This is a genomic window from Maribacter flavus (assembly GCF_008386635.1).
Classification (GTDB): domain Bacteria; phylum Bacteroidota; class Bacteroidia; order Flavobacteriales; family Flavobacteriaceae; genus Maribacter; species Maribacter flavus.
On the sequence record NZ_VUOE01000001.1, the window covers coordinates 2,037,857 to 2,406,184 of the forward strand.

A 368,328-nucleotide genomic window follows, 5' to 3' on the forward strand; every position below is an offset into this window, starting at 1 on the left:
CCAATAGAAAAAGAAAAGTGCCGCAAATAGAGTAAAAAGCTTTACATAGTCCGTTCGTTCCAACTGAAAGGCTAGACTATAGTAAAAAACCATGGAGAACAGCGCAAAGAGCAAGGGCAGTCTATGGAGTTGAAAATACGTTGTCAGCCTTCTGGGCACGTTATTAAGTTTGGTTGAACAAGCACACTAATTTAGCGGATTATTTCAACTCCAAAAATATGAGCTTCTCAAAGTGTTTGAAATTCGTTTATATAACGATATCCAGGATTGTCTCTCACGCAAAAACTCGGGGGTATTTTTGGTTGTATTCTTTTCAAAAAGGCAAGAGGCTTTAGCCAAATCCATAGATATTAGGTGTTTTTGAATTCCTTTACCTCCTCACCAAGGTCCAAAACTTTGGCATTTTGCATTAGTTTTTGAAGCAAACTACTCCCGGCTGCACTTCTATACCCTCCCGCGCAATGCACGACAATCGGTTTGTCCCGCGGTATATCCTTGTATGTATTTCTAAGATTGTTCAGGGGATGTGTTAAGGCCCCTCCAAAAAAGGTTCCTTCATTGATTTCGCTTTGGTTACGAATATCCACAATGGTATAATCGGAGGGATTCTTTTTGAAATCGGATAAATCCAGTCCATTGCTCTGCTCCAAATGCTTTTTATCCGGGGTTATGACCGATTTTAATTGGCTTTCATACCCAATTTTGGACACCCTATTCAATATTGCTTCCAAGTCATACGGATTATCGATGACGATATGGAAAGGCTCTTCCGGTGCTATTATGGAACCCAACCAAGTTTCGAATTTGTCTTTTGGTGAATTGGCCTGTATGTTAATGCTCCCCGGTAAATGGCCTTTCTTAAAGTCCGATTCATTTCGTGTGTCCACAAGCCATCCATTTTCCATGGCATTGAACTTAAACTCTATAGACGCTGTCGCCTTTCTAACATTCTTTGAGCCCATTTTGTTTATGTCCACGTTAAAACCAAAATAGGAGGGAATAAAGGGCTGACTATCCAATAAATAGCTTGTAAATTCCTCCTTGGTCAGTTCCTTAAAAGCCCAGTTTCCCTGCCGTTCCTCTCCTAAGGTACTGCTACTGGCGGAACTTAAATTTTTACCACAGAGCGAACCCGCTCCGTGTGCAGGATACACTATGGCCTCGTCCGGTATACCTTTGAACTTGTTCCTTATGGTGTGATACATCATTTCAGCCAATTCTTCACGCTTTGCCTTCATGTTGCCCGACTTCTCCCTTAAATCAGGTCTTCCAACATCGCCAATGAACAACGTATCCCCAGTAAAAAGAGCCATTTGATTATCATCTTTGGCGATTATCGTGATACTGTCCGGGGAATGCCCCGGCGTATTAATGGCCGATAACGTTACGTTTCCCAGGTTCAAGGTAACACCTTCGTCAAATGCGGTAAAGGGATAAGAGGCACCCAACTTTTCGCTGTTGTAAATCGTAGCACCTGTTTCCTCATGTATTTGAAGATGGGAACTTACAAAATCGGCATGGGGATGTGTTTCCATGACCGCAACGATATCCGCATCGTTTTCATGGGCATACTCATAATATTGTGTGGGATCTCTTTCCGGGTCTATGATGGACATCTTCCCATCGCTTATTATGGCATATGAATAATGGGCCAAAGGGGCATATTCAAATTGCTTTATAATCATAATGTGTAGTTCTCTATTTTTAAAAAAGTATCCCAAATAAAATAGGACATTCTATAAAAATAGACAGTAACAAAGGTTACATTGAACTTCATTTAAGAAAAATTTTGACCTGATAAAGCGCATGGTTCGCTCCAAAAGGAAAAGTCCTGTAAATCGAAAATCAGCTCGATATTTCGCCTGCTTTCAATTTGTCCCTAAGATAGGAATAGCTATCCCCAATATGCTCAAAAATATCTTCGGGAGGTATAAGGTCAGGAATAATATCCACGGCCTCCAACATGTCCCTGGGCTGCTCCTTCAGACCCACCAAGATCACCTCAATATTTTCCAGTTCAAGGTCCAAAATCACTTCTTCCAAGGTATATAGCCCGGTCTGGTCCATGTAGGGTACGCGGTCCATGCGTATGATTACCGCTTTTACATCCTGGGAAAGGGTCTTGATCTGGTCCTTGAAATAAGAAGTAAAACCAAAGAACAAGGGCCCATATAAATGTTTAACGATGACCTTGTCCTTGTATTTATCGTAAAACTCTATCTCGTCCTGCCAAGGTTTCTCTCCGTCTATTTCGGCTATATTTCCCACTTCCAGTCCTTTTTCGCCTATGTCGCCGGATTTTTTCATGAACAACAGACAAGCCAGGGCAATCCCGATTCCTACGGCGTGTATCAAGCTACCAAACGTGGTTACGGACAGCACCAACAGAAGTACGACGGCATCGGCCTTGGGTACTTTTCGCAAATGCTTCAACCCCTTAAAATCGATGATCTTAAACCCGATGGGAATCAGCAATCCGGCCAGAACACTGAGCGGAATGTGCGCGGCCAGTTGTCCAAGCCCCAATAAAACGGCCAAAAGAAATAGGCCATGGAAAATCCCCGATAAACGCGTTTTCCCGCCCGCATTGATATTCACCACGGTACCCTTGGTGGCTCCCGCCCCGGGAATCCCGCCAATGGCGGCCGCCAACATATTTCCAATTCCCTGCCCAATGAGCTCCCTGTTGCTATTGTGCTTGGTCTTGGTCATATTGTCCGCGATTACGGAGGTCAACAACGAATCGATACTGCCAAGAACGGCCAATACCAAGGCAAATTCTATGATCTTTGGATAGGCACTTGGGGGAACGCTAAAGATGCCCCCAAGTTGGAAGGCGGGCAATCCGGACGGAATCTCCCCGATCAAAGGCACGTCCATTTTAGCAAAATAGGATATCAAGGTCGCCACGATCAATGCCACAAGGGCACTGGGAACGGCCTTGGTGATTTTCGGGAAAATGAAATACACTACAATGGTTATGGCCCCCAACAACAGGGCATTGAGATTGATTTCGGATGCAATTCTAGGTAAATCCTTTATGACCGATACGGTCGACTTTGCCGAGTCCATGCCCAAAAATGGAAAGATCTGCAAAATAACGATGATAAGGCCCACCCCGCTCATGAATCCAGAGATTACCGGATAGGGAAAATATTTCACATAGCCCGCTATATTCAAAAATCCAAAAATGACCTGAAATGCGCCACCCAATAAAAACGTCAATAATATGATGTTCATGGAACCCTCCGCACCACCGTTCATTTGCATGGCAGTAGCCACCAAGGCTGCCGATACCACGGTCATGGGACCAGTTGGACCACTGGCCTGCGTCTCCGTTCCCCCAAACATGGCTGCAAAAATACCTACCGCTATGGCCCCATAGAGCCCTGCCGTTGCACCGAGGCCGGACTGTACACCAAAGGCCAAGGCCAAGGGCAAGGCGACAACCCCGGCAACCAAGCCACCTGTAAAGTCCCCTTTTAAATGTTTGGTGTTGAATAGTTTATTGAGCATAGCGTTCTATTTTGGTTTGTTGGTCCTAACAATATAAAAAGTTGGTATCGGAAATTCCGTATTCGTAAGATACCAAATTCAATTGTTTAACAGTTAAACAAATGATTTATGCCTAAAATATGAAATACTGCATATTTGCATTGACCCATTCAAGGAAATTACTCCAATCGTGATACCTTGATAGTCCAAACATAGTTGCTAGGGGGATTCTTCCGGATGGATCTTGGAATGTTTACCACGAAGCCTTCCTCTTGGGGCGTCCACTTCAAAACCTCATCATATCCCAAAAGCGTTACGGTACTTCCTTTTTTGGGCCGATGCGATTTTATGGGAATCGTTGCCGGTATTTCCGTTTCCCCTTCCTTCGCGAGGTACAGAAAGTAGGTTGTACCATCCTTCTGTTGGGTCATACAAATGTTATCCTCTTTGTAGGGCGCCAAGGTATGGCTATTGTAAATGGCTTCGTTGTTGATATCCATCCACTTTCCATATTCCTGGAGCAAATTATAGGCACCCGGGTCCCATTCCCCCTCAGGCGATGGGGCAATGTTCAACAACAGATTACCTCCCTTGGCCACAATATCCACCAACATTTGTATACCCTCCTTACCTGTCATGTAATTGGAATCCGGCGTGTAGGACCAGCCATCACCTGAAATGATGCAGGATTCCCAAGGGTAGGGCAGTTCCTTTTCCGGTACGCGGTTTTCCGGGGTAAGGTAATTTTGATTTTTTCCGTAAACGGCACGGTCCACGACAATGAGCCCGGGTTGTTTTTCACGGGCCTTGGTCACCAGTTCGTCCATGCGGATATCCTGGGATACCATTCTGTGTTTTATGAAACCATTTCCCGAAGCGTTTTCGGTAAACTTTTCCGCATAGTTTTCCTCCAAGTTCTGTTGATCCCGTTTTTTGACCCAACCGCCATCGAGCCAAATAATGTCCACCTTGCCATAGTCCGTCAGTAATTCCAACAATTGATTATGCGTGAACTGTACGTACTTTTCCCATTTTTCAGGATATAGGGCAGGGTCATAGTTTACATTCCTGTCCTGTGGCGGAAAATAGGGGTCCCAGTAGTTTTTATGGTGCCAATCCGGTTTGGAAAAATAGGCACCTACCCACATATCCTTCGCCCTAAAGGAATCGAAAATTTCCTTGGTGATATTTGCCTTGGGATGTTCGCTAAAGGCACATCCTGGGTCGGTAACCTTATAATCCGTGTATTTGGAGTCGAACATGGAGAATCCGTCATGGTGTTTTGTGGTAAAAACCACATAGCGCATTCCGGCGGCCTTGGCGGCATCGGCCCATTTATCAGGGTCAAATTTTACAGGGTTAAACGTCTTTTTAAGATCCTCGTACTCCTTTTTATATTCAAAATAGTTTTGGGGATTGCTTCCTTTGGTACGTTCGCACCAACCGTAGTCCTCCGGACAAATGGACCATGATTCCACGATGCCCCATTGGCTGTAAGCGCCCCAATGCATTAGTAATCCGAATTTAATATCCTGCCATTGATCCAGTTTTTCCAGGACCAAGGGGTCCGTTTCGGGCACATACCGTTCATCTTCCAAGATGGCCTGGGCGAAGGAATAGGAGGTAAACAGAAGGATTAAGGCGATGGCTAATTTTTCCAGCGAAGTTTTCATGGTTGATTACGTTAAGACCGAAAATTGAAAATCGTTTAAATAAGCTGAAATATAGCAAATCTGGAAATCAATAATAAGAAGAAGGCTCCTAAAGGTTGATAAAAATAAAAGGGCCAAGTAAAGTGCTCTAGAGGTCAAATTTTGGAAATAACTTTTAGTAATTAGTTCAATGATCTGGATTATTGGCAGTTGTTTTTAGAATAATTTACCATGTCCTTTTTTTCATAAGTTCAGGAATGCTGCGGCAGATTGGCCATAGAAATCTATTATGAATTGGGCTATAATGGTCTATTTTAGGCGTGCTGCCTTAAAATGATTCTTCATTTATCCATTGGTTTTAGTCCACGCATAAGAAGCATTGTTATTTTAAGCAGTGTGACAATGGTTATTTTTTTATGCTTTCCAACCATTCCAATCTTTTCAAGTCCGCTAAATGTTTGATGGTAAATCCTTCAAAGATGGCTTTAAAGCCATCTCCATTTGGACTTGCCGCCATCATACCCACCTTTACCGGAATCCTATCTTTTAGATAGCATAGGTTGCTCATCGCATAGTCCTTGCCATCCAGGGAATAATATATTTCTACCGCATCTAATCTTCTAATAATCTTAATCCATACGGATTTAGGTCTTTCCAATAATCTAATAATGCTCCAGCTACTTTGACGGTTCGTTACTACGGTACTGTAATTATACATGCCGTCAACATATTCAATTCCAGTTTTTATCCAATGTTTTTCGTTAATACGTAACATCATCCCCATTTGGTCATATTGGGTTTTATAGGAACCTGAAATTTTTAAGGTGGCCTCAAACTCGCCACCTCTGACAGTATAATAAAACGGACCATCGTCTACCGTAAATCCATAATGTGTTTTACGCCAATAGTCTGATTGCGGGGTTACGAACAATTCTAATCTGTCGTCTGAAATGTTCCAGGAGCTTGGTTCATTATACCAGTTCATGGAATTTAAGTTTTGTGAAGAAGCTTTGTTTGCCATGGGTTTCATTCCTAAAATTGTATGCTATTTAATCGCGTTTGTGACCGTACTGCGAGTAAAGTAATGTGAGTTAAAAAGGTCTATTTTCATTGGGCCAAGATAAGGCTTCCCACCTTCTGGATGTTTGTATGGTGCATTTCTTACTTTATATGGATTTCAAATGAAATATAACGAAAGCCCTTTAGAAAAATATGGTTATCCTTTCAAATTTGGAATTGAAGCTATCCAGTTGGGCTAGATGAGCAAAGACAATAAATTTTGAAACAAGCGGCTACCATTGCAAAATCTGGGCTGTCCTATGATGAGAACTATGTATCGAAATTGAACTAAAAGAACTTGTTTTTTAACTCAGCATCTATGTTAGGTGCAGTTTTATTTTTCTGAAATCTCTTTCAATTTGTCTAATGCGCTGGGATAAGTATTATCAAAGTAGTCAAGGTATTCATCAACAACATCCAGCTCCACAATTACGGTAGTGATTCCATTGTTTTCTTTGAACTTATAGTTTTCAAGTCCGCCAGCCCATTTTTCTACCTTTTCCCCAGTTGTTATTTCATTCTCTCCATCCAGAATACCATAGTGACGAATTGAAACAAAATCGGCAGGTTTGTTTTCAACAATTTCCGAAACCATGCCTCCTTTTTTACCATTTTCATCTAATCCGATAAAATGAATTTTACTTCCTTTATTCCAGCTTCCCTCAAAAGTTGATGTTGGGTTAAAAGCTGACGTCCAATATTCATAGGTGGATTTATCATTTAACCCTAGCATCGCTTCATAGACATTTTGGGATGAAGAATTTATCTTCTTTTCGTATTTGATTTTTTTCATCACTCGATATTAAAGTTTTAAATTAATCTTTTTATCCAACTCCAGAGTTATGATATGAAAAGATTTTGTTCGGGTATTTTAATGATTCTCAAAAATTGCAGCTAACGCCGCGCTATGCGTAGTCCGGCGAATTTTAAGGAAATAAAGCAAATTCATTTGCGGTATTGGTAATAAAATTGGCCGACCTTCCGAGTGAAGCGAACACATGAATACTTTAAGAAAAATAAAAAGGCATGAATAAATTACATATAGAGTCCTGATATGTCGAGTAGCAGAGCCTTAGCGGCGGTCTTTACAAAGAGGTCCCTTATCCTACGGCCAATGTAATTTAGTTCACTGTTTTTTATTCTTTGCTAGCTGAGTTCATGAATCTCGCAAGCTCGATTTGGCATGGCGCAGAGCTTGTGCTGAGTTTATCGAAGTAATGATGTCGACTAGCTTTTGGTGCGGGAATTGCGCTAGCAATGCAACTAAAGTACGCCGCAGGCGACCAAGAGGAGCGACCGATGAATTCCTTTGAAAAAATTAGAAATTACATGAATAATTCGACATCATCGCATAAATATGTGTGATCATAGTTAATGATAAGAAAGCTAAACCCTAGGAAACATACCATGGGAACCATCGACCTTGCCAGTTTGCTCCTAAATAAAAAGGGGCCCTTGTTCATGGCCCCTTTTCTGCATTGTTCATTTGTTCAGATTCATATTAAATGTAAACATGAAATATCCGGCTAATCCAGTGGCCTGATCATTTTCATCAACTCCCGGTCATGATTATGCACTATGCGGCATTCCGTATCAAAATACATCGTGGCGCCATTGTCTGCGGTATAGGGTTCCCACTCTGGAAGTACCCCTTGTACGTTGGGATTTCCCGTTTTTACAAAATTGATCCAGGCAGAACTCATCTTCTCGGCCAGCTCCCAGGCATCCTCTCCATTGCCGGTCCAGTCTGACCTTAGATCGACCGTATTGAAGGCCAAAGGAATGTCCAAACCATGGAACGAACCCTTAGAGGCATCTTCAACGGGGCTTTTCCATGCCAATAGGTACGCGTATACTGGGGCGTCCGATTCTTCGGCCCTAGCATCGGCAGTACGAATTGTATAGGGCCTAAACATTTTATCAATGGACAACAGGTCCTGAGGGGTATAATCCGGATACGCTTTTTCGTATAGCGATACAAATTCATCGGTCCCGTCTCCATATTCCTTGGCCAGACTGTCCTTTGCCTGTTCCAACGTAAGTGTCTTGTTTCCATAGGCGACAGGCATCAGCTCGTTCAAGGTTGAACCGATCATCACGGGAATGTTTTTTGAAATATCCGCAAAACCTGGGCTAAAAGGTTGTTGAAGCAATACCTCGCCATCTACCGAGGGTGCAAAACCAAACATTCCGGATGAACCCGGAATTCTAGGGCCCGAAATTTCGGCTACGGCCTCATTTCCTGCTTTCACAAGATCATGATACGGAATGGTGTCCAGCTTTTTAACGTCTTCAGGGGTAAGGTTTAATTTCTCAAGCACGGTTGCGGCCAGTTTCTGTGACTTCTCTTGGGTCATTGAATTAATCAAGGTACCGCTTTGTATAATCGCCTTGTTGAACAATCCTTTCGCAGCTGGCATGCACATTAAGGTGCCTACTTTTCCGCCACCCCCGGATTTATAATCGCCAATGTATTTTTGTTGCTCCTCAGGAGTAACTTCTATGTAGGAATCACCCCAGGCATCTCCTAAATTTCTGAGATAGTCTATGGTTTTTTCTAAATTTTCAATTTGGTCAGGGGTCATTTTATCTTTCATTCGTTCACCTGCTTAGGCATGGTCCAAAAGACTGATGCCATGGGGATCCATGCTCCTTTCTGTACACTGTAGGCGTAGTACCGTATTGTGCTTTAAACTTTTTAAAGAAAAAGGGTAAGGTTTCGTAACCGCACTTATAGGCAATATCCGCTACCATATAATCCGTGTCTACCAGCATCTTAGCCGCTAAATTTATTCGGTATTCATTTAGGTACGTAAAAAAAGAACGTCCCATCATCTTTTTAAAGAATCTAGAAAAGGCCTGCTCAGATAAATTCACAAGTTTAGCCATAGCTATAAGCTGTATTTGGGTGTGGTAATTGGCAGCAACAAAATCGTGCACCTTTGCCATGCGGTTATTGTGTTCCCAAGGCATTTCTTTGGTAAATTTTGCGGTAGATAATTTTCTGTAGGGTAAGGTACTTAACTGTGCTAACACCTGTAATAACTGTAAGTATTGCGCTGTTCCGGTTAATTGTGGCAAGGTTTTTATTAACGGTAATATTTTAACCGTACTTCTAGTAGAAAATATAAGCCCATGACTTGCAGCTTGCAGCAAATCTTTAATTGCTTGCATTTCTGGTATGGCCGTAATAATCTCTTGGTTCCATTGCACTACTATAGAGGCACTGCTTACCTTTTCTTGCGCATGATTTTTCCAACAGTGCGGTAAATTAGCATTCAGTAACACCAATTCTCCTGGTACATAGTTGCTTACATGGTCTCCTATAAATTTAGTGCCTTCGCTAGAGGTTATGTAGGTAAGCTCACATTGCGGATGTATATGCCATGGAGCATCAAAGTGAGCCCCTTCATAAGCATAGGCAAGGATGTTACTATTTTCCGTAAATGGTATGGCTTCTAACTGCGGTTTCAATCAAAAAATGTTTTCTATTGTGTTGGTAAAAATATCTTATTTAGTTAAAGATAGACAGAATAGATTAGTAATATGCGTAAATACGCTACTTAAGCAGTTGTTTTTATTTAGATTTTTGTGATTATCTGTTGTGTTCTATTATCAATATGGTAATAGAAAACAAGATAAAACAATAATATAGCAATTAATTCTAGTAAAAATGGGAGTGAGCGATTTTCCAGATGCGTTTAAGGACACCAGAGCGACTAAAGGCGTATGTCCGTTTAATGATCAAAACGACTCAGTAGCCATGTTGCTTCGGTTTAAAGATGTTAGAAAATCGGCCCATGACTACAAATCCTTTATTTCTGGTGCACAACCGGGGCGTATTGTAGTACCTTCAGAAGTAAACATTAGAGATACCCGCCAAATTCCTTTTGAGGTAGACCCACCAGAACATACGGAATATAGGGCCTTGGTAGAAGATTGGTTTAAAAGACCCTTAGATGCTGCATATGAGGCTGGTTTAGAGGCAATAATTGCTGCGGAGCTAGACCGTGTATTGGTAAAGGGTAGGATAGAAGCCATTGCAGAACTGTCTTTACCCATACAATCCAGAGCTTTAACCTTGTTGTTGAATATTCCGATGAAGGAGGCCGAAACTTGGATTTCTTGGGGAACTCACGTTTTTCGTAGTGAGGATAGCGACTTGGATGGGGATAAAGCTGCCATTTTGTACGATTATATAGATGCGGAAATAGATAAGTTAATTGCCAATCCTGATGACAGCTTGTATGGTGTGCTGTTACAATCAGAATACCAAGGTAGAAAGATGACTAAGGAAGAAGTAAAAGGAGTGCTCATCCTCACTTTTGCTGGTGGTAGAGACACCATCATCAACTACCTTACCAATACCTTGGCGTATTTGGCAGAACATCCAGAAGCCATTACAGAGTTGAGAGACAATCCAGAGTTGTTGAATACGGCCATAGAGGAATTAGTACGATATTTTTCGCCCTTAACACACATGGGGCGCGTGGTGGCTCAAGAGAAAGAAGTAAGTGGCCATGTGGCCAAGGAAGATACCCGTGTAAGTCTATGTTGGGCTTCTGCCAATAGGGACGAAGCCATTTTTGAAAACCCAAATGCGGTAGTCCTAGACCGTAAGATGAATCCGCATGTGGCCTTTGGTTTTGGTACCCATAAGTGTTTGGGAGCTACCCACGCCAGACAATTAATGAAGGTGTTTTTACGGGTATTTACACAGAAAGTAGCGAAGCTTACCGTGGTCAAGGCGGTAGAAAATATAGAAGACTGGGGCGAACACCAACGCAAAGTCGGTTTTGATAGTTTAGAAATTGAATTAAATCCAATAAAATAATGGCAAAAATTACATACATCACTAAAGCAGGTGAAAGTTTGGTATATGAGGCAACCTCCGGAAGTTTAATGGAACTCGCGGTAAAGAATAAGGTACCGGGTATTGATGGCGATTGTGGGGGTGTTTGCTCTTGCGCCACTTGCCATGTACACGTTGCTCCTGCTTATTATGAAAAGCTAGGAGCGCCTTCTGAAATTGAAGCGGATATGTTAGAGTTTGATGATAATGTTAATGAGTACAGCCGTTTGTGCTGCCAGATTCCGGTTACAGATGCCGTTGACGGTATCACAGTAGCGGTGGCCAACTAAATGGAGCTGCAGACCAAAAATAAGACCTGTGCAATTGTAGGTGCTAGCCATGCTGGGGCCAACTGCGCTATGGAGTTGCGCAAACAGGGTTGGGAAGGGGCTATTGTTTTAATTGATGCTGATGAAAACTTGCCTTACCATAGACCGCCATTGTCCAAGGCGTATTTGTCGTTAACGGATGGGGGCGATTTTAACCCTTTATTTGCTGCAGAGCGATACGAGGAAGAAAACATTACCCTAGCACTAGGCGTAACCGTAACAGCCGCAGATGCTACCTCCAAGACCTTGGCACTCAGTAATGGCACTAGCGTAAAGTACGATGCTTTGGTTCTAGCTACAGGAGCATCGGCCTTTGTACCGCCAATACCGGGTATAGAAACTTGTTCTGGCGTTCATGTTTTACGTAGTGCTAAAGATGCTTTGGCCATACAAGCTGGTTTTAAAAATGCCAAGGACAAAAATATCGTCGTAATCGGTGGAGGATATATTGGTTTAGAAACGGCTGCTTCTTTACAAAAGATGAGCGGCAAGGTTACGGTACTGGAATGCGAAGAACGTTTGTTAGCCCGTGTAGCCCCAGCGGCATTAGCTCATTTTTTTCAGGAACTACACACTGCCAAGGGCGTAACCATAAAAACAGGTGTTTCTGCGCAAGACATACTTCAGACCAAAGATGGCACTACCGTAACGGGTACGGATGGTGTTACTTATCCGGCAGACTTGGTTTTAGTAGGCGTGGGGGTTAGGCCCAACAGCGTCCTAGCAGAAAAACTGGGAACAACGCTAGAAAATGGCATTAAGGTAAATGAACAACTACAAACTTCTGTAGCAAATGTTTATGCAATTGGGGATGTGGCGCAGTTTTACCATCCTAGATACCAAAAATGGATGCGTTTGGAGAGTGTGCAAAATGCGGTAGACCAAGCTAGAGCTGTTGCGGCAAACATCTTAGGTATACCTACCAATTATAACGCGTTGCCTTGGTTTTGGTCAGACCAATATCATATTAAACTACAAATGGTAGGCTTGTCTCATGGCTATACAGACTTAGTAGTTAGAAAAGAGGACGATAAAGAAGACTGTTTTTCTATTTGGTATTTTAAAGATGATGCCTTACTGGCGGTAGATGCTGTAAACAATGGGAAAGCCTTTGTGCTGGGAACAAAATTTATTAAAAACAACACATTGGTAGACAAGGAAAAATTAGCGGATGCTAGCATTCCTTTTAAGCCGAATACCCTAATAAAATATAGAACGAATGTCGATTAAAGCTAAAACTGCTGTTGCCACTGGCGATGGTAAATTTATTATAGATACGGTAACCGTAGCGGAACCAAAAGCAGATGAAGTTTTGGTGAAAATTAAAGCAGCGGGGCTATGCCATACCGACTATGATTCGCTCACTTGGGGAAAACCTATTGTTATGGGGCATGAGGGAGCAGGAGTTGTAGAAACCGTAGGTGCTGCGGTAAAAGATTTTGCGGAGGGAGACCAAGTTATTCTGAATTGGGCTACGCCTTGTATGCATTGTTTTCAATGCCAAGAAGGCAATCAGCATATTTGCGAAAACAATTCTCCTGTGGTGGCAGGAGGTAACGGTCATACCCCAGGCCACGCCCATTTAGAAGGGACGCAATGGCAAGGAAAGGCCATAGAGCGTTCTTTTAACTTAGGAACTTTGAGTGAATATGCATTGGTAAAGGTATCGGCATTGGTAAAAGTATCGGAAGAAAACTTAAATTTTTCGGCAGCAGCTATTGTTAGTTGTGGTGTAATGACGGGCTACGGCTCGGTAGTAAATGCAGCAGAATTGGTCGCAGGCAGTACTTCAGTGGTTCTAGGCTGTGGCGGAGTAGGCCTAAATGCAATTAATGCATGTGCCATTTCTGGCGCTCATAGGATTATCGCTATAGACATCAATCCAAATAAATTAGAATTAGCCAAGCAGTTTGGCGCAACGGACATAATCTTAGCAGACAAAGATGATATAGGCTTAAACAAAGCAGCTAAGGAAGTAGAAAAATTATTAGGAGGTAGGTTAGCAGATTATGCGTTTGAGTGTACTGCGATTCCCGCTTTAGGTGCAGCACCATTGGCTATGGTTAGGAATGCCGGTACAGCAGTACAAGTAAGTGGTATAGAAGAAGAAATTACTATAGACATGCGTCTGTTTGAGTGGGATAAGATTTACATGAATCCCTTGTACGGAAAATGTAGACCACAAATAGATTTTCCTAAGTTGATGGGTTTGTATAAAAAGGGCGATTTGCTCCTAGACCAAATGATAACCAAAGAATACAAGCTAGACCAATTGGAAGCCGCTTTTGCCGATATGTTGAAAGGAAAGAATGCCAAAGGAGTAGTTGTTTTTGATTAATACGAAATAGTAATGCAAGGTTCCTTTAGAACAATAGAATTGTCTGATGCTCCCTACGAGTTTGATGGATTGCGTTTTTTAACCGTAAAAACACCAAATTTAAAGGGTAGGGGAGATATCTGTTTGTATGTGCCAAAAACCGAACAACCATTAACGGATTTACCCATTTACATTTTACTGCACGGCGTTTATGGAAGTGCATGGGTTTGGGCATTAAAAGGTGGTGCACACAAAACTGCATCGGAACTTATGCAGCGCAAACAGATAAAACCAGCTATTGTTGCTATGCCTTCTGATGGGTTATGGGGCGATGGCTCCGCCTATTTTCCACATCATCAGAAAGATTTTGCACGTTGGATTGTAGAAGACGTACCCTTGGCCATAAAAGAAAATATTCCAGAAGCAAGTTCAAAAAGTAAATTGTGTATTGGTGGTTTGTCCATGGGTGGTTATGGTGCCTTGTGGTTAGGTAGTCAATATCCAGAGAAATTTTGTGCTATTTCTGCGCATAGTGCTATTACGCGCTTAGAGGAAATGGCGCTGTTTGTAGAAGAACCCTTAACCGACTACACTCAAGCAGCGAAGACGCCCGACGTAATCGATTTAATAAAAGCTCATCAAACTAAAATGTCGCTACTACGTTTTGATTGTGGTGTCGGGGACGAGTTGATAGCGGGCAACAGATTACTGACCCAACAACTACAAGACCTAAATTTTCCGCATATTTACGAAGAATTTCCGGGAGGGCACCAATGGGAATATTGGCAGACCCATGTACGGAAAACGTATCAGTTTTTTAATATATCAATCGCCCAAGATTAACCGAGGTAAAAACAAGGTGATTTCTGGCAATAAGGTGACCAGTGTCAATAGTAAAAAGCTAATATCTAACGCCGCGCTATGCCTAGTCCGGCGAATTATATGGAAATATAGCAAATTCACTTGCGGTATTGGGAATAAAATTGGCCGGCCAGATTACGTATGGCGTCCTGATATGTTGGGTTGTTCAGCAGTAGCGGCGTTTTTGGCAAAGAGGTCCCTTATCCTACCGCCATGGTAATTTAGTTCACTGTTTTTTATTCTTTGCTAGCTGAGTTCATGAATCTCGCAAGCTCGATTTGGCATGGCGCAGAGCTTGTGCTGAGTTTATCGAAGTAATGATGTCGACTAGCTTTTGGCGCGGGTATTGCGCCAGCAATGCGACAAAAGTACGCCGCAGGCGCATTCGACATCATCACATAAATATGCGAGATCATAGTTAATGATAAGAAAGCTAAACCCTAGGAAACATACCATGGGAACCATCGACCTTGCTAGTTTACCCCTAAATGAAAAAAGGGCCTTTGTTAATGGCCCCTCTACTGTATTGTTTATTTTTCAAAGTTATCCTAAAATGGTAAAATGTCTTGTAACACTAATCCAAAGGTTGGATGAAATTCATCAATGCCCGATCATGGTTGTGTACAATTCGGCATTCCGTGTCAAAATACATTGTAGCTCCATTTTCTTCGGTGTATGGCTCCCATTCGGGAAGTACGCCTTCCACATTGGGATCTGCCTTTTTTACGAAATTGAACCAAGCAGAACTCATCTTGTCAGAGAGCTCCCAAGCATCTTCACCATTGCCCGTCCAGTCTGCCCTAAGATCAACGGTATTGAACGCCAAGGGAATATCCAAACCATGAAACGAACCTTTAGAAGCTTCCTCAACGGGGCTTTTCCAGGCCAATAGGTACGCGTATACAGGTGCATCTGTTTCTTCGGCCCTGGCATCGGCAGTACGAATGGTATAGGGCCTGAACATTTTATCTATGGACAACAGATCCTGAGGGGTATAATCCGGATACGCTTTTTCGTATAGCGATACAAATTCATCGGTCCCGTCTCCATATTCCTTGGCCAGACTGTCCTTTGCCTGTTCCAACGTAAGTGTCTTGTTTCCATAGGCGACAGGCATCAGCTCGTTCAAGGTTGAACCGATCATCACGGGAATGTTTTTTGAAATATCCGCAAAACCTGGGCTAAAAGGTTGTTGAAGCAATACCTCGCCATCTACCGAGGGTGCAAAACCAAACATTCCGGATGAACCCGGAATTCTAGGGCCCGAAATTTCGGCTACGGCCTCATTTCCTGCTTTCACAAGATCATGATACGGAATGGTGTCCAGCTTTTTAACGTCTTCAGGGGTAAGGTTTAATTTCTCAAGCACGGTTGCGGCCAGTTTCTGTGACTTCTCTTGGGTCATTGAATTAATCAAGGTACCGCTTTGTATAATCGCCTTGTTGAATAAGCCTTTCGCCGCAGGCATACACATTAAGGTACCTACTTTTCCACCACCCCCGGATTCTCCCACAATGGTCACATCCGAAGGGTCTCCCCCAAATTTTGCAATATTGTTTTTGGTCCATTCCAGCGCTTTTACGATGTCCAGCATGCCCACATTTGCTGATTGTGCATAGGAATCGCCATAAGCGGACAGGTCAAGAAATCCTAGAATGTTTAATCTATGATTGACCGAAACCATTACAATATCTCCTTTCTTGGCCAAGGCCTCTCCATAAGTCATGGGGTCGTTACTGGCACCCACAAAAAATCCACCCCCGTGTAACCAAACCATTACGGGACGTTTTTTACCGTCTTTTATTCCACGGGTCCAGATGTTGAGGCTAAACAAATCCGTCTCGCTCTGCATCTCATCAGGATACCAAGGCACTACTTGTCTGGCTACAGGCCCAAAATCCGTACATTCGCGTACATCGTCCCAAGCCACTGGATCCTGTGGAGGCATAAATCTTTCTGCCTTCGCATAGGGAATTCCCTTGTAGGCATAAACGCTATCATTTACGCTTCCGGTTATCTTTCCGTTGGTGGTTTCAATTACCAAATCTACTTCTGCGTTTGGTTCTGGGTCGGATTTACAGGAGGTAAAACTTATTGCCGCAAAAAAGAGAAATAGCGTACACGTCTTTAATAATGGTCTCATAATTTGTTCGGTATTACAGATTTAATTAGTGTTAAATGTACACTAAAAAATTAGTTTACCATAACATTGTTTTTTCCACGTTTCTTAAAGACTCTTCTTTTGGTGAATCGCTTTAACTTTAATCGTGTTCCCCAAAACCCTTTGAAATACCATTTCTTTCTTCGTTCTTGAGATTGGTTTTTTCCAGTACCATAAAAGTTTTGCGGGTCATATATTGCAATAAAAAAGGACGGCCATAGCCGTCCTTTATATTTAAACAAATTTGTCTTTTATGCCCTGGCCGTTAAGCTCTTAAAGAATACAAAGCTAAAGCCTAGGAACAACATAAAATGGAATGGGAACAGTCCAAAATCATTTAAAGGTACTGCACTGTACATGCCAAAAAGGAAGTACAGCATTAAGGCGAATTCCAAAACCATGTTGGGGGACAGTTTCTTTGCCAAATATTTGTTGCCCTTCCAGCTTTGTGTCAGGTTATTGATATTGAATTTGGGGGTACGTACAAATTCACTTCTTTTGCCCATGTGGCCCTCCAACACCGCGATGGAGTTGTGCAAAGAAAAGCCCAAGGCCACCGAGAAAAAGGTAAAGAACAGTTTTATATAGTCCACAAAATTGTCGAAACTACTGCCCTGTACGCTCTTGTAGGTAAACCAATAACAGATAAAAAGGATGATTGTACTAAGGATAAAGAAGCTGGTCGCCTCAAATACCCACGCCAAGTGCCCGTACATGTTTTTGATGTACAACATAGGAATACTCAACAAGGCCACAGTGAACACACAAAGGAACATACTACTGTTCAACAAGTGCATGACACCATGAAATTTGGTTTTAAAAGGAATGTTTTTGGCGGTGATTACGCTCCAAACGGTCTTTCTAAAGTTTTCCGCGCCGCCCTTGTTCCAACGGAACTGCTGCGAACGGGCCGCACTGATTACGACAGGAAGCTCGGCGGGCGTCTCCACATCCTCCAAATACTTAAATTTCCAATTCTTCAACTGGGCACGATAGCTCAAGTCCAGGTCCTCGGTTAAGGTATCGCCTTCCCAGTTACCGGCATCCAAAATGGTCTCTTTTCTCCAGATACCCGCCGTACCGTTAAAGTTGATAAAGTGACCTTTGGCATTTCTACCTACCTGCTCCAAGGTGAAGTGCGCATCCAAGGCAAAGGCCTGTATTTTGGTCAAGGTGGAGTAGTCACGGTTCAAGTGTCCCCAACGGGTCTGTACCACGCCAATTTCCGGATCCTTGAAATAGATAACGGTTTTCTTCAACCAATCCGAAGACGGCATAAAGTCGGCATCAAAAATAGCGATGAACTCGCCTTTTGCAATCTTAAGACCCTCTTTAAGGGCACCGGCCTTAAAGCCCGTTCTATCCGTTCTGCGGATATGCTGTATGTCCAATCCGGTTTCCTGAAGTTCGGATATGCGTTGCGCGGTAACGGCCACGGAGTCATCCGTAGAGTCGTCCAATACCTGAATCTCCAACTTGCTTTTTGGGTATTCAATCTTGGCAATGTTTTCCAACAACCGCTCCATTACATATTCCTCGTTGTACACAGGAAGCTGAATGGTCACAAAAGGAATTTCCTTGGGGTCCAATAAATTGAATTTTGGAGCCGTTTGGTTCTTCCTTTTTTGGGAAAGATAATTGACCAGAAGGTTCAATTGGGCCAAACTGTAAAAGAAGATCAACAGCAGTGAAATGCTATAGATCGCGATGATAATGTAAGAGATGGTAAGTGCCATATTATTTTAAACTGTATTTAAAGATCCAACCCAATATTTTTACTCCGGCAAAGATAGTACCTTTTACCGTACCGGACACTTTTGAAACACCAATTCTTTTTTTGTAACGCACTGGTACTTCGGTATATGCCATTTTTTTTCGCAAAATTTTCAATTGCATTTCTACCGTCCATCCGTACGTTTTGTCCTCCATTTTCAATTCTTTGAGACTTTCGTATTTTATCGCCCTAAAAGGTCCCAAATCCGTAAATTTAGAGCCAAAAAACAAGCGCATTAAAAATGTGGCCAATTGGTTGCCAAAAACCTGTTGCGGGGTCATGGAACCTTCCTCCCGCAAACTTTTTTTTCTGGCCCCTACAACAAAATCAAGATCGTTTTCAATAATGGGAGCTACAAGCCTATCCAATTCCTCCGGATAGTCGGAGTAGTCTCCGTCGATAAATACGATAATATCCGGTTGTTTGGATTGCTTGGCGATGTAATCCATTCCACAAAGACAGGCATATCCATACCCTTTTTTGGTCTCGGTAAGCACGGTAGCCCCAGCCGCACGGGCGTTTTCAACGGTTGCATCGGTAGATGCATTGTTAATAACTATTATTTCGGAAACCGATTTTGGAAGGTCGTGAATGACGTGCGCAATGGAATCTGCTTCGTTGAAGGCGGGAATAATGACTTTAATGTCCTTCATTATCTTAATTGAAAAGGCGGTTCACCATCTAAAGGGAATTAGGTCGCAAAAGTATCAATAACTTACCATCTTTTGGGATGTCACTTTTAATATGGACCAAATTTATGCGCTTCGACATGCTCAGCGTGACATTTAGTGTACAACTGTCCGTCCGAGCCCTTCGATTGCGCTCAGTGCGGGCCTGTCGGTGTCCCATAAACTATCCTTCTCCAAAACGTTTTTGTTTTACCTTCGCTTTGACAGGCTCAGTGTGACACTACATTTTCCGACTGACTTTCCGAGTGCTACAGCTCCGCTCAAGGCAGACCTTTCGAAAACTACTTCCTATTCACCAACTTCATTAAATCAACGTCATTGCCCAAAAGTACTTCGGTTGGATTGATGCGACCCTCCTGCGGTCCATTTTCCAATTTGAGTACGCCCCGCGGGCAAACCGCCGAGCAAATACCACAGCCCACACAACTGGATCGTACGATATTCTCGCCTTTTTGGGCGTAGGCGCGTACATCTATGCCCATCTCGCAATAGGTGGAACAGTTGCCACAGGAAATACACTGGCCCCCGTTGGTGGTAATCCTAAATTTGGAAAACAAGCGTTGCTGAAATCCTAGGATGGCCGCCATGGGACAGCCAAAGCGACACCATACCCTGCTACCAAAAATGGGATAGAACCCCGTACCAATAACACCCGAAAAGATACTCCCGATCAAAAAGCTGTAGGTGGTCCTAAGTGTATTGGATTTGAATATGAAAATGTTGCCGTCACCGCTAAAGAAGTGCATACCAATCAGCACCGCAATGATGGTAAAATAGCCTATGGCCCCGTACTGGGCATCCTTTTCAAGTTGGTCCCTTTTATAAGTCATGGCCCAAGCGAAAACTGCGGTCAGTATTACGGATACCCCAATAAGAAAGGTGGTTTTGGTCAACCAGTATTTGCTGGTGTCGTTCCCTAAATAGGAGTAGATAACGGCCGTGGTCATTAAGGTTACAAATACTACTACGCTATGCACCACCCATCTTTCTACCTTCCAGGCGAATTTGGACTTATCGCTCAATTGTCTAAAAGGGTCCCCCACCGTTTCCGCCAGGGCACCACACCCGCAAACCCAGGAACAATACCATCTTTTTCCATATTTATAAGTAAGAATAGGAGAAATGACAAAAATGGAGAGAATCCCAAAAAGCAACATGGCCAAACCAATATCCCCAGCATCTATAAAACCGTTTATCCGGTAGCGCTCAAAATTATAGTAGTTCAGTGGCCACATATTCTTGAGGTCGTAATAGGGTAGGTCCCCGTTTAACCGAGCCATGATTTCGGGAATGATGAAGGCAAAGGCCGTCTGGAAGAACATAACACTTAGCGTTCGCAAACGTTGGTAGCCGTTATGCCGGTATTTCCACATAAATTTTAACCCAAAGGCCAGTATGCCCAAAGTATATAAGGCTCCATATACGAACCACTGACTGGCAGGATTCCCGCTCAAAGCCTTGCTCAAGGGGTCAAAAAGGGCAATCACACCCTTGTTATCCCCATCCTGAACCAAACCCAGATATTCCGGATAAAAATAAAGTACGATGTAAAATCCCGTCAGTGCAATTCCTGTCAACCAACCTAAAAAGCCCCTGCTAGAAATGGACTTGAACCACACCCCATCGTTTTTGATACCCTCATGTTTATGTGCATAGGCCGCTTGGGAAAATAGGAACACGCCCAAGAAAATAAGCAGGAGTGATATGCTTAGCCAAAGGGCACTGTTGCCCAATTGCAGGTTGAAGAGTTGTAGGACAAGAATGCCAAGACCGGTCATACCGATCAACACGGATATTTTCTGGTTGGTGTTCAAGGCCTTTGGCGGTTCCCCGGCCAATGACATGCTTTTGTCTAGAGTACGCATACAAGTTGTTTTTAACTGTTGGTAGGGTTAGGCAAGATTTAATATCCGCTTCCAACTTTTCTTTTTTGGTCTGATATTTTGGTGAAAATCTTGATTAAATTTAGATACAATGGCCTCCTCGTATGTCTCATAGAGTTCCGGGTCAAAATTCGCATCCTTTAAATGTTCCAATACATATTCCACGCTTCGTTTTTCATTCAGCCATCTATCGAACAGTTCATGCCGTAGTCGGATGCCAAAATTATTGATGCCCAAAAACTCATGAGTGTCTTTGTGGAAGGCAATAGTGATACAAAGTTTTTCCTTGGGATGTCGCCAATGGAAATGTTCTTCATATTCCTTTTTGTTTCGTTCGCTGAACACCCAGCCATAGGTCTGATATTCAATATCCAAGAATTTGGCCGAGTTGAACCAGTGCCCAGGATTGTATTCGGTGGGGTTGCCGCAAAGTGTCTGCGCCAAGGTCTCGCCCATCATCCTGCCCGTATACCAAACGGCCTCTATGGGTCTACGCAACCCAATGGCCTCGTGTTGTTCCGCACAATCGCCAATAGCGTAGATGTCCTCGATGTTGGTTTGTAGCATTCGGTTTACCTTGATTCCTTTTCCGAGTTCAATACCGGAATTCTTAAGGAAATCTATGTTGGGGGTTACGCCAGCGGTCAACCCTACCACATCACAAGCAATAGTTTCTCCCTTATCTGTCACTACAGCTTTGGCCCGGCCATTCTCATCAGATAATATCTCTTTTAAATTGGTATCCAACAGTAAATCAATATGGTGCTCCCTGATGTGCTCGTTGATCATTTCAGATTCCCCATTGGGCAAGACCCCGTTCCAAAAGCTGGACTCACGCACCAAAAAGGTCACCGGGATATCCCTACTTCGTAACATTTCGGCCATTTCTATGCCAATGAGCCCGCCGCCTACAATGACGGCACGTTTACAGATTTTGTTGTTTGGTGCATTTTGTTCAAGTTTGTCCAAATCCTGTTTGGAATAGAGTCCTTGTACGCCTTCCAGATCTTGACCGGGCCAGCCAAATTTGTTGGGTTTGGATCCCGTGGCAATGACCAGTGTATCGTACGCAATTTTGCTTCCATTGGAAAGGGACACCGTTTTTTGGTCCGGAAGCACCTTTTCAACATAGCCGTTTACTAATTCTATCCTGTTTTTCTTCCAAAAGTTGTTTTCGTAGGGCTGTATGTGTTCAAATTTCATGTGGCCCATATACACGTACATAAGGGCGGTTCGTGAAAAAAAATAATCGGATTCGGAGGAAATGATGGTGATTTTTTTATCGGATAGTTTACGGATGTGTCGGGCAAGGGTCACGCCCGATATGCCGTTTCCAATAATGACGATGTGTTCCATGGGCCGGTTGATTTAGTTATAGTGTGGGTCGTTCTAAAAACGAATTCCTTAACAAGCCATGTTAAGTTATAAAGAATTTAGATAGGAATGTCCTATGGAAATAGGTTTGATTTCTTTGATTTGTATAGCATGTATGATCTGTAGTAATAAAAAGTTTAACACATCACTTTAAAAAATGGACTTACTTGGAAAGCCTAAATACATTACTTTAGATTTTAGATTGATTCACTATGAGGAAATTAGGTCTAATTCTTGTATGTTTTCTCCAATTCTGCTGTAATGGAAAGGCACAGAAAAAGTGGAATGGCGTCAGTTTTGTAGCTTCCCGGGAAGAGGCAGCACAGCCTCATGTGGACGAGATTATGAAAATCCATGCGAACAGCGCTGCCGTAATGCCCTTTGGTTTTATACGTAATCTGGCTTCGCCCGAAATTATTTTTGATACAGAAAGGCAGTGGTTCGGGGAAACTAGAAAAGGCGCAAAACAGTACATCGAACTTTTAAAGAAGAACGGGATTCAAGTGATGGTAAAACCTCAGATTTGGATCGGGGGTGGTCAGTTTACTGGTACCATCGCCATGAAATCGCCCAAAGATTGGAATGTGCTGGAGGATTCTTACGACAAATTTATTTTAAACTATGCAGCATTGGCCGAGGAAACCAAGGCGCCGATTTTTTGCATTGGGACGGAACTGGAAAGTTTTGTAAAGAACCGGCCGGAATACTGGAACGAGCTCATCGCGAAAATCCGGAAAATCTATTCCGGTAAGCTGACTTATGCGGCCAACTGGGACGAATATGCCAGAACGCCCTTTTGGAACCAACTCGATTTCATCGGCATAGATGCCTATTTTCCTTTATCGGAGTCCAAAACACCTTCCGTAGCGGAATTAAAGGCCGGCTGGCAGCCCTGGAAAGAGAAAATTTCCCAATTGGCCCTCCAAGTACAAAGACCGGTGCTGTTTACGGAATACGGCTACCGATCCATGGACTACACCGCCAAAAAGCCCTGGTTGGTGGATAGAACCGAGGAGGGCGTAAATATGGAGGGACAGTCCAACGCCAAAAAGGCCATTTTTGAGGAGTTTTGGGGCGAGGAATGGTTCGCTGGCGGCTTCGTCTGGAAATGGTTCATACAGCATGACCGTTCCGGCGGGGAAGAGGATAACCGATTCACCCCCCAGAACAAACCTTCACAGGCCATTATTGCCAATTATTACAGGCTACATAAGGATTGATTTATAGTAAACCCCTTGAAAATTAGTTGGCCCACTGTTTTGAAAGGGCTATTATTTTTGGTAATCTTTGTAACAGGAATACTATCAGCATGCACAACCCTATACCTCGTTCCGTTTTTAGGAGCTTATCCATTTGCTTTTTTTTACTTCATATCCATGCAACCGTGGCCCAAGAAACGTCCAATACCATTGTGGCCAAAACGGGGGATGGTATCTTTTCCGTTTTGCGGAAATCCGGAATCCATCCTATTAATTACTATGAGCAGTTCCTGAAGTTGAATGCCGATAACATCAAGAACGGTAGCGAGTTGATTGTGGGGAAGGAATACATTCTTCCGGATGCGCCAGACTCCTTTAAGCGCACTGGGGTCCGAATCGATACGGGCGAAGAGGTAGAAGCTCCCATTTTCAATGAAACGGAGTTGTCCCTGATGAACCAAAAGGATACCACCTTGCAAAATACGGTCTATTACTTTGTGCATTCCGGTGGTACCGAATCTAAAAAACGGTTTGACGCACTCACACGCCAATTGGCCAATGACCTAATGGTAAAAGGGGCGCGGGTCTATCTTTTGGAAAATTCCAAAATAGCGGCGGCGATTTCGGATTCGCTGTCCCTTGTGGCAAAAAAGGAGATGTACGGAAATTTTTCCAGCGCGATCAATAAAAAATATTTGAGGCATAAGGGCGCCTACCAACGCGTGATTCTAATTGAGGACGCTTTTGGACCACGGGAAAATTCGGTCGTACGTATTAGCCATAATCCTAAAAGTAGTGAAGGCAGACAATTCGCTTCCGTTTTGGAGAACGTATTGCGAAAAAACACTTCGGTTCCCGTAAAGGGAAAGAACGAAACGAATCCCTTTAAGGACGACGCCAGTTTGTATTTTGCCAACAACTTGGTTCCGCCCATCGTAATTTTGAACTTTACCGATGGTTCCAAACCCTTACAGGGCGGATTTAACCTAAAATCCGAAAAGAAACCTTTAGTGGGTCTGTTGAACGACGGCATTCTGGAGGATTACTCCCAGTTGAATTTTGAAAATTAGTGGGGAATATCTTGGATTCTTCGGCATGGACTTTGATTTTGGTAAGTGTATGATGAGGAAATTTATCTTGTTTATTTTTGTTTTCTCCTTCCAATTTTTCCCTGTACATGGGCAGGATACCTTGGCCACCGTTACTGCGGAAAAAGGTGACGGCATTTATTCCCTTTTGCGAAAACATGGGGTTAACCCGTATGAATATTACCATGAATTTGTGGACATCAACCTCGATAATTTACGGGACAGCGTTCATTTGTACGAGGGTAGGACCTATGCCATTCCCAAAGTGCCCTTGGACACCATACCCGTGGTGGACTCCATCCAGCGGCAGGCCAAGGAAGTGAAGGAAGTGGAGGCCAAGACTTACGATATTTTTGGGGAGAAGCACAAAACGGTGCTATCCAAGAGTGAACGCCTGAAAGGTGCCATCTACTATTTGGTATCCGGCCACGGTGGTCCGGACCCGGGGGCAATGGCCGTGTATGCGGGCAAATCCATATCGGAGGATGAGTATGCCTATGACATTACCTTGCGTTTGGCCAAGGAACTTCTGGCACATGGGGCATCGGTATATATTATAATCAGGGATGAAAACGATGGCATTCGCGAGGAACGCATTCTGGAAATGGACCGGGACGAGGTCGCCTATCCCGATAAGGTCATTCCATTGAACCAAAGGGATAGACTGCAACAGCGTGTGGATATCGTGAACGGTTTGTACAAACAGAACAAAGGTGCCTACCAGCGGCTCATCGTTACCCATGTGGACAGCAGGAGCGTAGGCCAAAATATAGATGTGTTCTTTTACCATCATGAAAAGAGCCAAAATGGGAAGCGGCTGGCGGAGAGTATCCACAAGACCTTCGAGGCGAAATACAAACAGTACCAGCCCAACAGGACCTATTCCGGAACTTTTGAGGACCGTACTTCCCTGTTCCTGGTCAAAAAGACGCATCCGGCCATGACCTTTATCGAGATCGGGAATATCCGTAATGAAAAGGACCAACGACGTATTCTGGACCCTGACAATAGGCAGGCATTGGCCAAATGGATTTCGGAAGGTGTGATACTGGATTTTGAGGAGCGGTAATTACAGGGCGATGTTCTTCCTGTAATAGTCATATATATTTTCCGGACCCTTGCCCAAATAATACTTAAGGTGTATCATGGCGAAATGATATTGAAGGCGGACCATTCCCTTTTCCATGTACCTTCGTGCCGAAGTTTCCACATAATCATTGATGACCTTGAACGGCGTCTTTTTGTACAATCGTCCAATAAACTCATTGTCCTCGTAGACTTTGTAGTTTTCATCAAATCCGCCAAGCGTTTCAAAAAGTTCCTTGTCCACGAAGAGGGATTGGTCGCCGCCACGGCATATAGGTCGGTTTATTTTGGTACACCAAGCGAAAAATCCCAGAAAGGGACTGGGCGAATCGAATTTGAGTCGGAAGCATCCTGCCGGGATTCCTTTTTCAAAGACTTGCAGTATCTGTGTATCGAAACCTGGCGGCGGAAGGCTGTCCACGTGTAAGAAATACAAAATATCGCCCGATGCATTTTTAGCGCCCCAGTTCATTTGTTTGGCCCTGCCTTTTTCGCTGGATATAACCCGGGCCCCAAATTTTTGGGCAAAAAAAACGGTTTGATCCGTGCTTCCGCCATCCACGACCAGGATTTCCATGACCTGGTCCGTACGGGTATTCTCTAAAATCTTGGCCAATACCCGCTGTATATAGTCTTCCTCGTTCAGGACGGGGATGATGACACTGATATTGGGTACTTCCTTTTGCATTTTAAAATTCTAGGTTGGGCCAAACACGTTTATAGCTGCTTGATCAGTTCCCTGAAGAGTTTTACCATCTTGGGTTCGGTCGCTTCGGCGATGGCCAGTATTTCGGATATGTTTACGGGCTCCAGATGGTCCGGGTCGCATTCATCGGTCAGCACGGAAACGGCCACAATGGGAAGTTCCAAATGATTCGCAACAATGACCTCGGGCACGGTGCTCATTCCCACGGCATCGGCACCCAATATTTTCAGCATTCTGTATTCCGCCTTGGTTTCCAACTGCGGACCCACCACGGATGCATATACGCCGGATTTTAGCGAAATGCCATGTTCTTTGGCAATTTCTGAAAGCTTTTTTCGCATGTCCTTGTCGTAAGGTTGGGACATGTCCACAAAGCGTTGCCCAAATTCAGACACGTTTTTGAAGGCCAGCGGTGATCCGCCCTGTAGGTTGATGTGGTCCTCGATCAACATCATATCGCCCTTTTTAAAATCGAGGTTGATGGCTCCCGCGGCATTGGAGATGAATAGCTTGGAAATACCCAATAGGTGCATCACGCGTATGGGATAGGTAATATCCAGAAAGTCATACCCTTCGTACAGGTGGAACCTGCCTTGCATGACCACTACTTTTTTGTCCTCGATGGTGCCATAGAGAAGCTTTCCCGTGTGGAATTCTACCGTAGCGAGGGGAAAGAATGGGATATGGTTATAATGTGCTTCAATGGGATCCTGAATTTCCTCGACCAGTTTTCCCAATCCGGTACCCAGCACGATTCCTATTTCCGGGTTTTCAAATCCCTTGGATATTAAATAGGCGACCGATTCTTCCAATTGTTTCTTTTGCATGCTTATCTATTTTTTAAAAACGGGGCAAAGGCAGGTATGTCCTTTATGTCCTCGTAATAATCTACATCGTTTTTGGTTTTTAAAAGTATCTTTTTTTCGTTTTCCAAATCGTTCAAGGTATCCCTTAAAACGGTTTCCGTACCCCACTCCTTATCTTCAAAAAGGGCAGGTTTCAGCTTTTTCATACCCAAGAGATAATAACCGCCATCTTCTGCGGGGCCCAAGACAAAATCGTTTTGCGCTAGTACCCTAAAGGCTTCTTCCAGATCTTCTTGGGACAGGTCGTACATATCGCTCCCAATGATGATTATCTTTTCATATCCGCTGGCAAACCCGTCCTGAAAGGCATTGAGCATCCGGGTGCCCAAATGGTCGCCTACCTGAAGCCTTTTTCCATATATCTTGTTGTCCCAAATGTCCTGTTCCCAGACTTCATCGGAATAGTAAACAATTTTATCAGTATACAATCCGGAGGTAATCTTTACGGTATGTTCCAGTAAGAAATTATAAATATCCAAAGCCGCTTGGTCTCCCAAGGTTGCCGCCAAGCGCCTTTTGCCCTTGCCAAGTTCCGGGTTTCTGGTGAAGATGAGGAGCAGGTTCTTGCTGTTGGCCAAGGTAAAATCTATGGTTTTTTCGTTCTTTTCGCTTTTGTTGGTCTGTAGAATACCCAAGTGTCAGTACTGTTTTTTCTTTAGGAAATTAAGATGGCACGTCATTGGTCGTTCAGGGTTGGTAAACCTTAATCCCATTTTTCAACAAGCGTCCCCACAAACGGTTAAAGGCGTGAACACTGTCCGTTTCCATACCCTGTGAATTGTATACCGTTCTGTTTTTGTTCTTCCATTCAAAGATGCCGCCATAGAGGTTCTTTACGTTGGTGTAGCCCAATTCCTGTAGTTTCTCGCCAATGTCCTCGGATCGTACGCCTATGGAGCAGTATACGACAATAGCTTGTCCCTTTTGGGGAAGGGTTTGCAGGACTTTATCCGGGTCGAAATCGGAATTGCCCACCCAAACGGCATCCTTTAAGTGGCTTACTTCAAATTCACCCAATTCCCGGGCATCCAAGAGTACAATGGAATCATTGGGTTGTAGGTTCTCCGGTTGGATGTAGGGAACCGTCTCCTTGTTCAGCAATTTTAGGGTGTTGTCCAAACTGCGTTGCGCCCTTATCGCATGGGAATGCACAAGCAAAAGGAACGGTAAGACCAGAAAGGATAAAACTTTTTGCGACATCTATACAAAGGTAGTATTTTAGGTGCGAAGGTCGCATATTGCACTATCTTAAATTGTTCGTAATGATTAAGTCTACCCTCCCTATCTTTTTGATTCTTTTGTGCCTGAATGCATGCAAGGAAGCTTCCAAAAATGAACCTATGGAAAATCCTGATGTAACTTCCAATTACACCGAAGCCTATCGGCCGCAGTTTCATTTTTCCCCAGAGGAAAAATGGATGAACGATCCTAACGGTTTGGTTTATCATAAGGGAATCTACCACTTGTTCTATCAATATTATCCGGATGATATCGTCTGGGGGCCCATGCATTGGGGCCATGCCACAAGTAAGGACTTGATCCATTGGGAGCATAAGCCCATAGCGTTGTTTCCGGATGAACACGGACTGATTTTTTCTGGATCCGCGGTGGTGGACACCAACAATAATTCGGGGTTTGGAACGGGAGAAAATCCGCCCTTGGTAGCCATTTTCACCTATCATGATATGGAGGGCGAGAAAGCGGGAAGAAATGATTTTCAGACCCAGGGAATCGCCTATAGTCTGGACAATGGGGATAGCTGGACAAAGTTCGATGGAAACCCTGTTATTCAAAATGACAATATGCGCGATTTTAGGGACCCCAAGGTATTTTGGAACGAAATCAAAAACAACTGGACCATGCTTTTGGTAGCGGGGGACCACCTACAGATTTGGCAATCCAACGATTTAAAGGCATGGGAAAAGGTAAGCGAATTTGGGAAGGACAAAGGTGCCCACGGGGGCGTCTGGGAGTGTCCGGATATGTTCAAATTGAACGTTGAGGGGACCGATACCGAAAAATGGGTTCTCCTCATCAGTATCAACCCTGGAGCGCCCAACGGTGGAAGCGGCACACAATATTTTGTGGGCGATTTTGATGGCACCACCTTTACGACCGACCAAGAAGAGGCCAAATGGGTCGACTGGGGCCGGGACAACTATGCAGGCGTCACATACAATAATGTACCCGAAAACGAACGAATCTTCATTGGCTGGATGAGCAATTGGGACTATGCCCGTGACACGCCCACCGAAGTGTGGCGAAGTGCCAACACGATACCCCGAAACCTTTCGCTCCATAAAAACAACGGAACCTTGGAACTGTATAGCTACCCCATTGCCAATTTTGACGAAATCGTGGAGCACTCCTATGGCGAGACACCCGTGGCACTTAAACCGGAACAGCGGACCCAAATCCCCCTTAAATACGGGAACCAATCTGAGATTCGTTTTCACATGGAGGCTTTGGACAGCAAATGGATTTTTAGCAATCCGGAGGGGGATAGTCTGGTATTACAGCTAAATCAAAAGGATAAGATGTTTTCATTAGACCGTTCCAAATCTGGGAAGGTGGATTTTAAACCCGAATTTGTCCTCGGAAAGCAGCATATGCCCGTTCCCAATTTGCCTACCGTTGCCATTGAAGTCCGGATGCTTTTGGACAAGTCTTCCTTGGAAATCTTTTTGAACAAGGGTCAGTACGTGATGACGAACCAAATCTTTCCCAATGTCGATTATACGGAACTTACCTTGGAGAATACATCGGACACCGAACAGAAAATAGACAGTCTTTCCGAAAGTAAGGTGATGCGGATTTGGGATTAAGGGTACTTTAAATCGGTAATCCTTTGGGCCATGGCCTCCAAATCGATGCCCAGATGATCCCGATTTACCTTCACGACCTCTTCCTTTATCTCTTTTGGTAGGTTTTGATAACCGGTTTTCGCACCCAATACCATCCCCGCCACGGCGGCGACAGTGTCATTGTCCCGGCCATAGTTTACGATGTATTGTATCGTTATTAAAAAATCACCTTCGCCAAAGGCCAGACCTGTAATCAGGATTTGCCAGATTTCCCCGGAATGAAAGGGAATGGCTTTTTGCTCTTTTTCCAAGAAGGCATAGGACATTTCCTGTTGTTCCCAATCAATGGCGGACCCAGGATAATTTTGAGGTGGGACGATTTTGTTGGCTATATTTTCGTTGTGGATCGCACCTGCTTTGCTAAGTTTTTTGATCCTTCGGATTTGGTTTGTGGAAGCTACCCAGATGTTGTAAGGTATCCGTCCCACCAAGCGGCTGTCCTGATAGCCCTCCATATCTGTAAAGGGGACCACGTTCAAAATGGAATCCATGTTTTGGGTCCTTAGGGCCATATGCGTCATGGCCGATACACTGGCGGTGATATCCTTGGCATAGCCAATATCGAATAGGGAATGCTCGTACCCAAGGGCATAGGCATCCTCCGTGTTGTTGGCGATCAACCCGAACATGGGCGCATACAACTGTCCGGCACAGGACATCTCACCACCGTAAAATCGGTTGAGGGCACGGGTATATTCGGTCATACCATTTTGGTAGGCCAGTGAGACCCGGGCCCATTCCTTGATCCAATCGATCTGTTCCATTTTTTGGTCGAGTAGGTCGGTTTGGGTCGCCAGGCCGGTATCGGAAAGGTTTTTGGTAAGTTGCCCGTAATAGTCGTTGATGAATTCTGAAAAGGAAGTTGCATTTGGCTCCCCTTCGGATTGTGTAAAATATTCCGTCATGAGAAATTTCCAGCGGGTATCATCGGTGGTGGCACCTTGGAGGAGGTTGTTTTCCCAAGTGCCCTCCGGGGACTGTACGCGTTCGGCGGGCGTAAGTCCCGTGATGTATCCGTATTTTAGCTGAATGTCCTTCCGGTGCCACATTTCGGTACTTGCGCCCATGGCATCGCCAATGGCGGACCCCACCAATGCCCCCAAAACCCTATCGTAATAGGCTTCTTTGGAGAGTTGTAGGGTATCCGAGGTGTATGCCGTATTTTTTGGTGCGGGTATAATCGGGGTTTCCTTCTCGTTTTGCTTACATGAAAACATTAGAACCAACGAAAGGACAACAATGTATTTGCTAAGGCTTGGATGATGATTTTTCATAGGCTTATACTCTTTTAGGGTCAACTAATTTCCGACTGTCATCTAGAAAGAAGAGAATATACTTATTATCATTCAATATTGGAACTATTTACAAATATGTATCAAAAACCTAATGAATCGTCAGTTCGAGTGATTTTGAGGCACGAAAAATCGTATCGAGAACTAAACGATGGAAAAATATCGCTTCTCGATAAAAATTTTTCTCATTATCAATCGAAAAATCCACTCGAAGTGACATACTTTTTTAAAATACAGAATAGATTTTTTGACATTTTAAAACCATGTTTGAATCTCAAAAACTAAGTGTTGATTGTTTTATATTGTTAGCTATTTAGACAGTATTAGTTTTTCGGCCAGGGCCAAAAGTGATTCCTTTTCTTCTATACTGCGTTCCAAGGGAAGCTGTGCCAGACCGATAAGCCGACGCATGATTTCCACACTGGCTATTTGTGCTACCAATGGTTTGTCATGCTTGCCGGGATACGTTTTGGATAAACTTTCCACGAAAGTCGCATCGTGTGTGGCTATGATGAGGTGGGCGGCCATGACGCCCAAATCGAATTCGGGGAAACCCAAAAAACCGAATTCAGGGTCTAGTACAAAAATCTCCTCGTTTTTGGACATCCAACTGCCCGGGTAATAATCCCCATGCAGTAGGGTATCCCCTTGGCTGAGGTATTTCTTTCCAAGTTCGGAAATGACCGACTTTAATTCAGGATTACTTTTATAGGGCGCGGCCAAACCTTGCAGTCCTTGTTGAACGGTGTCCAATGAGAAGCCGTTGTCCTCCATAAAAGGAAGCACAAAAATGTGTTGGTGGTTGAGTTGGCGCATTTCCATATTCTCGGGAAAATCCTTGGGGGCCTTGCTGCTATGTATTTTGTGAAGTACCTCGACCAGGGTATTCAATTGACGTTGGTCAATATTCCGTTGGTGGTATAGATAGGTCATGTCCTTACAATCGCCCAAATCTTCCATATATAATAGGTAGGCATCTTTATCAAAGCCCAAGATTTTTGGCAAGTGTTTTTGCAGGTCTTGGTGTTTTAAAGCACTATAAAATGCGTGCTCTACGGCGATACGTTCAATAGGGGCGGAGATGTCCTGATACTTCTGTACATACTCACGCGATTGTTTTAGAACAAAAGAACGCTGATCGGTGTGTACTTTTAGCACGACGTTCATATTGCCCTCCCCGGCTTTGGAAAGTCGGTCGATTTTTTCATTGGGTTGTAACCATTGACGCTCCGCCAAAAAGGCTTGGAGTGTTTCAATGGGCATTTCTTCATGGATTCGTATCAAAATAAGAAGCTCTTTTAGGAATACAAGATACGGTTAATGTGGGGATGGTGGTAGTATTGGGTTTGAATCCTTGGTAAACTTAACGTGATTTAAGTTTTTATTTTCCTTACCTCCAGCAGATAACTTCGCTTTGCTTGTTGTTCCATCGGAACCACAATTGAAAATAGCGAACCCAGCTGCCCATGGCAGCTGCTTTTTTATTTTCCTACTTTTTTGATCAATCAAGCTTACCAAAAATCCGGTAAATAAAAAACCCGCTCTTGAAGGAGCGGGTTCGCTGCGTTAAGTGGTACCTCCAGGAATCGAACCAGGGACACACGGATTTTCAGTCCGTTGCTCTACCAACTGAGCTAAGGTACCTTTACGCCCCCATAGCTATGGGGAATGCGGCTGCAAATATAATTTCTAATTTTACATATACCAACTAAAAAACAAAAAAAGCATCCTTTTGTTTTGTGCCTCCCGTTCAATACCCCTATTTACGATGATTCCACTTTGCGATAGGGGAACGTCAATAAATCATATCCTTGGTTTCAGGGTTCTAATTTGGCACCTATAAAAAATGTGAATATCATAAAATCTTCTTAATAAAATCCAAATACCCAAGGATGTTACAGGTAGAATTCCCTATTTTAGGAGCTATTCCTATTAAGTAGTGTCAAAATAGACACCCATGAAATATGGGCTTATGGGAATACTGACTAAGTAAAAAATTAACTCGAACAGACGAAACAATGAAACGAAGAAACTTTGTACAATTGTCCGGCATGGGTGCGGCCTCCCTATTGGTACCCGCAAGTATGATGGGCAATGTGATTGAAACAGAAGCCCTCCTGGAGCCGGGTATGGACGTCGTCCTAAAAAAGAAAATGGCCGATGTAGCCCTGAATACCGCCAAATCCTTGGGTGCTACCTATGCCGATGCGCGCATTGGACGGTACTTGAACCAATATGTATTTACAAGGGAGGACAAGGTGCAGAACGTGGTGAACACGGAATCCTTTGGAATTGGAATAAGAGTAATCGCCAATGGGACCTGGGGTTTTGCCTCCACCAATAGCGTTACCGAGGACGGAATCAAAAAAGCGACCCAACAGGCCGTAGCCATTGCCAAGGCGAACTCCAAAATCCAGAAGGAGCCCGTACAACTGGCACCGGTGGAGGCGCATGGAGAGGTTTCTTGGAAGACACCTTTGACCAAGGATTTTAAGGACGTACCGGTTTCTGAAAAAGTAGACCTGTTATTGAGCGCGAATGCTGCCGCCATGGAAAACGGGGCCAACTTTGTGAATTCGGCCTTGTTCATGGTCAACGAACAAAAATATTTTGCCTCTACGGATGGTTCTTATATAGATCAGGATGTACATAGAATTTGGCCCACATTTAGCGTAACGGCCGTAGATCGGGCGGCCGGCAAGTTCAAGACCCGCCAGGCGATGAGTGCGCCCATGGGGATGGGCTATGAGTATATGGACGGACTTGCTTCGGAAAAGCTGGAAGGTCCTGCTGGAATCACCCTCTACCGAAAAAGTTATGATATCGTGGAAGATGCCATCCAAGCGGCGAATCAGGCCAAGGAGATGCTTTCGGCAAAATCCGTAGATCCCGGAAAATACGACTTAGTACTGGAGCCCAACCATTTGGGGCTCACCATCCATGAGTCGGTTGGACACCCCTTGGAACTGGACCGTGTCCTGGGCTATGAGGCCAATTATGCAGGTACCAGTTTTGCTACCTTGGACAAATGGAAATCGGGTGATTTCAATTACGGAAGTAAGATCGTAAACTTGGTGGCGGACAAGACCCAAGTGGGCAGTTTGGGTGCCGTTGGCTATGACGATGAAGGCGTGAAAACCAAAAAATGGGATTTGGTCCGTAACGGTACCTTGGTGAACTATCAGGCTATTCGTGATCAAGTAAACATCATTGACCAAAACGAATCCCACGGATGTTGCTATGCCCAAAGTTGGAACGATGTCCAATTTCAGCGGATGCCAAACGTATCCTTGGAACCGGGAACCGAAAAGTACTCCATTAAGGACATGGTCAAGGATGTGGAAAAAGGTATTTATATCGCCGGACGCGGTTCGTATTCCATTGATCAACAGCGGTATAACTTCCAGTTTGGTGGTACGGTATTCTATGAAATCAAAAACGGGGAAATTGCTGGTATGCTGAACGATGTGGCCTACCAATCCAATACCCAGGAATTTTGGAATTCCTGTGCCAAGATTTGTGATGAAGGGGATTACCGCATGTTCGGGTCCTTCTTCGATGGAAAGGGGCAGCCGTCCCAAGTGAGCGCCGTATCCCACGGTAGCTCTACCTCCAGATTCAATGATATCAATGTAATAAACACGGGTCGTACCATTTAAAGGATACGCAATACAAAATTTCAGAAATGGCAATATATACAGAAGAAGAGGCCAGAAAAATTATGGAAAAGGCGTTGAGCTTTTCCACGGCCGATACATGTGAAATAAATTTAAGTGGCGAGGAGAGCGGAAACATCCGCTACGCCCGAAATACCGTTTCCACGGCAGGTCATAGATCCAATCAATCCTTGGTGGTGCAATCCAGTTTTGGGAAGAAATCTGGTACTGCGACCATTGACGAGTTTGATGATGCCTCCCTGGAAAAGGTGGTGAAAAGAGCGGAGGAACTGGCGAAACTCTCTCCGGAGAACCCGGAGTTTATGGAGCCTTTGGAGCAGCAGAGCTATGATAAGGCCATTAACTTTGTGGAAGCGACGGCGAATATAACCCCGGAATATAGGGCATCGGTGGCCAATGATAGTATTGAACCCGCAGCGGCAAAGGATGTTACCGCAGCAGGATTTTTGGACGATTCCTATGGTTTCAGTGCGATGTTGAATTCCAAGGGTCTTTTTGCATACAATAAATCCTCCAACGTCGATTTTACGGTGACCATGCGTACCAACGACGGTACGGGTTCCGGTTGGGTCGCTAGGGATTTCAACGATATAGGCAAGTTCAATGCTTCCGAGGCATCCAAGGTGGCCATTGGCAAGGCGGTGATGTCCAGGGAAGCGAAGGCTATAGAACCCGGTAAATACACCGTTATCTTGGAACCCGCCGCGGCCGAGGATTTGATCAGCAATATGGCAAGATCCCTAAATGCCCGTACCGCGGATGAAGGCCGGAGCTTTATGTCCAAAGAAGGTGGTGGTACCAAAATGGGAGAAAAAATAGTGGACGAAAGGGTCAACCTATGGTCAGACCCCTTGCATCCCGAAGTTCCCACCAGTACTTGGAGCGGAGATGGTCAGGCCTTGAAGAAAACAGTTTGGATCGAAAACGGGGTGGTCAAAAATTTGGCCTATGACCGTTTCTGGGCGCAAGAACAAGGTGTTGAGCCAGTGCCGTTTCCCAACAATATCATCATGGGTGGCGGCGATGCTTCTTTAGAAGATTTGATAAAAGGTACCAAAAAAGGGATTTTGGTGACCCGTTTGTGGTACATCCGTACGGTGGACCCGCAGACCTTATTATACACCGGTCTTACTCGGGACGGAACGTTTTACATCGAAAACGGACAGATCAAACATCCGGTGAAGAACTTCCGCTTTAATGAGAGTCCGGTCATTATGCTGAACAATCTGGAAGCTTTGGGGCAACAGGTCCGTATTAACGGGAATTTGATTCCGTACATGAAAATCAGGGACTTTACCTTTACGAGCTTATCGGATGCCGTATAGGTCTTGAAATTTTGAAAGCTGGTTGCGATACATTTTATCATTGCAACCAGTTTTTCTTTTCACTATGGTTTAAAATTTAAAAAACTTTTAAATACCGTTGAGCAACGAGTTTTTCTTTACCCGATTACAATATGAGTCCGGCGATTGGGACGTGGACCAACGTATGCCTTCCAACCTGCTGAACTCTTTGGTAGAGTACACCACGCTCCAGGTGAATACGGTGGAAAACATCGTCCCCTTGGCCAGTGACGATATTTTTAAATGTCCCTTTTGTTACCTATCCGGACATAAATTGGTACAGTTCTCCAAAAAGGAAGGGGAAAACTTTAAAAAATATGTGGATAACGGCGGATTCGTTTTCGTGGACGATTGCAACCACGATATCGACGGACTTTTTGCAAAATCCTTCGAACGGCAAATGGGGGAGTTGTTCGGGAACGAAGCCTTGGTGAAACTGCCCAATGATCATGAACTCTACACCCTGTTTTTCAATTTTGAGGATGGACCGCCCACTACTTCCCAGGAACTGAACGGATGGGGCGACGACTTGGTACATGAATACCTAAAGGCAATCGAAATCAATGGAAGGATAGGGGTTTTGTATAGCAATAAGGATTATGGCTGCGAATGGGATTATGATTTTAGAAACAAACGGTGGTATAAAAACGATAATACAAGATTTGGCGTAAATATCGTCATGTACGCATTAACATCTTAAGCAGAATTTAGAATACATGGACAAACAATTAGTGGCTGCGGAGCAGGAAATAAAAAAATTGACGGATAAACTACCCTTGCTAAAAAAGGAGATAGGAAAAGTCATTGTAGGCCAGGAAGAAACCATTGAGCACATGCTCATCACTTTTCTCGCAGGGGGACATGCCCTTTTGGAAGGGGTACCCGGACTCGCCAAGACCTTGTTGATCAAGACCATTTCCCAGGCAATAGACTTAAAGTTCAATAGGATCCAGTTTACGCCGGATTTGATGCCTTCGGATATCGTGGGCACTGAAATTTTGGAGGAGGACCATAGCACGGGTAACAAGTTCTTCAAGTTCAATAAGGGTCCCATTTTTGCCAATATCGTTTTGGCCGATGAAATCAACAGAACCCCGCCAAAGACCCAAGCCGCTCTGTTGGAGGCCATGCAGGAATTTGAGGTAACCTATTCAGGGAAGACCTATGAAATGGACCGACCCTTTTTTATTTTGGCCACGCAGAACCCTATCGAACAATCGGGTACGTTTCCGCTGCCCGAAGCACAGCAAGATCGTTTTCTTTTTTATATCAAAATTGGGTATCCAACCGCAAGTGAAGAAGAAACCATTTTAAAGAATACGACCGGGACCCACAGACCGAAAGTGGAAAAAATCATCAGCGGACCGGAAATCATCCGCTTGCAAGAGCTGGTACGCGAGGTACACATTAGCGATGACCTTATTGGATATGTAAGCGATTTGATACGGGCCACACGCCCGGAAACTTCCAATTCCGACTTTGTTAAACAGTGGGTAGGTTGGGGAGCGGGACCCCGGGCAGGGCAGGCCATGATCTTGACCGCCAAGGCAAGGGCCTTGCAGGAAGGTCGCTTTTCGGTCACTCTGGAAGACCTGAAACATGTCGCCTTCCCCGTATTGCGGCACCGGGTCATCGTGAACTTTAGGGCAGAGGCCGAAGGAATCGATTCGGACGCCGTTACCAAGGAATTGTTGGAAAAGAGTAAGGTAAACGTAAAATAGCTGCCCTTTGAAAACGGACTACAGGGAACTTTTTCAACCGCAGATCATCAACAGTGTATCTGGATTGGCACTCATCGCACGTGCGATTGTGGACGGATTTTTATCTGGGTCGCATCAAAGTAGGCGGGTAGGTCCTGGTCAGGAATTTAGCCAGTACAGGGGCTATCAACCCGGGGATGACATGCGGCTGTTGGATTGGAAAATGTTGGCCCGTTCCGGGAGGTATTACATCAAGGAATCGGACATTGATACGCAGGTAAACGTAAAGTTCATTGTGGATAGCAGTGCTTCTATGTTGCATGAGGAAGCCGGACTGCGGAAAATCGATTTTGTAAAGGTATTGGTGGCTTCCTTGGCCTATCTATCACACAACCAAGGGGATATGGTGGGACTGTATGCCCTTAACAGCTCGGGATTGCGAAGTGTATATCCGGCAGCTCATAAAAAGCATTATAACCGTATTTTACACGAACTGATCGAACTCAAAGTGGGTGGGGAGTGGCCCACAAATCTGAAAGATTTGGAGAAGATACATCAACGCACCCAAAAGGAATTGTTGTTCGTCATTACCGATATGCACGAAGCGGGTACCGAACTGACCCGTTGGATTCAAAATCTAAAAACCTCTAGAAATGAGGTGGTCGTGCTGCATGTCTTGGGAGAAAATGAATTGGAGTTCAACTATTCAGGTGCCCTGGTATTTGAAGACCTGGAAACGGGAAAAAAGGTGAAGGTGGAGGCAAAAAATGCCAGAAAGGAATATCTAAAATTGATGGAAACGAATCTGGAGGAACTAATGAATGATTTCCTTTCCAAGAATATCAGCTATGAACTGTTCCGTCTTCATAATCCTATGGAAGATGCCTTGCAATTATTTTTAAAAAAACGGATCACGTTGAGGTAAATGACATTTTTGCAACCTACATATCTTTGGGCCCTTTTATCCTTGGCTGTTCCCTTGCTTATCCATTTGTTGAACAAGGGGGATGTAAAAACGGTGAAGGTAGGAAGTGTGAAATTCCTTAGGGAATCTGATACCAAGCAATCCCGAAAGATCAGGTTGCACGAATTGTTCCTGTTGTTACTGCGGATGCTTTTATTGGGCCTGATCATTCTGTATTTGGCAGAACCACGGTGGAAGACCAAAGTGCAAAAGGTTGCCCTGACCTATCTTATTGAGCCCTCTTTGGCGTCCAATGAAGCTTTTATGGCCTTTGCGGATTCCCTTCCTCAAAACGATATTCGATGGTTTGCCGAAAATTTTCCGGATTTGGAAGCTGAGGTTGACCGTGGCACCGTCCCTACCTATTGGCAGCTTGCGCAAAGCTTAACTGAAATACATTCGGATAGTATCGTGGTCTTTACTAAAGGCTTGGCCAAAGGAATCAAAGGACCAAGACCAGTGGTAGACCCAAATGTGCGTTGGGTCATCGTTGAAAATGAAACGGAGGTTGTTGAGCCCATTGGCGCAAAAATCATTGGGGATTCTATAAGGCTATTCGAAGCAAAGAGTTCTTCCCAAATAACCGATTTACAGGCAAACATGCTCTCCAAAAATGATGCAAGCGTTGTCTCGCTAACTGCGGATAGTCTGGTTTGGAACGCATCGGGAGAAACGACCAAAGTCCCTATTTTACAGAACGATACCCTGCATGTTACCGTAGCATTTGACGAAAGTTATGAAAGGGAAATGTGGTATGTTACATCGGCGTTAAAAGCTATTGGCACGTATGGGATGCGGGAAATCAAACTAAAAACGATGGACGCCGATGCCTTACCGGAGACAGGAAAACCTTTGGATTTGTTGGTCTGGTTAAAGAATGGCAACGTCCCGAATATAAGTCAAACCACCCTAGCGATGGTACCTGATTCTTTGGCAAATTCCCTTATAGAACCTACCGAATCCAAAAATCTTTTTCATTTGACGGGGCGATTGAATATAGAAAATACAATCACCAAAAATTTCACCAATTCTTTGGCCTCATTGCTGTTGTTCAACAGTACTTTGGAGGACAATTTGATCGAACGGGACCAACGCGTATTGCCCGAAACGGAATTTACCCCGAATGTAGCCACCTCGGAATCTAGAATGAAGGTCCGTACCATGGATATTTCTCCTTGGATCTGGCTGGCCGTTTTTTTAGTGCTCGTAGCAGAGCGGATACTCTCAAAAGTAAGAAAGCAATGAAGGAGGCGCGGGATATTTTATATGGGGCTTTGCTCAAATGGCGCTTGTTGAAAAGTACGGAGCCATTGCTGGTTGCGTTGGCACTTGGGGGGAGCGCTTATTTACTTATTTCCTCTTTTTGGGTGGCCGTAATGGTCTTTTTGATTTCGTTGTCGGTCGGTTTATGGTTCGTTCGACCTTGGAAGTTGACCCTGGCCCAAATCTGTTCCAGGGTAGACGAAACCATCCCGACCATGGAGCACAGCACGGGCTTGATTCTGGAAAATGAAAACCAATTGCCGCTGCTTTCCAAAATCCAACGGGCAAGGGCCAGTGAAACCCTCAAGAACCATCAACGTGACATACGTATCGAAAATGCCCTAGTACCTACTGCCGGTATTTCGCTGCTTGTTATTTTGCTGGCTTGGTTGGTACATGCATTGGGGGTTTTTCAGTTGGACCGCAATACTAAAAATATTTCGGAGGCCGATGTGGTGACCTTTCAGACACTGGATTCAACGAATCTCGAAATCCTTCCTCCAAAAATAAGGAGTCAGGAAATCCGCATCAGCTACCCAAATTACACCCAAAAACTCGATACATACACCACCCAAATGAACCTGCGGGTCTTGGAAGGATCCCGTATATCCTGGAACATTGTATTTGATCAATCGGTCAACGGGGTGCAACTACAAATGGGTGCCGATTCGCTCCAGATGGACGGTACCAAAGATTCCTTTTCAAAATCGCTGGTGGCGGATTATGCCAATTTTTATGCCATCAAATTTGAGGATTCCTTGGGCAATTCCTACGTATCCGATTTGTTCGCTTTGGAGACCTATAAGGATGAACCGCCCGTTATTGAAATGGAAGGGTTGCCACAGTTCAGTTCTTTTGACTTTGAAGGTCCCCAAAAACTGGCGTTTACCACTCAATTAAAGGATGATTTTGGCCTGGCCGATGTCGCCATTATAGCCACAGTGAGCAAGGGAAGTGGGGAATCCGTCAAATTTAGGGAGGAGCGGTTGGGCTTCGATACAAAACTGAGTTCGGGAATGAAAGAACAGAATTTTAGGAAAACCCTTAATTTAAGGGAGCTGAAGATGGAACCGGGGGACGAACTCTATTTTTACGTGGAGGCTATTGATAACAAACAGCCCAGACCCAATATTTCCAGGACGGAAACTTTCTTTACCGTCATAAGGGACACAGTAACCAATCAATTTGCGGTGGAGGGAACGTTGGGCGCCGACCTAATGCCGGATTATTTTAGGAGCCAACGCCAATTGATTATCGATACGGAAAAATTGATTGCGGAGAAACCAGTCATTGAAACCAAGGAGTACAACTTTCGGAGCAACGAGCTGGGCTTTGACCAAAAGGCTTTGCGCATAAAATATGGGGAATTTATGGGCGACGAAAGCGAGGGCGGACCTGTAGTCGTTACCGAAGTTGAAGCTGCAACGGAAGATCAGTTGGCAGAATATACCCATGACCATGATGGTTCCAACGAGCACAATTTGGTGGCCGAGGAGCATGAAGACCACGACCACCAAGACCATGGAAACGAAGGCGACGCGGAAGATCCGCTGGAGGCGTATATCCATAATCATGAGGACCCGGAAGCCTCCACGCTCTTTGCCCAATCCCTAAAAAGTAAATTGAAGCAGGCCATGGCGGAGATGTGGGATGCCGAATTGTATTTGCGACTTTTTCAACCGGAAAAATCCCTGCCTTACCAGTACAAGGCCTTAAAACTGATTCAGGAAATTAAAAACAGCGCACGGATTTATGTACACAGAATTGGGTTTGATCCTCCGCCCATCAAAGAGGATAAGCGTTTGACGGGTGACCTAAAGGAGGTTGGGAACTATTCCAAGAGCGAAACCTTGGAAAAGGAAGACGATTATCAAAACATGCGGAAAGCGGTAGCACGTTTGGAAGTTTTGTTGGATTCCGATTTAAAAATCACCAAAGCCGATCGGGACCTCTTCCATAAAGCTGGGAACGAATTGGCGCGGAAAGCCATTGAGGAACCGGGAAAATATCTGGCAACCCTGCAGACCGTCAAATGGTTATCGGAAACGGAAGTCATTGATGCAAAGCAAATTAATAACGCGCTACAAGGCTTATATCGGGCTTTGCCCAAAAAACAAGTGCTGCCCAATTCCAGCGATCGCTATCAAAACGAGTTGAACAATCTGTTTATAGAATCCTTGAATGTTGAGTAACCTTGCTTTTGAAAATAAAGATTGGATGTTGGCCGTTGTGCTGACCGGACTCCTGTTGTTCGCCGTTTTCATTTGGAAGGCCTGGACCGGAACGGCGGATAGGCGATTCTATCTACAGACATTCCTTGGGTTCTTTGCCATTCTTTGTTTGGCCTTGTTGGTTCTGAAACCAACGTACCTACAAAAGGTCAGGAAGGAGGCCGTTCTTTTGACCAATGGATACCAAGCGGAAACCTTGGACAGTCTAAAAAAAAGCAACCGAAGGATTTCCGTTCTGGAATATGCACCGGGAATGGACCTTTCTTCCACATTGGATTCCATTGACCGTTTACTGATCGCTGGTCATGGGGTCAGGGATTATGATCTTTGGCAGTTTAAGCAAAGTTCCGTCTCATTTATTCCGGAAGCTATTTCCGAGGGAATCGTACAATTGAAATATAACCAAAAGACCATTTTGGGAGCAGACCTAGTGGTAGAGGGAATTTATAATAACCCAGTCAATCAAAGCAAATTGGTACTTCAAGGGCCCGGTGGAAGCCCATTGGATTCGATTGTTTTTTCCGATAATCAAGAACATCAATTTAGATTAAGGACCAACCTAAAGGCACCCGGAAAGTTCCTATTTTTTGTACAGAGAAAGGACAGTTCCGGTACCGATACTAAGACAGAACCGTTACCGGTATTTGTGGAAGCGAAAACGCCTTTGACAGTTTTAATGGTCAATGAATTCCCTTCTTTTGAAACCAAGTATTTGAAGAATTTTTTAGCCGAAGAAGGGCATCGGGTCATCGTAAAGACGAAACTGACCAAACAGAAGTACAAGTATGAATATTTCAATACGGAAAGGCAACCTGTGTATTCCTTGAATTCTGAAAACCTATCGGCTTTGGATCTGATTTTTTTTGACGATGTTTCATTAAACATGCTTTCCAATTCGGAAAGGACCGTTCTGACCGAAGCGATACAGCAGTACGGACTCGGAGTTTTTGTGCAACAAACGGGAAATCGGTTTCAAGTCGAAAACAAACTGGGAGCATTTGAAGTGCAGCCCGATACTGAAAACACCCTTAAAGTAGCGGTTGGGGCAGAACCATTGATGGAAAAATATCCGGTACGCTTCCCGGCCACAGGACTGACGGAAATGGCTATCGGAAATTACGGATATTCCAAACGATTGCGCCAAGGGATTATCGGGACCACTTCTTTGAAGAATACGTATGAATTGCTGTTGGACGGTAAGCAGGCAGAATACAGGGAAATTTGGACATCCTTGATCAACGGACTTCGGAAGCAAACCCAGAATACGGGCGCATTTCGGTCGGAATCCAATTGGGCATTTATTGACGAACCTTACGATTTTTCGTTTTTTACATCGGAAGAAAATCCGGTCGTTTCCTTAGGAAATCAGTATCGGGTTCCTTTATTGAAAAACACCGTAGTTCATGAGGAATGGCAGGGAAGGGTCTACCCAAGGGAAAAGGGATGGCATGAATTGGCATCGGAACAAGATAGTACAACCTCCCAAAATTTTTATGTTATGGAGGCGGGAAACTGGAGTTCCTTGACCGCCCAAAATACCCTGAAACGGAACAAGAGATTTTTTGATTCCCCAGTTTCGGACCAAAAGGAAAAATTCCTGCCCCAAAGCATTCCTGCCATTTGGTTTTTTATGGGTTTTATTCTGAGTATGGGATTTTTATGGCTCCTGCCAAAGATAAAATAGGTTACAACTGTTTCAATGCAAAAGCCATTCTATAACTTTACACCATGAATCTAGTCGTTGACATAGGGAATACCTTCGTGAAATTTGCCGTATTTGACAAAAATACCTTGATTTTTGACGAACGGTTTAAACTGGAGGAGTTTACGGACAGGGTCAAAAAACTTTTTAAGCGTTACCCGGGCATAGAAAGGGCCATCTATGCATCCGTAGGTGCCACCGATAAAACCTACCTTACCGTTCTGACCTTGTTCTGTAAGGTACATGTGCTGTCCCTTGAATCCAAAGTCCCATTTAAAAACAGTTACGCCACGCCCCAAACTTTGGGAATCGATAGAATTGCCCTGGCAACGGCCGCTTATTATCATGCGCCCCATAAGAACACCCTGGTGATAGATGCCGGTACCTGTATCACCTATGATATGGTGAACGATTTTGATGAATACCTTGGAGGGGCCATTTCCCCCGGACTGGAAATGCGCTACAAGGCCATGCACCAACAGACGTCGGCATTGCCGCTGCTTCCCGTGGAGGCACCCCTGGATTTAATAGGAAATACCACCAACAGCAGTATGCACAGTGGTGTCGTCAATGGTATTTGTGCCGAATTGGACGGAATAATCGATCAATATGCAACCCGTTTTAAAGATTTAACAGTTATTTTAACAGGGGGTGATAGTCATTTTTTGTCTAAAAGACTAAAAAATACCATCTTTGCGGATTCCAAATTCCTGCTAAAGGGACTTAATTATTTGCTGGAATACAATAAGCACTAGATGATCAAGAAAATTGTAATTGCAATAGTGTGCATGGCCTCCGCGGGCATGTATGCTCAAAATGGTACGGTTTCTCCCTATTCGTTTTTCGGTATTGGTGACTTAAGGACTTCGGCAACTGTTGAAAACCAAATGATGGGTCACATTGGGGTCTATGCGGATAGTATTCATCTAAATTTACAGAACCCTGCGGCCTATGGAGAATTAGGTCTGGACGTAATGGATAAAGTGGGTCTGGTGACGTATACGGCCGGGATTTCCAACAAACAGGTGCGGCTCAAAAGTTTTGAGGAAGAACAGAGTAGCTCCCTGACCACGTTGGACTATTTATCGTTAGGTTTTAGTCTGGGAAAAGGTTTTGGAATGGGATTTGGGATTATGCCCTATTCTTCGGTTGGCTATAATTTTGTGGATGCAACTCCCAGCAGTGGTCAAGCATTGACAAACATCTTCAGCGGGGAAGGGGATTTAACTAAGGTGTATTATTCCGTGGGCTATCAAATTATAAAGGATCTTAGCCTGGGTGTGACCATAAACTATAATTATGGCACTTTGTCCAATGAAAGGCTCCAACAAATCGAGGATGTGCAGTTTGGTACTTTTGATAGAAGGTCCTCCCAAATAAACGGGTTTGATTTTAATTATGCCCTCTTGTATACCCCACAGATCAATGAGAATCATACCTTACATACTTCCGTTAGGGTAAATACCCAAGGAAATTTGGTTTCAAGGAACAATAGGAATATCGGTTCGTTCTCAGTCGCCAGCGGCACCAATATCGAGAACTTAGAGGTTGATCTGGAGGCAATCAACCTCAGAAATACGGAGTTTAAGATTCCTACTACCACTACTTTAGGGTTGGGTTATGGAATGGATTTTAAATGGTTTTTAGGTGCAGAATATAGTTTTCAGGGGTTGGGTTCCTTTGAAAATCCTTTTTTAGGAACTAATAATATAGAATACAACGACGCCAGTTCCTTGGCCTTGGGTGGTTTTATAACACCTGATGCAAGGTCTTTTGATAGCTACTTAAAAAGAATTACCTATCGAGCAGGCGTGCGTTTGGACAAGACCGGAATGGTGGTCAACGATGTGGACATAAATAATTTTGGCATAACTTTTGGATTAGGGTTACCATTGGGACGAAGTTTCTCCAATCTCAATGTTGGTTTTGAGCTGGGCAGAAGGGGAACCACCAGGGCGAATTTGATAGAGGAGAGTTACTTTAAGGTCAATGTAGGCCTATCTTTAAACGATCGATGGTTCCAAAAACGAAAGATTAATTGATAAATTTTTAGTACATTAACCACTTTTAAAATTAGAACGATGAAAACTAAACTTTACTTCGCGGCAATTGTGTTCCTTGGGATGATGGGAGTAAGTAATGCACAGGCGCAAAACCCTGAATGTATGACGAACCTGTCTATATTTTCAGAGCATGCAAAAGTTAAAAATTATGATGCGGCTTATGAGCCATGGAAAAAGACATATGAGACCTGTCCTCAGTTGAACAATGCGATCTATGTCTATGGTGAGCGCATCCTGAACGATAAAATTGAAAAATCTACCGGAGCTGAAAAGGAAGGGTATATCAATGAGCTTATGGGGCTTTATGACAACAAGCTTGTCCACTTTTCCTCAAAGACCAGTCCTGGAGAAACTATGGTGGATAAGGCAATGGTAATGTATGATAACAAAATGGCCGACGATTCCAAAATGTACAGCATGTTGTCTGAAGCTTTCAGCAAGGATAGGGAGAATTTCACCAACCCAAAAGCTTTGTATCTATACTTCTCAAGTTTAGTGGATTTGCACGAAGCAGGTAAAAAGGAACTTCAAGAGGTTTTTGACGTATATGATGACGTAACTGCAAAAATCGATGAGGAGAACGAAAAGCTTACGGATAACATTGCTAAGTTACTTCCAAAGGAAGAGGCCGGTACGTTGACCTCAAAGGAGCAAAGGTCTCTTAAAGTTTACAATTCCTACTCAGAAAACTACGGTAAAATTGCCGGGAGCATCGATTCTAAATTAGGAAAATTGGCAGATTGTGAAAACCTAATTCCCCTATACGAAAAGAGTTTTGAGGAAAAGAAAGGTGACGTGAAGTGGGTAAAAGCTGCAGTGGGAAGAATGTATAATAAGGAATGTACGGAAGACCCGATGTTTAAAAAATTGGTGGAGGTACAAGCACAACTCGCACCATCAGCGGATACCTATGTATATTTAGGTTCCTTGAAAAAGTCAAGTGGCGATACCAATGGTGCTGTAGCGGATTACAACAAAGCATTGGAACTGGAAACGGATGCTAAAAAGAAGTCGAATATCGCTTACAAAATTGCGACTAGTTATACTAAATCAAGTAGATCCACTGCAAGAAGTTACGCCCAAAAGGCAATTGATGCCAATCCGGCGAACGGTAGGGCTTATTTGTTGATTGCAAGCTTGTATGCTGGTAGTGCCAACGAATGTGGGAACACCCCATTTGAAAAGCGTGCCATCTATTGGAAGGCAGCTGATATGGCAAGACAGGCCGGTAGGGTAGACCCTGCGTTAAGTGGAAGGGCCGGCCAGGCTGCGGCTAGTTACAACGCAAAAGCACCAACCAAGGAGATGATTTTCAGTGCCGGCATGGCAGGACAATCGGTATCTTTCTCTTGTTGGGTAGGAGGAAGTGTAAAGGTACCTTCATTATAAAATGACAATACATTTTGTAAATATATTCAAGGGCATTGCCATGGTTTCCATGGCAATGCTTTTTTTTTCCTGCAAGGATAATTACAAACGGGTTGGCGAAGAAGCCAAGAAGGAAATTTTTCCGCAGGGTGTCGCAAAGAATTTTGTGTTGACCTATACGGAAATTCCAGAAAACCTGAGTGCTGAGGATACAGGGAGTTCTAAGATATTGGCCGTAATTTCCGGGCCTCTTCGCAATGACTTTGACAATTTGAAATTTCCACACCAGACCTTTCCTGAAGGGGTTTTGGTGGAAATATTTAATGAGAGGAATGAAAGGACGACCATACAGGCCGATCAAGGTATTTATTTCACGGCAACGGACGTCATTGATCTTCAGGGAAACGTGGTGATCAAGGGCCATGATGGTAAAATGTTGGAAGCCCCACAGTTGTACTACGACCAAGAAAACGAGTGGGCTTTTACCCAGGAAAAGTTTAAGTTTACAAATCCGGAGGATGGTACTGTTATGGACGGCGAAGGGATGGACATAAAAAAGGACCTCACCTTCTTAAATGCCCATAAAACCTACGGTTTAATGTTGATTAAAGAAGAAAAGGATGATTAAGATTTTACGTTATACGGAATACCTATACGTTGTAGTAGCTGTTTTTTCGATATACAGGGTTTACACGGACTGGAACACCGATAGAAGTATGGCCTATATTTTCATTTTTTTTGCGATTGTTTCCATTGGGATGTTCTTGTTCCGAAGAAATTATCGCAAAAAATTCGAGCAGCGCGCAAAGGATAATCAAAAATAGCAGTGGATAGTAGTATTATTATTATTGTTCTTTCCCTACTTTTTTCAGCTTTTTTCTCTGGAATGGAAATCGCTTTTGTATCCGCGAACAAAATTCATATTGAAATAGAGAAAAAGCAGGCCGGGTTTCTCGCCAAGGTATTGACAAGGCTTACCAAAAGACCTTCCAAGTTTATCGCTACCATGCTAATTGGTAACAATATCGCCTTAGTGGTGTATGGTCTTTTTATGGGCGAAGTGCTTATGAATTGGTTTTTGGGTATGCATCCTGAAAATGAAATCGTTAGGGTCTTTTTGACGGATTTCAGTCTATTGACCCAAACCATCATCTCAACTTTGGTTATTTTGATTACGGCCGAGTTTCTCCCCAAAGTACTGTTTCAAATCTATGCGAACAGTTTATTGAAGTTACTTGCCATTCCTGCCTATCTGTTTTATTTGGCATTTAGTTTGGTATCGGATTTTGTCATCTATGTTTCGGATTTCATTTTGAAATATATCTTTCGTACCTCTGGAGACGAGGTCCAATTGGCATTTACCAAATTGGAACTGGGGGATTATATTACGGAACAAATGGAAACGGTTGAAGAGGCCGATGAGGTGGATTCCGAAATCCAAATTTTTCAAAATGCGTTGGAGTTTGCAGAGGTCAAGGCCCGTGAGGTCATGGTTCCCAGAACTGAAATTACCGCTGTGGAAATACATGAAACGCCTAAAAATCTTGCCAAGTTGTTTACGGAAACCGGCTATTCCAAAATATTGGTTTTCAAGGATACTATTGACAATGTCATAGGTTATGTACATTCCTATGAACTATTCAAAAAGCCCAAGACCATTAAGAGTATCCTGCTTCCAGTCGAATTTGTTCCAGAAACCATGCTCATTCAGGATATATTAAATGTGCTGATTAAAAAGAGGAAAAGTATAGCTGTTGTTTTGGACGAGTATGGAGGTACTTCCGGTCTAATGACCGTAGAGGACATTGTAGAGGAGCTTTTTGGGGAAATTGAGGACGAGCATGATACCACCGACCTGAAGGAGGAACAAATCGACGAACGAAACTATTTGTTCTCGGCTCGATTGGAAGTGGATTACATCAACGAAAACTACAAACTAGAACTGCCCATTGGTGATGAGTTTGAGACCTTGGGAGGTCTTTTGGTGCATCAAGTTGGGGAAATTCCTGAAAAGGATTCGGAAATAACTATCGATTATTTTAAGTTCATCGTTTTGGAGGTTTCAAACACCAAAATAGATTTGGTTTCCCTGGAACTTTTAAAGGAGGATTAACAGATTTACTCGGATATTCCAAGTGGTGGAAATCAAAATATTGGGAGCCGAAGCAACCATGTTTAACGTGCCATTTTAGTTTTTATTATTTCAATTAAAAATGGTAATTTCGCCAACTGATTTTAACTATTTGATTCGATAGGATGGCAGTTTTAGAAAACATTAGAAAGCGTACCACGGTATTGATACTGATTATAGGTCTGGCACTATTCGCCTTTGTGATTTCTGGGGTATTCACAAGTAGTAATTTTGGGGCCGGAGGTAAAATAGGTTCTTCCGTAGCCGAGATCAATGGGAAGGAAATATCCATAGACGAGTTCAGGCAGAAGGTGGAAACGGCTTCCCAAAGAATGGGACCAACGGTTTCTTCCATGCAGACCATGAACCAGGTCTGGGATCAAGAGGTAAGAAGGAGCATTTTGGAAGAGCAATTTGAGGATTTGGGAATCGGCATCGAGCAGGACCAAATCGTAGATTTTTTAAGAACTACCGGATACGCCCAAAATCCCGAGTTCCAGAACGAGAACGGGGTTTTTGACCCTAACAGGTTCCGCTCCACGGTATTGGATTGGAAGAACAACAACCCGGCCCAGTACGATTTTTGGTTACAGACCGAAAAGGAAATCGTTCAAATGGCAAAGGAGCAAACATACTTTGACCTTATCAAGGCAGGTGTGGGCGCTACTTTAAAGGAAGGGGAACTGGATTATAAATTGGCCAACGAGAAAATGGATATTCGGTATGTGAGGGTTCCGTATTCCTCAATTCCGGACAGTACTATAACGGTAACCAAGAGCGAGATTTCGGCCTATGTGAACGAACATAAGGATGATTTTAAACAGGACCCTGCCCGTGATATCCAATTTGTTTATTTTAGTGAAAAACCCTCGGATGAGGATGATTTGGCCGTGAAGGAAGCGATTACCAAGTTGTTGGATGACACGGTGGAGTACAATGCGCAGACCGATAGAAACGATACCATTGCTGGCTTTAGGAATACGCAGGATATGGAAGCTTTCCTTGATAGGAATTCCGATATCAAATTCGATACTATTTATAAAGCGAAAAAGAACCTACCTTCCAGTGTGGCCGATACCTTATTTGCTTTAAATGTGGGTGAGATTTACGGGCCTTACAAAGATGCCGGTTCCTATAAGGTTTCCAAAATGATGGGTAGAAGGCCCAATGGCTCCGTCAAGGCTAGCCATATTTTGATTGCCTATGAAGGTGCCACAAGAGCCAATCCAGAAGTTACCAGAACCAAGGAAGAGGCAGAAAAGGAAGCAACGCGTTTATTGGCAGAGGCAAAAAAATCTGGAGTGGTATTCGCTGAATTGGCTAGGGATAACTCTGATGGCCCATCTGCACCCAACGGTGGTGATTTGGGATATTTCCAACAAGGAACCATGGTGCCAGCTTTCAACGATTTTGCCTTTGGGAATGACGTTGGAACTATTGGGATGGTGGAGACCGATTTTGGTTTCCATGTTATAAAAGTCGATGATAAGGAAGATTTGGTTCAAATCGCCACCTTGTCCAGAGAGGTAACGGCATCCGAAGAAACGACCAATAAGTTGTTTACCGATGCTACCAAGTTTGAAATGGAAACAATTGCTGATGAAAGCGCATTCTCCGAAATAGCACAGAAAAGTGAGTATTTGGTTCGTCCCGTAAACAAAATAAAACAACTCGACGAGAATCTTCCAGGTTTGGGTGCCCAAAGAGCTATTGTTCAGTGGGCCTTTAATGAAGATACCGAAGTTGGTGACATCAAACGATTCAATATCAACGATGGTTATGCCATAGTACAATTAACGGGCATATACAAAGAAGGACTAATGAGTGCCGAGGATGCTTCGGCCACCGTACTTCCTATTATTAGAAAGGAAAGAAAAGCAGCGCAAATTATGGCCGCTAACCAAGGTAAGGACATGAATGCCATTGCTTCGGACAACAATACAACGGTTTCAACGGCAAGTGCCCTAACCGTAAAGTCGCCTACCATTCCTGGTGCGGGTAGCGAACCGGTAATCGTGGGTACTGCCTACGGAATGAAAGAAGGCGAAACTTCAGGTCTTTTGGAAGGGAACACAGGTATTTTTAAAATTGAGGTAACCAAGAAAACCGAGGCCCCTAAATTGGACAACTACGCTACATATGCGAATACCTTAAAGACCAATTCGGCCAATAGGGTGAATTCTGATGTGTACAATGCCCTAAAGGAGTCCTCTGAAATTGAGGATAAAAGAGCTACCTTTTATTAATAGTTCGTATCTATAAAATTGAAAGCCTTCCATTTGGAGGGCTTTTTTTATAATACCATGCTGGAATAGGGTAGTATGGTATCGTATCCCTTTTGACGGAAATATTGCATATCGTCCATAGTTCCGGTTGCCAAAATAAAATCCCCGCCCCAAGCTCCCAGGCTTTTGATACAGCCTTGATAGTCGGGAAAAAGTTGGTTTTTAATCGTTTCGACTTTTAAAGTTTTGGAAAGTAAATGCTCATGCCTATTTATTACAGTTTCAAATTTTCCAAGATCTTTAGCCGCTATAAGTTGAGTGGTAAGACCGTTTATTTGGGTAATAAGCTCATTTTTATCAATATTTAATTGACGATAAGCCTTAATAGCATCCCTGCTATTCTGTTTCTTGTTTAAATAAATAAAGAAAAGTCGGTTTTTAAAAACTGGGTCAAAATTTACCTTTTCTACTTTAGGATTGCCCCCAATTTTATGATAAACGATGGGAGTGTCGTTCTGGGCACACGCAATATCGTATCCACTGCCGCCAAAAGTAGCTTCCAGAAGTTTATAGGGATCCACTTGTGCCCATTGGGAAATGTTATTGATGAGGGTAGATGAGGATCCTAGGCCCCAATCTTTGGGGAAGGTCAATTTCGTGTCGACATAAACGCCATTGCAAGCATCCAAAAAGGAAGGATTCAAAGCTTTGGTTTCCCTTAAAATGGAGATTAATCTTTCGGCGAATTGTACGTCGGAGGTGGCGAGAAGGCTGAAATCTTTTAAGGATAGGTCCACAGTAAACCATGGGATGTTTTTGTCTGTCAGGCTTTGCCAGTTGATTTGGCCCGTAGTCGCGTTTTTTACGGATAAATATTGACCAAATTTGGTAGGTATTGCAAGTCCGTTTGCACCATCCAAAATGGCATACTCGCCCGTAAGCAACAATTTTCCGTTGCTGTAAAACTCGGTCATCTATTTTCGTAGGTTTTCAAGGGAATTCAAAACACCCCTATGGGTTACCGTATGGGTTTTGAAATGAGCTAAGATGGCTTCTTTTTCTTTGTCGGTCGCGTTATGTTGGTTCAGGATATTCATCAAATGCATTTTCATATGGCCTTTTTGAATCCCGGTGGTAACCAAGGAGCTTACCGCCGCAAAGTTCTGTGCAAGACCCGCCACGGCCATGATCTGCATTAACTCTACAGCCGAAGGTTGCTGTAGTATCTCCAGATTGAGTTTCACCAAGGGATGCAGCTTTGTGAGTCCGCCAACAGTGCCTACCGCAAGCGGAATCTCTATCCAGAAAGAGAATAGGTCACCCTCGATCTTGGCATGCGTCAAGCTGCTGTAAGTTCCGTCCTTGGCGGCATAGGCATGTGCGCCGGCCTCAATGGCCCTAAAATCGTTTCCCGTGGCCAATACAACGGCATCGATTCCATTCATGATACCCTTATTATGGGTTACGGCCCTGTACGGCTCAACTTTGGCAATTTCCACGGCACGCACCATTTTTTCGGCGAAATCCCTGGGCGATATATCCTGGGTAAGGTTCAATTGGTCAATGGGACAACGCACTTCGGCCTTTACCAGGCAATTGGGCACATAATTGGACAAAATACTCATTACAACCTCCAACTGTTTTTCCTGCTCCGAAAAATAGGGATGTGCCAAAGCCTCTTTTTTAAGTGTTTCGGCAAACTGTTCCAAACAGCTATTGATAAAGTTCGCGCCCATGGCATCCTGGGTCTCAAACGTACAATGCAGTTGATAGTAATTTGGGAGCTCACTAGTTTTGTCCTTTAGAACAATGTCTTTGATTCCGCCTCCTCGCTTTTGCATGCTCTGGGTCAAATGTTCTGCTTCGGACAACAACGTTGTTTTTATATTTTTGAAGAAATCCAATAGTTTGGACGTGCTCCCATGGTACATGAAATGTACCTGGCCCACTTTTTCCGTACCCAAGACGGTTGTCCTAAAACCTCCTCGGCCTTCCCAAAATTTGGCCGCCTTACTGGCGGCGGCAACTACGGAACTTTCCTCAATGGCCATGGGAATGGCGTAAAGCCTATCGTTGATCAGGAAATTTGGGGCAATGCCCATCGGCATATAAAAATTACTGATGGTATTTTCTATAAACTCGTCATGGAGTTGCTGCAACCGTGAATCCGAATTCCAGTAGGATTCTAGGATTTTTTTTAATTCCTGGGGATTTTGGGTATAGTTGGCGGCAATCCATTCGATTTTTTCTGATTTGGATAGCTTGGAAAAACCTGCAATGGGCTTCTTCATTCTCTAGAGTTTCTTGGGTAAATCGGGTAACTTTTTTAGTTTAAACCAGGCCGTGAAACGGTAGTTTCTAGGGTAAAGATAATCATAATGGACCTAATGCAAACCAACGTGAAAGCATCGTTAAAAATCAGGTCTTTTTGAATGGATTCCGAGGTTTTTTAGAGAATTAGTGGTAAACTTGGAGAATTTAACAAATTTCATCATTTCATGCGAAAATTTTACTTGCTGGTACTTTTCTTGATCGGTTTTCAATCGGTAGTTATCGCCCAACAAAAAAAAATCACGGTAGCCGAAATTTACTCCGGGGCCTTTAGTACCCAAGGCCTTGATGTGCTTCGCTCCATGAACAATGGCAGACAATATACCGTGCTGAACTTTGACCCTGCCAGAAAGGTTTCTACAATAGACAAATACGATTATAAAACCTTGGAAAAAGTTGAAACCATCGTTTCCTCGGATGCTTTGGAAGGTGTCCCCTACTTTTCATCCTATGAATTCAGCAATGACGAGTCAAAGGTGTTATTGGCCACGGAAGTGGAATCGATTTTTAGAAGGTCCACATTGGGGGTTTTCTATGTCCTTGATATCAAAACCAAGGAGCTGGTAAAGATCGATGAAATGAAAATTCAGGAACCTGCCTTGTCGCCCAACGGTGAAAAGGTGGCCTATGTTAGGGATAACAACCTGTATGTGATGGACCTGACGACAGGGAACACCCAACAAATTACCAAGGACGGCAAAAAGAATGAAATTATCAATGGTATAACGGATTGGGTCTATGAGGAGGAATTTGCCTTCGTGCGTGCCTTTGCATGGAACAGTAACGGGACCAAGATCGCTTTTTTAAGGTTTGACGAGACCAAGGTGCCGGAATTTTCCATGGACCTATACGGTACAGAAAAATACCCTTCCCAAAACGTGTTCAAGTATCCAAAGGCCGGCGAGGACAATGCTATCGTGAGCCTTCATTTGTTGGATGTTGCCGGTGGAACAATTTCCGGGGTTGATCTAGGCAATCCTTATTATATCCCTCGAATAAAATGGATGAACAATCCCAATTATTTGAGTGTGCAGACCATTAACAGACATCAAAACGACCTGCGCTTGCATGAGGTGAACGCCAATACGAAAGCGGTTCGATTACTGTTACAGGAAACGGATGAGGCCTACGTCGATATTACGGACGACCTTACTTTTTTGGCCGATGACAGTTTTATTTGGACGAGCGAGAAGGACGGTTGGAACCATATTTATTTGTACAATTCTAATGGGGAACTGATGAACCAAATCACCAAAGGCCAATGGGAAGTTACCCGTTACTATGGCTACGACCAAAACGAGGACAAGGTATATTATCAATCCACCGAAAATGGAGCTATAAACAGGGGCGTTTACAGTGTGGAGAGCGATGGGAAAAATAAGCGGGATTTGGCCATTGCCGAAGGGACCAATAGCGCATCCTTTAGTGCCGACTTCAGTTACTTCATCAACACGTTTTCCAACGCTACCACACCTCCCGTCTACACCCTGCACAAGGCCTTAACGGGTAAAAAACTTAAGGACATTAAGGATAATACCGCGCTTTTGGAAAAGATGGAAGGCTATGTTTTGAATCCAAGGGAGTTTTCCACCATCAATATCAATGGTAACGATTTGAATACGTACATCATCAAGCCGCAGGATTTTGATGCCTCCAAAAAATATCCCTTGTTGATGTACCAATATAGCGGTCCCGGCTCCCAAAGTGTGAGCAATACATGGTATAGTGCCAGGGATTATTGGCATCAGGTGCTGGTTGCAGAAGGTTATATCGTTGCCTGTGTGGACGGCCGTGGTACTGGATACAAGGGAAGGGATTTTAAAAAGACCACGTATTTGAATTTGGTAAAGTACGAGACCGAAGATCAGATTGCTGCAGCCAAAAAATTAAGTGAAAAGCCGTATATCGATGCAGCAAGAACGGGTATTTGGGGGTGGAGTTTTGGCGGACACATGGCAACCAATTCCCTGCTTAAGGGAAATGACACCTTTGAAATGGCCATTGCCGTTGCACCGGTGACTTCATGGCGTTTCTATGACACCATCTATACAGAGCGTTTTATGAGGACCCCAGAGGAAAACCCTAGTGGATATGACGATAACTCGCCCTTTAATTATCCTGAACTTTTAAAAGGGGATTTCTTATTGATACATGGTTCAGGCGATGACAACGTTCATGTGCAGAATACCATGCGGATGATAGAAGCGCTGGTGCAGGCCAACAAACAATTTGAATGGGCGATTTATCCAGATAAGAACCACGGTATTTATGGGGGTAATACCAGAATACATTTATTCAACAAGATGACCAATTTTGTAAAGGAACATTTATAATCAACCTATAAACCAAACCAAGAACTATGGATATTACTTCAAAACCCAGCAAGGATAGCTTCAAACATCCAAAAGGATTGTATGTGCTTTTTACCGCAGAAATGTGGGAACGTTTCAGCTATTATGGTATGCGTGCCATTTTGATACTTTTTATGACTACGGACGTAGCATATGAAGGTTTGGGGTTGACCACAGAAACTGCGGGCGCAGTATACGGCCTTTATACCGCATCTGTTTATTTGATGACCTTACCCGGTGGGTGGTTGGCCGATAACATTTTCGGGCAACGAAAAGCCGTTTTCTATGGCGGTGTCCTGATCATGATTGGCCATCTAATTTTGGCCATCCCAGGTTCTCCCATAATATTTTTTACGGGATTGGCCTTTGTAGCTTTGGGAACCGGGTTGTTGAAAGGAAATATCAGTACGTTGGTTGGGGAATTATACTCAAAGGACAGTGGTGCAAAAAGGGACGCAGGATTTTCCATATTCTATATGGGAATAAACTTGGGTTCTTTCTTAGGTCAGATTTTTGTGCCATTATTGGCAGAGTATAACTGGCATCTTGGCTTTGGACTTGCCGCTGTTGGTATGTTGTTTGGATTGATTGCCTTTAAGGTATACTCCCCAAAGTATTTGGCCGACATTGGCGTTGAACCCAAAGTCAAATCTGCAGGAGTAGAAAAAACATCCTCTAATACCTCAATATCCATTTTAATTATTGCGGTAGTCTTGATTTCCCTTTTTCTGTTGCAGTTCTTAGGTTATATTGATGTGACAACAGCTACGGGCATTGCACAGGCACTTGGTCTAATCATCGTTTTGATAACCATGGGTTACTTCATAAACATTTTGTTCAATGGGGGTTTGAACACTATCGAGAAGAAACAGGTGGGGGTTATTTTTATACTTTTTGTAGGGATAGCTATATTTTGGTCCGGTTTTGAACAGGCGGCTTCTTCTTTGAATTTGTTCGCTAGGGACTTTACCGACAGGTTTATAGGAGGTTGGGAAATGCCTGCGGGGATGTTGCAATCCGTTAATTCCGCCTTTATAATAATTTTTGCACCCATCATAGGGGCATTATGGGTAAAACTGGCAGCAAGGAATATAAATATAAGAACGCCCTTAAAGTTCGCTGTTGGACTTATTTTATTAGGTGCCGGTTTCTGGGTGATGGTTGGTGCCGCCAATGTTGCGGCAAGTGGTACCAAGGCTGGAATGTTCGCTTTGATTCTCACCTATTTTCTGCACTCCATTGGAGAGTTGACCATTAGTCCTGTTGGTCTGAGTGCAACAAGCAAGTTGTCCCCGGCCAAATACTTGGGCCAAATGATGGGAATTTGGTTTGTTGGGGCGGCCCTGGGCAATTTGATCGCCGGATTGATAGGCGGTAATTTTGATCCTGAAAATGTCCTTGAAATGCCGAATATTTTCTTGAACGTCGTTTGGGTTTCCGTTGGTGCGGGAATTATTTTCTTGGTAGCCGGACCCTTTATCAAAAAATGGATGGGTGATGTAAATTAAACCTATTCAATATCAAAAGCGTAATATCCCATTTCACCTGTGTAGTGGAATGGGATATCGTATTTTTCACAGGTCGCTTTCCAGGATTCGATAAAACTTGGGTAATTGCTTCCATCTGCAATGACTTCCATGGGATTGGTTTCCAAAATAACGCGTTCCAAGTTTATTTTGGGCGACGCCGTCAGTAGCATTATGGAACTGGAATTCAGTGGCAGATAAACGCCCAAGCTATCGATTATTTGTAAGGAAGTCCCATTGATAAGGTAGCTGTTTTTAATTGGAAGGTAGTCGGTTTGGGTTATGCGTTCTTGTACGCTGTAATTCGCTATCAAACTTTTTGCATTGGTAGTGTCCGTCGTGAACACATGCAGGTTTTTTCCATTCCTATCGAGTAACACCGAATTTTTTATCTGATGTAGCAGGAGGATTTCTTTAATGTTGTCCGATTTATATTCCTGATACATCGTGTATCCTTGGAACATCAAAAGGAAACCCAAGAACAACATAAGGTGTTTATAGTTTGTTTTGGAGAAAGCATATAGCAGGTAGCCGATAAGAAGGTATCCCAAGAGCAGTTGTACACTGTCAAAGGAAATGGATTTAAAAACAAAGGTTTCCTGATCGGCAATCCAGCCAACGATTCGGTTCATGAGACCAATAATCATATTGTAAACCGAAATCAATTGACTTGGGGCAATGTCCAAAAGCGACAGAAAAATGATACAGATTCCCATTCCCAATATGACCCCTAAAAAAGGGACGATCAATAAATTTGCGATAAAGAACAAGCCCGGAAACTGATGAAAGTAGAACAAGCTTATAGGCAATACTCCCAATTGGGCGGCGATACTTACCGACAATAATTGCCATAGATACCGCACAATCCTGTTCTTTGGATGCCACCAGCGCTGTAAAAGCGGATACATCCAAACAATGGCGAATACAGCCGCGTAGCTCATTTGAAAACCAACCTGGAACAGCAGGTTTGGATTAATGACCAATAATATAAAGAACATGGACAGGGCCAGAATGTTGAAACTGTTCGAGGGCCTGTTCAGGTACATGGCATAGGCCACAAACGTGAACATGGCGCATGCGCGTATGATGGAAGGTGAAAGCCCTGCAATAAACGCAAACGCCCAAAGAAATAAAACCGTAAGAAGCAGACTTATTTTTTTGCCGTGAGGGATGCTATGCATCGGTTTTAGAAGAAATTGAATGAGCAGTAACAAAATGCCCACATGAAGTCCGGAGACGGCCAAAATGTGTACGGCCCCGGCGTCCACATAGTTGGAGTATGTTTCCTCTGAAATATTGGCACGTTCGCCCAAAAGCAGTGCTTGGATAATCGAAAGTTGCTCGGTGCCAAAATTTTCCTTTTTCAGTTTTTGGATGATATCGCTTCGGATTTCTTGTGCATAACCTATCAAGGTCCTGGATGGATGAGGTAAGCTGACAAAGTCTTCATCCGAAAGCTTCAAGGAATGATACACGCCGTTTCGCTCCATGTACTTTTTAAAGTCGAACTGATGTGGATTTACGGGCGGATGCATTTCCAATATAGTTGACCGCACTACCAATTCTTGGTCTACCGTTAAGAGCTTTGAAGCACTGTCCAGTGGCTGATTTACCAGTAGTTGCCCTACGGATTTCTTATTGTCTACCGTCAAAACCGATGCTATGTAGTTCTGGGAATAGGCGTTCGGTTTTAAGGTCTCCCGTATTTTTAGATGAAGTTGCGAAGTATCGGTCGTGGCAATCTTACTAAAATGATGGTCGTAGTGAATCGGCTGGTATTGCACGTAGGAAAACATGCCGAGTAGTATGACGGATACCCCTGCCAAAATTTCGAATCTCGAACCTTTAATATCCTTTCGAATGAATAGATACCCCAAAATGGCAAAGCTTACCAACAAAATACCGAAGCAATATTCCAAGGGTAGGGGAAAGAAAAATCCAATAAGAATGCCTAGAATCAGCAGTAGCGTACCCTTGATCGGGACAAACGCCAACAATCTCATGTTATAAAATTCTGGTGGCCTTTACAAAGGCTTGGTTCCAAAAACCGTCCCGCAGTGAAGAAATGGTCACACCCCTAGAGGAGGATGCGTGGATGAATTTTATTTCGTCATTTTCAACGGTTACCACCATACCCACATGGTTGATCCGTTTGGAACCACGGGTAGTCTTGAAAAAAAGCAAATCACCTTTTTCAATATCCTTCACCCGGATTCTCGTACCTCTTTCGGCCATACGGCTTGAGGTTCTTGGCAGCTCCACATCATGTTCGCTGAAGGAAACATATAAAAGTCCGGAGCAGTCCATACCTTTTCGGGTGGTTCCGCCATATTTGTATCGCACACCGGAAAATGTCAATGCGGTATTGATGATATTATCGGCTTTGGAAGCATTACCCTTTGGAGTTTCAATAGGATAGTAAGCTTTTGGATTGTCCTCCTCTTTAATTTCGGTACCGTTTCTTCGGGCCTCATACGCCGCAGCAACGGATATGGTACGTTCGTTTGGGGTCGCCTTTTTTTTGGAACTGCCGCAACTGGCCAATAAAATAAGTAGCAATAAGGTGGAGAAGTAGCGCATGGATTTCAAGTAGCATCTTTTACTTGAACATCAAAATTAGAGAATTATTTTGTAACGGACTGGTTTGCACTAGGATTTGGCGTTCGCCACTATGGCCTGTGCGGCTTTCTTGCTGGCACCGATCCCGCCCAATTTTTGCTTAAGGTCTTTGTAATCCTTTAGGATTTCCTCCCGTTTTGTTCCGGTCAATATGGCCGATAATTCTTTTCTGAGTCTTACGGTATTTAAGTCGTTTTGAATCAATTCTGTAACGACTTCCTTGTTCATGATAAGGTTAACAAGGGAGATATATTTTAATGTGATAATCCTTTTTGCAATTTGGTAGGAAATCCAATTGGCTTTGTAGCAAACCACTTGGGGCACCCCAAAAAGCGCCGTTTCCAAGGTGGCCGTTCCACTGGTGACCAATGCAGCCGATGCTATGGAAAGCAGGTCGTAGGTACTGTTTTTTACCATTTTTAAATTGTTGCCTTCTAAAAAGGGTACGTAAAATTCGGGTTCCATACTGGGAGCGCCCGCGATTACGAATTCGTAGCCGGGAAAGTCCTTTGTAATGGACAGCATCACGGAAAGCATTTTTTGTACTTCCTGTTTTCGACTTCCCGGTAACAAAGCTATTACGGGTTTACCTTGATCGATATCAGAAGATTTTCTAAATTTTGCTTCGTCCAGTTCCGGCCGATCGGAAATGGCATCGATCAATGGGTGCCCAACAAAATTTACGGGATAGCCATGTTTTTTTTCGTAAAACTCCTTTTCAAAGGGAAGTATGACATGCATGGCATCGATATCCCTTTTTATTTTTTCGATCCTGCCTTCCCTTGAGGCCCAAATCTGTGGGGAAATATAGTAGTTGGTCCTGTAACCATGTTCCTTGGCCCATTTGGCAATCCGTAGGTTAAAACCAGAATAATCTATAAAAACGAGGATATTGGGCTGGAAACTTTCAATATCGGCTTTGCAAAAATTGATATTTTTAAAAATGGAACGTAGGTTCATCACTACCTCAAGAAAACCCATAAAGGCCATTTCCTTGTAATGCTTTACCAGGGTTCCGCCGGCCTGTTGCATTAAATCACCGCCCCAACAACGTACCTGCGCATCCGGATCTTCGGTTCTAATGGCCTTGATGAGGTTGGAACCGTGCAGGTCTCCGGAGGCCTCTCCCGCTATGATATAGTACCGCATGCTAGAAAACTTTGTAGTACAGGATTAACAAAGCGGTCAAAATAGTGGCAATAAGCACGCCCTTGGCGCGGTTGTCCCTCTTGATCCTTAAAAACCCGAAGAAGGCGATCAGGTTTAAAATCGCACCCAGGGCCAATAGACTGCCCACATGCCCCTGTGAAACGGCAGCCTGATATGTTTCTGATATGCTCAGGTCAGAAAATAAAACGATATAAGCCAAGGTTCCAAGGGTATTTGCTATGATACCGACTAAAAATCCAATGGTAAGCTCCTTTTTTATAATCATTTCAGATTCCAATTATTAATGTCCTGTATCGCATGGTGGGCCGTTAGGTCAAACTGTGTAGGAACCACGGAAATATAACCGTTGGCCAAGGCCCATTCGTCCGTATCCTCGCCTTTGTCCAAGAGTTCGAATTCGCCCGTCAACCAATAGTAGTCCTTGCCCATGGGGTTCGTTCTTTTGTCGAACTTTTCCTTCCAATTGGCTTTTGCCTGTCTACAGACCTTTATTCCCTTTATTTCCTTCTTTGGTAATTTGGGTATGTTCACATTGAGAACCACTCCCTTTGGAATACCGAACTTTAACGCCTCGCGTACAATTTTTTTAACGTACTTCTTCGAAGGGGCGAAGTCCGCCTCCCAATTATAGTCGCACAAGGAAAAACCTATGGCAGGCACCCCTTCTATTCCTGCCTCTATGGCGGCGCTCATGGTACCGGAATATATCACGTTTATGGAAGAATTGGACCCGTGGTTGATACCGCTGACGCAGATATCGGGTTTTCGTTCCAAAAGTTCCTGAAGGCCCAATTTGACGCAGTCCGCCGGTGTACCACTGCAACTATACTCCTCCGTACCCGTATGGCTAAGGTCCACTTGCATTTTTTTAGAATATAGGGTGCTGTCCAAGGTAATGGCATGCCCCATACCGGATTGTGGGCTGTCCGGAGCGACCACTACAACGTCCCCTATCTCCTTCATGCAGGAGACCAAAGCACGTAGCCCTGGGGCCGTTATTCCGTCATCATTGGTTACCAATATCAAAGGTTTTCCCATGGTGCATACTTTCCGGGTCAAAAATACGTTTTTAAATAGGATTTGCCGCTGGGCCCGTTTAACAAAAAATTAATTCCGAGTCCCCCAATTGGCATGGTTTTTTCTTTATCTTAGAGGATTTCGATGCAAAAGTTGTCCACATAATCTTCAAATTCAAAGGTTTTGAAAAATAGATTTAAAAATATTTTTATGAAAAGAAATTTAGCCTATGTTCTTATGGTAATGCTGGTGGCGGTAGCCTCCTGTAGTTTTACCAATAAGTCGTTTGAGAATGACGACAAGGACAAACTGTTATTAGATTTGATTACATACGTCCTTGAAAAAGGCCATTACGAGCCAAAGGACATCAATGATGATTTTTCCGTTAGTGTTTTTGAGGACTTCATCGATGTGCTGGATCCCACCAAACGTTATTTTTTGGCTTCGGACATAGCCGATTTTGAACAATATAAGTTTCAAATCGATGATCAAATCAAGAATACGGATATTTCCTTCTTCAATTTGGTGTATGAAAGGTTGATAAAAAGGATGGGCGATGCCAAGGAAATCTATAAAGAGGTGTTGCAGCAGCCATTCGATTATACCCAAAACGAAAGTATCAGTATCAAGTACGAGGATGAACCTTTTGCTTCCAACAAGGAAGAATTGAAGGAGCGTTGGAGGAAACAACTCAAATATGCAACTCTTGGAACATACGATTCCAAGATTTCACATGCCGAGAAGCCAGCCGACGAGGCAGCGGCCGATAACCATAATCACAGCGCACATACCCCCGAGCAGGCAGAAATCGAATCCAGAAAATCTACCGAGGCCACCTTGGACGAGTTTTTCGATTTTGTGGACGATTTGGAGCGCAAGGATTGGTTCGTGCAGTATATCAACACCATAGTGGACGAGTTCGACCCCCATACCTTTTATTTTGCACCGGACGACAAGGAGAAATTCGACATGAACATGTCCGGGAAATTTGAGGGAATCGGTGCCAGGCTTCAGAAGAAGCCGGAAGGGGCGAAAATTGTTGAAATTATTTCTGGTGGACCCGTTTGGAGGGACCAGCGTTTGGAGGTTGGTGATGAGATCATCAAAGTAGGACAGAACGGGGAAGAACCCATCAATATTGTTGGAATGCGCTTGGATGACGCCATTAAATTGATAAAGGGCCCACAGGGAACCGTAGTCGATCTAACGGTGAGAAAAGTGGATGGATCTTTAGAGGAAATATCCTTGACAAGGGACGTGGTTGAACTGGAGGAGTCTTATGCAAAATCTGCCAACATTATTCGAGGCGATCAGAAATTCGGGATTATCAATCTTCCCAAATTCTATGTGGACTTTGAGGATTATAACGAAAGAAATGCCGCTACGGATGTTGCCAAGGAAGTTGAGCGACTTAAGGAAGAAGGTGCAGAGGGGCTTATTTTGGACCTCAGGGATAACGGTGGCGGATCCTTAAAAACGGTGGTTGAAATGGCCGGCCTGTTTATAAAGGACGGACCCATTGTACAGGTAAGATCGGGCAACAAGCAAAAAGAAGTGTATGACGATAATGACGAGCGAATCCAGTGGGAAGGACCTTTGGTAATATTGGTCAACGAACTATCCGCATCAGCATCTGAAATATTGGCCGCCGCCATGCAGGATTATAAAAGGGGCATTGTCATAGGAAGCAAGCAAACTTTTGGAAAAGGAACCGTACAAAATGTAATTCCGTTGGACAATATCGTTCGGAGTAATGAGCACGGCGATTTGGGAGCCATTAAGTTGACCACCCAAAAGTTTTATAGGATCAATGGAGGCTCTACCCAGTTGGAAGGAGTAAAGAGTGACGTTGTGGTTCCGGATAAGTACAGTTACATCGACCTTGGGGAACGCGATCAGGCAAATCCTTTAAAATGGGATAAAATCACACCAGCTGATTATGAGGTTTGGAACGGATATTTGGATTATGAACAAACTGTGGCCAAGTCTAAAAAGCGAATGGCGAGCAATCCACAGATAAAATTGATAGAGGAGAATGCCAAATGGTTGAAATCCGAACAGGACGAAACCGAAATCTCCTTGAATTACGTGACGTACAAGGAAGAAAAGGAAAAAGACAAGGAGCAGTCCGATTACTTCAAGAATCTATCCGACTATGATTCGAAATTGACTTTCGAGTCCTTGAAGTACGAACAGGAACTCTTTACCCAGGATTCCGTATTACGGGAGAAAAGGGATAGATGGCATAAAAGCCTGGCGAAGGACGTTTACGTGGAAGAAGCGGTGAATGTTCTTGAGGATTTAAAAATGAACAATTTGAAAAATATCAAATTGGCGAGTAGCGCAAAAAATTAGGAAGCAAAATTTCTACTTACCAAAGGGCCCCTTAATTAGGGGCCTTTTTAGTTTACTTTATTGGCATTTAATTTTCTCAATTTTGCCAATTTTGGGTCGATTACAACTTGGCAATATGCTTGAGAGGGATTGTTTTTGTAGTAATCTTGATGATAGTCTTCGGCATCATAAAAAATACCCAATGGTGTCAATTCCGTAACAATGGGATTTTCATAAAGTCCGGCAACATCCATAAGCACATGCTCAGCAATCTTTTTCTGATCGTCATTGATATAATAGATAGCGGATCGGTATTGCGTTCCCACATCGGCGCCCTGCCTGTTCAGTGTTGTTGGGTCATGTGTTGTCATAAAGATGTGCAATATATCGTACAAGGTAATCATGGAATTATCGAAAGTTACACGGACCACCTCCGCATGACCGGTTAGACCGGAGCAGATTTCCCTGTAGGTGGGCTTGCCCGGTGCATTTCCTCCCGTATATCCAGATACTACGGATCGAACTCCCTTAATTTCTTGAAATATAGCTTCGGTACACCAAAAGCAACCTCCGCCTACGGTAATAGTTTCCAATTTAATGTCACCCATTATCGTTTTCCTTTGTCATTTTCATGGATTCCGAATTGATGCAATATCGTAGGCCGCTTGGTGGAGGACCATCTGGAAAAACATGTCCTAAATGTGCGTCGCAAGTGTTGCATAGTACTTCCACCCGGGTCATGCCAAAAGAAGTATCCTTACTATACTTGATTGCGTTTTCCTTTATGGGCTGTGTGAAACTTGGCCATCCCGTCCCAGATTCAAATTTGATGCTGGAATCGAATAGGGACGTTCCGCAGCAAATACATTCGTACTTTCCGGCATCGTGTACGCTACACAAGGCTCCGGAATGTGGGGCTTCCGTTCCTTTTTTTCGGGTAATCCTGAATTGTTCCGGTGTCAACAGTTCTTTCCATTCCTTCTCGGATTTTTCTACCCGATTATCCGGAACGGGATTTCCTTTTACTGAAAAATGAATTACATCTTTCCACGTAAGTGCCATAAGTGTCCTTTCTTTAGTAATTATTAGATGTTTTATAGGTCGGTCTAAACCTGAAAATCTTACAAATTTGTGGTTACCTTTGAAGGATGTCCAGATATCGTAAAAATAGCACTATTTACTCCATTTTAATAGTGATATGCATCGTTGGGTTTTGGGTATTTGAGAACTTTTACACCCCGGATACCTATTCAAAAAACAATGATGAAAATGGGGCAAGTTCCTTTCCTTTGGAGTATTTGCCCAGTTCCACAACCGGCGACATCGTACACCATTCCTATTACTCGCTGTCCTATAACGAACCTTTTGAGCAAGCGGAATGGGTGGCCTATGAATTGGACAAGAAACATTTGACCTATGATGATAGGGACAGGCCCTACTTCATTGAAGATCCCTATGTAAAATCCAAGTCGGCAGATTGGCGCAACTATAGGGGTTCAGGGTACGATAGAGGCCACTTATGTCCGGCCGGTGACCGTAGGTTTTCGGAACAAGCGTATAATGAAACATTTTATACCAGTAATATAAGTCCGCAGGACAAGGACTTCAATGCCGGTGTTTGGAACCGCTTGGAGATGCAAGTACGTCAATGGGCGAAACGCTACGGAAAAGTGATCGTTATAACGGGCGGCGTTCTGGAACCTGGTTTACAAGAAATAGGGGAGGAAGCTGTTGACGTTCCTAAGAAATTTTACAAAATAGTAGCTCGTAAGGAAAGGGATAGACTTAAGATTCTTGGGTTCTTGATTCCCGGGGTAGAACAGCAACGGCCCTTGGAAAGCTTTTGTGTGGCGGTGGATAGTATTGAATCCTTAACAGGAATCGACTTTTTCAAGGAGTTGAATACGGGACTTGCGGAAACATTGGAAAGTTCCGTGGCCAGCCACGATTGGAAGTTTTAAAAATTTTCCTTCAATCTGTTGGTGTCCAACTTTAAAAATATAAATAACAAAAGGGTAAAGAAAAGAAGTCCGGAGCCCCCGTAACTGAAAAAGGGTAAGGGAATACCTATGGTAGGTAGAATTCCTATCACCATACCTATATTGATAAAATAATGTACCAAAAGAACCGATATCACACCATAACCGTACATTCTGGAGAACCCATTTTTTTGACGTTCCGCTAAGTAAATCAGTCGTAAAAAGAGGATTGAAAACAAAATGATTACCGTAGCGGTACCCACAAAGCCCCATTCTTCCCCAATGGTAGTGAAAATGTAATCCGTGTCCTGTTCCGGAACAAAATCACCCTTGGTACGAGTTCCTTCCAAAAAACCTTTTCCTGATAGACCTCCAGATTCTATGGCCTTTTCGGACTGATAGGTATTATAGCCAATGGTCTTTCGTATTTCCTCCAATTTTTCTGGGTCTTTTTCCAATCGCAACCATAGGCTAAATCGATCTCTGTGCCGCTGTTCAAAAAGATTATTGAAAACAAAATTCACTGACAATGAGAAAAGAATAACCACAATAGATCCTATTATGATGGGAATAATGGGAACTTTTAGGGTTTTTCGTTTTAAAAGAAAAAACAAAACGATCAACAGCGATAGCCCAATGGTCAACCAAATGGTCCCGAACATCAGAGTGATTATAAAGATCAAAATCAGTGTAAAGCCTATGCCCAAATAATAAAGCGGGAGTCCTTCCCTAAAAATCACGAATACAAGGGAAAAGAATACGAGGGCACTTCCTGGATCCGGTTGGGGAATGATAAGCAACGCTGGAATAAGTATAATCAATAATGCATACAATTGGTCCTTTACTCGCCTTAGGTCGGTCTGGATATCGCTTAGGTATTTTGCAAGGGCAAGAGCGGTGGAGACTTTTGCCAATTCCGAAGGTTGAAAATTAAAAAAACCCAGGTCGTACCATGAGGTGGCTCCCGCAATGGTTTTGCCAAACACGAACAATCCCAAGAGGGATACCATGGTCAAAAGATAGAATAGACTTGCAAAGCGCTCGTAAAAGTTTGCTTCTAGGGCTAGTACCACGATAATGGTTACTAAGCTAACAATTATAAAAAAAAGCTGTTTCCCAGATCGCGTACTTAAATCAAGAAGGGAGGTTTGTTCATCGCTAAAGGTGCTGGAGTATATGTTAATCCAGCCGATAAAGACCAGTGCTAAGTAAATAAGAATCGTAAGCCAATCTATTCTCCTTAGAACCTTACCAAACACGTTCGTTTATTTTAAATTCCTCACCACTATAAGGTTTGGCATATTCATGTTCCAAGGTCTTCTCCAACATCTTCTTCTCCAAGTCCTTTCTGGTAATTTCGCCTTTCAGGTATTTCTCTATCATTAATGAGGCTATATGACCGGCATACCTAGAACCGAAGTACCCATTTTCAATATAAACGGCAATGGCAATTTTGGGGTCGTTTACCGGCGCAAATGCCACGAATACCGAGTGGTCCGTTAACTGGGTGCGTACTCCGTCAATCTTGGTGAAATTTTCTGCAGTACCTGTTTTTCCCGCGATTTCGATACCTGGAACCTGTAACCATCGTGCCGTCCCCTTTTTGTAAACATCTGCCATACCTTGCACTACGGGTTCAAAATGTTCCCTATCTATTGTGGTGTACTTGGGCTCCGTGAATTTTGGATCTGTAATATCCTTCCCTTCTATTTTTTTGAGGATATGGGGTGTATAGTAAAAACCACGATTTGCAATGGCCGCTGTCATGTTGGCCAATTGCACGGGGGTCGCCAGGACTTCACCTTGACCAATGGAATTTGAAATAATGTAGGAAGAGCTCCATCTATTGTCCCCGTACCACTTGTCATAATATTCCTTACTGGGGATCCTCCCTTTTTGCCCAAATGGCAGATCATACCCTAGGTAATCGCCCAGTCCGAAACTTTTCATATGGTTTTCCCAAACATCCATGGCATCATCCGTGGTGTCGAACTTTTCAAAAATCTTGCGAAAGGTACCTGCGAAATAGGCATTGCAGGATTGGTAAATACCACTGTTCAAATTACGAAGCCCACCACCGCAGTGACAGCCGCGTTTCTTTTTACCTACGTAAAAACCATTATAACATTGAATGGTGGTTGATTCGTCCAAAACCCCCTCCTGTAAGGCAATAAGGGCATTCAAGGTCTTGAAGGGGGATCCTGGCGGTTGTTGCGCGTGAATGGACCTGTCCCATGTTGGATTCGCAATGGTGTCGTTGTAGAGTTCCGTATAGTTTTTGGAACGTTGTCTACCTACCAGTAGGGACGGATCATAGGTAGGCCCAGAAATCATTGTCAATATTTCACCCGTTGCAGGTTCAAGCGCAACGATACCACCACGTTTGCCTACCATCAATCGTTCACCATATTCCTGTAGGGTCTTGTCCAAAGTAACGCTTATCTGTTTTCCTTGCTCTGGAAGGGTATCCAGTGAACCATTTTTGTACGGACCAATGTCACGGTTAAATCGGTCTTTTTGAATATACTGCACCCCTTTTCTTCCTCTCAATTGCTCCTCGTAGTACCTTTCAACCCCGGTTCTACCTCTAAGCTCCCCTTGTATGTAATATTTGTTTTTTGCCAAGTCACCTTCGTTTACCTCACTGATATAACCCAACACGTTTGCCGCACTGGGCGTATCATAATATCTTAAGGAACGCTTTTGTATGTAGAAGCCTTTGTACTTACGCATTTTCTCCTGCAATTTGGCATAGTCTTCCTTTGAGAGTTGAGGGACCAGTACGGAGGGCAGCCTTGGGGAATATACCCTGGCCTTTGTCAGCTTTTCTACGAATGTATCGGTATCGATACCCAGCATTTCGCAGAATTCAAGGGTATCCAAAGGTTGTACTTCACGGGGTATGACCATGACATCATAAGCAGGGTCGTTACCTACCAGGAGATTACCGTTCCTATCGTAGATATAACCTCTTTCTGGATAGGTGTAAACCCTTTTTATACTTGGGTCTTCAATAACCTGATCGGGAGAGAAGCTGAATATCTGCAAATAGGACAGCCTACCTAAAAAGGTAATTCCTATGATTACGATAATCGATGAAAGTAAGACTCTTCTCATTCCTTCCTGGTACTGAACAATGAACTAAACAATAAGCACAAAATAATGGATGCCGTCCCAATAGCGATACTTTTTTTGAAGATCAGCAAGACATTCGCAAAACTAAAAATCTCCAGCGTAAAGTATATAACGTGATGAACCACAATTAATAACGCTAAAAAGGTGAATTGTTGTGCCTTGGTAGCACTATTTAACTTAAAACTTTGAAACTCATAATTCACACCAAAAACGAACCGCATAATTGATGGTCTTAAATAGGCTATGGTAACCGTAGCCGCTGCATTCAAGGCCATGGTATCCGAGAAAACATCGATTAAAAGACCGAGTAAAAAGCAAATCAAAATAAAGGTAGTCCTGTTCTTTTTTATAGGGTACCAATAAAGAAACAAAACATAGACCATCGGATTTATAAAACCAAAGAAGTTCAACCTATTGAATACAAGTACTTGTACCAAAATCAATAGCACGAACCTTAAAACGTTTATAAAGAAAGTGCTATTGATCATTTGATTCCGTTTCTTCCTGAAGTTCCAAAATTTCCTCCCTGTTCAGGTTTTTTATTATATAGACATTGTTGATATTGGTCATGTCATTAAAGAGGGAAACATCTATGCGATAAAAGTTCTTGGAGGTGTCCAAGTCGAATTTTTTTATAATCCCAATGGGAATATTTTCGGGGAAAATACTGCTCATAGCCCCTGTTACAATCGTGTCTCCAATGGTGAGCTGAACCAATCTTGGAATATCAATAAGCTGCACCGTGTTATAGTCCTTGGAATCCCATATCAAGGAACCAAAGTGGTTGGAATTTTTGATTTTGGCATTGATGTTGGATTTTTCGTTCAGGATGCTCTGAACTGTAGAAAATCCGTTGGATGTATTTTCTACGATACCAAGTATCCCTCTGGTAGTGATAACACCCATATCCTGTTCCACGCTATCCTTCCTGCCTTTGTTTATGGTAATGTAGTTACGTTGGTCAGCATAGCTGTTCTTTATAACCCTTCCACGTACTACCAAATAATTACGCTCCAAGGAATCCAAAGGTTGGATGGCTTCGGGTTTTTTGTTGTAAAGCTGATAACGCAATCGCTGGTTTTCCCGTAAAAGCCTCTCGTTTTCCTCCCTTAGGCCAAAATATGAGGTTGTGTTATCAAAAAAAGCGTAGATGGTGCCCGAAACGTAATTGGCAGAGTTCAGAAACCGGGATTGATGATAGGAATGGGACTGAAACGTAAAAACTAGGGAAATGAATAGCAACAAAAGGTATAACAGGAATATCTTATACCGAATCAGAAAATTTATAATCTGTTGCATTCACTTCTAAATTTTCACTTAAGGATTCTATATTGGTAATTACTTTATCAATATGCTCTTATATCTTTCCAGGTTTTTAAGGGCGATACCAGTTCCGCGAACTACTGCCCGTAGTGGATCTTCTGCGATGTACACGGGCAAATCGGTCTTTTGTGAAAGTCTTCTGTCCAATCCTCGCAACATAGACCCGCCACCGGCCAAGTAAATTCCCGTATTGTAGATGTCGGCCGCCAATTCCGGTGGTGTTTGGGATAAGGTTTCCATGACCGCATCCTCCACCCTTAAAATGGACTTGTCCAAGGCCTTGGCAATTTCCCGATAGGATATTTGTACCTGTTTTGGTTTCCCGGTCAAAAGGTCCCTTCCCTGTACGGATTTTTCCTCAGGGGGAGATTGAAGGTCTTCCGTTGCCGAACCGATTTCAATTTTTATGGCCTCCGCCGTACTTTCGCCCACATATAGGTTATGTTGGGTTCGCATATAATAGATAATGTCATTGGTGAAAACGTCACCTGCAATCTTTACGGATTTATCACAAACGATACCACCCAAAGCAATGACTGCAATCTCTGTGGTACCCCCACCTATATCCACGATCATATTGCCCTTTGGCTGCATAATGTCCAAGCCGATACCTATGGCCGCAGCCATAGGTTCATGTATTAAATAAACCTCTTTTCCGTTCACCCTTTCCGCAGACTCCTTTACGGCCCGCATCTCAACCTCCGTAATGCCTGATGGTATACAAATGACCATTCTTAGGGCAGGTGGGAACCATTTTTTCTTAAGTGCCGGAATGTTCTTTATGAACATATTGATCATCTTTTCAGATGCATCAAAATCCGCAATTACACCATCCTTTAAGGGCCTAATGGTCTTTATGTTTTCATGGGTCTTTCCTTGCATCATGTTGGCCTCTTTACCAACGGCAATTATTTTTCCACTGATTCTGTCCCTAGCAACGATAGAAGGACTGTCTACCACGACCTTGTCCATGTGGATTATTAAGGTGTTAGCCGTACCTAAATCGATGGCTATTTCCTCGGTCAAGAAGTCAAAAAATCCCATATAATACTGTTTGGTTATGGATTAGGGGGTGCAATACATCGACAAAAGTAGTAAAATTAATGCTTAAAATGACGTGTGCCGGTCATCACCATTGAAATTCCATTTTGGTTGCAATAATCGATACTTAGTTGGTCTTTGATTGAACCACCTGGCTGTATTACGCTGGTAATACCAGCTTTGTCCGCTATCTCCACACAATCTGGAAACGGGAAGAAAGCGTCACTGGCCATAACGGCTCCCTTTAAGTCGAAATTAAAGGAGTTTGCCTTGTGAATGGCCTGGTTTAGGGCATCCACCCTAGAGGTCTGGCCCGTTCCGCTAGCACATAGCTGTTTGTTCTTGGCCAAAACAATCGTGTTCGACTTTGTGTGTTTGCAGATTTTGGAGGCGAACAAAAGGTCTTCAAGTTCCCTTTCGCTCGGTTTTGAGTGGGTAGCGTTTGTCAAATCAGATACTGTATCGGTTTTATGGTCCTTTTCCTGAAGTAGAATACCGTTCAAGCATGTTCGCACTTGCATTTCAGGCATGCCTACCTCGTTCTGTACTAAAATGATTCGGTTCTTCTTTCCTTTCAGTATTTCCAAAGCATCCTCAACATAGCCTGGCGCAATCACAACTTCGCAAAACAGTTCATGGATTTCCTCCGCAGTATCCTTGTCTATTTTTTGGTTGCTTATCAATACACCGCCAAAAGCGGAAACCGGATCTCCGGCCAATGCATCGATATAAGCTTGGTGCAAGGTCTCTCGTTGTGCCAATCCACAGGCATTGTTATGCTTTAAAATAGCGAAGGTTGGGGCCTCGTTCTTAAACTCGAGTATCAAGTTTACCGCTGCATCCACATCCAGCAGGTTGTTATAGGAAAGTTCCTTGCCATGCAACTGGGAGAACATGGCATCAAAATCTCCAAAGAAGAATCCTTTTTGATGTGGGTTTTCTCCGTAGCGTAATACCTTCCCTTGTGTTTCGCTCACTTTTAATGCTGCAATATGATGGTTCTTGTTGAAATAGTTGAAAATAGCGGAATCATAATGGGAAGAAACATTGAACGACTTCGCTGCGAATTTTTTCCGATCTCCCAAAGTAGTGGCTCCTTCATTTTTGGATATGATTTCCAAAAACTCGGCATAATCCTCCATGGAAGAAACACATATTACGTCCTTATAGTTTTTGGCAGCCGCTCTGATCAATGAGATACCTCCAATGTCAATTTTTTCAATGATATCTTGTTCCGATGCGCCACTGGCCACCGTTTTTTCAAAGGGATACAGGTCCACGATTACGATATCCAATTGGGGAATTTCATATTCCTTCAGTTGTGCCACGTCGCTTGCATTGTCCTGTCTATTGAGAATCCCACCAAAAACCTTGGGGTGCAGGGTTTTGACCCTTCCGCCTAATATGGAAGGATAGCTCGTCACGTCCTCAACGGGTATGACATCGATTCCCAAATCCTTTATGAACTTTTCGGTTCCTCCCGTGGAATATATGGTAATACCAAGTTCTTGAAATTTTCTCACGATAGGTTCCAGACCATCTTTGTGGAATACTGAAATTAAGGCCGAGGAGGCTTTTTTTGAGCGACTCATTATAGGATACTTATGGGTTTGATTAAGGCAACAAAAGTACCCTTTTTAGGAGTAAAAAGAGGTCGAGTTTATCAACAAAAAAAGGAAAGTTTTAAAGAATTTTAGCGACCTCCCCGTTCACGAATTCCAAAAACCGTTCATCATCTTCGGTGAAGGGATCCAAGGTATTGGAATCTATATCGATTTGCCCAATATTTTTACCGTTGACGAACAAGGGTACAACGATTTCTGATTTGACGGTGATGCTGCAGGCGATGTAATTGTCCTGGGCCTTTACATCGGGTACCACAAAGTTTTGGTTGCTTACTGCCACCTGTCCACAAATGCCCTTTCCAAAAGGAATGACAGTATGGTCCGTAGGTGCACCTGCATAGGGCCCCAACTTTAATTCCTCTTTATCACCGTTCTTAAAATAAAAACCCACCCAATCATAATGTGTTACTTCTTTTTTTAGTAGTTCGCACACTTCCTGAAGTTTTGCATCCACATCATTCTTGGATTTTAAAATTGATAGGACCTTGGGTTGTAAAGAAGTAAACATATTCGACTTTTTTTGGCAAAATTGGGGTTAAACAATTAGAAATACAATTGATTTGGCTTAATTTTTTGAAACATTAAAATGTTATATAAATAGTAGTAAATCAACATCTTAAAAGTGTTTTTCCGGTGAGATAAATCAATTTTAGTTAATATTTTCTTAACAAAAATATCATGGATCACAATCTGAAATACATTCGTGTAAATTTCTATAAATTAGATTTCAATGTCACAAGCAAAATCAGCTGGTAAGCCAGCTGCAAAGCCTTCACCAGCTAAGGCTGGCAAAAAGGCTGCTCCAAAAGCTGCTCCTAGAAAGAAGTAGTCGTGTTCGGACCTATGGGATAGGCCCTTACCTTTGGAAAAAGAAACCACCTTCTGTAAAGAAAGAAGGTGGTTTTTTTATGGCTTAGAAACAAAGAAGCCGTTCAAAACTTAGCTTTTTGAACGGCTTTTTTTGGTTATCTAAGTCCCCTTTTGGGATTTAGGGGCTTATTACATCATGCCTGGCATACCGCCGCCGCCCATTGGAGGACCTGCGGGAGCATCTTCCTTAATGTCAGTTAAGGCACATTCCGTAGTCAAGATCATTCCTGAAACAGAAGCTGCATTTTCCAAAGCAACCCTTGTCACTTTTTTGGGGTCTATGATACCTGCTTTCATCATTTCAACAAATTGATCCGACTTGGCGTCATATCCATAATCACCTTTTCCTTCCAAGATTTTGGCGACTACAACGGATCCTTCACCTCCTGCATTTTCTACGATTGTCCTTAGTGGTGCTTCAATGGCCCTCGCTACGATTTGAAGACCAGTAGCTTCGTCGTCGTTTTCAGTGCTAACTTTTGCCAGTACCGATTTCGCTCGTACCAAAGCAACACCACCACCGGCTACTATACCTTCTTCAACGGCAGCCCTTGTAGCGTGCAAGGCATCGTCCACGCGGTCTTTTTTCTCTTTCATCTCAACCTCGGAAGCTGCACCTACGTAAAGAACGGCAACACCACCAGCCAATTTTGCCAAACGCTCCTGTAGCTTTTCTTTATCGTAATCAGAAGTGGTGGTCTCGATTTGAGATTTAATTTGGTTTACCCTTGCTTTGATATCTTTGGCAACACCACCACCGTTTACGATAGTCGTGTTGTCCTTATCGATCTGTACTTTTTCACAAGTACCCAGCATATCGATGGTTGCATTGTCCAAGGAGAAGCCTCTTTCTTCTGAAATAACGGTACCTTTTGTTAGGATGGCGATATCCTCCAACATTGCTTTTCTTCTGTCTCCAAAACCTGGTGCTTTCACTGCGGCAATTTTTAGAGATCCTCTTAATTTGTTCACTACCAAGGTAGCCAAAGCTTCACCGTCAACGTCCTCGGCAATGATTAAAAGAGGTTTACCAGACTGGGCAACTGGTTCCAATACAGGAAGCAAATCCTTCATGGAAGAGATTTTCTTATCGAACAATAGGATGTAAGGGTTATCCAATTCCGTAACCATTTTTTCTGAATCGGTTACAAAGTATGGGGACAGGTATCCTCTGTCGAATTGCATACCTTCTACAACATCCACATAGGTGTCCGTTCCTTTGGCTTCCTCAACAGTAATTACCCCTTCCTTACCAACTTTGCCAAAAGCCTGTGCTATCAAATCCCCGATAGCATCATCGTTATTGGCCGAAATAGATGCAACTTGCTTGATTTTTTCAGATGAATCTCCCACTTTTTTGGCCTGTTTTGCCAAGTTTTCAACAATAGCTTCCACGGCTTTGTCGATACCTCTTTTCAAATCCATTGGGTTTGCTCCGGCAGCAACGTTTTTAAGTCCTTCCTTAACAATTGCTTGGGCAAGAACGGTAGCGGTAGTAGTCCCATCACCGGCCAAATCGTTTGTTTTGGAAGCGACCTCTTTTACCATTTGGGCACCCATGTTCTCTAGGGCATTTTCCAATTCAATTTCTTTTGCTACGGTCACACCATCTTTTGTTACTTGTGGAGCTCCAAAGGATTTACTGATAATTACGTTCCTTCCTTTTGGTCCCAAAGTTACCTTTACAGCGTTCGCCAATGCATCCACGCCTCTTTTGAGTCCGTCTCTTGCATCGATATCAAATTTTATGTCTTTTGCCATGTTTTTAATTTTTTAGCTTTTTGATCAAAGGCCATTTGCCTTCAAACCTAATTAAAATATTCTATTAAACTTTCTTTGATTGGGCCAAAGGCCAATGGCCATTGGCGAGGGTGTCATTTATATGATCGCTAAAATGTCACTTTCGCGCATCATCAAGTAATCGGAACCTTCCAACTTTAATTCGGTACCGGCATACTTTCCATAAAGAACGGTATCACCAACCTTAACAGTAACTTTTTCGTCCTTGGTACCAGGTCCAACGGCAACTACCTTACCTCTCTGTGGTTTTTCTTTTGCCGTGTCCGGAATGTATATACCTGACGCAGTTTTTGTTTCAGCTGCCATTGGCTCTATAAGAACTCTATCAGCCAATGGTTTGATATTAATTTTAGCCATAATATTAAAATTTTAAATTGATTTTTTAAGTTTCACACAGTATAGGCAGAAATTATGCCATTACCTAAAAACTGACACATTGTAAAAACAAAAATGCCAGCTTGTCACAAAGCTGGCATTTTATATCTATTTTTTGAGTCTTGATTACAAGCTGTCGTTTGCTGCAGGCTCATTTGTGGCAGGTGGGGTAACTTCCTCCGGCAATGTCTCCGGAACGGTAGTCTCAAAATCATCGCCCTGTAACAATTTGGAATCAGCATCGCCAAAGTTTCCTTTTAGGGCAATGTTGGAAGCCAAAATCAATACCACCAGCAAGCCGGCCAACGTCCAGGTGCTCTTGTCCAAAAAGTCACCGGTCTTCTTTACGCCTCCCACAACTTGATTTCCACCACCACCAAAAGAAGACGATAACCCTCCACCTTTGGGATTCTGTACCATAATTACCAATACCAATAAAAAGCAAACTATGATAATCAGTATCAGGAATATTGAAAATGTACTCATTATAATTACTTGTTTTCTTGTTGAATTTTTTGCACCGATTTTATTCGGTCTGCAAAGAAACCACTTTTTTCCGGATATTTCAAACTTAAAATTTTGTAGGCCTGTATGGCTTTTTTGTATTTTTTTTGCTCCAGATAGACCCTTGCCAAAGTCTCCGTCATCAATTCATTTTTGTCGATTTTGATGGAGTCCTTGGGATTGAAGGTTGTCTTGATATTTTCCTTGGGAACTATTTTTGGATTCTCCGCAATGAACTTATCGATGCGTGCGAATTTATGTTTTTTAGGGTCGGTTTTTTTGGCGGGCTTTTCCTGTGTAGTTTCTTTTGATTGTTCCTTTTCTTTGGACGTTCCTACTCTTTCTTCCCTGTCGATTTTTTTCTTGGAAGCTAATTGAAGCCATTCCGTAAAGGAATATTTTTCCTTTTTGTCAAAGTCAAGTGGCTTGCCCATGTCCAAGGACTTGGCCTCTTTTTTTAGTTCTTCTGAGGGTTCCTTGGTGGTGAAAATATCGGGGTCTAAAATGTGTTCCGCGTCATGGATATCCTGTGGTAAGGGTTTATCTTCTGATTCTTCGATCAGTTGTTTTTCATTTTTGGATATAACAGGCAGTTCATAAGACGCTTCATTTTCGGCAGCCTCCTTGGGGGTAGGCGCATCATAGTTTAGGAAGTCCTTAGAGGTTATAAAGTCAAAAAGTACGTCCCTATTCGCAGTATAAGCCGCCGTAATCTTTAAGTTCTTATTGTATTTGTAACTGTTGAGGTTTTTTAACCCCTTTAAATGCAGTGCCCTGGCCGCCTGAAAATACGGATATTCCGCAATGATATCTTCCAATTGCTTGGTCTGCAACGGGTCCACAACTTTGTTGGGATGCTCAAGGAAATATGTAAAATCCGTAATTGTCATGGTTACCAATCTGCCAAGGAAGCGTTAAAAATATCTTGGGTGATACGTTCAAAAATGACTTCGTGAGCTTCGTCCTTTACCGCAGCTAACTGTACGTTGGCGGGATAGTCATAAAAAAAGGAAAAACTCTGGTCAAAATCCGCATCGGGATTGTTCCTGTTGTAAAATCTTGCTTTCACCCTTATGGAAAGTCGGTTTTGGGCCGCGGTCTGTTGCGCCGTGGCCGCCATGGGCGAAATTCGATATTCCGTTATCTCACCTTCGTACAATAAATCGGCATTCCCATTGTTCACCAGATCCAAACTCGACTGATCCAATATCCTATTCTGTAAGGCCTGGGTGAAATCCCGGTCCATTCCGGGCTCAAATATGGAACCTGGACTTTGCGTGGCATAATTCTGAAAATAGTTTACCTGAAAGGTTTCCGCGTCTATGGGTCCTGCCCCCGTGAAATTATAAATACCACAGCTGCTCGCCAAAAAGAAGGGCAGTAGGAGCCAAATTAATTTTTTAAGTGTGTCCAAGGTTTTAATTTGTTTCAGGTTTCAGGTTTCCGTTTCTTCGGTCGTTTTTCCTTGCTTTCTCAAATCAAAGATCGTATTGCTTTATTTTTCTGTACAAGGTGCGTTCCGATATTCCCAGTTCCGAGGCAGCGGCCTTTCTTTTGCCCCTATTTCTGTCCAGGGACTTTTTGATCAGTTCAATTTCCTTTTCCTGTAAAGATAAGGTTTCCTCTTCCTCAATTTCCTCCGCAAAATGATATTTGTCCTCCTGGGGCATAGGAGTGTAGGTCCTTTCTACCTTGGGCTCCGGAAGACTTAGCACTTCCAGGGAAGAGACTTCCTGTTCCTCTATTTCCTCCTCTTGTTTATCGCCATAGATCTTGCGTATGAGGTTTTCATTTTCCTTTTGCACTTTTTGGCTGTCATTGTTCTTCAAAAGTTCCATGGTCAACTTTTTAAGGTCGTTGAGATCGCCCTTCATGTCGAACAACACTTTGTACAAAATTTCACGTTCATTGCTGAAATCGCTTTCGGACTTTTTATTACTGACAACGGCCGGAAGGTTATTGCCCACATTATGTGGCAGGTAACCATGGAGCGTTGCCGCATCTATGGAGCGGTTTTCTTCTAATACGGAGATCTGTTCCGCTATGTTTCTTAGTTGACGGATATTTCCCGGCCATCTATATTTTAACAACAAATCTACGGCACTGTCCTCCAAACGGATGGTGGGCATCTTGTATTTTTGTCCAAAATCCGAAGCAAATTTTCGGAACAACAGATGGATATCCTCCTGCCGTTCCCGCAAGGGAGGAATATTGATTTCCACCGTACTTAACCTGTAATATAGATCTTCCCTAAATTTTTCCTTTTTTATGGCCTCGAACATGTTCACATTGGTCGCGGCCACAATACGAACGTTGGTTTTCTGGACTTGGGAGGAACCTACCTTCAAAAATTCGCCATTTTCCAAAACCCGAAGCAGTCTTACTTGTGTCGTTAAGGGGAGTTCACCAACTTCATCTAGGAAAATGGTACCTCCGTCCGCCACTTCAAAATAACCGCTCCTTGTTTGGGTAGCTCCGGTAAAGGCGCCCTTTTCGTGTCCGAACAGTTCACTGTCGATCGTACCTTCAGGAATGGCCCCGCAGTTTACGGCGATGTACTTGGCGTGCTTTCTGTGCGAGAGGGAGTGAATGATTTTGGGAATGGATTCCTTGCCCACACCACTTTCTCCCGTTACCAAAACGGATATATCCGTAGGCGCTACCTGAATAGCCTTCTCAATTGCGCGGTTCAGTTTAGGGTCCTGACCAATGATTTCAAATCGTTGTTTTATGCTTTGTATGCTTTCCATAAACTCGATAATCGAGATTAAAATATTCCGATATTTCGGTCGGAATAAAACTTGAATTATTTATAGGTTCTCCCTTAGGTTGCCCAGAATACCTTTGCTATTCCGTTTTCAACTCAATTATTGTGTGAGTATCCAACGGCTTTGCCCAATAATGTAGCCGATGTGCAATCCTGCATTTCTACCATTACATAATCCCCAACCTTATAATGTTCCTTGGGAAAAACGGCCACGGTGTTTTGCGAGGTTCTTCCCATCCAATGCGCATCGGATTTCTTGGAAGTGCCTTCGACCAACACCTCTTTTGTCTTCCCTAGATTGGCCTTTATCCGTTCCAAGGAATGCTGTCTTTGCAATTCGATGATTTCCGTTAGCCTACGTTTTTTTGTCTCTTCGGGTACATCGTCCCTTAGCTTACGTTCTGCCAAGGTTCCCGGTCTTTCAGAATAGGCGAACATGAATCCGTAGTCATATTTCACATATTCCATCAGAGTTAGGGTATTTTGGTGGTCTTCCTCGTTTTCCGTGGGGAATCCCGCGATCATGTCCTGTGAAATCCCACAATCGGGAATTATGTTCCTAATGTTATCAATAAGTTCAAAATACTCTTCCCGGGTATGCAGGCGGTTCATCGCCTTTAAAATCCGATTGCTTCCGCTTTGCACCGGAAGATGGATGTAATTACAAATATTTTCGTATTTCGCCATGGTATGGATGACGTCCAAGGTCATATCCTGCGGATTGGAAGTGGAAAACCTGATTCTCATTTTTGGCTGTGCCAACGCCACTTTTTCCAATAACTGGGAAAAGTTCACCGCCATAGCCTGCTCCATTTCTGTGGCTTTTTTAAAGTCTTTTTTCAAGCCTCCACCGTACCAGAGATAACTGTCCACATTTTGTCCCAATAGGGTCACTTCCTTGAACCCCTTGTCCCATAGATCGTTGATTTCTTCAATAATGGATTGTGGATCTCTACTTCGTTCCCTTCCACGTGTAAAGGGAACCACACAAAAGGTACACATATTGTCGCACCCCCTGGTAATGGAAACAAAGGCGGTAACTCCGTTGGAGTTCAAGCGCACAGGCGCGACATCCCCATAGGTCTCGTCCTTGGAGAGTATTACATTTACGGCATTCCTACCTTCATCAATTTCTTGAATGAGGTTTGGCAAGTCCTTGTATGCATCCGGACCAACCACCATATCCACAATTTTTTCCTCTTCCAAAAACTGATGCTTCAATCGTTCCGCCATGCATCCCAAGACACCCACCTTTAAATGCGGCCGATCCTTTTTGATGGCGTTGAACTTTTCAAGTCGCTTGCGAACGGTCAATTCAGCTTTTTCGCGTATGGAACAAGTGTTCACCAACACCAAATCCGCATCCTCCAAATTTTGTGTGGTGTTGAACCCTTCCTGGGCCAGAATGGAGGCTACGATTTCACTGTCTGAAAAATTCATCTGACAGCCATAACTCTCTATGTATAAATTCCTTTTGTTTTTGATGTTAGCTTGGGTCCTTAGCGCGGAACCTTGCACGCTTTCGTCAATTATTTTCTCCATAATGCCTCCAAATACCATTAAATATTGGGTGGGCAAAGATAGCATTATATTCAAAAATATGACAAGATGACAGTTTAATTTAGCTTTAATTTATAGTTTGAATTATTATAAATGGAATGTCATTCGTTTAGATGTAGAAAGAAATGGGTGCAAATTTTTTTATTTTGGAATACGCAACTAGAAAGCCCTTTTTGTATCTAATAATTGAAACAAATAAACCACTAATGCAATGAAAAAGAGTATACTACTGTTGCTTTTATTGGCTGCGCTACCTTTCGTATCCTGTGATGACGATGGTCCATATGAGGACTATTTGGTAGCACGCCCCATTTTGGAAGATGCCATTTCATTTAAGGCCGAAGCCATAGATATTATCGACCCAATTCCTATACAGACATCGGGGAAAATTTATGCCTACAAGAATTATATTTTTATTAATGATGTAGGTAGCGGATTTCACGTCATCGACAATCAGAACCCTTCCAACCCACAAAATATTGCCTTCATTAAATTGGAAGGAAATAACGATATTTCCATTAAGGACGATAAACTATTTGCCGATAGCTATGGGGATCTCGTCATTTTTGATATTTCCGATATCAATAACATTCAATTGACCAGCCGTATGGTAAATGCCATATACAAGAACTATGATGTTTGGATACAGAATGTGGAGTTTCCCCAGGCCGATATTTATGACTACGGCACTATCGATTACGACAGGTATGTGATCGTTGGTTGGGAAGTGAAAATGGAGCGAAGACCGGTTTCTGAATATGAAGAACAATTCAGATGCGATAACTGTGAATTTAGAAATTTCGATAACGTTGTAAACACTGCAGAAAGTAATGTGGGCCAAGGTGGTTCCCTCGCTCGGTTCAAGATTGTGGGCGACTATCTGTATGTAGTGGATTATAGCGACCTGAATATTTTTGATATCTCAAATTTGGAAACCCCTACCGCTTTGGAAGATGTATCCGTAGCTTGGGACATAGAGACGATATTTAACCAAGGTGAAATTTTGTTCATAGGTGGAAGACAGGGCATGTACATCTATGATATTAAAGACCCTGCCAAACCTGAATTCGTTTCTGAATTCAGACATGGAACTGCGTGTGACCCTGTGGTAGTGGACGGTAACTTCGCCTATGTGACCTTAAAAGGCGGGGATTTTTGTGGTAATACCGAGAGCGGTCTTTACGTGGTGGATATATCCGATTTAAAAAATCCTGATTTGAAGGTGATTTATCCTATGTTCGGTCCCAATGGACTGGGTATAAAAAGGGACAAACTCTTTATTTGTGATGGAAGCGATGGGCTTAAGGTCTTTGACAAGAGTAATGCTCCCAACATTACCCAACTCAACCATTTCCCTGATATCGAAGCCTATGATGTTATTCCTTTGGAAAACACCTTGTTGATGATTGGAGGAGGTACGTTACGGCAATATGAATATTTGGAAAATGATATCCAGTTGATAAGTACTTTTGAGTTGTAATCAACAAATAATAATAATAAAAAGGGAAGCACATAGAGCTTACCTTTTTAATTAAAATAGTATGTAACCGGTTATTGGCACCGCCAAATGATTTAATATGCCAAGGCCTGCCTGCCTGAACGCTTGTCGGGCAGGTCTCGAAATTAAAAGGTCGTTTCCTACGATCCCCTCGTGGGCTTGCCCTATGTTAGTTTACTCCAATGAAATCATCTTGATTTTGCTTTCTTGCACTTTGTTATTTAGGTTTTCCACGTATTCCTGCATCAATTTATTCAGGTTTTCGATTTCAACATTCAATTCTTTTGTTACTACCTCAAAGAATTCTTTGGCCTGTTTTGTTGGAGGCTGATCACCTCTTTGGGAATCGGCCAATAAAAACGCAAGCCGATTGTTTATTCGGATTCCATAATTCAAAGGGTCCTGTCTACTTTGGTTTTTGGTCATATGGATGTTGTTTTCGATTACCGTTAATTTCGACTCAAATTCTTTGATGAGTTCCTGCATTGCGGTATCCTCTTTGGTTTTCTCCTTCAAATAATCCAAATCGCTTTTTACCTTTCTGATTGAAATGATGGCATTGTTCGCACGGCTAACCTGATTCCGTACTCTAATCAGAAAATCGAACTGATCTTGTAGTTCTTCTTGCGTTATTTCCAGTCTTGGATCTTTTAGAATGGTAAAGTCCCGTTCCTGCACCTGTCCATTATAGGTTAGCCTTACCTTATAGTTTCCGGGCACGGCTTTTGGGCCTATGTTGGGCGATGAATAAAAAATCATTCCCTTAAAGGCATCAAAACCGGGATATCTCATGTTCCAAACGAGTCGGTTGCCACCGGATTTTACTTTTAAAGTTTTAGTGGCCGAAGGATTCAAATTATCGGCAATGGCCTTGTTAGAGAAACTTTGTATGATATCTCCATTGGTTTCCAGAATATCGATTTGTACGGAATCTGTCTCTTTGAGGTCTTTAAGGTAATAATTTATGATGGTACCATCTGGATGGTTTTCCCCTTCCAATTTTACATTTCTATCGTCCCCATCACCAGATTGATACATCCTATAGGAGCTATCGGGTTTATACATGTAAAAATCACTGTTGGCAACCTCCTGCGACAATTGATGTAACGGGGTGAGGTCGTCAATCATCCAAAAGCTTCTACCATGGGTAGCGGCGATGAGGTCGTTATCCCTCACATGAAGGTCTCGTATGGAAGTTATGGGCAAATTCAGCTGAAAAGGGGACCAAGATTTGCCATCATCAAAGGAAATGTACATGCCCCATTCCGTTCCGGCATAGAGGAGACCCTCCTTCACCTTATCTGAACGTATAGCCCTTGTATAATATTCTCCCGGTATTCCATTGGTGATCAATTCCCATGTTTTTCCATAATCCTCCGTTTTGTAGAGGTAAGGTGTATAGTCGCCAAACTTATAGGACGAGGCGGCTACATAGGCCGCTCCTTTTTTAAAGGGACTTGCATCGATACAATTGATCATATTCAATTTTGGGGACATATCCAAAGGAGGGGTTACGTTCTCCCAATTCTCACCATTATCCCTTGTTACATGGATAAGTCCATCATCACTACCGGTCCATAGTACCCCTTCCTCCAATGCCGATTCCGATATTACAAAAATATTCGAATAGAATTCCGCACCTGTATTGTCCTGGGTAATTGGGCCACCACTTGATTGTATGGTCTCAGGGAGACCTCTGGTCAAATCCGGAGATATGGTCTCCCAGGACTGTCCTCCATCTGTAGTCATGTGTAAATAGTTGGATCCCGCATAGAGTTTGTTTGAATCGTGCATGCTAAAAGTAACGGGATAGTTCCAATTGAAGCGGTATTTCATAACCTCGGCCCCGGATCCGGCAGGATTGTCCGGCCATACGTTAGTAGACCTTTCTTGGCCTGTGCTATGGTCCAATCTGTTCATGTATCCTTTATAGGTTCCACCGTAAACAATATCATTGTTCATTGGATCAGGGGCCAAATGAGCACTTTCGCCTCCGGCGGTAGGTTCCCAATCTCTTTCCGTAATGGCACTTCCCGCGGTTCTATGGGCTATTCGGATGGCCGTATTGTCCTGCTGCGCACCATATATGCGATAGGGAAATACACTATCCGTCGCTATTCTGTAGAATTGGGCGGTGGGTTGATTGTGGTAGGTAGTCCAATTGTTTCCGCCATCATTTGAGATTTGTGCTCCCCCATCATCGGCAATGGCCATTCTCAAATTGTTGTTGGGATCTATCCAAAGGTCATGATGGTCCCCGTGGGGCGCGTTCTTTAAAGTAAAGGTTTTTCCTCCATCCGTAGATACCCCGTAACTTACGTTCATTACATATAGCTTATCCACATTTTGTGTGTCCGCATATATTCTGGTGTAATACCAGGCGCGTTGTCTTAGGGCACGGTTTTCATTTATCTTGTCCCAAGTCTTACCGCCATCGTCCGATCGGAAAAGACCGCCCTCTTTCGCTTCGATTAAGGCCCAAACCCTTTTTGAATCTACAGGTGATACCGTTATTCCAACAATGCCCCAGGGAAATCCAGGTAAACCAGAATTTGTTGAGATATCCGTCCAAGTATCCCCACCATCGATACTTTTGTACATTTTGCTATCTGGGCCCCCACTATCCATACGGTAGCCATTTCGTTTCATTTCCCAAGTTGTGGCATACAAAATTCTTGGGTTATTGGGGTCCATGATAAAATCGCCGGCACCTGCCTTGTCGCTTATATAAAGTATTTTTTCCCAGTTCGCGCCACCGTCCAGTGTACGGTAAACGCCTCTTGTTTCGTTTGGTTTCCACAAGTTTCCTAGGGCGGCCACATAGACAATGTCCGAATTTGTTGGATGTATCCTAATGCGCGCAATGTGTTCAGACCCTTCCAATCCAATAAACTTCCAAGTCTCCCCGGCATCCAGACTTTTCCACATACCATGGCCTGAGGAAACGTTCCCCCGCAAGGTTTGTTCCCCTTCTCCTACATATATAATGTTAGGATCGGACTCGGATACGGCAACGGTCCCTATGGAACCTCCAAAAAAGCCATCTGAAATGCATTCCCATGAATTACCAGCGTCGGTTGTTTTCCAGACACCACCACCCGCGGTCCCCATATAATATAGATTTGGGTCATTGATAACACCGGTTACCGTTCCGGCCCTACCACCTCGAAAGGGTCCCACCAAACGCCATTCCATCCCTTGATATAGTGACTGGTCAAACTGCACGCCCTTTACTTTGTTGTTTTTTCGCTGGGCAAATGCTTCCTTTGCGGGTAGGTAAAAAAGCAAGCACAATACAACTAGGAAGTAGTTCTTTTTCATTTTAGGTCGGTTTTTGAATTAATTCTTCTAAAAATAAGAAAACAAATCTTTCCAATTCATAGCTAATCATCAATTCTTTGATTTCATGTAATTCTTTGAAATTACCCTGAAATAAAAGGACTCAAATTTTAAAGTATAAATTTTAGTATACATTTGTATCCATAAAAATCAATGCATGGCCAAGAATTTAGTTATCGTCGAGTCCCCGGCAAAAGCAAAAACCATTGAGAAATTCCTAGGAAAGGATTTTAAGGTAGAATCCAGTTTTGGACATATTGCCGATTTACCCTCCAAGGAATTGGGCGTAGATGTGGAAAACGACTTTACACCAAAATATATCGTTGACAAGGAGAAAAAGGCCCTGGTCAAAAAATTAAAGGATTTGGCCAATAAAGCGGAAACTATTTGGTTGGCAAGTGATGAGGACCGGGAGGGAGAGGCCATATCCTGGCATTTGGCGGAAGAATTGGGCCTGGACAAAAAGAAGACCAAAAGAATCGTTTTTAACTCGGTCACCAAAGCGGCCGTACAGCGGGCCATTGAAAACCCCAGGGATATAAACTACAATCTCGTAAATGCCCAACAGGCCAGAAGGGTCTTGGACCGTTTGGTGGGATATGAACTATCGCCCGTGCTTTGGAAGAAGATAAAACCAGGCTTGTCCGCCGGTCGTGTACAATCCGTAGCGGTCAGGCTGATTGTTGAGCGGGAACGCGATATCGAGGCCTTTACACCGGAAGCCTCGTTCAAGGTTTCTGCGGAATTCCAAACGGAATCGGGCAGCGTTTTTCAGGCGAAGTTGGGCAAGGCCTTTGATTCCAAGGAAGAGGCAAATGCCTTTTTGGAACAAAATATCAGGGCCGAATTTTCAGTTGCCAAATTGGACAAAAAACCGGCCAAAAAATCCCCATCGGCACCCTTTACAACCTCAACCTTGCAACAGGAAGCTTCGCGAAAGCTTTATTTTTCAGTGGGAAGAACCATGCAGGTGGCACAACGATTGTACGAGGCCGGACTTATTACCTATATGAGAACGGACAGCGTGAATTTATCAGGGGAAGCTATAAATTCGGCAAAAGATGCCATCATAAAAAACTACGGCGAAAAATACAGTAAAGTCAGGAACTTTACAGGAAAATCCAAAGGAGCCCAAGAAGCGCATGAGGCCATCCGACCTACGGATATGTCCAACCAATCTCCTTCCCTGGAACGTGATCAGGAAAAATTATATGACCTTATTTGGAAAAGGACGGTCGCGTCACAAATGAGCGATGCCGAGCTGGAACGGACCAATGTTCGTATCCAGGCAGATAAACATTCCGAGGAATTCACCGCCAATGGTGAGGTCATCAAATTCGATGGTTTTTTAAAAGTATACTTGGAGGGTGTTGATGATGAGGATTTGGCAGAAGAGCAGGACGGTATGCTACCAGCCATGAAGGTAAACGAAATCCTTTATAATAATTATATCACCGCCACGGAACGGTTTACAAGACCTCCCTATCGATTTACCGAAGCTTCTTTGGTCAAAAAGTTGGAGGAATTGGGAATAGGAAGGCCTTCGACCTATGCACCTACTATTTCTACCATATTAAATAGGGGGTATGTTGAAAAGGGAACCATTGAAGGTACGGAAAGAAAATATGTCCAGATGGTTCTTGAGGCAAATAAAATAAAGGAAAAGAACCTTACAGAAAATGTAGGTTCCGATAAGGGTAAAATGGTGCCAACGGATATTGGAACCATTGTCACCGACTTCCTTGTGAGCAATTTTGGAAACATTCTGGATTACAACTTTACGGCACAGGTAGAGGAGGATTTCGATGAAATTGCCACGGGCGAGGAAGATTGGAAAAAAATGATGAAAAACTTCTACAAGGATTTCCATCCCAATGTCCTTGATGTAGAGGAAAATGCGGATAGGGCGAGCGGCGAACGCGTTTTGGGCAAAGATCCCAAAACTGGCAGACAGGTGTCCGTTCGTTTAGGAAGGTTTGGACCCATGGTGCAAATTGGAACCGTGGAGGAAGAGGAAAAACCGCTCTTTGCAAGTCTTCTGCCAGATCAGTCCCTGAATACCATAACGTACGAGGAGGCCATGGATCTCTTTAAACTTCCCAGAAAATTAGGAGTTTATGAAGGTGAAGAAGTAGAGGCGAACGTGGGCAGGTTTGGCCCTTATGTGCGCTTTGGCAAAACCTTTATTTCCCTGCCCCAGGATGAAAGTGCCATGGAAGTTGAAATGGAGCGTGCCATTGAACTCATCAAGGAGAAACAAAAGGCCGATGCGCCTATTGCCAATTATGAGGGTGAGGACGTTACAAAAGGTGTTGGCCGCTTTGGCCCTTATATCAAATGGAACGGAATGTTTATCAATGTCAACAAAAAGTATGATTTTGATAATCTTTCCCAGGATGATATTGAGGAATTGATAGAGGACAAAAAGAAAAAGGAACGGGAAAAGGTAGTGCAGAACTGGCCGGAAAAAGGTATCCGAATCGAAAAGGCACGATGGGGTCGCCATAACATTATTAAAGGAAAGATTAAGGTGGAGCTGGCCAAAACGGTAGACGTTTCCAAAATGTCCTTGGAACAAGCTGCCGAACTCATAGAAAAAAAGACACCCAAAAAAAAGACCAAAGCGAAAACTAAATCAAAAAAGTAGTATAATTTTGAAAATAGTGAAGCAGCAAATCACTTTCAATCATCAAAATTAATACCGCGTAACCCACATGGCTTTTGATTTTTTAGTCCCAGTAGAAGATAAGGTACTTGCCCATTGTGAATTACTGCCCGCACAGGCCATTGGTAGAAATACCCATATACATACGGAAAAGGATGGATTGCCGGTTTTGGCAAATGCCACCGTCGCCATATTTGGAGTCAAGGAGTCCAGAAATGCTTACGAGAAAAAACTGGAAACTTTGGATGTATCGGGCATTCGATTACAACTGTACAAATTGATGCTGGGTAACTGGGATACTACCATTGTAGACCTTGGAGATTTGGAGGAAGGAGAAACCGTTGAGGATACTTATTTTGTAGTAAAGGAAGTGACCGCTGGCCTGTTGGAAGAAAATGTGATACCTATACTATTGGGTGCCACGCAGGACATTACCTATCCGGTTTACCGGGCTTTTGACGGTATCAAGGATATGATAAATATGGTCGCGGTTGACAGTCGGTTCGATTTTGGCATCGATGACGAGTTGATTTCTTCCCATTCCTACATGAGCAAGATCATTACCGATAAACCCAACAACCTTTTCAACTTTTCCAATATTGGTTATCAGAGCTACTTCAATGCCCAAGAGGAAGTGGATCTTATGGAGCGGCTATTTTTTGATTCCTACAGGTTGGGTGAGATTGCCCACGAACTTTCCTTGGCAGAGCCGGTGCTTAGAAACGCCCATATGGTAAGTTTGGACGCCAGGGCTATCAAAGCCAGTGAAATTGGATTTTCAGGTAATTTTTCCCCAAACGGTTTTACGGGAAGGGAAATCTGTGCCATTGCCAGATACGCCGGTATCAGTGAGCGGGTCATGGCATTCGGTATTTTTGAAATGGAAAACAACATCCAGTGCCAACAACTTCTGGCACAAATAATATGGTATTTTATTGAGGGTATCAATTACAGGATCAAGGAGTCTCCCTATTCCAAAACGGACGACTTTACCAAGTACAATGTACCCAATGAGGAAGAGGAGCTCATTTTCTACAAGAGCCTTCTTACCGAAAGATGGTGGGTAGAGGTGCCATCTATTTTTTCTTCGCATACTAAAGAAGGTACACCTGCGTTATTACCTTGCACAGAGCAGGATTATTTGGACGCATGTGACCAAAAAATTCCCGAACGGTGGTTTAAGGCCTATAAAAAGGGCTTTAATTAATTGAAAAATTAGTAAGTCATAAAATTAATAATACAATAATTTATTCAAAAGATAGTTTTAAGAGTTAGAATAACATTATAGTATTTGCATTTTAACCATAATCGAAATTTAACCTAAAGTATGAAGAAGCTATTGTTATCATCTATAGCGTTTGTTTTTTTGCTCACGAGTTGTGGGTCAAAGACTAAAGGAGAGCTAGTCGGCGTCCAGGGCAAAAAATGGTATCCCGAAAAACCATATGGAATGGAACTTATCCCAAGGGGTTCTTTCATTATGGGTAAAAGTGAAGAAGACCAGGCCAAAGTGTTAAACGCCCCTACCAAAACAGTAACGGTTCGTTCCTTTTACATGGACGATACTGAAATTACGAACAGTGAGTACCGTCAGTTCGTAGAATGGGTAAAGGATTCCATTACAAGAACCCGTTTGGCGATTTTGGCCGATGAATTGGGAATTGGACCGGAAGATGGTGGAATTGGCGAGTATGCCTTTAAGGATGCGGATACCACAAAATCATCTGTTTATGACAAATATATGTTGGACAACTATTCCGGTATGGGTGAAACAGGTTATGAGGGAAGGGCCTTGAATAAGGACGAAGATCTTATTTGGGACACTTCTGAATATCCGGATGAATATTATGCCGAAGTTATGGATTCCCTATACATACCAGAAGAGGAGTCCTATAATGGTCAAAGAAGCATCGACGTAACAAAGTTAAAATACAAGTATAGCTGGATGGATATTGAGGCCGCTGCCCGTGCCGCCAAAAAAGGCAAGGGAAGTAGAAAGGATTTCATCCGTACGGAAGAATTGGAAATCTATCCTGATACGACCGTTTGGATCAGGGATTTCGAATACTCCTACAACGAGCCAATGCACAACGATTATTTCTGGCACGATGCCTACAGCGATTATCCTGTAGTAGGTATCTCCTGGCAGCAGGCAAAAGCTTTCTGCAACTGGAGGACCAAGTTCAAGAATGATGACCAGAAAAGTCGCGGTAAACAGTTCGTAAACCAGTTTAGATTGCCAACCGAAGCCGAATGGGAATATGCGGCCAGAGGCGGAATCGAAGGTGGAACATACCCTTGGGGCGGACCTTATGTAATCAGTGATACAGGTTGCTTTATGGCCAACTTTAAACCTCAGCGAGGGGATTATGCAGCGGATGCAGCTCTATACACCGTAGAAGCCAAATCCTATGAGCCAAACGACTTTAATCTCTACAATATGGCCGGTAACGTATCTGAGTGGACAAACTCTAGTTATGACCCTAGTGCTTACGACTACGTGTCCACAATGAATCCTAACGGTGGTGACCAGTCAAATACCAGAAAAGTAATACGAGGAGGTTCCTGGAAGGATGTTGCCTACTTCTTACAAGTAAGTACAAGGGATTACGAATATGCAGATTCCGCACGTAGTTACATAGGCTTCAGGACAGTACAGGATTACATGGGCGAGGAAGATTCAACACAGTAAACAAGTAAACTATTCATATTAAATTAATTAATTAGTAACCAAATCTTTAGTATTAAACCTTTAAATTAAAATTAAATCATGGCACAGTCAAAATCAACAAAAAAATTATTCAACATGGCCTACGGGCTTGGAGCATCAGTCGTAATTATAGGTGCATTGTTTAAAATCCTTCACTGGGAATTTGGACCTTTAACAGGTGGACTTTTATTGGCTATTGGTCTTATTACAGAAGCCCTAATCTTTGCGATCAGTGCATTCGAACCTGTAGACGACGAATTGGATTGGTCTTTGGTATACCCAGAATTAGCTGGAGGTGAAGCCAAGGCTAGAAAAAATGAAGTGGCCGAAATTAAGGAAGCCGAAACTTCTTTGTCCAAAAAATTGGATGATTTGTTAAAAGAGGCAGGTGTAGATGCCAACCTAATGGAAAGTTTAGGTACCAGTATTAAGAACTTTGAAGGTGCCGCCAAAGGTATTGCACCAACCGTAGATGCTATGGAATCTACTAGAAAGTATTCTGAGGAAATGGTACAGGCTGCCGCTCAGATGGAATCTTTGAACAGTCTTTATAAAGTACAATTAGAGAGTGCTAGCAGACAAGCTTCCGTTAACGAGGAAGTAGTACAAAACGCAAGTGCACTTAAGGAGCAAATGGCTTCATTGTCTACAAACCTTTCTTCTTTAAATGGTGTTTATGGTGGAATGTTGTCCGCAATGAACAGAAACTAAATTGGATTTTAAGTAAACCAAACCAAATCAGTATTAATTAAAATCTAATTAAAAAAACCATGGCAGGAGGAAAAGCAACACCACGTCAGAAGATGATCAACCTTATGTATTTGATCTTCATCGCAATGCTGGCGTTAAATATGAGTAAAGAAGTACTAGCGGCATTCGGTATTATGAACGAAAAGCTGGAGACTTCTAACGAAAAGACGACCGCAAGTAACGAAGCGTTCTTGGGTAGTCTGGAAACTAAGGCATCTGAAGATGCGGCCAAATATGAAAAGCTGTATCAGAATGCACAGAAGATCAAAGCAATGTCCCAAGAGTATTTCGACTATTTGGAATCCCTTAAGGACGGTATGACCGAAGGATTGGAAGATCCCACAGATTATGCCCGTATGGACAATTCAGATTATTTGGATCAAAAATTCTTTCAGGGTGACAATCTATCCGAAGGCGGCCAGGAATTTATGAATAGATTGACCGAATATAGAGATCAAGTAGCCGCAATCGTTCCAGCTACGCTAAAGCAATCCGTTATCGATCGTTTTAAAACTGGCGATGAAAACGGTAAGGTCGAGAAAAGGGACGGAACCAAGCAGGATTGGATCAACTACCACTATGAAGGGTATCCTTTGGTTGCCTCTTTGGCCAAGTTAACTTCTTTACAGGCCGATGTTAAGGCTACGGAAGAAGCTGCATTGAAATCTATGTTGGAAGGAGAGTTAACAAGCCAAGTTTCCTTAAAGAACTTTGCAACTTCACTTTCGGCTTCTAAATCTGCATACTATGCCGGTGAAAAGTACGATGGTAAGATTATCATCAGTAAAACGGATAACACCTCAACTCCAGTGAGAGCTGAATTGACCTTGGACGGTAGAAAACTTTCTGAAGGTACGGACTATAAATTGGAAGCCGGTGGTGTAAAAATGTTAATCGGTGCAGGAAATGCAGGAGATCACAAAGTGGAAGGCACTATCTATTTTATGCAGGACGGTGAGGAAATCGAGGTGCCTGTTAGTAACTCTTTTGCAACTATTTCAAAGCCAAACGCTGCTTTGATAGCTGCGGATAAAATGAACGTGGTTTATCGTGGCGTGGCCAACCCAATGTCCATTTCCATCCCTGGTATTCCAAATAACAAAGTTACTGCATCTGCTCCAGGTTTAAAGTCAGTAGGAGGCAGCAATTATGTGATGAACCCAGGAACTGGTAGAACGGTTACGATTTCCGCCTCTGGTACATTACCTGATGGGCAGACTGTTTCCTCTAAATCTGAATTTAGAATTAAGGACATTCCAAGACCAGAAGGAACTGTTAGTAAGCAGTCAGGTAGTATTAAATTACCAAGGGCCAATGTGGAGATTGCGACTATTGGCGCCGCATTGGATGAATTTGATTTTGACTTGAACCTTGCTGTTAGCGGATTTAAATTCAAGGTGCCTGGTCAGCCAACAGTTACCGTTAATGGAAACAAATTGGACGGTAGAGCCAAAGCGGCCCTTAAACGTGCCGGTAGAGGTGATGTGGTACAAATCTTTGATATAGAGGCTTACATTACAAATAACAAGAGTTACAAATTGAAGAAAGTATCTCCGGTTGTAGTGGAGATTACAAATTAAAATAATGAATACTACCGGGTAATCAGCAAATGGTTGCCCGGTTAATTTTAAAGTTTTAAAAGAATGAATTGGAAAAATGTTTTACTAATGGGTGCGGTAACATTGTTGCCCGCTTCCATGATGGCCCAGGCCAATATCCTTAATGCTAAAAAACCTGAGGATATAGGAGTGCGCACCGAGGAACAGAAGGCCGTGGATAATGACGCTCCTTTAGAATATGGTTATGTGGACGATAGGGATATTCTTTGGTCCAAGACGCTATGGGAAACCATTGATTTGGATGAAAGGGTGAATTTCCCGCTTTACTATCCTACGGATACGATGGATATAGGAAAAAATAGAAGGTCCCTATACCATGTATTGATCAAAAATCTTAGGGAAGGTAAACTGGAAGCCTATACGGATTCCTATTTTACAGAAAAAAGAACCTATAATGACCTTGCAGGTGCATTGCAATCCGTAGATACTTTGGACTATGGGTATGAGCAAATGAATGCCGGGGAACAGGTTTCTGCCGAGTACATTACCCGAAGAAACATTACTGCAGGTGAAATCGAGGAATACCATATTAAAGGTATGTGGTATTTTGATAAAAGGCAAGGAGAGTTGAAATATCGTTTGTTGGGGATTGCACCGGTTGCTCCGGACGTAAACTTCATCGACGATGATAATCCGGATATGGTGGAGCTTTTCTGGGTATGGTACCCGGATGCCCGTGAAATTTTACACGAGGCAAAGGTCTTCAACCAACAAAATTCCGCCCAGCCCATCTCTTTTGATATGTTGTTGAACGCAAGAAGGTTTAATGCCGTTATCTATAAAGAGGATAACGTTCACGGAGATCGTAAGGTCAGTGATTACATTGCGGACAACGCGCTTTTCCAATTGCTGGAAGCAAAACGTATTAAGGAAACCATTCGGGATCGGGAACAAGATATGTGGGCCTACTAGGTCAAAAGAAAATTCCAATTCAACAATATAAGCTCCGATATGTATCGGAGCTTTTTGTTTATGGCTATTTTTGCCAAATGGTAGATTATATTGTTGTAGGACTAGGTTTGGCGGGAGCCGCTTTTTGCGGTACCCTTAGACGCAACCAAAAAAGTTTTCATGTTATAAGTGACCAATCCCAGACTTCCTCAAAAGTGGCCGCCGGTCTTTCCAATCCCGTTATCTTAAAGCGGTTCAATTTAGCCTGGAAAGCCCATAATCTATTACCGTTTTCCAAAAGGTTTTATGAGGAATTGGAAAATGAATTGGCCGAACAACTTCTTTTGGACCAACCCATATTGCGCAAATTCAGTTCCATTGAGGAGCAGAATTTATGGTTTGAAGCATCGGACAAGGAACATTTACATCAATTTTTGTCTTCCCAACTCTTAAGGAACACCAATCCGGATTTGAACGCTCCCTATGGTTTTGGTGTATTGAAAGGTGCGTACCGATTAAGGACCCAAGAATTCCTAACTGCCTATCAAAAAAAAATTCTTGCACCAGACCAATTCTCAGCGGAAACATTTGATTATTCTGAGCTACAGATAAGGATGGACCATTTGGAATATAAAGGTATCCGGGCCAAAAACCTTGTTTTTGCCGAAGGTTTCGGGGTCAAGAAAAATCCTTTCTTTAATTATCTTCCGGTACAAGGTTCAAAGGGGGAGTATCTCATCATCGAATCCAGGGAATTATCGGAAAAAAACGCCTTAAAGTCATCCGTCTTTGTCATACCACTAGGGAATAATCGGTATTTGGTAGGGGCAAACTATAATCCGGTAGACAAGGACAATAGACCATCGGAAGCAACCAAGATAGAACTGCTCAAAAAACTGGAGGGTATCGTGAATTGTTCCTATGAAGTGGTAGGGCATGTTGCAGGGGTCAGGCCTACGGTCAAGGACAGGAGACCCTTAGTAGGTACACATCCAAATCACAAAAATCTTCATATTATCAATGGTTTTGGTTCCCATGGTGTCATGATTGCACCTTGGGTGGCCTTGGAATTATTTAATTCTATTGAAAAAGGAACATCATTGGACCCTGAAGTTGATATCCATAGATTTCTTAGTTTGCTGTCAAACTAATCACATGGGCGTATCCATAGTATAATACTTAAATAATACGGGAACTTCTTTATAAATTTCTATCGAGTTAAAATCCTTTTTTTGACCTTTGCACATCCAAAAAAAGGACAGTATATAAACCTAATATGCCGGTTTCTTGTCGATATTAAAAATTAGATAGAATGCTTAACATTCACAACTTATCCGTTTCATTTGGCGGGGAATATTTATTTGAGGAAATCTCCTTTCGGTTAAATGCCGGAAATAGGGTAGGGCTCGTAGGAAAAAATGGCGCGGGAAAGTCAACACTGCTTAAATTACTGGCCAAGCAAATGCCGATAGACTCCGGCACCATTGCCGTTGAAAAGGATATTAAGATCGGGTTTTTGCGTCAGGATATCGACTTTGAACTGGGAAGGACGGTTCTGGAGGAGGCCTATCAAGCATTTGAGGAACTAAAGGTGCTGGAGGCTAAAATGGACGAAATCAACTATCAACTGGCGGAACGTACCGATTATGAAAGCGAAGGCTACAACCAGCTCATCATCGATTTGAGCGATGTAACTTCCCACTATGAAATTTTGGGCGGATACAACTATCAGGGCGAAACGGAAAAAATATTACAGGGCCTTGGTTTTAAAAGAGCCGATTTTGACAAAAAGACCGAAACCTTTTCCGGGGGGTGGCGCATGCGTATCGAACTGGCAAAATTGTTGTTGCAAAATAACGATGTGCTGCTTCTGGATGAGCCTACCAACCACTTGGATATTGAATCCATCATCTGGTTCGAGCAATTTTTGAACAATTATACCGGAGCGGTCATGATCGTTTCGCACGATAAAATGTTCTTGGATAACGTCACCAACAGAACTATTGAGATTTCCTTGGGAAGGATTTATGACTATAACAAGCCCTATTCAAAATATTTGGTCCTTAGGGAAGAGATTCGCCAACAACAGTTGAGCGCACAAAAGAACCAGGATCGCGAAATACAACAGGCAGAACGACTCATAGAGAAATTTAGGGCCAAATCCACTAAAGCTTCTATGGCCCAATCGCTCATAAAAAAACTGGATAAGATAGAACGCATCGAAGTCGATGAGGATGATAACAGTGTGATGAGCCTTCGGTTTCCTATTTCCGTAACGCCGGGCAAGGTGGTGGTAGAGATGGAGAACCTATCCAAATCCTATGGTGAAAAAAAGGTCCTGGAAAATGTGGACCTGCTGGTGGAGCGTGATAGTAAGACGGCCTTTGTGGGGCAGAACGGACAGGGAAAATCCACCTTGGCCAAAATTATTGTGGGGGAACTGGAGCATAAAGGCCATCTTAAGCTGGGGCACAATGTCCAGATAGGTTATTTTGCCCAGAACCAAGCGGAATATTTGGATGGGGACAAGACTATTTTGGATACCATGATAGATGCCGCCAATGAATCCAACCGAAGTAAGGTGCGTGATATCTTGGGTTCATTTTTGTTCCGGGGAGATGATGTTGAAAAATACGTGAAGGTGCTTTCCGGTGGGGAACGAAACCGACTCGCCCTAGCCAAAATGCTCTTACAGCCTTTCAACGTTTTGGTAATGGACGAACCTACCAACCACTTGGACATAAAATCCAAAAATGTACTGAAACAGGCCTGTCTCAATTTTGAGGGAACACTTATTCTGGTTTCCCACGATCGGGATTTTCTTCAGGGATTGACCAACAAGGTCTATGAGTTTAAGGACAAGCGAATCAAGGAGTATCTTGGGGATATCGATTTTTATCTGGAACAGCGCAAGGTCAATGACTTTAGAAGTATAGAAAAGCGGGAGGAAAAAAAGGAAGTGAAACCCATGGAACGGAAAAACACTTCTTTTGATGACCAAAAACAACTAAAGAGCCTTAAGAACCAACTCAGCGGATTGGAAAGTAAAATTTCCGCTCTTGAGAAGGAGATAAAAAAGATAGATCACGAGTTGTTGATGAATTATGACGCCACCATTGCCAAGCCCAACTTTTTTGATGAATATCAAGCTAAAAAGGCAAAGCTTGAAAAACACATGGATAAATGGGAAAGCCTTACCTTGGAAATTGAAAGTATACAATAACCTTGACCTACTACATTCGTAGTTTCACAACGTTTTCCGGAAGTTTCACAACAAAATGTATGCGTTGAACGATAATTTTTGGCTCTTTATCGTTTATGTTAGAAATTTGTAAGATAATTCTTAATCCTAGTTAAGAACACATAATTTCATCATATATGAAGAATCTATACGTACTGTTATCCATATTCATGTTAATTTCCAGTCTTGGTATGGCCAAAGTTTCAAAAACTGAAAAAAAGGCTTTGATTGCGCTCTATAATAGCACAAACGGGGCACATTGGATTCGAAAGTGGGATTTGAAAAAGCCAGTCTCAGAATGGTACGGTGTTAAGATTGAAGACGACAAGGTCGTTGAAATCAACTTATTCCATAATAATTTGATGGGTCCCTTACCGGTTGGAATTTCTAAATTGGAAAATCTCAAGGTGTTGAATTTGGCGTTTAATTCAATTACGGGGGAATTACCGGGAGACTTGGTACAATTGTCACATTTAAGGGTTTTAAAGTTGGAGATGAATAGGTTAAAGGGAGGAATTCCAACTAATATTGGCGGACTATCGAACTTAGTGGAACTGACCGCTTTCAATAATTTTCTTTCTGGAGGTATACCGGAGAGTATTGGTGACATAAGTAATTTAAAAATTCTTAACCTTTCCAGTAACTCCCTAAATGGAACCATTCCGGAATCTCTTGGACAATTGACACAATTGGAAACATTGGGACTTTTCGAAAATACCTTGGAAGGATCCATCCCAGGGGAAATTGGTCGTTTGACAAAATTAAAGGAACTGGTCTTGGCAAATAATAGCTTGAACGGTGAAATTCCAGAAGAATTCAATCAATTGGCAAGCCTCCAGATTTTTCAAATACAGAACAATAATTTTTCATCCTTTAAGAATCTTGAAATATTAAAGACTAGGGAGTATTTGGTATTCGACTATGATGGGTTCGATAAAAACCTTGATTTTAAGGAGCTTAAGTTGGATAAGACTCGAATGGCCGATACAAAATACGAAGACGTAGAAAATTAAGAGTAGTTTACACTTTTAGTTAGTTTGGTGAAAAAAGAGGTGTTGGTAGCACCTCTTTTTGTTTTTTTGGATAAAATAAAAGCCTCTGATTTCGAGCTTTAGATGTATTCAGTAGCTTTTACAAAAGATTAGGAAAATGGACAACGGTTGGTTCAATAATATAGTAAAAAAAAAGACTCCTATGTAAGCTAAGCTTTGGTGTAGTCCTCATATTTTCAATAACATTCTTCATCCGCGAGTCCCTAGACAGGCGCGCAAAGCCTTGGAGGAACTTTATGTTAGAACATCTGATGAATCTTGGGCAATCACTTAGAACTTGCAGGAAGAAGTATCGTCATGGCAAGGAATTCGGGTAGAAAATGGTCATGTCATTTCCATAAATTTTTATTATAATTGACTAAAAGGCGAACTACCGAAAAATTTTCAGAACCTACCATACTTAGATAGCCTAAATCTAGCTTTTAACGATTTAAATGGTACGCTTCCTTTTTTCCTTTTCAATACTTCGCGTTTAAGAATATTACGACTAGAAATGAATTCGTTTCAGGTACATTGCCCAAAGAGATTTCTATGGATTGCAAACTAACGGAATTGAGCCTTTTTAATAATTAATTGGGAGGAGTTATTCCAGGTAAAATTGGGAATGCCAAGGCATTAAAAATACTAATCCTTTCCTGTAATTATTTTACCGGTTCCCTGCTCCAAGGTCTTTTCTGCCTTATGGAATTGGAACAGGTGTAGTTATTTGGAAATGGGCTTTGTGGCGAAATCAAACTTGAAATGGAAAATATGGTGCATTTGGAGGAAATGGTATTGTCCTATAATAGCTTTGAGGGAAACCTACCTGAAAGTATCACTAATTTGGAACACCTTGAATTGGTACAATTGCATAGGAACAATCTTATTTCATAAGGGCTTTTAGATCTCAAAATCCTAAGGTCTGGTTAGCTTTGACAGTTATGACTTGATTATGAATATTCAAATTAGGGATAAGATCGGGTTTAGCAAACCAAGAATGGCAGATACAAAATTTGATTACTCAAAAAATTAAAATCTACGAACTAAACTATTTAAAAGAGGTGCTTTAAGCACCTCTTTTTAGTTTTTACGTTAATCGTCTACACGTAAGTTTCATTTACTTCAGTTGCAGTTTTTCAAGTTTTATGAAATTTTTAACCTCCTGTAAAGAATATACGGGAACCGATTTTTTGTAGTTTCGCCGTTTAAAACCGTTTAATTTCATCCTAAATCACTGAATTTAATCTAGTTAACTTTTTATAGGGTTACTATTCATGTTTGGAGCATATTGAAGCGTACTTGAACCATAATCCAAAAAATTGGGTAAAGCTTAAGGTCATTTCACAAATCAATTTGGACGTTTCATGTACATAAAATAATTGTTGCACATAGACAGAAATATATTTGTAGTCGTTTTAAAAAATCAATTGTTAAAACCAAAACCAAAATGCGAAAAATCATCTTTACCGGACTAGGTATCGTATTAATAGTAGCTTCATTTTTTTTGGCGAAAGTCATTATAGACAATAAAAAGGTCTTTAAGCCACGCGCCCAAAAGGTAGTAAAGACCGTTTTTACTGAAGTAGTTGAAAACAAGACCATTCCCATCGTTGTATCCGCTAACGGAAATCTTAGGGCAAAACAGCGGGTTGAATTGTATGCCGAAGTGCAGGGTGTCTTTAGAAGGGGCAGCAAATTGTTCAAGGAAGGTCAGGCCTATAAACAAGGTGAAACCATCATCAGTATTGATGCCGATGAATACACTGCAAGTGTACAATCCGCCAAGAGTAACCTTTACAATGAGCTAACATCCATTATGCCGGATTTACGCTTGGACTACCCGGATTTTTATCCAAAATGGCAGAAGTACCTAAACGGTTTCGACCTTTCCAAGAGTACACCAAAATTGCCCGAAATGACTTCAGAAAGTGAGCGTTTCTTTATCACGGGAAGAGGTATTCTTTCCAGTTACTACAATGTAAAGAACCTGGAGCAACGGCTATCAAAATATAGGATAGTCGCTCCTTTTACTGGAGTTTTGACAGAAGCTCTGGTAACGGAAGGTACATTGGTCAGATCCGGTCAGAAATTGGGCGAGTTCATCAATCCAGGTGTTTACGAATTGGAAGTTTCGGTAAGCAAATCGTTCACTGATTTATTAAAGGTGGGCGAATCCGTGGAATTGACCAGTTTGGACGGCGAAGAAGTCTATACAGGTAAGGTTACAAGAATTAATGGAAGGGTTGACCAGGCTTCTCAGACAATTAAGGCCTACATAGAAGTGGACAACGACAAACTTCGGGAAGGTATGTACCTAGAGGCGAATCTGGATGCCAAAAAGGAAGAAAATGCCATCGAAATAGATAGAAGCCTGCTTTTGGAAGGTAATAAAATATTCGTAGTTCGTGATTCCGTATTGGACCTTATTGATGTAAAGCCGGTCTATTTTTCTGAAAAAAGTGTTGTTTTGAAGGATGTTCCCAATGGAATGACAATTATGTCCAAGCCATTGATCGGTGCATATACGGGTATGGCCGTAAAGGTATACGAAGACCAACCAGATAACTCTAAAGGATAATGCGAAAGATCATTGAATACTTTATTAGATACCATGTCGCCGTAAACGTGGTAGTTATTTCCTTTGCCCTTTTTGGTATCGTGGGGTACAAGTCCCTGAAATCCTCTTTTTTTCCATTAACTGATTCCAAGAACATTTCCATTACCATTACCTACCCGGGTGCCTCGCCACAAGAGGTGGAGGAAGGTATCGTACTTAAAATAGAGGATAACCTAAAAGGTTTGGAAGGGGTGGATCGTGTCACTTCCACATCTAGGGAAAATAGTGGTACCATTAACATCGAAATAGAAAAAGGAAGGGATATCGATTTCATGCTGCTTGAGGTAAAAAATGCCGTGGACAGGGTACCTACCTTTCCAACCGGCATGGAGCCTTTGATAGTGTCCAAATTGGAAGCGGTTCGGCAAACGATTTCCTTCGCCATTAGTGGTGAGGATATTCCTTTGGCCACTTTGAAAAATGTGGGTAGGCAGATTGAGAACGATTTAAGGGCCATACCCGGAATTTCCCAGATAGAGATTTCTGGGTTTCCGCAGGAAGAAATTGAAATTGCCGTTAACGAAAACAACTTATTGGCCTATGGAATTTCATTTCAGGAAGTCGCAACTGCCGTAGGCAATGCAAATATTTTGGTTACCGGTGGTAACATAAAAACGGATGCGGAGGAATACTTGATTCGCGCCAACAATCGGTCTTATTATGGCGATGAGCTTTCCAATCTGATCGTTCGTGCTGATGTATCCGGTAGTACCGTGCGTTTGAAGGATGTTGCGGAAATTCGCGATAGGTTCGCAGAAGACCCCAACGCCAGTTACTTTGACGGTAATCTGTCCGTAAACGTATCCATCACCAGTACCAATACTGAGGATTTGATACAATCTGCCACCGATGTTAAGGCCTATGTGGAGGAATTCAACCAAAAGTACTCCAATGTGGAATTGGATGTTGTTTCCGATCAATCCGAAACATTGGTGCAACGGACCGAATTACTCGCCGAAAACGCCATTATGGGAATGATTTTGGTTCTGATATTCCTATCACTCTTTTTAAATACCAGGCTAGCGTTTTGGGTAGCTTTTGGATTGCCCGTAGCCTTTCTTGGAATGTTCGTATTCGCCGGATTTTTTAACGTCACGATTAATGTGTTGTCCCTGTTTGGGATGATTATCGTGATCGGGATATTGGTAGACGATGGTATCGTTATCGCGGAGAATATTTACCAGCATTATGAAAAGGGGAAAACCCCAGTACAAGCAGCCGTGGACGGTACCATGGAAGTATTGCCCCCAATTATATCGGCCATCATCACCACCATTTTGGCCTTCTCCATCTTTTTATTCCTCGATAGTAGGATTGGGGAGTTTTTTGGAGAGGTATCCGTCATCGTTATTCTAACCTTGGTGGTGTCTTTAGTGGAGGCTTTGATTATACTACCAGCACACTTGGCACATTCAAAGGCCTTACAGCCCTTGGATGACAAGCCCAAGAAAGGAACCGCCAGCGCTTTTGCCAAGCTACGGGTCATCAATGATTTTGGGGACAAGATCATGGTTTGGATGCGTGATAAGCTCTATGCGCCATCGTTGCGATTTGCCATGCGTTACAAAATACTTACATTCAGCTTTTTTGCCATGGCTCTTGTGCTCACTTTTGGGTCCCTTGGAGGTGGTATCATACGCACAGCTTTTTTTCCTAGGATTGCCAGTGACAGGGTTAGTATTGAATTGCAGATGCCAAATGGTACCAATGAAAAGATTACCGATTCCATCATAAGCCTCATTGAGGAAAAAGCCGAAATTGTAAATAAGCAACTTACGGAGGAATTTTTGCCCAATTCGGATAAGATAATGTTTGAAAACATGATCCGTAGACTAGGGCCCGGATCTTCGACGGCGCAATTGACCATCAACTTATTACCAGGTGAAGAACGACCCGATGCCGTTGTGGCCGATGTCGTAACGAGAAGAATAGAGGAACTGGTAGGGCCAGTGATTGGCGTAGAAAGCCTCATTTATGGTTCCGGGGGAAATTTTGGCGGTTCGCCCGTTTCCGTATCCCTATTGGGGAACAATATTGAGGAGCTCAAGGCGGCCAAGAACGAGCTTAAAGGTATTTTGCAGAACAATACCCGTTTAAAGGATATTTCGGACAACGATCCTGCGGGTATCAAAGAAATTAGATTGCAGTTAAAGGAAAATGCCTATTTGTTGGGGCTGGACCTGAGAACGGTCATGAATCAGGTGCGAGCCGGATTCTTCGGCGTACAGGCTCAGCGTTTTCAAAGGTCTCAGGATGAAATCAGGGTCTGGGTCAGATATGATAGGGAAGACAGGTCGTCCATTACAAATTTGGACGAGATGCGCATCGTTACGCCTTCCGGTGATCGGGTGCCCTTGAAGGAAATAGCGGAATATTCCATTGAACGTGGCGATGTCGCCATCAATAGGTTGGAAGGCCGCAGGGAGATTCAGGTTTCTGCAGATATGAAGGATATTAAGGATAGCCCAACGGAGATCATGGCAGAAATCCAAAATGTGATTATGCCCGATATTCAGTCCAGATATCCTACCGTTACCGCTTCCTACGAAGGTCAGAACAGGGAATTGGGCAAACTCACCGGTTCTCTTAAGGTGGTGGGCCTATCGGTGCTACTGCTTATTTATATAACCATTGCATTCACGTTTAGAAGCTTTAGTCAGCCATTAATGTTATTGTTGTTGGTTCCTTTTAGCTTTACGGCGGTAGCTTGGGGACACTGGATACATGATTTCCCCTTGAACGTACTTTCCATTTTGGGTATCATCGCCTTGATAGGAATTATGGTGAACGATGGTCTGGTGCTTATCGGTAAGTTCAATAATAACCTTAGAGAAGGTATGACCTTTGATGCAGCCATATATGAAGCAGGTAAATCAAGGTTTAGGGCAATTTTCTTGACCTCTGTAACGACCATTGCAGGACTTGCTCCCCTTATGTTGGAGACAAGCAGACAGGCACAGTTTCTAAAGCCTATGGCCATATCCATTGCATATGGTATTGGCATCGCCACGGTTTTGACCCTATTGATGTTACCATTGTTTCTATCCTTTGGGAATAAATTGAAATCAAAGAACAAAATGTTGGCGAGCGGTCATAAGATTACCAAGGAAGAGGTAGAAAGAGCTATTTTGGAAAAAAGGGAGTCCGAACATTTGGAAGGACAAAAGAACCATGGCCTGAACGGAAATCTAATCGAGGAAAAACCACACCATAAAGAATTAGAAGAAACCATATAATGACAAGATTTAGATTAACAACGTTCCTTTTATTATTCTCTTTATTAGTTGTTGCACAAGAAGACCTTCTCTCCAAGGAAGAAGCGATTACCAAGGCACTTGAGAATAATTTTGGGATTTTGGTTGCCAATAATAATTTAAGGATTGCCGAGAACAATAAAAGCCTAATGAATTCAGGCTTTTTACCTTCCTTAACAGGAAATGCAGGTGCATCCTATGATAAAAACAATCAAGAGGCCACATTCCAGGATGGTAACGTAAGGGCTATAGATGGTGCGGAAACAACTCGTTACAATGCATCTTTGAACCTTAATTATACGCTTTTTGATGGGCTTGGAAGAATGTATGACTTCAAAAGGCTTAAGGAGGAATATAATCTCAGTGCACTGGAAACAAGGGAAACTATCGAAACGACCATGTTGCAGTTATTTACTGTATATTTTGAGGTGGCAAGACTTACCGAGAATATCAACGTTTTAGAGGAAACATTTTCCAATACTAAGAACAGATTGCAAAGGGCAGAATATAGTTTCGAATTTGGACGGACAAATAAATTGGATGTCTTAAATGCAGAGGTGGACTTGGTCAACGATAGTATAAATCTTATGAACGAGCGGCAAACGCTCAGAAATACTAAAAGAGATTTAAATCTACTGTTGAACCGCGAGCTACTTACCACTTTTGAGGTAGATACGGTCGTTAGTTTTACCAACTCAATTAGATTGGAAGAATTTCTTGGAGTAGGGGTAGAGAATAATGTACGCATCCTTCAAATGAAACAGAATATCAAAATAAACGATTATACCTTAAAATCAAGTAAGTCCGTTTTTTTGCCCACAGTGGGACTTACGGGGTCTTATGGGTGGAACCAAGGTAATTTCCCCGCCACCAACTTCTTGGCCTCCAACGTTTCTACAGGTGTTTCCGCTGGTCTTAATTTAACATGGAATTTGTTCAATGGGGGAACTAGCATCACCCAAATAAAAAATGCAAGGATTCTCTTGGACAATCAGGAAATATTGGAGGAACAGACCATTCAAGAGGTAAAAAGGGATATAGAAAATGCAAAAGACGACTACCAAAACCGATTGGATATTTTGGCCCTTCAAGAAAAAAATGTGATAACGGCTCAAAACAATTTTGATCGGTCTAATGAACAATACAAACTAGGGCAAATTACCTCCGTTGAGTTGAGACAGGCACAGATAAATCTATTGAATGCCCAGACCAATAAGAATTTCGCTAAATATGACGCCAAATTGGCGGAATTGCAATTACTCCAACTTACAGGACAGTTACTGAATGTTGAAATATAAACGGCACAGTTCAAATTATAAAGTAAAGTACCATGTACAAGGATAAAACGGACAAAGAACTTTTGGAGGTGTTGGAACAATATTCCCAATTAACATTCGAGTCCCAACTAAGTTTAAAGGACGAAATCAGTACGAGAGGTCTTATTGCAGATACCTCGGAACTCGATGCCGCTATAGAAGACAAGATTTCCCGAATTAAAAATTTTGAATTTTTGAAGGATTTTGGTTTTAAGGCCGAAACTACCAATACTAAATTTTTAGTAACTAGAACCTTAAACGCTACCTTGACCGATGTCTTTGCGGTCATTTTGGGGCTCATTATTTTCTTCTTGGGCGTCAACGGTGTCGTAAATCTTATAATGACCTTTGTGAATGGCGATGAAATTGATGTTTTTACCCTGGCCGTCAAGTTTGCCATGGCGGGACTCGTTTTTGTTGGCATCAAATTCTTTAGTGGCCTAAAAAGATTGTTCGACTACAGTGGCTTTGAACTGGCGCGCACGGATGGCGATATTACCTTAAAAAAGCGGTTTGATATTAAACTTGAGGAAATCAGGGCCAAAGCTTCAGACCTATTCTTGGATAGGGAGGAGGATGAATTGGAGCTTAAATTGGGGAATCAGGTTATTTTCAGTTCCAATGCGGAAAATCTGGTGCAACGGATGACCTTGGAGGAATTGACCAAAAGACTTAAAGGGAATTAATCGTACCAAGTTATGTACGAACACTTTTTTCTATGCCCCTATTGTTGGGAAGAGGTTTCCATGCTCATGGATCCTTCCATATCCAAACAGACCTATATTGAGGATTGCGAGGTATGTTGTAATCCAATTGAAGTGACCCCGGAATTTCTAGGCGATGTATTGGTGGGTTTTGAAGCTAGGGAAATTGGACAATAATCAATCCATTTCTTGAATCTTACCCCCAAAGACTTTGTCCCTTTTTACGTTCTTCGGTTTACCATAGATGTAAATGGAGCCGCCTGCCTTCACTTTGGCATTTACTTCCTCAGTGGCTTTCACATCGGCCCGGCCGCCTGCCATCACGGTTACTTCGGTCATCTCCGTATTCAAATCCTTGCAATAGGCCTTTCCGCCCGTATTTACGGAAACCTCCTGTTTTTTACTGCTTCCCGTTAGGGTTATTTCACTTCCGGATACGGAACGTACATAGACCTCCTCCAAATCGACCTTTAGGTCAATGATTCCACCTTCCTGCCCTTTGATCTCGACTTTGGAACCCTTGAAGGTTTCTTCAGAAATAATTTTTGCATTTTCATTTGCATCCAACAAGGTCAAGTCTTCTGTATAGTACAAGGTGCCCTTGGCCTCATCGCCGTCCATGAAATTGCCAAATTCCATCTTGATTTTTAGAAGTCCGTTTTTATTGGATATTTCTACTTCGTCACGGTCGTCTCCCGTGATTACGAGTTTGTTCTCATTGCTTTTTACCAAGGAAACTACAATTCGGTCGTAGACCTTTAGTTCCGTAAACTTTTCAAGGGTCTTGGTATTGGCCTTTTGGGCGAATGTTAACGTGCCGATACATAAAAGAATGGTGAACGCATATACTTGTTTCATTGCTAAGGTGTTCATTAGGTGAGTTTTTCAAAGGGTAATTTAACACTATTTATGCAAAAATAGTAACGATGTTTATTACCATGGATAATTGCTATTCAAAGCTCTTTTTGTAAGAAGATGGCGATACGCCTTTTTGGGCCTTGAACTGTCTATTAAAATTGGACTGATTTTGAAAACCACAGGCTTCGGCGATTTCGCCAATTGACAGGGTGTTGGAAAGCACCAATTGCTGGCACGCATGGGACACCCTATATTCGATCAAAAAATCCATAAAACTTTTGTTGGTATGTTTTTTAAAGAACCTACAAAATGAATTTTTGGTCATATGGCTTATAGAAGCTACTTCTTCCAAAGGTATGGGCCTATGAAAATTTTGGATTACCAAATCAAAGATGCGCTGTAACCGTTCCCCTTCGTCCAAACTTCGCACCTTCGTTGTGGCCGATAGCGAGAGCGTTTGGCTAGGAAGGCCACATAATTTACTCTGTAGCTGCAACAAGCCTAGGAATCGGTCGAATCTATTTTTTGATTCCATTCCCTTTATAAATTGACCGAGTTCATTTTGCTCCTCCAATACCCTAAACCCATATTGAGCCTTTTCAAAAAACATCCGTATATCTTGTAGTTCCAATAAACGGAAGAAATTTTCGCCAAAGGAATCCTTGGTAAAGAACAAGGTGTACATTTTGGAAGGGGTCTTACCACTATCCTCACTTTTAAACAGGTGGGGAATGGTACTTCCTATTACAAAAAGGTCGTTGGAGCTGTATGGGTGAATTCCGTCCATAAAGACCAGTTTTCCGGTACCCCGTTCAATATAACTTATCTGTATTTCTTCATGTTGATGGAGTTTATCATAGAAACGGATTTCCTCATCAACCTGGAAGACCAAATTCTCCAAGGGTGATTTTGGGATTACAAAGGGAAGTACTTTCATTTTATGAAAGTAGTCCAAATTATCCACATTATACTATTCGTTATTAAATTTAGGGGTAATATAATACTGAAATTGGATAAGATGCAATTAGGGCTTTGTACACTGTCTATTTAATTTTAAGGAAACAAAATTATTGAGTTATGGTATTTTCATGGAGTGGGGTAATGCCCGCGGTTACTACAAAGTTTACAAAGGACGGAGCATTGGACCTGGATATGTTCCAGGTAAACATCGAGGCCCAAGTGGCTGCCGGGGTAAACGGTATCATATTAGGTGGCACCCTGGGCGAGGCGAGTACCTTGACCGGACCGGAAAAGGAGACCTTGTTAAAAAGGACGATCGGGATTGTGGATGGAAAAGTTCCGGTAATTTTGAATATTGCGGAACAGACCACCCAAGGGGCCATAGATGCCGTGAAAGCGGCTGAAAAGAATGGCGCATCAGGTCTTATGATGCTGCCCCCCATGCGTTACAAGGCCAATGATTTTGAGACGGTGACCTATTTTCAGGAAGTGGCACGTAGCACGGATTTGCCCATCATGATCTATAACAACCCGATCGATTACGGTATTATGGTGACCCTTGATATGTTCGAGACCTTGTTGAAGGAAAAAAATATCACAGCCGTTAAGGAAAGTACGCGCGACATTTCCAATGTTACCCGGATAAAAAACCGTTTTGGAGACCGACTTAAAATTCTGACCGGGGTGGATACCCTTGGACTTGAAAGTCTCTTAATGGGTGCCGAAGGCTGGGTAGCCGGACTGGTTTGTGCCTTCCCGGCTGAAACGGTCGCCATTTACAAATTAGCAAAGGCCGGAAGGATCAAGGAGGCCCTGGAAATCTATAGATGGTTTCTGCCCTTACTTGAATTGGACATCAATCCACAGTTGGTACAGAATATAAAGTTGGCCGAAGTCGCCACGGGCATAGGCACAGAAAATGTTAGGGCTCCCCGACTGCCTTTGCAAGGTGCGGAGCGAGAAAGAGTGCTGAAGATTATCGAGATCGGGATGGCGAACAGGCCCCAATTGCCGGATTATTTGCACCTGGAAGAAGCAATGATTTAATGGCTAGGTTCATGGCAAAAAAGTATCTTAATCGAATTTTAATCCTAGGTCTTGGGTTACTATTGCATTCTATACCGATGTTTGCCCAAAAGCAAGCCTTGGAAAAAATCATCGGGGAGGTGGAGGCGTTTGAACTGTACGACCGAAGCGAATTCCCCCTAGGCCGATACCTTCCCGAAGTCTATAAAAAGGATGCCAATTTTGCCCAGGAACAACTGGCAAAACTGGAATCTATTGAAACGGTCGATCTTTCCGAAACCGAAATGATTTCCCTGGAACTGCTGAAATTTAGTCTCCAAAACAGGGTGGACGAGTACAAGCACGAACTCTACCTAAACCCCATTCAGGCCGACCAAGGTTTTCACCTCAGTCTAAATTATCGTATTCGGCCCCTACGGGATTATGAAAGTGCCAGGCAGTATTTGAAGGCGCTCAATGACATGCCTCGCTTTGCCGAGGAACATTTTCAGGTTTTGCGAATGGCCCTTGAAAAAAAGGTTTCCCAGCCCAAGGTGATTTTTGAAGGCTATGAATCCACCTACAACCAGCATATTACTGAAAACATTTCGGACAATGCATTTTACGGCCCCTTTAAGGACCTGCCATCATCGCTAACAACAGCACAAAAGGATTCCATTCTTGGTGCCGCTAAAGTGGCCATTGAGGCAGCGGTCGTACCAACCTTCAAAAAAATAAAGGACTTTTTTGAATCGGAATACTTGCCCAATACCCGGAACACGTTTGGTATTTCCGATACGCCCGGGGGAGCGGAACTCTATCAGAACAGGGTAAACTATTATACCACGACCAATACATACACCGCGGAAGACGTGCATCAAATCGGTCTAAAAGAAGTAGCTCGGATTCGTTCCGAAATGCAGGAAATCATCAAATCCGTTGGGTTCAAGGGAAGTTTTGCAGACTTTCTGGAGTTTCTGCGAACCGACCCCCAGTTTTACGTGACCAATGGCGAGGACTTATTAAAGGAGGCGCGAAACATCGCAAAGCAAATCGACGCGAAATTACCCGCCTATTTTTCTACCTTGCCAAGAAAACCCTATGGGGTCATAAAAGTACCCGATGCCCTGGCACCCAAATATACGGGCGGTAGGTATTCCGGCTCTCGCAGTCCTACAGAACCGGGGTATTATTTGGTGAATACCTATAAGTTGGACAGTAGGCCTCTATATGTATTGCCATCCTTGACCCTTCACGAAGCGGTTCCCGGGCATCATTTGCAGGGCAGCCTCAATCAGGAAATGTCCGATAGTATTCCCCAATTCAGAAGAAACATGTATCTCTCCGCCTTTGGGGAAGGATGGGCCCTGTACACGGAGTTTTTGGGCGATGAAATGGGTATGTACAAGACACCGTACGAAAAATTCGGGAAGCTTACCTATGAAATGTGGCGCGCAACCCGTTTGGTCGTGGATACGGGCATTCATGCCAAAGGATGGACAAAGCAACAGGTCTTGGACTTTATGAAGAACAACACGGCACTCTCCTTACATGAAATCAATACAGAAACCGACCGATATATCGCTTGGCCCGGGCAGGCCCTATCTTACAAAATGGGCGAACTGAAGATACGGGAATTGCGAACCAAAGCGGAAGAAGAGCTTGGTCCCGACTTTAACATCCGGGAGTTTCACGAGGTAATTTTAGGTCAGGGTACGGTGACCTTGCCCATTTTGGAAAGAAGGGTAAACGATTATATCAAAAGTAAAAAATCCTAGGAGCGAACCATAAATTTGAACGAACTTCGAGGGTACAAATTCCAGCATATCCAACAAAATAGAAATTGAGTGAAAGAGTATGTCTTTAAATGTATTGACGGCCATACATGTGGGAACCCCGTTAGGCTGGTCGTTGAAGGTGCACCTACTTTGGTGGGGGCGAATATGAGCGAAAAGCGACTCCATTTTATGAAGGAGTATGACTGGATCAGAAAGGGACTGATGTACGAACCCAGGGGCCATGATATGATGAGCGGTGCCTTTTTATATCCGCCTTCAAATCCTGATAACGATTTTGGCATCGTCTTTATAGAAACAAGTGGTTGCCTTCCCATGTGCGGGCATGGCAGCATCGGCGTGATAACCATGGCCATTGAAGAGGGCGTTGTGGTTCCCAAAGAGCCCGGTAAGATAAGAATGGAAGCCCCGGCAGGTTTGGTGGAGGTGACCTACCAACAGAACGGAAATAAAGTGGAGTGGGTAAAACTGGTCAACGTAGGTTCTTACTTGGCGGCATCGGATTTGACAGTTTCTTCCAGTTACTTGGGAGAACTTGTTTTTGATGTGGCCTATGGCGGAAATTTCTACGCGATTTTTGACCCACAGAAGAACTTTTCTGGATTGCAGGATTATTCGGCCTCCCAATTGATAGAAATGGCGAGGGAGCTCAGACAGAACATCAACTTGAAATATCCGGGAAAATTTGTACATCCAGAGAATCCGTCCATCAAGGATGTGAGCCATGTCCTTTGGACGGGTACGACCATTTCACCCGATGCTACGGCAAGAAACGCCGTGTTCTACGGCGATAAGGCCATTGATCGTTCCCCTTGTGGTACCGGTACCTCGGCGCGCATGGCCCAGTGGTATGCCAAGGATAAATTGGGGCTTGGAGCGGAGTTTGTACATGAAAGTATTATAGGCTCAAAATTCATAGGGATGGCTGAAAAGGAATGTAAAATTGGTAATTTTACAGGTATAATTCCCAGCATAAAGGGTTGGGCGAGAAAGTATGGTTACAATGAAATTACCATTGATGAAGCGGACCCTTATGCCTTCGGCTTTCAAGTAATATAATATGGCGGAGAAGAAAAAGACATTGATTATCGGCGCAGGTGTAATGGGGCTTTGTTCGGCCTATTACCTGCATAAAAAGGGACATCAGGTCACGGTTTTGGAACAGTCCATGGGCGGCCAGGGAGCCTCTTTTGTAAATGCCGGATATCTCACGCCCAGTCATATCGTACCTATGGCGGCACCTGGGGTGATTACCAAAGGATTGTCCATGATGATGGATAGTAAGAGTCCTTTTTATATAAAACCACGTTGGGATGTCGATTTCTTTAAATGGGCCTGGGCATTTCATAAATCTTCCACTAAAGAAAAAGTGGATAGGGCCGCACCCATTATAAAAGATATCAATCTTTTGAGTTCCAATTTGTACGATGAAATTAAGGAGTCCGGTGATTTGGGGGACTTTCATTTGGAGAAAAAGGGGCTTCTCATGATTTATCAGACCGATGCCTATGGTGATGCCGAGAAAAAAGTGGCGGCAACCGCCAAGGGCTTTGGGTTGGAGGTTACCCATTTGGAAACCGATGCATTAAAGAAGTTGCATGGGGACACGGAAGTCATCGGGAAGGGAGCCCTTCATTATTTTTGCGATTCCCATACCACGCCCACGGTTTTCATGGCCAAAATGAAGAACTATCTTTTAAAGAACGGCGTTCAAATAAACTATGGGGAAGAAGTAAAAAAGTTCGATTACTCAAACGGTAAAATCCATACCGTCCGATCCAACAAGCAATCCTACCAACCCGATAACGTGGTGTTGGCTTCGGGGTCCTGGAGCAATGATTTGGTGAAACAACTGGGCCTAACCTTACAGGTACAGGCGGGAAAAGGGTATTGCATCGATGTGCATCGGCCTACGGGAATAAAATTGCCGGCGATTTTAATGGAAGCCAAAGTGGCGATTACGCCTATGGACGGATTTACCCGGTTTGCAGGGACCATGGAGTTTTCGGGCGTAAACTACGAAATTAATTTGGATAGGGTAGTGGCCATTGCGGAAGCCGTAAAGAAATTCTACCCATCTATTGAAATAACCAAAGCCGAAATCAACAGTGCCAAATGTGGTCTGCGTCCCGTCTCGCCCGATGGATTGCCCTACATAGGCAAGATGAAGGCCTTCGATAACTTTTTCATCACTACGGGCCATGCCATGATGGGCTGGAGTTTGGGTCCGGCTACGGGAAAACTGATTTCGGAAGTTATGGAAGGCGATGGGACCTCCATGGATATTGCGCCTTTTGATCCTGAAAGGAAGTTTGGATAGACTTACAAGTTTAAAGCCGATTGTAGTACCAAACGTTCATACTTTCCATTGCGTCCCGCACAAAAGCGTTGTTGGTAAGAGTGCCGGCAAACTTAAAACCATGTTTACTATACGTAATGTTCAACCCGTACGAAGTGGCTCTTGCCAACGCGTAAATCGTTGTACATTCCTCTTTGCCCATAAGTTTTTTGATTTCCTGCACTAGGTAATAGGAAAGGTTTTGGCCCCTATAGTCAGGATGTGTTGCAAAATCTACAATCTCCAAATTTGCCTCTGTTGTATGTACCCTCAAAATCGCGGATACCAAAAGTTCATCGTTAACGAACAGCCCATGAAATTGATGGGCCATTTCCTCCAAGTCCCTAAAATCCTGTACTTTTTTTATATGCTTTGGATGGTATTTATAGGCCTTTTCATGTAAGGTTGCCAAGTCGGAAAAGTCCGCTGTCCCAAGTTTTCGTATGGCATAGCCTTCGGGGATACCCATATGCGGATTTTCATTTGGTTTGTTGGCGGCCATCGCTATTCTCTTTACGGTTTCAATGGTCTTCAACTGTTTTTTATCACATTGGAACCTGTTCTTGTTCAAATAGTCCGCCAAAAAATAGCCGGTGGTCTTTCCATTGTACAATCCGGGTATTTTTGCCTCTATCTTAAAACCGTTTGATTTAAAATGCGTGATGGCATTTTCGGGGACGCGGCTTAAGATTTTATCATATTTTCTCTGTTTTGCCAATTCGGTCATTTTTGGCAAAATCGCATCGATTTTTGCGGAATTTATTTCCGATAAATAAATTCGATTATGGATTTCCCCATGATATATGGTCGCGCCCTCAATATTCTCTATTGTTTCAAACATTTGTAGGATTTAATTATGTTTTTGAACTTGAACTTGAACTTGAATTTTCCCCTTATTCCCTTATTTGACCGTCGCCAAAAACGTAATATTTATTGGTGACCAATTGTTCCAATCCCAAAGGTCCCCTGTGGTGCAGCTTGTCCGTACTGATGGCAAGTTCCGCCCCTACGCCCATTTGACCGCCGTCCGTAAATCTGGTGGAAGCATTTTGATAGACCGCTGCGCAATCCACTTCCTCCATAAATCGCATGGCACTTCCTTTATCATTGGTCATGATGGTGGCGGAATGCCCTCCGGAATGTTCGTTGATTTTGGATACCGCTTCGGTTAAGGAATCCACCGCCGCCAAGCAGCATTTCATGGCCAAAAATTCTTCTTTCCAGATAGATTCGTCCGTAATTGGCTTGGCAGATGTTAAGGTCTTGCCAACCGTCTGGTCCACCCAAGTTTCAACACCTTTATAGCTTAATAGATTGTAGAGCTCTGTCAGTTTTTGTTCGTAGTTATCGATTTTCTGGTTAACCAATATTTTGTCCAGGGCATTACACGCCGAAATTTTATCGGTCTTCGCGTTCATGATTACCTTGATGCTTTTTTCCCAGTCGGCAGTAGCGTCCACATACAGGAAATTGTTTCCTCGTCCGCTGACAAGGACGGCGCAGTTGGCATGCTCCTTCACAAAATTGATCAACCTTTCGCCACCTCGTGGTACGATGAGGTCCAATTTTTCCGTAGGATTTTTTAAGAATTCCTGGGTTTCCTGTCTATTCAAGGTCATCAATTGAATATAATCCTTTGGAAGGCCGTTTTCCTCCAGGGCCTTGTGCCATAATTGGGTCAGTATAGTATTACTGTGCAAAGCCTCCTTTCCACCTTTCAAGAGTATTTTATTACTTGCCTTGAACGCTAGCACGGCTGCTTCAATAGTGACGTCGGGACGGGATTCGTAGATAATCATGATCGTACCAAAAGGGGCGGTTTTGTTGGTTATCTCTAAACCGTTGTCCAAAATCCTTGTAGAGATGGGTCTGTTGACGGGATCTTCCTGACTTTTTACATCACGAATCGACTGGATCATACCGTCAATTTTGGTGTTGGTAACAATAAGTCGATCAAACATGGCTTGGTCCTCCTTCTGAAAGAGATTCAGGTCTTTTTTATTTGCTTCGATGATGCTTTCCCTATTTTCGTCTAACAGTCGCATCATGCTGTCCAAAACGTTGTTTTTTTTATCTGTAGTCAAAAGTTTCATTTTATTAATTCTTCTTCTAAGGTTACTCTGGTACCTACATTTTTACCATCGATGATGTCTATGATCGTGTCGTTCTTTTTTCCGTTTGCAATGTAGGTGGGTATGCCCTTGGCGGCCGCCTGCTGCGCGTAATCCAGTTTGGAACCCATACCGCCACGGCCTTCCTCTTCCCGTTTGTTATTGTCCTTTATATACTTGTCCAGATTTTCTTCCGGTTTTACGTGTTCTACAAGATTACTGTTCTGGGCGTTTGGATCTCCAGTATAGAGACCGTCTATATCGGTAAGTATGATTAACTTGTCCGCGTTCAACAATTGGGCGATAAGGCTTGCAAGTTCATCATTGTCTGAGAACATGCTCATGGTCACAGATACCGCGTCATCTTCGTTTGCGATAGGAATCACCCCTTCTGAAAGTAGACCTTCACAGCAATTAATCATATTTTGCCTGTGTACGCCTGGGCTAAAATCCCTTTTTGTGGGCAATACCTGGGCACATTTCATTCCATAATCGTGAAATATATTATAATACAAACGCATCATCCTGGGCTGCCCTATGGCAGAATACACCTGCCGTCTTTGAGTCCTGTCCTCAATATTGGATTTTCCCAGAACCTCTTTTCCGGCAATTACTGATCCGGAAGAAACAAGTACCGTAATGATATCCCTCTCATACAATGTCGCTATTTGCTCAACCAAGTTTCTCAGAACCGGTCGCACAATTCTATTGTCCTTGTTGGTCATAACATTGGTACCAACTTTTACCACTATTAACTCTTTATACATACGATTTTTCTTTTCCAAGTTCCACGGCACGGTCAAATGCAGCGAATGCCGCTTCTTTTATCAATTCACCTACGTTGTTGTTCTCCATACTGTCCAATGCGGCCCGGGTAGTTCCTCCCTTGCTGGCTACCTTGTCCATCCAAGAATTTGGGGATAGGTCGTTTTGATTGAATAGTTCAATGGCGCCCGTAAAGGTTTGGCTTACCAAAACTTTGGATACATTTTTTGAAAATCCCATTTTCAATGCGGCCTCCATCATGCTTTGCATAAAATAAAACACATAGGCAGGTCCGCTACCTGATATTCCTGTTGAGGCATCGATGAAATTTTCGTCACTTACCAAAATGGATCTTCCAGTAGTATCCAAAAGGCTTTCAATCGTTAAAAGTTCTATTTTGGATACTTCTTCTGATGCTACAAAGGAGGTAAGGCCCTTCCCTATTTTGGCTGGTAGGTTGGGCATGGCACGTACCACTTTTTTTAAACCTGTTAAGTCTTTAATCGTTTTGATGGTTACCCCGGCCATTATTGAGATGACTATTTGGCCATCGTTTACCAAAGGTTCCATTTTCATCATGAGACCGTCTGCATGATACGGCTTTACGGCAATAAAAATTATATCTGCCTGCGGCACACAAGCTGACAATTCCTTAAAAATGTCGAATTTGGCTTCTTTCCGTAATTCTTCCAGTTTTTCCTCGGAGGTGTCCAATACCATGATGTTTCTCCTTTTCAAAAGTTTGGATTTGGACATGCCTTCTGCATAGGTAAGTCCCATGTTTCCAGCTCCAATGACTAAAATTTTCATAAGATAGTTTGTTGTTTATAAAATTGTTAATTGGATATTCCGGTTAAACAAATAGCATTCTTTCTACATTGCTATTTTTCTTTGTAAAAAAGGTATGGGTATACTTGTGAACGGTTTTAAAAGGCATCCCTAAAAAATACTTTTTTATACAGGTTACCTTTGAATTCAACCTACCCAATCTGGTCCTATATACTTCTTTCACATTACTTTCTCTTTTTATGTAAATAATCTTCATTATAATTGTATTCTTTGATATAAGTTCAGGTATAACATAAGATTCTGCACGGTCTATACAAATTGACCATGTTAAGCTTTTGTTATATTGATTTTCAGGTACTTAATATGTAATTATTACCCGCTGGGGTTATTAGGTTGTCAATTATTTTGAGGTAAACAAACAAATATGACAATTGACAAAAATGTGTTATTGGTCTTCGTTCTCCAATAAATATTGTTGCTTATATTCAGCTTTTTGTAGAGCTTCTCTCCTTTCGGTAGATTGTTTGGTATAATATTGATTTTCTTTAATTTTATCCAATACTTTGGTTCTTCTGTATTTTCTCTTATACCGTTTTAGGGCTCTCTCAATGGATTCTCCTTCTTTTACTTCAATCTTTAGCATATTCTTTTTTATAAATAGGTTCTTAATACTTTATTTCTGGACTTATTTCTGAGTGCACGCAGTCCTTTTTCACGTACCTGTCGTACCCGCTCTCGGGTGATATCAAACAAATCGCCAATTTCCGAAAGACTCATAGGCGGTTCCTTTCCAATACCATAGAATAGCCTAATAACGTCTCTTTGTCTTTCCGGTATGCTATTTAACGCATCTTTCAAATCCGTTTGGAGAGATTCCTCCATCATTTTCTCATCCGGTTTATCCGCATCCTTGGATGATAGTACATTGTAAAGGTTAGATGATTCTTCTTCCTTAAAGGGGGCATCCAAGGATAATGACCGACCTGAATTTTTGATGGAGCTTTCCACTTTACGTACGCTCATATCCAGTTCCGAAGCAATTTCGGAGGAGTTTGGTGGGCGTTCCAATTTTTGCTCCAAGGAGGAATATACCTTATAGATTTTGGTATTTGTCGCGATTTTATTCTGGGGCAGCCTTATGGATTTCCCATTTTTGGAAAGTGCCTGTAAGATGGACTGTCTGATCCACCATACTGCATAGGAAATGAATTTGAAGCCTCTGGTCTCGTCAAATCTTTTGGCCGCTTTGACCAGACCAAGATTTCCTTCATTTATTAAATCCGTTAGACTTAGGCCCCTATTTTGATATTGCTTTGCGGCGGAGACGACAAATCTAAGGTTGGCGTTTACCAATTTTTCCAAAGCTTCTTGATCCCCTTGCTTTATTCGCTGGGCCAATTCCACCTCCTCGTCCGCCGTAATCAAATCGATCTTGTTGATCTCCTGAAAGTATTTTTCAAGCGACTTGGTGTCTCGGTTGGTGATTTGCTTTGTGATTTTTAGTTGACGCATAAAAGTGTTTTAGATTATGACTTGTTCATAACCTACACCTTTTATCTAAAAATCCAAATAAATGGTGAAAAACCTTTGAAATTGACCCAAATCAGTCAATAATTAAATGATAATGGCACATTTTAAATGAAAAAGATCAGAAATTTTTAATTCTGATCTTTTTTTGTTTATAGGGAAGCGTTTTGGCTTCTTTTAAAAATAGCTTACATTATTCAAACATTATGGCGTCCAGATTGAAAAAGCGAACGGCGTTATTAAATAGGATATCTCGCTTTTGTTCTTCAGAAAGATAGTTTGCGTTTTCGATAACCCCAATGGAAGTTTCCAGCAGACCGGGCCATATCATAAGGTCCGTACCGTATAAAATCCTTTTGGCAAAACCTGCCTGTACCAATCTTTTTAAATAGGCATGAATTTCCTCAAGTGGATAGCTCCAAATGAAGCCGGCCAGATCTACATAGACGTAGGCGTTGGCACCCATCAAAGCGATCATCTGGTCTGCCATTGGATAACCCGCATGCATGACCCAAATTTTTAACTTTGGATGCCTTGCCAGCATATCCTCCAATAAAAAGGGTTGGCCGAGAGAAGCCCTGTAATTAGGCGAAGTGATATTGGCCATGCCGTTACCTCCAGTTCCCATATGGATGCCTACGGGAATACCCAGTTCTTCGGCAACACCAAAATATTCATCCAAGGACATATCGCTTGGGGACATTCCCTGATATTGTGGAGCTACCTCGCCCATAACCTTATAAAAACCATTGGAGAGCGAATCCCTGAAGGCTTCCACCGACATTTGTTCGGCATTGCTTATTCCCAAGGACGGAATAATTCTGTCCGGGGCGGCACTGTGCCATTTATGGATGACATCTGCATCGCCACTAACTACCATGGTAATATTCAATTCTCTGTTCGCCCTAAGAATGGCTTCTTGCATTTCGGCATCGGTTTTAGCAGGTTTTAGTGGAGCCACACATCCAGTACTTATGAACGATGGTGCATCTTGGTTGGGACCACTCCCCGGCATACTCTTTAGAAACCATGGACACATTTCAGAGGCGAAATTGGGATTTGCCTTCATGGCATGGACATGGACATCAATGATGGGCAATCTTTTTTTTGTCTCTTGTGCATTTACAACTGCTGTGTAACATGCAAGAACAAAACATAGGATTAGTAAATTTGGATTGTAATTTTTATATATTGTATTCATACTCTTGGTGTAAAGGTTATAAGGTTCAATTATTTGAATAGCATCGGGGCAAACTCTGAAAGGTATATTCTCCAGTTGGTCCAGGTATGTCCTCCGGTACTTTCCCTATAGATATAGTCAAAGTCATGCTTGTCCAATTCGTCGCGCATGGTGACCACGCTTTGGTATAGGAAATCATCTTTTCCACAGGCGATCCAATACAATTTTGGGTTTGCTTCTTTTAGTGCCAAGATTTGCTCGGCACGTTTGGAGTGGTCCACTTCGATGCCAAATCGGCTTAAATCCGCAAAACCCATGCTCATCACGCCGATGTAATTGAAAAGGTCCGGATTGGCGAAGGAAGTATTCATGGTCTGCAAACCGCCCATACTAAGACCCGTAAGCGCCCTATTTTCTTTATCTGCCTTGACCCTGAAATTAGCTTCGATATAAGGAATGACATCGTTTACCAAACTCTTTTCGAACAGCATGCTGGCCATGCCCCTTCCGGAAACATCCACATTGGGCAATTTGGGGGTGATGGTCTGTGCCGATGCCTGTGACGGGTTTCCATTGGTCATGACTACGATCATGGGTTCCGCTTTTCCACTGTTGATAAGGTTGTCCAAAATTACTGGGGTCACACCAAGGGTAGGCCACGCTTCCTCGTCACCCCCGCCACCGTGCAATAAATACAGCACGGGATACTTTTCATTGGAACTGATATATCCGGGCGGTGTGTAGACGAACATACGTCGTGTAAGTTCAAGGGTAGGGGAATCGTACCAAATTTGGTGAACACTTCCCTTGGGCCCTGTTTTTGCCCAATAAAGATCCGATGCTTCCCCGGGCACATACAACACGCTCTCGGTTCTAAAAATACCGTCCCTGGCCACTTTAAGGTTGGATGGGTCTATAGTGGTAACCCCGTCTACGTTAAAGGTATACGTGTAGAGTTCAGGTTCCAGAGGGCCCAATTTCACGGACCATACACCATTTGCGTCCTTGGTAAGTTGCGCGGTTTGTCGTGTCATGCCTTGTTCCCCATTGGGTACCATGGGCATCCAATTCCCTGATAAGCTAACACTTTCGGCTTGTGGCGCCTTAATTCTAAACATAATGGAGCGATCTTCATTTAGCTCCGGGGATACCAATCGTTCGGTTTGTCCTACTTCTTGCGAACGAATCAGGGAAGGGACCGTTATCAAGATTCCCATGAAAAAATACATGTATCTTCTAAGGGATTTTAACTCGGATGCAACCTTGGGTTTTTGATATTCATTTTTCATTTTTAAAGGTTTATGGGTTAATTTAATTTCTTTAAAATTTTTGCGGGTATACCCCCCACAACCGTATTGGGTGGAACATTTTTATTGACCAGTGCACCGGCGGCCACTACGGAATTCCTTCCTATCCTTACCCCTGGTAAAATGGTAGCTCCGGCACCGATCCAGACGTTTTCTTCTATGAGTACCTTACCGGGTACCATGCTTTTTCTTGTAGCGATTTCCGTGGGATGGTTTTCAGATGTAATGTTTACCCGGGGACCGATCATCACATCGTCCTTAATTTCGATACCGCCCAAATCTAAAAAGCTACAGGCGTGGTTTATGAAGACATTATTTCCCAACGTAATATTGATACCTATGTTGGTGTAAAAGGGGGTGAACAAAGTAGTGCTGTCATCTACTTTTTTACCGATGATTTCGCCTAGGATACTGCGGATATCGTCCACATGGTCTGCCCGGTTCAGTTGATTCGACAGTTTTTTGGTTCTGTTGACCATTTCCCGTATTACACCATAATCGGGGTCGTCCATGGGAATAACCTCGCCGGAAGTCAATCGTTCGAATATGTTTTTTTTGTTCATTTTATGTTTCCTAGTGTTCGTACTTCAAACAAGTTCAGCGCGCAAGAATTATGAATACACATATCCCCGTAAAAGTTCATTACATAAATGTATCCGTATGACTTTCAAATTGTTAAAAGATTGAAAGCTTATCGGTTTATATTGATATAATTAATAAGGTTGTAAATTAAATCAGGGAAATGTAGTGATTAATTCAATGAATCAAGGTCAATTCCATGTTAAAGTCTCAATTTGAGACAATAAAAAGTACTATACAAAAAAAAGCCCAAGAAAAATGGGATCACGTTGGTTCATGGATTCTCAATGAATGTACGGTTAAAACCCCCTGTTTATTTGGTTTTTCTTTCGGGAACCATCAAAACTATAATTCAGCAGTACCGTCCAGATGAAATCATCTTCGGGCGAAATTTCAGTATCTATGGCCTTGTTTACGATGGCGGTAACCGATAACGGAAAATCCTTTTTCCCCAGGGTCAGGAATCCGGCAGTGTAAAACCCCTTTAAGTCGTCTTGGGTGTGGTAATACGCCTGTGGCATGAAGTTGAGATACAGGTCATTTGAAATGGGAATGTTGGACACCGATGTGTTCAAAACCAGGAAATTGACCTGCTTGGTGCCCTCATCAAAACCGCGACCGTGTAAATAGAACATGCCCACGCTCCAGTTGTCCTTAATTTGATAATTGGGCACCAGCTCCCCGGCCAAATACCTTCTGGCCTCCAAAATATTTTCGGAGGCCCCGTTCCGTCGGATTTCAATGGTCCTAAAATTGAGAGCCGGATGGATTCCCGTGCGCAAGGAAAACCGTTTCTTTTCAATGGCCTGATACCGAAACCAAAAAAGCATGCTCCAAGGTTTGCCTTCCAGCGCAAAGCGCAGATCGGGCTCTATACTAAAGCGGCCTTTTCTGAACTTTAAATCGACCAGCATCGCCGGTTCTCCCAATGAAAAGGAAGGTATTAGGGCAATACCGTTATGGGTAAGACTTATCGTACCCCGTACCTCGTCCAAAAAATGTTTGGATTCTTGGCAGAAGACTTTTGAAAAGGCAAAAAGGAAAAAAAGTATGAACAGGTTACAGATGTTTTTCATCCTTAGTATTAAGACTTATTTACTTAGTTTTTCGGCTACCTTATCATAATATTCTTGGGTTAGCACTTCGGTCCAAGTGGTAGGTGAATCACCTCCATAAAGTGCCAAATAGGTTACATCACTATTTTTGGTAGAAGCATGCCAATGCTCCACATCTTTATCACATTTTATAATGTCACCTTTTTTAAGCACCATAGGCTCCTTCCCTCTTTCTTGGTAGTACCCTTCTCCTTCCACATAAATCAAAATTTGGGGAGATGCGTGTTTATGCCAATCCAAGGTTGAATTTGCCTTAAAGGTTGCCTTGGTAATGTTGTAGCCCAATTCCGCATCATCGTGAATGATTCCGTTTAACCAGGCTTCCCCAATATAATGGGTATTTGGTGCCTTATTCCCCTCGTTGAGGTAAGAAGAAATGGCATACGTTGAATTTTGGGCGTTAACACCTGCAAAGGCACAAAAGATGAAGAAGGAAATTATTTTTTTCATAATTCTAGAATTTAAATTTTTTGTCAGTGCAAAAATATCTAAGGATGGTACCCCATGTACTACCAAAATTACGGATATACATACCCGTATTACGGATTTTGGTAGTCTCACTTGATTATCTGTAAACCAATCGTTTATCTTTAACTAAAATTTAATTCCGTGGAAAACATACTTGAAATCAAAACAGTGGCAGATTATTTCAAATGGCGCAGTGCCAAGCCGTCCCATCCACTCATTGGTATTTTGGATTTTGGCAAGGAAAACGCTCTTCCAGATTATTCGTTTGATGGATTAAAATTTGACTGCTACGCCATCTTTTTAAAGGATGCCAAGAATTGTAAATTAAAATATGGTGGCGGGGACTATGATTTTGATGAGGGCTCCATGGTTTTTTTAGGACCTGGTCAGCAAGTGGGTTTGACGTATGACCCCGATTATGTTCCCAAAGGATATGCGCTGATATTTCATCCTGATTTGCTGCTAGGAAGCGAATTGAGCCGAAAAATGAACGAATATAATTTCTTTTCCTACTCCGTTAAAGAGGCGCTTCATTTATCCGAGAGGGAGCGCGGACTAATTTTGAGCGTGCTTGACAAAATTCAATATGAACTGGAACAGAACCTGGACAAACACAGTAAAAAATTGATCGTTTCCAATATTGAACTGTTGTTGGATTATTGTCTTCGTTTTTACGACCGACAGTTTTTGACCCGAGAAGTTCCGCATCAAAGTTCCCTAAGCAAGTTCGATTCCTTGCTCCGCGATTATTTGACCTCTGAAAAACCCCAAAAATATGGATTGCCTTCGGTAGGATATTTCGCGGATCAGTTGCATTTATCCTCCAACTATTTTGGTGACTTGGTCAAAAAGGAAACAGGGAAGTCCGCACAAGAGTACATTCGGGCAAAAATGATTGACGTCGCCAAGGAAAAGGTTTTTGACCCTAACAAGTCGGTGAGTGAAATTGCCTACGAGTTAGGCTTTAAGTATCCACAACATTTTAGCCGTTTGTTCAAACAGCAAGTGGGACATTCGCCAAAGGAATTTAGGTCGCTGAATTGATAACCATAAAAAAAGGCCGTCCAAAAAGTCTTATTTTGCCCTGCTGTAAGTTTGAGCCTGTCGAAACCGATTTTTGATTATCAGTAAATAATAATATTTCAACAGGCTCAATTTGACATTCAAAACTACGTTTTAAACGGTCTCTTTTTAATTCTACTTTTCCTTTATAAAGCCTCTGAATTTTTCTTGAACTCCAAGGTATTTATCTGTACGAGCATTTCCCCTTCCTTGGCATTTGGGTTCCTGACCACCAAATAGAGGTCATGGAAACCGTTTATATCCTTCACATCCACCGGGATGCTTTTTTGGGCAAGGGCCATTACGGACCTAAAACTGGGTTCCGGGCCTTTTTTTCCTCCAGCTTCCCACTCGCTTCTAAGGCGTTGTAATTCCTCCCTAAAGTTCAGTTCCAACGGCGCTATTTCTTCCGTGGTCGTGATCAAAGGTCCGTCCGGGGCATCCAAATGTACTTCGATAATACCGCCAATATCCTTGGTACGGGTGGAGGCCTCCGCATTGATGACCATTTCTGTAATACCTGTAAAATCGATGTTTTTATAGGATAACCATCCACCGTTCCTATTCATCTTTAAAGCCCTGTTAGGTGTTATCAACAATTTGGTGCCTTCGGCCTCGTCATATTGTTCCGAGGTGATGACGGGATTTCTCAAGGCGATAATCTTTTCGGAAGTGAGCGATTGCACTTTGTCCGTTCCCTTATCCGTATAGGCTACGCGCAAGAGGTAGCTACCTTTTCCATTTTCTTTTTGCGGTACCGTTGTGGTATAGCTTCCCGATAGCGGTATCCTTTTAACTTCCTGTTCCGGATCGTTGAGGCCCATTATGTAGTCCACGATCAATGCCGCATCTTGCTCACTCAGGTCCGGATGGGCGCTCATGGCATGCTCGCCCCAGATTCCAACACTACCACTGATAATCCGTTGGGCAATTTCCTTTTGCCCCTGGATATCGTTCTTGTACTTGGCCGCAACCTCCTGATAGCTGGGCCCAATGGAGCGGATATCCACGCGGTGACAGGAAAGACAGTCACTTTCATCGATCAGGGCCTTTCCTTTTGAGAGGGTGATCCATTCATCCGTACTCACGTGGTTCTGCGCAATTTCAATGGGGTCAAAACCTTCCGGGGCATAATCGAAGTTGACGGCTACTTCTTCCTCCTTGATGCCACCATCCGATACGGAGCCGTCTTCCTTGTCCGAAACCTTGATAGTATAGGTAAGCTGATTGTCCGGAAAGAAGAAACTTTGATTCCCTTCCACGATTTCCAAATCAATGGTTGGCGGTTCATTACCCGCGGTCACCTTGAACTGCTGTTCGTTGCTGTTTCCTTCACTATCCGTTACTTGTAGGTTTACGGTATAGATACCTGCATCTTCCAATATGATTTTAGGATTTGGGCCATCCAGACTTTGGGAAAAGCCACTATCCGAGGACACTGTCCATTGATAGGATAACGCGTCGTTGTCATAATCCATGGTGCCTTCCGAGGAAAGATTTAGTTCAAGTGGTACCGCACCTGCTTTTTTATCCGCACTGGCCTGGATGATCGGAATCCTATTGCCTCCATTGTACTGTACCCTTTTGATCTGGGCATTTTCATTGCCTCGAAACCATGCAGAGCCATATTCCAATACGTACAGGTCCCCATCCGGACTAAATTGCATGTCTATGGCACTTGAGAAATTCTCTTTGGGTAAAAAAGGCTCCATGGACACATAGTCCCCATTTTCATCCATCGTTACGGCAATGATCCACCCGCGCATAAATTCAGTAATCAACCATTTGCCTTCGTAATAAGCGGGGAAGCGTTTGTCCGATGCAGGGAAGTCTGCCTGACGGAACACGGGACCTCCGGTAGCGCTCCTACCAGCACTGCCCAAAAGGGGAAATTCCTCCGAATAGCCATAAGGGTACCAGAAAAATGCCTTTTGTGGTGGGGGCAACTCGGTAATACCCGTGTTGTTTGGAGAGGTGTTTATCGGTTTTTCAACGTCAAAATAGCCGTAAATGGAATCGGTTTCGTAGTCATAGTCGGCATACGGCTTGTTGTCCCCAATAAAATAGGGCCACCCGAAAAATCCTGGACCTTTGGCCTGATTGAATTCATCATGACCTTTGGGTCCTTGGTCCAAATCCTCGGAGGCATCCGGACCTACCTCGCCCCAATAAATAAATCCGGTTTCATTATCGATGGAAATTCTCCATGGGTTTCTATGCCCCATGGTGTAGATTTCTGGGCGGGTCTTGGGCGTACCCTCCGGAAAGAGATTGCCCTCAGGTATAGTATAGGAACCATCATCTTCTGGGTGAATGCGGATAATAGACCCTCGTAGGTCGTTGGAGTTTCCGGCCGTTCTTTGGTCGTCCGAGGTTTCATGTCCAGGACGTTCGTCCAGATTGGATGTACCTTGCGGCGGGTTTGCCGTATTATTACCGATAGTCATGAACAGGTTACCATTTTTGTCGAATACCATTCCACCCCCCGTATGGCAGCATACTTCGCGTTGGGCAGGGTATTCCAGTACCACTTTTTTGGTATCGTCCAGTAGCTTTCCATCCCTGTATTCCCATCGAGCCAAAACATGTTTGGGCTCATCCGGGTCGGCATAGAGCATAAAAATCCAGTGATTGTTCGCAAAATCCGGATGGGCGACAATGCCCATCAAGCCTTCTTCAGCGGTCCTGGTCTGGCCTTCCTTGTTGGTGTAGATGGTATTCACAGAAACATTCCCCACGGTTTTGACGATCCTGGTATCCGCATTGAAGGATTTGACGCCTCCTTTTCGCTCTACCAAAAGCATTTCCGTATCGTTAATAAAGGTAAATGCCATGGGCTCGTCCAATTCGCCGGGTTCCGTTAAAACGGTGGTCGTAAACCTGTTTTCTTCCGGTTTTGAGAGGTCCGCAACCGGTTTTTCATTGCAGGCAACCAATAAAATAAAGGAACTTAACGTGAGTTTAAACCACGGGAAAACCATGGTTTTACAGCTTTTTGAATCTTTTTGCATCGGTTATGAATTGAGTTGGTAAGGACTAAATGTAAATAAAAGATGTATTTGGAACACTTTCTGTTTAACCTGAAAACACGTGGTTTAACAATGATTTATGAAAGTTTTATAATTTAAATTCGGTCTTTCCCTTTTTAGTTTTGAAGATATGGGGGTAATGTTCCTCAATATTTTTTTTCATAAAATCGAGTGGCACGTCTTCAAAATATCCATAGTCGTCAGTATACTCCATGAAAAGACTTCCAGAATTGTTGTATTGCTGCAAGTAGGAACTATTATTGCCATCGAACTCTAAGGGTTCTACATTGAATTTTTCACAGAGCGACTTGTTAAAGGCAGGGGACATTTTAAGCCATTTGTCGTCAAGAAGCGCATTGACCATACCATGGGGTGTTAACTCGTTGGAACCAAATTTTTCCGTTAATCGCTCCACGGCAATATGGTTCTTAACCTTACCCAAATGCAATCTGGCCGGAATGCCCGCACCGCGCAAAAGGGAAATTAATAGAATGGATTTTTCTACACAGTTTCCCGTTGATTTTTGTACAATCGTGCTTGATCTGTAGTTTTCTTTAGAAAGGTTAATACCATAAGGGTCGTATTTCCAACCATCCCTGACAAGGGTATATAATCTAATGGCCTTCTCCTTAGATGAAAGGTCGTTAGTCAGCGACTTCTTTAGGAGAACGTCAATTGTAGTATCGTTGTAATCAAAAAAATAGGAGGAATTCAAGTATGTCATAAATGATTTTTGTACTGATACTTTACCAAAGATTGAAAAATAACTCAACAATATTTCCCAAAATAAAGCTAACCAATGCACCCCATATGGAAATACGCCCAAGATTGAAGCTATCCGTAAATGCCAACCAAAGGGACCAAGCCGAACAAATTAAAAAAATTACCTTGGCATATACCGGTAAAAAACTTTGAAAGACTCCCAGTATACTAAATAGAAAATCCATAAGTACCGAAAATCCAAAAAGGGCCAGTGCGAAATTCACCTTTTTATCTTGTTTCAATAAATAAATACCTGCAGCCAACAATTCTACACATAAGGCTAAAGACCCAAACTGACCATAATATTCCCTTTTAAAATAGCTAGATAGGCCAGTAGGAAATTCTACTTCCAGGTAAAAAATGATTCCTAGTACTATTGCTATTAGAACAAAAATAATAGCCGTTATCGTCTTCAAGATTTTATTCGTTTTGTCCACGACGCACTAATTTAACGATTCGATTATATATAACTTCGGAAATATTCCAATTATACCCTTTAAAATTAGTGGTATTGGTGAATTGTACGATTACAGCATCCATATCTTCATCATATTTTGCTATGGTCTGGTATCCTGGTACCAATCCCGTGTGGTTGAACACATATATGGATGCATATATTTCACGTTCCCCTCCCTTGAATACGGAGCCATCGTTAAGTGCCCTTAAAAATTTACCTACGTCTTGCGCAGTGGCCACCATTCCTTGGTCATCCGTTTTTAAGTCGGTATTGTAACCCTCATATCTACCACTCATAACATCATCTAAATCCACATCATTAATAGATGCAAAGGTATTTTTAAGTTTTAGAGGGTTTAAGATTTCCCTTTTGAAATAATGAAATTCACTTTCCCCAGTTACTTTTTTAATCAGTTCCGAGAGTAACAAATAATTGGTGTTGCTATATTCGTACCCTTTGCCAGGTTTAAACGTAGCCGGTTGATCCAAGATTAACGCTAGGTTTTCTTCGGGTGTTTCCTTTGGGTTTGCCCAATAATTAAATGTATCGGTGTAGTTGGGAATGCCACTTCTGTGCTGAACCATCATACGCAACGTGATTTCATCGGCATATTCGATTCTTCCAACCAATTCTGGAAAATAATCAGCCAAGGTGTTATCCAAGGATAGCTGCTTGGCTTCTGCCAATTTAGCAATTGCTACGGCATGGTAAAGCTTACTTACGCTCGCAATTTTAAACAAAGCATCTTTACGGGCAGGTATAGTGTGGTCCCAATCATGCCAGCCAGCTGTGTAGGTCTTTGGAGGTTCTCCGGCTTTATCCACATAGACTATGATGCCATCGAACCCTCTATCCAAAGCCTCTTCCACTTGTTCCTGTACCGAATTTGGTAATGGAACTATCCAAGCCCATACAATGGACCATGGTACGAAAAACAAGGAGATTGCAGTACTCATAAGCAAAACGATTCTAAAAATAGTATGAAGCTTTTTTTTCATTATTTTGACTATAAGTCTTTAAGATAGGGATTCATTTCCCGTTTTAAGGTTTTCTTTATCGAAAGTGTTTTGTATTTCAGGTAGATTTTTGTTGGGATTTGGTCTTATGTCCCATTTCAATCCGAATAAAGGCCCTACCAATGGAATTCTACGTATTAGGATTTCATAGATAAAAAAGCAGAGCGCCATAGTGAATATCGTAATGATAATAAACTTAGCGGATACAGGTATATCGAGCGGTAGAACTAATAATGCTCCCAAATACAAAGCGAACATATGAACAATGTAGATCGGATATGCCGCTTTGCTTAAATAAGTAAGTGTTTTACTAGGTTTATTTAAATAGGTATAACCCATTCCAAATACCCAGAGAATCCAACTTATAGATTCAAGGGACATTAAATACCCTGGTGCTTCGGTGGCATAAACGTAATATCGAATCCCATATAATATGGCAGCCAAGCCAAAATACCCCCATTTCCATTTTAAGACGGTTTTCCAAAAATTAGTGCCACTATACATGAGCATAAAACCAAAAAGGAAAGCCAGCAATCCTAAAAAGAAGCCATGCCAAGTTTGGGCGTACATTGCAAAGGGCTGAGGTTGTAGTATATACGTTTCCAACATGAAGAAAAGGGCAATGCTTAGTGGTCCCAAAGGATGATTCATCACTTTGGACAGTACTTTTTGAAACGTACTATTCTCGTATTTTCTTAGCAGAAAAAATAACGGCATCAATAGTAGTACATAACAAAAGATATTTCCTAGAAACCATAAGTGGCCCACATGTGGAAAATAGTTTGGGGAAATTTTGTAATAGCTTTGAAAAATGTACATGTGAAGCGGTGTAATGGCCACGATTCCAAAGAGAAAAGGTAATAGAATCCTTTTGGAACGTTCCCAAACCAATTGCTTCCAATTTCTTTTTTTCATGGCAAAATAAACACCCATGCCGGAAACGAAGAATAAGAATGGAATGCGCCAGACATTGAGCAGGGTCATTGGCTTCCACAGACCCTCCCATGAATCCTCACTTCTAATAAATCCCAAGAACATGGCCCAAGGTTGAAAAACAATGGCTATATGGTAGATTAGAAGCAGGCCAATGGCAATGACCCGCAACCAATCAATGTCGTATCTTCTTTGTGTTTTCATTGTAGTGGATTAAAATGTCCTATTGCAACATCATTGCAATGACTGGACGTGTTTTTTCTATTTCGGCAAGATCTAACTGTAGGCCCATGGGAGCCAACTGTTGCTGTAACATTTCATAAATGGGCTTAACTTCATTATAAGGCCCCATTACCGATTCCCTAGCAGTAGCTCCAAAGCTGTTTCTTAGGGATTTGTCCGCATTGGCATCGATTAAGAGTTGTACCATTTCTACTCTTCCAAAAAAGGCGGCAACATGTAAAGCAGTAGCACCATCGTTGTTTTTAAGGGTAAGATCTGCTCCCGCATCAATAAGTTTTGCAGCGATGTTTCCTTTGTCAAAAGTTACTGCGGTAATCAACGGTGTGGAACCACTCATGGCGTCTTTTTTGTTGATGTCCGTTCCAGAAGCAATGTGTTGTTCAACTACTTCTGCATTATTCGATAATATGGCCGTCTGTAGGTCCATAGTAGGTTTAGGGACGCTTTTTTCATTGGTAACAGCTGTTGTTACTTTTTCCTTGTTAGCCGATTCACCACATCCTGTTAAGAATACTAACATAAGAGCGGAGATACCTACTCTGTTTTTAAACGATTTGAAAGAACTTGTTTTCATGACTTTTGTTTTAAGATTATTAATCGATTTATTTGATGATACAAAGGTCGATGAGGTCTTGAAGCAAGGTTTACAAGCTATGCGGAATCATATATCAAGTTTCAGGAGGGGATAAAAACTATGGTGAATTCATATAAATTATGACGCAATTCAGGATTTATGACCCAGTGGTAAGCTATTTGTGGAAATACTGGAATTACCTATTATTTTCTAATATAGATATGGTAAAAATGACACAACTGATCGTTAGATAGTCGCATAAGTTTTATTGAGAGGGCAGGACCCATCTTTCTTGATAATATTTCCAAAGACTAACTTAGAGTCTTTCAATCGGCTGCCGAGTTGTAGCTGGTCAATAGAAACTGTTGCTTAAAATCAAAAATAGGATTGAATTATCCGGAAAAGTTCATTCGTATAGATTGCCCTAGATTGCCTTATATTGGCCATTATTTTCTTAGAATATTCCTCGATAAACTCTATTGAGGTTTAGCCGCGGCAGGGTTCTAGAAAATTAATCTTAATACAGGGTTACTGGGCTACACACTGGTACGATCAAAAAAATAGAGATTAACTGTGGTGAGACAAAGGTGGCGCACCTTTAAAGTGCTATAGGTAACCAAATGAATTCAAACATAGACCATTGAGCACATAGTGCTTACATTTCCTTAAGTTGGGTAATTGAAGAATAGTTCAATATCAACTCCAAGCACAAGCCTAATAATAGCAACAAAAAGAGACAAACGCTTTAATTCAAAGGGGTTTGTAAAGGCTAACCAGAGAGCTAGTAGTCCACAACTAGCTAAAGTTATACTACCAAATAAAGGCACGATGCTGTTGAACAGACCAATCTGATTAAAAATTGGGTCTAGTAAAGCTGTAAATCCAAAAAGGGCTAAAGCAAAATTTTTTTTAAGTCCAAAAAAAATTTAATAACCCGCAATTACAAGTTCCAAACTAATAGCCAAAGGGCCAAATTGGTTGTAGTATTCCTTTTTGAAATAAACCTCGAATCCTTCCGGAAATTTAATCATTAAAAAGAAGGCGGCACTCAAAATAACACCGAGAACTGTAAGTAATATTGAACTAATTTTTCTTTTTTTCATTAGGTCGTCTTTGATATTTATTTCAGAACTCGATGTATACTATCTTTACAGCTTTTACGGGTATTGAATCTTTTACATTTGTTGTTTTACAGTTTATTTTATAAAATACATTTCCAAATCCCCTTTTCCTTTCGCGAAAATCTTTCCACGAGAAAGACAATTAAAATCATTTTTAACTAGTTCATAAGTAGATGAGGAGATATTGATTTTACCTGCTTCACTGGCCGATTCTATTCTGCTAGCGGTATTTATAGTATCTCCAAAAAGGTCGTACGCAAACTTCTTTTTGCCTACAACACCAGCTACTATAGTTCCTGAATGTATCCCAACCCGCATTCTCCATTTTATTTTATGGCTCTTATTTCTTTCCTCAAGGTAGGATAGCATTTTTTGGGCTGCTTTAATGCAGTTGACAGCATGGCTGGTAATTTCTTCTTCGAGCCCACAAGCAGCCATGTAGGCATCACCGATTGTTTCAATCTTTTCAACTCCTGTTTTCTCCATTATATCATCAAATCTTCCAAAAATATCGTTGAGCTCATTGACCAAAGTGATTGGTGACATTGATGCAACTAGATTTGTAAAACCTTCAAAGTCAGTAAATAGAATTGTTACGTTTTTGTGCCTTTTTGGAATTGTTTTGCCACTTTCTTTTAAATCCTTAATAATGTTAGCAGGTAGAATGTTATGCAGAAGATCATCTGATTTTTTCTGTTCAGCTATAAGGGATTCCTCTGACCTATCAATTAAAACAGCTAAACTCCATATAAGTGCAAGACAAATGAATCCAGTTATACTGATATTGACCACTTGTGATAAATAGGTGTCTACTCCATTATAATGGGCATTGATTTTTGTTTGAAATATTACACTGACTATTAAAGTTAGGCAAGCCAGCGCGCTAAAACCATTAGCTAATTTTCTTGCTTTTCTAGGAAATGTCATGTGAGGAAGGATAATCATCAGGAAGCAAATTACCACAACCCCTGAAGAATAGCCCAAAAGATAGAGAAAAAGGAGAATTGATATATATCCTGTTATAAAAAGCCATGTAGATGCCAAAACACGCCGTCCCTTTTTATTCCAAAGTAACACCGCTAGAAATAGCAATCCTAATAAAGCATTGTTCATGTAAATTATAGGTGCCTCCATAAAATAAATGGAAAGAAGTAACCAAAGGGCATGAAATAACGCCCCAAAAATGGCAGCCATATTCGTTACTCGTGTATATCTACTTTCGGTAATAGAAAAGTCTTTATAGGTGCCAATATCAACTAGTCTTTGAAAAAATCGAGTTTCATCTATATCATTCATTGACATTGCTATCTTCTTTATTTAAAGGTCAAAACGATTGCCGTTTAAAATTGGTCAAGTTAGAAATATAATTATTTTCCTTTGTTTCGTTGACGTTTGAATTCTTCTGTTCTCTTAATTTGCTCTTCAAGGTCCCATTCAAAATCAAATCTATTCTTTAGAAATATGGCGATGGAGTCAAGTCCAATTTCGGTTCTTCTTTTATCGATATTTTCTGGATCTAAAACAGGCCAAAGATTAAAACTCTTAGATTCTGGATAGTACTTCATTTGGCCACCATAAATTTGTAAATCTCCCCTTTCGGTTGCTGTTCTATCTTCTGCTCTTACTAAAAATCGAGGTTCTAGTTTCCTCTCTTTTACAGCTTGCCTCATCATTGGTAGATACTGTATATGAATCTTATTGTCTGAATGTTGTAGAACATTGCATATGGTCCAATTTCCTTGTTCCCCCGCCATTTCTTTAGTAGGCCAACCATAGGTATCCAAAAGATGCTTTACTTTTCTTTCATTATCGACATGGTTTTTCTCGTAAACAGCCTGCTGTTCTTTAACCAATTCTGAGTCAGCGCCATATATTTCCATAAGTGAATCTCGCAATGTAATTGGACGCTGTTCAGTTTTCCAGATGGTATCTAAAACAGCAATAAAATTTTCAGGGTTTTTCACTGTTCTTGAAATGCTTTCTGAATTGGTTTTACTAGTGCAATTCATTGCTAATAGTAGACTGATTAATAAAATATATTTCATTTTGTACAAATGTGCTATCCTGATTATTATTTAGGTGTACGTTGTTCTCATTACTTGTAGTACTAAGTCCGATAAAATTTTTGATAGTATGGCAATCAATAATCCTCGTTTCCAAAAAAAACATCCGAATACAAGGTCTAATATTAAACTGCTTATTCCGATAGGAATTATGTCAGTATGAATCGATTTATTTAAGTTTATTCCGGAATTTCCAGCTTCTATATTTAGTCTTTTAACTTCTCTACTGAAGGGGATGTTGATGAGCGCACCTAAAATGAATAGAACGAGATTTGTTAATGAAGTATGCCATCGATGTTTTTTAGCCTCTTCTGTATTTCGTATGATTGATGATTTAAATGTTTTTTCATTCGAGTGCCATTTGATTTAAACCAATACTAATAGTCAAGCTGAATGATACGTCCAGAAAGGCATAGGTCAAAGTAAATTAAATTGATTTTTAATTATTACTTCTTCAATGATTCGGTTTTGGTTTTTGCTCTGAACGTGTTTTGAATCAATTAGTAAATTATCCATTGTCAAGGATGGAAAAATCCTTTTTGCTCTTTTTAGCATTTTCTTACCTGGAAAAATAATATCATGCTGGGCAGCAAAAATTGTAATCGGCGTTTTAATATTGGCAGCATTCTTCGCATCAATCACGGGTACTGGTGTGAAGTCCATGTCAAACTCCAAAAACACTTTTGATAAGTATTTGAAAGCAAATTCATCCCTATCGGTGAATAGTTCCGCTAAAAACTTCTCAATGTATTTTGGTTTTCTAGTCTTTATGAAACGTTTCATCGGAATGAAAATTTTGAACAATGCTTTTAATGGATTGCCATTTACGATGTAAGCTGGGGCGGACAAATAGACTCCAGTAATCCTACTTTCATCGTATTCCAGCGTTTTCAAAATCACTAATCCGCCAAAGGAGAAACCTGCCATTGCTACTGAGTCTAAATTTAGGTTTTGGATTAGTTCAATCACCCATTTTCCATAAGAATTATCTTTCATACTCAAACGGGTGCCAGCACTTTTATTTGGTTGAGCCAGAACATCAATAGAATATACTCGATGTGTTTTATGTAAGTTTGGATACGTTTCTAAAGCTATTGGTGCACAGCCATTTGAGCCATGCACTAAGATTATTGGTGGATTAGTCGAATTGCCAGTTGCAATTACGTTTGTTTCACCAAAAGATGTATTCACCTTCAGAAATTTATGCGCAATTTTGAGTTCCTTTAGCTTTTCATCATATAGATGTAAAATAGCTTGTTTTCCTTGTTCTGTTTTGAAGAATGTCTTCATGATCTTTTGTAGGTTGCTACATCAATACAGGTGTAATTTTTTATACTTCAACTGATTGCATTCAAGTTGTCGCTAGTATCCCATTTTTTAGAGTTATTATTTTTCTTTTTAGTCACCGGTTGTCGTATTAATTTCTTCTATGATGAGATTTCCTAGTTCCGTTAACTCGCTATATTGTTCAATCATCGTATCAAACTGCCACGCAGCTAGACTTATGACATTTCTAAAAGCAGGTTCTGCTGTAAACTCAAGGAATGCTTGGTCATATTCAGATTGAGGTGTGGCTTTGGTTGCTAGGGAATCTAATGGCATGAATGCAGAAGCCAACATAAGTGACCTATCGAATTGCGAATCGAGGTAATTTTCTTGGTATACGGCATATTGATTGTAATTTCGCTCATTTTCCGCAATGATATCCACTAAACCGTGATATTTAGCCAATAGTGAATCAAGTTTGGTATTATTTATTTTTCCATAAAATTCAGAGTTTTTCAAAGATTCATACCCCCCCGAATTTGGTTTGAAATAGAAATCGGCAAAAGCAGCCCCGCTTACTTTGAATAAAAAAAGATTCTCTTTTTCGGTCTTATTTAAAATGCTATTGCGTGCTTCTTTACAGATGTCTGAAATTTGTTTTCGTCCTTTTGTTAATCCTGCTAGTTGTTCTATATCTTCAGCCGTATGAGATTTAATTTTAGTCAAATATTCATGTAAGGAATCCTTATCCTTAATCGACTGGTTCCAATTGTTTATCTGTATCGCAATTAAAATTCCAATGACTACTAGAACAATTTCGCCTAACGCATACTTCAGGTACTGCGTTTTCTTATTGTCTAAAATTAACTTATGCCGAATTTTTCTAAATAATTTCATAGGTTAACTCAAATTAGCCGCAATGGTCTCTAGTAAGAAAAGTACGGTTTTAGAACCGTAAATCTTTCATCCGAGAACTGATTTTTGTCGAATGTCACAATCTTTACTTAAAACTTTCAACCGTTTGTTTTTTAACCAATGTTATATGCCATTTTAGTTTAATTTTTCTCGTTGATTGGCCTTATTCCAAAAATTAGTAAATATCCTATCATCCAGAATTCTCCAATGGTTGCGGGTAGCATAAGAAATCTATTGAAGCTAAAATCAATTCCTGCGTAGCGTATAACAGTGCTAATCAGGTAGCCTATACCACCTAAAATAAGAACTCTTCCTAACCAGATAGGCAACCTTTTTGACTTAATAACAATGTATCCCATTGGAAATAACCAAAGCCCAAAAAATAGACCACCAATTCCCCAAGCATTTGAAATCATATGTTGAAGTATCTGAATTAGTAGAACTTTGTCTTCCGTAATACTTATATCGGAATTTGCAATACCTATTGCTGAGGCTATTGAAATTGCACTTATCATTATGGCTACGGCATTCACCATGCCCCATATACCTATCGTCCAAGCTTCCCATTCATAATTGTCCTTAAATAATTTGAAAAACCAAACAGCGGTGAGTGCCTGTGATAGTACGATAGCAAACTCTAACAGTAACCTAATTCTTGCAGTCGATTCCAATGCTACCAAATTCGATAGCGTTTGTTCAGGATTACCGGATACGAATATTTGAGAATGAAAGACCATAAATCCTAGAATTCCTGTAATAGCCATCATTAAATACCATATACCGGTTGTTCTCGCTATCTTAATCATACGTGTTTGTTCATTATTTACAATCATTTTTGCTTTCATTTAGGTTTTGAGTATTCGATTAATTCCTCTACGTAGTGAAATTCACCTTGGTCTTGGGTTAGTTTTATGAAATTTTTCACGGCAGGAGCATACAACCAAACTTCTGTTTCATTTGCATTGTAACCCCTGGAATTGGTAGTCTTGCCAGAATATTTAATGGTGTATGCCATAAAAGTTCCGGCTTCAACTGTTTCTTCTTTGAATGATAGTACTTCGGCAGTTTGACTTTGATTTCCCGTAGTTCCATCTTGACTAGTCCAATTATTCTCATATTTCCACTTTTTGCCAATTTCAAGAGGCCAGTCGTACTTAGGTGTTTCACTTTCATCTGGTTTAGCAATTTCTGCAATTGGAATGGTATCTTTACCGATAGTCATTCCTAAAACTCCATCATAACTTACGACTACCCTTGTATCTGTTCCTTCTGAGCGTACTTCTCCTTCAGTAGTCATACCCTTGTATTTCCAGACCCATTTTTCACCTGCCGTATAATCAGCCGGTGTTGGTTGTTCGGTTTTTGTATTGTATTGGTCATTGCAGGCACTAAGAATCATTAATGCCAATGGTATTGCAAATAGACTTTTCATTTTCTTTACTTTTTAAAATTCCTTATTAATTAAAACCAGCTAAAACCAATTCCCAAACTAAATTGCACAACCTCTCTGTCAATGTCATTGTTTAGCTTTACACCACCAACAAGCAGTTTGGATTGTACATTTAATGCAAATTTGTTTTTTCTGTAGACTTCATAACCCGTACTAACCATTGCCGCTATTCCTGTATTCCAATCGTCATTAACATTTTCCTTGATATCGTAGAGAGCAGGAGAATCTATGGCTAAACCAGCGCCGCCATGTACCCACCATCTATCCTTTATCCAATACTGAACAGAAGGTATGATACCACCAAAGTCCCTATCATTTTCATCAAGCGTGTAAATCATTCCAGGTAAAGAAACGGTAATCGCCAAACTGTTATTCAACATGTAACCAAACTTTAATTCCGGAAAAGTACCACCACCTTGACTATCATCAAAGTTTCGGAGTCCACCACTATCTTCAATACTAATAACACCACCTCCAAGGCCAAATTCGAACATAAAGCCATCTCTGGTAAAATTGTTATGAGAAGCCGAATTCTTCTGAGCATAAGAAATTGTAGTAATTAAGGTAAGGGCAGTAATGGCCATTCTTAACATAATTTGTTTTTTGATTGTTTTCATGCATAAATTTTTAAAGGTTTTATATGATTTTTTTGATATTACAAAGGTCGATGAGGCTGTGATGCAAGGTTTACTAGTTATGCGGAAGAACATATCAAGTTTCAGGAGGGTATAAAAACTATGGCGCAACGGTATAAAATATGATGCAATATGGTGTTTGGCCTGTGATGATAGGCGATTCAACGAAATACCTTGGTTCTCTACATTTTTTCTAATTTAGGGGCAGTAAAAACAAGTATTGTATCCAATCTGTGAACAGGTCAACCTTTTTAGAAGAAGCAAGGGACATTATTTTCAAAAACCTATCTAATGAACAATTTGGGGTATCCGAACTGGCGGATGCCGTGCACATGAGCAGGTCCAATTTGCTTCGGAAAATAAAAAAGGAAACCCAATTATCTGCAAGTCAGTTTATACGTAAAATTAGATTGGAAGAGGCCGTGAATTTGTTAAAGGAAACCGATTCTACGGTATCCGAGGTTTCTTATCAAATAGGTTTTGGAAGTCCCTCATACTTTATAAAATGCTTTAGGGAAGAATATGGTTTTTCTCCAGGGGAAATACATAAGGAGATGGAGTTGTCTTTGCCCCCACAACAGGTCAACGACAAACAACGGCGTTATTTTTGGCCGGTTGTTGCCATTGTTGGAGTTTTGCTAATCATGGCCGCTTATTTTTTTATTTCCAAAAAAGAGCCAAATCAATCGGTGATATTGGAGAAATCCATTGCTGTGCTTCCATTTAAAAATGAGAGTAGTGATTCTACCAACCTTTATTTTGTAAATGGGCTTATGGAATCTGCCTTGAACAATCTTCAAAAAATTGAGGATTTAAAGGTTATTAGCAGGACTTCCGTCGAAAAATATAGAAGAACCCAAAAAAATGTGCAGGAGATTGCCCAGGAACTTAATGTGAACTATTTGGTAGAGGGTAGTGGCCAAAGAGTTGGAAATACGATTTTGCTTCATATACAATTGATAGATGCAACAACGGATACCCCTATATGGTCTGAACAGTACAATCAAGAAGTGGTGGATATTTTTAGCCTACAGAATGATGTAGCCAAACGGATCGCAGATGCTATCAAAGCCGTGGTAACGCCCGCAGAGTTGGCCCAAATTGAAAAGAAACCCACAGATAACCTTGAGGCTTACGAGTATTACTTGAGAGCATTAGACCCTTACTATTTAAAAACCAAAGAAGGTCTGGAGGAGGCCATTCCCTTGTTTGAAAAGGCAGTTGAACATGACCCAACCTTTGCATTGGCCTACGCCAATTTGGCCATCTCCTATTATTTTCTGGATATCAATCGAAGGCAGAAAAACTACACAGAGCTCATCAACAATTATGCGGATAAAGCCCTTTTATACGATGCTAAAAACGATGTTAGCCTTATTGCCAAGGCTCTATATTATGTGCATACGGATGAATATAGGTTAGCTGTTCCCCATCTGGAAAAGGCGTTGGAATATAATCCCAATTCGGCTGATGTGGTTCAGGTTTTGTCTACTTTATACAACAGCTATATACCGGATACTGCCAAATATTTAAAATATGCCCTCATAGGTATCCAACTGGATATCGCTGCCAATGACTCTGTTGCCAAAAGTTATATTTACCTAACACTAAGTAATGCACTTGCACAAACAGGATTCATAAAAGAAGCTTCAAAATATATAGACAAGTCCCTTGAATTTGATCCAAAGAACGCTTATGCCCCTTACTTGAAGGCTTATATTAAGTATGCCGAAAATGGTGATATGGAGCAAACCAAAAAAAGCTTGATAAAGGAACTGGAAAAGGATAGTACCCGTCTGGATATTCTACAGGAAGTGGCAAAGCTCCATTATTTTCAAAGGGATTATGAAGGTGCTTACACTTATTATAAAGCCTTTGTTGAAGCTAGAAATCAAAATAATCTAAAAATATACCCACAAGAAGACCTGAAGATTAGTTTAACGTATTCCAAGGTGGGAAAGGAAGAAAAGGCAAGGGAGTTTTATAATGCCTATGCCATTTATTGCGAACAAGATGTATCCATGTATAAAAGTGCCAGTATCGCTATGAAATATTCTTATGACGGAAGAATTGACGAAGCTATTGACGAACTTAAGAATTTCGCCACTCAAGACCACTTTCAATATTGGATATTATTGTTTTTGGAAGAAGATCCGCTCATTGAACCCCTTAAGACCCATCCAAAGTACGCTGAGACCATTCAAAAAATAAAAGACCGTTTTTGGGAAAATCAGTCGAAGTTAAGGGAAACCTTGGAACACGAAGGTCTACTTTAGTTAAAACTGAAATTCTATTTTAGGGGTAAGTAATTTAGATCCGAATTGTTTCAGATGGTTTATTTTTGACTTTTAACTCAATAATTCCAATGGCCAACAAATCACTTTTTACGCTTCTTTTTTCTACTTTTTTTATAGTTACGTGCTTTGCCCAACAAATCGATTTTTCAAAACTACAGAACCTAAAAATTAGGAACGTGGGGCCTGCAAATATGAGTGGCAGGATAACGGCCATAGATGTGGTAACCGAAAATCCAAATATCATGTATATAGGTGCTGCCTCCGGTGGGGTATGGAAATCCGAGAATGGTGGTTCTGCATGGAGTCCAGTTTTTGATGACCAGCCCACACAGAATATTGGAGCTTTGGCCATACAGCAAAGCAATCCCAATGTGATTTGGGTAGGTACCGGCGAAGGAAATCCTAGAAATTCCATGAACTTGGGCATGGGAATTTTCAAAAGCGAGGACGGAGGAAAAAGTTGGAAGCATTTGGGACTGGAAGCTACCAGGACTATCCACAGAATTGTTATCGACCCTACTGATCCAGATATTGTCTATGTGGGTGCCATGGGCGATCCTTTTACGGACAACCCAAATAGGGGACTTTACAAAACCGTCGATGGCGGTGCCCATTGGGAGAAAATTCTATTTACCAATGAAAAATCGGGCGTTGCGGATATGGTCATGGACCAAAGGAATCCCAAGAAATTGTTCGTGGCCTTGTACGAGCACGAACGTACCCCGTATTATTTTACATCGGGAGGGGAAGGCTCCGGACTTTTTGTGAGCGAGGACGCAGGAAAAAACTGGAGGAAATTGGGTGCCGATGCAGGCCTGCCTTCTGGCGATTTGGGCCGAATCGGGCTGGCGATTGCCCCTTCCAACCCCAATAGGATGTATGCCAAGATAGAGGCGAAAAAAAATGCCATTTACCGAAGCGACGACGCAGGAACACATTGGGAAATCATCAATGATACGCCCAAATTTGCTAACAACCGACCTTTTTACTTTCAGGACTTGGCGGTGGATACGGAGGATGCCGATCGGGTCTATAATATATATCAGCCCTTATCCGTCAGTTATGATGGGGCAGCAACTTTCGATACCATCCCCATGATTCCCGCCGATGAGACCAAGGGTATCCATGCAGATTTTCATGCCTTTTGGGTCAATCCCAAGGATGCAAAGCATTTTATTATTGGGGGCGATGGTGGTTTGGGCATTACGCATGACCATGGAAAAAGCTGGTATTTTCCAGAGACCATTCCTGTGGCGCAGTTCTATCATGTAGGTGTGGATAATGACCGCCCGTATAATGTGTATGGCGGCATGCAGGACAATGGCAATTGGTCCGGCCCTGCATATACCTGGAAACGCGGGGGCATCCGTACGCTCTATTGGCAGTATTTGGTGGGTGGTGATGGTTTTGACATTTCACCCGATTTGGACAACTCCCGTTTTGGCTACGGTTCCTCACAAAATGGAAATTTGTATCGGTACGATAAATTGACAGGCTATTACGTAAGCATTCAACCGCCCGCCCCCGATCTAAAAACTGAGCTGCGCTTTAATTGGAACGCTGGTTTTGCACGGGACCCGTTCAACCCCAATGCGGCCTACTACGGTTCCCAGTTCGTGCATTTTACTCCGGACAAAGGGTCCACTTGGAAGGTTGTCTCACCGGACCTGTCCACCAATAATCCGGCATACCAAAAAGGGGATTATGGCGGTCTTACGCTGGATATTTCCGGGGCGGAACGTTATAGTTCCATCCTCACCATAGCGCCTAGCCAACTAGACGAGAAGTTGATTTGGGCAGGTACGGATGACGGTCAGGTGCAATTGACCACGGACGGTGGAAAGACATGGACCAATCTCACTTCCAATGTAACCGATTTGCCAGAAGAAGGGTGGATTGCACAGATTCAGGCATCGACCTATAACAAAGGAACCGCTTGGATGGTGGTGAACAATTATAGAAAGGGCGATTATGCGCCTTATCTTTTTAAGACCGATGACTTTGGTAAGACATGGCAGCGAATGGTAAACGGTAAAACGGTACGTGGGTATGCCCTCACCGTTATCCAAGATCCCGTAGAACCCAATCTGGTTTTTCTGGGGACGGAGCACGGACTTTGGATCAGTGCCGATGAAGGCCAAACCTGGTCGCAGTTCAAAAATGGTTTTCCTTCCGTATCTACGATGGATTTAAAAATTCAGGAAACGGAATCCGCTTTGATCGTAGGAACTTTTGGAAGGGCCATTTGGGTGCTGGACGATTTGTTGTCCTTACGCGAAATCGCGGCAAACCGATTGAAGGACGGACTGACCGCCCTGCCCATGAACGATGCGGTACAGGTTAAAGGACTCTTTATAAATCCGCCGGGAAATATCTGGACCGGGTTCCACACCACTTTTGAGGGCGAGAACAAGGTCTTTCAAAAAACCGAAATCCCCTTTTACCTTTCGGAAGTACCCAAGCAGGGTGAAATCATTAAGGCCGATATTTTTGATCATCAAGGCAATAACATCAATTCGGTGGAAACCAAAGATTTCAAAGTTGGATTGAATTACGTGCTCTGGAAATTGGACGAAAAGTCAAGTTCCCTACCAGGTTCCTGGACGGACGATTTTTCCAGGGATATCCCCGTGCTGCCGGGAGACTATACCATCGTCTTGAAGTATGGAAATGTATCCGATACTACAAAAGTAAGGGTAATCTCTGATCCACGTTTCGATTTGGACGAGGAAGTAGACCGCCAGTTGTACAAGTATAGAAAAGGGGCCGATGAGCAGGTAAAACGGATTTCATGGAAACTTACATCCATTAATGAAAAGCAGAAAAAGGTGGAAAAGCTACTTAAGCTAGTCTCAGATGCATCGGGGAAATCGAACGCTTCCTTACAACGAAAAATCGACCGAATGAATACGGATTTAAAAGCCTTAAAAGCAAAAGGGCAGACCCCAAGACCGGAACGTCAGGTGGGGGCTTGGCAATCCTTTGAAACATCGGCCTATTCAAAAATTAGGGAAGTCCTACAGATTGCTGCCGCCCAGACCACGGAACCATCCAAACAGCATTGGGAGACCCTAGAGCAGGCGAAGGGGTTGATTTCTGATTTTTCGACCCAGGTAGACCGATTTATGCAAAAAGAATGGTCCTCTTTTGAAAGCGATATTAAAAATTCAGGTTTTAATTTGGATATGGAAAAAGAGTAACTATAAACTTTCTGTCACTTCGAGTGAATTTTCGAGGTACGAGAAAATTTGTATCGAGAAGCAATCGGGCCAAAAAGGAGCCTGCCCTGAGCGAAGCCGAAGGGTTCTTGATACAACGTCTCTTCCAGGACGCCACTCGAACTGACAACGGGTTTTTTATGGCGGATTTCCTCGTAATAATTTTTATCGCCTTGCTGTCTCTTCGAGTGAATTTTCAAGGAACGAGAAAATTTGTATCGAGAAGCACTTGAGTAAACAAGGAGCCTGCCCTGAGCGAAGCCGAAGGGTTCTCGATACAGCGTCTCTTCCAGGACGCCACTCGAACTGACAATCGGTTTTTTATGGCGGATTTCCTGGTAATAATTCGTACTTTATTTAAATGAAAATATACGTTGTTTACATTCTTGAGTGTTCCGATGGAACTTGTTACACGGGAATTACATCCGATTTGGAAAAACGATTGGAATCCCATAAAAGCGGAAAATATAAGGATAGCTACACATCTTCAAGACTACCCGTTAAGCTAGCGTATTTTTGTGAATTTACGGAAGCCGCAATGGCAATCCAGACTGAAAAACAGATTAAAAAATGGTCCAAAGCCAAAAAGAAGGCTTTAATCTTGGGGCAATTCGACGACTTGCCGAACCTTGCCAAGAAAAAATTCAATTAACCGCTCTGTCACTTCGAGTGTTTTCAAACGAACGGTAGTGAAGTTGAAAACGTATCGAGAAGCTTTGGGACACAAAAAGGTTCTCGATACAACGTCTCTTCCAGGACGCCACTCGAACTGACATTTGGTTTATTAAAGGCGGTTTTTCTCCTATGAAAATGTGTGAAGGATTTACCCTAATACCGCTTCAGCCTCAATTTCCACCATATAGCCTTTGCCCACCAATTTGGCCTCCACCAAGGTATTTGCCGGATTGATGTCTTTAAACCGCTCTCCATGCGCGCGGGCCACAGCTTCCCAATCGGATAACTCGTTCACAAAAATTCGGGTACGGATTACATCGTTCAACGAACCTCCAAAAGAGGTAATAGCTCCTTCAATTTTATCGATGATGAAATGGGTCTGAGCCGCTGGATCGTTCCCGCCAATCAATAGATTTCCATGGGTGGCGGTCGTCCCAGAAACATGGATTCTGTTATCCACTTTTACGGCCCTGCAGTATCCGGCGTAATCCTCCCATTCCGTACCGCTAAAAATCTGTTCGCGATTGTGTCCGGTTTTTATCGGCGTAAACGCTTTTGGAATGGTTTCCAAGTGGTCGCTGAGGTCGCCTGATGCGGTCAAGAAGGGAGGCTTTCGGTACTCGTCCCCACAGTCACCCGGAATCATTTTTAATTCCTCCAACGCATTTTTGATGTTTTCCATGTCGGAAGGATCCAAGGTGATGTCCAACATGCTTCGGTTGTCCTGTATGTGTTCACTTTTACCCAAACGCGCTCCAACGATGACGGCGGCCACGGCTGGATTTTCAAGGATGTACCTCGTAGCGATATTGGCAATGGAGACCTTGTGTTTGTCCGCTACCGTGCGTACGGTTTTCAACACGTACTGGTAAGGTTCCCACCCCCCGGCGGAATCGATGAAGCGCTTGTACTTCATCTGTGACCAAGTGTTCAACTCCTCCTGTTTGGGCTCGGGTTTGCCTAACCAGGCATCGGTCAGAAATCCGCCCGCCAATGTACCAAAGGCCAATAATTTTACATTGTATTGGGTACAGACCGCGGACATGTTTCCTCGGGCACGTTGGTCTATCAAGGAATGGCACACCTGATTGCACACAATGGGAATACCGCTGGCCAGGGCAATGCGCAAATGGGCCGCATCAAAATTGGTAACGCCCAAATGTTTTATGAGCCCTTCGTCCTTTAGTTTCTTCAAATAGATCAACCCGTCCAACCAACTGGGATCTGGATAGTACCATGCATGAAATTGCATGAGGTCAATGGAAGTCTGCTGCATCCTTTCCAGGGCCGTATTGACCGCTTCACGGACAGCCGCTCGGGTAATCTTCCCCGGTTTGGGTACCCATTTGGTAAAAAGTTGAACAGCGTTTTTATCTGTAAGGTTGTTTTTAAAAGTACCTGCAATGATTTCGCTGGAGCCGTAATGGTCGGCCATATCAAAGGAAGTCAGTCCGGCATCCAGATACGGTTGCATGTATTTAGCCGTTTCCACGGGATCCAAGGTAGTTCCGTGCCGTTCCATATCGGCAATTTGCCAAAGTCCGGTCACTACACGTGAAATTTCCAGACCATCCGCTAACGCTATCGTTTTTTGCATGTTTTATTCTTCGGGAAGTTGTAAAAATCGTTCTTTCAAAAGGGGTTCATTTTTTTTCAGTCGGACCCAATTATAGACAAAGATAGCACTTGCCACGCCCATGACGATGCCCCAAATGGGGGTGGAGTGAAAATACCAAGCTTTGGTCTCCGCCATCATATCCTTATAGGTATGGATGATCAAAAAGGCCGATAACGATCCAATACCCATCCAGCCTATGAGAAGCTGCATCGTTCTATTTTTCAGGACACCAATTCGCTTTGCGATTTCAGGATTTAGTTTTCCGATGGAAACCAAAGTAATGCACATCAATAAAAAATTCACCATCATGGAAGTGACCATGATATCGATGCCCAAAAAGAAATCGCCCGCAAAATGGGAGCCCAACACCCCGATGCTGGCCATGCCACCTGCCGCCCAAAGGGCAACGTGCGGGGTTTGCTTTTTAGGGTGTATTTTGGAAACGGCCTTGGGAAAAATACCGTCCTTCGCCCATGCGAACATCAATCTGGAGACGGACAAAAGCATTGCCGGCAGGTCATTGATCAAGGCAATGGCCGCTCCGGCCAAAATGGCGATTCCCAGACCAGAGGGCAATACATAACTTAAAAGGCCCGGCGCGGAAATGTCCTTACTCATGGCTTCCTGGGCCACATAGCTCCACGGAACGATGTGGTATACCGATGCGGCGAACAAAAAGTAAAACAACCCCACGCCAAAAATGGCCAGTAGAATGGCCGTGGGTAGTGATTTTGTCGGGTTTTTGGCCTCACCGCCTGCCTGCGCAATGGAGTCGAACCCTATAAAACTGGAGAACAATAGGGCTGCGGCCGATAAGAAGATGCGCCAGTCAAAATCGGTGTGCCGGGTGGGTTGAAAAGTGATTCCGGTCCTGTTTTTAAGCGCCAAAAGGAAATCAGAGGTATCGTATATCAACCCGGCAACAATGACGATACCTCCCAGCCCAAACATGAGGAACATCATGGGCAAAACAATACGCTCGTAACTTTTAATACCTTGAATGTTGATAGCCACAAAAGCCCAAATTAGGCTTAATGCGATGGTCACCCTGATCCATCCTACTTCCAAACTTTGTGAGACTCCTTCCCAACCCAAGGCCAGGGTGACATCCCTGATGAAGGGAACGGTTACATAGGCTATAACACCAATGACAATGGAAAGTCCGAACCACTGTGAAAAACTGGCAATAAAACCTAGATAAGGGTTAAGACCCCTGCTGGCGTAAATGTAGCTGCCACCGGCCCGAGGCATGGCCGAACCCAAAATTCCATATGCCAAAGCGGCAAACAATGCGGGTATGGCAGCAAAGGCAAAGGCTGGTAAAACGTAGGGCCCAATACCGGGAACATTTCGTTGGATCATAAAGGGCACCACGTTGATGGAAGCACCTAACATGGAACATACACCCGTGGCCGTGAGGGCCAATAGTCCCATTTGGCGGGCCAGTTTCTTTGGTTTGGCATTGAACATTACGATAGGAAATTTACAGTTATCGCTATTCTTGCCCTAAGTAATTTTCTACACCGGTCATTTGCCATCGGCCTAAGGAAATGGGAATACTTCCCACCGAATTCAATTCGTCAAAGAAGGCGCGCATTCCAAAAGGCTCGTTATTTGCTTCCTTCATTCTTGCATACTCGGCCATGGTATTTTCCAACAAATATTTTCCGGTAATGTAGCTGGTGCCATAGCCAGGTTGCCGCAGGTAGAGATGCTGTTCAAAAAGCAACAATTCCTTTTCGGTCTTCATCCAGCCGCGTGGGGTATATTCAGAATGAATGCCCCCGGCCTCTTCCATGGTCATCATATTGGCATGGGCATACAGGGAACCAAGTCCTCTTGCGGCTCGTTGGGCTATCATAATATAAACGATTTCCCTAGAGCGAGGGGAATCGTCATACAGTCCCGCATCCATGAACATCTCCTCTACGGCCGTGGCCGTACCTTCGTTACGGGAGTCGAAAATATTGTACAAGAGGGGCGTTCGCCTGATTTCACTGGCATGCGGTTCAGTATCCATACGCGCCAGCTCGAACCAATGGTAAAAATGGGAGTAGAGGGGACGTTGGTCATAGTGCGCTGTAATCCAAAAAAAGTTGCGTGTTTCCCGGGGTACAAAACCGCCAAGATGTGCATTTAATGCAGGTTCAAAATAATCCTTAACCGTGACCATTTCGTTTTTGTCCAGAAAATCCAGGAGACTTTTGGCGGCGGCTTTGGCGCGGCGGTCGTATTCCTCGGGGGAATTGGCATCGGTCAATTGCGGTAGGTTTCTATTGCGATGCTCCTCGAGTTTTAAGGCGGACCACGCTCGGGAAAGTTCCCGTTTTAAGATCATGACTTCATCTTCCCAGGTCAAAGGCACCAAATGAACGTTTTGTAGGTACCAGGTATAATTTTCCTTCCCAATACCGGATGGCCCGGTTTTGTTGGATGCCTCAGCCTCCAACCAACTTGCTAAATTATTCGTAGAAGCAATGGCTTCTTCTATGGCCTTTACTATTTTTCGGTCCTTTGATATTCCGGGGAGCACCTTCATATCTTCCAGATTTTTGCTCTGGGTTATAATATCGCGAATTCCGGCAATCCAAAGGTCCTTGGCATTCCCGGTCAGGTTCAGTTTGGCCTGTTCGTTCAAGGGCGGAATGACCGTTAGCTGCGCCAATAATTTGGTGCGTTGTTCCTTATCCAACGGAAAATTATAGGTCCAAAGATCTATGATGGCGTGATGCGTTGGCCCTTCGTGTGCGGGAACATCGCTTCGTGCCGTCCAGACGGTCGCATAAAATGCAGGGTCGCGCTGCCAGGGTTTTAGGATGCGATGGTTAAAGTCGTAGCCGTTCATCTCTGCGTTTACGATACGCCAATCTACCTGATCGGGTATGGACCAACCTGTGGTATCCATCTCCTGCAACTTTTTATGTAGGGTTTGGAATGCCGGCCATCTTTTGTCAAAGGTTTCCTGGGTGTAATCCGGTGCGCCATCTCGTAAAGGTGGATTTTCAAAGGCTCTCCACTCCTTAAAAAAAGCGATCAAATCCTGGTATGTATTAGATGAATTTTGAGCATTCAGGGCTGTTGTAAAAAGGGAGACAAATAGAATGTGAAATATGCTTTTTTTGATAATGGAAATAGTTTTCATTTAAGGTTTGTTTTGGTAGGGACGTTTTTATAAATTAAACATGGTGTCAAAATCGACCATAATTTAAATGTAATTATTGGTTTATTTTAGATTGCGAAAAGATTAATTGGAATTTTAGTTGTTAAGGGCTAGGATGAAATTTATTTTGTCGCTCTTAAAATACTTAATTGCACCAAGGCAACAGTTTCTTTGCTTTGCTGGTGGGTATTTCAAATTTGTTTACAGTATTCAATATAGACTCAACTCACTTTTTGAAAAGGAATTTTGATTTCAGTGCAGGGCCAAGATTGGTACTATGGCTTTATAACCAATTTCCTTCACCAATGGTTTGGAGAAAACACTATTGAAGAAAAAGTGCTTGTGATTTATAAATGCGATCATATCGCTATTTCTACTTTCAACAAATGAAGTTATGCCTTCTGATACGTCATTTTCAGTTAGGTTATGAAAGTTATACTTTATTGGTTCCATAATATCTTGCAACAATTGCTTATTGATTTCTTGTAGTTCAGTTAAATCATGTTTTTTACTTACATATAACACTCTTACTGTTGATTCAAACATTTTTGCAATCTCAATAAGGTAGCTAAGTTTCCGTCTCTTAAAAGTGGCTTTAAAATTTGTTGGAAAAACAATTTCTTTTGGGATAGAAAACTTTACGTTTTTGGGTATGGCCATAACCGGGCATTCTCTAATCTTTTCCATTGCTTTTACGGTATTGCTTCCAAAAATAACCCCCTTTGTGCCAGAAGCTCCTTGGGTACCCATTACTATTAAATCAATGTCTTTTTCAGCAATTGTACGCTTTATCGCTTCAGAAAGATAATTATAGGTGGAAATTGTATGAAAGGCATGTTTGGGGTTGTCATTATGTAGCTTCAACATATCCAAGAGTTTTAGAAAGGAATCATGGGATTTTGCTTGGGCAATCCTATATTCCGCGCTATCAGGTTCAGGAAAATATAGTGATTTGGTCGTATAGCCGTCCAAGCTGAAAACGTTTAGAAAGTAGAATTCACAATTCAATTTCGCATAAAGGTCAAGTGCATATCTAGCGGCGTTTAATGCATTTTTTGAAAAATCCGTAGGAATTAATATTCTTTTGTCCATGATAGCATATTGTTTACTATGAGTTTTTATTTTTTCACTTAAGAATTACCAACATTATACCTGAAAAAATACGATGGAGTTTTTTGAATGTTTAATCGTGAAGCACTAAAAATGGTATTGTTGTGTGGTAGCTAACTTTTTCAACCGTAGGCCTAAAAAGAATTCGTTCTACAAAATTCAAATGCTTGGCCACCATTACAATCATATCCAGATTGCGACATTCAATGAAATTTTGAATGGTTTCGTCTAATTTTTTTCCTGTAAGGGTGTGGAAAGAGATTTCGATACCCGTAAAATAATCCTCTAAAAATTGTCGATTCTTTTGTTGTTGTTCACTAAATCTTTCTTCATTGGTCGAAACATATAAAAACCGTAAGGCCGAATTATGTGTTATGATCAGCTCCTTGATATTTTGCATTACTTTCCAATTATAGCCCAATTGAAAATCTGTTGGAAAGCCTATTTCCTTAGGTTTACGGTATTTTGCATTTTCAGGTACAGCCAAAACGGCACAGGGTACTTTTGTAATAACATCACCCGTATTACTGCCCATAGCAATGGCCTTCAATCCTGTTGCTCCTTTTGTTCCCATAATAATCAAGTCAATATTTTTATCGACGACTTCTTTTTTTATGTAATCAGTAAGAAAACCATAAAAAACCTCAGTCTTAAATGTATGCCTTGTGTTTATTGGAAGGTGTTCCACTCTTTTGAGTAAGTGGTTCATCTTTTCTTTGTTTTCCTTTAAAATACTATCTTCAAGTATTTGAGAAGAAACGTACATTGCTGTCTCCCCACCAGAGTATGCCGCTATTGGGTGAACATTTACTATATAAAATGTACAAGATGTTTTATTGAATAACTCTAATCCATAAGTAATGGCATTCCAAGCGTTTTCCGAGAAATCTGTTGGTATCAGTATATTTTTCATTTCCGAAATGTTTTTACTTAAAGGTATTTGTAGTCCAGATGTTATCAAATGACAAAGGTCATGCGGTAAAGGGATTTTTATATTTTGAATAAACTGGGACTACTGAACCTAGAACTCGGTGAAAATTCGTAAGCTTGATAAAATCACTTACATTTTTTCTTATCGGATTTTGGACAGTTAGAGCTACATTCCGGTCCTTGCGTAAATTAAATGAATATTGCAGTAATGCTCAACCTGGGTTATTTTAATCACCTTAGGATTTATATTTATAATGCTAGCACCATTTCACTGAAAAACATTGCCCAAGTTCAATTCTAGTAGCTTTTTATATATAAGGTTGGTTTAAAGAATTGCCTTTTAAACCCATCATTTATTGTTGGTATTTGTAGTGCTTATGTCAAATCGAATTAAGGGGATGTACGACCAACTTTTTGAATCTAATTACATTAATAACTTTTGAAGAATGATAATTTTAAAAATACTTCTTTGCAGATAGGACTGAAATCAAACTAACGGTATGCTATCGCAGTAATCAAAATAGTCTTAGTTATTCATGTAATACCAACATTGGTATCGTGGTGTGAAAACTAAGTTTTTCGATAGTAGTGTCAAATAGGATTTGTTGAAGGAAATTTAGGTTCTTGGCGACCATGGTTAACATATTAATCTGGTTATCAGAAACAAAATTTAGGATGCTGGATTTTACATCCTTGCTTTTTACACTGTAAAAACTATGTGATTTAGGCAATGTCTCTTCCAAATAATCTTTCAAGTAGTCTTTATTTTTTTCTTGTTGGTCAGTTAATGGGATACTAAATTGTTCCACATTAAAAACCTGGAGATTGGCATTTGTAATGCGTAATAGTTCTGCAATGGTTTTTAATATGGGATAGGTGTAATACAGATTGTAATCTGTAGGGAAGGCAATTTTTTGAGGTGTAATGAATGAAGCGTTTTCAGGTATGACCAATACATTACAAAGCACTTTGGTAATAACATCCCCGGTATTACTACCTACAATGGTTTCCATTATACCGGAAGCACCTTTAGTACCCATCACTATAAGATCTATTTTCTTTGTTTCCACTGTCTTACGCACAATATCTATAAAATTCCCATAATCTTGAAGTGCCAAGAAATGGTGTTTGTCATTTGTAGATACAACGGCAATTCTTTCGAAGATTGATTTCAACTTTTTCCGTATGACAGGACTAGAAGTTTTTCGAGGAAATACGAAGGAATTATTCTTGATTTCTGATTTGCTTAATTCTCCAACGTGCAGTATATAAAAGCTACAATCCTCATTTTTAAAAAAATATATCGCATATTCTAGAGCGTTCCAAGAATTTTTGGAGAAGTCTGTGGGTATTAAAATATGCTTCATTAAATTGGTCTGTTAAACAAAAATAGACCATTGAGTAAACCTACTATATGATATTTGTCAGATTATTTAATGTTATGATTTTGCAATCATAAAGACTAATCTACATATTGTAAAGCCTCTAGTTCCAAGATTTTGATGTTACGACCCTCAATAGTGATTAGTCCCTCCTTTTTAAAACCGGAAAGGGTGCGTATTAGACTTTCCGGAGCTATTCCTGCCACACTGGCAAGATCGTTTCTGGAAATTTTAATAGGCTTGTCAGTTTTTGTTTGCATGATTTCTGCGAACTGTAATAAAGTTTGAGCCGTTTTCTTGCGTACAGAGCTGTAGGCCATTTGAAGTAATTGTGCTTTTATTACGGAAATGTTCTCAGTAAACAACTCCATTAACTCTATAGATACATCTTTATTTTTTTCTAGAATCTCCATTAGGTTTTCTTTGGAAATACCGGCAAGCTTTACTTGCTCCAAAGCCGTTGCGGATTCTTGATAAGGGATATTGTTTAAAAAAGAGGTAAAACCTAGGAAATCATCTGCTTTATACAATGATGTTGTGAGTTCCTTACCGTCTGCATCCATACAATGGCCTTTTACCAACCCCTTAAGGATAAGATATATTTTATTTGATCGTGAACCTTCCTTATAAATAATAGCACCTGTATCAAATTCCACTATCTCGCCATTATCATCAAAAAAGTTCTTAAGTTCATGTAACGTACGCATTTCATCGTTTGAAATCGCTTGTTCCGTAGTTTCTGAATCGAGCATACGGTTTAAAAGTTGTGCCTTGGCCAACCTACTTTCAATGGCACTAATCAATTCATCTTCTTCAAATGGCTTGGTTAGGTAATCGTCCGCTCCTAGATCCATACCTTTTCTGATTTCCTTATGCTCTGTTTTGGCGGATAGGAAAATAAATGGGATTTGCTTAGTTTTTTCATCGGAAGATAATTCCTCCAAAACACCATATCCATCTATTAATGGCATCATTATGTCGCAAATTATGATGTCCGGTAGGTTTTTCTTTGCGAATTGTATACCTATTTGTCCATTTGAAGCAGTTAGTACCGAGTAACCCGTAAGCTCTAAGAGCTCTTCAGTATTCTCTCTAAGCGCCTTATCATCCTCAATTAATAGAATTTGTTTCATTTTCTAATTTGGATTAAGTTTTTGGGGATTCGCAAAACAAAGGTAGAGCCAACATTTATCTTACTGGAGAATTCAAGACTTGCCCCTAAGTTTTCAAGGTGCTGTTTTGAGATGTTCAGACCGATTCCTGTACCCTGCGTAACCAAGGCATTCTCCGCTCTAAAATACCGGTCAAATATATGTTTTTGATCTTCTTTTGGAATTCCAATTCCTTCATCGATGACTTTGATAACAACAAATTCCTCCTCAATTTCCAATTTTAAATCGATAATGGAATCCTCCGGGGAATATTTAATGGCATTATGTACCAAGTTAGAAAGTGCCAATTCCAATGTCTTTTCATCAAAAAAGACGATAGCTTCATCTATGTTATCGGGATACTGAATTTTCTGTCCGGATTTGAGTAACATGTTAGCGTTATAGATCACTTCATTCACTACTTTACTCAAAGGAAAGATTTCGTTCTTATAATTTACCTTTCCGGACTCCAAGCGTTCTATAGATAAAAAATCGTTTAGAATGGCGTTCAGGTATTTTACTTTGTTTTTAATAGTATTTACGTGTTTATCACGTTTTTCCTGTTGTTCTGTTTCAGTATATTTTCCCAACAAAGTAATGGATGTTAAAATACTGCTCAAAGGAGTTTTGAATTCATGGGAAACGAGGGATAAGAATCGTGTTTTTAATTCATTGAGTTCTTTTTCCTTGGCCAAGGCTTTTGTTAACTGCCTTGTTCGCTTCTCCACCGTTTTTTCAAGTTTTTCAGTATAACCTTTGCGTTCGGTTATATCCAAAATGATTGCAAAAAAGACTTTCTTCTCCCCCATTAGGGAAAGTTGGAGGTGTACTTCTACCGGATATAATGTACCATCCTTTCTTAGATGTTTGGTCTCAAAATCTACTTTACCCATCTCATCTTCCAATAGAGGCTTAGCCAAAGACCTAAATTCTGAAAGTTTAAGGTCAGGTTTAATGTCCAAAGGTGTCATCTCCGCCAGTTCCTGCATGTTGTATCCTAAATTTCGCTGAGCTTCCTTATTTACGTTGATGAATCTGAGACTATCAATATCAAAAACATAAATTTCATTCAGGGTTTCATCAAAAATGCGTGCCCAAAGGCTAAGTTCTTTCTCTATTCTCTTACGTTCCGTAATATCAATGACCAGTGCCATGGTGTAGGTAGCTCCATACAGTTCAAAAGGGTTTAGACCTGCCTCAACAGGAAACTCGTGGCCATTTTTACAAACACCATATAAATCCCTTCCATGACCCATTTGGCGTTTTTCACCTTTGGCAATAAAATTTTGAACATGGGTTTCGTGGTGGTTATGGAAACGATTGGGGATTAGAATTTTTAAAGGTTTTCCAATGAGTTCTTCTTTTCCATATCCGAACATTTCCTCGGCTGAAGAATTGGTCGCTACAATTGTCTGCTCTTCATTTATGACAATTACACCTTCTGAAACCCCTTCTGAAAGTAGGTTAAAAATATTACTGTTTTTCTTGAAAACATGCATAAATCAAATATAAAGAGATTAGACTGATTTTTATCATTTATTAACTATGGCCCATGCAATACATTTAAGTATTAAAAAGAGAGAAAGGATGAAAAATACAGCTAGAACAATGAACAAGCTCTATGAAAGTTTAGGCAAATTATTTTATGCCGTAGCGATTAGTGACGGTAGCGTTCATGTTAAGGAATGGGATAAATTAAAAGAAATTGTGAGGGAAGATTGGCTGTCTTTAGATGACTTTACAGATAGGTATGGCACCGATTCCGCAAACCAAATAGAAATTGTTTTCGATGTACTCATGGAATATACAAAAAGCAGTGAAGAATGTTTTGACGAATTCAAGGAATTTTATAAAGAACACCCACATGCCTTTACGGAGGAATTAAAGTCTACAGCCAAAAAAACCGCAAGAGCGGTAGCTAATTCTTTTGCGGGAAAAAACAAATCAGAACTAATAATTTTGGCTAAGCTTGATTTGTTGTTGAAATAGCTTGAATAGTTTTGCTTTGTACGGAATTATTTCAGAATTTAGATTTTAATGGTAAGAACAGGTAAATTCGCATGGTTGGCAACATCCTCACCTATACTTCTACTACCTAATAAAAAGTGTAAAAAAGGCTTTCTGCCGTGAGTAGGTATGGCAAGTAGATCAAAATTGCCTTTTTTGGAATAGTTCAATAAACCTTGCTCAACGGTGTAGTCATCATATATTACCACTTCTTGTGATACACTATTGGACTTAAAAAAGAATTTTGCGATTTTTTCTTCGATTTCATTGGTGCTTTTAAAACCATTATATGGCGTGTTGATATAAATGAGTTTTAATTTAGCGGAAAAACCATTTGTAAAAGCCTGAATATTCTTGAATGCCAATATAACATCTTCAGAAAAGTCACAAGCAAAAAGCACTTTTTCTATCTTAAAATCCGGATTTTTCATCTTTACTACGAGCACTGGCACATTTGACGTACGCACTACCTTCTCGGTATTTGACCCAACCAACACTTCACTTATTCCACTAGTCCCGTGTGACCCCATGACTATTAGATCAATCTTTTGTTCTTGGGCCAAGGTGTTGAACTCTTTGAAAATCTTATAGTTTTGGACAATTTCCCTTATCTTAATATTTTTCAAATAGGGTTTGTCCAAAAAAGGTATGAATCGCTTTTTAGCGAGTTCCATATAATATCTGGCCTCCTCGTATTCCTGTATTTCATTTTTAGTCAGTACGGCTTCTGAAAGCCCCAGCATATGCAGCACTACAATTTCTGCCTGTGGCCTTTTTGCGATTTGCGCTGCAATCTCCAAGGCATTAGATGAGGTCTCGGAAAAATCTATGGGCACCAAAATTCTTTTCATACTAACTAAATGGCTTTTTTACGTTTATTGAATTTTTCCTTGCGTTTTCTTAACTGACGCTCTAAATCACCAATAGTTTCTGCTGCGGACTTTTCAAAATTATCTTCAATGGATTTTGCAAAAATGCGGGGACCTGGCGCACTTAGCTGTATTTCACATATTTTATCATTTCCATCTTTACATTGACCTAACTTAAAATAAATATCTCCACGGATTATGAATTGATACTTATGTGCTAGTTTTTTAAGATTTCGAGTTACTATCTCACTTAAGGACTCACTTTCCGGCATGTCTATATATTGAATATTTACAGTCATAAAAACATATTTTGATTCCTAAACAAAGGTAAAGTTGCCTCCTTCTTGGAAAAATGATTTAAATCATTTCAGGGTCGTTCACTAATTATAAATTTTGTGTTTCATTTTAAAATATACTCTCATGGCTCTTAATTTTAACCAATACGCTACAGAAGGCAATACCTTTCTAAAGGATTATGCCAAGGAGATGAATATGCCCAATGACCTGGAAAAAGCGGGGCGTATTTTCGCTTCCATCATGCATGCGCTCAGAGATATTATTCCGGCTGAAGAATCTTTACAGTTTATTGCACAACTGCCTATGTTCTTGAAGGCGGTCTATGTAAACGGATGGTCCTTGAAGAGGAAAAAGCCTAAAATTAAAAACATGGCCGAATTTTTAGATTTGGTTCGCGCTCATGTTGGGCCCACCCAGTACAATGACTTTGAATATAGCGATGATACTGCCGAAAGATATGTTGATACCACCTTTATTTATATAAGAAAATATGTATCGTTGGGTGAATTGGAAGATATACGTGGCAGCTTGCCAAAGGAATTAAAAAGCATGATTTATTCGAATATAATGTTTTAAGCAGCAAAGAAGTTTTCACCTTAATGCATAATGACTTTGGTCATTTCCAGGTGCTTGTAACAGTATTAATTTTAAACGAATCTTAAAATGGAAATTATGAGAACGAAACTATTATTATTGACTTTTTTGTTGATGTTGCCTTTAGCATTGCCATCTCAAGAGCTAAAGGGTATTGATGAAATAGCCCCTTTTAGTGAGGGATTGGCAGCAGTTCGGCAAGGTGAAAAGTGGGGGTTCATTGATGAGAACGGAACTTTGGTAATTGACTTTAGAAATGATGTTTATTGGAACAATGATGCTGATACCTCAAAGTCCGATATTTCAGGAGTGCGTTATCCTATGTTTCAAGAGGGTAGATGTTTAATTACAAAGAATGTGGAGGATGGTATTGCTGTTTATGGATTTATGGACACAAAAGGAAAGACAATCATAGAACCCCAGTTTTTGAACGTATTCCCTTTTAAGAATGGCTATACCACTGGCGTCTTATTCGATAAGGCATTGAAAGGTAAAAACGAATTCAAACTTGATATCTACGAGTTTAAGTTTTTTGATGTGTTGCTGGATGCCTCTGGTGAAATAGACGAATATTTTGAACGTCGGCATAATATCCTTATGACCAAAAAACGGTATCAAGTGCCTACAATTGGGGCAAAATATTTAGCGGAAAATCTTGTTGCGATTTATGGTAAAAATCAAGGTTGGGAAATACGAAAACTAGCATTAAAAAATTGAAATAAGAAGTTCTTAATAATATAACTAAACCAGTTTCCAAGGAAAATAAAATATGGGTCGATTAAAGGATAAAGTAGCCATTATTACTGGTGGTGCAGGTGGTATTGGAATAGCAACTGCAAAATTGTTTCTGGACCAAGGGGCCATGGTGGTCATTGCTGACATTAGTAAAGAAGCATTGGAGAAGGCCAGTTTGGAAATAAATCACGGAAATTTGTCGTATTGTGTTGTGGATGTTTCCAAACCGAAGGATAATGAAAAGATGGTTGCACACACTTTGGATGTTCATAATAGGATAGATATCTTTTTTGCAAATGCTGGTATAGAGGGAACCTCAAAGCCCATTGCGGAATATCCCGATGATATTTTTGATAGTGTTATTGACGTAAACCTAAAAGGGGTATGGTATGGCTGCAAATATGTAATTCCTAAAATGAAGGCTGGTGGTAGTGTGATGATTACATCTTCCGTTGCTGGACTGAAAGGTTTTGCTGGGTTGGGTGCCTATGTGTCCACCAAGCATGCTATAATTGGCATAATGAGGGTTGCAGCCCTGGAATTCGCCTCAAACAAAATAAGAGTAAATACCATTCATCCGGGACCGGTAAACAATGATATGATGAGGAGGATAGAAAAAGATATTTCACCTGAAAACCCAGGGGAGGTTCTTAAAGGTTTTGAAACTACGATTCCTTTTGGTCGATATGTGGATTCAAATGAAATAGCTCAAATAGCCCTTTTCCTAGCCTCTGAGGATAGTAAAATGATTACAGGTTGTATGCACATAGTCGATGGAGGAATGTTGACCAACTAAAACTTAGTATTCATCCAATGTATCGTGAAAAACAAGAAAGAGGATAGGAGTACTTGAGCAATAGGTGGAATGACCATGGTAGGCGTGGGTGTCGGACTTGCCTTTTTACAGACCTCACCATTGTAAATGGTTGCATGCATCTTATCTGGAATAGGTTTGGGACTTGTTATGACAGCAATTATTTCCTCAAAAAAAGGATAATAGAATTGATGGCCATTTTTAAACACCTAAAAGCTTAATTATGAGAGTATTTTGGATTATTGTATTGCTTATTATTTTATTTTTTAGTTGTAAAGAAAAACCAAAGGTTACTATACCCGATAGCGAAAAGACTATACAAGATTTGCCCAAGAATGAAGGTTTATCCCCCGTTCAAAAGGAAATACTGAATTTTGCCGATTCTACTTTTTCCGGTCGCGTGGATATGGACGCATTAATTGCATTTAAAAAAATTGATGTCCAAGGAATTACAACGGATATTGACATGAATGAAGGTATTCTATTGTATAAGGAATTGATAAAATCCAATATTGTAGAAGTGTTGCCCATATTTGAAGTTAAAAATACAAATTCAGCTATTTTACCAATAAAGGGGAAGGGGTTTGGAGGAGCTATATGGGCAAAGGTTTTGGTTGATATAAAGACTTTGGAAATCAAAAAGATTGAATTTGACCACAAGTCGGAAACATATGGCTACGGATCGGAAGTGTCACAAAGTACTTTTGAAAATCAGTTTGTAGGAACAAAAATAGACTTAGATAAAAATTCCTTTACCCTTCAACAAAATATGGAGAAAAGGATGGATGATGGTGTATATGTCGATGGTATCTCTGGGGCTACAATAACTAGTGCGGCCGCTATTCAGATGGTTAATTTAGGGCTTCAAAAGTATAAGGGATATTTAGTGCATACTAGATGAAATTAAAAACACAATTATTCCTGGAACTTTGGATGGAAGCAAGAACACGTTTTACCAATCAACTTGAAAGACTCAAAGAGGAAGATTTGAAGAAGAAGCTGCCACCTTCTGTAAATAGTGTCGGTTTTCTTATTAGGCATATTGGTGACGTAGAGCTGCTCTTTGCAAAGAACGTTTTTGGTGCATCTGGAGTTAAGGTAATAGCCAAAACGGTAATAGCCTCAACCGATACGGGTGAATGGACCAATCTTTCTGAACTTAATGACTATGTTTATTATTCATTTAATACCCTAAAAGCTATTGTGGAACAGCAAGAGGAAATGGATTGGGAAACCCTGGTGACCACCAAAGAATTCGGCACAAAGACAAAAGCGGAGGCTTTTGGGCGAATTGTATCCCATACCAACCATCATGCCGGTCAGATGGCAATTTTGATTAAATATGGAAAATAGATTCATGAGAATTTTAGTGTCTTTTCCTCCCCAAAGGTCTCATGGCCTTATCACTTTTTACGTAAGTAGCATTTTCATTTCTGAAAGAGAAATATGACTATTATTATCTAGAAATTAAAAAATAGTATCTATCCAACTAATGTTTGTCGTTTGGGCTTAATTCAGACATTGTTCAGATTTTGAATTACCTGTTCAAGTTTTGCACGTACCTTTTTCGCTATCAAAACAAGGTCATCGTTTTTAATAGCTTGCATGGAGGCAGCTGGATCTACGGCCGCAATTTCTATATTACCTTCCTTAATCTCTTGTACTATTACATTGCAAGGTAGCATGGTGCCAATTTTATTTTCTGCCTGAAGCGCCTGGTAAGCCATAGATGGATTGCAGGCCCCAAGAATTTTATAACTTAAGATGTCAACATCCAGTTTTTGCTTAAGGGTAGTTTTCATATCTATTTCAGTCAAAACTCCAAAACCTTCCTCTTTTAAGGCCTCTTTTGTTTTTGAAATTGCTTCCTCAAATGTTATGTTTTTTAATTCGGTAGAAAAATAGTAGCCCATTGATTTACTGTTTTATTGACATGATTTGTGTAATAGGAATCGTATTGAATACTTGTATATTAGTGGTTTAGTGGGTCAAGTTACTGATTGTGTGGTTTTTGATTAATGATTTATATCATATTGGAATAACTAGTAAATTAAGTAAGATGAGGTTTTAAGTTGCCTAATATGAGTTGCGATACCAAGTCGTGTTCCTATACTCTTTGTTTTTTGAGACCGCCTCCCGGTTCTTCACTATTAGGAAATTTTCATTAATGCGTCTACTTCTATACCCCATTAAATGAAAGAATTTTTTTGCCAAGAATTTCGCTACCCTTAAATCCACCCTTAATGCATCTTTCTGGTCTGATATCCATGAAACGCCTGGTAAAATTGCCAGCATACGATCTACTTGCAATTTTCTAAGCAATGAAGAAAGTGAGAGAAAAATAGAAGGTATGTGCCTTATAATAAAAAAGCCATCTTCGCCCTTTTTCTGGTATAAGGGCATGAAGATATTTCCTTTTAAAGGTGTTAATACAGGTACCGAATTACTGGTAGCGATTTGTTGCCCTTTTTTTACCTGCTCAAAATTTGTAAATCCCGGTTTTGTGTAGAAATCTTCATCTTGTCCTATTTTATGATGGTGTACAATTTCATATGCATGGTTCAAATCTTCAGTTGAACGGTTAAGAATAGTATAGTAGGTATCGTAATCTACCCCGACTTTTAGAATGACACCAGTATAAATTAATGTGAGGTATACGAATGCGATATGATTTTCTATAGAAGAAGGAGCATCATGCTGTCCAGATTCAAATCCAAAGGCTACGTAGCCAAGTTGATTGATGTAACTTAATAAGGTTCCCTCCAGATATTCTTCAATTCCTAAAAGTAAAGGTACCGGATATTGTTCTGTGAATTTCCGATTAAGGAGTGTGTCGTTAACCGTAATAAAGGGTTTTGTTGGGCTTGAAGTGGTATGGAGATCAACAAAATAAAAGGGTCCGTTATCTATTTCTAAAATTTGAGAAATTATTGTATAAAGTTGGTATTGTTCGTAGTCTTCTTCATTTTTAATGATTTTGTCTTCTTTTAATAGCCATTCGACCCTTTCCTCATTCCACATACGGTTCAGGTCTTCTCGGTTATATCGTACACCCTGTTGAAGGGCAGAAAGATTGCCAGCAATGGCATATATTTTTCCTCTTACAACAATATTTTTTGATTTAATGTCATCAAGCACCTTGACCAATGCGAAAACGCCAGATGGTTCATTACCGTGAATTCCAGCCGTGAAAATTATGGTGGGCCCAGCTGTATCACCCTCCAACCGTCCAAGGATTCGATTTATTTCAATGGATTGAACAAGTGCCTTACTATAAACCTTTACCATTTTATATTTCGGTCATATCTTTCAAAGTAATAATACCAATAAGGGAGCTTTTGTTTACTACGGGTACGCAGCCTATATGATTTTTTTCTAGTAACTCGTAAACGGTTTCCAAATCGGTTTCTGGAGCTACTGAGATTACTTCGTTTACCATCAGATCACCTACTTTGGTGCTGGTAAAATCCGTCCGCTCTTTTAGATATTCGGTCATATGGCTCCAAGTCAAGAGTCCACAAAGTTCATTCTCGTCATTCAATACTGGAACATGGTGAATATTCTTCCAATTCATAATGCTAGTGGCCATATCCGCCATATCGTTTTCATTGACGGTGAGCAATTGGGTGGACATTATGTGTTTTGCCAGTCTGGCACTGGATCGAACCTTAAATCCTTTAGGAATTATTGGCCAATCTGAAACAGGGGCTAATGTTTGCTGGTTTTCATAAATTGCCTCCGTTAGAGCAATAACCGCATCATCTTGTTTCATGTTCTTTTTGAGTTGACGGTAACTTAGAACACTCCATCTTGAACCACTATTTCCTTTGGCCCTTTTCTCTATGACTTCCAAATAACGATGGATGTCATTCGGATTGATATTGCATTTTTTTAATCCTTCATACGCAAGTGGGAGTAATTCCTTGATAACTAAATCTCGTATGGGTATCTCAGTTCCTTTCCATAGCATTATGCTTGCAGCCCCATTTCTGGCCGCCTTAATAAAGTTATCCTTAGCATCCTGAAAGTCCATGACTTTGGTAATGTCGTCAAATTCCGCGGGTCTGGATTTCATAAGTCCTACCCAAAACGCAAAATTTGCCATTTCATCAAGAACTGTAGGTCCTGAAGAAAGGTATCTGTTTTCAATCCGGATATGGGCATTCTTTTTAGTAGCACCATAACAAGGACGGTTCCAGCGATAAATAGTGCCATTGTGCAAATTGAGTGCATTCAATTTTGGAATATTACCCTTTTTTAATTCTAAGAGAGAATCCTTTTCCACATTATTGGTCAACATAACTTCATACTGGGCGATGTCTTCCTTATAAATATCTATGATGGACCCTGATACCCATGAATTACCGAAGGTAACCCTGGCCAGTTTGTCTTGAAGTGTATAGGAAGAACTTCTTGTGTCTATACTCTGTTGGAACAAGGCAATGCGTGTCTCGCTCCAAAGTTCGCGTCCCATCAAAAGAGGAGAATTGGTGGCTATACCCAGTATAGGGCCTGAAATTGCCTGAGCCCAATTATAACTGGCTACAAAATCATCTGGAGCAATTTGGAGATGCATTTGAAAACTGGTATTACAGGCCTCAAACAAAACTGAGTCATGGTGAATGGAAAGTTCGTCTACTCCACGAATGTGCATTTCAAAATCTTTTTTACGTAGTAATTTTATGGCATTGTTTAAGAGTTCATAGCGAATGTTTGGTGTCATGAACTCCATGGAAAGTTCTTGTGTGGTAATTGTTGGCAGTATACCAGTTAATATAACCTTGTTATCATAATTACTAGCGGTCTGCATTGCCTTGTTTAGTAATAACGTAAGTTTTTTTTCCATCACTGAGAAACAATTCTCTTTTAACTCTTCAGGATCCAAGTTGATTTCAAGGTTATAACGGGCAATTTCGTTCGTAAAATGGGAGTCGTCAATAGCCCTTAGGATTCTTATCGCGTCTTGGGTAGGACGCCAGTTCTCATCAACCAAACAAAACTCTTGTTCTGAACCAATATGCATAACCTCACTTTCAATCATACCATCTCTAAGCATGATTTTTAATGCCTGAATATCATTCAGTAAATTTTTAATGAATCTTGCTCTAGAATCTTTATCAATTTTTTCTACTTGGTATGTTCCCATGGTAGTTGTCTTGAATATGTTTTGCTTCAGGCGTTGATTTTAATTTTTTGAGATGTATTGGAATTGGAGCATATCCAATCATTTAATTCCTCCACATCCTTAATTTTACACAATTGGGTGCCATCGGTCATAGTGGCTGCAGTTCCACAAGCAACCCCATATTGGGCCATTTCCAGTAATGATTTTCCCTGGGCAAGTGCAAGAACCATTCCTGCAACCATGCTATCACCAGCACCAATAGTACTTTTTTGGTATACTACGGGTGCAGAAATGTAATCAATTGATTGAGAGGTAAACATTACGGCACCTTGAGGTCCCATTGAAACCACTAATACTTCACAAGGATTATTCTTTAAAAAAGTTTGGCCGATAGATTCCAGTTCCAGAAAAGAGATCGTTTCTACTCCGCAGAGTGTAGCGAGTTCTCCTAGATTGGGTTTTAGCAGATAGGCTCCGGCCTGTGCACCTTTCAACAAGGCTTCCCCTGAGGTGTCCAAAATGAATTTCACATTTTTATTGCCCGCAATTTTAGAAACTCTGGCAAAAAAATCGGTAGGCATGCCAGGGCATAGGCTTCCACTGGCCACCAAAATATCTCCTTCCACAAGTACGGCTTCCAATTGCTCCAAAGTCTTTTTCCATTCTTGGTCTTTGATCATGGGTCCGGGCATCCCAAAACGATATTGTTCATTATTCGAAGTATCTGTTACCGCAAAGTTTTCACGTACCCACCCTTCTATGTGAACTACTAGTTGTGGAATACCAAAATCAACTAACATATTGTTTAAATGACTTCCAGTTGGTCCTCCTGCCAAATACATACATAAGGAGGTTCCGCCCAGTTCGAGAAGTACTCGAGAAATGTTAATACCCCCACCACCAGCTTCATAGACGGGAAGGCTACATCTTAATTTATTATTTGGTTTTATTCCAGCTACAGTAGTGCTTTTGTCTATGGCTGGGTTGACAGTTAATGTTATTATCCTATTCATATTGTGGGTTATTTTAACTGTGTTTTCTCAAATATAATAGTATGTCAAATGGTCTCATATGACCAATGTCATTGTTGAAAAAGTACCTCTGGAATACTTTCGTCTAAAACAAATCAATATGAAAGGGGTTCTAAAATTGGGGAGTATTTCTGGGATTAAGATAGAAGTACATTGGACGTTTACCCTATTGTTGTTTTGGGTCGCTTTCCTGGAGATACAGCGAGGGTCTAATCTGAATAGAATACTACTTAATGAAGCCCTCATTGTAGTGTTGTTCATTTGTGTAATACTTCATGAATTAGGTCATGCATTAACGGCAAAAAAATTCAATATCAACACCCAAAAAATAACACTTTTACCTATTGGTGGAGTTGCCATGTTGGAAAAGATGCCAGAAAAACCTGGGCAGGAACTGTTGGTTGCCCTTGCCGGACCAGCTGTTAATGTGGTTATTGCCATTTTAATTTTTTTGGTAGTTCCCATAAAAAGCTATTTTAATTTTGATGCCATCGTATTGGAGGAAGTTTTGTACCAAACCACATTCCAAAATTTTTTATTTTATCTTTTTGTTGCCAATGTAATGTTGGTGGTTTTTAATTTAATTCCTGCGTTTCCAATGGATGGGGGAAGGGTCTTAAGAGCATTATTGTCCTTTAAACTAGGTCGTGTCGAAGCTACTAAAATAGCCTCTTCTATAGGTCAGGGCCTAGCGATTCTATTTTTTATTCTTGGACTTTTATTTAATCCGTTTTTGATTCTGATCGCCTTTTTCATCTTTTTTGGAGCTTATGGCGAGAACCAAATGGTAAAGCAAAATTCATTATTGGAAGGGCATTTGGTCAGGGAAGCGACTTTGACGAATATCACATTGATAAATCCCGTCCATACAATAAAGGACGTCATGGATATCACCCTCGCTGGTGCCGAAAAGGATTTTGTTGTTATGGATAAGGATGAAATAGTTGGAATAGTTACCCAAAAGCATGTCCTAAAACATGCAAACACCCCGTTGCTTGTAGTGAAGGATGTAATGGATAAAGATTTTAAGACGGTAGATGCGTCAATGGAAATAGTAAAAGTGTTGGAACTGTTCGCAAAAGAAAAGAAAAATTTTTTCCCGGTTATGGATGACGGTATGTTGGTAGGGGTCATTGATAGGACCAATATTGGCGAATATATCCTATTCAAATCTGTACCTTTAAAGTAAAATATTTCTACAATGACCGTACATCATTTTGGCAAGGAAAACTCGCTCTTAAATAAATTTATTGCGGAAATCAGGGATGTTGGCATCCAAAGGGATTCCATGCGATTTAGGCGCAACATAGAACGGATTGGGGAAGTTCTAAGTTATGAGTTGAGTAAAAATTTGAATTATTCCAATACCACGGTACAAACACCTTTTGGAAGTAAGGAAATATCCTTGCCAAAGGATAAACTGGTATTATGTTCAGTGCTAAGGGCCGGTTTGCCGTTACATCAAGGTATGTTGAATTATTTTGATGGTGCCGAGAATGCTTTTATTTCGGCCTATCGTCATCATAGGGGCGATGAGGATGCTTTTGAAGTTATTGTGAAATATTTTGCCGCTCCTTCTTTGTCCGGCAAAACTTTGGTGCTTACGGATCCTATGTTAGCTACAGGGAAGACCTTGGAAAATGTTCTTGAGGCCTTGAAGGATCATGGTAGACCAGATCGGATTCATATCCTTTCCGTAATAGGCTCAAAATCTGGAATCGAACATATTACAAGAATTTTTCCTAAAAATACGCATTTATGGATTGCCGCCATAGACGAAAAACTAAATAGTAAGGGGTACATTATTCCTGGAATAGGAGATGCAGGTGATTTGGCTTTTGGAATGAAACTGTAAGTGTTTGTTAATCCTGAATCAACTTATTCGTTTGCCCCATTTAACCAATTCGTACCAGATTACCGATCCAAATCCTGAAAGTACGCTTATTAATAATAGTTTTGGAGTTAGCATTTCAAATTCAAAAAAACGGGTAAATGCAGGAATGTAAAGTAACAATACTACGATGGCGATGGTAATACCAATAATCAGCGGCACCAAATAATTCTTATATTTCAATGTGGTAAGGATTGAAAAGTAAAAGGAACGGTTGACAAGAGTGAGAAAGATATTGGCTGAAATAAGTACGATAAAAACCATAGTTCTGGTAGTAGATTCGTTCAAGCCTTCCGCCACGGCGAATTGATACACCAGGAGAGCAACAAGGGCAATGGCGAGTCCTTGTGTTATACTTGTTACCAACTCTCTAAACTTAAAAAAGGTGGTCGTAAAGGGTCTGGGTTTTTGAATCATGGTGTTTTTTTCCATAGGCTCATTTTCATAGATGATGGAACAGGTGGGGCCCATAATCAATTCTAACAATATAACATGGGAAGGTGAAAAAATCGTTGGATAGAGCCACCCTAGCGCTAAAGGGATGAATACCATCAGTATGATTGGAATATGGATGGAGATAACATATTGAATGGCTTTTTTAAGATTTGTATAAATTTTTCTTCCAATGGCTATGGCATCTACTAATTTGGAAAGATCATCGTCCACTAATATTAACGATGCGGCCTGTTTGGCAATTTCCGTTCCTTTTTTACCCATAGCGATTCCAAAATGTGACGCTTTTAAAGCAGGGCCGTCATTTACCCCGTCACCAATCATGGCTACCACCTCATTATTTGCTTTAATGGCATTGATAATTCGGAGTTTGGCGTCAGGAAACATACGTGTATAAACCTGGGTTGTTTTAACTTTTTCCCTTAATTCAACATCATTTAATTGCATTAATTCATCGCCGGACATGCATCGTTCATATCCAATAAAATCAATTTCCTTCGCTATGGCAATTGCGGTCTCTGAATTGTCTCCGGTAACCAATTTCACATCTATTCCAGCTTTATCAAAAGAGGTCAGTACCTTGGATATATTTTCTTTAGGTGGATCATAAAAGGCTACGATTCCTTTAAAATCGAACTTGAATTCTTGTTGTTTTTTAGGAAATTCCATACCCATAAAGTGAGCCTGTCCCACCCCTAATAACCTATAGCCCTGTTTCCCCAAACTTTTTATGGTCTCCTCTATTTGGGACCTTTCTCGAATGGTTAAATTCGAAATTTCAAAAAATGCTTCAGGAGCTCCTTTGGCCGCAATGATTCGATGGCCATTTGCATTTTGGAAAAGATGTGTCATCATGGGCGGTTTACCTCCAATTGGGTATTCATGAACCATATGGTAATCTAATCTCTCATCACCATCTATCAACTGACCATAAGCATTATGGAGTGCGACTTCCATAGGGTCGAAGGGAATTGGTTCACTTGCCCACATGGCCAGTGTAATCAATTCTTTCTCAGCTTGGCCCATTTCATTTCTGGGATCTGATATTACTCCAGATTGTAATACAAAAAGCTTTGCCAAACTCATTTTGTTTTTTGTAATGGTACCGGTTTTGTCCGCACAGATTACCGTGGCGCTCCCCAAGGTTTCAACAGTTTTTATTTGTTTTACCAATACCCCCATTTTCATTAGGCGCCATGTACCCACCGCCATAAAGGTTGTAAAAGCTACAGGTATTTCCTCTGGTAGAATACTCATTGCAATGGTAAGGGCTTTTAGTAGACTATCCATCAAATCCAGGGATTTATTATAGTTCATTGCCCATACCAATAAAAAAACGACCACCCCCCAGACGGACATCTTTTTGACAAAATTTGAGATTTGTCTTTCTAGGGGTGTTTTTTCTTCTTGGATAGCCTCCAGACTTTTACTTATTTTCCCTAGTTCCGTATCATTCCCTATTGCCACTACGGTTGCAATGGCCAAGCCACTCACTACCGTTGTACCGCTAAAAATGGAATTATCGTCATTTTTGGAGTCCTTAAAAACAGCAAGGGATTCTCCTGTTAAAATAGACTCGTTAACGGAAAAATCATTGGAATGGATAATGGTTCCATCAGCAGGGATTAAAGTACCCTCCTCGACCATAAGACTATCTCCAATAACAACCTGTTCGCTGGGTATTCCAATGACCTCTCCATTCCTTACAACATTGCAATTAGGTTGTGTAAGTGCTTTTAACTTATCAAGTGCCTTTCTGCTTCTAGAATCCTGATAAAGTGAAATAGAGGCTACTAAAACAATCGCTACCGCCAAAAAAACACCATCCCCTACATTTCCACTCATAAAATAGATGGACGAGGCTACTAAAAGTAAGATGACCATGGGCTCCTTGGCTAAACTTTTTAGTGCATCAATAAAGCCATTTTCATTTCTATAGGTCAAGGTGTTTGATCCGTATTTTTTTCTTGAAGTCTCAACTTCCAAATCTGTCAATCCTTTAATGTCAAATTTACTTGCGGACATACCGTTTTTTGTTTGCTCAAATGTATAGGCAAAAAAATAGATGGGACTGACCTACATCATTTTGATAAGTGCTAATAGCAACTATTTTCGATTTATAAAACTAATGTTTCACCTTAAAAATAAAAATGTTATGTCACTCGTAAAATTTAAAAGAAGGCCTTTTGGTAATTTGATTACCCAAGATTTTTTTGATATGGACGATTTCTTTGACAACCGTAATTGGGTAAGGAATATGATGCCCGATCAATTCTGGAACGGTAAGATATCTCAACCTGCTTTGAATATTAAGGAAAACCATGACACGTTCGAAATTGAATTGGCGGCACCTGGTTTTGCCAAAGAAGATTTTGAAGTTACCATTGAAGACGGTTGTTTGAATATTTCCGCTGAAAAGTCTGTTTCTGATGAGGAGAAGGAGGAAAATTATACTCGAAAAGAGTTTAGTTACAACGCTTTTCAACGCTCGTTGCAATTGCCTGAAAGTGTAAAACAAGAAGCTATTAAAGCCAAATATAACGACGGTATTTTAAGCTTTACCCTTGCTAAAAAGGAAGAAGCAAAAAAAACACCTCCCAAAAAGGTACAGATTTCATAAATAAATTTTCCTGATAAACTTTTATCAAAAGTAATCCCCTCTCGAATAATCCATTAGTAAATATTTATAATGGATTCATTTGGGAAGGGCTTTCATTTATTTATTTTTAAATTATATATGTGTTAGGTTTGGAAAGTTTTCATCTTTTCAGCCTCTATTTTTTAGCAAGGACAGTTTCATAAAGGTGTATTAATTCCTGATAAATATTAAATCGATTTCTAGTCTAAATTTGAACCAACTAGATTTTAGGACCTTTAACAAGATTACTGTTCCCTAAGGCCTCTTTGGCGGATTTGTACCCCAGTTCAAAAAGAACATCTATATTTTTTACGGAAAACATACTAAACTCTGCCATGCGCTCTGGGCGTATCAGAACATCACATTGACCAAATTTTAGCACAGTTTCGTTGGCAACCATTATATGGTATGCTCGCTCCAATACATTATGGGCATGCTTCAACTCTGTTTTCTTCATCTTTTCAAAAGGATTCACATAGATTCCTATAATCTGATCGCAAAAATCTTTGATAAGATCGACCGGGAAATTGTTCAAAGTGCCACCGTCAACATAATAGCCGTTCTTAAAAGGAACAGGTGCAAATAAACCAGGTACGGCTGCAGAAGCCAAAATGGGTTTAATTAACTCACCTTTGTTAAAAATTTTTAAGGTACCATCCAAAAGGTTGGTTGCGGTAACATGTAAGGATATCATTAAGGATGAAAAGTTATCCTCTGGAAGATAGGCTTTTAAATGATCATAGAATTTTTCAGTATCCACAAAACCAGGTTTGCTACGTGCATATTTTTTAATGCTGAAAATTTGTGTTGATTTAAAAAAATCCAATATTTCTTCCCAATTGCTACCCCCGGCATATAGTGCGCCAACTATGGCTCCTGCACTGGTTCCGGCAATATGGGATGGGTGGATACCAAATTCCTCGAGTGCCTTGATGGCACCAATATGAGCTACGCCCCTAACGCCTCCTCCTGATAGTACCAAACCAACATTCATATAGTTTTTAATTGAAGCTCGCGCAAAAATACCTTGTTAGCTCCTTGGTTAAAATGACAATCATCATATTTAGTCTTATTAGTATTGGTATGACCGAAATCATTTCTTTCCCTCTATATCCGTAATATATTTATTTAACAATTTACAACAAGTTCTTCGCCAAGTATATTCCTAATCAGTGAAATGGTAATAGCCGGAATTAGGATGTAAAGAATCAAATGCATAGCGTGTTAACCAAATGAAGTATTTGTTAAGCCATTAAAAACAACATAGATGTACTTTAATTAAATAGATTCCTAAAAAGCTAGAAGAAAATGAAAACAATTCTATTGATAGAGGATAATGAAACTGTAAGGGAGAATACGGCAGAGATAATATCTTTGGCCAATTATAACGTAATAACCGCAGAGAACGGAAAAATTGGATTGGAAAAGGCCAAGGAATTTTTACCTGACTTAGTTATCTGTGATATCATGATGCCACAAATGGATGGATATGAGGTGCTGAGGTCTTTAACCGACAATAGTGGAACATCAAGTACTCCGTTTATTTTTCTAACGGCAAAAACAGATAGGTCTGATAGACGAATGGGGATGAACCTTGGTGCCGACGACTATTTGACCAAACCGTTTGAAGAGGAAGAGTTATTGGATGCGATTTCTTGTCGTTTAAAAAAGCATGATAATTTAGAAAAGGAAATTACAAAAAAACTAGAGGGTATCCATTCATTTCTAGTGGAGGCTTCAGAATATGTTGATTTGGAAGGACTTTCTAAAAACCGCACCGCTAGGCCTTTTGAGAAAAAGGAAATGGTTTTTTGGGAAGGCGATAATGCTCAGTCTCTTTATTTCATTGTAGCTGGATCCATAAAAACATATAAAGGTACCGAATCCGGTAAGGAACTTGTCACTGGAATTTATGGCCCAGGTGATTTTATAGGACAATTATCACTGCTCAATGTGGCTGGGACATATGTAGAGAATGCAGTTGTTTTGGAGGATGCTGAAATTGGTGCGATACCCAAAAAGGACTTCCTAAAACTGTTATACGAAAACCCTATGGTATCCCAAAAATTCATAAATATCATTTCAAATAATCTAATTGACGTTCAAACACAGTTAGTAGACATGGCCTTTGCAACAGTGAGACAACGTGCCGCAAAGGCTCTTTTGGAGCTATATGACAAGGGATTGATCAAAGATAAACCAGAAGATGGTAAGTCTATTCCCCGTGAGGATTTTGCCGGCATGATAGGTACAGCAACGGAAACGGCCATTCGTACCCTTTCTGATTTTAAGGATGAAGGCTTAATCATCACAGATCGCAGCAGAAGAATTGTTATTATGAACAAGAAAGAATTAGAAACCGTTGCGGATTCCGGATAAAAATGAATTTATGATTGGCTCCTATCGAAAAAAAAATCCATTACTTTCTTGGCAAGATATGCCACGATTAAATTTTTCCACCCACCGCTGGTTCCAATATTCGACCCTAGGCTTTTAATTAAATTCAAAGGAGATAAATCTTTTTTAGCTCGTTGATAATGAAATTTAAGGCTTTCTTGACTTATTTCCCGCTGCAATTTTAAAATCTTTAAGCGGGTATCCAACTCCTCAAATGAACCGTACTCCCTTTTCATCGTTGTTCAAAATAATAGTTGGAGAATTTCCTTAGTATAGGAGCGTTAAGTTTCTTCCTGAAAATATAGAGCATAATCCCTAGGAGTACATAAAAAGCACCAATTATGATAAAACCGCCATAATAACTGCCCAACGATTCTGATATTGCCAAACAGGCGGCGAACGATAAAAAGAGTAAAGCAAAAACGGAACCAATACCAATGAGCAGCGATTGAGTGATGGAGGTAACAAAGAGCATGAGAATCTTAAATATCCTGAGTCTCAGATACTCTTCGCTAGTTTCCACATAAGACCTCATTTCGGCTTCCGCACCCATGAGTTCTTCTTTGATTTCGTCAAAAGCCATAGCCGCTATTTTTGTAGTTGGGCGTTCTTCTTTTTAAGCTCTTCGAGTTTCCGCTCTAGATTTTCGATAATATCATCTGCCTTGTAGCTCATGGTTGAGATGGCTTCATCCAATTTTCTATCAAAAGCGTCCTTTTTTTCGTTTGCCGATTTTGTAAGTTCTTCTTTGGCGTGAGAGATACGCTCTGCAAGATCGTGAGCGGTATCATCAACCTTCCTTTTAATTTTATGGCGTGTCTCAACGCCTTTATCGGGAGCATAAAGAATTCCTATTCCCGCACCAATGGCGGCCCCTGTTAATAGTGCCAGTAAAACATTTCCGCTATCGTTTGTCATAATCTTGGTTTTAAAATTACTTTGTTCATTAAATTTTCTATCTAAAAATATGGAGGAAATAATGTACGTGAAATGACTTTGGTCATGCTCCTTGAATTAGGTGATTGCGCTGTGATATTTAAAGACCTAAAGTTGTAAAGGATAGCCAAGCTATTCTCTTAATTTCTACATTTTTGGTAAGCATCATATGAGGAGGATATAGCTTTTGATCAAAAGGGATTTTTTTAGAAGACCATATCAACAATAAAATAAAGAATGCATTCTGTTTGATTTGTGGACTAGATTTCTGATGCATTAGTGGGTGCAATAAATGTTGGGAAATCATCTGGAATGTAAATTGGGCAACACTTCAAGCCCATATACATTGGATTAAACCAGGAAATTATTAGTGACTGCAAACTTTCATATTTGGCCTATGGGCTAGTCCTTATGAATGCAGATGTTGAACTATCTGCAGTTGGTGATTTTCGGGTTGGCCTATTACAGCAATATCTAAGAGAGTACTCTTAATCTAAAATTTGAATTTCCATTCTATAGACAATTAGGACATTCCATGTATTGTAATAATGTGTTTACTGCATTTATATAAAAATCATACAAGAATGATTTAGGTCATGTTTATAGCTTTCAACTTTTCTTTTATTTACTTCTTAAATCGAGTTTATGAAGCGGAGAAAATTAAGTAAATCGATACTAAAAACGATTGTGTTTTTACTTATTGCCAGTTGTGGTCCGGTCGTAATAACTTCAAGAGGGAATAATCCGCTGCCGCCGTGGTTCTATCCAAATAGGCTAGAAGTGGTTCGATATGTCTATTTTCCTGAGTTTAGTATATATTATGATTTATACGCAAGAGCTTATATTTTTTTAGAGGGAGGTATTTGGTTGCGTAGGAATGATTTGCCATCAAGATACAATAATGCCAATTTAATGCACTCGGGTTATGAAAGAATTCAAAATTATAGCGACGACAATATTAGTAGATATCATGAAGAAAACAATACAAATAGGGGAAGGAGCAATAGAACAGTTAGAAGAAATAATGAATGACTAAGAAAGTAATTCTAATACTTGTTTTGCAATCTCTAATTCTTCATTGGTAGGAATGACTAAAATCTTGACTTGAGAGGAATCGGTATTAATTTCTCGTAATTCATTTGTCTGTTTTTCATTTTTTACTAGATCCAATTGGATTCCTAGATAATCCATGTCCAAACAGGCTAGTCTTCTGATTAAACTGGAGTTCTCCCCAATACCTGCAGTAAATATAAGAGCATCGAGCCCATTCATTGCCGCGGCATACCCTCCAATATATTTTTTAATTCGGTAGGCGTTCATGTCAATTGCCAATTGACAGTTTTTATCCCCTTCTTCAGCTTTTGCCTGTATATCCCGTAAATCACTAGATCCCGTTAGTCCTAGCATTCCACTTTTTTTATTCAATAATTGTTTTATCTCGTTTAGGGAGTATCCTAAACTTTCCGCCAAGTAGAATATAACGGAATGGTCTATATCTCCACTTCTTGACCCCATGATCAGTCCGTTGGAAGGAGCGAAACCCAAACTATGGTCCACACTTGTACCGTTAACTATAGCCGTCATACTACATCCGTTTCCTAAATGAATGGATATTATTTTTGAGGTTTCCTTGCCAAGATATTTTATGGCTTTTTCGGACACGTATTTATGACTGGTACCGTGGAATCCATAAACTTTTATGTTATCCTCTGTATAAAATGTATTGGGTATAGCATACTTTCTAGCCTTAATGGGCATGGTTTGATAGAAGGCCGTATCGAATACAGCCACCTGTTTAGCCGTTGGAAATAATTTTTCTGCAATTTCAATACCTTCCAGGTTAGGTGGATTGTGTAATGGGGCCAATGCGGAATAGTAATTTATTTCATTCTTTACAGCTCCGTTTATAAGGGTCGTTTCCGCAAAGGAATCGCCACCATGTACGACACGGTGACCTACGGCATAGATATCGTTCGAATTTTTAATTACACCTTTTTGCGGATGTGTCAAATAGTTGGCAAGGATACTTAACCCTTCTCGATGCGTCTTTATTGGAACGGTTTCTTGAACATTGATATCATCCTTTTTAAAGCGCAGTATAGCATCTTCATAACCAATACGTTCCACCATTCCGGAGCAAATTATCTTTTCCAAAGGCATTTCTAAAAGTTTGAACTTAATAGAGGAGCTTCCGGAATTGAGAACAAGTATTTTCATTATTCATTTTTATATTAAAGACCTTGGGCCTGTATTGCCGTAATAATGACCGTATTGTAAATGTCCTCTACAGTACATCCACGGCTAAGATCGTTAACCGGTTTATTAAGACCTTGTAGCATTGGACCAATGGCCAGTGCTCCAGTTTCCCGTTGTACGGCCTTATAAGTGTTGTTTCCTGTATTGAGATCAGGAAAAATGAAGACGCTTGCCTGGCCTGCTACCTGGGAATCGGGTAGTTTGGCGAGACCTACCTTACTGTCAACGGCTGCATCGTATTGAATTGGACCTTCCACTTTTAGTTCCGGTCTTTTTTTCTTGATGATTTCGGTTGCTTTCCTTACACGATCTACATCTTCACCAACGCCAGATGCTCCCGATGAATATGATAGCATGGCTATCTTGGGTTCAATGCCAAAAGCGATACTGGTAGCCGCAGATGAGATGGCAATTTCCGAAAGTTGTTCTGCGGTAGGATTGGGATTGATGGCACAATCTCCAAAGATAGTTACCCTATTGGGCAAGCACATAAAGAATACAGAGGAAACAATAGAGACCCCTGGCCTTGTCTTAATAAATTGCAGGGCGGGCCTTATGGTATGTTGTGTGGTATGCACGGCTCCGGATACCATGCCATCCGCGTGTCCCATGTACACCATCATTGTGCCAAAATAGGAAACATCTTCCATCAAGTCTTTTGCCATGGCCAGATTAACGTTCTTATGCTTTCTTAGTTCAAAAAGGGTAGTTGCGTACTCCAAGAAATGTGGTGACTCCGCTGGATTTACGATGTTTATGGCCGATGCATCCAAAACTATATCCAATTCAATGATTTTACTCTTGATTTCTTCTGGGTTTCCCAATAGTGTAAGGGTTACGGCATCTGCATCTATGAGCTTTTTAGTGGCGAGCAGAATGCGCTCATCCGTACCTTCTGGTAGTACTATGTGCTTTTTTTCCGATTTCGCCCTTTTTAAGAGATTGTACTGGAACATTCTGGGGGTTATACCACGAGGCTTAAACGTTATTAACCGTTCCGCCAGTTGGGTGGTGGGAACATGTTTCTCAAATTCCTGTATGGATGTATTGATTTTTACGGTGTTCTCCGCATAGATTTTGGGTCGAATGGTTCCAATTTGGTTTGTTACGGAAAAAGTACCTCCCTGTACGGATAGGATGGGTACAATATCGGACAGTCCTTTAATCAATTTGACAATTGATTTCTCCGGCAACAATCCGCCCGTTAATACAATTCCAGAAATATTGGGATAATTAGCAGAAATATTCGCCTGTAAAGCCCCTAATATTATATCCGCCCTATCGCCAGGAGTAATCACCAAGCTGTCCTTTTTAAGATGGGTGAGATAATTTCTTAATTGCATTGCCCCTACACTAAAGCCACCTGCTTGATTGTTCAAAAATTCTTCTCCAAAAAGGACCTTGGCCTCCAGTTCTTTTGAGATTTCCTTGACAGTAGGGTTCCCTAACAGCGGATTTATTGGAATGACACCCACCAATACATTATTGGGAAGTTTCTTTTGCAATCCAACACTCACGATATCCATATTTTTTGGATCAACTTTATTGGCAACGGTCATTAACACTTCTACACCCTTTTCTTTAAAGGAATCATAGGCCATAAAAAGGTTGCCGATGAGTTCATCCAAAGTCTTACCGGTTCCGCTTGCAATAATCACTGTAGGAATACCAAGGTTTTTGGCCACAAGCACATTGATATCCCATTCGATTATTGCCCCTTCACCAGAAAAATCTGTTCCCTCGACAAGAATAAAATCAAATTGGTCCTCTATTGCCTTGTATTTATGTATTATGTGACCAAGAATTTCATCGTCCCTGTCTAAATTTTTTTGTTTTACAACTTCACTTCTAGTGTAAGCGTAAGCATCCGTAAATTCCAAGTCCAACTCAAAGTGGGTAATAATAGTATGGATATGGCTGTCCATGGTACCTTTTTCAAAGTCGTCTATTATTGGCCGGAAATAGCCAACTTTTGCGGCTTTTCCCAGTAGGAGTTGCATTAGACCTAAAGAAACTATCGATTTTCCACTATTTGGTTCAGTGGTGGCAATATAAATGGCTTTGCTCACAGGTAAAGGGGTTTGTGGCTAACAAATTTATGGGATTCTTTAGTGTTAACCCATTTAGTCTTTATAAACAAAAGAAGAAATCTTTTAATATACGTTCTAGATTGAAATTCCTTTTCATAGGATTTTAGTGAAGATAGGGCAAATACCAGCTTCCATAATAAAGATTTAGTGCTATTTGCTACTTTCTGCCGTTCCAAAAGTGACTTTCTGTTGTTCGGCCTTGTTGATATTTTTGATACCCTGTAGTAAAGCATCAGGATTAAAAGAAATGCTATCAATTCCTTCTTGAATAAGAAATTTTGCAAACTCTGGAAAGTCACTCGGAGCTTGACCGCATAATCCGATTTTTATATTTGATTTTTTTGCAGATTTAATTGCCATTGAAATCATACGTTTGGCGGCTTCATCATTTTCATCAAATAGTTTTCCCATAATTTCGGAATCTCTATCTATACCTAATGTCAATTGAGTCAGATCATTAGATCCAATGGAGAACCCATCGAAGATTTTTGCAAATTCTTCGGCCAATATAACATTGCTTGGTATTTCTATCATGGTATACACTTCCAGACCATTTTCGGTACGCTTAAGTCCATTTTCTTCCATTACTGTAAGCACTTTTTTACCTTCCTCGACAGTTCTACAAAAAGGAACCATCACCTTAAGGTTGGTTAGCCCCATTTTTTCACGTACTTTTTTTATAGCTGTACATTCCAAGGCGAAACCATCTTTATATAAATCACTATAGTATCGTGAGGCACCCCTAAAACCCAACATAGGATTTTCCTCATAGGGTTCAAAATCCGATCCCCCAATAAGGTTCGCATATTCGTTTGTCTTAAAATCACTTAGTCTTACGATGACCTCTTTTGGATAAAAGGCCGCTGCTATAACTGCTATTCCTTCCGCCAGTTTATCAACAAAATAGTCAGCTCTGTTGGTATATTGGCTTGTCAATTGCATTATTCTATTTTTTACTTTGGAGTCTTTTATTTCCTCAAATTTCACCAAAGCCATAGGGTGTATCTGGACGGAATGAGTAATGATAAATTCCATCCGTAATAAACCGATTCCATTATTGGGATAAAATGAAAGTTGGAAAGCGTTTTCAGGATCGGCCAAAATCATTTTGGCTTCCGTTTTTGGAAGATGGATTTCCGTAAAATCGATTTTACGTTCCTTAAATGGAAGTTCCCCTCTATAAATGTACCCGATCTTTCCTTGGGCACAAGACATAGTAATTATTTCACCGTTGACTATTTCTTCTGTAGCGTTGCCACACCCAACAATTGCCGGGACGCCCAATTCACGGGCAACGATGGCTGCATGACTGGTTCTGCCCCCTTTATTCGTAATAATTCCACCGACCTTTTTGAGCAAAGGATCCCAATCCGGAGTAATGGTGTCCGTCACAATAATGGACTCTTTGGTCAAAGGCCCAGCTTCATTGGGAGAATTTAAAAGTACAGGGTAACCAATTTTTATTTTAGATCCAACGGCATCTCCTTTAACTAGCAATTTGCCCTCCTTCAATAGCTGATATTCTACGTGTATGTTTTTATTCTTGGTATGATGAACCGTCTCTGGACGGGCCTGCGTGATGAATAATTCTTTTGTAATTCCATCCTTGGCCCATTCAATATCCATGGGTTTTTGGTAATGTTCCTCTATTAGTAGGGCCCACTTGGCCAAAGTAATAATTTCATTATCGGTCAATACATATTGTTCTTGTTGCTTTAATGGGGTATCGATGTTCAAGGTTGTTTCCTTTTCTTTTTCCGAAGCATAGACCATGGTCAGTTTTTTATCGCCCAGTTTTTTCTGAATTATGGGATACATATCTTTCTTAATGCTGGGTTTAAAGACATAAAACTCATCTGGGTTTACTATGCCTTGTACAATGTTTTCACCCAATCCCCAAACCCCCGAGAGTAATACAATGTTCTCAAAGCCGGATTCCGGTTCTATTGTAAAACCCACTCCAGAACAGCTTTTATCTGATCGTACCATTAGCTGTACACCCACTGATAGGGCAACATCTTTGTGATTGAATCCCTTGTCCTCTCGATATTTAATGGCTCTATCAGTATAGAGAGAGGAGAAGCATTTCTTGACGGCCCCCAAAAGCTCCAACTCTCCTTTAACATTTAAAAAAGTATCATGTTGACCTGCAAAACTAGCATCTGGAAGGTCCTCTGCCGTTGCACTACTGCGCACTGCTACGGCCAATTCACCATTGTCACAAAGTTCATTATAGGCACGTATAAGGGCGTTAGAAAATTCTTCGGAAAATTCGCTTTCAAGAATCAGGTTCCTTGCCCGCGTACCTATCAGATTTAAATTTGTGTATTGGTTTCTGTCCAATCTTGATATGATATTTTCCAGGGCACGCTGTATATCATTTTCCTTTAAGAAGTTCCAAAAAGCAGTGGACGTACTGGCAAAACCATTAGGAATATGTACTCCTTTTGGTAACAATTGATTATACATTTCTCCAAGGGAAGCATTTTTTCCTCCTACCGTTGATACATCCGTAATACCAATATGACTGAATTTTTTTATAAGCATTACAAAGAGAATTTATTGATTTAATAGAGGTAACTTGCCAAATTTCTCCATAAGAGACCTTAACTTATGTTGGACGTTTCTAAGATTCCCTTTTCTTACCTGTAATCTCATGAATATTAATTCGGAATACGATGGGCGAACCTTCCGATTCAATCTTGGCCGAAAATTCACTGATGTATTCGCTCTCCATCCCTTTAGTGCGACTCAAAATATTTTTTATACCCTCTGAAAACGCATGAAGCATATGTTTTGCATCTATACCTTTTAATTCTTGAAAAGTGCCATGTACTTGAACTGTCTGCCAATTCGCTACTGAATTAATCTGGCTCACCATTAAAGCTATGGTAGTGTTTTTGCGCATTGCTGCGATTTTGTGTCCTTCTGAAGAGTAACTAGTAATGGTATGGCTTTCTCTATCATAATAATAGGTCATTGGCACTATATATGGACTTGTACCCGATATATATGCTAAGTTTCCTATATAGTTGCTGGATAGTATTTGAAGGTTTTCAGTAGGTTCTAAATTTCTTCTCATAGCTTTGGTTTTATCTTTTTCCAAAACTAGTTTTTACAAAGTGAAATCCATATGACATTGGTCATCTAGGAAAAATGGGAACGATGTTTATTTAATTAGGGATATTTAAAAACCTAAAAAAGAACATATATTCTTAAGAAGACTATAAGTTGCTCATATAAGGTAAGGAAATGACTGAATTTTGCTTTGGTATCCATGAAAACATTCATAGAACGAACAAAAAATTATCAGGACAAAATAGTTGTATTTACAACATCTGGTGAAGGCTCGTATACAATGGAAGGAGTGGATGCCATCACAGGAGAATCGATTATTGAGAATGTACCACTTATTGTGAACAGAATTAAAGTTAGACTGGATCCATTTTCTAATAAGAGATAGCAATCTGAAAATAAACAAGATAATCTGGAGTCTTTTTCTAAAATTGCTGTCATTTAGGCGATAAGGCCAATACAAAAATTCCTATTCTTTTTCTACAAAGCTTATGGGCTCATCCTTTTGCCCCGTATTTTCCAATAGGGAGTCTTTTTCTCCGTAGAGAAGCTCAGCAACCTCTATTAGATTTTTAATGATTTCGTTCAAGTTGTCTTTATCATTGACCAAAGAAGATGCCATCTTGGGAGTAATTAAATTATCCCTAATTAGCATATTAATTGATTTGGTAGTTTGATATTTTTCATCGTTAGCTTTATTTTTTAGTTTAAAAAGTTTGGTGTCATAGATTTGCTTATCAACTTGCGTCCTTAACAAATATACTACTCGTAACACCCTAATTATTTTTTCACGAAACTTGTCATACTCCTCGACCATATGAATATTTTCTGAGGTTCTATATTGGGATACATTTAATCCCAATTCCAAAACACCCTTTATGATTTCCACCATTTTGCGATTGGCTATTTTGATTTCTGTAATCCTATTATTTAGGTCTTTGCCTATTTTCAAGGTACTTTGAGCGGTAGTAGCGTATCTTAGGATCTCGCCATATATGGTTTTTACTTTACTGTAATAAAGGTTTCGAACATCTGTTTTGAAATCCTCTTTGGTTTTCTTTAAAATATCTCTAGGGTCCATGTTGGATTTTATGTCCCCTCTATGAATATTCAGCGCATGTGCTATTATTTCAAAAATCGCATTTTCAAAAAGATATTTGGATTCTTTGGTCAAAGCTGAAACCACAGTGCTTGGGAACTGGAGTATGCTCTCGTTTAAATATTTTGGTTGTTCAATACCCTTTTCTTTTTCTTCCTTGAAAAATTTGATAAGAAATTTTTCTGTTCTTTTTGTTAGTGGTATCATTATGAGTACGCCCAAAATGTTGAAGGTTGTATGGAACATTGCCAATTTTAGCGTGAAATTATCTCTAGAGACACCGGCGATATCTGATAGGAAATTCACAAAATTGGCAAGAGGAAAAATGATAGCCAAGGCTATGACTCCTGTAAATAGGTTAAAAAATAAATGGGCTCCTGCCAGTCTTTTACCGGCAACGTTGGAACTTAAAGAACCCAAAATTGCTGTTATGGTCGTGCCAATATTTGCTCCTATGGCTAGGGCAAGGGCATTTTCATATTGTATTTGTCCGGCAGCTAATGCAGTTAATATCAAAGCCAAGGACGCACTGCTGGATTGAAGAATTGAGGTAACTATGATGCCAATACCTGCATATACAATAACTCCTAAGAAACCTGGAAGGGCATAATTGGTAAGATCGATATATTCTTTAAATACATCGAAACCTTCTTTCATATATTGTATTCCCAAGAAGAAAAATCCCAATCCCGCGAGAATATTTCCGATTCCCTTCAAATACGGTTTTTTTTGTAGCGAAAAAATTATCCCAAACACAAGCATTGGCATGGCCATAGCTGCAATATTGATCTTTAGACCAAAACCTGCAATAATCCAAGCCGTAGCCGTTGTTCCAATATTGGCCCCAAAAATTATTCCCATTCCACCTTGGAGAGTAACCAATCCTGCACTAATAAAAGAAATGGTTACTGCAGACACCAATGAACTTGATTGAATTAATGCGGTGACTACTGCACCAGCGGCAATGCTTTTGTATAACTTGTCAGTTGCTTTTTTTAAGATTATTTGCAAAGGGCCTTTCGCAAACCCTTTAAATCCTTCTTCCAACATAATCATGCCGAAAAGTAATATGGCAATACCTACAGCGATGGTTTCAAAGTTTGTGTTTAAAAACAAAACCGCTGCAAGCACGATAAGAAACAAATAAAACAATGCTTTTTTAATCATAGAATATGGGAGAAAAAGTATTCAAATTGATTTATAGTTTTTTATTAAAATACGGTTCCAATACGTTTATTCTAAGAATCGGGGATTACTCGTTCTAATCTTTAATCTTTCCTTCAATTCAAAAGTGAAAATGGACTGCTTTGTTTAAAATAAAGAAGTAAGGGTTTTGGATATGGTCATCAATTTGGGCCTATCGTTTTTCTTCTTTTTTCTTCTGTCTTTCTAATTTCCTAAAATACCCACGGGTCAAAAAATTATGTTTTAGTGCTTCCATATTTTCGTTAAAACGCCCCGTTCCCTCTTCAATATTCCGCATGGTTCTGTCTAATTGGTTCACCAAAACGGTGTCTTTGGATAAATACCCAATTGCTCCATTACCCACTTTGATATCATTTACAATGTCATTTAAGTCCATTGTAATCTTCTCTATTTGGAAACTAGAATTATCAAGGTTTTGAATAATTTTTTTGATTCTACCCCCAGAAATGGTATCACTGAGCAACACACCTGCGACACTTTCTTCCAAATTAAGGTTTCTGACGAAGCGATTTAACTCATCCATGGCAGTATTTGCATTTTCACTTGTTTGCTTAAAGTTTTGTAATGTTTGCTCCAAGTGGTCAGCCAAAATAGTATCATTGAGTAATCTTCCTAACGTACCTTGACCTTCGGTAAGTGCCTTTGAGACTTTCAAAAGATCGATAGTCAACAATGCGGCATTATCATTTGTTATATTCAAGGTGCTCATCATATCTTGTGTGCCAACTTTGCTTCTAGACTGTAGCTCATCTCCCGGAACAATTAGTTCACTGGGCCCTTCGCCAGGTGTTATATTGATGAGCATACTGCCAACTAAACCATTTGAGCCTATACTTGCAAGTGCATTTTTTTTAATATGCTTTCGCATGTCATCCTCAATTCTCATAAGTACTCGTATAGTGGTATCGTTTATTATTTCAATACCATTTACAGTACCAACATTTATTCCTGAAAAACGAACATTATTGCCATTTTGAAGACCAGTGGCATTTTTAAATATAGCACTTATCCCGAAGGTTTTCCCGAACATATTCTGTCTATTGCCAATTAGAAAAGCAGCAAAAAGCAGCAAGACTGTCCCTGTGACTACAAATACGCCTAATCTTAAATTTTCCAACTTAGTCTTTGTCATATTCCTATTTTTTAAAAAACGCCTCAACTTTTGGATCGGATGACGATGATAATTCAGAAAAAGTACCGTCTGCGTAGTTTATACCGTCTACCAAAAGAATCATTCGCTCGGATATCACACGGGCACAGTCTACGTCGTGGGTAATTATTAAAGAAGAGGTATTATATTTTTTTTGGATACTGCGCATTAATTCAATGATTTCCTTTGCCGTAATAGGATCCAATCCACTAGTAGGTTCATCGTATAGAATAATTTTTGGTTTGAGAATAAGTGTACGCGCCAAGGCAACTCGTCTTTTCATTCCTCCAGAGAGCTCTGATGGCATTAAATCCATTGTATGGCCCAGACCTACATTTTCCAATGCCTCTATTACCAGAGGGGTAGTATCTTGGACAACACCCAGTTTCTCTTTGTGTCTACGCATTGGAAATTCTAGATTCTCTCGCACCGTCATGGAATCATATAAAGCACTACCTTGAAAAAGAAACCCTATATCTGAACGTAGTTCGTCCAAGTTTTGACGATCTAGGGCGCCTATCTCCCTACCCATAACCTCTATATATCCACTATCTGGTGTCATCAATCCAACAAGGCATTTAATCATTACAGACTTGCCCGAGCCCGATTTTCCCATGACTACTAAATTTTCACCTTTATATAGCACCATATTGAAACCATTTAATACTTGGTTACTTCCAAAGCTTTTTCGAAGATCTTCGATACGGATGACCACCTTTCGTCCTTTATCATTTTTTGGTTCCATTAAGTTTTTTGAAGCTATTAAAGGCATTTTTTTTATTTAGAGTTCATAAAAAATATCTGAAACGAAAACTGCGATAAAATCCACAACAAACAATAAGAGGGATGCCGTTACTACGGCCGTGTTGGCCGCTACACCAACACCGGCCGTACCTTTTTTACAATAATATCCTTTATAGCAGCCTACTAAACCGATTACAAAACCGAAAAAAAAGGATTTTATCGTTGCTGGGACCAAATCACCAAAACTCAAGGCATCAAAAACTGTATTAAAATATAGTTGAAAAGATACTTGCCCCTTCAAATTCTCAACCAAGGCGGAACCATACAATGCGATCAAATCCCCAAAAATGACCAGAAGCGGAATCATTAGCGTCGTAGCCAAAATTCGGGTCACGACCAAATATTTGAATGGATTGGTTCCAGATACCTCCATGGCATCAATTTGCTCCGTTACCCGCATAGATCCCAATTCGGCCCCAATACCAGAAGCGATTCTGCCTGCACAGATCAAAGCCGTTATGACAGGGCCAATTTCCCTTACTATGGAAATACCTACCATATTGGGCATCATTGATACGGCCCCGAATTGAATCATGGTAGGCCTTGATTGCAGTGTTAACACTAAACCAATAATGAAGTTGGTCATGACAACCAGTACCAACGACCTATTTCCCATATGATAACATTGGCGTAAAAGTTCCTTGAATTCAAAAGGAAGTGTAAATGTCTCTTTGAAAAATCGACCTGCAAAATAGGATAGTTCTCCTATTTGGATAAAGAATTTCTTTATCCTGCTGACCATTTTTGAAGTAATAAAGACCGGTTTCACAATGTAAGCCATTCTCAAATATAGATTGAAAAGGGTTTTTTTAAAATGACCAATATCATGCTGGTAATGAGAATTGTCATCTTTTACTTTTTAGATCGGTGTTACTTTTATTGATCAAAGATTTATCATGAAACAGGAGTCAAAAAATGATTCGAATTCTTATTATCTAAGTGAGGAGCGTACTTTTTTAGATGGTCCAAGGAGTAGATTCAAAGAATTATGGTTTACACTAAAGGTTCAATATCAATTCATTAGGGCCTTTCGTAAATTACACTTTATAGGACCTTGTGTAACAGTATTTGGATCGGCAAGATTTGAGGAGGACAATATCTATTACAAACAAGCGGAGGAGGTTGGCAAGGCATTATCAGAAATGGGTTTTGCAGTTATGACAGGTGGCGGGCCGGGAATCATGGAGGCGGCTAACAAGGGTGCCTATCTCAATAATGGTTTTTCCATTGGTTGTAATATTATATTGCCATTTGAGCAGAAACCTAATCCTTATCTACATAAATGGATTAATATCCCTTATTTCTTCGTGCGTAAGTTTTTGTTATTGAAATATTCCTATGCATTTGTGGTCATGCCTGGGGGAATAGGCACTTTGGATGAACTCTTTGAGGCATTGACGCTGATTCAAACTAAAATGATACACCATTTCCCCGTTGTGATTTTTGGAAAGGAATATCATAAGGAACTCTATCACCATATTCAGGCCATGGCCAAAAATGAAAGTATTTCGCAGGAGGATATGAACCTATTGTTTCTTACTGATTCTGTGGAGGAAATGACACAACACCTTAATGAATATGCTGTTAAGAGATTCGGACTTGTTAAAAAGCCCATGGAAACCAGGTGGTGGTTTGGGGAGACCAGATCTAAGAGAACATGATTATGATCATTTTTATATGTAGTCACAGGAACTACTTTTAACTATAAAAATATTTAAGGGAAAAGAGACAATTCTACTGAAAAACGACAGATATGGTTAAATTAGTTTACTTTGGTATATGGTCCCTACTATTGATTTTGACGTCATGTAATGCAAAAAACTCTCATGCTTTAGAGGAAGGGCAGACTGAAAAGATTATTTCATATGCCGGTGGAGATGAAATCAAACTGCCAAAAATGGTGCCGATAAATAGAAATGTTACCATCGGGGAGTATTTTGATTATATTGATTCTTTGGTAATTCGTTACGATTCTTTATTATCTTATCAATTGTCAGAACATGTTATTGTAAGGAATAATCCATGGATAATTGACACTTTGGCTAATACGGATTATTACAGGATGATTTCCCGAGATTCCTTTGTATATGACCAGCGACAATTGACCGTACTCCCAAAAGGAAGTCAACTTTTTATTCCAGATTCGATTAAAGCCAATCAAATACTAGGACAATTTGCAAAAACCGAAATCGATGTGAATATTCCTGAATTCAAATTAAGAATATTTCAAGATTCTGTTTTGTTATATACATTTCCCGTTCGCGTAGGACAAAATAGGGAACGTTACTTGAAATTTGGGGACCGTATTACTGATTTGCGCACCAAAACAGGAAGTGGGACCATAATTGATTATGTCAGGCACCCTGAATTCTACAATCCGGTAAATGGCAAACAGTTTTATGTTACCAAACGTGATGATGGAAAAACGACTATCATGCCTCAAATCCCTTGGATCGAAACAGAAATAAACGGGATCAGAAATGGACAAATGATACATCCAACCACCAATCCTGAAACTTTAGGAAAGGCCTATTCGAATGGATGTATTGGCACGAGGGAGGCAGATGCGTGGATAATCTATTATTACTCTCCCAATGGAACAAAGCTAAGGATTCGCTATGATTTAAAAACGTACGAAGAAGGTAGGGTAGTGGCCGTATTTAAGGATATTTATGATAAGAATAATTAAAATCAAATTTGTATTTCTATTTGTTGTGGTTGATATAGGTATGTATAATCATACCGCACTCATAATAGAGAATTGTCCAAATAAAAAAAACGCTCAAGCAGGCTAGGAGTTTTTTTTCTCATTGAACTTCTCATTCTTGATCGCGGAAGGATTTGAACCTTTGATCGTATGTTTAGAAGAAGGTAGATTTATGGTTTTATGTGTATCTAAAAACATTTAAAAATAACTGATAATCAATGTTTTATAAAATATATGAATTCATATGAAACCATATAATACCCGATTTTGAGTGCAAATTGAGTGCAAATTTTTCATGTCTTCAATTTATGAAGACTAATAAAACCCTCTCAATTGATACTAGACGAAAAAGAAAGGATGGATTATTTCCAATTATTTTTAGACTGAGCCATTATCGAAAAACAATTACTATTTCTACAGGATTTGCCGTTCCCCCTGAATATTGGAATGAGAAAAAACGAGAGGAAAAAGGAACATATGAGGGAGTATCTTCTATTACTCGTTTGAACAATATGCAGACAAAAAAGAAAACCGAACTGAGGGACGGTATTAATCTATTAGAAGAAAACATTCAGTTGGAAGGTTTGGGAATTTCTGATTTGAAGCGCATACTTACCAAAACGACCAAGAAGATTTCCTTTTTTGAATATACACAAGAACTCATAGATGAAATAGAGGAAGCCCAAAAATTTGGAAATGCTAGGGCCTATAAAAGCGTATTGGGCGCTTTAAGAAATTTTCATAGAAAGAAAAGTTTGCGTTTTGAAGATGTAAATTATTCATTTCTCAAAAAATTTCAAATCGCCCTGCTTAAAAAGGAAAATAGCATCAATGGATTATCTATGTTCATGCGTACCATCAGGGCTATATATAACAAAGCCATTCGTCAGGAAATTGTATCGGCAGACAGTTATCCATTTAGGAAGTACAATATAAAAACCGAACCAACGGCAAAAAGAGCCATTAGCAAGGATAAAATCAAACGTATTCTTGATTTGGAGCTTAAGCCGGACACTCCATTAATTCACGCAAAAGCCTATTTTATATGTTCATACTTGATGAACGGCATTTCATTTATAGACATAGCATTTCTAAAAATGGAAAATGTTATTGACGCACGAATCCAATATAAAAGGCAAAAAACAGCCAAGCCTTATGTTGTTAAAATAACCAATCAACTTTCCTCTATTCTTGAATACTATCTTGAAGGAAAAAAGAAATCTGACTTCATTTTCCCAAAAATACGAATGGAGAGCCTACAGAATCAATATTATGACGTGCAATGGGAACGAAAACTGTACAATAAACGGTTGAAAGAAATTGCCGAGCTATGTGATATCGAAGAAAAACTAACAAGTTATGTTAGTCGACATTCTATGGCAACTAATCTTATTTTGAACGATGTGCCAATCAACGCGCTAAGTAAAATGCTTGGACATAGTAAATTACAGACCACGGAGATTTATATTAAGAATTTACCCGCCCATATTATGGATATGTATTAGGAAAGACTTGAAATTAAGATATACTTCAGGTAGAATATTTTTTCCTTTTATAGGATGGCCAAATACTCATTAGAATTGTTTACATTCATTTTATTGACTCTTTTAGACGGTATGTCCAATTGTTGAATCCAATAGGTCATATTTAATTATTTATCTAAAAAGTTAAATAACAATCACATTTTCAATTAAAGACTTCTTTGAAAACCATAAGATTTATCTGATAGAATGTTCAAATAAAGACCGGAGGTCGAGATAGAAAAAAACAACCTTCAAAACTCTTTAACACATTAAAAGGTTACCTATTAGGCACATCAAAATATTTTCAATTCACAACATTTAACAAATTGTACATAAATGGATTATATAATTTTACCTACTTTTTTATTGGTAAGATATATTAGATAACCAAATTTCAATGGCATGTCCTTAAGTCCTTGTTGTTCACACAGATTTATTGAATTCGCATTAACTTGATGAGAATAAGATTATTGACTTTCGTAATGGCTCTTGGATGGAGTTGCAATGCTCTATCCCAACTTCCTATACAAACCTTGGAAAAGAGTATAAAACCACTTTATAAAATGGTGGATACATCATTGCAAAATAATCTAGAATATGAGCTTACCAAAAATAAGGATTGGGCACAACTCATCGATTCAAAAAAAATGGCGGTTGGTATCGTTGACCTAAGTAATCCTGAAGATATACGATTTGCCAGGGTCAATGGTACCCATATGATGTACGCGGCGAGCTTGCCAAAGATTGCCATATTATTGGCTTCAATGGACGCCATTGAAAAAGGGGAATTGAAGGAAACTATCGAAGTTAAAAAAGATATGCGCCTGATGATCAGTAAATCTGATAATGCGGCCTCTACCCGAATGATTGACCGTTTGGGTTATGACAAAATCGAAGAGGTTATGACGGATTCCAAATATGCCTTTTATGACGAGGAGACTGGAGGCGGTCTCTGGGTAGGAAAGCGTTATGGCGGCGGCGGTGATACGCATCGTGAACCGTTAAAGAACTTAAGCCACGCCGCGTCAGTATCACAAGTATGCCGGTTCTACTATCTTTTGGCCCACGGTAAATTAGTCAATGAAAGACGTTCAAAACAGATGCTCGACATTATGGAAAACCCTGAACTGCACCACAAGTTTGTCAATACATTAGATCAGATTGCACCAAATGCCAGACTTTTCCGAAAGTCAGGTTCTTGGAAAACCTACCACTCCGATTCTATTTTGGTTTGGGGCAAGGACCCTGAAAGGCGTTATATATTAGTTGCCTTGATTGACGACGCTAATGGGGAACAGATTATTCGAGACTTGGTCAAACCTGTGGAGAAAGTATTGAAAAAGCCCGTTCTTTGATAAAGTCGAACAAGTAACCAACATTTACGAATGGTCCAAAAATTTATTTCGGACTTCTTTGATATTCGCAGGGGGGAATTGCGGATTTCTATTTTTATGTTCTGCTACATATTTATCGTTGTAGCGGTACTTTTAGTACTAAAACCAACGGTAAGTGCACTTTTCCTTTCAGAACTTGGTCCAGAGCAGCTCCCATTCGGTTATCTATTGGTTGCCATAGGTGCCATTCTGAGTTCGTTTTGGTACTCGCAATTACTTTCAAAATTTAGACTAAAAACTATCATTCGATACACACTTGTTTTTTCAAGTTTGGTGTTGATTTCAGCAGGAATTTTTGTGTTTTTGGATATTTTAAAAGGATGGATGCTTTACATCGTCTATACCTGGGTAGCCATTTATGGAGTTTTGGCGGCCTCCCAATTTTGGGTATTGGCAAACTTGGTTTTCAATGTGAGGGACGCCAAAAGGTTGTTTGGATTTATCGGTTCTGGAGCCATCATGGGCGGCCTTTTTGGCGGTTACCTGACTTCGTTATTGGCCCCATGGTTTGGAAATGGTACCATGATGCTCCTAGCGGCCTTTTTACTACTTCTGTTGCTCCCACTACTACAAAGAATCTGGAGCTTTCGCGTCACGAAATTAAATGAATTCAAAAAGAGCAAAACGTATCCGACAATCTCGGAAAAACCTTTTCAGCTGGTGAAAAAGGAACCACATTTAAGAAATCTTGCCATGCTTGTGGGTATAAGCGTTTTGGTCGCCAAACTAGTGGATTACTTGTTCAGCGATTATGCCGCCGATGCCATTTCCGACCCCGATGAACTGTCCTCTTTTTTTGGGTTTTGGTTCTCGACCTTTAATCTGGTCTCTTTAGCGTTACAGTTATTTCTAACACAGCGTATTGTTGGTGTTTGGGGAGTTGGTTTTTCCCTACTATTGTTACCATTGGGGATCTTGCTTGGCAGCATATTTTTCCTTTTTCTGCCAGAGCTTTCAGCGGTTGTTGTCATTAAGGCTATGGACGGTGCTCTAAAACAATCGATAAACAAAAGTGCTTTTGAATTGCTGGCATTACCACTACCCTTTGAAATAAAAAATAGGACCAAATCATTCATTGATGTCGTCATCGATAGTTTGGCCACCGGTATTGCGGGAATTTTATTGGTGTTTTTGATAAAAGGTTTTGAGTGGCAAAGCTATCAGGTCACTTGGTTGGTTATCGCATTGGTGTTACTATGGGCCTATTTCATCTTTAGAGTCCGCAAAACTTATTATGAAACCTTCAGGGCCAACTTGAGGGGACAAACCAACGAAGAATTGGCAGCTCCTGTGGTCAAGCAGGTTTCCGTTTTGAAAGGTATGCGCAAGGTCTTTTCCGAAGGAAATGAAAATCAAATCCTTTTTATGCTGGATAAGCTGATGGAAATTAATGATAAACGTTTCGCCCCCGATGTTCGAAATCTCTTGGACCATCCTTCCAATAAGGTAAAGACATCGGCTATCAAAAATCTTTATTATTTGGATAGTGTATCCATGCCGTGGAACATGAACGAATTACTTTCTATCGGTGATGAGGATTTGAACCTGGCGGCTATGGATTTTTTGCTGTTGCACTCAAGAAACGAACCTGAGGCCATATTTTCATACTATCTTGACCATAAGGATAAAAATATCGCTGGTGCAGCACTTTTTTCTTTGGCTAGGGAGTCTATAAACAACCAAAGGATGCGAAACCGATATCATTTGGAAAAGCGTATTCAAAAAGCTGTGGAAGAATCGGATAAAAATTTGTCTCCTTATTTAATAAAGACCATAGGTATAGCCGGGTTGACAAAATTCCACTCCCTACTCACCCAAATCTTGAATGGCCATAATGTGGATTTACAGATGGAAGCCATCGAAGCAATGGGGTTAAGCATGGAATCATCTTTTGTTCCCCATTTAGTGGAATTGCTTCCAAAAAAAATCTATCGAGGACCAGTAATAGCTTCCCTAAGGAATTATGGACTTGGAGTAATGCCAGTTTTGGTATGGATGGTAAAAGAACAAAAGGTAAGCTTGGAAGCGCGTAGGTTCATACCAAGGGTTATTGAAACGTTTGGCAACCAAGAATCCATACAGTATCTATTTCAATTGTTCAATGACGTAGATCTTAGCGTTCGATTGGAAAGTATCCGTTCACTAAGTAACCTGCGTTCATCGCATCCTGAAATAAAGTTCAACCGTTTTGAAGTGGCTTCCAAGATTTATGAAGAGTGTAAACTTTTTCACCAGACCCTCAACGCGATGCATACCCAAATTATAATCTCTTACCGAAATCGTAAAAGGCCCCGGCAAGAAGTTCAGCAAAAGGAACGGGATGCCAGAACTTCACTTTTAGAATTGTTGGAACGGCGTCTGGATGCTGGTTTGGAGCGTATTTTTAAGTTATTGGGGCTTAAATATGCCCAAGAGGATATCCTATTGGCCTTTGAAAGATTGACAAGTAATGAAGAAGAGCTTCGATCCACTGCCATTGATTTTTTGGACAATCTGTTGACCGGAAGCCTCAAACAGCAGCTTTTTCCAATCATTGAAGAAGTAATGAGGGATTTTTCTTCCGAAGAGTCTATTCAGCGCATCAAACCAAAAATCCCCTCTGAAAAGGAATGTTTTAAACTGCTTTTGAATATGCCCGATTTAAAGGTGAAGTTGGCAGTACTTTATCTTATTGGAAAACAAGGTGATAAAAAATATTTGCCTATTTTGGAGCCTTTGTCAAAACAAGACGATTTAAAAATCAGGACTTTTGCGTTGAATGCCATTTCAGAGATAAATGCAGAAAACTAATCTTTTGCAGCGAATGAAGGAACGGGTGGAACATATCATCCACAGATTAATGATTCAGGTCATAATTTTGTTGCGAAAATCCAAAAAATTAATTTTAAGTTCCCTAGGATTTATTATAAAGCACCCCATCAAATTTACCCTATACCTTTTTATATCTTGCCTTGGCGCTGTATTGTCATTTTTTCTGTTAACCTATTTTGGCGCATTTGGCCATATCCCTACAAAACAAGAACTGAAAGCACTTCAGAATCCAGTAACTTCTACTATTTATGGTAAAGACGAACAGCCGATAGGTGTATTTTTTTTTCAAAATAGGTCGAATATTGAGCAAGTCGAGCTAACAAATGAAATCATCAATGCCTTAGTAGCAACTGAGGACGTCCGTTTTTTCTCCCATGGCGGCATCGATTATAGAAGCTACGCCCGGGTTCTGATCAAGTCGGTTTTGCTAGGTCAAGATGCAGGGGGCGGCAGTACCATAACCCAACAGATTGCGAAGAATTTGTTCGGACGTAAAAAACAAAGGTTTTTGACCACTCCGATCAATAAGATGAGAGAGATCATAATTGCAAAACGACTGGAGTCTATTTATACCAAGGATGAATTGGTATTGCTTTATTTCAACACGGTTTCTTTTGGTGAGAATCTATATGGCCTGGAAAAGGCGGCGCATCGGTTTTTCAATAAATCTACAACAGATCTTGATCTTTCGGAGAGTGCCACTTTGGTAGGTCTTTTAAAGGCACCAACGTTCTACAACCCAAGGAATCATCCCGAGAGAGCCGAAAAAAGAAGAAATATCGTTCTTGAGCAAATGATTAAATATGGTTATATCGACGATAGTTTAGCCAATTTGGCCAAAAAACCCCTAGCACTTAATTATCAGCCGCCTGTAAAACAATCCTCTTTTGCATCGTACTATAAAGAATTTATACGCCGAGAATTTAATAAATGGGCACTTGAAAATCCAAAAAGTAACGGTGGACAGTACGATGTAGAGTTGGATGGTCTAAAAATATATACCACGCTCAATCCCAATATACAGAGATACCTTGAAAATGCCATGACCCGACAAATGAAACGGTTGCAGGCCGATATGGATAGGGCTTGGACCAGTGCCACAGTTGAAGGGGGTAAAGAGGGTTTGGTAAAACGACTATTGGCCGACCATCCGCAGGTAAAAAAATTAAGGCAGCAGGGGAAGACCGAGGCTGAGTTGGATGAATTTGTAAATTCAATTCAAAATCGAAAGTACTGGGAGCTTGGCTTGGGATGGGTCGACGTGGACCAATCTTTAAAAGATTCCATAATCAAGACGGTGACCAGATTGCATACGGGTATTTTGGCCTTGAACAGCGGGAGCGGCGAGATTATGGGCTATCTCGGGGGTATTGATTACGGCTTTTCGCAAAAAGACCATATTCAAGAACCGAAACAAGTGGGGTCGGTTTTTAAGCCCATTACTTATCTCGCTGCCCTGAACTCCCACGAAAATGCCTGTACGTTCTACGACAACATTTTAAGAAAATACTCCAAGTTTGAAGATTGGACACCAAGGAACGCAGACCACAGGTATGGGGGTAGTTATAGCATGCATGGCGCATTGGCAAATTCAATCAATACCGTTTCGGTCGAACTTCAGTTGAAAACGGGTAACCAAAATGTCATTGCGCTGGCCAAAAAAATGGGAATCGATACTGAAATACCAGATGTACCATCTATTGTTTTGGGTACGGCCGAAATTTCACTTTTTGAAATGGTTAAAGCCTATGCCTCCATATCAAATGGGGGGCGTTCGGTTACGCCCTATATCATTGAACGAATAGAACAGGAAGATGGTACGGTCCTTTTTACCGCAGATAAAAAAAATATAGGGAATCGGGTTTCCGCAACGGAAAATGTAAAAACGCTACAAAAAATGATGCTCGAGGTTACCCAAGAGGGCACGGGGAAAGGTTTTCAGGCATACGGGGTACCCTTTAACATAATCGGGAAAACAGGAACCACCCAGAACAACTCCGATGGTTGGTTCATTGGATGCTCACCGGAACTTGTAATCGGTTCTTGGGTGGGTACCTTGGACAAAAGGGTACAAATGGGCTATGGTTCCGGAGCAAGAACGGCCATGCCCATGGTCGCTTCCGTGTTTAGGAGTCTTAGTAGTTGGAAAAGACCCATGCTAACGAACTTTGAGTTTGATCAGGAACATTTTGGTTGCCCCTCGTACTCTGAGTTGGATGCAGCTTCTGCCATGGCACATTATTCTACGGATTCTGTTTATTTAAAAGAACTTTTTATAAAAGATTCGATTATTCAAGATTCAATCAATCGGAAGGTTTTCTTCGACAGTATACGTGGTCCGATAATTCAGCCGGACAGTCTAAAGCTGGAAACAATTGGCTCGGAACAGTTATAAATGTACCAATAGCTGAACGAACTACCCTTTACGTATCGCCCTATCTATTAAATTGGCCAAATACATATGATCTGAAGCCGAATTCTTCCTTAGCACATTGCTCATCAAGGCGACTATATATTTACAATTATCGGGATGTTCGACGATGATTATCGAGTTCATGTAATTCATTACATTGCCCATGTATTTACCACATTCCTCTCCTTTGCTTCGATCGCATTTGTACAGGCTGCCCGACTTAAAATATACCGCAGCTTCTTTTAAAGACGGTGATTGTGCATATCGAATACGCCTATCGGTCATATACATCAACCGCTTCATTTCAAGACTTGATGCCTCATCAATCACTTTGCCCTGTTCCAACTGGACCAAAAATTTCATCAATCCTAATGGGGTGCCAATACTGCCCCCTTTGTCACCAACATAAGTATTGGCCCCTCCGGTAAAAAAACTGCCCAGACGCCATTCTTCATGGGTGATACCCAATTGCCGTAAAGGAAGGTTGACAATATCATTTGCCATATCGGTCAATAGCTTTTTTGGGGTTTCCTTAAAATAGGCATCAGCCTCCTCCTTGGTCAATTCCGGATATTTTTCGCAAAAGACAGACATCAACAAGGCCTCACGCCAAACGATACTTGCCGCACCATTATTACTGACCGAAAGCATGTGATCCGCCCATTCAAAAAGCGAAAAGACATCACTGGCGATGACCTGCCTTTTAATTAAGGTATTTTTCTCAATATTGAATATAGGTACGGTGTGTTCGTCGGTAAGGCCCCAAACCCCTGCCTTTACAGATTTATTTTTTAGGAGCTCAATTCGCTGCTCAAAGGAGTCAGGGTATATCTTGGACAATTGATGGAAAAGGGCATTCAAAACTGCCAACTTACCAACACTTCCCGGTTGGTAGCCCAAGGTTTCATTTCGCTGTGCGTAACGTGTACTGTCAGGGTTCGAAATATCAAGCACTGCAATGGAATAGCTTCTGTCAAGTCCGCGAAACATTCCACCTATTTCCCTTTGGAGTCCATGATCGACATGAAAAAATGTTTCCAGGCTATCATCTTTTCTTGAGGCCAGGTTCAACGAAATAGCTTCCCAGGATTTTAAAGCTCCCAACGGGAGGGCTGTCGCATCTTTTAGTTCACCACTTTGAATGAGTTCCAACCGTTTTAACCGTTTTATGCCGGTTCGTTCGTAGCCGTCAATAGGATAGGGCGTTATAGCAAAGGCCATCACTAGAAAACTAATCGATATTAAAACAAGTATTTTTTTCATGGCCGGGGATTTTTTGTAACAGGTATCATTTTGTTCAAGTCCACTTTTGGGGTAATCGATTCCAAGTAATCCGAGCTCAGGGCCTTTTTATTTTCTACAAAGGGACGAATTTGAAACAACCACAATTTATCATCCTTAAAACCAAGTTCTACATCATATGCCCCCAGATAATCGGATTTGGTTTCCTTTGGAATGCGTTCTTGAATTGTTTTGGCCATGCTACGAATATCTTTGAGATTTTTGGAGTTGAGCACGGGCGTTTCAAAAGTGGTACTTTTTTTTAGCGTTCCCCCAGTTTTGGGCAAGCTGTTGTAATCCGGTTCTCGGGCAGGAGCCAGCAACATATTTTGACCGTTTTCCTTCAAAAGGTATTGTTCGGCAGCCTGCCCATCCACCGCACCACCTGCGCCACGGCTAAAGGCAATGGTCAAATCATTTTCGTTGCCCGAAACGATTCCCTTGGTAATCAAAACTCCAGAATAATCTACATCGACACTGGGAATCACCAAAATGGAAGGGAAGACATTTTCTGGGTTCAACAAATACTTTTGTCTCCATTTGAAGCTGCGCTCTGTATACGGGGAAGCCCAGACGGCACGAACGCCATCCAAAATCTTTTCCTCCTCGACCACGTTGAAAAGGGTAAGGTTGAGTCCTGCCCCGGTAAAATCCTTTAAATCTTCCATATTCGTATCGCTCCGTAGAAAAACCGGAACCTCACCTATATCTGAACCAAGAACATTTTTAAATCCCAACTTCAAGGCTTCTACAAATTTTGTTTTAAGAGGCATTGTCTTGATTGATTCGCGAAGTATTTCCAACTGGCGTAATTGGTAGTTTTCCACCTCTTTTTCTCCCATGGAGTTTGAACGCATTCGGTCCGCCTCAATGAACACATTATTCAGAAAAGTCCAGTAACTCACGGTTTGCCCAGACATAGTCTGATCCATATGTTCCCTAAAAATCCCGAAGGGAATGACCAACCCTTCGACCACATAATCTGGAAACATTTTTTTCAACTGTCCCAAATTTGCTGCCTTAGGGCCGCATAGTTTCCCTGAGTCATCGGCATTTACGCTTCGCATATCCAAAACTCCCTTTTCATCCAAACGAATTTGACCTACGGGCACTTCGATCCGTTCATCCTTTCGCTCTTTTTTCGTAAAGAGGTTTATTTCAATTTCGCTCATTTGCGCTTCGGGTTTTAATATCACATTTCCTTTGTTAGAAACTGCGAAGAACACCCGTTGCCCGTCATACTTTTTCAGTTGTTGTAGGTTTTCATCGGATAGGGCCGCATTCGGAATTGCCAAATTGCGGGCAAGCAACTGAACGTGCGAGACCATATTTCCTTCCGCGACCGTTGCAATTCCCGCAACTGGCTTCAAGTCGGAAGGGGGGCTTTGAAACACATAGATTTTATCCGAAGATACTTCGATATCTTCTGAACTGCCTCCGATTACGACCAATTCTCCAAAAGCATAGCCAGGATTTAATCCCCGAACGGTACTTTGGTTGGAAACGTCCATAACCTGATTGGTCAATGAGGATTCCGAAGCAATAAAACTACCAAGCTCACCCACGGCATTACCCAAGTGTAAAGCTACGGAACCCCTGATTTTATCATCGATAAAACCGGACGCCATGGGCTCAAATCCTACGTAGGTTTCGACAACATCATCATAATTGGCCTTTACCATGCTGGCACTCCACTCCACCCCACTTCGCGCTTGTTGCAGGGTTTCGGTCAATTCGGCCAATGAAAGGGATTCCGATTCGTAGTTTGAAAGATAGCCCTGCAGCTGATTCCATTCCCATATCTCCAAAAATCCCGCACCAGCGGAAGCCATACCTAAGTGACATATTTTTTCCAAGAGGGATTGTAAGCTATCGGTTTCCCAATTCAATGCATTTTTAAAGACCAAACCTTCCAGTTTTAGTGAAACATCCAAAAGTTCCAAGCGAACTTGTGAATCTGTCTCCAATAAAATTCCCTCTCTAAGTTTTAACAATAAATCGGATGCCTCACGAATCAATTCGGTCGGATTATTGACTAGATTACCATTGTTCGCGAATTGGTTGAGGAAAGTTTCCAGTTCTGAATTCTGAAGGTTACCAATTTTTTTGGTAAGAGAGCCCAAATCAATAGGCCTGTGAAACTCACGCATGGTAGAAAGCAATTCCCTAAATTGAGCGTTCAAGGTACCTGTCAATTTATCTTGATGTTTAATTATGAACCGCTCCACTTTTTGAATATCGGAAGGTTCAGGGCGTCCATGAATTTTGATGCGAAGTTCCATAAAGGGGACATATTCATCTGACAACACCTTTGATTCACTTCGCATTTTTTGAGCGATATTACTATCGCCATTGTGAGGCACATCCTTTAATGATTGTCGAATCAAAAAGAATTTTTTCTCTAGACTTTCATCATCTTTTAATAAATCTTTATAGAAATCAATTCCCCAAGTCTCTTCGTCTTCTGATTGAACGGCACCCCTGTAATACTGTCCTTTTTGCAGAATCCAGCCATCATCGACACCTTTAAGGTATTGCTCCAACTGATATTGTTTTAATCGGGCATGGTCATTTTCAGCATCCCAAAAATCCTTTGGGTCTGTGTAGGCAAGAATTTGACCTAAATAAATATGGTTTGACTTGCCCAACTCCACAACATCATCACGATATCTGGCATGTTGCCAGCCTGGGCCTATTTCATCAGGGCAGGGATCCTTCGGCTGGCGAATGCTCCCATCGGTACAGAACCAACGGATATCTTTATAGGGACCACGAATGTCTTGCTTTAGTTTTGAAATTAGCTCTGAAATTCCCTTATTGTCCTTTATTTGAGCTAGGATAGAACTTTGCCAAAAAAAGCACGTTAAAAAAAATAAAACATATTTTTTCAAGTCTCTACAATTTTTTTGGGTGCTTATAGGATAATACTCCCTAAAAGACGGACTTACCTTTATTACACCTTCCCCAATTTAATATAGCTCTAAATTCAACAATTTTTGGTTAAAAGTGTCCGTTTCGAGTAAGAATTCTTCTCGGGAACGGTCTTTGCATTTCTTTTGATGAATATTTATGAAATCAAGTGTGACTAGCTATAATATCCTTACAAAAAAATAAAGGCAAGCTATGTTTTAGCTTACTTTGTTTACAACCTTGTTTAGATTTACTCGTGATCGCGACACGATTGCATTCAAAGTTGCCAATACAAAACCTAGCAGCTACCGCTGCGGGCCCTTATTTTTGTCCGAACTGGCAACAAGGTTTGCATTTCTCCTAAAAATAAAGAACCACGCCAATTGGCGTGGTTCTCGAGTGTAGTGATCGCGACACGATTCGAACGTGTGACCGTCTGCTTAGAAGGCAGATGCTCTATCCAGCTGAGCTACGCGACCATAGAACATTTAAAAGAATGGGTTTTTTAAATGTGGGTGCAAATTTAGTAAAAAATCCATACTGTTAAAACCAAAATCAATAAAAGATAATACGGTAATGGTGAAGGGTTGGGTCAAGTTTTTTTGTATCCGTCGTATTTATCAAAGTTATCGTATAACTGGTCCAGGACCTGATAGAAGGTTTCAAAGGCTTCTTCTGAAATATGAATGGTACTGACCCGCCTTAAATCCTGAATTAAGGGAAGTACTTTTTTCATGAGCTTTTGGCCCTCTTCTGTCATCACCAATTTGTAGCGCTTTTGATCGTCCCTAAATCGGGATTTTTTCAACAAACCCTTTTTGCAAAGTCCGCTGATGACGCGGGAGGTCGTCGCCCTATTTCTAAAATTGGATTTGGCAATGTCTGCCTGGGAAGCATCGGTACCTTCTAAATGCACCCGTTGGAGAATGACCCACTGTTCAATGGTTAGGTCAATATCATTATCATCGAACACTTGTAAAAAAGTACTTTGCACCTTTTTAAGGGTACGGTCAATGTATACGCCAAATCCTTCGGTACGGTCCATATTTCGCCTTTCGTCGAACAAAAATACATAGAAAATCGTTAAAATTGTTGTTAATGCAACAAAATGGATTTTTTTTTGTAGATTTAGACCGGATTGATGAACCAAGTAAACATCATGTCGATACAATTCAAAACATTTATTTTAGAAGACAGCACCTATAAAGGTGGCAGCAAGAAAATTGTAATGCCCCAAGGTATTGAAGTCCATAAATTGTCCTCCAACGAAAATCCACTGGGGTATTCGCCAAAGGTGAGACAAGCCCTCATGGCTTCGCTTGATGATTTGAGCCAATATCCGGACAATACGGATATTCGTTTGCGCCAGGCCTTGGTAAAGGATTTTGACCAAGCACTTTCTGAAGATCATTTTATAACGACGAACAGCGGTTCGGAAATTATCGACCTAATTTCAAAGGCCTTTCTTGGGGAAGGGGATACCGTCATTGTGAGTCAGCCGTGCTTTCTACCCTATACTGCGTTTACAAGGTGGATGGGAGCAACGGCAATCAATGTACCTATGACCACGAATTTTGAATATGATTTTGAGGGTATTTTGAAGGCTATTTCCGATAGTACCAAATTGGTCTTTTTGGCTTCGCCCAACAATCCCTCAGGAACCTATATTCCAAAAGACGTTTTAGAGGATTTTATGAACAAAGTTCCGGAACATGTAATCGTGGTTCTGGATGAGGTGTATCGGCATTTTGCCGATGCCCCGGATTATGTGACAGGGCTTCCCTTTGTAAAACAGAACAAAAATATCATCGCGATCAACAGTTTTTCCAAGACCTACGGGTTGGCCGGACTTCGTATAGGGTATTGCTATGCACCGTTACACATCAGCAGTTACATCCGAAAAATATGTAAACCTTTTTTATTGTCCACCTTGGCCTTGGAAGGGGCTATAGCCGCATTAGAAGATGGGGAATTCGTACAAGAGACCGTGGATTTGGTTCGAAAGGAACGAGCTTTTGTGTTGCATGGATTGAAGGAATTACATATTAAATATTGGCCCACCCAGGGAAACTTTGTCATGATCCAGCCGCCAATATCGGACACCGAGTTGGTAAAACAGATGGAACAAAAAGGAATTATGGTACGGCCTGTGGGTAATTTTGGTGCCCCTGGTAAAGTCCGTATCTCATTCGGTACCCGGGCGGCAAATAACGCTATGTTGGATGCCTTGGAAGCGGTCATCAAACAAAAAGAAGTAACAACGTAAAAAATTTAGCAACTATGTTGCATTAATAACAATAAAATAGAAACATATGTCAACAACCATAGCAGCAGAGAAGAAGCAGGATAAAGCAACTGATTTTATGCCCATTAATGGCACGGATTATTTGGAACTCTATGTGAGCAACTCCAAACAAGCGGCCCATTTTTATAAAACCGCCTTCGGGTTCGAATCCTTGGCCTACAAAGGCTTGGAGACCGGGAGTAGGGAGTTTGAGTCCTATGTCGTCCAACAGGACAAAATTCGGTTGGTATTAACATCCCCTTTAAAAAGTGGTACGGAAGTAGGTAAGCATATCGATAAACACGGCGATGGCGTTAAGGTAACTGCCCTTTGGGTAGATGATGCTACGTATGCTTATGAAGAGGCTGTGAAACGGGGCGCCAAAAGCTTTATGAAACCCCAAGTGGAGGAAGATGATCACGGAAAAGTGGTGCGTTCCGGAATTCACACCTACGGAGAGGTAGTCCATATCTTTGTGGAACGAAAGGATTATAACGGGGTCTTTTTGCCCGGATATCGGAAATGGGAATCAGACTATAAGCCAGAGTCCGCCGGACTCAAATTTGTGGACCACATGGTAGGAAATGTGGAAGAGGGAAAAATGAACTATTGGGTGAAGTTCTACGAGGATGTCATGGGCTTCAAACAGATTCTTTCCTTTGATGATAAGGATATTTCTACAGAATACACGGCCCTCATGAGCAAGGTGATGAGTAACGGTAACGGGCGTATCAAATTCCCTATTAACGAACCGGCTCCCGGAAAGAAAAAATCCCAAGTGGACGAATATCTCGAATTTTACGAAGGCGAAGGGGTACAGCATATAGCTGTAGCTACGGACGATATCGTGAAAACGGTATCCGACCTTAAAAGCAGGGGGGTGGAATTTTTGACCGTTCCCACCACCTATTATGATGTGCTAACCGAAAGGGTGGGTAAAATAGACGAGGATATAGATTCCCTGCGAAAACTGGGAATTTTGGTGGATCGTGACGATGAAGGTTATTTGTTACAGATTTTCACCAAAACGGTACAGGCAAGGCCCACCATGTTCTTTGAAATCATTCAAAGAAAAGGAGCTACTTCCTTTGGAAAAGGAAACTTTAAGGCATTGTTCGAGGCCATTGAGCGGGAGCAAGAGTTGAGGGGTACTTTGTAAAACCAATGCTCGGGATAAAAGTATTGTGGTTGTAAGTGTGAAGGTCATAGTATAAAATTGTTCATTTTCTTTGCTTGTCCAAAGAAAACGAACCAAAACAAACGACACTTTTGAGTGGGATTTTTGACTTTAAGCAAGTCAAAAACCGCTCGCCAAACCCCGCGCCATGCCAATGCCTGGCTGAATTTCGGGGCTTTGGCATCGCTTATCCGGCGCAAAAGCCATACCGACTTCGTCGGCACAACATTCAGTACAAAGTGAATCGTGGTAAAGTCCTGATTTACGGCTTTTGCCGCTTTTATGCCACATGTACTAAAATGACTAACTTTAAAAGTAAGGAACAATTAAAATAAAATTCGATGCCCATATATCATAAACAAGGAAACATACCCCCAAAACGGCACACGCAGTTCCGTAGGCCGGATGGGGAACTGTATTCGGAGCAATTGTTCGGCACCATAGGTTTTGATGGCATGTCCTCGCTGCTCTATCACCACAATAGGCCCACTATGGTCAAGGAAATTGTAAAGAGCACGGATATGTCCCCAAAAATCGCCCTGGAAAAACACATTCGTTCGCTAAAATTGGTGAGTTTTAATGTGGAACCCAAGGACGACTTTCTGGAGGCACGGGAACCCCTATTGATCAATAATGATGTGCATATAGGCGTAGCGGCGCCACGGAAATCCGTCACGGATTATTTCTATAAAAATGCCGATGCGGATGAAATGCTCTTCATCCACAAGGGTACGGGTACGTTGCGAACTATTTTTGGTAATATTCCCTTTGAATATGGCGATTATCTGATTATTCCTAGAGGGGTGATCTATCAAATCGATTTTAATTCTGTGGACAACCGGATTTTTTACGCGGAGTCCTTCACGCCCATTTACACCCCGAAAAGGTATAGAAATTGGTTCGGGCAGTTGTTGGAACATTCCCCGTACTGTGAGCGGGACTATAAACTCCCCCAAGATTTGGAAACCTTCACGGATCTGGATGACCATCTCATGAAGGTCAAAAAACAGGGAACGCTGCATGAAATGATATACAAAGGGCATCCTTTTGATGTCGTGGGTTGGGACGGTTACAATTATCCCTACGGATTTTCAATCCATAATTTTGAACCGATTACCGGGAGGATACACCAACCGCCACCGGTACATCAGACCTTTGAGACATCGGCGTTTGTAATTTGTTCCTTTGTGCCCAGACTGTACGATTATCATCCAAAATCCATTCCGGCTCCCTACAACCATTCCAACATAGATTCCGATGAGGTACTGTACTATGTGGACGGTGATTTTATGAGCCGTAACGGAGTGGCCCCGGGCAATATTTCCTTACATCCTGCCGGTATCCCCCACGGTCCACATCCGGGTGCCGTGGAGCGAAGTATCGGCCAGAAAGGCTCCGAAGAATTGGCAGTTATGATAGATACCTTTAAACCCTTGATGGTTACGGAAAACGCCCTAAAATTGGATGATGGGGACTACTATCGTTCTTGGTTGAATTCGTAAAAACCCAATTCTGATGAAGCCTTTGACCACTTGGGTACACGTACCACAAAATTCGGATTTCACTATTTATAATTTGCCTTTTGGGATATTTTCTGCCGATGGAAAAGGCCCTAGGGCCGGTATGGCCATAGGCGAACAGATCGTGGACCTTTCTGTTTTGGCCAAGGCCGATGTATTGGCGGTGGAAGCACGCTATTTTTTGCAATCCAGTCTGAACGATTTTATCGCCCTCGGTAAACCGATTACCAATAAGGTTCGGTTAGAGGTACAACGGTTGCTGATGGAGGAGGCTTCACCCCTTAAACATATACCCGATGCCTTCGTACCCCAAGAAAAGGCTACCATGCATCTTCCCGTCCAAATTGGGGATTATACGGATTTTTACAGCAGTTTGGAGCATGCCACCAATGTGGGCAAAATGTTCCGGGACCCTGAAAACGCGCTGCTGCCCAATTGGAAGCACCTTCCCGTGGGCTATCATGGCAGGGCATCGTCCATAGTGGTAAGTGGTACCAACATACACCGACCCAAAGGGCAAATATTGCCAAAAGGAGCGGAAGCACCCGTTTTTAAACCTTCCGGTCGGTTGGATTTTGAACTGGAGATGGCGTTTATTGTTGGGAAGGAAACCGAATTGGGGGAATCCATTCCTGTGGATAAGGCATCGAACTATATCTTTGGCATGGTGTTGTTCAACGATTGGTCCGCCCGCGATATCCAGAAATGGGAATATGTTCCCTTAGGACCTTTTTTGGGCAAAAGTTTTGCTTCGTCCATTTCCCCGTGGATCGTGACCTTAGAGGCCTTGGAACCCTTTAAGGTATCGGGACCCGAACAAGACCCGGAAGTGCTTCCCTATTTAAAAATCGAGGGTGCCCATAATTATGATATCGATTTGGAAGTGACCCTCACCCCTGAACATTCGGAAACCCAAACCATCTGCCGTTCCAATTTCAAATATATGTATTGGAACATGGCCCAACAGTTGGCGCACCACACCGTAAACGGATGTAATGTGAAAGTAGGCGATATGATGGCCTCCGGTACCATTTCCGGGAAGGACGAAACGGCCTACGGCTCGCTTTTGGAGCTTTCTTGGGGCGGTAAAAAAACAATTCCGCTTACAAACGGACAAACCCGAACATTTATAGAAGATAATGACACCATAACCATGAAGGGGATTGCGGAAAGGGATTTTATAAAGGTAGGTTTCGGTGAAGTTTCGGGAAAAATTCTTCCCGCTAAAAAATAATATATGATAAAGACCATAGATCCAAAAAAGGTTTCCCAACAGGAACTACATGCCTATCTTTTATCGGCCGTAGCGCCACGTCCCATTTGTTTTGCCAGTACGGTGGATAAAGATGGCAATGTCAATTTAAGCCCCTATAGTTATTTCAATATTTTCAGTATCAATCCGCCCATCATGATTTTTTCACCCAATCGAAGCGGACGTGACGGATCCATGAAGCATTCCCATCAGAATGTACTGGAAGTGCCGGAGGTGGTGATCAATATTGTCAACTACCCCATGGTGGAGCAAATGTCCTTGGCCAGTACTTCGTACGACAAGGGCGTCAATGAATTTGTGAAGGCGGGATTTACGGAGGTCCCCAGCGAAAAGGTGAAACCGCCCAGGGTAGGGGAGGCGCCGGTGGCCATTGAATGTTCGGTCACGGAAGTCATTGAACTGGCCGATACCCCGGGAGCCGGAAACCTGATTTTGGCAAAAGTGGAATTGGTGCATATCAACGAGGCCTATCTGGACAAGGACGCACAATTGGATACCCAAAAATTGGATCTTGTGGGCCGCATGGGCGGTAATTGGTATACACGTTCCAGTGGGACATCGCTTTTTGAGATTCCAAAACCTATAAGAAACCAAGGAATCGGCGTGGATCAACTACCCGAAAAAGTACGGAACAGTACCGTTTTAACGGGAAATAATTTAGGCCGATTGGGGAACCTGGAGGCCCTTCCCACACAGGAATCCATCGATAGGATTGCGGCTTTACCCAAAATCAAGGAACTGTTGGAAAGCTCCATGGATACCGTAAAAATCCATAAGTTGGCCCAGCAATGGCTGAACGAGAATCGGACAGAGGAGGCCCTGGCGCTTTTGTGTATTCAGTAGGGATATAGTTCAAAATCCGTAGGTAGCGGGATAATCCATTGATATAAAAGATTGTATGGTATTCCTTTAAGGGCTTACATAATCAACGTTTTGTCAAGTAGGGTGATTCATAATGAATAAAAAACAAACTTTCAAAGCAGTCAAACAAAAGTCCTTTTGAGGAAGCTCGATGATGGAGGAGTGTTAATTTTATCAATAACCAAAAGTATACGTTATGCCAATCATTGGAAGTGTTATTAAAGGTATTATAGATGTTACCGGTACAATTTCTGGAGAATCCGATCCTGTTGCGGAACAAAAGGAAGTTCTTAAATCCCTATTGGAGTCTGCAACCGAAACGCAATTTGGAACCGCCTATAAATTTCCTGAAATCCTTTCCTCCGAGGACATTCAGCGCACTTTTGCGGAAACCGTTCCCTATTTTGACTACAATTCCATTAGTGCCAATTGGTGGGAAAAGATCCATAAAGGCGCGGAAAACGTCACTTGGCCCGGCAATCCGGATTACTTCGCACTAAGCTCCGGAACCACGGGAAAGACCAGTAAGCGGATTCCCGTAACGGAAGAAATGATCAAAGCAATTCGTTGGGCCGGTATCAAGCAGGTATTGGCCCTGAGTAATTTTGATTTTCCATCTGATTTTTTTGAAAAGGGTATTTTGATGCTGGGTAGCTCTACAGACCTTATTGAACAAAAGGACCATTTGGAAGGTGAAATAAGTGGCATAAGTGCCAGTAATATCCCTTCATGGTTCCGGGGCTATTACAAACCTGGTGAGGAAATCGCCAAGATAGACGATTGGGACGAACGCGTGGAAAAAATAGTAGCCGAGGCTCCCAATTGGGATATTGGAGGACTTAGCGGTATCCCTTCCTGGATAGAGTTGATGTTGAAAGAGGTCATAAAGGCCCATAATCTCAAAAACATCCATGAGATTTGGCCCAATCTGGAGGTCTACACTTCCGGGGGTGTCGCTTTTGGTCCTTATGAGAAGAGTTTCAATGCCTTAATGGGTCGCCCAATAACGGTTATTGATACGTATTTAGCGTCTGAAGGGTTTATCGCTTTCCAGGCGAGACCGGAAACGGATGCCATGAAGTTGGTGACGGACAACGGTATCTATTTCGAGTTTGTTCCCTTTGACCCAGATTTGATACAAGAAGATGGGTCACTAAGCCAAGAAGCGAAATCGGTGACGCTTGCTGAGGTGGAAAAAGGTCAAAATTATGTGTTGATCATTAGTACCGTTAGCGGTGCTTGGCGTTATCTTATTGGGGATACTATAGAATTTACCGATGTGGAACGGGCCGAAATCAAGATTACGGGCCGGACCAAGTTTTTTCTAAATACCGTTGGTTCCCAACTATCGGTTAATAAATTGGACGATGCCCTGCAGGAACTGGAGGATGCATTTGATGTGGAGGTACCGGAATATACGCTTTGTGCAAAAAAGTACGACGACGGATTTTATCATACGTGGTATTTGGGAACCGATGCCCAACTGGACCTTAAGAAAGCGGCAGCTACCCTGGACGAGTCCTTAAAAAATGCGAACAAGAACTATAAGGTGGCACGCTCAAAGGCCTTGCAAGGGGTCAAGGTATTTGTCGTGAAACCCGATGTTTTTTACGAATGGAACGACCGGAACAAGAAAAAGGGCGGACAGGTTAAAATGGAGCGTGTCATGGACGAGGACAAATTCCAAGAATGGGAGGACTTTGTCCAAAAAGAACTATAGTTTTCGATTTAATCAACAACGGCATCCCGCTCCTCAACCAATAGCATTATTTCTTCCGGACTTAAGTACAGGCGTTTGATCCTATTAACATACCTTTCAGTGAGTCCGGCCTTTTTCAGAATAAACTCCTTGGTCGCCAATATATAATCCTCCATACCATGGATTACGGCAAAGGAATCCGCCCTACGCTCCGCCTTCCGAATGTATCTTTTGGATGATAGGTATCTGATACCAAAACCAATGAGATTGAGTCCACTGCGATTTCTAAAATCCATGATGTGGCCCAATTCATGGCCCAGCCAACCGATCATAATTTTAGAGGGAATGTCCTTGGTGAGATAGACACTATCGGCAATTTTGATTTTCTTACTGATTAATATTTTATACTTCCGGTTCTTTTTTCTACTAAAAACACTCCAAAATGCGGGTTGGGCCTGCATGGTCGATTTTTCAATGTGTTTCTTGAACTTGAACTCGATGGGCGTATTCGCCAGTTCCGGATAGTGTGACAAGGCTATCAGGGCTTCCTCTTTAATTTCCTCGGGTATGATATGTGGCTGGGTGGCTTGCATAAATAGGATCGGTACTAGTGCGGCTATAAAGTTCAAAATTTCGGTATTAAAGTAATGGGCTAAAGAATTTAGCGAGACCCTCCATAAACTTGATGAAAATGGAACGCTTTTTAAAGGAAACCAATTCCAATTGGATGTCCTTTTTGCAATGGCCAAAGAATATTTCCTCGATTTTTTTGGCTATATCCTTATCATAAATTAGGACATTGGTTTCAAAGTTATGCTCAAAACTTCGGTAATCAAAATTTCCCGATCCCACCGATGCGATTTCGCCATCAATGATAATAACCTTGCTATGGGAGAAATCAGGCCTCAGATAAATGTTCGCCCCAACATTAAGCAGTGCCTCGAAACCGGAGAACATACTGTACTTCGCCAACAACGAATCAGAAACCTTGGGGGTCAGGAGGTTTACTTCCACACCACTGAGCGAGGCTATTTGTAGGGCCTCCAAAACGGGCATCCCAGGAATGAAATAGGGGTTGGCTATGCATATGCTTTTTTTCGCGCTATTGATCATTGCCAGATATTGCTGCATGATAGCGGGATATTTGGAATCCGGACCACTGGATACCACTTGGGCGATACTTTCCCCTTTACCGTCAAATTTTGGAAAGTATTTGTCCTGTAACAAAAGGTCCTCATCACTGGCAAAGTGATAATCTTTGATGAAAACCCGTTGCAGGCTATTCACTACGGGTCCCTGTAATTTAAGATGTAGGTCCTGCCACACCCCCAGTTCCGATATGGATTTGATGTATTTGTCCGATACGTTAAAGCCACCTGTAAAACCTACCTTTCCATCAATGACTACTATTTTTCTATGGTTACGATAGTTTAAGGTAAACAGCAGATTGCCAAATCTTATGGGCATAGAAGAGAAAACCTTGACCCCTATATCCTTAAATCGCTTAACGACCTTCCCGCGTATGGAATGGCTTCCCAAAGCATCGTAAAGTATGCGAATTTCCACCCCTTCGGTTATTTTTTTGGAAAATAGTTCATAAAACCTATCCAAAAGGTCTCCTTTTTCCAAAATATAGTATTGGATATGTATAAACTTTTCCGCTTTTTCTATAGCATCAAAAATGGCCCCAAATGCCGATTCCCCATCATTCAGGAGTTCTATAGTGTTGTTTTCATATGGGGCAAAATAACTGTTCTTTCTTATTAAGGAGGCAATCTTATCATGTTTGTAATTCGAAAAATCATGAACACTCTGTTCCCCGCCTTTAAGCTCCTTATATGTTTCCGAATACAGCTTGCGCTTTTCAGTCTGCTTAAGCTTGAACAGTTTAAATTTCCTGCGGTTTATACCAAAAAGGTAGTATAAAATGGGGCCTAAAAAGGGGAGTATGATGACGGCAAGGGACCAACTGATCATCTTCGTGGAACGCTGACCATAGAATATAATGTTGACAATACTCCAAATGGTTACGGTAAAGTAGCCTATCCAAAGAAAGGTGTTCATTTTGTATCTTTAAAGGAATCAACAATATAATGTATTTTTTAAGTGTTTTTTGGCCCTGATAGCATAACCGACACTTTTTATTTGAAATGGGTCAAGCAAGGGCGGGATAGGATATTAAATTTAAAAATTAAAGAAAATGGGCACCATCGCAATGGATAAAAGACAAATTACTTTATACTATAGTTCTGAAAATACTATTGGTAAACAAATACACGCCTATGTTCAGTCTTCGAAAAAAAAGAATCTAGCCGTAGATATTTCAAAAACGGAGGTCACAGGCACCCAATGGGTAGAATTGGCCGATGGTCTGAACAAGGATATCAAGGATTTGATCGCTATGGACCATCCGGATTTTTTAAATGTCTATGGGGAACAGGGACAGGACCTGGACGAAAACGATTGTATAAAAATCCTTCAAAAGGAACCACATCTTCTTAAGCACCCCATAGCGGTAAACGGGGAAAAGTACATAGTATTGGATAATGCGGCGAGTTTTAAAAAATTCATTGCTCCGGATAGTGCCGGATTAAAGGAATCCTGATTATTTTAATTTATTAGGGTGAACGGTTACTCCTTCGCCTAAATCTTCAACCCAGTAGTGAATGAACTTTAAAAAAATCAGTATTTGGCTATTGGGGTTTTTAATACTTTCGATCGGACTCTATTTTTTCGCTGAATGGCAAATGAAGAAGGCGATTGCAGAATTCTTGGAACGGAAAGTGCCTTCCCATGTCCAATATTCCTATGATCAATTGGATATAAGCCTCATAAAGGGAAATCTGGATTTTGAAAATCCGGTCGTGAACAATTTGGGTAGGCAAACCTCCTCTTGTGAGATTTCAGCGAATATGGAAAAAATAGCCATCAAGGGGTTCAGTTATTGGCGCTTGTTCCTTAAGGGTGAGATCCATGCGACCGAAATCCTTTTGTCCAAACCCAACCTTACATTTAAGACCTGCCCTGCAGATACTACGACCGCGTCCAAAGGGAATACGCCCATTCATTTATTAAAGCCGATATCCGTAAACACTATCACTTTGAAGGATGGCCATATGGAAATTTGGGATTCCAACGGGGAAAAGCAATTGTTGAACGTGGGCACCCTGGATTTTGTAATAAAGGAAGTCGCTACGGATACAGAAAAAATCAAGGACTATATCCCTATGGAGTTTGGGGAATACCAATTTTCATTCAATCAGATAAGTGGACCTTCCGGGGAATATGAGGAATTTGAGGTGGGGTCTTATCAAATGGATAACGAGTCTATAGAAATTATGGAGCTTGAATTCAAAACGAAATATACACGCAGGGAACTCAGCGAAAAGATCAGTTACGAAAGGGACCATGTTTCATTAAAGGTTCCCGAAATAAGAATAGAAAAACACGACCTAACCGTCATTGATGAAGTACTGGAATTGCAAATGGATACCGTGGTGGCTTATGAGCCCTTTCTTAATGTTTATAGGGACAAAAGTCTTATGGAAAACCCAAAAATAAGGCCATTATATTCCCAACTTATCCGGCAGTTGCCCATAAAACTTCAAATAAAGGGTATTGAACTGGCCAACGGGTTTCTCAGCTATGAAGAAGATGCCCCAAACAATGTACGACCGGGTGTCCTTACATTTGAAAACCTTGGGGCGCATATTAGTAATTTTTCAAATACGGAAAATGAAGGGGAAACCGTGGATATTAGAATCAACGCCAACTTTATGGGAAATGGGGAACTGGACCTCGACTGGAAATTTGATGTCTTTGACCCTAAGGAGACTTTCATCATTTCTGGCGGATTGAGCAATATGGAAACTTCCACTTTAAACGATTTTTTGGTGCCAAATGCCAGATTACGGGCCCAGGGAACCATAGATCAGATGTTTTTTACCTTAAGTGGCGGGGATTTTATGGCACAGGGCGATATCAAAATGAACTACGAGGATTTTAAACTGGAACTTTTGAACAAAGAGAGAAGCCACGTAAAAAAGATTATGTCATTTATAGGTAATCTGTTTATCAATGACGGTTCCAAGGTTGATGACGATGGTTATCGACATGGAACAATGGAAGTGGAAAGAAATCGGAACAAGTCTTTTTTCAACTATCTATGGGTCGGTTTGGAAGACGGATTAATTGATGTGGTTACCGGAAGTGGGAAAAGGAAGTGAAAGGGCATAAAAAAAGAGGGCATGGCCCTCTTTTAAGTTTGTGAATTTATTTTAATGGTCATCGGCCACATCTTCTACGGCATCTTCCACTTCTTCGACTCCGTCTTCAATATCTTCGCCTAATTCCTCTACGCCATCTTCAATTTTCTCACCAGCCGATTTTTCTTCTCGACAACTTAATGCAATTCCAACCGTCATTAGACAGAACAGGAACATTAATAATGACTTTCTCATCGTTTTTAATTTTGGGTTATTAATCTGTTAAAGGTTGTTTTTAGGTAATTTAAACCACTTTTTTTCCTCTAATAAGTGAAATAAGAAAAAGTACTATGAAAATAAAGAAAAGTACTTTCGCTATACCCGCGGCTCCTGCCGCAATACCGCCAAATCCTAAAATTCCTGCTATGATGGCTAGTACTATAAATATAATTGTCCATTTTAACATAATATGTGTATTTATTGGTTAATGTACTAAAAGGTCACTCCCTTTTTCCATACCCAAAGATGATACTAATTGTCTGATAGTCTTTGTTGTATAAACGTTATCCTTGACTCATTCAAATAATAGTTTATTTTGGTGTTTTGAGAGATTTATTTTGGAGCTGGTCACCCTTTAACCTTGTTCATTACAGTTGAATTGATAAGCGAATCATGATTAAAATTTGTTTTATCTTGTACGCATATCACATAATACTAATGGCCGAAAAAAAAGAACTTAAGGAACTTAGCCTAGTAGACGTTGTCAAGGATATTGCAGGTCGTTTAAAAGTTGATTACGAAACCGAAAACAATGAGATTTGTATTGATATCCCAAAGGAATCCGGTACAGGTACCATCATGGCCATGTCATTTTCCCATGGGGTGGCATTGATGGATTTAGATGTGCGATTAAAGGAGGAGGTTCGTTTTGAGCTCAACCCATCTTTGGTGCAACCATTGGAAATTATCTATAACAAAGAGTCCAGTTTTGTCCATAGGTTTAACGGCAAGGAAGATGCCCATGAGATACGGCATTTGGAGAGCGCAATGATATCTAGCAATGGAAAACATAGTAATATGGTAATTCTACCGGCGGTAGAACCTATTTGTTTTTTTAACATTGAAATCAACCGTAAAAGGTTCGAGGAAAAAATAGGGGATTTTCTGCCGGATATGGATTCTGACCTTGAAGCCCTTTTTAGGGATGTGAACGGGGTCAACCTTTTTTTTTATAAGGCCAATTATAGTTTGGACATCGCCAAGTGCATTGAGGAAATAAAGCAGTGCGAATTATCCGGTTTTCCTAGGAGTGTTTTTATCGAAGGGAAGTGTTATGAAATTGTGGCCCATCACTTAAGACAGTATGTGGATGATTCTTCAGATCCAGATAATAGAAAAATACTAAGACAGGCTACCGTTAAAAAGTTGGAAGAGGCCGCGGAAATCATTTCCAGTGAATTAGATCAGGTAGACAATATCATCGCGCTGGCCAAAAGAGTCGGCCTTAACCAAAATACCTTACAGAACGGTTTTCAACATCTTTACGGAATGTCAGTAAACAATTACATCAGAAACGAGCGTATGGAAATGGCGAAGGGATTGATGGAAAGGACCGATCTCAACATAACTGAGATTACCTATAAAATTGGCATCAACTCAAGAAGTTATTTTTCAAAGCTATTTAAGGAGCGCTATGCCATGACACCCACCCAGTATCTAAAAATATTAAAGCCTCAAAAAGAGCGTTCGAAAACCACTTAATCTATTGAGTCACAGTTGAGCAAATAGTGACTCCATTTGTTTTTTTAACAAAATTTTTACCCCCAAAGCATCGCAATTGTGTTAATCAACGTTTCATAATTGTTAACCGAAACTATAAAATTCCAATTTCTTTGCATTAGTTGTTTTTAAGTTTAAATAGCTATGAAAGAGATTCTTATAAATAGTGTGAGGGATGAAGATATGCTTCTTGGCTTCAAAGAGAACCTTAAAGGGTCTTTGCAAGAACAATGGGGAGAACGTGTAGTTACCTTTGATAATGAGCTAGGAAAGGGTATTATTAGGAGTATGGAGTTTGATTGGGGCGTATCATTGTTTGATTTGGACCTTACTTTTTTTGATGACATTAAGCTTACCGTAAAATCAAAGGGAGTTTCACCCTTGGAGTTCATTTTTATTTCAAAAGGTGGACTTACATATAAGGAGGGCCATTTGGGCGAAAAATTGGAGTTGGAACAATTCCAAAACATCATTATTTCACCGGAACGATTTCAGGAAAAAAACTTCATTTTTCCATCTAATAAAGAACTAAAGGTGAATATGATTAGAATCTTCAAGAAGGAATATTTGAAAAAAAAGAATAATAATGTCAGTCACTTAAATGAACTGTTATTGTCCGTATTCAAAGATGAAAAAAACATTATTCCTTATTCCCATGGAGGTAGTTATAGCCTAAAAATAGCCAATGAGGTAAAGCAGTTGGACAATGTTCATGAGAGCGGCATAATGCGGACCTTGTCCATTGAAGGGAGGATTTACCTAATTCTTTCATTACAACTATTGGAACATCACAATTTTGAAACCAAGGAATGTGCAATGGAATCACTGTCCAAGGAGGACATCAAAAAAATAAACACGCTTTCAGAGTATATTATAGATAATATATCGGGAACCATTTCTATCGAGGTACTTTCAAGAAAATCTGGATTGACTCCCAAAAAATTACAATTGGGCTTCAAGTTACTCTATTCCAAAACCGTAAACGAGTATATTAGGCAACTAAAATTGGAAGTCTCCAAAGATTATTTAAAGAATAGTGATCTTACGGTTTCTGAAATCGTTTACTTGGTAGGTATCAAAAGCAGAAGCTATTTTTCCAAAATTTTTCAAGAATCCTATGGAATCCTACCAACGGATTATCGGAAATACCTAAAAACGGGAAAGATTGATTAATTCAATACCCTAAGAAAATAGAAGGGTTGTACTCCAAATTATCATAGTTATAATATGTTTCTGATATGGATATGGCGTTATAGTCTTGCTGTATTGGCTTTTTTAATAATTGCCGAGTTCTCATAGGAGTTGTTTTTACATCAAGCCATTCGTCCTTTTCATCCATTGAAATGCTAATGGGCATGCTATCCACACCGTTCTGTATTTTTTTCATAAAGTCGTTGGATTTTCCAACCAAAAGCGCGCAGGTAATAAACCCATCTTCCAACACAGTGTAGATACCTGCGAGAAAAAAGGGATCGCCATTCTTGAGCCCTACCTTAAAATGATAGGCTGTGCCATTTTCAATGAACGTTGTAAAAAATCCTGTAATAGGTATCAAACACCTTCTAGCCTCCAATGCATCTGAATACCATAATCCAGAATCCATGGAAGTTTCATGAAAATTTAAGGTGTTGAAATTATTCTGAAATATACTCCAGTCTGCTGTGTGGCTTTCAGGTAAAAGTCCCCAGATGGCCAATGAAAGTTCACTTTTTTCTTCCATGGTAATGATTGGAATGGAAACCTCTTTTAATCCATGTATGATACCTTGTTGTTTGTAAAGGTTTGGATATTTAAAAGAGGCCTTAGTCATTCTTTCCAATGTCTCCCGCTCCGCTGTATTCGATAGTTTAAAATACATATGCCTCCTCAATTTTACAGATGCAAGTAAGCTATTTTTTAATCTTGGTTTTGATTGAATCACCAAAAAAGCTAACCCATTAAAAGTAAGGAGCTTATTTGGATGAAAAAGGCGGTGTTTTACTGTATTTCGTTAAAGATTTATGGTATTTCGGCAATGGTCCAAATAAATTAGGTTTAATTTTAAAATAGGGTAAAATCCTACACAATCTTAAAAATAGTACCAATATGAAAACACGCAGAAGAAATGCTTTGCACGAGCTAAACCTCTTGAATGAGAGGTTTAAAGGTGAAGTTACAAATGACAAGGGAGTTCCAGTGTTGGTTGTAGATTCATCCATTGGCTCAGGACAAATTAATATAGTAAATCTGGATAATGGCCTTATGGCCATGGAATTCGACCTATCCTTAAATAAGGATTTTGAACTCCCGATGGATAAACCGGACAACGATACCGTATTTATGTTTTACTGTCTTAAAGGCAATTGCTTTCACAAATTCAGTGGTCATGAAATCGTGACCAAATTGGAGGAGTTACAGACCGGGGTGGTTTTCGATGATAATGAACACAACACAAAATTAATCTTTAAAAGGGACGAGCATGTAATATTCAATTGTCTAAGGGTCGACATGAAAGAATACCAAAAAGGCGCAGAAGAAGCGGAACTTGATACCGTGGTTTCCCTACTGAACTCCTATGATAAGGAAATTATGGGTCGGCTACACGTAGGCAAGTTCAATTTGGAAATTGGCGAGCTTATTAAGCAATTGGAGGATGCAAAATATGCGGATTCCATCTCTTCACTTACTTATTTTAACGGCGTGTGTCACATGATTATGGCCAAGCAGATAGAGCAGTTTGAAGAAGACCTTGAAAAAGGCTTAAAGCCGGCTACCACACTTTTGAAGAAGGAGTTGCAGATGATCAGCGAGCTTACGGATTACATCAACAATTATCCCGAAGCCGAACACAGTATCAACAGTATTTCGGAAAAATCCGGACTTTCCCCTTCCAAATTGCAGTTAGGCTTCAAGTTCATGCACGATGCCACCTTGGGGGAGTATATCCGGCTGGTTAGGCTTGACAAAGCGGAGGAATTGATTCGGACAACCGACCTGAACATTTCGCAGGTAGTCTATTCTATAGGGTTTACAAGTAGAAGTTATTTCTGTAAAATCTTCAAGAAAAGATATAATTGTAGTCCCAAGAGCTATAAAAAAAGAGCGAACAAAACCGCATTGGAAAAAGAAAAGAAGGCTGCTTAGCCTTCTTTTTTTTCAAAGCAAATCCTTAAGATTATCTATGCCAGGTCTTCCAAGGTTTTTATATTGGATAGACCATTTTCTATGGCCATTTTTTGGCTTCGTAGTACGGTGGATGTACTGCTAGGCAATGAGGTTTCCTTTAATACGTCTTCGTATTCCTCAAGGGCTGCCTTTTCTCCCCTAATAGCTTCCTCCAACATGGATTCCGCATCATCTGAAGTGAACATAGCTTTTATATCCATCCATGCCCTATGTGCCTTGCCTGTCAAACTATCGCCCTTCTCGACTTTTTGGCCAAAGCTAGCGATTTCGTCCTTTAGGGCATGTCCAAAATCATAGCGTTGCTTTGCCTTGTTCTTAAAGTAGTTCTTTAGGGCAACGTTGTCCGTATTGTCTGCAGCTTTTTTAAAGCCTTTTTCGGCATCATAGGTCTTTTCCAAGATGTCGTTCAATTTATCTCCAACTTTTTCGGTATACGTACTCATTTCATTTTTTGTTTAAGTGATAGGCCTTTTTGCTGGGATGTAGGCCATTTAACACCCTTTTTTGCCACAGCCAAAGAATTTTTCTATCCTCAATCTTGGCTTTTGAGCTTATTTAATTTTATAAGCATGCCCCTTAAGTCTAACTAGCTCTAACCTATTTCGAATAATAAAACTTGTTTCTAAGTCGAAAGGACTCCAATCGTTTTCTTTTTTCTCTCTTTACTTCTGGATTGGTCTCTGTGGAAATGTCATTAATAAGGCTATCCACATTCATGTTGATAAAAGATTCGTTGTTACCCGTTTTTTGAAGATTTAATTCTGATTTGTTGGGTTGATCAATAAAGCTTTCCTTAACATAAATAATAAGAAATCCAACTGCCGTTAGGATGGATATTGCACCAATAATTTCTACAATTGCTGTCATCTTTATATTTTTTGTAAATATAAATGGTATCCCATGGGCCTTTTGGCTGAATAAATTTGAGTTTTGGCTCAAATCGATGCGGCTAATTTAACTAGCGAATGGGCTAAAAAAGGGCGCGCTAAAAATGGGCTTACATCTTAAAAATTCAGAATTTCATACCCATAGTTAATATTCCAAATTGGTTAGAATTTGTGGGTTTTCTAAAACCTTCTTCCCATTGCCTTGTTCTCCAAAAAAATAAGAGGCAATGGGAAGCACAAGTTCAAAAGCCTATATACTAAATTATGATTAAAAAAGGAGCTGAAGTACAATGGAAATGGGGCAATGGCTTTGCCAAAGGCACGGTCAAGGAGACCTTTGACTATGAGGTCACCAAGAAAATAAAAGGAACTAAGGTGACGAGGAAAGGAAAACAGGGCAACAAAGCCCTGTACATTCAACAAGAGGATGGTGACCATGTTCTCAAAAGCGAAAGTGAGGTAGAACACCACCTGTAAGATCAACTTTTAAACTCATACCTCTGAATCATTCTCCGAAACGATTTTTAATTTTTGTGGAAAGTCCAATGTCCTGATAGGAAATGGTATATTGACTCCGTTTTCATCAAAGGCTTTTTTGACCGCGATCATGGCAGTGGTCTTGGCTTTCGCCACCTCTAGTGCGGAGGTTGATTTTATCCAAAAACGCGTTTCAAAATTAATGGAACTGTCCCCAAATTCCTCGTATAGAAATATGATATCGTCCTTGTTCTCTATGGAATCGAATTTTTCCAAAATGGTTTTCTTAACCAAATCCCGAACAAAGGTCAGATCTGATTCATAGCCCACACCACACTCCAAAATTACCCTGGACTGTGCCGTGGTAGAATAGTTTTTTATTGGGTTCTCCACTACTAGTTTGTTTGGGAGAAAAACCAGGTTGTTGTCCGGTTGCCTCAAGGTTACCGATCGTAGGTCCAAATCAATCACCTCCCCCTCAAAGCCATTGCTTTCTATCCAGTCCCCAAATTTTATATGTTTGATATAGGATAAAACAATTCCGGAATAAGTGTTGGCCAAAGCTCCCTGAAGCGCCAGGCCTACCGCAAGCCCTACCACGCCCGCACCGGCCAGAACGGTATTTAGGGCCTTACTCAAATTAAGGATACCCAATACCAAGAATAGGCCTAGGAGAACAATGGTAATTGATGCTATTTTTGATAATAGACTCCGCATGGATGCCTGCAATTTTGTTTTTTCCAACAGTCTGGAGACCCCTTTACTGATGTATCTGGATATTATTACCGTAATTATAAAAACCACAATGGCAATCATGATATTGGGTAAATTGAGTATCAAGGCATCGAACCAACTGGCCAGTTTTTCCAACATTTTCGTCCACGCTTCAGAAAATTTTTCTTTCATATTCAGTGTTTTAAAGATTGTTTAAGGGTTTGTACTCTTGTATAAGTTTTAAGATTTGCTTTTCGGTATTAGTTAGATCCGTAGCAATGTTTTGGCTTTTGGATTCTTTGATTTTAAGATTGAGGCAACCTTGCTCATATTTCTTGACCACTAGAGGATGTACATAATATTTTCGGCAAACGTTCCTAGTATTACCCAGCTCCTTGGCTGCCTGGTCAAAGGCGGTCAAGATGTTCCTTTTGATTTCCTTGGAGTTTGTAGTTTTTGGCAAGTCTATCAATGTCTCATAGAAAATTACGGTTCCGGCCCATGTCCTAAAATCCTTTGCTGTAAAAAGATGGCCGCTTATCTCATGAATATAGTCGTTCACCATACCACTGTCAACACTGGTTTTGGTACCATCCTTCTCAAAAAATTGAAACAATTCCCAGCCAGGTATTTCCTCGCACTTGCTTACCAGTTTCTGCAGTCTCTTGTTGTTAAGGGTTATTTTATGTTTTTTTCCCTTTTTGCCTGTGAATTCGAACCGAAGTTTTTCCTTATAGAATTTTATGTGTTTTCTTCTAAGTGTGGATAGTCCGTAGGTTTTGTTTCTCTTGGCATACTGCTCGCTCCCAATCCTAATATGGGTTTCTTCCATGAGTTTTAAAATCAATGCCATAACCTTGTTTTTTGGCCATCCATTTAATGAAAGATCTTTCTCCATTCGTTCCCTAATTTTAGGTAGTGTCTCGCCAAAATGCCGCATTTTGTAAAATTTGGTTCTGTTTCTAACCTTCACCCAGGTAGGATGGTATTTATATTGCAACCTGCTTTTAAGATCGTAACCTATTGCCTGTAAATGAGCATTGGAAATAGATGAGATTTTTACATCCTCCCACGCTGGAGGTATTACCAATGCTGAGATTCTTTTCAGCTCTGATTTTTTCTTTAGGGGTTTTTTATGAAGTAAATAGGAGAACTTTTTCCCTTTTTTGACTCTTAAGATAGACAGGTTTTTCCTCGATACATATGTTAGGTCCAAATGAGATGCGGCCTCACTTGGCCGATTCATTAGCCTATCGATGAAATCAATATCATAGGTTGGGTTTGTTGCCATGTAATGTTTTTTAAGACCTAGTGGTGAGAGCGTAAAAAAAAAAATGACCCAAGTATGTTTTACCATACGAGAATCATTTTTCAACCAATCAACCAAAATTCTACTTCTCGTAAATAACTTTGCTGTCCTTCATTTCTTTTTCAATTTCAGACATGTTGTTGACATATTCGTATTTGCTGTTGAACATGTTCTCCGGTCTTTGACCGACGATGTAATATTTTACATCCAGTTCTGGGGCCTTCAACACTACCTGGTCGGAAACGCGCATTGTTTTATCCGCTATGGATGTATCCGTACTTGTCAGTTCTGAAACAACAAAAAGCTTGTTTCCAGAGGCATAAATTTTTCGTATATCTAAGTTGTGTTCGGTATCAGTTACTTCCGCCTCTACCATAATAGTTCTTTCGGAAACTTGAGTACTGTCACCTTCGGGCATATCAAAATCTATAAAAGGCACCTCTACTTCCTCTTCTTCCATCACGACTACCACTTTGGGCACATTGACCGTTCTGGTAGTAGTACCTACATCAATATCGGCCCAATTAACTTCATACTCCGGTAATTCGCCGGCGTCGGCCATTACATCTACGTCCACTTCTGGCATTTCACCTTTTTCTTCCTTTTTTATATTGCAACTCATAATAAGAGCTCCCACTCCAAAAATCAATATCAACTTTTTCATTTCTCTAAATTATTTTGTTCTACTTCTATTCATAACAAAAGTAAGGGGGCATTGCCGTTTTCCTTTGCTGTATCCCTAGGATTCTTGCCGTGAATACATAGGGTTTTGGACGGAATACCACGATTGCTGTACGTAGCAAAAATTTTGTTTTTTGAGTCACTAAACCCCCAAAGAAAGGGTTATTTTGTACCATTCAGGATATAACAAAAAGAAACCCAAAGCTGCCTTTTGGTAGCCAAATCCCATCAAAAATATATGAAAGCGACCCCTACATTAATTTGTATACCCGATATCAGCGGTTTTACGGAATTTATGAGCGGAACCGATTTTGACCTAAGTTCAAAAGTAATTCCCACGCTTTTGAACAAAATAATATACTCCAATAAAATTGGCTTAAAAGTTTCGGAAATCGAAGGCGATGCCGTCCTGTTCTTTAAAACCGGAAAATTACCACCCGTACGAAAACTGATAGAGCAGTGCGAACATTTTTATATCGAGTTTTATGATCAGTTGCAAAAGCTAAGGGACCAATACAAAGATGAGAAGGACGCCCCCAGGATTCCAGAGGTTTTGGGCCTAAAGATTATCCTTCATTATGGAAAGGAAGTAGCCTCCACCAAGGTTGGCAATCGAATAAAATTGTTTGGCGAGGACTTGATTGTTGCCCATAGGCTCTTGAAGAATAAAATTAGGATGGACGAATATATTTTGATAAGCGAGGGCCTTTCTAACTATTACAAAGATCATGACCTTGACAAGGAATTTGAATGGGGAACATTAAAGCAAAATTTTACAGAGTACGATCATGTAGGGAAAATCAATTACCACTATATTAATTTAAAGCCCTTGGTAAAACAATAGTGTCCGAATTGTTAAATGATTGTCAAAATTTGAATTGCGTCAAGCGTCGATGTTATTGAGGTAAGGAAAACTATAACGCTTTATTATATTGTAATTAACGTTAAACTAATAATCAAAAAAAAGGAAACATGAGCTATTTGGCAATAGATACAAAAGAGGTAAAACCTGTTGTGGAAGAGTTGAACGTACTCTTGGCGGATTACAATATTTACTATCAAAACTTAAGAGGCTTTCATTGGAACGTTCTTGGAAAAAATTTCTTCGACCTTCACGAGAAATTTGAGGAGCTTTACACGGATGCGAGAATAAAAATTGATGAAATTGCTGAACGAATTCTAACCCTAAGGCACCATCCGGAAAGTCGGTTTACGGAATATTTTAAATTGTCAAAAGTAAAGGAAACTTCTTCCTTGATAAGCGACCAAAAAATGGTGGAGCACATTTTGACCAATCACGAATCTATACTGAAACAGATGAACAAGGTGATTAAAAAAGCTGATGAAGCAGGAGATGAAGGAACTATTGATATGATGGGAGGCTATATTGCCAGTTTGGAAAAGGTTAGTTGGATGTTGGATGCATGGACAAAGGATACAAGAGACCAATTGTAAATAGTAGTTTGTTAATTCTTAAAGCTCCTTTTTAGGGGCTTTTTTTTGTTAAAGAGTCTTTATCTGATCAAAAGGTTTTAACTTTCCGCAACTGGAATTCCTGTGGCTTAATGAATACTAGTGCTTTACTACATTTCAGGAAATCCTTACTATATTGATGTACACTCATTAGTTGCGTATGATAACAATCAAAACCACGGGCAATTCCACTCGCGAGAATGTTCGTCAAATTCAGGAACAAATTGGAGGTGTGATTTCCGAGCGATGGGGCGAGTTTACACTATTGATAAATAACGAAAATGCTACTGGTAATATTCGCTTTATATCGTTTGAATGGGGAGTTACTATGTTGGAGTACAATATTACTTTTCATGAAGATGTGATTTTTGAAAGTAATTATGCCGATTTTAGCCCTATTCGATTCTATTATTGTTTGAAAGGTCAATGTGGCCACCGGTTTGGCAACCAATTGGAAAGCGAGTTAAGACAGCTGGAACAGTTTCAATCTGTAATCATAGCGAATATGGACAATACGACAAGCTTGGGATATTTTGAAAAGGGGGTGGAACTGTCCATGAATGTGATTTTAATAACCCGAAGAAAATTTCTTAAAAAACGATTGAACGGGGTACAGGAACTAAATAAACGACTGTACGATGTATTCATGGACACGGACCATGAAAGGAAGTTCGCCTTTTTTGGGTCTTACAATTTAAAACTGGCAAATAAGATTTCTGCATTAAGAAAGGTCCGAAGCAAAAACGGAATGATAAGGATTATGCAAATTGAAGGATTGGTGTATGAGATTCTGGCTATGCATATAGCGCAACATGAAAAGGAAAGCAAAAATTCCCTTCCTTCAACCTCGTTGTTACGAAGAGAATTAAAAATAATAAGGGATTTAGCCAATTCGATAGCCAAGAACGTTTCCAAGGACTATACCTTGGAACAACTTGCAAGGGAAAGTGGTTTGTCCCAGGCCAAATTACAGGAAGGTTTTAAATTATTGTATGCTCGTACTGTGACCGAATATATTCGGCATGTGCGTTTGGAAGCTGCCAGGGATTTCCTCAGAAATTCAGATATGAACATCTCCCAAGTAGTCTATTCCATTGGTTTTAGCAGCCGTAGCTATTTTTCCAAGATTTTCAAGAACAAATATGACATTAGTCCCAGTGAGTTTCAGGCCCATGTTAAGCAGGCCTTATCCTTGGAGACAATTTAAGGCCTATAATTATTTTAGGATTTTCTTGACCAGATAGAGAACACCATATTTTTTGACCAGGGAAATAGCAGTAGACAACCAATTGTAAGGACTTAAATCTTCCTTGACTTCCTGCTTAAGCCCCTTAAGCTCCTCCATTGCAATTTGTCTTTCAAGATTCAGTCGCTGCAAATCAAATTCTATTTCGTCAAAATTGTTGTACATATATGGTCGTCTAATTAACTAAAGAATTTTTTGGAAAGTTTTTTAACAATGGCATTGTCTATTTTTCTTCTCAGTTTATATAGAATGGCTACAATGAGAAAGATTATGCCCGCTACGAGCAAACAGGAATAGGTCATACTTCCCAAAACCTCGCCTAAATAAAGCATACCGCTTACGGTTAGGAACAGTATCCCTAAAAAGGCCAAACTACCTAGAATGGCCATTTTACAGAACATTCCGGTAGTTGTTGCCAATTGATGAAAGACTTTGAGTTTATAGTACTCCTGAGTCTTTTTGTAATACTGTTCACTTAGGTCAACAGCCTTGTTTGAAGTGTTGTTAAGCGATTCAAAAACTCCCATCTATGAGCTTTTTTGTAATTTTTTGTTTTTGGCTTTTAACTCGGCCAACTTCGCTTCCAAAGTGGTGATAATATCTTCGGTCTTGTAACTAACATCAGATACTAGCGACTCTACCCTATGATCTAAGGATTGTTTTTCAGAAGCAATGCTGTTGGCTACCCTATCCTTAAGATTGATAGCATTTTCCGTTAAATGGTCCTTGGTTTCATTTGCCTTGTCTGCAATTCGTTTCCTTGTTATTTCTCCCTTTTCCGGTGCGTATAGAATTCCCAATGCTGCGCCAATGGCAGAACCGGCAATAATCGCTAACAGCGTGTTTCCAGTGTTATTACTCATAATGATTGATTTTAAAATTCAATGTGATGTCGTTCATCACTTTCTACACAAATTTCTGAATTATATGGAATGTAGCTTTGCTCTAACCATTTAAATATTAACGGCAATGATGAATGCGTAAAAGGGTCAACAATTTGGGGAAAAGGACCAAGGGCGTCTCTTCGATGCATTTATCTTTGATGTTTACTTATCAACACCATATACTATGTCAGCCATTTGGTCCAAAAATCCATATACCGGAGAAAAAATTCAGTCCTATGAAAAGGATACATCCCATTCCATTAAGCAAAAATTAGAGTTGGTCCAATCCGTACAAGAGGAATGGTCTAACAAAACTATTAAAGAACGTTGCGAGCTGTTGGAAAATGTCTCCGAGCTACTTTTGGAACGAAAGGAAGAATACGCCATGTTGATGACCTCTGAAATGGGCAAGCCTATTTCACAAAGTATTGCCGAAATAGAAAAGTGTGCTTGGGCCTGCGATTTTTATGCCTACAATGCCGAAGATCTTTTGGCCGATGAAATTATTGAGACCGATGCCGAGGAAAGTTTTATTAGTTATGACCCCTTGGGCTGTATTCTAGCCGTTATGCCCTGGAACTATCCATTTTGGCAGGTCATTCGTTTTGCCGCACCCACCTTGACAGCTGGTAATACAGGAATCCTTAAACATGCCCAAAACGTACCCGGATGTGCTAGGGCACTTGAAAATCTTTTTTTGGATGCGGGGTACCCAAAGGGTTGTTTTCAAAGTATCCTTGCCGGCCACGGGGAAATTGAGGAATTGATCGCACACGAAACCATTAAGGCCGTGACCCTAACGGGAAGTGAAAAAGCCGGTAGGGGAATCGCACAAAGTGCTGGCAAGAACCTGAAAAAAAACGTGCTGGAACTTGGAGGCAACAATGCGTGCATCGTTTTTGAGGATGCAGATTTAGAAAAGCACCTGGACACCATGGTAAAGGCAAGGATGCAAAATACGGGGCAAAGTTGTATCGCGGCCAAGCGCTTTATAGTATGTGATGAGCTATACGATGCTTTTGTCCAAAAATTTACGGAGGCTACCAAACAGCTCGTTTCCGGGGACCCGAAGGAAAAGGAAACGTATATAGGCGTATTGGCAAGGGAAGACTTGGCAAAAAGCTTAAAGGAACAAGTGGATAAATCAATTGAGAAAGGTGCACAGCTTATAATGGGAAACAAGATGGAAGGAGCCTATTTTCAACCAACTATACTTTCCGAGGTCGTTCCAGGAATGCCAGCTTTTGACAAGGAGACTTTTGGTCCGGTAGCGGCCATCATCAGGGCCAAGGATAGAGCAGATGCCATTGCCTTGGCAAACAATTCCAAATTTGGATTGGGATCTATGTTGTTCACGGAGGACATTGAGGGCGCATTGGACTTGATTCCAAGAATATCGGATGGGGCCTTTTTTATCAACGACATGGTAAAATCGGACCCAAGGTTGCCCTTTGGGGGCACCAAGGCATCGGGTTATGGTAGGGAGCTATCCCGCGAGGGCATTTTGGCTTTTGTGAACAAGAAAACAGTTTACATTAAAAGCTAAACATATGAAATTAACCATAATCAATGTTGAGATACATCAACATTTTTGATTGGCGAATTACATCTGACATATTATTAACAATAAACATTTGAACCGATGAAACAAGGAGAAGAAAAAACGGAATTCGTTAAGGAACCTGAAAAGGAAAAACAAGGATATATTTTTCAAAAGGATAAAAAGACCAAGCTAGGTACTGCCATAGTCATTGGATTCTTGATTCTCATGATTTTGGGAGTGGTCCTTAGTGGAATAGCCTTTGAATAGTTAAGGCGACCAATCGATAACAGAATAGCATTTATGACAAAACCTCACAATCATAGGGAAAAACCCATTTATTTTTTTTACGCCGTCTGGGGCGTAGTAACCTTATTGTTAAATTCCTGTGCTACCTACAAAGAGCATAGGGTAATACCTTTGGTCAAATCAGACCCTACAGAGGAGCCCAGTTATACCTTTTTTCTAGCTGGAGGATATGGCAATACCTCAATCATATCCAACAACAAATTGTTGGAACGATTTCGGTCAGAAATAAATAAAAGCGGGGAAAACAGCACCGTTATTTTTACGGGTGACAATGTTTCTACGGAACTGGATTCCTGGGCCAAGGATAGCACTTTGATAACGGAACAGATGGCTTTGGTAAAAGATTTTGAAGGAAAGACCATATTTCTTCCCGGCAACAATGAATGGAAGAGCTACGAACTTGACAAAATGGAACGGGTAGAGGATTACCTTAAGGAAATAGATAAAGAGGGAATTGACGTATTTCCAGAAAATGGTTGTCCCATTGAGTATAAAGTCATAAATGACGATTTGGATTTGATTTTGTTGGATTCCAAGTGGTTCATTGCCAATTGGTCCAGATTGGTGGATATCAACAAAAAGTGCCCTAATATCGTTACTCGTAGAAGGTTCATGGAAGAACTGGAAGGCTATATCAATGACGGTCAGGGAAAGAACATCGTAATAGCTATGCACCATCCAGTAATGAGCAACGGGACCTATGCGGGGACGGAATCCTTCAAATCCCATAGTACTCCGTTGCCTGTATTGGGAACGTTACGCAATACGGTGATGGATCTTGGGGCATTTGATCCAGATCACCTGAACTCTAGGCGATACAATTACCTAAGGATTGCAGTAAGTGCCCTGGCCCAGGCAAATGATAGGATAACCGTGATTTCCGGTCACGAGGAAAACCTTCAATTATTGCTCGGAGGTGGTATACGTCAGATTATTAGCGGTTCCTTGGGTTCAAAAAGTCCCACTAAAATCGATAAAAACCATATCACAGCTATTGGTGGCGCCATGAAATATCAAGGAGAATATGCGTACGGGGATAGGGGGTTTGCCCGATTGGATTATTACAAGGATGGAAGTTCAAAAGTGACCTTTATTTCGGAAGCCGATTTGGAGAAAGAAAAAACTTTTGATGTATTAAAGCCTAAAGAGGAGAGAAAAAATTTTGATAGGTTCGATGAAAGTATAGGAAAAACATATACCACGCCAATACTTGATAACCCAGAGGATTATGAAAAAAAAGGGTTTTATAAATGGTTATGGGGAGAACGTTACCGTTCCTATTTTGGAAAACCAGTGGAAGCGCCAGTGGTGAAATTGGATACCCTTTATGGTGGACTTCATGTGGTAAAGGAGGGGGGAGGGCACCAATCGTTTTCCTTACGTTTGGCAGACGATGAAGGTAAGCAATATGCCATGCGTTCCTTGAGAAAAAGCGCTCTCAAGTTTCTAAAGTTCATGTTGCCCGGTATTTCCTATAATTCTGATGACTACAGGGATACTTGGACAGAGGAAGTCATATCGGATTTTTTCACCACGGCCCATCCCTTTATGCAATTGGTCGTGAATCCTCTGGCGGAATCCGTCGATATCAACCATTCGGACACCCATTTGTTTTATGTGCCCAAACAGCCCCAACTGGAACAGTACAACGAAAATTTTGGTGACGAACTCTATTTCATACAAAGGCGTCCATCGGATGAACAATTAAATTATAAGGGATACAGGAGAACGATTGACAAAGTTTCGGGCGAGGTGAAGGATTTTGAGAGCACTACCGATATGCTTGAAAGAATAAAGCGGGATGAATCCTACGCAATAGACCAGAAGAATTTTATCCGTGCACGAATTTTTGATATGTTGATAGGGGATTGGGACAGGCATCAAGATCAATGGCGATGGGTAGAATACGAAACCCCAGATGGCGAACGTGAGTTTATGCCCGTACCTAGGGATCGGGATAATGTATTTCCCAGGTTCGATGGTTTTGCCGTAAAGTTTGTAAAACTCTTTGTTCCAACCACCAAAAGATGGCAGACGTTCGACGGCGAGATAGAGAACCCCAAATGGCAGAATATGGGTGGTAATAAGTTGGATAGGGCATTGTTGAACAAATATGGGGTGGATGCCTGGGTGGACGAGGCGACGTACATTAAAGAAAACATGACGTCCCAGGTAATTGACGAGGCTTTTATGAGACTGCCGGTGGAAGTTAGGGACGAAACTTCAGAATTTATTAAAAAAAGCTTACAAGAACGTCTGGAGACCTTACCGGAAAAAACGCGGGAATATGCGGAATACTTGAATACGGTGGTGACGGTAACAGGAACGGAAAAGGACGACCTGTTCGAAGTGGAAAAACTACCAAACGGTGGGTTGTCCGTCACCCTAAAAAGGTTGTTGACAGATGAGAAGAACGAAATATTCTTTCAACGTACTTTCAAAGAGGAGGAGACTAAGGAGGTTTGGCTTTATGGACTGGGTGACGATGATATTTTTAGGGTTTGGGGGGATGCAGACCCAAAAATCAAAATAAAGATTATAGGTGGCTATGGGGAGGACGTATATGCCATAAAAAACAAGAAACGGATAAAGATCTTTGATTGGGAACATGAAAAAATCGTATTTGAAGAGGAAGAACCCAAAACCCAACTGAGCGATATTTATACGACCAATAATTACCATTGGCGATACTTTAAACCCAATACGAACGTCATTGTACCCAATACGGGTTTCAGAACAGATGACGGGGTGTTTCTTGGAGCATCCAATACTTATACCGTTAACGGATTAAATGGCAACGATTTCAAGCAAAAACATACGTTAAGTGCCAAATACTATTTTAATTTCCAAGCAACGGAGCTAAAATATTCCGGAGCAATTGGTAATATATTTCCCAAATGGAATTTTATCATGGACGGATTTTATACCAGTGATAGATACGCCAGGAATTTTTTTGGTATAGGCAATGATACTTTTAACAATGAGGATAACTTGGGAAGGGATTATTACAGGGCACGATTAAAGCAATTGAACTTGGCTGCCGGAATATCCTATTACACCTTAAAAATAAGGGGGCTTTTTGAGTCTTATAAGGTCAATGAAAATGATCAAAGATTTTTTAACCGCAGCAATTTGACCCCGGAATTGTTCCAAAATCAGAATTATGGGGGAGCCGAGCTATCGGGTTATTATGACAACGAGGATGCGGATGATTTCCCTTCAAAATCTATTTATATAGGTCTAAGATTGGGATACAAAGCCAATCTTAACCTTCAGGAAAATAACTTTGCCTACGGGTCGCTTAAACTTGGTTTTAACCATAAAATAATTTCATCCGGGGGCTTGGTTCTAGGTAGTACCGCGGAATATAGTACAGTGTCCAAATCCAATGATATATTCTTTTACCACATTCCTTCCATTGGGGGTAATAATGGGCTAAGGGGTTTTAGAGACGAACGCTTTACCGGAAGGTCTTCCTTTTATCACACTTCCGACCTTAAATGGAGCATCAAACGCTATGTTACAGCTGTTTCTCCCGTTACTATCGGTATGTATGCGGGCTTTGATTATGGAAGGGTATGGAGTTCCAACGAAAGCTCAAACACATGGCATACTTCACAGGGAGGAGGCTTATGGATAAGCAGTCTAAAAGCATTGACTTTTAACATCGGTTATTTTAATTCCAAAGAGGCAAATATGGTCCAAGTTGGATTCATTGCCCCCTTTTAAAAAAATAGAAAAATTATATTCTCATGGATACCATTGTATCGAAAGCTGAAAGCTTCGTGACCCAAAAATTGGGCAAGGAAATTGATACCACCTATCTATATCATAATTTACGACATACCGAAAGGGTCGTAAAAAGTGCCAAGGAACTTATTGAAGGCGAAAAGATTGGGGACAAGGATCGGGAAAAGCTGATGGTTGCCGTATGGTTCCACGATCTTGGATATTTGAAATCGCACGATAACCACGAGGAACATAGCTGCCAGATGGCCCGTGAGTTTTTGGAGAAGCAGGATTGCCTGGAGGAATTCATTACGGATGTTTGTAGTTTGATATTGGCAACTAAAATGAACTACGAGCCCAAAAACCACCTGGAGCAAATCATGCGGGATGCGGATTCCTCCCACTTTGCAAAAAAAACCTTTGTGCAGACCTCGGAATTGCTGCGGGAGGAACTAAAACAATTGGAACTAAAGGATTACACGGTAGAGGATTGGCGTGAGGAAAACATTCATCTTTTAAGGGTGAAGCATCGATATTATACGGACCATGCAAGGGAAAATTGGCAGAAAGGGAAGGATAAGAATATCAAGCGACTCGTTAAGGCCAAAAACAAGAGTAAAAAGCTGGTGAAAAAGGAAAGCCTAAAGGCCAAGTTCAAAGGACAGATTCCGGATCGGGGCGTGCAGACGCTTTATAGGGTTACACTAAGAAACCACATTAAACTTAGTGATATAGCGGATACAAAGGCGAATATTTTACTTTCTGTAAACGCGATTATTATATCGCTTTCATTGGCAAATTTGGTTCCCAAATTGGATAGCCCTGCCAATGATTACCTAATTTACCCCACCTTTATATTTATCTTGTTTAGTATAGCCTCAATGATCATGTCCATTTTGGCGACTAAACCAAATGTGACCAGTGGTGAATTTACGGATGAAGACGTAAGGAAAAAGCGAGTAAATCTTCTATTTTTTGGGAACTTTCATAAAATGAAATTGGAGAAGTATCAATGGGCCATTGGTGAGGTTATTAAAGATCAAGAGTATATTTATTCATCCTTGACCAAGGATTTATATTATTTGGGAATTGTTCTGGAAAGAAAGTATCGTCTATTAAGGTGGACCTATTTGGTCTTTATGATTGGTATGATTTTATCTGTGATCGTTTTTGGTGTAGCACTAAAATTTTATGGTCCGGAGCAAGTTATCGAGTTGCCCGAAATACCAAGCGAATAAAATTTGGCAATACTAAAATGCTACCAGTTCAACATCAAAAACTTTGAACATAAAGCAGAGTATTAAGTAGGGTTTAAAAAATTCAGCTTGAATATTATGTATCCAAAAATGGATATAAATTCCTAGGAGTTTTAGAAATTATTTTTGGCCAAAAGGATAACACAGAAAATTATACCAATTGTTGCAACCACTATGGAAAATTTAATGGTCAAAATCAAAGGTGAATTTGAGTTATCCTTTGATGGCAATTTATAATTGATTTTTTCCTTTTGCATTTTGTACTTGATTATCAACAAATGTATTTCCAATTAGTTAAGAAAATTAACTCTTTTAAGAATTTTTTGGCTTTTATAGATATATAGAATTTCTTTTAATTGGTTGATAATAGTATGATTATGCATTAAGAAGTTCACATTTTTATCTTTTTGGGATAATATCAATTTCTCCTCGTTCTTAATTTTAACGGGAGATACATTTCCTATGTTATCACTTATATATCGATCAGAAGCGGCGGAAGGATTGCCCAATGATGAAATTCACGATTTAATGCGGAATGCTAGTCGGTTTAATGCACAGAACGAGATTACAGGATGTCTGGTTTATCACAGATGCCACTTTATTCATATGTTGGAAGGGGAGGAGAATATGGTTCGCAAATTATTTGGAAGGATAAGTAAGGATAAGAGACATAGTGAAATAATATTATTGAATCTGGAGGAAAATAAATTTCGTTTGTTTTCACAATTTTCAACCATTTACAATAACTTCTGCGATGAGTCCGACCAAATTCTGCATAAGAAAATGTTGTTCCATCAAGTTTTTCATGGATCGGAAATCTTTAAGTCACCTGGATCTTCCAAAATCACACTTTGGGTACACGTGAACAAACTTCTTAAAAAGAAAACTAAGCTTTCGTTCGGGTGATATAAAAACACTAAATTTCAATCATCATCCAAAACCTATAATTGAAGATGGATCAATTAAAAAATGAAACATCCATAAACGTTTTCGGACACACATGGCAATAATATATGGCTTTACATGCACGTGCTGAGCGCAGTCTAAGTATGACCGTTGAAAAACAATAAAATAAACACATGAAAAAACTTATACAGATTATCGGGGCGTGGTACGGCGCTAGAAAAATTGGGGGCGGTAAATGTGGTTGTATAGGAACCATCTTTGTATTCTTGATACTTTACTGGATTTTTGGCTATGTGCTCAACTATTTTTAATCGGAAAGCGAATATTAAGACGAAAAAAACCGGGACTTGTCCCGGTTTTTAGCTTTATAAAGTTCTTGGACCCTTATTTTTCCATTTCGTCATATTCGAACTTCTGCCCTCCAATGGATAGGTCTGCCATCAAACCTTTCTTTGGTTTTGTAAATACGGCCACCCCATCTTTATAATTGGCATTTGCTGCAATGCCCTTGTCGATTGCGATTGCCGTGGCATTTGCGGAGAGTTCATAATTGCCGTCCTTAAAATCGTTCAAGGCCTCTTCGGTCTCAAAAAAGATGACTTCTGTAAGTGCCTGTCCTCCGGCCTGTAGTCCAATGTCCACCTTTTTCAAACTGGCCATTCCTTGTACCATATCATTTTCGTAAAGTACGCCGTTACCGGATGCACCACCCACGATCAATCCTCCTTTTCCCACATTTGGGAAAATAACATATCCGGAAGAATTGTTGAAGAATCGGTCCATACCGTCCATTTTCTGAAGTTCCATTTTGGCCTCTTCCGCATCGGCCATTACTTGTTTGTCCTTATCGCTTTGCGCAAATATGTTAGTGGAAGCTATCATCAATACAGTAGCGATTATTGTTTTAAATTTCATACTATTAAGTTTTTAGTTTAACATATTGTGGAATGGAGTCTCTTGATTGTATCTATCAAGGTTCATTCCCGCATCAAAAATAAGAGCATTGAAAAGCTATCCCTGCCGTAATCAATTCTATTATTGATTCTATAGATAGATACTTGAAAAATAGGAAGTTATATTGTTAAAGGATTGAAAAAATTAGAATTTCATTAAGGTTTTTGGCTGTTCTTAATTCCAACTGTTCCCATACAATAACAACGTATTAGATTTTAATATAGGACAATCTGGGAAGCAAGGCTTCCTATTTTAGAAATGCATCAATAAACCCATCGAATACGTCATTTCAAACCACAATTCATGGGTATCTTGAGATAACAAGTCGAATTTTTAAAAATAGATATTATGAACAAGGAACAATTAGAAGGAAAGTGGAACCAGGTGAAAGGCGAGTTCAAACAAAAATACGGAAACTTAACCGATGACGATACCACCTTCGACGAAGGTAAATTTGATGAAATGCTGGGAAGACTTCAGGAAAAAACAGGAAAAAGAAAAGAGGAAATTAAAAAGGAAATAGAAACTTGGTAAAAAAAATTCTATGATAAAAAAGCCCTTGAATTTAATTTCAAGGGTTTTTTTGTGCCTAATTTTATTCGTTAGGCTAGACCTGAATCTTATTCACTCATTCAATTACTCAGAGCTCGCACACAAAATCATTGCTTTCGAAGCAATTTTGATTTATTTTAAGAAATTGAATCCAATGTATTATTAAAATTGGCCTTGCTATGTGGACGACCATTATTCTGGGTATTTATATTTTGATCACGTTGTCCATTGTTGTTGCAATTCTGCTTTATGGGGCCAAACCTTCCAAAAGTCTGGCTTGGTTATTGGCCATTTTTGCGATTCCCGTTGGCGGAATCATCCTTTACCTTCTATTGGGCAGAAACCGAAGAAAGAACAAACTGATAGCCTTAAAAAGGAATCTGTTTGCCAAACTTCCTAGACCTGGAACGGACTTGGTGAACTCCTTTGAAGGAAAATACCGGAAATTGATGACCCTCTTCTACAACACCTCCCACTTTCCTCCGGTTGGGGGCAACGATCTACAGCTTTTAAAGGACGGTAAGACCACCTTTGATGCCATTTTTAATGCATTGGAGCAGGCACAGCGCGAAATTCATATTCAGTATTACATTTATGAGGATGGAGAGTTGGCGGACAAATTATGGGTGCTTTTTAAAAATAAAATAGCTCTGGGCGTTAAGGTAAGAATGATTTATGATGGTATTGGGAGTTTTTCCCTGAGCAAGTCCTATCTTAAAAAATTGCAGGATATTGGGGTGAAAGTATACCCCTTTTTGCCCTTTAAATTCGGACGTTTTTTCTCCTCACTGAACTATCGAAACCATAGAAAAATAATCGTGGTGGATGGTCAAATCGCATTTACGGGTGGCATCAATATATCCGATAAATATCTAAAAGGAGACCCCGGCTTGGGCAAGTGGCACGATATGCACCTAAAAATAACCGGGCCTGCCGCCAACCACTTAAATCAGGTTTTTATGATGGATTGGTACCTGGTCTCTCAAGAATTATTGGAACCCCTTGAAAACCTCGCGGGTATTTCCAAATCAAAAGCCGATACCATGGTGCAAATCGTTTCCGGGGGGCCGGACGATGATTTTCCCGCTTTGGAGCAGACCTACTTTTCCATCATCAATGCCGCCAGAAAATATGTATACATCACAAATCCCTATATCATACCAAACCAGGCGCTAATAAAAGCCTTGCAGACCGCTGCATTGAGTGGGGTGGATGTACGTCTCTTGGTATCTGAAAATGCAGATAACCGCTTGGTCAGCTGGGCCGTACACTCCTATTTTGAGACCTTTTTAAAGTCGGGCGTAAAAATATACCTCTTTCCGGACGGATTCCTGCACAGCAAGATCATCGTTAGCGACGATGCCATTTCCTCGATTGGCACGGCCAATTTGGACGATCGGAGTTTTGAGCAAAATTATGAGGTAAATGCCATTGTCTACGAAAAGGAGTTTGCAGAATTGCTAAAATCCGATTATTTAAAAGATAGTGGATCAGGACACTTGTTGACGTATGATGAATATGTTGAACGCCCATGGATTAAAAAGCTAAAGGAAGGAGTCGGTAAAATATTCAGCCCCCTGTTTTGAGTGTATGATGTAAACCGAAAAAGGCCCTTAGAAATCCTGAATAAAAAGTAAATCTTGCTTTTCCAATGCCGTAACGACTAAATTGACATAGTCTTTTATGGCTTTGTTCACATTACTGGGGTCCATGATCTCTATAATGCCCCGCCAAATCATGGCCCTTTCTTTTCCCTCGCAAATACAGTAAAGTGTGGTCTCCGCAAAATAGACTTTGAAGTTTTCATAATAGGCTTCGTCAAAATAAATGCCTTGGTGTTCCAAGTAGTCATCATTGAACCTTACTTGGCCATCTTCCCATCGCGACATGGATTTCAAAAAGTTCTCCCTGTTTTCGGAGCCTGTAATTTTAGTAAACAGGATGGCATCAAAACCTTTGTCCAGTAGGCTTTGCTCCACCTTATCCAACTCTTCCTCGCTTTTTTTGGAATTTGTAAATGTGACATCAAAAACATCCAAGCTTTTCCAAGCTTCCACATCCCTTTTTTCGAATTCTTTTTGGAGTTGTCCCTCAAAGGCGTTTTGTGCTTCTTTGTTTTGGGTCATTCCAACCAATAGGACCTTGTTCGCATTAAATAGTACGGTATCTGGATCCTTCCAGTTTTCGATTAAACTGGTGGAAGAACATCCCATAAGAAGAACGGTGAAAAGGAAAAGTATTTTTTTCATGACATGAACTCATTTTAGCATTGATCAAATATATGCCTTCAACCTTGCATTAAAAATGACAAAAATCATACGACGGTATGAATAGGCATTCACCCTTTCAACACATAATTTCTGTGGTTTCGAATTGCTTCGGGACATGGCAATTCCAGCCTTTTGTATCTTTAAGTTTTACTCGTAAGGCATCCAGGGCATTGGGCTCCCCATGGATAAGGAATACCTTTTCCGGAACGTTTTCAATGGTATCTGTCCAATGCAACAATTCGTTTTGGTCCGCATGGGCAGAAAGACTTTCCAGAAAGTGGATTTTTGCTTTTACTGGATAATATTTTCCAAATATTTTCAATTCATGTGCTCCATCCAAAAGTTGTCTTCCCCGGGTGCCTTCAGCTTGGAAACCTACCAACAGAATTTGGGTCGTTGTCCTATCAAGCATTTGTTGCAAGTAGGTAAGGACCCGTCCACCGGTGACCATTCCACTGCCGGCAATGATAATTTTGGGCCTGGGGTCATCAATGGTTTTCCAAGTATCGGCATAGGAGGAAATAATATTAAAATGGTGCATCATGGCACGGTAATCGGCAATGGTTACATTATGCCAGGCAGGAAACCTTTCAAAAACGGAAAGTACATTGTTGCCCATAGGGCTATCCACAAAAATGGGAATATTGGGAATTTTGTTCTTCTTGAACAATACCCATAAGGTATACATAAGGGACTGTAAACGTTCCACGGCAAAGGAGGGAATAATAAGATTTCCCCTTTCTTGGATTGTTTGTTTTATCAAGGAACTTAAAATTGCTGTAATATCTTCTTCCGGGTGCAATTTGTTGCCATAAGTGCTTTCCAGAAATAAGTAATCTGCCCATTTGGGCCGTTCTGGAGGGGATAAAAGAATATCTGCCGTTCTTCCAACGTCCCCAGAAAACACAAATACTTTTTCCCAAATTTCCAGTTCAATATAGGTAGCACCGATAATATGGCCGTTGTATTGAAACCTGGCCCTTACATTTTGGGAAAGAGAAATCCATTGCTCTTTTTTACAGGATTGAAAAAATGTGAAGGTTCTTTCCGCGTCTTTAACAGTATAAAAGGGTAGGGCCGGTGAATGCTTGCTGTAGCCCTCTTCGTTGGCTGACTGGGCCTGTTCTTCCTGGATTTTTCCACTATCCATCAAAATAATCTGTGTGATGTTCAAAGTGGGGGCGGTTCCAAGAATTTTACCCTTAAACCCTTCTTTGAGCAACCTTGGCAAGTATCCGGTATGGTCCAAATGCCCGTGGGTCAACAACACAAAATCTATTTTTGATGCGTCTATGGGCAAAGGTTTCCAATTGATTTCCCTGAGTTCCTTCAATCCTTGGAACATGCCGCAATCTATCATAACATTTACGTCTGGGGTTTCCAGATAAAATTTTGAACCTGTAACGGTACCACTGGCTCCAAGAAAATGAATTTTGACTTTCTTCATGGTTTATGGATTACAAAGCTGACCTATTTCATCCAATATTTTCGCTTTTCGTTTTGTGGAGATACCCAAATGATCAAGGAAGAATTTATCCTTTTTAAGTTGCCTGCAAAGTACTACATCCCTACTGAGCAGGAATTGTTTTTCTCGATTGCTTAAAAGCGTGGAAACTGTTATGGGATACAGTCCCAAGCGGTCAATGCGGTCCTTGAGACCTTCGTTTTTGGGATAGTCCCAGCTTAGAAGGTACAGGTTGGCACATACACCATATTTAATGGCATCATGTGTAAAACGGGTATTGGTAACCACCCAACCCTTTTCCAGTGTATTCTTTTCTCTCTTTCCGTTTATCCAGTGCTCCTTGATATCATTGTACCTTGAATGTATGTAGAGGGGAATTTTTACATTGCAGTTGAGACCTTTATCACTGTGGAACTTACATTCAATAATGGTGGTACTTTCATTTTTTTCGGCCAGGACATCTATTTCATGGGTTACACAATGGCCTTCTAAAAACACGCCCACTTCAACCTGGTACCCCGAGTATTTTAAAATGGCGGCCATGAACCGTTCAAAAGGAAATCCCGTAGGTCCCAACTCATAGATCGCTTTTTTGAGTTTGTACTTGGAAGCAAAAATCGACTTGCTCTTTTTTAAAAGGGCATAAGCACGATTATAGATTTCATTGGTAGTGATTCCCGGATAAATTTCATCCCTTACCTTCATCACAATATCCTCCACCAATTCATGGCTCGCCCCACTATGTTTAAGCGAACTTCTTAGTTTATCCATGGAGAATAGTACTTTTTCCCCGGAGGATTTTTGTACCTCAATGTTAGGCTCCTTCATATCCTTTTTTTAGTTGAACTTCAACCTCGGGTATTTTTAGAAGCTGAAGGGTTGTGGAGGCTAAAGTTACTTCACCTTCTGTTTTCTTTAGCGCCTTTTCAATATTTGAAAACAATCTGTTTTTGGTATCCCTTCTTTGTTTGTAGTCCGTAATGTACCGTAAGTTCAAGGCTATCCAATTATCGGTAAGTTGAACGGCCAGGGTGGGTTTTATCGTTGCATTTTCAATATAATAACGTTCTACCATCTCTTGCCATTGTGCCATGGATTTTTCGGTATAGTCCGATAATATTTCATTTGCCTTTTCCAATATAATGGATTGGGCAAGTTCCATATTGGAGCCGTAAGTAATAAGAACATTAAGCTCATCCCAGACAAAGGGAAAATCCATGGAATAATTCTTAATGGGGCCTTTAAAGACAAATGCATTGCTAATTTTTACTATTCTTCCGGAATAATTGTCGCTACTGACCCATTCTCCTATTTCCATGAGGGTTGTGTAGATACTGTCTATATCGATAACATCACCTTTGATATTATTAATTTCAATTCTATCACCCGGTTTATAGACACGCACAAAAAAAATATAAAATGAACCTGCCATGCTTAGAATAAGTTCCTGGAGGGTAAAGGTTATCCCAGCAGTAAATAAACCAATGACAAGGGTGTAGTCCTTAATGTCATCCACGGTGAATGCCATGAAGACTATAAGAAAAATCAGAAAGTAGCCAAGGATTTCTACACCTTTTTGAGCTTTGTATCTAATGGAGTTGTCTTCAATTCGCTTTTTAAGTGTTTTTCTTAGTAAACCTATGATGAAGATAATGAGCAAGATCCACAATGCAAGTTTTATGAACTTTTGGACCATGGGATTCTCAAAAACCGTAAGAAAATGTTCCATTGGCAATCGGTTTATCTATTGTTGAAGAAGTCTCTAATGAGAGCCCTAGTTTGATTATCGGTCATACTATCCACTTTTTCTACGGCAACTATTTTTTTACCGATTGTTGGATAGTTTTCTTCCAGTTCCTTTTTTAGTTTCTCATTAATATCCGCAGGGCCAAAAAGTGCCAGTGCATCACAGTCGGCTACCGCATGGGCCACCTCCTTGAAATATGTTTTAAATTGCTGTTTTTCCTTTTCCAAATATTTTTTTTCATGTGTTATATCTTGCGTTCCGCCCCATTTGACCCTTGACCCAGAGGTGCTGGTTCTATTGAAAAATTCAACACCGGATTCTATTTTTTTCAAAGAGTCTCCGTTTTCATTCAAACGTACGATCAAAGCATATTTACTGTCCAACCAAATACCTATATTTTTCATCTGCTTGTTTTTATTGTTTGTCATAGGACAGATGCAATTATTCACATCATTTTATTTTGTTTACCTAGGTGTTCATGAATCTTTGATTTCGCCAATAACTATCTCATTGGGTATTAAGACTTGTTATGGCTCATTTCATCTCCATAATTTTAATTTCTTTTAAGTTAGGTTAAATAAGGTATTTAAAGTATGATAATTGTCATTCCCTATGCGGTAGAATGAGAAAAGGTACTGTTGAATACATACTTAAATCCATAAGTACCGGTTTTTTAAGTAACCGCTCAATAAAACTCTTTTTGGTGTGTACCAAGGAGAAAAAATCTACCTCACTATTTTTTACATAACTGTCAATAACCTGTGCTTTATCCGTAAACTCAAAAATTGAGGTGAAACTAGGGTTCAAATCCTTAAAGGAAATTTGCAATAACTTTTTGTTGGATGCTTGCAGGGAAGACAGAAACTCTTCTTCTATAATGTGTACGATATGTAGTGATGCATCAAGGATTTTTAACAATTGCAAAAGAGGTTTTATGGTTTTTAGATTGCAGCCCTTTTTCAAGTCTGTAATGAAGGCTATTTTTTTTGGTAGTTTGAACTCTACTTGCTTGGGAACGGCCATGAGAGGGCATTTTGTCAAATTCCTGATGGTTTGTACCGTATTACTCCCCATAAAAATTTCCTTGGACCCGGTAGTTCCCTTGTTGCCCATGAACACTAAATCAACATTAAAAATTCCTATGGTTTCATGAATGGCCTCGTTTAGAAACCCTTGCTTGGATAGCGTTTTAAATTCATGCAAAACATTCTTATCATCCAAGTGGATTTTATGGAACGTCTTTTTTAAATTCTCCATGGACTCGTTTTCCAATAGGCTGATTTTTTTATCAGTAAGATGATGAGACTTTGGTAGAATGCCCGTCGGTTTTTTGAAAACATGTAGTATATAAAAAATACAAGACTGGTTTGCCAACAGCTTGGTAGCGTAGAAAAGTGCATTATAGGCCTCATCTGAAAAATCAGTGGGCACAAGTATTTTAAGGGTCTTCATAAGGTCAAAGTTGTGGAATGACCATAAACGGAACCTTTACATGAAAGCCTATTTTTTTGATAGTGGGTTCAATAAAAAGTCGTTCCAAGAACGTATGTTTGTTTTGTATCATGACCAACATATCAACCGCTGTATGTTCCTGAAATTTGTTGATAGCGGTTATGATCTCATCATTTTCCACTTCATGAAATACACCGTTTTTACCTAATATTCCCTTTAGGGTATTCTGATTTTCGTTCTGATCGGAATCCAGTTCCAATTGGGTAAAAACATGCATAACATGAATTTTGGCATCCTGTTTATTCGCAATTCGCAAAAGGGAGGAAATCTTCTTTTCCGAATAGGAAACCTCATAATCCGTAGGAAATAGAATTGATTTTGGTGGTTTAAAATTATATTCTTTGGGAATTGCCAAGACTGGACATTTACTTTTCCTAATGGTATGTACCGTATTGGTCCCAAACAATATTTCCTCGGCACCTGTGGCACCCTTCGTACCCATAACGACCAAGTCAATTTTCTCTGCATCCGTCATGCGGCTTACTTCCTCGGTGAGCATGTTAAACGCGGAGTGCGTAATGAAGGAGTGCAGTGGATTTTTGAACTCTGTTTCCAGCTTTTCCTTTAACTCTTTGAGGTTATTCTTGGACTCCTCGCGTATCATATCCCCAAGACCAATTTGTCCCGGGCTTCCCAAGATGTACTCCGTATGGTATACCGGGGGCATATAGGTGTTCAAGAGATAAAAGGTACAGGGTGTGTCTTTAAATAGCGACACTCCATACGAAATCGCCTTATATGAATTATCCGAAAAATCTGTGGGTAAAAGAATACGTGTCATCTGTTTATTTTTATTGTTTTACATGGGTCAGATGTAATTATTCACATCATCTCATTTTGTTTGCCATAGGCCGTTCATGAATCTTCGATTTCGCCATCCCGACTAGCTATCGGGACATCTTGGGGGTATCAAGACTTGTTATGGCTGATTTCATAGCCTTTGATTTTATGTATTTAAGGTACACAAACATTTGCCCAAAATCCATGATAAATATCAATTCTTCATTCTTTTGAATTTAGTAACTTGGGTGTTAAAACACTTAAAATTGAAGCATCCTTTAACTAAATTTTTTAATGCGGATTTAGTATTACCATGAATGTTAAAGGTGTCTTTTCAAAACAAAAACTAGTAACAAATGAAGAGCTCGTTTAAGAATATAGTAGATTCTGAAATTCCCGTGCTCGTAGATTTTTATGCTGATTGGTGCGGGCCCTGCAAAATGTTGGCTCCCATTCTTAAGCAAGTGAAGGATGCGATGGGGGACCGTCTGAAAATCGTAAAGATAGATGTGGACAAAAACCAAAAATTGGCCACAAAGTACAATGTTAGGGGCGTGCCCACCATGATGCTCTTCAAAAACGGCAAGCAGGTATGGCGGCAATCCGGGGTACTTCAAAAGAACGATATCCTTGAAGTAATCAGGGAATTTTCTTAGGAATCGCTCCCGCTTGCTAAAAGCCTATTTTTCCGGGAGGATTAGCAAAGGGATTTCTGAGTGGAATGCCAATTTCTTCACTACCGGTTCACCAATGACTTTTTCCCAAAAGGTATGATGGTGTCTTGTAATACCTAATATATCTGAAGTCTTGTTGTTGGTATACTGTCCTATAGTGTATGCCGTACTGGATTTGAAAGGAAGATCAACAAATGTAAAGTTTAAACCGGAAAGCCGTTCCTCCAATATATTTTTGTTGGTTTGTTGTGTTTCGTTCAGGGCGAACTCTTCCGTTACATGTATTATTTCAATGTTCGCATTCCAAATGTTTACAAGTTCCAACAGACTGTCCAGTTCAAATTTGTCGTATCCCTTCATATAATCCGTAGAGTATAAGACAGTTTTCAACTTTTGAAAATTGAAGGAATCCGGTACGGCCAAGATGGAAATATTTGGTAATTTATCGATTACTTTTACCGTATTACTACCTAAGAACACCTGTTTGGCTCCTGTAGCTCCCTGGGTACCCATGATAATAAGATCCGCATCTTTTTCCTTTGCTATTTTTTGCATAGCTTCTTCAAGCGTGCTTCCCAAGGAAATCGTCTCAAAACTATGTTGTAGGTTGTGATGGTTTTTGTCTAGATAGGTTTGTATTTCTGCCAATTCCTTTTCTGAGTGCTGTGAAAGGGAATCGTAAATCACGTCCAATCTTTTATGACTTTCAGTGCCCAAAGGTTTTAGAACACCTGGTTCATAGGCGTTCACGATGTAAAAATGGCATTTGACATCGGAATAGATCTTTAGGGCCGTAAAGATGGCGTTCCAGGCATTTTCAGAAAAATCTGTAGGTAGAATTATTTTTTTCATATGTTTAAATTTAGGTCAATAGCTTAATTCTTAAACATTTACTTTTGTATAGGCATTCAACTTTTTATAACAAATCCCTTAATGAGGGTTTCATGGCTAAAATATTATAATTAACGAGGTAAGTTCTGCAATACCAAAAACGGAATTACCGGGTTTAGGGCAATTTGGTCAACGGTGGAGCGGTAGAGCATATCCTCCAAAAAGGAATGTCTGGAATTTACCATGACCAGCATATCCATTTTGTGTTCATGGGCGTAGTCCATTATGGCGATTCCCCTGTTCTTCACTTCCATTCTAATAAAGCTTAGTTTGGCCTTGGGCAGTGATCCCTTGAGGAACAACTGATTGTCCGTTTGCCTATGGCTCAAATCCTCAAAATCCGAAATGTAGAGCGAATGGACTTCGGACTTAAATCGGCCGGCCAAAGTATCCAATAGTTTTAGTTCCCTTCGTTTGTAGGGAACCATATAATCTGATGGGAACAATATTTTTTTGGGCTGTGAAAATGTATAATCACTGGGAATGGCCAAAACCGGGCACTTTACATATTTAAAGACCTGAACGGTATGGCTTCCAAAAGTGATGTTCTTGTCAGCTGTTTGCCCTTTGGTTCCCATTAATACCAAGTCAATGTTCTTTAGGTTGACAAAGTCGTTAACACCGTCTACGAGAGATTCGAATACGGAAATAGACTCAAAACGATGCCTTGGATTATGTTTTTCCTTTATAATCTTTGAAATTATTTCCCCAAGCTTTTTTTCCGAAGCTTCATGGAACTTTTTCTTTTTCTTCTTAAAATCAATGCCCTCTGAATTGTGGCTCATTGCGTAGAACTCATCGGCATACGCATGCATCAAATAAAAATTGGTGCGGTCGCATTTGAATAGGTCTAATGCAAAAGTGATGGCATTCTCGGCACTATCAGAAAAATCGGTCGGGATAAGAATGTTTTTCATTGCTCTTGATTTAACACCTTTAAAATTAATGGTTTCCCATTTTTAAAAGTATGACATTTATCATGCGATATACATAGGCACCTTCACAAGACACGCTTTAAGTATTTGATTTCTAATGATATAAATCATATTTTTTGTTTTCATATCAACGTATATTCAATGAATAAAACAGTTAAGTCATGAATAGAACAAAAGAAAACAAAGCAAATATGGGTACCGTACTTTGGGTGGTTCAGGAGACCTATAAAAATCTGGTTGAATTTAAAAACCAAGAAAACCGGGAGGCTTTCAATAAGGAATTATTGCGTTTGATGCCACAGGTTAAAAATTATGTTGCTATAAGGTTGAAGAACGCAATACGTGCCGGTAAATTAAATAAGGGAATGTTCGATCCCAATGACTTTACGGACCAATTGTTTATTGAAGTTTATGACAATTGGGAACTTGTGAAAAATGAATATGGCCTTCGCCCTTTTCTTTTTAAAAAAGTAGATGACCTGTTGGATGATCGTTTGACCGAAGAGGAATTTGATCACATATTTTTTGAAAACATCGACACCTATTCCAAAAAGGAGTGGGATGCCATGGAGGAAGATTTTAGTACGGATGGTGATGGTGATTTGGTTCTATTGGAAGAGTTGGACGATAGTTCCTTGGACAGGACCAACTATTCATTGGACCATGTCTTTATAACCGAAGAGGAAAAGGGCCTAGCGCAAAAACTGGATGAAAGTTTGGACAAAGAGCGGGTTGAAAGGCATATGGATATGGTATTGGGTAAAATGTCCTTGCCCATGAGGTGCGTATTTGAATTATACACAGATCAAGGTTTCACACCAGATGAAATTGCAGATATGAGGAATACCACCTTGGAGGAAACAGAAAACCTTTTGTCCAGCGCCAGAGGATTATTGAAAAAAAGTTTCGTTAAGCGTTTTTTAATCGATAGCAACTAAGCAATACAAGATTTAGGCGACGCTAACCCCAAAAAAATGTCCTACCAATGCGGTCAATCCCATGGCTATGGTACCCCAAAAGGTTACCCTGGCAACCGCTTTTAGGATGCTTGAACCACCTGCTTTTGCCGCCATGGCCCCCAAAAGCACCAGGAAAAAAATAGCAAATCCATACAGGTAATACTCCATGTTTTCCAAGGGTAGAAAAAGCGTAACTAAAAATGGAAGTATCCCACCTATGGTGAATGCGGCGCCTGATGCCATGGCTGCCTGTAAAGGATTGGCTGCGCTAATGTCGTTGATTCCCAATTCGTCACGTATATGGGCTCCCAAGGCATCATGTGCCGTGAGTTCCTTGGCTACCGTTAGGGCAGTTTCTTTCTTTAAACCCCTTTCCTCATAGATTTGTGCCAAGCGCTTTAGTTCCAAATTAGGCATTTCCTCTAATTCCTCTTTTTCTCTTTTTATATCCGCTTTTTCCACATCGGTTTGTGAACTTACGGAGACGTATTCGCCGGCTGCCATTGATAAAGCCCCGGCAACTAGGCCCGCCAATGTTGCCAAAACCACTGGTTCCCTTATTTCACTGGCCGCAGCTACGCCAATAGCAATACTGGCTGTAGAAAGAATGCCGTCATTGGCTCCCAAAACTGCCGCTCGTAACCAATTGCTACGGTGTATATAGTGGTTGTCCAAGTAATTATCTAATTCGTTAGGTTCGGACATGGTTATTTTATTTAAATTGAAGGTTTTGGTCGTTACTTAATTCCTATCAATTAAAAGTATAAAATTTATTGTAGTGGCCCGATTGCTTCCGGTCAATTAACTCTTTCGAGAGACATTCATAGATTTTATCATACCCTTCCCTTTCTGCCAAATTTTGTGGGCTTTATCCTTTTTTCATTTTTGTCAGGTAGGACGCACCATATTTCAATAATAGACTCACAATCTGCATTCTATTGATATATGCAGCTAGTGCCAATGGAGATAAAGCATATTTGGAATATTTGTTTGCCAAATTTTCCGTCAAGCGCCCAAGATAGCTCTTAAATTATGAGTTTTGGTCTGTAATAATCGTCTCATGAAAGGAAAATTTTTTTAATTCGATCGCTTTTTGAAATACCTCCTGTGGCCCGCTGTAGGCTATCATCAAAAATACTTAACTATAATTTTCATCCTCTAAATCGAGTACTTTCGGATTTTTGGAAATCAGTTCAATTACTTCTTTGACAGATTTTGATTTTTAAAATCAGCTTAGGGCTAAATGCAATTTTCTTAATGAGAATAAGCTATAATTGATTGAAATGTAATCTTTTATATAAAATTATGGATTCTAATCTCAATCCCTAAAGAATTGTTAATCAAAGTCAGTTGTAATCCGAGGTACATTTATAAGGCGTATATATTTAGAGTTTACAAAGTGGGATGTAAAGTTCGCCCGTTGCCAAAAATCGTTAAAGAAAAACTGTATTTTGTTATTCGGATTTATGGAATGTAAATATTTTAGAGGTTTATCTAATTTGAATTGGAAACGTGAAATTTGAGTTCACTTATGAAGTTGAAAAAGTTGTCATGGAAGTGGTAAAAAGGACCATGGATTCCATGGATATCCCAGTGGAACGAATTCATGAAGATTCGATTATACTATCTGGGGAAATCGAGGAAAAGGAGATGCAGGCACTTTCCAAGGGTTTGGCCACCTATGGAATAAAGATCAATACCGGCAATACATTGTCATTATTGGATCAAATAAAGGCCCTTATAAAAAAATATGTTCGAGGGGATTATGATAGGAATATTTCTATATCCAAAATGCTTTCGGAAGAATTGGGTTACAGTTATTCATACCTATCCAACCATTTTACGTCGAAAACCTTTACTACGATTGAAAATTTTTATGTGTTGATCCGCATTGAAAAAGTGAAGGAACTATTAATGCAAGAAGATAAAACATTGTCCGATATTGCTTTTAGCCTAAATTTTAGCAGTGTACCTCATTTATCCGGCCAATTCAAGAAGGTTACCGGTTTGACGACAACACAATATTTGAAAATAAGAAATAACACTATAAACACCATTTAACGGAGAATTGTATGAATAAAATGAAAATTTTGCTGGTAGACGATGATGAGGACGACAGGGAGTTTTTTGCCGATGCCTTGGTAGGAGTTGACTTAAATACCCAATTACAGCAATTGGACAACGGGAAAAGTTGCTTGGATTACTTAAGGCAGCAAATGGAGAATTTACCCAATCTAATTTTCCTAGACCTTAACATGCCGATAATGAACGGATTTGAGTGTTTGGCCGAGATTCGAAAGAATCCTTTGCTAAAGGACTTGCCAATTGCAATTTATTCCACTTCATCGTCTGACAAGGATATTGAACGTACATTTTTGAGCGGTGCAAATATCTATATTAAGAAGCCCTCCAGTTTTGAGGATCTAAAGAAATCTTTGACCCAAGTAATCAAAATGAATTGGGCCTATCATATGGACGACTTTAAGAAAGAGAACTTCCTGCTTAGAATATAGTCCTACTTTCTTGGGATTAGGTCTACGTAGGGACTTCGTAGGCAAAAAGAAGAACCAAAATTACCCAGCTATCATGCCAGAAAGAATTGCTCTAAGAAATAGGATCTCTGAATTGGAGGTAACGAAAATGTTCAATGAAAAACTATTGGACAGCAGTAATAATGTAATCGCCTATTTAGAGCCCTTATACAATGAGAAAGATCAAATAGAAGACTTTGTCGTTAAATATGTGAACAAAAGGATTGAGGAGATTGCGGAGCTGCAAGTTAAGGATATGATTGGGATGCGTTGGTTGGAATATGATCCTCAGAATGTCAAAAACGGTGCATTTGAAAATGCCAAAAAATGCTTAGCAACCGGTCAAACCATTGATTATACTCCTAAATATGAATTTGATGGAAGGGAGGTCTGGTTCAGTGCCAGATTTGTGAAGTTAGAAGATGGAATCGTTCATTTTCTTAAAGACATCAGTAAGGAAAAACAGTACGAAAGACAACTTGAAATACAGAACAAACTGCTTTTGGAAGCGGAACATGTTGCAAGTACCGGAAGTTTTCGGTGGGATTTGAAAAACGGCACTTTGAACCTTTCCGAGAACGTCTATAAATTATTGGGCTATGAGGAACCATTTGCGACGAATCCTACCCTTGATTCTATTTTGAGATTTGTCCATGAAAAGGATATTGTATGGGTACGTGATATTTTATCAAAAACTAAGGATACCAAAGAACGGGTCGATATAACCTTTAAAGTAGTCACCAGGACAAATGAGCTAAAGTATATTAATACGATTGGCGAATATTATCCCTCTAAAAATAACTGGCATTTGGTGGGTGTTTTCAAGGATGTAACCAAACAGATTGAACATCAGGCTATATTACAGGCCAAAAATGCCGAATTGAAAAAGATAAATTCTGACTTGGAGGCCTTTAACCGTATTGCAAGCCATGACCTACAAGAGCCTCTTAGAAAGATACAAATGTTCATCAGCAGGTTGCATGAAGAGGAAAAGAATAGGCTGGGTCTAAAATCCCAAAACTATTTGGACAAGATAATTTCTTCAACGGAGCGAATGCGAAATTTGATTTCCAATTTATTGTCCTATTCTAAAATTGAGGATTTGGAGGACCGACCCACAAAAATCGACCTTAACGAAATCTTGAACGATGTGTTGGAAGATTTGGGCGAACGGATCTGTGAAACAAATGCCTCCATCAAGGCGGATAAACTTCCGGAAATTAATGGGGTTCAATTTCAGATGGAACAACTTTTCTCAAATCTTATTGGAAATTCCTTAAAATACATGGCAGCAGAAACCGTTCCAGTGGTTGCCATTAAGCACAGCAGCATAACGGTTGACGCCTTAAACCAAATCCCCAAGCTTACAGCAGGAACCTATCACAAGTTGGAATTTATTGACAACGGTATTGGCTTTGATGACCAATACGGGGAAAAGATTTTTGAGATTTTTCAAAGGCTGCACGGTAAAAATGAATATTCAGGTACCGGACTTGGATTGGCCATTTGCAAAAAAATCGTGGAAGCGCACAATGGAATAATTACGGCGACCAGCAAGAATACCGAAGGAGCCGTATTCACGGTTTATTTGCCCTCGTTATCTAAATAGCGCCATTCCCCATTTAAGTGATAACGGAATGAGATGTTATAACAAAAACTGAAAATGTTATAACATAAATCATCGGTTAATCAAGATTTTTGGGATTCAAAATAATAGGTGATTTTAACATCACTTTTTAAAATCTTAAATCAGTCAACCATGAACACTACACACGCAAAATTAAATCAGCTTAATAATAGTCTAGGAGGAAGTATTTCGATATTCGATACGGAACGTATATTGATGTTCGATAACCATAAAGGAACAGGACGCGTCCAGTCCGTGGAGCTGGAATCAGGTATAGGGTATAGCCAATTCGATTTAAAGACTATGGAAACAGTCAATTTAAACCTGAAAAACCCTTCCACACGCGGTTTGTTTTTCATTTATTGTCTAGAAGGAAATTTTACCCTAAAGTTACCTGCGAGTAAGTCTTCCATTGAGGTGGATTCTTTAAGGACGGTAATTCTTGGGGGTATGGAAGAGGAAGTGAATATCGAATTGGAACCTGGAAAGAAGGTCCATTTTTCAGTTATTCAAGTTTCTGATGATTTTACTTCCGAAACTTCAGTGGAGAAAACCGAAAAATTAAAAAATCAGCTTTTTTCCCAATTTTTAAAGAACAAAAAATATGAATATGTTGGAACGGTCAATCTAAAGATTAAGGAGCACTTACTTCAAATAAAGTCAATTTCCCAAACTGGTGTGGTCCGAAAATTATTGATTGAAGGGCTAGTTCACTTTACTTTGGCATTGGAGATTCTACATTATAAAAGTGATAATTCCAAAAAATCCTTACATGATTCCACATTAACGAAGCGAGAGATGTTGCGCGTAGAGGATGCCATTGCGGAAATCAGGACAAAGCCGGAGTTTCCTTACTCTATAGAATATTTTGTTAGAAAGTACGGATTGTCCGCAGCAAAATTGCAATCTGGTTTCAAGGTGTTTACAGGCTCAACAGTGGCAACTTGCATTAAGAACCAACGTTTGGATTTAGCTGAAAAATTAATTCAGGAAACGGACCTTAACGTCTCCGAAATTGTTTACACCATTGGTTTTTCCAGTCGTAGCTATTTCTCGAAAATATTTAACAAACGCTTTAAGTGTTCTCCTAAAGTATATTTGACGAAAGCGCGTGGCACCAAGCTCTCGGCCTAATTTTTTTTAGAAGGATTGAAACAATGTTTTTTGGTTTAAATCTATATGGACAATTATTTCAAACTTTTGGGATAATGAATAGGGAAAAGGACTGATAACTTTGAATTAAATTATCAAATGATGAGCGAATGAATGCAGCATAAAAAAGCCGGCCTCTACGTTGAGGTTAAAAAGGATATTGAGTCCAGATTACAACTCTTGAATTTATGGAAGAAAAGCATCCGCACACAGTTCGATTTAATCCTGTCGAAGAACCCTATCGATGAGATTAAAGATCTTATATTACAGATAGATGAGGCTATTTCAAAAAACATAAAATTAAGGGATGCCATTTATATTGAAGAGAACCAAGATTTGAATGATAGGGCAAGAGGACAATTGAATTCCTTGATATTAAACTCTTTGGGAGTATTGAACGACAATTCGGAAAGGGAATTGGAAACTTTAAAAACGGCTATGTCCTATATAGGTATCAAAATAACCTATGAAGGCTTGTCCTTTTTTAGGAAAGCGGTCTAATTACTAATCTTGTGTAGGTGATTAGTGTGTTTGTGCCTCGTTCAAACATAAATCCTTCACAATGGACCAAAATATCCGTACCGAAGCTGAATCTGCCTTATAAAATGTGGAAAGAGTTATAAGGTTCCTTTCAAAATCTAACAGGTTTTCAGAAGTTTTACCGGCAGTTTTAGGTGAGAAGAAGGCCATGTGCCACCCTTGGAAGACCTCTTTTTCCGCGGGACCTTCCCATACAAGATTGACATTGGTATGTTTTTCGTCCGCTTGAATTTTTTTCAGGAGGTCAAAAATCACCTTTTTCTCCCCGTGCAGCGTCTGTACAAAAAGTCCGTTGTGGTATACCAAACAACCGGTTATGGAATGGGCTTTGTTGAATTCATTGGCAGTTTTAAGAATATCGTTCAGGTCTTTAAGAGAAATATTCTTTTTTGCCTGGGAAGTGTAGGTTAGTTCGTGCATTTAGCCAATGGATTTTGGCATCCAAAGTAATATAAATTTGGGTAGGAACTTACGTATTTCGGAAGTTTTTATTGATCCAAAATTTGAACGAATGTGTTCATTGAACAAATAGGATTTTCTCTTTATCTTAATCCTACAAGTGAAAACTTTAAAATAATCTAAATTGAAATTAAAAATTGAGGTTCAATTTTGGTTGTACCTTTGGACATTTGAGCCAAATGAGAAAGACATTTATGCAGTAAGGTCTTCAATTGATTGAATGAAGAGGGTTTCTTTAAATAAAGGGTAGCTCCCATTTTTTTTAGTCTTTCTACATCTTTTTCATGAAAAGAGGTGGAGTAAATGATTACTGGAATATTCGTGAACGACTCCAGATCCCGAATGTCGGCCAGGCATTCGAATCCGTCCATCATGGGCATTTTTAAATCCAAGAAAATGGCATCGGGTTTTTGGTGCTCACTGTTCAATAAAAAGGACATGAGGTCTACCCCGTTACTAAACTCCTCAATTGTAGTGGCAATAGGAATTTCACCTAAGGCATCGGAAAAAAATGCTCGGTCGTCACTATCATCGTCCGCCAAATAGATTCTTTGTATGGTCTGGCTCATTTATGGATTCCTAGTTTTTGATTGGGTGCAAGATATCATCGAATAGAATTCCTAGCTACAGCAATACGTTTAATTACTAACTCAAAAAGAATTATGTTTTTTCTGTAGGAAATCCATCGGTCCTAAAAATATGTCCAAAAATTGTTTGAAGGCACCCAAATGTTTGATCAGGGTTCGTTATTTTTACTTTAGAACTCCATATCATTCAAAACATACTAAAGGTTCAACCATGTATACCAAAAACTTCGTTAAAGCGCTCCTTTTTTTATTGCTTATCAATGTTAACCCTGTCCTTTGCCAAAATCCCAATTTTTCGGGTATATCCAAGGACCTAGATGGCTTGGAATTCCGTGCTATCGGACCGGCGCTTATGGGCGGAAGAATTGCGGATATTGCCGTAAGCCAAAAGGATCCAAGTACCTGGTATGTCGCCGTGGGGTCCGGCGGTGTATGGAAAACGCAAAATAACGGAATAACCTGGCATCCCGTTTTTGAGGAGCAGTCCTCCTATTCCATAGGCTGTGTGACCATTGACCCCAACAACTCCCAGACGGTTTGGGTAGGAACCGGTGAAAACGTAAGCGGCAGGCATGTGGGCTGGGGAGACGGTATCTATAAATCAGATGATGGAGGTGCTACATGGACATCCATGGGCCTGGAAAATTCCGAGCATATTGGAAAAATATTGGTAGATCCTAGAAACAGCAATGTGGTATTGGTGGCCGCTGAAGGCCCATTGTGGTCTTCGGGCGGGGACCGCGGTGTCTATAAAACCACCGATGGCGGTAAGACTTGGAACCAGGTCCTTAAAATTGACGAGCATACGGGTGTTACCGATATTGAGTTCGACCCGGAAAATCCAGATGTTGTCTATGCCGCGGCCTACCAACGAAGAAGGCACATCTGGGCCCTGCTATCCGGTGGGCCAAAGTCCGGAATCTATAAATCTATGGACAACGGTGACACCTGGACCCAAAAGACCACAGGGCTGCCCAAAGGGGATATGGGCAAAATAGGATTGGCCGTTACACAGGCAAACCCAAATCTGGTATATGCCACCATTGAAGCGGATGCTGCCGAAAAGGGATTTTACAGCTCGGCCAATAAAGGCGAAAGTTGGGAAAAACGCAACGATTATATATCCGGAGGAACGGGACCACATTACTATCAGGAAATCGAGGCCTCACCAACGAATCCCGATTTGATCTATCAAATGGATGTCTTCATTAGGGTAACCCGGGATGGTGGCAAAAGCTTTAAGGTTTTGGGTACAGGTCGTGAAAAGCATAGCGATAATCACGCTCTTTGGATCGACCCGAACAATGGCAAGCATCTCCTCGCCGGAACCGATGGCGGACTGTACGAAACTTTTGATGAGGGCAGTACATGGCGGCATTTTCCAAACCTGCCAATTTCGCAGTTTTACAAGCTTTCCTTGGATAATGCCCGTCCTTTTTACAATATAGTGGGAGGCGCGCAGGATTTGGGCACCTTGATCGGCCCCTCCCGGACGATGAATACGGAGGGCGTTCGCAATCAGGATTGGTATGTGCCTTTGGGCGCGGATGGTTACGACAATGCGTTCGACCCCACGGATCCCAATACCGTCTATATGGAAATCCAGGAAGGCAATTTGTATCGGCATGATAGGAAAACGGAGGAGGGAATGGATATTCAGCCCCAGTCAACCGATGGTATGGCCGACAGATGGAACTGGGACAGTCCGTTATTGATCAGTCCACACAATAACAACAGGATATATTACGGCTCGCAACGATTGTGGCGTAGTGACGATAAGGGAGATTCCTGGCAACCGATAAGCGATGATTTAACGACCAATAGGGTACGTTATGAATTGGATATGATAGGCAGGGTCTGGAGCGTCGATGCCCTGTATGACACGGGAGCCATGTCCAAATATTCCACTTTGACCTCTATTGCAGAATCCCCTAAACAGGAAGGTTTATTGTATACAGGTTCCGATGACGGATTGATCTATGTAAGCGAGGATGGAGGCCAGACCTGGCGGAAAAGTGGGGCCTTGCCCAAAGTTCCTGAGCTTTCCTTTATAAACGATATCGAAGCATCCGCTCATGATCCAAATGTTGTGTTCGTTAGCGCGGATGCCCATAAAATAGGGAATTACACCCCGTATTTGTTCATGAGTACGGACCGTGGCCGTTCGTGGACTTCCATAGTGGGCGACCTGCCCAAGGAGACCATCGTATGGGTTATAAAGCAAGACTATGTCGATTCAAACCTATTGTTCATTGGCACGGAATATGGCATTTATTTCTCCCCGAATAAAGGGACAAATTGGATTCCCTTAAAATCAGGAGTGCCCACGATTCCGTTTCGGGACATCGAATTGCACCCAAGGGACAACGACTTGGTGGGAGCGTCCTTTGGAAGGGGATTTTTTGTACTGGACGATTACAACCCGTTACGGGGATTGGGGGATAGGATATCGGATAAAAACAATCAACTTTTCCCTGTGCGGGATGCGTGGTGGTACGTGCCAAATGTCCCAATGCAGGCCAAGGGCATGCCCACTTTGGGGTCCACAAGCTTTGCCACGGACAATCCGCCTTTTGGTGCCACATTCTCTTACTGGATAAAAGATGTGCCAAAAACGGGCAAGACCTTACGAAGCGAAAAGGAAAAGGAGCTGAGGTCGAAAAATATGTCGGTTCCCTTTCCAGGCTGGGAAGCCCTGGAAGAAGAAAAGGGACAGGAAGATGCCAAGGTGCTCTTTTTGATATCGGACCAAAACCAAGAACCTGTACGATGGTTGCAAGGCAAGTCCGGTAAAGGGCTACAACGTACCACGTGGGATTTGAGGCGTTCGGCGCCCAACCCCATAGATTTGTCCGTTCCGGATTTTAGGCCGCCTTGGGCGGGAGAGGACCAAGGTCCTTTGGTTTCACCGGGCACTTACAGCGTTCAAATGTATGTGTTGTTTGACGGGGAATTGCAACCCCAGGGAACACCGGAAAGCTTTAAGGTTGTCCCCGTACACAATGAAAGGGAAAATATGGCACATGGGGACATCCAGTTTTTTCAGGATAGAACGGTGGAGCTTTCCAGACAAATTTATAATGCGGGCGAAAAATTGGGTGAATACGGTAATCAGATCAGGCACATGAAGGAAGCCTTGCTGAAGACCCCTTTGGCCAAGGAGACCCATTTCAATCAGTTGAAGGAGTTAGGACTTGAGATAAGTTCCCTACGAAAGGCTTTATATGGCAATCCCGTAAAACAATCCTTGGACGAGCCCACGCCTCCTTCCATTAGATCTAGGGTAGGACAGGTAGCAGGGGCTCATTGGGAAACGACACAGGAACCTACCAAAACACAAGTGACGAACATTGAAATCGCTTCAAAAGAGTTCAATACCTTCAAACAAGCCTTGAAGGAATTAAATAGTTCCATGGAAGCTTTTGAAAAAACCTTGGAGGAATTAAAGGCACCCTATACACCCAATAGAAAGTTATAAGTCTTGGACGATGTGTTTTTCAACGGAAGAGTTTGGCGATGTAAAATTGGTAGAGACCTATTACCGTTTGGATCACAACTATGTGTATGCCGAACCTGAAAATGAATACAAACGTTATTTTAACAATGGATTCGCGCACAATCGGTCCTGGATCATTACGGAGGAAAACCCGAACATTTTAACCAATGCCCTATGGGGAATCATACCCCATTACAAGTTCCATGTAGAACCGCAAGAATATTATAAGGATACGATAAAATATGGGTCCGGGCTGAACGCGAAATCAGAAAAACTTTTCAACTCCGCCAATTACAAAGGCTTCAAGAAATGTATTGTACCGCTAAAGGGATTTTTTGAACCCCACACCGCAAGAAATAATTTTAAGATCCCTTTTTATTTTAAGCGAAAAGACGATAGCCCGCTCAGTCTGGCGGGGATTTACACTACCATCTCCGACGGCACAGTTACATTCTCCATACTTACAAAAAGCGCGACCCCATTGTTCCAAAAAATCCACAATAAAAAAAACAGGCGACCGGTAATTTTACAGGAAATGGATATTGAGGTTTGGCTGGACCCCAACTTGAAAGAGGCAGAAATTATAAACGTGATCGAGGATGATCTACCCGATGAGGAATTGGAGACTTGGCCGATCAGCAAGGACATCTATAGGGGCAATTTGGGACAAAGACCGGATATTACTTCGCCAGTTTCCTATGCGGAATTGGAGATAGTATATTAATAAACACTTTGACAGCATTCAGGATAAAGCTCTCGTCCAGTTTTGGACTTGGATAAAGATTATATAAAAAAAGGGCCCTCAATCTCTTGAAAGCCCTTTATTTGCTAGTAGCGGGAACTGGACTCGAACCAGTGACCTTCGGGTTATGAGCCAAAGAAGAACTGGGCTTATATGATTTCATATGTATTCATATGTCTAATAATCAATTACTTAACTTTTTTAAAGAATCAGTAAAAATCATAAAAAACCTCAAAATGTTTTAGGTAAAATTTTTACATTGTAGTTTCTTAAGCAATATTTCCACCTAAAATGGCTTCAATAAAGATAGTTCTTTGGAAACATGATCAAAAAAGAACGGTACTTATCCATTAGCCATTCGAATTACCCAGAATAGAAAAACGAGATACATTTTTACTGGAAAATATATTTTGGAAAAGGATTGGGATAATGTTTTGGGCAGGGTCAAAAAGTCCCATATAAATTCGGCAAGACTGAACAATTATTTACTAAAAAAATTGACAGAGGTAGATAGTATTGCTTTGGAAGCCGATGCTTCCAAAGAATATATTACTAGTAAACAAATAAAGAATAAAGCAAAACATAAAGGTCGTACTGTCTCTTTTTTCCAATTTGGAGCAGAAAGGGTTACCAATAGATATCAGGCAGGGAAATTTTCTACATGTAAAGGGGAACTTTCTATGTTGATCAATGTACGTGAGTTTTAAAGTGGAATCGTTTTGAAGAAAGAGAATTGGTAATTAATGGTATTAAGGAATAGCGACGAAATAGAGTTGGAAGCTCTCGTAAATTTGGCTATAATTTCCTTGAGCATGTTAAGGAGGAGTTTAGTAGAGGTAATTCTTTATATTTTGAAGACATAACAGAAGCCTTTTTAAGTAATTTCAAGGTATTCTGTATTTCTTATTTGGAATATAAAACCCGGACTGTTACAAACCACCTTATTTATATACGTACACTTTTTAATGCTGCAATTAAGGAGGGAATTGTAGAAGCTAAACACTATCCATTTGCTGGAGAGAAGGAACGAATACGAATCAAACCTACCCAGAAAATTGGTTTGACCAGGGAGGAAATTGAACGAATTGAAAAGGTATCATTGAAGAAAGATAGTCCCATTTGGCACACTCGTAATGTTTGGTTATTCTCGTTCTATTTTGCCGGGATCCGTATATCTGATGTACTTCAAATGAAATGGTCGGATTTAATGGATGGCCGACTCTATTATACGATGAACAAGAATGAAAAGCCCTTAAGTCTAAAAATACCCGAACAGGCCGAAGGAATATTGAATTTTTATAGACCATCTCAAAGCTCTCAGGATGATTACATTTTTCCTTATTTAAAGCATGCGGACCAAAAAAGCAAAAGGGACATATTTGTAAAGACACGTAATGGAATCGCTGTTCTTAATAAATATCTTAAACAACTTGCTAAAAAATGCAATATAACCAAGAACCTTTCTAATCATATTGCTCGCCATTCTTTTGGAAACATTGCTGGCGATACCATTTCTCCTCTAATGTTGCAAAAAATTATATCGTCATAGCGATTTAAAAACAACCATAATGTATCAAGCTAATTTTATTCACAAAGATGCAGATGATGCTTTGGATGCCGTTCTCAACTCATAATGAAATGAATTTTTTTTGAATGTAGGATATATTGAAATGACTCAATTTTCCATTTATTTTGTAATGTTTATTTCATTCAATTTTGAGAATCTAACATATCTCTAGTAACAACCGTTCTGAACCCTAAGTGTTCCATGGAAGAATCGATACTTGTAGCCATTCTGGCAGAAATACGGTAGCTTGCACAATATGATTCACTGCATAAAAAAGAACCTCCTTTAATCACTTTTTCTTGAGCTATGGGATTATTTTTATTATAGGGGCTTTCAGCGCCTTTAGGATTAAGAGTTATTTGATTGGTTGACTTTAAGTTTTCATAATAATTAGAATTGTACCAATCGCTCGTCCATTCCCAGACATTTCCGGCCATATCAAATAACCCAAAATCATTTTTTGGATATTGTTGAATAGGGGCCAGACTTTCAAAACCATCCAATTTGGAGTTGGATACAGGAAATTCGCCCTCCCAAGTATTTGCATATTCGTTAAGTTTTTTAAGTTCATTGCCCCAATAAAATAAAGCTTCGTTTTGACCGCCCCTTGCTGCATATTCCCATTCAGCTTCTGTTGGTAGTCTTCTGCCAGCCCAATTACAATATGCCATAGCATCTTCATATGAGATATGAACTACTGGATAATTTTCTTTTCCATCTATACTGGAATCTGGTCCATTTGGATGTTTCCAATTAGTTCCTATTTTCCACTCCCACCATTGTGAGTAATCGAACAAATTTGGAACACTGGTTTTAGTTTTCTTGAACACCAAAGATCCAGGTTGTAAAATTGAATCATGTGGTTTCACTGCTCCAGGAGGGAGTTGTTTTTTAATTTCCTCCCATTCGATTTCTCTTTCTGCTATGGTTATATAACCAGTTTCCTCAACAAATTGAGAAAATTGTTCATTAGTCACCTCGTTTTGATCAATAAAAAACCCATCAATTTGAACTGTGTGACTAGGTCTTTCATGTTGCATTGCCATTTTATCTCCGGATAAAGCTCCTTGTTCAAAAATCCCATCAGGTATCCAGACCATTCCTTCTGGTGCTTCCGAATTTTCTTGGTTATTTAATTCAATGTTATGGGTAAAATTTTCAGATTTTTTATTAGAACAGGAAAAGAATATAAGACCAAATGTTGAGATAATTAAAACATATTGAGTTACACATTTGCGTTTATACCTTGAGTAATGCATGAGTTAAGCTTTAAATAATTTATTCAGATAGGTTAAATTGTCTTATCGTTTTATTTCTGACTTTTTTGATAATCCTCGTATAGCTTCCTCATCTCTTCAGGAGATAACTTCCAATATTCAATAATCGGATTTTCCTTGACACGTTCATTATAGTCCTCAATGAACTGCTGGTTCAATGAATCATTATCCCCATATTTAACCCGAAGCTCCTCAAGCTCCTTATGCAATCCCTCCTGTATTTGGGCATACTCCGGATTTCCATAGATATTGTTCATTTCACTAGGATCTTTCTCCAAATCATATAGTTCCCATTTATCCAGGTCATAATAAAAGTGGATAAGTTTATATTTATCCGTAGTTATCCCATAGTGTCTTCTTACATCGTGTTCTGAGGGATGTTCATAATAATGATAATAGTGTGCCTTTCTCCAATCCTTTGGCGTATTTCCTTTTAATATAGGTACCAAACTTTTACCCTGCATATCATCTGGAATATCGGTTTGGGCGATATCCAAAAAGGTTTCGGCAAAATCTAGGTTAGAAACCAAATCGTTATTGACCGTACCCGGTTTTACTTCTCCTTGCCATTTAACTATTAAAGGCGTACGTAAAGACTCCTTATACATCCACCTTTTATCGAACCAACCGTGCTCTCCCAAGTAAAATCCTTGATCCGAAGTATAAATGACAATGGTATTCTTATCAAGTCCAGCTTCTTTTAAATAATCTAGCACATTACCTACCCCTTTGTCCACACCTGCAACACATGCAAGATAATCTCGCATATAACGCTGGTATTTAAATCTGGTTAGGTCATCCCCTTTTAGATTGGCCTTTTTAAATTCCTCGTTGATAGGCTTGTAGATGGAATCCCATTTCCTTTGCTGTTCCTCGGTAAGACCCGCTTGGGGACCATCCGTAATCTTCAAATCCTGCGCCATTTTCATGGCATCGGAAATGGACATATAGTTCATCCCTGCTATTTCCCTGTTCCCGGAGTAATCATCGAATAGCGTTTTAGGTTCTGGAATTTCAACCCCTTCATACATACCAATTTCTTCAGGTCCTGGTTGCCATTGCCTATGAGGGGATTTATGGCCTAAAAATAACATGAAAGGCTGTTCTTGGGTCTTTACCGAATCTATCCAATCTATAGCTTTTTCAGTAATGATATCGGTTGTGTAACCCTCCAATTGGTATTGCCCCTCCTCATTGACGAATGTGGGGTTGTAATAGGAACCCTGACCCGGTAAAATGTCAATATAGTCAAAACCTTTAGTAGGTGTTTGGCCTAAATGCAATTTCCCCAATACACCTGTCTTATATCCAGCCTGCTGCAAAAGTTCCCCGAAGGTCTGTTGGTCAAAATCAAATTTGGAACCTATGGTGTTGTCTATAAATCCATTCTGGTGGCTATATTTTCCGGTCAGTATCGCCGCTCTGGATGGTCCGCAGATCGAGTTCGTTACCAAGCACCTATTGAACAGCATCCCTTCATCCGCAATACGGTCTATATTAGGTGTTGGCGCTATCTGCTCCAACCTGCCTCCATAGGCGCTGATGGCCTGATAGGCATGATCATCACTGATGATGAAAACTATGTTAGGTCTTTTTTTAGGTTCTAAACTTTCCTCAGCTACATCCTTTTTTTCTCCGCAGGAGGCAAAAAGGAATAACACTAAAACTAGTTTTACAATTTTCATTCTCTGTTCCTGGTTTTATACCTAACGTAATTAAAGCAAGGTGTTTGATTAGAATTTAATTAAATCTTCAGAAGGGTTGTATCCTATTCTTTGTGTATTTATTTGAAGAATTTGGCCTTTTTTTAAAGGTATTGTACCTCCCAAGTAAACTTTCCAAGGTTTTGAAACTTTAACTTCTGTATTATTGCCATTCCCCATTACGTAGGCGAAATCCCAACTTTTCATTTTTTTGGTTATTACCGTATCCTTTACCTGGCCATCAAATATGCGATATCCAATTGATGCCCCAGGTTCTTGGTTTGTAATTTGAATACCTTCTTTTAGTTTCTTCAGTTTGGGACTTTTTGTTGTAGGTGGTTTATTTTTGCCCTTCCACCAGTCGTTCATAACCATATCAGATTCACAAACTTGAGCTTTATCATCCATACGGCTCAACCAATCAAATAAAGCCTTTTTCAATTCATCCTTCTTGCTTTGATAATATTTATTTTTGGCTAGATTGTTTATCTCGTCAGGGTCTTTGGTTGTATAATACAGTTCTTCAACTTCTTTTGGTGTATTGAACCAATCTTCTAAATAAGGATTATTTATTTTTCCAGAATCCCTAAGGTCTAAGATTTCTTGCATGCTTCCCATTTGTTTTCGGTAAGCGAGATCTTGATATTTTGAGACTTCGGGATGAAAATTATATACATATCTAAAGGTTCCATCGGAAACTGAACGAACCCGATCATATTTATTAGCCATTCTGTCCCTTGCTGCAAATACATATTTATTTTTTTCGGAAGTACTATACTCCCCAAGAAAAGCTTTACCTTCTAAGTATTCTGGAGGTTTGATACCTGCTATGGACAATACGGTTGGGGCAAAATCAATTGAGCTTATCAAATCATTGTTCGTTGTTCCTGCACTTTTTCCATTTGGTAATTTAACAATGAAAGGGATACGGGTACCTCTCTCTAAAATTTCCCTTTTCATCCAAGGTAAATTACCCCCATGGTCACTAAAAAAAAATACATAGCTATTTTCGTATACTCCGTCTGCTTTTAATTTCGCAATGACCTCACCTACATCATCATCCATTTGTTCAATTCGGGTATACATTGCTGCCATATCATGCCGCATCATCTTGGTATTTTCATAATACAGTGGCAGGTTCATTTTTTCGACATCGTAGTATAATGAATCGGGCGGCGAAATGATTTGTGACTCGTGTGAAATTGCCAAGTTGAATACACTGAAAAATGGTTGGTTTCCTTCTCTGTTTGTGTAAGATGCAGCAACACTACTTTCATCCCAAACTGTTACAGGTTCTTCAAATTGATAATCCTCTTTTGCGTTGTTTGTGGTGTAATACCCCACTTTTCTCAAAAACTCTGGAAATGCTTTAACTCCTACAGGTAATACCGCGGAATGGCTTGGTACACCCTCGGGCATTAAATCGGGTCTATTGTGCGTTCTCATGTGCATAGTACCGATATTGATTTGATTCATGCCCGTTATTATAGATGATCTACTAGGTGCACATACTCCAGCTGTAGTGTAGACATGTGTAAATCGAATACCTTCAGAAGCAAGCTTGTCAATGTTTGGTGTCCTAACTATGGGGTCACCATATGCGCCTATAAAGGGTGAAATATCCTCGCAGACAATCCAAACAATGTTTGTTTTGGTTTGTGCTAATATCATTTCAGCAAATCCAAGGCAAAAAAGTATAGTAATACTTTTCAAAAGAAAAAGAAGAAACCTCATTCTAACCATTTATTGGTCTATAATGGAATGAGAAGAAAATGAACAATGCATAGACATCTAAATCAAAAAAGATTCAGAATTTATTTAAAATATTTTGGAGAATTAAGAATAAAGAAATTCTCTTAGACTCAGATTTATTGGATTTTTTTTAAAAAATCTAACATGTAAAAATTAACAAAAACACTTGTTGATTATTATATACTCAATAAAATAGTATATTTGATAACTATGTGATAAAAAATAAAGCATCAAAATACCTATTTAATAATTATATCAATACGCATTAAATTATATAGCCAAAAGACTGAACTATTTTTAAATGGAAAAGGCTGAAAAGATAGAAAATATTGAAAATTTAGCCGAGAAAGAAGCTTGGAGAGACTTACGTAAGGGAGATATCAATGCTCTCGGCGAGCTTTATGATTTATTTGTGGACAAGCTTTTTTACATAGGTATGAACATTATTAGAGATCGTGAAATTGTTAAGGATCAAATTCATGATTTGTTTTTGGATTTTTATAAAACTCATAAGAATCTTTCAGATGTAAACAATATTCAGGGATATATAATTACTTGTTATAAGAGAAGGCTTTATAAAGAAAATACCCTAAAAGTCAAACATGTCAATATTAATTGGGAGAGTAAATCGAATGTATTCCCCAACGATTTAAAATTGGTATCCTCTCATGAAGACGAAATTATATCCTCAGAAATAGTAAATGAGCGCAATAATAAGTTAGCGAAAAAACTTTCCAATTTAACTGAACATCAAAAAAATATTTTGGAAATGCGTTTCACTCAGAATTTATCTTATGAAGAAATAGCCACATGTTTCAACCTCTCAGTTTCTTCAGCCCGGACCTTATTGTATAGGACAATAAAAACACTACGTAATTCGGCATTTACAATACTTTTTTAATTTTTTTCTAATTGTATGTCTATATAATAGAGTTTAGAGACTCTTATTAATATAAGACAATAAATTATTCATTACTATCTGGTTTTATAAATCAGACTATACTATATGAAATCAAATAAAAGTAAAATATTAACCAATGAGGAACGAAGGGCCTTGCGAAGACAAATAATGAACTCGGCAACGGCTTTTGAAAAAGAAAATAGGCGTAAAAAGTATTATGTCGTTTTTGCCGCTGCAGCTAGTCTTGCTCTTTTAATGGGATTATTTTTTTACAGTTATGATGACCAGAAACAAGGTTTACAAGAATTTGTGAATAAAACCCCAAGGGTAGATCCTAAAACACAAAGTGAAGTAACGGTAGTTCTAGGGGATGGTGAGAATATTCCTATTGATAGTAACAATACGGTTCAATATTCTCCCAATGGAGCCAATGTTATTTTAGGCAAAGGGAAAACATTTAACCAAGAAACTTTAATTGATAAAAAACCTATTTATAACACTATAATAGTCCCCTATGGAAAAAAGTCTGATGTTCTCTTGTCCGATGGAACACGAGTATGGATTAATTCAGGTTCAAAATTGATATATCCTGCGGTATTTAATAGGGAAAATAGAGAAGTTTATTTGGAAGGCGAGGCGATTTTTGACGTTGCGCATAATGCTGAAAAACCCTTTAAGGTACTCTCCAAAAATCAAGAAATTGAGGTACTAGGAACTATTTTTAATGTTTCTGCTTATTTGGAAGACGAACAATTAAATACCGTGCTAAAAAGCGGAAGTGTTAAAATTACTTATCTGGAAGATGAATCCAAATCATTCAAAATAACACCTGGAACCCTTGCAAGCTTGAACGTAAAAAGCCTAATAGTTGAAAGACGCAAAGTAGATGTGGATGACTATTTTGGATGGAGGGATGGTTACTTAAGCCTTAAACGACAACCATTGGATTATATCGTCGCAAAATTATCACGATACTATAATATTGAAATACTGATTTTTGATGAAGAATTATCCAAAGAAACCTTCTCCGGTAAGTTGGACTTAAAAGATGATATAAACAAAGTCATCAATATTCTTAATGAGGCAACTAAAATGAGGGTAATTAAAGATAATGGTAAAATAATTTTAACCAACTAACAATAATAAAACATATGCCAATGAAATAAAAACAAATAAAAAACCAGTAAGCGCGCCAACACTTACTGGCTAAACATTAGAATTATCGACTAACAATAATTAACTAATTGAATTACAAAATTATGAATAAATACTTAAGATGTGTTCCGTATTCGGGTAATATTACCAAAAAGCACATCATCAAAACAGTTATGAGAACCATCGTATTACTTTTAACGTTAGGGTTGACTACGGTGATGGCAAATGATTCTTATTCCCAAACTAGAATGGACATTAAAGTGGATGAAGTTCCATTAGAATATTTACTTAATGAAATTCAGAGAAATAGTGAATATATCTTCTTTTATAAAGATGACGTATTGCCCAAGGGAGAAAAAGTATCGGTAGCTAAAAAGGATGCTACTTTGCAAACTATTCTGAAGCCGGTTTTTAAAAAATTTAACCTTGGATTTAATGTCAATGACAGACAGGTTACAATCTATAAATTGGCAAATATTCACATGGAACCATTAAAAACTGATTTTAAGGACCAAAGTTTTACTGTTTCTGGTACAATATTGGATAATTTAGGGACTCCTCTGCCAGGAGCAAATATTGTGGAAAAAGGTACCACTAATGGAACCCAGACCGATTTTGATGGTAATTATAGTATAAATGTTAATAATGAAAATGCCTCCTTAATTTTCTCCTATATTGGTTTTTCGACTAAAGAGATTGCAATATCAGGGCAATCAATAATAAATGTAACCCTTGAGGAGAGTGCTGCTGCTTTAGATGAAATTGTGGTAGTAGGTTATGGAACTCAAAAGAAAAGCGATTTAACAGGGGCTGTGGCCTCTCTTAGTCCTGATGATTTAAATCCTGGAGCGAATGCTTCCGTTGACCAACTAATGTTAGGAAGGGCTGCCGGGGTACAAATTAATCAAGCGAGCTCAGAACCCGGTGGAGGACTAGCAATACGCATCAGGGGTTCAAATTCATTGAATGCAAGTAATGAACCACTATATGTAATTGATGGCTTTCCTATTGACAATAGCCCTAATTTGGGTTCTGGAGGCGTGGCCCAAGTAAGTGACAATCAAAGTCCTAGAAACCCTCTAAATGCTCTTAATCCTGCAGATATACAATCTATCGAGATTTTAAAGGACGCATCTGCTACCGCTATATATGGATCTCGGGGTGCAAATGGGGTTATTTTAATTACTACTAAGAAAGGAAAGCAAGGAAGGATTAACGTTACATATGATGTTTATGGTGGTGTTCAGGGTGTAGTAAAAAAATTGGACGTATTGTCTACTGCAGAATACATTAGTGCAATAAATGATTTATCAATAGCGCAAGGAAATAATACGGTTTTTTCAAGTGAAGATATAGAAAGCATAGGTGTTGGGGTTGATTGGCAAGATGAGGTTTTTCGTTCTGCTCCTATTTCCAATCATACACTTTCCGTTAGCGGAGCCAACGAGCAAACTTCGTACTATGCCTCAATGAATTATTTTGACCAAGAAGGTGTTGTTGAAAATTCAGGTCTTAAGCGATATACTGGAAGAATAAATTTAGACACTAAAATTGGAGAACGAGCACAAATAGGGATAAACTTTAATACAAGTTTAATCAAGGATAATAACAGTATAGATGGTTTAAACACAAATGAAAATGCTGGACCAATCTACGCTTCTTTGTTGTATGACCCAACCGAGCCAATTTTTAATCCAGATGGTTCTTTTTCCCAATCTTCGAATTTGACTGTAAATAACCCTGTAACTCTAATAAGAGGTATAACCAGTTTAAACGAGACAAACCGTACGTTTGGCAGTGCATTTATAAATTATAACTTTTCAGATGCACTGTCCGGTAAATTTAATTTTGGTACTGATAGGCAAAATTCCCGTAGGGATATATATAACAATAAAAATACTCTACGAGGAGGTGCAGCAGGTGGTATTGCTGCTATCAATACTTTGGAAAGATCAAATTATTTGTTCGAGTACACAATGACTTATAATAAGGAATTTAATAAAAATCATGCACTTACTATTCTTGGAGGTGCAACCTACCAAAAATTTGCAACTAGATTTTTTGCAGGTGATATTAGTGGTTTTCCAACTGATAATTTGACTACAAACAACCTTGCTTTAGGAAATACTAATACCGACAATCTTAATAGTGGCAAGGAAGAAAACACGCTTCTCTCCTATTTGGGGCGTGTTAATTATAATTTGTTCAATAAAATTCTTTTGACAGGCTCAGTTCGTGCTGATGGTTCATCTAGGTTTGGAGCCAATAACAAATGGGGATATTTTCCTTCTTTTGCTGTAGGTTATAAATTAGAAGAAGAAGACTTCATTCCCGATAATATCAGCCAATTAAAATTAAGGGCTAGCTGGGGTCAGACTGGTAACCAGGAAATTGGAAATTATGCTTCTCAGCTAACATTTGGTACAGGACCAGAAGTCATATTTGATGGTACCGCACAAGTGGGAATTATACCAAGCCGTATCGCCAATCCTGATTTAAAGTGGGAGACCACAGAACAGTTTAATGTTGGTTTGGATATAGGAATTTCAGGAGGACGCTACAGCGCAACCATTGATTATTTTACCAAAAGCTCGAAGGATTTGTTGTTTAACCTTCCATTACCGAGCGCTACTGGCTATTCCTCTGTCCTAAGTAATGTAGGAGAGGTTAAAAATAAAGGATTTGAATTTCTTATAAATTCTACGAACATCATAAATGATAGTTTCAAATGGAGTACATCCTTGAATTTTGCCGCTATTAGAAATGAGGTTCTTGATTTAGGCAGAATTGAAAGTATTGTAACCGGTAATATTCAATCCGTGGGAAATACGGCAATTATTCAAAGAGGATCTCCACTTTCATCTTACTATGGATATGTAGTTACAGGGATTTTTCAAGAAGGTGATGACATTACCAATTCTGCTCAACCAACTGCTGAACCAGGCTTTCCGATATTTGAAGATCGTAATGGCGATGGAGTGATAAATCCGGATGACCAAACGATCATCGGGAATCCTTATCCGGACTTTACTTATGGAATTCAAAATTCTTTTTCATATAAGAATTTACAACTGGATTTTTTTATCCAAGGTCAATCTGGAGTTGATTTGATAAACATCAATTTAATTGAATCTATTTATCCTGCAAACTTTAGAAGAAACCGCTTATCGGAACCAATCTTAAATCGTTGGACGCCTCAAAATACCGATACAAAATGGCCATCAGCAACTAACCCGAATTCCTATGGCCCAAGCAAAGTAAATACTCTTACTATTCAAGATGCTTCTTACATAAGACTCAAAAACGTTCAGCTTAGCTATAATGTACCAACAGAATCTATAGATTTCCTAAGTTCCTTGCGAGTTTATTTAACAGGTCAAAATCTTTTTACTATCACTGATTACATAGGTTTTGATCCAGAGGCAAATTCATTTGGACGTAGTAATGTAAGGGTGGATTACAGTAGTTATCCATTAGCCAGAACTTATCTCATGGGTTTGTCTGCTAGCTTTTAAGGTCTAATAAAAAAATATAAAAATGAAATCATATAAAAATAAAATCATAGCCGTTCTTTTTTGCATAGGTACGTTAAGTTGTTCAGAACGCCTGGATGAAGAAGTTTTTTCTGAGTTATCACCAACTACCCTATTTACCACAGAACAAGGAATTTCTTCATTAATGAATTCTGCATATACCTATGCGCATCGTTCAGGTGCAGTTGCAGCTTGGGCGCCATACCATATGGGCACCATGACTACTGGTGAAGCTTGGGGAGCTGGTGGATCCATAGAAGAATTGTGGGTACAATACATCAACTATACATGGACAAGTAATCATGATCATTTTCTGACCATGTGGAATACGTATTATAATTCAATTCGAGATGCTAATTTAGTTTTGGCCAATCTGGAAAATGAAGCATTTTCCAATGCCTTTATTCAAACAACGGAAGCGGAGGTCCATTTTTTACGAGGTTGGTGTTATTCTGAATTATACAAACTATTCGGTAGGGTGCCATTGTACAAAACTCCTACGGATGACCCTTTACAGCCAAGGGCTAGTGAAGAAGATGTTAGAAATTTTATTGAACAAGAACTAATCGCTGCCATAGAAACATTGCCATTGGAACCGGAAGCCTTTGGTAAAGCATCTAAAGGAATTGCACTAGCTGTACTTTCGAAATATTATTTGAACACAAAGCAATGGCAAAAAGCCGCGGATACTGCTGAGCAGGTAATAGATTTGGGTCAATACGCTCTTTTACCAAATTACAGTGATGTCTTTGCCATAGAAAATGAGGGTAATGCAGAACTAATTTGGACACTCCCTAAATTGGCTACATCAGGTACTGCAAGTAATTTACTCAATGCCTTGATTTTTCCACCAGCTTTCCCCAGACCATTTTCTAACAATGCAGTTTTTGCCGCAAGAACGTATCTTTTTGACGATTTTGTAAATTCATTTGAGGCGTCCGACACTAGGGTATCTCAAATGATCAGGGAATACACCTTAGCAGACGGTACGGTCGTTCAGGGTCTTGGAAATGACCAAACACATCCATTTAAACTGCCTTGGGATCCAAATGCAGTAGGTGCGAACGCAGGTAATGACATACCGGTAATTCGTTACTCGGATATCCTATTGACAAGAGCGGAAGCCCTTAATGAAATTTCAGGACCTTCCCAAGAGGTTATTGATTTGATAAATGAAGTGCGTGATCGTGCCGAGGCATCTCTCTTGACATTATCAGGTTTCACAAAAGATTCCTTACGTGATGCCATTTTGAATGAGCGGGAATGGGAGTTTTATTTTGAAGGAAATTCTAGAGAGGATCAGATTCGCCATGGCGTTATGATTTCAAGAGCTCAGGCAAGAGGCAAGAACGCGCAAGACTTTCATATACTGTTCCCTATTCCACAAACAAATTTGGATGCAAATCCTGTACTAGAACAAAATCCAGGTTATTAATAATTTTTTAATTTGAATATTATGAATAGTTTAAAACTAGGTGGGCTGTTAAATTTAGTTCTTGCATCCTCTGGAAGGTATTATCTTGTTTTGGGAATCATATTGATTTTCAATACTATCGCTATAGCCCAGGGCAATAACTCCAAGAAGGAAAAACCCAATGTAATCATCATTTTTGCAGATGATTTGGGTTATGGGGATTTGAGTTCCTATGGACACCCCACCATTCGAACAACCAATCTTGACCAAATGGCATATGAAGGTCAAAAATGGACCAATTTTTATGTGGGTGCTAGTGTATGTACTCCCAGTAGGGCTGCATTGTTAACTGGAAGGCTTCCGGTTAGAAGCGGAATGGCAAGTTCCGTAAATCGTGTACTTTTTCCTGATTCCCATAATGGACTGCCACAGTCTGAAGTAACTCTGGCAGAACAGATGAAAAAAGGCGGTTATGCTACGGCAGCTATAGGAAAATGGCATTTGGGACACAAGGAAGAATATTTGCCCACAAACCACGGTTTCGATTCCTATTACGGAATACCCTATAGCAATGATATGGACAATATAGTGCCGTTCAGGTCAGCTGGAGGTTACTTTGAATTTTGGAAATCCGAGAAAAGAAAGGACATCAATACATTCAATGTTCCTTTGATGAGGGATACGGAAATTATCGAGCGTCCAGCAGATCAACATACCATCACAAAGCGATACACCGAGGAGGCCATAAAGTTCATAAATGATAAAAAGGATGAACCCTTCTTCTTATATCTGGCCCATAACCTTCCTCATGTCCCTTTGTTCGCTTCTAAGGATTTTCAAGGAACAAGTCCAAGGGGAATTTATGGAGATGTGGTAGAGGAAATTGACCATAGTGTTGGCCAAATCCTGGATGAATTAAAAAAGACAGGACTAGATAAAAACACGATTGTAGTTTTCACGTCAGATAATGGTCCTTGGCTGATAATGAACGAAGAAGGTGGTAGCGCCGGATTATTACGAAATGGAAAGGGTTCTACCTGGGAAGGTGGAATGCGAGAGCCCTGTATTTTTTGGGCTCCCGGTAGAATAGCTCCTGGTATTGTTACCGATTTGGGCAGTACCATGGATTTGTTTACTACGTTTAGCAAAATAGCGGGCGTTGATATACCACGGGACAGGATTGTTGATGGTGTGGACCTTGCCCCCGTGCTTTTTAATAAGGAGAGTAGCGCGAGAAAGGATATGTTCTATTATAGAGGCGATAAATTATATGCCGTACGTGTTGGTGATTTTAAAGCTCATTTCATAACTCAAGATGCTTATGGTACTGAAATAACAGAACATGATTCTCCATTATTGTACAATTTAAGTATTGATCCTTCGGAAAAGTATGATATTTCAAAGGAAAATCCGGATGTAATTGCCAATATTAATCGAGTAGTAAAAGACCATAATGACAAAATGGTAAAAGGGAAGGATCAACTTGCAAAAAGAGGTGATTAATTTAAATCCAAGATATCACTATGTTTAATAGGGTCTATTTTAAATACCTCTGCATATTAATTGCTTCGGTGTTTGGTTGTAATATTTCGGGTCAGGACTCTTTGGGTATTGTTGAGAAACCTAATATTTTATTGATTTTAACTGACGACCAAGGGTATCATGATGTATCATATTATGGCACCAAAGATATCCGCACCCCCAACATCGACCAAATTGCTGCGTCAGGTATGCGTTTTGACAATTTTTATGCAAACGCTCCTGTGTGTTCACCAACACGAGCTGCATTGCTTACGGGTCGCTATCAAGACAATGTTGGTGTTCCCGGTGTAATTCGAACTAATCCCGATAATAATTGGGGATATTTGGATCCAAAAGCAACACTGTTGCCAGAAGAGCTTAAAATGGTGGGATATTCTACAGCCTTGATTGGCAAGTGGCACCTCGGTCTAGATTCCCCCAATACACCAATAGAACGAGGATTTGATTTCTTCCATGGATGGCTAGGGGATATGATGGATGATTATTGGGATCATCGTAGACATGATATCAATTATATGCGTTTGAATGCGATGGTCATTGACCCCAAAGGTCATGCTACCGATCTTTTTACAGATTGGTCCGTAGATTATATCAAAAGTCAAGCAGACGATAATCGTCCATTTTTTTTGTATTTAGCCTACAATGCGCCACATTTTCCGGTACAACCTCCAGAGGATTGGCTTGAAAAAGTAAAGAAAAGGGAAAAAGGAATTGAGGAAACTCGAGCTAATTTGGTCGCTTTTATAGAACATATGGATAATGGTATTGGTAAGGTTATTCAAGCATTGAAAGAAAGTGGTCAATATGATAATACCTTGATTGTTTTTTCAAGTGACAATGGAGGACATTTACCGAGTAAGGCAAATAATGGCCCGCTTCGAGATGGTAAACAAAGTATGTATGAAGGTGGTTTAAAAGTCCCAACGGCAATTAGCTGGCCTGGGAAAATAAGACAAGGGAGTGTTTCCGAAGAAGTGCAAATTTCTATGGACCTGTATCCAACACTACTTGAAATTGCAGGCGTAAAACCCAAAAATAAAATAGAGGGTCAAAGTTTTTATTCCCAGTTGGTAAAATCAGAACCTTCACTTGAACCCGACCGAGCATTTTACTTTACAAGAAGGGAAGGTGGTACAAAATATGGCGGTCAAGCGATTTATGCTCTTCGTAAGGGTGATTGGAAGTTATTACAGAATTCTCCTAATGAAGGATATGAGTTGTACAATTTAAAGGAAGACCCTCTTGAACAAATGAACCGAATAGATAGTGATATTGAAAAATATCAAGAACTAAATTTTCTTTTAATGAAACACATTCAGAAAGGGGGAGAAGTTCCTTGGCAGAAGAGTTCATATTAGAAATATTGTTGTTTAGTTGAGTTAGTTTTTTTAGATAAAGGCGTGGTATGTCCACGCTTTTATTTATTTGGGTAATTTAAAATATAGGAATTAACAGATATTGAGCTCGTAAATGCTTATTGCCGGTTAGTGGTTCTGTCGTTTACCTTAATTTCTAATAAATAAATCAATTCAAGGTTGTTTAGTACTTACCTTCCCCTTCCCACAAATATTCATTCTCAAGGTTTAAATTTTTCCTTATAAACCACAGTATCAATCAAAACTTTAAATAGGTTCAATATCTTATCTCATTTGTCCGATTAATTCAATTTTTACAATTGGAATATTGAAAGGTGAATTATCAATAAAAAATGCATCCGTGAAACGGATAGCAAGTTATGTTTTGCGGGTCGCAAAACTGTCTACTTCATCGAAGTGAAAAAAGACTGATTCTTAAAAATATTCGAGATTCGCCAAATTATTAGAGCTTAAAAAATCGGAAGCGAAATTTTTAAAGGATGAATGTTTTGACCCGTGGAGGGTGAAATATTAAAACTAAATTCAAAAATGTATTTTGAGATTGTTTCTTATGAATAAAATCCTTTTGTGGAAAGGGGAGAAAAGAAATAAAGGCCAAATACTTCATAATTGCGTGATGATTTGACTTTTTCCAGTGTAGATTTCATAAGGGAAATTTAACAGAATTGTTTTAGGTATGTTTTAGGTGGAAAATCAAAAAGGGCCTTCAATGTCTTGAAAGCCCTTTGTTCGCTAGTAGCGGGAACTGGACTCGAACCAGTGACCTTCGGGTTATGAGTTCAAGTAAATGCCCAAAATCCCCTTTATTTTAACCAAATATTATTTAAAACGTGTACGTTTTTGGGTACTCTAGTTAGTAATTCAATGACAATTATAATAAATTCTCAATAATTATTCAGTGTAATTTTTTTTTAACCGTATATTTTTTTATTATTGCTTAATCGATAAAGCAAAATGGATTGCACTTTTGCATTTTTTTTAAAATTATTGCTTAATCGTTTAAATTATGGCTAAAAATAGAAAGCTCACAATTGGTGTCGATTTTGGAACCGATTCAGTAAGGACCCTACTTGTAGATGCACTAAATGGCGAAACTTTATCCGTTGGTTCAAGTAATTATGAATTATGGGCAAAGGGTAAGTATTGTAATCCAAACAAGAGTCAATTTCGACAACATCCTATTGATCATATAAATTCTTTAAAAAAATCAATGAGTGAATTGTTGAAAGATATTCCAGAATCAACGATTAATTCAGTTTATGGGTTATCCATTGCGTCTACAGGTTCCACTCCAGTCGCTGTTGATGTGAATGGTGTTCCCTTGGCCTTACTCGAAGATTTTAAGGATAATCCTAATGCCATGTTCATTTTGTGGAAGGACCATTCTGCAATTAAAGAGGCATTGGAGATTAATGAGCTGGCACATTCAGGGGATTTTAATGACTATACAAAATATGTAGGAGGAACTTATTCATCGGAATGGTTTTGGTCCAAAATATTACATGTTTTAAGAGTAGATGAAAAGGTCAGAAACGCTGCTTACTCTTGGGTGGAGCATAGTGACTGGATACCTGCATTACTAACAGGCAATGATGACCCATTAAAGATTAAAAGGAATGTATGCTCTGCGGGTCATAAGGCTATGTGGAATAAATCTTGGGGAGGTTTGCCCTCTGATGAGTTTTTATTAACCGTAGACCCATTACTACAAGGATTAAGAGAAAGACTTTATACGAAAACCTATACAGCCGATATGGAAGCTGGGTATATCACTGGTGAATGGGCCAAAGAATTAGGGCTACCCAAGCATACAAAAGTCGGTGTAGGAAGTCTTGATGCTCATATGGGTGCTGTAGGTGCCCAAATTAAGCCCAATTATCTTGTAAAGGTGATCGGTACTTCTACATGTGATATGCTGACTATTTCCAAGGTGGAAATTAAAAAAAAAGTAGTTGAAGGAATTTGCGGACAAGTGGATGGTTCCATTTTACCTGATATGATTGGCTTGGAAGCTGGTCAATCTGCATTTGGCGATATTTATGCCTGGTTAAAAAAGCTTCTTATGTGGAACTTGGAAGGTCCTAATTCATTTAGTAAACCAAGATCTAAGGAGTTATGGGAAGGGGCCATAAGTCAATACAATAAGACAATTTTGGAAGATTTAAGTAATGCTGCTAGTCAGTTAACTATATCAGATTCGGATATTGTCGCATTAGATTGGTTAAATGGCAGAAGAACACCAGATTCCAATCAATCCTTAAAAGGAGGAATTTTGGGATTAACCCTCGGTTCCGATCCACCTAAAATATTTAAAGCATTGGTAGAATCGACCTGTTTTGGTTCTCGGAAAATATTGGAAAGGTTTCTAGAGGAGTCAATAGAAATAAAGGGAGTAATAGCAGTAGGTGGAGTTGCTCAAAAATCCAATTTCGTTATGCAGACTCTGGCTGATATTCTGAACTACCCGGTAAGTGTAATGCGTTCTAATAATACATGCGCTCTGGGAGCAGCAATGTCAGCAGCTGTAGTTTCGGGTATATACCAAGATTACTATATGGCCCAAAAGGCTATGGGTAGGGGTATTAAAAAAACATTTCAGCCAAATAAGCAAAATGTAGAAGTATATAATAAACTCTACGAAAAATACTTGTCGTTCGCCGAATATGTAGAAAAGGATACTATCCAATAAAATTTAACCAAGATTAATAAAAGTTAATAAAGTAATATGAAAGAAATGCCAAAAGTTGGAATAAGACCGGTTATTGATGCTAGGTTAGGCGGTATTAGAGAATCCTTAGAAAAGTCTACGATGGATATGGCCCTAAGGGTTGCACAATTAGTATCTTCAAATGTAAAGTACTTTAATGGGGAGAATGTAGAATGTATCGTAGCTGATAATACAATTGGTCGAGTACCAGAAGCTCAAAAGTGCGAGGAAAAATTTTTAAAAGAAGGAGTGGGACTTTCTATAACTGTAACCCCATGTTGGTGCTATGGTACAGAAACAATAGATATGAACCCTACTAGGCCAAAAGCAATCTGGGGTTTCAACGGCACGGAACGTCCGGGAGCTGTTTATTTGGCAGCCGCGTTGGCGGGACATGCCCAAAAAGGACTTCCTGCATTTAGTATCTACGGAAGAGAAGTTCAAGAAAGGGATGATGAAACTATTCCTGATGATGTTAAGGAAAGTATTTTACAATTCGTTAGGTCAGGTATTGCAGTAGCAACTTTAAAAGGTAAATCCTATTTATCAATTGGATCTGTATCTATGGGCATAGCAGGTTCAATAGTTAATGAGGTTTTCTTTCAAAAGTACTTGGGCATGCGCAATGAGTATGTCGATATGAGTGAAATTAATAGGAGGCTTCAGAAAGGAATTTATGACAAACAAGAGTTCAAAAAAGCACTTGTTTGGACTAAAGAGAATTGCAAAGAGGGTGAAAATCGAAATCCTGAAAAACTTGTCAAGTCTAGAAAAAAGATGGATGAAGAATGGGAGACCGTGGTTAAAATGACCATAATCGCAAGAGATTTAATGATAGGTAATCCAAAATTAAAGGACATGGGATATGGAGAGGAGGCATTAGGTCATAATGCTTTAGCTGCTGGATTTCAAGGACAACGTCAATGGAATGATTATATGCCTAATGGTGATTTTTTAGAGGCAATACTCAATTCCTCATTTGATTGGAATGGTATTAGGAGTCCGTATATAATGGCCACTGAAAATGACAGTTTGAATGGGGTTTCTATGTTATTTGGATATTTATTGACAAACCAAGCTCAAATGTTTTCCGATGTGAGAACGTTTTGGAGTGCTTCATCTGTTGAAAGGGTAACGGGATACCAGCTACAAGGTAAATCATCAGATGGAATTATTCATTTAATTAATTCTGGATCGTCTACTCTAGATGGGACGGGACAACAAACTCAAAATGGCAAGCCCGTAATGAAACCCTATTGGGAAATAAAAGAAGAAGAGGTAAAAAAATGCCTTAATGCAACTGATTGGCCACCTGCCATGTATGAGTATTTTGGAGGTGGCGGTTATTCATCTCATTTTGTTACTAAAGGAGAAATGCCTGTAACCCTATGTAGGATTAATTTGGTGGACGGGTTGGGGCCGGTAATACAAATAGTTGAAGGTTGGACCGTAGAGTTGCCCGAAGATGTACATAAAATATTAGACAACAGGACAGATCCTACTTGGCCTACTACCTGGTTTGTTCCAAGATTAGATAAAGAAAAGGTTGCCTTCAAAGATGTTTATAGTGTTATGGCAAATTGGGGAGCGAATCACGCTGCATTTAGTTATGGTCATTACGGTAATGATATTATAACACTTTGTAGCATGTTAAGAATACCTGTGAATATGCACAATATACCCAATGAGAAAGTTTTTCGGCCCAAGGATTGGGCTTCCTTTGGTATGGATATTGAATCTTCCGATTTCAGGGCATGCAAAAATTATGGACCCTTGTACAAATAAGAATGGATTGTGGTATTAATTGTTACGTTGAAAAATGTTTTATTCGAATCTTCAGAAGACTCGCCAACAAATTTCTTGGGTATCTCTGAATATATTAGTACCATTGTTTTAGCTTAATTGTTAAAGCAAAATGAAAAAGAAGCCATCACTTAAGGATATTGCAAAGGAGGTAGGGGTATCGGTACCTTTAGTTTCTTATGTGTTGGGCGGGAAAGGGAAGGAGAATAGAGTATCAGATAAAACGGCAAAAAAAATTAGAGATACTGCGAAAGCCTTAAATTACAGGCCAAATTTAAATGCTAGAAGCCTAAAAACTAATAGAACCAAAACTATAGGTGTTATACTAGCGGATATATCGAACCCATTTTTTGCGAACTTGGCCAGAATTATTGAAGATGAAGCCTTTAGTTTAGGCTATACTGTGATTTTCGGGTCATCTGACGAGAATATAAGAAAGTTTGATAGAGTGCTTGAGCTTTTGTTAACTAGGCAAGTTGATGGATTAATAATAGCACCCCCGGAAGGTTCAAAAAACACTATATCTCAGCTAAAAAAACAAAATATTCCTTTTGTGCTTATTGATAGATATTTCCAGGATTTGGACTATAATTATATTGTTGCCGATAATTTCAATGCCTCTATGCTTGCCACAGAATATTTGATAAAAAAAGGGCATAAAAGAATTGCAACGATAGGTTACAATTCCTCATTGGCACATTATCAAGATAGGTATAATGGATATGTTGAAGGACTCAAAACTAATGGAATAGAGGAAGATGCAAATCTGGTAAAAAGGGTAAGTAATAATAAATTAAAGGCTGATATGCACGAAGCAATCACCCATTTAATAAATGTTAATAATGCGACGGCAATCTATTTTCAAACAAATACACTAGCAGAAGAAGGTTTAAGGCAATTAATAGGATTAGAAAAAGATATACTAGCGAAAATTGATGTAGTAGTTTTCGACCAGAACTCAACTTATCATTTTCTGCAAAATTTTGTTCCTTACATTGATCAACCTATAAAGAAAATGGGCTATTACGCACTTAAAACACTTATAGAACATATAAATAATCCTGATTTAAATACCTCGCAATTGAAATTACCTGCGCATCTGGAAGAGGAGGGTATGAGGAAAAATAATTGAAAAATATTAATTAATTTATCAATTAAATTAAATGTTGTCTTTTTTTTAAAAGACTTTTTTGTTAAAAAACCAATATTGGAAAGATTTTTTTTTGTTTTTACAATTTTATTAGTAATATTGCTTAATCGTTAAAGCAATCATTTATGTATCATGGTTTTCGTAATGATATATCATTGAATTATTTATTTAAGAGTCAGGATTATTTTTTATTTAACCAATAGCTTAATCGATTAAGCGACATAAACTTAATAACTAACTAATTAACAAATTGATTATGTATGGAAATCATTTAGAGAGTCAGCCAAAGTGGACAGGGTATAGAATCTTATTTTCTTTTGTGCTGTTCAGTATTTTGACCTTACCTTCTCTTTTCTCTCAAAGAAATATCAATGGTAAGGTCATAAGTGAAGATAGTCCTGCGGGATTACCGGGTGTAAATGTTACTATTAAAAATGAAAACACTGGCACCATGACTGATTTTGATGGTAACTACAGCGTCGAGGTAAATTCAAATAATGCTATTCTTGTATTCAGTTACATCGGTTTTAAAACAAAGGAAATCCCAGTCGGAGATGAGTTAGAAATCAACGTAACCCTTGTTGAAGATGTAAGTTCACTTGATGAAGTAGTAGTAATTGGTTATGGAACCCAAGTTAGAAGGGATGTAACTGGTTCTATAGCATCATTAAATGAAGATTCTTTCAGCGCCCAAGCCAATACCAATGTAGATCAGATGATTCAAGGCAAGGCCGCTGGTGTCCAAGTGGTTCAAAATAGTGGTGAACCTGGAGGTGGTATGTCAATCAACATTAGGGGTGTGGGATCCATAAATGCAGGAAGTGGTCCTCTTTATGTTATAGATGGTTTACCCATTAATAATGAGCCTTCGATTTCACAAACAGGTAACGAAACTGCACCTACAAGATCACCGAGAAATCCAATTGGCTTTTTGAATCCTGAAGATATAGCCTCTATTGACATTCTAAAGGATGCATCTGCAACCGCTATTTATGGGTCTCGAGGTGCAAATGGTGTAATAATGATTACCACCAAAAAAGGTAATTCAGGTGATTTGAGAATTGATTATAGCACCCATGTTGGTTTCAACAAAGTGCATAATCGATTAAATCTCTTGAATGCGGAACAGTATAGAGAAGGAATTAATTCACTTATCGATTTAGGAGCTGGAAGTGAAGCAGAGAGGGTCCCCGATGGACCAGGTGTCGATACGGATTGGCAAGATGTGGTATTTAGGGATCAAGCCATTTTACAAAAGCACAATGTTAGTTTTTCGTGGGGTAATGCCAACACTTCATATCTTGCAACCTTAAATAATACGAAAGAAGAAGGCTTAGTTAAAAATACTCAGTTCAATAGATTTAGCGGACGTTTCAACTTAAATCACAGAACTGAAAAATTTAATGTAGGTATTAACACTACAATAAGCTACATAAAAGACAATTTTGTTCCCAATGGATTTGATGTTAATTTAAGAGGGGGTGCGATAAATGCAGCAAAATTATATGACCCAACTTTACCTATTAGAGACAGCCAAGGTAATTTTGTGATTTCAGAATTCTTTGATATCGATAATCCCGAAGCCATTATCTTTGGAAATCATATAACAGGTAATAGATACAGAAGTTTAGGGTCTGCCTTTTTAGAGTATTTTTTACTACCTGAGTTTTCATTTAAGGTAAATGTAGGGGCTGACGTCAACAACGAGAATAAGTCGGTCTACAAGGATAGAACCACTATCATAGGTAATTCATTGGGAGGTGTTGCTTCTGCTTATTCCGCTACAGACTCAAATTATCTTATTGAGGGTACGGTAAATTATATCAAAGATTTTGGAGTTCATGATGTCAGCTTACTTTTAGGTATCACGACCCAACAGTTCCAACGAAGGTTCAGTTCACAAGATGCCAATAATTTTACAACGGATGCTACCCTTGCTGATAACTTCGGTCTTGCTGACAGATCTACTTTAATCAATAATAGCAGTAAAGCTTCCAATAGTTTACTCTCTTATCTTGGAAGGATAAATTATAAGCTATTGGATAAATATCTTCTTACCGCAAGTTATAGAATTGATGGTTCTAGCCGATTTGGGGAGGGTAACCGTTTTGGCTTTTTTCCTTCTGTTTCAGCCGGTTGGCTGTTGGACCAAGAAGAGTTTTTCAAAAATGATATTGTTAACACACTTAAACTTAGAGCGAGTTGGGGCTTGACAGGAAATCAGGAAATAGGAAACAATCAAGCAATTTCCACTTTTAATACTGGAAACCAAACAAGTTATGTGTTAAATGACAATTTTGTTACCAGCCTTAATCCAAGTAGAATTGCCAATCCCAATCTTCAATGGGAAACAACCGAGCAGATTGATTTAGGTATTGATTTTGGTTTTTTTAATGATAGAATTTCGGGTTCATTCGCATGGTATAATAAGAAAACTACAGACATGCTTCTTAGCCTACCTGTTCCAACTTCCAGTGGATTCAGTAGTCAACTGGTAAATATTGGTAGTATGAAAAATACGGGTATTGAAATTGGTCTGAATACCTATAACATCTCAGGGAAAAATTTTTCATGGAACTCCAACCTAAACTTAGCCACATTGCAAAATGAGGTGATCGATTTAGGTGGAATTCCTGAAATTCTATCGGGAAGTTTCGGCGCCGCCGCAACTGAAGTTGGAATTATAAGACCCGGGGATCCTTTACGTTCTTTTTATGGTTTCGATGTTATTGGTGTTTGGCAGGAAGGAGATGATTTTACTCAAATTTCTAATAATGTTAGTCCTGGCGATTTTAAGTTTAGGGATGTCAATGGTGATGGGACCATAGATGGGAACGATAGAGTCATACTTGGAAATTCTTTTCCAGATTTGACTTGGGGGTTCACAAATACTTTTGATCTTGGAAATTGGAACCTAAACGTTTTGTTTATGGGTGTGGAAGGAGTAGAAATGATAAACGGTAACCTTTTAGAACAATATTATCCAAGGTCAGGAATAAGAGTAAATAGATTTGCCGAGCCATTTTTAAATAGATGGACGCCAGAAAATCCTACCAATCAACAACCATCATATTTGGGGATAAGTCAACAGGGACAAGGAGTCAATTCCAAAACGGTAGTGGATGCATCATACGTAAAACTGCAATCAATCAGATTGGGGTATATGTTTCCATCAGATTGGATAAAAAATTCATTCAAGTCCTTTGAGATTTATGCTACTGGCTTGAACCTTGCTACTTTTTCATCCTATGATGGCTTTGATCCTGCTTTAAATCCTAATGGCACAGCCAATTTTAGAATTGATTGGAACGGGTACCCATCTGCCACATCCTTTTTACTTGGTTTTAATATAGGGTTTTAAAATAAAATTAATTAACTAATAGTGATATTATGAAATCTATACAAATTATAATTTTAGTATTTATCACGGTCGCACTGTTTGTTCGTTGTGAATCAACTATCGAACCAGAAATTTTTTCTGAAACCGCACCGGAAAATTTATTTGAATCATTACAAGGTGTTGAAGCAATTCTAAATGGGGCCTACGCAAATTTTGCAGAGGTCGGAGGTAATGATGCTGCGCAGCAATTATCTGTAGAGGAGATAATGACTGACGGTGGTTTTACCACTGAAGGTGCTATCGCCAATTGGGCAACTAATTTTCAAGACTTCGTGTTAGATGGCGTGGGAAGTAGATTATATCCCGTTTTTTGGAATCAGCCTTACCAAGCTATCAGAAATTCAAACATACTTCTTGAAAATTTAGAGGCAGCGAATATAGATGATGCCTCAAAAATATTAATTACCGCTGAGGCTCGATTTATTAGAGCGGCCAGCTACTATAAATTATATATGCGTTTTGGCCCAACGCCTTTACGAACCAGTACCACACAAGAATTAGAGATACCTAGGGCGTCTGAAGAGGAAATTTTAAATTTCATAGAAACAGAATTATCCCAAGCAATGCTAAACTTACCTAATCCAGGTACTGAGAAGCAATGGGGTAGAGCACATAAAGGAGCAGCTATGGGAGTTCTCACTAAATTTTATTTAAATACCAAACAATGGGAAAAGTGTGCAACTATGGCTCAAAATGTTATCAGTATGGGCTATTACGAATTATTTCCTGAATATTTTGAACTTTTTCAGGTGAAGAGTGAGCGCAATAGAGAATTGTTATGGGTTAGGACGGCTAAGGCTGATTTAGGACGAGAGGCTAACATAAGTTTTATGAATTTCGCATGGCCACAAAGTTTTGCTAGAGATCCTAATACAGGTCTAGAGTTCTGTGATGGATGTAGAAATTTTGCCACTATGCTTAGAATTAGGGATGACTTCTGGCTTTCTTTCGACTCAAACGACAAAAGAACTTCTCTAATATTAAAAGAATATATAAATACTTCTGGGGAGCTTATTAATCTTCTGCCGCCAAATGATAACGTACGTCCTTTTAAATACTGGCCAGCAGATGACTTTGCAGGTCCAGCTTATGGTAATGATATTCCCGATATAAGATATGCTGACATTCTTTTATCAAGAGCAGAAGCACTAAATGAACTCGACGGGCCCAACCAAGAATCCATAGATTTGATCAATCAGGTTCGAAATAGGGCAGGATTGCCAAATTTGGTTTTGTCAGATTTTGGAAGCAAAGATGAATTGAACGACCATATCTTAAAGGAAAGGGGATGGGAATTCTGGTGGGAAGGTAAAAGAAGGCATGATTTGATACGCCATGATAAATTTATAAGCCAAGCTATTGCTCGGGGTATTCCTGCACAGGATCATATGGTCAGATATCCAATTCCACAATTCGCACTTGATGCTAACCCATTACTTAAACAAAATGAAGGATATTAAATTTCTCGATGTACCGTCTAAGATAAATCTTTTGTTTTTTTGTTTCCTTAGTACTTATCTTTTTGCCAAGGATAAAAATGAGGGTGTTCTTGGAGAACCTATTAAACCGAATATACTTCTGATTTATGTAGATGACTTAGGTTATGGAGATTTACCCAATTATCCTGGAGCTTTAGGTAATTCGATTGCTGAAACTCCTAACATAGATTTATTAATTAACTCTGGGATGAGCTTCACCAATGCTTACTCATCGGCTCCTTTGTGTTCTCCTGCAAGAGCTGCACTTTTGACTGGAAAATCACCTGCGCGATTAGGTTTTGAATTTGTTACAAAGCATAAAAAAGATTCGTTGGGTTGGGATAATCAAAAATGGATTTCGATGTTCCAAAACAAAAAGCTTATACCACCTCCAATTACCCTTAACCTACCTTTAGAAGAAATAACGATAGCCGAAGGTCTTAAAAAGGCAGGATATGAAACCGGTATAGTTGGTAAATGGCATGTTGCAGCCCATCATAAAGTTTATAAAGGTTGGAGTCCCACCCATGGACCATCCCAACAAGGGTTTGATACAGCAAAGGAAACCTTTGGGTCTCATCCATACAGTGGGATAAAAAATTCCCCTCAATTGCAAATAGGAGAATATCCAGAAGATTCTCTCACGAATGAAGCTATTAAGTTCATAGAGAAAAATCATAATTCTCCTTTTTTTCTAATGGTAAGTCATTATTTTGTTCACACGCCTCACTTACTCGGTTTGCAATGGATAGAAGAAAAATATAAAAAAAAGGCAAGCAACAATATTAGTAAAGAAGAGTTGCGATATACCGCCAATATTGAACTATTAGATTATTATGTTGGTCAAGTGTTAAAGGCCCTTGATAAATCTGGCCTTAGAGAAAAAACATTGGTGATTTTTACATCAGATAATGGTGGGCATCCAGCTTTTGCTCATCATGCCCCTTTTAGAGGTAGTAAATGGAACTTATATGAAGCAGGAATTAGGATACCGATGGTAATTTCCTGGCCTGGTGTTGTCGAGCCTGATTGCATTGAAAACACCCCTGTTATACAAACTGATTTTTTCCCAACGCTTATGGAAATAGCAGGAACCAATAAATTGGAAACAGTTGAACTTGATGGGCAATCCATTTTCTCACTATTAAAGGGGAAAGGGATTGTGAGAGAAAAAACATTGTTTTGGCATTTTCCTTATTATCATCCCGAAGGTGAGGCATATAATAAAGCAAAAGATGATATTGGTTTGGAGGATGGCGAAATTAGTCAGACACGTCCGCACGCAGCATTACGTAAAAATTCTTTGAAGCTAATTTTGTTTTTTGATACTGATAGTATCGAACTATATGACCTTAAGAATGACCTAGGAGAATCTCATAATCTTGCAGCTACACGTCCGTGGGATGCCGAACTTATGAAAAAGGAATTGCTTCAGCGTTTATATAATTCTAACGCTAGATTTCCTAGAATCAATCCTCAATAAACAACTAAATACAATGGTACAAATAGTGAATTCTGCATTTAAATTCGATTTAAGACGTAAACTATATCAATATGAATAAGATTATAATTTTCAATTCATTATTTATCCTAATTACTTTGTGCTCTTGCTCTAATTCAAAGACTTCTAGATTGGAAAGGAACGTAGATTCAAAAGAATTTACAATCGTTAAATACAATAACAACGAAATATCAGTTGAATTGGGAGTTGGATTATGGGCATGGCCTCTGCCAATGGATTTTGACAATGATGGAGATATGGACATGATTGTTTCTTGTCCAGATACCCCATTTAATGGTACTTATTTCTTTGAAAACACTTCAGGTCCCAAAGTGAAAATGCCAATTTTTGAAGAACCCATAAAAATTGGGGAAGGTATGAAGAACCTTCAAGTATTTTCAGACGGAAGTCAAACTAGAGTTCTAGGTAGAGGTGTTGAATATTTGAATTTTAAAAAGGATATTTTTTCTAACTCAAAAAATCTACCATTTAAAGAAGAAATAGAAAAAAATCACTCTAAAATAAGGTTTAGTCAATGGAAATATGTGGATTATGAAAATGATGGTGATTTAGATATCATAGTAGGTATTGATGATTGGACTGATTATGGTTGGGACAATGCTTTTAATGAAGAAGGCGAGTGGATAAATGGTCCTCTACATGGATACATTTATCTTTTGGAAAATGAAAATGGTGGATACATAAATAGAGGAACAATTAATGTAGGAAATGAACCAATAGATGTTTATGGGGCGCCATCTCCCAATTTTGCCGATTTTGATGGTGACGGAGATTTAGATATTATTTGCGGTGAATTTTTGGATCGTTTTAATTGGTTTGAAAATATAGGGACAAGAGAGAAACCTATATATTCTGAAGGACGTTTTCTTGAAAATAAGAATGGCACCATTACCATGGATTTAGAAATGATTATACCTTCTTCCTTAGACTGGGACAAGGATGGGGACATTGACCTTATAGTTGGAGATGAAGATGGTAGAGTGGCATTTGTAGAGAATACCGGTTTAGTGGAAAATAGTATGCCCGTATTCAATTCTCCCAAATACTTTTATCAAAAGGCCGATAATTTAAAATTCGGAGCTTTATCTACTCCTTATAGTGTAGATTGGGATGAAGACGGTGATGAGGATTTAATAGTTGGTAATTCTGCAGGATATATTGCATTCATAGAAAACTTAGGTGGAGATAGTTTGCCAAAATGGGATTCTCCAAAGAAGTTAACTGCTGAGGGAGAGGAAATTCGATATTTAGCAGGAGAAAATGGTTCTATACAGGGGCCTGCGGAAAGGAAATGGGGTTATACTACATTATCCGTTAATGACTGGGACGGTGATGGTTTAAAGGATATCATTGTAAATTCCATATGGGGTAAGATTATGTGGCACCGAAATATTGGTTCAAAGGGTAGCCCTGAATTGCAAGCAGCGATTCCTATCAAGGTGGGTTGGGGTTCAGATTCTATACCTAAGCCTGAATGGAATTGGTGGAGTCCAGAAAGGAATGAGTTGGCCACACAATGGAGAACCACTCCTGTAACGATTGATTGGAATAAGGATGGACTGATGGACTTGGTAATGCTAGATCACGAGGGATATCTATCTTTTTATGAACGGTACAATGATAATGGGGAACTTTACTTAAAACCTGGACAGAGGATTTTTTATGGAAAGGGAGAATCTGAGTTTGACAACAAGAACAAACCGACAGCAAAAATTGATGGACCACTAAGATTGAACAACGGGAAATATGGAGCAAGTGGAAGGCGTAAAATCTGTTTTGTAGATTGGGACATGGACGGTGATTTGGATTTAATAGTTAACGGAAAAAATGCTTCTTGGTTCGAAAATGTTCTTGAGGAAGGTGATAAGGTAAATTTTGTTTATAAGGGTGATTTGTCAGAAAAGAAAATAGCGGGCCATACAACTTCACCAACAGTCGTGGACTGGAATGGTGATAAAATCCCTGATATTTTGCTTGGAGCGGAAGATGGTCATTTTTATTTGTTTACCAACCCATTAAGTCAAAAAAATAATTAGACAAGTTTTTTTGAAGTCATTTTAATAGGACCGTGTACTTATGATTAAAATTATATCATTTAAAGTTTTTGGGTTATACATAAAAAGTAACACAGTCATCTTAAACTTTGTTTTTGGACTCCTGGCTCTGTTTAAATTTTTTGATTTGGAAGCTCAAATCGAAAGGCCAAACATAGTTTTTATTTATACTGATGATCAAGCATCTTGGACGTTGAACAGATCGGGTAATAGTAATAGTTATACACCAAATATCGATAGGTTAGCTAACGAGGGAGCCTATTTTGAAAATGCATTTGTATCAACCCCTGTCTGTAGTCCAGCTAGGGCCAGTATTATGACAAGCAAATATGGAAGCGAACTAGGAATTTTGGATTTTATACCACAGCCTGGCCATAAATTGTATAATGAGAAGAATAAAATAGGTCTTTCGCCCGGCACTACGACCTTTGCTGAAGTAATTCAAAAGTCAGGTTATAAAACTGGTCTCATTGGTAAATGGCATTTGGGCGATTGGACTGAAACTAAGAGTAAGGAATTTCATCCTACAAATCACGGGTTTGATTTTTTTATGGGTTTGACCGGTGGTGGTACAACTTCTGAATCTCCAAAATTGGAAAAGAACGGGGTAGTAAAAACCTTTGAAGGGTATACAACTGACATTTTAACCAATGAAGCTATTGATTTTGTAAGAAGAAATCAAAGAGAACCATTTTTACTTTGCTTAAACTATAGGGCACCACATAGCCCATGGTTACCTGTAGCACCGGAGGATTGGGAGCCATATTCGGATAAGCCAATTGAAGTTCCTAATCCAAATTATCCTGACTTAGATCTTCCTAAGGTCCAAAAAAAAATGAAGGAGTATCTGGCAAGTGTTACGGGTGTAGACAGAAATGTAGGTAGACTTTTGGAGATTTTAGAAACTCTGAACTTAGATAAAAATACAATTGTAATTTTTTCTTCAGACCATGGTTACAATATGGGGCATAATGGAATAGAACACAAGGGTAATGGCTATTGGATTACTAAAACCTTACCCAATGGTACACCGGATATACCCAGTAAATACAGACCTAACTTATTTGATAATTCATTAAAAGTTCCAGCTATTGTCAAATGGCCAGGAAAAGTTCAACCAGGTACAATTATTTATGATAATATCTCTAGCCTTGATTGGTTTCCAACAATTATAGAAATGGCAGGAATCAAAGTGCCAGATAATTTGACAATTCGTGGTAAAAGTTTAACCCCATTATTGACCTCGGAACCGAACATTGATTGGAATAACGATATATATGCAGAATATAGCATGATGAATTATGCAAAAGCAGATTTAAGGTCCTATAGGACTAAAGAATGGAAGCTTGTAAAGGATTTTAACGACCCTTCAAGAGATGAGTTGTATCATGTTTCACTAGATCCTGAAGAAAATATTAATCTGATTAATGTTCAAAATGAAGAAGAAATTTATGCCATAAAGGAATTAAGTGGTTTAATATTAGAAAAAATGAAAGAATTGAACGATTCTTTGCTTGAGAAATACTAATCAAGGTTGTATTAGCAGTTTTATGAAAATCTTGTAAATATGAAAATAAGTACCATTGGATTGAGGGATAATGTTTTTTTATTAAGGTCTTTATTATTTATTACGGTTATACTATTTATAAAGCCTAATATTTTTGGACAGGATTCCCATGAAAATATACAAGAGGGAAATGTGAATAATGTTCTTTTTATTATGGTTGATGACTTATTTAACAATTTTAATGTTTATGACCTAAGAACTCCAAATATAAATAAGTTAATAAATCGAGGTATGCTCTTTGATAGAGCTTATGCCCAAGCTCCACTCTGTAACCCTTCTAGATCTTCCATTCTTACAGGAAAGCGTCCCAATAATTTAAGAATTTGGAGCAATGCTCCACATTTTCGAGGAATACACCCACGAATAAAGACATTACCTGAAGTTTTTAAAGATCAAGGCTATACTGCCATTGGAATTGGCAAAATTTTCCATAATTGGGGCCAGGCCTTGATGGGAGACCCAAAATCTTGGTCGCGTCCTGAAATGTATCATTGGGCGGCACATAGCCAAGATTGGTATATACCGGGAAGGCCATTCGAAATACATGGAGATATACCTAAGGGAGCAGCCGTACAAATGGAGGATGTACCAGACGAAGCCTATTTAGATGGTAGAATAGCAAATGAAGCTATTAACACCCTGCGTAATTTACGTGAAACTCCTTTTTTTTTAGCAGTTGGTTTTTGGAAACCTCATTTACCATATAATGCTCCAAAAAAATACTGGGATTATTATGATCGGTCAAAATTACCTAGTCTTTCATATACTGATGAAATAAATTCTATATCGGATTGGAATTATATAGACTCTAATGAGGCAAGGTCATATTCCGATGTGCCCAAAAATGGACCTATTTCGGACAACAAAAAGTTGGAGTTAAGACATGGGTACTATGCTGCTATAAGTTTTTTGGATGCTCAGATTGGAAAGATAATAGATGAGCTTGAAAATTTGGACCTGATGGACAAAACTACGATTGTTTTTTTGTCGGATCATGGATATCATGCAGGTGAGCATGGCCAGTTTGGCAAATGGACAAATTTTGAAATAGGAACACGCGTACCTTTGGTAGTATACAGTCCTAATTTGACAAAACCAGGATCCAAATCATCTTCAATCGTAGAGTTGATTGATTTATTTCCAACATTGGTCGAGATAGCCGATATAGATATTGAGAATCTTTCGCAAAAACTCGATGGTAATTCCCTATTACCCATATTTGAAAATCCTAAAAGGGAAATTAAGAAAATTGCTGTATCACAAATTCCTAGACCTCTTGGATCAGAAGCAAATTTTTCAATCATTGGTTCATCAATTAGGGATAAAGACTATAGGTACGTTCAATGGAAGTCCGTTAATAATGATAGTATAATCGCAGAAGAACTTTATAATCTTAAGCAGAACCTATTTAAGGTTGATAACATTATTAGTGACAAGCGAGAACAAAGGATAGTGCAGGGATTAAAGAGAAGCTTGAATGAAACACTTAAGGTAGAGTAAAATGGTAATAATGTATTTACTTCATTACAGAACGAAAAATGGACAGGGTCATCTAAATGGAATGACCAACATTTATAGCTTATTGTTAGTTTTAATATTTTCAATTAGTATAATCAATGGTCAGGAAAAACCTAATGTTATCCTGATTCTTGCTGATGATATGGCATTAGGGGATTTGGGGAATTTAAACGGTCGGTTGAACAAAACTCCACACTTGGACCAATTAATGGATTCTGGAATGTTTTTCTCAAGTGCCTATTCGGCATCAGCCGTTTGTACTCCAGCGAGGGCAGCCCTATTAACAGGTAAGTATCCACATAAAACCGGTGCTGTAACTTTAAACATGGAACGTTTCCCTGAACTATCAAGGGTTAAATTGAATGAAAGGACCATTGGGGATTTGTTTCGAGAACAAGGTTATTCTACAGGATTAATTGGTAAATGGCATATAGGAGACGGTGAAGAATATCATCCATTAAGAAGGGGATTTCAAGAGTTTGTTGGATTCAAAGGCTACGATGTTCCAAAGGATTACTATAACTATCGACTAGATTTTCAAGGTATTTACAGGGAGATTACAAATGAGTATTTAACAGATGTACTTACTGAAAATGCTATTGAATTTGTAGAGGAGCATCAAAATGAACCCTTTTTTTTACATCTAGCTTATTACACGCCTCATCGACCTTTAAGTGCACCCCAGGATTTAATAGATTTCTACTTGTCCAAGGGTTTTGATTTAAATACTGCAACAATATATGCAATGATCGAGGTAATGGATAAAGGAATCGGAAAGTTAATGCAAACGTTGAAACAAAAAAGTCTTTTGAAAAATACGATAATCGTATTTGCAAGTGACAATGGACCAGATCCTCTTGTAGGAGAACGTTATAATCTGAATCAAAGAGGAACCAAATATACAATTAATGAGGGAGGAATACATGTGCCATTAATTTTCTATTGGGAGGGGAAAATAAAGCCAAGTATCCAAGAGCAGATAGTTCATTTTACGGATATCCTACCGACCTTACTCGATTTGTGTAATTTAACAATATCAGATTCAATATCTTTTGATGGAGGAAGTATCGGGCCTCTTTTATTGGGTAGTTCACTCAACTTAGAACTTCCCCGATACAGATATTGGCAATGGAATAGGGGTATTCCTTATTATAGCCATAATGCAGCTATTAGAGATGGAGATTGGAAATTAGTCTTTCCTTATGTCTCCCGAGAAATGATTCATTCAGAGTCTGATTCCCTACCAATGCTTTATAACATTAAAGATGATCCATACGAAAAGAAAAATCTTTCAAATATGGAAAAGACAAGATATAATACTATGTGGACAGAATTAAATCAGTGGGGTAGAGAAGTAGAGAGGCATCGTCTAACCAATTAATAAAATATTATTGAAAAGAATGAAATATTCGATATTCTTATTAATGGTCTTTACTATGGTATGTTCTTGCCAAGAAAGTTCAAAGGAGCAAAAAAGAATGGATAAACAGAGTAAGGATAAAACCAATGATACTCTTTATTCAAAAAGTTTTTTAATTCCTCCGATTTCTGAGCAAGGTGAGGGGGCTTACCTAAAAGGTGAATTACTTTACTCCTTAAATGATAAACCTACACCTGAATGTCATGCATCTACTATTGTGGAAACTCCAACAGGTTTACTGTGTGCTTTCTTTGCAGGCACCCACGAGAAAAATCCAGATGTTGGTATTAGGATATCAAGATTGGTCGATGGAAACTGGACAAGGCCAATAGAAGTTGCAAATGGTATTCAGAATGACACACTTCGTTACCCTACTTGGAACCCAGTATTGTTTCAACCAGAGAACGGACCCCTTATGTTGTTTTATAAAATAGGTCCGGATCCCAGGACATGGTGGGGTATGCTTATGACTTCGAATGATGAAGGTAAATCATGGTCAAAACCATCAAAATTAGGGAAAAACGATAAAATTGGTGATTTACTTGGCCCTATAAAAAACAAACCTATTCAACTAGCAGATGGAACAATTATATGCCCTTCAAGTACGGAATTTGAATCAGGTGATGGAGATGATAAGTGGATGGTACACTTTGAAATGACCAAGGATTTAGGAAAAACATGGGAAGTAGTAGGCCCAATCAATGATGGGAATGAATTTGATGCAATTCAACCAAGTATTCTAACGTATCCAGATAAAAAAATGCAAGTGCTTTGCAGAACTAGGCAGGATGTTATTGCGGAAAGCTGGTCAGAGGATAATGGTAAGACCTGGAGCGAAATGAAAGCTACAAGCCTTCCTAATCCAAATTCAGGAACAGATGCGGTTACTTTAAAGGATGGCAGACAATTATTGGTCTATAATCATACAACCAAAAAGGGTGCGGAACCAAATAACAGGAATATGTTAAATCTGGCAATATCTGAAGATGGGCATAATTGGAAACCCGTAATGACTCTTGAAACAAAACCTGCCAAAGCAGGCTATTCCTATCCGGCAATTATTCAAACCTCTGATGGTTTTGTTCATATTACTTACACCTATCTAAGACAATCAATTAAACATGTGGTCATAGACCCGACTAAAATTTAATCGTAAAACACTATAATGGCAGAAAAATTTAAGGGCATAATCCCTCCGATGATTACCCCAATTTTATCCAATTCTAAATTGGACTATGATGGAGTCGGTAAAATTGTAAATCACCTTATAGAAGGAGGAGTCAACGGAATTTTTATTCTTGGAACAACAGGGGAATCAATTAGCCTTAGTTATGAGTCAAGAAGAAATCTAATCAAAGAAACTGCGACTCGGATAGAAGGCAGGGTGCCATTATTGGTAGGAATCACAGACACATCAATAGAAGAAAGTCTAAATCTGGCATCATTAGCATACGAATCAGGTGCGGAGGCAGTTGTGGCCACTCCTCCTTTTTATTTCCACCTTGGGCAAGAAGAATTGTTTGAATATTATTGGGATTTGGCAAATCAAACTAAGTTGCCATTATTTTTATACAATATGCCCTCCATGACTAAAATTTCCATGTCAGTGGAGACAGCTGTCAGATTATCGCAACATCCAAACATAATTGGTCTCAAGGATAGTTCGGCAAACACGGTTTATTTTCAGGCTTTAAAATATTCGATAAAAAGAAAAGATTTTTCCTTGTTTGTTGGTCCCGAGGAAATAATGGCTGAGACTGTTTTAATGGGTGGTAGCGGTGGCGTTACTGGAGGGGCAAATCTTTTCCCAAAGCTTTATGTTAAAATGTACGAAGCGGCTTTAGCACATGACTTTGATAGAATTAAGATTTTTCAAAAACAGATTTTGGAAATAGCTACTTTATTATACACAGTAGGTAAGTATAACTCTAGTTACTTAAAGGGTGTAAAGGGTGCTGCCTCGCTATTGGGTTTATGTGAAAATCAAATGGCCTCTCCTCTTAAACCTTTTTTGCCAAAGGAAATGGAAAAGATTTCAACTAATCTTGAGGGTATAATGGCCAATTTAAATAAGCTTCCACTCTAGGCGTAGATATCGACTATTTAAAAAATAATTAACCAGAAACTATTAACAAATGAGTACAATTGATATAATGGTTTTTTTGGCCTATATCATTGGTATAGCTGTATTTGGAGGGTCTTTTTTTAAGAATAACAAGTCTTCATCTTCTTATACTATAGGAAACAATGATATACCAGGATGGGTGGTGACCATGTCGATATTTGCGACATTTGTTAGTAGTATTAGTTACCTAGCTCTCCCCGGAAATGCATTTTTATCAAATTGGAATGCCTTTGCCTTTAGTCTTTCTTTACCTATAGCTTCCCTTATAGCGGTAAAGTTTTTCGTTCCCTTATATAGAAAGATAAATAGCCCATCAGCGTACACTTATATGGAGCAACGATTTGGACCATGGGCTCGGCTCTATGTTTCGCTTTGTTATTTATTAACACAATTAATGCGAATAGGGACAATTCTATACCTATTGGCATTGACACTCAATGCTATCGCAGGCTGGGATATTCCAGCCATAATAATTATCACAGGTGTAGTGGTAGCGATTTATTCCATGTTGGGAGGAATATCAGCGGTTCTTTGGACGGATGCAATTCAAGGAATAATATTGATTGCAGGAGCTGTAGTCTGTGTTGTGTACATTTTATTAAATATGCCAGAAGGTCCTTCTCAAGTTTTCGATCTAGCGACAGCTAATGATAAATTTAGCTTGGGAAGTTTCAGTTTATCACTTACAGATTCCACATTTTGGGTAGTACTCATCTACGGGATTTTCATTAATCTACAGAACTATGGTATAGACCAGAATTATGTACAGCGTTATATGGCCTCCAAATCCGATAAGGCTGCCCAACGTTCTGCATTGGTTGGAGGCCTGATATATGTTCCCGTTTCCGCTCTTTTCCTATTTATAGGAACAGCCTTATTTGCTTATTACGATAGTGCTGCAAATCTACCTTTGGAATTACAAGACCCTAGTAAAAGTGACAGAGTATTTCCATACTTCATTGTGAATGCCCTTCCAGAAGGCCTTAGCGGCTTATTGGTGGCATCGATTTTTGCTGCAGGTATGAGTACTATTTCTACTAGTTTTAATAGTTCTGCAACCGTTTTTTTAACGGATTACTATAACAAATACTTCAAAAGCAATGCTACCGATAAGGAAGGCATGAAAGTGCTTTATATCTCATCGGCAGTCATCAGCGTACTGGGAATTTTAATTGCAATTGCAATGATAAATGTAAAAAGTGCTTTGGATGCCTGGTGGGGCCTTGCCTCAATATTCAGTGGAGGTATGCTTGGATTGTTTTTGTTAGGTGTTGTTTCAAAATCGAAAAATGTTATAGGTGCTATTATTGGTACTGTAGCAGGAATTTTAGTCATTATATGGTTAAGTCTTTCAGATATTCTTTTTGGTGAAGGTTCTTTGGGAAGTTCTTTCCATACCTACCTCACCATAGTGTTTGGTACTATTGTAATATTTCTGGTAGGGTTTTTAATTTCTATTCTATTCAATAAAAAAGATGGTGAAACATTAACAGTAGATGATAATTCTTAAAAAATAAAAATACAGTTTTGTATTGTTTGAGTTGTTAGTTTAATGCGGACAAGGGTAGACATTCTTTCTATCCTTGTCTTTTTTCGTTTAATCTATAGTTTCTTATTTAATTATACTCCAATTATCCCAATAATAATCGATAGGATTGTCTAATGTACCTATGTAAATTTTTTCATCTCTAATTTTAAGTACTACCCGAAACCTACCATGAGTTTGTATATTTTTAATGGCATTGGAATGAATTAATTCCTCAATCTTGTTGGCGGTAAGTATTACTGCGGATTTTGTTTGATCTTCATGTATCATTACAAAAACATAGAAAACATTTCCAGCATAATCCCTTTCAAGCGAAACTTTACGCATGTCGAAAACATAGCTATTTCCGCTTAGAAGATTGGATGTTTTAACCTGTAGTGAAAATAATTTATTATTCTTGGTGGCAATGATGTCCATACCAATGTCCACGCTCATTATGCTTGCATTGTATCCTCTGAACAAAAGTTCTGAAGTCACATAATGTTCCCCGCCCTTACCTATAAACCCGCTCCCAATTTTCTCTAAAATCTCTTTCTTTTTTTTAGTGCTAACTGTCTCTTTTTTCTTTGGTTTATTTGGATTGATATTTAAAGTGGCTGGCGCTGTTTTTATGAAATCTGAATGGACTCCATTTTTATTTACATCTGTAATTAATTGGGCATTCATAGAGGATTCCGGAGTATTTCCATTGGTCTCAAGAATACCCGCTTCCAAAGCTAAACGTGTGATTTCTTTATAGTGCAGTGGTTTGCCCGAATCCTTTAAAATTTTTAATGCAGATGATTTAAACCTATTCATAATTAAATAATTTCCTTAAAAACACTACCCACTCAAAGGCCATTCCCCATACTGACCCTCAGCTTGTTCAATAACCTCCTTGAGTAGTTTGTCCAATTCGGAAAATGGGACTTTTCCCCTGAGTTCTTTTTTTACGGCCAAACGTATGGCGGCCCTGGCATTCTCCTTTTTGGTCCAATCCAACTGGAGGTTTTTCTTAACGGAATCAACTACCGCATGAACCAAATCCTGTATAGGGCCAGCTTCATTAATGATTGCACTGTTTGCCGATAGCAAATCGTAAAAGGCCAGCTCATCTTCAGTCAGCCCCAGTTCTTTTGTTCGCTTGTCGTCTTCCTTCATTGTGTTGGCAATATCCAACAAGTGTTTTATGGCTGCAATGGAGTCCAAACTGTTCTTGTGGTATTTGCCCAAGACCTTTTCGAGTTCGTCCTTAAGTTTTTTCCCCTTTTTAATGTTCTTCTGCATCCGAATTTTCAGCTCATCATTGATAATCCTGCGTAGCAGTTCTATTTTAATATTTTCATTCCCTTTGTCCTTTGCAATGGCTTGGAAGGAATCATCGATAATTGAAATATCGATATTATCCAAATCATACATGGCCGCTAGGTCAACGATTGCTTGGGATGCCAAGGATTTACTAATCAAGTCTTTTATCCGTTCGTTTTTGGCTCTTTGTGGGCCGGGAGGATATTTTATCTTGCGTATTTGTTCCCGTAGCTTCTGAATGATTCCAATCTCTTCCTGAACGTCCCAAATTCGCTCATCGGAACTTGTCATGGCTACCAGCTCGCTTAATTTTCGTTCTTGTTTCAAGAAGTTTTCCGTGGTGGGGTCATCCTTTAATAGATTATTGACGATTGTTCCTGCCCATTTCATTTTTTGGATATCGTTGAAGTCCATTACTTCTGATAGTTCAACACCACCAATGAGCTCTTTGACAACGGACAACTGTTCAAGACAAAGTTCTACGGCTTCATCCATATCTATAGTAGGCTTACCCTTGCCACCACTACCAGTATACTTTTTGGTTGCTTCTGCCAGGTATCCCGAAATGCCAATAAAATCAACCACCAATCCATTGGGTTTATTTTCGAACACCCTGTTCACTCGGGCAATGGCCTGCATCAAGTTATGACCTTTCATGATTTTGTCCACATACATCGTATGGGCGCAAGGGGCATCGAAACCGGTCAACCACATGTCCCTTACAATAACAATTTTAAGTGGGTCCTCCGGATTTCTGAACCTACTTTTGATGGCCTCCATGGCATTTTTTGTTCGCATATGCGGATTCCATTCCTTAGGGTCTTTACCGGGGTTGCTCGTCATAATGACAGCCATTTCCGGGCAACCTTCCAATTTGCTCAGAGCATTGTACATTTTTACGCAGTTCCTGCGACTCATACATACGATCATGGCCTTTCCTTCTAAAGTCGCCGTTCGGGTTTTGAAGTGTTTTAGTATATCCTTGGCCACCGTTTCAACCCGGTCTTCGGCCCCGGCGGCATCCTCAATGGCAGCCCAAACACCAACAGTGGTGTCTTCATCCCTTTCCTCCACTTCCTCAAGTTCACGGGTAAATTCCGCTTTAATATTCAAGGGGACCATTTTGGGTTCGTAGTGGATAGGTACCGTGGCACCATCCTTGACCGCCTGTAAAATGTCGTAGGTATGAATGGTCTTTCCAAAAACCATTTCTGTATCCGCATCTTTGTTATCTACCGGGGTTCCCGTAAAACCTATAAAGGACGCATTTGGTAAAGCCCTTCGAATATTCTGTGCAAAACCCCCGCTTTCAAAGCCATACTGAGTGCGGTGGGCCTCATCGGCCATAACGATGAGATTATATCGTTCACTAAGTATGGGATGCTGTAGTTCCTTTCCGTTATCAGTCCCTTTGAGACGAAATTTTTCAATGGTGGTAAATATAACCCCACCGCCATCTGTGCTCAACAAGTTCCTTAAATCATTCGTACTTTCTGCATGTTGAACATTGCCCACCAAATCCTTGGCCAGAATAAAGTTGTCATACAGTTGCTCGTCCAAATCGGAGCGGTCTACTTGAATCACAATTGTTGGGTTCTTCAATTCCGGTCTTTGGCGCAGGATACCGGTAAGGATGGCCATACTTATACTTTTACCGGAACCTTGCGTATGCCAAATGACCCCAAGCCTACCGTCACCCTCCGGCTTCATGTTGTTCAAACTACTTTCAACGGCTTTGTTTATTCCCCAATATTGGTGGTATTTGGCCCCTTTTTTTATGATTTTTCCATTATGGTCCTCGTGGAAAATGAAGTGTTGCAAGTAATTTAATAGGGTTTCTTTTGGAAAAAGGCCATGAAGTAACGTTTCCAGTTGAAGGTCTTCATCCTGTTCCGTGTCATGACCCTCCAAACTTTTCCAAGGCGCATACCATTCAAAGCTGGAACTGTACATACCATGTAATGCCCGCATACCGTCCGACACTATACAAATGGCATTATAGTCAAATAATTGGGGAATGTCCAGCACATAGTTTTCAATTTGATTATGGGCGTTTTCTACACTGACCTTGGCATCAAATGGATTTTTAAACTCGAATAGGATGAGGGGTAGCCCATTGATAAAAATTAGCAAATCCGTTCTGCGGCTGTTCTTACCCAAAATGGGGACTTCGTCCGAAACAATAAAACTGTTGTTTTCTGGATTTTTATAGTCGAGAGGGTATAGGTGCTTGGCCTTTTCGTTTCCTTGGGCATCTTTCCAAGAAATACTGATGCCCTGGGTCATTTTTTTATGAAATTCCCAGTTGCGATAGTGCACTTCCATACCCGTTAATTGTGTAAACTGGGCCATGGCTTCGTTTAGGGCAGTCTCAGGAACCTCTGGATATTGATGAGTTAGAAATTTTTTTAATTCCGACTCCAACACCACTTTTTTAGGGTCCCTTTCTAGGGAAGTTCCATTGATATGAACATAGCCTAATTCTTTCAACCAATCTATGGCCGCATTCTGGGCGGTATGTTCATTTAAAAGACTCATAGGACTTCAGTTACCTGATTTTCAAACTCTTTTAAGCGCACTTCTCCTGAAATAAGTTTGGGGAGCAAGGTGTCGCGGAGTTGGGTGAGGATTTGATTTTCAATTAAGTTCTCCTCTATCTGAGAATATAACATTTCAATTTCTTTGAAAATATTTAAGTTCCTTGGAGGAACAATTATTTGTAAATCTTTGATTATTGCTTGGCTAATATTTTGTTGAGCAGAACCAACAGCTTGATTTAATATATCATTTTTAAAATATCGTAAAAATTGAAATATGTAAACATATGAAAGTTCTTTTTGCATAATAGAGCATATAGCTTGATTAGAACAGGCTCTCTTGGACAAAATACTAGATTCTCCAACCGTTGCTCCATACATTGCCAGCATAACCGTTTTTTCAGGAACAAGTTTCGCTGATGATTTTGATAATCCTAATTCGGTAATTTTTTCTTCGGTTTCTATAATAAAATTACCGTAAAGTTCCTTAGACTTTACCCAGGGAATAGTGCCATTCTCATAATATTCTAATTTTTTACGACTTGGAGTTCCTCCAGAAGTTGTATTGTATATTTCTCCTAGTTTTTTAACCTCCCAACCCTCAGGAATAGGGCCCAGTTCAGAGTCTATAAAATTCCCTTCTTGAAAAGGGCCAAAATCTACAAACCAATGTTTATATAATGCCATGGCCATTTCCTCCAAGGTTTTGTTCATAGCCAGGTTGTTCTCTATTTTGTCGTCGATAGCAGAGAGGATTTTGGCGATGGCTTTTTGTTCCAATAAGGGAGGGAGATTTATTGGCATCTCTCTCATTGACTTTAATGATACATTTTTAATTACAGAACCAGTATAATTTGATTCTAAGTAATCAATAAAATATTTGCTAGAAATCACTTGTTTGATAAATGCTTTATCAACATCTTCCTTAACATTAAAATAGCAAGCACTTTTACCAAGCATTACCTTCTCATTGTTGTAATACGCAACCTTGCCTATTGTTCCATTAATTGAAACCAACAATGTTCTGTCGTTAAGTTCCCTTTTATGCTTTTCGTACTCATTTTTGGAAACACGCTTTGTGTCAGGTTTAATTAAAATTTTATCATCAACTAAATTGTTTCCATTTATAAAATAGTATTCTCCATTATCCGAATATTTCGGAGTACCATGAATACCATCTCCCAACTTGGTTACTAAATCTTCTAGCTTATATGTTTTCCAGTTTTCGGGCATGTTTTTCAAGTAACAATGTGCAATTAACAATTAACAATTGTGGTTTGTAAATATTTTTTCATGTTACACACTACAAATAAATAATTAACTAAATGATAATCAACACTATGAGTTTTTTATTTTCAATTTTATTTTTTAGTTGTTTTTTTTATGCTCTACCTGTTTCTGTGATTCCTCTATGTACTGCCCTAATAATATTTTGGGTATAGGCAATATTTTGGTCCATGGCCTTGGCAATGGCTATGGTCATAGGTCCGGTTTCGGCTACCAGTTCAGTTCCGAACATATTTAAAATATTAGTTCGCAATGCTTCATTCAATTGTAACACCTCTTGCATTTTTCTACCCATAACTTGGGCAGCGGCTGTTCCCATCTCAAAATCTTCTGCATCGAATAGATCCGCATGTTCGGAATCCTCTTTATAGAGTTCAGGTTCATAAAGTGGCCATGCGGTCTCCAGCAAGGATGCAATGTCCCCCAAATCTTTGGTTCGGCCAGGCTTTTCTGACCAGGCAATCAATTTTAAAATGACCAGTCCATGTGAAGGGCTTACGGGTATACTTAAACCTTCTGGGTGTTCAAATATTTCGGTAGCGGTTCCTACCTCCATCATACCCAAGGTGGAGAGCTCTATTTGCCGTTCCGTAAATGATACGTTATGGTCTTGCGCAATTTGACCATAGGGTAAAAGATCTATCACGGTATTTGATTTGGTATGAAACAGACGATAGGGCATTTGCCCTTTGGTTTCCTCAAAACCATGTTTTTTTAAATCTGTTTTAAGGGATTCAAAACTAGCATAGTCCGGGACCATTAATGCAAAATCAATATCTGCCGTTGCCCTGCTTGGTTTTACACCCGCTTTGTATAAAGCAACATCTCTTGCATTTGCGCCAATGAGGTAGTAGTGAATACCATGAGACACAAAGACTTTTTCCAAAATTTGGTACACTTCCGTATGATGGGCAAAAGAATATACCTTAAAACTTTGGGGCGATGTGCTCATTGTAAATGATTTGTGCAGTTTCTATGTTTCTTGGTTCACCAGAGTGTATGAGCTGGGCATATATGATGAGTGGATTTACATGGTTTTTAGCTTTAGTTAGGTCTTCAGGGTTTATAATACTTACAGTACTGGTGTTACCCCAAAAAGGAGCATAAAGTGAAATTTTCCCTTTTTTATCAGGCACCAGTTTTAAAACGGTCATAATCTCTTTAACTTCCAACGTGGTAAAGAGTGCATATTTTTCTGGATATAAATAGTCAGTCAATAGCGCTGCGCCTGGCTCGCCACTCCACCATACCTTGGCTCGTAAAAATTGGGTTTTCCATTGTTCTTCAAGGTTACCTGTAAAAGAATAGGTGCCAATCTTATAATTAGGGAGTACCTTTTCATTGAGAATGGGAATCCATCTATCCAATAATTCTTCTTTACGAATGAGTTGGTATTTTTTGTCATCATTCCATTGCACTAAAAAACCCTCATCAAATAACCCGTTCATTATTTTACTTACACTACCCAAAGAAATTTGACTGATATGTGCTAAATGACGAACGGTCTCATTTACTACTTCTGGGCGGTTTAATAATTGAAAAATTAGTTGCGCCCCTGCTTGCGTAAATACTTTGGTAGTATCAGGAATAACTGGTTTACCGGTACCATGCTCGGTATATACTTTTAGCTGTGGTATTTCTATATAGGCATTACCATAACTATCCAAGTAATTAACTTTATTTGCTTTTAGATTTTTCTTGGCTTTAGGGGTTATGTATTTTGCTGCTACCAACAACGGATGTTTTGCCGTCTGATTTAAAAGGATAGGCACATTGTGTGGTCTTATTTCATTTTTAAAATAGACACTTACTTTTTCTCCATTCAAGGAATAAACTGGTAATTCATTCAATTCAGGTGCCTGTTCAAATATTGCCTCAATATCCAATTCGAGACTATCGATAAACTCCATAAAGTATTTAAAATCCAACAACATGTTCATTTTTTTATTTTGTTCATGGAACATGAACAGTCAAATTTAGTGAACAAAATTGATATGTTTATAATTTAGTTCATTTTTTTATTTTGTTCACGGAACATGAACAATGTTATTTAGTGAACACAACTGACTAAAATTTATCAAAATTTAATATTATTTGCTTTTTCAAAACTTCCCCTTTTTCAAACTGTTCCACCAAAGTAGCCTTTAAGCTTTCCATTTTCTCTTCAAAAGGAATGCCGTCATCTTCCTCGGCTTCGGTTCCTACATAAATACCCGGAGTGAGTTTATAATCCTGTTTTTGTACCTCTTCTAATGTGGCCGCTTTGCAGAAGCCATCTACGTCTTTATAAGTTTTGCCCTCGGTTCGCCAATTGTGATAGGTGTCCGCGATTTTATGAATATCCTCATCCGTAAAAACACGCAGCTTTCTACTTGCCATGGTGCCCATTTTAGCGGTATCTATAAACAGGATTTCGTTCATACGTTCCCTATGTTCGCCATCTTTACCATCTCGGTTTTTACTGAGTATGAACAAACAGGCAGGGATACCTGTGGTCAAGAATAACTTGTCCGGTAAGCGTACAATACAGTCAATCATACCGTTGTCCACCATATGTTGCCGTACGTTCTTTTCACCCCGAGAGTTACTGGTCATAGCCCCATTGGCCATCACAATACCTGCCGTACCCGTATCACTTAAATGGCTCCAAAACGTTTGCATCCACATGTAATTTGCACTTCCATCCGTCGTAAATTCATCCCTTGGACCAAATAATCGTGGGTCTTGCTCGGACAAATCTTCGGGGTGCCAATTGCTAACATTAAAGGGAGGGTTGGCAATTACAAAATCCGCCTTTAGGTCTGGGAACTTATCATCCAAGAGCGAATTACCCAATTTTATATCAAAGGACAAATCCCTTAACAACAGGTTCATTAAACACAATCGTAAGGTTTGGGCGGTCATTTCCTGCCCATAAATGGAGATATCACTTTTGGCCCCTCCATGTTCTTTGATAAACTTTAAACTTTGAACGAACATACCCCCACTACCACAAGCAGGGTCAAAGATTCTACCCTTGTAGGGTTCCAACAATTCCACCAAAAGACGTACGATACTACCTGGTGTAAAAAATTGGCCGGCACCGGAGCCTTCGGCCATGGCGAACCTACCAATGTAATACTCGTAAATACGACCCAGAATATCGCTTTCCGGGTTTTCCTTTTCTGAAAACTTTGGATGTGACAACAGGTTGATGATACCACCTGTTTGTTTTGCAGAAAGTTCACTTTTCACGAAAATTCGGGGTAGAAGGTTGTTCAGTTGCGGATTGTAAGACGTCAACAACTCTTGTATTACATCAAAGGCATCATCAATAATTACCTTGATATTATCCTGTTCCGCATTATCCTTTAAATATTGCCAAGAGGCTTCATTCGGGACCACAAAAGTATTTCTAGAGCGATATTCGTCAGGGTCGGAAAGTACATAGGTTTTTTCGGATTCGTCCGTTGTGTAATAATCTGATGAAGGTTCATTCAATTGGTCCTTAATTTCTTCCTTGACCACCTCAAACCTTTCGCTCAAATGCTTTAAAAAGACGAGGGGTAATATGTAATTCTTGTAATTGTTCTCAGAAACGGCACCACGAAGTTCATTAGCGGCATCCCATAATTCCTTTTCAAAATCTATGTCAGCTTTGGCCATAAAGGGTATTCTCTACAATTTAGTTGGGGGAAATAGTATGAAACAACAAAATAGCAAACCTTTTTTGATTTTGTGTAAAAAAAGAAAAGTCTTAAAGTTTTTTTTGAAAAAATTAAAATCAAATGTGAAGCGAAAGAAGTAAATCTGCTAGGTCATCACCTTCAGCCAAATCAAGGTTTTCCAATTGACTGCTAAATAATACATTAAAGCCCCTATCAGTTAGATGCAAGATCCAAAAAGTTCAACTTCATGTTAAAAATGTGCACGTTTTCGTGTACTTTGAGTAAAAGCAGGGAAATGTTGGACATAAAAAAACGGCTTGTGAGTACACAAACCGTTCATTTTAATAACATTAAGTCTAGTAGCGGGAACTGGACTCGAACCAGTGACCTTCGGGTTATGAGCCAAAGAAGAACTGGTTTTATATGATTTCATATGTATTCATATGTCTAATAATCAATTACTTAACTTTTTTAAAGAATCAGTAAAAATCATAAAAAACCTCAAAATGTTTTAGGTAAAATTTTTACATTGTAGTTTCTTAAGCAATATTTCCACCTAAAATGGCTTCAATAAAGATAGTTCTTTGGAAACATGATCAAAAAAGAACGGTACTTATCCATTAGCCATTCGTATCACGCAAAATAGAAAAACAAGTTACATTTATACAGGCAAATATATTTACGAAAAGGATTGGAATAAGGAGTTGTGTAAAGTTCGAAAGTCACACCCCAATTCTACACGACTAAATAATTACCTGCTAAAAAAATTGGCGGAAGTCGATGATATTACCTTGGAGGCTGATAAATCTGAGGATTTTGTGTCCAGCAAGGAGATTAAGAAAAAAATCAAGCACAAAGGCCGATCGGTATCCTTTTTCCAATTTGGGGCAGAAAGGGTCAAAAGCAGATTTCAAGCGGGTAAGTTTTCTACTTGTAAGGGGGAGCTATCCATGTTGTTCAATGTTCGTGAGTTTTTGAAATGGAACCGATTTGAGGAGCGGGAAAAGGTGATAAAGGGCATACAAGAGCGACGGCGGAATCGGGTAGGGCAGTCCCGAAAATTCGGATATGACTTTTTGGAACACGTAAAAGAGGAATTTGATAAGGAGACATCTCTTTATTTTGAAGATATCACCGAAGCCTTTCTAAACAATTTCAAAGTGTTCTGTATTTCTTACTTGGAGCACAAGACAAGAACGGTAACCAACCATCTTATTTACTTTCGGACGTTGTTCAATGCTGCAATTAAAGAGGGCATTGTGGAACCTAAGTACTATCCCTTTGGTGGTGAAAAGGAACGCATACGTGTTAAACCAACTCAAAAAATTGGATTGACAAAGGAAGAGATAGAGCGTATAGAAAAAGTAAAATTGAAAAAAGATGGTCCTGTATGGCATACGCGTAATGTATGGCTGTTCTCTTTCTATTTTGCTGGGATTCGTATTTCGGACGTACTTCAAATGAAATGGTCGGACCTTATGGATGGCCGACTCTATTATACTATGAATAAGAACGAAAAACCCTTGAGTCTGAAAATTCCGGATCAGGCCAAAAAAATTCTGGACTTTTACCGGCCTCTAAGGCAGTCGCAGGATGATTATATTTTTCCTTATTTGAAAAAGGCTAATCCTACAAGCAAACGGGATGTTTTTGTGAAGACGCGTAATGGCACGGTCATACTTAACAAATACCTGAAACTATTGGCGGAAAAATGCATGATTACCAAAAATTTATCCAACCACATTGCTCGCCATTCGTTTGGGAATATTGCTGGTGATGCCATTTCTCCTCTTATGCTTCAAAAACTCTATCGACATAGTGATTTGAAAACCACCATTATGTATCAGGCAAACTTCATCCATAAAGATGCGGATGATGCGTTGGATGCGGTTTTGAATTCTTAAGATTAAAAATAGGAGAATTTTACGAAATATGATTTCTACAGAGTTTAATCCTTTTTTTCCAACCAACTTATTTTATGGGTTTTAACGTTGATTCAAAATCTGGTTAAAGGCTATATGGTTGCAAATAATATCATCTGACTTTCAAATAATGGAAACATAGAAATTAAATGATTGATTGAAAATGAAGAATAATCTTAAACAGTAATAAACCTTTAATTTTTGCCCTAAATTTATGATTAACTTTTTTGTGCAGAGGTTTTAATCATTTAATTCAGCCTGATTTTTTACAAATTCAAAATATGCTGCATCCTTGAAATCAAACCAATCCTTTCTATAATCAGAGCGGGCAATGAGATTTTTAAAATTCCCAAAGGGCTTAGGTTTGGAAATTCCCGAATATAATTGGTTTTTCAAATCGGAATCCTCCAAGGAGTGAATAAAGTTTTCCATAACCCTAAAACGTTCATTTGAACACATTTTTTCAAATCGGACATACTTGTCCCTTTCACTATCAATTTTGTCGAGGGTATCTATCCAAAACTCGGGTTCAAAATTGGGGTCTTCAATATCAGGGTGATATTCAATTGTTGATAACGAGGGATTATAGAAACAGTCCATTCCACTATCTAGTAGTTCAGCAATTTCCTTAATTGTTTCATCACTCAATTTCATTTTATATGGGATGAAATAATACAGCCCCAGCTACAATGCCTAAGCATTTTCTAAGGATTGTTCGTGTGTGCTGTATGTTTTATGAAAAATTTCAGGGTTCATGATTAACAATTGTTCTTGTTCACATCAGGCTGTAGTTTACGGATGATTGATTTCGTATTTGTTTAAAAATACATCCATCGCTGTTTCCAAGTCATCTTTGTTCTCCATAAAAGGAATATGTCCCGATGAACTTTTCCACAATACCATATTTGGGAATAAAACTCCTTTATAATGTTCAGGCCCAATGGTCCAATCATTCTCACCATAAAAAAACAACACAGGTATGTTAATAGCTGGAGTGAACATTTTAAAATTAATCAAATAATCGTTGTGAACCATCCCAACAGCGCTGAAATCGTGGTTCCAATTGGGAATTTCCTGATAGGTTGCATTCATTTTCGTTTCGTTCTCTTGGTGGGCATAGGCCAATTTCCACATCACACCCTTTTCATTCAATAATGGAAATAAACGGTTCAGTTTGTCTTGAACTGTTACGGTGGTATCCTGATAAAAATGTGAATCTGAGATGCCGAGAAACTCCACAGCTTTGGGAATCCAGCTTTCAGTGATACTTTCTTTTAAGTTTAGGGAACAGTTGAACATCATTAATCCTCTAATGGAGTTTTGATGTTCCATCGCATAGGCCGTAGTCATGGTACCCGAAAAGGAATGCCCCATAATAATCCAGTCCTTGAATCCTAGGAATTTTCGAACTTCCTCAAAATCTAAAATCATTCTGTCGATACCGTAATTACCATCCGTAGGACTGGTAGAACGCCCAACGCCCCTTAGATCCAAATAGACCATGGTAAATCGTTCTTCCAAGATATTGCCTGCAAACCTTTCCATCCAGTAACTTCCTGAACCTGGGCCGCCATGTACGTAGAGGCACGGAGTACCTTTGCCCTTCACATTTACGTAAAGTTCAACTTGGTCCGAAGTGGTTACTTTGTATTCATTGGCGTTGCACAAAGTGATTGCCATAACTGCTGATACTAGAAATAATAATTTTTTCATGGTGTGGGGTTTTTAAGCGATTTCACGCTGTTTTGTTTTCAGGATTTGACGATGTACTTGATCAAATTGTTACAGATGAATGGTTAAAAATGTTATGGGAACACTGGGGGGCTTGCTTCAAAATTCTTGTAACAAGCGTCATTTTGACAAGATGCTCTAGAGCGAGTGTACAGGATTGTTGGAGGTCCTCGTTCGTGATATAGGGTTGTCGCTGTTTGTTGGAAACCGTAAAATAAAATTGGTACCCTTGCCCATTTCGGTTTAATCAATTTGTCTAGTCCTGAAATATGGCTACAGGTTAATAATTAAGTTTAAGCTGTTTTTAAATATACCATGTTCGGGGTATTATATTCTAAAGATAAATGTAATCTTACCTCATTGTATAACTTGATTGCATTTTTGGCCGCACGCTTGGCGTGGGCCAGACCATCAAAGGTCTGGTCAAGGTAGAACTCGTCCTTTAGGATGCCGTTCACACGTTCTGCCAGGGCGTTCTCATAGCAATGGTTATCTTCTGTCATACTGATCGCGATGTTGTTTCTTTTGAGTATTTGGGTGTATTGGTCGCTACAATACTGTATGCCCCTATCGGAATGGTGGATGAGCCCTTTAGTGCTTCCGGCTTGGTACAACGCTTTGTTCAGGGCCCTAACACATCCTTTTAGCTCCAGGCTATCGCTAAGGTCGTAACCAATGATCTTGCGTGAATAGATATCGGTCAACAATGCCAGATAACAGAATCCTTTTACCGTCCTGATATATGTAACGTCACTTGCCCAGACTTGATCGGGCCTTGTGATTTCAATCTCCTTGATGATGTTCCTATACTTCCTGAACCTATGAAAGGAATTGGTGGTCCTTGAGCTGTATTTCTTTCTAAGAGTGAGCATATCGTGTTTTCTAAGAATGTTGAACAGGGTATCCCTTCCTATTTTAAGGTTGGCGTTGGCAAAGTCCCCTTTTAGGGATTTTTCGAGTTTGCGAACGCCTTCCCTAGGTAGGGACCTGCGTCTTTGCTTGACAATGGACACTACCTTTTTCTCGACCTCTGAACGTACGTTTTCCCTACGTTTGAATTTATAGTAAGCATCACGTTTGAGTCCGAAACAAGTGGTTATGGCCGATAAAGAGACAGATCCCCTTGATTTTTCCTTTGCCTTTATCAAGGCTTGATACTTAGTTTTTTTTTAAGTTCAAGGACCGATTTGTACCCGAGCTGTTCCGCAGCTACTTCAAGGTAGGATTCATCGATCAGGGCATCCATATCCTTTTTCAAAAGGAGCTTCTTAAGTTGTTCGATCTCTTTTTGGAGCTCCTTTATCCGGGTTATCTCGTCTTTTGTCTTCACTGTTACACGGGTGTTCATTAGGTCCTTCCGATTATACTTCCTGACCCATTCGTTGATGGTGGTAGGTGCTATTCCGTAAGCTTTGCCCAGTTGATACTTGTTCAGTTTTCCGGTGGTAAGTTCGTCTAAAATTTTGAGTTTGAAAGATTCTGAATACCGTCTGATAACTTTGTCGTTTTTGTACATAATGTTTGAAATTATGTAGCCTTTATTCAGGACGGGTCAATATGCACGCCAACTTGTTTATATAGATGTAAAATACATCTATATACCCCCAATATAGGAATAAAACCGATGAAAGAGGTGAATCTTTGTTTTACAGGTCAAATTCATCAAAAGGGTTTTTTATCTTGTCCAAACTGGTCGAACTTACATGTGTGTAGATCATCGTAGTCTTAGCGCTGTTATGGCCCAACAGCTCCTGAATGTACCTGAGGTCAGTACCGTTCTCCAACAAATGCGTCGCATGGCTATGTCTAAGGGTATGAAGGGTGATAGGCTTTTCTATCCCCGTGTTCAACAGGGAGCGCTTGAGTACCTGCCTGGCACTAACCGTGGAATAAGCACCACCATTTTGTCCTTCGAAAACAAAATCATTAGGCTCGTAGCATGAATAATACTCGATCAAAAGGGCTTTCATTCTTTCCGGTAAAGGTACATATCTGTCCTTGGAACCTTTAGCGGACCTGACATGCATGAACCTTCGTTTCATATCTATGTCCCTTACTCGTAGGCCCAATGCCTCACCAATCCTTAGGCCACATGAATACAGTAAACTAAGTAACGTTTTATGTTTAAGGTTTGGCGTAGACGCCAATATAGATTTTACTTCATCTATGGAAAGTACCACAGGGAGTTTTTTGGATTTTTTGGGACGTTCCAAACCATCGGCAATCAAAATGCAATTTACCCGGTCGCGATAAAATAGTTTTATGGTATTGATAGCCTGATTTTGGTACGTATATGAAAACCGATTCGCCAAAATGTAGTTGGTGTTAAAATCTATAATATCCGTTTCGGTTATAGAGTGTATGGGTTTAGGGTGTTTAAATCTAAAAAACTGTAGCAACATACTTTCATAGGTATTGATTGTATTTAGACTATACCGTTTTTGTTGCATCCATTCCCTGAACAACTTTATATTCTTTTTTAGGTCTTGTGAAATGTTAGCATCTAGGACAAACTTTTTTTTGGCGCCATCGTGCCTGTCATTTTTTCTTTTATTACTTATTGCGGAATAATCAATATAGTAGTTTTTGGCCCTCAGGTATTGAAATAGACTATTCGTTATTTCCCTGGTAAATAAAGTGTAAAAACTTCGAAGGCCAGAACTCCACTGTATCCCGGGAAATTTCTTTACATACTCCTTTAGTTCCAGATTATATTCAAAGCCTACTATTAATACCTCTTGCCCATTATGATGGGATTTAGAGAAAATGATAATGGGTCTTTCCTGCATATGATTTTTAAGCCCAATATCAGCTAATTAAATCATTTAATAGTATCTTAATCGAATAATGTTCGCATATACATTCGACTAATTTTTTGAAAAAGCATGGACCAAAAACATTGTTTATACTGTGGCGAGATACTGAAGGGGAGGAGCGACAAAAAATATTGCAACTTGCATTGCAAGAGTGCCTATCAATATGAAAAGTCCAAAAATCTGCCGGAACGGTTCTTCGATAAGGTCGATAACCAATTGCGGTTGAACCGAAAGATCCTAAAGGAATTCAACAAGGGCGGCAAGGTCACGGTACGTAAGGAGCTATTGACGGATGTAGGTTTTAATGATCGTTACCATACCCATATATGGAGAAACCAAAAGGGAGATGTATACCAATTTATATATGAATATGGATATCTACCCCGGATGGAAAACGGTAGGGAAAAGTACGTGCTTATAATTTGGCAGGACTTCATGGAAAAATAGGTAAGTTCCTTTAATACTATTCAATCCCCTGCGGGAGCCTGTCCTCGCTAAGCAGCTCGGCTGGCACCCTCGTTTCCATGGAAAAACCAAAACGGTCCAAGACCGTTCAGGATTTTCCTTCCCCTTCCCACAAATATTCAAAGTCAGGTTTTATATTTTTCCTTTATGGAATAATGCCAATTGAAAATTTATTCTTGCTAATTATCTTGTTTCAATTGCCAGAAAAGTTAAATCAGTACAATAGGAATATTGAAAGGTGAATTTCGAATAAAAAATGTATCCGTGAAACGGATAGCAAGTTATGTTTTGCGGGTCCCAAAACTGTCTACTTCTTCGAAGTGAAAATTGACTGATCCTTGAAAATATCCGAGATTCTACAAATTCTGAGAGTCTAAAAAATCGGAAACGAATTTTCCAAGGGTGAATATTTTGACCTATGATGGGAGAAATATTTAAACTAATTTCAAAAAAGCCGTTTAAGACTATTTCTTGTCAATAAAATCCTTTTGTGGAAAGGGGAAAAAGGAATTCATCACCAAATATTTCATTGTCTGGTAATTACTTAATCTAATCTTATGTAGAGTCCTGAGAGAAAATTTAACATAATTGTTGTACATATGTTGTACAGTAGAAATCAAAAAGGGCTTTCAATCTTTTGAAAGCCCTTTGTTTGCTAGTAGCGGGAACTGGACTCGAACCAGTGACCTTCGGGTTATGAGCCCGACGAGCTACCTACTGCTCTATCCCGCGATGTGGACGACAAAGATACAATTGTTTTCAGGTAAATTCCAAATAAGAACCGATTAGATTTGAAGAATATCAAAAAGAAAGTTTTAATTGTCAGTGGTTACACCGTTTTTAGATTTCAAAATGATATTTTCGTCATAAATAGCTACATTCGAAACTATGGAGCAATTAAACGAGTTTTTGGTCAAGGCAATTTCTGGAACAGAATGGCCCATGTTTGTTTTATTGATTGGAGGTGGATTATTTTTAATGCTCTATTCCAAACTGATGCCCTATCGTTATTTTGGGCATGCTTTGGCCATAACCAGGGGCAAGTATGACGATGTCAATGCAAAGGGGGATGTAAGTTCCCTTCAAGCCCTGTCTGCTGCTGTGGCGGCCACTGTAGGTCTTGGAAATATTTCTGGGGTTGCCATAGCCATTCACGATGGGGGCCCAGGGGTTGTGTTTTGGATATGGATGACCGCACTAATTGGTATGTGTATCAAATTCTATTCCTGTAGTTTATCCATCATGTTCAGGGGGGAGGATTCCGAAGGTAAATTACAGGGAGGTCCCATGTTTTACATTATAAAAGGTCTTGGAAAGAAATATAAGCCGCTGGCCGTATTTTTTGCACTTGCCGGTCTTTTTGGATTTTTAGGTGTTTTTACGGCCAACCAGTTTACGGAAACTTTTATGAGCGTGGTGAATCCTTCGGATACCATAGCCCAAATGAGTGAATTCAACTGGAAGTTGACTATTGGTTTTGTACTTGCCATTGTAAGTTCCTTTGTCATTTTTGGAGGGTTGGAAAAGATTGCGAAAGTAGCGACCGCTATAGTTCCTTTTATGGTCATGGTGTATTTGGTGGCGGTAATCATTGTTATGGTTATGAATGCTTCACAAGTGCTTCCCTCTTTAAAAATGATACTATCAGAGGCTTGGAATTTTAAATCGGTTTTTACAGGAGGTTTTTGGGGACTTGTAATTATAGGGGTCCGAAGGGCCATGTTTTCCAATGAAGCAGGTTTGGGTAGTGCTCCCATGTACCATGGGCAATCCAAAAACGATGAGCCCATTAGGGAAGGTTTGGTGGCCATGTTGGGTCCGTTTATAGATACCATTCTTGTATGCACCTTTACGGCGGTCGTCATTATTCTTAGCGGTGCTTACTTGGAGGAAGGCAGCGGTATCGTAATGACCCTGAACGCCTTCCAAAAGACCCTTTTCGGTTTTGGGGATGAACTATTAATGGTCATAGTTTCTGCGTTTGCACTTTCCACCCTTTTTACATACTCCTATTATGGGGTAAAATGTCTTTCCTATTTGACCAATGCCAGAATCGGTCGTTTGTACAATGTCTATTTTGTGGTCATGATCGTTTTTGCGGCCGTGGCCTCTTTGGAACTGGTGAAAAATCTTATTGATTTATCATACGCCCTGATGGTAATTCCCAATATGATAGCGGTACTTTTGTTGGCACCTAAGGTAAATGCAGCTTCTAGGATTTATTTTGAAAAATTAAAGAATGAACGAACATAAGGCAGGTTTTGTAAATATTATCGGTAATCCAAATGTGGGCAAGTCGACCCTAATGAATGCTTTCGTTGGGGAAAAACTTTCGATAATTACATCGAAGGCACAGACCACCAGACACAGGATTTTAGGTATCGTTAATGGGGACGATTTTCAGGTAATTCTTTCCGATACACCGGGAATCATAAAGCCTGCATATGACCTACAGACTTCCATGATGGATTTTGTGAAATCGGCCTTTGAGGATGCCGATTTACTTTTGTACATGGTAGAAATTGGTGAAAAAGCATTGAAGGATGAGCAATTTTTTAACAAGATTAAAAATTCCAAAATACCAGTTTTACTGCTATTGAACAAGGTCGATAAAGCGAGTCAGGAACTATTGGAGGAACAGGTACAGTATTGGCAGCAAGAACTTCCCTCGGTTGAAATCCATCCTATTTCCGCGCTTCAAAACTTTAATGTTCAAGGTGTATTCGAACGGATTTTGGAATTATTGCCAGCTTCGCCCCCATACTATCCAAAAGACCAGTTGACCGATAAGCCTGAGCGTTTTTTTGTGAATGAGACCATTCGTGAAAAAATACTTATAAACTACAAAAAGGAAATTCCGTATGCGGTAGAGGTAGAAACCGAAGAATTTCTGGAGGACGAGGAAATTATTAGAATTCGATCGGTGATTATGGTAGAGCGTGACTCCCAGAAAGGAATTATTATTGGTCATAAAGGAAGTGCCTTAAAGAAAGTAGGCATGGAGGCCCGTAAGGATTTGGAAAAATTCTTTGACAAACAGGTCCATATTGAACTTTTTGTGAAAGTGAACAAGAACTGGCGAAATGATAGCAGACAGCTAAGAAGATTTGGCTATAATAATTAATTTGGTGACATAAAAAGTTTATTTTTTCTAACCCACTATCCTGGAGTTCTTTACATCTTCCATACTCTAATTGAAGCAATAATACTTCCTTTCTGCATTAAAACTTTTATCGAAAAAATTGCTTTTTCTGCCAGATCGTGTAGATCTTTACATATCTTTGGTATCGATGAAATGCAAATAAAACCGATAAAATGCAAAATATAGTCATATTTGGTGCTTCTGGCCATGGTAGTGTTGTCTTGGATTGCATTGAAAAGGAAGGTAAGTACAAGGTGGTTGGTTTCATCGATTCCTTCAAGAAAAAAGGTGCCATGGTGAACGGATATCCGATACTAGGAACCGAATTTGATCTACCATTTTTAATCGATAAGTATACGATCCGTGGAGGTATCGTGGCAATTGGAGACAATTGGATTCGTAATTCCATGGTAGAACGAATCAATAAAATTTCACCCAATTTTTCATACGTCACAGTTATTCACCCTAGTGCTGAGGTGGGTAAGGAAGTACAGATTGGAGTAGGAACCGTGATAATGCCCGGAGTCATTGTAAATGCAAATGCCATCATAGGTAATTTTTGTCTTTTAAATACCAATAGTTCTTTAGGACATGATGGTTTCATGCAGGATTTTTCCAGTTTGGCCCCAAAAACGTGTACGGGAGGAAATCTCATTTTGGGTAAGTATTCCGCCATTTGTCTGGGAGCCAATGTTATCGATTCTATTTCTATTGGACATCATACAGTAGTTGGTGCGGGCTCTTTGGTGGTGGGAAATTTGGAAAGTAACATTCTGGCATTTGGTTCCCCGGCAAAGAAAATAAGGGTAAGGGGCATAGGCGAACCTTACATGTCCGGCAGAAAAGGCAGATTGGACGTCATCCCTCTTTACAAGTGGGAGGAATAATTTCTTATAATTTTCTCAGTACTTTAATTACTACCTTTGCCCCCAAATAAATGTTATGGGTGCTATAGTCGCTATTGTAGGAAGGCCTAATGTGGGTAAGTCGACTTTTTTTAATCGATTAATTCAGCGCAGGGAGGCTATCGTGGATGCCGTAAGCGGGGTGACCCGAGATCGTCATTACGGGAAAAGCGACTGGAACGGAAAGGAATTTTCTGTTATTGATACAGGGGGTTACGTGCTGGGAAGCGATGATGTTTTCGAGCAGGAAATCGATAAGCAGGTAGAATTGGCCATACAAGAAGCGGATGCCATCATTTTTATGGTCGATGTGGAAACCGGTGTGACCGGAATGGACGAGGATGTAGCAAAATTATTGAGACGCGTAAACAAGCCTGTTTTCTTGGCCGTCAATAAAGTGGACAATGCCATGCGCGAAGAGGATGCCGTCGAGTTTTATTCTTTGGGGCTTGGCGACTTTTATACATTATCCAGTATAAATGGAAGCGGCACAGGAGAATTGCTGGATGCCTTGGTAGAAAAACTGCCTGAATCCGTAAAGGAAGAAAGTGAACTTCCAAGATTTGCCGTTGTTGGAAGGCCCAATGCAGGAAAATCTTCATTTATCAATGCCCTAATTGGTGAAGAACGATACATCGTTACCGATATTGCCGGAACTACCCGGGACAGTATCGATACAAAGTATAACCGATTCGGGTTTGAATTCAATTTGGTGGATACGGCCGGTATTCGAAAGAAATCGAAGGTTAAGGAAGATCTGGAATTTTATTCCGTGATGCGCTCCGTAAGAGCCATTGAACATTGCGATGTGTGTTTGTTACTATTGGATGCCACGCGTGGATTTGACGGTCAAGTTGAAAATATATTTTGGTTGGCCGCCAGGAACAATAAGGGAATTGTGATTCTGGTCAATAAATGGGACTTGGTGGCAGATAAGGAAACCAATACGATAAAGGAATACACAAAAGCTATCAAAAAGGCTATTGAGCCTTTTACGGATGTCCCAATTTTGTTCATTTCCGTATTGACCAAACAACGTATTTTTAAGGCCATCGAAACAGCCGTCGAGGTATATCAGAATCGAAGCAAAAAAATCAAGACGCGGGAATTTAATGATGTCATGCTTCCCTTGATCGAGAATTATCCGCCACCTGCCCATAAAGGCAAGTATGTTAAGATTAAGTTCTGTACCCAGCTACCTACGCCTTATCCGCAATTTGCCTTTTTTTGTAATCTACCACAGTATGTGAAGGATCCCTATAAAAGATACTTGGAAAATAAGATTCGTGAAGAATTTGATTTTACGGGTGTTCCCATTACCGTTTTTATGAGGAAGAAATGATTTATAAGGAGTTAGGAGATAGGAAATGAAAAGTGAAAAGTGTTTTTTTTGCTAAAAGCTAAACACCGAATGATTGAAAGTTATTGTTCATAAGTCATTAGCAGTAGTCCAGTTGTCAATAAGTAGAGTATTATTGAGTTTATCTCAACAATGGACAAGTACCTTTTTGTATCGATTATTAACCCGTGAACAATTTGATGTAAAGCGTACAGTGTGTAGCGAATAGCTTCTAGCGAATTCAAACAACCAACTTACCAACCTCCAGAGGCACCTCCGCCGCCAAATCCGCCACCGCCAAATCCACCGCCAAAACCTCCTCCACCAAAGTTTCCACCACTAAATCCACCCCCGGAAGAGCCGCTTCTTCCCATATTGCTCAATATGATTACATCCCATGGGCTTAATCCACGCCTTCTACCTCCACGACCATTATTTCCACCTTTGCGACTCCATAGAATGAAAAGAATGATTAGAAAAATTAGAAAAGGTAAAAATGAAGAAAGCGGGGGTCCCTTCGTTTCGTCAAAAGTTCTGTCCTCCTTGAACTCGCCATTGAGGACTTGAAAAATGGCATCTGCACCTAAATTTAGTCCTTGATAATAGTCTCCTTTCTTGAATTCAGGGATAATGATATTCTGAATTATGCGGCGCGACATGGCATCCGTCAGGGAGCCTTCTACGCCATATCCCGTGTTTATGGCAATTTTACGATCGTCCCTCGCAAGAATGACCAATATTCCATTATCCTTACGACTTTGCCCGATGCCCCATTTTTGACCCCATTGCGCCCCCAAGTAGTTAATGTTTTCACCCTCGGTGCTGGCAATGATGGCCATAACAATTTGGGTGGACGTACTGTCCGAATACCTAATCAATTTCTGTTCCAATGCCTTTTTTTGCCCTTCGGGCAACAGGTTCACATAATCGTAAACACTGGTTTGCAGGGAAGGTTTCGGCGGTATCTCGAACTGTCCATATGCAAGACAGGAAACAAAAATTAAGAAGACTGCTAGTAATTTTTGGGGAAAGCTTTTTAAAAAACTTAACGCACCCGTGCACGTAACGGAATTCCCCTCCTTTGGAGGGGTTAAGGGAGGCTTTTTATCCTTTTGAAACCTCATTGCTCAGTTCGTTTGTGTCATTGGCATGCCAAGGAAAATGTACTTTTAGCTCCTTTCCTGCCTCCAAAATTCCTGCAACCAACCCTTGTTTAAATTGCCCTTTTTTAAAGTGTGTTTCAATGATGTCCTTGGTAGAGTCCCAGAAGCCTTTGGGAACAACATCGTTAATGCCCTTGTCCCCGCAGATGACAAATTTTTTGTCGTGTACGGCAACATAAATCAACACACCGTTGCCTTCCTTGGTATTGTCCATCTTCAATAGGTGGAAAATTTCCTTGGCACGTTCGTAATGGTTTTCCCTTGTGTGTGCCTCTATGTGCACCCTAATTTCTCCAGAAGTATCTTTTTCCGCTTCCAAGATGGCCGCTACAATTTCCTGTTCTTCGGCCTGGGTCAAAAAATCCTCTACTTTGGACATCGGCTTTTATTCAAATTCAAAATTCACATCGGGTGCTTGTTCCGATCCTGCTTCGGCATTGAAATAAGCCAATTCATCAAAATTGAAAATTCCTGCCAAAATCGAATTTGGAAATTTCTTGATGTGCAAATTGTAGGGTTCAACCGTGGCGTTAAAACGGTCCCTGGCCACGTTGATCCTATTTTCCGTTCCTTCCAATTGGGACTGAAGCTCCAGAAAATTTTGATTGGCCTTAAGGTCTGGGTATCGTTCCACGGTGACCAATAATCTACTTAAGGCTCCGCTAAGTCCACTTTGTGCCTCATTGAAATTCGCCAATTGTTCCGGGGTAATATTGGTAGGGTCAATGTTCACGGAGGTTGCTTTTGCACGTGCTTCGATTACATCCGTCAAGGTACCGCGTTCAAAGTCTGCAGCTCCCTGTACGGTCTTTACCAAATTTCCAATAAGGTCGTTTCTTCGTTGATAGGCGCTCTCCACGTTCGCCCACGTTTTGGTGGAGGTTTCTTTGAGTGCAATGGCCGTGTTGTTAAAACCAACCGCCCATTGGTAGATTCCAAAGGCAAGTACGGCAAGCACAATTAGGGCAATTAATCCTTTTTTCATTGTCAATAGTATTAGTGTTTATAATGGTTATCCAGTTAGTATGCCAAAGAAAGCTTTTGTTACAGCTTTTAGAGCTGTTCCTTTATTTTGATTAGCTCCGCCTTTACGCGCTCCAGTTTTTGAATGATTTCAAAATTGGACAGGGTCTTTTGTTTTTCTTCCTTTAGGTGTATTTTGGCACCGTCCAAAGTGAAGCCCCTTTCCTTTACCAAGTGGTAGATCAATTGAAGGTTCTTAATGTCCTGGGGGGTGAATTTCCTGTTACCCTTGGCATTTTTTTTGGGCTGTAGCACGTCAAACTCCTTCTCCCAAAACCGAATCAAAGAAGTGTTTACACCAAATGCCCTGGCCACTTCGCCAATCCCGTAATATCTTTTTTCAGGAAGTTCTACTTGCATTAATCCAGGGATTGGTTTTCTTGGTTGGCGTATTTCAACATGTTTTCAAATTCCTCCGGAGACAAGCTTCCGTAGTAGAAATTAATTGGGTTGATACGGTCGCCGTCCTTCCAAACCTCGTAATGCAGATGTGGGGCTTCTGAACGACCGGTGCTACCAACGAAACCAATGAGGTCCCCTCTTTTTACCTTTTGTCCAACTTTTACGTTATACTGGCTCAAGTGCCCATAAAGACTTAGGTATCCATAACCATGGTCAATACGGATATGCTTTCCGTACCCGGACGAATTGTTGTCTGCCCGAGTCACTTCTCCATTGCCCGACGCATAGATGGGTGTTCCCTTTGGAGCGGTAAAGTCCATTCCATAATGCATTTTTCGTGCCTTCGTAAAAGGGTCTGAGCGCCATCCAAAACCAGAGGCCATACGTGTAAGGTCCTCATTGTTTATAGGCTGTATGGCGGGTATGGACATTAATAGTTTCTCCTTTTCTTCGGCTAGTTTGGTAATCTCGTCCAAAGATTTGGACTGGATGGCCATCTGCTTTTTAATGATGTCCAATCGCTGTGTGGTGGCAATGACCATTTCGGAGTTGTTGAATCCCTCCAAGGATTTGTATCGGTTTACACCTCCAAAGCCCGCTCGTCGTTGCTCCTCTGGAATCGGATTCGCTTCAAAATACAATCGGTATATGTTATTGTCCCTATCCTCAATATTGGCCAGAACATCTTCAATCTGTTCCATTTTTTTGTTCAGGAGCTCAAATTGAAGTTCGTAGTTCTTAACCTCCCGTTGCAGGGAAAGTTCGCGAGGGGTATTTATAACATTCGTGTTCAAGAGTAAAATCAACCCGAGCATTCCAAAAAGGAAGGAACCTAAAAAGAAAAACGCGATATTTCTGTATCGCTTCGATTTTTCAGGCTCGATCTTTCTGTAGGAAAGCGTATCCGGATCGTAATAGTACTTTACTTTAGACATGAAGCTATTTTATCCTATTTTTGTGGTTTATTTTAACATAACAAACAAATATAAAAATTGTTTTCTACAAACAGTTAAAATTTGTAAAAGCTTAGCATTTTAGATGAATTCCAAGGATATACGAACCCAGTTCCTAACATTTTTTGAAGGTAAAAAACACAAAATTGTACCCTCTGCGCCCATGGTCATAAAGGATGATCCAACCCTCCTTTTTACCAATGCGGGAATGAACCAGTTCAAGGAGTTTTTCTTGGGAATCAACGAACCCAAAAACACCCGGGTGGTGGATACGCAAAAGTGCCTTCGCGTGAGTGGAAAGCACAACGACCTGGAAGAGGTGGGCAAGGATACCTACCACCATACCATGTTCGAAATGTTGGGCAATTGGAGTTTTGGGGATTACTTTAAGGAGGAGGCCATTACCTGGGCCTGGGAATTGTTGACCGAAGTCTTCAAAATGGACAAGGACAGTCTGTATGTTTCCGTTTTTGAGGGAAGCCAGGATGCCGATACACTGGAAAAGGACGCCGAGGCCTATGCCATTTGGAACAAGATCGTTCCTGCCAATAGGATCATCATGGGCAATAAAAAGGACAACTTTTGGGAAATGGGCGACCAAGGTCCGTGTGGCCCATGTTCCGAAATTCATGTCGACCTGCGTTCCGATGAAGAAAAAAAGAAAGTATCCGGAGCAAGTTTGGTGAACAAGGACCACCCTTTGGTCGTGGAAATCTGGAACCTGGTTTTCATGCAGTATAACCGTAAGGCCGATGGATCCCTGGAACCGTTACCGGCCAAACATGTGGATACGGGCATGGGGTTCGAGCGACTCTGTATGGCCTTGCAAGGCAAAAAATCCAACTACGATACGGATGTTTTTACACCCCTGATACGGGAAATAGAGATTATCACCGATGCCAAATATGGAAAGGACGAACCTACGGATATTGCCATTCGAGTAATTGCAGACCATATACGGGCGGTTTCTTTTTCCATTGCAGATGGGCAATTGCCCAGCAATACAGGTGCAGGCTATGTCATTAGACGTATTTTACGCCGTGCAGTACGGTACGGTTTTACCTTTTTAGGGACCAAGGAACCTTTTATGTACCGCTTAGTAAACGTACTTACCCAAAGTATGGGCGAGGCATTTCCAGAACTGTCAGAACAAAAGCAGCTCATTGAAAATGTTATCAAGGAAGAGGAACATAGTTTTTTAAAAACCTTGGATCAGGGATTGGTGCTGTTGGATACCATCATTGAAAAAACCAAGGGTAAAACGGTAGACGGTAGAAAAGCTTTTGAACTTTACGATACCTACGGATTTCCAATAGACCTTACCGCCTTGATCTTAAGTGAGAGAGGTTTTTCCTTGGACGAAGATGGTTTTAATGTTGCCATGCAGGAACAGAAAACCCGTTCCAAAACGGCTTCGGAAACTTCTAAGGGTGATTGGGAGAATTTACAGTCCGATGCTGAGCAGGAGTTTGTAGGGTACGATAGGTTGGAGGCCGATGTAAAAATAGTAAAATATAGAAAGTTGGAGTCCAAAAAACAAGGGTTGCAGTATCAAATTGTCTTTAATCTGACACCTTTTTACGCAGAGGGTGGCGGTCAAGTAGGGGACAAGGGCTATTTGGAATCCCCCGATGGCGATGTAGTGTATATCGTTGACACTAAAAGGGAAAACAACGAAATCGTACATTTTGCCAAAAACCTTCCCAAAAAATTGGAAGGAACCTTTAAAGCGGTCGTGGACAGCAAACAACGTCAGCGCACCGAAGCCAATCATACAGCGACCCATTTGCTGCATCAGGCATTGCGCGAAATCTTGGGAACACATGTGGAACAGAAAGGTTCCGCCGTACATTCCAAATACCTGCGATTTGATTTCTCCCATTTTTCCAAAATGACCAAGGAGGAATTGGAGGCTGTGGAATCCTTTGTCAATGCGAGGATAACGGGCCAATTGCCGCTGGAGGAACAGCGGAACGTACCTATAAAGGAAGCCTTGGAAAATGGGGCGATGGCCCTGTTCGGGGAAAAATATGGCGATGCTGTACGTACCATCCGTTTTGGGAAATCCATTGAATTGTGCGGGGGGACCCATGTGAAGAACACCTCTGATATCTGGCATTTTAAAATTAAGTCGGAAGGAGCGGTGGCCGCAGGAATACGCAGGATAGAAGCGATTACCAGTGACGCCGTAAAGGATTTCTATGCCGAAAGCAATAAATCATTGACCGAAATAACCGAAGCACTAGGAAATCCGCAGGATGCCGTGAAAGCAGTAAAAAGTCTGCAGGACGAGAATTCCGATTTAAGGAAGCAGATCGCTGCGCTTTTAAAAGACAAGGCAAAAAACCTTAAAGGCGATTTGCAGAGTGAACTACAGGAGAAAAACGGGGTGCGATATCTAATCAAGAAGCTTGATCTGGATGCCGCGGGCATCAAGGACCTCAGTTTTGAAATGGGACAAAACCAATCCGACCTATTTTTACTTTTTGCCACCGAGCAGGATGGGAAGGCCCTGCTTTCCTGTTATATTTCCAAAGAATTGGTTGCAAGCAAAAATCTGAATGCAGGTACCATTGTTCGGGAATTGGGCAAATACATTCAAGGAGGTGGCGGCGGCCAGCCCTTCTTTGCAACGGCGGGAGGGAAAAATCCGGCAGGAATTCCCGACGCCATGGAGAAGGCTTTGGAATACTTGGGCTAATGTGAAGTTCTGAAACCAATAGATCCCAGTTGGAATATTTTTTATAAGTCGCAAGCCCAAATAGTAAGACCCCAAAGGTTTTTAAAACCTTTGGGGGCATGGAAAAGATTGGAAAATAATAATAGAATGCTCAGTATAATCTTCCTATAAAAAATAAATAAATGAAATATGAGATTCTGATTGTTTTTCTTCTGCTGCTTTCATCTTGTTCAGAGCCTATTTCCAAAAACAAAGAAAAATCCGTTTACGAGAAATCACCACCTATTTCTAATGAAGATTCACTAAGAATTCAGGACTATTGGTCAAAAGCGAATCAATCAGGGGTATATTCCCAAGAAAGACAAAAATATCTTGATTCCATTTTGTTGATTAAGCCAGATACCGCCTACATCTGGCAGCAAAAGGCAATGCCCCTATATAAGGAAAGAAAATATTCATTGGGCAAACCTTTCTTAGCGAAGGCCGTCCTATATGATTCGGTCAAGTATTTGGATTACAGCGCATTCGTGAAATGTTTGTTCTCAAAAGAGTATGAGGAATCCATTCTAGAGTTTTTGGAGGCTAAGAATAAATTTGGTGACCGCTATGTAATGGACCACACATACAATTTCTATATTGGGATTAGCTACCTACAATTGAACCAATTTATAAAAGCAAAAGACTTTCTAATTCGAAGTAGGGACCAGCAGTTTAAAGATTTTCCGAACGAACCTCCCGAAGAGGCATGCCATTATCTGGATTGGTTTTATTTAGGGGTAGCTGCCTATGAGTTAAAAGAGTATGAATCAGCAATAGAATTTTTTGATACGAGTTTGAAAGTATATACAAATTTTGGTGATGCACTTTACTATAAAGGAATTTCTCACTATAAAATGGGAAATAAAGACGAGGCGGAACTTGCTTTAAGAATGGCAAAGGAAAACAGGGAAAATACTATAAACGAGGATCAAGTATATTACGTAATATATCCCTACCAGGTCTTTCATAAACTGAGTCCTTTGGCCGGTAACAATAAGTAGTAAAAAGACCCCAAAGGTTTTTAAAACCTTTGGAGTCTCCAATACTGATCAAACTATTGGAAATCAAACTATAGAAAATGAAACTCCAGACACAAATACCTTTATCAAAAGCAAATAATCCTATAGATTATTCCAGCAAGATATTGATATTAGGGTCTTGTTTTTCCCAGAATATGGGGGATAAATTGGCGTATTTCAAGTTTCCGGTTTTGCAAAACCCCTTTGGTATTTTATTTCATCCCCTGGCCATTGAAAATCTTGTCAAAAAAGCGGTCGACAAATATGAATACACGGAAAGGGATATTTTTCAGTTTCAGGGACGTTGGCAATGTTTTGAGGCACATTCGGAACTGAGTTCAAGTAACAAGGAGGTACTTTTGGAGCGTTTGAATTCGGCGGTATTGGAGACCAACAAATACGTAAGTGAAGCATCCCACATTGCGATTACCTTGGGCACCGCTTGGGTCTATCGGCATTTAGAAAAAAATATTCTAGTGGCCAACTGCCATAAAGTGCCCCAACGCGAATTTCAAAAAACACTGCTGAAAGAAAATGAGATAGTTACCTCCATAACCGCTACCGTTAACAGTATCAAAGCCGTAAACCCAGAAGCACAGATTATATTTACCATCTCCCCCGTACGCCATTTAAAGGATGGTTTTATTGAAAACCAACGAAGTAAATCGGTACTCATATCAGCCATACACGCAACGGTTGGAGTTCCCCCTTTGGGGGCTAGGGGGCTTTATTTCCCCAGCTACGAAATCATGATGGATGAACTTAGGGACTATCGTTTTTATAAAGAGGATATGGTACACCCCAATGTGTTGGCCATCGACTATATCTGGGAGAAATTTAGAAGCGTTTGGATTTCGGAGGAAGTAGGTGAGGCGATGGCGAAGGTAGCAGAAATTCAAAAGGGCTTGGCGCACAGACCCTTCGATGAACAATCGGAGGGGCATCAGAAATTCCTAAAAACCCTCGACCAAAAAATTGCGTATATTAAACAGAGATATCCCTTTATGAATTTTGAAAATTCTTCTTCATGAAACGTTTTTTAGCCGGCGTGCTGATAACTTTGGCGGTAGTTTTCATCATCAGGTCCTGCAAGGACGAAAAGGCCTCCAAAGCTATTTTGGAAGAGAATTCCATGCTCATACAAACCCAAATTGAAAATGTTTCCAAGCTCATTGTTACGGAAGGTCACTTTGCAGAAGTTTACAATTACAAGGATTCAAAAGAGCTTTTTGGTCCTTTGCTTACAGCGGATAAAAAAGCATTGGTGGTAGTAAATGCCGATGTCAGCATCTCCTATGACTTAAGCAAGGTTACCTTTGAGCTGGACGAACCCAATAAAACCCTCAAAATAACCGGTATCCCGGAACCCGAAATCAAGCTGAACCCAGATTTTGAATATTACGATGTTACCGCTGATTATCTAAATCAGTTTGATGCTGGGGATTACAACACCATAAAACGAAATATAAGGAACTCGCTGCTTAAAAAAGTGGAAGCTTCCACGTTGTGGACTAACGCCAAGAATAGGTTATTGAGCGAGCTACAAAAATTTTACGTACTTACCAATAGTCTGGGTTGGACGCTAGTCTATCAAGATAGAAGTATAGAATCTGCAGCCGACTTCACTATTTTGCCTTGACATCTTTGGGCTATGAGTTGGGTCAAAACACCTATTTATAAGGTTTACAAGAGGTCTTTCAAAATATTTCTACCAAAAGTGTATTCGGTAAGCCCGTGTTCTGATTTAACTATAAATTACTCTTTAAAAATAACTTTTTTGATCAAACCTTTAAAAACGCTATTTCAAATGAGTTATTAAGTGATAGTGTTTTTTGGATATAACCTTTTCAGGGGAACTAAGTAATACTTCTGCATATGCTTTGTCTTTCTTTTGAAGGATTTTTTATTTTTAGATTGCCTTTATACCACGAAAAGTCCCTTGCCCTACTTGAGGTTTTGTGTATTTTTGATATACATAACTTATATTGTTTTCAATGTCCGCCTCCTCGCCAGCAGAAAAAAATCTTTACATTATTATTTTTCTCAACTCTATTTATCCTATGGGAAATGAATTAAGGTCTTTTCTTAGTGACAAAATAAAAAGTTGTCAGTTTCGTAAAAATGAATTTGTAGTTAGGACCGGAGAGAAATGTGAAAGGCTGTATTTGCTTAAGGAGGGTATGGTTAGAGGTTTTTTTAATAGCGGGGGAGAGGAAATTACCACTTGGGTGGATAGTGAAAATGAAGTATTTACATCGATCACAGGTTTTTTCGGAAATAAGCCGGCCATGGAGAATATCCAATGTATAGAAGATACTTACTGTGATTACTTGGAGTATAAGGACTACAGATACTGTCTGAGGCGTTTCCCTGAAATGAACCATATAAGTAGGATGATGTTAGAAGAATACTACAGGCTTTCTGAACATAGAGTTTTGTTGGCCAGAATCCCATCTGCAAAAAATAGGCTTGATTATTTTATGGAACATAGTAAAAAGGACTATGCGAAGCGCATACCAAAGAAATATTTAGCTTCCTTTTTGGCCATGAGACCGGAAACCCTGAGCCGTTTGTTAAAAAAATATAGCGATAATTAAAAAATATGTTCTTCATCGGTAAAATATCACACTTCATCGATATTTTAATGTATTTTGAAGTAGTAAGTTTTTGATTATCAAAAGATTGTATTTCACTTTTTCATTTCTTTTACTCAAAGTATCAAAAAATCATTTTTGTAAGAAAATACTTTAAATTGACATATGTCAATTCCTCAAAAAATAATTTGTAATAAGAAAATATTATAAGCGTTTTCTTACAAATTAAAAGGAAAATTTAAACTTTTCTGTAGTACACAAGTTAAAATGTATTTGGCAAAAATGATAAACCGACCCACAATAAATAGTATGATAAAGTAACCTCGACCTTTACTCTCTAATCCCGAAAATTTATTGACCTATGGTATCTAGATACCATAAATTTTAAAAGCCCCATTTAGGGGCCTGGGATTTCCTGCGCCTTTCTCAAAATTTTTAAGGGCATAAGTAAAATTAAAAAACACTTTTAATCTCTTGATAATGAGAATTTTAAAAACAACAAGTAATACCAATATTAATTCTAGGCCTATTTGTTAAAAAAGGTAGGCTAACCTTAAATCCTTTAACCCTATGAAACCAAAAAAAATCCTACTCGCTTTAACTCTCCTTCTTTCTGTTTGGGTACAGAAGATATCATCCCAAGAAAGTGATGGAGTAAGCACCCCTCAAGAACTTCTATCCATAGCAATTTCAGATGAAAATCTTTGGAGTGAATTGGAAATGAACCCAAATGAGGTATCAAAAATTTATCTACTTGATCATGGAGTTGTTTTAAATCTACCGGAGAATTTTACGATAAACGGTATTCCCTTTGAAATAATTCAAAAGAACCAAGTTGAAAGTATTGGTGATTTTCCCATGGTTCGGGTTCATACGCTGAATATCGAGGAGGACAAGGCCTTGGTCAGAATCTACCTTTCTAAAAAAAGTAACGGTATTGAATACAACTCAAACGCCGAATTTCAATTTACCAAGCAAAATCTAGCCTGGGTTTTAACCAATAAACTATAACGGTATGAATGCAAAATTTACGAAAATCGGTATTCTTCTCCTTTTTGGATTGTTTTTCAATGTAACCAACCTGTTGGCACAAACCAATAGAATATTGAACAATGATCGATTAAGAATAGGAAACGGTGCGCAGAGTTCCATTAACTCCGCTGGAAATATGGAGCAGCCCTTTTATTACAATGGATCTGTTTATAGGAAACTGACATACAGTACATATCCTTTGGATATTCAATGGGGTGTTGGTGGTGATGGCACTAATAATTGGAACATTAACGGAACTTTAATACAGAATCCAGCCTTAGGAGGTCAAACCTATGACTACAGTAATTTTACGGTTACCAACCCCACAACTGGCGATGGATATGGCCAAATAAAAACTTCTGGTACTATATCGATCAATGGTCAAACGTTCATGGTCGAAAATATTTATGAGCTTCTGCAACCAGAGGGATACATTGGTATAAAGGTGAAAATAACAAATACCAGTGGGTCTCCAGCTTCCAATGTTCGATTATGGGTGGGTACCCGGGATGATTATGTAGGCGGTACCGATCAGCCGACCAAAACTAGGGGAAATCTGATCGACGAAGAATTTGTTGCGTTGGATAACCAAGCAGATCAGGCAAAAGCGATAAAAATATCTACGGCACAGGAGGCCATTTTATTTTTCAGTAATTCCGATAGGGCTTATTCCACTATTAACAGTTGCTGTAGTTTTACGAATTCCACGAATCAAAATCCAGCAACGAATCTTATAACCCAAACGGGTGATGGTTCATATGCGCTTTACGTAAGGTTTGATGATTTGGACGTAAATGAAAGCGATGAGCTTATATGGTACTACGGGGCCGGTACCCTACCTGAAATTGATGAGATAATCGCTAGGGTGGCAAGTGCTGCCATAGGTGCGTTCGATAACATTACCTATAACGCTGCGGACTATGCTGCTAGAACAGCGGAAGCGGGTACAGGTTATTGGGTATTGGTTCCTGATGGGGCCACGGCTCCAACGGAAGCCCAAATTAAGGCAGGTACTGACTACAGTGGAGTTACGCCTATTTCTTCAGGAAATGCTTCTATGCAGGCAGATGTAGAACATATCTTTAATCTCACCGGGTTAGCTGCCCATACGGATTACGATTTTTATTTTGTATCGGAATACTTTGATGGAGTGGATTTTGTTTTCACTGAAATTATCAGTGAAGATTTACATACAAAAGAGGCGCTACCAGTTCTGGATTCGTTTACTCCAGAAACTGCAGCTTATGGCGAAACGGTTACAATTTCTGGATACAATTTGCTTACTACCTCTGGTGTTACTATTGGGGGCATAAATGCTACCTACACGGTAATAGATTCAGAAACTGTTGAAATAATAGTACCTGCCGGGGCAGAAGATTTTTATATAGAATTGACAAATGAAAGTGGTACGGCTTCCATCGAATCAGAGATTTCGGACACTTCAGGAAACTGTAGTACCGGATGGTCTGGGGCATGGCAGACACTAACGCCAAGTGAAGACGGAATACTAAATACGGTAACCTTAAAACTGGACAACACTGATCTTAATAATGCTTATGATTTGTTTCTTGAATTACATGAAACGGATAATAATCCAGCGTCTGCCAGTCCCGGAGTGAAATTCAACTCGTTGCTGGGTACCTCTGAGACGATAACTATGTCAACTAATACTCCTGCAACCGAAGTACAGTTTACGTTCACTTCCAATATTGAATTGGACGCCAATGAAGATTATTATGTGGTTTTGAAAGAATCTTCTGGAAATCCATCCGGAACTGGTCTTCAAGGTGTTTATTTTAGCTGCGAAGGAGAAACAGATGGAGGGGCGGGTAATCTTTTTGGAAGATTGTACTACAAGTTTACGGTAAACCCAATTTTAAACATAAGTAATCCACCGACTGATATTTCAATTTCGCAGAATACGATTCAAGAAGACAATGTTGCTAACCAAATAATAGGGTCTTTTAGCACCACGGATGAAGATGTTAGTGATACACATACGTATGTCTTTGTAACGGGATCTGGAGATACTGACAATACTTCTTTTGTTATAAATGGAAATGACCTTGAGGCAGGAGAAGTATTTGACTTTGAAACAAAAGCATCATATTCTTTAAGGGTTTCAACCACGGACTCGGAAGGAAATAGTTTTGAAAAAAGTTTCACGATCACCATTCAGGATAATACCGATGAAGACGGTGATGGAATCAATGATTCTATGGACAATTGTCTCAATCTTGCTAACGCTGACCAAACAGATACCGATGGCGATGGTATGGGCGACCTATGTGACGACGACGATGACAACGACGGTACACCGGATTCCGAGGATGATTTCCCGTTGGACGAGAACGAGGATACCGATACCGATGGTGACGGAACGGGCGACAATGCCGATGACGACGATGACAACGACGGTACACCGGATTCCGAGGATGATTTCCCGTTGGACCAGAACGAGGATACCGATACCGATGGCGACGGAACCGGCGACAATGCCGATGACGACGACGACAACGACGGTACTCCGGATTCCGAGGACGATTTTCCATTGGACGAGAACGAGGATACCGATACGGACGGGGACGGAACGGGCGACAATGCCGATGACGACGATGACAACGACGGTACTCCGGATTCCGAGGACGATTTTCCATTGGACGAGAACGAGGATACCGATACGGATGGCGACGGAACCGGGGACAATGCCGATGACGACGATGACAACGACGGCACACCGGATTCCGAGGACGATTTTCCATTGGACGAGAACGAGGATACCGATACGGACGGGGACGGAACGGGCGACAATGCCGATGACGACGATGACAACGACGGCACATCGGATTCTGAGGACGCCTTCCCATTAGATTCCAATGAGGATACCGATACGGACGGGGACGGAACCGGCGACAATGCTGACGACGATGACGACAACGATGGCACACCGGATTCTGAGGACGCCTTCCCGTTAGATCCCAATGAGGATACCGATACGGACGGGGACGGAACGGGCGACAATGCCGATGACGACGATGACAACGACGGCACATCGGATTCTGAGGACGCCTTCCCATTAGATTCCAATGAGGATACCGATACCGATGGTGACGGAACCGGCGACAATGCTGACGACGATGACGACAACGACGGTACACCGGATTCTGAGGACGCCTTCCCGTTAGATCCCAACGAGGATACCGATACAGACGGGGACGGAACGGGCGACAATGCCGATGACGACGATGACAACGACGGCACACCGGATTCGGAAGATGATTTCCCATTGGACGAGAACGAGGATACCGATACCGATGGTGACGGAACAGGCGACAATGCAGATGAGGACGACGACAACGACGGTACACCGGATTCGGAAGATGATTTCCCATTGGACGAGAACGAGGATACCGATACCGATGGTGACGGAACAGGCGACAATGCGGATGATGATGATGACAACGACGGTACACCGGATTCTGAGGACGATTTCCCGTTGGACGAGAACGAGGATACCGATACGGACGGGGACGGAACAGGGGACAATGCCGACGATGATATTGACGGGGACGGAATTCCAAATGATGAGGATCTATATCCCTACGGCGAATCAGAAGATAGGGACAACGATGGTGTGCCTGATGTAGATGATGCTTTCCCAGATGACCCAAATGAGAGCGTGGACAGCGATGGCGATGGCCAAGGGGATAATTCGGATACGGATGATGACAATGACGGTACGTTAGATGATGAGGATGCCTTTCCATGGGATCCCAACGAGGATACGGACACGGACGGTGACGGCACTGGCGATAATTCCGATAGCGATGATGACAATGATGGAACCAATGATGAAGCTGATAAATTCCCGTTAGATCCAAATGAGGATTCGGATTTGGATAATGACGGTATTGGTGATAATGAAGACATGGATGATGACGGTGATGGAGTGATGGACGAAGTAGATGCATTCCCCATCGAAAAGGAACCCACACTGGTACCAGCCGAAGCCTTTACACCGAATGGTGATGGGAACAACGATACTTGGGTGATTCCTGGAATAGACAACTACCCCAACAACGTGGTGAAAGTCTTCAACAGATGGGGACACGAAGTATTCGCCATACACTCCTATAAAAATAACTGGGAGGGTTTTTACAAGGACAACCGTGAGAAACTCCCTTCAGGGTCCTACATGTATGTCATAGACTTGGGCGATGGTTCAAAACCCATCCAAGGATGGTTGTTCATCAATTATTAACAAATTAAAAAAGTAAAAATGATACGAATTATAAATTCAATTATTGTCCTGTTCGTGCTGCTTTCTTCAGTTAGGGCTTGGAGTCAACAGGATCCAAATTACACCTTTTATCGGTATAACATGAACATTTACAATCCCGCATTTGCAGGAAGTTCAGAAGGTGTGGAGTTTGTCCTTGGGCTCAGGAGCCAATGGGCGGGCATCGAAGGTGCCCCAGAAAGCCAGAGTGCCATTTTTGGTATGCCCGTGGGCAATAAGGTCGGTTTAGGCGTTAGCATCCTAAATGACAAAACCTTTATTGAGACCCAAACATGGATGGCGGTGGACTTTTCCTACCACATCGACCTTGATGAAGATAACCAGTTGTATTTTGGACTAAAGGCGAGTGCTAACTCCTACGATGCCAATACCCAAGGTCTTTTGACCTACGGCGTTGGTCAGGACGGATCGTTGATGAACTTTGAAAGCCGTTTTACACCGAACGTAGGTGCTGGTATCTATCTAAAAAATGAAAAGTATTTTATATCTCTCTCCGCGCCAAAGATTTTGACACCTGATAGGCTTCAGGAAGCCAATGGAAATGCATTTCTTGGCGCCGACAGGATGCACGCTTATCTTGGAGGTGGTTACGATTTCCTTTTGGGTGGAAGTACCAAATTGCAGGCCTTGGGTATGATTAGATATGTAGATGCATCTCCGCTTTCCTATGAACTTACAGGTCTTTTGGACCTTGCGGAGAGATTTACCCTTGGTGCCGGATATCGGTATAATGAAAGCATAAGCGGACTTTTTCTCTTTAAGGTTTCGAACGGGTTCCAATTGGGCTATGCCTATGAGAATGCCTGGCAGAGACCAATCGATGGTCTTGACCAGGGAACACATGAGGTCTTCATGAGATTCTTATTATAGGTAGTTTGGTGTTTTTCTAAAAAGCCCTTGACCAAAGGTCAAGGGCTTTTTTTATTGGCCCCGCCAACAGGTTTATTAACCCGAGGCTTACTTCGAAACAAAAAGTTCGTTTCTTACGAATGTCTCGTAAATTTGTTCTGAGCTTGTTTATTTTTCAATGAATTGGGCGTCCGTCAGCGCAATGCCGTCATCGATCAGATGGCCTAACTTCGGATTTTCCAATTTGATCGAATTCAAATGGGCCTTTATATCACTGGCAAAATCCAAATCCTGGTTTCCTACTGCCAGTTCATATAATTCCACAGAAAGCAGCCAATCCAAAGGATATTTCTTAGTAAGTACCTTAAAAACTTTATTCCTTGAAATGGTCGTATTTTTACCGTTTCTATAATCCCTAATTTGTTGGTAGAGATTTTCCAATTCCTCATCCTTGGAACCTTTCGCTTTTGGATTGGAACTGCTTAGTTCATGGTTTAACAGATCAAAGCTTTTTAAATCGGCAGGGCCATGATAGGCAGAGACTATCCGTTCCCCAATGGCCATATTGTACAGTTCGTCCTTGGACTCAAAGAGAATCTGATCGTTATGGGTGACTTTACAGTGCTCAAAAGTGATGAGGATGATTTGTCCCTGTAGGTTTCTGGTACCCGTTACAATTTTTCCGCTGATACTGATACCGCCTTCAAATTCTAGGGAGACGTCGTTTCCTTCATAAATATTATAGGCTTTTAAATCCCGGGGACTCATATCTTCAATGGCAATATTGATTCCCTTAAGTCTTCCGATTGGGGATCCAAATCCTGTGGCATGTTGATTGATATCCTGTCCTACCAATTCCTTTTCCCGAAACGCTAGTGCCGATTTTCCTTTGGTCTGAAAATAAATGGGCTCCCCATTATGTGCAATGACGCTTTCAAAATTACCTGATACCTGCAATCCCGTACTAAGTTCAATCGTACCTAAATCTTTCGAATCAATAAGTTTTTGAAGTCCGCTCAGGCCGCCGGTTCGCAAGGCCATCGTATTGGCGAAGTCCTCCAGTACTTGGCTTAAAAATGCGAAATCTGGTGTCACATAAAGTTGGGGTTGGGGTTGGGTAATGTCAAAGGGGGTATGTGCCGCTTCGATGGAGTAGGGTACTTTCTTGACCTTGTCCGTCATGCACCATGCACTCTCCCCAATACTCGATAGGAGTCCGGCCCCATAGATTTTCGGATTCTCTAGAGTACCTATTAGGCCATATTCCACGGTCCACCAATGTAGGTTCCTGATTAAAGCCATTTCGCTGGGTTCGCCCATATTTTGTTGGAGTTCGTCCACGCGTTTTTCAGCTTTCACTATTTCTTCCTTTGTCGTTCCTTTGGCTTCCTTGATTATGGACAGATGTCTAACGGCTTCATAAAGCTCAAAATCCTTGGCGTTCGAGATGGCCTTGCTACCAATTTCCCCAAATCTTCTTAGGTAAGCGGCATATTCTGGATTGGCAATTATGGGTGCATGTCCCGCTCCTTCGTGGATTATGTCCGGCGCGGGGGTGTATTCAATGTTTTCGAGCTGCCGGATGTCCGAAGCAATGACCAAAACATTAAATGCCTGAAATTCCATAAAGGCTGCCGGAGGTATAAAACCATCCACGGCGACCGCCGCCCAGCCCAAATCCTTAAGGATACGGTTCATACCGTACATATTGGGAATACTTTCTATGGAAATCCCAGTTCTCTTTAAACCTTGTGTGTAGGATTCATGGGCAACGGTACTGAGATAATCCACATTCTTTCGCATTACGTACCGCCAAACCGCCTGATTGATGGCCGTGTAGTGCTCATAATGTTGTGGTTTTATGTACTGCTTTAAATGTTTGGGCAGTTTGTCCAGTATGGGATTGCTTTCGTAATTCATGGTATTCTATCTTAACGAGTTCTTATACCGGGTACTAATAAAATTAGTATATATAGGTTTAAGTAGCTGTTAAAATTTATTATCTACGTGAATATTCCCTTTATTTGTTATTATTATAGGAAATTGTTGGTTTTTGATGCATGGAGAACCATCAACAAAAGGAAAAAATATCATGGAAAAACTGGATACCATTGACAGACAGATTTTAAAAATCTTGGAAAAGGATGCCAAAACCGTGGCCAAAACGATTGCCGACCAATTGGGAATGACAAAAACTCCTGTATACGAGCGTATAAAAAGGCTCGAATCCGAGGGTTTTATAAAGAATTACAAGGCCGTGTTGGATACCTCTAAAATTGAACCTAGCATTACGGTTTTCAGTTTTGTTTCCTTGGATGCCCAAAAAGGAAGTCTTATGGACGATTTTTTGGAAAACGTTTCACTCTTTAATGAAGTAACGGAATGTTATGTGGTGGGTGGAGAATTTGATTTTTTGCTGAAGATAACCGTAAGAAGCTTGGATGCCTATTATGATTTTGCAAAAACGAGGATTGCTACCTTACCGAATATCGGGGCTGTAAAAAGTGCCTTTGTGCTGAACGAGGCGAAGAATAGTCAGCACTTTCCTTTATTATAGAAGTGGTTTAAGCTTTTTCAATTTTCGCTTCAATCCAAAAATTTTAAATCACTTCATAAAAAAAGCCCTTTCACTTACAGGAAAGGGCATGGATTTTCCAAAGAAATAATTCCTATCGAACGGCCACGGAGTTGGGCGGATATTGTTCCAAAATCTGTGAAACAAACTCCTTGATGCGCTGTTCTTTCTTTTCAATGTTCTTCGTATTGGCCAGTGTGCCTTCGCCTTTTCCTTGCCATACCAGTTCCCTGTTTTTAGTGTCTATAAGGTCTATGTAGAGGGAACCTTGGGTTCGGGTGCTAACATTCGGGCCCCAGCCTCCCCAGCCCCAGCCCCAACCTGGACCCCAGGCCCAAGCAGGTCCCCAGCCCCAGGCGCCGCCCCAACCCCAACCAAAGTTGTTGTTGTAGACATCAACGCGTTCCTCTTCCTTTGTAAAAATGCTGATCAATAAATCAGGATTTTCAGATTTTACGAAACCTCTTGAGGCCATTTCGTCCTCAATGGCATACAGGATTCTCTTTTTGTCCAAATCGGATATTTGGGCCTTATCGATTCCTGTTTTATAAAAGGCATAGGATTTATATTCGTTAAAATTGGCTTCTTGGTTGTAGTCCGAAAGTACCCGAACCGAAGAACAGGAGCTCAAGAACACCAATCCCAATAGTATCAGCAATAGAAATTTTAAGTTTTTCATAGCAATCGATTTATCTGTTTATGGAATTATTTCTTTGTAAAATAGCTTCAAAAATCATGCCGAAGAACCGATTATTGTCGGTTCGTTTTGGGGTCGTATCCATACGGACAGTGTCTGCAACCACTCTCGCAGCAGAAGCCTCGCTTTAGGTGATACTGTCGTGTAAAAACCCTATAACCTTCGTCCGACCAATAAAAATCGCCATCTTCTATCGGAATAATTTTTTTCATCAAATGCGTTAAATTGGAAGCTTCAAAACTCTCAAATTTGTTGCCCAATCTAGAATAAAATTAAAATAATTCTGTTGATAACCTGTGTCCTTTACGGTATAAATGTCCTTGTTTAACGGAGATTTAGCATAGGTTGGGAAAACGGTACAATTGTTGGCAACATCAAAGGACATCCTTTTAATCCTTGTTTTTTACAAGTATCTTTGATTGGAATAGAACAATTAGGTCTATGATATTGGTTTTTAAACACTTCTTTTATAAAAACTACGTGGGGCTCTCCCTTTGGCCATTCATCTTTTTGAAACATGATACACTCAAGAACGACAAGGACTTAATCAATCATGAAAAAATTCACTTAAGACAACAACGGGAACTTTTGATAATTCCGTTTTACGTGCTATATGCTTTTGAATGGGCAATACGCTCATTGTACTATTTGGATACCTACAAGGCCTACCAAAATCTAAGTTTTGAACGTGAAGCATATAGGAACGAGCATACACCGGATTATTTGGAGCATAGAAGGCCTTTTAGTTTTATGAAATACTTTTTTTATAGGTAATACATCAATTTGCAGGTTGAAAATCAATATGTAGAACTCCCAATTCTAAGGGAAAAGCAGGTTGTTCTTGCCATAAAGCGTGAGGATTTGATCCACCCGCTCATTTCAGGAAATAAATTTAGAAAGCTCAAATACAATATATTAAAGGCCCAGGAATCTGGACACACTAAGATTGTGACGTTTGGTGGGGCTTTTTCCAATCATATCGCAGCTACTTCGGCAGCAGCCAAAATCGCTAATTTAGAAGCCATTGGTGTCATTCGAGGGGAGGAACTGGTGAATACGTGGCGTGAAAACCCAACTCTAAAGCGGGCCCATGAAAACGGAATGCGTTTCAAATTCGTTTCCAGGGAAATTTATAGACAGCGAAGCGAACCGGAGTTTTTGATTTCCTTGCAAAATGAATTTGGGGATTTCTACCCAATACCCGAAGGGGGAACCAACGATTTGGCCATAAAGGGGTGTGAGGAAATCCTCCATCCATTGGATACGGAATTCGATTTTATCTGTGTTTGCGTAGGTACAGGTGGTACTATGACGGGGTTGATCAATGTGTCGGGCAATAATCAGCAAGTTTTGGGGTTCCCTGTTTTAAAGGGCGATTTTCTATCGACCGAAATAAAAAAGCTTTCTGGAAAGAAGAATTGGAGCTTGAACCAAAAATATCATTTTGGCGGATATGCCAAGATAAATGAAGAATTGGTACATTTTATTAATCGGTTTAAACAACAAACGGGCATCCCCCTTGACCCAGTGTATACGGGAAAAATGATGTACGGGTTGTTGGATATGGTAAGGAATGATAATTTTGCACCGGGAACGCGAATCTTGGCCATACATACGGGAGGCTTGCAGGGCATTTTTGGAATGAACCTTGTGTTGCGTAATAAAAATTTACCTTTGTTGGATATATGACCCTCCTTGGGGGATTTTGTATGGCAAGATTACTACTTCTATGAAGAACAATGTTTAAACCTTATAAAATTGAACTTAATTTTATTTTGAGAAGGAAAATAATAATACTCTTTTTGTTGCTCGTTGGGGTTGTTGGGTGTAAATCCAAGAAATCTTTGTCCGATAAAAACCGTACCCAACAGGTGCAAGCCGAAAGTAGGAGAAGTCATGGGAAACCTTCAAACGCGGCTACAGATAGGGACCCCAGCATGCCTGAGGATTCGGGTGAGTTCGTAAAGTTTCGGATTGAAACTATTGATGAATACATCGCTACTTTTTCGGAAATCGCCCAACTGGAAATGAAGGCCTATGGAATTCCCGCCAGCATCACCTTGGCCCAAGGGCTCTTGGAAAGTGGCTATGGTAAAGGGGATTTGGCCATGAAGACCAACAATCATTTTGGTATAAAATGCCATACCGGATGGCAGGGAGACTATGATTTCCACGATGACGATGCCAAGGGCGAATGTTTTAGAAAATACAATCATCCCATGTATTCCTTCAGGGACCATAGTATTTTTTTGACCACTCGGAGTCGGTACGCGTTTCTTTTTGATTATAAGGTAACGGACTATCGCAAGTGGGCCCACGGTCTTAGAAAGGCGGGCTATGCAACGGATAAGCGTTATCCTCAGAAACTGATTTATTTGATAGAAAAACATCAGCTTTATAAATATGACGGGGGTGTTTTGGATACGGGCCAGGACGAAGATCGTGTCGTCCTTACCGAAAGTGAAGCCGTTCATATTGTGAAAAAAGGGGACACCCTGTATTCCCTTTCAAAAAGATATTATGTTTCCGTGGACGAGTTGATGCGCATGAACAATTTAAGGGACTCCGGTCTATCCATTGGCCAAAAGCTCTTGGTCAAGTCCACCTCCGTAAATAGATAGAACATGATTTACAAAAGAAGTAGTGCCCTTTTTGCAGAGGCCAAACAATTCATACCTGGCGGTGTAAACTCACCGGTGAGGGCTTTTAAGGCCGTAGGCGGCGATCCAATTTTCGTGAAGGAGGCCAAAGGGGCCTATTTATATGATGTAGATGGAAACCGACTCATAGATTACATAGCATCTTGGGGTCCCTTGATTTTGGGACATGCGCATGAATCTGTTTTAAATGCCATCATTGAGAAGGCAAAAAAAGGGACTTCCTTTGGTATGCCTACTGAAATTGAGACCGAATTGGCAAAGTTGGCCGTTTCCATGGTTCCAAATATCGATAAAATCCGATTTGTAAATAGCGGAACGGAGGCCTGTATGAGCGCCGTTCGTTTGGCAAGGGGTTATACGGGCAAGGACAAGATCATCAAATTCGCCGGATGCTACCACGGCCATTCCGATTCCTTTTTGATTCAGGCAGGGAGCGGTGCGGTTACTTTTGGAAGCCCCAATAGTCCGGGTGTTACCCAAGGTACGGCCAAGGATACCCTATTGGCCAGATATAATGACTTGGAAAGTGTTTCCAATTTGATAAGCGCCAATAAAGGAGAAATAGCGGCGGTCATTATTGAGCCCGTGGCTGGAAACATGGGTTGCATCATCCCTACCGATGGTTTTATCCATGGATTGCGGGAACTCTGTTCCCAAAATGATATCCTTTTGATCTTTGATGAGGTCATGACCGGTTTCAGGCTTGGAAGGGGAGGAGCCCAGGAAGCCTTGGGAATCAAGGCGGATATTTTGTGTTTTGGAAAGGTAATTGGTGGTGGACTTCCCGTTGGTGCCTTTGCTGCCAGCAAGGAAATCATGGGGTATTTGGCCCCCGAAGGACCGGTATATCAGGCCGGTACCTTAAGTGGAAACCCGTTGGCCATGAGTGCCGGCTTGGCCATGTTGACCGAACTTAATAACAATCCAGCGATATTTACCAGCCTTCAGGAAAAAACGGCCCATTTGCACATCGGCCTTTCCAAAGCGCTGGATAAAAAAGGAATTCCCTATCAGATCAATCGTTTTGGCAGCATGATTTCGGTACATTTTACGGACCGCCCGGTGATGGATTTTGCATCTTCGGCCACCGGAAACAACGAAACGTTTAAAAAGTATTTCCATGGAATGTTGGATCAGGGAATCTATCTACCACCGTCCGCTTTTGAAAGTTATTTTCTGAACGATGCCTTGTCCTATGAGGACTTGGACGAAACCATAGAGGCGGTGGAAAAATTACAACTGGATTAATTGATTATTTCTCCTGAATTTCGGACGATATGGATTCTAAGATGTCGTCTATATACCCCATCAGTGGCGAATAATGGTTGTCTTCCGTTGCATGACAGGTCACTATAAATAGAAGCAGCTTATTTTCGAACTCCTGTGAGGACAGCACCCCTAAATTACTGACCCTCTCACCGTCTGGAGATGTCTTAAGGCTTGTTAAGACGCCAGTTTGTTGCAGTACGGTCTTGATGCTATACTGGTCCGTTCTAAAAATATCGAGGAGGTTTTCGCGTTCATGGCGCAAATCCTCTTCCTGTCTGGAAATATCCTCCATGGTGGCGATCCAGTTTGTGAGCATGATTCTTAAATCAGGATTGGAAATATTCTTCAGGTTTCCGGAGTTGATAATTTCCAATAACAAGGAATTGTTCGGGTTAAAGGCAACATCCGAAATGAACGTATTTAATAGCAATTGGGATAAATCCTCTTCTAGGGGTAGGGAGTCCTTTTGGTTCATCAGCCCTATTATTTTTTCGGCACTTTCTATATTCGCCCTGTTCACGGCTATGAGTTCAGTCAATTTGTTCTTACTAATATTGAATTCTTCCTGTAGTCCCAAGAGATAGGTTTGCTCATTTTTGGCGTCAATGTTCCGCTGGTTTCGGTTGTTTATGGCAAGGGCAATCAGGATTCCAATGACCACCAGGACAATCTCTCCCAAGGCATATGCTAAATACCGACCCACTTTTTTTTCGGCCAATAGTTTTTGTCTTGTTCTTCTAAAGAATTTTATCATATACTCCTATTTTTTCCCTCTTGGGAGGGGAGGTTTTTAAAGTAGTTTTAAAGGAAACAAATAAAAGTTTGTTCATAATAAAAATTCCTGCTTAACCTGTTCCACTTTCACCAAGGACAAGGACACATCCTTTCCGCGTAAGGTAACCTCGCCAATTTCCGTTACAACAAAATTTCCGTCAATATTCAGTTTTTTGATCAGACTATCGGAAACAAGGAAATCGGTTTTAAAGGTGTTGCAGGCGGATTGTATTCTGGCCGTAGTGTTCAAAACATCCCCAGAGAAGACAATTTCCTTTTTTAACGCCCCAATTTCCCCGGTCGTGACCTCCCCAAAATGCATTCCTCCCTTAAATTTGGGTGCAAATCCGTAGGTTTTCAGGAAAAAATCGGACTTATGTCGCAAGGCATTTTTCATTTCGAAAAAAGTATGCAGACAGTTGTTGTTCTGTAAGCCGACATTGAATTCCCAAGTGATGACGATTTCGTCGCCAATGTACTGATAAACGTCCCCACCAAATTGTATAATGGCATCTTCAAGGGATTTGTAGTAATCCCTTAAAAATAAAAAGTACATTTTGGTCCCCAACTGTTCCGCTATGGCGGTGGAGTCTTTCATATCGGTAAATAGGAAAATACGATGCTCTTCCTTGGGTCGATGATATTTGCCTATGATGAAGTTTCGTAGGACACTATGCCCCAAATTATCACTTATTTCGGTATAAATTAAGGAAAAAAATAAAGAGGCCGATAGTTGGACCATGGTACTCATATGTACTGTGCTGACCAAAAAATCCAAATAACGTTGCCAAATTTCACCTGAAAATAGTGGAATCCGTAATTCGATACTGGAGGCAATAGGATACAGAACCATCATTATTGCGGAAAAAAGCACCAGATAAAAGACAAGTTTGAACAAGACCTTTTTGTAAAAGGTTTTTTTGATAAATAACTTGTTCAAGAAGGTCAGTTCCAGATATCCAACAAAACAACCGACCAAGAAAACCGCTACGGTCGCAAATAGGAAAACTTGAAAATTTAAACTAATGGCTTCTTTTTGAGTGATACCTGCTCCAAGAACCGCAGTTTGTTCAATGAACATGAAGAGCAACCCCAAAAGGGTCCAAATGATACCAAATGATAGAATTTTGCTAAATTTTCGTTTGGTTTTGTGAGAAAGCAAATCGGGTAATTTAGGAGGTGTTTGGTAAAACTGTTATCCCTTTCAATTTAATGATTCTTTCCGAATAGTGAATACTCCATTTTGTGATTTAAGGATTAGTATCGTTCGTACCAATGGTCAACACCACATTGCCCTTTTTGCCGCCCTGGTCTACATAGTGGTGGGCTGCCACCACTTGGTCCATGGGAAACACCTTGTCTATCGTTGCATCATAGCAGCCGTTTTCAAATAGTTCCCTAAGTATTTCCAGTTGCCTTTTTGATTCTGATGCCACTTCCAAACCTTCAACGGTCTTGAACACCCCATCTTCTTTGAGTAGGGATTTGCATTGTTTTTTCGAAGCCTTGCCCACGGCATCGAAGACGATATCGTACTTGGATCGATGTTCTTCGAATTGCCCTTGATCATAAAAAAGAACATTGGTAATACCGAGTCTTTCCATAAGTTTGGAACCTCTGGTGCTACACACCGCCGTAATGTGGGCATTATGTGATTTTGCGATTTGAACGGCCGCTGCACCTACGGAACCCGTGGTTCCATATATTAGTACTTTTACATTCGGTTTCTTCGCGATGCCCCCTTTCTCCAAAAAATAAATGGCAGATTGCCCGCCAAAAACAATGGCAGCGGACTCTTCATGCGTCGCATTCATCGGGGCCAAGGTTATATTGTCTTTTTCACTGATGGCGATATACTCGGCATTGGTTCCAAACATTAATCCAGTCATTCCAAAGACGTTATCGCCTACCTTGAAATCACTGACGTTTGTGCCAATATGTTCTATGATTCCTGAAAAAACCGTCCCCAGAATCGGTTTTCTGGGTTTGTTGAAACCAAGGACCAGACGCATGACCAACTTCATAAGACCATCAACTTTAAGACCCCGTATCCTTACATCGGCGGAATTAACGGTAGTTGCCATTATTTTGACCAATACTTCGTTTTTCTTTGGGATCGGCTTGGCAAGGGTCGAGATTTTCAGAACCTCAGGTGGGCCATATTTAGGGCAGATTATTGCTTTCATCATTCTGTCTTTTTTGTTTATACACGTATTTTTGGGCTTCCTTTTTAAAATAATGATTTTACGATCCGCACAAGTTTATAAAGGCAAAAACACAGGAATGTTAAGACCAACCCTACCAAAATAGGAAGTATGCCACCAAAAGTGAAAAGCATGCCAAGAACAAAACCCAGTAGATATTCCGGTCGATGAAGTGGTATGAAGAATGCAATGGGCAGAGGCAATAGAATGTAAAATGGGAGAATTTCATCTAAATTCAATTCCCATAATATGGATGCTATAAGCCCAAATACGTATGCGGCAATAAACCTACTGATAATGGTTTTTTCGAGTTCTGGATTTTGTCGCTGTCGTTTATGGATTAGGGAGAAGGAAATCCATGTTAAAGCGGGAATGGTCAATAATCCCCACCAATTGGAAATTCCTGGCATGTCTTCCCTTGCAAGTAGATGGTGTGTGATCACACCACCATTCAGGTGTTCCCATAGCAAACATAAAGAAGTAAAAATCAGTGCTCCAAGAATTATCTTGGACTTGTTTTTTCTTGTGAATATCATGATTGTTCGATTGGTTGATTGATGAATGTAATTGATGATTGGACGCACACTAAACCCTTTTGTTACATTTTTTAAAAACCTATGACATAGTTTTAGCTTCCATAAGAAACCTAGTTCTTTTTAAAAGTGATTTTAAATCAGTCTCGAACTATCGCAAACCATAGATTTTCAATATCCACATAAAAAAAGACCCTGCTGTAAAAACAAGGTCTTTTCCTAACAATCAACTAACTAAACAACCTATTTCTTTTGCGCTCTATGCTGACGTTCTTTTCCTTTTGCATGTTTTCCCCTTTTCGCACGCATTTTTTCCCATTTGGCATATTGTGTGTCATCAAGGATCGCTTTCATTTCCTTCTTATGGGCAATCTGGTTATCCAGACGTTCGTTTTGTAGGGCGAACTTTTCATCGTCTGATAAAGATTCCCCGCTTTCCCTTTGGGCTTTGTGGGCTTCCATCTTGGCCTTTCTCTCCGCTGCATTTTTTGTGAACATTTCCTGTAGCTTGGATTGTTGATCTGCTGTAAGGTCCAAGGCCAAGGTCATTCTTTTGGTCTGCAAGGTTGCCATTTGCTCTGGAGTGAAATCGGCCATGTGTCTCCTGCCTTCTTTTCTGTTTTTCTCCTGTGCCATTGCGGTAATGCCCGTCAATAAAAGGGCTACCAATACTAATTTTCTCATCACGTAAATTTTATGGGTTTTAGTATTAAGACCTAAAGGAGTGGCAAAGGTTTAAACGGGAGGAGGCATTTAAGAGGAATTTAACTACATGGGTCCAGATCGGGCATAAAAAAAGCGCGACCGGAAAAGTCGCGCTTTAATAGTATTTTGAGGTGTTCTTATTGTACTGCTTCTGTTGCCATATTTTCGGTAAACGGTTCTACAACGATATCCGCTTTGGCCATTTCTGCATTTTTTGGGAGCAATTGACTGGATTCCCCGTTGATCTGAAAATGATAGAATACGGCTGCAATGATAAAACAACTTAGGTAGATTAGGCTTTTGATTTTATTATTCATGATTTGGGGGTTTTAATAATTTTGATCTAAACTATAAAATAGTAACGTACGAAAAAGCCCATTGTTGTGAAACGGGCTTTTTTTGATGTCAAATTATGTCTAAATGTTGTAAAACGAATAATTTCGTCGGATTTTTTGGTATTTCGTCGATGAAAGCGAAAACCCAATGTTTTATTTAGGGTCCAAAATGTGGTCAATTCGCTCTTCCACATCCTGTAGATGATACCTGCTCATTCTATCGGAAGTCCTGCCAATGGCATTTCTTACATCCCTTTTTAATTGATTCAATTCTGCCCTGGCCACGGAACGAATGTCCGACTGACTCATATTCACCGCGGTCGATTTTCTATAGCCGCCAAAGTCCGGTAGTTTTTTCTGGTCTTCCGCGGTCATCAAATAGGCCAAACGATCCACATAGGCTTTTTGAAGGTTTCTTCGGTACGTATCGATTTTTCTTCCGGAGGACAATTCGGACCAAATTCCCTTCCTTAAATCGTCCATCATTTCCACCAAAGTATAGGCCTCGGTACCGTTGGCCACCTCGTTTTCGACCAAACGCGCCATTTTACCAAGACTCATGATATTGTTCAAGGTACGCTCCTGAATGGAACGGATACGCTCCACAAAACCGGAATATTGGATTCTCCCAAAAATATCCTGATCCAATAACCATTCCGGGGTTTGGAACAGTTGTTCCTGGAGAAACTCCATACAATTTTCCTGATGTTCGGCATCTACATGCGTGTACACGGCACCTTCCTGATCATAGGTTTTATGGTATTCATAGACCCCTCCTATATTGTTCGAGACATGGCCCATATAGCGGTTGTACTGGGCAACGACCTGTCCGTAGAGGGTTTCAAGGTCATCGTAGTTTTTACCGTCTTCCTGGGTCCATTCGATCAATTTGGGAACGATTCTTTGCAAATTGGCAATGCCATATTCGCTTGCCTTTATGGCATTATCGCCCAAATCTTCCGTTTGGGAGCTTGGGTCTACGATGTCGCCCACCTGTTGATGCCCAAATCGGTACAGTGGGTCACCCGCATGCTCTAAAATCCATTGGTCCAAGATGGGTTTTTCTTCTGTTGCTGATTTATCCAAAATGGGCCTGTATCCCCATTTAATGGCATATTTGTCATATACACCGATGTCCGGCATCAAAGCAACGCCCTCATCACCTGGTTGGGCGATGTAATTAAAACGGGCATAGTCCATAATCGAAGGGGCCGTACCAAATTTTTTAGTGAAACTTGCCGAGCGTAATGAATCTACCGGATAGGCAACACTACTACCCATATTGTGTGGCAAACCTAATGTATGACCCACTTCATGCGAAGAGACAAAACGGATCAACCTGCCCATCACTTCCTCATCAAACTGCACTCCTTGTGCGGACGGATTTATTGCCGCTGTCTGTACAAAGAACCAGTTGCGTAAAAGGCTCATGACGTTGTGGTACCAGTTGATGTCCGATTCCAATATTTCTCCACTTCGAGGATCGCTCACGTGTGGGCCATTGGCATTTGGTATGGGAGATGCCAAGTATCGGACCACGGAATAACGAACATCCTCCGGGGACCATTCCGGATCCTCTTCCGGAGTTGGAGGGTCCTTGGCAATGATGGCATTTTTAAATCCTGCTTCTTCAAAGGCCACTTGCCAATCTTCGATACCTTGCTTTATGTACGGCACCCATTGTTTTGGCGTTGCCCTATCCACATAATAGACAATTTGCTTTTTAGGTTCTACCAGTTCCCCGTTTTTGAACTTTTCCAAATCCTCATCTTTCACTTCCAGTCTCCATCGGTCCAAAAAGGTAATCGTTTTGCTTTCTTGGGCATCCAGGCCATAATCCACCTGGCCCCTGGCGAACCATCCCACCCTTCGGTCAAAATAGCGTCTTTTCATTGGTTCCTTTGGTAAGAGTACCATGGAATTGTTGATTTCTATCGATATGGATCCCAGGCTACCATTACTGGGCGGTTCCCCGGCCAAATAGGTCTTTACATGCCTGGCCTCTACGTTCAAGGGATAACTTTTTATGCTTTCAATAAAGCTCCGGCCATCATCCAAACGTGAAACCTTGTATCGTTTTCGGTAGGTTTCCGGCATTCCAAAGGCCTTGGTGTCCTTAGTGAATATATCATCCACTTCAATGACCGTAGCCGGACTCAGCGAATCCTTTTTAAAGGCCTTGATGTCAAATGCGTAAAGGACCGGCTCAAAATTTGAATTTACGACGGCTTCATGTACCGGAAGGGAGTCGGCCGCGACGACATCGTGGGATACAACGCGTAGTAGTACTTTCTTGTCCTTTTTCTCCCATCTTAGGACCTGGGTATTTATCTTTCCGCCACCAAAACCTATTTCCGAAGCTGTTTTTGAAATGCGGCTCACCATCAACATTTCCCTATTGAAGAGTGAATCTGGGATTTCATAGTAATGCTTGTCGTCAACTATATGGACATTGAAGAGCCCTGCATCGGTTTTCGCCTCCTTGGTGATGACTTTGTCATACGGTTGGATTTTGTCCTTATTGGGTTTTTCCGCAGCGGTTTCGGTCTTCTTTTTTTTCTTTTTGAAAATTTGGGCTTCGGTAGTTTGGAAACTTAATAAACATACTATCGCTAGTAGCGGGAAGAGTAATTTTTTATGCATCTATTTTTTTGAATTTGGTCAATTTTTCAAAGAACCGAAAAATTATTTTAACGACTTGTTAACGAAATCATAAGCCGAATACCAATTCAACATTCAATCCCATCAGATAAAAAGTTTCTTTTCTCGCCTTACTTCAAAATAATAAAGTTCCGCAATTACGGCTGCGCAACCTTTTTCTTTTTCGTAATCCAAGAAAACAATTCATTTTCTTTAGATGGTTTTGAAAATTGAATTAGTATAAATTGTAACATTCTGGTTTTTTCAGCGTCTGTTATGTAGGAATATCATTTTTACCCGAATAGCAATCGGGACTGAATTAGTTAGGTATAAAGCCTCTGCGCCAGCAGAGGCTTTATCTTTTTGTGGTGTTCTACAGGTCTATGCACCACTTTATGATGCAAATCAGAAAAGTAAAGGGAGGATAAATTGGAACATTCCTATTAAAAGTACCACAGCAAGCAGATTTAGCATCACGCCTGCCTTTGCCATTTCATGCACTTTAATATAGCCACTGGCAAAAACAATGGCATTGGGAGGCGTGGCCATGGGGAGCATGAAAGCGCAACTGCTCGCTATGGTAATGGGTATCAATAAATGTACGATAGGTATTCCCAAGCCAAGGGCAATGCCCGCAACCACAGGTGCCAAGACGGCAACAAGGGCTACGTTGCTCATCAGTTCCGTCATGAACAACATCAAAAATATCAATAGGGCGGCAGTAAAGAGTGCACTGATCTCACTTTCGGCGATGGTTCCCGCTACAAGGTCCACAATCCCCGTAACGGACATGGCCTCCGCCAGGGCCAATCCCCCACCAAATAGTATGAGTATGCCCCAAGCCAGTTTCTGGGTATCCTTCCATTCCAAAATGAAATCGCCTTTTCTCACATTGAAGGGGATCGCAAAAAGTGAAATAGCGGCGAACATACTGATCATGGCATCGGACAGGCCTAAAAATGGAAAAATGGAATTGATGACGGTCCTAAAAACCCAAAGGAAAACCGTAATGCCAAAAATGACCAAAACCATTTTTTCCTTTGCCGAAGTAGGCCCCAGTTTTTTCAGTTCCTGATCAATAATGCTTTTGGAGGCATTGAATTTCAGGGCCCCATTGGGGAACATGAATTTTACCAAAGCCAAATAGCAAAGGGTTATCATAATCACCGAAAAGGGTAGCCCGATGACCATCCATTTCAAAAAAGATATTTCAATATGGTATTCATTTTCCAACAACCCGATGAGTACCGAATTGGGTGGGGTTCCAATGACCGTGGCTATGCCGCCTGCATTTGCGGAGAATGCAATACCCAACATCACGCTTAGGGCAAAATTGCGGTCGCTTTTTGTAAATCCGTCGGCATCATCTATCAATAGTTGTATAACGGACATGGCAATGGGCAACATGACCACGGTAGTGGCCGTATTGCTAATCCACATGCTCAAGGTGGCCGTGGCGATCATAAAACCTAAAATGACTTTGTTGGGTGTGGTTCCCGTGATACGGATGATGGAAAGAGCAATGCGTTTATGAAGGTTTACTTTTTCCAGGGCCAGGGCCATGACGAATCCCCCAAAAAATAGGAATACGATCGGACTCCCGTAATTGGCGCCAACATCCTCCATGGGTATGATTTTAAGGATAGGGAACAATAACAATGGGAGTAGTGCCGTGACGGATATGGAAACCGCTTCGGTAATCCACCACACGATCATCCAAAGGGCTACGGCTATTACAGCATCCGCCCGTTCTGAAATCAAAATAACGGGAAGGTTGATCAGAAGTAGAAAAAGTAGGGGGCCTAGAAAAAGCCCCCATTTTTTGCTTAGTCCCATGGGTTTTCTCAAGTTGGGTCTAAACTATGATTTTTTATGTGAATTATTAAGAATAATTGTTCCGAAGAATTTACATTATAAAATAAAAACTCTTATTCAAAAAGAGAAACTAAGAGTGTATCGTTTTCCTTTTGGACCTTCGCCAATTTTTGACTTGTCAAACCCTTGATTCCCTTGTCCCATGCCTTGTTGCTTAACCCGGATTGGGTCTTTAGGCTATCCAGGGACATACTTTTTTCCTTTTTAAGGATATCGTAAATGGCCTTTTCATTATCGGAAAGTTGAACGGCTTTTTTCTCCGGCCGCATCTGTGGAAAGAACAGTACTTCTTGTATGGAGGAATTATTGGTCATCAACATGACCAACCGATCAATACCAATTCCAATACCTGAAGTAGGGGGCATTCCGTACTCCAAGGCCCTTAGAAAATCCTGGTCAATGAACATCGCCTCATCGTCCCCTTTTTCAGAGAGTCGCAATTGATCTTCAAAGCGTTCGCGCTGATCAATAGGATCGTTCAGCTCAGAATAGGCATTGGCCAATTCCTTACCGTTTACCATCAGCTCAAAACGCTCCGTAAGTCTAGGATTTGTTCTATGCTCCTTGGTCAACGGGCTCATTTCCTTGGGATAATCCGTAATAAAAGTGGGCTGTATATAGTGGTGCTCACATTTTTCGCCAAAAATCTCATCGATCAATTTACCAACACCCATGGTGTCATCCACTTCAATGCCCATTTTTTTGGCAGTTTCCCTCAATTCGTTCTCCTCCATTTGGGAAACATCGACTCCTGTATGGATTTTTATCGCTTCCAAAATAGGCACTCTGGGATACGGCGCCTTAAATTCGATTTCGTGATTACCCACTGTAACTTTTGTGGACCCATTGGCATCCATGGCTACTTTTTCCAGCAATTGCTCCGTGGTATCCATCATCCAATTGTAATCCTTGTAGGCCACATACAATTCCATCACGGTAAATTCCGGATTGTGCGTACGGTCCATACCCTCGTTCCTAAAATCCTTGGAAAACTCGTACACTCCATCAAAGCCACCAACGATCAATCGCTTTAAATACAATTCGTTGGCAATACGTAAATATAACGGTATGTTCAGCGCATTGTGGTGGGTCAAAAATGGCCTTGCGGCCGCACCGCCCGGGATAGGTTGTAAAATGGGCGTTTCCACCTCCAAATACCCTCGATTGTTATAAAACTCCCGAATGCTGTTGGTAATCTTTGTCCGTTTAATGAAGGTTTCCTTCACTTTGGGATTTACGACCAAATCCACATAGCGCTGGCGGTAGCGCAATTCGGGGTCATTGAATTCGTCGAACACCTTTCCTTCGGAATCCTGTTTTGGAAGGGGAAGGGGTCTCAGGGCCTTGCTTAACATTTTAAAGTTCTTGACCATGACTGTTTTCTCGCCCACTTGGGTGGTAAACAGTTCCCCTTCTATACCAATGATATCACCTATGTCCAACAGTTTCTTGTAAACCTCGTTGTATAGGGTCTTGTCCTCCCCGGTACAAATTTCATCCCTGTTGAAGTAGACCTGTATGCGACCTTCACTGTCCTGAATTTCGGCAAAGGAAGCTTTTCCCTGTATCCGTCGCGACATCAATCTACCCGCAATGGTCACCTTTTTGCTTTCCTCATAATCATTTTTGATTTCCTTGGATGTGGTGTCAACAGGATATAACTCGGCGGGATATGGATTGATGCCCAATTCCCTTAATTTCCCCAATTTCTCTCTTCGAATGACCTCTTGTTCGGATAATTGCATTTCGATTTATTTAAAGGCGCAAATATAGGTAAGAATGCGCTAATCTTTAAAACGTTCCTCCACCAAAGGCAGGATGCGATCTACAAATTTACTATATGCCTCCCCGGAGGGATGAAGACCGTCACTGGCCACAAGTTGGGGCTGCTCCAAGCCCATTCTGGTAATATCCGTAATTTCAACAAAGCGGACCTTGTTTTCAATTGCAATGGACCTTGCAAACTCGTTATACATATCAATTTCCCTTGATATTTTATCCACGTCCCTAGATTGGCCAAATGGGGTAAACGCATAATCCGGGATGGAGATGACCAACACCTTTTCGGCATCACCTTCCACAAAGTCAAGGGCAGTGATTAAAAGTTCTGGAAATTCCTTTTCATATTGTTCAAAAGGTTTGCCTTGGTATTGATTGTTGACGCCTATCAAGAGGGTGACCAGATCTTGAGGTTTGTCTATTCTTGTATTCGAAATACCGTTTTGAAGGTCATCTGTTCTCCAACCGGTTCTCGCAATTATCTTTGTTTCGACACTCGTATTTAATTCACTTTCAAGTCTTTCTGATAGTTGCATAGGAAAGCTTTGATTTGACGCAACACTTTCTCCAACCGTATAACTATCGCCCAAAGCCAAATATTTGAATTCTTTTTGATACTCTGAACGCATTTCTTCGGAGCGAGTAAGAAATTCATTCTCGCTCGATGTGCAATTGAAAAATAATAGAATGAGCGCTATAATCTTGAAAGTATTCATTTTGCTAATTTGTATTTTTAATATACTAGTTACGAAATATTTGGGTTATGGTTTCACTTAAATCGGAATCAAATATTTAAATTTCATAGGTTTCATCCTTTTTGATACCAAAGGATGGGTACGCGATCGTAACAATTCCGATAATTTAACAACTAATAGGTACATCAATCAAAAATCAAAAAGTAAAATGAGTTTAATTAGGGTTTTTTTGGCCATTCTTTTTCCACCCTTGGCCGTTCTGGGAAAGGGTTGCGGATCCTTTTTAATAGTGCTTTTATTAACTTTTTGTGGCTGGGTACCTGGGGTTATCGCTGCATTGGTTATCTTAAACAATCCAAACTAAAACTTTCTTTATATGGGAGCAAGAAGGGTATTGTGGTCAGTTATGTTAATGGTCCTGTTCGTTGCCTGTAATTTTACCGAAGAAATTTATTTCAATGCGGACGGCTCCGGGAAAATGAGTATCGGTTTTGATGGAAGCGAAATGATGTCCATGTTACCCGATAACGATAGCCTAAAAATGGAGGAGGTTATGGACTCCACGATCGTTTTCAAGGACCTTTTGCGTGAAAAACGTGATAGTATTGCCCAATTGCCCTTGGAAGAACAGGAAAAATTGAAAAAATTGGAACCTTTTAGCATACACATGCTCGTGGACGGTCCTAATGGTACTATGAATTTTGAGATGTTTTCGGATTTTAAGAATATATCCGATGTCAACAATGCATTCAACGCCTTTCAGATGGCAAGTAAAATTGGTCCTTCCTCTGCAGACCAGCCCATTCCCCAAAATTCCGCCGAAGATCCCACCCAGGTTTCCTACTCCTTTTCCGGGGACCGTTTTGTTCGAGAAGCTAAAATAAAGGATCAGGAATTGTTCCAAAAGAGCCTGGATAGCCTACAAGGCACTGAAATGTTTTTGAGCGGTTCCACCTATACCTTTAAATATCATTTTCCGAAAAGAGTAAAATCTACCAATGTGGAGGACGCCACTTTTTCCATGGATGGGAAGACCCTAATTTATGAGGTGAACTTTTTGGACATGCTCAAGGATCCAGAGTCCATCAATATTGAAGTGGAACTGGAAAAGTAGGCAGGAACCTTTTCCTATTCGTATCTTTGCACCATGAACAAAACCGTTTTTTTGGAGGACTTGGGGGTCAAGGATTATAAGGAGACCTGGGACTATCAGGAACTTTTGTTTCAGCAAATATTGGATTTGAAAATCAGAAACAGGAGGGAGGAGACTGCTTTGGAAACCCCCAACCATCTTATTTTTGTGGAGCATCCACATGTTTATACCCTAGGCAAAAGTGGGGATATCCAAAACCTGTTGGTAAACGAGGATGAGCTTAGTGCAAAAGGTGCCAAATTTTATAAAATCAATAGGGGCGGGGATATCACTTATCACGGGCCTGGCCAGATCGTAGGTTACCCCATTCTTGATTTGGATAATTTCTTTACCGATATTCACAAATACCTAAGACTTCTTGAGGAGATGGTCATTCTCACTTTGGCGGAGTATGGTTTGAAGGCCGAACGTTCCAAAGGTGAAACAGGGGTATGGTTGGATGTTGGAACGCCCTTCGCCCGAAAAATCTGTGCCATGGGCGTTCGTGCCAGTAGGTGGGTGACCATGCATGGGTTTGCTCTAAATGTGAATGCGGACCTAGGCTATTTTGATTTGATGATTCCCTGTGGGATAAAGGATAAGGCAGTAACCTCTTTGAACGTTGAATTGGGAAAAGCAACCGTGGATATGGATGAGGTAAAGGAAAAGCTGTTAAAACACTTTGCAGAGCTTTTTCAGGCGCAGATAAAGCAAAAAACCGAGGTATAGACGTCGGTTTTTTTATGCTATTCACAAAATTTATTTACTGTATTTGGTCAGCTCCATACGGCTCATAAGCTTGCCGTTTTTACCGTAGGATTCCTGTTTTATCATGCCCACACCTTCTGAAATCCAAACCTTATTACTCATTTCCACATTGGCCATCATTACTTTGGATTTACTTTTTTCGGTAATCAAATAGCAATCAAAGGTACCTGCGGGCGTGGTAACGGATTCCATTTTCTCCACTTTTCGGTCAAAGGTATCCACGTTGATTTTCATCTTCATGGCACCCATATCCATGGTAACGCTTAGGTTTGCATCATCAAGCGTTTGCCCAGCGGAAAGATCATTGGGTATTTCAATATCCGTACCCGTAATCTCCATGTCCATACCCATATCCTCGTATTGTTTTTTCATTTCGGAGGGGAATAGACTTTCATAATCTATTTTGACACCGTTACCGGTACAGGTGATATTATAATCAGATTCCAGAACATTTTTTCCTTTGTCATCAGTATAAGTAAGTTTCATGGTCGCCGTGGTATTTCCGCCATCATTTTCTACGTTGGAAACAACATAGTCCGTGACACCTTCTACCTTATCCTTTTTGTCGTACATGGTGTATTGAAAGGTACTGCCCTCTTCCATGGGATAGTATTTACTACAGGCATTTTGGCCCAATGTCAGTGAAGTGCCATAAAGGAAGGTAAGGCAAAAAAGAAACTTGATTTTCATTTTATTTTAGTGTTTAAAGTTTAATAAATTCTACTCTTCTGTTCTGTGATTTTCCATCACTGGTGCTATTGTCTCCTACGGGTTCGGATTCTCCCTTGCCATCTGTGGATAGCCTACCGGCATCCACACCGTATACGGAAACAAGGGCACTTTTTACGGCCTCGGCACGGTTTTTTGAAAGTTTCATGTTCGTATCTTCGGCGCCATCGCTGTCCGTGTGCCCCACTATTTTAAGATTGATGCTGGAGTCTTGTTCCAATACCTGGAATATTTGCCGAATGACGCCCATGGACTCCGGTTTTAATTGATCTGACCCAGAATTAAAGAGTATGGCATTGGTGGATATTTTTCCTTCGGACAATAACTTCCTTCTTAAATCCTCTCCGCCTTTGGCAACTTTCAGATTTCCAATGAAAATTCGGTCTTTACCGTCTTTAAGACCTTCTGGTTCAAAACGAATAAAATTGAGAACCCCGCCTGGGGCGACCAGTTTGGGAACATCCACGTACTTGGTCTCGTTGACCCATAATCTGAACCGTTGCCCATTGACCGCAATTGAAATATGAGGTTTGTTCAGGACAGCTTTTCTTATATCACTTTGAACGTTATTATTGATTAGAGTCTCTTTGTTGATCTTGTTCCAAATCCTAATGTCAATATCTGCATACTGTGCAAAGGGTATTTTGACGTTGACCGCATTATTTCCTGCCCTGTAATAATCATACGTTTTTTCATCCTCAAGGTTTATGTTAAGTATTGCAGTGCTTGAGGTTTGGTCATCCAATCCAAGGGTCAATATGTCAAATTCAATTGTGTAATCTTCAGGAAGGTTGGATATGTTGGGAAAGTAGACACTACTTGATTTTACTTCAAACCATTTTTCGTTTGAACTGCCAATTGTAACTACTTCGCCTGTTCCGTTGGTATCCCATTTTGATGGAAAGTCGCCCACAAAGTCATTGGCAAAGTCATCAAAGAACAGTTGCACATCTCCGGGAACATAATCGAACTTACTGTATACCTCCAGACTCTTTGGCCCTTCCGAGCTAGCCATTGGGGCGTTTTCTGAGCTATTACCATTTTTAGAAGTACTTTCTTCTGGTTTCCTGCTAGTTGGAACAGGGGTATTACCTCCTTTCTTAGATCCCGGTTCCAGGATACTGTCCAGTGCCTGGTCCGTTTTTTCGGTTGCCTCCCTGTCGACCCTCCTTTCAACGGCCCTTTCTGCTGCCCGCTCTGCCGTTTTTCCCAACTTTTTAAGAAATTGAGCGTTGGACGAAGTGGCACAAAATAATAAAATGCCTGTCACCAAAACCAACTTTTGGGACAAATTCATGATTTTCATAATAGTGTTATTTGTTATTATTCAGCAATTTCCTCGTGATAAAACATCCCACGAAAATTAAGGTAAAAGCATTAAAAACGCAACAGCAATTGTATGTCTGGTCACTAAAAAAGTACGGACTTGTTTGAAACCTGTATTACTGTATTTTGTAAACAACAAGGGAGTTGTCCTGGTCCTTAAGTACCAATTCCGCCTTGTTGTCGTTGTCCATATCTGCCATATCAATAGTGGAAGCTCCGTATATGGGAAAGCCGGTTATGGCTTCGGCCTGACTATCGAACAAATAAGTCCTTAAATTTTGGATGTCCGTAACCGAAACATAAATCTTATCGTTCAAATAGAAAATAGTTGGTTTGGTGTAGACCCCCAGGTCCAACGTCACTTCTTTTCCCCTTATGGACAGTAAATTATCGTTCATGAGGACCAAGGTCCTGGAAGTCGCGTCCATACCATGGTCTGTATTTAGTTGTAAGTCCGACTTCTGTATTCTTCCCTGAGCATCGATTTCGTAGATAAGTCCTTCGGTGGAGGTCACAACAAATTTGTTCTGATGAACTTTTACGTCGTTGTCAGAAAAGGCTATGTTTTCCGATACTTTTACCCGCTCCCGTCCCACTCGGTCCAAAATTTTTAAATTGCCATTTGCCAACTTGAACACCAAATAATCTTTTGTCCCTATTACAAAGTGTTGTGGTGTCCCAAGTATGTTGCCTTCCGCTTTGGAATATTTAAATCCGCTGACGATTTTCCCTTCATTATTGTACATGAACACCTTGTTACCTTGTGTGACTACAAAACGATAGTTCCTATTGTTGGCGTAATCAAAAACCGCCAATGGGTTGAGGTTGCCCCCATCATATTTAAAGGTGAAAGGCGCTACTTCCTTTCCGTTCCTATCAATGATGTAAAACCGATTATTGGTGGTGAATGCCAATTGGTACTTGCCGTTCCTGTAAATGTCCACTTCGTGGATTTTTCCCTGGATCGCACTTCCCAGTTCTTTTCTCCAAATAATAGTCCCTTTATTATTGATTAAATAAAGTACGTTGTCCTGGTCCTGCACAACGATATCCTTTCTATTGGTTCTGTGGTTCGTGAAAAACTGGGGATTCAGAAAAATATCGGAGTCCAGTTGTGTCTTGAACATTTCCACGGCGCCCGATGTATTCCCGGAAGCATTTACTTTCTTTATAAAATAATTTGTGTGAAGAAAACCGGCATCGGCGACCACTTGGGAGCCATATAAATAATCGTCCCAATCGATGTTATTTAAGAGGTGGGCTAGGCTACCTAGCCTTGTTTGCTCTAGATTCTTCTCGAGACCTTTACCGCTCGCCACCGATAAAAGGGTAGATTCATCCGTAATATGGTCTTGGATATTTTGGAACAATAAGGATTTGTCAAAGGTCTGTCCAGATTTATTAGCGTTTATAAACCTTTCCAAGGTTTCCTGGGACGCGGAAAAAACAAATGTATTTTCTAGAACATTGGCAAAAATGGGGTCAAAACCTTGTACCAACGGATGGAAACTTTGCAGTAGAAGGCTATCTTTTTTTAACTCCTTGATCTCACTGCCCTGATATTCCAAAGAGTTCGTTTGTAACCGATTTATATAATCCAAAATATTGGCGGTACCATACGTATTCAAAAGAATAACTTTTTCATCGCCCATTTGACTGATTCCTATTTCCTCCACAGCAGAAAAGATGGAATCCCTTTCTCCGCTATCATCAAAAAAACGTTTTTGGTTCTTGCTGAAAGTTTTGTAATCCGTAAACGTATAGGAAATATAGGAGTCCGTCCCGTTGGGAGCCAATAGCTTCGTTTTATTGGATCTCGGGCTGGTCCGGGAGAAGAGCCCAAGGTAATTTTTTAGGGAGTCGTTCACAACGGCGATACCATTAAGTGAAAGGGCATCGTTGTTTAGGGATATATCCAAGGAAAGCCAATCGGAATAGTTGTTATCCAGCGTGTCATTTTTGCTTCCCAATGCCATATTGAAGAGATTTCGGGCGTTTTTAACATCGATCCATATTTGTGCCGATTTTGTTGGATTTGGCATTGCATCGAATTTAAGGAATTGATGTTTTATAGGTTTTTGATTTTCGATTTGTTTCCAAACCGCTTCCAAGGCGGCTTGGGAAGATGCCACAACTTCCTTTTTCTGAAGAACCGATGCATAGAAAATGCATCCATCCATCTCATATTTCTTGTAGTTAAAGTCCCCTTTGGCAATATTTTCCACTCTTTTGTTGAGGGTGCCATCCAAAGAAATTTGTGGAACGCTATCAAATGGGATGTATACAAAATCCAAAGGTTTGTCCTTGGCTTCCATGAGGCCTAGATACCCTCCCATTGGGGAATTGACATAATTTAAAGGGTTGAATCTGTTCGCCAACACACCTATTTCTTGGGTATCTTGAATACGCTTAAGTATTTCGTTTTCTTTTACTTCGGATAGGAAGACATCCAAATCATTGATCTTTAGGATAACGGGGACATTCTCTGGAATAAGTGCCAAAGAGGTAGCATTGTTATCCAATTCGGTAGCACAATTGATCAATAAAATGGAACTTAGGATTGCAAGCAGTAGCCTTACCTTCATGAAATGCCTTTTGGCAAATTTAGGGTTTTTAAAGATCAAGCGTAAGTTGTTCCGGTAAGAGCCTAAAACTTTTTCTATGGTATTTGGTCACTCCAAATTCCCTAATGGCAGCCCTATGCTCTTTTGTTGGATACCCTTTGTTCTGTTTCCAGTTATACATTGGAAATTCCTGGTGTATTTTATCCATATAGTCGTCCCTGTAGGTCTTTGCCAAAATCGATGCCGCGGCGATGTTCATATACTTGGAATCCCCTTTTATGATACAGGTATGTGGGATATTTTCATAAGGTTTGAACCTATTACCGTCTACACTTATATGCGGTGGTATCACTCTTAGTTGGCCGATGGCTTTGTGCATGGCTAAGATGGAGGCGTTCAGAATATTGATTTCATCTATTTTTTTGGGGTGGATATGGGCAACACCGTAGGCCAGGCTTTGTGCTTTAATGATAGGCCTTAAAAGTTCCCTATTCTTACCCGATAAAAGCTTGGAGTCGTTCAATAATGTATTGACAAAACCCTCAGGCAAAATCACCGATGCCGCCGTTACTGGTCCGGCCAAACAACCCCGTCCCGCCTCATCAGCTCCACATTCGTTAAAAAAAAGATAAAAATTTTCCAATAATTAATATTTCGTTAACAAAACTAGTTGTTTTATTAGAATAATTTAAAGGTTAAATATTTGGTATTTCATTGTTAAAAAGTGCAAAAGTTATAAAAATATGACAATTTTGCCTCTCAATTTTAACAGTTTTAGTTTTTGAGTTAAGAATCACTTTGGAATAGTTCCTTTTTTTAAAGAGTTTTGGCGTCTGCTAATTCAAAAACTAAATCTATGAAACAGAAGTTTAAATGGATGCTTTTGCCATTACTGGTTTTAAGCATAACATTTTCCTATGCACAGGAAAAAAATATCACGGGAACCGTGACCGATCAAACAGGGCTACCCTTGCCGGGGGTATCCGTAGTTGAAGTGGGAACGACCAATGGTACCCAAACAGATTTTGATGGAAACTATTCCATTACTATCGAAGAAGGTAATGAGCTTAGATTTTCCTATATCGGTCAAAAAACAGTAACAAGGGTTGTTGGTGCAGGAAATACCATTGATGTAAAAATGCAAGAGGATGCCCAGGCGTTGGAAGAGGTTGTTGTAACAGGTCAAGGTTCTGGTATTGCTCGAAGAAAACTATCTACTACGGTAGATGCTTTGGATTCAGAGGATATTGACAAATTACCGGCAAATCAAATTGACCAAATTCTTCAGTCTACTACACCTAGTGCTCAAGTTCGTTTGAGTTCCGGACAGCCAGGAACATCGGCAATTATTAGGACTAGGGGTCCAATTTCAGCTGCTACATCTGCGACACCTGTAATTATTGTCGATGGTGTACGTGTTGATAATCTAAACTCTAATCCTCAATTGGGTATTGCTACTGGTGGGGCAAACGTTTCTGCTTTGGCTGATATTCCAGTAGAGTCAATTGAAAGAATTGAATATATTAAAGGTGGTGCTGCTACAACTTTATATGGAGCGGATGCGGCAAATGGTATTATTCAAATTATTACGAAAAAAGGTAAAGACGGAAAAAGTTCAGCATATTTTGAAAGCAACGTAGGTGTAATTAAAGCTACTACAGATTTTCTCCGTTACGATAGAACGGCAGAGGCGATTTTTGAACCAGGTTGGTCACAAGAGTATCGTGTGGGCTTAAATGGAGGTTCGGAAAAGTTTTCCTATAACTTTGGAGGTAGTCTTTATAAAGACGATAGTTTTAACGATATCAATGAGCAAATCAGAAGAACTTTTACTTTTGGTCTTACAGCCAAGGTTACCGATAAATTAAGATATCAAGGTTCTTTTTCTTTTGTGAATTTTGAATCAAACCTTGATTATAATGCAAATACGAGTTTCTCGAGATTTTCCAACTTAGAGGGCTCGGCACGTGGAGCCACAGACGAATTTACGGATGAGGAATGGCAAGGCGAATTGGCCAGAGTCAGAAATATTGGTCGATTAGTGGATATCACTAATACAACAAACCGTATAACTGCTTCCAACAAATTCATCTATGATATTGATGATGCACTTCAAGTAAATGCTACTATTGGTATTGACAATAGAAATACCGTACAGGAAGAGTTATTGAGTAATGAGTTACAAGTGGCACTGGGGTCTATTGCAGAGGGTACAACGGACCAAGGAGCTTTGACACGGGTATTAAGGTCTGCCTTTACTTTAACAACTGATGTAAATATTACCCATAGAGCGAATACGGAGAATTTTTCATTCGTTTCTATTTTGGGAGGTCAATTTTTTAGGACTTCAGATAGACAAAATAGGTTGAATGGTTCAGGAGGTGTTGATGGAACACGTTCTTTGAATAATTTCTCAGAGCAAACATTTTCTGATTTTGTTTTGGAAAATGCCAATTACGGTCTTTACTTTTTAGAGAACATTGGTATTTATGATGTTGCCTTTTTAGAGTTTGGTGGTCGATTGGACCAAAATACCGCTTCAGGAGCCAATACCGATCCCTTATTGCTGCCTAAAATTGGTTTAACTTATAACTTTAGTGACCATGATTTCTATATAAATTCTGGCTTTAAGGATATTCTTTCTACTATTAAGTTGAGGGCAAATTACGGTGAAGCTACTAATTTTGCACAACCTTTCTCTCAGGATAGAACGTTTGCCCAAAATCCTTTTTTAGGTGGTCCTTCATTTACGTTTGATAACCAAGGAAATGATGAATTGGTTTCAGAACGTGTTAAGACCACGGAATTTGGAGTGGAACTTGGTTTTTTTAGTAATCGATTGTTCTTAAGCGGTACAAGATATATAGGAATTACCGAAGATGCCTTGTTTACCCCACAGGATCCACCATCTTCAGGTCAAGCCAATCAAATTCAAAATATTGGTGAGGTTGAGAACAAAGGTTATGAGTTTGCTTTAACAGCTACCCCTATTCAAACTGAAAAACATAACTTAAGTATTAACTTATCGTATAATACAAATGAAAACCTAGTTACGGATTCTGGTGGTGCACCTGCATTTGTAGTTGGTGGATTTACAGTTTTAGGTTCTGTTGTTGAAGAAGGTCAAAGTCTGGGTTATTTAAGAGGTACTGCAGCTGTATTGCAGGACGACGGGACCTATGCTTTTGAGCCCAACACGGCCTTGGGGGATACTTTTGCCCCAAATTTTGGTTCAATGGGCATAAATTATACATGGGGAGACTTTAACCTTTTTGCTACTGCTGATTATCAGTTTGGTGGACAAATTACAGATTTGTCTTTCTTGTTAAGACACTTGAGAGGCACGGATAATACTGGAATTCCCGAGGAATTAATTGGAACTACTTCTCCATTTAATTACGTAAACTTCTTTGTATTTGACAATGATTTCTTGAAGGTTAGAAACATTGGGGCATCCTATAATTTGGGAGACATTGCCAAGCCTTTATTCAGTAATATACGTTTGGGTATTAACGTTACAAATCCATTCAACTGGACTGCTGGTTCTTTTGATCCAGAAACTACAGGGTCTGGTATTACAGCTCAGAATGGTTTTGCAAGTGGTGGCTTCGCCTATGGTACTGAATCGGCTCCAAGAACATATATTGCCTCCATGAGGTTTGAATTTTAAAAATAGATGAGAAAGATGAAAAAACTTATAATATTTTTTACGGCTGCCTTAATATTTGGCTGTACTGGTGATTTTGGGGACGTTGTTGACTTCAAGGAAGTGGAAAACCCCAATCTTTCTGAAGCTTCGGTTGTGGGACAACCAAACTCGGCCACAATATGGCTTTCTGGTCTTGAAAGGCAATTGGCTCTAGTTTTTCAAGAAACCTTGATTTTAGCTGAATTAGGTTCTGATAATTATGTGAATACACAAACATTCTTCAACCAATTTATGGATGGATTGGCAATTCAAATTACCGATCCAGATATGAGGGATACTCAACGTGATATTCAAAGATTAAGAGAATTAGCTATTTTTGGTATCAATGAGGTTGGTCCTGGTGATCCAAATTATGATGCGGAGACTGAGGCAGAATTCAATTACTTTGAGGGTCTGGCCTATTTGTTTTCTGGAATGTATTTTTCCGCTCTTCCAGCTGAACCTGTAGGTGTACCCGTCACGTCTGAGCAGCATTATTTAAATGCAATATCCGCTTTTGATACCGCCATTGCTATTAATGCTAAGCCGGAATATCATTTAGCAAAAGCACGGGCAAATTACTATTTAGGAAATCAATCGGGTGCTGTTACTGCTGCCACGGCGGCGCTGGCCTTGGATAATTCCTTTGATAGAACTGTAAGGTTCGATGAATCTAATGGACCGAGTAATACATTTGAAGATGCATTGTATGAAAGGGCAACTTTTGATGATTTACAACCGCTTCCAACTTTGGATTTTTTAGATCCGAAATATTCTTTTTTGAGTCCAAATGAAGATGCACCCGTACATTATATGAAAGCGGAAGAGGCATATCTTATTCTGGCTGAAGCGGCTTTAGCGGATAATGATATCGCATCTGCAAGAACTAATTTAACTTCATTGTTGGATTTGATTGCAACAAGAGAGGTACGTAGTATTGATGACTCAATTGAGCAGAGAAGTCAGGTGGATGAAGGATCTAGGCCCGATGATTCCTCAATCGTTGTTAATGGTAGGTCTGGACTGGTGTTAAGCCGTCAGGATGGCAATGTTGATATTCCATCCGTATCCGGAACCTCTTTAACGGCAGATGACATTGCGGCTATGCAAGATGATGATGCAGGATTAGAACTTCTTTATAGGACACGTCAGGAGGTCTTTATCGCAGAAGGAATCAGATTAGTAGATATGGGAGTAAAATTAGTCATTGATGAAAATGAAATTTTGCTTAACGAAAACATCAATGAAGGTGATCCTGGAACGGTTGCTGTAATTCCTTCTTTTATAGCGGCTGTAGTTAGTGATTTGGATGCCATTAATTATGAGCCTGGCTCGAGTGTTGCAACAACTGTCATTGATTTAAATGAAGTTTTAGTAGCAAACAAAAGTTCCGATCAGGTAGTTCCTTTTGAATAAAGGAAAATAACTTTTTGGAAAAGCCCCATGAAATGGGGCTTTTTTATTGCCCAAAACTTTCACATTTAGTTAGGAACAAAAAAATTAACTTTGTGCCTGATATAAGTACGCATGAAGTATTTCCTCATAGTATTCTTTGGCTGTCTTACCTTTTCCCTACGTGCCCAACAAGAGGATAGCACCGTAAAAGTCAAGGATTCTATTTCCCAAACCGATTCCCTTTCGGTAAAAAAAAAGGAAAAGCCCCTGCCGAAGGAAAAACCCAACAGGGATAGCATCAATGAAATTACCATAAAGAACTATAAAATCATATCCTTTGCAAGGGACACGACCTTTTTGGATACCACCTTGACAATTCAAAAGGAGTACAAATACAACTATTTAAGAAGGGATGATTTTGAGTTGATGTCGTTTTCCAATATCGGGCAAACATACAACAGCCTCGGGTTGGATTTTGACAGGGCCACCATGTATCCAAACCTGGGCGCCAAGGCAAAACATTTTAACTATTGGGAGGTGGAGGATATACATTATTATAATGTAGCCACTCCCATGACCGATATCCTGTTTAAGACAACCTTGGAACAGGGGCAGTTATTGGATGCCATGCTTACCTTCAATACTTCCAGAAGATTAAATTTCTCCATTGGCTACAAAGGACATCGCTCCTTGGGCAAATACAATTCCAATCAGATTCGTTCCGGTAATTTTACCACCACAACAAATTACCAATCTAGGAACGGAAGGTATACTTTGAGGGCGCATATTGCCGCACAGGATATCAAATCCCAAGAAAACGGTGGGCTTTTGGAAAAGGAGCTCCAGTTTGAGGCCGGTGATCCAGAATTTCGTGATAGGCCAAAAGTTGACGTTCGGTTTGACGATGCCGATAACGTCGTACTCGGTAAGCGCTATTATTTGGAACACGCCTATAAATTGATCCGAAGGATCAGGGATTCCAGCTATGTGGAAAAGACTTCCTTGTCCTTGGGCCACACTTTTGGATATGAGACCAAATACTACCAGTTTTTGCATACCTCTGGGGATGCCTATTTTGGAGATCTTATCCTGACACCGGTAAATGACAAGGCCAATTTAAAGACAGCTTACAACCAGTTGAGCCTTGAATTTTATAATAGGACGTTGGGCAGGTTACAGGGCAATGTGAACATTTTCCATTACAACTATTTTTTTAACAGTGTTTTTTTTACCGAAAGCGGACAGGAAATCGGCAGTCGACTTAATGGAACGGAATTGGCCTTGGGTGCCGATTATGAAAAGACAATCGGTGGTTTCGAACTCGAAGGTGCATTCAGGTACAATCTATCTGGTGAATTATCGGGTAATATTCTGGATGCTTCGGCGGGCTACAGATTGAACGATAAGAATCGGTTCAAAGTTCATTTGCATTCATCTTCTAGGATGCCCGATTTTAATTTTCTTTTGTATCAAAGCGAATACCTTAATTATAACTGGCAGAATACGGCCAGTTTTAAAAAGGAAAGGGTCAATAGTTTGGAAGCAAGCTTTGATTCGGAATTGATAGGAAGTTTATCGGCCAAATACACAAACTTGGACAATTACGCATATTTCGCAGCAGACCCCCTATTAGAAATGATGGAAGGAGCGGAGCAAGCTACCATCAGGCCCTTTCAGGAAGACACGGGCATTTCCTATATAAAGCTAAAGTATACCAAGGAATTTAGGCTTGGCAAATTTGCATTGAATAATACGGTCATGTATCAAACGGTATCCCAGGAATCCAACGTCCTCAACCTTCCCCAATTGGTTACCAGGAACAGTCTCTATTTTTCCTCAGATGTTTTCAAGAAGGCCATGTATTTGCAAACCGGCATCACCTTGAAGTATTTTTCAAAATATACCATGAACGGTTATAACCCTGTTCTAGGCGAATTTTTTGTTCAGGATACCGAGGAGCTCGGTGGTTTTCCGTTATTGGATTTCTTTATAAATGCCCGGATCCAGCAGACCAGGATATTTTTAAAGGCCGAACATTTCAATTCATCCTTTAGTGGATACAATTTTTACGCGGCACCAAATTATCCCTATCGCGATTTTGTGATCCGATTTGGCCTCGTTTGGAACTTCTTTTCATAAAAAACGACAATTTTAAGTAGCTCTTAGATAGGTACTTGACTTTTTTTCAGTTTTGAGGCCTTTTCAATAGCTATTTGATATACAGTGCCTTACTGTTTTTGGCCATTGTTTTGAAAATTATTTCCAATTTAAATGATTGAATAATAGATACTTAAAAAATAAAATAAAAATTTTTCACTTTTTTTTGCTTTAGCTATTGCAGAAACGAAAACGGTGCGTATATTTGCACCCGCTTAGTGAGGCACTGGGCGATGAAGGGGTCGGGCGACCGGCACTTTTATTAATTGGTTCATTGAAATATTGTGGAGAGAATCGCGTCCTTTTAAGGGGGTGCGATGGTAGAGAATATAAAGAATTAGATCGAGAGAATCGGGGCCGGGGAGTCATATTTCGGAGGTCGTTGGGACGAG

At 40.5% G+C, this 368,328-nt stretch carries 306 protein-coding genes and 3 tRNA genes; 146 read left to right on the top strand and 163 right to left on the bottom strand.

Features of this window, described 5'->3' with window-relative positions; translation table 11 throughout:
- Positions 1-350 precede the first annotated feature (350 nt).
- The 7 genes from F0361_RS08800 to F0361_RS08830 form a co-directional block, all read right to left on the bottom strand.
- Positions 351-1,685 (bottom strand): MBL fold metallo-hydrolase, encoded by a 1,335-nt coding sequence (locus F0361_RS08800; protein WP_154918070.1) that lies wholly within the window; start codon positions 1,683-1,685, stop codon positions 351-353.
- A 160-nt stretch (positions 1,686-1,845) separates the two neighbouring features.
- A complete protein-coding gene (locus tag F0361_RS08805; protein ID WP_154918071.1) occupies positions 1,846-3,516 on the bottom strand; it encodes a SulP family inorganic anion transporter in 1,671 nt (556 codons plus the stop codon).
- A gap of 158 nt (positions 3,517-3,674) precedes the next feature.
- Positions 3,675-5,168, bottom strand: a complete 1,494-nt coding sequence (locus F0361_RS08810; protein ID WP_154918072.1) for an alpha-L-fucosidase — start codon at positions 5,166-5,168, stop codon at positions 3,675-3,677.
- A gap of 385 nt (positions 5,169-5,553) precedes the next feature.
- A complete protein-coding gene (locus F0361_RS08815) occupies positions 5,554-6,132 on the bottom strand; it encodes a DUF1349 domain-containing protein (RefSeq protein ID WP_246160845.1) in 579 nt (192 codons plus the stop codon).
- Between the two features lie 408 nt (positions 6,133-6,540).
- Entirely contained in the window at positions 6,541-6,999 is a 459-nt protein-coding gene (locus F0361_RS08820; protein ID WP_154918074.1) for an SRPBCC domain-containing protein, read from the bottom strand.
- 733 nt (positions 7,000-7,732) lie between these two features.
- Positions 7,733-8,803, bottom strand: a complete 1,071-nt coding sequence (locus F0361_RS08825) for a carboxylesterase family protein (protein ID WP_154918075.1) — start codon at positions 8,801-8,803, stop codon at positions 7,733-7,735.
- Between the two features lie 4 nt (positions 8,804-8,807).
- Positions 8,808-9,680, bottom strand: coding sequence for an AraC family transcriptional regulator (locus tag F0361_RS08830; RefSeq protein ID WP_154918076.1), 873 nt, complete (start codon positions 9,678-9,680; stop codon positions 8,808-8,810).
- Positions 9,681-9,879: 199 nt separating this feature from the next.
- Between F0361_RS08830 and F0361_RS08835 the strand changes: the two genes are divergently transcribed.
- Genes F0361_RS08835 through F0361_RS08855 form a run of 5 tightly spaced genes read left to right on the top strand, consistent with a single transcriptional unit; the run spans position 9,880 to position 14,547 of the window.
- The gene (locus F0361_RS08835) at positions 9,880-11,040 is read left to right on the top strand and encodes a cytochrome P450 (protein ID WP_154918077.1); all 1,161 of its coding nucleotides are present in this window, start codon (positions 9,880-9,882) and stop codon (positions 11,038-11,040) included.
- On the top strand, positions 11,040-11,348 hold the full coding sequence (locus F0361_RS08840; RefSeq protein ID WP_154918078.1) for a 2Fe-2S iron-sulfur cluster-binding protein: 309 nt from the start codon (positions 11,040-11,042) through the stop codon (positions 11,346-11,348). The genes F0361_RS08835 and F0361_RS08840 overlap by 1 nt, the downstream gene beginning before the upstream one ends.
- Positions 11,349-12,617, top strand: a complete 1,269-nt coding sequence (locus F0361_RS08845; protein ID WP_154918079.1) for an NAD(P)/FAD-dependent oxidoreductase — start codon at positions 11,349-11,351, stop codon at positions 12,615-12,617.
- Positions 12,607-13,725 carry a Zn-dependent alcohol dehydrogenase gene (locus tag F0361_RS08850; protein WP_154918080.1) on the top strand — a complete coding sequence of 373 codons (1,119 nt, stop codon included), beginning with the start codon at positions 12,607-12,609 and terminating at the stop codon, positions 13,723-13,725. The genes F0361_RS08845 and F0361_RS08850 overlap by 11 nt, the downstream gene beginning before the upstream one ends.
- Positions 13,726-13,737: 12 nt before the next feature.
- A complete protein-coding gene (locus tag F0361_RS08855) occupies positions 13,738-14,547 on the top strand; it encodes an alpha/beta hydrolase (RefSeq protein ID WP_154918081.1) in 810 nt (269 codons plus the stop codon).
- A 592-nt stretch (positions 14,548-15,139) separates the two neighbouring features.
- Here the strand turns inward: F0361_RS08855 and F0361_RS08860 are convergent.
- From F0361_RS08860 to F0361_RS08880, 5 genes are all read right to left on the bottom strand, one after another.
- Complete coding sequence (locus F0361_RS08860; RefSeq protein WP_154918082.1) at positions 15,140-16,708, bottom strand: carboxylesterase/lipase family protein; 1,569 nt, start codon at positions 16,706-16,708, stop codon at positions 15,140-15,142.
- 269 nt (positions 16,709-16,977) lie between these two features.
- Positions 16,978-18,462 (bottom strand): cellulose synthase family protein, encoded by a 1,485-nt coding sequence (locus F0361_RS08865; protein WP_154918083.1) that lies wholly within the window; start codon positions 18,460-18,462, stop codon positions 16,978-16,980.
- A 1-nt stretch (position 18,463) separates the two neighbouring features.
- Entirely contained in the window at positions 18,464-19,153 is a 690-nt protein-coding gene (locus F0361_RS08870) for a glycosyltransferase family 2 protein (RefSeq protein ID WP_154918084.1), read from the bottom strand.
- A 317-nt stretch (positions 19,154-19,470) separates the two neighbouring features.
- A complete protein-coding gene (locus tag F0361_RS08875; protein WP_154918085.1) occupies positions 19,471-21,054 on the bottom strand; it encodes a 4Fe-4S binding protein in 1,584 nt (527 codons plus the stop codon).
- 27 nt (positions 21,055-21,081) lie between these two features.
- Positions 21,082-22,428 carry an NAD(P)/FAD-dependent oxidoreductase gene (locus tag F0361_RS08880; RefSeq protein WP_154918086.1) on the bottom strand — a complete coding sequence of 449 codons (1,347 nt, stop codon included), beginning with the start codon at positions 22,426-22,428 and terminating at the stop codon, positions 21,082-21,084.
- Between the two features lie 230 nt (positions 22,429-22,658).
- On the opposite strand from F0361_RS08880, the gene F0361_RS08885 reads away from it, so the two are divergent.
- From F0361_RS08885 to F0361_RS08895, 3 genes are all read left to right on the top strand, one after another.
- On the top strand, positions 22,659-23,666 hold the full coding sequence (locus F0361_RS08885; RefSeq protein WP_154918087.1) for a glycoside hydrolase family 113: 1,008 nt from the start codon (positions 22,659-22,661) through the stop codon (positions 23,664-23,666).
- Between the two features lie 89 nt (positions 23,667-23,755).
- On the top strand, positions 23,756-24,715 hold the full coding sequence (locus F0361_RS08890) for a hypothetical protein (RefSeq protein ID WP_154918088.1): 960 nt from the start codon (positions 23,756-23,758) through the stop codon (positions 24,713-24,715).
- Positions 24,716-24,767: 52 nt separating this feature from the next.
- Positions 24,768-25,802, top strand: coding sequence for an N-acetylmuramoyl-L-alanine amidase family protein (locus F0361_RS08895; protein WP_246160862.1), 1,035 nt, complete (start codon positions 24,768-24,770; stop codon positions 25,800-25,802).
- On the opposite strand, the gene F0361_RS08900 is transcribed toward F0361_RS08895, so the two are convergent.
- The 4 genes from F0361_RS08900 to F0361_RS08915 are packed head-to-tail and all read right to left on the bottom strand — an operon-like array spanning position 25,803 to position 28,591.
- The gene (locus F0361_RS08900; RefSeq protein ID WP_154918090.1) at positions 25,803-26,507 is read right to left on the bottom strand and encodes a TIGR04283 family arsenosugar biosynthesis glycosyltransferase; all 705 of its coding nucleotides are present in this window, start codon (positions 26,505-26,507) and stop codon (positions 25,803-25,805) included.
- A 29-nt stretch (positions 26,508-26,536) separates the two neighbouring features.
- The gene (locus F0361_RS08905) at positions 26,537-27,352 is read right to left on the bottom strand and encodes a purine-nucleoside phosphorylase (RefSeq protein ID WP_154918091.1); all 816 of its coding nucleotides are present in this window, start codon (positions 27,350-27,352) and stop codon (positions 26,537-26,539) included.
- A gap of 2 nt (positions 27,353-27,354) precedes the next feature.
- Entirely contained in the window at positions 27,355-28,020 is a 666-nt protein-coding gene (locus F0361_RS08910) for a TIGR04282 family arsenosugar biosynthesis glycosyltransferase (RefSeq protein ID WP_246160863.1), read from the bottom strand.
- Positions 28,021-28,078: 58 nt separating this feature from the next.
- Positions 28,079-28,591, bottom strand: coding sequence for a rhodanese-like domain-containing protein (locus tag F0361_RS08915; RefSeq protein WP_154918093.1), 513 nt, complete (start codon positions 28,589-28,591; stop codon positions 28,079-28,081).
- Between the two features lie 62 nt (positions 28,592-28,653).
- Between F0361_RS08915 and F0361_RS08920 the strand changes: the two genes are divergently transcribed.
- A complete protein-coding gene (locus F0361_RS08920) occupies positions 28,654-30,216 on the top strand; it encodes a glycoside hydrolase family 32 protein (RefSeq protein ID WP_154918094.1) in 1,563 nt (520 codons plus the stop codon).
- Here F0361_RS08920 and F0361_RS08925 read toward each other — a convergent pair.
- From F0361_RS08925 to F0361_RS08935, 3 genes are all read right to left on the bottom strand, one after another.
- Positions 30,213-31,529: an ADP-ribosylglycohydrolase family protein gene (locus tag F0361_RS08925; RefSeq protein WP_154918095.1), complete on the bottom strand. Its 1,317-nt coding sequence runs from the start codon at positions 31,527-31,529 to the stop codon at positions 30,213-30,215. The two genes, F0361_RS08920 and F0361_RS08925, sit on opposite strands and share 4 nt — an antisense overlap.
- 327 nt (positions 31,530-31,856) lie before the next feature.
- Positions 31,857-32,831 (bottom strand): phosphotransferase, encoded by a 975-nt coding sequence (locus F0361_RS08930; protein WP_246160846.1) that lies wholly within the window; start codon positions 32,829-32,831, stop codon positions 31,857-31,859.
- Positions 32,832-33,118: 287 nt separating this feature from the next.
- Positions 33,119-33,191 (bottom strand) — tRNA-Phe (locus F0361_RS08935).
- Between the two features lie 374 nt (positions 33,192-33,565).
- Here F0361_RS08935 and F0361_RS08940 point away from each other — a divergent pair.
- From F0361_RS08940 to F0361_RS09010, 15 genes are all read left to right on the top strand, one after another.
- Positions 33,566-35,206: a TldD/PmbA family protein gene (locus F0361_RS08940; RefSeq protein WP_154918096.1), complete on the top strand. Its 1,641-nt coding sequence runs from the start codon at positions 33,566-33,568 to the stop codon at positions 35,204-35,206.
- 26 nt (positions 35,207-35,232) lie between these two features.
- Positions 35,233-36,549 (top strand): TldD/PmbA family protein, encoded by a 1,317-nt coding sequence (locus tag F0361_RS08945; protein WP_154918097.1) that lies wholly within the window; start codon positions 35,233-35,235, stop codon positions 36,547-36,549.
- Positions 36,550-36,646: 97 nt separating this feature from the next.
- Positions 36,647-37,267 (top strand): DUF4159 domain-containing protein, encoded by a 621-nt coding sequence (locus F0361_RS08950; RefSeq protein WP_154918098.1) that lies wholly within the window; start codon positions 36,647-36,649, stop codon positions 37,265-37,267.
- A 16-nt stretch (positions 37,268-37,283) separates the two neighbouring features.
- A complete protein-coding gene (locus tag F0361_RS08955) occupies positions 37,284-38,288 on the top strand; it encodes an AAA family ATPase (protein WP_154918099.1) in 1,005 nt (334 codons plus the stop codon).
- A gap of 7 nt (positions 38,289-38,295) precedes the next feature.
- Positions 38,296-39,192, top strand: coding sequence for a DUF58 domain-containing protein (locus F0361_RS08960; protein ID WP_154918100.1), 897 nt, complete (start codon positions 38,296-38,298; stop codon positions 39,190-39,192).
- Positions 39,193-39,201: 9 nt separating this feature from the next.
- Positions 39,202-40,476, top strand: a complete 1,275-nt coding sequence (locus F0361_RS08965) for a BatA domain-containing protein (RefSeq protein ID WP_161598221.1) — start codon at positions 39,202-39,204, stop codon at positions 40,474-40,476.
- A complete protein-coding gene (locus F0361_RS08970; RefSeq protein ID WP_154918102.1) occupies positions 40,473-42,686 on the top strand; it encodes a tryptophan-rich sensory protein in 2,214 nt (737 codons plus the stop codon). Before F0361_RS08965 ends, F0361_RS08970 begins: the two co-directional genes overlap by 4 nt.
- Positions 42,676-44,409 (top strand): hypothetical protein, encoded by a 1,734-nt coding sequence (locus F0361_RS08975; RefSeq protein WP_154918103.1) that lies wholly within the window; start codon positions 42,676-42,678, stop codon positions 44,407-44,409. The genes F0361_RS08970 and F0361_RS08975 overlap by 11 nt, the downstream gene beginning before the upstream one ends.
- Positions 44,410-44,453: 44 nt before the next feature.
- Positions 44,454-45,182 (top strand): type III pantothenate kinase, encoded by a 729-nt coding sequence (locus F0361_RS08980; protein WP_154918104.1) that lies wholly within the window; start codon positions 44,454-44,456, stop codon positions 45,180-45,182.
- Positions 45,183-46,469, top strand: a complete 1,287-nt coding sequence (locus F0361_RS08985; RefSeq protein ID WP_154918105.1) for a porin family protein — start codon at positions 45,183-45,185, stop codon at positions 46,467-46,469.
- Between the two features lie 39 nt (positions 46,470-46,508).
- Positions 46,509-47,879: a tetratricopeptide repeat protein gene (locus F0361_RS08990; protein ID WP_138257082.1), complete on the top strand. Its 1,371-nt coding sequence runs from the start codon at positions 46,509-46,511 to the stop codon at positions 47,877-47,879.
- 1 nt (position 47,880) lies between these two features.
- Positions 47,881-48,486: an LPS export ABC transporter periplasmic protein LptC gene (lptC, locus tag F0361_RS08995; protein WP_246160847.1), complete on the top strand. Its 606-nt coding sequence runs from the start codon at positions 47,881-47,883 to the stop codon at positions 48,484-48,486.
- Positions 48,479-48,682: a hypothetical protein gene (locus F0361_RS09000; protein WP_154918106.1), complete on the top strand. Its 204-nt coding sequence runs from the start codon at positions 48,479-48,481 to the stop codon at positions 48,680-48,682. Before lptC ends, F0361_RS09000 begins: the two co-directional genes overlap by 8 nt.
- A gap of 2 nt (positions 48,683-48,684) precedes the next feature.
- Complete coding sequence (locus F0361_RS09005; protein ID WP_154918107.1) at positions 48,685-49,971, top strand: hemolysin family protein; 1,287 nt, start codon at positions 48,685-48,687, stop codon at positions 49,969-49,971.
- 143 nt (positions 49,972-50,114) lie between these two features.
- Positions 50,115-52,235, top strand: coding sequence for a peptidylprolyl isomerase (locus tag F0361_RS09010; protein ID WP_154918108.1), 2,121 nt, complete (start codon positions 50,115-50,117; stop codon positions 52,233-52,235).
- Positions 52,236-52,282: 47 nt separating this feature from the next.
- Here the strand turns inward: F0361_RS09010 and F0361_RS09015 are convergent, their stop codons facing one another.
- Both F0361_RS09015 and F0361_RS09020 read right to left on the bottom strand, forming a co-directional pair.
- Positions 52,283-53,188 (bottom strand): GYDIA family GHMP kinase, encoded by a 906-nt coding sequence (locus F0361_RS09015; protein WP_154918109.1) that lies wholly within the window; start codon positions 53,186-53,188, stop codon positions 52,283-52,285.
- Positions 53,189-54,505, bottom strand: a complete 1,317-nt coding sequence (locus F0361_RS09020; RefSeq protein WP_154918110.1) for a hydroxymethylglutaryl-CoA reductase, degradative — start codon at positions 54,503-54,505, stop codon at positions 53,189-53,191.
- Positions 54,506-54,712: 207 nt separating this feature from the next.
- Here F0361_RS09020 and F0361_RS09025 point away from each other — a divergent pair, with 207 nt between their 5' ends.
- Positions 54,713-56,878 carry a S9 family peptidase gene (locus F0361_RS09025; protein WP_154918111.1) on the top strand — a complete coding sequence of 722 codons (2,166 nt, stop codon included), beginning with the start codon at positions 54,713-54,715 and terminating at the stop codon, positions 56,876-56,878.
- Positions 56,879-56,904: 26 nt separating this feature from the next.
- Positions 56,905-58,404 (top strand): peptide MFS transporter, encoded by a 1,500-nt coding sequence (locus F0361_RS09030; protein ID WP_154918112.1) that lies wholly within the window; start codon positions 56,905-56,907, stop codon positions 58,402-58,404.
- A 2-nt stretch (positions 58,405-58,406) separates the two neighbouring features.
- On the opposite strand, the gene F0361_RS09035 is transcribed toward F0361_RS09030, so the two are convergent.
- From F0361_RS09035 to surE, 5 genes are all read right to left on the bottom strand, one after another.
- Positions 58,407-60,425 (bottom strand): ComEC/Rec2 family competence protein, encoded by a 2,019-nt coding sequence (locus tag F0361_RS09035; protein WP_154918113.1) that lies wholly within the window; start codon positions 60,423-60,425, stop codon positions 58,407-58,409.
- A 1-nt stretch (position 60,426) separates the two neighbouring features.
- A complete protein-coding gene (locus F0361_RS09040; RefSeq protein ID WP_154918114.1) occupies positions 60,427-61,002 on the bottom strand; it encodes a C40 family peptidase in 576 nt (191 codons plus the stop codon).
- A gap of 69 nt (positions 61,003-61,071) precedes the next feature.
- Positions 61,072-62,190: a lipid-A-disaccharide synthase gene (gene lpxB, locus F0361_RS09045; RefSeq protein ID WP_154918115.1), complete on the bottom strand. Its 1,119-nt coding sequence runs from the start codon at positions 62,188-62,190 to the stop codon at positions 61,072-61,074.
- 1 nt (position 62,191) lies between these two features.
- The gene (locus F0361_RS09050; protein WP_154918116.1) at positions 62,192-62,476 is read right to left on the bottom strand and encodes a hypothetical protein; all 285 of its coding nucleotides are present in this window, start codon (positions 62,474-62,476) and stop codon (positions 62,192-62,194) included.
- On the bottom strand, positions 62,473-63,249 hold the full coding sequence (surE, locus tag F0361_RS09055; RefSeq protein WP_154918546.1) for a 5'/3'-nucleotidase SurE: 777 nt from the start codon (positions 63,247-63,249) through the stop codon (positions 62,473-62,475). Before surE ends, F0361_RS09050 begins: the two co-directional genes overlap by 4 nt.
- Before the next feature lie 189 nt (positions 63,250-63,438).
- On the opposite strand from surE, the gene F0361_RS09060 reads away from it, so the two are divergent.
- Positions 63,439-65,583: a carboxy terminal-processing peptidase gene (locus F0361_RS09060; RefSeq protein ID WP_154918117.1), complete on the top strand. Its 2,145-nt coding sequence runs from the start codon at positions 63,439-63,441 to the stop codon at positions 65,581-65,583.
- 47 nt (positions 65,584-65,630) lie between these two features.
- Here the strand turns inward: F0361_RS09060 and msrA are convergent, their stop codons facing one another.
- Positions 65,631-66,170: a peptide-methionine (S)-S-oxide reductase MsrA gene (gene msrA / locus F0361_RS09065; protein WP_154918119.1), complete on the bottom strand. Its 540-nt coding sequence runs from the start codon at positions 66,168-66,170 to the stop codon at positions 65,631-65,633.
- Positions 66,163-66,624: a peptide-methionine (R)-S-oxide reductase MsrB gene (gene msrB, locus F0361_RS09070; protein WP_138257096.1), complete on the bottom strand. Its 462-nt coding sequence runs from the start codon at positions 66,622-66,624 to the stop codon at positions 66,163-66,165. The genes msrA and msrB overlap by 8 nt, the downstream gene beginning before the upstream one ends.
- A gap of 86 nt (positions 66,625-66,710) precedes the next feature.
- Between msrB and F0361_RS09075 the strand changes: the two genes are divergently transcribed.
- A complete protein-coding gene (locus tag F0361_RS09075; RefSeq protein ID WP_154918120.1) occupies positions 66,711-67,523 on the top strand; it encodes a DNA/RNA non-specific endonuclease in 813 nt (270 codons plus the stop codon).
- Here F0361_RS09075 and rodA read toward each other — a convergent pair.
- The 14 genes from rodA to miaB form a co-directional block, all read right to left on the bottom strand.
- Positions 67,520-68,800, bottom strand: a complete 1,281-nt coding sequence (rodA, locus tag F0361_RS09080; protein WP_154918122.1) for a rod shape-determining protein RodA — start codon at positions 68,798-68,800, stop codon at positions 67,520-67,522. The two genes, F0361_RS09075 and rodA, sit on opposite strands and share 4 nt — an antisense overlap.
- Positions 68,790-70,658 (bottom strand): penicillin-binding protein 2, encoded by a 1,869-nt coding sequence (gene mrdA / locus F0361_RS09085; protein WP_154918124.1) that lies wholly within the window; start codon positions 70,656-70,658, stop codon positions 68,790-68,792. The genes rodA and mrdA overlap by 11 nt, the downstream gene beginning before the upstream one ends.
- A complete protein-coding gene (mreD, locus tag F0361_RS09090) occupies positions 70,655-71,164 on the bottom strand; it encodes a rod shape-determining protein MreD (RefSeq protein ID WP_138257100.1) in 510 nt (169 codons plus the stop codon). The genes mrdA and mreD overlap by 4 nt, the downstream gene beginning before the upstream one ends.
- Positions 71,154-71,975, bottom strand: a complete 822-nt coding sequence (gene mreC / locus F0361_RS09095; RefSeq protein WP_138257101.1) for a rod shape-determining protein MreC — start codon at positions 71,973-71,975, stop codon at positions 71,154-71,156. The genes mreD and mreC overlap by 11 nt, the downstream gene beginning before the upstream one ends.
- A 39-nt stretch (positions 71,976-72,014) precedes the next feature.
- Positions 72,015-73,043 carry a rod shape-determining protein gene (locus F0361_RS09100; RefSeq protein ID WP_138257102.1) on the bottom strand — a complete coding sequence of 343 codons (1,029 nt, stop codon included), beginning with the start codon at positions 73,041-73,043 and terminating at the stop codon, positions 72,015-72,017.
- Between the two features lie 56 nt (positions 73,044-73,099).
- Complete coding sequence (purH, locus tag F0361_RS09105) at positions 73,100-74,632, bottom strand: bifunctional phosphoribosylaminoimidazolecarboxamide formyltransferase/IMP cyclohydrolase (RefSeq protein ID WP_154918126.1); 1,533 nt, start codon at positions 74,630-74,632, stop codon at positions 73,100-73,102.
- A 91-nt stretch (positions 74,633-74,723) separates the two neighbouring features.
- Complete coding sequence (locus F0361_RS09110; protein ID WP_154918128.1) at positions 74,724-75,173, bottom strand: GAF domain-containing protein; 450 nt, start codon at positions 75,171-75,173, stop codon at positions 74,724-74,726.
- A 491-nt stretch (positions 75,174-75,664) separates the two neighbouring features.
- Positions 75,665-77,296 (bottom strand): chaperonin GroEL, encoded by a 1,632-nt coding sequence (groL, locus tag F0361_RS09115; RefSeq protein ID WP_138257105.1) that lies wholly within the window; start codon positions 77,294-77,296, stop codon positions 75,665-75,667.
- A 117-nt stretch (positions 77,297-77,413) separates the two neighbouring features.
- Complete coding sequence (locus tag F0361_RS09120) at positions 77,414-77,692, bottom strand: co-chaperone GroES (protein ID WP_138257106.1); 279 nt, start codon at positions 77,690-77,692, stop codon at positions 77,414-77,416.
- A 144-nt stretch (positions 77,693-77,836) separates the two neighbouring features.
- Positions 77,837-78,196 carry a preprotein translocase subunit SecG gene (gene secG / locus F0361_RS09125; RefSeq protein WP_138257107.1) on the bottom strand — a complete coding sequence of 120 codons (360 nt, stop codon included), beginning with the start codon at positions 78,194-78,196 and terminating at the stop codon, positions 77,837-77,839.
- A 5-nt stretch (positions 78,197-78,201) separates the two neighbouring features.
- Entirely contained in the window at positions 78,202-79,104 is a 903-nt protein-coding gene (locus F0361_RS09130; RefSeq protein ID WP_154918130.1) for a hypothetical protein, read from the bottom strand.
- Between the two features lie 2 nt (positions 79,105-79,106).
- Positions 79,107-79,628 (bottom strand): LptE family protein, encoded by a 522-nt coding sequence (locus F0361_RS09135; protein WP_138257109.1) that lies wholly within the window; start codon positions 79,626-79,628, stop codon positions 79,107-79,109.
- A 64-nt stretch (positions 79,629-79,692) separates the two neighbouring features.
- Positions 79,693-80,964: a sigma-54 interaction domain-containing protein gene (locus F0361_RS09140; RefSeq protein ID WP_154918132.1), complete on the bottom strand. Its 1,272-nt coding sequence runs from the start codon at positions 80,962-80,964 to the stop codon at positions 79,693-79,695.
- Between the two features lie 113 nt (positions 80,965-81,077).
- Entirely contained in the window at positions 81,078-82,523 is a 1,446-nt protein-coding gene (miaB, locus tag F0361_RS09145) for a tRNA (N6-isopentenyl adenosine(37)-C2)-methylthiotransferase MiaB (protein ID WP_154918134.1), read from the bottom strand.
- A 229-nt stretch (positions 82,524-82,752) separates the two neighbouring features.
- On the opposite strand from miaB, the gene F0361_RS09150 reads away from it, so the two are divergent.
- Entirely contained in the window at positions 82,753-84,021 is a 1,269-nt protein-coding gene (locus tag F0361_RS09150) for an LVIVD repeat-containing protein (protein WP_154918138.1), read from the top strand.
- 192 nt (positions 84,022-84,213) lie between these two features.
- On the opposite strand, the gene F0361_RS09155 is transcribed toward F0361_RS09150, so the two are convergent.
- Positions 84,214-87,360, bottom strand: a complete 3,147-nt coding sequence (locus tag F0361_RS09155) for a WD40/YVTN/BNR-like repeat-containing protein (RefSeq protein WP_154918140.1) — start codon at positions 87,358-87,360, stop codon at positions 84,214-84,216.
- Positions 87,361-87,535: 175 nt separating this feature from the next.
- On the opposite strand from F0361_RS09155, the gene topA reads away from it, so the two are divergent.
- The 15 genes from topA (at position 87,536) to F0361_RS09225 (ending at position 108,353) form a co-directional block, all read left to right on the top strand.
- A complete protein-coding gene (gene topA / locus F0361_RS09160; protein WP_154918142.1) occupies positions 87,536-90,025 on the top strand; it encodes a type I DNA topoisomerase in 2,490 nt (829 codons plus the stop codon).
- Positions 90,026-90,092: 67 nt separating this feature from the next.
- Positions 90,093-91,250, top strand: coding sequence for a formimidoylglutamase (locus tag F0361_RS09165; RefSeq protein ID WP_154918144.1), 1,158 nt, complete (start codon positions 90,093-90,095; stop codon positions 91,248-91,250).
- A 120-nt stretch (positions 91,251-91,370) separates the two neighbouring features.
- Positions 91,371-92,735, top strand: a complete 1,365-nt coding sequence (gene porK, locus F0361_RS09170; RefSeq protein ID WP_154918146.1) for a T9SS ring complex lipoprotein PorK/GldK — start codon at positions 91,371-91,373, stop codon at positions 92,733-92,735.
- A 78-nt stretch (positions 92,736-92,813) separates the two neighbouring features.
- Positions 92,814-93,464 (top strand): type IX secretion system motor protein PorL/GldL, encoded by a 651-nt coding sequence (gene porL / locus F0361_RS09175; RefSeq protein WP_138257116.1) that lies wholly within the window; start codon positions 92,814-92,816, stop codon positions 93,462-93,464.
- Positions 93,465-93,523: 59 nt separating this feature from the next.
- The gene (gene porM / locus F0361_RS09180; RefSeq protein ID WP_154918147.1) at positions 93,524-95,083 is read left to right on the top strand and encodes a type IX secretion system motor protein PorM/GldM; all 1,560 of its coding nucleotides are present in this window, start codon (positions 93,524-93,526) and stop codon (positions 95,081-95,083) included.
- Positions 95,084-95,146: 63 nt separating this feature from the next.
- A complete protein-coding gene (porN, locus tag F0361_RS09185; protein WP_154918149.1) occupies positions 95,147-96,034 on the top strand; it encodes a type IX secretion system ring subunit PorN/GldN in 888 nt (295 codons plus the stop codon).
- Positions 96,035-96,111: 77 nt separating this feature from the next.
- The gene (locus tag F0361_RS09190) at positions 96,112-97,164 is read left to right on the top strand and encodes an NAD(P)/FAD-dependent oxidoreductase (protein WP_154918151.1); all 1,053 of its coding nucleotides are present in this window, start codon (positions 96,112-96,114) and stop codon (positions 97,162-97,164) included.
- A 161-nt stretch (positions 97,165-97,325) separates the two neighbouring features.
- Positions 97,326-99,236 carry an ABC-F family ATP-binding cassette domain-containing protein gene (locus tag F0361_RS09195; RefSeq protein ID WP_154918153.1) on the top strand — a complete coding sequence of 637 codons (1,911 nt, stop codon included), beginning with the start codon at positions 97,326-97,328 and terminating at the stop codon, positions 99,234-99,236.
- A gap of 155 nt (positions 99,237-99,391) precedes the next feature.
- Complete coding sequence (locus F0361_RS09200; RefSeq protein ID WP_138257121.1) at positions 99,392-100,267, top strand: leucine-rich repeat domain-containing protein; 876 nt, start codon at positions 99,392-99,394, stop codon at positions 100,265-100,267.
- Between the two features lie 780 nt (positions 100,268-101,047).
- A complete protein-coding gene (locus tag F0361_RS18930; protein ID WP_262713839.1) occupies positions 101,048-101,179 on the top strand; it encodes a hypothetical protein in 132 nt (43 codons plus the stop codon).
- 553 nt (positions 101,180-101,732) lie between these two features.
- A complete protein-coding gene (locus tag F0361_RS09205; RefSeq protein WP_154918155.1) occupies positions 101,733-102,863 on the top strand; it encodes an efflux RND transporter periplasmic adaptor subunit in 1,131 nt (376 codons plus the stop codon).
- Positions 102,863-106,138 (top strand): efflux RND transporter permease subunit, encoded by a 3,276-nt coding sequence (locus F0361_RS09210; RefSeq protein ID WP_154918157.1) that lies wholly within the window; start codon positions 102,863-102,865, stop codon positions 106,136-106,138. Before F0361_RS09205 ends, F0361_RS09210 begins: the two co-directional genes overlap by 1 nt.
- Positions 106,138-107,454, top strand: coding sequence for a TolC family protein (locus tag F0361_RS09215; RefSeq protein WP_154918159.1), 1,317 nt, complete (start codon positions 106,138-106,140; stop codon positions 107,452-107,454). The genes F0361_RS09210 and F0361_RS09215 overlap by 1 nt, the downstream gene beginning before the upstream one ends.
- A gap of 32 nt (positions 107,455-107,486) precedes the next feature.
- Positions 107,487-108,158 (top strand): hypothetical protein, encoded by a 672-nt coding sequence (locus tag F0361_RS09220; RefSeq protein ID WP_154918161.1) that lies wholly within the window; start codon positions 107,487-107,489, stop codon positions 108,156-108,158.
- 12 nt (positions 108,159-108,170) lie between these two features.
- Positions 108,171-108,353, top strand: coding sequence for a CPXCG motif-containing cysteine-rich protein (locus tag F0361_RS09225; RefSeq protein WP_154918163.1), 183 nt, complete (start codon positions 108,171-108,173; stop codon positions 108,351-108,353).
- Here F0361_RS09225 and F0361_RS09230 read toward each other — a convergent pair whose 3' ends face one another.
- On the bottom strand, positions 108,354-109,049 hold the full coding sequence (locus F0361_RS09230; RefSeq protein WP_154918165.1) for a head GIN domain-containing protein: 696 nt from the start codon (positions 109,047-109,049) through the stop codon (positions 108,354-108,356).
- A 76-nt stretch (positions 109,050-109,125) separates the two neighbouring features.
- Positions 109,126-109,971 (bottom strand): AraC family transcriptional regulator, encoded by an 846-nt coding sequence (locus tag F0361_RS09235; protein ID WP_154918167.1) that lies wholly within the window; start codon positions 109,969-109,971, stop codon positions 109,126-109,128.
- A 140-nt stretch (positions 109,972-110,111) separates the two neighbouring features.
- On the opposite strand from F0361_RS09235, the gene F0361_RS09240 reads away from it, so the two are divergent.
- The 4 genes from F0361_RS09240 to F0361_RS09255 all read left to right on the top strand — a co-directional run bounded on the left by F0361_RS09240 (position 110,112) and on the right by F0361_RS09255 (position 115,115).
- Positions 110,112-111,041: a dihydrodipicolinate synthase family protein gene (locus tag F0361_RS09240; RefSeq protein ID WP_154918170.1), complete on the top strand. Its 930-nt coding sequence runs from the start codon at positions 110,112-110,114 to the stop codon at positions 111,039-111,041.
- Positions 111,042-111,118: 77 nt separating this feature from the next.
- Positions 111,119-112,777, top strand: a complete 1,659-nt coding sequence (locus F0361_RS09245) for a DUF885 domain-containing protein (RefSeq protein ID WP_246160864.1) — start codon at positions 111,119-111,121, stop codon at positions 112,775-112,777.
- Positions 112,778-112,846: 69 nt separating this feature from the next.
- Positions 112,847-113,854, top strand: a complete 1,008-nt coding sequence (locus tag F0361_RS09250; protein WP_154918174.1) for a 4-hydroxyproline epimerase — start codon at positions 112,847-112,849, stop codon at positions 113,852-113,854.
- 1 nt (position 113,855) lies between these two features.
- Positions 113,856-115,115 (top strand): NAD(P)/FAD-dependent oxidoreductase, encoded by a 1,260-nt coding sequence (locus F0361_RS09255; protein ID WP_154918176.1) that lies wholly within the window; start codon positions 113,856-113,858, stop codon positions 115,113-115,115.
- 10 nt (positions 115,116-115,125) lie between these two features.
- Here the strand turns inward: F0361_RS09255 and ablB are convergent, their stop codons facing one another.
- The 11 genes from ablB to F0361_RS09315 all read right to left on the bottom strand — a co-directional run bounded on the left by ablB (position 115,126) and on the right by F0361_RS09315 (position 124,956).
- On the bottom strand, positions 115,126-115,974 hold the full coding sequence (ablB, locus tag F0361_RS09260; protein ID WP_154918178.1) for a putative beta-lysine N-acetyltransferase: 849 nt from the start codon (positions 115,972-115,974) through the stop codon (positions 115,126-115,128).
- A gap of 52 nt (positions 115,975-116,026) precedes the next feature.
- Entirely contained in the window at positions 116,027-117,226 is a 1,200-nt protein-coding gene (locus F0361_RS09265) for a glutamate-5-semialdehyde dehydrogenase (RefSeq protein ID WP_154918180.1), read from the bottom strand.
- The gene (gene proB / locus F0361_RS09270) at positions 117,223-118,011 is read right to left on the bottom strand and encodes a glutamate 5-kinase (protein ID WP_138257135.1); all 789 of its coding nucleotides are present in this window, start codon (positions 118,009-118,011) and stop codon (positions 117,223-117,225) included. The genes F0361_RS09265 and proB overlap by 4 nt, the downstream gene beginning before the upstream one ends.
- Positions 118,004-118,819 (bottom strand): pyrroline-5-carboxylate reductase, encoded by an 816-nt coding sequence (gene proC / locus F0361_RS09275; protein ID WP_154918181.1) that lies wholly within the window; start codon positions 118,817-118,819, stop codon positions 118,004-118,006. The genes proB and proC overlap by 8 nt, the downstream gene beginning before the upstream one ends.
- A 424-nt stretch (positions 118,820-119,243) precedes the next feature.
- Entirely contained in the window at positions 119,244-119,441 is a 198-nt protein-coding gene (gene rpsU, locus F0361_RS09285; RefSeq protein ID WP_138257138.1) for a 30S ribosomal protein S21, read from the bottom strand.
- A gap of 8 nt (positions 119,442-119,449) precedes the next feature.
- On the bottom strand, positions 119,450-120,310 hold the full coding sequence (locus tag F0361_RS09290) for a sigma-70 family RNA polymerase sigma factor (RefSeq protein ID WP_154918182.1): 861 nt from the start codon (positions 120,308-120,310) through the stop codon (positions 119,450-119,452).
- A 208-nt stretch (positions 120,311-120,518) separates the two neighbouring features.
- Positions 120,519-121,526, bottom strand: a complete 1,008-nt coding sequence (locus tag F0361_RS09295) for an amidohydrolase family protein (RefSeq protein ID WP_154918184.1) — start codon at positions 121,524-121,526, stop codon at positions 120,519-120,521.
- Positions 121,527-121,555: 29 nt separating this feature from the next.
- A complete protein-coding gene (locus tag F0361_RS09300) occupies positions 121,556-122,794 on the bottom strand; it encodes an esterase (protein WP_170257981.1) in 1,239 nt (412 codons plus the stop codon).
- 17 nt (positions 122,795-122,811) lie between these two features.
- Entirely contained in the window at positions 122,812-123,375 is a 564-nt protein-coding gene (locus F0361_RS09305) for a DapH/DapD/GlmU-related protein (protein ID WP_154918186.1), read from the bottom strand.
- Positions 123,376-123,690: 315 nt separating this feature from the next.
- Positions 123,691-124,467, bottom strand: a complete 777-nt coding sequence (locus F0361_RS09310; protein WP_154918188.1) for a hypothetical protein — start codon at positions 124,465-124,467, stop codon at positions 123,691-123,693.
- 15 nt (positions 124,468-124,482) lie between these two features.
- Complete coding sequence (locus tag F0361_RS09315) at positions 124,483-124,956, bottom strand: cupin domain-containing protein (RefSeq protein WP_154918189.1); 474 nt, start codon at positions 124,954-124,956, stop codon at positions 124,483-124,485.
- Between the two features lie 159 nt (positions 124,957-125,115).
- Between F0361_RS09315 and F0361_RS09320 the strand changes: the two genes are divergently transcribed.
- Positions 125,116-126,018 (top strand): helix-turn-helix domain-containing protein, encoded by a 903-nt coding sequence (locus F0361_RS09320; RefSeq protein ID WP_154918191.1) that lies wholly within the window; start codon positions 125,116-125,118, stop codon positions 126,016-126,018.
- 164 nt (positions 126,019-126,182) lie between these two features.
- On the opposite strand, the gene F0361_RS09325 is transcribed toward F0361_RS09320, so the two are convergent.
- From F0361_RS09325 to F0361_RS09390, 13 genes are all read right to left on the bottom strand, one after another.
- The gene (locus F0361_RS09325; RefSeq protein ID WP_211361148.1) at positions 126,183-129,047 is read right to left on the bottom strand and encodes a PQQ-dependent sugar dehydrogenase; all 2,865 of its coding nucleotides are present in this window, start codon (positions 129,045-129,047) and stop codon (positions 126,183-126,185) included.
- A 106-nt stretch (positions 129,048-129,153) separates the two neighbouring features.
- Positions 129,154-129,789 (bottom strand): transglutaminase-like domain-containing protein, encoded by a 636-nt coding sequence (locus F0361_RS09330; RefSeq protein ID WP_154918193.1) that lies wholly within the window; start codon positions 129,787-129,789, stop codon positions 129,154-129,156.
- Between the two features lie 458 nt (positions 129,790-130,247).
- Positions 130,248-131,282 carry a serine hydrolase domain-containing protein gene (locus tag F0361_RS09340; RefSeq protein ID WP_211361149.1) on the bottom strand — a complete coding sequence of 345 codons (1,035 nt, stop codon included), beginning with the start codon at positions 131,280-131,282 and terminating at the stop codon, positions 130,248-130,250.
- Between the two features lie 18 nt (positions 131,283-131,300).
- Positions 131,301-132,437, bottom strand: a complete 1,137-nt coding sequence (locus F0361_RS09345; RefSeq protein WP_154918198.1) for an acyltransferase family protein — start codon at positions 132,435-132,437, stop codon at positions 131,301-131,303.
- A gap of 19 nt (positions 132,438-132,456) precedes the next feature.
- A complete protein-coding gene (locus F0361_RS09350; RefSeq protein WP_154918199.1) occupies positions 132,457-133,050 on the bottom strand; it encodes an ankyrin repeat domain-containing protein in 594 nt (197 codons plus the stop codon).
- Between the two features lie 926 nt (positions 133,051-133,976).
- The gene (locus F0361_RS18835) at positions 133,977-134,153 is read right to left on the bottom strand and encodes a hypothetical protein (RefSeq protein ID WP_211361150.1); all 177 of its coding nucleotides are present in this window, start codon (positions 134,151-134,153) and stop codon (positions 133,977-133,979) included.
- Between the two features lie 93 nt (positions 134,154-134,246).
- Complete coding sequence (locus F0361_RS09360) at positions 134,247-135,467, bottom strand: adenylate/guanylate cyclase domain-containing protein (protein ID WP_211361151.1); 1,221 nt, start codon at positions 135,465-135,467, stop codon at positions 134,247-134,249.
- Positions 135,468-135,538: 71 nt separating this feature from the next.
- Positions 135,539-136,216: a DUF6624 domain-containing protein gene (locus F0361_RS09365; RefSeq protein WP_154918203.1), complete on the bottom strand. Its 678-nt coding sequence runs from the start codon at positions 136,214-136,216 to the stop codon at positions 135,539-135,541.
- A 435-nt stretch (positions 136,217-136,651) separates the two neighbouring features.
- On the bottom strand, positions 136,652-137,524 hold the full coding sequence (locus F0361_RS09370; protein WP_154918205.1) for an alpha/beta hydrolase: 873 nt from the start codon (positions 137,522-137,524) through the stop codon (positions 136,652-136,654).
- Between the two features lie 108 nt (positions 137,525-137,632).
- Positions 137,633-138,397, bottom strand: coding sequence for a DUF6090 family protein (locus tag F0361_RS09375; protein WP_154918206.1), 765 nt, complete (start codon positions 138,395-138,397; stop codon positions 137,633-137,635).
- Between the two features lie 158 nt (positions 138,398-138,555).
- Positions 138,556-139,260: a DUF4386 domain-containing protein gene (locus tag F0361_RS09380; RefSeq protein ID WP_246160848.1), complete on the bottom strand. Its 705-nt coding sequence runs from the start codon at positions 139,258-139,260 to the stop codon at positions 138,556-138,558.
- Positions 139,257-139,847, bottom strand: coding sequence for a hypothetical protein (locus F0361_RS09385; RefSeq protein WP_154918207.1), 591 nt, complete (start codon positions 139,845-139,847; stop codon positions 139,257-139,259). The genes F0361_RS09380 and F0361_RS09385 overlap by 4 nt, the downstream gene beginning before the upstream one ends.
- A 29-nt stretch (positions 139,848-139,876) precedes the next feature.
- Complete coding sequence (locus F0361_RS09390; RefSeq protein WP_154918209.1) at positions 139,877-140,482, bottom strand: hypothetical protein; 606 nt, start codon at positions 140,480-140,482, stop codon at positions 139,877-139,879.
- 251 nt (positions 140,483-140,733) lie between these two features.
- Between F0361_RS09390 and F0361_RS09395 the strand changes: the two genes are divergently transcribed.
- From F0361_RS09395 to F0361_RS09405, 3 genes are all read left to right on the top strand, one after another.
- A complete protein-coding gene (locus tag F0361_RS09395; RefSeq protein ID WP_246160849.1) occupies positions 140,734-142,776 on the top strand; it encodes a helix-turn-helix domain-containing protein in 2,043 nt (680 codons plus the stop codon).
- Between the two features lie 89 nt (positions 142,777-142,865).
- Positions 142,866-145,997, top strand: coding sequence for a WD40/YVTN/BNR-like repeat-containing protein (locus tag F0361_RS09400; RefSeq protein WP_154918213.1), 3,132 nt, complete (start codon positions 142,866-142,868; stop codon positions 145,995-145,997).
- Between the two features lie 379 nt (positions 145,998-146,376).
- Entirely contained in the window at positions 146,377-146,667 is a 291-nt protein-coding gene (locus F0361_RS09405) for a GIY-YIG nuclease family protein (RefSeq protein ID WP_154918215.1), read from the top strand.
- A gap of 171 nt (positions 146,668-146,838) precedes the next feature.
- Here the strand turns inward: F0361_RS09405 and F0361_RS09410 are convergent, their stop codons facing one another.
- The 8 genes from F0361_RS09410 to F0361_RS09445 all read right to left on the bottom strand — a co-directional run bounded on the left by F0361_RS09410 (position 146,839) and on the right by F0361_RS09445 (position 157,540).
- Positions 146,839-148,287: an aldo/keto reductase gene (locus F0361_RS09410; RefSeq protein WP_154918216.1), complete on the bottom strand. Its 1,449-nt coding sequence runs from the start codon at positions 148,285-148,287 to the stop codon at positions 146,839-146,841.
- 3 nt (positions 148,288-148,290) lie between these two features.
- Positions 148,291-149,778 carry an APC family permease gene (locus tag F0361_RS09415; protein ID WP_154918217.1) on the bottom strand — a complete coding sequence of 496 codons (1,488 nt, stop codon included), beginning with the start codon at positions 149,776-149,778 and terminating at the stop codon, positions 148,291-148,293.
- 25 nt (positions 149,779-149,803) lie between these two features.
- Complete coding sequence (locus tag F0361_RS09420; protein ID WP_154918219.1) at positions 149,804-151,450, bottom strand: hypothetical protein; 1,647 nt, start codon at positions 151,448-151,450, stop codon at positions 149,804-149,806.
- Positions 151,451-151,720: 270 nt separating this feature from the next.
- Positions 151,721-152,560, bottom strand: a complete 840-nt coding sequence (locus F0361_RS09425; RefSeq protein ID WP_154918221.1) for a universal stress protein — start codon at positions 152,558-152,560, stop codon at positions 151,721-151,723.
- Between the two features lie 91 nt (positions 152,561-152,651).
- Positions 152,652-153,491, bottom strand: a complete 840-nt coding sequence (locus F0361_RS09430) for a universal stress protein (RefSeq protein ID WP_154918223.1) — start codon at positions 153,489-153,491, stop codon at positions 152,652-152,654.
- A gap of 547 nt (positions 153,492-154,038) precedes the next feature.
- On the bottom strand, positions 154,039-154,875 hold the full coding sequence (locus F0361_RS09435; protein WP_154918225.1) for a universal stress protein: 837 nt from the start codon (positions 154,873-154,875) through the stop codon (positions 154,039-154,041).
- 95 nt (positions 154,876-154,970) lie between these two features.
- Entirely contained in the window at positions 154,971-156,023 is a 1,053-nt protein-coding gene (locus F0361_RS09440; protein WP_154918227.1) for a response regulator, read from the bottom strand.
- Positions 156,020-157,540: a sensor histidine kinase gene (locus F0361_RS09445; RefSeq protein WP_154918229.1), complete on the bottom strand. Its 1,521-nt coding sequence runs from the start codon at positions 157,538-157,540 to the stop codon at positions 156,020-156,022. Before F0361_RS09445 ends, F0361_RS09440 begins: the two co-directional genes overlap by 4 nt.
- An 88-nt stretch (positions 157,541-157,628) precedes the next feature.
- Between F0361_RS09445 and F0361_RS09450 the strand changes: the two genes are divergently transcribed.
- On the top strand, positions 157,629-158,030 hold the full coding sequence (locus F0361_RS09450) for a hypothetical protein (protein WP_154918231.1): 402 nt from the start codon (positions 157,629-157,631) through the stop codon (positions 158,028-158,030).
- Between the two features lie 38 nt (positions 158,031-158,068).
- Here F0361_RS09450 and F0361_RS09455 read toward each other — a convergent pair whose 3' ends face one another.
- On the bottom strand, positions 158,069-158,899 hold the full coding sequence (locus F0361_RS09455) for a universal stress protein (protein ID WP_154918233.1): 831 nt from the start codon (positions 158,897-158,899) through the stop codon (positions 158,069-158,071).
- Between the two features lie 5 nt (positions 158,900-158,904).
- Positions 158,905-159,216: an HPF/RaiA family ribosome-associated protein gene (locus F0361_RS09460; protein ID WP_154918235.1), complete on the bottom strand. Its 312-nt coding sequence runs from the start codon at positions 159,214-159,216 to the stop codon at positions 158,905-158,907.
- Between the two features lie 121 nt (positions 159,217-159,337).
- Here F0361_RS09460 and F0361_RS09465 point away from each other — a divergent pair, with 121 nt between their 5' ends.
- The 5 genes from F0361_RS09465 to F0361_RS09485 all read left to right on the top strand — a co-directional run bounded on the left by F0361_RS09465 (position 159,338) and on the right by F0361_RS09485 (position 162,710).
- Complete coding sequence (locus F0361_RS09465) at positions 159,338-159,790, top strand: DUF2267 domain-containing protein (protein WP_154918237.1); 453 nt, start codon at positions 159,338-159,340, stop codon at positions 159,788-159,790.
- Between the two features lie 96 nt (positions 159,791-159,886).
- Complete coding sequence (locus tag F0361_RS09470) at positions 159,887-160,525, top strand: WG repeat-containing protein (RefSeq protein WP_154918239.1); 639 nt, start codon at positions 159,887-159,889, stop codon at positions 160,523-160,525.
- Between the two features lie 52 nt (positions 160,526-160,577).
- Positions 160,578-161,339: an SDR family NAD(P)-dependent oxidoreductase gene (locus F0361_RS09475; RefSeq protein ID WP_154918241.1), complete on the top strand. Its 762-nt coding sequence runs from the start codon at positions 160,578-160,580 to the stop codon at positions 161,337-161,339.
- A 241-nt stretch (positions 161,340-161,580) separates the two neighbouring features.
- Complete coding sequence (locus F0361_RS09480; RefSeq protein WP_154918242.1) at positions 161,581-162,258, top strand: FMN-binding protein; 678 nt, start codon at positions 161,581-161,583, stop codon at positions 162,256-162,258.
- Complete coding sequence (locus F0361_RS09485) at positions 162,255-162,710, top strand: DinB family protein (RefSeq protein WP_154918244.1); 456 nt, start codon at positions 162,255-162,257, stop codon at positions 162,708-162,710. The genes F0361_RS09480 and F0361_RS09485 overlap by 4 nt, the downstream gene beginning before the upstream one ends.
- Positions 162,711-162,871: 161 nt before the next feature.
- Here the strand turns inward: F0361_RS09485 and F0361_RS09490 are convergent, their stop codons facing one another.
- From F0361_RS09490 to F0361_RS09505, 4 genes are all read right to left on the bottom strand, one after another.
- The gene (locus F0361_RS09490) at positions 162,872-163,270 is read right to left on the bottom strand and encodes a DUF302 domain-containing protein (RefSeq protein ID WP_154918246.1); all 399 of its coding nucleotides are present in this window, start codon (positions 163,268-163,270) and stop codon (positions 162,872-162,874) included.
- 163 nt (positions 163,271-163,433) lie between these two features.
- Positions 163,434-164,645, bottom strand: coding sequence for a succinylglutamate desuccinylase/aspartoacylase family protein (locus F0361_RS09495; protein WP_154918248.1), 1,212 nt, complete (start codon positions 164,643-164,645; stop codon positions 163,434-163,436).
- 1 nt (position 164,646) lies between these two features.
- Complete coding sequence (locus F0361_RS09500; protein WP_154918250.1) at positions 164,647-166,503, bottom strand: CBS domain-containing protein; 1,857 nt, start codon at positions 166,501-166,503, stop codon at positions 164,647-164,649.
- 26 nt (positions 166,504-166,529) lie between these two features.
- On the bottom strand, positions 166,530-167,495 hold the full coding sequence (locus tag F0361_RS09505; RefSeq protein WP_154918252.1) for a 1-phosphofructokinase family hexose kinase: 966 nt from the start codon (positions 167,493-167,495) through the stop codon (positions 166,530-166,532).
- A 58-nt stretch (positions 167,496-167,553) separates the two neighbouring features.
- Here F0361_RS09505 and F0361_RS09510 point away from each other — a divergent pair, with 58 nt between their 5' ends.
- Positions 167,554-168,702, top strand: a complete 1,149-nt coding sequence (locus F0361_RS09510; protein ID WP_246160850.1) for a site-2 protease family protein — start codon at positions 167,554-167,556, stop codon at positions 168,700-168,702.
- A gap of 12 nt (positions 168,703-168,714) precedes the next feature.
- Complete coding sequence (upp, locus tag F0361_RS09515) at positions 168,715-169,368, top strand: uracil phosphoribosyltransferase (RefSeq protein ID WP_154918254.1); 654 nt, start codon at positions 168,715-168,717, stop codon at positions 169,366-169,368.
- Positions 169,369-169,386: 18 nt separating this feature from the next.
- On the opposite strand, the gene F0361_RS09520 is transcribed toward upp, so the two are convergent.
- Positions 169,387-171,882, bottom strand: coding sequence for a cation-translocating P-type ATPase (locus F0361_RS09520; RefSeq protein ID WP_154918256.1), 2,496 nt, complete (start codon positions 171,880-171,882; stop codon positions 169,387-169,389).
- Positions 171,883-172,012: 130 nt separating this feature from the next.
- On the opposite strand from F0361_RS09520, the gene F0361_RS09525 reads away from it, so the two are divergent.
- Positions 172,013-172,477, top strand: coding sequence for an Hsp20/alpha crystallin family protein (locus tag F0361_RS09525; protein ID WP_154918258.1), 465 nt, complete (start codon positions 172,013-172,015; stop codon positions 172,475-172,477).
- A 238-nt stretch (positions 172,478-172,715) separates the two neighbouring features.
- Here the strand turns inward: F0361_RS09525 and F0361_RS09530 are convergent, their stop codons facing one another.
- Complete coding sequence (locus tag F0361_RS09530; protein ID WP_154918260.1) at positions 172,716-173,489, bottom strand: patatin-like phospholipase family protein; 774 nt, start codon at positions 173,487-173,489, stop codon at positions 172,716-172,718.
- Between the two features lie 314 nt (positions 173,490-173,803).
- Between F0361_RS09530 and F0361_RS09535 the strand changes: the two genes are divergently transcribed.
- Positions 173,804-174,874, top strand: coding sequence for a response regulator (locus F0361_RS09535; protein ID WP_154918261.1), 1,071 nt, complete (start codon positions 173,804-173,806; stop codon positions 174,872-174,874).
- 8 nt (positions 174,875-174,882) lie between these two features.
- Here F0361_RS09535 and F0361_RS09540 read toward each other — a convergent pair whose 3' ends face one another.
- From F0361_RS09540 to F0361_RS09595, 11 genes are all read right to left on the bottom strand, one after another.
- Positions 174,883-175,128 (bottom strand): DUF6327 family protein, encoded by a 246-nt coding sequence (locus F0361_RS09540; RefSeq protein WP_154918263.1) that lies wholly within the window; start codon positions 175,126-175,128, stop codon positions 174,883-174,885.
- Entirely contained in the window at positions 175,125-175,475 is a 351-nt protein-coding gene (locus F0361_RS09545; protein WP_154918265.1) for a hypothetical protein, read from the bottom strand. Before F0361_RS09545 ends, F0361_RS09540 begins: the two co-directional genes overlap by 4 nt.
- A gap of 5 nt (positions 175,476-175,480) precedes the next feature.
- Positions 175,481-175,810 carry a YtxH domain-containing protein gene (locus F0361_RS09550; RefSeq protein ID WP_154918267.1) on the bottom strand — a complete coding sequence of 110 codons (330 nt, stop codon included), beginning with the start codon at positions 175,808-175,810 and terminating at the stop codon, positions 175,481-175,483.
- Positions 175,811-176,860: 1,050 nt separating this feature from the next.
- Entirely contained in the window at positions 176,861-178,045 is a 1,185-nt protein-coding gene (locus F0361_RS09560) for an acetate/propionate family kinase (protein ID WP_154918271.1), read from the bottom strand.
- 14 nt (positions 178,046-178,059) lie between these two features.
- Positions 178,060-180,153, bottom strand: coding sequence for a phosphate acetyltransferase (gene pta / locus F0361_RS09565; protein ID WP_154918273.1), 2,094 nt, complete (start codon positions 180,151-180,153; stop codon positions 178,060-178,062).
- Positions 180,154-180,324: 171 nt separating this feature from the next.
- Positions 180,325-182,721: a phosphoenolpyruvate synthase gene (gene ppsA, locus F0361_RS09570; RefSeq protein WP_154918275.1), complete on the bottom strand. Its 2,397-nt coding sequence runs from the start codon at positions 182,719-182,721 to the stop codon at positions 180,325-180,327.
- 79 nt (positions 182,722-182,800) lie between these two features.
- Positions 182,801-183,280: a pyridoxamine 5'-phosphate oxidase family protein gene (locus tag F0361_RS09575; RefSeq protein ID WP_154918277.1), complete on the bottom strand. Its 480-nt coding sequence runs from the start codon at positions 183,278-183,280 to the stop codon at positions 182,801-182,803.
- A gap of 438 nt (positions 183,281-183,718) precedes the next feature.
- Entirely contained in the window at positions 183,719-185,515 is a 1,797-nt protein-coding gene (locus F0361_RS09580; RefSeq protein WP_154918279.1) for a Na/Pi cotransporter family protein, read from the bottom strand.
- Between the two features lie 190 nt (positions 185,516-185,705).
- Positions 185,706-186,686 carry an MlaD family protein gene (locus F0361_RS09585; RefSeq protein WP_154918280.1) on the bottom strand — a complete coding sequence of 327 codons (981 nt, stop codon included), beginning with the start codon at positions 186,684-186,686 and terminating at the stop codon, positions 185,706-185,708.
- Positions 186,687-186,690: 4 nt separating this feature from the next.
- A complete protein-coding gene (locus F0361_RS09590; protein ID WP_154918282.1) occupies positions 186,691-187,449 on the bottom strand; it encodes an ABC transporter ATP-binding protein in 759 nt (252 codons plus the stop codon).
- 36 nt (positions 187,450-187,485) lie between these two features.
- On the bottom strand, positions 187,486-188,289 hold the full coding sequence (locus tag F0361_RS09595; protein WP_246160851.1) for an MlaE family ABC transporter permease: 804 nt from the start codon (positions 188,287-188,289) through the stop codon (positions 187,486-187,488).
- A 115-nt stretch (positions 188,290-188,404) separates the two neighbouring features.
- On the opposite strand from F0361_RS09595, the gene F0361_RS09600 reads away from it, so the two are divergent.
- From F0361_RS09600 to F0361_RS09625, 6 genes are all read left to right on the top strand, one after another.
- Positions 188,405-189,169 (top strand): LOG family protein, encoded by a 765-nt coding sequence (locus tag F0361_RS09600; protein ID WP_154918283.1) that lies wholly within the window; start codon positions 188,405-188,407, stop codon positions 189,167-189,169.
- A gap of 92 nt (positions 189,170-189,261) precedes the next feature.
- Positions 189,262-190,197, top strand: coding sequence for a L,D-transpeptidase (locus F0361_RS09605; RefSeq protein ID WP_154918285.1), 936 nt, complete (start codon positions 189,262-189,264; stop codon positions 190,195-190,197).
- Between the two features lie 296 nt (positions 190,198-190,493).
- Positions 190,494-191,720: a site-specific integrase gene (locus tag F0361_RS09610; RefSeq protein WP_154918287.1), complete on the top strand. Its 1,227-nt coding sequence runs from the start codon at positions 190,494-190,496 to the stop codon at positions 191,718-191,720.
- Between the two features lie 581 nt (positions 191,721-192,301).
- A complete protein-coding gene (locus F0361_RS09615; RefSeq protein ID WP_394349868.1) occupies positions 192,302-193,093 on the top strand; it encodes a serine hydrolase in 792 nt (263 codons plus the stop codon).
- A 30-nt stretch (positions 193,094-193,123) separates the two neighbouring features.
- Positions 193,124-195,922 carry an Npt1/Npt2 family nucleotide transporter gene (locus tag F0361_RS09620; protein WP_154918290.1) on the top strand — a complete coding sequence of 933 codons (2,799 nt, stop codon included), beginning with the start codon at positions 193,124-193,126 and terminating at the stop codon, positions 195,920-195,922.
- Positions 195,909-198,338, top strand: a complete 2,430-nt coding sequence (locus F0361_RS09625; RefSeq protein WP_154918292.1) for a transglycosylase domain-containing protein — start codon at positions 195,909-195,911, stop codon at positions 198,336-198,338. Before F0361_RS09620 ends, F0361_RS09625 begins: the two co-directional genes overlap by 14 nt.
- 21 nt (positions 198,339-198,359) lie before the next feature.
- Here the strand turns inward: F0361_RS09625 and F0361_RS09630 are convergent, their stop codons facing one another.
- The 4 genes from F0361_RS09630 to F0361_RS09645 all read right to left on the bottom strand — a co-directional run bounded on the left by F0361_RS09630 (position 198,360) and on the right by F0361_RS09645 (position 203,592).
- The gene (locus tag F0361_RS09630) at positions 198,360-199,619 is read right to left on the bottom strand and encodes a serine hydrolase (protein WP_154918294.1); all 1,260 of its coding nucleotides are present in this window, start codon (positions 199,617-199,619) and stop codon (positions 198,360-198,362) included.
- Positions 199,616-202,528 (bottom strand): PEP/pyruvate-binding domain-containing protein, encoded by a 2,913-nt coding sequence (locus tag F0361_RS09635; RefSeq protein ID WP_154918296.1) that lies wholly within the window; start codon positions 202,526-202,528, stop codon positions 199,616-199,618. Before F0361_RS09635 ends, F0361_RS09630 begins: the two co-directional genes overlap by 4 nt.
- Before the next feature lie 424 nt (positions 202,529-202,952).
- Positions 202,953-203,026 (bottom strand) — tRNA-Arg (locus F0361_RS09640).
- 113 nt (positions 203,027-203,139) lie between these two features.
- Entirely contained in the window at positions 203,140-203,592 is a 453-nt protein-coding gene (locus F0361_RS09645) for a MarR family winged helix-turn-helix transcriptional regulator (RefSeq protein ID WP_138257186.1), read from the bottom strand.
- A gap of 96 nt (positions 203,593-203,688) precedes the next feature.
- Here F0361_RS09645 and hisC point away from each other — a divergent pair, with 96 nt between their 5' ends.
- The 6 genes from hisC (at position 203,689) to F0361_RS09675 (ending at position 211,382) form a co-directional block, all read left to right on the top strand.
- Positions 203,689-204,813: a histidinol-phosphate transaminase gene (gene hisC, locus F0361_RS09650; protein ID WP_154918298.1), complete on the top strand. Its 1,125-nt coding sequence runs from the start codon at positions 203,689-203,691 to the stop codon at positions 204,811-204,813.
- Between the two features lie 46 nt (positions 204,814-204,859).
- Positions 204,860-205,990 carry a 4-hydroxyphenylpyruvate dioxygenase gene (gene hppD / locus F0361_RS09655; protein WP_138257188.1) on the top strand — a complete coding sequence of 377 codons (1,131 nt, stop codon included), beginning with the start codon at positions 204,860-204,862 and terminating at the stop codon, positions 205,988-205,990.
- Positions 205,991-206,349: 359 nt separating this feature from the next.
- The gene (locus F0361_RS09660; RefSeq protein WP_154918300.1) at positions 206,350-207,510 is read left to right on the top strand and encodes a homogentisate 1,2-dioxygenase; all 1,161 of its coding nucleotides are present in this window, start codon (positions 206,350-206,352) and stop codon (positions 207,508-207,510) included.
- A gap of 22 nt (positions 207,511-207,532) precedes the next feature.
- The gene (fahA, locus tag F0361_RS09665) at positions 207,533-208,762 is read left to right on the top strand and encodes a fumarylacetoacetase (RefSeq protein ID WP_154918552.1); all 1,230 of its coding nucleotides are present in this window, start codon (positions 207,533-207,535) and stop codon (positions 208,760-208,762) included.
- A 3-nt stretch (positions 208,763-208,765) separates the two neighbouring features.
- Positions 208,766-209,644, top strand: a complete 879-nt coding sequence (locus F0361_RS09670) for a flavin reductase family protein (protein WP_154918301.1) — start codon at positions 208,766-208,768, stop codon at positions 209,642-209,644.
- A gap of 214 nt (positions 209,645-209,858) precedes the next feature.
- Positions 209,859-211,382 (top strand): GH3 family domain-containing protein, encoded by a 1,524-nt coding sequence (locus F0361_RS09675; protein WP_154918303.1) that lies wholly within the window; start codon positions 209,859-209,861, stop codon positions 211,380-211,382.
- Positions 211,383-211,390: 8 nt separating this feature from the next.
- On the opposite strand, the gene F0361_RS09680 is transcribed toward F0361_RS09675, so the two are convergent.
- Positions 211,391-211,990, bottom strand: coding sequence for a hypothetical protein (locus tag F0361_RS09680; protein WP_317131734.1), 600 nt, complete (start codon positions 211,988-211,990; stop codon positions 211,391-211,393).
- A 10-nt stretch (positions 211,991-212,000) separates the two neighbouring features.
- Complete coding sequence (gene cls, locus F0361_RS09685; RefSeq protein ID WP_154918304.1) at positions 212,001-213,425, bottom strand: cardiolipin synthase; 1,425 nt, start codon at positions 213,423-213,425, stop codon at positions 212,001-212,003.
- A 136-nt stretch (positions 213,426-213,561) separates the two neighbouring features.
- Between cls (F0361_RS09685) and F0361_RS09690 the strand changes: the two genes are divergently transcribed.
- Positions 213,562-213,966 carry an arsenate reductase family protein gene (locus F0361_RS09690; protein WP_211361152.1) on the top strand — a complete coding sequence of 135 codons (405 nt, stop codon included), beginning with the start codon at positions 213,562-213,564 and terminating at the stop codon, positions 213,964-213,966.
- A 61-nt stretch (positions 213,967-214,027) separates the two neighbouring features.
- Entirely contained in the window at positions 214,028-215,587 is a 1,560-nt protein-coding gene (locus F0361_RS09695) for a DUF748 domain-containing protein (protein ID WP_154918306.1), read from the top strand.
- A 51-nt stretch (positions 215,588-215,638) separates the two neighbouring features.
- Here the strand turns inward: F0361_RS09695 and F0361_RS09700 are convergent, their stop codons facing one another.
- On the bottom strand, positions 215,639-215,821 hold the full coding sequence (locus F0361_RS09700; RefSeq protein ID WP_154918308.1) for a hypothetical protein: 183 nt from the start codon (positions 215,819-215,821) through the stop codon (positions 215,639-215,641).
- Between the two features lie 49 nt (positions 215,822-215,870).
- A complete protein-coding gene (locus tag F0361_RS09705) occupies positions 215,871-216,032 on the bottom strand; it encodes a DUF1328 domain-containing protein (protein ID WP_138257196.1) in 162 nt (53 codons plus the stop codon).
- A 251-nt stretch (positions 216,033-216,283) separates the two neighbouring features.
- On the opposite strand from F0361_RS09705, the gene F0361_RS09710 reads away from it, so the two are divergent.
- Positions 216,284-217,327, top strand: a complete 1,044-nt coding sequence (locus tag F0361_RS09710; protein ID WP_154918310.1) for a helix-turn-helix domain-containing protein — start codon at positions 216,284-216,286, stop codon at positions 217,325-217,327.
- 162 nt (positions 217,328-217,489) lie between these two features.
- Positions 217,490-218,518: an AraC family transcriptional regulator gene (locus F0361_RS09715; protein WP_154918312.1), complete on the top strand. Its 1,029-nt coding sequence runs from the start codon at positions 217,490-217,492 to the stop codon at positions 218,516-218,518.
- Position 218,519: 1 nt separating this feature from the next.
- Here F0361_RS09715 and F0361_RS09720 read toward each other — a convergent pair whose 3' ends face one another.
- The gene (locus tag F0361_RS09720; protein WP_154918314.1) at positions 218,520-219,203 is read right to left on the bottom strand and encodes an SOS response-associated peptidase family protein; all 684 of its coding nucleotides are present in this window, start codon (positions 219,201-219,203) and stop codon (positions 218,520-218,522) included.
- A 227-nt stretch (positions 219,204-219,430) separates the two neighbouring features.
- On the opposite strand from F0361_RS09720, the gene F0361_RS09725 reads away from it, so the two are divergent.
- Entirely contained in the window at positions 219,431-220,468 is a 1,038-nt protein-coding gene (locus tag F0361_RS09725) for a helix-turn-helix transcriptional regulator (RefSeq protein WP_154918316.1), read from the top strand.
- A gap of 35 nt (positions 220,469-220,503) precedes the next feature.
- Here the strand turns inward: F0361_RS09725 and F0361_RS09730 are convergent, their stop codons facing one another.
- Both F0361_RS09730 and F0361_RS09735 read right to left on the bottom strand, forming a co-directional pair.
- On the bottom strand, positions 220,504-220,953 hold the full coding sequence (locus F0361_RS09730; protein WP_138257201.1) for a ferritin-like domain-containing protein: 450 nt from the start codon (positions 220,951-220,953) through the stop codon (positions 220,504-220,506).
- Positions 220,954-221,107: 154 nt separating this feature from the next.
- Positions 221,108-221,377: a hypothetical protein gene (locus F0361_RS09735; protein ID WP_138257202.1), complete on the bottom strand. Its 270-nt coding sequence runs from the start codon at positions 221,375-221,377 to the stop codon at positions 221,108-221,110.
- A 284-nt stretch (positions 221,378-221,661) separates the two neighbouring features.
- Here F0361_RS09735 and F0361_RS09740 point away from each other — a divergent pair, with 284 nt between their 5' ends.
- Positions 221,662-221,874, top strand: coding sequence for a hypervirulence associated TUDOR domain-containing protein (locus F0361_RS09740; protein WP_138257203.1), 213 nt, complete (start codon positions 221,662-221,664; stop codon positions 221,872-221,874).
- Between the two features lie 15 nt (positions 221,875-221,889).
- Here the strand turns inward: F0361_RS09740 and F0361_RS09745 are convergent, their stop codons facing one another.
- The 3 genes from F0361_RS09745 to F0361_RS09755 form a co-directional block, all read right to left on the bottom strand.
- On the bottom strand, positions 221,890-222,780 hold the full coding sequence (locus tag F0361_RS09745; RefSeq protein WP_154918317.1) for a mechanosensitive ion channel family protein: 891 nt from the start codon (positions 222,778-222,780) through the stop codon (positions 221,890-221,892).
- 10 nt (positions 222,781-222,790) lie between these two features.
- Positions 222,791-223,879, bottom strand: a complete 1,089-nt coding sequence (locus tag F0361_RS09750) for a DNA topoisomerase IB (RefSeq protein WP_154918318.1) — start codon at positions 223,877-223,879, stop codon at positions 222,791-222,793.
- A 100-nt stretch (positions 223,880-223,979) separates the two neighbouring features.
- The gene (locus F0361_RS09755) at positions 223,980-224,561 is read right to left on the bottom strand and encodes a hypothetical protein (RefSeq protein ID WP_154918320.1); all 582 of its coding nucleotides are present in this window, start codon (positions 224,559-224,561) and stop codon (positions 223,980-223,982) included.
- Positions 224,562-224,816: 255 nt separating this feature from the next.
- Between F0361_RS09755 and F0361_RS09760 the strand changes: the two genes are divergently transcribed.
- From F0361_RS09760 to F0361_RS09770, 3 genes are all read left to right on the top strand, one after another.
- Positions 224,817-225,422 carry a DUF2652 domain-containing protein gene (locus F0361_RS09760; protein ID WP_138257207.1) on the top strand — a complete coding sequence of 202 codons (606 nt, stop codon included), beginning with the start codon at positions 224,817-224,819 and terminating at the stop codon, positions 225,420-225,422.
- A gap of 128 nt (positions 225,423-225,550) precedes the next feature.
- A complete protein-coding gene (locus F0361_RS09765; RefSeq protein ID WP_138257208.1) occupies positions 225,551-226,033 on the top strand; it encodes a Dps family protein in 483 nt (160 codons plus the stop codon).
- A gap of 178 nt (positions 226,034-226,211) precedes the next feature.
- Positions 226,212-227,258: a helix-turn-helix transcriptional regulator gene (locus F0361_RS09770; protein WP_154918322.1), complete on the top strand. Its 1,047-nt coding sequence runs from the start codon at positions 226,212-226,214 to the stop codon at positions 227,256-227,258.
- 9 nt (positions 227,259-227,267) lie between these two features.
- On the opposite strand, the gene F0361_RS09775 is transcribed toward F0361_RS09770, so the two are convergent.
- Genes F0361_RS09775 through F0361_RS09785 form a run of 3 tightly spaced genes read right to left on the bottom strand, consistent with a single transcriptional unit; the run spans position 227,268 to position 228,160 of the window.
- Positions 227,268-227,462 carry a hypothetical protein gene (locus F0361_RS09775; RefSeq protein ID WP_154918324.1) on the bottom strand — a complete coding sequence of 65 codons (195 nt, stop codon included), beginning with the start codon at positions 227,460-227,462 and terminating at the stop codon, positions 227,268-227,270.
- A gap of 14 nt (positions 227,463-227,476) precedes the next feature.
- Positions 227,477-227,824, bottom strand: coding sequence for a hypothetical protein (locus F0361_RS09780; protein ID WP_154918326.1), 348 nt, complete (start codon positions 227,822-227,824; stop codon positions 227,477-227,479).
- Positions 227,825-228,160 carry a YtxH domain-containing protein gene (locus F0361_RS09785; protein WP_154918328.1) on the bottom strand — a complete coding sequence of 112 codons (336 nt, stop codon included), beginning with the start codon at positions 228,158-228,160 and terminating at the stop codon, positions 227,825-227,827.
- A gap of 205 nt (positions 228,161-228,365) precedes the next feature.
- Between F0361_RS09785 and F0361_RS09790 the strand changes: the two genes are divergently transcribed.
- The 6 genes from F0361_RS09790 (at position 228,366) to F0361_RS18780 (ending at position 236,232) form a co-directional block, all read left to right on the top strand.
- Complete coding sequence (locus F0361_RS09790; RefSeq protein ID WP_154918330.1) at positions 228,366-229,727, top strand: NAD-dependent succinate-semialdehyde dehydrogenase; 1,362 nt, start codon at positions 228,366-228,368, stop codon at positions 229,725-229,727.
- 96 nt (positions 229,728-229,823) lie between these two features.
- The gene (locus F0361_RS18695) at positions 229,824-229,991 is read left to right on the top strand and encodes a hypothetical protein (protein ID WP_161598223.1); all 168 of its coding nucleotides are present in this window, start codon (positions 229,824-229,826) and stop codon (positions 229,989-229,991) included.
- Between the two features lie 33 nt (positions 229,992-230,024).
- Positions 230,025-233,759: a ShlB/FhaC/HecB family hemolysin secretion/activation protein gene (locus F0361_RS09795; RefSeq protein ID WP_154918332.1), complete on the top strand. Its 3,735-nt coding sequence runs from the start codon at positions 230,025-230,027 to the stop codon at positions 233,757-233,759.
- Positions 233,760-233,782: 23 nt separating this feature from the next.
- The gene (locus F0361_RS09800) at positions 233,783-234,997 is read left to right on the top strand and encodes a Pycsar system effector family protein (protein ID WP_154918334.1); all 1,215 of its coding nucleotides are present in this window, start codon (positions 233,783-233,785) and stop codon (positions 234,995-234,997) included.
- A 480-nt stretch (positions 234,998-235,477) separates the two neighbouring features.
- Positions 235,478-235,921 (top strand): BLUF domain-containing protein, encoded by a 444-nt coding sequence (locus F0361_RS09805; protein ID WP_154918336.1) that lies wholly within the window; start codon positions 235,478-235,480, stop codon positions 235,919-235,921.
- A gap of 173 nt (positions 235,922-236,094) precedes the next feature.
- Positions 236,095-236,232, top strand: coding sequence for a hypothetical protein (locus F0361_RS18780; RefSeq protein ID WP_162850207.1), 138 nt, complete (start codon positions 236,095-236,097; stop codon positions 236,230-236,232).
- Between the two features lie 73 nt (positions 236,233-236,305).
- Here F0361_RS18780 and F0361_RS09810 read toward each other — a convergent pair whose 3' ends face one another.
- Positions 236,306-236,836 carry a lipid-binding SYLF domain-containing protein gene (locus tag F0361_RS09810; RefSeq protein ID WP_154918338.1) on the bottom strand — a complete coding sequence of 177 codons (531 nt, stop codon included), beginning with the start codon at positions 236,834-236,836 and terminating at the stop codon, positions 236,306-236,308.
- Between the two features lie 387 nt (positions 236,837-237,223).
- Here F0361_RS09810 and F0361_RS09815 point away from each other — a divergent pair, with 387 nt between their 5' ends.
- Together F0361_RS09815 and cls (F0361_RS09820) are read left to right on the top strand one after the other, a co-directional pair.
- Positions 237,224-237,409, top strand: a complete 186-nt coding sequence (locus tag F0361_RS09815) for a CsbD family protein (RefSeq protein WP_154918340.1) — start codon at positions 237,224-237,226, stop codon at positions 237,407-237,409.
- Between the two features lie 197 nt (positions 237,410-237,606).
- Entirely contained in the window at positions 237,607-239,013 is a 1,407-nt protein-coding gene (gene cls / locus F0361_RS09820; RefSeq protein ID WP_154918342.1) for a cardiolipin synthase, read from the top strand.
- Positions 239,014-239,040: 27 nt separating this feature from the next.
- Here the strand turns inward: cls (F0361_RS09820) and F0361_RS09825 are convergent, their stop codons facing one another.
- The 7 genes from F0361_RS09825 to F0361_RS09855 all read right to left on the bottom strand — a co-directional run bounded on the left by F0361_RS09825 (position 239,041) and on the right by F0361_RS09855 (position 245,202).
- Positions 239,041-239,676 carry a DUF2207 domain-containing protein gene (locus F0361_RS09825; protein ID WP_154918344.1) on the bottom strand — a complete coding sequence of 212 codons (636 nt, stop codon included), beginning with the start codon at positions 239,674-239,676 and terminating at the stop codon, positions 239,041-239,043.
- 97 nt (positions 239,677-239,773) lie between these two features.
- A complete protein-coding gene (locus F0361_RS09830) occupies positions 239,774-241,144 on the bottom strand; it encodes an MBL fold metallo-hydrolase RNA specificity domain-containing protein (protein ID WP_154918346.1) in 1,371 nt (456 codons plus the stop codon).
- A gap of 3 nt (positions 241,145-241,147) precedes the next feature.
- Positions 241,148-241,990, bottom strand: coding sequence for an ATP cone domain-containing protein (locus tag F0361_RS09835; RefSeq protein ID WP_154918348.1), 843 nt, complete (start codon positions 241,988-241,990; stop codon positions 241,148-241,150).
- Positions 241,977-242,891: a mechanosensitive ion channel family protein gene (locus F0361_RS09840; protein ID WP_154918350.1), complete on the bottom strand. Its 915-nt coding sequence runs from the start codon at positions 242,889-242,891 to the stop codon at positions 241,977-241,979. The genes F0361_RS09835 and F0361_RS09840 overlap by 14 nt, the downstream gene beginning before the upstream one ends.
- Before the next feature lie 11 nt (positions 242,892-242,902).
- Complete coding sequence (locus tag F0361_RS09845; protein WP_154918352.1) at positions 242,903-243,313, bottom strand: hypothetical protein; 411 nt, start codon at positions 243,311-243,313, stop codon at positions 242,903-242,905.
- Positions 243,314-243,512: 199 nt separating this feature from the next.
- Complete coding sequence (locus F0361_RS09850; RefSeq protein WP_154918354.1) at positions 243,513-244,361, bottom strand: universal stress protein; 849 nt, start codon at positions 244,359-244,361, stop codon at positions 243,513-243,515.
- A 4-nt stretch (positions 244,362-244,365) separates the two neighbouring features.
- Positions 244,366-245,202 (bottom strand): universal stress protein, encoded by an 837-nt coding sequence (locus F0361_RS09855; RefSeq protein ID WP_154918356.1) that lies wholly within the window; start codon positions 245,200-245,202, stop codon positions 244,366-244,368.
- 355 nt (positions 245,203-245,557) lie between these two features.
- Between F0361_RS09855 and trxA the strand changes: the two genes are divergently transcribed.
- Entirely contained in the window at positions 245,558-245,857 is a 300-nt protein-coding gene (gene trxA, locus F0361_RS09860) for a thioredoxin (protein ID WP_154918358.1), read from the top strand.
- Positions 245,858-245,881: 24 nt separating this feature from the next.
- Here trxA and F0361_RS09865 read toward each other — a convergent pair whose 3' ends face one another.
- Together F0361_RS09865 and F0361_RS09870 are read right to left on the bottom strand one after the other, a co-directional pair.
- Positions 245,882-246,727: a universal stress protein gene (locus tag F0361_RS09865; protein ID WP_154918359.1), complete on the bottom strand. Its 846-nt coding sequence runs from the start codon at positions 246,725-246,727 to the stop codon at positions 245,882-245,884.
- A 110-nt stretch (positions 246,728-246,837) separates the two neighbouring features.
- Positions 246,838-247,683, bottom strand: a complete 846-nt coding sequence (locus F0361_RS09870; RefSeq protein ID WP_154918361.1) for a universal stress protein — start codon at positions 247,681-247,683, stop codon at positions 246,838-246,840.
- Between the two features lie 179 nt (positions 247,684-247,862).
- Here F0361_RS09870 and F0361_RS09875 point away from each other — a divergent pair, with 179 nt between their 5' ends.
- Entirely contained in the window at positions 247,863-248,639 is a 777-nt protein-coding gene (locus F0361_RS09875) for a sigma-70 RNA polymerase sigma factor region 4 domain-containing protein (protein ID WP_154918363.1), read from the top strand.
- A gap of 12 nt (positions 248,640-248,651) precedes the next feature.
- On the opposite strand, the gene F0361_RS09880 is transcribed toward F0361_RS09875, so the two are convergent.
- Complete coding sequence (locus F0361_RS09880; RefSeq protein ID WP_154918364.1) at positions 248,652-249,365, bottom strand: VIT1/CCC1 transporter family protein; 714 nt, start codon at positions 249,363-249,365, stop codon at positions 248,652-248,654.
- An 807-nt stretch (positions 249,366-250,172) separates the two neighbouring features.
- On the opposite strand from F0361_RS09880, the gene F0361_RS09885 reads away from it, so the two are divergent.
- The 5 genes from F0361_RS09885 to F0361_RS09905 all read left to right on the top strand — a co-directional run bounded on the left by F0361_RS09885 (position 250,173) and on the right by F0361_RS09905 (position 254,471).
- Positions 250,173-250,721, top strand: a complete 549-nt coding sequence (locus F0361_RS09885; RefSeq protein ID WP_154918366.1) for a helix-turn-helix domain-containing protein — start codon at positions 250,173-250,175, stop codon at positions 250,719-250,721.
- A gap of 11 nt (positions 250,722-250,732) precedes the next feature.
- Positions 250,733-251,173, top strand: a complete 441-nt coding sequence (locus F0361_RS09890) for a response regulator (RefSeq protein ID WP_154918368.1) — start codon at positions 250,733-250,735, stop codon at positions 251,171-251,173.
- A gap of 73 nt (positions 251,174-251,246) precedes the next feature.
- On the top strand, positions 251,247-252,800 hold the full coding sequence (locus F0361_RS09895) for a PAS domain-containing sensor histidine kinase (RefSeq protein WP_154918369.1): 1,554 nt from the start codon (positions 251,247-251,249) through the stop codon (positions 252,798-252,800).
- 150 nt (positions 252,801-252,950) lie between these two features.
- Positions 252,951-253,952 (top strand): helix-turn-helix domain-containing protein, encoded by a 1,002-nt coding sequence (locus tag F0361_RS09900; RefSeq protein ID WP_154918371.1) that lies wholly within the window; start codon positions 252,951-252,953, stop codon positions 253,950-253,952.
- A gap of 132 nt (positions 253,953-254,084) precedes the next feature.
- Complete coding sequence (locus F0361_RS09905; RefSeq protein ID WP_154918373.1) at positions 254,085-254,471, top strand: hypothetical protein; 387 nt, start codon at positions 254,085-254,087, stop codon at positions 254,469-254,471.
- Between the two features lie 21 nt (positions 254,472-254,492).
- Here F0361_RS09905 and F0361_RS09910 read toward each other — a convergent pair whose 3' ends face one another.
- Complete coding sequence (locus tag F0361_RS09910; RefSeq protein WP_154918374.1) at positions 254,493-254,930, bottom strand: BLUF domain-containing protein; 438 nt, start codon at positions 254,928-254,930, stop codon at positions 254,493-254,495.
- Between the two features lie 158 nt (positions 254,931-255,088).
- Entirely contained in the window at positions 255,089-255,538 is a 450-nt protein-coding gene (locus F0361_RS09915) for a response regulator (RefSeq protein ID WP_154918376.1), read from the bottom strand.
- A 229-nt stretch (positions 255,539-255,767) separates the two neighbouring features.
- Between F0361_RS09915 and F0361_RS09920 the strand changes: the two genes are divergently transcribed.
- The 4 genes from F0361_RS09920 to F0361_RS18890 all read left to right on the top strand — a co-directional run bounded on the left by F0361_RS09920 (position 255,768) and on the right by F0361_RS18890 (position 261,343).
- Entirely contained in the window at positions 255,768-259,034 is a 3,267-nt protein-coding gene (locus F0361_RS09920) for a WD40/YVTN/BNR-like repeat-containing protein (protein WP_154918378.1), read from the top strand.
- Between the two features lie 10 nt (positions 259,035-259,044).
- Positions 259,045-259,776, top strand: coding sequence for an SOS response-associated peptidase (locus tag F0361_RS09925; RefSeq protein ID WP_154918380.1), 732 nt, complete (start codon positions 259,045-259,047; stop codon positions 259,774-259,776).
- 407 nt (positions 259,777-260,183) lie between these two features.
- On the top strand, positions 260,184-260,501 hold the full coding sequence (locus F0361_RS18885) for an Arm DNA-binding domain-containing protein (RefSeq protein WP_246160866.1): 318 nt from the start codon (positions 260,184-260,186) through the stop codon (positions 260,499-260,501).
- Positions 260,502-260,653: 152 nt separating this feature from the next.
- On the top strand, positions 260,654-261,343 hold the full coding sequence (locus tag F0361_RS18890) for a tyrosine-type recombinase/integrase (RefSeq protein WP_246160867.1): 690 nt from the start codon (positions 260,654-260,656) through the stop codon (positions 261,341-261,343).
- 161 nt (positions 261,344-261,504) lie between these two features.
- Here F0361_RS18890 and F0361_RS09935 read toward each other — a convergent pair whose 3' ends face one another.
- From F0361_RS09935 to F0361_RS09945, 3 genes are read right to left on the bottom strand one after another with little or no spacing between them, the layout of a single operon-like run.
- Positions 261,505-262,620, bottom strand: coding sequence for a formylglycine-generating enzyme family protein (locus F0361_RS09935; protein WP_154918382.1), 1,116 nt, complete (start codon positions 262,618-262,620; stop codon positions 261,505-261,507).
- Positions 262,621-262,670: 50 nt separating this feature from the next.
- On the bottom strand, positions 262,671-264,323 hold the full coding sequence (locus F0361_RS09940; protein ID WP_154918384.1) for a sulfatase family protein: 1,653 nt from the start codon (positions 264,321-264,323) through the stop codon (positions 262,671-262,673).
- Positions 264,324-264,371: 48 nt separating this feature from the next.
- Positions 264,372-266,075, bottom strand: coding sequence for a sulfatase family protein (locus F0361_RS09945; protein WP_161598224.1), 1,704 nt, complete (start codon positions 266,073-266,075; stop codon positions 264,372-264,374).
- 319 nt (positions 266,076-266,394) lie between these two features.
- Here F0361_RS09945 and F0361_RS09950 point away from each other — a divergent pair, with 319 nt between their 5' ends.
- The 19 genes from F0361_RS09950 (at position 266,395) to F0361_RS10040 (ending at position 298,268) form a co-directional block, all read left to right on the top strand.
- On the top strand, positions 266,395-266,994 hold the full coding sequence (locus tag F0361_RS09950; protein ID WP_154918388.1) for an RNA polymerase sigma factor: 600 nt from the start codon (positions 266,395-266,397) through the stop codon (positions 266,992-266,994).
- A 105-nt stretch (positions 266,995-267,099) separates the two neighbouring features.
- Positions 267,100-268,131: a FecR family protein gene (locus F0361_RS09955; protein ID WP_154918390.1), complete on the top strand. Its 1,032-nt coding sequence runs from the start codon at positions 267,100-267,102 to the stop codon at positions 268,129-268,131.
- A 122-nt stretch (positions 268,132-268,253) separates the two neighbouring features.
- Positions 268,254-271,664, top strand: a complete 3,411-nt coding sequence (locus tag F0361_RS09960) for a SusC/RagA family TonB-linked outer membrane protein (RefSeq protein ID WP_154918392.1) — start codon at positions 268,254-268,256, stop codon at positions 271,662-271,664.
- A gap of 22 nt (positions 271,665-271,686) precedes the next feature.
- A complete protein-coding gene (locus F0361_RS09965) occupies positions 271,687-273,117 on the top strand; it encodes a RagB/SusD family nutrient uptake outer membrane protein (protein ID WP_154918394.1) in 1,431 nt (476 codons plus the stop codon).
- A gap of 21 nt (positions 273,118-273,138) precedes the next feature.
- Entirely contained in the window at positions 273,139-274,599 is a 1,461-nt protein-coding gene (locus tag F0361_RS09970) for a sulfatase family protein (RefSeq protein WP_154918395.1), read from the top strand.
- Between the two features lie 20 nt (positions 274,600-274,619).
- Positions 274,620-275,996, top strand: coding sequence for a sulfatase family protein (locus F0361_RS09975; protein ID WP_154918396.1), 1,377 nt, complete (start codon positions 274,620-274,622; stop codon positions 275,994-275,996).
- A 1,024-nt stretch (positions 275,997-277,020) separates the two neighbouring features.
- Positions 277,021-278,703: a ribulokinase gene (locus F0361_RS09980; RefSeq protein WP_138257240.1), complete on the top strand. Its 1,683-nt coding sequence runs from the start codon at positions 277,021-277,023 to the stop codon at positions 278,701-278,703.
- A 36-nt stretch (positions 278,704-278,739) separates the two neighbouring features.
- Positions 278,740-280,506 carry an L-fucose isomerase gene (locus F0361_RS09985; RefSeq protein WP_154918398.1) on the top strand — a complete coding sequence of 589 codons (1,767 nt, stop codon included), beginning with the start codon at positions 278,740-278,742 and terminating at the stop codon, positions 280,504-280,506.
- A 130-nt stretch (positions 280,507-280,636) separates the two neighbouring features.
- Positions 280,637-281,656, top strand: coding sequence for a LacI family DNA-binding transcriptional regulator (locus tag F0361_RS09990; RefSeq protein WP_138257242.1), 1,020 nt, complete (start codon positions 280,637-280,639; stop codon positions 281,654-281,656).
- Positions 281,657-281,930: 274 nt separating this feature from the next.
- Positions 281,931-285,035: a SusC/RagA family TonB-linked outer membrane protein gene (locus tag F0361_RS09995; RefSeq protein WP_138257243.1), complete on the top strand. Its 3,105-nt coding sequence runs from the start codon at positions 281,931-281,933 to the stop codon at positions 285,033-285,035.
- Positions 285,036-285,064: 29 nt separating this feature from the next.
- Positions 285,065-286,534 (top strand): RagB/SusD family nutrient uptake outer membrane protein, encoded by a 1,470-nt coding sequence (locus F0361_RS10000; protein ID WP_138257244.1) that lies wholly within the window; start codon positions 285,065-285,067, stop codon positions 286,532-286,534.
- Complete coding sequence (locus F0361_RS10005; RefSeq protein WP_161595314.1) at positions 286,521-288,035, top strand: sulfatase; 1,515 nt, start codon at positions 286,521-286,523, stop codon at positions 288,033-288,035. The genes F0361_RS10000 and F0361_RS10005 overlap by 14 nt, the downstream gene beginning before the upstream one ends.
- A 71-nt stretch (positions 288,036-288,106) precedes the next feature.
- Positions 288,107-290,110: an FG-GAP repeat domain-containing protein gene (locus tag F0361_RS10010; protein WP_154918399.1), complete on the top strand. Its 2,004-nt coding sequence runs from the start codon at positions 288,107-288,109 to the stop codon at positions 290,108-290,110.
- 40 nt (positions 290,111-290,150) lie between these two features.
- Entirely contained in the window at positions 290,151-291,656 is a 1,506-nt protein-coding gene (locus tag F0361_RS10015) for a sulfatase family protein (RefSeq protein ID WP_154918400.1), read from the top strand.
- 39 nt (positions 291,657-291,695) lie between these two features.
- Positions 291,696-293,195 (top strand): sulfatase, encoded by a 1,500-nt coding sequence (locus tag F0361_RS10020; RefSeq protein ID WP_154918401.1) that lies wholly within the window; start codon positions 291,696-291,698, stop codon positions 293,193-293,195.
- 61 nt (positions 293,196-293,256) lie between these two features.
- Entirely contained in the window at positions 293,257-294,594 is a 1,338-nt protein-coding gene (locus F0361_RS10025; protein ID WP_161598225.1) for a sulfatase-like hydrolase/transferase, read from the top strand.
- Positions 294,595-294,691: 97 nt separating this feature from the next.
- Positions 294,692-295,783: a sialidase family protein gene (locus tag F0361_RS10030; protein ID WP_154918554.1), complete on the top strand. Its 1,092-nt coding sequence runs from the start codon at positions 294,692-294,694 to the stop codon at positions 295,781-295,783.
- Between the two features lie 15 nt (positions 295,784-295,798).
- Entirely contained in the window at positions 295,799-296,719 is a 921-nt protein-coding gene (locus F0361_RS10035) for a dihydrodipicolinate synthase family protein (RefSeq protein ID WP_154918403.1), read from the top strand.
- A 49-nt stretch (positions 296,720-296,768) separates the two neighbouring features.
- The gene (locus tag F0361_RS10040) at positions 296,769-298,268 is read left to right on the top strand and encodes a sodium:solute symporter (RefSeq protein ID WP_154918404.1); all 1,500 of its coding nucleotides are present in this window, start codon (positions 296,769-296,771) and stop codon (positions 298,266-298,268) included.
- Positions 298,269-298,370: 102 nt separating this feature from the next.
- Here F0361_RS10040 and F0361_RS10045 read toward each other — a convergent pair whose 3' ends face one another.
- The 6 genes from F0361_RS10045 to F0361_RS10070 form a co-directional block, all read right to left on the bottom strand.
- On the bottom strand, positions 298,371-299,102 hold the full coding sequence (locus F0361_RS10045; RefSeq protein ID WP_154918405.1) for a winged helix-turn-helix domain-containing protein: 732 nt from the start codon (positions 299,100-299,102) through the stop codon (positions 298,371-298,373).
- 24 nt (positions 299,103-299,126) lie between these two features.
- Complete coding sequence (locus tag F0361_RS10050) at positions 299,127-302,129, bottom strand: type I restriction endonuclease subunit R (protein WP_154918406.1); 3,003 nt, start codon at positions 302,127-302,129, stop codon at positions 299,127-299,129.
- On the bottom strand, positions 302,126-303,361 hold the full coding sequence (locus tag F0361_RS10055) for a restriction endonuclease subunit S (protein ID WP_154918407.1): 1,236 nt from the start codon (positions 303,359-303,361) through the stop codon (positions 302,126-302,128). The genes F0361_RS10050 and F0361_RS10055 overlap by 4 nt, the downstream gene beginning before the upstream one ends.
- Before the next feature lie 148 nt (positions 303,362-303,509).
- Positions 303,510-304,367, bottom strand: a complete 858-nt coding sequence (locus tag F0361_RS10060) for a nucleotidyl transferase AbiEii/AbiGii toxin family protein (RefSeq protein ID WP_154918408.1) — start codon at positions 304,365-304,367, stop codon at positions 303,510-303,512.
- On the bottom strand, positions 304,342-305,379 hold the full coding sequence (locus F0361_RS10065; protein WP_154918409.1) for a type IV toxin-antitoxin system AbiEi family antitoxin: 1,038 nt from the start codon (positions 305,377-305,379) through the stop codon (positions 304,342-304,344). Before F0361_RS10065 ends, F0361_RS10060 begins: the two co-directional genes overlap by 26 nt.
- A gap of 103 nt (positions 305,380-305,482) precedes the next feature.
- Complete coding sequence (locus F0361_RS10070) at positions 305,483-307,060, bottom strand: type I restriction-modification system subunit M (RefSeq protein ID WP_154918410.1); 1,578 nt, start codon at positions 307,058-307,060, stop codon at positions 305,483-305,485.
- A gap of 661 nt (positions 307,061-307,721) precedes the next feature.
- On the opposite strand from F0361_RS10070, the gene F0361_RS10075 reads away from it, so the two are divergent.
- Positions 307,722-308,966: a site-specific integrase gene (locus F0361_RS10075; protein ID WP_246160868.1), complete on the top strand. Its 1,245-nt coding sequence runs from the start codon at positions 307,722-307,724 to the stop codon at positions 308,964-308,966.
- 258 nt (positions 308,967-309,224) lie between these two features.
- Here the strand turns inward: F0361_RS10075 and F0361_RS10080 are convergent, their stop codons facing one another.
- From F0361_RS10080 to F0361_RS10100, 5 genes are all read right to left on the bottom strand, one after another.
- Entirely contained in the window at positions 309,225-309,638 is a 414-nt protein-coding gene (locus F0361_RS10080) for a UPF0158 family protein (RefSeq protein WP_154918411.1), read from the bottom strand.
- Positions 309,639-309,776: 138 nt separating this feature from the next.
- Entirely contained in the window at positions 309,777-310,697 is a 921-nt protein-coding gene (locus F0361_RS10085) for an alpha/beta fold hydrolase (protein WP_154918412.1), read from the bottom strand.
- A gap of 311 nt (positions 310,698-311,008) precedes the next feature.
- On the bottom strand, positions 311,009-311,863 hold the full coding sequence (locus F0361_RS10090; RefSeq protein ID WP_154918413.1) for an IS3 family transposase: 855 nt from the start codon (positions 311,861-311,863) through the stop codon (positions 311,009-311,011).
- On the bottom strand, positions 311,860-312,231 hold the full coding sequence (locus F0361_RS10095) for a transposase (protein WP_154918414.1): 372 nt from the start codon (positions 312,229-312,231) through the stop codon (positions 311,860-311,862). The genes F0361_RS10090 and F0361_RS10095 overlap by 4 nt, the downstream gene beginning before the upstream one ends.
- Positions 312,232-312,361: 130 nt before the next feature.
- On the bottom strand, positions 312,362-313,504 hold the full coding sequence (locus F0361_RS10100; protein ID WP_154918415.1) for a tyrosine-type recombinase/integrase: 1,143 nt from the start codon (positions 313,502-313,504) through the stop codon (positions 312,362-312,364).
- Between the two features lie 165 nt (positions 313,505-313,669).
- Here F0361_RS10100 and F0361_RS10105 point away from each other — a divergent pair, with 165 nt between their 5' ends.
- Positions 313,670-313,978, top strand: coding sequence for a hypothetical protein (locus tag F0361_RS10105; protein ID WP_246160852.1), 309 nt, complete (start codon positions 313,670-313,672; stop codon positions 313,976-313,978).
- 677 nt (positions 313,979-314,655) lie between these two features.
- Here the strand turns inward: F0361_RS10105 and F0361_RS10110 are convergent.
- A tRNA-Met gene (locus F0361_RS10110) sits at positions 314,656-314,728 on the bottom strand.
- Positions 314,729-314,884: 156 nt separating this feature from the next.
- Here F0361_RS10110 and F0361_RS10115 point away from each other — a divergent pair.
- The 4 genes from F0361_RS10115 to der all read left to right on the top strand — a co-directional run bounded on the left by F0361_RS10115 (position 314,885) and on the right by der (position 319,385).
- Positions 314,885-316,249: an alanine/glycine:cation symporter family protein gene (locus tag F0361_RS10115; protein ID WP_154918417.1), complete on the top strand. Its 1,365-nt coding sequence runs from the start codon at positions 314,885-314,887 to the stop codon at positions 316,247-316,249.
- On the top strand, positions 316,236-317,120 hold the full coding sequence (era, locus tag F0361_RS10120) for a GTPase Era (protein ID WP_138257266.1): 885 nt from the start codon (positions 316,236-316,238) through the stop codon (positions 317,118-317,120). The genes F0361_RS10115 and era overlap by 14 nt, the downstream gene beginning before the upstream one ends.
- A gap of 191 nt (positions 317,121-317,311) precedes the next feature.
- Positions 317,312-318,025 carry a NeuD/PglB/VioB family sugar acetyltransferase gene (locus F0361_RS10125; protein WP_154918418.1) on the top strand — a complete coding sequence of 238 codons (714 nt, stop codon included), beginning with the start codon at positions 317,312-317,314 and terminating at the stop codon, positions 318,023-318,025.
- A gap of 55 nt (positions 318,026-318,080) precedes the next feature.
- Entirely contained in the window at positions 318,081-319,385 is a 1,305-nt protein-coding gene (der, locus tag F0361_RS10130) for a ribosome biogenesis GTPase Der (RefSeq protein ID WP_154918419.1), read from the top strand.
- 251 nt (positions 319,386-319,636) lie between these two features.
- On the opposite strand, the gene F0361_RS10135 is transcribed toward der, so the two are convergent.
- The 5 genes from F0361_RS10135 to F0361_RS10155 form a co-directional block, all read right to left on the bottom strand.
- Positions 319,637-320,506 (bottom strand): TPM domain-containing protein, encoded by an 870-nt coding sequence (locus F0361_RS10135; RefSeq protein ID WP_154918420.1) that lies wholly within the window; start codon positions 320,504-320,506, stop codon positions 319,637-319,639.
- On the bottom strand, positions 320,487-320,924 hold the full coding sequence (locus F0361_RS10140) for a TPM domain-containing protein (protein WP_138257269.1): 438 nt from the start codon (positions 320,922-320,924) through the stop codon (positions 320,487-320,489). Before F0361_RS10140 ends, F0361_RS10135 begins: the two co-directional genes overlap by 20 nt.
- 6 nt (positions 320,925-320,930) lie before the next feature.
- Positions 320,931-321,530 (bottom strand): LemA family protein, encoded by a 600-nt coding sequence (locus tag F0361_RS10145; RefSeq protein ID WP_154918421.1) that lies wholly within the window; start codon positions 321,528-321,530, stop codon positions 320,931-320,933.
- A 68-nt stretch (positions 321,531-321,598) separates the two neighbouring features.
- Positions 321,599-321,928, bottom strand: coding sequence for a MerR family transcriptional regulator (locus tag F0361_RS10150; protein WP_125222500.1), 330 nt, complete (start codon positions 321,926-321,928; stop codon positions 321,599-321,601).
- On the bottom strand, positions 321,928-322,905 hold the full coding sequence (locus F0361_RS10155; RefSeq protein ID WP_138257271.1) for a M23 family metallopeptidase: 978 nt from the start codon (positions 322,903-322,905) through the stop codon (positions 321,928-321,930). Before F0361_RS10155 ends, F0361_RS10150 begins: the two co-directional genes overlap by 1 nt.
- 103 nt (positions 322,906-323,008) lie before the next feature.
- On the opposite strand from F0361_RS10155, the gene alaS reads away from it, so the two are divergent.
- From alaS to F0361_RS10195, 8 genes are all read left to right on the top strand, one after another.
- On the top strand, positions 323,009-325,624 hold the full coding sequence (gene alaS / locus F0361_RS10160; protein ID WP_154918422.1) for an alanine--tRNA ligase: 2,616 nt from the start codon (positions 323,009-323,011) through the stop codon (positions 325,622-325,624).
- A gap of 161 nt (positions 325,625-325,785) precedes the next feature.
- A complete protein-coding gene (locus tag F0361_RS10165; protein WP_154918423.1) occupies positions 325,786-326,643 on the top strand; it encodes a tetratricopeptide repeat protein in 858 nt (285 codons plus the stop codon).
- Positions 326,644-326,720: 77 nt separating this feature from the next.
- Positions 326,721-327,692 (top strand): GSCFA domain-containing protein, encoded by a 972-nt coding sequence (locus tag F0361_RS10170; RefSeq protein ID WP_154918424.1) that lies wholly within the window; start codon positions 326,721-326,723, stop codon positions 327,690-327,692.
- Positions 327,689-328,300, top strand: a complete 612-nt coding sequence (locus F0361_RS10175; RefSeq protein ID WP_154918425.1) for a DUF4230 domain-containing protein — start codon at positions 327,689-327,691, stop codon at positions 328,298-328,300. Before F0361_RS10170 ends, F0361_RS10175 begins: the two co-directional genes overlap by 4 nt.
- Positions 328,301-328,721: 421 nt before the next feature.
- Entirely contained in the window at positions 328,722-329,258 is a 537-nt protein-coding gene (locus tag F0361_RS10180; protein WP_161598226.1) for a Crp/Fnr family transcriptional regulator, read from the top strand.
- Between the two features lie 567 nt (positions 329,259-329,825).
- Positions 329,826-330,266 carry a hypothetical protein gene (locus F0361_RS10185; RefSeq protein WP_154918427.1) on the top strand — a complete coding sequence of 147 codons (441 nt, stop codon included), beginning with the start codon at positions 329,826-329,828 and terminating at the stop codon, positions 330,264-330,266.
- Between the two features lie 4 nt (positions 330,267-330,270).
- Positions 330,271-334,548, top strand: a complete 4,278-nt coding sequence (locus F0361_RS10190) for a T9SS type B sorting domain-containing protein (RefSeq protein WP_154918428.1) — start codon at positions 330,271-330,273, stop codon at positions 334,546-334,548.
- An 18-nt stretch (positions 334,549-334,566) separates the two neighbouring features.
- Positions 334,567-335,457, top strand: a complete 891-nt coding sequence (locus tag F0361_RS10195) for a PorP/SprF family type IX secretion system membrane protein (protein WP_154918429.1) — start codon at positions 334,567-334,569, stop codon at positions 335,455-335,457.
- A gap of 147 nt (positions 335,458-335,604) precedes the next feature.
- Here F0361_RS10195 and F0361_RS10200 read toward each other — a convergent pair whose 3' ends face one another.
- Entirely contained in the window at positions 335,605-337,356 is a 1,752-nt protein-coding gene (locus tag F0361_RS10200; protein WP_154918430.1) for an aromatic amino acid hydroxylase, read from the bottom strand.
- A gap of 172 nt (positions 337,357-337,528) precedes the next feature.
- On the opposite strand from F0361_RS10200, the gene F0361_RS10205 reads away from it, so the two are divergent.
- Positions 337,529-337,993, top strand: coding sequence for an Lrp/AsnC family transcriptional regulator (locus F0361_RS10205; RefSeq protein WP_240042661.1), 465 nt, complete (start codon positions 337,529-337,531; stop codon positions 337,991-337,993).
- A gap of 112 nt (positions 337,994-338,105) precedes the next feature.
- Here the strand turns inward: F0361_RS10205 and F0361_RS10210 are convergent, their stop codons facing one another.
- Together F0361_RS10210 and F0361_RS18700 are read right to left on the bottom strand one after the other, a co-directional pair.
- Positions 338,106-338,690 (bottom strand): DUF4136 domain-containing protein, encoded by a 585-nt coding sequence (locus F0361_RS10210; protein ID WP_138257280.1) that lies wholly within the window; start codon positions 338,688-338,690, stop codon positions 338,106-338,108.
- 71 nt (positions 338,691-338,761) lie between these two features.
- Positions 338,762-338,920, bottom strand: a complete 159-nt coding sequence (locus F0361_RS18700; RefSeq protein WP_161598227.1) for a DUF5522 domain-containing protein — start codon at positions 338,918-338,920, stop codon at positions 338,762-338,764.
- A 229-nt stretch (positions 338,921-339,149) separates the two neighbouring features.
- Between F0361_RS18700 and F0361_RS10215 the strand changes: the two genes are divergently transcribed.
- From F0361_RS10215 to hemL, 4 genes are all read left to right on the top strand, one after another.
- A complete protein-coding gene (locus tag F0361_RS10215; protein ID WP_154918431.1) occupies positions 339,150-339,482 on the top strand; it encodes a hypothetical protein in 333 nt (110 codons plus the stop codon).
- A 9-nt stretch (positions 339,483-339,491) separates the two neighbouring features.
- On the top strand, positions 339,492-340,397 hold the full coding sequence (locus tag F0361_RS10220; RefSeq protein ID WP_154918432.1) for a 1-aminocyclopropane-1-carboxylate deaminase/D-cysteine desulfhydrase: 906 nt from the start codon (positions 339,492-339,494) through the stop codon (positions 340,395-340,397).
- Between the two features lie 86 nt (positions 340,398-340,483).
- A complete protein-coding gene (locus F0361_RS10225) occupies positions 340,484-341,329 on the top strand; it encodes a glucosaminidase domain-containing protein (protein ID WP_246160853.1) in 846 nt (281 codons plus the stop codon).
- 3 nt (positions 341,330-341,332) lie between these two features.
- The gene (gene hemL / locus F0361_RS10230) at positions 341,333-342,616 is read left to right on the top strand and encodes a glutamate-1-semialdehyde 2,1-aminomutase (protein WP_154918434.1); all 1,284 of its coding nucleotides are present in this window, start codon (positions 341,333-341,335) and stop codon (positions 342,614-342,616) included.
- Positions 342,617-342,620: 4 nt separating this feature from the next.
- On the opposite strand, the gene F0361_RS10235 is transcribed toward hemL, so the two are convergent.
- From F0361_RS10235 to F0361_RS10280, 10 genes are all read right to left on the bottom strand, one after another.
- A complete protein-coding gene (locus F0361_RS10235) occupies positions 342,621-343,391 on the bottom strand; it encodes a DUF6090 family protein (RefSeq protein WP_154918435.1) in 771 nt (256 codons plus the stop codon).
- A gap of 72 nt (positions 343,392-343,463) precedes the next feature.
- Complete coding sequence (locus F0361_RS10240) at positions 343,464-344,573, bottom strand: adenylate/guanylate cyclase domain-containing protein (RefSeq protein WP_154918436.1); 1,110 nt, start codon at positions 344,571-344,573, stop codon at positions 343,464-343,466.
- An 88-nt stretch (positions 344,574-344,661) separates the two neighbouring features.
- Positions 344,662-345,600, bottom strand: coding sequence for an NAD(P)-dependent alcohol dehydrogenase (locus F0361_RS10245; RefSeq protein WP_246160854.1), 939 nt, complete (start codon positions 345,598-345,600; stop codon positions 344,662-344,664).
- Positions 345,601-345,641: 41 nt separating this feature from the next.
- The gene (locus F0361_RS10250; RefSeq protein WP_154918437.1) at positions 345,642-346,151 is read right to left on the bottom strand and encodes a hypothetical protein; all 510 of its coding nucleotides are present in this window, start codon (positions 346,149-346,151) and stop codon (positions 345,642-345,644) included.
- 240 nt (positions 346,152-346,391) lie between these two features.
- Complete coding sequence (locus F0361_RS10255) at positions 346,392-346,832, bottom strand: hypothetical protein (protein ID WP_154918438.1); 441 nt, start codon at positions 346,830-346,832, stop codon at positions 346,392-346,394.
- 158 nt (positions 346,833-346,990) lie between these two features.
- A complete protein-coding gene (locus F0361_RS10260) occupies positions 346,991-347,170 on the bottom strand; it encodes a hypothetical protein (RefSeq protein WP_154918439.1) in 180 nt (59 codons plus the stop codon).
- Between the two features lie 171 nt (positions 347,171-347,341).
- Complete coding sequence (locus tag F0361_RS10265; protein ID WP_154918440.1) at positions 347,342-349,831, bottom strand: zinc-dependent metalloprotease; 2,490 nt, start codon at positions 349,829-349,831, stop codon at positions 347,342-347,344.
- A gap of 402 nt (positions 349,832-350,233) precedes the next feature.
- Positions 350,234-351,664 (bottom strand): SLC13 family permease, encoded by a 1,431-nt coding sequence (locus F0361_RS10270; protein ID WP_154918441.1) that lies wholly within the window; start codon positions 351,662-351,664, stop codon positions 350,234-350,236.
- Between the two features lie 92 nt (positions 351,665-351,756).
- Positions 351,757-353,448 carry a lysine--tRNA ligase gene (gene lysS / locus F0361_RS10275; RefSeq protein ID WP_154918442.1) on the bottom strand — a complete coding sequence of 564 codons (1,692 nt, stop codon included), beginning with the start codon at positions 353,446-353,448 and terminating at the stop codon, positions 351,757-351,759.
- Positions 353,449-353,487: 39 nt separating this feature from the next.
- A complete protein-coding gene (locus tag F0361_RS10280) occupies positions 353,488-354,198 on the bottom strand; it encodes an SGNH/GDSL hydrolase family protein (protein WP_154918443.1) in 711 nt (236 codons plus the stop codon).
- Between the two features lie 187 nt (positions 354,199-354,385).
- Between F0361_RS10280 and F0361_RS10285 the strand changes: the two genes are divergently transcribed.
- Genes F0361_RS10285 through lipB form a run of 3 tightly spaced genes read left to right on the top strand, consistent with a single transcriptional unit; the run spans position 354,386 to position 356,038 of the window.
- Positions 354,386-354,541 (top strand): YqaE/Pmp3 family membrane protein, encoded by a 156-nt coding sequence (locus F0361_RS10285; RefSeq protein WP_154918444.1) that lies wholly within the window; start codon positions 354,386-354,388, stop codon positions 354,539-354,541.
- Positions 354,542-354,553: 12 nt separating this feature from the next.
- Positions 354,554-355,291, top strand: coding sequence for a hypothetical protein (locus F0361_RS10290; protein WP_246160855.1), 738 nt, complete (start codon positions 354,554-354,556; stop codon positions 355,289-355,291).
- 33 nt (positions 355,292-355,324) lie between these two features.
- Positions 355,325-356,038 (top strand): lipoyl(octanoyl) transferase LipB, encoded by a 714-nt coding sequence (gene lipB / locus F0361_RS10295; RefSeq protein WP_154918445.1) that lies wholly within the window; start codon positions 355,325-355,327, stop codon positions 356,036-356,038.
- A gap of 30 nt (positions 356,039-356,068) precedes the next feature.
- On the opposite strand, the gene F0361_RS10300 is transcribed toward lipB, so the two are convergent.
- The 4 genes from F0361_RS10300 to F0361_RS10315 all read right to left on the bottom strand — a co-directional run bounded on the left by F0361_RS10300 (position 356,069) and on the right by F0361_RS10315 (position 361,339).
- Positions 356,069-356,767: a TapB family protein gene (locus F0361_RS10300; RefSeq protein WP_154918446.1), complete on the bottom strand. Its 699-nt coding sequence runs from the start codon at positions 356,765-356,767 to the stop codon at positions 356,069-356,071.
- Between the two features lie 13 nt (positions 356,768-356,780).
- Complete coding sequence (locus tag F0361_RS10305) at positions 356,781-358,112, bottom strand: OmpA family protein (RefSeq protein ID WP_154918447.1); 1,332 nt, start codon at positions 358,110-358,112, stop codon at positions 356,781-356,783.
- A gap of 136 nt (positions 358,113-358,248) precedes the next feature.
- Positions 358,249-360,717: a ribonuclease HII gene (locus F0361_RS10310; protein WP_154918448.1), complete on the bottom strand. Its 2,469-nt coding sequence runs from the start codon at positions 360,715-360,717 to the stop codon at positions 358,249-358,251.
- A gap of 28 nt (positions 360,718-360,745) precedes the next feature.
- Positions 360,746-361,339 (bottom strand): ribonuclease HII, encoded by a 594-nt coding sequence (locus F0361_RS10315; RefSeq protein WP_154918449.1) that lies wholly within the window; start codon positions 361,337-361,339, stop codon positions 360,746-360,748.
- 213 nt (positions 361,340-361,552) lie between these two features.
- Here F0361_RS10315 and F0361_RS10320 point away from each other — a divergent pair, with 213 nt between their 5' ends.
- The 3 genes from F0361_RS10320 (at position 361,553) to F0361_RS10330 (ending at position 367,918) form a co-directional block, all read left to right on the top strand.
- Positions 361,553-364,366, top strand: a complete 2,814-nt coding sequence (locus tag F0361_RS10320) for a TonB-dependent receptor domain-containing protein (protein ID WP_154918450.1) — start codon at positions 361,553-361,555, stop codon at positions 364,364-364,366.
- A gap of 6 nt (positions 364,367-364,372) precedes the next feature.
- Positions 364,373-365,800: a hypothetical protein gene (locus tag F0361_RS10325; protein WP_154918451.1), complete on the top strand. Its 1,428-nt coding sequence runs from the start codon at positions 364,373-364,375 to the stop codon at positions 365,798-365,800.
- 111 nt (positions 365,801-365,911) lie between these two features.
- On the top strand, positions 365,912-367,918 hold the full coding sequence (locus F0361_RS10330) for a putative porin (protein WP_154918452.1): 2,007 nt from the start codon (positions 365,912-365,914) through the stop codon (positions 367,916-367,918).
- Positions 367,919-368,328 lie beyond the last annotated feature (410 nt).

What these genes read in the sequence shown, in the direction of transcription:
- F0361_RS10285 (WP_154918444.1), top strand. Translation starts at nt 354,386, where the DNA reads ATGAGTTTAATTAGGGTTTTTTTGGCCATTCTTTTTCCACCCTTGGCC.
- F0361_RS09895 (WP_154918369.1), top strand. Translation starts at nt 251,247, where the DNA reads ATGCCAGAAAGAATTGCTCTAAGAAATAGGATCTCTGAATTGGAGGTA.
- F0361_RS09340 (WP_211361149.1), bottom strand. Translation starts at nt 131,282, where the DNA reads ATGAAAAAAAAGCTTCATACTATTTTTAGAATCGTTTTGCTTATGAGT.
- F0361_RS08805 (WP_154918071.1), bottom strand. Translation starts at nt 3,516, where the DNA reads ATGCTCAATAAACTATTCAACACCAAACATTTAAAAGGGGACTTTACA.
- cls (WP_154918304.1), bottom strand. Translation starts at nt 213,425, where the DNA reads ATGAACACCTTTCTTTGGATAGGCTACTTTACCGTAACCATTTGGAGT.
- F0361_RS09075 (WP_154918120.1), top strand. Translation starts at nt 66,711, where the DNA reads ATGTCCAGATATCGTAAAAATAGCACTATTTACTCCATTTTAATAGTG.
- F0361_RS09755 (WP_154918320.1), bottom strand. Translation starts at nt 224,561, where the DNA reads ATGAAAAAGTTGATATTGATTTTTGGAGTGGGAGCTCTTATTATGAGT.
- mrdA (WP_154918124.1), bottom strand. Translation starts at nt 70,658, where the DNA reads ATGAGAAGAGTCTTACTTTCATCGATTATCGTAATCATAGGAATTACC.
- F0361_RS09905 (WP_154918373.1), top strand. Translation starts at nt 254,085, where the DNA reads ATGCAGCATAAAAAAGCCGGCCTCTACGTTGAGGTTAAAAAGGATATT.
- trxA (WP_154918358.1), top strand. Translation starts at nt 245,558, where the DNA reads ATGAAGAGCTCGTTTAAGAATATAGTAGATTCTGAAATTCCCGTGCTC.
- F0361_RS09040 (WP_154918114.1), bottom strand. Translation starts at nt 61,002, where the DNA reads ATGCGCTACTTCTCCACCTTATTGCTACTTATTTTATTGGCCAGTTGC.
- F0361_RS09310 (WP_154918188.1), bottom strand. Translation starts at nt 124,467, where the DNA reads ATGAAAAACATCTGTAACCTGTTCATACTTTTTTTCCTTTTTGCCTTT.
- F0361_RS09595 (WP_246160851.1), bottom strand. Translation starts at nt 188,289, where the DNA reads ATGGCTTACATTGTGAAACCGGTCTTTATTACTTCAAAAATGGTCAGC.
- F0361_RS09415 (WP_154918217.1), bottom strand. Translation starts at nt 149,778, where the DNA reads ATGTTCAATGCCAAACCAAAGAAACTGGCCCGCCAAATGGGACTATTG.
- F0361_RS09725 (WP_154918316.1), top strand. Translation starts at nt 219,431, where the DNA reads ATGAAAACACGCAGAAGAAATGCTTTGCACGAGCTAAACCTCTTGAAT.
- mreD (WP_138257100.1), bottom strand. Translation starts at nt 71,164, where the DNA reads ATGATCAATAGCACTTTCTTTATAAACGTTTTAAGGTTCGTGCTATTG.
- F0361_RS08865 (WP_154918083.1), bottom strand. Translation starts at nt 18,462, where the DNA reads ATGGCACTTACCATCTCTTACATTATCATCGCGATCTATAGCATTTCA.
- F0361_RS09590 (WP_154918282.1), bottom strand. Translation starts at nt 187,449, where the DNA reads ATGGAACCAAAAAATGATAAAGGACGAAAGGTGGTCATCCGTATCGAA.
- F0361_RS10015 (WP_154918400.1), top strand. Translation starts at nt 290,151, where the DNA reads ATGATTAAAATTATATCATTTAAAGTTTTTGGGTTATACATAAAAAGT.
- F0361_RS08885 (WP_154918087.1), top strand. Translation starts at nt 22,659, where the DNA reads ATGAGGAAATTAGGTCTAATTCTTGTATGTTTTCTCCAATTCTGCTGT.
- F0361_RS10190 (WP_154918428.1), top strand. Translation starts at nt 330,271, where the DNA reads ATGAATGCAAAATTTACGAAAATCGGTATTCTTCTCCTTTTTGGATTG.
- F0361_RS09375 (WP_154918206.1), bottom strand. Translation starts at nt 138,397, where the DNA reads ATGAAATTATTTAGAAAAATTCGGCATAAGTTAATTTTAGACAATAAG.
- F0361_RS09585 (WP_154918280.1), bottom strand. Translation starts at nt 186,686, where the DNA reads ATGACAAAGACTAAGTTGGAAAATTTAAGATTAGGCGTATTTGTAGTC.
- F0361_RS10245 (WP_246160854.1), bottom strand. Translation starts at nt 345,600, where the DNA reads ATGATGAAAGCAATAATCTGCCCTAAATATGGCCCACCTGAGGTTCTG.
- F0361_RS10010 (WP_154918399.1), top strand. Translation starts at nt 288,107, where the DNA reads ATGAATAAGATTATAATTTTCAATTCATTATTTATCCTAATTACTTTG.
- F0361_RS09010 (WP_154918108.1), top strand. Translation starts at nt 50,115, where the DNA reads ATGGCAGTTTTAGAAAACATTAGAAAGCGTACCACGGTATTGATACTG.
- F0361_RS09815 (WP_154918340.1), top strand. Translation starts at nt 237,224, where the DNA reads ATGAACAAGGAACAATTAGAAGGAAAGTGGAACCAGGTGAAAGGCGAG.
- F0361_RS09540 (WP_154918263.1), bottom strand. Translation starts at nt 175,128, where the DNA reads ATGAAAAGGGAGTACGGTTCATTTGAGGAGTTGGATACCCGCTTAAAG.
- F0361_RS09420 (WP_154918219.1), bottom strand. Translation starts at nt 151,450, where the DNA reads ATGAAAACTATTTCCATTATCAAAAAAAGCATATTTCACATTCTATTT.
- F0361_RS10320 (WP_154918450.1), top strand. Translation starts at nt 361,553, where the DNA reads ATGAAACAGAAGTTTAAATGGATGCTTTTGCCATTACTGGTTTTAAGC.
- porL (WP_138257116.1), top strand. Translation starts at nt 92,814, where the DNA reads ATGGCACAGTCAAAATCAACAAAAAAATTATTCAACATGGCCTACGGG.
- F0361_RS09835 (WP_154918348.1), bottom strand. Translation starts at nt 241,990, where the DNA reads ATGAAGGAGCCTAACATTGAGGTACAAAAATCCTCCGGGGAAAAAGTA.
- F0361_RS18930 (WP_262713839.1), top strand. Translation starts at nt 101,048, where the DNA reads ATGGAAAATATGGTGCATTTGGAGGAAATGGTATTGTCCTATAATAGC.
- F0361_RS09000 (WP_154918106.1), top strand. Translation starts at nt 48,479, where the DNA reads ATGATTAAGATTTTACGTTATACGGAATACCTATACGTTGTAGTAGCT.
- F0361_RS09255 (WP_154918176.1), top strand. Translation starts at nt 113,856, where the DNA reads ATGGCGGAGAAGAAAAAGACATTGATTATCGGCGCAGGTGTAATGGGG.
- der (WP_154918419.1), top strand. Translation starts at nt 318,081, where the DNA reads ATGGGTGCTATAGTCGCTATTGTAGGAAGGCCTAATGTGGGTAAGTCG.
- F0361_RS18835 (WP_211361150.1), bottom strand. Translation starts at nt 134,153, where the DNA reads ATGAAAAAAAGAAAAATTAGTTCAATATTACTTACAGTTCTCGGTGTT.
- F0361_RS09870 (WP_154918361.1), bottom strand. Translation starts at nt 247,683, where the DNA reads ATGAAAAACATTCTTATCCCGACCGATTTTTCTGATAGTGCCGAGAAT.
- F0361_RS09365 (WP_154918203.1), bottom strand. Translation starts at nt 136,216, where the DNA reads ATGAAATATATTTTATTAATCAGTCTACTATTAGCAATGAATTGCACT.
- F0361_RS09970 (WP_154918395.1), top strand. Translation starts at nt 273,139, where the DNA reads ATGAATAGTTTAAAACTAGGTGGGCTGTTAAATTTAGTTCTTGCATCC.
- F0361_RS09450 (WP_154918231.1), top strand. Translation starts at nt 157,629, where the DNA reads ATGAAAAATACAGCTAGAACAATGAACAAGCTCTATGAAAGTTTAGGC.
- F0361_RS09315 (WP_154918189.1), bottom strand. Translation starts at nt 124,956, where the DNA reads ATGAAAAAAATAATTTCCTTCTTCATCTTTTGTGCCTTTGCAGGTGTT.
- F0361_RS09600 (WP_154918283.1), top strand. Translation starts at nt 188,405, where the DNA reads ATGAAACAGGAGTCAAAAAATGATTCGAATTCTTATTATCTAAGTGAG.
- F0361_RS10095 (WP_154918414.1), bottom strand. Translation starts at nt 312,231, where the DNA reads ATGTACAAAAACGACAAAGTTATCAGACGGTATTCAGAATCTTTCAAA.
- F0361_RS09660 (WP_154918300.1), top strand. Translation starts at nt 206,350, where the DNA reads ATGCCCATATATCATAAACAAGGAAACATACCCCCAAAACGGCACACG.
- F0361_RS09505 (WP_154918252.1), bottom strand. Translation starts at nt 167,495, where the DNA reads ATGAATAGGATAATAACATTAACTGTCAACCCAGCCATAGACAAAAGC.
- F0361_RS10165 (WP_154918423.1), top strand. Translation starts at nt 325,786, where the DNA reads ATGAAATATGAGATTCTGATTGTTTTTCTTCTGCTGCTTTCATCTTGT.
- F0361_RS09925 (WP_154918380.1), top strand. Translation starts at nt 259,045, where the DNA reads ATGTGTTTTTCAACGGAAGAGTTTGGCGATGTAAAATTGGTAGAGACC.
- F0361_RS08985 (WP_154918105.1), top strand. Translation starts at nt 45,183, where the DNA reads ATGATCAAGAAAATTGTAATTGCAATAGTGTGCATGGCCTCCGCGGGC.
- F0361_RS09935 (WP_154918382.1), bottom strand. Translation starts at nt 262,620, where the DNA reads ATGCATTACTCAAGGTATAAACGCAAATGTGTAACTCAATATGTTTTA.
- F0361_RS09195 (WP_154918153.1), top strand. Translation starts at nt 97,326, where the DNA reads ATGCTTAACATTCACAACTTATCCGTTTCATTTGGCGGGGAATATTTA.
- F0361_RS10200 (WP_154918430.1), bottom strand. Translation starts at nt 337,356, where the DNA reads ATGAATTACGAAAGCAATCCCATACTGGACAAACTGCCCAAACATTTA.
- F0361_RS09155 (WP_154918140.1), bottom strand. Translation starts at nt 87,360, where the DNA reads ATGAAAAAGAACTACTTCCTAGTTGTATTGTGCTTGCTTTTTTACCTA.
- F0361_RS09360 (WP_211361151.1), bottom strand. Translation starts at nt 135,467, where the DNA reads ATGAATGATATAGATGAAACTCGATTTTTTCAAAGACTAGTTGATATT.
- hemL (WP_154918434.1), top strand. Translation starts at nt 341,333, where the DNA reads ATGATTTACAAAAGAAGTAGTGCCCTTTTTGCAGAGGCCAAACAATTC.
- F0361_RS09500 (WP_154918250.1), bottom strand. Translation starts at nt 166,503, where the DNA reads ATGGGAACATACCAAGTAGAAAAAATTGATAAAGATTCTAGAGCAAGA.
- F0361_RS10310 (WP_154918448.1), bottom strand. Translation starts at nt 360,717, where the DNA reads ATGAAGGTAAGGCTACTGCTTGCAATCCTAAGTTCCATTTTATTGATC.
- F0361_RS09345 (WP_154918198.1), bottom strand. Translation starts at nt 132,437, where the DNA reads ATGAAAACACAAAGAAGATACGACATTGATTGGTTGCGGGTCATTGCC.
- F0361_RS09995 (WP_138257243.1), top strand. Translation starts at nt 281,931, where the DNA reads ATGTATGGAAATCATTTAGAGAGTCAGCCAAAGTGGACAGGGTATAGA.
- F0361_RS09440 (WP_154918227.1), bottom strand. Translation starts at nt 156,023, where the DNA reads ATGAAACAAATTCTATTAATTGAGGATGATAAGGCGCTTAGAGAGAAT.
- F0361_RS09300 (WP_170257981.1), bottom strand. Translation starts at nt 122,794, where the DNA reads ATGAAAAATGAATATCAAAAACCCAAGGTTGCATCCGAGTTAAAATCC.
- F0361_RS08920 (WP_154918094.1), top strand. Translation starts at nt 28,654, where the DNA reads ATGATTAAGTCTACCCTCCCTATCTTTTTGATTCTTTTGTGCCTGAAT.
- proC (WP_154918181.1), bottom strand. Translation starts at nt 118,819, where the DNA reads ATGAAAATTTTAGTCATTGGAGCTGGAAACATGGGACTTACCTATGCA.
- F0361_RS10305 (WP_154918447.1), bottom strand. Translation starts at nt 358,112, where the DNA reads ATGAAAATCATGAATTTGTCCCAAAAGTTGGTTTTGGTGACAGGCATT.
- F0361_RS09745 (WP_154918317.1), bottom strand. Translation starts at nt 222,780, where the DNA reads ATGAAAGAAAAATTTTCTGAAGCGTGGACGAAAATGTTGGAAAAACTG.
- F0361_RS09845 (WP_154918352.1), bottom strand. Translation starts at nt 243,313, where the DNA reads ATGAAAAATATAGGTATTTGGTTGGACAGTAAATATGCTTTGATCGTA.
- F0361_RS09975 (WP_154918396.1), top strand. Translation starts at nt 274,620, where the DNA reads ATGTTTAATAGGGTCTATTTTAAATACCTCTGCATATTAATTGCTTCG.
- F0361_RS10215 (WP_154918431.1), top strand. Translation starts at nt 339,150, where the DNA reads ATGATATTGGTTTTTAAACACTTCTTTTATAAAAACTACGTGGGGCTC.
- F0361_RS09880 (WP_154918364.1), bottom strand. Translation starts at nt 249,365, where the DNA reads ATGTCCGAACCTAACGAATTAGATAATTACTTGGACAACCACTATATA.
- F0361_RS09495 (WP_154918248.1), bottom strand. Translation starts at nt 164,645, where the DNA reads ATGGTAAAGGTTTATAGTAAGGCACTTGTTCAATCCATTGAAATAAAT.
- F0361_RS09020 (WP_154918110.1), bottom strand. Translation starts at nt 54,505, where the DNA reads ATGAAGAAGCCCATTGCAGGTTTTTCCAAGCTATCCAAATCAGAAAAA.
- F0361_RS09200 (WP_138257121.1), top strand. Translation starts at nt 99,392, where the DNA reads ATGAAGAATCTATACGTACTGTTATCCATATTCATGTTAATTTCCAGT.
- F0361_RS09225 (WP_154918163.1), top strand. Translation starts at nt 108,171, where the DNA reads ATGTACGAACACTTTTTTCTATGCCCCTATTGTTGGGAAGAGGTTTCC.
- F0361_RS09735 (WP_138257202.1), bottom strand. Translation starts at nt 221,377, where the DNA reads ATGACAGCAATTGTAGAAATTATTGGTGCAATATCCATCCTAACGGCA.
- F0361_RS09025 (WP_154918111.1), top strand. Translation starts at nt 54,713, where the DNA reads ATGCGAAAATTTTACTTGCTGGTACTTTTCTTGATCGGTTTTCAATCG.
- F0361_RS09215 (WP_154918159.1), top strand. Translation starts at nt 106,138, where the DNA reads ATGACAAGATTTAGATTAACAACGTTCCTTTTATTATTCTCTTTATTA.
- F0361_RS09690 (WP_211361152.1), top strand. Translation starts at nt 213,562, where the DNA reads ATGGGCACCATCGCAATGGATAAAAGACAAATTACTTTATACTATAGT.
- F0361_RS09245 (WP_246160864.1), top strand. Translation starts at nt 111,119, where the DNA reads ATGTTTGCCCAAAAGCAAGCCTTGGAAAAAATCATCGGGGAGGTGGAG.
- F0361_RS08890 (WP_154918088.1), top strand. Translation starts at nt 23,756, where the DNA reads ATGCACAACCCTATACCTCGTTCCGTTTTTAGGAGCTTATCCATTTGC.
- F0361_RS09980 (WP_138257240.1), top strand. Translation starts at nt 277,021, where the DNA reads ATGGCTAAAAATAGAAAGCTCACAATTGGTGTCGATTTTGGAACCGAT.
- F0361_RS18780 (WP_162850207.1), top strand. Translation starts at nt 236,095, where the DNA reads ATGAAAAAACTTATACAGATTATCGGGGCGTGGTACGGCGCTAGAAAA.
- F0361_RS10255 (WP_154918438.1), bottom strand. Translation starts at nt 346,832, where the DNA reads ATGAGAAAATTAGTATTGGTAGCCCTTTTATTGACGGGCATTACCGCA.
- F0361_RS09805 (WP_154918336.1), top strand. Translation starts at nt 235,478, where the DNA reads ATGTTATCACTTATATATCGATCAGAAGCGGCGGAAGGATTGCCCAAT.
- F0361_RS08860 (WP_154918082.1), bottom strand. Translation starts at nt 16,708, where the DNA reads ATGAGACCATTATTAAAGACGTGTACGCTATTTCTCTTTTTTGCGGCA.
- F0361_RS09830 (WP_154918346.1), bottom strand. Translation starts at nt 241,144, where the DNA reads ATGAAGAAAGTCAAAATTCATTTTCTTGGAGCCAGTGGTACCGTTACA.
- F0361_RS09800 (WP_154918334.1), top strand. Translation starts at nt 233,783, where the DNA reads ATGGATACCATTGTATCGAAAGCTGAAAGCTTCGTGACCCAAAAATTG.
- F0361_RS10045 (WP_154918405.1), bottom strand. Translation starts at nt 299,102, where the DNA reads ATGAATAGGTTTAAATCATCTGCATTAAAAATTTTAAAGGATTCGGGC.
- F0361_RS09435 (WP_154918225.1), bottom strand. Translation starts at nt 154,875, where the DNA reads ATGAAGCATATTTTAATACCCACAGACTTCTCCAAAAATTCTTGGAAC.
- F0361_RS10185 (WP_154918427.1), top strand. Translation starts at nt 329,826, where the DNA reads ATGAAACCAAAAAAAATCCTACTCGCTTTAACTCTCCTTCTTTCTGTT.
- F0361_RS09715 (WP_154918312.1), top strand. Translation starts at nt 217,490, where the DNA reads ATGAAAGAGATTCTTATAAATAGTGTGAGGGATGAAGATATGCTTCTT.
- F0361_RS09965 (WP_154918394.1), top strand. Translation starts at nt 271,687, where the DNA reads ATGAAATCATATAAAAATAAAATCATAGCCGTTCTTTTTTGCATAGGT.
- lpxB (WP_154918115.1), bottom strand. Translation starts at nt 62,190, where the DNA reads ATGCGGTACTATATCATAGCGGGAGAGGCCTCCGGAGACCTGCACGGT.
- F0361_RS09015 (WP_154918109.1), bottom strand. Translation starts at nt 53,188, where the DNA reads ATGACCGAGTTTTACAGCAACGGAAAATTGTTGCTTACGGGCGAGTAT.
- F0361_RS09410 (WP_154918216.1), bottom strand. Translation starts at nt 148,287, where the DNA reads ATGCAAAAAACGATAGCGTTAGCGGATGGTCTGGAAATTTCACGTGTA.
- ppsA (WP_154918275.1), bottom strand. Translation starts at nt 182,721, where the DNA reads ATGCTTATAAAAAAATTCAGTCATATTGGTATTACGGATGTATCAACG.
- F0361_RS09510 (WP_246160850.1), top strand. Translation starts at nt 167,554, where the DNA reads ATGACCAATGTCATTGTTGAAAAAGTACCTCTGGAATACTTTCGTCTA.
- F0361_RS09780 (WP_154918326.1), bottom strand. Translation starts at nt 227,824, where the DNA reads ATGGGAGTTTTTGAATCGCTTAACAACACTTCAAACAAGGCTGTTGAC.
- F0361_RS09645 (WP_138257186.1), bottom strand. Translation starts at nt 203,592, where the DNA reads ATGGACCGTACCGAAGGATTTGGCGTATACATTGACCGTACCCTTAAA.
- proB (WP_138257135.1), bottom strand. Translation starts at nt 118,011, where the DNA reads ATGTATAAAGAGTTAATAGTGGTAAAAGTTGGTACCAATGTTATGACC.
- F0361_RS08850 (WP_154918080.1), top strand. Translation starts at nt 12,607, where the DNA reads ATGTCGATTAAAGCTAAAACTGCTGTTGCCACTGGCGATGGTAAATTT.
- F0361_RS09700 (WP_154918308.1), bottom strand. Translation starts at nt 215,821, where the DNA reads ATGAGAAAGTCATTATTAATGTTCCTGTTCTGTCTAATGACGGTTGGA.
- F0361_RS09305 (WP_154918186.1), bottom strand. Translation starts at nt 123,375, where the DNA reads ATGAACAAAAAAAACATATTCGAACGATTGACTTCCGGCGAGGTTATT.
- F0361_RS08905 (WP_154918091.1), bottom strand. Translation starts at nt 27,352, where the DNA reads ATGCAAAAGAAACAATTGGAAGAATCGGTCGCCTATTTAATATCCAAG.
- F0361_RS09850 (WP_154918354.1), bottom strand. Translation starts at nt 244,361, where the DNA reads ATGAAGACCCTTAAAATACTTGTGCCCACTGATTTTTCAGATGAGGCC.
- F0361_RS08925 (WP_154918095.1), bottom strand. Translation starts at nt 31,529, where the DNA reads ATGAAAAATCATCATCCAAGCCTTAGCAAATACATTGTTGTCCTTTCG.
- F0361_RS10270 (WP_154918441.1), bottom strand. Translation starts at nt 351,664, where the DNA reads ATGGGACTAAGCAAAAAATGGGGGCTTTTTCTAGGCCCCCTACTTTTT.
- F0361_RS09985 (WP_154918398.1), top strand. Translation starts at nt 278,740, where the DNA reads ATGAAAGAAATGCCAAAAGTTGGAATAAGACCGGTTATTGATGCTAGG.
- F0361_RS10155 (WP_138257271.1), bottom strand. Translation starts at nt 322,905, where the DNA reads ATGTCTAAAGTAAAGTACTATTACGATCCGGATACGCTTTCCTACAGA.
- mreC (WP_138257101.1), bottom strand. Translation starts at nt 71,975, where the DNA reads ATGCAACAGATTATAAATTTTCTGATTCGGTATAAGATATTCCTGTTA.
- F0361_RS09520 (WP_154918256.1), bottom strand. Translation starts at nt 171,882, where the DNA reads ATGTCCGCAAGTAAATTTGACATTAAAGGATTGACAGATTTGGAAGTT.
- F0361_RS18695 (WP_161598223.1), top strand. Translation starts at nt 229,824, where the DNA reads ATGAAACAAGGAGAAGAAAAAACGGAATTCGTTAAGGAACCTGAAAAG.
- F0361_RS10265 (WP_154918440.1), bottom strand. Translation starts at nt 349,831, where the DNA reads ATGCATAAAAAATTACTCTTCCCGCTACTAGCGATAGTATGTTTATTA.
- F0361_RS09265 (WP_154918180.1), bottom strand. Translation starts at nt 117,226, where the DNA reads ATGAAACTTTTGACTACAGATAAAAAAAACAACGTTTTGGACAGCATG.
- F0361_RS09840 (WP_154918350.1), bottom strand. Translation starts at nt 242,891, where the DNA reads ATGGAACATTTTCTTACGGTTTTTGAGAATCCCATGGTCCAAAAGTTC.
- miaB (WP_154918134.1), bottom strand. Translation starts at nt 82,523, where the DNA reads ATGGAGAAAATAATTGACGAAAGCGTGCAAGGTTCCGCGCTAAGGACC.
- F0361_RS09060 (WP_154918117.1), top strand. Translation starts at nt 63,439, where the DNA reads ATGAAAAGAAATTTAGCCTATGTTCTTATGGTAATGCTGGTGGCGGTA.
- F0361_RS10135 (WP_154918420.1), bottom strand. Translation starts at nt 320,506, where the DNA reads ATGAGGTTTCAAAAGGATAAAAAGCCTCCCTTAACCCCTCCAAAGGAG.
- F0361_RS09490 (WP_154918246.1), bottom strand. Translation starts at nt 163,270, where the DNA reads ATGGGCTACTATTTTTCTACCGAATTAAAAAACATAACATTTGAGGAA.
- F0361_RS09940 (WP_154918384.1), bottom strand. Translation starts at nt 264,323, where the DNA reads ATGAAAATTGTAAAACTAGTTTTAGTGTTATTCCTTTTTGCCTCCTGC.
- cls (WP_154918342.1), top strand. Translation starts at nt 237,607, where the DNA reads ATGTGGACGACCATTATTCTGGGTATTTATATTTTGATCACGTTGTCC.
- F0361_RS09695 (WP_154918306.1), top strand. Translation starts at nt 214,028, where the DNA reads ATGAACTTTAAAAAAATCAGTATTTGGCTATTGGGGTTTTTAATACTT.
- F0361_RS09140 (WP_154918132.1), bottom strand. Translation starts at nt 80,964, where the DNA reads ATGGAAAGCATACAAAGCATAAAACAACGATTTGAAATCATTGGTCAG.
- F0361_RS09030 (WP_154918112.1), top strand. Translation starts at nt 56,905, where the DNA reads ATGGATATTACTTCAAAACCCAGCAAGGATAGCTTCAAACATCCAAAA.
- F0361_RS09150 (WP_154918138.1), top strand. Translation starts at nt 82,753, where the DNA reads ATGAAAAAGAGTATACTACTGTTGCTTTTATTGGCTGCGCTACCTTTC.
- F0361_RS08895 (WP_246160862.1), top strand. Translation starts at nt 24,768, where the DNA reads ATGAGGAAATTTATCTTGTTTATTTTTGTTTTCTCCTTCCAATTTTTC.
- F0361_RS08880 (WP_154918086.1), bottom strand. Translation starts at nt 22,428, where the DNA reads ATGGAACACATCGTCATTATTGGAAACGGCATATCGGGCGTGACCCTT.
- F0361_RS09465 (WP_154918237.1), top strand. Translation starts at nt 159,338, where the DNA reads ATGGCTCTTAATTTTAACCAATACGCTACAGAAGGCAATACCTTTCTA.
- F0361_RS09385 (WP_154918207.1), bottom strand. Translation starts at nt 139,847, where the DNA reads ATGAAAAGTCTATTTGCAATACCATTGGCATTAATGATTCTTAGTGCC.
- F0361_RS08875 (WP_154918085.1), bottom strand. Translation starts at nt 21,054, where the DNA reads ATGCGTACTCTAGACAAAAGCATGTCATTGGCCGGGGAACCGCCAAAG.
- F0361_RS09430 (WP_154918223.1), bottom strand. Translation starts at nt 153,491, where the DNA reads ATGAAAAATATACTGATACCAACAGATTTCTCGGAAAACGCTTGGAAT.
- F0361_RS10115 (WP_154918417.1), top strand. Translation starts at nt 314,885, where the DNA reads ATGGAGCAATTAAACGAGTTTTTGGTCAAGGCAATTTCTGGAACAGAA.
- F0361_RS09400 (WP_154918213.1), top strand. Translation starts at nt 142,866, where the DNA reads ATGGCCAACAAATCACTTTTTACGCTTCTTTTTTCTACTTTTTTTATA.
- F0361_RS09675 (WP_154918303.1), top strand. Translation starts at nt 209,859, where the DNA reads ATGCCAATCATTGGAAGTGTTATTAAAGGTATTATAGATGTTACCGGT.
- porM (WP_154918147.1), top strand. Translation starts at nt 93,524, where the DNA reads ATGGCAGGAGGAAAAGCAACACCACGTCAGAAGATGATCAACCTTATG.
- F0361_RS18700 (WP_161598227.1), bottom strand. Translation starts at nt 338,920, where the DNA reads ATGAAAAAAATTATTCCGATAGAAGATGGCGATTTTTATTGGTCGGAC.
- F0361_RS09480 (WP_154918242.1), top strand. Translation starts at nt 161,581, where the DNA reads ATGAGAGTATTTTGGATTATTGTATTGCTTATTATTTTATTTTTTAGT.
- F0361_RS09525 (WP_154918258.1), top strand. Translation starts at nt 172,013, where the DNA reads ATGTCACTCGTAAAATTTAAAAGAAGGCCTTTTGGTAATTTGATTACC.
- F0361_RS08900 (WP_154918090.1), bottom strand. Translation starts at nt 26,507, where the DNA reads ATGCAAAAGGAAGTACCCAATATCAGTGTCATCATCCCCGTCCTGAAC.
- F0361_RS09730 (WP_138257201.1), bottom strand. Translation starts at nt 220,953, where the DNA reads ATGAGTACGTATACCGAAAAAGTTGGAGATAAATTGAACGACATCTTG.
- F0361_RS09960 (WP_154918392.1), top strand. Translation starts at nt 268,254, where the DNA reads ATGAATAAATACTTAAGATGTGTTCCGTATTCGGGTAATATTACCAAA.
- F0361_RS09455 (WP_154918233.1), bottom strand. Translation starts at nt 158,899, where the DNA reads ATGAAAAGAATTTTGGTGCCCATAGATTTTTCCGAGACCTCATCTAAT.
- F0361_RS09330 (WP_154918193.1), bottom strand. Translation starts at nt 129,789, where the DNA reads ATGACATACTTGAATTCCTCCTATTTTTTTGATTACAACGATACTACA.
- F0361_RS09765 (WP_138257208.1), top strand. Translation starts at nt 225,551, where the DNA reads ATGAGCTATTTGGCAATAGATACAAAAGAGGTAAAACCTGTTGTGGAA.
- F0361_RS10035 (WP_154918403.1), top strand. Translation starts at nt 295,799, where the DNA reads ATGGCAGAAAAATTTAAGGGCATAATCCCTCCGATGATTACCCCAATT.
- rpsU (WP_138257138.1), bottom strand. Translation starts at nt 119,441, where the DNA reads ATGCTAAAGATTGAAGTAAAAGAAGGAGAATCCATTGAGAGAGCCCTA.
- F0361_RS09220 (WP_154918161.1), top strand. Translation starts at nt 107,487, where the DNA reads ATGTACAAGGATAAAACGGACAAAGAACTTTTGGAGGTGTTGGAACAA.
- topA (WP_154918142.1), top strand. Translation starts at nt 87,536, where the DNA reads ATGGCCAAGAATTTAGTTATCGTCGAGTCCCCGGCAAAAGCAAAAACC.
- F0361_RS08870 (WP_154918084.1), bottom strand. Translation starts at nt 19,153, where the DNA reads ATGAAGGACATTAAAGTCATTATTCCCGCCTTCAACGAAGCAGATTCC.
- F0361_RS09605 (WP_154918285.1), top strand. Translation starts at nt 189,262, where the DNA reads ATGGTTAAATTAGTTTACTTTGGTATATGGTCCCTACTATTGATTTTG.
- secG (WP_138257107.1), bottom strand. Translation starts at nt 78,196, where the DNA reads ATGAGTACATTTTCAATATTCCTGATACTGATTATCATAGTTTGCTTT.
- ablB (WP_154918178.1), bottom strand. Translation starts at nt 115,974, where the DNA reads ATGTTTGAAACAATAGAGAATATTGAGGGCGCGACCATATATCATGGG.
- F0361_RS10205 (WP_240042661.1), top strand. Translation starts at nt 337,529, where the DNA reads ATGGAAAAACTGGATACCATTGACAGACAGATTTTAAAAATCTTGGAA.
- F0361_RS09720 (WP_154918314.1), bottom strand. Translation starts at nt 219,203, where the DNA reads ATGTATTTTAAACTATCGAATACAGCGGAGCGGGAGACATTGGAAAGA.
- F0361_RS09705 (WP_138257196.1), bottom strand. Translation starts at nt 216,032, where the DNA reads ATGTTAAAATGGACAATTATATTTATAGTACTAGCCATCATAGCAGGA.
- F0361_RS09910 (WP_154918374.1), bottom strand. Translation starts at nt 254,930, where the DNA reads ATGCACGAACTAACCTACACTTCCCAGGCAAAAAAGAATATTTCTCTT.
- F0361_RS09350 (WP_154918199.1), bottom strand. Translation starts at nt 133,050, where the DNA reads ATGAAAACAAGTTCTTTCAAATCGTTTAAAAACAGAGTAGGTATCTCC.
- F0361_RS10300 (WP_154918446.1), bottom strand. Translation starts at nt 356,767, where the DNA reads ATGAAAATCAAGTTTCTTTTTTGCCTTACCTTCCTTTATGGCACTTCA.
- F0361_RS09775 (WP_154918324.1), bottom strand. Translation starts at nt 227,462, where the DNA reads ATGTACAACAATTTTGACGAAATAGAATTTGATTTGCAGCGACTGAAT.
- F0361_RS09535 (WP_154918261.1), top strand. Translation starts at nt 173,804, where the DNA reads ATGAAAACAATTCTATTGATAGAGGATAATGAAACTGTAAGGGAGAAT.
- F0361_RS09915 (WP_154918376.1), bottom strand. Translation starts at nt 255,538, where the DNA reads ATGAGCCAGACCATACAAAGAATCTATTTGGCGGACGATGATAGTGAC.
- F0361_RS09750 (WP_154918318.1), bottom strand. Translation starts at nt 223,879, where the DNA reads ATGGCAACAAACCCAACCTATGATATTGATTTCATCGATAGGCTAATG.
- surE (WP_154918546.1), bottom strand. Translation starts at nt 63,249, where the DNA reads ATGGGAAAACCTTTGATATTGGTAACCAATGATGACGGAATAACGGCC.
- F0361_RS10170 (WP_154918424.1), top strand. Translation starts at nt 326,721, where the DNA reads ATGAAACTCCAGACACAAATACCTTTATCAAAAGCAAATAATCCTATA.
- F0361_RS09545 (WP_154918265.1), bottom strand. Translation starts at nt 175,475, where the DNA reads ATGGCTTTTGACGAAATCAAAGAAGAACTCATGGGTGCGGAAGCCGAA.
- F0361_RS10325 (WP_154918451.1), top strand. Translation starts at nt 364,373, where the DNA reads ATGAGAAAGATGAAAAAACTTATAATATTTTTTACGGCTGCCTTAATA.
- F0361_RS09460 (WP_154918235.1), bottom strand. Translation starts at nt 159,216, where the DNA reads ATGACTGTAAATATTCAATATATAGACATGCCGGAAAGTGAGTCCTTA.
- F0361_RS08825 (WP_154918075.1), bottom strand. Translation starts at nt 8,803, where the DNA reads ATGAAAGATAAAATGACCCCTGACCAAATTGAAAATTTAGAAAAAACC.
- F0361_RS09875 (WP_154918363.1), top strand. Translation starts at nt 247,863, where the DNA reads ATGAATAGAACAAAAGAAAACAAAGCAAATATGGGTACCGTACTTTGG.
- porK (WP_154918146.1), top strand. Translation starts at nt 91,371, where the DNA reads ATGAAGAAGCTATTGTTATCATCTATAGCGTTTGTTTTTTTGCTCACG.
- F0361_RS09770 (WP_154918322.1), top strand. Translation starts at nt 226,212, where the DNA reads ATGATAACAATCAAAACCACGGGCAATTCCACTCGCGAGAATGTTCGT.
- F0361_RS10235 (WP_154918435.1), bottom strand. Translation starts at nt 343,391, where the DNA reads ATGATAAAATTCTTTAGAAGAACAAGACAAAAACTATTGGCCGAAAAA.
- F0361_RS09950 (WP_154918388.1), top strand. Translation starts at nt 266,395, where the DNA reads ATGGAAAAGGCTGAAAAGATAGAAAATATTGAAAATTTAGCCGAGAAA.
- F0361_RS10175 (WP_154918425.1), top strand. Translation starts at nt 327,689, where the DNA reads ATGAAACGTTTTTTAGCCGGCGTGCTGATAACTTTGGCGGTAGTTTTC.
- F0361_RS10145 (WP_154918421.1), bottom strand. Translation starts at nt 321,530, where the DNA reads ATGAAAAAAGGATTAATTGCCCTAATTGTGCTTGCCGTACTTGCCTTT.
- F0361_RS09625 (WP_154918292.1), top strand. Translation starts at nt 195,909, where the DNA reads ATGCAGAAAACTAATCTTTTGCAGCGAATGAAGGAACGGGTGGAACAT.
- F0361_RS09670 (WP_154918301.1), top strand. Translation starts at nt 208,766, where the DNA reads ATGATAAAGACCATAGATCCAAAAAAGGTTTCCCAACAGGAACTACAT.
- F0361_RS10260 (WP_154918439.1), bottom strand. Translation starts at nt 347,170, where the DNA reads ATGAATAATAAAATCAAAAGCCTAATCTACCTAAGTTGTTTTATCATT.
- F0361_RS08820 (WP_154918074.1), bottom strand. Translation starts at nt 6,999, where the DNA reads ATGAAAAAAATCAAATACGAAAAGAAGATAAATTCTTCATCCCAAAAT.
- F0361_RS09790 (WP_154918330.1), top strand. Translation starts at nt 228,366, where the DNA reads ATGTCAGCCATTTGGTCCAAAAATCCATATACCGGAGAAAAAATTCAG.
- porN (WP_154918149.1), top strand. Translation starts at nt 95,147, where the DNA reads ATGAATTGGAAAAATGTTTTACTAATGGGTGCGGTAACATTGTTGCCC.
- F0361_RS09370 (WP_154918205.1), bottom strand. Translation starts at nt 137,524, where the DNA reads ATGAAGACATTCTTCAAAACAGAACAAGGAAAACAAGCTATTTTACAT.
- F0361_RS08810 (WP_154918072.1), bottom strand. Translation starts at nt 5,168, where the DNA reads ATGAAAACTTCGCTGGAAAAATTAGCCATCGCCTTAATCCTTCTGTTT.
- F0361_RS09230 (WP_154918165.1), bottom strand. Translation starts at nt 109,049, where the DNA reads ATGAACACCTTAGCAATGAAACAAGTATATGCGTTCACCATTCTTTTA.
- F0361_RS10180 (WP_161598226.1), top strand. Translation starts at nt 328,722, where the DNA reads ATGGGAAATGAATTAAGGTCTTTTCTTAGTGACAAAATAAAAAGTTGT.
- lptC (WP_246160847.1), top strand. Translation starts at nt 47,881, where the DNA reads ATGACAATACATTTTGTAAATATATTCAAGGGCATTGCCATGGTTTCC.
- F0361_RS09205 (WP_154918155.1), top strand. Translation starts at nt 101,733, where the DNA reads ATGCGAAAAATCATCTTTACCGGACTAGGTATCGTATTAATAGTAGCT.
- F0361_RS10195 (WP_154918429.1), top strand. Translation starts at nt 334,567, where the DNA reads ATGATACGAATTATAAATTCAATTATTGTCCTGTTCGTGCTGCTTTCT.
- F0361_RS08990 (WP_138257082.1), top strand. Translation starts at nt 46,509, where the DNA reads ATGAAAACTAAACTTTACTTCGCGGCAATTGTGTTCCTTGGGATGATG.
- F0361_RS10100 (WP_154918415.1), bottom strand. Translation starts at nt 313,504, where the DNA reads ATGCAGGAAAGACCCATTATCATTTTCTCTAAATCCCATCATAATGGG.
- F0361_RS09630 (WP_154918294.1), bottom strand. Translation starts at nt 199,619, where the DNA reads ATGAAAAAAATACTTGTTTTAATATCGATTAGTTTTCTAGTGATGGCC.
- upp (WP_154918254.1), top strand. Translation starts at nt 168,715, where the DNA reads ATGACCGTACATCATTTTGGCAAGGAAAACTCGCTCTTAAATAAATTT.
- F0361_RS10005 (WP_161595314.1), top strand. Translation starts at nt 286,521, where the DNA reads ATGAAGGATATTAAATTTCTCGATGTACCGTCTAAGATAAATCTTTTG.
- msrB (WP_138257096.1), bottom strand. Translation starts at nt 66,624, where the DNA reads ATGGCACTTACGTGGAAAGATGTAATTCATTTTTCAGTAAAAGGAAAT.
- F0361_RS08835 (WP_154918077.1), top strand. Translation starts at nt 9,880, where the DNA reads ATGGGAGTGAGCGATTTTCCAGATGCGTTTAAGGACACCAGAGCGACT.
- F0361_RS09810 (WP_154918338.1), bottom strand. Translation starts at nt 236,836, where the DNA reads ATGAAATTTAAAACAATAATCGCTACTGTATTGATGATAGCTTCCACT.
- era (WP_138257266.1), top strand. Translation starts at nt 316,236, where the DNA reads ATGAACGAACATAAGGCAGGTTTTGTAAATATTATCGGTAATCCAAAT.
- F0361_RS10250 (WP_154918437.1), bottom strand. Translation starts at nt 346,151, where the DNA reads ATGATATTCACAAGAAAAAACAAGTCCAAGATAATTCTTGGAGCACTG.
- F0361_RS09050 (WP_154918116.1), bottom strand. Translation starts at nt 62,476, where the DNA reads ATGATTATAAAAAAGGAGCTTACCATTGGATTTTTAGTCGGTATCATA.
- F0361_RS09865 (WP_154918359.1), bottom strand. Translation starts at nt 246,727, where the DNA reads ATGAAAAAAATAATTCTACCTACAGATTTTTCTGAAAATGCCTGGAAC.
- F0361_RS09425 (WP_154918221.1), bottom strand. Translation starts at nt 152,560, where the DNA reads ATGGACAAAAGAATATTAATTCCTACGGATTTTTCAAAAAATGCATTA.
- F0361_RS09560 (WP_154918271.1), bottom strand. Translation starts at nt 178,045, where the DNA reads ATGAAAATACTTGTTCTCAATTCCGGAAGCTCCTCTATTAAGTTCAAA.
- F0361_RS08940 (WP_154918096.1), top strand. Translation starts at nt 33,566, where the DNA reads ATGAAACGAAGAAACTTTGTACAATTGTCCGGCATGGGTGCGGCCTCC.
- lipB (WP_154918445.1), top strand. Translation starts at nt 355,325, where the DNA reads ATGAACAAAACCGTTTTTTTGGAGGACTTGGGGGTCAAGGATTATAAG.
- alaS (WP_154918422.1), top strand. Translation starts at nt 323,009, where the DNA reads ATGAATTCCAAGGATATACGAACCCAGTTCCTAACATTTTTTGAAGGT.
- F0361_RS09165 (WP_154918144.1), top strand. Translation starts at nt 90,093, where the DNA reads ATGGCTTTTGATTTTTTAGTCCCAGTAGAAGATAAGGTACTTGCCCAT.
- F0361_RS08955 (WP_154918099.1), top strand. Translation starts at nt 37,284, where the DNA reads ATGGACAAACAATTAGTGGCTGCGGAGCAGGAAATAAAAAAATTGACG.
- F0361_RS10290 (WP_246160855.1), top strand. Translation starts at nt 354,554, where the DNA reads ATGGGAGCAAGAAGGGTATTGTGGTCAGTTATGTTAATGGTCCTGTTC.
- F0361_RS10140 (WP_138257269.1), bottom strand. Translation starts at nt 320,924, where the DNA reads ATGTCCAAAGTAGAGGATTTTTTGACCCAGGCCGAAGAACAGGAAATT.
- F0361_RS10030 (WP_154918554.1), top strand. Translation starts at nt 294,692, where the DNA reads ATGGATAAACAGAGTAAGGATAAAACCAATGATACTCTTTATTCAAAA.
- F0361_RS08840 (WP_154918078.1), top strand. Translation starts at nt 11,040, where the DNA reads ATGGCAAAAATTACATACATCACTAAAGCAGGTGAAAGTTTGGTATAT.
- F0361_RS08945 (WP_154918097.1), top strand. Translation starts at nt 35,233, where the DNA reads ATGGCAATATATACAGAAGAAGAGGCCAGAAAAATTATGGAAAAGGCG.
- F0361_RS10040 (WP_154918404.1), top strand. Translation starts at nt 296,769, where the DNA reads ATGAGTACAATTGATATAATGGTTTTTTTGGCCTATATCATTGGTATA.
- F0361_RS09240 (WP_154918170.1), top strand. Translation starts at nt 110,112, where the DNA reads ATGGTATTTTCATGGAGTGGGGTAATGCCCGCGGTTACTACAAAGTTT.
- F0361_RS09795 (WP_154918332.1), top strand. Translation starts at nt 230,025, where the DNA reads ATGACAAAACCTCACAATCATAGGGAAAAACCCATTTATTTTTTTTAC.
- F0361_RS09945 (WP_161598224.1), bottom strand. Translation starts at nt 266,075, where the DNA reads ATGAGGTTTCTTCTTTTTCTTTTGAAAAGTATTACTATACTTTTTTGC.
- F0361_RS09035 (WP_154918113.1), bottom strand. Translation starts at nt 60,425, where the DNA reads ATGAGATTGTTGGCGTTTGTCCCGATCAAGGGTACGCTACTGCTGATT.
- F0361_RS09110 (WP_154918128.1), bottom strand. Translation starts at nt 75,173, where the DNA reads ATGTTTACTTCTTTACAACCCAAGGTCCTATCAATTTTAAAATCCAAG.
- F0361_RS09290 (WP_154918182.1), bottom strand. Translation starts at nt 120,310, where the DNA reads ATGCGTCAACTAAAAATCACAAAGCAAATCACCAACCGAGACACCAAG.
- F0361_RS09405 (WP_154918215.1), top strand. Translation starts at nt 146,377, where the DNA reads ATGAAAATATACGTTGTTTACATTCTTGAGTGTTCCGATGGAACTTGT.
- F0361_RS08815 (WP_246160845.1), bottom strand. Translation starts at nt 6,132, where the DNA reads ATGAACTGGTATAATGAACCAAGCTCCTGGAACATTTCAGACGACAGA.
- F0361_RS09445 (WP_154918229.1), bottom strand. Translation starts at nt 157,540, where the DNA reads ATGCATGTTTTCAAGAAAAACAGTAATATTTTTAACCTACTTTCAGAA.
- F0361_RS08800 (WP_154918070.1), bottom strand. Translation starts at nt 1,685, where the DNA reads ATGATTATAAAGCAATTTGAATATGCCCCTTTGGCCCATTATTCATAT.
- lysS (WP_154918442.1), bottom strand. Translation starts at nt 353,448, where the DNA reads ATGCAATTATCCGAACAAGAGGTCATTCGAAGAGAGAAATTGGGGAAA.
- F0361_RS09550 (WP_154918267.1), bottom strand. Translation starts at nt 175,810, where the DNA reads ATGACAAACGATAGCGGAAATGTTTTACTGGCACTATTAACAGGGGCC.
- F0361_RS09295 (WP_154918184.1), bottom strand. Translation starts at nt 121,526, where the DNA reads ATGAATACAATATATAAAAATTACAATCCAAATTTACTAATCCTATGT.
- F0361_RS10330 (WP_154918452.1), top strand. Translation starts at nt 365,912, where the DNA reads ATGAAGTATTTCCTCATAGTATTCTTTGGCTGTCTTACCTTTTCCCTA.
- F0361_RS09990 (WP_138257242.1), top strand. Translation starts at nt 280,637, where the DNA reads ATGAAAAAGAAGCCATCACTTAAGGATATTGCAAAGGAGGTAGGGGTA.
- F0361_RS09890 (WP_154918368.1), top strand. Translation starts at nt 250,733, where the DNA reads ATGAATAAAATGAAAATTTTGCTGGTAGACGATGATGAGGACGACAGG.
- F0361_RS09955 (WP_154918390.1), top strand. Translation starts at nt 267,100, where the DNA reads ATGAAATCAAATAAAAGTAAAATATTAACCAATGAGGAACGAAGGGCC.
- F0361_RS10065 (WP_154918409.1), bottom strand. Translation starts at nt 305,379, where the DNA reads ATGTTCCATGAACAAAATAAAAAAATGAACATGTTGTTGGATTTTAAA.
- F0361_RS09710 (WP_154918310.1), top strand. Translation starts at nt 216,284, where the DNA reads ATGGCCGAAAAAAAAGAACTTAAGGAACTTAGCCTAGTAGACGTTGTC.
- F0361_RS09390 (WP_154918209.1), bottom strand. Translation starts at nt 140,482, where the DNA reads ATGAAAACAATCAAAAAACAAATTATGTTAAGAATGGCCATTACTGCC.
- F0361_RS10210 (WP_138257280.1), bottom strand. Translation starts at nt 338,690, where the DNA reads ATGAAAAACTTAAAATTTCTATTGCTGATACTATTGGGATTGGTGTTC.
- groL (WP_138257105.1), bottom strand. Translation starts at nt 77,296, where the DNA reads ATGGCAAAAGACATAAAATTTGATATCGATGCAAGAGACGGACTCAAA.
- F0361_RS09760 (WP_138257207.1), top strand. Translation starts at nt 224,817, where the DNA reads ATGAAAGCGACCCCTACATTAATTTGTATACCCGATATCAGCGGTTTT.
- F0361_RS09920 (WP_154918378.1), top strand. Translation starts at nt 255,768, where the DNA reads ATGTATACCAAAAACTTCGTTAAAGCGCTCCTTTTTTTATTGCTTATC.
- F0361_RS08845 (WP_154918079.1), top strand. Translation starts at nt 11,349, where the DNA reads ATGGAGCTGCAGACCAAAAATAAGACCTGTGCAATTGTAGGTGCTAGC.
- F0361_RS10080 (WP_154918411.1), bottom strand. Translation starts at nt 309,638, where the DNA reads ATGAAATTGAGTGATGAAACAATTAAGGAAATTGCTGAACTACTAGAT.
- F0361_RS08855 (WP_154918081.1), top strand. Translation starts at nt 13,738, where the DNA reads ATGCAAGGTTCCTTTAGAACAATAGAATTGTCTGATGCTCCCTACGAG.
- F0361_RS09235 (WP_154918167.1), bottom strand. Translation starts at nt 109,971, where the DNA reads ATGAAAGTACTTCCCTTTGTAATCCCAAAATCACCCTTGGAGAATTTG.
- F0361_RS08980 (WP_154918104.1), top strand. Translation starts at nt 44,454, where the DNA reads ATGAATCTAGTCGTTGACATAGGGAATACCTTCGTGAAATTTGCCGTA.
- purH (WP_154918126.1), bottom strand. Translation starts at nt 74,632, where the DNA reads ATGAGTCGCTCAAAAAAAGCCTCCTCGGCCTTAATTTCAGTATTCCAC.
- F0361_RS09190 (WP_154918151.1), top strand. Translation starts at nt 96,112, where the DNA reads ATGGTAGATTATATTGTTGTAGGACTAGGTTTGGCGGGAGCCGCTTTT.
- F0361_RS09615 (WP_394349868.1), top strand. Translation starts at nt 192,302, where the DNA reads ATGGTGGATACATCATTGCAAAATAATCTAGAATATGAGCTTACCAAA.
- F0361_RS09380 (WP_246160848.1), bottom strand. Translation starts at nt 139,260, where the DNA reads ATGAAAGCAAAAATGATTGTAAATAATGAACAAACACGTATGATTAAG.
- F0361_RS10020 (WP_154918401.1), top strand. Translation starts at nt 291,696, where the DNA reads ATGAAAATAAGTACCATTGGATTGAGGGATAATGTTTTTTTATTAAGG.
- hppD (WP_138257188.1), top strand. Translation starts at nt 204,860, where the DNA reads ATGTCAACAACCATAGCAGCAGAGAAGAAGCAGGATAAAGCAACTGAT.
- F0361_RS09785 (WP_154918328.1), bottom strand. Translation starts at nt 228,160, where the DNA reads ATGAGTAATAACACTGGAAACACGCTGTTAGCGATTATTGCCGGTTCT.
- F0361_RS10055 (WP_154918407.1), bottom strand. Translation starts at nt 303,361, where the DNA reads ATGCCCGAAAACTGGAAAACATATAAGCTAGAAGATTTAGTAACCAAG.
- F0361_RS09210 (WP_154918157.1), top strand. Translation starts at nt 102,863, where the DNA reads ATGCGAAAGATCATTGAATACTTTATTAGATACCATGTCGCCGTAAAC.
- F0361_RS09740 (WP_138257203.1), top strand. Translation starts at nt 221,662, where the DNA reads ATGATTAAAAAAGGAGCTGAAGTACAATGGAAATGGGGCAATGGCTTT.
- F0361_RS09825 (WP_154918344.1), bottom strand. Translation starts at nt 239,676, where the DNA reads ATGAAAAAAATACTTTTCCTTTTCACCGTTCTTCTTATGGGATGTTCT.
- F0361_RS09900 (WP_154918371.1), top strand. Translation starts at nt 252,951, where the DNA reads ATGAACACTACACACGCAAAATTAAATCAGCTTAATAATAGTCTAGGA.
- F0361_RS09485 (WP_154918244.1), top strand. Translation starts at nt 162,255, where the DNA reads ATGAAATTAAAAACACAATTATTCCTGGAACTTTGGATGGAAGCAAGA.
- F0361_RS10025 (WP_161598225.1), top strand. Translation starts at nt 293,257, where the DNA reads ATGACCAACATTTATAGCTTATTGTTAGTTTTAATATTTTCAATTAGT.
- F0361_RS10070 (WP_154918410.1), bottom strand. Translation starts at nt 307,060, where the DNA reads ATGGCCAAAGCTGACATAGATTTTGAAAAGGAATTATGGGATGCCGCT.
- F0361_RS10150 (WP_125222500.1), bottom strand. Translation starts at nt 321,928, where the DNA reads ATGCAAGTAGAACTTCCTGAAAAAAGATATTACGGGATTGGCGAAGTG.
- hisC (WP_154918298.1), top strand. Translation starts at nt 203,689, where the DNA reads ATGAACCAAGTAAACATCATGTCGATACAATTCAAAACATTTATTTTA.
- F0361_RS10280 (WP_154918443.1), bottom strand. Translation starts at nt 354,198, where the DNA reads ATGAATACTTTCAAGATTATAGCGCTCATTCTATTATTTTTCAATTGC.
- F0361_RS10085 (WP_154918412.1), bottom strand. Translation starts at nt 310,697, where the DNA reads ATGAAAAAATTATTATTTCTAGTATCAGCAGTTATGGCAATCACTTTG.
- F0361_RS09475 (WP_154918241.1), top strand. Translation starts at nt 160,578, where the DNA reads ATGGGTCGATTAAAGGATAAAGTAGCCATTATTACTGGTGGTGCAGGT.
- F0361_RS09470 (WP_154918239.1), top strand. Translation starts at nt 159,887, where the DNA reads ATGAGAACGAAACTATTATTATTGACTTTTTTGTTGATGTTGCCTTTA.
- F0361_RS10050 (WP_154918406.1), bottom strand. Translation starts at nt 302,129, where the DNA reads ATGAGTCTTTTAAATGAACATACCGCCCAGAATGCGGCCATAGATTGG.
- F0361_RS09120 (WP_138257106.1), bottom strand. Translation starts at nt 77,692, where the DNA reads ATGGCTAAAATTAATATCAAACCATTGGCTGATAGAGTTCTTATAGAG.
- F0361_RS08970 (WP_154918102.1), top strand. Translation starts at nt 40,473, where the DNA reads ATGAAGGAGGCGCGGGATATTTTATATGGGGCTTTGCTCAAATGGCGC.
- F0361_RS10060 (WP_154918408.1), bottom strand. Translation starts at nt 304,367, where the DNA reads ATGAGCACATCGCCCCAAAGTTTTAAGGTATATTCTTTTGCCCATCAT.
- msrA (WP_154918119.1), bottom strand. Translation starts at nt 66,170, where the DNA reads ATGGGTGACATTAAATTGGAAACTATTACCGTAGGCGGAGGTTGCTTT.
- F0361_RS09100 (WP_138257102.1), bottom strand. Translation starts at nt 73,043, where the DNA reads ATGGGATTTTTTGACTTCTTGACCGAGGAAATAGCCATCGATTTAGGT.
- F0361_RS09580 (WP_154918279.1), bottom strand. Translation starts at nt 185,515, where the DNA reads ATGATTAAAAAAGCATTGTTTTATTTGTTTCTTATCGTGCTTGCAGCG.
- F0361_RS10000 (WP_138257244.1), top strand. Translation starts at nt 285,065, where the DNA reads ATGAAATCTATACAAATTATAATTTTAGTATTTATCACGGTCGCACTG.
- F0361_RS08915 (WP_154918093.1), bottom strand. Translation starts at nt 28,591, where the DNA reads ATGTCGCAAAAAGTTTTATCCTTTCTGGTCTTACCGTTCCTTTTGCTT.
- F0361_RS09620 (WP_154918290.1), top strand. Translation starts at nt 193,124, where the DNA reads ATGGTCCAAAAATTTATTTCGGACTTCTTTGATATTCGCAGGGGGGAA.
- F0361_RS09530 (WP_154918260.1), bottom strand. Translation starts at nt 173,489, where the DNA reads ATGAATGTTGGTTTGGTACTATCAGGAGGAGGCGTTAGGGGCGTAGCT.
- F0361_RS08975 (WP_154918103.1), top strand. Translation starts at nt 42,676, where the DNA reads ATGTTGAGTAACCTTGCTTTTGAAAATAAAGATTGGATGTTGGCCGTT.
- F0361_RS10125 (WP_154918418.1), top strand. Translation starts at nt 317,312, where the DNA reads ATGCAAAATATAGTCATATTTGGTGCTTCTGGCCATGGTAGTGTTGTC.
- F0361_RS09855 (WP_154918356.1), bottom strand. Translation starts at nt 245,202, where the DNA reads ATGACACGTATTCTTTTACCCACAGATTTTTCGGATAATTCATATAAG.
- F0361_RS09130 (WP_154918130.1), bottom strand. Translation starts at nt 79,104, where the DNA reads ATGACAATTACGGATTTTACATATTTCCTTGAGCATCCCAACAAAGTT.
- F0361_RS09325 (WP_211361148.1), bottom strand. Translation starts at nt 129,047, where the DNA reads ATGCAAAAAGATTCAAAAAGCTGTAAAACCATGGTTTTCCCGTGGTTT.